General features: G+C 67.5%; 448 protein-coding genes, 4 tRNA genes and 8 pseudogenes (2 of these 460 cut by a window edge). 175 read left to right on the forward strand and 285 right to left on the reverse strand.

The genetic code is table 11. From position 1 onward, the window contains the following. The 7 genes from F5544_RS27865 to F5544_RS27895 all read right to left on the reverse strand — a co-directional run. Window positions 1-662, reverse strand: the start of a protein-coding gene (locus F5544_RS27865; protein ID WP_167475931.1) for an MFS transporter. 937 nt of this gene lie to the left of the window's left edge; only the first 662 of its 1599 coding nucleotides appear in the window; the start codon lies at window positions 660-662; its stop codon lies off the left edge, out of view. Window positions 663-690: 28 nt separating this feature from the next. Continuing rightward, complete coding sequence (locus F5544_RS27870) at window positions 691-1209, reverse strand: hypothetical protein (RefSeq protein WP_167475932.1); 519 nt, start codon at window positions 1207-1209, stop codon at window positions 691-693. A gap of 134 nt (window positions 1210-1343) precedes the next feature. After that, window positions 1344-2546, reverse strand: a complete 1203-nt coding sequence (locus F5544_RS27875; RefSeq protein ID WP_167475933.1) for a hypothetical protein — start codon at window positions 2544-2546, stop codon at window positions 1344-1346. Then, on the reverse strand, window positions 2543-3022 hold the full coding sequence (locus F5544_RS27880) for a hypothetical protein (protein ID WP_167475934.1): 480 nt from the start codon (window positions 3020-3022) through the stop codon (window positions 2543-2545). The genes F5544_RS27875 and F5544_RS27880 overlap by 4 nt, the downstream gene beginning before the upstream one ends. 27 nt (window positions 3023-3049) lie before the next feature. Next, window positions 3050-3628 (reverse strand): DUF3558 domain-containing protein, encoded by a 579-nt coding sequence (locus F5544_RS27885; RefSeq protein ID WP_167475935.1) that lies wholly within the window; start codon window positions 3626-3628, stop codon window positions 3050-3052. Between the two features lie 260 nt (window positions 3629-3888). Beyond that, a complete protein-coding gene (locus F5544_RS27890) occupies window positions 3889-4830 on the reverse strand; it encodes an alpha/beta hydrolase (protein WP_238846702.1) in 942 nt (313 codons plus the stop codon). 329 nt (window positions 4831-5159) lie between these two features. Further along, window positions 5160-6071, reverse strand: a complete 912-nt coding sequence (locus F5544_RS27895) for a DMT family transporter (RefSeq protein WP_167475937.1) — start codon at window positions 6069-6071, stop codon at window positions 5160-5162. A gap of 401 nt (window positions 6072-6472) precedes the next feature. Between F5544_RS27895 and F5544_RS27900 the strand changes: the two genes are divergently transcribed. After that, the gene (locus tag F5544_RS27900; RefSeq protein WP_167475938.1) at window positions 6473-7285 is read left to right on the forward strand and encodes an amidohydrolase family protein; all 813 of its coding nucleotides are present in this window, start codon (window positions 6473-6475) and stop codon (window positions 7283-7285) included. 5 nt (window positions 7286-7290) lie between these two features. Here the strand turns inward: F5544_RS27900 and F5544_RS27905 are convergent, their stop codons facing one another. Further along, on the reverse strand, window positions 7291-7923 hold the full coding sequence (locus F5544_RS27905) for a TetR/AcrR family transcriptional regulator (protein WP_167475939.1): 633 nt from the start codon (window positions 7921-7923) through the stop codon (window positions 7291-7293). A 143-nt stretch (window positions 7924-8066) separates the two neighbouring features. Between F5544_RS27905 and F5544_RS27910 the strand changes: the two genes are divergently transcribed. Together F5544_RS27910 and F5544_RS27915 are read left to right on the forward strand one after the other, a co-directional pair. Further along, window positions 8067-9482 (forward strand): lipase family protein, encoded by a 1416-nt coding sequence (locus F5544_RS27910; RefSeq protein WP_167475940.1) that lies wholly within the window; start codon window positions 8067-8069, stop codon window positions 9480-9482. A gap of 47 nt (window positions 9483-9529) precedes the next feature. Further along, on the forward strand, window positions 9530-10315 hold the full coding sequence (locus F5544_RS27915; protein WP_167475941.1) for an META domain-containing protein: 786 nt from the start codon (window positions 9530-9532) through the stop codon (window positions 10313-10315). Window positions 10316-10369: 54 nt separating this feature from the next. Here the strand turns inward: F5544_RS27915 and tpiA are convergent, their stop codons facing one another. The 10 genes from tpiA to F5544_RS27965 form a co-directional block, all read right to left on the reverse strand. Beyond that, window positions 10370-11155 carry a triose-phosphate isomerase gene (gene tpiA, locus F5544_RS46585; protein ID WP_167475942.1) on the reverse strand — a complete coding sequence of 262 codons (786 nt, stop codon included), beginning with the start codon at window positions 11153-11155 and terminating at the stop codon, window positions 10370-10372. A gap of 3 nt (window positions 11156-11158) precedes the next feature. Continuing rightward, window positions 11159-12370, reverse strand: coding sequence for a phosphoglycerate kinase (locus F5544_RS46590; protein ID WP_167475943.1), 1212 nt, complete (start codon window positions 12368-12370; stop codon window positions 11159-11161). 2 nt (window positions 12371-12372) lie between these two features. Then, window positions 12373-13392, reverse strand: coding sequence for a type I glyceraldehyde-3-phosphate dehydrogenase (gene gap / locus F5544_RS27930; RefSeq protein WP_167475944.1), 1020 nt, complete (start codon window positions 13390-13392; stop codon window positions 12373-12375). Window positions 13393-13711: 319 nt separating this feature from the next. Continuing rightward, on the reverse strand, window positions 13712-15343 hold the full coding sequence (locus F5544_RS27935; RefSeq protein ID WP_167475945.1) for a GMC oxidoreductase: 1632 nt from the start codon (window positions 15341-15343) through the stop codon (window positions 13712-13714). A gap of 1303 nt (window positions 15344-16646) precedes the next feature. Beyond that, the gene (gene whiA / locus F5544_RS27940) at window positions 16647-17624 is read right to left on the reverse strand and encodes a DNA-binding protein WhiA (RefSeq protein WP_174867631.1); all 978 of its coding nucleotides are present in this window, start codon (window positions 17622-17624) and stop codon (window positions 16647-16649) included. Further along, a complete protein-coding gene (locus F5544_RS27945; RefSeq protein ID WP_167475947.1) occupies window positions 17621-18667 on the reverse strand; it encodes a gluconeogenesis factor YvcK family protein in 1047 nt (348 codons plus the stop codon). The genes whiA and F5544_RS27945 overlap by 4 nt, the downstream gene beginning before the upstream one ends. Continuing rightward, window positions 18664-19617, reverse strand: a complete 954-nt coding sequence (rapZ, locus tag F5544_RS27950; protein ID WP_167475948.1) for an RNase adapter RapZ — start codon at window positions 19615-19617, stop codon at window positions 18664-18666. Before rapZ ends, F5544_RS27945 begins: the two co-directional genes overlap by 4 nt. 136 nt (window positions 19618-19753) lie before the next feature. Beyond that, window positions 19754-21778: an excinuclease ABC subunit UvrC gene (gene uvrC, locus F5544_RS27955; protein ID WP_167475949.1), complete on the reverse strand. Its 2025-nt coding sequence runs from the start codon at window positions 21776-21778 to the stop codon at window positions 19754-19756. Between the two features lie 39 nt (window positions 21779-21817). Then, window positions 21818-22516: an HAD family hydrolase gene (locus F5544_RS27960; RefSeq protein WP_167475950.1), complete on the reverse strand. Its 699-nt coding sequence runs from the start codon at window positions 22514-22516 to the stop codon at window positions 21818-21820. Between the two features lie 27 nt (window positions 22517-22543). Then, the gene (locus F5544_RS27965) at window positions 22544-23644 is read right to left on the reverse strand and encodes a DUF7373 family lipoprotein (protein ID WP_238846704.1); all 1101 of its coding nucleotides are present in this window, start codon (window positions 23642-23644) and stop codon (window positions 22544-22546) included. 258 nt (window positions 23645-23902) lie between these two features. Here F5544_RS27965 and ggt point away from each other — a divergent pair, with 258 nt between their 5' ends. Continuing rightward, window positions 23903-25843 carry a gamma-glutamyltransferase gene (gene ggt, locus F5544_RS27970; RefSeq protein WP_167475952.1) on the forward strand — a complete coding sequence of 647 codons (1941 nt, stop codon included), beginning with the start codon at window positions 23903-23905 and terminating at the stop codon, window positions 25841-25843. A 19-nt stretch (window positions 25844-25862) separates the two neighbouring features. Here ggt and F5544_RS27975 read toward each other — a convergent pair whose 3' ends face one another. The 4 genes from F5544_RS27975 to F5544_RS27990 form a co-directional block, all read right to left on the reverse strand. Then, window positions 25863-26369, reverse strand: coding sequence for a PH domain-containing protein (locus tag F5544_RS27975; RefSeq protein ID WP_167475953.1), 507 nt, complete (start codon window positions 26367-26369; stop codon window positions 25863-25865). A gap of 15 nt (window positions 26370-26384) precedes the next feature. Beyond that, window positions 26385-26864, reverse strand: coding sequence for a 6,7-dimethyl-8-ribityllumazine synthase (gene ribH, locus F5544_RS27980; RefSeq protein ID WP_167475954.1), 480 nt, complete (start codon window positions 26862-26864; stop codon window positions 26385-26387). Window positions 26865-26889: 25 nt separating this feature from the next. Then, window positions 26890-28134: a bifunctional 3,4-dihydroxy-2-butanone-4-phosphate synthase/GTP cyclohydrolase II gene (locus tag F5544_RS27985; protein ID WP_167475955.1), complete on the reverse strand. Its 1245-nt coding sequence runs from the start codon at window positions 28132-28134 to the stop codon at window positions 26890-26892. A 109-nt stretch (window positions 28135-28243) separates the two neighbouring features. After that, window positions 28244-28867, reverse strand: coding sequence for a riboflavin synthase (locus tag F5544_RS27990; protein WP_167475956.1), 624 nt, complete (start codon window positions 28865-28867; stop codon window positions 28244-28246). A gap of 556 nt (window positions 28868-29423) precedes the next feature. On the opposite strand from F5544_RS27990, the gene F5544_RS27995 reads away from it, so the two are divergent. Further along, on the forward strand, window positions 29424-29894 hold the full coding sequence (locus tag F5544_RS27995) for a hypothetical protein (protein ID WP_167475957.1): 471 nt from the start codon (window positions 29424-29426) through the stop codon (window positions 29892-29894). A gap of 101 nt (window positions 29895-29995) precedes the next feature. Here the strand turns inward: F5544_RS27995 and rpe are convergent, their stop codons facing one another. After that, window positions 29996-30652: a ribulose-phosphate 3-epimerase gene (gene rpe, locus F5544_RS28000; protein WP_167479523.1), complete on the reverse strand. Its 657-nt coding sequence runs from the start codon at window positions 30650-30652 to the stop codon at window positions 29996-29998. A 96-nt stretch (window positions 30653-30748) separates the two neighbouring features. Here rpe and F5544_RS28005 point away from each other — a divergent pair, with 96 nt between their 5' ends. Further along, entirely contained in the window at window positions 30749-31171 is a 423-nt protein-coding gene (locus F5544_RS28005) for an ATP-binding protein (protein ID WP_167475958.1), read from the forward strand. Next, complete coding sequence (locus F5544_RS28010; RefSeq protein WP_275106970.1) at window positions 31171-32040, forward strand: RNA polymerase sigma factor SigF; 870 nt, start codon at window positions 31171-31173, stop codon at window positions 32038-32040. The genes F5544_RS28005 and F5544_RS28010 overlap by 1 nt, the downstream gene beginning before the upstream one ends. 6 nt (window positions 32041-32046) lie before the next feature. Here F5544_RS28010 and F5544_RS28015 read toward each other — a convergent pair whose 3' ends face one another. From F5544_RS28015 to F5544_RS28040, 6 genes are all read right to left on the reverse strand, one after another. After that, on the reverse strand, window positions 32047-33384 hold the full coding sequence (locus tag F5544_RS28015; protein WP_238847491.1) for an RsmB/NOP family class I SAM-dependent RNA methyltransferase: 1338 nt from the start codon (window positions 33382-33384) through the stop codon (window positions 32047-32049). 1314 nt (window positions 33385-34698) lie between these two features. Continuing rightward, complete coding sequence (fmt, locus tag F5544_RS28020; RefSeq protein ID WP_167475960.1) at window positions 34699-35622, reverse strand: methionyl-tRNA formyltransferase; 924 nt, start codon at window positions 35620-35622, stop codon at window positions 34699-34701. Then, a complete protein-coding gene (gene def / locus F5544_RS28025) occupies window positions 35622-36182 on the reverse strand; it encodes a peptide deformylase (RefSeq protein ID WP_167475961.1) in 561 nt (186 codons plus the stop codon). The genes fmt and def overlap by 1 nt, the downstream gene beginning before the upstream one ends. A gap of 156 nt (window positions 36183-36338) precedes the next feature. Continuing rightward, window positions 36339-37355 (reverse strand): esterase/lipase family protein, encoded by a 1017-nt coding sequence (locus tag F5544_RS28030; RefSeq protein ID WP_428847073.1) that lies wholly within the window; start codon window positions 37353-37355, stop codon window positions 36339-36341. A 62-nt stretch (window positions 37356-37417) separates the two neighbouring features. Then, window positions 37418-38068, reverse strand: coding sequence for a PadR family transcriptional regulator (locus F5544_RS28035; RefSeq protein WP_167475962.1), 651 nt, complete (start codon window positions 38066-38068; stop codon window positions 37418-37420). Window positions 38069-38169: 101 nt separating this feature from the next. Continuing rightward, window positions 38170-39609, reverse strand: a complete 1440-nt coding sequence (locus tag F5544_RS28040) for a carotenoid oxygenase family protein (RefSeq protein WP_167479526.1) — start codon at window positions 39607-39609, stop codon at window positions 38170-38172. A gap of 64 nt (window positions 39610-39673) precedes the next feature. On the opposite strand from F5544_RS28040, the gene F5544_RS28045 reads away from it, so the two are divergent. Beyond that, entirely contained in the window at window positions 39674-40333 is a 660-nt protein-coding gene (locus F5544_RS28045; protein ID WP_167475963.1) for a TetR/AcrR family transcriptional regulator, read from the forward strand. A gap of 9 nt (window positions 40334-40342) precedes the next feature. On the opposite strand, the gene F5544_RS28050 is transcribed toward F5544_RS28045, so the two are convergent. Next, complete coding sequence (locus F5544_RS28050) at window positions 40343-40921, reverse strand: TetR/AcrR family transcriptional regulator (protein WP_167475964.1); 579 nt, start codon at window positions 40919-40921, stop codon at window positions 40343-40345. 77 nt (window positions 40922-40998) lie between these two features. Here F5544_RS28050 and F5544_RS28055 point away from each other — a divergent pair, with 77 nt between their 5' ends. Continuing rightward, on the forward strand, window positions 40999-41844 hold the full coding sequence (locus F5544_RS28055) for an SDR family oxidoreductase (RefSeq protein WP_167475965.1): 846 nt from the start codon (window positions 40999-41001) through the stop codon (window positions 41842-41844). Between the two features lie 336 nt (window positions 41845-42180). Here F5544_RS28055 and F5544_RS28060 read toward each other — a convergent pair whose 3' ends face one another. The 3 genes from F5544_RS28060 to F5544_RS28070 all read right to left on the reverse strand — a co-directional run bounded on the left by F5544_RS28060 (window position 42181) and on the right by F5544_RS28070 (window position 44404). Beyond that, a complete protein-coding gene (locus tag F5544_RS28060; RefSeq protein WP_167475966.1) occupies window positions 42181-42876 on the reverse strand; it encodes a YqeB family protein in 696 nt (231 codons plus the stop codon). Beyond that, the gene (locus F5544_RS28065; protein WP_167475967.1) at window positions 42873-43478 is read right to left on the reverse strand and encodes a TetR/AcrR family transcriptional regulator; all 606 of its coding nucleotides are present in this window, start codon (window positions 43476-43478) and stop codon (window positions 42873-42875) included. Before F5544_RS28065 ends, F5544_RS28060 begins: the two co-directional genes overlap by 4 nt. Before the next feature lie 164 nt (window positions 43479-43642). Continuing rightward, entirely contained in the window at window positions 43643-44404 is a 762-nt protein-coding gene (locus tag F5544_RS28070) for a GbsR/MarR family transcriptional regulator (RefSeq protein ID WP_167475968.1), read from the reverse strand. A gap of 232 nt (window positions 44405-44636) precedes the next feature. On the opposite strand from F5544_RS28070, the gene F5544_RS28075 reads away from it, so the two are divergent. Continuing rightward, the gene (locus F5544_RS28075; protein ID WP_167475969.1) at window positions 44637-45725 is read left to right on the forward strand and encodes a serine hydrolase domain-containing protein; all 1089 of its coding nucleotides are present in this window, start codon (window positions 44637-44639) and stop codon (window positions 45723-45725) included. A gap of 185 nt (window positions 45726-45910) precedes the next feature. On the opposite strand, the gene F5544_RS28080 is transcribed toward F5544_RS28075, so the two are convergent. The 16 genes and pseudogenes from F5544_RS28080 to F5544_RS28150 all read right to left on the reverse strand — a co-directional run bounded on the left by F5544_RS28080 (window position 45911) and on the right by F5544_RS28150 (window position 64143). Beyond that, a complete protein-coding gene (locus F5544_RS28080) occupies window positions 45911-47575 on the reverse strand; it encodes a primosomal protein N' (protein WP_428847074.1) in 1665 nt (554 codons plus the stop codon). 148 nt (window positions 47576-47723) lie between these two features. After that, window positions 47724-48101: a hypothetical protein gene (locus F5544_RS46595; RefSeq protein WP_167471238.1), complete on the reverse strand. Its 378-nt coding sequence runs from the start codon at window positions 48099-48101 to the stop codon at window positions 47724-47726. A gap of 951 nt (window positions 48102-49052) precedes the next feature. Next, window positions 49053-49407 (reverse strand): annotated as a pseudogene (locus F5544_RS46600) (primosome assembly protein PriA); the annotation flags it as partial. 192 nt (window positions 49408-49599) lie between these two features. Further along, the gene (gene metK, locus F5544_RS28095; protein WP_167475970.1) at window positions 49600-50811 is read right to left on the reverse strand and encodes a methionine adenosyltransferase; all 1212 of its coding nucleotides are present in this window, start codon (window positions 50809-50811) and stop codon (window positions 49600-49602) included. 290 nt (window positions 50812-51101) lie between these two features. Next, complete coding sequence (gene coaBC, locus F5544_RS28100) at window positions 51102-52349, reverse strand: bifunctional phosphopantothenoylcysteine decarboxylase/phosphopantothenate--cysteine ligase CoaBC (protein WP_167475971.1); 1248 nt, start codon at window positions 52347-52349, stop codon at window positions 51102-51104. 39 nt (window positions 52350-52388) lie between these two features. Continuing rightward, complete coding sequence (gene rpoZ, locus F5544_RS28105; RefSeq protein ID WP_167475972.1) at window positions 52389-52670, reverse strand: DNA-directed RNA polymerase subunit omega; 282 nt, start codon at window positions 52668-52670, stop codon at window positions 52389-52391. A gap of 26 nt (window positions 52671-52696) precedes the next feature. Beyond that, complete coding sequence (gene gmk, locus F5544_RS45795; RefSeq protein WP_174867425.1) at window positions 52697-53281, reverse strand: guanylate kinase; 585 nt, start codon at window positions 53279-53281, stop codon at window positions 52697-52699. 5 nt (window positions 53282-53286) lie between these two features. Further along, window positions 53287-53610, reverse strand: coding sequence for an integration host factor, actinobacterial type (gene mihF / locus F5544_RS45800; RefSeq protein ID WP_120045143.1), 324 nt, complete (start codon window positions 53608-53610; stop codon window positions 53287-53289). Between the two features lie 760 nt (window positions 53611-54370). After that, complete coding sequence (gene pyrF, locus F5544_RS28115; protein WP_167479527.1) at window positions 54371-55195, reverse strand: orotidine-5'-phosphate decarboxylase; 825 nt, start codon at window positions 55193-55195, stop codon at window positions 54371-54373. A 10-nt stretch (window positions 55196-55205) separates the two neighbouring features. Beyond that, window positions 55206-58550, reverse strand: a complete 3345-nt coding sequence (gene carB / locus F5544_RS28120; RefSeq protein WP_167475973.1) for a carbamoyl-phosphate synthase large subunit — start codon at window positions 58548-58550, stop codon at window positions 55206-55208. Further along, window positions 58550-59662: a glutamine-hydrolyzing carbamoyl-phosphate synthase small subunit gene (gene carA / locus F5544_RS28125; protein WP_167475974.1), complete on the reverse strand. Its 1113-nt coding sequence runs from the start codon at window positions 59660-59662 to the stop codon at window positions 58550-58552. Before carA ends, carB begins: the two co-directional genes overlap by 1 nt. Further along, entirely contained in the window at window positions 59659-60177 is a 519-nt protein-coding gene (locus F5544_RS28130; protein ID WP_167475975.1) for a transporter, read from the reverse strand. The genes carA and F5544_RS28130 overlap by 4 nt, the downstream gene beginning before the upstream one ends. After that, entirely contained in the window at window positions 60178-61494 is a 1317-nt protein-coding gene (locus F5544_RS28135; RefSeq protein ID WP_167475976.1) for a dihydroorotase, read from the reverse strand. 36 nt (window positions 61495-61530) lie between these two features. Continuing rightward, on the reverse strand, window positions 61531-62490 hold the full coding sequence (locus F5544_RS28140; protein WP_167475977.1) for an aspartate carbamoyltransferase catalytic subunit: 960 nt from the start codon (window positions 62488-62490) through the stop codon (window positions 61531-61533). Further along, on the reverse strand, window positions 62487-63122 hold the full coding sequence (gene pyrR, locus F5544_RS28145; protein WP_238846706.1) for a bifunctional pyr operon transcriptional regulator/uracil phosphoribosyltransferase PyrR: 636 nt from the start codon (window positions 63120-63122) through the stop codon (window positions 62487-62489). The genes F5544_RS28140 and pyrR overlap by 4 nt, the downstream gene beginning before the upstream one ends. A gap of 169 nt (window positions 63123-63291) precedes the next feature. Next, the gene (locus F5544_RS28150; protein WP_238846707.1) at window positions 63292-64143 is read right to left on the reverse strand and encodes an SAM-dependent methyltransferase; all 852 of its coding nucleotides are present in this window, start codon (window positions 64141-64143) and stop codon (window positions 63292-63294) included. Between the two features lie 106 nt (window positions 64144-64249). On the opposite strand from F5544_RS28150, the gene F5544_RS28155 reads away from it, so the two are divergent. Further along, window positions 64250-64804 carry a TetR/AcrR family transcriptional regulator gene (locus tag F5544_RS28155; protein WP_167475978.1) on the forward strand — a complete coding sequence of 185 codons (555 nt, stop codon included), beginning with the start codon at window positions 64250-64252 and terminating at the stop codon, window positions 64802-64804. A 4-nt stretch (window positions 64805-64808) separates the two neighbouring features. On the opposite strand, the gene F5544_RS28160 is transcribed toward F5544_RS28155, so the two are convergent. The 3 genes from F5544_RS28160 to F5544_RS28170 are packed head-to-tail and all read right to left on the reverse strand — an operon-like array spanning window position 64809 to window position 66073. After that, window positions 64809-65390: a GNAT family N-acetyltransferase gene (locus tag F5544_RS28160; RefSeq protein ID WP_167475979.1), complete on the reverse strand. Its 582-nt coding sequence runs from the start codon at window positions 65388-65390 to the stop codon at window positions 64809-64811. A gap of 57 nt (window positions 65391-65447) precedes the next feature. Further along, the gene (locus F5544_RS28165; protein WP_167475980.1) at window positions 65448-65861 is read right to left on the reverse strand and encodes a PIN domain-containing protein; all 414 of its coding nucleotides are present in this window, start codon (window positions 65859-65861) and stop codon (window positions 65448-65450) included. Continuing rightward, complete coding sequence (locus F5544_RS28170) at window positions 65858-66073, reverse strand: type II toxin-antitoxin system VapB family antitoxin (RefSeq protein ID WP_167475981.1); 216 nt, start codon at window positions 66071-66073, stop codon at window positions 65858-65860. Before F5544_RS28170 ends, F5544_RS28165 begins: the two co-directional genes overlap by 4 nt. Before the next feature lie 114 nt (window positions 66074-66187). On the opposite strand from F5544_RS28170, the gene F5544_RS28175 reads away from it, so the two are divergent. The 5 genes from F5544_RS28175 to F5544_RS28195 all read left to right on the forward strand — a co-directional run bounded on the left by F5544_RS28175 (window position 66188) and on the right by F5544_RS28195 (window position 69546). Next, entirely contained in the window at window positions 66188-66814 is a 627-nt protein-coding gene (locus tag F5544_RS28175) for an alpha-ketoglutarate-dependent dioxygenase AlkB (protein WP_167475982.1), read from the forward strand. Window positions 66815-66908: 94 nt separating this feature from the next. Then, on the forward strand, window positions 66909-68009 hold the full coding sequence (locus tag F5544_RS28180; protein ID WP_203217365.1) for a mechanosensitive ion channel family protein: 1101 nt from the start codon (window positions 66909-66911) through the stop codon (window positions 68007-68009). Between the two features lie 77 nt (window positions 68010-68086). Continuing rightward, entirely contained in the window at window positions 68087-68800 is a 714-nt protein-coding gene (locus tag F5544_RS28185; protein WP_167475984.1) for an HD domain-containing protein, read from the forward strand. Between the two features lie 17 nt (window positions 68801-68817). Next, window positions 68818-69165: a hydantoinase B/oxoprolinase family protein gene (locus F5544_RS28190; protein ID WP_167475985.1), complete on the forward strand. Its 348-nt coding sequence runs from the start codon at window positions 68818-68820 to the stop codon at window positions 69163-69165. A 51-nt stretch (window positions 69166-69216) separates the two neighbouring features. Next, on the forward strand, window positions 69217-69546 hold the full coding sequence (locus F5544_RS28195; protein WP_167475986.1) for a type VII secretion target: 330 nt from the start codon (window positions 69217-69219) through the stop codon (window positions 69544-69546). Between the two features lie 27 nt (window positions 69547-69573). Here F5544_RS28195 and F5544_RS28200 read toward each other — a convergent pair whose 3' ends face one another. Further along, the gene (locus F5544_RS28200; RefSeq protein ID WP_167475987.1) at window positions 69574-70140 is read right to left on the reverse strand and encodes a TetR/AcrR family transcriptional regulator; all 567 of its coding nucleotides are present in this window, start codon (window positions 70138-70140) and stop codon (window positions 69574-69576) included. Window positions 70141-70240: 100 nt separating this feature from the next. On the opposite strand from F5544_RS28200, the gene F5544_RS28205 reads away from it, so the two are divergent. The 3 genes from F5544_RS28205 (at window position 70241) to F5544_RS28215 (ending at window position 73673) form a co-directional block, all read left to right on the forward strand. Further along, entirely contained in the window at window positions 70241-71209 is a 969-nt protein-coding gene (locus F5544_RS28205; RefSeq protein WP_238846709.1) for a quinone oxidoreductase family protein, read from the forward strand. A 99-nt stretch (window positions 71210-71308) separates the two neighbouring features. Continuing rightward, window positions 71309-72385 (forward strand): mechanosensitive ion channel family protein, encoded by a 1077-nt coding sequence (locus tag F5544_RS28210; RefSeq protein WP_167475988.1) that lies wholly within the window; start codon window positions 71309-71311, stop codon window positions 72383-72385. A gap of 88 nt (window positions 72386-72473) precedes the next feature. Continuing rightward, window positions 72474-73673, forward strand: a complete 1200-nt coding sequence (locus F5544_RS28215) for a serpin family protein (RefSeq protein ID WP_167475989.1) — start codon at window positions 72474-72476, stop codon at window positions 73671-73673. On the opposite strand, the gene F5544_RS28220 is transcribed toward F5544_RS28215, so the two are convergent. The 5 genes from F5544_RS28220 to F5544_RS28240 all read right to left on the reverse strand — a co-directional run bounded on the left by F5544_RS28220 (window position 73632) and on the right by F5544_RS28240 (window position 78190). Continuing rightward, a complete protein-coding gene (locus F5544_RS28220) occupies window positions 73632-74864 on the reverse strand; it encodes an FAD-dependent oxidoreductase (RefSeq protein ID WP_167475990.1) in 1233 nt (410 codons plus the stop codon). The two genes, F5544_RS28215 and F5544_RS28220, sit on opposite strands and share 42 nt — an antisense overlap. Before the next feature lie 149 nt (window positions 74865-75013). Beyond that, complete coding sequence (locus F5544_RS28225) at window positions 75014-75565, reverse strand: DUF4334 domain-containing protein (RefSeq protein WP_167475991.1); 552 nt, start codon at window positions 75563-75565, stop codon at window positions 75014-75016. 354 nt (window positions 75566-75919) lie between these two features. Beyond that, window positions 75920-76429 carry a transcription antitermination factor NusB gene (gene nusB, locus F5544_RS28230; protein WP_167475992.1) on the reverse strand — a complete coding sequence of 170 codons (510 nt, stop codon included), beginning with the start codon at window positions 76427-76429 and terminating at the stop codon, window positions 75920-75922. Between the two features lie 33 nt (window positions 76430-76462). After that, window positions 76463-77026, reverse strand: a complete 564-nt coding sequence (efp, locus tag F5544_RS28235) for an elongation factor P (protein WP_167475993.1) — start codon at window positions 77024-77026, stop codon at window positions 76463-76465. 36 nt (window positions 77027-77062) lie between these two features. Then, a complete protein-coding gene (locus F5544_RS28240) occupies window positions 77063-78190 on the reverse strand; it encodes a M24 family metallopeptidase (protein ID WP_167475994.1) in 1128 nt (375 codons plus the stop codon). Between the two features lie 149 nt (window positions 78191-78339). Between F5544_RS28240 and F5544_RS28245 the strand changes: the two genes are divergently transcribed. The 4 genes and pseudogenes from F5544_RS28245 (at window position 78340) to aroB (ending at window position 82836) form a co-directional block, all read left to right on the forward strand. Then, complete coding sequence (locus F5544_RS28245; protein WP_167475995.1) at window positions 78340-78783, forward strand: prepilin peptidase; 444 nt, start codon at window positions 78340-78342, stop codon at window positions 78781-78783. Window positions 78784-78858: 75 nt separating this feature from the next. Next, window positions 78859-80058 (forward strand): chorismate synthase, encoded by a 1200-nt coding sequence (gene aroC, locus F5544_RS28250; RefSeq protein WP_167479531.1) that lies wholly within the window; start codon window positions 78859-78861, stop codon window positions 80056-80058. Window positions 80059-80060: 2 nt separating this feature from the next. Next, window positions 80061-80573: pseudogene (locus F5544_RS46605) on the forward strand (shikimate kinase); the annotation flags it as partial. 1144 nt (window positions 80574-81717) lie between these two features. Continuing rightward, the gene (aroB, locus tag F5544_RS28260; RefSeq protein WP_167475997.1) at window positions 81718-82836 is read left to right on the forward strand and encodes a 3-dehydroquinate synthase; all 1119 of its coding nucleotides are present in this window, start codon (window positions 81718-81720) and stop codon (window positions 82834-82836) included. Window positions 82837-82891: 55 nt separating this feature from the next. Here the strand turns inward: aroB and F5544_RS28265 are convergent, their stop codons facing one another. From F5544_RS28265 to alaS, 5 genes are all read right to left on the reverse strand, one after another. After that, window positions 82892-83380, reverse strand: a complete 489-nt coding sequence (locus F5544_RS28265) for a B-4DMT family transporter (protein ID WP_238846710.1) — start codon at window positions 83378-83380, stop codon at window positions 82892-82894. A gap of 131 nt (window positions 83381-83511) precedes the next feature. Next, window positions 83512-84372, reverse strand: coding sequence for a shikimate dehydrogenase (locus F5544_RS28270; RefSeq protein ID WP_174867429.1), 861 nt, complete (start codon window positions 84370-84372; stop codon window positions 83512-83514). Continuing rightward, window positions 84326-85897 carry an endolytic transglycosylase MltG gene (locus F5544_RS28275; protein ID WP_167476000.1) on the reverse strand — a complete coding sequence of 524 codons (1572 nt, stop codon included), beginning with the start codon at window positions 85895-85897 and terminating at the stop codon, window positions 84326-84328. Before F5544_RS28275 ends, F5544_RS28270 begins: the two co-directional genes overlap by 47 nt. After that, complete coding sequence (ruvX, locus tag F5544_RS28280; RefSeq protein ID WP_167476001.1) at window positions 85894-86481, reverse strand: Holliday junction resolvase RuvX; 588 nt, start codon at window positions 86479-86481, stop codon at window positions 85894-85896. The genes F5544_RS28275 and ruvX overlap by 4 nt, the downstream gene beginning before the upstream one ends. Next, on the reverse strand, window positions 86481-89144 hold the full coding sequence (gene alaS, locus F5544_RS28285) for an alanine--tRNA ligase (RefSeq protein ID WP_167479532.1): 2664 nt from the start codon (window positions 89142-89144) through the stop codon (window positions 86481-86483). The genes ruvX and alaS overlap by 1 nt, the downstream gene beginning before the upstream one ends. Window positions 89145-89246: 102 nt before the next feature. Here alaS and F5544_RS28290 point away from each other — a divergent pair, with 102 nt between their 5' ends. Beyond that, window positions 89247-89663, forward strand: a complete 417-nt coding sequence (locus F5544_RS28290; RefSeq protein ID WP_203217366.1) for a barstar family protein — start codon at window positions 89247-89249, stop codon at window positions 89661-89663. Between the two features lie 32 nt (window positions 89664-89695). Here the strand turns inward: F5544_RS28290 and F5544_RS28295 are convergent, their stop codons facing one another. The 3 genes from F5544_RS28295 to F5544_RS28305 form a co-directional block, all read right to left on the reverse strand. Beyond that, window positions 89696-91048: a replication-associated recombination protein A gene (locus F5544_RS28295; protein ID WP_167476003.1), complete on the reverse strand. Its 1353-nt coding sequence runs from the start codon at window positions 91046-91048 to the stop codon at window positions 89696-89698. 43 nt (window positions 91049-91091) lie between these two features. After that, window positions 91092-91646 (reverse strand): peptide deformylase, encoded by a 555-nt coding sequence (locus F5544_RS28300; protein WP_167476004.1) that lies wholly within the window; start codon window positions 91644-91646, stop codon window positions 91092-91094. A gap of 63 nt (window positions 91647-91709) precedes the next feature. After that, window positions 91710-92879 carry a phosphotransferase family protein gene (locus F5544_RS28305; RefSeq protein WP_167476005.1) on the reverse strand — a complete coding sequence of 390 codons (1170 nt, stop codon included), beginning with the start codon at window positions 92877-92879 and terminating at the stop codon, window positions 91710-91712. 193 nt (window positions 92880-93072) lie between these two features. On the opposite strand from F5544_RS28305, the gene F5544_RS28310 reads away from it, so the two are divergent. Beyond that, entirely contained in the window at window positions 93073-94134 is a 1062-nt protein-coding gene (locus F5544_RS28310; RefSeq protein ID WP_167476006.1) for a hypothetical protein, read from the forward strand. Between the two features lie 60 nt (window positions 94135-94194). Here F5544_RS28310 and aspS read toward each other — a convergent pair whose 3' ends face one another. Next, complete coding sequence (aspS, locus tag F5544_RS28315) at window positions 94195-95973, reverse strand: aspartate--tRNA ligase (RefSeq protein WP_167476007.1); 1779 nt, start codon at window positions 95971-95973, stop codon at window positions 94195-94197. Window positions 95974-96209: 236 nt separating this feature from the next. Here aspS and ypfJ point away from each other — a divergent pair, with 236 nt between their 5' ends. Both ypfJ and F5544_RS28325 read left to right on the forward strand, forming a co-directional pair. Then, a complete protein-coding gene (gene ypfJ, locus F5544_RS28320; RefSeq protein WP_167476008.1) occupies window positions 96210-97133 on the forward strand; it encodes a KPN_02809 family neutral zinc metallopeptidase in 924 nt (307 codons plus the stop codon). A gap of 217 nt (window positions 97134-97350) precedes the next feature. Then, complete coding sequence (locus F5544_RS28325; RefSeq protein WP_167476009.1) at window positions 97351-97866, forward strand: hypothetical protein; 516 nt, start codon at window positions 97351-97353, stop codon at window positions 97864-97866. Window positions 97867-98670: 804 nt separating this feature from the next. Here F5544_RS28325 and F5544_RS28330 read toward each other — a convergent pair. Together F5544_RS28330 and F5544_RS28335 are read right to left on the reverse strand one after the other, a co-directional pair. Beyond that, window positions 98671-100326: a hypothetical protein gene (locus F5544_RS28330; RefSeq protein WP_238847492.1), complete on the reverse strand. Its 1656-nt coding sequence runs from the start codon at window positions 100324-100326 to the stop codon at window positions 98671-98673. 2 nt (window positions 100327-100328) lie between these two features. Then, window positions 100329-100661: a type VII secretion target gene (locus F5544_RS28335; RefSeq protein ID WP_167476010.1), complete on the reverse strand. Its 333-nt coding sequence runs from the start codon at window positions 100659-100661 to the stop codon at window positions 100329-100331. A 246-nt stretch (window positions 100662-100907) separates the two neighbouring features. On the opposite strand from F5544_RS28335, the gene F5544_RS28340 reads away from it, so the two are divergent. After that, window positions 100908-101912, forward strand: coding sequence for an NAD-dependent epimerase/dehydratase family protein (locus F5544_RS28340; RefSeq protein ID WP_167476011.1), 1005 nt, complete (start codon window positions 100908-100910; stop codon window positions 101910-101912). Window positions 101913-102082: 170 nt separating this feature from the next. Here F5544_RS28340 and F5544_RS28345 read toward each other — a convergent pair whose 3' ends face one another. Next, window positions 102083-102937, reverse strand: a complete 855-nt coding sequence (locus F5544_RS28345) for an NAD(P)H-binding protein (RefSeq protein WP_167476012.1) — start codon at window positions 102935-102937, stop codon at window positions 102083-102085. Between the two features lie 93 nt (window positions 102938-103030). Between F5544_RS28345 and F5544_RS28350 the strand changes: the two genes are divergently transcribed. From F5544_RS28350 to F5544_RS28370, 5 genes are all read left to right on the forward strand, one after another. Continuing rightward, a complete protein-coding gene (locus tag F5544_RS28350) occupies window positions 103031-104047 on the forward strand; it encodes an Rv2578c family radical SAM protein (RefSeq protein WP_167476013.1) in 1017 nt (338 codons plus the stop codon). Window positions 104048-104159: 112 nt separating this feature from the next. Then, on the forward strand, window positions 104160-106091 hold the full coding sequence (locus F5544_RS28355) for a 2-oxoacid:acceptor oxidoreductase subunit alpha (RefSeq protein WP_167476014.1): 1932 nt from the start codon (window positions 104160-104162) through the stop codon (window positions 106089-106091). Then, window positions 106088-107167: a 2-oxoacid:ferredoxin oxidoreductase subunit beta gene (locus tag F5544_RS28360; protein WP_167476015.1), complete on the forward strand. Its 1080-nt coding sequence runs from the start codon at window positions 106088-106090 to the stop codon at window positions 107165-107167. The genes F5544_RS28355 and F5544_RS28360 overlap by 4 nt, the downstream gene beginning before the upstream one ends. Window positions 107168-107233: 66 nt before the next feature. Beyond that, complete coding sequence (locus tag F5544_RS47610; protein ID WP_167476016.1) at window positions 107234-107533, forward strand: ribbon-helix-helix protein, CopG family; 300 nt, start codon at window positions 107234-107236, stop codon at window positions 107531-107533. A 105-nt stretch (window positions 107534-107638) separates the two neighbouring features. Further along, a complete protein-coding gene (locus F5544_RS28370; protein ID WP_238846711.1) occupies window positions 107639-107953 on the forward strand; it encodes a type II toxin-antitoxin system VapC family toxin in 315 nt (104 codons plus the stop codon). A gap of 5 nt (window positions 107954-107958) precedes the next feature. Here F5544_RS28370 and F5544_RS28375 read toward each other — a convergent pair whose 3' ends face one another. Together F5544_RS28375 and F5544_RS28380 are read right to left on the reverse strand one after the other, a co-directional pair. Next, a complete protein-coding gene (locus tag F5544_RS28375) occupies window positions 107959-108969 on the reverse strand; it encodes a malate dehydrogenase (RefSeq protein WP_167476017.1) in 1011 nt (336 codons plus the stop codon). A 134-nt stretch (window positions 108970-109103) separates the two neighbouring features. Beyond that, on the reverse strand, window positions 109104-109751 hold the full coding sequence (locus F5544_RS28380) for a hypothetical protein (RefSeq protein WP_167476018.1): 648 nt from the start codon (window positions 109749-109751) through the stop codon (window positions 109104-109106). A gap of 574 nt (window positions 109752-110325) precedes the next feature. Between F5544_RS28380 and F5544_RS28385 the strand changes: the two genes are divergently transcribed. After that, a complete protein-coding gene (locus F5544_RS28385) occupies window positions 110326-110790 on the forward strand; it encodes a DUF6299 family protein (RefSeq protein WP_238846712.1) in 465 nt (154 codons plus the stop codon). A gap of 125 nt (window positions 110791-110915) precedes the next feature. Here the strand turns inward: F5544_RS28385 and hisS are convergent, their stop codons facing one another. After that, the gene (gene hisS / locus F5544_RS28390) at window positions 110916-112190 is read right to left on the reverse strand and encodes a histidine--tRNA ligase (protein ID WP_167476020.1); all 1275 of its coding nucleotides are present in this window, start codon (window positions 112188-112190) and stop codon (window positions 110916-110918) included. A 174-nt stretch (window positions 112191-112364) separates the two neighbouring features. On the opposite strand from hisS, the gene F5544_RS28395 reads away from it, so the two are divergent. Together F5544_RS28395 and F5544_RS28400 are read left to right on the forward strand one after the other, a co-directional pair. Continuing rightward, window positions 112365-113240, forward strand: a complete 876-nt coding sequence (locus F5544_RS28395) for a peptidylprolyl isomerase (protein ID WP_167476021.1) — start codon at window positions 112365-112367, stop codon at window positions 113238-113240. Window positions 113241-113631: 391 nt separating this feature from the next. Beyond that, entirely contained in the window at window positions 113632-114183 is a 552-nt protein-coding gene (locus tag F5544_RS28400) for a hypothetical protein (RefSeq protein ID WP_167476022.1), read from the forward strand. Window positions 114184-114241: 58 nt separating this feature from the next. Here F5544_RS28400 and F5544_RS28405 read toward each other — a convergent pair whose 3' ends face one another. From F5544_RS28405 to F5544_RS28490, 18 genes are all read right to left on the reverse strand, one after another. Continuing rightward, window positions 114242-114628, reverse strand: coding sequence for a DUF4913 domain-containing protein (locus F5544_RS28405; protein ID WP_225727369.1), 387 nt, complete (start codon window positions 114626-114628; stop codon window positions 114242-114244). Further along, window positions 114625-116475, reverse strand: coding sequence for a type IV secretory system conjugative DNA transfer family protein (locus F5544_RS28410; RefSeq protein WP_167476023.1), 1851 nt, complete (start codon window positions 116473-116475; stop codon window positions 114625-114627). The genes F5544_RS28405 and F5544_RS28410 overlap by 4 nt, the downstream gene beginning before the upstream one ends. Before the next feature lie 31 nt (window positions 116476-116506). After that, window positions 116507-117148 carry a hypothetical protein gene (locus F5544_RS28415; RefSeq protein WP_167476024.1) on the reverse strand — a complete coding sequence of 214 codons (642 nt, stop codon included), beginning with the start codon at window positions 117146-117148 and terminating at the stop codon, window positions 116507-116509. Continuing rightward, on the reverse strand, window positions 117145-118794 hold the full coding sequence (locus F5544_RS28420) for a peptidoglycan DD-metalloendopeptidase family protein (protein WP_167476025.1): 1650 nt from the start codon (window positions 118792-118794) through the stop codon (window positions 117145-117147). Before F5544_RS28420 ends, F5544_RS28415 begins: the two co-directional genes overlap by 4 nt. Window positions 118795-118801: 7 nt before the next feature. Then, window positions 118802-119110 carry a transposase gene (locus F5544_RS28425; protein ID WP_167476026.1) on the reverse strand — a complete coding sequence of 103 codons (309 nt, stop codon included), beginning with the start codon at window positions 119108-119110 and terminating at the stop codon, window positions 118802-118804. A 55-nt stretch (window positions 119111-119165) separates the two neighbouring features. Then, the gene (locus F5544_RS28430) at window positions 119166-121382 is read right to left on the reverse strand and encodes a hypothetical protein (protein ID WP_167476027.1); all 2217 of its coding nucleotides are present in this window, start codon (window positions 121380-121382) and stop codon (window positions 119166-119168) included. Between the two features lie 7 nt (window positions 121383-121389). Next, complete coding sequence (locus tag F5544_RS28435; protein ID WP_167476028.1) at window positions 121390-122880, reverse strand: SCO6880 family protein; 1491 nt, start codon at window positions 122878-122880, stop codon at window positions 121390-121392. Then, complete coding sequence (locus F5544_RS28440; RefSeq protein WP_167476029.1) at window positions 122877-124355, reverse strand: hypothetical protein; 1479 nt, start codon at window positions 124353-124355, stop codon at window positions 122877-122879. The genes F5544_RS28435 and F5544_RS28440 overlap by 4 nt, the downstream gene beginning before the upstream one ends. Beyond that, a complete protein-coding gene (locus F5544_RS28445) occupies window positions 124349-125173 on the reverse strand; it encodes a hypothetical protein (protein ID WP_167476030.1) in 825 nt (274 codons plus the stop codon). Before F5544_RS28445 ends, F5544_RS28440 begins: the two co-directional genes overlap by 7 nt. Next, window positions 125167-125982 (reverse strand): hypothetical protein, encoded by an 816-nt coding sequence (locus F5544_RS28450; protein ID WP_167476031.1) that lies wholly within the window; start codon window positions 125980-125982, stop codon window positions 125167-125169. The genes F5544_RS28445 and F5544_RS28450 overlap by 7 nt, the downstream gene beginning before the upstream one ends. 16 nt (window positions 125983-125998) lie before the next feature. Further along, a complete protein-coding gene (locus tag F5544_RS28455; protein ID WP_167476032.1) occupies window positions 125999-126256 on the reverse strand; it encodes a hypothetical protein in 258 nt (85 codons plus the stop codon). 23 nt (window positions 126257-126279) lie between these two features. After that, on the reverse strand, window positions 126280-126576 hold the full coding sequence (locus F5544_RS28460) for a hypothetical protein (RefSeq protein ID WP_167476033.1): 297 nt from the start codon (window positions 126574-126576) through the stop codon (window positions 126280-126282). A gap of 78 nt (window positions 126577-126654) precedes the next feature. Further along, window positions 126655-127299, reverse strand: a complete 645-nt coding sequence (locus F5544_RS28465; RefSeq protein ID WP_167476034.1) for a DUF6668 family protein — start codon at window positions 127297-127299, stop codon at window positions 126655-126657. Further along, window positions 127296-128168, reverse strand: a complete 873-nt coding sequence (locus F5544_RS28470) for a MinD/ParA family ATP-binding protein (protein WP_167476035.1) — start codon at window positions 128166-128168, stop codon at window positions 127296-127298. The genes F5544_RS28465 and F5544_RS28470 overlap by 4 nt, the downstream gene beginning before the upstream one ends. Window positions 128169-128183: 15 nt before the next feature. Beyond that, window positions 128184-129128, reverse strand: coding sequence for a hypothetical protein (locus F5544_RS28475; protein ID WP_167476036.1), 945 nt, complete (start codon window positions 129126-129128; stop codon window positions 128184-128186). A 57-nt stretch (window positions 129129-129185) separates the two neighbouring features. Beyond that, window positions 129186-129854 (reverse strand): hypothetical protein, encoded by a 669-nt coding sequence (locus tag F5544_RS28480; protein WP_167471239.1) that lies wholly within the window; start codon window positions 129852-129854, stop codon window positions 129186-129188. A 323-nt stretch (window positions 129855-130177) separates the two neighbouring features. After that, window positions 130178-132574: a RelA/SpoT family protein gene (locus F5544_RS28485; RefSeq protein ID WP_167476037.1), complete on the reverse strand. Its 2397-nt coding sequence runs from the start codon at window positions 132572-132574 to the stop codon at window positions 130178-130180. Window positions 132575-132785: 211 nt separating this feature from the next. Next, window positions 132786-133766, reverse strand: coding sequence for an alkaline phosphatase family protein (locus F5544_RS28490; RefSeq protein WP_167476038.1), 981 nt, complete (start codon window positions 133764-133766; stop codon window positions 132786-132788). Window positions 133767-133977: 211 nt separating this feature from the next. Here F5544_RS28490 and F5544_RS28495 point away from each other — a divergent pair, with 211 nt between their 5' ends. Further along, window positions 133978-134742: a metallophosphoesterase family protein gene (locus F5544_RS28495; RefSeq protein WP_167476039.1), complete on the forward strand. Its 765-nt coding sequence runs from the start codon at window positions 133978-133980 to the stop codon at window positions 134740-134742. After that, entirely contained in the window at window positions 134739-135071 is a 333-nt protein-coding gene (locus F5544_RS28500) for a YnfA family protein (RefSeq protein WP_167476040.1), read from the forward strand. Before F5544_RS28495 ends, F5544_RS28500 begins: the two co-directional genes overlap by 4 nt. A 16-nt stretch (window positions 135072-135087) precedes the next feature. Here F5544_RS28500 and F5544_RS28505 read toward each other — a convergent pair. From F5544_RS28505 to F5544_RS28520, 4 genes and pseudogenes are all read right to left on the reverse strand, one after another. Then, window positions 135088-135713, reverse strand: a pseudogene (locus F5544_RS28505) (NUDIX hydrolase). Between the two features lie 72 nt (window positions 135714-135785). Then, on the reverse strand, window positions 135786-137039 hold the full coding sequence (locus F5544_RS28510) for an adenylosuccinate synthetase (RefSeq protein WP_167476041.1): 1254 nt from the start codon (window positions 137037-137039) through the stop codon (window positions 135786-135788). A gap of 78 nt (window positions 137040-137117) precedes the next feature. Next, complete coding sequence (locus tag F5544_RS28515; protein ID WP_167476042.1) at window positions 137118-138053, reverse strand: hypothetical protein; 936 nt, start codon at window positions 138051-138053, stop codon at window positions 137118-137120. Between the two features lie 87 nt (window positions 138054-138140). Beyond that, window positions 138141-138749, reverse strand: a complete 609-nt coding sequence (locus F5544_RS28520) for a CGNR zinc finger domain-containing protein (RefSeq protein ID WP_167476043.1) — start codon at window positions 138747-138749, stop codon at window positions 138141-138143. A 78-nt stretch (window positions 138750-138827) separates the two neighbouring features. Between F5544_RS28520 and F5544_RS28525 the strand changes: the two genes are divergently transcribed. From F5544_RS28525 to F5544_RS28535, 3 genes are all read left to right on the forward strand, one after another. After that, window positions 138828-140090: an MFS transporter gene (locus F5544_RS28525; RefSeq protein ID WP_167476044.1), complete on the forward strand. Its 1263-nt coding sequence runs from the start codon at window positions 138828-138830 to the stop codon at window positions 140088-140090. Between the two features lie 102 nt (window positions 140091-140192). Next, on the forward strand, window positions 140193-141026 hold the full coding sequence (locus tag F5544_RS28530; RefSeq protein ID WP_167476045.1) for an isocitrate lyase/PEP mutase family protein: 834 nt from the start codon (window positions 140193-140195) through the stop codon (window positions 141024-141026). Window positions 141027-141046: 20 nt separating this feature from the next. Continuing rightward, window positions 141047-141400 carry an MmcQ/YjbR family DNA-binding protein gene (locus tag F5544_RS28535; RefSeq protein ID WP_167476046.1) on the forward strand — a complete coding sequence of 118 codons (354 nt, stop codon included), beginning with the start codon at window positions 141047-141049 and terminating at the stop codon, window positions 141398-141400. Window position 141401: 1 nt separating this feature from the next. Here F5544_RS28535 and F5544_RS47615 read toward each other — a convergent pair whose 3' ends face one another. The 11 genes from F5544_RS47615 to F5544_RS28585 form a co-directional block, all read right to left on the reverse strand. Continuing rightward, entirely contained in the window at window positions 141402-141473 is a 72-nt protein-coding gene (locus F5544_RS47615; RefSeq protein ID WP_428847186.1) for an excalibur calcium-binding domain-containing protein, read from the reverse strand. Then, window positions 141470-143059, reverse strand: a complete 1590-nt coding sequence (locus tag F5544_RS28540; protein WP_167476047.1) for an ATP-binding cassette domain-containing protein — start codon at window positions 143057-143059, stop codon at window positions 141470-141472. The genes F5544_RS47615 and F5544_RS28540 overlap by 4 nt, the downstream gene beginning before the upstream one ends. 154 nt (window positions 143060-143213) lie before the next feature. Then, window positions 143214-143825, reverse strand: a complete 612-nt coding sequence (locus tag F5544_RS28545) for a DUF4291 domain-containing protein (RefSeq protein WP_167476048.1) — start codon at window positions 143823-143825, stop codon at window positions 143214-143216. A gap of 59 nt (window positions 143826-143884) precedes the next feature. Beyond that, window positions 143885-144457 (reverse strand): adenine phosphoribosyltransferase, encoded by a 573-nt coding sequence (locus F5544_RS28550; RefSeq protein WP_167476049.1) that lies wholly within the window; start codon window positions 144455-144457, stop codon window positions 143885-143887. A 38-nt stretch (window positions 144458-144495) separates the two neighbouring features. After that, on the reverse strand, window positions 144496-146214 hold the full coding sequence (locus F5544_RS28555; protein WP_167476050.1) for an ABC transporter substrate-binding protein: 1719 nt from the start codon (window positions 146212-146214) through the stop codon (window positions 144496-144498). A gap of 103 nt (window positions 146215-146317) precedes the next feature. Beyond that, window positions 146318-147538 carry a protein translocase subunit SecF gene (gene secF, locus F5544_RS28560; RefSeq protein WP_167476051.1) on the reverse strand — a complete coding sequence of 407 codons (1221 nt, stop codon included), beginning with the start codon at window positions 147536-147538 and terminating at the stop codon, window positions 146318-146320. After that, on the reverse strand, window positions 147535-149307 hold the full coding sequence (gene secD, locus F5544_RS28565; RefSeq protein ID WP_167476052.1) for a protein translocase subunit SecD: 1773 nt from the start codon (window positions 149305-149307) through the stop codon (window positions 147535-147537). The genes secF and secD overlap by 4 nt, the downstream gene beginning before the upstream one ends. A gap of 99 nt (window positions 149308-149406) precedes the next feature. Next, the gene (yajC, locus tag F5544_RS28570) at window positions 149407-149763 is read right to left on the reverse strand and encodes a preprotein translocase subunit YajC (RefSeq protein ID WP_167476053.1); all 357 of its coding nucleotides are present in this window, start codon (window positions 149761-149763) and stop codon (window positions 149407-149409) included. 195 nt (window positions 149764-149958) lie between these two features. Then, window positions 149959-150291: a hypothetical protein gene (locus tag F5544_RS28575; protein ID WP_167476054.1), complete on the reverse strand. Its 333-nt coding sequence runs from the start codon at window positions 150289-150291 to the stop codon at window positions 149959-149961. A 26-nt stretch (window positions 150292-150317) separates the two neighbouring features. Continuing rightward, window positions 150318-150719, reverse strand: a complete 402-nt coding sequence (locus tag F5544_RS28580) for a hypothetical protein (RefSeq protein WP_167476055.1) — start codon at window positions 150717-150719, stop codon at window positions 150318-150320. Window positions 150720-151046: 327 nt separating this feature from the next. Next, the gene (locus F5544_RS28585) at window positions 151047-152540 is read right to left on the reverse strand and encodes a flavin-containing monooxygenase (RefSeq protein WP_167476056.1); all 1494 of its coding nucleotides are present in this window, start codon (window positions 152538-152540) and stop codon (window positions 151047-151049) included. Window positions 152541-152664: 124 nt separating this feature from the next. Here F5544_RS28585 and F5544_RS28590 point away from each other — a divergent pair, with 124 nt between their 5' ends. The 3 genes from F5544_RS28590 (at window position 152665) to F5544_RS28600 (ending at window position 156678) form a co-directional block, all read left to right on the forward strand. Further along, window positions 152665-153267: a TetR/AcrR family transcriptional regulator gene (locus F5544_RS28590; RefSeq protein WP_225727624.1), complete on the forward strand. Its 603-nt coding sequence runs from the start codon at window positions 152665-152667 to the stop codon at window positions 153265-153267. A 180-nt stretch (window positions 153268-153447) separates the two neighbouring features. Beyond that, complete coding sequence (locus F5544_RS47135) at window positions 153448-154050, forward strand: DivIVA domain-containing protein (protein WP_167476058.1); 603 nt, start codon at window positions 153448-153450, stop codon at window positions 154048-154050. 1512 nt (window positions 154051-155562) lie between these two features. Then, window positions 155563-156678: a hypothetical protein gene (locus F5544_RS28600; RefSeq protein WP_167476059.1), complete on the forward strand. Its 1116-nt coding sequence runs from the start codon at window positions 155563-155565 to the stop codon at window positions 156676-156678. Here the strand turns inward: F5544_RS28600 and ruvB are convergent, their stop codons facing one another. From ruvB to F5544_RS28625, 5 genes are all read right to left on the reverse strand, one after another. Beyond that, on the reverse strand, window positions 156679-157761 hold the full coding sequence (gene ruvB / locus F5544_RS28605) for a Holliday junction branch migration DNA helicase RuvB (protein ID WP_167479535.1): 1083 nt from the start codon (window positions 157759-157761) through the stop codon (window positions 156679-156681). Between the two features lie 6 nt (window positions 157762-157767). After that, window positions 157768-158373 (reverse strand): Holliday junction branch migration protein RuvA, encoded by a 606-nt coding sequence (gene ruvA / locus F5544_RS28610; protein ID WP_167476060.1) that lies wholly within the window; start codon window positions 158371-158373, stop codon window positions 157768-157770. Next, entirely contained in the window at window positions 158370-158939 is a 570-nt protein-coding gene (gene ruvC / locus F5544_RS28615) for a crossover junction endodeoxyribonuclease RuvC (RefSeq protein WP_167476061.1), read from the reverse strand. Before ruvC ends, ruvA begins: the two co-directional genes overlap by 4 nt. A 97-nt stretch (window positions 158940-159036) precedes the next feature. Then, window positions 159037-159456, reverse strand: coding sequence for an acyl-CoA thioesterase (locus F5544_RS28620; protein WP_167476062.1), 420 nt, complete (start codon window positions 159454-159456; stop codon window positions 159037-159039). A 36-nt stretch (window positions 159457-159492) separates the two neighbouring features. Then, window positions 159493-159975: an MmpS family transport accessory protein gene (locus F5544_RS28625; protein WP_167476063.1), complete on the reverse strand. Its 483-nt coding sequence runs from the start codon at window positions 159973-159975 to the stop codon at window positions 159493-159495. Window positions 159976-160115: 140 nt separating this feature from the next. On the opposite strand from F5544_RS28625, the gene F5544_RS28630 reads away from it, so the two are divergent. From F5544_RS28630 to F5544_RS28645, 4 genes are all read left to right on the forward strand, one after another. Then, window positions 160116-160664: a PadR family transcriptional regulator gene (locus F5544_RS28630; protein ID WP_167476064.1), complete on the forward strand. Its 549-nt coding sequence runs from the start codon at window positions 160116-160118 to the stop codon at window positions 160662-160664. Beyond that, window positions 160664-161098 (forward strand): PPOX class F420-dependent oxidoreductase, encoded by a 435-nt coding sequence (locus F5544_RS28635; RefSeq protein ID WP_203217367.1) that lies wholly within the window; start codon window positions 160664-160666, stop codon window positions 161096-161098. Before F5544_RS28630 ends, F5544_RS28635 begins: the two co-directional genes overlap by 1 nt. A gap of 77 nt (window positions 161099-161175) precedes the next feature. Beyond that, window positions 161176-162681, forward strand: coding sequence for an alpha/beta hydrolase (locus tag F5544_RS28640; RefSeq protein ID WP_194252438.1), 1506 nt, complete (start codon window positions 161176-161178; stop codon window positions 162679-162681). A gap of 47 nt (window positions 162682-162728) precedes the next feature. Next, entirely contained in the window at window positions 162729-162935 is a 207-nt protein-coding gene (locus tag F5544_RS28645) for a DUF5988 family protein (RefSeq protein ID WP_167476066.1), read from the forward strand. A gap of 24 nt (window positions 162936-162959) precedes the next feature. Here the strand turns inward: F5544_RS28645 and F5544_RS28650 are convergent, their stop codons facing one another. Further along, complete coding sequence (locus tag F5544_RS28650) at window positions 162960-163946, reverse strand: GlxA family transcriptional regulator (RefSeq protein ID WP_167476067.1); 987 nt, start codon at window positions 163944-163946, stop codon at window positions 162960-162962. A 28-nt stretch (window positions 163947-163974) separates the two neighbouring features. On the opposite strand from F5544_RS28650, the gene F5544_RS28655 reads away from it, so the two are divergent. Continuing rightward, on the forward strand, window positions 163975-164970 hold the full coding sequence (locus F5544_RS28655) for an NADP-dependent oxidoreductase (protein ID WP_342760384.1): 996 nt from the start codon (window positions 163975-163977) through the stop codon (window positions 164968-164970). 72 nt (window positions 164971-165042) lie between these two features. On the opposite strand, the gene F5544_RS28660 is transcribed toward F5544_RS28655, so the two are convergent. Together F5544_RS28660 and pdxT are read right to left on the reverse strand one after the other, a co-directional pair. After that, window positions 165043-165795: a YebC/PmpR family DNA-binding transcriptional regulator gene (locus F5544_RS28660; protein ID WP_167476068.1), complete on the reverse strand. Its 753-nt coding sequence runs from the start codon at window positions 165793-165795 to the stop codon at window positions 165043-165045. A gap of 105 nt (window positions 165796-165900) precedes the next feature. Next, the gene (gene pdxT, locus F5544_RS28665) at window positions 165901-166545 is read right to left on the reverse strand and encodes a pyridoxal 5'-phosphate synthase glutaminase subunit PdxT (RefSeq protein WP_167476069.1); all 645 of its coding nucleotides are present in this window, start codon (window positions 166543-166545) and stop codon (window positions 165901-165903) included. A 235-nt stretch (window positions 166546-166780) separates the two neighbouring features. On the opposite strand from pdxT, the gene F5544_RS28670 reads away from it, so the two are divergent. Beyond that, window positions 166781-168472 (forward strand): APC family permease, encoded by a 1692-nt coding sequence (locus tag F5544_RS28670; protein WP_167479538.1) that lies wholly within the window; start codon window positions 166781-166783, stop codon window positions 168470-168472. A 52-nt stretch (window positions 168473-168524) separates the two neighbouring features. Here the strand turns inward: F5544_RS28670 and F5544_RS28675 are convergent, their stop codons facing one another. After that, window positions 168525-169346, reverse strand: a complete 822-nt coding sequence (locus tag F5544_RS28675; RefSeq protein WP_167476070.1) for an acyl-CoA thioesterase — start codon at window positions 169344-169346, stop codon at window positions 168525-168527. A 111-nt stretch (window positions 169347-169457) separates the two neighbouring features. Here F5544_RS28675 and F5544_RS28680 point away from each other — a divergent pair, with 111 nt between their 5' ends. Continuing rightward, entirely contained in the window at window positions 169458-170066 is a 609-nt protein-coding gene (locus F5544_RS28680; RefSeq protein ID WP_428847075.1) for a hypothetical protein, read from the forward strand. An 87-nt stretch (window positions 170067-170153) separates the two neighbouring features. Here the strand turns inward: F5544_RS28680 and F5544_RS28685 are convergent, their stop codons facing one another. From F5544_RS28685 to F5544_RS28710, 6 genes are all read right to left on the reverse strand, one after another. After that, window positions 170154-170414 carry a hypothetical protein gene (locus F5544_RS28685; protein ID WP_167476072.1) on the reverse strand — a complete coding sequence of 87 codons (261 nt, stop codon included), beginning with the start codon at window positions 170412-170414 and terminating at the stop codon, window positions 170154-170156. After that, the gene (locus tag F5544_RS28690) at window positions 170407-171288 is read right to left on the reverse strand and encodes a nucleotidyl transferase AbiEii/AbiGii toxin family protein (protein ID WP_167476073.1); all 882 of its coding nucleotides are present in this window, start codon (window positions 171286-171288) and stop codon (window positions 170407-170409) included. Before F5544_RS28690 ends, F5544_RS28685 begins: the two co-directional genes overlap by 8 nt. Before the next feature lie 20 nt (window positions 171289-171308). After that, a complete protein-coding gene (locus F5544_RS46025) occupies window positions 171309-171530 on the reverse strand; it encodes a hypothetical protein (protein WP_203217368.1) in 222 nt (73 codons plus the stop codon). 337 nt (window positions 171531-171867) lie between these two features. Continuing rightward, a complete protein-coding gene (locus tag F5544_RS28700) occupies window positions 171868-172602 on the reverse strand; it encodes an SDR family oxidoreductase (protein WP_238846714.1) in 735 nt (244 codons plus the stop codon). 118 nt (window positions 172603-172720) lie between these two features. After that, a complete protein-coding gene (locus F5544_RS28705) occupies window positions 172721-173212 on the reverse strand; it encodes a hypothetical protein (protein ID WP_238846715.1) in 492 nt (163 codons plus the stop codon). 113 nt (window positions 173213-173325) lie between these two features. Beyond that, on the reverse strand, window positions 173326-174216 hold the full coding sequence (locus F5544_RS28710) for a LysR family transcriptional regulator (protein WP_167476075.1): 891 nt from the start codon (window positions 174214-174216) through the stop codon (window positions 173326-173328). A gap of 325 nt (window positions 174217-174541) precedes the next feature. Here F5544_RS28710 and F5544_RS28715 point away from each other — a divergent pair, with 325 nt between their 5' ends. Further along, window positions 174542-176557 (forward strand): transglycosylase domain-containing protein, encoded by a 2016-nt coding sequence (locus F5544_RS28715; RefSeq protein WP_428847076.1) that lies wholly within the window; start codon window positions 174542-174544, stop codon window positions 176555-176557. Between the two features lie 411 nt (window positions 176558-176968). On the opposite strand, the gene pdxS is transcribed toward F5544_RS28715, so the two are convergent. Then, window positions 176969-177889, reverse strand: coding sequence for a pyridoxal 5'-phosphate synthase lyase subunit PdxS (pdxS, locus tag F5544_RS28720; protein WP_167476077.1), 921 nt, complete (start codon window positions 177887-177889; stop codon window positions 176969-176971). 540 nt (window positions 177890-178429) lie between these two features. On the opposite strand from pdxS, the gene F5544_RS28725 reads away from it, so the two are divergent. After that, window positions 178430-178945, forward strand: coding sequence for a hypothetical protein (locus tag F5544_RS28725; protein WP_167476078.1), 516 nt, complete (start codon window positions 178430-178432; stop codon window positions 178943-178945). Between the two features lie 2 nt (window positions 178946-178947). Here F5544_RS28725 and F5544_RS28730 read toward each other — a convergent pair whose 3' ends face one another. The 10 genes from F5544_RS28730 to F5544_RS28775 form a co-directional block, all read right to left on the reverse strand. After that, window positions 178948-179967, reverse strand: a complete 1020-nt coding sequence (locus tag F5544_RS28730; RefSeq protein ID WP_167479540.1) for an NUDIX hydrolase — start codon at window positions 179965-179967, stop codon at window positions 178948-178950. Continuing rightward, window positions 179967-181091 (reverse strand): glycosyltransferase family 4 protein, encoded by a 1125-nt coding sequence (locus tag F5544_RS28735; RefSeq protein WP_167476079.1) that lies wholly within the window; start codon window positions 181089-181091, stop codon window positions 179967-179969. Before F5544_RS28735 ends, F5544_RS28730 begins: the two co-directional genes overlap by 1 nt. After that, the gene (locus F5544_RS28740; RefSeq protein WP_167476080.1) at window positions 181088-182041 is read right to left on the reverse strand and encodes a phosphatidylinositol mannoside acyltransferase; all 954 of its coding nucleotides are present in this window, start codon (window positions 182039-182041) and stop codon (window positions 181088-181090) included. Before F5544_RS28740 ends, F5544_RS28735 begins: the two co-directional genes overlap by 4 nt. Next, a complete protein-coding gene (gene pgsA / locus F5544_RS28745; protein ID WP_167476081.1) occupies window positions 182038-182703 on the reverse strand; it encodes a phosphatidylinositol phosphate synthase in 666 nt (221 codons plus the stop codon). The genes F5544_RS28740 and pgsA overlap by 4 nt, the downstream gene beginning before the upstream one ends. Window positions 182704-182735: 32 nt before the next feature. Next, the gene (locus F5544_RS28750) at window positions 182736-183311 is read right to left on the reverse strand and encodes an HIT family protein (RefSeq protein ID WP_167476082.1); all 576 of its coding nucleotides are present in this window, start codon (window positions 183309-183311) and stop codon (window positions 182736-182738) included. A gap of 67 nt (window positions 183312-183378) precedes the next feature. After that, window positions 183379-185430, reverse strand: a complete 2052-nt coding sequence (thrS, locus tag F5544_RS28755; protein WP_167476083.1) for a threonine--tRNA ligase — start codon at window positions 185428-185430, stop codon at window positions 183379-183381. Between the two features lie 220 nt (window positions 185431-185650). Next, the gene (locus F5544_RS28760; protein WP_238846716.1) at window positions 185651-186310 is read right to left on the reverse strand and encodes a (2Fe-2S)-binding protein; all 660 of its coding nucleotides are present in this window, start codon (window positions 186308-186310) and stop codon (window positions 185651-185653) included. A gap of 591 nt (window positions 186311-186901) precedes the next feature. Beyond that, window positions 186902-189154: a SulP family inorganic anion transporter gene (locus F5544_RS28765; RefSeq protein WP_167476084.1), complete on the reverse strand. Its 2253-nt coding sequence runs from the start codon at window positions 189152-189154 to the stop codon at window positions 186902-186904. 248 nt (window positions 189155-189402) lie between these two features. Continuing rightward, the gene (locus F5544_RS28770; RefSeq protein ID WP_167476085.1) at window positions 189403-191619 is read right to left on the reverse strand and encodes a SulP family inorganic anion transporter; all 2217 of its coding nucleotides are present in this window, start codon (window positions 191617-191619) and stop codon (window positions 189403-189405) included. 442 nt (window positions 191620-192061) lie between these two features. Further along, window positions 192062-192730, reverse strand: coding sequence for a MarR family winged helix-turn-helix transcriptional regulator (locus F5544_RS28775; protein ID WP_238846717.1), 669 nt, complete (start codon window positions 192728-192730; stop codon window positions 192062-192064). Between the two features lie 9 nt (window positions 192731-192739). Between F5544_RS28775 and F5544_RS28780 the strand changes: the two genes are divergently transcribed. Next, complete coding sequence (locus F5544_RS28780; RefSeq protein WP_167476086.1) at window positions 192740-193930, forward strand: FAD-dependent monooxygenase; 1191 nt, start codon at window positions 192740-192742, stop codon at window positions 193928-193930. A 211-nt stretch (window positions 193931-194141) separates the two neighbouring features. Here the strand turns inward: F5544_RS28780 and F5544_RS28785 are convergent, their stop codons facing one another. Continuing rightward, the gene (locus F5544_RS28785; RefSeq protein ID WP_167476087.1) at window positions 194142-194912 is read right to left on the reverse strand and encodes a class I SAM-dependent methyltransferase; all 771 of its coding nucleotides are present in this window, start codon (window positions 194910-194912) and stop codon (window positions 194142-194144) included. A gap of 145 nt (window positions 194913-195057) precedes the next feature. On the opposite strand from F5544_RS28785, the gene F5544_RS28790 reads away from it, so the two are divergent. After that, window positions 195058-195693: a hypothetical protein gene (locus F5544_RS28790; RefSeq protein WP_167476088.1), complete on the forward strand. Its 636-nt coding sequence runs from the start codon at window positions 195058-195060 to the stop codon at window positions 195691-195693. A gap of 143 nt (window positions 195694-195836) precedes the next feature. Here F5544_RS28790 and F5544_RS28795 read toward each other — a convergent pair whose 3' ends face one another. From F5544_RS28795 to F5544_RS46625, 6 genes are all read right to left on the reverse strand, one after another. Continuing rightward, the gene (locus F5544_RS28795) at window positions 195837-197219 is read right to left on the reverse strand and encodes a serine hydrolase domain-containing protein (RefSeq protein WP_174867431.1); all 1383 of its coding nucleotides are present in this window, start codon (window positions 197217-197219) and stop codon (window positions 195837-195839) included. A gap of 109 nt (window positions 197220-197328) precedes the next feature. Continuing rightward, entirely contained in the window at window positions 197329-197520 is a 192-nt protein-coding gene (locus tag F5544_RS46030) for a hypothetical protein (RefSeq protein ID WP_203217369.1), read from the reverse strand. Window positions 197521-197638: 118 nt separating this feature from the next. Then, window positions 197639-198376: an HD domain-containing protein gene (locus F5544_RS28805; RefSeq protein ID WP_167476089.1), complete on the reverse strand. Its 738-nt coding sequence runs from the start codon at window positions 198374-198376 to the stop codon at window positions 197639-197641. 39 nt (window positions 198377-198415) lie between these two features. Continuing rightward, window positions 198416-198865 (reverse strand): hypothetical protein, encoded by a 450-nt coding sequence (locus F5544_RS28810; protein WP_167476090.1) that lies wholly within the window; start codon window positions 198863-198865, stop codon window positions 198416-198418. 77 nt (window positions 198866-198942) lie between these two features. Beyond that, window positions 198943-199374: a MarR family winged helix-turn-helix transcriptional regulator gene (locus F5544_RS28815; RefSeq protein WP_238846718.1), complete on the reverse strand. Its 432-nt coding sequence runs from the start codon at window positions 199372-199374 to the stop codon at window positions 198943-198945. A gap of 35 nt (window positions 199375-199409) precedes the next feature. Beyond that, on the reverse strand, window positions 199410-199769 hold the full coding sequence (locus tag F5544_RS46625; protein ID WP_238846719.1) for a hypothetical protein: 360 nt from the start codon (window positions 199767-199769) through the stop codon (window positions 199410-199412). A gap of 66 nt (window positions 199770-199835) precedes the next feature. On the opposite strand from F5544_RS46625, the gene F5544_RS28820 reads away from it, so the two are divergent. After that, window positions 199836-200276, forward strand: a complete 441-nt coding sequence (locus F5544_RS28820) for a MarR family winged helix-turn-helix transcriptional regulator (RefSeq protein WP_167476092.1) — start codon at window positions 199836-199838, stop codon at window positions 200274-200276. A 195-nt stretch (window positions 200277-200471) separates the two neighbouring features. Here the strand turns inward: F5544_RS28820 and F5544_RS28825 are convergent, their stop codons facing one another. The 18 genes from F5544_RS28825 to F5544_RS28910 all read right to left on the reverse strand — a co-directional run bounded on the left by F5544_RS28825 (window position 200472) and on the right by F5544_RS28910 (window position 218684). Beyond that, window positions 200472-201818 carry an MFS transporter gene (locus F5544_RS28825; RefSeq protein ID WP_167479544.1) on the reverse strand — a complete coding sequence of 449 codons (1347 nt, stop codon included), beginning with the start codon at window positions 201816-201818 and terminating at the stop codon, window positions 200472-200474. A gap of 172 nt (window positions 201819-201990) precedes the next feature. After that, window positions 201991-202689 (reverse strand): dienelactone hydrolase family protein, encoded by a 699-nt coding sequence (locus tag F5544_RS28830; RefSeq protein ID WP_167476093.1) that lies wholly within the window; start codon window positions 202687-202689, stop codon window positions 201991-201993. Beyond that, on the reverse strand, window positions 202686-203183 hold the full coding sequence (locus F5544_RS28835) for a GNAT family N-acetyltransferase (protein ID WP_167476094.1): 498 nt from the start codon (window positions 203181-203183) through the stop codon (window positions 202686-202688). Before F5544_RS28835 ends, F5544_RS28830 begins: the two co-directional genes overlap by 4 nt. Continuing rightward, window positions 203176-204396 (reverse strand): MFS transporter, encoded by a 1221-nt coding sequence (locus F5544_RS28840; protein WP_167476095.1) that lies wholly within the window; start codon window positions 204394-204396, stop codon window positions 203176-203178. Before F5544_RS28840 ends, F5544_RS28835 begins: the two co-directional genes overlap by 8 nt. 28 nt (window positions 204397-204424) lie before the next feature. Continuing rightward, a complete protein-coding gene (locus F5544_RS28845) occupies window positions 204425-205030 on the reverse strand; it encodes a DsbA family protein (protein ID WP_167479545.1) in 606 nt (201 codons plus the stop codon). 127 nt (window positions 205031-205157) lie between these two features. Next, the gene (locus tag F5544_RS28850) at window positions 205158-205817 is read right to left on the reverse strand and encodes a hypothetical protein (RefSeq protein ID WP_194252439.1); all 660 of its coding nucleotides are present in this window, start codon (window positions 205815-205817) and stop codon (window positions 205158-205160) included. A gap of 5 nt (window positions 205818-205822) precedes the next feature. Next, a complete protein-coding gene (locus F5544_RS28855; RefSeq protein ID WP_167476096.1) occupies window positions 205823-206242 on the reverse strand; it encodes a hypothetical protein in 420 nt (139 codons plus the stop codon). 15 nt (window positions 206243-206257) lie between these two features. Then, on the reverse strand, window positions 206258-206710 hold the full coding sequence (locus tag F5544_RS28860; protein ID WP_167476097.1) for a hypothetical protein: 453 nt from the start codon (window positions 206708-206710) through the stop codon (window positions 206258-206260). Beyond that, window positions 206711-207817, reverse strand: a complete 1107-nt coding sequence (locus tag F5544_RS28865; RefSeq protein ID WP_167476098.1) for a hypothetical protein — start codon at window positions 207815-207817, stop codon at window positions 206711-206713. Window positions 207818-207860: 43 nt separating this feature from the next. Continuing rightward, window positions 207861-209153 carry a hypothetical protein gene (locus F5544_RS28870; RefSeq protein ID WP_167476099.1) on the reverse strand — a complete coding sequence of 431 codons (1293 nt, stop codon included), beginning with the start codon at window positions 209151-209153 and terminating at the stop codon, window positions 207861-207863. Between the two features lie 17 nt (window positions 209154-209170). Next, window positions 209171-210043: a phage distal tail protein gene (locus F5544_RS28875; protein WP_167476100.1), complete on the reverse strand. Its 873-nt coding sequence runs from the start codon at window positions 210041-210043 to the stop codon at window positions 209171-209173. Beyond that, window positions 210043-211953, reverse strand: a complete 1911-nt coding sequence (locus tag F5544_RS28880) for a hypothetical protein (RefSeq protein WP_167476101.1) — start codon at window positions 211951-211953, stop codon at window positions 210043-210045. The genes F5544_RS28875 and F5544_RS28880 overlap by 1 nt, the downstream gene beginning before the upstream one ends. 12 nt (window positions 211954-211965) lie before the next feature. After that, the gene (locus tag F5544_RS28885; protein ID WP_167476102.1) at window positions 211966-212178 is read right to left on the reverse strand and encodes a Gp15 family bacteriophage protein; all 213 of its coding nucleotides are present in this window, start codon (window positions 212176-212178) and stop codon (window positions 211966-211968) included. Continuing rightward, the gene (locus tag F5544_RS28890; protein WP_167476103.1) at window positions 212175-212606 is read right to left on the reverse strand and encodes a hypothetical protein; all 432 of its coding nucleotides are present in this window, start codon (window positions 212604-212606) and stop codon (window positions 212175-212177) included. The genes F5544_RS28885 and F5544_RS28890 overlap by 4 nt, the downstream gene beginning before the upstream one ends. After that, window positions 212603-213076: a phage tail tube protein gene (locus tag F5544_RS28895; RefSeq protein ID WP_167476104.1), complete on the reverse strand. Its 474-nt coding sequence runs from the start codon at window positions 213074-213076 to the stop codon at window positions 212603-212605. Before F5544_RS28895 ends, F5544_RS28890 begins: the two co-directional genes overlap by 4 nt. 25 nt (window positions 213077-213101) lie before the next feature. Next, complete coding sequence (locus tag F5544_RS28900) at window positions 213102-213527, reverse strand: minor capsid protein (protein ID WP_167476105.1); 426 nt, start codon at window positions 213525-213527, stop codon at window positions 213102-213104. A 108-nt stretch (window positions 213528-213635) separates the two neighbouring features. After that, entirely contained in the window at window positions 213636-214652 is a 1017-nt protein-coding gene (locus F5544_RS28905; RefSeq protein WP_167476106.1) for a helix-turn-helix domain-containing protein, read from the reverse strand. Between the two features lie 204 nt (window positions 214653-214856). After that, a complete protein-coding gene (locus F5544_RS28910; protein WP_167476107.1) occupies window positions 214857-218684 on the reverse strand; it encodes a hypothetical protein in 3828 nt (1275 codons plus the stop codon). A 395-nt stretch (window positions 218685-219079) separates the two neighbouring features. Between F5544_RS28910 and F5544_RS28915 the strand changes: the two genes are divergently transcribed. Then, entirely contained in the window at window positions 219080-219604 is a 525-nt protein-coding gene (locus F5544_RS28915; RefSeq protein WP_238846721.1) for a hypothetical protein, read from the forward strand. A 112-nt stretch (window positions 219605-219716) separates the two neighbouring features. Then, the gene (locus F5544_RS28920) at window positions 219717-220073 is read left to right on the forward strand and encodes a DUF2087 domain-containing protein (RefSeq protein ID WP_167476109.1); all 357 of its coding nucleotides are present in this window, start codon (window positions 219717-219719) and stop codon (window positions 220071-220073) included. Between the two features lie 104 nt (window positions 220074-220177). Here F5544_RS28920 and F5544_RS28925 read toward each other — a convergent pair whose 3' ends face one another. The 3 genes from F5544_RS28925 to F5544_RS28935 form a co-directional block, all read right to left on the reverse strand. Continuing rightward, window positions 220178-220990 (reverse strand): GNAT family N-acetyltransferase, encoded by an 813-nt coding sequence (locus F5544_RS28925; protein WP_167476110.1) that lies wholly within the window; start codon window positions 220988-220990, stop codon window positions 220178-220180. Window positions 220991-221181: 191 nt separating this feature from the next. Beyond that, window positions 221182-221556, reverse strand: a complete 375-nt coding sequence (locus F5544_RS28930) for a hypothetical protein (RefSeq protein ID WP_167476111.1) — start codon at window positions 221554-221556, stop codon at window positions 221182-221184. A gap of 150 nt (window positions 221557-221706) precedes the next feature. Continuing rightward, on the reverse strand, window positions 221707-222255 hold the full coding sequence (locus F5544_RS28935; RefSeq protein WP_167476112.1) for a hypothetical protein: 549 nt from the start codon (window positions 222253-222255) through the stop codon (window positions 221707-221709). A gap of 267 nt (window positions 222256-222522) precedes the next feature. Here F5544_RS28935 and F5544_RS28940 point away from each other — a divergent pair, with 267 nt between their 5' ends. Further along, window positions 222523-223278 carry an ankyrin repeat domain-containing protein gene (locus tag F5544_RS28940; protein ID WP_238846722.1) on the forward strand — a complete coding sequence of 252 codons (756 nt, stop codon included), beginning with the start codon at window positions 222523-222525 and terminating at the stop codon, window positions 223276-223278. A gap of 276 nt (window positions 223279-223554) precedes the next feature. Here the strand turns inward: F5544_RS28940 and F5544_RS28950 are convergent, their stop codons facing one another. After that, complete coding sequence (locus F5544_RS28950) at window positions 223555-225150, reverse strand: phytoene desaturase family protein (RefSeq protein ID WP_167476114.1); 1596 nt, start codon at window positions 225148-225150, stop codon at window positions 223555-223557. A gap of 439 nt (window positions 225151-225589) precedes the next feature. Between F5544_RS28950 and F5544_RS28955 the strand changes: the two genes are divergently transcribed. Genes F5544_RS28955 through uppS form a run of 3 tightly spaced genes read left to right on the forward strand, consistent with a single transcriptional unit; the run spans window position 225590 to window position 230334 of the window. Then, the gene (locus F5544_RS28955; RefSeq protein WP_167476115.1) at window positions 225590-226213 is read left to right on the forward strand and encodes a hypothetical protein; all 624 of its coding nucleotides are present in this window, start codon (window positions 225590-225592) and stop codon (window positions 226211-226213) included. A 9-nt stretch (window positions 226214-226222) separates the two neighbouring features. Further along, complete coding sequence (locus F5544_RS28960) at window positions 226223-228514, forward strand: MMPL family transporter (RefSeq protein WP_167476116.1); 2292 nt, start codon at window positions 226223-226225, stop codon at window positions 228512-228514. Continuing rightward, window positions 228511-230334, forward strand: coding sequence for a polyprenyl diphosphate synthase (gene uppS, locus F5544_RS28965; RefSeq protein ID WP_167476117.1), 1824 nt, complete (start codon window positions 228511-228513; stop codon window positions 230332-230334). The genes F5544_RS28960 and uppS overlap by 4 nt, the downstream gene beginning before the upstream one ends. Here the strand turns inward: uppS and F5544_RS28970 are convergent. The 3 genes from F5544_RS28970 to F5544_RS46630 all read right to left on the reverse strand — a co-directional run bounded on the left by F5544_RS28970 (window position 230316) and on the right by F5544_RS46630 (window position 232809). Beyond that, window positions 230316-230891: a hypothetical protein gene (locus F5544_RS28970; RefSeq protein WP_238846723.1), complete on the reverse strand. Its 576-nt coding sequence runs from the start codon at window positions 230889-230891 to the stop codon at window positions 230316-230318. The two genes, uppS and F5544_RS28970, sit on opposite strands and share 19 nt — an antisense overlap. A gap of 1122 nt (window positions 230892-232013) precedes the next feature. After that, complete coding sequence (locus F5544_RS28975) at window positions 232014-232271, reverse strand: hypothetical protein (protein ID WP_167476119.1); 258 nt, start codon at window positions 232269-232271, stop codon at window positions 232014-232016. Window positions 232272-232554: 283 nt separating this feature from the next. Continuing rightward, window positions 232555-232809: an Lrp/AsnC ligand binding domain-containing protein gene (locus tag F5544_RS46630; RefSeq protein ID WP_167476120.1), complete on the reverse strand. Its 255-nt coding sequence runs from the start codon at window positions 232807-232809 to the stop codon at window positions 232555-232557. Here F5544_RS46630 and F5544_RS46635 point away from each other — a divergent pair. Together F5544_RS46635 and F5544_RS28995 are read left to right on the forward strand one after the other, a co-directional pair. Then, a pseudogene (locus F5544_RS46635) lies at window positions 232770-232868 on the forward strand (hypothetical protein); the annotation flags it as partial. The gene F5544_RS46630 and the pseudogene F5544_RS46635 sit on opposite strands and share 40 nt — an antisense overlap. A gap of 289 nt (window positions 232869-233157) precedes the next feature. Continuing rightward, window positions 233158-233352, forward strand: a complete 195-nt coding sequence (locus F5544_RS28995) for a hypothetical protein (protein WP_167476121.1) — start codon at window positions 233158-233160, stop codon at window positions 233350-233352. Between the two features lie 131 nt (window positions 233353-233483). On the opposite strand, the gene F5544_RS29000 is transcribed toward F5544_RS28995, so the two are convergent. Then, a complete protein-coding gene (locus F5544_RS29000) occupies window positions 233484-234095 on the reverse strand; it encodes a maleylpyruvate isomerase N-terminal domain-containing protein (RefSeq protein WP_167476122.1) in 612 nt (203 codons plus the stop codon). 442 nt (window positions 234096-234537) lie between these two features. Between F5544_RS29000 and F5544_RS47620 the strand changes: the two genes are divergently transcribed. The 4 genes from F5544_RS47620 (at window position 234538) to F5544_RS29020 (ending at window position 236357) form a co-directional block, all read left to right on the forward strand. Beyond that, window positions 234538-234897, forward strand: coding sequence for an SRPBCC family protein (locus F5544_RS47620; RefSeq protein ID WP_203217696.1), 360 nt, complete (start codon window positions 234538-234540; stop codon window positions 234895-234897). 10 nt (window positions 234898-234907) lie between these two features. Then, window positions 234908-235576, forward strand: coding sequence for a hypothetical protein (locus tag F5544_RS29010; protein ID WP_167476123.1), 669 nt, complete (start codon window positions 234908-234910; stop codon window positions 235574-235576). 62 nt (window positions 235577-235638) lie between these two features. Next, complete coding sequence (locus F5544_RS29015) at window positions 235639-235932, forward strand: prevent-host-death protein (RefSeq protein WP_167476124.1); 294 nt, start codon at window positions 235639-235641, stop codon at window positions 235930-235932. Further along, complete coding sequence (locus F5544_RS29020) at window positions 235929-236357, forward strand: type II toxin-antitoxin system VapC family toxin (protein ID WP_167476125.1); 429 nt, start codon at window positions 235929-235931, stop codon at window positions 236355-236357. Before F5544_RS29015 ends, F5544_RS29020 begins: the two co-directional genes overlap by 4 nt. Window positions 236358-236456: 99 nt before the next feature. On the opposite strand, the gene F5544_RS29025 is transcribed toward F5544_RS29020, so the two are convergent. Beyond that, complete coding sequence (locus tag F5544_RS29025; protein ID WP_167476126.1) at window positions 236457-237980, reverse strand: FAD-dependent monooxygenase; 1524 nt, start codon at window positions 237978-237980, stop codon at window positions 236457-236459. A 45-nt stretch (window positions 237981-238025) separates the two neighbouring features. Here F5544_RS29025 and F5544_RS29030 point away from each other — a divergent pair, with 45 nt between their 5' ends. After that, window positions 238026-238484, forward strand: a complete 459-nt coding sequence (locus F5544_RS29030; protein WP_167476127.1) for a MarR family winged helix-turn-helix transcriptional regulator — start codon at window positions 238026-238028, stop codon at window positions 238482-238484. Window positions 238485-238546: 62 nt separating this feature from the next. On the opposite strand, the gene F5544_RS29035 is transcribed toward F5544_RS29030, so the two are convergent. From F5544_RS29035 to F5544_RS29055, 5 genes are all read right to left on the reverse strand, one after another. Then, window positions 238547-238786: a hypothetical protein gene (locus tag F5544_RS29035; protein ID WP_203217370.1), complete on the reverse strand. Its 240-nt coding sequence runs from the start codon at window positions 238784-238786 to the stop codon at window positions 238547-238549. Window positions 238787-238948: 162 nt separating this feature from the next. Beyond that, a complete protein-coding gene (locus tag F5544_RS29040) occupies window positions 238949-241600 on the reverse strand; it encodes a LuxR C-terminal-related transcriptional regulator (protein ID WP_167476128.1) in 2652 nt (883 codons plus the stop codon). A 123-nt stretch (window positions 241601-241723) separates the two neighbouring features. Beyond that, a complete protein-coding gene (locus F5544_RS29045) occupies window positions 241724-242605 on the reverse strand; it encodes an SDR family NAD(P)-dependent oxidoreductase (RefSeq protein ID WP_238846724.1) in 882 nt (293 codons plus the stop codon). A 57-nt stretch (window positions 242606-242662) separates the two neighbouring features. Next, window positions 242663-243292, reverse strand: coding sequence for a class I SAM-dependent methyltransferase (locus F5544_RS29050; RefSeq protein ID WP_167476129.1), 630 nt, complete (start codon window positions 243290-243292; stop codon window positions 242663-242665). A gap of 30 nt (window positions 243293-243322) precedes the next feature. Beyond that, on the reverse strand, window positions 243323-244420 hold the full coding sequence (locus F5544_RS29055) for an aldo/keto reductase (RefSeq protein WP_167476130.1): 1098 nt from the start codon (window positions 244418-244420) through the stop codon (window positions 243323-243325). Between the two features lie 136 nt (window positions 244421-244556). Between F5544_RS29055 and F5544_RS29060 the strand changes: the two genes are divergently transcribed. From F5544_RS29060 to F5544_RS29100, 9 genes are read left to right on the forward strand one after another with little or no spacing between them, the layout of a single operon-like run. After that, a complete protein-coding gene (locus F5544_RS29060; RefSeq protein WP_275107065.1) occupies window positions 244557-248342 on the forward strand; it encodes an amino acid adenylation domain-containing protein in 3786 nt (1261 codons plus the stop codon). Beyond that, window positions 248329-248826, forward strand: a complete 498-nt coding sequence (locus tag F5544_RS29065) for an OsmC family protein (RefSeq protein WP_167476132.1) — start codon at window positions 248329-248331, stop codon at window positions 248824-248826. The genes F5544_RS29060 and F5544_RS29065 overlap by 14 nt, the downstream gene beginning before the upstream one ends. A gap of 8 nt (window positions 248827-248834) precedes the next feature. After that, entirely contained in the window at window positions 248835-256145 is a 7311-nt protein-coding gene (locus F5544_RS29070; protein ID WP_167476133.1) for a type I polyketide synthase, read from the forward strand. Beyond that, window positions 256142-256897 (forward strand): class I SAM-dependent methyltransferase, encoded by a 756-nt coding sequence (locus F5544_RS29075; RefSeq protein WP_167476134.1) that lies wholly within the window; start codon window positions 256142-256144, stop codon window positions 256895-256897. Before F5544_RS29070 ends, F5544_RS29075 begins: the two co-directional genes overlap by 4 nt. After that, the gene (gene hsaA / locus F5544_RS29080) at window positions 256894-258165 is read left to right on the forward strand and encodes a 3-hydroxy-9,10-secoandrosta-1,3,5(10)-triene-9,17-dione monooxygenase oxygenase subunit (RefSeq protein ID WP_167476135.1); all 1272 of its coding nucleotides are present in this window, start codon (window positions 256894-256896) and stop codon (window positions 258163-258165) included. Before F5544_RS29075 ends, hsaA begins: the two co-directional genes overlap by 4 nt. Further along, window positions 258162-259493: a class I SAM-dependent methyltransferase gene (locus F5544_RS29085; RefSeq protein ID WP_167476136.1), complete on the forward strand. Its 1332-nt coding sequence runs from the start codon at window positions 258162-258164 to the stop codon at window positions 259491-259493. Before hsaA ends, F5544_RS29085 begins: the two co-directional genes overlap by 4 nt. Then, on the forward strand, window positions 259490-260893 hold the full coding sequence (locus F5544_RS29090; RefSeq protein WP_167476137.1) for an FAD-binding oxidoreductase: 1404 nt from the start codon (window positions 259490-259492) through the stop codon (window positions 260891-260893). The genes F5544_RS29085 and F5544_RS29090 overlap by 4 nt, the downstream gene beginning before the upstream one ends. Next, complete coding sequence (locus F5544_RS29095) at window positions 260890-262023, forward strand: class I SAM-dependent methyltransferase (RefSeq protein WP_167476138.1); 1134 nt, start codon at window positions 260890-260892, stop codon at window positions 262021-262023. The genes F5544_RS29090 and F5544_RS29095 overlap by 4 nt, the downstream gene beginning before the upstream one ends. Next, the gene (locus F5544_RS29100) at window positions 262020-262985 is read left to right on the forward strand and encodes an FAS1-like dehydratase domain-containing protein (protein ID WP_167476139.1); all 966 of its coding nucleotides are present in this window, start codon (window positions 262020-262022) and stop codon (window positions 262983-262985) included. Before F5544_RS29095 ends, F5544_RS29100 begins: the two co-directional genes overlap by 4 nt. Before the next feature lie 208 nt (window positions 262986-263193). Here F5544_RS29100 and F5544_RS29105 read toward each other — a convergent pair whose 3' ends face one another. The 7 genes from F5544_RS29105 to F5544_RS29135 all read right to left on the reverse strand — a co-directional run bounded on the left by F5544_RS29105 (window position 263194) and on the right by F5544_RS29135 (window position 268974). After that, window positions 263194-263622 (reverse strand): Fur family transcriptional regulator, encoded by a 429-nt coding sequence (locus F5544_RS29105; protein ID WP_167476140.1) that lies wholly within the window; start codon window positions 263620-263622, stop codon window positions 263194-263196. Beyond that, on the reverse strand, window positions 263594-264463 hold the full coding sequence (locus tag F5544_RS29110; protein WP_167476141.1) for a metal ABC transporter permease: 870 nt from the start codon (window positions 264461-264463) through the stop codon (window positions 263594-263596). The genes F5544_RS29105 and F5544_RS29110 overlap by 29 nt, the downstream gene beginning before the upstream one ends. Beyond that, complete coding sequence (locus F5544_RS29115) at window positions 264460-265356, reverse strand: metal ABC transporter permease (protein WP_167476142.1); 897 nt, start codon at window positions 265354-265356, stop codon at window positions 264460-264462. The genes F5544_RS29110 and F5544_RS29115 overlap by 4 nt, the downstream gene beginning before the upstream one ends. Continuing rightward, window positions 265353-266252, reverse strand: coding sequence for a metal ABC transporter ATP-binding protein (locus F5544_RS29120; protein WP_203217371.1), 900 nt, complete (start codon window positions 266250-266252; stop codon window positions 265353-265355). Before F5544_RS29120 ends, F5544_RS29115 begins: the two co-directional genes overlap by 4 nt. A gap of 9 nt (window positions 266253-266261) precedes the next feature. After that, on the reverse strand, window positions 266262-267194 hold the full coding sequence (locus tag F5544_RS29125) for a metal ABC transporter solute-binding protein, Zn/Mn family (RefSeq protein ID WP_238846725.1): 933 nt from the start codon (window positions 267192-267194) through the stop codon (window positions 266262-266264). 105 nt (window positions 267195-267299) lie between these two features. Then, window positions 267300-268121: a class I SAM-dependent methyltransferase gene (locus tag F5544_RS29130; protein ID WP_167476143.1), complete on the reverse strand. Its 822-nt coding sequence runs from the start codon at window positions 268119-268121 to the stop codon at window positions 267300-267302. A 250-nt stretch (window positions 268122-268371) separates the two neighbouring features. Beyond that, entirely contained in the window at window positions 268372-268974 is a 603-nt protein-coding gene (locus F5544_RS29135) for a TetR/AcrR family transcriptional regulator (protein ID WP_167476144.1), read from the reverse strand. Between the two features lie 26 nt (window positions 268975-269000). Between F5544_RS29135 and F5544_RS29140 the strand changes: the two genes are divergently transcribed. Next, window positions 269001-269741 carry an SDR family oxidoreductase gene (locus F5544_RS29140; RefSeq protein ID WP_167476145.1) on the forward strand — a complete coding sequence of 247 codons (741 nt, stop codon included), beginning with the start codon at window positions 269001-269003 and terminating at the stop codon, window positions 269739-269741. A gap of 332 nt (window positions 269742-270073) precedes the next feature. Here F5544_RS29140 and F5544_RS29145 read toward each other — a convergent pair. Further along, window positions 270074-270145, reverse strand: a tRNA-Val gene (locus F5544_RS29145). A gap of 341 nt (window positions 270146-270486) precedes the next feature. On the opposite strand from F5544_RS29145, the gene F5544_RS29150 reads away from it, so the two are divergent. The 4 genes from F5544_RS29150 to F5544_RS29165 all read left to right on the forward strand — a co-directional run bounded on the left by F5544_RS29150 (window position 270487) and on the right by F5544_RS29165 (window position 271346). Next, a tRNA-Gly gene (locus F5544_RS29150) sits at window positions 270487-270559 on the forward strand. Window positions 270560-270602: 43 nt separating this feature from the next. Beyond that, a tRNA-Cys gene (locus tag F5544_RS29155) sits at window positions 270603-270673 on the forward strand. Window position 270674: 1 nt separating this feature from the next. After that, window positions 270675-270749, forward strand: a tRNA-Val gene (locus F5544_RS29160). Window positions 270750-270995: 246 nt separating this feature from the next. After that, window positions 270996-271346: a hypothetical protein gene (locus F5544_RS29165; protein WP_167476146.1), complete on the forward strand. Its 351-nt coding sequence runs from the start codon at window positions 270996-270998 to the stop codon at window positions 271344-271346. A gap of 244 nt (window positions 271347-271590) precedes the next feature. Here the strand turns inward: F5544_RS29165 and F5544_RS29170 are convergent, their stop codons facing one another. From F5544_RS29170 to F5544_RS29180, 3 genes are all read right to left on the reverse strand, one after another. Then, window positions 271591-272490, reverse strand: coding sequence for a hypothetical protein (locus tag F5544_RS29170; RefSeq protein ID WP_167476147.1), 900 nt, complete (start codon window positions 272488-272490; stop codon window positions 271591-271593). A 461-nt stretch (window positions 272491-272951) separates the two neighbouring features. Beyond that, complete coding sequence (locus F5544_RS29175) at window positions 272952-273410, reverse strand: hypothetical protein (protein WP_167476148.1); 459 nt, start codon at window positions 273408-273410, stop codon at window positions 272952-272954. Between the two features lie 141 nt (window positions 273411-273551). Then, on the reverse strand, window positions 273552-274292 hold the full coding sequence (locus F5544_RS29180; protein ID WP_174867432.1) for a hypothetical protein: 741 nt from the start codon (window positions 274290-274292) through the stop codon (window positions 273552-273554). Between the two features lie 840 nt (window positions 274293-275132). Between F5544_RS29180 and F5544_RS29185 the strand changes: the two genes are divergently transcribed. Next, window positions 275133-276224, forward strand: a complete 1092-nt coding sequence (locus F5544_RS29185) for a three-Cys-motif partner protein TcmP (protein WP_167479552.1) — start codon at window positions 275133-275135, stop codon at window positions 276222-276224. On the opposite strand, the gene F5544_RS29190 is transcribed toward F5544_RS29185, so the two are convergent. The 19 genes from F5544_RS29190 to F5544_RS29280 form a co-directional block, all read right to left on the reverse strand. Beyond that, a complete protein-coding gene (locus F5544_RS29190; protein ID WP_167476149.1) occupies window positions 276221-276973 on the reverse strand; it encodes a DUF5131 family protein in 753 nt (250 codons plus the stop codon). The genes F5544_RS29185 and F5544_RS29190 overlap by 4 nt on opposite strands. Window positions 276974-277132: 159 nt before the next feature. Then, the gene (locus tag F5544_RS29195; protein ID WP_167476150.1) at window positions 277133-278026 is read right to left on the reverse strand and encodes a DUF2637 domain-containing protein; all 894 of its coding nucleotides are present in this window, start codon (window positions 278024-278026) and stop codon (window positions 277133-277135) included. Then, on the reverse strand, window positions 278023-278442 hold the full coding sequence (locus F5544_RS29200) for a hypothetical protein (RefSeq protein WP_167476151.1): 420 nt from the start codon (window positions 278440-278442) through the stop codon (window positions 278023-278025). The genes F5544_RS29195 and F5544_RS29200 overlap by 4 nt, the downstream gene beginning before the upstream one ends. A 25-nt stretch (window positions 278443-278467) precedes the next feature. After that, the gene (locus F5544_RS29205) at window positions 278468-279499 is read right to left on the reverse strand and encodes a toprim domain-containing protein (protein WP_167476152.1); all 1032 of its coding nucleotides are present in this window, start codon (window positions 279497-279499) and stop codon (window positions 278468-278470) included. Between the two features lie 3 nt (window positions 279500-279502). After that, window positions 279503-280321 (reverse strand): hypothetical protein, encoded by an 819-nt coding sequence (locus tag F5544_RS29210; protein ID WP_167476153.1) that lies wholly within the window; start codon window positions 280319-280321, stop codon window positions 279503-279505. Next, on the reverse strand, window positions 280321-280722 hold the full coding sequence (locus tag F5544_RS29215) for an SLOG family protein (RefSeq protein WP_167476154.1): 402 nt from the start codon (window positions 280720-280722) through the stop codon (window positions 280321-280323). Before F5544_RS29215 ends, F5544_RS29210 begins: the two co-directional genes overlap by 1 nt. Before the next feature lie 5 nt (window positions 280723-280727). Further along, window positions 280728-281078: a hypothetical protein gene (locus F5544_RS29220; RefSeq protein ID WP_167476155.1), complete on the reverse strand. Its 351-nt coding sequence runs from the start codon at window positions 281076-281078 to the stop codon at window positions 280728-280730. Window position 281079: 1 nt separating this feature from the next. Continuing rightward, window positions 281080-283275: a hypothetical protein gene (locus tag F5544_RS29225; protein ID WP_167476156.1), complete on the reverse strand. Its 2196-nt coding sequence runs from the start codon at window positions 283273-283275 to the stop codon at window positions 281080-281082. Window positions 283276-283318: 43 nt separating this feature from the next. Next, window positions 283319-283690: a hypothetical protein gene (locus tag F5544_RS29230; RefSeq protein ID WP_167476157.1), complete on the reverse strand. Its 372-nt coding sequence runs from the start codon at window positions 283688-283690 to the stop codon at window positions 283319-283321. A 38-nt stretch (window positions 283691-283728) separates the two neighbouring features. Continuing rightward, the gene (locus F5544_RS29235) at window positions 283729-284097 is read right to left on the reverse strand and encodes a hypothetical protein (RefSeq protein ID WP_167476158.1); all 369 of its coding nucleotides are present in this window, start codon (window positions 284095-284097) and stop codon (window positions 283729-283731) included. Window positions 284098-284134: 37 nt separating this feature from the next. Next, complete coding sequence (locus F5544_RS29240; RefSeq protein WP_167476159.1) at window positions 284135-284500, reverse strand: hypothetical protein; 366 nt, start codon at window positions 284498-284500, stop codon at window positions 284135-284137. A gap of 23 nt (window positions 284501-284523) precedes the next feature. Then, on the reverse strand, window positions 284524-285129 hold the full coding sequence (locus F5544_RS29245) for a hypothetical protein (RefSeq protein ID WP_167476160.1): 606 nt from the start codon (window positions 285127-285129) through the stop codon (window positions 284524-284526). Between the two features lie 39 nt (window positions 285130-285168). Continuing rightward, window positions 285169-287190, reverse strand: a complete 2022-nt coding sequence (locus F5544_RS29250; RefSeq protein ID WP_167476161.1) for a type IV secretion system DNA-binding domain-containing protein — start codon at window positions 287188-287190, stop codon at window positions 285169-285171. Beyond that, window positions 287187-288290, reverse strand: coding sequence for a hypothetical protein (locus tag F5544_RS29255; protein WP_167476162.1), 1104 nt, complete (start codon window positions 288288-288290; stop codon window positions 287187-287189). The genes F5544_RS29250 and F5544_RS29255 overlap by 4 nt, the downstream gene beginning before the upstream one ends. Further along, a complete protein-coding gene (locus tag F5544_RS29260) occupies window positions 288287-288682 on the reverse strand; it encodes a hypothetical protein (protein WP_167476163.1) in 396 nt (131 codons plus the stop codon). The genes F5544_RS29255 and F5544_RS29260 overlap by 4 nt, the downstream gene beginning before the upstream one ends. Then, on the reverse strand, window positions 288679-289032 hold the full coding sequence (locus F5544_RS29265; RefSeq protein ID WP_167476164.1) for a hypothetical protein: 354 nt from the start codon (window positions 289030-289032) through the stop codon (window positions 288679-288681). Before F5544_RS29265 ends, F5544_RS29260 begins: the two co-directional genes overlap by 4 nt. After that, on the reverse strand, window positions 289029-289364 hold the full coding sequence (locus F5544_RS29270; RefSeq protein ID WP_167476165.1) for a hypothetical protein: 336 nt from the start codon (window positions 289362-289364) through the stop codon (window positions 289029-289031). The genes F5544_RS29265 and F5544_RS29270 overlap by 4 nt, the downstream gene beginning before the upstream one ends. 175 nt (window positions 289365-289539) lie before the next feature. Continuing rightward, window positions 289540-289986 (reverse strand): hypothetical protein, encoded by a 447-nt coding sequence (locus F5544_RS29275; protein WP_167476166.1) that lies wholly within the window; start codon window positions 289984-289986, stop codon window positions 289540-289542. Window positions 289987-290012: 26 nt separating this feature from the next. After that, a complete protein-coding gene (locus tag F5544_RS29280; protein ID WP_342760385.1) occupies window positions 290013-290267 on the reverse strand; it encodes a helix-turn-helix domain-containing protein in 255 nt (84 codons plus the stop codon). 111 nt (window positions 290268-290378) lie between these two features. Here F5544_RS29280 and F5544_RS29285 point away from each other — a divergent pair, with 111 nt between their 5' ends. Genes F5544_RS29285 through F5544_RS29305 form a run of 5 tightly spaced genes read left to right on the forward strand, consistent with a single transcriptional unit; the run spans window position 290379 to window position 293914 of the window. After that, entirely contained in the window at window positions 290379-291224 is an 846-nt protein-coding gene (locus F5544_RS29285) for a GntR family transcriptional regulator (RefSeq protein ID WP_167476168.1), read from the forward strand. Between the two features lie 35 nt (window positions 291225-291259). Next, window positions 291260-292198 carry a glycosyltransferase gene (locus F5544_RS47625; RefSeq protein ID WP_428847187.1) on the forward strand — a complete coding sequence of 313 codons (939 nt, stop codon included), beginning with the start codon at window positions 291260-291262 and terminating at the stop codon, window positions 292196-292198. Further along, complete coding sequence (locus F5544_RS29295; RefSeq protein ID WP_167476170.1) at window positions 292179-293138, forward strand: aminoglycoside phosphotransferase family protein; 960 nt, start codon at window positions 292179-292181, stop codon at window positions 293136-293138. Before F5544_RS47625 ends, F5544_RS29295 begins: the two co-directional genes overlap by 20 nt. Window positions 293139-293174: 36 nt before the next feature. After that, complete coding sequence (locus F5544_RS29300; protein WP_167476171.1) at window positions 293175-293498, forward strand: hypothetical protein; 324 nt, start codon at window positions 293175-293177, stop codon at window positions 293496-293498. Between the two features lie 20 nt (window positions 293499-293518). Next, complete coding sequence (locus tag F5544_RS29305; protein ID WP_167476172.1) at window positions 293519-293914, forward strand: hypothetical protein; 396 nt, start codon at window positions 293519-293521, stop codon at window positions 293912-293914. A gap of 48 nt (window positions 293915-293962) precedes the next feature. Here F5544_RS29305 and F5544_RS29310 read toward each other — a convergent pair whose 3' ends face one another. Both F5544_RS29310 and F5544_RS29315 read right to left on the reverse strand, forming a co-directional pair. Then, entirely contained in the window at window positions 293963-295018 is a 1056-nt protein-coding gene (locus F5544_RS29310; RefSeq protein ID WP_238846726.1) for a tyrosine-type recombinase/integrase, read from the reverse strand. 519 nt (window positions 295019-295537) lie between these two features. After that, window positions 295538-296113: a helix-turn-helix domain-containing protein gene (locus F5544_RS29315; protein WP_167476174.1), complete on the reverse strand. Its 576-nt coding sequence runs from the start codon at window positions 296111-296113 to the stop codon at window positions 295538-295540. A gap of 91 nt (window positions 296114-296204) precedes the next feature. Between F5544_RS29315 and F5544_RS29320 the strand changes: the two genes are divergently transcribed. The 3 genes from F5544_RS29320 (at window position 296205) to F5544_RS29330 (ending at window position 298588) form a co-directional block, all read left to right on the forward strand. Then, on the forward strand, window positions 296205-296399 hold the full coding sequence (locus F5544_RS29320) for a DUF5808 domain-containing protein (RefSeq protein ID WP_167476175.1): 195 nt from the start codon (window positions 296205-296207) through the stop codon (window positions 296397-296399). Window position 296400: 1 nt separating this feature from the next. Continuing rightward, window positions 296401-297330 (forward strand): alpha/beta hydrolase, encoded by a 930-nt coding sequence (locus F5544_RS29325; protein ID WP_238846727.1) that lies wholly within the window; start codon window positions 296401-296403, stop codon window positions 297328-297330. A gap of 85 nt (window positions 297331-297415) precedes the next feature. Then, entirely contained in the window at window positions 297416-298588 is a 1173-nt protein-coding gene (locus tag F5544_RS29330; RefSeq protein ID WP_167476176.1) for a sigma factor-like helix-turn-helix DNA-binding protein, read from the forward strand. Here the strand turns inward: F5544_RS29330 and F5544_RS29335 are convergent. Then, on the reverse strand, window positions 298543-299139 hold the full coding sequence (locus F5544_RS29335; protein WP_167476177.1) for a TetR/AcrR family transcriptional regulator: 597 nt from the start codon (window positions 299137-299139) through the stop codon (window positions 298543-298545). The genes F5544_RS29330 and F5544_RS29335 overlap by 46 nt on opposite strands. Before the next feature lie 288 nt (window positions 299140-299427). Here F5544_RS29335 and F5544_RS29340 point away from each other — a divergent pair, with 288 nt between their 5' ends. After that, the gene (locus F5544_RS29340) at window positions 299428-299958 is read left to right on the forward strand and encodes a YybH family protein (protein WP_167476178.1); all 531 of its coding nucleotides are present in this window, start codon (window positions 299428-299430) and stop codon (window positions 299956-299958) included. A gap of 93 nt (window positions 299959-300051) precedes the next feature. Continuing rightward, window positions 300052-300327 carry a YggT family protein gene (locus F5544_RS29345; RefSeq protein ID WP_167476179.1) on the forward strand — a complete coding sequence of 92 codons (276 nt, stop codon included), beginning with the start codon at window positions 300052-300054 and terminating at the stop codon, window positions 300325-300327. Window positions 300328-300377: 50 nt separating this feature from the next. Here F5544_RS29345 and F5544_RS29350 read toward each other — a convergent pair whose 3' ends face one another. Then, a complete protein-coding gene (locus F5544_RS29350) occupies window positions 300378-301325 on the reverse strand; it encodes a hypothetical protein (RefSeq protein ID WP_238846728.1) in 948 nt (315 codons plus the stop codon). A 349-nt stretch (window positions 301326-301674) separates the two neighbouring features. Here F5544_RS29350 and F5544_RS29355 point away from each other — a divergent pair, with 349 nt between their 5' ends. Further along, window positions 301675-302046 (forward strand): effector-associated constant component EACC1, encoded by a 372-nt coding sequence (locus tag F5544_RS29355; protein WP_167476180.1) that lies wholly within the window; start codon window positions 301675-301677, stop codon window positions 302044-302046. Then, window positions 302033-306154 (forward strand): caspase, EACC1-associated type, encoded by a 4122-nt coding sequence (locus F5544_RS29360; RefSeq protein ID WP_167476181.1) that lies wholly within the window; start codon window positions 302033-302035, stop codon window positions 306152-306154. The genes F5544_RS29355 and F5544_RS29360 overlap by 14 nt, the downstream gene beginning before the upstream one ends. Before the next feature lies 1 nt (window position 306155). Here the strand turns inward: F5544_RS29360 and F5544_RS29365 are convergent, their stop codons facing one another. The 3 genes from F5544_RS29365 to F5544_RS29375 form a co-directional block, all read right to left on the reverse strand. Beyond that, window positions 306156-306365: a YdcH family protein gene (locus F5544_RS29365; RefSeq protein WP_167476182.1), complete on the reverse strand. Its 210-nt coding sequence runs from the start codon at window positions 306363-306365 to the stop codon at window positions 306156-306158. A gap of 96 nt (window positions 306366-306461) precedes the next feature. After that, window positions 306462-306947, reverse strand: a complete 486-nt coding sequence (locus F5544_RS29370; RefSeq protein ID WP_167476183.1) for a GNAT family N-acetyltransferase — start codon at window positions 306945-306947, stop codon at window positions 306462-306464. 42 nt (window positions 306948-306989) lie between these two features. Beyond that, a complete protein-coding gene (locus F5544_RS29375) occupies window positions 306990-307472 on the reverse strand; it encodes an NUDIX domain-containing protein (RefSeq protein WP_203217372.1) in 483 nt (160 codons plus the stop codon). A 211-nt stretch (window positions 307473-307683) separates the two neighbouring features. Between F5544_RS29375 and F5544_RS29380 the strand changes: the two genes are divergently transcribed. From F5544_RS29380 to F5544_RS29395, 4 genes are all read left to right on the forward strand, one after another. Continuing rightward, the gene (locus F5544_RS29380) at window positions 307684-308067 is read left to right on the forward strand and encodes a hypothetical protein (RefSeq protein WP_167476184.1); all 384 of its coding nucleotides are present in this window, start codon (window positions 307684-307686) and stop codon (window positions 308065-308067) included. After that, a complete protein-coding gene (locus tag F5544_RS29385) occupies window positions 308064-308750 on the forward strand; it encodes a PPE domain-containing protein (RefSeq protein WP_167476185.1) in 687 nt (228 codons plus the stop codon). Before F5544_RS29380 ends, F5544_RS29385 begins: the two co-directional genes overlap by 4 nt. Before the next feature lie 2 nt (window positions 308751-308752). Beyond that, window positions 308753-309520 carry an ESX secretion-associated protein EspG gene (locus F5544_RS29390; RefSeq protein ID WP_167476186.1) on the forward strand — a complete coding sequence of 256 codons (768 nt, stop codon included), beginning with the start codon at window positions 308753-308755 and terminating at the stop codon, window positions 309518-309520. 445 nt (window positions 309521-309965) lie between these two features. Further along, on the forward strand, window positions 309966-311378 hold the full coding sequence (locus F5544_RS29395) for a hypothetical protein (protein ID WP_167476187.1): 1413 nt from the start codon (window positions 309966-309968) through the stop codon (window positions 311376-311378). 1 nt (window position 311379) lies between these two features. Here F5544_RS29395 and F5544_RS29400 read toward each other — a convergent pair whose 3' ends face one another. Both F5544_RS29400 and F5544_RS29405 read right to left on the reverse strand, forming a co-directional pair. Continuing rightward, window positions 311380-312051, reverse strand: a complete 672-nt coding sequence (locus F5544_RS29400; RefSeq protein WP_167476188.1) for a TetR/AcrR family transcriptional regulator — start codon at window positions 312049-312051, stop codon at window positions 311380-311382. 5 nt (window positions 312052-312056) lie between these two features. Continuing rightward, on the reverse strand, window positions 312057-312452 hold the full coding sequence (locus F5544_RS29405; protein ID WP_167476189.1) for a hypothetical protein: 396 nt from the start codon (window positions 312450-312452) through the stop codon (window positions 312057-312059). 262 nt (window positions 312453-312714) lie between these two features. Here F5544_RS29405 and F5544_RS29410 point away from each other — a divergent pair, with 262 nt between their 5' ends. The 4 genes from F5544_RS29410 (at window position 312715) to F5544_RS29425 (ending at window position 316295) form a co-directional block, all read left to right on the forward strand. Then, window positions 312715-313143, forward strand: coding sequence for a helix-turn-helix domain-containing protein (locus F5544_RS29410; protein WP_167476190.1), 429 nt, complete (start codon window positions 312715-312717; stop codon window positions 313141-313143). After that, window positions 313140-313985 carry an alpha/beta fold hydrolase gene (locus F5544_RS29415; RefSeq protein ID WP_167476191.1) on the forward strand — a complete coding sequence of 282 codons (846 nt, stop codon included), beginning with the start codon at window positions 313140-313142 and terminating at the stop codon, window positions 313983-313985. Before F5544_RS29410 ends, F5544_RS29415 begins: the two co-directional genes overlap by 4 nt. 5 nt (window positions 313986-313990) lie before the next feature. Continuing rightward, a complete protein-coding gene (locus tag F5544_RS29420; RefSeq protein WP_167476192.1) occupies window positions 313991-314710 on the forward strand; it encodes a phosphotransferase in 720 nt (239 codons plus the stop codon). A 64-nt stretch (window positions 314711-314774) separates the two neighbouring features. Then, window positions 314775-316295, forward strand: coding sequence for an alpha/beta hydrolase (locus tag F5544_RS29425; RefSeq protein WP_167476193.1), 1521 nt, complete (start codon window positions 314775-314777; stop codon window positions 316293-316295). Window positions 316296-316521: 226 nt separating this feature from the next. Here F5544_RS29425 and F5544_RS29430 read toward each other — a convergent pair. Then, window positions 316522-317457 (reverse strand): annotated as a pseudogene (locus F5544_RS29430) (LysR family transcriptional regulator); the annotation flags it as partial. 298 nt (window positions 317458-317755) lie between these two features. Here F5544_RS29430 and F5544_RS29435 point away from each other — a divergent pair. Beyond that, window positions 317756-318748 carry a ParB N-terminal domain-containing protein gene (locus F5544_RS29435; protein ID WP_203217373.1) on the forward strand — a complete coding sequence of 331 codons (993 nt, stop codon included), beginning with the start codon at window positions 317756-317758 and terminating at the stop codon, window positions 318746-318748. Between the two features lie 93 nt (window positions 318749-318841). On the opposite strand, the gene F5544_RS29440 is transcribed toward F5544_RS29435, so the two are convergent. Further along, window positions 318842-319723: a C1 family peptidase gene (locus F5544_RS29440; RefSeq protein WP_167476194.1), complete on the reverse strand. Its 882-nt coding sequence runs from the start codon at window positions 319721-319723 to the stop codon at window positions 318842-318844. Between the two features lie 264 nt (window positions 319724-319987). Between F5544_RS29440 and F5544_RS29445 the strand changes: the two genes are divergently transcribed. Beyond that, window positions 319988-320650 (forward strand): papain-like cysteine protease family protein, encoded by a 663-nt coding sequence (locus F5544_RS29445; protein ID WP_167476195.1) that lies wholly within the window; start codon window positions 319988-319990, stop codon window positions 320648-320650. A gap of 2 nt (window positions 320651-320652) precedes the next feature. Then, window positions 320653-321264 (forward strand): hypothetical protein, encoded by a 612-nt coding sequence (locus F5544_RS29450; protein ID WP_167476196.1) that lies wholly within the window; start codon window positions 320653-320655, stop codon window positions 321262-321264. A 76-nt stretch (window positions 321265-321340) separates the two neighbouring features. Here the strand turns inward: F5544_RS29450 and F5544_RS29455 are convergent, their stop codons facing one another. The 3 genes from F5544_RS29455 to F5544_RS29465 all read right to left on the reverse strand — a co-directional run bounded on the left by F5544_RS29455 (window position 321341) and on the right by F5544_RS29465 (window position 325569). Next, complete coding sequence (locus F5544_RS29455) at window positions 321341-322903, reverse strand: flavin-containing monooxygenase (protein WP_167476197.1); 1563 nt, start codon at window positions 322901-322903, stop codon at window positions 321341-321343. Window positions 322904-322913: 10 nt separating this feature from the next. Further along, window positions 322914-324221, reverse strand: coding sequence for a cytochrome P450 (locus F5544_RS29460; RefSeq protein WP_167476198.1), 1308 nt, complete (start codon window positions 324219-324221; stop codon window positions 322914-322916). Between the two features lie 124 nt (window positions 324222-324345). After that, entirely contained in the window at window positions 324346-325569 is a 1224-nt protein-coding gene (locus tag F5544_RS29465) for a cytochrome P450 family protein (RefSeq protein WP_167476199.1), read from the reverse strand. Between the two features lie 169 nt (window positions 325570-325738). Here F5544_RS29465 and F5544_RS29470 point away from each other — a divergent pair, with 169 nt between their 5' ends. Both F5544_RS29470 and F5544_RS29475 read left to right on the forward strand, forming a co-directional pair. Continuing rightward, window positions 325739-326953: an MFS transporter gene (locus F5544_RS29470; RefSeq protein WP_167476200.1), complete on the forward strand. Its 1215-nt coding sequence runs from the start codon at window positions 325739-325741 to the stop codon at window positions 326951-326953. Window positions 326954-326967: 14 nt separating this feature from the next. After that, window positions 326968-327498: a GNAT family N-acetyltransferase gene (locus F5544_RS29475; RefSeq protein WP_167479557.1), complete on the forward strand. Its 531-nt coding sequence runs from the start codon at window positions 326968-326970 to the stop codon at window positions 327496-327498. Window positions 327499-327520: 22 nt separating this feature from the next. Here F5544_RS29475 and F5544_RS29480 read toward each other — a convergent pair whose 3' ends face one another. Further along, the gene (locus tag F5544_RS29480; protein WP_167476201.1) at window positions 327521-328270 is read right to left on the reverse strand and encodes an alpha/beta fold hydrolase; all 750 of its coding nucleotides are present in this window, start codon (window positions 328268-328270) and stop codon (window positions 327521-327523) included. 93 nt (window positions 328271-328363) lie between these two features. Between F5544_RS29480 and F5544_RS29485 the strand changes: the two genes are divergently transcribed. The 3 genes from F5544_RS29485 to F5544_RS29495 all read left to right on the forward strand — a co-directional run bounded on the left by F5544_RS29485 (window position 328364) and on the right by F5544_RS29495 (window position 330676). Continuing rightward, window positions 328364-329251, forward strand: coding sequence for an ABC transporter ATP-binding protein (locus F5544_RS29485; protein WP_167476202.1), 888 nt, complete (start codon window positions 328364-328366; stop codon window positions 329249-329251). Window positions 329252-329283: 32 nt separating this feature from the next. Further along, window positions 329284-330060 carry an ABC transporter permease subunit gene (locus tag F5544_RS29490; protein ID WP_167476203.1) on the forward strand — a complete coding sequence of 259 codons (777 nt, stop codon included), beginning with the start codon at window positions 329284-329286 and terminating at the stop codon, window positions 330058-330060. 127 nt (window positions 330061-330187) lie between these two features. Continuing rightward, entirely contained in the window at window positions 330188-330676 is a 489-nt protein-coding gene (locus F5544_RS29495) for a GbsR/MarR family transcriptional regulator (RefSeq protein WP_167476204.1), read from the forward strand. A gap of 68 nt (window positions 330677-330744) precedes the next feature. Here the strand turns inward: F5544_RS29495 and F5544_RS47140 are convergent, their stop codons facing one another. From F5544_RS47140 to zapE, 3 genes are all read right to left on the reverse strand, one after another. Further along, complete coding sequence (locus F5544_RS47140; RefSeq protein WP_275106971.1) at window positions 330745-331149, reverse strand: tyrosine-protein phosphatase; 405 nt, start codon at window positions 331147-331149, stop codon at window positions 330745-330747. Between the two features lie 23 nt (window positions 331150-331172). Beyond that, window positions 331173-331544, reverse strand: coding sequence for a tyrosine-protein phosphatase (locus tag F5544_RS47145; protein ID WP_275106972.1), 372 nt, complete (start codon window positions 331542-331544; stop codon window positions 331173-331175). A gap of 201 nt (window positions 331545-331745) precedes the next feature. After that, a complete protein-coding gene (gene zapE / locus F5544_RS29505) occupies window positions 331746-332765 on the reverse strand; it encodes a cell division protein ZapE (protein WP_167476205.1) in 1020 nt (339 codons plus the stop codon). A gap of 35 nt (window positions 332766-332800) precedes the next feature. On the opposite strand from zapE, the gene F5544_RS29510 reads away from it, so the two are divergent. The 4 genes from F5544_RS29510 (at window position 332801) to msrB (ending at window position 337004) form a co-directional block, all read left to right on the forward strand. After that, window positions 332801-333562: a pyrimidine reductase family protein gene (locus F5544_RS29510; protein WP_167476206.1), complete on the forward strand. Its 762-nt coding sequence runs from the start codon at window positions 332801-332803 to the stop codon at window positions 333560-333562. Between the two features lie 100 nt (window positions 333563-333662). Further along, a complete protein-coding gene (locus F5544_RS29515) occupies window positions 333663-335222 on the forward strand; it encodes an alpha/beta hydrolase (RefSeq protein ID WP_167476207.1) in 1560 nt (519 codons plus the stop codon). 58 nt (window positions 335223-335280) lie between these two features. After that, on the forward strand, window positions 335281-336579 hold the full coding sequence (locus F5544_RS29520; RefSeq protein WP_167476208.1) for a glycosyltransferase family 87 protein: 1299 nt from the start codon (window positions 335281-335283) through the stop codon (window positions 336577-336579). After that, window positions 336576-337004 (forward strand): peptide-methionine (R)-S-oxide reductase MsrB, encoded by a 429-nt coding sequence (gene msrB / locus F5544_RS29525; RefSeq protein ID WP_167476209.1) that lies wholly within the window; start codon window positions 336576-336578, stop codon window positions 337002-337004. Before F5544_RS29520 ends, msrB begins: the two co-directional genes overlap by 4 nt. A 20-nt stretch (window positions 337005-337024) precedes the next feature. Here the strand turns inward: msrB and hemQ are convergent. The 3 genes and pseudogenes from hemQ to F5544_RS46640 all read right to left on the reverse strand — a co-directional run. Continuing rightward, a pseudogene (hemQ, locus tag F5544_RS29530) lies at window positions 337025-337719 on the reverse strand (hydrogen peroxide-dependent heme synthase). A gap of 34 nt (window positions 337720-337753) precedes the next feature. Then, window positions 337754-339040, reverse strand: a complete 1287-nt coding sequence (locus F5544_RS29535) for a globin domain-containing protein (RefSeq protein WP_167479558.1) — start codon at window positions 339038-339040, stop codon at window positions 337754-337756. Window positions 339041-339076: 36 nt separating this feature from the next. Next, a pseudogene (locus F5544_RS46640) lies at window positions 339077-339334 on the reverse strand (RrF2 family transcriptional regulator); the annotation flags it as partial. A gap of 295 nt (window positions 339335-339629) precedes the next feature. Between F5544_RS46640 and F5544_RS29545 the strand changes: the two are divergent. Continuing rightward, window positions 339630-339995 carry an Imm8 family immunity protein gene (locus F5544_RS29545; RefSeq protein ID WP_167476210.1) on the forward strand — a complete coding sequence of 122 codons (366 nt, stop codon included), beginning with the start codon at window positions 339630-339632 and terminating at the stop codon, window positions 339993-339995. Between the two features lie 62 nt (window positions 339996-340057). Here the strand turns inward: F5544_RS29545 and F5544_RS29550 are convergent, their stop codons facing one another. Both F5544_RS29550 and hemE read right to left on the reverse strand, forming a co-directional pair. Beyond that, window positions 340058-341404, reverse strand: a complete 1347-nt coding sequence (locus F5544_RS29550) for a protoporphyrinogen oxidase (protein ID WP_167476211.1) — start codon at window positions 341402-341404, stop codon at window positions 340058-340060. A gap of 105 nt (window positions 341405-341509) precedes the next feature. Next, window positions 341510-342565, reverse strand: coding sequence for a uroporphyrinogen decarboxylase (gene hemE / locus F5544_RS29555; protein ID WP_167476212.1), 1056 nt, complete (start codon window positions 342563-342565; stop codon window positions 341510-341512). A 154-nt stretch (window positions 342566-342719) separates the two neighbouring features. Here hemE and F5544_RS29560 point away from each other — a divergent pair, with 154 nt between their 5' ends. Both F5544_RS29560 and F5544_RS29565 read left to right on the forward strand, forming a co-directional pair. Further along, the gene (locus F5544_RS29560; RefSeq protein ID WP_167476213.1) at window positions 342720-343358 is read left to right on the forward strand and encodes a DUF3000 domain-containing protein; all 639 of its coding nucleotides are present in this window, start codon (window positions 342720-342722) and stop codon (window positions 343356-343358) included. A gap of 22 nt (window positions 343359-343380) precedes the next feature. Beyond that, a complete protein-coding gene (locus tag F5544_RS29565) occupies window positions 343381-344640 on the forward strand; it encodes an HRDC domain-containing protein (protein WP_167476214.1) in 1260 nt (419 codons plus the stop codon). 32 nt (window positions 344641-344672) lie between these two features. Here F5544_RS29565 and F5544_RS29570 read toward each other — a convergent pair whose 3' ends face one another. Both F5544_RS29570 and dxs read right to left on the reverse strand, forming a co-directional pair. Beyond that, window positions 344673-346268, reverse strand: coding sequence for a PQQ-binding-like beta-propeller repeat protein (locus F5544_RS29570; protein WP_203217374.1), 1596 nt, complete (start codon window positions 346266-346268; stop codon window positions 344673-344675). A gap of 156 nt (window positions 346269-346424) precedes the next feature. Next, window positions 346425-348317, reverse strand: a complete 1893-nt coding sequence (dxs, locus tag F5544_RS29575; protein ID WP_167476215.1) for a 1-deoxy-D-xylulose-5-phosphate synthase — start codon at window positions 348315-348317, stop codon at window positions 346425-346427. A gap of 275 nt (window positions 348318-348592) precedes the next feature. On the opposite strand from dxs, the gene glsA reads away from it, so the two are divergent. Both glsA and F5544_RS29585 read left to right on the forward strand, forming a co-directional pair. Continuing rightward, window positions 348593-350461 carry a glutaminase A gene (gene glsA / locus F5544_RS29580; RefSeq protein ID WP_174867633.1) on the forward strand — a complete coding sequence of 623 codons (1869 nt, stop codon included), beginning with the start codon at window positions 348593-348595 and terminating at the stop codon, window positions 350459-350461. Window positions 350462-350504: 43 nt separating this feature from the next. Continuing rightward, window positions 350505-351185, forward strand: a complete 681-nt coding sequence (locus F5544_RS29585) for an SIMPL domain-containing protein (protein ID WP_167476216.1) — start codon at window positions 350505-350507, stop codon at window positions 351183-351185. Window positions 351186-351192: 7 nt separating this feature from the next. Here F5544_RS29585 and F5544_RS29590 read toward each other — a convergent pair whose 3' ends face one another. From F5544_RS29590 to F5544_RS29610, 5 genes are all read right to left on the reverse strand, one after another. Then, entirely contained in the window at window positions 351193-351483 is a 291-nt protein-coding gene (locus tag F5544_RS29590; protein WP_167476217.1) for a DUF1330 domain-containing protein, read from the reverse strand. A gap of 26 nt (window positions 351484-351509) precedes the next feature. Continuing rightward, on the reverse strand, window positions 351510-352127 hold the full coding sequence (locus F5544_RS29595; protein WP_238846729.1) for a LysE family translocator: 618 nt from the start codon (window positions 352125-352127) through the stop codon (window positions 351510-351512). A gap of 79 nt (window positions 352128-352206) precedes the next feature. Then, window positions 352207-352413 (reverse strand): hypothetical protein, encoded by a 207-nt coding sequence (locus tag F5544_RS29600; RefSeq protein WP_167476219.1) that lies wholly within the window; start codon window positions 352411-352413, stop codon window positions 352207-352209. Between the two features lie 94 nt (window positions 352414-352507). Then, window positions 352508-354175, reverse strand: a complete 1668-nt coding sequence (locus F5544_RS46645; protein ID WP_238846730.1) for a class I SAM-dependent RNA methyltransferase — start codon at window positions 354173-354175, stop codon at window positions 352508-352510. Further along, the gene (locus F5544_RS29610; protein WP_167476220.1) at window positions 354172-356160 is read right to left on the reverse strand and encodes an APC family permease; all 1989 of its coding nucleotides are present in this window, start codon (window positions 356158-356160) and stop codon (window positions 354172-354174) included. Before F5544_RS29610 ends, F5544_RS46645 begins: the two co-directional genes overlap by 4 nt. Before the next feature lie 153 nt (window positions 356161-356313). Here F5544_RS29610 and F5544_RS29615 point away from each other — a divergent pair, with 153 nt between their 5' ends. Further along, on the forward strand, window positions 356314-356979 hold the full coding sequence (locus tag F5544_RS29615) for a potassium channel family protein (protein ID WP_167476221.1): 666 nt from the start codon (window positions 356314-356316) through the stop codon (window positions 356977-356979). A gap of 2 nt (window positions 356980-356981) precedes the next feature. Then, window positions 356982-357653 carry a potassium channel family protein gene (locus tag F5544_RS29620; protein ID WP_167476222.1) on the forward strand — a complete coding sequence of 224 codons (672 nt, stop codon included), beginning with the start codon at window positions 356982-356984 and terminating at the stop codon, window positions 357651-357653. Between the two features lie 21 nt (window positions 357654-357674). Here the strand turns inward: F5544_RS29620 and F5544_RS29625 are convergent, their stop codons facing one another. The 3 genes from F5544_RS29625 to F5544_RS29635 form a co-directional block, all read right to left on the reverse strand. Next, entirely contained in the window at window positions 357675-358304 is a 630-nt protein-coding gene (locus F5544_RS29625; protein ID WP_167476223.1) for a sigma-70 family RNA polymerase sigma factor, read from the reverse strand. Window positions 358305-358473: 169 nt separating this feature from the next. After that, on the reverse strand, window positions 358474-359226 hold the full coding sequence (locus tag F5544_RS29630; protein ID WP_167476224.1) for a DUF3159 domain-containing protein: 753 nt from the start codon (window positions 359224-359226) through the stop codon (window positions 358474-358476). 3 nt (window positions 359227-359229) lie between these two features. After that, window positions 359230-359607, reverse strand: a complete 378-nt coding sequence (locus tag F5544_RS29635; RefSeq protein ID WP_167476225.1) for an OB-fold nucleic acid binding domain-containing protein — start codon at window positions 359605-359607, stop codon at window positions 359230-359232. A 127-nt stretch (window positions 359608-359734) separates the two neighbouring features. Between F5544_RS29635 and F5544_RS29640 the strand changes: the two genes are divergently transcribed. Continuing rightward, window positions 359735-360469 (forward strand): alpha/beta fold hydrolase, encoded by a 735-nt coding sequence (locus F5544_RS29640; RefSeq protein WP_167476226.1) that lies wholly within the window; start codon window positions 359735-359737, stop codon window positions 360467-360469. Between the two features lie 349 nt (window positions 360470-360818). On the opposite strand, the gene F5544_RS29645 is transcribed toward F5544_RS29640, so the two are convergent. Together F5544_RS29645 and dut are read right to left on the reverse strand one after the other, a co-directional pair. Then, window positions 360819-361661 (reverse strand): DUF3710 domain-containing protein, encoded by an 843-nt coding sequence (locus F5544_RS29645; RefSeq protein WP_167476227.1) that lies wholly within the window; start codon window positions 361659-361661, stop codon window positions 360819-360821. A 6-nt stretch (window positions 361662-361667) separates the two neighbouring features. Next, a complete protein-coding gene (dut, locus tag F5544_RS29650) occupies window positions 361668-362141 on the reverse strand; it encodes a dUTP diphosphatase (RefSeq protein WP_225726793.1) in 474 nt (157 codons plus the stop codon). 106 nt (window positions 362142-362247) lie between these two features. On the opposite strand from dut, the gene F5544_RS29655 reads away from it, so the two are divergent. Further along, on the forward strand, window positions 362248-362733 hold the full coding sequence (locus F5544_RS29655; protein ID WP_167479562.1) for a DUF3093 domain-containing protein: 486 nt from the start codon (window positions 362248-362250) through the stop codon (window positions 362731-362733). Between the two features lie 86 nt (window positions 362734-362819). Here F5544_RS29655 and F5544_RS29660 read toward each other — a convergent pair whose 3' ends face one another. Next, window positions 362820-363122, reverse strand: coding sequence for a DUF4193 domain-containing protein (locus F5544_RS29660; RefSeq protein ID WP_167476229.1), 303 nt, complete (start codon window positions 363120-363122; stop codon window positions 362820-362822). Between the two features lie 420 nt (window positions 363123-363542). On the opposite strand from F5544_RS29660, the gene cei reads away from it, so the two are divergent. Then, complete coding sequence (gene cei, locus F5544_RS29665; protein WP_167476230.1) at window positions 363543-364223, forward strand: envelope integrity protein Cei; 681 nt, start codon at window positions 363543-363545, stop codon at window positions 364221-364223. Between the two features lie 179 nt (window positions 364224-364402). Here cei and F5544_RS29670 read toward each other — a convergent pair whose 3' ends face one another. Beyond that, window positions 364403-365326, reverse strand: coding sequence for an inositol monophosphatase family protein (locus F5544_RS29670; protein WP_167476231.1), 924 nt, complete (start codon window positions 365324-365326; stop codon window positions 364403-364405). A gap of 153 nt (window positions 365327-365479) precedes the next feature. Between F5544_RS29670 and ppgK the strand changes: the two genes are divergently transcribed. The 3 genes from ppgK to F5544_RS29685 all read left to right on the forward strand — a co-directional run bounded on the left by ppgK (window position 365480) and on the right by F5544_RS29685 (window position 369080). After that, window positions 365480-366238, forward strand: a complete 759-nt coding sequence (gene ppgK / locus F5544_RS29675) for a polyphosphate--glucose phosphotransferase (RefSeq protein ID WP_167476232.1) — start codon at window positions 365480-365482, stop codon at window positions 366236-366238. A gap of 276 nt (window positions 366239-366514) precedes the next feature. After that, window positions 366515-367900 (forward strand): RNA polymerase sigma factor, encoded by a 1386-nt coding sequence (locus F5544_RS29680; RefSeq protein WP_167476233.1) that lies wholly within the window; start codon window positions 366515-366517, stop codon window positions 367898-367900. A 187-nt stretch (window positions 367901-368087) separates the two neighbouring features. Continuing rightward, window positions 368088-369080, forward strand: coding sequence for an MHYT domain-containing protein (locus F5544_RS29685; RefSeq protein ID WP_167476234.1), 993 nt, complete (start codon window positions 368088-368090; stop codon window positions 369078-369080). Window positions 369081-369649: 569 nt separating this feature from the next. On the opposite strand, the pseudogene F5544_RS47630 reads toward F5544_RS29685, so the two are convergent. Continuing rightward, window positions 369650-370077, reverse strand: a pseudogene (locus F5544_RS47630) (IS982 family transposase); the annotation flags it as partial. 73 nt (window positions 370078-370150) lie between these two features. Between F5544_RS47630 and F5544_RS29695 the strand changes: the two are divergent. Further along, complete coding sequence (locus tag F5544_RS29695; RefSeq protein WP_167476236.1) at window positions 370151-371740, forward strand: Na+/H+ antiporter; 1590 nt, start codon at window positions 370151-370153, stop codon at window positions 371738-371740. Between the two features lie 45 nt (window positions 371741-371785). On the opposite strand, the gene F5544_RS29700 is transcribed toward F5544_RS29695, so the two are convergent. From F5544_RS29700 to F5544_RS29715, 4 genes are all read right to left on the reverse strand, one after another. Next, window positions 371786-372520: a hypothetical protein gene (locus F5544_RS29700; protein ID WP_167476237.1), complete on the reverse strand. Its 735-nt coding sequence runs from the start codon at window positions 372518-372520 to the stop codon at window positions 371786-371788. 108 nt (window positions 372521-372628) lie between these two features. Continuing rightward, complete coding sequence (locus F5544_RS29705; protein ID WP_167476238.1) at window positions 372629-373456, reverse strand: hypothetical protein; 828 nt, start codon at window positions 373454-373456, stop codon at window positions 372629-372631. Window positions 373457-373542: 86 nt separating this feature from the next. Further along, the gene (gene eutC, locus F5544_RS29710) at window positions 373543-374367 is read right to left on the reverse strand and encodes an ethanolamine ammonia-lyase subunit EutC (protein ID WP_167476239.1); all 825 of its coding nucleotides are present in this window, start codon (window positions 374365-374367) and stop codon (window positions 373543-373545) included. 53 nt (window positions 374368-374420) lie between these two features. Further along, on the reverse strand, window positions 374421-375833 hold the full coding sequence (locus F5544_RS29715) for an ethanolamine ammonia-lyase subunit EutB (RefSeq protein WP_167476240.1): 1413 nt from the start codon (window positions 375831-375833) through the stop codon (window positions 374421-374423). A gap of 160 nt (window positions 375834-375993) precedes the next feature. On the opposite strand from F5544_RS29715, the gene F5544_RS29720 reads away from it, so the two are divergent. Further along, entirely contained in the window at window positions 375994-376854 is an 861-nt protein-coding gene (locus tag F5544_RS29720; RefSeq protein ID WP_174867436.1) for a rhomboid-like protein, read from the forward strand. Window positions 376855-376890: 36 nt separating this feature from the next. On the opposite strand, the gene F5544_RS29725 is transcribed toward F5544_RS29720, so the two are convergent. Together F5544_RS29725 and F5544_RS29730 are read right to left on the reverse strand one after the other, a co-directional pair. Continuing rightward, window positions 376891-378072 (reverse strand): cation:proton antiporter, encoded by a 1182-nt coding sequence (locus F5544_RS29725; protein WP_167476241.1) that lies wholly within the window; start codon window positions 378070-378072, stop codon window positions 376891-376893. A 5-nt stretch (window positions 378073-378077) separates the two neighbouring features. Next, window positions 378078-378560, reverse strand: a complete 483-nt coding sequence (locus F5544_RS29730; protein ID WP_167476242.1) for a cation:proton antiporter regulatory subunit — start codon at window positions 378558-378560, stop codon at window positions 378078-378080. 189 nt (window positions 378561-378749) lie between these two features. On the opposite strand from F5544_RS29730, the gene F5544_RS29735 reads away from it, so the two are divergent. Beyond that, window positions 378750-379961, forward strand: a complete 1212-nt coding sequence (locus tag F5544_RS29735; protein ID WP_167476243.1) for a sensor histidine kinase — start codon at window positions 378750-378752, stop codon at window positions 379959-379961. Further along, window positions 379958-380602 carry a response regulator gene (locus F5544_RS29740; protein ID WP_167476244.1) on the forward strand — a complete coding sequence of 215 codons (645 nt, stop codon included), beginning with the start codon at window positions 379958-379960 and terminating at the stop codon, window positions 380600-380602. Before F5544_RS29735 ends, F5544_RS29740 begins: the two co-directional genes overlap by 4 nt. A 50-nt stretch (window positions 380603-380652) precedes the next feature. On the opposite strand, the gene F5544_RS29745 is transcribed toward F5544_RS29740, so the two are convergent. Next, window positions 380653-381027 carry a DUF952 domain-containing protein gene (locus tag F5544_RS29745; RefSeq protein WP_167476245.1) on the reverse strand — a complete coding sequence of 125 codons (375 nt, stop codon included), beginning with the start codon at window positions 381025-381027 and terminating at the stop codon, window positions 380653-380655. Window positions 381028-381893: 866 nt separating this feature from the next. On the opposite strand from F5544_RS29745, the gene F5544_RS46650 reads away from it, so the two are divergent. After that, the gene (locus F5544_RS46650; protein WP_036538000.1) at window positions 381894-382088 is read left to right on the forward strand and encodes a DUF7455 domain-containing protein; all 195 of its coding nucleotides are present in this window, start codon (window positions 381894-381896) and stop codon (window positions 382086-382088) included. A gap of 104 nt (window positions 382089-382192) precedes the next feature. On the opposite strand, the gene F5544_RS29755 is transcribed toward F5544_RS46650, so the two are convergent. Then, complete coding sequence (locus tag F5544_RS29755) at window positions 382193-382960, reverse strand: TetR/AcrR family transcriptional regulator (protein ID WP_238846731.1); 768 nt, start codon at window positions 382958-382960, stop codon at window positions 382193-382195. A gap of 121 nt (window positions 382961-383081) precedes the next feature. On the opposite strand from F5544_RS29755, the gene F5544_RS29760 reads away from it, so the two are divergent. Further along, window positions 383082-384899 (forward strand): DEAD/DEAH box helicase, encoded by a 1818-nt coding sequence (locus F5544_RS29760; protein ID WP_167476247.1) that lies wholly within the window; start codon window positions 383082-383084, stop codon window positions 384897-384899. Next, entirely contained in the window at window positions 384899-385459 is a 561-nt protein-coding gene (locus F5544_RS29765) for an SWIM zinc finger family protein (protein WP_167476248.1), read from the forward strand. Before F5544_RS29760 ends, F5544_RS29765 begins: the two co-directional genes overlap by 1 nt. A 169-nt stretch (window positions 385460-385628) precedes the next feature. Here the strand turns inward: F5544_RS29765 and F5544_RS29770 are convergent, their stop codons facing one another. Then, a complete protein-coding gene (locus F5544_RS29770; protein WP_167476249.1) occupies window positions 385629-386195 on the reverse strand; it encodes a class I SAM-dependent methyltransferase in 567 nt (188 codons plus the stop codon). A 55-nt stretch (window positions 386196-386250) separates the two neighbouring features. Between F5544_RS29770 and F5544_RS29775 the strand changes: the two genes are divergently transcribed. Then, on the forward strand, window positions 386251-387018 hold the full coding sequence (locus tag F5544_RS29775) for an AraC family transcriptional regulator (protein ID WP_238846732.1): 768 nt from the start codon (window positions 386251-386253) through the stop codon (window positions 387016-387018). Window positions 387019-387071: 53 nt separating this feature from the next. Here F5544_RS29775 and F5544_RS29780 read toward each other — a convergent pair whose 3' ends face one another. The 3 genes from F5544_RS29780 to F5544_RS29790 form a co-directional block, all read right to left on the reverse strand. After that, window positions 387072-388157 carry an S-(hydroxymethyl)mycothiol dehydrogenase gene (locus F5544_RS29780; RefSeq protein WP_167476250.1) on the reverse strand — a complete coding sequence of 362 codons (1086 nt, stop codon included), beginning with the start codon at window positions 388155-388157 and terminating at the stop codon, window positions 387072-387074. Window positions 388158-388253: 96 nt separating this feature from the next. After that, a complete protein-coding gene (locus F5544_RS29785) occupies window positions 388254-388952 on the reverse strand; it encodes a response regulator (protein ID WP_167476251.1) in 699 nt (232 codons plus the stop codon). Further along, window positions 388945-390174: a sensor histidine kinase gene (locus F5544_RS29790; RefSeq protein WP_167476252.1), complete on the reverse strand. Its 1230-nt coding sequence runs from the start codon at window positions 390172-390174 to the stop codon at window positions 388945-388947. The genes F5544_RS29785 and F5544_RS29790 overlap by 8 nt, the downstream gene beginning before the upstream one ends. 164 nt (window positions 390175-390338) lie before the next feature. Between F5544_RS29790 and F5544_RS29795 the strand changes: the two genes are divergently transcribed. Then, a complete protein-coding gene (locus F5544_RS29795) occupies window positions 390339-390932 on the forward strand; it encodes a hypothetical protein (protein ID WP_203217375.1) in 594 nt (197 codons plus the stop codon). Between the two features lie 162 nt (window positions 390933-391094). Here the strand turns inward: F5544_RS29795 and F5544_RS29800 are convergent, their stop codons facing one another. Beyond that, complete coding sequence (locus F5544_RS29800) at window positions 391095-391835, reverse strand: SDR family NAD(P)-dependent oxidoreductase (RefSeq protein ID WP_167476253.1); 741 nt, start codon at window positions 391833-391835, stop codon at window positions 391095-391097. A 109-nt stretch (window positions 391836-391944) separates the two neighbouring features. Between F5544_RS29800 and F5544_RS29805 the strand changes: the two genes are divergently transcribed. After that, window positions 391945-392571, forward strand: coding sequence for a TetR/AcrR family transcriptional regulator (locus F5544_RS29805; RefSeq protein WP_167476254.1), 627 nt, complete (start codon window positions 391945-391947; stop codon window positions 392569-392571). Here F5544_RS29805 and F5544_RS29810 read toward each other — a convergent pair. Next, window positions 392537-394309, reverse strand: a complete 1773-nt coding sequence (locus F5544_RS29810) for a DEAD/DEAH box helicase (protein ID WP_167476255.1) — start codon at window positions 394307-394309, stop codon at window positions 392537-392539. The genes F5544_RS29805 and F5544_RS29810 overlap by 35 nt on opposite strands. Window positions 394310-394476: 167 nt before the next feature. Here F5544_RS29810 and F5544_RS29815 point away from each other — a divergent pair, with 167 nt between their 5' ends. After that, on the forward strand, window positions 394477-395670 hold the full coding sequence (locus tag F5544_RS29815) for a YihY/virulence factor BrkB family protein (protein WP_167476256.1): 1194 nt from the start codon (window positions 394477-394479) through the stop codon (window positions 395668-395670). 94 nt (window positions 395671-395764) lie between these two features. Here F5544_RS29815 and F5544_RS29820 read toward each other — a convergent pair whose 3' ends face one another. Next, window positions 395765-396001 carry a DUF3039 domain-containing protein gene (locus F5544_RS29820; protein WP_167476257.1) on the reverse strand — a complete coding sequence of 79 codons (237 nt, stop codon included), beginning with the start codon at window positions 395999-396001 and terminating at the stop codon, window positions 395765-395767. A 148-nt stretch (window positions 396002-396149) separates the two neighbouring features. Here F5544_RS29820 and F5544_RS29825 point away from each other — a divergent pair, with 148 nt between their 5' ends. Then, window positions 396150-396500 (forward strand): DUF3099 domain-containing protein, encoded by a 351-nt coding sequence (locus F5544_RS29825; RefSeq protein ID WP_225726790.1) that lies wholly within the window; start codon window positions 396150-396152, stop codon window positions 396498-396500. Between the two features lie 209 nt (window positions 396501-396709). Here F5544_RS29825 and F5544_RS29830 read toward each other — a convergent pair whose 3' ends face one another. Continuing rightward, the gene (locus F5544_RS29830) at window positions 396710-397954 is read right to left on the reverse strand and encodes an MFS transporter (RefSeq protein WP_174867438.1); all 1245 of its coding nucleotides are present in this window, start codon (window positions 397952-397954) and stop codon (window positions 396710-396712) included. A gap of 175 nt (window positions 397955-398129) precedes the next feature. Between F5544_RS29830 and F5544_RS29835 the strand changes: the two genes are divergently transcribed. The 5 genes from F5544_RS29835 to F5544_RS29855 all read left to right on the forward strand — a co-directional run bounded on the left by F5544_RS29835 (window position 398130) and on the right by F5544_RS29855 (window position 403434). Continuing rightward, on the forward strand, window positions 398130-398870 hold the full coding sequence (locus tag F5544_RS29835; protein ID WP_167476260.1) for a VOC family protein: 741 nt from the start codon (window positions 398130-398132) through the stop codon (window positions 398868-398870). Then, window positions 398870-399871, forward strand: a complete 1002-nt coding sequence (locus F5544_RS29840) for a GlxA family transcriptional regulator (RefSeq protein ID WP_167476261.1) — start codon at window positions 398870-398872, stop codon at window positions 399869-399871. Before F5544_RS29835 ends, F5544_RS29840 begins: the two co-directional genes overlap by 1 nt. A 217-nt stretch (window positions 399872-400088) precedes the next feature. Next, complete coding sequence (locus F5544_RS29845; RefSeq protein ID WP_167476262.1) at window positions 400089-401597, forward strand: DUF7059 domain-containing protein; 1509 nt, start codon at window positions 400089-400091, stop codon at window positions 401595-401597. Window positions 401598-401791: 194 nt separating this feature from the next. Further along, window positions 401792-402760, forward strand: a complete 969-nt coding sequence (locus F5544_RS29850) for a sigma-70 family RNA polymerase sigma factor (RefSeq protein WP_167476263.1) — start codon at window positions 401792-401794, stop codon at window positions 402758-402760. 275 nt (window positions 402761-403035) lie between these two features. After that, window positions 403036-403434, forward strand: a complete 399-nt coding sequence (locus tag F5544_RS29855) for a GNAT family N-acetyltransferase (RefSeq protein WP_167476264.1) — start codon at window positions 403036-403038, stop codon at window positions 403432-403434. Between the two features lie 99 nt (window positions 403435-403533). Here F5544_RS29855 and F5544_RS29860 read toward each other — a convergent pair whose 3' ends face one another. Then, window positions 403534-404595: an FAD-dependent monooxygenase gene (locus F5544_RS29860; protein ID WP_167476265.1), complete on the reverse strand. Its 1062-nt coding sequence runs from the start codon at window positions 404593-404595 to the stop codon at window positions 403534-403536. Window positions 404596-404680: 85 nt separating this feature from the next. Here F5544_RS29860 and F5544_RS29865 point away from each other — a divergent pair, with 85 nt between their 5' ends. After that, window positions 404681-405172, forward strand: coding sequence for a TetR/AcrR family transcriptional regulator (locus F5544_RS29865; protein ID WP_167476266.1), 492 nt, complete (start codon window positions 404681-404683; stop codon window positions 405170-405172). A 31-nt stretch (window positions 405173-405203) separates the two neighbouring features. Here the strand turns inward: F5544_RS29865 and F5544_RS29870 are convergent, their stop codons facing one another. After that, window positions 405204-406166 carry an NAD(P)-dependent oxidoreductase gene (locus F5544_RS29870; RefSeq protein ID WP_167476267.1) on the reverse strand — a complete coding sequence of 321 codons (963 nt, stop codon included), beginning with the start codon at window positions 406164-406166 and terminating at the stop codon, window positions 405204-405206. A gap of 292 nt (window positions 406167-406458) precedes the next feature. Between F5544_RS29870 and F5544_RS29875 the strand changes: the two genes are divergently transcribed. Beyond that, window positions 406459-406875, forward strand: coding sequence for a VOC family protein (locus F5544_RS29875; protein WP_167476268.1), 417 nt, complete (start codon window positions 406459-406461; stop codon window positions 406873-406875). A 110-nt stretch (window positions 406876-406985) separates the two neighbouring features. Here F5544_RS29875 and F5544_RS29880 read toward each other — a convergent pair whose 3' ends face one another. From F5544_RS29880 to F5544_RS29910, 7 genes are all read right to left on the reverse strand, one after another. Further along, the gene (locus F5544_RS29880) at window positions 406986-407441 is read right to left on the reverse strand and encodes an SRPBCC family protein (RefSeq protein ID WP_167476269.1); all 456 of its coding nucleotides are present in this window, start codon (window positions 407439-407441) and stop codon (window positions 406986-406988) included. Window positions 407442-407493: 52 nt separating this feature from the next. Next, window positions 407494-407874 (reverse strand): ArsR/SmtB family transcription factor, encoded by a 381-nt coding sequence (locus F5544_RS29885; protein WP_167476270.1) that lies wholly within the window; start codon window positions 407872-407874, stop codon window positions 407494-407496. Window positions 407875-407896: 22 nt separating this feature from the next. Next, entirely contained in the window at window positions 407897-408709 is an 813-nt protein-coding gene (locus F5544_RS29890; RefSeq protein ID WP_167476271.1) for an ABC transporter permease, read from the reverse strand. A 43-nt stretch (window positions 408710-408752) separates the two neighbouring features. Continuing rightward, a complete protein-coding gene (locus F5544_RS29895) occupies window positions 408753-409694 on the reverse strand; it encodes an ABC transporter ATP-binding protein (RefSeq protein WP_167476272.1) in 942 nt (313 codons plus the stop codon). Continuing rightward, window positions 409691-410059, reverse strand: coding sequence for a VOC family protein (locus F5544_RS29900; RefSeq protein WP_167476273.1), 369 nt, complete (start codon window positions 410057-410059; stop codon window positions 409691-409693). Before F5544_RS29900 ends, F5544_RS29895 begins: the two co-directional genes overlap by 4 nt. A 108-nt stretch (window positions 410060-410167) precedes the next feature. Then, a complete protein-coding gene (locus F5544_RS29905; protein ID WP_167476274.1) occupies window positions 410168-412852 on the reverse strand; it encodes a bifunctional GNAT family N-acetyltransferase/acetate--CoA ligase family protein in 2685 nt (894 codons plus the stop codon). Then, window positions 412845-414077 (reverse strand): acetoin utilization protein AcuC, encoded by a 1233-nt coding sequence (locus F5544_RS29910; protein ID WP_167476275.1) that lies wholly within the window; start codon window positions 414075-414077, stop codon window positions 412845-412847. The genes F5544_RS29905 and F5544_RS29910 overlap by 8 nt, the downstream gene beginning before the upstream one ends. Before the next feature lie 253 nt (window positions 414078-414330). Between F5544_RS29910 and F5544_RS29915 the strand changes: the two genes are divergently transcribed. Both F5544_RS29915 and galE read left to right on the forward strand, forming a co-directional pair. Then, window positions 414331-415017, forward strand: a complete 687-nt coding sequence (locus F5544_RS29915; protein ID WP_167476276.1) for a metal-dependent transcriptional regulator — start codon at window positions 414331-414333, stop codon at window positions 415015-415017. 3 nt (window positions 415018-415020) lie between these two features. Beyond that, a complete protein-coding gene (galE, locus tag F5544_RS29920; protein WP_167476277.1) occupies window positions 415021-416004 on the forward strand; it encodes a UDP-glucose 4-epimerase GalE in 984 nt (327 codons plus the stop codon). 23 nt (window positions 416005-416027) lie between these two features. Here the strand turns inward: galE and F5544_RS29925 are convergent, their stop codons facing one another. Then, on the reverse strand, window positions 416028-417557 hold the full coding sequence (locus F5544_RS29925) for a DUF4192 domain-containing protein (RefSeq protein ID WP_238846733.1): 1530 nt from the start codon (window positions 417555-417557) through the stop codon (window positions 416028-416030). Between the two features lie 156 nt (window positions 417558-417713). Then, window positions 417714-418430 (reverse strand): sensor domain-containing protein, encoded by a 717-nt coding sequence (locus F5544_RS29930; RefSeq protein WP_238846734.1) that lies wholly within the window; start codon window positions 418428-418430, stop codon window positions 417714-417716. Between the two features lie 271 nt (window positions 418431-418701). On the opposite strand from F5544_RS29930, the gene F5544_RS29935 reads away from it, so the two are divergent. The 4 genes from F5544_RS29935 (at window position 418702) to speD (ending at window position 424684) form a co-directional block, all read left to right on the forward strand. After that, window positions 418702-419646 carry a proteasome assembly chaperone family protein gene (locus F5544_RS29935; RefSeq protein ID WP_167476278.1) on the forward strand — a complete coding sequence of 315 codons (945 nt, stop codon included), beginning with the start codon at window positions 418702-418704 and terminating at the stop codon, window positions 419644-419646. A 65-nt stretch (window positions 419647-419711) separates the two neighbouring features. Beyond that, window positions 419712-422210 carry a DEAD/DEAH box helicase gene (locus F5544_RS29940; RefSeq protein ID WP_167476279.1) on the forward strand — a complete coding sequence of 833 codons (2499 nt, stop codon included), beginning with the start codon at window positions 419712-419714 and terminating at the stop codon, window positions 422208-422210. A 162-nt stretch (window positions 422211-422372) separates the two neighbouring features. Beyond that, window positions 422373-423473 carry a type III PLP-dependent enzyme gene (locus F5544_RS29945; RefSeq protein WP_167476280.1) on the forward strand — a complete coding sequence of 367 codons (1101 nt, stop codon included), beginning with the start codon at window positions 422373-422375 and terminating at the stop codon, window positions 423471-423473. An 8-nt stretch (window positions 423474-423481) separates the two neighbouring features. Further along, window positions 423482-424684 (forward strand): adenosylmethionine decarboxylase, encoded by a 1203-nt coding sequence (gene speD, locus F5544_RS29950; RefSeq protein WP_167476281.1) that lies wholly within the window; start codon window positions 423482-423484, stop codon window positions 424682-424684. Window positions 424685-424750: 66 nt separating this feature from the next. Here speD and F5544_RS29955 read toward each other — a convergent pair whose 3' ends face one another. Beyond that, window positions 424751-426115: a cation:proton antiporter gene (locus F5544_RS29955; RefSeq protein ID WP_167476282.1), complete on the reverse strand. Its 1365-nt coding sequence runs from the start codon at window positions 426113-426115 to the stop codon at window positions 424751-424753. A gap of 621 nt (window positions 426116-426736) precedes the next feature. Between F5544_RS29955 and F5544_RS29960 the strand changes: the two genes are divergently transcribed. Beyond that, a complete protein-coding gene (locus F5544_RS29960) occupies window positions 426737-427072 on the forward strand; it encodes a hypothetical protein (RefSeq protein WP_167476283.1) in 336 nt (111 codons plus the stop codon). Between the two features lie 95 nt (window positions 427073-427167). Here the strand turns inward: F5544_RS29960 and F5544_RS29965 are convergent, their stop codons facing one another. Together F5544_RS29965 and F5544_RS29970 are read right to left on the reverse strand one after the other, a co-directional pair. Next, window positions 427168-427905: an SDR family NAD(P)-dependent oxidoreductase gene (locus tag F5544_RS29965; protein WP_167476284.1), complete on the reverse strand. Its 738-nt coding sequence runs from the start codon at window positions 427903-427905 to the stop codon at window positions 427168-427170. 84 nt (window positions 427906-427989) lie between these two features. Further along, window positions 427990-428580 carry a TetR family transcriptional regulator C-terminal domain-containing protein gene (locus tag F5544_RS29970; protein WP_167476285.1) on the reverse strand — a complete coding sequence of 197 codons (591 nt, stop codon included), beginning with the start codon at window positions 428578-428580 and terminating at the stop codon, window positions 427990-427992. 104 nt (window positions 428581-428684) lie between these two features. On the opposite strand from F5544_RS29970, the gene F5544_RS29975 reads away from it, so the two are divergent. Beyond that, entirely contained in the window at window positions 428685-429944 is a 1260-nt protein-coding gene (locus F5544_RS29975; RefSeq protein WP_167476286.1) for an MFS transporter, read from the forward strand. Between the two features lie 16 nt (window positions 429945-429960). Here the strand turns inward: F5544_RS29975 and F5544_RS29980 are convergent, their stop codons facing one another. Then, window positions 429961-430839: an alpha/beta fold hydrolase gene (locus F5544_RS29980; RefSeq protein ID WP_167476287.1), complete on the reverse strand. Its 879-nt coding sequence runs from the start codon at window positions 430837-430839 to the stop codon at window positions 429961-429963. A 229-nt stretch (window positions 430840-431068) separates the two neighbouring features. On the opposite strand from F5544_RS29980, the gene F5544_RS29985 reads away from it, so the two are divergent. Beyond that, on the forward strand, window positions 431069-435136 hold the full coding sequence (locus F5544_RS29985) for an AfsR/SARP family transcriptional regulator (RefSeq protein ID WP_174867440.1): 4068 nt from the start codon (window positions 431069-431071) through the stop codon (window positions 435134-435136). A 317-nt stretch (window positions 435137-435453) separates the two neighbouring features. After that, on the forward strand, window positions 435454-436827 hold the full coding sequence (locus F5544_RS29990; protein ID WP_428847077.1) for a DoxX family protein: 1374 nt from the start codon (window positions 435454-435456) through the stop codon (window positions 436825-436827). A 14-nt stretch (window positions 436828-436841) separates the two neighbouring features. Here the strand turns inward: F5544_RS29990 and F5544_RS29995 are convergent, their stop codons facing one another. The 3 genes from F5544_RS29995 to F5544_RS30005 form a co-directional block, all read right to left on the reverse strand. Continuing rightward, window positions 436842-437132 carry a hypothetical protein gene (locus F5544_RS29995; protein WP_167476289.1) on the reverse strand — a complete coding sequence of 97 codons (291 nt, stop codon included), beginning with the start codon at window positions 437130-437132 and terminating at the stop codon, window positions 436842-436844. 261 nt (window positions 437133-437393) lie between these two features. Beyond that, window positions 437394-437813 (reverse strand): gamma-glutamylcyclotransferase family protein, encoded by a 420-nt coding sequence (locus F5544_RS30000; protein ID WP_167476290.1) that lies wholly within the window; start codon window positions 437811-437813, stop codon window positions 437394-437396. Continuing rightward, window positions 437810-438727 (reverse strand): hydrogen peroxide-inducible genes activator, encoded by a 918-nt coding sequence (locus F5544_RS30005; protein ID WP_167476291.1) that lies wholly within the window; start codon window positions 438725-438727, stop codon window positions 437810-437812. The genes F5544_RS30000 and F5544_RS30005 overlap by 4 nt, the downstream gene beginning before the upstream one ends. Window positions 438728-438839: 112 nt before the next feature. On the opposite strand from F5544_RS30005, the gene F5544_RS30010 reads away from it, so the two are divergent. From F5544_RS30010 to F5544_RS30020, 3 genes are all read left to right on the forward strand, one after another. Next, the gene (locus F5544_RS30010) at window positions 438840-439427 is read left to right on the forward strand and encodes a peroxiredoxin (RefSeq protein WP_167476292.1); all 588 of its coding nucleotides are present in this window, start codon (window positions 438840-438842) and stop codon (window positions 439425-439427) included. A gap of 48 nt (window positions 439428-439475) precedes the next feature. Then, complete coding sequence (locus tag F5544_RS30015; protein ID WP_167476293.1) at window positions 439476-440015, forward strand: carboxymuconolactone decarboxylase family protein; 540 nt, start codon at window positions 439476-439478, stop codon at window positions 440013-440015. 138 nt (window positions 440016-440153) lie between these two features. Beyond that, window positions 440154-441293: a hypothetical protein gene (locus tag F5544_RS30020; protein WP_167476294.1), complete on the forward strand. Its 1140-nt coding sequence runs from the start codon at window positions 440154-440156 to the stop codon at window positions 441291-441293. On the opposite strand, the gene F5544_RS30025 is transcribed toward F5544_RS30020, so the two are convergent. Further along, window positions 441284-441772, reverse strand: coding sequence for an FBP domain-containing protein (locus F5544_RS30025; RefSeq protein WP_167476295.1), 489 nt, complete (start codon window positions 441770-441772; stop codon window positions 441284-441286). The two genes, F5544_RS30020 and F5544_RS30025, sit on opposite strands and share 10 nt — an antisense overlap. Then, entirely contained in the window at window positions 441769-442374 is a 606-nt protein-coding gene (locus F5544_RS30030; RefSeq protein WP_167476296.1) for a TetR/AcrR family transcriptional regulator, read from the reverse strand. Before F5544_RS30030 ends, F5544_RS30025 begins: the two co-directional genes overlap by 4 nt. A gap of 142 nt (window positions 442375-442516) precedes the next feature. On the opposite strand from F5544_RS30030, the gene F5544_RS30035 reads away from it, so the two are divergent. The 4 genes from F5544_RS30035 to F5544_RS30050 are packed head-to-tail and all read left to right on the forward strand — an operon-like array spanning window position 442517 to window position 446115. Continuing rightward, window positions 442517-443167, forward strand: a complete 651-nt coding sequence (locus tag F5544_RS30035) for an ABC transporter permease (RefSeq protein ID WP_167479568.1) — start codon at window positions 442517-442519, stop codon at window positions 443165-443167. Next, entirely contained in the window at window positions 443160-444368 is a 1209-nt protein-coding gene (locus F5544_RS30040; protein WP_167476297.1) for an ABC transporter ATP-binding protein, read from the forward strand. Before F5544_RS30035 ends, F5544_RS30040 begins: the two co-directional genes overlap by 8 nt. Beyond that, a complete protein-coding gene (locus F5544_RS30045; RefSeq protein WP_167476298.1) occupies window positions 444365-445132 on the forward strand; it encodes an ABC transporter permease in 768 nt (255 codons plus the stop codon). Before F5544_RS30040 ends, F5544_RS30045 begins: the two co-directional genes overlap by 4 nt. Next, entirely contained in the window at window positions 445129-446115 is a 987-nt protein-coding gene (locus F5544_RS30050; RefSeq protein ID WP_167476299.1) for a glycine betaine ABC transporter substrate-binding protein, read from the forward strand. The genes F5544_RS30045 and F5544_RS30050 overlap by 4 nt, the downstream gene beginning before the upstream one ends. A gap of 3 nt (window positions 446116-446118) precedes the next feature. Here the strand turns inward: F5544_RS30050 and F5544_RS30055 are convergent, their stop codons facing one another. After that, window positions 446119-446397 carry a hypothetical protein gene (locus F5544_RS30055; RefSeq protein ID WP_167476300.1) on the reverse strand — a complete coding sequence of 93 codons (279 nt, stop codon included), beginning with the start codon at window positions 446395-446397 and terminating at the stop codon, window positions 446119-446121. Between the two features lie 203 nt (window positions 446398-446600). On the opposite strand from F5544_RS30055, the gene F5544_RS30060 reads away from it, so the two are divergent. The 4 genes from F5544_RS30060 to F5544_RS30075 are packed head-to-tail and all read left to right on the forward strand — an operon-like array spanning window position 446601 to window position 448619. Continuing rightward, entirely contained in the window at window positions 446601-446987 is a 387-nt protein-coding gene (locus F5544_RS30060) for a hypothetical protein (protein ID WP_167476301.1), read from the forward strand. After that, complete coding sequence (locus F5544_RS30065) at window positions 446984-447766, forward strand: hypothetical protein (RefSeq protein ID WP_238846735.1); 783 nt, start codon at window positions 446984-446986, stop codon at window positions 447764-447766. The genes F5544_RS30060 and F5544_RS30065 overlap by 4 nt, the downstream gene beginning before the upstream one ends. 26 nt (window positions 447767-447792) lie before the next feature. Beyond that, complete coding sequence (locus F5544_RS30070; RefSeq protein ID WP_203217376.1) at window positions 447793-448245, forward strand: roadblock/LC7 domain-containing protein; 453 nt, start codon at window positions 447793-447795, stop codon at window positions 448243-448245. 2 nt (window positions 448246-448247) lie between these two features. Then, a complete protein-coding gene (locus tag F5544_RS30075) occupies window positions 448248-448619 on the forward strand; it encodes a hypothetical protein (RefSeq protein WP_167476302.1) in 372 nt (123 codons plus the stop codon). Window positions 448620-448757: 138 nt separating this feature from the next. Here F5544_RS30075 and F5544_RS30080 read toward each other — a convergent pair whose 3' ends face one another. Continuing rightward, entirely contained in the window at window positions 448758-449345 is a 588-nt protein-coding gene (locus F5544_RS30080; protein ID WP_167476303.1) for a TetR/AcrR family transcriptional regulator, read from the reverse strand. A 70-nt stretch (window positions 449346-449415) separates the two neighbouring features. Here F5544_RS30080 and F5544_RS30085 point away from each other — a divergent pair, with 70 nt between their 5' ends. The 3 genes from F5544_RS30085 to F5544_RS30095 all read left to right on the forward strand — a co-directional run bounded on the left by F5544_RS30085 (window position 449416) and on the right by F5544_RS30095 (window position 452196). Next, entirely contained in the window at window positions 449416-450525 is a 1110-nt protein-coding gene (locus F5544_RS30085) for an FAD-dependent oxidoreductase (protein ID WP_238846736.1), read from the forward strand. A gap of 18 nt (window positions 450526-450543) precedes the next feature. Continuing rightward, window positions 450544-451437 (forward strand): NADP-dependent oxidoreductase, encoded by an 894-nt coding sequence (locus F5544_RS30090; RefSeq protein ID WP_167476304.1) that lies wholly within the window; start codon window positions 450544-450546, stop codon window positions 451435-451437. An 84-nt stretch (window positions 451438-451521) separates the two neighbouring features. Then, complete coding sequence (locus tag F5544_RS30095) at window positions 451522-452196, forward strand: PhzF family phenazine biosynthesis protein (protein WP_167476305.1); 675 nt, start codon at window positions 451522-451524, stop codon at window positions 452194-452196. Here F5544_RS30095 and F5544_RS30100 read toward each other — a convergent pair whose 3' ends face one another. Both F5544_RS30100 and F5544_RS30105 read right to left on the reverse strand, forming a co-directional pair. Continuing rightward, complete coding sequence (locus tag F5544_RS30100; RefSeq protein ID WP_167476306.1) at window positions 452197-452913, reverse strand: anti-sigma factor; 717 nt, start codon at window positions 452911-452913, stop codon at window positions 452197-452199. It lies immediately after the preceding gene. Continuing rightward, window positions 452906-453196: a sigma factor gene (locus F5544_RS30105; RefSeq protein ID WP_238846737.1), complete on the reverse strand. Its 291-nt coding sequence runs from the start codon at window positions 453194-453196 to the stop codon at window positions 452906-452908. Before F5544_RS30105 ends, F5544_RS30100 begins: the two co-directional genes overlap by 8 nt. A 407-nt stretch (window positions 453197-453603) precedes the next feature. Here F5544_RS30105 and F5544_RS30110 point away from each other — a divergent pair, with 407 nt between their 5' ends. Then, window positions 453604-454251 carry a hypothetical protein gene (locus F5544_RS30110; protein WP_203217377.1) on the forward strand — a complete coding sequence of 216 codons (648 nt, stop codon included), beginning with the start codon at window positions 453604-453606 and terminating at the stop codon, window positions 454249-454251. 1 nt (window position 454252) lies between these two features. Here the strand turns inward: F5544_RS30110 and F5544_RS30115 are convergent, their stop codons facing one another. Both F5544_RS30115 and F5544_RS30120 read right to left on the reverse strand, forming a co-directional pair. Then, a complete protein-coding gene (locus F5544_RS30115; RefSeq protein ID WP_167476308.1) occupies window positions 454253-454849 on the reverse strand; it encodes a DUF5134 domain-containing protein in 597 nt (198 codons plus the stop codon). Between the two features lie 80 nt (window positions 454850-454929). Further along, window positions 454930-455955: an AraC family transcriptional regulator gene (locus tag F5544_RS30120; protein ID WP_238846738.1), complete on the reverse strand. Its 1026-nt coding sequence runs from the start codon at window positions 455953-455955 to the stop codon at window positions 454930-454932. A 197-nt stretch (window positions 455956-456152) separates the two neighbouring features. Between F5544_RS30120 and F5544_RS30125 the strand changes: the two genes are divergently transcribed. Further along, a complete protein-coding gene (locus tag F5544_RS30125) occupies window positions 456153-456887 on the forward strand; it encodes an SDR family NAD(P)-dependent oxidoreductase (protein ID WP_167476309.1) in 735 nt (244 codons plus the stop codon). Window positions 456888-456993: 106 nt separating this feature from the next. On the opposite strand, the gene F5544_RS30130 is transcribed toward F5544_RS30125, so the two are convergent. Further along, window positions 456994-458625 (reverse strand): acyl-CoA synthetase, encoded by a 1632-nt coding sequence (locus F5544_RS30130; protein WP_167476310.1) that lies wholly within the window; start codon window positions 458623-458625, stop codon window positions 456994-456996. Window positions 458626-458801: 176 nt separating this feature from the next. Here F5544_RS30130 and F5544_RS30135 point away from each other — a divergent pair, with 176 nt between their 5' ends. Next, entirely contained in the window at window positions 458802-459284 is a 483-nt protein-coding gene (locus F5544_RS30135; protein WP_167476311.1) for a GNAT family N-acetyltransferase, read from the forward strand. A gap of 97 nt (window positions 459285-459381) precedes the next feature. Here F5544_RS30135 and F5544_RS30140 read toward each other — a convergent pair whose 3' ends face one another. The 3 genes in view from F5544_RS30140 to F5544_RS30150 are tightly spaced (at most 56 nt apart) and all read right to left on the reverse strand, a layout consistent with a single transcriptional unit that may run on beyond the window. After that, on the reverse strand, window positions 459382-460605 hold the full coding sequence (locus F5544_RS30140; protein WP_167476312.1) for an aspartate aminotransferase family protein: 1224 nt from the start codon (window positions 460603-460605) through the stop codon (window positions 459382-459384). Window positions 460606-460615: 10 nt separating this feature from the next. Next, a complete protein-coding gene (locus tag F5544_RS30145; RefSeq protein WP_238846739.1) occupies window positions 460616-461260 on the reverse strand; it encodes a Pr6Pr family membrane protein in 645 nt (214 codons plus the stop codon). A gap of 56 nt (window positions 461261-461316) precedes the next feature. Next, window positions 461317-461373 carry the end of an FAD-dependent oxidoreductase gene (locus F5544_RS30150; RefSeq protein ID WP_167476314.1) on the reverse strand. The gene runs 1143 nt beyond the window's last position, so the window shows 57 of its 1200 coding nt (coding positions 1144-1200); its start codon lies off the right edge, out of view — the gene reads right to left on this strand; its stop codon occupies window positions 461317-461319.

Below are 461373 nucleotides of genomic sequence, written 5' to 3' on the forward strand. Positions count from 1 at the left end.
GTGCCCGCCTGCACCGCGGCCAGCGGCCGCTCGCTGGGCAGTTTGCGTTTCTTCGGCGGGCGGCGCCAGACCGCCAGCACCGCGACGATGCCGCCGAACGAGATCGCGTTCAAGACGAACACCAGCGTCGGCCCGAACAGCGAGACCAGCACGCCGGCCAGCGCGGGCCCCACCGCGCGGCCGATGTTGAAATTCATGCTGCCGAGCGCGGACGCCGCCGGAATCTGTTCGCGTGCAACCAGTTCCGGCTGGATTGCCTGCCAGGCCGGTGCGGTGAGCGCCTGACCGCAGCCGAGCAGGAACAGCAGCGTCAGCAGTACGGCCGGGGTGGTGTGCCCGGTCGCGGTGAATACCGCGAGCACCGCGGCGAGCACCGCCATCGTCGACTGCGCGCTCAGCAGCAGCCTGCGCCGGTCGACCAGGTCGGCGATCACGCCGGACGGTATCGCCAGCATCATGACCGGGAGGGTGAGGGCGGTTTGCACGAAGGAAACCAGCGCGGCGGCGTTCGGCTCGTCCACCAGGATCCACTGCGCGCCCACCGTCTGCATCCAGGTGCCGAGGTTCGACACCAGCTGCGCGATCCACAGCGCCCGGTAGATTCGCGACCGCATCGGCGCCCAAGTCGAAATGGTTGGGGTCGATGCGGTCACGGTGCTCATTACCCTGAGCTTAGTGCCGCTGATCCGCTCATCCGACGTCTCTAGCGATCACGATCGGGTTCGCCGCGATCCGGGCCACGGTCTCCGCGTCGGGCGGGAATTCCCGTGCCCACAGCACCCAATCGGCCCGCAGCTCGGGGAGGGTGACCTGCGGCTGATCCACCGCGGAGAGCAGGCGGCCGGACCAGTCCATCTCGACCGTTTCCTCGGCGAAACCCATTGTGTAGCACAGGTAGTCGTTCCATCCGGCATACGATGTGGACAGCGTCAGCCGGTCCGGCGCGTCGAGTGCGAGCAGCCACCGCCCGTGCGCCCAATCCTGGTCGCTCAGCAACAGATTCGCCGTCAGCCGCAGCGGGCTCCGCCACGTCCAGCACCAAATCGGCGGCGCCCCAGCCGAATCGATCCCACGCCGAGCCATCTCGGCGACCACCGCCCGATACGCCGGACCGTAATCACCCGGCACGGTCGCCCAATCGGCCAGGTACTCCCCCTCGGCGTGGAGGGCGGCAACCACCTCGGGCGCCTGCAACGTCCACAATCGCACCCGCACATGATCGGCCGCCGCACACCGCCGAGGCAAGCGACCCGCGCTCCGGCGGACGCTCGGCCCGGCCGAACGATACGGCAGTCCGAATGCGTGCCGGACCCGCGGCGCGGACCGACGCCAACTCCGTGTGGTCAGGAATCCTTGAATTCCGGGTTGGTACCGATCACGCCGCCCGGGAGGGTTTTGGGTTGTTCGCCGAGGAGTTCGTCGGTGTTCTCCTGGTTGATCAGCCACTCCGGGATCTTGTGCTCGGAATCCTCGTCGCCCTTGCCTTTTCCGGCCGCGCCGGGCATGCCGCCGAACGCGCCCTGGGCGCCGGTCGCGCCGCGGGCGGCGGCGGCTGCCGCTTGGTTGGCGGCGGCCGCGGTGCCCGCCAGGCCGGGCAGGCTTTGGCGCGGGGCCGCGGTCTTCGGGGTGTTGCCAGGGTTGCTCGGGACTCCCGGAGTGCTGCGGGGTAGGCCGGGAGTGCTCGGGATGGGCGTACTCGGGTTGAGGCCCGTCGGGTTCGTCTTGGTCGGATCGAGTCCGGTCGGGGTGGTCGGTTGCGTCGGCTTCGGATTAGTCGAAGTCGGGTTGGTGGAGGTCGGGTTCGTTCCGGTCGGCTGCCCGGTCTTGGGGTCGGTGCCCGGCTGGCCCTTGTCCTTGCCGTCGTCCTTGTCCTTGCCTTTGTCTTTGCCGGGGTCGTCGCCGCCCGGTTTCACGCCGGGAACGCCGTTGCCCGGAACTCCATTGCCGGGGACACCGTTGCCCGGGACGCCGGACTGCCAGTCCCATCCGCCGGGCGGGGCCTGCGGGATATCGACCGGGTTCGTCGGGTTGTTCGGCGTGGGGAATACCGGGATCTTGGCGTCGATGACACCCATCGGCTTCACGAAGTCCTTCTCCATGGCCTCGCGAGCCTCTTGCAATTTCTCGGACTTCTCGCCGTTCTTGCCCCAACTGAAGGGGTTGTACCAGTGCGGATCACCCTCCACCAGGCCCGGAATCCCGGTCTTGGTCATGCCGACAGCGGCCGATGCTTCCTCGACCCGGGATTGCATCTCCGAAATCGGACCGCTCAATTCTTGAGCGTTCTTGACGTAATTGCGAATCGCATCCATCGCCAGCGGCGCGGCTTTTCCGCCGGACCAGGCATCCGAGATCGATTTCTGAATCGAGCGGTTGAAGGTCTCCAGACCCTGCTCCCACATTCGCCAGAGTTGACCATACTTTTGGCTCGCGGGACCCGCGTTCTCCGGCTTCTGCACCTCGAAGGTGTGCAGGATCTCCTTATGACTCCAGTTGTTCGGGTTCTCACCCCCGCTCGGGATACCTGGTGACTCGTATGCGTTCATTTCGGCCTCGATGAGAGATCGGGAGCTTTGACCTGCGGGCGTGTGTCCGGTACGTCCTTCTTACTGTTGAATGCGGCCGCGAATTCGGCGTCGGACTGGACGAGGCGGTCACGGACGATACGGTGGGCTTCCTGGATGTCTTCGATGATCTGGAGGTGCTGGTCCAGTATCTTGTAAATACTATTCGGGTCGTCTTGCGCCTTTTTCCGGAACCGATTGACGACGGTTTCCCCCGAGACCAACGTACGAAGGTCGACCTGGCAGTACATGGGGGATTCTCCGCAGCCCCAAGCCTGCTGGCTTGCAATATCTTGCGCGACTGTTTGCATGTCTTTAATTGTCCTTTTGAAGGACTCGCAGTCGCGATCGATATTGATGAAATCGTCAGCCGACAGCCTTATCGTCAGATTCCCATCCTTCACCTCTTTGAGTAGGTTGGCCATTGGTCGAGGTGATTGAGTTGCATCGTCGCTCATTTGTTTCCCTCCCGACGTGGGTGACGATCAGGCTCCGGCCGGTATCATCGGAGCAATCTTGTCTGCTAAAGATTTCGCAATGTCGCACGAGTCGAGCTTGCCGGTGTCTTTCCTGCTGGGTGGATTGTTTACATTGATGTCGAGGCTACCGCCCTTCATCTCCACATCCACTGTGCACGAATCCTTGATATTGGGGCCTAGGAACTGACGGGAAGAGATCGCTCGTCGCCCATCGACCGTTAACTCTTTGGTTTCGGGGAACTGCTTGGCCCGCACCATATCCACCGTGAGATTGGTCATCCTGATATATCCGCCGTAGCCATCATCGGTCCGCAGATACCGACAGCCGCGTAATTTGAGTCCACCGCCGAGGTCCGACTCGTCTGGGCCGCGATTCTCGAGCTTCTCGGAATCCAGGAAACTCTGTGGGAGATTACAACCGTCGAAGCCGCTCGGCACGTCCGCAGCGGGACCTGTCGACGAGGAGGTTTTGGCGCTACTCGACGGCCCGGCGGTACCGCCCGTGGACGACCCGCATCCCGCGAGGACAAACACGGCCCCGACAGCGAAGACGGTCAAACACAATGACTTCGGCCTGCTCGTCATCGATTCCCCATAAGCCGGTGCGCACGCTACGACCCGCCAGGACCGGACCGGCCTCTCCGCCCCCTGAAGCGTCTGGAAGTTCCTGCGACGTTACCGGTGGGTCCATTGACCTCGCAAGCAGCCGCCCACCCCGGCGGACAAGGGCCGATCGGGACCAACGTCAACGCCATCATCCACCCGCAGAGGCGTAGCCGATCCCGAGGGAGCCACCCCGCAGCGAGCCTGCTCCGGTCATCGGATACTTCGCGGCCGAATGCTCGTCAGACCCCGAGCCCGCCGGCCAGCACGGGCCACGAATCATGCAGCGGCGCTTGCCAATACGGCCACGAGTGGGTGCCGATCGGGTAGTACTTCACGGTGGCCGGAATGCCATCGCCGCGCAGCTCGGCGTCGAATCCGGTGGTGCAGTCGTGCGCACCCTGCTCGACGGCGACAGCAGCGGCCTCGGTGGTCGGCCAACTGAAGGTCGGATCGAAGGTCGCGTCCGCGGGTCCGGGTACGCCCGTGCCGGTCGACACGAACAACGCCTTGCCGCGCAATCCGTCGGTGTGCAGGCTCACGTCGTGCGCGGGCCACTGCGGGTCGCCTGCGGTCCCCCACATGTTGTCCGGGTTGCCACCGCGTTCGAAAACCGCTGTGCGAACATAGGTTTGGCCGACATTGCTGGTGAACAGGCAACCGCTGTACGCGGCCACCGACCGGTACAGCGCCGGGTTCCGGAAGGCCAGCGTCATCGCGGCCTGGCCGCCCATCGAAACACCCGCGACGCCGTTGCGGCCGCTGCCGTGGAAGTTGGTATCGATCAGGGGTGGAAGTTCCTGGCTGAGGAAGGTCTCCCACTGGTTGTGCCCCAGACCGGGATCATCGCGCAGCCAGTTCGTATAGAACGTGCCGCCACCGCCGACGGCCAGTACGACATTCACCGGCTTGTCGGCGAAGAAAGCGACGGCATCGGTGCGCAACGTCCACGTGCTCTGCCCCTCCGACGCGTCGGCGCCGTTACCGTCCAGCAGGTACAACGTCGGATGCGGTGTCGTCGAATCCGCCGGCGACAACAGGTCGACCTGAACGATCCGCCCCATCGCCGGTGACCGCACGAACACCTGCAACCACCGGTCCGTGCGCTTGACAATGTGATCGATCTGCGCCTGCGCCAGCACGACAGGTGCCCCGATGACCGTCCCGGCCAAGACGAGTCCCACAATCCCCACCACCGACAGCGATCTCACCAACGGCCCCCGACGATTCGTTCGCGGTGCGCGGGGACGAAACCTTCGGGTGAACCAGATCGACATATCACTTCCCTACGTCGAAAACCACAGCGGTGGACGCACCTTACCGATCTGAACACACCGAATCGGACCAGTCGGATAGGACACGCACCCCGCAACCTCTAGTCGGTTTCAGCCCGGAGGTGCCCCTAGTTGCCGACCGACCCGAGGGGCGCAGCCGGTGACCAACATCCCAGAGACAGAGACAGCGCCGAGCCGGAGGGCGGACCGCCGGAGTTGACAGGCGGTCCGCCGCATATTCAGCCCTCCATTTCTTCGATATCGCTCGCCGCACGCGCGGCGAGTAGTAAGGCCGCCACCAGCAGGGCCGCACCGACCAGTGCGAGGGGGCGCAGGCGGTCGCCGAGGATGACGGCGGCGAGGATGGTGCCGGTGAGCGGTTCCAGCAGGGCCATGGCCGCGGTGGTTCCCGGGCCTGCGGCGGGCAGGCCGTGGAAGTACAGCGAGTAGGCGGCGGCGGTCGGGAAGAGGCCGAGTGCCAGTAGCAGGGCGATGCTGGTCGGTGTCACGGTGAAACTGAGACCGGTGCTCGCGGCCAACGGGGCGAGGAGCACCGCGCCGCCGGTGAAACCGAGCGCGGTGGTGGTCATCGGCTCGAGACCGTCGACCGGATCGGCGCTGATCAGCGTCATGATGGCGAAGCCGGCGGCGGCAGCGGCGGCCAGCGCGGCGCCGAGCAGCAGCCCGGCGGCCGAGCCCGTGGCCGGGCCGCCGACCAGCAGCGTCAGACCGGACAGGGCGAGACCGATCGTCGCGACGCGGCGGCGGTCCAGTGCCCGCCTGCCGGTGAGCTGTTCCAGCACCGCGACGAATACCGGTGACATCCCGATCGTGATCAGGGTCGCGAGGCTCACCGACGACGCGGCCACCGCGCCGAAGTAGCACATCTGAAACCAGCCCGCGAGTGCGGCGATCGCACCGATTCTGCGCCACGCCAACCGATTTCGCGGCATCGGCCGCCTGGTGACGATCAACGTCAGGATCAGTAGTAGACCGCCGGTACCGAGTCGGCAGGCGGCGACCGCGATCGGGGCGAGGCCGGTGGCCCGGCCGAGCAGCGCACCGAGCAAACCGCCGGTGCCCCAGAGGATTCCGGCCGCGATAAGAGATATCAGCCCGGAACGCCGGGCCGTCGACACAACTGTGGACATGAAAAGTTCGCGCTCCTGCGATGGGACCGCGACGAGCCGCCGAGCCGGATGGCCGCATCGGGCCATCGCGAATCACCCGCGGACGTCGCGGATCGGATCAATGATCGAGATCGCGGAAGCGAGGTGCACCGAAGGCACGTGAAACAGGCACGAACGCCAACACACAGCCGAAGCCGAGGCAGGAAGTACGCCTGAAGAGCACGCTCACCGATCGCGGTGGCGCGCTACCCAATACACCTCGCTCAGGAGGCCGGGGGCGGAGTGATCGGAAAGAGTCGATGCACGAACCCGATACTACTGCCCGCCGCTTGTCGCCGCACCGCCGGATGGGCACTCCCTTTATGCTCGAATCCGGATCGGCCGGTACGCACCCGCCGCGTCGCTGAAAGGACTTCTGCCCCATGACCATCGACGTCTGGGCCCAGCATCCCACCACCCACTTCCTGGCGCAGGATATGTTCGCGTCGCTGCGGCGCTGGACCGGCGGTGTGATTCCGGAGGGTGAAATCCCCCTGTCGGTCACCATCGCCGCACTCGACGCGGGCGGTGTCGACAAGGCGTTGATCTCGGCATGGCATGGTCCGCAAGGGGTGCTGATCTCCAACGACGAGGTGGCCGCCTGGGTCGCCGAGGCGCCGGACCGGTTGGCCGGGATCGCATCGGTGGACCTGCGCGATCCGATGGCGGGCATCCGGGAACTGCGCCGCCGCGTGCTGGACGACGGTTTCAAGGGGCTGCGGGTGCTGCCCTGGCTGTGGGAGACGCCGCCGACGGACCGGCGGTTCTATCCGCTGTTCGCGGCCTGCGTCGAATTGGGGGTGCCGTTCTGCACCCAGGTCGGGCACACCGGCCCGCTGCGCCCGTCCGAAACCGGAAGGCCCATCCCGTATATCGATCAGATCGCGATCGATTTCCCGGAGCTGACCATCGTCTGCGGACATGTCGGCTACCCGTGGACCGAGGAGATGATCGCGGTGGCGCGCAAACATCCGAACGTCGTCATCGATACCTCCGCCTACACCACGAAACGCCTTCCGCCGGAACTGATCTCGTATCTGAAATCGGGTAGCGGACGGCACAAGGTGCTGTTCGGCACGAACTTTCCGATGATCGTGCCGCAGCACGCGCTGGCGGGTCTGGACGAGCTCGGCTTGGACGACGAGGTGCGCGAACTGTATCTGGACGACAACGCCCGCCGCGTCTTCAAGCTCTAAAAGAGTTACCGCTCAATACCTTTGGCGTTGACGTAGGTGCCGAGCAGATCCTCGATCAGCTCCAGCACCGCATCGTCCATCGCCGGATCGGGTATCACGCCGCGCACCACCGCCTGCCCCGAGAAGAGGTGCAGCACAAGGAAGAACAGCGGCCGCCGCACCCGTTCCGGGAAGCGTTCCAGCACCGCGGTCCGCTCCACCTCCGCGACGATCTCGGCATAGTAGCTCTCGATGGATGGCGCGATCCTGGCGCGCAATTCGGCATCCGAGCGTGCCGCCAGATAGATCTCGCGCAGTGCGTGCGTGATGTTGTCGGCCTGTGCCGCCCGCAGGAACCGCAGCGCGGCGTCGATCGAATTCCCTTGGTCGCCAAGCTGTTCCATCACCGTCCGGAATCCGGCGGTCTGCCGTGACAGCACCTCGCCGACGGTGCGCACGATGAGGTCCAGCCTGCTGTCGAACTGGCGGAACATCGCGCCGACGGAAAGTCCGGCGCGCCCGCAGATCTCCTGCACGGTCGCGTGCTGATAGCCGACCTCGCCGATGGCCGCGATGGTGGCGTCGACCAATTTGGCGACGGTCGCGGCCCGGCGTTCCTGCTGGGTGCGGCGCGGGCGATGGGCGGGTTCGGCGGTCATGGCTGACCATCCTGCCGGGTGGCCGGGCAGGCCGATCGAAGTGGTGGGCGTGATCGTTGACACATTGCCGCACAACACCTTACAGTCTGCGACGTCAGTTAGGAAATGCTTGCTCTCTTTTTAGCCCGATGAGGAGCTCCACCATGACCGTGCCGCGTCGGCGTAAACGCACCGGAATCGGCTACACCTGCCTGGCCGTCACCGCGGGACTGACCGTCGCGGTCGCCCCGGCCATCGGCACGGTAGCCGCGGCCGATCCGGTCCCCGTGCAACCGCCACTCCCCTTCCCACAGCCGCCCGCGCCGCCATATCTGGATCCCGCGTTCTACCAACCGGATCCGGCCCGGGTCGCCGCCGCGCAACCGGGCGAGATCCTGGCGGCCCGCCAGGTGAATCTGGCCAACCTGTGGCTGATTCCGCTGAACGTCCGCGCCTGGCAGCTCTCCTACCGCAGCACCAACACCCGCGGCGAGGCGATCCCGGCGGTCGCCACCCTGATCGTGCCGTACCGGCCGGCGCCGACCGATCAGCGCGCACTGGTCTCCTTCCAGATGGCCGAGGACTCGCTCTCGCAGAACTGCGCGCCCTCGTACACACTGCAGATGGGTTCGCTGCCGAATCCGCTGAATCCGGTGATGGAGGCGGAGTTCGTCGAGGTGCAGGCCATGCTGCAGCTCGGGCACGCCGTCGTCATCCCCGATCATCAGGGGCCGAATGCCGCGTACGCCGTCGGCCCGCTCGGCGGCCGAATCACCCTGGACGGCATCCGCGCCGCCGAAAACTTCGAGCCCGCAGGGCTTTCCGGCCCCGCGACCCGGGCGGCCATGTGGGGTTATTCCGGCGGCGCCATACCCACGGCCCACGCTGCCGAGCTACAACCCGAGTACGCGCCGGAGCTGAACCTGGTCGGCTCGGCGACCGGCGGGCTGCTCGCCGATATCCGCACCGCCATCGACTACAACAACGGCACCTCCACCTTCGGCGGCGCGGTGCTCGGCGGATTGTTCGGCGTCGCAAGGGAATACCCGCAGGTCGACCAGTTCATCCAGCGGTATATGAATCCGCTCGGCAAGGCCGTCCGGGTGGTGCACGAAGGACAGTGCGTTGCACTGCAATTCGCCGGATTCCCGTTCGTCAACATCAAGGGCCTCTTCGATTACCCCGGCGATCCGATGCAGGCGCCGGAAATGCAGCCGGTGCTCGACGAGCTGACCCTCGGCAACCGCGGCACCCCCACCGCCCCGCTCTACATCTACGAGGCCCCGCTCGACGAAGTGATGCCGATCAACGCCGTCGACAAGACCTACGACATCTACTGCAAGGACCCCGATGCCCGGGTCTTCTACACCCGCGACCTGCTGAGCGAACACGGCAGCGCCGCCTTCACCGGCACCGCGTCGGCCGCCATCTGGCTCAACGACCGCCTCAACGGCGTACCCGCCCCCGCGGGCTGCCACAATCGCGACGTGCCGACCGAACTGCTCGATCCCGGCGCGCTCGCCGCCTTCGCCAACACCATCGGGCAAACCCTCGCCTCGGCATTCGGCCTGCCCGTCTGAGACGTGTCTACCGGGCCGGAACGCGCGAGGTCAGTACCATTCGCGGCATGTCGGCTAACTTCTTGCGGTTCGGCCCGGTCGTCCTGTTGGCGCTATGCGCGCTCACCGCGTGTTCGCGCGGCGGCTCCGGATCGGCGAATCCCGAGCCGACACCGATGGGCCGCACCTTCGTCTCCACCGGCGTCGACGGCACGCCGATTCCGGGCGGCGGCCCGCTCACCGTCACCTTCAAGGACGGGCGGATCTCCGCGAACGCGGGCTGCAACACCCATTCCGGCGCGGTCGCGCTCGACGATCACAAGGTGCACGTCACCGGTTTGGCCAGCACGCTCATGGCCTGCCCCGGCGACCGCGACGGCGCGGACGAATGGTTGAGCGGACTGCTGAATTCGCACCCGTCCTGGCGGCTCGACAAGGCGACGCTGGTGCTGAAGGCCGACAATCGCACCATCACCTTGCTGGACAAGAAGGTCGCCGTGCCGGATAAACCGTTACAGGGCACCACGTGGATCGTCACCGCGCTGATCACCCCCGACGCGCTCATCCGCTCCCAGGCCATCGACGAGGTGAAGCCGACACTCACCATCGGACAGGACGGCGCGGTCTCCGGCACCGCGGGCTGCAACCGGCTCATCGGACATGCCGATATCTCCGGCTCCGACATCACATTTCGGGTGGGCACCACCAAGATGCTGTGTTCCCCGGAGGTGATGGAGGTCGAACAGGATGTGCTGAAGGCCTTGGACGGCAAGACATCCGCCACCGTCGACGCGGACGAACTCACCCTCCGCAACGCCAACGGCAGCGGGCTGACCTTGCAGGCCGAACAGTAAAGCCCGGCGGCATCCCGAAAGATGCTGCCGGGCTTCGCTTTCGGAGCCCGAGGCTCAGAGCATCGGACCGCCGGCGGCGATCGCCGAAAGGGTGGCGAATTCGTCGCCCTTGAGCGATGCCCCGCCGACCAGCGCGCCGTCGATATCGGTCTGCGCGACCAGCTCGCCGACGTTCTTCGCGTTCACCGAGCCGCCGTACAGCACCCGGACGTTCGCGGCGACCTCGGCGGAGGCCAGCTGCGCCAGCTCGCCGCGGATCGCACCGCACACCTCCTGCGCGTCGGCGGGCGTGGCGACCTTGCCGGTGCCGATCGCCCAGACCGGCTCGTAGGCGATGACGACCTTCGAAATCTCTTCCGCCGTCAGGCCTTTGAGCGAACCGCGCAGCTGTTCCAGGTTGTATTCGACGTGGGTGCGCGCCTCGCGGACGTTCAGCCCCTCGCCGATGCAGACGATCGGCGTGATGCCGTACTTCAGCGCCTGCTTGGCCTTGGCCAGCACGGTGGCGTCGTCCTCGTTGTGGTACTGCCGCCGCTCCGAGTGGCCGACCACCACATAGCTGCAACCCAGCTTGGCCAGCATCGAGCCGCTGATCTCGCCGGTGTACGCGCCCTCGTCGTGCGTCGAAACATCCTGCGCGCCATAGGTGATGAGCAGTTTGTCGCCCTCGACCAATGTCTGCACGCTGCGCAGGTCGGTGAACGGCGGGACGACCGTGACGTCGACCCGGTCGAAATACTTCTCCGGCAATGCGAAGGCGATCTTCTGCACCAGGGCCAGCGCCTCGAGGTGGTTCAGATTCATCTTCCAGTTGCCCGCGATGAGCGGTTTACGTGCCACGGATCAGTCCTCCAACACCGCGATGCCCGGCAGTTCCTTACCCTCGAGGTATTCGAGGGAGGCGCCGCCACCGGTGGAGATGTGGGTGAAACCGTCCTCGGGCAGGCCGAGCGCGCGCACGGCCGCGGCCGAATCGCCGCCGCCGACAACGGTGTACGCGCCCTTGCCGGTCGCCGTCACGATCGCCTCGGCGACCCCGCGGGTGCCCGCGGCGAACTTCTCGAACTCGAATACGCCCATCGGGCCGTTCCAGAAGATGGTCTTCGCCTCGGTGAGCAGCGCCGCGAACCGGTCCACCGATTCGGGACCGACGTCGAGGCCGAGCCAGCCGTCCGGAATCTCGTTGGCGGGCACCACCTTCGACTCGGCGTCGGCGGAGAACTTGTCCGCGACAACGATATCCCTCGGCAGGTGGATCACATCGCCGTAGCGCTCCAGCAGATCCTTGCAGGTGTCGATCATCTCCTGCTGCAGCAGCGAGGAGCCGACCGAAAGACCCTGTGCCGCAAGGAAGGTGAAGCACATGCCGCCGCCGATCACCAGCGTGTCGACCTTCGGCGCCAGCGATTCGATGACCGCGAGCTTGTCCGACACCTTCGATCCGCCGAGCACGACCGCGTACGGCCGCTCCGGATCGGTCGTCAGCGTGCGCAGCACCTCGACCTCGGCCGCGACCAGATTGCCCGCGTAGTGCGGGAGCAGCTTGGCCACGTCGTACACCGAGGCCTGCTTGCGGTGCACCACGCCGAAGCCGTCGGAGACGAAAGCACCGTCCTCGCCGACCAATTCGACGAGCGCGCGCGCCAGCTTGCCGCGCTCGGCCTCGTCCTTGCTGGTCTCGCGCGGATCGAAGCGAATGTTCTCCAGCAGCAGCACATCGCCGTCGGTCAGGCCTTCGGAGCGGGCCAGCGCGTCCTGGCCGACCACATCACCGGCGAGCTGGACGTTGCGGCCCAGTTCCTCGGCCAGCCGCGCGGCGACCGGCGCCAGCGAGTACTTCGGGTCCGGCGCGCCGTCGGGGCGGCCGAGATGTGCCGTGACGACCACCTTGGCGCCGGCCTCGACCAGCGTCTTGATGGTCGGCACCGAGGCGATGATCCGGCCCGGGTCGGTGATCGTGCCGTTGTCGAGGGGGACGTTCAGGTCGGAGCGCACGAGCACGCCCCGACCCTCGACACCCTCGGACAGCAGATCCTGAAGTGTCTTGACCGCCATGCTTACAGCGACTTGCCGACGAGGCCGATGAGGTCGGCGAGGCGGTTCGAGTAGCCCCACTCGTTGTCGTACCAGGAGTACACCTTCACCTGGTCGTCGATGACCTTGGTCAGCGGCGCGTCGAAGATCGAGGAGTGCGGATCGGTGACGATATCGCTGGAGACGATCGGATCCACGTTGTACTTCAGGATGCCCTTCAGCGGACCCTCGGCGGCGGCCTTGAACGCGGCGTTGATCTCCTCGACGGTCGCCTTCTTGGCCAGGTCGGCGGTCAGGTCGGTGATCGAGCCGGTGGGGACCGGCACGCGCAGCGAGTAGCCGTCGAGCTTGCCGTTCAGCTCGGGCAGCACCAGGCCGATGGCCTTGGCCGCACCGGTGCTGGTCGGCACGATGTTCAGCGCGGCGGCGCGGGCGCGGCGCAGATCCTTGTGCGGGCCGTCCTGCAGGTTCTGATCCTGGGTGTAGGCGTGGATCGTGGTCATCAGGCCCTTGACGATGCCGAATTCATCATTCAGCACCTTGGCCAGCGGGCCGAGGCAGTTGGTGGTGCAGGAGGCGTTGGAGATGATGTTCTGGCTGCCGTCGTACTTGTCGTCGTTGACGCCCATCACGATGGTGATGTCCTCGCCCTTGGCCGGCGCGGAGATGACGACCTTCTTGGCGCCCGCGGCGATGTGACCCTTGGCCTTGGTGGCGTCGGTGAAGATACCGGTGGATTCGACGACCACGTCGACGCCGAGGTCGCCCCACGGCAGGGCGGCCGGGCCCTCCTTGATGGCCAGCGCCTTGATCCGCTGCTCGCCGACGACGATGGTGTCGTCGCCGTCCAGCGACACGTCCTGCGGCAGGCGGCCGAGGATCGAGTCGTACTTGAGCAGGGTGGCCAGCGTCGCGTTGTCGGTGAGGTCGTTGACCGCGACGATCTCGATATCGGTGGTGCCGAGCGCCTTCTGCGCCTCCACCGCCCGGAAGAAGTTACGTCCGATACGACCGAAGCCGTTGATGCCTACCCGGACAGTCACGTTATCGCTCCTCAGCTTTCCAGCGGATCATTCCGATGCATCACTCACACTAGTGCCCGGGCGCGACCTCTCCGACACGCACCTCGCCTTAGTGAGGCCTCGATGCCTGGTCAGACGCCCAGTGCCGGTGCGGGCGTCGGCGGCCCACCATGCGGCGATTTGTCCGTTTCCGTCGGAAACCACGGCACGCCAAGGACTTTCGGATCAGCCGCCGGATTGCCCAGAAATAGCGAGAGCGGTCGGATTCACCGCCGTGACACGGGAAATGCAATGCCGCACATGGTCGCCCGGAATCGGGCACTACGGACATCTGTCGCAGTCAGCGTAGGTCCGTTGCGACGATGGTGGCCATATTGCGCTCGGCAAGCGCGGTGATGGTGACGAACGGATTCACCCCGACGCTGCCGGGAACGAGCGAGCCGTCGACGACATAGAGGCCGGGATATCCGTTCAGCCGACCGTAGTCGTCGGTGGCCGCACCGAGCAGGCATCCGCCGAGCGGGTGGTAGCAGAAGTCGTCGCCCCAGATCTTGTACGGCCCGAACAAATCTGTCCGATAGGTGGTCCACGCCTCGCTGTTGATCTTGTCGAAAACCCGCTTCGCGGCGTCGATCGACGGCTGCGCCTGCACCGCCGTCCAATCGAGGCCGACCTTGCCGGTACCGGTATCGAAGGTGAACTTCGCCCGATTCGGATTCTTGGTGATCGCCAGATACAGGCTGATCCACAGTTCGGTGCCCGCCGGAAACGGCGCGATCTCCGCGAAAACCGGACCCGCCGGGTCGTCCCGATTATCGATGCCCATCGCCGGAATGGCCGACTGGTCGGCGCCCGTCAACGCCGAATTCGCCCGCGCGACCATCACATTGCCGTTGTTACCCCATCCGGTGCCGACGGCGTCGCTCAGATTCGGCAATTTGCCCGTCGCCTTCATCGCGACCAATAGTTTGCTGGTGCCGACGCTGCCCGCCGCGAAGAACACCCGATCGGCGGTCACGGATTTCGTCGTCACCGTCGCACCCGAGGTGTCGATCTGCGTCATCGTGACGGTGTAACCGCTCCCCGGCCCCGGGACCACGCCGGTGACGGTGTGCAGCGGGGAGATGGTGAGCTTTCCGGTGCGGGCCGCCTCGGCCAAATAGGTCTTGTCCAGGCTTTTCTTGCCGTAGTTGTTGCCGTAGATCACCTCACTGGCCAACGCCGATTTGGTCGCGGTCCCCGCCGCTTCCCGTTTCATATAGTCGAAGTCGTAGACGTTCGGCACGAATGTGGTCGCGAATCCGGCCGCCTTGGCGTCATCGCGGCCGACCCGCGCGAACTGATACCAGTCGGTGCTGTCGAACCACGCGCTGTCCATGGTGTTCACCCCGAGCGCGGCCGTCGCGCGCGGAAAATAGGTGCCGTACATTTCATCGGAATTCACCGACGGCAAGATCTGCTCGAAGTACGAACGCTTCGGAATCACGGCCATACCGCCGTTGACCAGCGAGCCGCCACCGACCCCGCGCCCCTGATATATCCGCATCGCACCGAAATTCTCCGAATCCAGCACTCCCGCATAGGATTCGATGTCTTTGTTGACATCGCCGCCGAGAAACCAGCCGACGGGTTGGTCGGTGCGGGTGCGGAACCAGAACGAACGGCGGTCGGGCCGCAACATACAGCAGAACACCTTGCCGTCGGAGCCCGGCGTCGTCCAACTCTGCCCCATCTCGACGATATGGGTGTCGATCCCGGCCTGAGTCAGCCGCAGCGCCGCGACCGCACCGCCGTACCCGCTGCCGATGATCAGCGCCGGTACGTGCGCACCCGGCGAAATATCCGCATGCGCCGCCGCCAACCGCCGGGCCGACAGTGCGAGTGTTGCAAAAGTGATACCTGTTCCTGCTATGAACCGGCGGCGATTGAATGCGGTGTATCTGCTTGTCCTGTGGACGTTTTCGTTATTCATTTGAGGTTCCCACTAACTGCTAATGAGAACCTGTTATACAGGCCTTGGTAGGGGGTTCATGGCCCGGACGTCTGGGTAAATATCTCCCCAGACGCGGCCGCATCGCGCCACCGAACCGGACGATTGTCAGGGGCTGATCGGACTAATCGGTACGCCGAGCAAGTGGTCGCGTCGCTACGACGGCTGAATCGCCCGAGGTGGGTGCGCGGTACGTCGGCGAGCGGCGTTCCGGTTCCCCGCCTCGGATGGCGTTGTTCCCGCATAGGTTTCAGGTTCTCGCGTATGCAATAGCGTGTGCGGGAAGCCGATTGCTGCGCGCGAACCGGTTACCTACGTGTTCAAAGGTGAATCCGGGGTGATCTCCGCACCGGCGCTGCAGCATCCGGCCTGAGCGGACAAAACCACGCGTTGTCCGCCGGATTTCCGCCTATTCGCGCTGATTTTGTCCGCTCAGGCCGAGATCCAGCGAGTTACCTGCGAACTCAAAGATGAAATAGAGCTGCCGCACCCCGTCTTCGAACCGCACATTCGACGTACGGGGTGTGCCAAATAGAGACGGGGTGCGGCAACGGAAGCCGCGTCATCCCGGGCGCGAAACCCACTGCCGCATGCCAACGCACCACGCGCCCACCTCGGGCGATTCAGCCGTCGTAGTGACGCATCCAAGCACCCGGCACACCGATTACTCCGAATCCCACACCCGTCACCACCAGCGCGCGACCGCCACCGCCTTTGGTGCGCAAAGGATTTCAAACGCCACCGGGGCGCAAGCTGAACAACGAAATGTCCAGCCGCACCCCGGCGTTCACAACATCCCTACCAATCGGCCCGGCCTACCAATCGGCCCGGCCTACCAATCGGCCCGGCCCAGCAACCAGCCCGGCAGATCTACCAGCCCGGCCTACCAACCGGCCCGGCCCACCAACCAGCCCGGCCCACCAAACGGCCCGGCCTAGCAACCAGCCCGGCAGATCTACCGGCCCGCCTACCAACCAGCCCGGCCTACCAACCAGCCTGGCCGACCAACCGGCCCGGCCTATCCACCGGACCGGCCTAGCAACCAGCCCGGCCTATCCACCGGCCCGGTCTACCAAACGGCCCGGCCTACCAACCAGCCCAGCAGATCTACCGGCCCGCCTACCAACCAGCCCGGCCTACCAACCAGCCCGGCCCACCAAACGGCCCGGCCCACCAAACGGCCCGGCCCACCAAACGGCCCGGCCCACCAAACGGCCCGGCCTACCAACCAGCCCAACCAACCGTTCCCGGCCCAACCCGTTCCCGAACGAACCGCTCCCAACCCCTACGCCTCGTCCAACAACTCCGCGGTCACCGCCGACTCCGTATCCGGAACCCCCAGTTCCTTCGCGCGCCGGTCGGCCATCGACAGCAGTCGCCGAATCCTTCCCGCCACAGCGTCTTTCGTCATCGGCGGGTCGGCGAGTTGGCCGAGTTCCTCCAGTGACGCCTGACGGTGTTGTACGCGCAGCTTGCCCGCGGCGGCCAAATGGTCCGGCACGTCCTCGCCGAGGATTTCCAGCGCACGCTCCACCCTGGCGGCCGCGGCGACCGCGGCCCGTGCGGAACGGCGCAGGTTCGCGTCGTCGAAGTTGGCGAGCCGGTTGGCCGTCGCCCGCACCTCGCGGCGCATGCGGCGGTCCTCCCAGGTCAAGCGGGTGCCGTGGGCGCCCATCCTGGTGAGCAGGGCGCCGATGGCCTCGCCGTCGCGCACCACGACGCGGTCGGTGCCACGCACCTCACGCGCCTTGGCGGTGATGCCGAGCCGCCGGGCCGCGCCGACGAGCGCGAGCGCCGCCTCCGGGCCGGGGCAGCTGACCTCCAGCGCCGATGACCGTCCGGGTTCGGTGAGCGAACCGTGCGCCAAAAACGCACCGCGCCAAGCGGCTTCGGCGTCGGCGATGCTGCCGCCGACCACCTGGGCGGGCAACCCGCGCACCGGCCGCCCGCGCACGTCCAGCAGACCGGTCTGCCGGGCGAGCGCCTCCCCCTCCTTGGATACACGCACCACGTAGCGGGAGGTCTTGCGCAGACCGCCCGCGCCGAGCACGTGTACATCGGAGCCATAGCCGTATAGCTCGAAGATCTCCCGACGCAGCCGCCGTGCGATGGAACCCATGTCCACCTCGGCCTCGACGATCACTCGGCCGCCGACGATGTGCAGGCCGCCCGCGAACCGCAGCAGCGCGGACAGTTCCGCCTTGCGAGAACTCACCTGCGATACGGTGAGCCTGCTCAGCTCGTCTTTCACATCGGCTGTCATCGCCACGAGACGCGCTCCTTTCCACCCAACCCGGAACGCACATCCTGACCCATGTGCCGTCCCTCGACTCGAAGCCCTGCCATGTGTGGCCGAGGTTGCCGGATCAGTTGATCCAGTGCGGCGGCAAGCTTTCCGGGATGATGCCGGGCCGTACCCGCTTCGGCGACATCGGAGAAGGTTACTCGCGCCCGCAACTGTTCGGCAGCCCTGGCCACATGTTCTCTTTCGCGTCCCTCCGGCACCGACCCGGAATCGACCAGTACGTCGTCGACCACGAATTCCGGTGCGTGCTGGGACAATACATGCAGGTGTCGTTCGGCGGAGAACCCCGCCGTCTCGCCGGGTTCCGCGGCCAGATTCAGCACGAGCACCTTGCGTGCCCTGGTATACACCAGCGCGTCGCGCAGTTCCGGCACCAGGACGTGCGGGATCACGCTGGTGAACCACGAACCTGGGCCGAGCACGACGACATCCGCGTGCTCGATCGCCGAGGTGGCCTCGGGACTGGCCGGCGGATCGGACGGAATCAGCCGCACGCGCCGCACCTTGCCCGGCGTCGTCGCCACCGCAACCTGACCGCGAATGCAGCGGCTCACGCGCGGATCGGCCTCCAGCCCGGACACATCCGCCTCTATATCGAGGGCGATGGGCGACATCGGGAGCACGCGTCCAGTGATCCGCAACATCTTGGCGACCTCATCGAGCGCGGCGACCGGATCGCCGAGCACCTCGGTGAGCCCGGCCAAAATCAGATTGCCGACCGAATGGCCCGCCAGCGCGCCGGTGCCGCCGAAGCGATGCTGCACCGTCGTCGTCCAGACGCCTTCCGAATCCGCGGCGAGCGCGGCCAGCGCCATCCGTAGATCGCCGGGCGGTAGCACGCCGAGTTCGGCGCGCAATCTGCCGGATGAGCCGCCGTCGTCGGCAACCGTAACCACCGCAACGATTTTCCGCGTCAACCGGCGCACCGCGGTGAGCGTGGCGTACAGCCCGTGCCCACCACCGAGTGCGACGATGGCGGGATTCGATTCCCAGCCGGTCATTCGCGCCCCAGATCCCGGTGGACCACCCGCACCACGTCGACGACGCCCTCGCCGATATCCGCGCCGATCAATTCACCGAGCGCCTCGGCGATCGCCACGCTGCGATGTCTGCCTCCGGTGCAGCCGACTGCCACCGTCATGTATCGCTTCCCCTCTTGGCGGTACCCGCTCGTCGTCAGGTCGACCAGGTGATGCGCGGTACGCAGATAGTCGTCCGCGCCGGTGCGGGACAATACGTACTCGCTGACCACCGACTCCTGACCGGTATGTTCCCGAAGTTCCGGAATCCAATGCGGATTCGGTAGAAAACGCACATCCAACACCATGTCGGCGTCCAAGGGAACTCCGTGTTTGAAACCGAATGATTGGATGGTCAGCTGCAGCGCGGCAGGCGCGCCGCCGCCGTATGCCTCCTCCAATTTCCGGTGCAGCTGATGGATGGACAGTTCGGTGGTATCGATGACCAGATCGGCCGCCTTGCGCACGGCGGACAGCCGCACCCGTTCGGCGGCGATGCCGGCGACCAGCGTGCCGTCGGCGCTTTCGCTCTGCAGCGGATGCCTGCGCCGGGCGAAACCGTAGCGTTTCACCAGTACGTCGTCGGACGCCTCCAGGAACAGGACGCGCGTCGAGACGCCCTGTGCGCGCAACTGTTCGGTGACCACCGAGAAATCACCGGTGAAGAAGCGGCTGCGCACATCCATCACCAGCGCGAGCCGCCGGATCGGCGGTTCGGTGGCGGCGCCGAGTTCGATCAGCCTGCCGATCAGCTCCGGTGGCAGATTGTCGGTGACGTACCAGCCGAGATCCTCCAGCACCCTGGCCGCCGTGCCGCGACCCGCGCCGGAAAGCCCGGTCACGATGACCACTTCGACCTGCGAGTTCAGTCCACCTCCCGGGGTGGTCGGGCGCGGACTTCCCGCACTGTTGTTCGATTCGACGCGTGTCATGTCCTACCGGATCCGTGTCTGAGGTGCCTCTCGATCATCCCGCACCGGTTCCGGTATCGGGCGCAGACACACAACGTACGCGAAACCGAAACCTCAGGTGCGCCGATAGGCGAAGCCACTGCCGAATTGCTTCGCCTCATTCACCGCGTAGTGCGGCGAGCACGGCCTTCGCCGTTGCCACGCCGATGCCGGGCACCTCGGTGATCTGCTCCACCGTCGCCTCCTTCAGCTTCGCCACCGAACCGAAATGCGTGACGAGCGCGGTCCGGCGGGTCGCGCCGAGGCCGGGCACCGAATCCAGTGCGGACGCGGTCATCCGGCGCGATCGTTTGCTGCGGTGGAAGGTGATGGCGAAACGATGCGCCTCATCGCGCACCCGCTGCAACAGGAAAAGCGCCTCGCTGTTGCGCGGCATGATCACCGGATCGCTTTCGCCCGGCACCCACACCTCTTCGAGTCGCTTCGCCAGGCCGATCACGGCGACATCGGTGATGCCGAGTTCGTCGAGCACCTCCGCGGCGGCGGCGACCTGTGGGGCTCCGCCGTCCACCACGTACAGATTCGGCGGGTAGGCGAATTTGCGCGGCCGCCCGGTACGCGGATCGATACCGGGGCGCGAGGTGAGTTCCGCGGTGTCTTCACCGGATTCGATGGTGTCGCCCGCGGATTCGGCGAGTTCGGCGGCCTCCAGCGCATCGCGGTCGCGGCGCAGCCGCAGGAATCTGCGGCGGGTCACCTCCGCGATGCTCGCGACATCGTCGGAGCGGCCGTCGCCCGCGGCCTCCTTGATGGCGTAGTGCCGGTATTCGGACTTGCGCGGCAACCCGTCCTCGAACACCACCAGCGAGGCGACCACATCGGTGCCCTGCACGTGGCTGATATCGACGCATTCGATGCGCAGCGGCGCGCTGTCCAGCTCCAGCGCGTCCTGAATGTCTTGCAGCGCGGCCGATCTGGAGGTGAGGTCGCCCGCCCGCTTGAGTTTGTGCTGTGCCAGCGCCTCCAGCGCGTTGCGCTGCACGGTTTCGGCGAGCGCCTTCTTGTCCCCGCGCTGCGGCACCCGCAGCTGCACCGCCGAACCGCGCAGCGCCGAAAGCCACTGCTGGACCTGTTCGGCGTCGGCGGGCAGCTCCGGCACCAGCACCTCGCGCGGAACCACGGTTGCGGGCTGCTCGTCGGCGCTCTGTTCGGCCACCGCGACCTGTTCGCCGTAGAACTGGGTGAGGAACTGTTCGACCAGCGCGGGCAGTTCGCCACCCGCCTCCGGATCGTCGACGGCGTCACCGGATTTGTCCACCACCCAGCCGCGCTGCCCGCGCACCCGGCCGTCGCGGACGTGGAAGATCTGCACCGCCACCTCCAATTCGTCGGTGGCGAAGGCGATTACGTCGGCATCGGTGCCGGTGCCGAGCACCACGGCCTGCTTCTCCAGCGCCCGGCGCAGCGCCTGCACATCGTCGCGCAGCCGGGCCGCGGTCTCGAAATCGAGATCGTCGGCGGCCTCGTGCATGCGCCGCTCCAGCTCACGCACCATGCGATCGGTGCGCCCGGCCAGGAAGTCGCAGAAATCCTCGACGATGCGGCGGTGCTCCTCGGCGGATACCCGGCCGATGCACGGCGCCGAACACTTATCGATATAGCCGAGCAGGCACGGCCGCCCGATCTGGCTGTGCCGCTTGAAGACTCCGTTGGAACAGGTGCGCGCCGGGAAGACGCGCAGCAGCAGATCGAGGGTTTCCCTGATCGCCCAGGCGTGCGCGTACGGGCCGAAGTATCGCACGCCCTTCTTGCGCGCCCCGCGATAGACGAACAGCCGCGGATACTCCTCGTTCAGGGTGACCGCGAGCACCGGATACGACTTGTCGTCGCGATACCGGACGTTGAACCGGGGATCGAACTCCTTGATCCAGTTGTATTCCAGCTGCAGCGCCTCCACCTCGGTGGAGACGACGGTCCATTCGACGCTGGCCGCGGTGGTCACCATCTGCCTGGTGCGCGGATGCAACCCGGCCACATCGGCGAAATACGAGTTCAGCCTGCTGCGCAGGCTCTTCGCCTTACCGACGTAGATGACCTGCCGATGCGCGTCGCGGAACTTGTACACGCCGGGTTCGACCGGAATCGTGCCCGGCTTGGGCCGGTACGTCGCTGGATCTGCCACCCGTCCAGACTAGTGCGGCGGTCCGACAAGCCTTCCGGCTCAGCCGGTTCGGCCGGTGAGTCCGTGCGCGCGCAGCGCCCGCAGCAGGCCGTCGGGTCGCTCAGCCGTCGGCAGCGGGTCGACGAGCGCGAAAGCGCAGCCGAGCGCGGTCGCGCCGCCATCGGCCTCGGCGCTGTCGCCGACCATGAGGGCGGCCTCGGGATCGACGGCGAGCTTGTCGAGGGCGGCGCGGAAGATGCGCGGATCCGGTTTCACCGCACCGAGTTCGAACGAGAGCGCGAACATCCGCACCAGCGAATCCCAGCCGCGGGCCGCGAAGGCCGGGCGGATGTCGAATGCGATATTGCTCACGATACCCACCGGAATGTCCTGCGCCGCAAGCAGTTCCAAGGTCTCGCCGAGATCCGGATACGGCTTCCAGGAATTCGGGTCGATGGAGCGCCGATAGAGCCGCTCCGCCTGCTCCAGCGACGGCACGCCGGACTTACGCAGCACCTGTATATAGGCATGCCGGTGCAGCTCCTGATCGAGATCCCGGTTCTCCCAGGCATATTGGCCGCGCTCGTCGAATTCGACCAGTTGGCCGACCGGCGTGGTCATCCGGCGCATCAGCTCGGCCTTCTCGTGCAGATCGAAGGCGCGGCCGTCGGCCGCCGTCATATCCACGTCCCAGGATTCGTCCTCCTCCAATCGGAATACCGTGCCGGAGAAGTCGAATAGCACCGCCTCGATCGTCACGCGGCCAGCGTACCGAAAGTCATCGTTTCATAGGCTGTTTGCCAGCAGGGCGTACTCCGCGGGCACCTTGGTGCGCACCTCACCGTCGTCATCGCTGTTGATCAGCACCACATACCGCTTGTAGGCGACGTAGCAGCGCGTCTTCCAATCGTTGACGTTCGAGCTCAGCGTCAGGCATTTCGTGCCGGGCGCGTTCTGCGGAGTCGCGGACGGTTGGTAGCTGGTGAGCTGCGCGGCCAGCGCGGAAATCAGTTGCTGGCCTGCCTGTTCGTCGCGCACCCTGATGATGGTCCCGTTGTCGACGAGACCGATCGCGTCGACGCCGGTATCGCTCTCCAGCTTGCGCCGGGCCGCCTGATCGGGCGCGACGAAGGTGAGCCAGCTCGGCCCGTACACGGCGAAGCGGGTCAGGTCCGGGTCGCGGTCGCGGCGCTTGTCCACCACCAGCCGCGCGAGCAGATTGTCCGGATCCTGCCTCAGCTGTTTGATCTTCTCGATCGGCGTCGGCTGGAATTTGCTCAGCGTCGCGGTCTCCGCGTCCAGCGCCTTGCGCACCCAATCGGTGAGGTCGTTCTCCACCGCCGTCGGCCGCGCGATGAAGCCGACCACCACGAATTGCTTGTAGCCCATGAAGAATCCGACATTCGGCACACCCGGCCGATAGTGGATATAGGCGTCCGGGTATTGGGTGATGCTGAGCCTGCGGTTCTGGCCGGAGGCGACGTCGAAGTCGGCCTCGTTCACCTCGCGAGCGGCCACCTTGGCGACGGATTCGTCCGGGAAGCGCAGCACCCGGATGGTCAGCGCGGTGGCATCCGGGCCCGGCACATCCTTGCCGGGCGGATCGGGTTTGTCCGCACCGCTCACCGCGTAACCGACCACCATGCCGCGATTGCGCAGCACCGGCTCCGCCGAATTCGACAGCGCACCCGTGGCGACCGCGTCCTTCGGGTCGATCAGCACGCTGCTGCCGCGGCCGACCACCAGCGACGGATCGACGGCCACCGACGGCGCGACCGCCTCGGACATCCGCATGCCCTCCAGCAGCGCGCTCTTATCGCCACCATCCTGCTTGTAGTGGTAGCGATCGACCGCGAAACTGCCGACATCGATTTTCCGCACATCCATCTCGGCCGCCCTCGGCGTCCCCCTGACACCTCCGCATCCAGTCAGCAAACCAACCAGTAGCGCGGCAACCAGCGATGCTCGCGAAGCCCGTCGCATCAACCCCCGCCCCTCCTCTCGAGCAGCTACCCTCACGGTACAATCCCCGCGCCGGTCCGTCGAGAAGGACTACGCGCGAGGGCTTTTGACGGTTCGGCCACAGTATGCGGCAACATGAATAATCGCTCGGAGTGTCGCGAAGCCGGGCTAAAGTCGGCGTCCATGAGAAGGACACGAATACCCTGGATCGGCGCCGCGGCGGTGCTATTGCTCACGGCGGGAACGGTGACCGGCTGTTCATCCGATCAGGCCAAGGCGGATTCCTGCGCCGCGGTGTCCAACGGAACGCCGGTGGCCGCAGCCTCGGCCACCGCCGGTCCGACGAAGGATTTGAGCACCAATCCGGAGATCGCCACCGGCTACCGCTCCGGTATGACCGCGGTGCGCACCAAGACCTACGCGGTGTCCACCGCGAATCCGGTGTCCACCAAGGCCGCCTGCGAGGTGCTGAGCAACGGCGGTACCGCGGCGGACGCGCTGATCGCCGCGCAGATGGTGCTCGGGCTGGTGGAACCGCAGGCCTCCGGCATCGGCGGCGGTTCGTTCATGCTCTACTACGACGCCAACACCAAGAACATCGACGCGTACGACGGCCGCGAGGTCGCACCGGCCGCCGCCACCGAGAACTATCTGCGCTGGGTCAGCGACGCCGATCAAACCGTGCCGAAGCCGAACGCCAGGGCCAGCGGCCGATCCATCGGCATCCCCGGCGTGCTACGTATGCTGGAACTCGCGCATCACGACCACGGCAAGACGGCCTGGAAGGACCTGTTCGATCCGGCCATCAAGCTGGCCGACGGCGGATTCCCGATCAGCCCGCGGATGGCGAGCCAAATCGCCGACTCGGCAAAGGATCTCGCGGTCGACGACAATGCCAAGGCCTACTTCCTGAACCCGGACGGCACCGCCAAGAAGGCGGGCACGGTACTCACCAATCCGGCCATGGCGAAGACGCTCGGCGCCATCGCCACCGACGGCGCCGACGCCTTCTACACCGGGGCGATCGCGCAGGATATCGTCGCGGCGGCCACCGCCGCCTCCGGCGGGCGCACGCCGAGCGTAATGACCACCGACGATCTGGCGAAGTACCAGGTCAAGAAGCGCACCGCGGTGTGCAGCACCTACCGGACGCACCAGATCTGCGGTATGCCCGGCCCGTCCTCCGGCGGCATCACCGTCGCCGCGACCCTCGGCATACTGGAGAACTTCGACCTGTCCGCGCTGAAGCCGGACAATATCGACCGCAACGGCGGCAAGCCGAAAGCCGATGCGGTGCACCTGATCTCGGAGGCCGAGCGGCTCGCCTACGCCGACCGGGACAAGTACATCGCCGACCCGGATTTCATACCGCTACCCGGCGACGTGCAGCAGACCCTGCTCGACAAGGCCTATCTGAAGAAGCGCGCGGCGCTCATCGACCGCAACCACAGCATGGGCACCGCCCAGCCCGGCGACTTCGGCCCGGTCCCGCTCGGCACCGGCCCGCAGCCGCCGGAGCACGGCACCAGCCACATCTCCGTCGTCGACAAATACGGCAACGCGGCGAGCATGACCACCACCGTCGAATCGGCCTTCGGGTCCTTCCACATCGTCGACGGCTTCGTGCTCAACAACCAGCTCACCGACTTCAACGCCAGCCCGGTCGCCGCCGACGGCACCCCCATCGCGAACCGCGTGCAGCCCGGTAAACGCCCGCGCAGCTCGATGAGCCCTACCTTGGTCTTCGACAACGCCCTCGACGGCTCCCGCGGCCAACTGGTCGGTGTGCTCGGCTCGCCCGGCGGCGCGGTGATCATCCAGTTCGTCGTCAAAACCCTTGTCGGCATGCTCGATTGGGGCCTGGATCCGCAACAGTCGGTCTCCCAGGTCGCCTTCGGCGCGGCGAACACCCCGGTCACCGGTATCGGCGGTGAGCATCCGGCCATCAACGCCACCGACAAGGGCGATCACGACCCGCTGGTGCAGCGCCTTCGCGAACTGGGACACCAGGTTTCGGTCGATCAGCAGTCGAGCGGCCTAAGCGCCCTACAACGCGATGGCGACGGCTGGATCGGCGGCGCCGACCCCCGCCGCGAGGGCATCGTCCTCGGCGACGTGCGATAGGTCCGGTTCCGGCCGCCGACTACTCGGCGGCCGGATCCTCTTCCGCAGCAGCATATTTCGCACCCAACTCGCGCAACCGGTCCATCGCCCGCGCCGCATGCTCCTTGTCGTTGGAGCGGATCGCCAGCATCGGAACGTAATCGTCGTTCACCAGTTCCAGGCGCGCCCACGATTTGCCGTCCGGGAACGAGACGCCGCGGATATGCTCCCACGCGAATTCGTTGTCGCCGAGCACGTTCCGCACCGAGACACCGCGCGCGCCGACCCGCAGGCGCGGCCGCGTCAGCATCAGGATCGCCCCGCCGAGCAGCAACCCGATGCCGATGATCGCGATCTGGTCGGCCACCCGGAAGTTCACGCCGGTGGACGAGGTGCGCATCCAGATGCCGCCGACGATGAACGCGGCGGCCACCACGACGGCGCATACCCACGCGGTGCGCACGGCGCGGTGCGGCCGCACCTCCAGTTCCCATTCGGTTCGGGGCGCAGCGGTTTTCGTTTCGGCCCTCCCGCGAACATCCGGCATGGCGATACGCACCTCTCAGACGGACTGCCGCAGGGCGCGCAGGGTCAGCGCGGCGTCCAAGGCCGCCGCGCACGCCTGTTCGCCCTTGTCCTCGACCGAATCCGGGAATCCGGCCCGATCCAGGGCTTCCTGTTCATTGTTCGTGGTGAGCACGCCGTTGGTCACCGGGGTGGCCGCATCGAGCGAAACCCGGGTGAGCCCGGCCGTCACCGCATCGCACACGTACTCGAAATGCGGTGTGCCGCCGCGGATCACCACACCGAGCGCGACGACCGCGTCGTGGCCGCGCGCCAATTCCTGTGCGACGACGGGCAATTCCATCGCGCCGGCGCAGCGCACCACGGTGATGTTCGCGACGCCCGCGGCCTTGGCCACCCGCTCGGCGTTCGCCACCAGGTTGTCGCAGATCCGGGTGTGCCAGCGCGACGCGACGATGCCGAGCCGCAGATCCTTGGCGTCCGCGAGCGCGAAGGACGGTACGCCCGTACCACTCATCGATGGGTTCCTTTCGAGGATGGGTTCACTGCGCCGTCTCGCCGAGGTCGAGTTCGTCGAGCCCGACCAGGTCGTGGCCCATCCGATCCCGCTTGGTGCGCAGGTAACGTAGGTTTTCGGCGTTGGCGCGCAACGGCATCGGCACCCGCTCGGTGATCCGCAGGCCATACCCGTCGAGCCCGACCCGCTTGGCCGGGTTGTTGGTGAGCAACCGCATCGAGCGAATTCCCAGATCCACCAGGATCTGCGCGCCGGTGCCGTAGTCGCGGGCGTCGGCGGGTAGGCCGAGTTGCAGGTTCGCGTCGACGGTGTCGTGCCCGTTGTCCTGCAGCTGGTAGGCCTGCAACTTGTGCATCAGGCCGATGCCGCGGCCCTCGTGCCCGCGCATGTACAGCACGACACCGCGGCCCTCCTGGGCGACCATCTCGAGCGCGGCATCGAGCTGCGGACCGCAGTCGCAGCGCAGCGAACCGAATACGTCACCGGTCAGGCATTCCGAATGCACCCGCACCAACACGCCCTCACCGTCGCCGAGGTCGCCGCGCACCAGCGCAACATGTTCGACATCGTCGTAGATGCTCTGGTAGCCGACCGCGGTGAATTCGCCGTGCGCCGTTGGGATCCTGGCCTCGGCCACCCGCAGCACCTGCTGCTCGTGCTTGCGCCGCCAGGCGATCATGTCGGCGATGGAGATCAGCGCGAGATCGTGTTCGTCGGCGAAGACGCGCAACTCCTCGGTGCGGGCCATATGGCCCTCATCCTTCTGGCTGACGATCTCGCAGATCACACCGGCCGGACTCAACCCGGCCATCCTGGCCAGATCGACGGCGGCCTCGGTGTGCCCGGGGCGGCGCAGCACGCCACCCTCCTTGGCGCGCAACGGAACCACGTGCCCCGGCCGGGTGAAATCGTCGGCCTTCGCATCCGGATCGGCGAGCAGCCGCATAGTGACGGCGCGGTCGGCGCCCGAGATACCGGTGGTGACGCCCTCGCGCGCGTCGACCGTCACCGTGTAGGCGGTGCCGTGCTTGTCCTGGTTCACCCCGTACATCGGCGGCAGGCCGAGACGGTCGCAGGCATCGCCGGTGAGCGGCACACAGATGTAACCGGAGGTGTAGCGGATCATGAAGGCCACCAGTTCGGGGGTTGCCTTCTCGGCCGCGAAGATGAGGTCGCCCTCGTTCTCGCGGTCCTCGTCGTCGACGACGACGACCGCCTTACCGGCGGCGATATCGGCGACTGCGCGCTCGATGGTGTCGAACCTGGTCACGTCTGTTGTGCTCCATCTCGAAAAGGTGCCCCACTTACAGTAGTCGACCCCATCCGGGGCGACTTTCCGCCGCTACGCAACCGGTCCAACGAGCGACGATCACGACGGATCAAGCACCACGCTGCTGGAGCCGCTCCACATACTTGGCGATGACGTCCACCTCGAGGTTGACGGTGGTGCCGACGGCAGCGTGGCCGAGGGTGGTGAGCGCGAGGGTGGTCGGGATGAGCGAGACCTCGAACCAGTCGCGCGCACCCGGTTCGGCCGCTTCGCTCACGCCGAGGCCGGAGACGGTGAGCGAGACGCCGTCGACGGTGATCGATCCCTTCTCCACCACATAGCGGGCGATCGAGTCGGGCAGCGAGATGCGGACGACATCCCAGTTCTCCGACGGCTTGCGGGACAGCACGGTGCCGGTGCCGTCGACGTGACCCTGCACGAGGTGACCGCCGAGGCGGCTGTTCAGTGCGGCGGCGCGTTCCAGGTTCACCTTCGCGCCGGTGTCCAGTTTGCCGATGCCGGAGCGGTTCAGCGTTTCCGCCATCACGTCCACGGTGAAGCAATCGCCGTTCACCACCTCGACGACGGTGAGGCAGACGCCGTTGACGGCGATCGAATCACCGTGTCCCGCATCGGAAGTCACCAGCGGACCGCGGATGGTCAATCGAGCGGCATCGACCAACTGCTCGGTGCCGACGATCTCGCCGAGTTCCTCGACGATGCCTGTGAACATGCCATGACTCCCTGTCGCGTATTCGGTACCGGTAGCGGAACACGCCGCGCACCGTGCGCTATTCCCACCGGTCGGTGTCCCCCTCAGCGTAACGACGGCGGCGGACGGCGGCCGCCGGGTGGTCGGGTGGGCCGAATCGGACCGCCGGGCCGGAAAGTTTGCCCGCCGGCAAACATCCATGACCGTTGCGAGGGGAGTTATGCACAAGCGTGCTGAATTTTCACCGTTTACCAATCGGTGATAATCGTTCTATTGCGCTTTCGATACCACTGGAATGAATTTCGGTGGCGTTCATCTGCGGCGCGTAGTCTTTGTTCCCGGTGAGTACCCGAAAGAAACACGCTTATACCGTTTGCTTGCGCGACAGCCGGAATGGAAGCAAAATTGTTATGCAGCTGATTCCTGACGTTAAACTTCCCGCCGAGCAGTTCGAAGTGAACGGTTCGACCATGGGGCCGCCGTCCGGCCCGCGTAGTTCGACCAGGAAGTCCACCACTCGAGGAAGTAAGCACAGCACTGTGGGTCAATCAAAGTTCGACACAATTGGGGGTTCGGCGTGACCACACTTCTCGATTCGACGCTCGAAGTTCGCTGCGTGCAGTATCGCCGCGAATTTCATATGCCCGCATCGATCGACCCGACGTCGCGCCGGATTCTCCTCCGGATCGGCACCCATTACGGTGCCATCACGATGCCGGCGGATCTCGGCGAACGCGTCCAACGAAAACTGGAACTGGACGGTATCGCCGGCTCCGTTGTGCATCACCCGAGGGCCCGGCGCTGGACCTTCATCACCGGACCGGCCCGGCCGGAAACCCTGACCGCGGCCGTATCCGCAGAATTGTTCCGGCTGTACGCAACCGTCGCCTGCACGGGCAGCCAGGTCGTGCTCCCCTCCCCCGATGACGAGCGCACCGGCTATCGCACCTGGATTCAACCGCCGGAAACCGTGGTCACCCTACCCCCGCTGACCGCGGTGATAGAGGCCACCCGGGCCCTCGGCAGCACCACCGCGCGGGTGTCCTAGCGACCTCCGCCGGCTAAGGCAACCGAAGTGCCGCAACATAATTCGATGAACCGGTGCAATCGCATCGCACCGGCCTCGATCACCTATCGGCGCAAGACAATTCAGTGCGCGCGCGCCGCGGCCGCCTGCGCCCGCAGTGCCCGCACCGCCGCACCGGGATCGGCCGCGCTGTACACCGCCGACCCCGCGACGAAGCAGTCCACACCCGCCTCCGCCGCCTGCTCGATGGTGTCGGCGTTGATCCCGCCATCGATCTCCACCAGCAGTCGCAGCTCACCGGCGTCGACCAGCCTGCGCACCGTGCGCGCCTTGTCCAGCACGTGCGGAATGAACGACTGCCCACCGAAACCCGGTTCGACGCTCATCACCAGCAGCGTGTCGAATTCGCGCAGGATCTCCAGATACGGCTCGATCGGCGTATTCGGCTTCACCGACAGTCCCGCCTTCGCACCCGCCGCACGGATATCGCGGGCCACCGCGACCGGATCGTCGGCGGCCTCCGCGTGGAAGGTCACATTGTGCGCGCCCGCCTCGGCGTACGGCGGCGCCCAGCGGCCCGGGTCGTCGATCATCAGGTGGCAGTCCAGCGGAATGTCCGTGGCCTTCAACAGGCTTTGCACCACCGGGAGTCCGAGCGTCAGGTTCGGGACGAAGTGCGCGTCCATCACGTCGACGTGCAACCACTCGGAGCCGGCGACGGCCGCTGCCTCGTCCGCGAGGCGCGCGAAATCGGCGGAGAGAATGGACGGGGCGATCATCGGCGCGGCCGGGCGCGTGAAACTCGGGTTGGACACAACGCGGCAGTCTATCGGTAGCGTGGGTTGCCGAGGCCGAGAGTGGGTAGCCTGCATAGAGTGATCAACATATCGGCGGAACAGGGGCTTTACAGCACCCCGGTGGAGATCAGGGTCGCAGCGGCGGTACCTCAGCTGCCCATCGTGCGCGGACTTGCCGAAACCCTGGTCTTACTCAGCGATTTCACGCTGGACGAGGTCGCCGACATCAGGCTGGCGGTGGATGAGGTCTGCTCGACGCTCATCGCTGTCGCCCTACCGGGCAGTTTCCTACAGTGCCGGTTCACCATCGGCGAGAAGGAATTGCTGGTGCGGGTGGACGGAGTCGCGGCCACCGAGGGGCTACCCGACGAGCACAGCTTCGGCTGGCACGTGCTGCGCACGCTCACCGATCAGGTGGCGGCGGCGCAGGAACCGTTCGACGCCACGGCATCCGGATACCCGACGACCGTTGAATTCCGGCGGGTCCGGGGGAAAGCGTAGTGGCGGACACCCAGCAAAACGACGACAGCGTGTACGACTCGGAACAAGAAGAGGACGGCACCGAGGCCGACGAGACCGTCGAGGAGGCCGAAACCCTCGAAGCGGCAAGCGCGGTCCCCGGTTACGACGATGTCGGCGTGCTCTTCGGCCGGATGGCCGAGGCCGCATCCGGCTCGGCCGAGCGGGCCACCATCCGTGACCAACTGATCAGTCGGTGCATACCGCTGGCCGATCACATCGCGCGCAAGTTCAGCGGGCGCGGCGAACCGTTCGACGATCTCACCCAGGTGGCCCGGGTCGGTCTGGTGCACGCGGTGGATCGCTTCGATATCGAACGCGGCTCGAATTTCCTGTCTTTCGCGGTGCCCACCATCATGGGCGAGGTCCGCAGGTACTTCCGGGACAACACCTGGGCCATGCGGGTGCCGCGCCGGGTGAAGGAAACCCACCTGCGCATCGGCGCCGCCATCGACGCGCTGTCGCAGACCCTCGGCCGTTCGCCGACCGCGAAGGAGATCGCCGCCGAACTCGGTGTCGACCCGGACGAGGTGATGCAGGCGGTGATCGCCGGCAACGCCTACCAGCCGAGTTCGATCGACGCGGCATCGGCGGGTCGCGACACCGAGGCGTCCCTGCTGGACACCCTCGGCGAGGAGGAATCCCAATTCGATCGGGTGGAGGAGTATGTCGCGATCCGTCCGCTGCTGGCCGGACTGCCCGAACGGGAACGCCGCATCCTCACCATGCGCTTCTTCGAATCCATGACGCAGACCCAGATCGCACAGCAGATGGGCATCTCGCAGATGCACGTCTCCCGCATCCTGTCGAAAACCCTTGCCCGCCTGCGGGAACAGTCCCGCAGGGAGTGAGGGGCGCTACTCCGGTTTACGCAGCGCCGCCAGGAACATCGCGTCGGTGCCGTGCCGGTGCGGCCACAGTTGCGCGGCCGGTCCGTCGCCGAGATCCGGCACACCGGGCAGATATTCGCGGGTGTCGAGCTGTTCGGCACCGGTGCGGCGGACCGCATCGGCCACCACCGAAACGGTTTCCGGTAGGTGCGGCGAACAGGTCGAGTAGAGGACGACGCCGCCGGGGCGCAGCAGATCCCATGCGGCGGAAAGCAATTCGCGCTGCAAGCGGACCAGCTCGGCGACATCCGCCGGGGTGCGCCGCCAGCGGGCCTCCGGCCTGCGGCGCAGCGCACCCAAACCGGTGCACGGCGCGTCCACCAGGATGCGGTCGTAGCCGGGGGTGAGCCCGCTGTCGCGGCCGTCGGCCACATGCACCGTGACAGGAAGGTCGGCGGTGGCCCGGCGAACCAATTCGGCGCGATGCTCCGCGGGTTCGACCGCGTCGATGCGGAATCCGTCGATCGCGGCGAGCGCGCCGAGCAGCGCCGCCTTACCGCCGGGTCCGGCGCACAGATCCAGCCAGCGACCGTTGTCCGGCCCGAGCAGCGGGGCGCGGGTCAGCGCGAGCGCCACCAGCTGGCTGCCCTCGTCCTGCACGGCGGCCATACCCTCGCGGACCGGTTCCAGCTTGCCGGGATCGCCGCCGTCGAGGTACACCGCGTACGGCGACCAGCGGCCCTCCTCGCCGCCGGTCACCAGCGCGAGCTCCTCCGCGGTGATATCACCCGGCCGGGCCACCAAATGCACCGCCGGGCGGGCATCGTCGGCCGCGAGCACCTCACGCAGCTCACCGGCCCGCGCGCCGAGCGCGTCCGCGAAGGCCTGTGCGATCCACGCCGGATGCGCGAATTCGAAGGCCAGCCGCCCGACCGGATCGCTCGGCGCGAGCTCGTCCACCCATTCCTCGACCGATTTCTCCCCCGCCCTCCGCAGCACCGCGTTGACGAAACCCGCCTTACCCGAACCGAATTCGGTCCGCGCCAGCGCCACCGAGGTATCCACCGCGGCATGCGCGCCGATCCGGGTGCGCAGCAGCTGATACACGCCGAGCCGCAGCACATCCAGCAGCGGCCCATCGATCTCCGCGACCGGCCGCCCCGCCCCCGCCGCGATCACCGCGTCGAGCAGCCCGAGCGACCGGCACGCCCCATACGCCAATTCGGTGGCCAGCGCCGCATCCCGCCCGGCGATCCGCCGCTCCCGAAGCAGCGCGGGCAGCACCAGATTCGCGTACGCGTCCCGCTCCCGCACCGCCCGCAACACATCCCGCGCCGCGACCCGCACCGGATCCCCCGCCTCCACTCGCTTACCGCGCCCGGACCGATCCCCGCCATCGCGCCCCGAATTCCCCCGCACCCCACCATCTTTCGCCCAATCACCACGACCCGACGACCGGCCACCACCGGACCGGCCGGATCCACCCGCACCACGCCCCGAATCTGCCCGCGAGACACCATCTTTCGAGCGATCATCACGACCCGAATCCGACGGCCGACCACCACCGGACCGGCCGGATCCGCCCGCACCACGCACCGAACCCGCCCGCGAGACACCATCTTTCGAGCGATCATCACGACCCGAATCCGACGACCGACCACCGCCGGAACGACCGGATCCACCCGCATCACGCCCGAAACCAGCCTGTGGTGCCCCATCCTTCGACCGTCGACCAGCACCCGAATCAGACGAACTGCCAGCACCGGTGCGGCTGGTTCCGCCCGCGCCACGCGCCGAACCCGCCCGCGACTCCTTAGACCAATTACCACCGCTCGAACCAGGCGACCCGCCATTGCCGGTCCGGCCGGCTCCGCCCGCGCCACGCGCCGACGCACCGCCCTTCGACCGGTTATCGCCGCTCGCCCCCGACGACCGGCCGCCGCCGGAACGCTCGGGTCCTCGCTCGCCGCGTCCTGAATTCACCTGCGCCACCTCGTTGTCCGACTCGACATCCTGTCAAGGCCATGACGACAGTTCGCCGCCGGACCTCCACTCACCACGCGCGGAAACCGCCCGCGCCACATAATCACTCGCCCCGGTAGCCCGCCGAGTTCGCCTCGACCGATCACCACCGGAACCTCACTCATCGAACCGCTCACCACAGCTCCGCACGGAGCCACCCCGCCGCCGGATCGCTCGGCACTACCTCGCACCGAGCGATCCGCACCGGACTCGGCGGCGCGATCCAATCGACGGCCGGAACCTCGCTCACCGGACATCACATCCTCGCTGCCAACACGCTGGATTTCCCTGCGCCGCACCGGCATTCGATTCATCGACACGACAGCCCTGGCGCCCGATCGACCCGCGTTCACCGGACGGCACAACCGCCCGTTCGACTCATTTACCGACCGCCGCCGGTTCATCTGCGCCGTCCGATCACCGAATCTCGAGCCCCGTTCCCGGCCGGACCGGCGGCCTGTTGCCGAGACACGTTGATGCACAACATCTTTCGATGCTCTCGGCTATCGCTCAGGCGTGGGGCGCGCCCCGTCGCCCGCACCGCGCCGAATACTGCCGGCCCGCGACGCCACGACGGTCCGTCGGACGCCACCCCCGGCGGGACCGAAGCCGTCGGGCGGATCGTACCGCCGACGGCCGGGGTCCGGCGGCAATGCCTCATTCGACGACCGCGCCGGGCTGGAGGCGGGCGCCGCGCGCCCAGTCCAGGGCGGACATCATCCGTTTGCCTTGGGGCTGAACCTGATTCAGTCGGACGGCGGTTGTTGCCGTGCCGATATATACGCCGGATTTGCGCACCTCGATGACGCGCTCGGGCAGCGCCTCCGGCACCATTTCGACCGGGCCGAGCTTGAGGCGGGCGCCATTGATCTCGGTCCATGCGCCGGGCGCGGGGGTGACCGCGCGGATGCGGCGGCAGATGGCGAGGGCGGGCAGGTCCCAGCGGATGTGGCCGTCTTCCGGATTCACCTTGGGCGCGTAGGAAACTCCCTCGGTGGACTGCGGAATCGCTTGCAGTGAGCCATCTTCCACACCGTCGAGGGTGGTTTCCAGCAGCCGGGCGCCGGTTTCGGCGAGCCGGTCGAGCAGGGTGCCGGCGGTATCGGTGACCGCGATCTTCTCGGTCACCACGCCGAAGACCGGCCCGGTGTCCAGGCCCGCCTCGATCTGGAAGGTGGACGCGCCGGTGATCTCGTCGCCCGCGTCGATGGCCGCCTGCACCGGCGCCGCGCCGCGCCAGGCGGGCAGCAGCGAGAAGTGCAGGTTGATCCAGCCGTACCGGGGTATGTCGAGCACCCGCTGCGGCAGCAGCGCGCCGTATGCCACCACCGGGCAGCAGTCCGGCGCCAATTCGGTGAGCTGGGCCACGAATTCGGGTTCGGCGGGTTTCCGGGGCGTCAGCACCGGGACGCCGTATTCGTCGGCGAGGCGGCCGACCGGTGAGCGCATCACCTTGCGCCCGCGCCCGGCCACCGCATCGGGCCTGGTGACCACGGCGATCACCTGGTGACGCTCGGATTCGAGCAGTCTGCGCAGCGACGGCACCGCCGGCTCGGGCGTACCCGCGAAGACGACGCGCATCAGCGGCCCCGTCCGAACGGGCCCTGCGCGGCACCGATCGCGCGCGAACCGCGGACCGTGATACCCGCCCCGAACCAGTCGGATTCGCGGATGGTGCGCATCGCGGCCTTGCGGTCCGCGGGATCGAGCCGATCGATGAACAGCACACCGTCCAGGTGATCGGTTTCGTGCTGTACGCAGCGCGCGAGCAGCCCCTCGGCGTCGAATTCGACCGGCGCACCGTGCATATCGACACCGGCCACCCGGACCCGTAGCGCCCGTCTGGTGTCGTAGCGCACACCGGGTATCGACAGGCAGCCCTCGGGCCCGATCTGCTCCTCCGTGCCCACCACCTCGTAGCGCGGGTTCACCAGATGGCCCTGCGCATCACCGGTGTCGTAGACGAAGACGCGCAGGCCGATCCCGATCTGCGGCGCGGCCATCCCGACCCCGCCGTCGTCGTACATCGTGTCGAGTAGGTCCGTGACCAGCTGACGCAGCTCGCGATCGAACTCGGTGACCTCCGCGGCGCGGGCACGCAGGATGGGATCGCCGAACAGGCGTACGGGCTGAATGGTCACGGTTTGCTCCCGGAAGCGGTCGAACACGGTCGTCTCATTCTAGTGAGATGCCCGGTTACCTCGGATCACACCAATCGGCGGGCCGGAAGCTGGTAGAAATCCAATGCGGTCCGGGCGGGGTGCAGAACTTCCCCCGCCCGGCCGTCTGGTTCGCCGTCAGGAGTGTCCGGCGATGATCACCTGTGGGATCCCGGTGCCGAGCGCGACCGATTTACATACCGGCGCCGGTGCGTGCTCCGGGTCGAGCAGCTGCAGCAGCAGTTGCTGGACGAACGGGTCGTAGACCATGTTGAAGTGCCCGGTCTGATCCTCGGGGCACAGGTCCTGCAGCGCGATATTGCGCGCACCCGGCCCGCGCAGCGCAATGTTGCCGAACGGCTGGATCATCTCGTCGACCTTGCTGCCGACGGTGACGTATCGTACGCCGGGCACGGTGTCGCCGCCGCGGTTCAGCTCGACCATCACCGGCGAACCCTGCGCCTGCTCCACCGCGGCGACCGAGGTCAGTTTCTCGAATACATCGAGCCCGCCGGGGACCGCCTGCACCACCGGCACCAAGCCGTACATCACGCCGCCGTAGGTCGGCGAGGCGAGGCCGATCCACTGATCCACCTTGGGCGCGCCGCCCATCTTGTTGATGTACATCCGAGTTACGTTGGCGCCCTGGGAAAATCCGACCATGTCGACCTTTTCCGCATGGGTGGCCGCGAGCACCTGGTCCACGAAGGCGCCGAGCTGCTGCGCGCCCAACGACATGTGTTCCGTACCATAGGTTTTCGGATTCCCCTCGGCGCCGCCGTAATTGAGGGCGAAAACACAGAAGCCCGCCGCGGTGAGCTGCGGCGCGATACCGGACCAATCGGAGTAGACGGTCGAATCGGTACCGTGCGCGAGCACCACCGGACGGGGGTGCTCGCGGGTCGGCTTGCAGTCGAAGTTGTTGGTGCCTGCGGGCACGGCCTGCGGATGCGCCTTGATGTAAACGGCGGCGGCCAGGTGGTCGCCCTGCGGCGGCGCGGCCTCGGTGGGGATCATCGGCGGCCGGTACCCGGCCGGATCCGCATTACCGGTCGCCGCGCCGGAGCCGACGACGGCTCCGGCCAGCGCGCACGCCAACACCGCTCTTCGGAATTGTGAGACGCTCCAATTCCGGGCGCCACCCTTTTGTCGCATGTCACCAATGATCTACCGTGGCGGTGCGAAACGCGTACTCGGGTCGGCGTTTTCAAACGCCCTCAATTTTCGGGGGTGTCGTCCTCGGCGAGGATTCGGTAAAGCGAGCGCCGCGCCTCGGTGAGCACCTCGGCCGCCTTCTCCGCCTGCTCGGGGGTGCCCGCCGCCGCGACCTGCGCGACCGCGCCCATCAGCTGGCCGATCAATCCGCGCAGGTCGATGGCCTGCGCGCCGACGTCCTGGGTGACATCGGCCCACGGATCGCCCAATTCTTCCCGGTGCGCCTCGACGTATTCGGTTCCGGCCTCGGTCAATTGGGCGGTCTTGCGACCCGCCACCTTCTCGATGAGCACCAGCCCCTCGTCCTCGAGTTGCGCCAGGGCAGGGTAGATCGATCCGGGGCTCGGCCGCCAGATGTCCTCGCTGCGCTCACGAATCTGCTGGATGAGCTCGTAGCCGTGCATCGGGCGCTCGGCGAGCAGCAGCAGTACCGCCGCCCGCACGTCGCCGCGCCTGCCCCGCCCGCCGCGACCACGGCCGCGACCGAAGTGCGGACCGAAGCCGGGCCCGAATCCCGGACCGAAGCCCGGCCCGAATTCGGGGCCGAAGCCGCGGCGGCCGTGCCGATGCCGGGCGAACTGTTCCCACTCCTCATGTCCCGGGCCACGACGCCGTCCGCGGCGTCCGAAATCCGGGTATTCCTTGTTCTCCATAAAAGCCTCCTTGGGCCCTCGTGTTCGTATCATGCTATCGACGATATATCGACAATAGATCGAACACAAGGGCCTGATGGAGAATTTCGCTCCAGCGCAGGTCAGGACGCCGTCGGCACCCAGTTCCCGTGGAATCCGGCGGGGACGCGGTGCGGCAGATGAATGCTCGCGACCGTCTCCAGCGTCGCGGCATCGAGAATGGCCAGATCACTGCGATCGGTCGTCGCGTCGTATACGTAGCCCATGAGCACGCCGTCGTCCTCCGCGGCGTCGGGCGCGGAAGGCTGGAAGACGAACTCCCCCAGGTGTTTTCCTTCTCCGAACGATTTCACCGCGGTGCCGCCGCGCAGATCGTGCTTGAGCAGTACAGAATCGGGTGCGACCCCCTCGGTCACGCCGGTGGCGTACCCGTAGCGGTACCGCCTGCCCACCAGGCGCTCATCGATCCGCGGGAATTCCTGCGGCCGATCGTCCAGCCGAGTCTGGCGCACCTTGCCGTCGGCGAGATCGACGATCCAGCGATCCAGCGACGGCGCACCGTCGTTCGGGCCGAGCCGATCGACATCGAACATCTTCGGATAGCGCACCACATCGAGTACGACCGTCTCGCCGTCGTCGTAGGCGTTCATCGGATGGAAGACGAAACAGGGGTCGATATCGAACCAGCGCACATCGGCATTGCCGCCCGCGCGCGGCATAACACCCACGCGCGCAGGGTATTTCGGATTCCAGCGGAAGGGTACCCGGCGATCGCGCGGAACCGTGACCTCCGCCGACCCGGGTGGATTCGGCAACTTCACCCGCCCGATCAGCGCCGACAGCAGCAACCTGGCCGGTAGGCGAAGGGCGCGTGGCACATTCATCCGTTCGACGATGAGGCCCGTATCGAAGGTGACCGGCAGATCGTAGAAGACGACGTACTTCTCGGTCAGCGAGAAATCGTGCATCATCGGATTGCCGGTGACCTCGACGTCGACGGCCCGCCGAGCCCGCCCGTCGGCGCCGATCACCGTGTACTGCACCAGATTCCGGCGCCCGAACGAATAAGAAACCGCGTGCAGTTCGCCGGTGCCCGGATCGCGCTTCGGGTGCGCGGTATATCCGCCGGTCAGCGTGCCGTCGAAATCACAGATGCCGAGCGTGTCCAGTTCCTCGTCCAGCTCGTAGGGGGCGAATCCCGCCTCGACCAGCGCCAAAGTCTTTCCGGCATGGCCGATTACGTTGGTGTTCGCGCCCACGCCCGAGGTGGTGGTCGGATCGACGACGAAATCCTCGCCCAGCGCCTTAGACGTCACCGGGCCGCGCACGAAGCGATTGCGGTACCACTCCGCCTTGCCGTCCCGGATCCGGATGCCGTGGACCATGCCGTCGCCCGCGAACCAGTGGTACAGCGCGGGATCCAGGTCGCCGACGGGATTGGGCCCGTTGCGCAGATAGCGGCCGTCCAGGTAGCCCGGAATCGTTCCACTGACCTCCAGATCGGTCAGCGTGTATTCGTCGCGAATAGGCGCGAACGCGCCCTCCAGATACCGATTGCCCATCACATCCCCAAATTTCATAACGTTGTTATGCCGACTAGGATAACCCTGTTATGAAGGGTCGGCAATGGTGAAACATGCTTCGCGGCAAACGAATACGCGGGAACGGCTGCTGGCGGCCGGACTCCGGCTACTGGAGGACGCCGGCCCGGAAGCCCTGCAGGCCCGCCGGGTCGCGGCCGAGATCGGCGCGTCGACGATGGCCGTGTACACCCACTTCGGCGGGATGACCGGACTGCTGGAATCGGTTGCCGAGGAAGCGTTCTCGCGCTTCTCGGCGGCTATGGCCGCGGTCCCCCGCAGCGACGATCCGATGGCGGACCTCTTCCGCGTCGGCCGGGCGTATCGCGAATACGCCCTCGCCAACCCGCAGCGCTACCGGCTGATGTTCGGACCCACCGCACCGGGAACCCCCTACCGCCCCGGCGTCGACCTCACCACGGCACGGACACCGAATCCGTTGCGCGACCCCGCTTTCGGGCAACTCCTCGAGTTGATCGAGCGGATGATCGCGGCGGGCCGCATCCGCGCGGATCCGGCACTCGACGTCGCGGGACGGCTGTGGAGCCTCACCCACGGCGTCGTCACGCTGGAGATCACCGGGTATTTCGGTACAGGCGGAAACACATTCGGGCAGATCCTCGGACCCGCCTTCGTCGACCTGTTCGTCGGCATGGGCGACGAACGCGCCCGCGTCGAGAGCTCGCTGCGGTCCGCATTGGCGTGAGTCCGCGCCTCAGGCCGCCAGCGAATCGATCCAGCGCTCCAGCCGCGCACCCTCCGTGCGCATCAGCTCTGGATCGCGAAAAGTATTGGTGAGCAGTGAAATTCCCTGGTACGCGGCGACGAGTGCGACAGCGAGCTCCCGCGCGTCGGCGCGGCCCATCGCGGCGAACTGCTCCTCGGCCCAATCGACGAGCACCCGTATCACCTCGGCCAGTTCCCGATCCAGACCGTCGGCGCGCTTATCCAGTTCGGTGGCCAGAGTTCCTGATGGACAACCGAATTCGACGGCCAGCCCGCGCTGTTCCACCCAACAGCGCACCAGCGCCCGCAAGCGATCCCGCGGCGTCGCATGCTTTTCCAGCTCCGCGATGATCCCGCGGATGGTGCGCTCGTGCGTGCCGATCGCCGCCTGGACGAGCTGATCCTTGGTCTTGAAGTAGTAGTAGACGTTGCCGACCGGCACCTCGGCGGCGCGCGCGATATCCGCGATGGTGGTCTTCTCCACACCCTGCCGGTGAAACACCTCGGCGGCCGCGGCCGCCAACCGCTCCCGCTTGCCCACCTTCGACGACGCCGCTGAGTTAGCCATACGACTCACTCTAGACAGGCGCGGCGGCGTCCGGCTATGTTAATGAGTCAGCCAACTAACTAAATGGAGCGCACGCAATGATCGTGGTGACCGGAGCAACCGGCAATATCGGCTCGAACCTCGTCCGCATCCTCGCCGAATCCGGTGCGCGGGTGACGGCGATCTCCCGCGGCAGCAAGGATTTCCGGCTGCCCGACGGGGTGCGCCACCACACCGCCGATCTGGCCGAGCCGCAAACCCTTGCCCCCGCCCTGGACGGCGCCGAGGCGCTATTCGTGCTCATCAGCGGCGACCAGCTGATCGATGGCCCCGCGCCGGAGCGGCTGCTCGATCTCGCGCGAGCCGGTGGGGTGCGGCGGGTGGTGTTCGTATCCTCGCTCGGCGTGGTGACGCGACCGGACGCGGACGGTTACGCCCGGCTCGCGGCCTTCGAAAAAGCCCTGCGGGCAAGCGATTTCACCTGGACAATCCTGCGGCCGGGCGGCTTCTACACCAATACGTACGCCTGGGCCGAATCGGTGCGCACCGCGCGGACCGTGGCCGCGCCCTTCGGCGATATCGGGCTGCCATCCGTCGACCCCGCCGATATCGCGGCGGTGGCGGCCGCGGCACTGCGCACCGACGACCATGCGGGGCAGACATATACCTTGACCGGCCCCGCGGTCGTCACCCCGCGCGAGCAGTCCGCCGATCTCGGTGCGGCACTGGGTGATTCGGTGCGGTTCGTCGAGCTCACCCGCGACCAGGCCCAGGCGGGCATGCGGCAGTTCATGCCCGCCGCCGTCGTCGAGCACACCCTGTCCATCCTCGGCGAGCCGACGCCGGAGGAACTGGCGGTGAGCATCGATATCGAGCGCATCCTCGGCCGCCCCGCCACCGGCTACGCGGAGTGGGCGCGCCGGAATCGCGCGGCGTTCGCGTAATGCTCGATCGACCGGGCCGAATACGAGCGTTTCGGCCGGATTCGGTCGAAGCCGATCAGCGAGGTAGGCAGTACGTCGCCATCGTGGTCGCAGCCGTGTATGTCATCAGAAATCTGTGCGGCGTGGGCGGATACGGTGGTGAGGTCGAACAGGACCGTCGGTCCACGCCGTATTCGCCTGAAAATCAACCGGATTCGCAGGCCTGAGAGGCGGCGTCGGCTTGTGTCGATCACCTCATTGATCGGCGATAGCGGGTAATGCTTGCCGCCGGAGCAGAGGCCCGCGAACCACTACCGGACCGGGGCCTGGATGGGCGCAGCACCGGTTGGTTCCCGCTCAGGTCCGGTCGGCGATGAGGCGAATCTGCTGGACGCCCTTGCGGTCCCGGACGTCGACACCGTGCTCGGCGAGCTTCTCGTCCAGCGCCTCCACCTCGAGGGGTTTCTTGTCGGCGATGGCGCGGCGGCGGGCGCGCAGCAGGCAGTGGACCGCGTCGTCGATCTCCGGCCTGCCGTCCATCCAGCGGGTGAATTCCGTTGCGTACGGGTCGTTCTCACCCACCCACGGATAGCCGTGCAGGCGGAAGGCGGTTTCGACATCGCCGCGGCCGAGGTCGCCCGCACCGAAGCGGGCCAACCGCATTCGGTTTCGGTCGACCAGCACCAGATCGTCGTCCTCGCGGAATACGGCCGCCACCCGATCGCGCGGAACGAATCGCTCGCGCCCGTTCTGGGACAGCTCGACGTGGTCGGGGGAAACCGTCAGCACCAGGCTCTCCTCGTGGGCGATGCCCGCCAGGATCAACCCGCCGATCAACCCGACGGCCGCGCCGATCGGCATCAGCCAGACCGACGGCACGGTGAGCGCCAAACGCAGCCAGCCAGGGGCGATTTCGATCGTGTCGACCAGCCAGTGCCCGATCGGCGGGAGCGCCGCTCCGACGCCGGCGCCGAGCATCAGCCCGGCCAGTGTGAAAACCCAGGCCCAGACCCTGGGCAGGCGCAGGGTGGTCGGTGCGGTCGATGTCGTCATCGGTCCTCCGTTCCGATCGGACGCAACAGGCGGGATACGGTGGCCCGCACGAGCGGGCGGGGGTCGTGCGGGTGTGCGGGGTCGGCGTTCAGGAAGGCCGCGTCGACCACGGCGAGAATCCAGCGCGCCGTTTCCTCCGGCGGGAATCCGGGATCGAGCTGCCCCTGATCGCTCCCGCGGCGCAACAGCACGGTCAGCGCCTCGGCACTGCGCCGGGCGTCCTCCAGGACAACGGCCGTCAGGTCCGGGTCGTGATCGATGCGCCGCAGCAGCTCCACCATCAGTCCGGGCGCCGCCGGGTCGAGCGCCTCCGCGGCGAGTTCCTCGACGAGGTCGAGTATTGCGGCGACACAATCAATTCGGTCGATATGTCGCGAAATCAGTTGCGCGTGTTCGGGAATCGATGATTCGAAAATCGCCCGGAACACCGCGGCCTTGTCCTGGAAGTAATAGAACACGCTGCCCGAGCTGAGCCCGGCCGCCTTCGCGATCTGCGCGGCGGTCGTCCGGTCGTACCCGTGCGTCGCGAACAGATTCGCCGCCACCCGCACGATCGACGCGCGCCGCTCAGCCACCCGATTCGGATCAACACTTCTGGCCACACGGCCACTCTATCATTAACTGATCGGACAGTTAAAGAATAAGTCCGCGCTTGCCTGCGCCCCGCACTACTCCGTGAGACGTCCGCCGGATCGGCGAGTGCGACCATAGGTCGCCCGGAGCGCCGGCCACCGCTTTGTGGCGCAGTCCCCGCCTCCGCCTTCGGTTAGCTACCGGAGCTCGGTGTTTCGTCCCAGGTTGCCTCTTCGCGTAGGTCGACCGGGCTTCCGGAGGTATGGCGCCACTGTTCGGCGGTGCGGATGAGGTCCCGGCAAACCTGATTCAGGAAGTTCCCCATGTCGAGCAGCCGAGCCCCGGCCGGTGTCGCCGCCCCGAATACATCGACACCGTCGCGAGCGACGTCGGCCAGTACCTCGTTCATCCGGGCGCTGGCGAGTGTGGCTCGGAGCCAGACATCGTCATCGATGACGTAGCGGTCGCGGCGTCCGGCATCCCGTGTGCGGCGGATGAGTTCTTGATTCTCGAGGTAGCCGACGGCCTTGGAGATCGAGGCCGGACTGACCCGCAGTCGGTCCACCAGCTCAGCACTGGAGAGGCTGCCGGTATCGGTGGTGTACAAGCAGGACAGTACGGCCGCCGTCATCCGGGGCATACCGGTGCCTGTCAGCAGCTCGGTCAGTCGCGCGGTGAATTCCTCGACGGCCTCGGGGTCGCGTCCCGGTACATGGGCTACCGGGGTGCGCGGCGGGGCGGTCGTGGTGTTGCGGCGACGCCGAGTCCGTTGTTGGGCGGCGCGCTGCGCGCGGTCGGGCCGGTAGTCATTGGGACCGCCATTGCGCATCACTTCGCGGGTGACCGTGGAGGTCGGCCGGTCCAGCCGTTTGGCGATCTCGGTGTAGGACAGGTCAGCGGCCAGCCCCTCGGCGATCGCACGACGGTCTCGGTGGGTGAGCCTGCTGCCCGGCATAACGCTGCCTCCTGAGATGGTCCGCGCGGTCAGTCTGCCGCTCCCGGGCATTTAGTGCAACACAGCAGGGCCGATCACTTTGCATTAGTCAACAGTATCGTTGCAACAATTATATTGCAGCTAGCTGCGAATATGTCAGTTCGTTGCGCAATAGTTGATTGACGAATATTCGAATGCAACATAGCTTTTCCTCATCGCGAAAGCCGCGAACGGAAACCAGGAAGAGCTGAAGATGAACACCACCGGTCACACCGCCACCGTCCAGCACGTGTTGGAACAAGCCGTGACGCAACAGAACTACCCCGGCGCCTTCGCCCAGATCCGCGACGGCGAGTCCACGTCCTTCCTGTCAGCGGGCGTCGCCGACACCGGCAGCGGCCGACCCGCGGGACCGCGCGACCAGTTCCGGGTCGGCAGCATCACCAAGACCTTCACCGCGACCCTGATCCTGCAACTGGCCGCCGAGTACAAGCTCAGCCTCGACGACACCGTCGAGCAGTGGCTACCGGGGCTGGTGCAGGGCAACGGCCACGACGGGCGCAAGATCACTATCCGGCAGCTGCTCAACCACACCAGCGGGATCTTCGGTTACACCATGGACGAACGCTTGCTCGAATCACACTGGACACCTGAACTGCTCGAGCATCGCTTCGACAAGTTCACCCCCGAAGAGCTGGTACGAATTGCCGTATCCCATCCCGCCGACTTCGAACCCGGCACCCAATGGGGTTACTCCAACACGAACTTCGTCGTCGCCGCGATGATCGTCGAACGCGCCTCGGGTCTGTCCTATGCCGAGGCCATCGAATACCGGATCAGCCGTGCACTGAAGCTGACCGACACCTATGCGCCCGGTTCCGACACCGGTTTCCGCGGTCCGCACGTGCGCAATTACTCGACGCTCATGGTCACCGACCCGCAAGCCCCGATCCACGATGTCACCGAGATCAGCCCGTCCTACGCCTTCGGCGTCGGCGAAATCATTTCCACCGCAGACGATCTCACGACATTTCTCGGTGCCCTACTCGGCGGACGCATCCTGCCGCCCGCCCAGCTCGACGAGATGCTGACCATGACACCCGTCCCCGACGGCACCTGGCTGGACGGCTACAGCTACGGACTCGGCATCTCGTCGGTGATGTTGCCCAACGGCACCACTGTTTACGGACACGGCGGAATGATCTTCGGCACCTGGTCGTACTTGTACGGCACGAAGGACGGTCACCGCACCGTCGCCCAAAACGTCAACGGCGACTGGGGCATGCCACCCATGGGAATCTTCATCGACCTGCTCGACGCGGCATTCACGACCAACGAATGAGTGGACGACGCCGCTGGCTCAGCAGATCAGCCTCAGGTCCTGGCGTGCACCGCCGATGTGGACAACCGTTGTTGCTCACCGACCGGGGCCCGGCTTCCAACCGTGCACACGACGTACGGGTGCTCGGTGCGTATCCAAGGTGCGACTAAGCGCAAGGCGCGATCGGCTGCCGGAAAGTTGGTGGGTCAGCCGATGTCGATGGGGTCGATCTGGACGCGGAGGGGGGCGTCGGAGCGGTGGGTGCTGCGGATCGCGAGGGCGGTGCTGAGGGCGCGGGCCAGGGCGGAGCCCGCGGATCGGTCGACGCGCAGGATGGTGCGTTCCACCTCGGGCGGGGAGTCGCCGCTGCTGAAGGGTTTGCGGGCGCCGGGGGGCAGCGGGACCGGGCCGAGTATCGCGACCGAGCCGGGAAGATTTGCGGCGGTGAGTAATTCGGCGATGGCGTCGGCGGAGCCGTCGATCGCGGCCATCCGGACGGCGGGCGGGAAACCGACCTCGGCGCGGGCGGCGAGCTCGGCCGCGGCATGTCCGACGGGATCCCAGCGGACCAGTGCCTGCACCGTCGGGATCGCCGGATCCGCCATCACGATCACCTGGCCGTGCGCGCGGACCAGCGCGGCGGCACACAGCCAGCGGCGCAGCGCGTCCTCGGCGGCGCGCAGGTCGGCGCGGCCGAGCAGCGCCCAACCGTCGAGCAGCAGCGCGACACCGTAACCACCGGGAACCACCGGTTCCGCGCCGACGGTCGCGACGACCACCTGCGGCCCCGGCTCCACCGAATCGAGCACCGCACCGCCACCGGATCCGCGGATCGGCACGCCGGGAAAGGCGCGGCCGAGTTCCTCCGCGGTGCGGACCGCACCGATCACCACGGCACGCAATATGCGGGAGCCGCAGGACGCGCAGCGGAATGCGCTCTCGGTGATACCGCACCACCGGCAGCTAGGGCTGTGCGCGATCTCATTGCGCCCCTTGGTGTTTCCCTCCGGCAGCGCCAGCGGTCCGTTGCAGTGGCGGCAGCGTGCCGGTGTCCGGCATTTCGCGCACGCCAGCGCCGGGATGTAGCCGCGCCGCGGCACCTGCACCAATACCGGCGCGCCCTCCTTCAACGCGGCCCGTGCCGCCGCGAACGCCGCACCGGGTATCCGGATCGCCCGCGCGATCGGGTCGCGCTCCAGCGCCGCATCGGTGTCGCCGGGCGCGCTGATCCGCGGCATGGCCTTGCGCAATACCGCGCGATCGGCTAAAAGATCGTGCGCCCAACCGGACTCGACCACCGCCTGGATTTCCGCGGTCCGCGCGAAACCGGCCGCGACGAACGCCGCGCCGGTCTCGTGCGCGCGCAGCATCGCGACCTCCCGCGCATGCGGATAGGGCGCCCTCGGCTCCGCGAACGTATCGTCGCCGTCGTCCCAGATCGCGATCAACCCGAGATCCCGCGCCGGCGCGAATACGGCGCTGCGGGTGCCGACCACCACCCGGGCCGTCCCGCGCAATACCGCGAGCCACCGCCGGTACCGGGCGGCCGGACCCAACCCCGCCGCCAACCCGACCGCCGAATCCCCCACCAGCCGAACACATTCCGCCAACACCCGATCCAAATCCCGCTGATCGGGCACCATCAGGATCGCACTGCGCCCCCGCGCCACAACCACGGCCGCCAACTCCGCCAACCGCCGCGCCCAATCCTCCCCCGGCAACGCCTGCCACGCCGCTCGCGGCCCCCGCCCCGCCCACAACGCCCCCACAAACGCGGCCCCATGCACATACCGCCCCCACCCCGCCACATCAACCGGCACCCCCTCAGACGAAACAGCCTCCCCCACAATTGAACTCAGCTCGGCCTGCAACGGCCGCCCTACCTGACGACCGCCCCCGCCGAAACCTGCTCCCCCACAACAACGCCCGGACCATCCCCATGCCGCCCGGCACCGCCGCTCGATGCCCCGGCCTCGGATTGGACTGGTTCAGGCGAACCAGCCTGCGCCACACCTGGGTTCAGTGGCGAAACACGCAGCGGTCGCCCAGCCACACCACGCTCGCTTTGCGCCGGAACCGGCTGCCCCACACCAGCTCCCGAACCATCCAGACCAGCGTCATCGTCCGCCTGGACCTCAGACCGCGCCGCATCAGGCGGAACAGCCTGTACCGCCGCTTGATCCAGCCGCTCGGCCCGCACCGGCCGAGCGGCTCCGCCGCGATCATCTCGCGCCGGAACCGGCTCGCCCGCAGCGGCTCCTGGTGCATACCCGTGCCGCCCGGCACCGCCGACCGATGCCCCAACCTCGGATTGCGCCGCATCAGCCGGAGCAAGCCGCGCCGAACCTCGGTTCCGCCGATCGACTCGCGCTTGCCCAGTTGCTGCGCTGCGCTCATTCTGCGCCGAGGCCGGTCCTGCCCCAACAGTTGCCGAACCCGCACTGCGCCGCCTCACATCGGACGATGCATCCCCAGCATCACCCGGTACCGGCACTTCAGGCTGCGCCGCAGCAGACGAAATAAGGGGCGTCGCACCGTGGTCCAGCGACTCGGCCGACAGCGGCTGACCCATCTCATCATCATCGCCGAGCGCCGGAACCGGCTCGCTCGCAGTGGCTCCCGATTGGTCCCCGCGACGCCGGACGCCGCGGCTCGATGCTCCGGCCTCGGATTGCGCTGCAATAGACTGTGTCGGCTCTTGACCCTGTCGGGCAACTCGCGCTTGCCCGCTTACCGGGTCCCGGTCACTCTGTGTCGAGACCGGTTCTCCCCCAGCAGTTGCCGAGACGGCCTCGGGCAGCCGCGCATCGCCGCCCGGCTCCGGAGTGTCGGATTCACCGATCTGAGGCGAAACAGGCTGGGCTGCAAGCGGATACGATCCGGGCCGGGGAGGTCTGGTCACATCGTCGAGGTCGCCTTGTGGCAGAGGCGGATCGGAGTGTCTTGCTGCCTCGTCGTTGGTGTTGGACCCGGATGTGGTCGCGGGAGGGGTGCCCGCGGGACACTGCGGACTCATCTCGGGGGGACCGTGCGGCACAGCCGGGACAGGATCGGGTGAATCGCTGGGGATATGTTGCGCCGCAACCGGATCCGGGTATGGCGATGTTTGATCGTCTGGATTCGCCGCTGCAGGCGTCGCGGAATGACCACGGACACTTTGTGAGACCGGCGGCGCGGTCGTCGATGTCGAAGGATGGGGTGAACCGCCGGAATCCCCTTGCGCCGCGGACGAAACCTCGTCGGACGTGGCAGCGGATGGATCGCGCTCGAAATCCTGCGACGTATCGGTCGCATTCGATGAATCGTCCGAATCACCCTGCGCCTCAGCGGCTTTCTTCGAACCCCCGGATTCGGTGCGGGCGTGGCGGGGTGGGATGGCGAGGCGGAGGACGTCGGCTCGGGTGCCCGCGTAGCGGGCGGCGACCGCGACGACCAGCTTCATGATTTCGGGGGTGAGGACGCGTTCGGCGGAGACGACGCGCTCCAGTTTTACGAGTTTGCCGGTGTGATCGCTGCGGGTTCGGCGCTCGAGCAGGTAACCGTCGACGAGGCGGCCCGCAAACCGGATACGAACCCGGACACCGGGTTTGGCGATCTCGTCGAGTTCGGGCGGCACCAGATAGTCGAAGTCGCGATCCAGGTGCGCGGGCGACAGCAGCGGGAGCACCCGTGCGATGGGGTGTCCCGCTGCTGTTGTCGGTATTGCGTTGTCCCCCAGGGAGATAACCTCCCCGGGAGGAGCGGCCGGATCTGCCGCGGGTCGACTCATGCGAACCTTAGCGGCCGCAGACGCACGGCATCAGCTGCGACCACGTCACAGCTCGATGGCCGCGCGCAGCTTGTCGGCGCGCATCAGATGCGGCTTCCCACGGCAGATCGACACATCCACCCGTCCTCACAGCCCGATGGCCGCGCGCAGCTTGTCGGCACGGTCGGTGTGTTCCCAAGGCAGATCGACATCGGTGCGGCCGAAGTGGCCGTACGCCGCGGTCGGCGCGTAGATCGGACGCAGCAGGTCCAGGTCGCGGATGATCGCGCCGGGCCGCAGGTCGAACACCTCGGTGATGGCGGCCGAGATCTTGGCCGGATCCACCTTCTCGGTGCCGAAGGTCTCGACGAACAGGCCGACCGGCGCGGCCTTGCCGATCGCGTAGGCCACCTGAACCTCGACGCGCTCGGCCAATCCGGCCGCGACGACGTTCTTGGCGACCCAGCGCATGGCGTACGCGGCCGAGCGGTCCACCTTCGACGGATCCTTGCCGGAGAACGCGCCACCGCCGTGCCGCGCCATACCGCCGTAGGTGTCGACGATGATCTTGCGACCGGTCAGGCCCGCGTCACCCATCGGGCCGCCGAGCACGAACTTGCCGGTCGGGTTGACCAGCAGGCGGATGTTGGAGGTGTCCAAACTCGGCACGTCCAGATCGGCCAGCACCGCGTCGACGACCTTTTCCCGGATATCCGGGGTGAGCAGGTTGTCCAGGTCGATATCGGCGGCGTGCTGGGTGGAGACGACGACGGTGTCGAGCCGGACCGGCTTGTCGCCGTCGTATTCGATGGTGACCTGGGTTTTGCCGTCCGGGCGCAGGTACGGCAGCACGCCGGATTTGCGCACCTCGGTGAGCCGCCGCGACAGCCGATGCGCCAGCGCGATCGGCAGCGGCATCAGCTCGGGGGTGTCGGAATTGGCGTAGCCGAACATCAGGCCCTGGTCGCCCGCGCCCTGCTTCTCGACCTCGTCGTCCGAGCCGCCGACCCGCGCCTCGTGCGAAACGTCGACGCCCTGCGCGATATCCGGCGACTGCGCGCCGATCGCGATGTTCACGCCGCACGAATTGCCATCGAAACCCTTTGCGGAGGAGTCGTATCCGATCTCGAGGACCTTCTCGCGAACGATCTTCGGGATATCGGCGTACGCCGAGGTGGTCACCTCACCGGCCACGTGCACCTGGCCGGTGGTGACCAGCGTCTCGACCGCGACCCGGCTGTGCGGATCCGCCGCGAGCAGCGCGTCGAGGATGGAATCGCTGATGGCGTCACAGATTTTGTCCGGATGACCTTCGGTCACGGACTCACTGGTGAATAGGCGGCTGCCAGACGTGCGCACAGTATTTCCCTCTCCCTCAACGGGTTGCTCGTACCGAGCTGCGACAGTAATGCGACGCATTCACCGCGCAACCCTTCGAATCAGACTATTCCAAACCACCGACGACATAGGTGGTCGTAAGGCCGCCGTCTCAGACTATTCGGGCAATGCGGTGTGACGGGCGATGGGACCCCAAGCGGACCCCGGCACACCCCGGCGACCAGGTATAAATATCACGGATACCACCGATCGGCGACGACCGCCACCGGACATTCCGGATAATGCCGAGAAGGTGCGAACCGCAACATATTTCAGCTCAGTAGCGGTCCGAGCGCGTCGAGGACGCGACTCGCCAGCAATGCCTTGGACCCGTGATCGAGCGCCTGTTCGGTGCCGTCGGCCCCGAGTAGCCAGCCGTCGTTGTTGTCGACCTCGAACGCCTTGCCCTCGCCGACCGCGTTGACCACCAGTAGGTCACAGCCCTTCCTGGCCAGTTTCGCGCGCGCGTGGGTGAGCACGTCGCCGTGCTCGTCCCCGGTTTCGGCGGCGAAGCCGACGATGGCGGTGCCCGTCAGGTGACCGTCGCGTCTGGCCTGGACCAGGCCGGCCAGGATGTCGGTGGTTTTGGTGAGCGGAATGGTATCCGGTTCGCCCGCGCCCTTCTTGATCTTGGCGGCGGCCACGTTGGTGGGCCGGAAATCGGCCACCGCGGCCGCCATGATCACCGCGTCCGCGCCGACCGCATGCTTGTCCACCGCCGTCTTGAGCTGTTCGGCGGTGGTGATGTGCACCAGGTCGACCGCGGCGGGGGCCGCCATCTCGATGGTGTTGCCCGCGATGAGCGTGACGTGGGCGCCGCGCTGCGCGGCGACCCTGGCCAGCGCGTAGCCCTGTTTGCCGGAGCTTCGGTTACCGAGGAAACGCACCGGATCCAGCGGCTCCCTGGTGCCGCCCGCGGTGATGACGATCCGGCGGCCCTCCAGGTCGCGCGGGATCGCGTCGGCGCGTTCCAGCAGCAGCGTGGCCAGCCCGAAGATCTCCTCGGGTTCCGGCAGCCGGCCCGGACCGGTATCGGTGCCGGTGAGCCGCCCGGACGCCGGTTCCATGACGATGGCGCCGTGCGCGCGCAGCGTCGCCACATTGGCGCGCGTCGCCGGATGCTCCCACATCTCGGTGTGCATGGCGGGCGCGAACAGCACCGGACATCGCGCGGTGAGCAGCGTCGCCGTCAGCAGGTCGTCGGCGCGACCGCTCGCGGCGCGGGCCATCAGATCGGCGGTGGCCGGGGCGATGACCACCAGGTCCGCCTCCTGGCCCAGCCGCACGTGCGGCACCTCGGGCACGTCCGCGAAAACCTCGGTGTGCACCGGATTTCCGGACAGCGCCTCGAAGGTCGCCTTACCGACGAACTGCAGCGCCGACTCGGTGGGAATCACCCGGACCGAATGCCCGGTCTCGGTGAATCGGCGGACGATGGAACATGCCTTGTACGCGGCAATGCCCCCGCTGACGCCGACCACGATCCTTGTTGCCGCGCCTGCGGCGCCACTGGTTGTCACTACGCCTCCGGGCTAGATGGGGTTCACCGGGATCCCGGATTACTCGCCTTCGGAGTGCTCGAGCAGGTCGGCGTGGATCTCGCGCATCGCCACCGACAGCGGCTTCTCCTGCAGACCCGGCTCGACCAGCGGGCCGACGTACTCGAGGATGCCGTCGCCGAGCTGGTTGTAGTAGTCGTTGATCTGGCGGGCCCGCTTTGCGGCGTAAATGACCAGGGCGTACTTGGACGAGGTGCGCTCCAGCAGCTCGTCGATCGGCGGGTTGGTGAGGCCGACCGGAGTGTCGTATGCGGGCGCGGTCTTGATGTCCGTACTGCTCACTAGGGGGCTCCTGCGGGATTAGGGGGTCACGAACTCGAATTTGTGCTAACGAACAACGATACCAACTGCTTACAGGCGCTGGTCACCTCGTCGTTCACGATGACGATGTCGAACTCGTCACATGCGGCCAATTCGGTTCTCGCGGTCTCCAGCCGCCGCTCGATCACCTCGGGCGATTCGGTGCCGCGGGCGGTGAGCCGGGCGACCAGTTCGTCCCAGCTCGGTGGGGCCAGGAATACCAGCAGCGCCTCGGGGATGGCTTCGCGGATCGATCGGGCGCCGTTCAGGTCCACCTCGATCAATACCGGTTTGCCCTTCGCCAGGGCCTCCCGCACCGGACGTGCGGGGGTTCCGGAGCGTTGCAGTCCGCCGTGGATATCCGCCCACTCGAGCAGTTCACCCGCCTCGATCATGGCGTCGAACTTGTCTCGGGGGACGAAGTGGTAATCAACCCCGTCGACCTCCCCGGGCCTTGGGGCCCGGGTCGTTGCCGACACGCTGAAAACCAGTTGGGGCAGGCGTTCCCGCACGCACCGGACGACCGTCGATTTCCCGACGGCCGAGGGGCCGACCAGCACTACCAGCCGACCCTTCCGCGTGTGTTCGACCACTCCGGTTAGGAGGCGTCGAAGTCGAAGCGCTTGAGCAGCGCCTTGCGCTGCCGATCGCCGAGACCCCGCAGCCGCCGGGTGGGGGCGATCTCCAGCTCCGTCATGATTTCCGCCGCCTTGACCTTGCCAACCTTCGGCAGGGCCTCGAGCAGCGCCGACACCTTCATCTTGCCGAGGATTTCGTCGGTCTCGGCGTCGGTGAGGACCTGCTTCAGGTTGGTGCCGCCACGCTTCAAGCGCTCCTTGAGCTCCGCCCGAGCGCGGCGAGCGGCAGCCGCCTTCTCCAAAGCAGCGGCGCGCTGCTCGTCAGTCAGCTGGGGAAGGGCCACGGTTCCTCCGTCTCATCGTTCATTGCATCAACTCCTGCCGGTAACCCGGCAGTCTCAGCGACCGTACCCACGACGTCCGCCGATTGCGAACCCACCCCCCAGGTCAGCGCATGATTCCGCATGGCGTACCGGCGCGGTGGGCCGGATCCGCGCACGGACCCGATCGCTGCGGCGATAGTACCGCCGAAATCGCGAAATGCCGCCTCAGCAGGGATTTTTCAGTCACCTGGACAGTTAGCGGGAGGGTTGCCACACGACCGGGCGCGCCCGCAGCAACCCATGGCGAATCGGGCATGGAAGTTTCTCGGGATTTCCCGCGTGTCGTACGCCTCATGCGCGTGTCGTGGGCCACATTCGGCCGCCGGGCAGGTCCGCGATAGGGCGCACGGAGTGATTCGACACGGTTCGGCGATTCGATACCCGCGGTTTGCCAAATGGACACCGATCGGTCCGATTCGACGCGCCACCTGGCCGTCCCCAAAGCCTGGAATCGGCGCGTCACCCACCGAACTCGACAACCTCGACGTCAGCCGGGCGCACGATCCGGTCCGGAAATCGACGCCGACGAATGCCCCGGGATCGCCGCGCTGCGCCGACGCGGGCCACGGACCCGCGCCCGAACACGTGTGCGGCCGGAAATCGGCGCAGCGGGGCGCACAGCGGCCTTACACGGGCCTTCGCACACGCGTTCAGGGATGTCCGTGGAACGAGAACGGGCCCGCGCGGTGTGCGCGGGCCCGTTCTGCGGTCGGTGTGACGATCAGCTCTGCAGGAACGCGAACTGGTCGCGTAGCTCGTCGACCTTCGCGCGCAATGCCGGAACCGACGGTCCGGCGGCGAGCACCTCACGTGAGACGTTCGGCACGGCCGCGGGCAGCATCGACTCGGGCAGCAGCCTGCGGATGGTCTCCGGGCCGCCGCCCTGTGCGCCGACGCCCGGCATGAGGATCGGGCCGTTGAGCGCCGAAAGGTCGGGGGCATCGGTCAGCGTCGCGCCGACGACGACGCCCACCGAGCCGAACTCCTGGCCCGCGTTGTGCGCCGCCGCGGCGTCGACCATGGTCTGCGCGATGGTGTGTCCATCCGCGGCCAGCCCCCGCTGCACCTGTGCCCCTTCGGGATTCGAAGTGGCGGCGAGCACGAACAGCCCGCGCCCGTTGGCGTCCGCCAGATCGAGTGCCGGTGCGAGCGAACCGAATCCGAGGTACGGCGACACCGTCAACGCGTCGGAGCCGAGCGGCCCGTCACCGAGCCAGGCGCGGGCGTACGCATCCATGGTGGAGCCGATATCGCCGCGTTTGGCATCGGCGAGCACCAGGGTGCCCGAGCCGCGCAACACCCCGATCGTGCGCTCCAGCACCGCGATACCGCCGGACCCGTACGTCTCGAAGAAGGCCACCTGCGGTTTGATCAGCGCCACCCGCCCGTCGAAGGCCTCGACGCAGATCTCCGCGAACGCCTCCAGACCGTCGACGTCCGCGGTGAGATCCCAGGCGCGCAGCAGACCGGGATGCGGGTCGATGCCGACGCACAGCGGGCCGAAATGCCGCATGGCGCCGCGCAATCGAGTGCCGAACGTGTGCACCGCCACCCCGTCAGCCACGCAGCACCGAATGCAGTTCCTGCAGCGAGCGCACCCCGATGCCGCCGTTGATGGTCGCCTCGATGCCCTGCACCGCGGCGGCCGCGCCCTGCACCGTCGTGATGCACGGGATGTTGGTGGCGACAGCGGCGGTACGGATCTCGTAACCGTCGACGCGCGGGCCCGAGTTGCCGTATGGGGTGTTGAAGACCATATCGATCTCGCCGTCGCGGATCTGCTCGACGATGGTCGGCTCGTCGGCCGGACCGTCCTCGGAGTGCTTGCGCACCCGCTCGCACGGAATTCCGTTGCGGCGCAGCATTTCCGCGGTGCCCTCGGTGGCCAGGATGCGGAAACCGAGGTCGTGCAGCCGCTTCACCGGGAACACCATGGCCCGCTTGTCCCGGTTCGCGATCGAGACGAAGACGGTGCCCTCGGTGGGCAGCGATCCGTACGCGGCGGACTGGCTCTTGGCGAAAGCGGTGCCGAAATCGGCGTCGATGCCCATGACCTCACCGGTGGACTTCATCTCCGGGGAGAGCAGCGAATCCACCCCGGTGCCGTCCGCGCGGCGGAACCGGTGGAAGGGCAGCACGGCCTCCTTCACCGCGACCGGTGCGTCGAGGGCGACGTGCCCGCCGTCGCCCTCGCCCGGCAGCATGCCCTCCTTGCGGAGTTCGGCGATGGTGGCGCCCAGCATGATCCGGGCCGCGGCCTTGGCCAGCGGCACCGCGGTGGCCTTGGACACGAACGGAACCGTCCGGCTGGCACGCGGATTCGCCTCCAGCACGTAGAGGACGTCGTCCTTGAGCGCGTACTGCACGTTCAGCAGACCCTTGACGCCGATGCCCTTGGCCAGCGCGACGGTCGAGCGGCGGACGGCCTCGATATCGCTGCGGCCCAACGTGATCGGCGGCAGCGCGCAGGCGGAGTCGCCGGAGTGGATACCGGCCTCCTCGATGTGTTCCATCACACCGCCGAGATAGACCTCGACGCCGTCGCACAGCGCGTCGACATCGATTTCGATGGCGTCCTCCAGGAACCGGTCCACCAGCACCGGATGTTCCGGGCTCAGCTCGGTGGCGCGAGAGATGTAGCCCTCCAAGGACTTTTCGTCGTAGACGATCTCCATGCCGCGGCCGCCGAGCACGTACGACGGGCGCACCAGCACTGGGTAACCGATATTCCCGGCGATCTTCCTGGCCTGCTCGAAAGTGGTCGCGGTGCCGTATTTCGGCGCCGGCAGCCCGGCCGCGACCAGCACGTCACCGAATTCGCCCCGGTCCTCGGCCAGGTCGATGGCGGCGGCGCTGGTGCCGACCACCGGGACGCCGGCATCGGTGAGCCGCTGCGCGAGCCCGAGCGGGGTCTGGCCGCCGAGCTGCACGATAACGCCCGCGACGGTGCCGGATTCGCATTCCGCGTGGTAGACCTCGAGCACATCCTCGAAGGTGAGCGGCTCGAAGTAGAGGCGGTCGGCGGTGTCGTAGTCGGTGGAGACGGTCTCCGGGTTGCAGTTGACCATCACCGTCTCGTATCCGGCGCGCGAAAGCGTCTGCGCCGCATGGACACACGAGTAGTCGAACTCGATGCCCTGGCCGATCCGGTTGGGTCCGGAGCCGAGGATGATGACCTTGGCCCGCTCCTTCTGTTCCGCCACTTCGGATTCCGCGGCGGGGTCGAGTTCGTAGGCCGAATAGTGGTACGGGGTCTTGGCCTCGAATTCGGCGGCGCAGGTGTCGACGGTCTTGAAGACCGGCCGCACGCCGAGCCGGTGCCGCAGCGCCCGCACCCCGCTCTCGCCGGCGAGTTCCGGTCGCAGCGCGGCGATCTGGCGGTCGGACAGGCCGTGATGTTTGGCGCGGCGCAGCAGCGGCTCGTCCAGCACCGGCGCGTCGATCACCTCCCGGCGCAGCTCGACCAGACCGGCGACCTCGGCGACGAACCACGGGTCGATACCCGAGGCGGCGGCGACGTCGGGAATGCTCGCGCCGTATCGCAGCGCCCGCTCGACCTGATAGATACGGCCCTCGGTCGGCACCCGCAGATCCGCCAGAATCGCCTCGATGGCGGCCGAAACCGACTGCGGGTCATCGGGATTCGACGGCGCCCAGGCCCCGTCCGACAGCGTCCAGAAGCTCGCGGCCTTGGTCTCCAGCGAGCGCAGCACCTTGCCGAGCGCCTCGGCGAAGTTGCGGCCCAGCGACATCGCCTCGCCGACCGACTTCATGGTGGTGGTCAGGGTCGGGTCGGCGCCCGGGAATTTCTCGAACGCGAACCGCGGCGCCTTCACCACCACGTAGTCCAGCGTCGGCTCGAAACAGGCCGGGGTTTCCTTGGTGATGTCGTTGACGATCTCGTCCAGCGTGTAGCCGATGGCCAGCTTCGCGGCGATCTTGGCGATCGGGAAACCCGTTGCCTTGGAGGCCAATGCGGACGAACGCGAGACACGCGGGTTCATCTCGATGACGATCAGGCGGCCGTCCGCGGGATTCACCGCGAACTGGATGTTGCAGCCGCCGGTGTCGACGCCGACCTCGCGCAGGATGGCGATGCCGAGATCGCGCAGCCGCTGGTATTCCCGGTCGGTGAGGGTCATGGCGGGGGCGACGGTGACCGAATCACCGGTGTGCACGCCCATCGGGTCCACGTTCTCGATCGAGCAGACCACCACGACGTTGTCGCGGCCGTCACGCATCAGCTCGAGCTCGTATTCCTTCCAGCCCAGGATTGATTCCTCGATCAGGACGTTCGCGGTGGGCGATGCGGCGAGGCCGCCGCCCGCGATGCGGTCGAGGTCGTCGTGGTCGTATGCCATGCCGGAGCCGAGGCCGCCCATGGTGAACGACGGGCGCACCACTACCGGGAAGCCCAGTTCGGCGACCGTCTCGCGCACCTCGTCCATGGTGAAACACACACGGCTGCGGGCGCTTTCGCCGCCCACCTTGGCGACGATGTCCTTGAACTTCTGCCGGTCCTCACCGCGCTGGATGGCCTCGAAATCGGCGCCGATCAGCTCGACGTTGTACTTCTCCAGCACGCCGCGCTCGTGCAGCGCGACCGCGGTGTTCAGCGCGGTCTGCCCGCCGAGGGTGGCGAGAATCGCGTCGGGACGCTCCTTTTCGATGACCTTCTCGACGAATTCCGGCGTAATCGGTTCCACGTAGGTGGAATCCGCGAACTCCGGGTCGGTCATGATCGTCGCCGGATTCGAATTCACCAGGGAGACACGGAGTCCCTCGGCGCGCAGCACGCGGCACGCCTGGGTGCCGGAGTAGTCGAACTCGCAGGCCTGTCCGATGACGATCGGGCCCGAGCCGATGACGAGGATGTGCTTCAGGTCTTCGCGGCGTGGCATCAGGCTCCCTCCATGAGACCGGCGAAGCGGTCGAAAAGATATGCGGCGTCGTGTGGTCCGGCGGCGGCCTCCGGGTGGTACTGCACCGAGAAGGCGCGCCCGTCGACCAGGCGCACGCCCTCGACGGTGCCGTCGTTGGCACACACGTGGCTCACCTCGGCCTTGCCGAACGGGGTGTCGAACCGCTCCCCCATCTCGCCCTCCAGCGCGAACCCGTGGTTCTGCGCGGTGATCGAGATGCGGCCGGTCTCGTGTTCGACCACCGGGATGTTGATGCCGCGGTGGCCGAACTTCATCTTGTAGGTCTCGCGACCGAGGGCGCGGCCGAGGATCTGATTGCCGAAGCAGATGCCGAACAGCGGCAGACCCTTTTCCAGTACGCCCTTGGTGAGCGCGACCGCGCCGTCCTGGGTGGCCGGGTCGCCGGGGCCGTTGGAGAGAAAGACGCCGTCCGGCTTCAGCTCCATGATCTGGTCCAGCGTGGTGTTCGACGGCACCACATGCACCCGCATACCGCGCTCGGCGAACATGCGCGGGGTGTTGGTCTTGATGCCGAGGTCCACCGCGACGACGGTGAACCGTCGCTCGCCCTTCGGGTCGATGGTGTAGAGCGCGTCGGTGCTGACCTCCTCGGCCAGATCGGCGCCGAGCATCGACGGCTGACCGTTGACGCGGGCCAGCAACTCATCGGCATCGGCCAGCGCGGCGCCGGAGAAGATGCCGGCCTTCATCGAACCGCGGGTGCGCAGGTGCCGGACCAGCGCGCGGGTGTCGATACCCGCGATCCCGACGACGTGCTGGCGCTCCAGCTCGTCCTGCAGCGTGCCGGTGGCGCGCCAGTTCGACGCGCGCCGCGCGGGATCGCGCACCGCGTAACCCGCGACCCAGATCTTCTGCGACTCGTCGTCCTCGTCGTTCCAGCCGGTGTTGCCGATCTGCGGGGCCGCGGCCACCACGATCTGGCGGTGGTAGCTGGGATCGGTCAGCGTTTCCTGATATCCGGTCATCGCGGTGCAGAACACCGCCTCACCGAGTGTCTCGCCGACGGCGCCGAAGGCCGTGCCGCGGAACACCCGGCCGTCCTCCAGCACCAAGGCGGCTTCCTGTGTCATTCGTCGTCTCCCGTCGTCGTGCTGGCCGGACCCGTCGAGTGGTCCGCGACCCAGGCCGGATACACCGTTTTGTCGTCGCCCCGGAAACCGGTATCGATCTCAGTTCCGGTCGGCAGTTTCCAGCGAATTACCAGCACACCATTTTCCGTCATCACTTTGCCCGCGTGTCCGCGTTCGGTGCGCACGGCCGTGATGGATTCCTGTGGAATCCAGATCACCGTCGCCCCGTCGCGTTCGAGCAGAATTCCCCGTTCGAACCGCGTGAGTTCCGCTGTGGCCCGGAAGCCCAGATCACCGACGGCGATCCGGTCCTGCCAACTCGGCGCGATGGTGCTGCCGAGGTAGAGGCCGGTGGTCGGCTCCAGCAGTTGCGCGCCCAGATCGCCTGGCACCGTTGGCAATTCACCGATGCGATCGAGCTGTCGCCGCGCCCGGTTGCGCCACCCCAGGTACATCAGGAAGAGGCACAGCGCGAACAGCAGCAGCAGGCCGAGCACCCACAGCGTTCTTTCCACTTACGGACCTCCTGCGTCCCATCTGCGATCCCCGACCGCCTTGCCCTCGCGGGCGGTCACCCGGCCACGCAGCAACGTCGCTGTCACCCGTGCCGGGAAGGTCATCGCCTCGAACGGCGTGTTGTTCGCGATGCTGGCCAGTTCGTTCCCACGGACGGTCCAGGTGGCCTCCGGGTCGACCAGCGTCAGGTTGCCCGGTTCGCCCACCGCGATCGGGCGGCCGTGCTCGTCGAGTCCGACGATCTCGGCCGGGCGCTCGCTCATCACCCTGGCCACCCCGCGCCAGTCCAGCAGGCCGGGCTGGACCATGGTCTGCACGATGATCGACAGCGCCGTCTCCAGCCCGAGCATGCCGGGGCGGGCCGCGGCGAATTCGCAGCACTTGTCCTGTTCCGCATGCGGGGCGTGATCCGTTGCGACACAGTCGATCACACCGTCGGCCAGGGCCTGGCGCAGCGCGGCGGCATCGGTGGCCTCGCGCAGCGGCGGGTTCACCTTGTTCACCGCGTCGTAGGTCTCCAGGCGCGAATCGTCCAGCAGCAGATGGTGCGGGGTGACCTCGGCGGTGATCGAAATACCTTGCGCCTTGGCCCATTTCACCAGTTCGACGGTGCCCTCGGTGGAGGCGTGGCAGATGTGCACCCGCGCACCGGCGTCCCGCGCCAGCAGCGCGTCGCGGGCGACGATCGACTCCTCGGCGGCCCGCGGCCAACCCGCCAACCCGAGGCGGGCGGCATTCGGGCCCTCGTGCGCGACGGCGCCGATGGTCAGTCGCGGCTCCTCGGCATGCTGAGCGATCAGCACGCCCAGCGAATTCGCGTATTCCAGCGCGCGGCGCATGATCAGCGGGTCGTAGACGCAGTGGCCGTCGTCGGAGAACATCCGCACCCGGCCGATACCCGCGGCCATCGTGCCCATTTCGGCGAGTTGCTTACCGGCGAGGCCGACGGTGACCGCACCGACCGGGAACACGTCGACCAGGCCCACCTCCTGCCCGCGCCGCCAGACGTGATCGGTGACCACCACCGAATCGGCGACCGGATTGGTGTTGGCCATCGCGAAAACCGCCGTGTAGCCGCCCAATGCCGCCGCGGCGGAGCCGGTTTCGATGGTCTCGGTATCCTCGCGGCCGGGTTCGCGCAGATGCGTGTGCAGGTCGACGAATCCCGGGAGCAGGATCTGCCCGGAGGCCTCGATGACCTCCGCGTCCTCGGCGGCCTCGACCGCGCCGATCGCCGCGATCACACCATCCCGGATCAGAACGTCGACCGGCTCCTCACCATAGGGGCGGGCGCCCTTGATCAGCACTTCACCCATGCCGCACCACCTTTCCGGTCGAATACCTCACGTAGCTCATGCGATCGCCTCCTGCGTCCCGACCAGCAGCCGGAACAGCACCGCCATCCGCATATGCACACCGTTCGTAACCTGTTGCAGGATGGCCGCTTTCGAGGAATCGGCGACCGCGTGCGCGATCTCCATGCCGCGCAGCATCGGGCCGGGATGCAGCACCACCGCCTGCTCGTCGAGCAGCGCGAGCCTGCGCTCGGACAGCCCGTAGTTGACCGAATACTCACGGGCCGACGGGAAGAATCCGCCGTTCATCCGCTCCGCCTGCACCCGCAGCATCAGAACCGCGTCGGCGCCGGGCAATTCGGCGTCGAGCGCATGCGAGACGCGGGCGGGCCACGCGTCTACGCCGACCGGCAGCAGCGTGCGCGGGGCGACCAGAACCACTTCCGCGCCAAGCGTATTCAGCAGGAAGACGTTCGACCGGGCCACCCGGCTGTGCAGGATGTCGCCGACGATCACCACCCGCTTACCCGCGATATCGCCGAGCCGCTGCCGCAGCGTCAGCGCGTCGAGCAGCGCCTGCGTCGGATGCTCGTGCGTACCGTCGCCGGCGTTGATGATCGCGGGACCCGTTGCGCGGCCGGAGGATACCGCCCAGGCATCCATCCAGCGGGCGATCTGGTGTGCCGCGCCGGAGGCCGGATGCCGGACGATCAGCGCGTCCGCGCCCGCCGCGTGCAGGGTGAGCGCGGTATCGCGCAGCGATTCACCCTTCGACACCGACGAACTGCTCGCGCTGACATTGATCACATCCGCGCTCATCCACTTGCCCGCCACCTCGAACGAAACCCTGGTGCGGGTGGAGTTCTCGTAGAAGACCGTCATCACGGTGCGCCCGCGCAGCGTCGGCAGCTTCTTCACCTCGCGGCCGAGCAGCGCCTGTTCGAAGCGTTCGGCCTCGTCGAGCAGCTGCGTGGCGGTGTCGCGATCCAGATCCGTCACCGTCAGGAGATGCCTCACGCTTCATCCCCCTGGTGCAGGTAAACCCCGTCGCGGCCATCGGTTTCGGTGAGCAGCACCGAGATGTCCTCGGAGCGTGAGGTTGGAACGTTCTTGCCGACGTAGTCGGCGCGGATCGGCAGCTCGCGGTGGCCGCGGTCGATCAGCACGGCCAGCTGTACCGCGCGCGGGCGGCCGAGATCGCGCAGGCCGTCCAGCGCGGAGCGCACGGTGCGCCCGGAGAAGAGGACGTCGTCTACCAGCACCACCAGCGCGTCCTCGATACCGCCCTCGGGCACCGAGGTGCGTTCGAGTGGGCGATGTGGACGGCTGCGCAGATCGTCGCGGTAGAGGGTGATGTCGAGCGAGCCGAGGGCCGGGCGGACGCCGGCGAACTCCTCGATCTTGTCGGTCAACCGCGTCGCCAGCGTGGTGCCGCGGGTCGGAATGCCGATCAGCACCACCCGCGGGGTATCCGGTTCACCCGAATCGAGGGCGGTCTTCTCGATGATCTGATGCGCGATGCGCGCGATGGTCCGGCCGACATCGGAAGCCGACAACAGCTCCCGCCCCGCCGCCACCCATTCGGGTGTGTGTCGCTGCGATACCTCGGCAGCGCCGGACTTGGCGGCCCGTTCCTCGGGCACAGCCATGCCGACCTCCTTCCCCGCCTCACGGGACGGTCCGTTAAAGGATGTCTTACGGCTTGCAGCGTAACAGTGCCCGAAACAGGGCCTTCACCAGGGATATCCGGGTGTGAGGCAGGCCACCGGCGAACGGGGATCGCCCGGCCGCGGCGACCGGGCGGTCCTCCCCTTGCCGCTACTCGCGAATAGCGAGCACGGTGCCGACATCGGGGTCGTTCAGTGCCGCGGGGCGATCGAGTCCGGCGACCATCTCGTCCCAGCCGCGGAATTCGGTGCGCCAGCCGTGCTCACGCAACCAGTCCTCGGCGCCCGGGCCGAGGCCGTGCGGTGTCCACTCCGGGTCGCCGCCGACAAGTTCGGCAAGCTCGTGATAATGCGGTTGGTTCAGGTCCGCCTTCAATCGAGCGACGCCGAAACGGCTACCGGGCGCGGACAATTCGGTGATGGTGGCCACCACCCGGAGCGCATCCTCGTGCGGCAGATAGGGAATCGCGCCCTCGTCGACCCACTGCGTCGGTTCATCCGGCCGGAAACCCTGCTCCCGCAAGGATTTCGCCCAATCGCCGCGCAGGTCCTGCGCGATGACCGCGCGCACGCACCCCGGCACCGCACCGGCCGCCGCGAGCACCGGCTCCTTGAACGCGAACAGTTCCGGCAGATCGATCTCGAACCAGCGCGTCCCCGCGGGCAACGGCATCCGGAAGGCTCGGGTATCGAGTCCGGCGCCGATCAGAACCACTTGGCGGCAACCGCTTTCGATACCGGCGCGCACGGCGTCGTCCACCAGCCGCACCGCCACCGACCGCCCGGCGTAGAACGCGTCGGCGACCGCCTCGATGCGCGACCAACGGTCGACTCCCCCTTCGGTTTCGGCGAAACCGGCGCGCGCGGCCTCGACGAATGTCCGCGCCAGCGGGTCGTCGTACAGCCGGTCCGGCCGCTGCGACTCCCGCGCCCTGATCACCGCGACACCGACCGCTGTCATCGCGACACCGTCGATCGGTACAGATCCCCGCGCCTGCGTCATGCGAACACTCCCCACATCGTTCCTTACTTGCCGACCGGCTAGTAAACCGCCGTCGGTCGCGACGCTAAGCTCCGTCTAGCCGGTCGTCAAGTAAACGAAGGAATCGATGGACGCGCGCCGAAGCGATACCCGCGAACGCATCCGGGCCGTCGCCATGGAACTGTTCGCCGAACGCGGCTACGACAAGACCTCGCTGCGCGAGATCGCCGAACGCCTCGGGGTCACCAAAGCCGCGCTCTACTACCATTTCCGCACCAAAGAGGACATTGTCGCGAGCCTGGCCGACGAGTTGACCCGCGGCATCGATGAGATCGTCACCTGGGCCGAGGCCCAGCCGCCGAGCCGGGAGCGAGCGCAAGGGATCTTGACGCGCTACGGGGTCCTGATGCACGGGCTCGGCCGGGACATGATCCGCTTCTGGGCCGAAAACCAGCCCGCCTTCCGCGATCTCGGCTTCGGCACCAGCCTGCGCTACAAGTTCCGCGTGCTGGCCGACCTGATGACCGAACCCGATGACGCCGCACTCGCCGCCTTCCACGCGCGACAGGCGCTGCTGGCCGTCAGCTGGAGCCTGACCATGATGGGCGATCTGGAACTCGACCGGGACGAGCAGGCCGCCGCGGCGGCGGCAATCGCGAACGACATACTCGCCAGAATGTGAGGCGCTACCCGATTACCTTGTCGCGCAAGGCCAGCCAGCGTTCGCGGGTGATCGCGTACTCGACCTCGCCGTGTTCCGATCCGGGAATCGGCTTCTCCCAGTGCTGCTCGAAGGTTCGAACATATTCCAGGCCAACGGAATTCATGGTCGCGCGAGACGCGGCGTTCACCGCCATGGTCTCGGCGAAGATCCGGGTGAGCCCGAGATCGGCGAACCCGTGCCGGATCAGCTCGCGCGCCCCCTCGCTCGCCAAACCTTTTCGCCAATAACGGGGCAACAGCCGATATCCGAGTTCGCCCTGGCCCACCACCGGTCCCTGATCCGGCCGATCGGGCGGCGTGAGCAACCACCACCCCACGAAATCACCATCGACGAACCCGACCCAGAAACCGAGTCCTCCCACCCGTTCGGCCGCCGCCATGCGCCGCCCGTGCAACCGCTCGACCTCCGCGCGCGCCCGCGGTTCGCCGCTGCCGAGGTAGCGCATCACCTCCGGCTCGGCATCCAGTTCGATCTCGTACTCGAGATGTTCGTCGGACAATGGGACCAGCGCGATGCGCGGGGTATGTAATTCGGCTTGTGGCACCGGACGATGCTCGACGATCGCTGCACCGCCCGTCCACCCAATTTCGACTCCGTGCAGCTAGTCGATCGACCCCCGTGCCACCACCCATTCGTGGCCAAGAGCGGAAACCTCCGCCAGATGCTCATAGTCCGCGTCGTAGTGCACGATGGTGAGCCCATGCCGAATTGCCACGGCCGCGATCAGTATGTCGAAGGCCCCGGCCGATCTCGGCTTGTGCGCCCATAGGTCCGCCTGCAGACTCAACGCGATCTCGGACACCTCAGCGTCGGGATCCAGCCGAGGGAGCAGGTCCATCTCCTCACGCAGCGCTCGAAATGTAGCGGCATCCTTGCCGGAATAGCACCGTTCGAGGATCAACGGAGTCGTTGTGTACACGGCGAAGGTCCGCAGGAGTTGTTCCACCCGAGTAGCGACAGCGGCACTACGGTCGACCCGACTCCAGACGCTGTTGTCAATAAGGTAGCCCCTCACTTACGCGCGGCCTCTCGGACACTCGGATCCAACAGCTCGGGTGTCGGAGTGAGCCGCCCGCCAGCTATTCGATCCGCGAGCTGGCGCTGCTTCATTCGCTGCACGAACTCGCGCAGCGCCACATCCACGACCTCACGCTTGGTCCCTAATCCACTCAGCCGCTGCGCCATAGCAATTAGGTCGTCGTCGATGTTTATGCTGGTGACGGCCATTTGCATGCCCCTTTGATACAACAATGATATCTACCCCCTTTATACCATTAATGCCCCTACAGATATATAAAGGGAATCTAGCACACATGTTCGATCGAGATGTACTCTTCACACATGTCGACACCACTGCAGGGATCGCTGCTCGACGGGTTCGGCGAGGCGGAGCTCGGGTCGCTCGACGGGCTGCGGCGGACCGAGTTGAGCCAGGGCGCCTGGGTGGATTTGCTGCCCGGTTGGCTTTCGGGGGCCGATGCGCTGTTCGATCGGCTCGCGGCCGAGGTGCCGTGGCAGGCCGAGCGGCGGCCGATGTATGACCGGGTGGTGGATGTGCCGCGGCTGCTGTGCTTCTACGAGGAGGGCGAAACGCTTCCCGATCCCGTGTTGGATGCGGCGCGGGACGCCTTGAGCGCGCACTATCTGCGCGAGCTCGGCGAACCGTTCCGCACGGCGGGGCTGTGCTACTACCGGGACGGGCGCGACAGCGTCGCATGGCACGGTGACACGTCGGGGCGGGGCGCGACACACGACACCATGGTCGCCATCGTGTCGGTCGGCGCGGCGCGCAGCCTGCTGCTGCGGCCGCGCGGCGGCGGCCCCAGCCTGCGGTTCCCGGCCGGGCACGGCGATCTGCTGGTGATGGGCGGCTCGTGCCAGCGCACCTGGGAGCATGCGGTGCCGAAGACGCGCAGGCCGGCCGGGCCGCGGATCAGCATCCAGTTCCGGCCGCGCGGCGTCCGTTAAACGAGCGTGCCGCGCGGCGTACAATTCCGACCTGCTGGTTTGTTATCGGTGCACCACCTGCTGTTCCCTCGACCCCGTCAGAAGGATCACGCGCGTGAACAAGCCACTGCTGCTGGCCATCGCGGCCGCACTCGTCATCGCCGGGCCGCTGGCCGGAATCGCGCTCCGCCGCTTCGTCATCCGGCTCGAACACCGGACCACCGAGGGTCCGCGCTCGCTGCGCTCCCTCGGCCTGCGCCTGGCGCACGACCTCGCCATCCCGGTCGCGGCGCTGGTGGGGCTGATGTTCGCGCTGTCGCTGCCGGGCGCGCTGCCCATCGCGCCGACCGCCGCGCACAACGCGCTGCTCGTCGCGCTCATCATCGTCATCTCGTACGCGGTGTCGCGGATCGCCGCCGACATCATCGCCTCGGTGGTGCTCGCGGTCACCGGGGCCGAGGGTTCGGTGAGCCTGTTCGCCACCATGACCCGGGTGCTGGTGTTCGGCATCGGCATCCTGATCACGCTGGGCAGCTTGGGAATTCAGATCACACCGCTGCTGGGCGCGCTCGGCATCGGCGGTTTGGCCGTCGCGCTGGCCCTGCAGGCGACGCTGGCCAACCTCTTCGCGGGCATCCACATACTCGCCTCGAAGATGGTGCAGCACGGCGATTTCGTGCGGCTGGACTCCGGCGAATCCGGCTGGATTCACGATATCGGTTGGCGCAACACCACTTTGAAGGAGATTCCGGGCAATTACGTGATCGTGCCGAACGCCAAATTCGCCGACGCCATCCTCACCAACTATCACCAGCCCGAACAGAGTATGGCGGTGGTGGTGGAATGCGGGGTCAGCTATCGCAGCGACCTCGAACAGGTGGAGCGGGTCGCGCTGGAGGTGGGCCGGGAGGTGATGTGCGAACTCGACGTCGGCGTCGCGCATGCCGAACCCCGGGTACGCTTCCACACCTTCGGCGAATCCAGCATCGATTTCCGAGTCGTGTTGTGGACCAGGCATTTCGCCGATCAGTACCTGCTGGTGAGTGAGTTCATCAAGCGGCTGCACGAGCGATTCCAGCAGGAGAAGATCGTCATTCCCTACCCCATTCGCACGCTGGAACTCGGATTCACCAACGGGCACACCATGACTCCGTTCGACGCGCTCGCCGCGGAGCTGCCGATCGATCCGGAACCCCACCCGGCGGTGAGCCCGTGACGACGCGCCGTTGAACGGCACATGACGGACGCCACACCGGCGTACCTGTTCGTCTCGGGCACCGATACAGTGGCGATATGACCATTCCGGGGGCGGGTGTACTTGCGGTTATGCCGCTGCACGCGATCAGTGAGGTATACGGCGAATCCGGCCTGCGGGACCGACTGCTCCTGGAAATCGCCGAACTGCCGGAACCCGAAGGGCCGACCGCGGCGCTGGATCTCGCGACCGAACTGCATCGCGACGATCGCTACGGACGCGAGCCGTACCTGAATCATCTACTGCGCGTTGCCATCCGGATCGTCAGCCACTACGAGGTGCGCGACCCGGACGTGGTCGCGGCCGGCCTGCTGCACGATGCGGTCGAGGATCACGGCCCCGAGCTGGCGGGCGACCGCCCCGGCCCGGCCACCGCCGCCGCGCTCGGCGAACTGTCCACCCGCTTCGGCACCCGGGTCGCGGAAATCGTTGCCGCCGTGACCAATCCGGAGCCGGACCCGGCCGTCGACCGGCACGTGCAATACCGCGAGCACGTCGCGGCGAATCTCGCCCGCGCACCGTGGGCACGCGTCGTGAAGCTGTCCGACTTCACCGACAACGGCGTCGGCATCCTCTACGCCACCGGTTCGGCGATGCACCGCCTCGCCACCAAATATCGCCCACTCACCAACGTCTACCGCGACCTCGTCAACCGCCCCGACACCCCACTCGCCGACCACGTGAAACTACACATCCTCGACCAACTCGACCGCGCCGACGAACGCTTCGACGCCATCCTCGGCGCACGGTAGTCCATGCGGATAAACCGGTGAGCACGTATCAGAGACTGGATCCGATCGACCGTGGTGACGCGGAGGCAATACTGGCCTCGTCGGATCCGCACCTCATCGCCGAGGCGATCCTCCGGTCGGCGCTGCACGATCCGGACGGCGTATGGGTGACCGAACGGGCGCTCGAACTACTGGAGAGCCGGGATATCGATGTCCGCGCGATTGCCGCGACGGCATTGGGCCATATCGCTCGGATCCATCGCGTGATCGATAGAGAGCGGGTCATCCCGGCGCTGCGCCGACTGATGGACAATCCCGAAACCGTCGGGCAGGCCGAGGACACGCTGGACGACATCGAGATCTTCGCTGCCGGACAGCAGCGTTGACGGCACTGGCGTTGCGTATTCTGGCATCGCATTCAGATGAAGGGGTGGACCATGGGTGACGCATCCGGGGTTGCGGTCGATCCGGAGAAGATTCGCACGCATGCGACGAATGTGGAATCGGTTGGTCGGTCGCTGTCGCAGGCCGTCGAGGCCGCGCAGGCGGTTTCACTGCCGACCGATGCGTTCGGCAAGCTCTGCGCATTCCTGCCGCCGCTATTTCTCGATTCGATCGAGTCCGAGGGTGTCACGACGCTGCGAACCGCGCAGCAGGCCCTCACCGATGATGCGAGCAAACTTCGCTCCGTCGCGGCGGGTTTCGAGCAGGTCGATACGACCAACGCGGCGAACCTGAAATCCGTCGACGCGAATGGTGCGCGCTAACCGCCTGCGCCACAAGGCATTCGAGACTCATGGGGCGCGTAGCACGGATTCGACGATTTCGCGGACCGCGTGAAGTAGCGGCTCGGTCTTTCCGGCCCGGGCCATCGCGGGGACCATTTCGCCGCCGAGAATAGATAGCAGCAGTTGGCCGACGGTGTCGGCGTCGAGATCCGGGCGGGCTTCGCGGAGCAATTCGGCGATGTGATCGGCCCAGAAGGCGTGGAATTCGTCGCGGCGCGGATGCGGCGGGATGGCGTTATAGGCGACGACCAGTTCGACGTTGGCGATGACCAAGCGGGTGAAGGCGTCGAAGAAGGCCACCAGGCGATCGCCCGCGGCGGCGCCGGGACCGAGCGGCGGCGGACCGGACCGGACGGCCGCCATGAGCTCGACGGCCGGTTCGCCGATCAACTCGTGCAGCAGCCCGGCCCGGCTGCCGAAGCGGTGGAAGATGGTCCCCTTGCCGACCCCGGCCGCGGCGGCGACCCGGTCCATGGTGACCGCTTCGGCGCCGTGTTCGATGAGCATCGCCCTGGTGGCGTCGAGGATGGCTCGGCGGTTGCGAGCGGCGTCCGCCCGCTCTTTCGGGGGCATCTCACCTACTTTCGTTGCGCGGCAACCCCATTGACAAGTTGACCGACGGTCCATATTGTCGAGCAGGCAACTGGACCATCAGTCAACTTATGGAGTTTTGATGCGAGCAATCGTAATGACCGGAGTCGGCGGGCCCGAGGTCCTGGTCGCCCGGGACGTCCCAACGCCGCGACCAGAGCCCGGCGAACTGGTCATTCGGGCCGAAGCGATCCCGGTCCTCTACCCGGAGACAGTGGTGCGGGCCGGTATCTTCCCCATGGCCGCCGAACTGCCCGCGGTGTTCGGATTCCAGGCGGTCGGCGTCGTCACCGAGACCGGAGCCGGTGTCGACCCGGCACTGGTCGGCAAGCGCTATGCCGTCGCGACGACGAGTGCCGGATCGTATGCCGAATTCGTCTGCGCCCCTGCGGCTTCCGCCATCGAAATCCCGGAGGGCCTGGCATCGGCCGACGCCGCGGCCGTGCTGATGAGCGGATCGACGGCCATCGCGCTGCTCGAACGGGCACTGCTCACCGGCACGGAAACCGTGCTGATCGAGGCCGCCGCAACGGGTGTCGGCGCATTCCTCACCCAGCTCGCCAAGGAGTACGGCGCGGCACGCGTCATCGCCACCGCGGGCGGCCCCGAAAAGACCGCCCAGGCACGGAAACTCGGCGCGGACGCGACGATCGATCACACCGATCCGGACTGGCCCGCGCGATTGCCCGAAATCCTCGGCGACACAACCGTCGACGTGGTCTTCGATTCGATCGGCGGTACCAGCGCCAACGAGCTGGTGCCCGCCGTGACACCGCTGCACGGCCGGATCCTCAGCTACGGTTGGCTTTCCGGCGCACCGACGCACCTGTCGGTCGCCGACCTGCTCGGTTCCGGCCTCACCCTGCAGGTGTGTGCGGGCCCGGCCTGGCTGGCGACCGTCGCCGCCGCGCGCGGCGCCATCCTGGCCCGTGCGGCGAGCGGAACGCTCGACCCGCTCGTCGATTCGGTGCTGCCGCTGGCCGACGCCGCCGAGGCCCACCGCCGCGTCGAACGGCGTGCGCAATTCGGCCGCATCGTGCTGCGCCCCTAGTCCAGCCCTGGGCAAACCGCAAGGCGGACAACAGGACAACCACATCGCCGCAGCGCGAAAACTCGTACCGGACCCTCGCTTTGCTGCCACCATTTTCGCGTGAACCAGCCACTTACGTGGGGAGCCGCCGCGGCGGTCGTCATCATTGCCCCCGCGCTGGGGTTCGGACTGCGCAAGGTTTTCGACCGCCTCGGTGCCAAACCCGAGGAGCGCAGCCGAACCTTCCGGGCGCTCGTCCTGCGCCTCGGACGTGATCTGTCGGTCCCGCTGATCTCGTTGACCGGCCTGCTGATAGCCATTTCGATACCGAACAAACTCCCGGTGGCCACCGATGTGGCCCGCAATACGCTCGTCGCGGCGCTGATCATCGCGGTCACCTTCGCGGTGGCCCGGCTGGCCGCCGACATCATCACCTCGATCGTGATGGCGGTCAGCGGGATCGGCGGTTCGGCCAGCCTTTTCGCCACCATCACCAGAGTGGCCGTCTTCTCGATCGGCATCCTGATCAGCCTGAGCAGCTTGGGCATCTCGATCACCCCGCTGCTCGGCGCGCTCGGCATCGGCGGTCTCGCGATCGCACTCGCCCTGCAGGACACGCTCGCGAATATCTTTGCCGGCATGCACATTCTGGCCACGAAGATGGCCCAGCCGGGCGATTTCGTCCGGCTCGACAGCGGTGAGCAGGGCTGGCTGCACGATGTCGACTGGCATCACACCACCATCCGGGAAATGCCGGGCAATCTGGTGATCGTGCCGAATTCCCGGTTCGCCGAGGCGATCCTGACCAACTACAGCCGGCCTTCGCCGGATACCGAGGTCACCGTCGACATCGCCGTCGGGTGCGAGAACGACCTCGACCATGTCGAGCGGATCACCATGGAGGTGGCGCGGGAGATCGTCGGCCATTCGGAAACCGCCGCGCCCGAACATGATCCGCAGCTGCGCTTCCACACCTTCGGCGACAGCATCGGTTTCCAGGTGCAGTTGCGCAGCCGTCGCTATCCGGACCGCAACCTGCTCGCCAGCGATTTCATCAGGCAACTGCACCGCAGGTTCCGCCTGTCGAAGGTCACCCTGCACCGTTCCGGCGTGACCGAGGAACTGGTACCCAAGCACCATATGGATCTTCCGATCCGCACCAGGGATTCCGAGCCGGACTTCGACAACGCTTCATAGGCGGCCCATCAGGCGTACCTCCGCATTCGCTCCGGCCATGCGCAGGTCTGTGGACGACTTCGTCGACAGCGCCCATTAGGCTGTGTTGGTGGGCACTTCGCTGAAACAACAGGTCGGCGCGGCCAACGAGTTGACCGCGCGCTGGTGCGCGGCCGCGGGCGAGGCGGACTTCGTCCTCTCCGGCGCGGGCGTGTGGCCGCTGCTGGCGCTGCTCGCCGCGGCGGCGGACGGCCCGGCCCGCGCCGAATTGGCGGCCGCTGCCGGAATTCCGGCGGATACCGGACAGACCGCAGCGGTCCAACTGATCGAGATACTCGACGACGCCGTCGACATCGCGGGCGCGCTCGGCATCTGGGTGCGCAAAGACCTTCCACTGCACGACGATTGGGTCGCCGAGCAGCCGAAGGGCACGATCGACCTGCTCACCGACCAGGCGGCGCTGGACAGCTGGGCCGCACAGCACACCGGCGGGCTGATGGAGAAATTCCCGCTGCGGCTGGAGCCGGAAACGGTGTTGGTGCTGGCCACCGCACTGGTTGCGAAGACCAAGTGGCGCAAGCCTTTCGAGGAAATCCTGCTGGTGCCGGAACGCGGACCGTGGCAGGGAGTGCGGATAAGCGGTCTCTATCGCTGGACCGACGATATCGACGCCGCCGCGATACTCGACGGGCCGACCCCGGTCACCCGCGTAATCGTCACGGGCACCGCGGATTTGGACGTTCACCTGCTGGTCGGCGACGGTGACCCGGGAACCGTGCTGCGGACCGGTCTCGGCGCGCTCACCGGCGCGGTGCCGGTGAGCACCGAATTACCGCCCGGGACAACGGGTCCCGGGCTACAGGTGACCACCGTCGAATCGACCGACCGCCACGATCGACTCGGTATCCGGTTGCCGTCCTTCGATATTCGCTCCTTCCACAACCTGCTCGCACTGCCCGAAGTCTTCGGTCTGCGGGCGGCCACCGACACCACCCGCGGCCACTTCCCCCGGATCTCCCCCGCCCCGCTCGCGGTGAACCAGGCCGCACAGGATGTCTTGGCGCGCTTCACCAGGGAGGGCTTCGAATCGGCCGCGGTCACCGCGATGGGCATGGTCCTGGCGGGAATGGCCCGGCCGACGCACACGATCCGGGCGGCCTCGGTCGAATTCGACCGGCCGTTCGGCTTCCTCGCGGTGCATCGGCCGTCCGGGCTCGCCGTCACGGCGGGCTGGGTGGCCACCCCCACCCCGGCGCCGCCGCCCCGATCAGGCGGTGCGCCTGGCGAATTCGGGCGCGTGTTCCGGTAAGAAGCCGCGGGCCACCACGAACGGCGGCGCGGTGCGCAGCACCGGTATGCGGCGCAGTACGGCGATTGCGGGCGGCAGCGTCGTGCGACCGGTCAGGTTGATCCGGCCGTACAAGGCGGGTTCGATCACCCGGTCGTGCAATAGGCGCTGCATGGCCTGGGTCGCGACGGTCGGGTACATCCGGCGGCGCTGCACCCGGGCCAGGTCCTCGGTGCGCACCGAACCCGAACGCAGCGGTCCGGCCAGGATCCGCGCGGCGGCGACCGCGTCCTGCACCGCGAGGTTGATGCCGACGCCGCCGACCGGCGACATGGCGTGCGCCGCGTCACCGAGGCAGAGCAGGCCATCGGTGTACCAGCGCCGCAACCGGTCCAGCTTGACGTCGAGCAGCTTCACCTCGTCCCAGCCGCTCAGCGCGTCGACGCGATCGCCGAGCCAGGGCGCCACCCTCGCGATACCGCGCACGATATCGCCGACCGGATTCCGCCGCGCCGCCGCGTCGGTGCCCTTCGCGATGAGCAGCGCGACCTGCCAGTAATCCCCACGGTCCAGCATCACGCCCGCCCGATCGCCGGTGGCGAACGGTACCGCGCCCGCCGGATCGATCTCGGTGCGCGGCAGGCGGAACCACCAGACGTCCATCGGCGTCGTCCAGGTGACCGACGGCAGCCCCGCCGCGGCCCGCAGCACCGAACCGCGACCGTCACAGGCGACGGTCAAATCGGCTCGGATCTCACCGGTTTCGCCGCTCGATGTCCGGTAGGCGATGCCGACGACGCGGCCGTCGTCCCGGATCAGGTCCGTCGCCTCGGTATTCATCCGCAGGTGGAAACTCGGTTCCTGTTCGGCGTTGCGCGCCAACAGATCCAGCAGATCCCACTGCGGCACCATCGCGATATATTTGTGTTTTCCCGGCAGGTTCCGCAGTTCGAACGCGGTGCCGAGCGCTCCGTTGACCGGCAGCAGAATCGTCTCCACCCGCCGCTGCGGCAATTTCGCGAATTCGGCGCCGAGGCCGAGTTCGTCGAGCAGATCCAGGGTGGTGGGGTGCACGGTATCGCCGCGGAAATCCCGCAGGAAATCCTTGTGCTTCTCCAGCACGGTGACATCGACACCGCCCCTGGCCAGCAGCAGTCCGAGCACGATTCCGGCTGGTCCACCACCGGCGATCAGGCAGGTTGTCCGCTCCATTCGACTGTCCTCCCTCGACGCGCGCGCGGTGATCCGCGCCCGCTGTTCGGTATTCGTCGATGTGCACCCGCCATCGATGGTAATTGGGCCCCGGCCTCGTGACGAGTGAAATTATTTGTGCGACAACGGGAATCGGAAACCGGACAGCATCATATTTCCCGGCGCAGCACGAAGAAGTACGGCTCGCGCATGCCGCGCATATCCATGATGCCGAGCAGCGTATCCGGGTCGACCTTGCGGAAATGGTCGATCACCGGCAGATGGTCGTAGATCATCGCGACGCTCACCGTGCCACGATATTCGATATCGCGCAGCCGGGCCTTCGGCGTCCTGGTGCGCAGGGCGGGCGCGAGGTATCGCAGCGATCTGCGCGCCAGCCGCATCCCGGACCGGGGCAGCACGCCGGCCAACCGCATCGGCACCCGGCGCGGGTCGACCGCGAAGATCGCGCCGGTCTCATCGGCGAACAGCAGCGGATGCACGTCCTCGGGACCGTCGAATTGCTTGCCGTACCAGCCGGAGTCGGCCAGCGCCCCGGCGAACGGATGCCCGGTGTCGAACTCCTCGCCCTTCCACCGCCCGCTCGTCACCTCGGCGACGAGCGCCGCGGGCAGCCGATCGAACAGCGCCTGCGCCACTTCGGTCGCACAACCCTCGGCCTGCAAAGCCCTCAGCTCATCCGCCGCTGATTTTCCGTCCATGAGAGCCTCCTTGCCGCGTCGATGCGAGATAAACACTATCTACCTCTCGCGGCACCGTCGCCGACACACTGTCGGCTCAGTTTAGATTGGCCCGAGATCACTTATCGGACAACGGATTTCACTCGCAAAAAGCATCGAGTGACCCAGCTCACCCTAGCGGGCATTGACCTCAACCTGGGTTGAGATACCAGTATCGAAGACGAGGCCCGGACGGAAAAACAACCGGTAGCTGGGTCCGGGCCTCGTTTCCGGGAAAGCTCCCGCCGGGCAATCCAGTACACCCACCGGCGGGGGCAATCCGGAAAGCACAACGGCCGCACCCGATTTCGGATGCGGCCGTGCGATATACGGAAATCAGTCCTCGGACTCCCGCCGCGGTGCGCGGGTGGCCGCCGCGGCGGCCCGCACCTGCGGCGCGACCAGCACCACCTGGCCGAGCACGCCGTTGATGAACGACGGCGAATCGTCGGTGGACAGCTCCTTGGCCAGCTCCACCGCCTCGTCCACCGCGACCACCGGCGGAACATCGTTGGCGTGGAACAACTCCCACACCGCGACGCGCAGCACGGCCCGATCCACCGCGGGCAGCCGGGACAGCTCCCAATCCTTCAGGTACGACTCGATGGTGCCGTCCACCCGATCCAGATCGTCGGCGACGCCCTCCACCAGCGTGCGGGTATACGCGTGCACCGGCGCGACCGACTGATCGCTCGCGGCCAAGGCGACCCGCTCGTTCAACAGATCGGCCGCGTCGACATCGCGGGCCTCCGCCTCGAAGAGCAGATCCACCGCGCGACGGCGGGCCTTGTGCCTGGCACCGAGCTTCTTGTACGTGGACTTCTTGTCCACCGGCTGTTCCGCCACAGTCACATTATTTCCCGGCGCCGCCGACGCCGCTCAGCTGTTGACCCGGCCGAGGTAGCTGCCGTCGCGCGAGTCGATGCGCAGCTTGTCGCCGGTGTTGATGAACAGCGGGACCTGAACCTCGGCGCCGGTCTCCAGGGTGGCGGGTTTGGTGCCGCCGGTGGACCGGTCGCCCTGCAGGCCGATATCGGTGTGCTTGACCATCAGCTCGATCGACACCGGGAGCTCGACGAACAGCGGCTCACCCTCGTGCACGGCGACCTGCACCGGCATATTCTCCAGCAGGAAGCGGGCGCCCTCGCCGATGGTGCCCTCGCCGATGTGAATCTGGTCGTAGGTCTCGCCATCCATGAAGATGTAGTCCGACCCGTCGTGGTACAGGTAGGTCATATCGCGGCGGTCCACCGTCGCGGTCTCCACCTTGACGCCCGCGTTGAACGTCTTGTCGACGACCTTGCCGGACACCACGTTCTTCAGCTTGGTCCGCACGAACGCAGGGCCCTTGCCCGGCTTGACGTGCTGGAATTCGATGATCTGCTGGAGCTGACCTTCGATCTTCAGCACGAGGCCGTTCTTGAAGTCGCTGGTGTCCGCCACTGTCCTCGGATCTCCTGTTCTAGGGCACGACCGACGTCAATCGACGACGGTCAGGTCTTTGCTGGTGTGGGTGAGCAGCTCCGGGCCCCCTTCGCGCACCACGAGCGTGTCCTCGATCCGGACCCCGCCGCGGCCGGGAAAGTACACACCTGGTTCGACGGTCACCGCCACGCCAGACAGAAGTGTACCGGTTCCGGTTTTGGCGAGTCCGGGCGCTTCGTGGATGCGCAATCCGACACCGTGCCCTAGACCGTGCACGAACAGCGCGCCGTGACCCGCCTCCTCGATCACCGCGCGGGCCGCCGCGTCGACGCCGGCGACCGACGCGCCCGGTTTCAGCGCCGCGCAGCCCGCCCGCTGCGACGCCTGGACCAGCGCATACACCTCGCGCTGCCAGTCGCTGGCCGCGCCGAGCACGAAGGTGCGGGTCATATCCGAGTGGTAGCCGTTGACCAGGGCGCCGAAGTCGAGCTTCACGAAATCGCCGGTCTTCAGCACCGCATCGGTCGGGCGGTGATGCGGCACCGCCGAATTCGCGCCCGCCGCGACGATCGTCTCGAAGGCGAGCGCCTCGGCGCCGACCTCGAACATCGCCCACTCCAGATCCCTGGCCACCTGGCGTTCGGTGCGGCCTGGACGCAGGCCGCCGCGCTCCAGCAGCGCCGCGAGCCCGGCGTCACCCGCGGCGCACGCGGCGCGCAGCTGCTCGACCTCGTACGCGTCCTTCACCATTCGCAGCTGCTCGATCAGGCCCGGGGTCGGGACCAGCTCCAGGCCGGTGCTCTGATCCTCGAATCCGCGATGCTGGTCGACGGTCACCACATGGCTTTCGAAACCGACCCGGCCCAGCTGCCACTCCCCGGCCAGCTCGACGATGCGCCGCGCGCTGGCGCGGGCGATCTCGGCGCGCAGATCCGGCACCTGTTCGGCGACCTGGGTCCGGTAGCGGCCGTCGGTGCAGATCACCGTGCGCTCCTCGGCATTGCGCATATCCCAGCAGTGCACGAGCAGCACGGCATTGGAGCCGGTGAACCCGGTGAGGTAACGAATATTCACCAGATCCGTCACCAGCAGGGCGTCTACCTCGTTCTCCACCAGCAGACTGCGCAACGCGCCACGCCGCGCCGCGTAGTCGGGCCCGGGGCCCGCGTGATCAGCACACATGTGTCAAAACTACCGCTGACACGCCGTTGGCCGGGAGGTAACACGGGGACCAGCCGGTCCGGATCGCAAGATTTCCACATTCCGGGAATCCATCCACAATCGGCGCATCGGGGGTTGTTTCGAGCGAATGGATGACGAGGCTAAAAGGTATGTCCTCCGTCGCGTTCGCCGCGCTCGTGCTGTGGTGTGCGGTGCTGAGCGTCATCGATATCCGGGAACGCAGGCTGCCCAACGCGCTCACCGGCGCCGGCGCGCTCGGCGTCCTCGGATATGCGCTGTACACGGCGCAATTCACCGCCGCACTGGTCGGTGCGGCGCTGCTCGCCCTCCCCTACCTCGCCGTCCATCTGGTGACGCCGACGGGTTTCGGGGCGGGCGACGTCAAACTGGCCGTCGGGCTCGGTGGCGCCGCGATGCTCGGCGGGGCCAGGGCATTGGCACTCGCCGCGGTTGCCGCACCGGTGCTGACGGCCCTGATCGGCACGATCCTGCTGATCCGAAGACGCGTCACGGGCGGCGCGGCGCCCGGCCCGATCCCACACGGCCCCGCCATGTGCCTGGCGACGGTCTCCGCGATCCTGCTGGTCCGATGACCGGCGGGCGGCCAGCCGGAAAAGGCGCGGAGGGGCGGACGAGGGCGGGCGCGCCGACATGGGAAGATGGACGGCGTGTTGCGCTGGATAACTGCCGGAGAATCCCACGGTCCCGCCCTCGTCGCGATTCTCGACGGAATGGTCGCCGGGGTCGAGGTGACATCGGAGGAGATCTCCGCCCAGTTGGCCCGCCGCAGGCTGGGTTACGGGCGCGGCGCGCGGATGAAGTTCGAGGCCGACAAGGTCACCGTCGTCGGCGGCGTCCGGCACGGGCGCACCATGGGCGGTCCGGTCGCCATCGAGGTCGCCAACTCCGAATGGCCCAAGTGGACCACCGTCATGTCCGCCGATCCGGTCGATCCCGCCGAACTGGCCGAGCTGGCCCGCAACGCGCCGCTCACCCGGCCGCGCCCCGGCCACGCCGACTACTCCGGCATGCTCAAGTACGGCTTCGACGACGCGCGAAATGTGTTGGAGCGGGCCAGCGCCCGGGAGACCGCGGCCAGGGTCGCCGCGGGCACCGTCGCCCGCAACTTCCTGCGGCAGGCGTTCGGCGTAGAGGTCGTCTCGCACGTCGTCTCGATCGGCGCCGCGGCCAACGCCACCGGCGTCGTGCCGACCGCCGCCGATCTGGCCGTCATCGACGAGAGCCCGGTGCGCGCGTTCGACAAGGACGCCGAGGCCGCGATGATCGCCGAAATCGAGGCCGCGAAGAAGGACGGCGACACCCTCGGCGGCGTCGTCGAGGTGATCATCGAGGGACTTCCGGTCGGCCTCGGTTCGTTCACCAGCGGCGAGCAGCGGCTCGACGCGCGACTCGCGGCCGCGCTCATGGGAATTCAGGCCATCAAGGGTGTCGAGGTCGGCGACGGATTCGAAACCGCGCGCCGCCGCGGCAGCCAGGCGCACGACGAGATGCGGCCCGGCCTCGACGGCGTGCTGCGCTCCACCAACCGCGCGGGCGGCCTGGAGGGCGGCATGACCAACGGCGAGGCGCTGCGGGTGCGCGCCGCGATGAAGCCGATCTCCACCGTGCCGCGCGCGCTGGCCACCGTCGATATGGCCACCGGCGACGAGGCCGTCGCGATCCACCAGCGCTCCGACGTGTGCGCGGTGCCCGCCGCGGGCGTCGTCGCCGAATCGATGGTCGCGCTGGTCGTCGCGCAGGCCGCGCTGGAGAAGTTCGGCGGCGATTCGCTGGCCGAGACCGCGGAGAACATCACCAGCTACATCAAGCGGATCGGCAGCCGCCCCCACATCCCGGCACCGCAGTGATCGTGCAGACCGACCCGCGCACACCGCGCGTTGTGCTGGTCGGGCCGCCCGGCGCGGGAAAATCGACGATCGGCCGCAAACTGGCCAAGGAACTCGACGTCGAGTTGTACGACACCGACGCGGGTATCGAACGCGAGACCGGCCGCACCATTCCGGAGATCTTCGCCCAGGACGGTGAACCGGAATTTCGCCGGATCGAGGAGCGGGTCGTGCGCCGCGCCATCCTGGCCGAACGCGGTGTCGTCTCGCTCGGCGGCGGTGCCGTCCTGTCCAAGGAGACCAGGGCGCTGCTGCGCGGCCGCACCGTGGTCTATCTGGAAATCAGTGTCGGAGAAGGACTTCGGCGCACCGGGGCGAGCACCAACCGGCCGCTGCTCAACGGTGACGACCCGGGCGCCAAATATCGGGAGCTGATGCGCATCCGGCGGCCGCTCTACCGGGAGGTCGCCTCCGTCCGGGTGCGCACCGACGGGCGCAGCCCGGGCCGGGTCGTCCGGATGATCATGGCGAAACTGGGTCTCGAACCGGCCGAGCCGAATCCCGCCGCACCCCCCACCGAATCCAACGGAATCCCCCAGGGCAGCAGCCGGTCCCGCGCCCGACGTCGCGCCAGGGCCCGCGCCGCCGCCCGCCGCCGCGCCGAGGCGGCCGGGGCAATCCCGGCCGATCAGCCAGCCGCGCGCGGCGGCGCATCCACCGCCCCGGTGCCTGATACCTCGAAAACTGCTGGTAACCAGGACAATTCGATCGAAGCCCGCAACTCCACCGCCGACGCCGCCGCAAACCCGGCAACCGATCCCGCCGCCCCGCGCCGACGCCGGCGCCGGCGACGCACCACCCGCCGCGAACCCGGCGGCACCGCCACCGGCGAAACGACGACCGACAACCCGCATACGGACACCGGCAACGCCGCCGGACCCGAAACCGGCACCGGCACCGGCACCGGCACCGGCACAACCGATCCCAGCAGCGGCGGGAAAGCAAGCCGTCGGCAGCATCGCACGACCTCCCCCGCCCGCAGCCGTACCTCGGGTAACTCGCGGCCCGGCGCCGACAGCAGCGCCCCTGGGGAACCCGAGGCAACCAATCTCACCGCCAGTCGCAGCCGTCGCCGCACAACACCGCCCAGCACCTCACACGAACCCGGGGCAACGACGTCCGTCGCTGATGACGCCGCTCGTCGGAGCACCGGGACTCCCGGGCGTGACGGCACCGGCATTGCGGCCGATCACAACGCTGGCCCCGCCGAAAAGGCCTCCGGCACAGCTGAATCCAGCGGCAAGGTGGATCGAAGGCGGCGCAGGGTCGCGTCGCGGCCCGCCGGTGCGCCGGAACGGCCGCCCGCCGTATCCGGCTCCGATGTGCGGCCCGGTGCGGCGGCGGTCGAATCGAGCCGGTCGGATGTCGAGGCGGCGAATTCCCGAGGCGCTGCGACGCGCAGAGAAGTGGATCCGCGGCAATCGATGTCGGGCGTGAACCCGCCATCCAGTGGTCACGGCACCGCCGAACCCGTTCGGGCGGTCGGTGAAAACAGCTTTACCGCAACGGGTTTCGTCGCGCGAGAGCAGTCGGTCGGCTCGGCGCGGCCGGGTGCGCAGTGAGGCGGTCGCGGATGGCACACCAGTACAAGCAATCAGCAACAGGATCGGAGAGGCAGTTGTGAGTGAGCCGACTCGTATCGAAGTCCGGACGGCGCAACCGTATCCGGTGATCATCGGGCGCGGGCTGCTCGGCGAGCTGGTGGAGGCGGTTACCGGCTCCGATGGGGTGCGCACGGTCGCCATCTTCCATCAACCGCCGCTCGCGGAGACCGCGGAGGCGGTACGGAAGGCGTTGGCCGACAAGGGAATCGACGCGCACCGGGTGGAGATACCGGACGCCGAGGCCGGTAAGGATCTCGCGGTCGCCGGTTTCTGCTGGGAGGTGCTCGGCCGGATCGGCCTGACCCGCAACGATGTCGTGGTGAGCCTCGGTGGCGGCGCCGCGACCGATCTGGCCGGTTTCGTGGCCGCCACCTGGATGCGCGGGGTGCGCATCGTGCACGTGCCCACCACCCTGCTCGCCATGGTCGACGCGGCCGTCGGCGGTAAGACCGGCATCAATACCGAGGCGGGCAAGAATCTGGTCGGCAGTTTCCACGAACCGAGTGCGGTACTGGTCGATCTGGTGACGCTGGAGACCGTGCCGCGCAACGAGATCGTGGCCGGGATGGCCGAGATCATCAAGGCCGGTTTCATCGCCGACCCGGTGATCCTGGATCTGATCGAACGAGACCCGCAGGCCGCCCTCGACCCGAAGGGCGAGGTGCTGCCCGAGCTGATCCGGCGCGCCATCCAGGTCAAGGCCGACGTGGTCGCGGCGGATCCGAAAGAGGCCAGCCTGCGCGAAATCCTCAATTACGGGCACACTTTGGGTCACGCGCTCGAGCGCAGGGAGCGCTACCGCTGGCGGCACGGCGCGGCGGTCGCGGTCGGTCTGGTGTTCGCCGCTGAACTCGGCAGGCTCGCGGGCCGCCTCGATGACGAGACCGCGGACCGGCACCGCACGGTACTCGAAAGCGTCGGCCTGCCAACAACTTACGACGCCGACGCACTCCCCCAGCTACTCGACGCCATGCAAACCGATAAGAAAACCCGTTCCGGCGTATTGCGTTTCGTTGTCCTGGACGGCTTGGCCAAGCCGGGCCGCCTGGAGGGCCCGGACCCGGCACTCCTGGCCGCCGCCTATTCTGCGATCGCCCGCGAGGACGGCCCCCAAAGCAGCGCGATCCTGCTGTAACCCGTAGTAGAACAACCGGATCGGCGCGCCCGAAGAGGGTGCGCCGATCACGCGGTCAGGCGGTGACCGCGGGGAGTTGCTGGGTGGGCGGATCGGCCTCGTTGGCCTGCGCGCCGTTGTCGAGCTTTCGGCCCGCCACCCAACGACCGATGGCGACGCCGAGCAGGGCGGGCAGGAATACCACCAGGATGATGGCCGAAGCCGATGCGGTCAGCTCGAAGAGCAGCCCGTTGTCGCCGAGGTCGAAGCGGGGCAGGAAGTCCAGCAGCCAGGCGACCAGTCCGCTGCCGAGTCCGGCGCCGACCGCCGCCTTCAGCCACAGGATGGTCAGGTCGGAGCCGTGCTCGGGGTCGACGTGCACGGCCCGGTCGCGGCGGCCGTCCAGGATGCCCCAGTACACGACCGCGGCGAGCAGCAGGATCAGGCACAGCACCCGCATCCACGCACCGTGCGTCGGCCAGTACACCATCGCGAAACCGAGTACGGCCCGCAGGACGACGACCAGCGCCCCGAGCCCGACGGCCCGCAACACCCAAGCATTCATGCCGACCACCATAACCCGGAGCGCGGCGGATCCAAACGAGAACCTGTGTCAGCACCGGCCCACGCGGACAATCCCGGCGCGAAACGGCCCGATTTTCCGCATTGCCGCCGATTATTGTCCGCTCAGGCCGGTTACGCCGAAAGATCCAGCGCCGCGGCCATTTCCGCGCGTGGCGCCGGCCGACCGGTGAACTGCTCCACCTGACCGTATGCCTGGTTCAACAGCATCCGCAGCCCGCTCACCACGACATGTCCCGCACGCTCGACGGCCTGCGCCAGCGGCGTCGGCCACGGGTTGTAGATCGCGTCGAGCACCACCGGCGCGGTCGCGATCGCGGCGGCGAACGGAGCCGCCGCATCGGCCGGAACGGTGCTGACCACGGCTCCCGCGCTCGCGCACGCCTCGGTGATGGCGAACGGGTCGAAGCCGATGACCTCGGCGGTCAACTCCAGTCGCTCGGCCAAATCCAGTGCGCCCCTTGCCCTTCCGGCGTCACGGGCGACCACGGTAACCGATTTCACGCCGAGTTCGGCCAGCGCGAGCAGCGCCGGCCGCGCGGTGCCGCCCGCACCGAGCACCACCGCCTCCGACAGCTCGGCGACACCGGCCTCGCGCAGCGCGCCGACCACCCCGTCCACGTCGGTACAGTCGGCGCGCCAACTGCTTTCGGTCCGCACCAGGGTATTCGCCGAGCCGACGAGGACGGCCCGCTCGGAGCGCTCGGTCGCGTAGGCGAGCGCCGCCTCCTTGCCGGGCATGGTCACCGACAGCCCGGCCCATTCGGGTCCGAGCCCGCCGACCAGCGCGGGCAGCTCCTCGGCCGAACATTCGATACGTTCATACGTCCAGTTGAGCCCGAGCGCCCGATAGGCCGCCAGGTGCAGCTGCGGCGACCGCGAATGCGCGATCGGCTTACCGAGGACGGCCGCTTTGCGGGACACCGAATCACCTGCCACTGTCGAGGATTCCGCTCTGTTCGGCCTGGTGCACATTACGGATGTGCTCGGCATAGTTGTCGGCGAACAGCGTAGTGCCCTGTACGGGGTCGACGGTCACGAAGTACAGCCACTTCCCCGGCTCCGGATTCTCCATGGCCTTCAGTGCGTCGATCGACGGTGAGGAGATCGGCGTCGCTGGTAGGCCGGTCATCGCGTAGGTGTTCCAGGGGGTTTCCTTCGCCCGGTCGGTCCCGCTGGTGCTGACCTCGGTGCGGTCGAGCGCGTAGTTGACGGTCGAGTCGAACTCCAGCTTCTGGTCGGCGTTCAACCGGTTGACGATCACCCTTGCCGCCTTGCCCATGTACTGCGAGTGCACCTCCCGCTGGATCATCGAGGCGCCGGTGAGCATCTGGTATGGGTTCAGTTTGGCGTCGCCGCCGGACTGCAGCAGCCCGGTCGACTCGTATCTCGCGGCGCTCGCGGTGATCAGCTGCTTCAGGATGTCCTGCGGCGAACTGCTCGGATCGAAATCCAGCGAGCCCGCCATGATCAGCCCCTCGAGCTGCCTACTGCGATCGGGTACCGCGCGCACTGCGGCGACGGCCCAGTTCGGCACCCCGAGAGCGGCCAGATCGGTGCCCGCGCCCGCCGCGTCGAGCTGTTCGTAGGTGACGCACTTCTTGTCGGCACCTGCGCCGATGCAGCTGGCGTCGGCGATCTTCCGATAGATGCCCTCCGTGGGCGCACCGGTCTTCACATCATGCTGATCGTGCAGCTGCCTGCCCTCGGAGATGACGAGGTAGCCGACCCGCGATTCCTTGTTCACCAGCGCCGCAACCGCTTTGGCGCCCTGACTGTGGCTCGGGATGGCGTAGAAGCCGGGCTGCACCGAGTTCATATTCGTATTGCGCAGCGCCGCTTCGTAGAACGCGCCGGTGCTGGCGACAACGCCTTTGCTCAGCATGGTTTGGGCGATCTGCTCCGAAGTGTCGCCCGGATGCACCTGCACCACCACCAGCGGTCCGGGCGCCCCGGCGTAATCCTCCGGGGCGCTGAACCGCTTCATCAATTTCAGCGCGGCGAAACCCGCCGCCGCCACGAACAGCAATACGAACACCGCGCCGACGATCCACAGATTGCGGCGGCGGCGTTTGCGCTCGGCCGCCTTGCGCGAAGCCATCCTGGAACGCTTACGCGGTTGTCCCGCACGCGATTCCGTGCGCCCGCGCCGCGGCTGCTTGCGCGCGGGTGCGCGGCGCGCGGGCGGCTCCTCGTATTCGGGCTCGCCGTACTCGTCGTATTCGTGACTGTCGTACTCGTGACTGTCGTAATCGGGCTCGCGTCGACCGCTTCGACGATGGTGCCCGGCATAGCCCTCGTCCTCGTCGGTGTAGCGGGGAATGACGGTGGTGTCGTCCTCGTATTCGGCCCAGGCGTCCTGTTCGGGCCCGGCGACCCGGCCGCGCGACTCCCGGTTGTCGCGCGCCTCCCGGCCCCATGCTCGGTCGTCGCGCCGGTAACGCCGCTCAGCCTCGCGCTGTCGGAAACGTTCCTCGGCCCGCGCCCATCGATCCGTCATGCATCGTCCCCTGGCACTGGACGAGCCATTCCGATCGACCTCAACACCGCACTCCGTTCGTCCAACCATCCTTGCAGGATCGATACGGCCGCCGCCTGATCGATCACCTGCCGCTGGCCACGCGCGCGAACTCCACTGTCCCGCAATGCACGTGCAGCAGACACCGTAGTCAAACGTTCGTCGGAAAGTCGGACGGGCACCGGGGCGATCGCGACCCGCAAATCGTCGGCGAACGCCGCGGCAAGCCCGGCCGCGACACCTTTTTCGCCCCGCAATGTCCGGGGCAGGCCGACGATAACCTCAACCGCCTCGTACTCCCGCACAATTTCGGCAATTCGGTTGATATCCGGTGCGCCGCCACCGGGCGTGCCCGGTTGATCACCGCGGCGGCCGGATTGCTTGGCGCGCGGCACGGTTTCGACGGGTGTGGCGAGGATGCCGTCGGGATCGCTGGACGCGACGCCGATCCGGACACTGCCGACATCGACGCCGATCCGCCTGCCCCGGCCGGGATCGGTGGCCGGGTCGGGTCGGTCGGCGCCGCGTCCGGCGTCCGGCGAAGATGTACTCGCGGGGTCCCCCATTACTGCGCCAGCTCGGCCACCCGAGCGCGGACCGCGGCCAATCCGGCCGCGATACCGGACGGATCCGAACCGGCGCCCTGCGCCATCTCGGGCTTACCGCCGCCGCGGCCCGCGATGCTCGGGCCGAAGCTGCCGACCAGATCGCCCGCCTTGAAGCCCAGCTCCTGGGCGCCCTTGTTCACGGCGACCACGAACGGCACCTTGCCGTCGGCATTGCCGAGCAGCACGACCACCGCGGGCCGGCTGCCGAAGCGGCCGCGAATATCGGTGGCCAGCGTCCGAAGGTCGCCCGCCGCAACACCTTCCGGCGCGGCGGCGGCCACCAGCAGCACGCCGCCGAGCCGCTCGGCCGCATCGACGAAGGTGCCCGCCGAGGCCAGCACGGACTGAATCTTGGTGCGCTCCAACTCCTTTTCGGCCACCTTGAGGCGCTCCACCAGCTGTTCGACCCGGCCCGGCACCTCCTCCGACGGCACCTTCAGCGAGGCCGCGACACCGGCCAGCAGCGCGCGCTCCCTGGCCAGGTACTTGTAGGAGTCCAGGCCGACGAAGGCCTCGACACGCCGCTTACCGGAACCAATGGCCGACTCTCCGAGCAGCGTGATCGGGCCGATCTGCGACGAATGCTGCACGTGCGTACCACCGCAGAGCTCCATCGAGAACGGGCCGCCGATCTCGACCACCCGGACCTCGTCGCCGTAGTTCTCACCGAACAGCGCCATCGCACCCATCTGCTTGGCCTTGTCCAGATCGGTAACGAAGGTGTTCACCGGGAAGTCCGCGCCGACCGCGTCGTTCGACACGGCCTCGATATCGGCCTTCTGCTGCTCGGACAGCTGACCCTGCCAGTTGAAGTCGAAACGCAGATAGCCCGGCTTGTTCATCGAACCCGCCTGCACGGCATTGGGTCCGAGCACCTGACGCAGCGCGGCGTGCACCATATGCGTACCCGAGTGGCCCTGCGTCGCGCCGCGCCGCCACGCCGGATCCGCCTGCGCCAGCACTACATCGCCCTCGGTGATCTGGCCCTGCTCGACGGTGGACTTGTGCACCCACAGCGTCTTCGCGATCTTCTGCACATCGTTGACGCGCAACTTCAACCCGGAGGCCGTGATGCTGCCGCGGTCGGCGATCTGACCGCCCGACTCGGCGTACAGCGGGCTGCGGTCCAGGATCACCTCGACATCCTGACCGACCGTCGCGGTCGGCACCCGGACGCCGTCGGCGATGAGCGCGAGCACATTCGCCTCGGAGGTGAGCTCGTCGAAGCCGGTGAACTCGGTGGGGCCGCGGTCCACCCACTCCTTGTAGATCGACAGGTCGGCGTGGGCATGCTTGCGGGCCTGCGCATCCTCCTTGGCGCGCTGACGCTGCTCGGCCATCAGCGAGCGGAAGCCCGCCTCGTCCACCGTGAGCCCGGCCTCGGCGGCCATCTCCAGGGTCAGATCGATCGGGAAGCCGTAGGTGTCGTGCAGGGTGAAGGCGTCCGAACCGGCAATCGTGCTGCCGCCCTTGGACTTCAGCGCCGTCACCGTGTTGTCGAACAGGGTGGAGCCGGTGTTCAGCGTCTTCAGGAACGCCGTCTCCTCGCCGACCGCGACGGTTTCGATGCGCTGGAAATCGGTGGCCAGCTCGGGATACGACGGGGACATCAGCTCGCTGACGACCTTCATGAACTCGCCCATCACCGGCTTCTCCGCGCCGAGCAGGCGGGCCGAGCGCACGATGCGGCGCAGCAGGCGACGCAGCACGTAGCCGCGGCCGTCGTTACCCGGATTCACCCCGTCGGCGATCAGCATGGCGCCGGTGCGCGCATGGTCGGCGATGACGCGGAAACGCACGTCGTCGGCGTGTTCGACACCGTAGGACCGGCCGGTGAGCTGCTCGGCCTTATCGATGATCGGGCGCAGCAGATCGGTCTCGTAGACGTTCTCCACGCCCTGCAGCAGGAATGCGACGCGCTCGACACCCATACCGGTGTCGATGTTCTTCTTGGGCAGCGGGCCGAGGATCTCGAAATCGTCCTTGCCGCGCCCCTCGCCGCGCTCGTTCTGCATGAACACGAGGTTCCAGATCTCGAGGTAGCGGTCCTCGTCGGCCTCCGGACCGCCCTCGCGGCCGTATTCCGGACCGCGGTCGAAGTAGATCTCCGAGCACGGGCCGCACGGGCCGGGGATGCCCATCGACCAGTAGTTGTCGGCCATGCCGCGGCGCTGGATGCGCTCCGGCGGCACGCCGACGCTCAACCAGATCTGCTCGGCCTCGTCGTCGTCGAGATAGACGGTGGCCCAGAGCCGTTCGGGATCGAAGCCGAAGCCGCCGTCCTCGACGCTATTGGTGAGCAGCGACCAGGCCAGCTCGATCGCGCCGCGCTTGAAGTAGTCGCCGAAGGAGAAATTGCCCGCCATCTGGAAGAAGGTGTTGTGGCGGGTGGTGATGCCGACGTTCTCGATATCCAGGGTCCGCACGCACTTCTGCACGCTGGTCGCGGTCGCGAACGACGGGGTCTGCTGACCGAGGAAATACGGCACGAACTGCACCATGCCCGCGTTCACGAACAGCAGGTTCGGGTCGGCCAGGATCAGCGAGGCACTCGGCACCTCGGTGTGGCCGGCACGGACGAAATGGTCCAGGAAACGCCGTCGAATCTCGTGGGTCTGCACAACCATCCAGCCTACCGGGGCCGCTCCATCGAGTTTTCATCGGTAGCCGATGATCCGCCCCGGTCAGCGCACCAGGTTCTTCAGACGTGGTACACCTGCCCGGTGACGTCTGCTGAGGCAAAACCGGTGTTGGTCATCGACGGATCGGCGTTCGACGACTTCGAGGGGTTCGCGCGGGAATTCTCGAAGTTGCTCGACGACTACGTCTGGCGCGGCAATCTGGATGCGTTCAACGACATTCTGCGGGGTGGGTTCGGGACGCCGGAGGACGGGTTCGTGCTGCGGTGGCTGCATTCGGAGCGGTCGCGGGAGGCGTTGGGCTGGGCCGCGACCATCGCTCGGCTCGAGCAGGTCCAGACCACCTGTCATCCGGATAACCGGGAGCATTTCGCCGCGCGGATCGCCGCCGCGCGGCGGCGCGAGGGGCGGACGCTGTTCGACGAGGTGGTGGCGATCATTCGGGACCACGGGCCCGGCGGACAGCAGCAGGCCGACGGCGTCGATCTCGAACTGCGCTGATCCTCGAACCGAGTCGTCTCCGGATTCGCGCCTCATTCCCCTCGCACGATCCGACGCAACTTGGTGACGCGCGGCCCGACCTCACGCTCATACCCGTGATCCGTCGGATGATAATAATCCGACCCCACCAGCTCATCGGGCGGATACTGTTGCGCCAGAACACCATCCGGATGATCGTGCGGATACTTGTACCCCTGCGCGTTGCCGAGCCGAGCCGCACCCGCGTAGTGCCCGTCGCGCAGATGCGCGGGCACCGCACCGGCCTTACCCCCGCCGATATCGGTGAGCGCCTTACCGATGGCCGCGGCCACCGCGCCCGATTTCGGCGCGGTGGCGATATGAATCGTCGCGTGGGCCAGCGCCAGCTGCGCCTCCGGCATGCCGACCAACTGCACCACCTGCGCGGCCGCGACCGCGGTCTGCAGCGCGGTCGGATCGGCCATGCCGACATCCTCGCTGGCCTGAATCATCAACCGGCGGGCGATGAATCGCGGATCCTCGCCCGCGCTGATCATCCGGGCGAGGTAGTGCAGCGCGGCATCGACATCGGAGCCGCGAAGGGATTTGATGAACGCGCTGATCACGTCGTAGTGCTGATCACCGGCCCGGTCGTACCGGACGGCCGCCCGGTCCACGCTGGCCTCGACCAGATCCACATCGACGACGCCGTCCAGTGAGGATTCGGCCGATGCCTCCAGCGCGGTGAGCGCCCGTCTGGCATCACCGCCCGCGATGCGCACGATGTGGTCGAGCGCCGCATCGGTGACGGTGTATTCGCCGCCGAACCCGCGCGGATCCTCGACCGCACGCGTCAGCACCTGCCGCACATCCGCCTCGGTGAGCGAACGCAGTTGCAGCACAAGCGATCTCGACAACAACGGGGATACCACCGAAAAGGACGGGTTCTCGGTGGTCGCGCCGACCAGCAGCACCACCCGGTTCTCCACCGCGGCGAGCAGCGCGTCCTGCTGCGTCTTGGAGAACCGATGCACCTCATCGATGAACAGCACGGTCTGTTCGCCGGCGGCCAGCCTGCGCCGCGCCAGATCGATGACCGCGCGCACCTCCTTCACCCCGGCCGACAGCGCGGACAGCGCCTCGAACCGCCGCCCGGTGGCCTGCGAGATGAGCGAGGCCAGCGTGGTCTTCCCGGTGCCCGGCGGCCCGAAGAGCAGCACCGATGCGGCGCCCGACCCCTCGATCAACCGCCGCAGCGGCGATCCGAGGCCGAGCAGGTGGGCCTGGCCGACCACCTCGTCCAACGACGCGGGCCGCATCCGCACCGCCAGCGGCACGAAATCCCCGGCGCCCCGGAACTCGACGCTGCCGCGCGCATCCGGCTCCGCCGCGACCTGCCCCGGCATGTCGAACAGCCCATCGCTCATATCCCGACCGTATCGTCCGGGTGCGACATCTCCCCGGCCCGGATCATCGCGTCCCGTCGGGCAGCCACGAATTGCCGGGCACGGTCCAGTTCTGGTCCTTGATCATCCGCCGCGCCGCCCGCTGATTCCGCCCGATGAGGCGGGACAGGTAGAGCCGTCCGCGGAGGTGGTCGGTCTCGTGTTGCAGGCAGCGCGCGAGGTAGCCGGTGCCCTCCACGGTGATCGGCGCACCGGTCACGTCGACGCCGGTGACCCGCGCCCAATCCGCGCGACCGGTGGGAAACCATTCGCCGGGCACCGAGAGGCAGCCCTCCAGGTCGTCATCGGGATCGGGCATGGTCTCCGGCACCTCGGATGTCTCCAGCACCGGGTTGATCACGCAGCCGCGATGGCGCACCGAATCATCGATCAGGTCGTATACGAATACGGCGCGCGGATCGCCCACCTGGTTGGCGGCCAGGCCCGCGCCGTGCGCCGCGGTATTCGTCTCGAACAGGTCGTCCACGAACGCGGCCAGCTCGTCGTCGAACTCGGTGACGGGCAGCGCGGGCGCGGACAGCCGGGGATCACCGGCGATGAGAATCGGTCGAACAGCCATGCGATGAGGGTACTAGCCGATTTCGGTTGTCCCCGAACGGCTTCCGGTCCTCCGCTGCGAAACCTATTCCGCCCAGCGCTCTTCCAGCATGGCGGAGACGTCCTCGGCGAAATCGCCGACCGCGTCGTCACCGGTGCAGCGGGCGTCCTCGGCGAGCGCGGCCCACCGATTGATCAGCGCCTCCGACCGCGGCACCGACAGCCCGTGCTCGCGAGCCGCCGCGATCCGGGTGTGATCCGCGGGCAGGAACCAGTAGGTGGTCAACCAGACCCAGATGAGGCGTGCCTCCAGGATCCGCTCGGCCAGCACCGCGTCGTCCGCGAGCGCCGGCCAGACACCGACCACCTCGGAACGCCACGCCTCGACCATCTGCCTGGCGCGCTCCCTGGACAGTTCGAAATCGCACAGGCAGCCCGGGAAGGAGACGAGCGCGTACGCGATATCCAATGTGGCATCCCGGAATCCGCCCCACTCGTAGTCGAGGAAGCGGGCGCCCTCGTTGTTGAGGATCACATTGTCCGGGCACAGGTCCGACGGGCTGAACGCGCGCAGGCGCCCCGCCGAGAACAGCCGGTTGCCGCGAACGATGCGCTCGGCGATCTCGCCAGGCACTTCGATGCCGAGTTCGCGGCGCAGCAGATGCGGCACCTCGGCGATGGCCGATTCGGCCTGCTGGGCGATGCCGTCGACGCGGTGCACGACATCTACTCGGCGCAGCAGCGCGACGAAATCCGCCTCGCGCCCGACGGTCGCGGCGTGCATCCGGCCCATGGCCTGCGCAAACGCCATCAACGCATTGCGGGTGGCCGGTTCGGCGCCGGACTGCAGCACGGAGGTGAGGCGGGTGTTCTCGCCGAGATCGCTCAGCACCAGCAGCCGGTCGGGCAGGCTGTGCGCGATCAGGTAGGCGCCGGGCCGCTGCTCCCGGCTGAGCGCGGTGGTGAACTGATACGACACCGCCTCGCGCAGGAATGCGGAATCGATGCTGGCGACGCCCGGCGCGAGACCTCCGGTGCGGCGGTCCGCCGCCGAGCCACGGACCTGTTTGAGAATCAAGGTCCTCGGCAACGAGAAGGCGTTCTCGGCGACACGCACGCGTAGGACCGTCGTCCTACCACTGCCGCTGAGTTCGATCGGATCGCTCAGCTTTACCGGAGCACCCATTCGCTTTGTGAGCAACTGTTGCGCTGCGGACACGACTTCGGTGGCGCGTTCGGCCAATAGTGCGGTCATCGCCTCTCAAGTTACTCGCATCGGGTCACTTCTAGCGAGCGGTTGCACAACCTTTCCGCGTCGTTCGGCGTGTCTCGCTCGAGGTTGCGGAACGGGCACTGATTTGCTTGACAGTGCAAGTGCCCGTGCGGTTTTCTCATCGTGAACTGCAGTGCGCCACACCGCAAACCGGCTGCGTCGAAAGGTTTTGGCAATGACCGAACCGCCCGCCTCAACACCCGCCGAACCGGGTGGCGACGCACCCGGGCACGGGGGTGGGGAACATCGCACAGCGCAGCCGGGTCCGGCCCAGCACGCACCGGGTTCGGCCGCCGACCACGGCAGGCACGAGATGGCGGGCACGGCCGGATATCCGCAATTCGAGGGTCCGGGCGCGCCGCAGTACGGCAGTGAACCGGTCGAACCACCGCCGCCCATGCCCCCGCACCCGGGCGCGCCGCAGCCGACCTACGGTCCGCCCGGCACCATGCCACCGCCCACCGCCGCGATGCCACCGCCCACCGGAACCATGCCGCCCGGCGCCTATCAGCCACCCGGCGCGATGCCGCCGCCACCGGGCGCGGTCCCGCCGCCACCGCCCGCGGCGCCACCCCCGCCACCCGGAGTTCCGCAAACGTATGGCTACCCGTATACCGCACCGACCGGTCTCGATGTCGGAATCGCGCTGAGCTACGGCTGGGAAAAGTTCCGCGCCAACGCGCCCGCCTGGATCGGGGTCACCGCGCTCGGCGTGCTGATCTATCTCGCGTTCGTGGTCGTCGTGCAGATCACCGAGGTGAATTCGATCCTGCCGCTGTTCATGATCTTCCTGGCCGTCATGGTCGCGGTCTGGCTGCTGCAGGCCGCGCTGGTGCGCGGCGCGCTCTACGAAACCGACGGCAACAGACCGGCTTTCGGCTCGTTCTTCCGATTCATCAACGCGGGCAACGTATTGCTCACCGCACTGCTGGCCTTCCTCGCCACCGCCGTCGGGTTCGGATTCTTCATCCTGCCCGGCATCGTCATCGGCTTCCTGTGTATGTTCTCGATACATTTCGTCATCGATCAGGACCTCGGCCCGTTCGCGGCGCTGAAAGCCAGTGCGGTGCTGGTGCTCAACAATCTGCTGCAGACATTGCTGCTGGCCATCGCGGTGGTGGTGATCACCTTCGTGGCCACGCTGCTGTGCGGACTCGGCTTGCTGGCGGCCGGGCCGGTCTGCGTCATCGCGGTCACCTATGCCTATCGAGTGCTCAGCGGCGGCGTCGTCGCCTGAACGAAAAATCCGCGGCGCCACCGGTTTTCGGTGACGCCGCGGATTTCGTATCCGGACGGCCTACTCGGCCGCGTCCTTCTTCTCCGGCTTGAAGTCCAGCCCGGCCTCCTTGCGCTGCTGCGCCGTGATCGGCGCGGGCGCGTCGGTAAGCGGGTCTACGCCGCCACCGGTCTTCGGGAAGGCGATGACCTCACGGATCGAATCCAGGCCCGCGAGCAGGGCGGTAATGCGGTCCCAGCCGAAGGCGATACCGCCGTGCGGCGGCGCGCCGAAGGCGAAGGCGTCCAACAGGAAGCCGAACTTCTCCTGCGCCTCCTCGTGGCTGATGCCCATCACCTTGAACACCCGCTCCTGCACGTCGCGGCGGTGGATGCGGATGGAGCCGCCGCCGATCTCGTTGCCGTTGCAGACGATGTCGTAGGCGTAGGCCAGCGCGGAACCCGGATCGGTGTCGAAGGTGTCGAGCGATTCCGGCTTGGGCGAGGTGAACGCGTGATGCACCGCGGTCCACGCCGAATAGCCAAGCGCCACATCGCCGCTCGCGGTCGCCTCGGCGGCGGGCTCGAACAGCGGCGCGTCCACGATCCAGACGAAGGCCCAGGCGTTCTCATCGATCAGGCCGCACTTGCGGGCGATCTCACCACGCGCCGCGCCGAGCAGCGCCCGGCTCGACTTCACCGCACCCGCCGCGAAGAACACACAGTCGCCGGGCTCCGCGCCGACCTGCTTGGCCAGCCCGTCGCGCTCGGCCTCGGTCAGATTCTTGGCGACCGGGCCGCCGAGCGTGCCGTCCTCGTTCACCAGCACGTACGCCAAACCCTTCGCGCCGCGCTGCTTCGCCCACTCCTGCCAGGCGTCCAGCTGACGGCGCGGCTGGCTCGCACCGCCCGGCATCACGACGGCGCCGACATACGGTGCCTGGAAAACGCGGAACGGGGTGTCCCTGAAATAGTCGGTGAGCTCAGTGATTTCGACGCCGAACCGCAGATCCGGCTTATCCGAGCCGAAGCGCCGCATGGCCTCCGCGTAGGTCATATGCGGAATCGGCGTCGGGATCCGGTAACCGATGAGCTCCCACAGCGCGCTCAGGACGTCCTCGGCGAGCAGGATCACATCCTCCTGGCGCACGAAGCTCATCTCGATGTCGAGCTGGGTGAACTCCGGCTGACGGTCGGCGCGGAAATCCTCGTCGCGGTAGCAGCGCGCGATCTGGTAGTAGCGCTCGATGCCGCCGACCATGAGCAGCTGCTTGAACAGCTGCGGGCTCTGCGGCAGCGCGTAGAAGCTGCCCGGCTGCAGCCGCGCGGGCACCAGGAAGTCGCGCGCGCCCTCGGGCGTCGACCTGGTCAGCGTCGGGGTCTCCACCTCGACGAATTCATGTTTGGCCAGTACCTGCCGCGCCGCGGCGTTCACCTTCGAGCGCAGGCGGATCGCATGGGCCGGGCCCTCCCGGCGCAGATCCAGGTAGCGGTGCTTGAGTCGGGCCTCCTCACCGGGCTGCTCGTCGAGCTGGAACGGCAGCGGGGCGCTTTCGTTCAGCACCTCCAGCTCGGTGACGTTCACCTCGATCTGCCCGGTGGGCAGCTCCGGATTCTCGTTGCCGTCCGGACGCTGTTCCACCACACCGGTGACCTTGACGCAGAATTCGGCGCGCAACCGGTGCGCCTGCTCCGCCGGATCGCCCTCGCGGAACACCGCCTGCGCAACGCCCGACGCATCACGCAGATCGATGAAGATCACCCCACCGTGGTCACGACGACGGGCCACCCAGCCGGTGAGGGTGACGGTCTGACCGGCATGCTCGCTTCGCAGCGAACCGGCCAAGTGGGTGCGCAGCACGGGATTCCTTTCGACGATGTGACACCGGAATGCCCACCCGGTGCGCTAGCCATCGTAGTTAGACACATTCCCCGAGTGAAAACCGATCTCGGCCCGCACATGCCAAGCTATAGCTGCCCCGGGTTGCCACACGGTTTTCCGGGCCGCGGATCGGATACAGACTCTATGCGAGACTCCTCCCGGTCCGCGAACGAGCGCCAGGCGCTGCCGAACAACACAGAAAGCGATGACGACCCATGACCTTCAACGAGGGCATGCAAATCGACCCCGATGCGGTCAAGTCCGGTGGCGGGATGGGCGGCAAGATCGCGCTCGGCGGCGGTGCGGGCGGACTCATCCTGGTGGTGATCGCACTGCTGCTCGGAGGAAACCCCAGCTCGCTGCTCGGGCAGTTCACCGGCGCGAAGGGCCAGGACCAGAGCCAGTCGCAAGCCCTCCAGGGCACACCGGCGCATTGCAAGACCGGCGCCGACGCCAACAAGTACGTCGACTGCCGGGTCGCGTTGACCGCGCAGAGCCTGAACGCGGTGTGGGCCGCCGAACTGCCGAAACAGGTCAACAAGAACTACGCCAAGCCGACCGTCCGGTTGTTCTCCGCCGCCGTCGGCACCGGCTGTGGCCAGGCGTCGAGCGCGGTCGGCCCCTTCTACTGCCCCGCCGATCGCGTCGCCTACTTCGACACCAGCTTCTTCCAGGAACTGGTCGATCGCTTCGGCTCCAGCGGCGGGCCGCTTGCTCAGGAGTATGTGGTGGCGCATGAAATCGGCCATCACATCCAGAACCTGCTCGGCGATATCGGCCGGGCACAGAAGGATCCGCGCGGTCCCGAGTCCGGGTCGGTCCGCACCGAACTCCAGGCCGACTGCTACGCGGGCATCTGGGCCTATTACGCGGACAAGCTGCCCGCGCCCGGAAGCAACCAGCCGTTCCTGAAGCCGCTGGGAGAGAAGGACGTCAACGATGCGTTGTCGGCCGCGGCCGCGGTCGGCGACGACCGGATCCAGAAGTCGTCCACCGGCCGCGTCAACCCGGAGGCATGGACACACGGCTCCTCCCAGGAACGGCAGAAGTGGTTCATGTCCGGGTACAAGACCGGCAAGATCAGTGCCTGCGACACCTTCTCGGCCCAGGACCTGAACAACCCGCCCCCACCGCGCTGACTTTCGCCTTGTCTCGCAAGGCTTTTCGTCAGCCGCGGCGCGACGGGCGCGCGGTGGTCGACCGCATCCAGATGGACTTGGTCGAGTCGCGCCGAATTTCCACCGGACCGGATGCGGCCGAGCGATGACCTGGATCGACACACCCGCGCGACAAATGGCAAGGTGGGCCGAGATCTACGGCGGAATTTTGTTGCGGCACAACGATGATGGAGGCGGGATGGGTAAAACGAGGACGGTTCTGTTCGCGGCGATCGCGGCACTGGTCGTGACGCCGCTGGCGAGCGGATCAGGAGTTGCCGCCGCGGCACCCGCCGCCCCGGTGGCCTTGCTCACCCTGACCACCTGGCCCGGCGGTTGGCAGGGCCGGACCGACCTGCGGCCCATTCTGGAGGTTTCGGCCGACGGGCGTGCCGTGAAATCGCCCGATGCCGCGGACCCGAATCGCGGATCCGACAAAGCACCACAGCGGGTCGACGGGCACATTCCGGCGGATGTGCTCTCCGCCGCGGTGACCGAAACCAAGGCCGTCGCGGCGCTCGACCTCGGCATGCCGTCGAATTCCGATCAGGGCAGCCAGATCATCGACCTCATGACGCAGGCGCCCGATCAGGATGTGCATGTCGTCATGTACGCACCGGATTCGACCGAAAACCTCAGCGCCGAACAACAAGCGAATCGCAAACGGTTCAGCGAGCTGTACCGGAAGCTGGTGGACGCGTTCGTTCAAGGGTGATCGCCGGTACGACGCAATCCGCCCTGGCCAGGCGGCGGGTGCGTTGCATGCTGTGTTCCGGGTTCGCCTCGGCACGGAGGAATCGGTATGTCGCGCAGGTGGGTTACGTCGCTACGACGACTGGATCGCCTGAGGTAGGCGCGGGGTGCGTCGGCAAGCGGGGTCTCGTTCCCGCCGAGCGGGACCGGGTCGGCCGGTATCCGTGTGTCGGTAACGCCGCACCCCGGCTCTAAGGAGCACACCCCGTACATCGAATGTGCGGTTCAAAGCCGGGGTGCGGCAGCCTTATTTCATCTTTGAGCGCGTAGGTAACTCGCTAAGTGGGACCGTGGCTTCCAGTTCCGTGTGGCAACTGGCTTCTCGGAAGGTGATTTCGGCCTGAGCGGACAAAATCGGCGCGAATAGGCGGAAATCCGGCGGAAATCGCGTGGTTTTGTCCGCTCAGGCCGGATGCTGCGGCGCCAGTGCGGAAACCACCCCGGATTCACCTTTGAACACGTAGGTAAACCGGTTCGCGCGCAGCAATTGGCTTCCCGCACAAGCTATTGCTTGCGCGAGAACCTGAAACCTACGCGGGAACAACGTCATCCGTGGTGCGCAACCGGAACACTGCTCTCTGCACCTACTTCGGGCGATCCAGCCGTAGCGACGCAACCGCACACCCAGTGCACCGCTTCCCGGCCCCCAGCCACCGCCTCCGGGCTCCCAGCGCACCACCTCCCGGACCCCAACGCACCGCCTCCCGGACCCCGGCCACCTCCGGCCCCCACCCACCGGAGGCGGACCCCGCACCCGCAACTACTCCTAGAACTGGTCCTGTTCGTAATCCGAAACGATCTCGTCCGGATGTGTCGCACCGATCACGTCCGGGGTGGATTCGCCCAGGGGGCCGGTCAGGTCGTCGTTGCCGGTGCGGCTCTGGTAGGGCTGCACCGTGCGGGCGTGTTCCTCGTCGTTGCTGCGCTGTGTGCCTGCGGCGCCCGGGCCGCCCATGAACGAGTTCGCGCCGGTTCCGGTGCCGGTCGGGCTGGTGCGGGTGAGCACGGGTTCGTTCGGGGTGACGCCGGGACGCAGCGTCGGCGGGACGGTGGTGCCGGGTACGCCGGTGAGCTTCGGCGTCGACGGGGTGCCGGGGGTGCTCGGCGTGCCGCTGGTCGACCGGTACGGGACGCCGGACAGGCTGGGCGTGCCGGGCGCGTGGCTGGTGGGCGTGCCGGTCGGGCTGACCGAGGTCGGCGAGGTCGAGGTGGAGGGGCTCAACGTGCCGGTCGGATCCTGCAGACCGGCGCTCTGGGTCGAGGTGTCGGTGGCCGACTGCGCGACGTCCTTGGCCTGGTTCAGGATCGGCTCGCCGATGTTCTTGGCGACCGCGGCGGCCACCTCCTGCGGCGCGGGCAGTCCGCTCTGCCCGACCATCTGCTGCACGATGCCCGTCAATTCGGCTGTCTGCCCGGACAATTCGCCGCGGGTGAGGTTCACGATGCCGACGGCCTGGCCGAGATGTTCGGTGGCCGAGGCGAGCAGCGTCGCCTGTGCGGGCGGGGTGAGGATCACCGGCGCGAGCGCGGTGGCCTGAGTCGCGAAAGATGTTGCGACACCGACCAGTTGGGCATTGCCCTTCTGCACGACCGCGGCGGCCTTCTCGGTGAGGTCGGCCATTTGGGTGCCGCGCTGGCTGGTCTCCTGGCCGTGGTTGTTCGCCTGCTGGCCGGAGGTCTGGGCGCTGCGCGAGGCCTGGCCCTGCCACAGCTCCTCGACGGTGGACAGGCTGCCCTTGCCGACCTGCATGGCCGCATCGATGACCTTCGACGCCTCGCTGAGCAGGGTGGACGGATTGATCGCGCCGAGCACACCGGTGCCGAAGGTGCTGAGCAACTGCAGGATCGGCTGGATCAGCTGGTCGATACCCGGCAACGCGGGCAGCGAAACACCTTGCAGCAGCGAGGCGACCGGATCGGCAGGCATGGTCGCGCCGGGAACCGATGCGACCGTGGACGGCGCGGCGGCAGCGGCGGCAGTCGCGGTGGACGGCGCGCCCGCGATGCTGCTGACCGCATTCTGCACATGGCTCGCGACCTGCTGGGCGGCATCGGCCACCGGCTGCGCCGCATGCTGGATGGCGGTGCTCGCATTGTCGACCGCGGAGCTCACGTCGTGGTGGATACCGGTCAGAATGTCCTGCGCGTCGGGCTGCTGGCCGCCCGGGAATCCGGGCAGACCGGCCGGCACGGTGCCGGTGGCGTGGTCCTCGGAGACCTTGCGGGACAGCACGAAGGCGGGCGGCTCGATGGGCGGCAGATCCGCGGGCAGCTGCGGCAGCGGGGTATCGAGGATGGCCTGCGCGGCGGGCGCCGCCGCCTGCTGCGCGGTGACCACGGTCGGCGCCGCGTGATGCGCGGTGGCCGCGACCTGCTCCACGGGCGGTGCGATGACGCCGCTGGTGTCGAGGTGACGCACCATGGTCACAGACCTCCCGCGATCTCGGCGGTCTTGCTGGCCATCGCCCCCGAATTGATCATGTCGGTGATGTCGTAGGCATTGGCCGATTTGAACGCGGCATCGGACAGCTTGGCGTATTTGGCCGACAGATCGTTCATATCCTTCGCCTGCAGCACCTGAGCCGCGGCGAACAGGGCCAGATAATCGGCCCCGATCAAACCGAATACCGGCGTGAGCGCGGTGACGTTCTTGACGACATCAATATTCGCCACTCCGGCGATATCCCCCGCGATACCGGCATTCGACGCGGCGAACGCGCGGACCGCCTGAGTTTCCACCGATAGTTCATCGCTCATGCGTACTGCCCCCCAATCTTTGTGAACATAGTCGTCGGCTCGTGTGTGGTGAGCCGCGCTCCCGGTCGGTGCACCTCGCCTGATCAGGTCGCGGCCGCTACGGTTGGGGTCAATATAGCCCACGGTCGCGACAAGTTTCGAGCCATCGCGCAGCCCGAGTCGATCACACTCCCGGCGGACCCGTACCCGATCTCGAAGGAACTGAAACGTGTTGCAAATTAGAACAAGTTCTATATTCTCGGTGCCATGAAGGTCGCAGTGACCGGCGCCGCCGGCTACCTTGGCACGAATCTGTTGCAGCGCCTGGTCGGCCGCGGCGACGAGGTCATCGCGATAGATCGAGTCACTCCCACGCGGCCCACCGACCCGAAGGTCACCTGGGTGGACGGCAATGTGCTCGATCCGGAATCGATGCGCACGGTGCTCGAGGGCGCCGAGGTCGTCTACCACCTGGTCGCCGTCATCACGCTGGCCGACAAACACGATTTGGCCTGGCAGGTGAACACCGAAGGGGTGCGCGTCGTCGCCGAGGCGGCCCGGGCGGCCGGTGTGCGCCGGATGGTGCACGCGAGCTCGATCCACGCGTTCAACCAATATTGTTGCGGCGGCCGCATCGACGAGAGCTCACCCCGCTCCACCGATCCCGGCCTGCCCGTCTACGACCGCTCGAAGTGGACGGGCGAGGTCGAACTGCGCAAGGTGATCGAACAGGGCCTGGACGCGGTGATCTGCAACCCGACCGGCGTCTTCGGACCGCTCGACTTCTGCAAACCGCTCTCCCGCATCAACCGCACACTGCGCGACGCCGCGCACGGCCGCGTCCCCGCCATGATCGGCGGCGGCTTCGACCTGGTCGACGTGCGCGACGTGGCCGACGGCCTGATCCTGGCCGGCGAACACGGCCGCACCGGCGAGAACTACCTGCTCGGCGGATCGATGATCTCGATGCTGGACCTGTGCCGGATCGCCGCCGCGCAGAACGCGAAGAAGGGCCCGCGGTTCGCCGTCTCCCCCAGGCTCGTCTCCGGCCTGATCCCGGTGCTGGAGCCGATCGGCAAGCTGTTCGGCACCGATATCGTCTCCAAGGCCGCGCTCGGCGCGCTGGTCTCCGCCCCCGTTGTCGACCACGGCAAGGCCGAACGCGAACTCGGCTACCGGCCGCGCCCCACCGCGGATACGGTCCGCGACCTGGTCGCATTCTTCGCCGACCCGGACTGCCTGCCGACACCCGGCACCCGCCGGATAGCCTGATGTCTCACGCAGAGCCGACGGGAGCCTTTCGGGGGCGGTCGATTCGAGAGCCTCCCACCGGGCACCCGATCCGGGTCGGGAACGAGCCCTGACACCAATTCTCTAAGTAGCCGATGATGCGGTATCAGGTCGCCTCACATCGGTCGGCCCACGCCCGCGGACACGACGGATCACCCGGCCGACCACACACCGGTGGCCGCCGCCCGCCGGGCGTACTGGGCGAAATCCCGCGGCTCCCGCCCGGTGGCTCGCAGCACCCCATCGCTCAGAAAACCGGTATTTCCGCGATGCAGCCACTGGAACGGGCCCGCATGCATCTCCGCCGAGCCTCGGTCGTAGCCCCGGTCCACCAGATGCCGCACATATTCGGGCACCGACACCGGCACGTACCTGATCTGCCGACCGGTCGCCTCGGCGATCTGCGCGACCGCATCGGCGAAGGTCATCGCCCGCGGACCGGACACCTCGTATATCTGTTCGTGGTGGCCGTCCTCGGTGAGCGCGGCGACCGCTACCGCGGCGATATCGACGGCGTCGACGAAGGGCACCGTGCCATCGCCCGCGGGTGTCACCACCGCACCGTCGCGTACATCGGACAGGTTCGGATCCTCCTCGAAGGTCTGCGCGAACCAGCACGGCCGCACGATCGTCCACTCCGCGCCGCTCTCGCGAGCGGCCCGCTCACCGTCCGCCACGGCCTGAGCCCACGGCCCGTACGGGGTTTCCAGCAGGTAATCCTCGCCGTCGTCGCCCCGTCCGGACAGCGCGACGATCCGCCGGACCCCCGACCGCACGGCCAACTCGGTGAACTCCGCCGGGTCAACCACGCCCACCACGCCCCATACATTCAGATACACCGTGTCCACATCGGCCAGGGCAGGCCGCCAGGTGGACCGGTCCGCCCAGTCGAAGCGATCGGGGCTGGTCCGGGAGACCGCCCGCAGGGGACGCCCCAGCTCACGCAGCTGAACGACGACATGGCGACCGACCTTGCCGGTCGCACCCATCACCAGAATGTTCTTCATATCCGGCACCTTACTCGATATTTAGGTTACCCTAACCTAAATCGAATCGGGAGTTTGCTTGACACTCAATAGAACACATGTTCGACTTGGTGGGTGCGGTGGCAAAGCCAGACCCTGGACGCCGATGACGGCGCCCTGCCCGGCCTCGACCGGGCCGGGTTCGTGCGCACCGTGCAAACGCCGGAATTCGAGGGCATCACATTTCATGAGGTGCTGTGCAAAAGCGCGCTGAACAAGATGCCGGAAAGCTCCGGACTGCCGTTCCATTGGACGATCAATCCGATGCGCGGCTGTTCGCACGCCTGCCGGTACTGCTTCGCCCGGCCATCGCACGAATACCTGGAATTGGACGCGGGCCGCGATTTCGATTCGCAGATCGTGGTGAAGACGAATATCGCGGCGGTGCTGCGCAAGGAGTTGCGCCGGCGGTCCTGGCATCGCGAACCGGTGGCGCTGGGCACCAATACCGATCCGTATCAGCGGGCCGAGGGCCGATACCGGTTGATGCCGGGCATCATTCGCGCGCTGGCCGATTCCGGCACGCCGTTCTCGATTCTCACCAAGGGCACGCTGCTGCGCCGGGATCTGCCGCTGCTCACCCAGGCCGCGCGGCAGGTGCACGTGAGCGTCGCGGTATCGATCGCGATCCTGGACCCGGCGCTGCATCAGGGACTGGAATCCGGAACGCCATCGCCCAGAGCCCGTTTGGAGCTGGTGAGCGCGCTCGCCGATGCCGGATTCGCGGTGAATGTCATGGTGGCCCCGGTGATTCCGTATCTCACCGACGGCCGCGCGCACCTGGACGAGCTCTTCGGCGCGATCGCGGCGGCGGGCGCGAATTCGGCCGTCGCGTTCGCGATGCATCTGCGCGGCGCGACCCGCGGCTGGTTCCTCAGCTGGCTGGCCGAACACCATCCCGCGCTGCTGCGCCGCTACCGGCAGCTGTACGGGCGCGGTGCGTATGTAACTCCGGAATACGCGACCTGGCTGCGCGAGCGGGTGGACCCATTGCTAGAAAGACATGGCCTGAAGCGGAAGCCGCAGGTGGAGCCGGAGCCGCGGTCGCAGGGTCCGCTCACGACAGATCCGCAGCTCGCCCTGTTCACCTGATACCGCCCGGTTGGTTCTGGTATGAAGACCCCGCATCGGACGCTTTTCCCGTGTGCCGGGGAGTAGTTTGGCCAATGGCACCTCTCACCGACGAGGAAAGTGAAGTAGGTACATGGTTTCGCATGAAAGTGATGTCGGCACAGCGAAATTGGAAAAGGTCGTCATTCGGTTCGCCGGTGATTCCGGCGACGGAATGCAGCTGACCGGTGACCGCTTCACACATGAGGCGGCGGCCTTCGGCAACGACCTGGCCACCCAGCCCAACTTTCCCGCCGAGATCCGCGCGCCGCAGGGCACGTTGCCGGGCGTCTCGTCCTTCCAGATCCAGATCGCCGACTACGACATCCTCACCGCGGGCGACCAGCCCGACGTGCTGGTGGCCATGAACCCGGCGGCGCTGAAGGCGAACCTGGAGGATCTGCCGCGCGGCGCGACCCTGATCGTCAACACCGACGAGTTCAGCAAGCGCAATCTGGCCAAGGTCGGCTACGCCGCCGATCCGCTCGACGACAACACCCTCTCCGATTTCGTGGTGCACCGGGTGCCGATGACCACCCTGACGCTGACCGCCACCGAATCGACCGGGGTCGGCAAGAAGGACGCCCAGCGCGCGAAGAATATGTTCGCGCTCGGCCTGCTGTCCTGGATGTACGGTCGCCCGATCGGCGGCACCGAACAGTTCCTGCGGGAGAAGTTCGCCGCCAAACCCGAGATCGCGCAGGCGAATATCCTCGCGTTCCGGGCGGGCTGGAACTACGGCGAGACCACCGAGAGCTTCGCGACCACCTATGAGATAGCGCCCGCCGCGCTGCCGCCCGGCACCTACCGCCAGATCACCGGCAACACCGCGCTCGCCTACGGACTCGTCACCGCGGGCCAATTGGCCGGGCTGCCGGTATTTCTCGGCACCTATCCGATCACCCCGGCCTCGGACATCCTGCACGAGCTGAGCAAGCACAAGAACTTCGGGGTGACCACCTTCCAGGCCGAGGACGAAATCGCCGGTATCGGTGCGGCTTTGGGCGCTTCGCTGGGCGGGGCGCTCGGCGTCACCAGCACGTCGGGTCCCGGTATCGCGCTGAAGAGCGAGACGATCGGCCTGGCGGTGATGACCGAATTGCCGCTTGTGGTCATCGATGTGCAGCGCGGCGGCCCGTCCACCGGTCTACCGACCAAGACCGAGCAGGCCGATCTGCTGCAGGCGCTCTACGGCCGCAACGGCGAATCGCCGGTCGCCATTATCGCGCCGCGCTCGCCCGCCGACTGCTTCGCGACCGCGGTGGAGGCGGCTCGCATCGCGCTCACCTACCGCACGCCGGTGCTGCTGCTGTCCGACGGCGCGATCGCGAACGGCTCTGAGCCGTGGTCGATTCCGCGCGTCTCGGAGCTGGCGCCGATCGATCCCGGATTCGAACCGGACGCCGACGACGAGTCCGGATTCCAGCCCTACGCCCGCGACCCGGAGACCCTGGCGCGGCCGCTCGCGGTGCCGGGGACCAAGGGCCGCGCGCACCGCATCGGCGGCCTGGAGAAGGCCGACGGCACCGGCAACATCTCCTACGAGCCGGGCAATCACGAGCTGATGGTCCGGCTGCGGCAGGCCAAGATCGACGGTATCGCGGTGCCCGAACTCGAGGTCGACGATCCCGACGGCCGGGCCGAACTGCTGCTCATCGGCTGGGGCAGTTCGTTCGGACCGATCGGCGAGGCGTGCCGCCGGGCGCGCAGGCGCGGGGTGCCGGTGGCGCAGGCGCATCTGCGGCATCTGAATCCGTTGCCGCCCAACCTCGGTGACGTGTTGCGCCGCTACCGGACGGTGGTCGCGCCGGAGATGAACAACGGTCAGCTGGCCATGCTGCTGCGCGGTAAGTATCTCGTCGACGTGCAACCCTGGACGAAGATAGCGGGCACCGCGTTCTCGGCGCAGGAACTGGTCGGCGTCATCGATGCGGCGCTGGACGGCTCCATCGAGGATATGGAACACGACAAGGCCTTCGCCGCCCGCGCGCGGGCCACTTACCGCACAGCAGGGGGCAACCGATGACGATCACCGAAACCTCGCTCGTCCGAACCGATCTCGGCCTCACCGGGCTGTCCGGGGTGCCGACGGCCGACGGACCGCAGAAGGTCAAAGACTTCACCTCCGATCAGGAGGTGCGCTGGTGCCCCGGCTGCGGCGATTACGTCATCCTCGCCACCGTGCGCGGATTCCTCGCCGAACTCGGATTGCGCAGGGAGAACCTGATGTTCGTCTCCGGGATCGGCTGTTCCAGCCGGTTCCCGTACTACCTGGAGGCCTACGGCATCCACTCCATTCACGGCCGCGCGCCCGCCATCGCCACCGGACTGGCGGTGACCAGGCCGGATCTGTCGGTGTGGGTGGTGACCGGCGACGGTGACGCGCTGTCCATCGGCGGCAACCACCTCATCCACGCCCTGCGCCGCAACGTGAATCTGACCATCCTGCTGTTCAACAACCGGATCTACGGCCTGACCAAGGGCCAGTACTCGCCGACATCCGAAGAGGGCAAGGTCACCAAGTCGACGCCGATGGGTTCGGTGGACCACCCGTTCAACACGCTGTCGGTGGCGCTCGGCGCCGAGGCCACCTTCGCCGCGCGGGCGCTGGACTCCGACCGCGCCGGGCTCACCGAGGTGCTGCGCGCCGCCGCCGAACACCGCGGCACCGCCTTCGTGGAGATCCTGCAGGACTGCCCGATCTTCAACGACGGCTCCTTCGACGCGCTGCGCCGGGACAATGCGGCGAACCACCTGATCCCGCTGCGGCACGGCCTGCCGATCACCTTCGGCGCCGAGGGTGAATTCGCCGTCGTCCGAAGCGGTTTCGGGTTGGAGGTGGTGCGCACCGCCGAGGTCGCCGAATCCGACATCGTGGTGCACGACGCCTACTCCGACAATCCGGAATACGCCTTCGCGCTCTCCCGGCTCTCCGATCAGGATCTCGGCCACGTCGCCACCGGCATCTTCCGCAGCGTCACCCGCCCCACCTACGACGACGGCGTCCGCGCCCAAGCGAAACTGGCCAGAGAACGCAAACCCGTCGACCAGGATTCCCTGCAGAAACTGCTCAGCGGCACCGAAACCTGGACCGTCGGCTGACGCGAGGCGGTCAGCATCCGACTGATTCGCGAAACGGCACCTGGTATCACGCGGCATCATGACGTGATGGCCATGACTCTCAGTCTCTCCGACGAACAGACCGAAGCTCTGCGTCGCCGCGCCGAGGCGGAGCACCGGTCGATACAGCAGGTTGCGCTTGCCGCCATCGACGCATACCTGAACCAGCCGGATGCCCGAAATCGTCGAAAGTCGGTGCCGGTCAGCGAGCTGCACGAGATATTCGGCGGCTTGCCACCGATGGATGCTGCCGAATTTCGTGCCGACCAAGAGCGTTACGTCGATGGCGACGCCTATTTCGATGCCGATCTGCGGGCGAAGCAGAGCGGTAGCGAGAACAGCGAATGAGTCCTCGCTATCTGCGCGGCCTCGGCGACACCAATATCCCTCATCTACCTCGAACGGATCTCAACCCAGTATCTGCCAGCCGAACTGCTCACCAGCGCAGTCACATTGGCCGAATTGTCGGCGGGTATTCATCAGACCGATGACACAGCGGAGCGCGGCGGCCGAATGGCCCGTTTGCAGCGAGTGGAAGCGACGTTCGATCCACTGCCATTCGATGCCGAGGCCGCCCGCCAGTATGGGGCGATCGCCGCCGGAGTCGTCGCGGTTGGGCGCAAACCGAGAAGGCGAGAGGCCGATCTGATGATCGCGGCGGTCGCAGCCGCCAATCAACTCCCCCTGTTCACAACCAATCCGGATGATTTCCGGGGAACCGAGAACATCGTCACCGTTGTTCCGGTGCCACGACCTGCTGCCGGGTGAAGCTCTTACGCGCGCTTGGCGAAGCCGAGGTCGATTACGGCGTCGCGCTCCTGGACCAGTTCGGCGACGCTGAGATCGATTCGGGTGCGGGCGAATTCGTCGATGTCGAGATCGGGGACGATGGTGTACGAGCCGTCGGCGCAGGTGACGGGGAATGAGCTGATCAGGCCCTCGGGGACGCCGTAGGAGCCGTCCGAGGGCACCGCCATCGACACCCAGTCGCCCTCGTGGGTGCCGCGCACCCAGTCGTGGATGTGATCGATGGCGGCGCTCGCCGCGCTCGCCGCCGACGACGCGCCGCGGGCCTGGATGATCGCGGTGCCGCGCTGCTGCACCGTCGGGATGAAATCGTCGGTGAGCCAAGAGTTTTCGACCAGGTCGCGGGCGGGGCGGCCGGCCACCGTCGCATGCGCGATATCCGGGTACTGGGTGGCGGAGTGGTTGCCCCAGATCGCGACGCGCGCGATATCGGCGGCGGGCGTGCCGGTCTTCTTGGCCAATTGGGCGATGGCGCGGTTGTGGTCGAGCCGGGTCATCGCGGTGAAACGCTCGGCGGGCACGTCGGGTGCGTTGCTCATGGCGATGAACGCGTTGGTGTTGGCCGGATTGCCGACAACGAGCACCTTGATGTCATCGGCGGCGCTGGCGTTGAGCGCCGCGCCCTGTTCGGTGAAGATGGTGCCGTTGGCGGCCAACAGATCCGACCGTTCCATTCCGGCCGTGCGCGGGCGGGCGCCGACCAGCAGTGCGATATTCGCGCCCGCGAAACCGGCCCACGGATCGTCGCTGATATCCACCGAATCCAGCAGCGGGAACGCGCCGTCCTCCAACTCCATCGCCACACCCTCCAGCGAGGCGACCGCGGCCGGAATCTCCAACAACCGCAAGCGCACCGGGGTTCGCGGACCGAGCAGCGCGCCGGAGGCGATCCGGAACAGCATTCCGTAGGCGATCTGGCCCGCGCCACCGGTCACGGCGACGGTGACGGGCGCGGTCCGGGCGGCTGGCTCACTCACAGCGAACTCCTTGCGATTGGCCGATCTCTCGCCTTTCACCCTAGCCACGCGCATGTCCCGCGAACCCGAGTCGTGAGATACGCCTCAGCATTCCGGCGCATACCCCGCTCAGCGAATCACACGGCGGATGCGGTTCAGTACAGCTCGGCCACTTCACGATCGGTGAGAACGATGGGCGAGACGTAATCCTTCGCCCGGGCCAAACGCGTCGCCCGGTAGAGCGGTCGCTGCTCCAGGGTGGCATCGCGCGCCTCGGCCCGCAGCTGCTCCACCAGCAGCGCCGAAACCGCAACGGCCGCAGCGAGTTCGCAGGTCGCGAGGGCGTCGGCGAGGCGGCGCAGGCCGAGCAGGTGCAGTTCCCGCCCGCTGCCCGCGTCGGTGTACATGGCCAGCGGGACGAGCTGCATCTCCGCTCCCGAGGTCACCCGGAGCACGATCCGGCTCAGCCGTCCCGGGTACACCAGCACCTCGACGCCGGTCGCGGCGCCGAGTTCGACCAGCCGCTCGTGCAATACGGTGCGCGCGTGAATCGTGTTGCCCACCAGCCACATTCGCCGCCGACGCAGGGCGAGCGCGTAGGCCACCGTCGGTGCGCCGACGACGAATCCGACGACAACGGCGATCGGCCAGGACAGCACGGTGGCCGACAGCAGCCCGGCCCCGATGCCCACCCCGGTGGCGGCGAGCGCCAGCCGCCGCAGCATCGGCGCGTACATCTCGGGCGCGACGATATCCAGCCCCACCGGCGAAACTGCTTGGTCGTCACCGGAATTCGACTGCACAGCTCCGCCTCTCTCCCACCGCCCCCGCGGCACGCCCGCGCCGCTCGGAAGTCATCTGGGCGAAGCATACGTCGCAGACCGACCCGTCACGGCGCTTGTCGGCAATTCCGCTGTCCGCACACAGGCGACGATGCCCGGCAGTGTCCGCGCGACTTTCATTGGCGCGGGCCCGCATGACCACGCACCACAATCAGAAGACATCACCAGATCGGCGTGTCCCCGCAGCCGCTGTTCGTCGTCGGATGTGGCGTGGTGCTGACGATGCCGACATACGCGGCATTCACGGTGCCGACAAGCGCTCCAGTGAATCGGCGTCCGCGCCGGACTGCTGTCCGGCTCGAGCCCGAACCGATGTGCTGTCTGGGGATTCGATCAGAGACCGGCTGATTGTGGTTGGCGGACACTGCAATTCGATCAAGGTGAGGCACGTATTGGCTTGGCGCAGAACATAACTGGGGAACGATTCGTCCCAGTGACGCTGCTACGGTTGCGGAGCGCCGGGGAAGTAGGCCGGTGATGGGGGGCCCGACACCCGGCGTGAGGAGGGCGCCCCACCTCGTAGAGAGATCGTGTGATGGTCGAATATCTCCGGCCCGCCGAACGGCGGACCGTCATGTCCAGGAATCGGATCATCGAACTGGTTGTCGCCACGGCGGTGGGGTTCGCCGGTACGGCCGTGCTGGCGGGCCCGGCTCTGGCGGCCCCGTCCGCCAGTGTCACGGTCGATCAGATCCAGCACATCGAAGCCAACCAGGACCTCGTGGACATCACGGGCACCTACACCTGCAGCAATGATCTGACCGACAGCTACATGGGCACTACGTTGGAACAGGGTCTGGCCCGCAGCTCCACGTCTGTAGGTCTGCTATCGGTGACCTGTGACGGTGCCGCGCACCCTTTCACAAGCCTGATCTCACCGTCGCAGTTCGGCCCATTCCGGCCAGGCCCGGCCTTGGTCTCCATTAATTGGCGCTTCTACGGCCCCGACGGCGCCACCGACGTCATCGTCCACAACACCCCCGTCACCGTGCAGCGCTGACTGGCCGCAGTCCGGGTAGCACAACCGCCTCAGATAATCCCGCATCGCGCCGGACCGAGGCCGACCGCACGCGGGCACCCGCGCGAATGTGTGCGGGTGCCCGTGAGATCGGTTGCGGCGGAAGATTATTCGCTGACCAACGCCTCCTGGACGAGCCTGGCGGCCTCGTCCAGCGGGATCTGTCGCTGATCCCCAGTTGACATATCCTTCAGGCCGATGGTGTTCTCGGCCAGGTCACGGTCGCCGAGCACCAGGGTGAACCGCGCACCGGATTTGTCCGCCGCCTTCATCGCACCCTTGACGCCACGGCCGCCGTAGGCGAGGTCGACCCGCACGCCGGCGGCGCGCAGTTGCGACCCGAGGGCGACGAGCCGCTGCTTGGCCGCATCGCCGAGCGGCACCCCGAACACCTGGCAGCGCGCCGGATCGCCCGCCGATTTGCCTTCGGCCCGCAGCGCGAGCATGGTGCGCTCGACGCCGAGCCCGAATCCGATGCCGGACAACGGTTGTCCGCCGAGCTCGGCCATCAGGCCGTCGTAGCGGCCGCCGCCGCCGATCCCGGACTGCGCGCCGAGGCCGTCGTGCACGAATTCGAAGGTGGTCTTGGTGTAGTAGTCGAGCCCGCGCACCATGCGCGGATTCACCACATAGGCGACGCCCATCGCGTCCAGGTGCCCGAGCACCTGATCGAAGTGGGCCTTGGCCGATTCGGAGAGGTGATCGATCATCAGCGGCGCGTCGGCGGTCAGCTCGCGAACCTCGGGGCGCTTGTCGTCGAGCACCCGCAGCGGGTTGATCCTGGCGCGCCGCTGAGTCTCCTCGTCCAGCGGCAGCTTGAACAAGAAGTCCTGCAACAGTTCTCGGTACTGCGGGCGGCAGGTCTCGTCGCCGAGCGAGGTGACCTCGAGCCGGAACCCGGTGAGCCCGAGGGCGCGGTAACCCTGATCGGCCACCGAGATCACCTCGGCGTCCAGCGCCGGATCGTCGACGCCGATGGCCTCGATGCCGACCTGGTTGAACTGCCGGTACCGACCCGCCTGCGGACGTTCGTAGCGGAAGCAAGGACCCGAGTAGTAGATCTTCACCGGCAGCTGCCCGCGATCGAGGTTGTGCTCGATCACCGCGCGCATGGCGCCCGCGGTCAGCTCCGGGCGCAGCGAGAAGCTGTTTCCGCTGCGGTCCTCGAAGGTCCACATCTCCTTGGTGACCACGTCGGTCGATTCGCCGACGCCCCTGGCGAACAGGGCGGTGTCCTCGAATATCGGCAATTCCAGCAGTCCGTACCCGGCCAGATGGGCGGCGCGGACGAGGCCGTCGCGCACCGCGGCGAACTCGGCGGAGTCCGGCGGGATGTAGTCGGGAACCCCCTTCGGGGCGGAGAAGCTGCTGGTCTTGGTCACGATGGTCCAGTTTCCACCACCATGGCCCGGCAAGTCCAACCGGATTATCATGCCGCGTCGGAACATGTGCCGGGCTGTCTCAGGAATTGATGGCAGACTCTTAGGCCGAACGTAACGTCGGGCGGGCCGCCCAGGCCCCCGAGCGCCGTAAACCGAACACGGAGGAACGTGGTAGTGCCGAGCAACGAACAGCGACGGGCAGCGGCCAAGCGCAAGCTCGAACGGCAGCTGGCGAACCGTGCCCAGCGGGCGCGCAGACGCAAGCAACTGACCATCGCGGGATCTGTCCTGGGTGTCGTGCTGCTGGCGGCCGCAGGTACCGGCATCTACTTCCTCACCCGCGGTGACGACAAGGCCTCCGATGGCAAGGACGCGTCGCTGTCCAGTTCCCCCACGGTCGCGCCGCCGCCGAGCCCGAACGCCAAGCCGGCGATGGTGACCTGTACGTATAGGGACGCCCAGAAGCCGGCGTCGAAGCCGGTGAACAAGCCCGCCAAGACCGAGGTGCCGACCACCGGCGACAAGGCCCAGACGGTGAGCCTGAGCATCGACACCACCCAGGGCCCGATCGGCCTGACCCTCAACAATGCCGAATCCCCTTGCACCGTCAATAGTTTCGTGAGCCTGGCGCAGCAGGGCTTCTTCGACGGCACCAGCTGCCACCGGCTGACCGCCTCCGAGACGCTGAAGGTGCTGCAGTGCGGCGATCCGGAGGGCAACGGTCAGGGCGGCCCCGGCTACGAATTCGACAACGAGTACCCGACCGATCAGTACCAGCCGAACGATCCGGCGGCCAAGAAGAAGCCCATCGCCTACAAGCGCGGCGTCGTCGCCATGGCCAATGCGGGCCCCGGCACCAACGGCAGCCAGTTCTTCCTGGTGTACGGCGATTCCCAGCTGCCGCCGCAGTACACGATCTTCGGCACGGTGGACGAGCAGACCCTCGGCACCCTGGACAAGATCGCCAAGAACAAACAGGACAACTCGAATGGTCCCGGTGACGGCAAGCCGCTGCAGCCGGTGACGATCAATTCCATCCGGGTTGACTGATTTTCGGCGGGCCCGTCCACATCCGGTGGACGGGCCCGCATCGCGTTCAGCCAGGGTAGGCGTACCTAATGCTCCGGTTAGGCTGCGCTTACACCGGAACTCCTCCTGAACAATCGGCTCCTGGCCGGAATTGTGCGATATATGCTGATAAGCGGCACGTCCGTACGATTGTGCCGGACCGTTCTCGGGTAATCTCGTAAGAAGGAGTTCCCGTAGCGCAGTCGTACCCTCGTGAGGGCGAACCCCGAGCAAGGGAATACCGCGCGACGAGTCCTCTGGGTGTCCGCGTTTGCAGGCGGGGCATCGCCCTCCGGACTACAGTTCGCGTGGCGATGTCCGTGACGAAGCACCACAATATCCATAGTGATCACTGCAGCATCGGGGAGCAGCCATGTCCGAGGAACTGGACGACATCGGCCGGGAAGCCGCGGCCATGATGAGGACTATGTTGCAGCTTGCGACGCTGGTCGCACTGCGCACCCGGGAACGTGGTCAAAAAGAGGCGGAAGCCCGCATCAAAGTCACCGAGGCCCGCATGAAAGAGGCTCGCGAAATGCAGATTCGCGAGGCCCGCGACGTGAAGGCCAAGGATCCGCGCAACACCGAGCTGGCGCGACTGATCGATAAGCCGCTGCCGGACAAGGGTGTTTCGCTGGAGAAGGACCGCTTCTCCGCGCAAGCGGAGGCCTCCCGGATGGCGGCGACAGCGGCGGCACACGCCAAACCGGTGCTGCGCTACGACTCCCCCGAACGCCGTATGGCCATCGCCAACCATCTCGCGAAGATCGGTGTGGCGCCCGAATTGGCCGCGGTACGCATGCTGATCGAGGTCGGGCAGGCACAGCCGCCGGGCGCGGCGGTCCGCGAACGGGCCGACGAGGCACCGGCCGTCCAGCGGGCCCGAGAACAGGAAGCCCGCGGCCTGGAACGCACCCGGCAGTAATCGACGAAAACACCCGCTGAGATTCAGCGGGTGTTTCGTTATTCGCCAAGTGGCGCAGTCAGATTCGGAAATCGCCGATGGTCGGGTCGCCGAACATGCCGTGCTGCGGGGACTTCAACGGCAGCGGGCTGAGCATATCCTTGTGACCGTTGCGCACACTGCAGTACTTGAACGGACCCTTCGGGTCGAACAGTTTGGCCATATGCGCATCGGCGTGGTCGAGGAACCACACGCTCAAACCCGTTCGGCCGTCCAGTCGGTAGTGCTCCCAGGCCCGCCATAGCGCGTCCAACCGGGCCACCGCCTCGGCGTGCTGCCACCATTCCGGGCACCACACGGTATCGCTCAGGTCGGTGACCTGACGCCGGTACACCAGGCTGAGGTAGTTCTCCACGAACTCCACGACGCTGGCGTAGATCATGGGCTGCTGCTGTGGTTCGGTCACAGTGGCCGGACCTCCTCGACCTGTCCGTACTCCTGGGGTGGCTGCGCCTTGCTCAGATTCGGCGACCCGATGATGTCGGCGATCTCGGTCTTGCGCTGCGGATCGTGGTGGGTGATGGACCGCTTCACCTCGGCAGCGTACTCGCCCTCCCACCACGGGACGGTGCGCACGAGCACCGGTGGCGCGCCGGACGGGAAGACGATCACCCGCCCCCTCGGCAGCTGCGCCAGCGCCTGAACGCTGAACGTCTTGGACGAACTCAGCGAACGCGAATAACTCTTGCCGCCTTTGGATTCCGACATCGACTGGGAGATGACCTCGTGCTCGCCGATGGCATCCGAGCGCGCCTGCAGGAATTTGGTGTCGTCGACACCGCTGCCGAGCACCTTGATGTTGGCGGCGGCCCACAGCGCCTCCATACCCGCCTCGCCCCAGCAGCGCACACCCTGCGCCCAGGATTGCAGCACCGTCATCACCACGATGCCGCGCGAGCCGAAGTGGCTGTACTGCTTGGGCAGATCCTTCCAGCGGACCACGTTGGCGGCCTCGTCGAGCACCGCGAGCAGCGGGACCGGCAGGCGGCCGCCCGGCGACCGCGCGGCCTTACGCATGGCCACATCGATCACGGCCTCGGTGAGCGCGCTGACCAGCGGGCCGGCCGAGCCGCGGCCCTCGAGCGAAAGGCTGTAGAGGGTGCCGTTGCGTTCGATGAACTCCAGCTCGTCGAATTGCCTGCGGTCGCCGCCGGGGGTGATCCACGGGTGCACGTTGGACAGTTTCAGGCAGCGGATCATCTTCTTCGCGGTGCCGAAAATGCCGGAGAGCGTACGGACATCGGTGTTGTACTGCTGGGCGAGGCCGGAGGCGGTGTAGTGGTGCCGGGCGGCGCGCAGCAGCTCGATCGGTTCGGTGTCCTGTGGGTTGGTGACCCACTCCCACACCTGAACCATCGGCCGCTGACCCACCGCGGCCGCGAGGAACAGGCCCGCGAGCAGATCCTCGGCCTCCGGATCGAAGAAGGCGTCGGTTTTGGCATCCGAACCGTCGTCGCCGTCGGCGAAGTGACCCGCCAATCGGGCCGCACGCATCTCACAGCCGTCGTGGCGGGCGTCGACCCATGCCAACGGATCCCAATACCAGGTGGCATCCTCGTCGGCCACCCGCTGCGGGTCGAATACATAGGTACGACTTCCCTTGGACTCCCGCACATCTCGGGTCGCGTCGACCACATCGCGCTTGTTCGAGGTGGCCAGCACCGGGCCGATGGCGCTCAGGATCGCCGGGATCACCCGCGAGGTCGACTTGCCCTGACGCGGACCCCAGATGTCCAAGTGCAGATCCTCGAAGGATCCGTACAGCATGGTGCCGTCGGCGACACCGATACCGATCGGCACGCCGGGTACCGGATCCTGGTTCCAGCCGTGATCGAGGATGGCGGCCGAATCCATCCGCACGCCGAGCTGATCGGCCTTCTCCCGCACCCCGGCCTCGGTGAGCGCGGCGATGGCGCCGCCGTTGCCCATGACCTCGGCCTTGTCGTCCACGCCGAGGCGGCCTTTGCTCTTGCGCGCCTTCATGTTTCGCTTGACGAACACATACGCGAGAACCAACGCGACCACGACGAGCACCAGCACCGTCGACGCGTGCGGCCAGTGCAGTTTGCCCTTCACCAGGTCGACGACGATGGCGATCGGATTGACCGGGATGTTCTGCGGATGCACCGACAACCAGTTGCCGATATGCAGCGCCAGCCACAGCGTGCCGAGGATGGCGAAACCGGCGTAGACGGCGAGCAGCTGCAGGTCCGGCCCGATCTCGGCCGGATCCTTCACCTTCTTCTTCGCCATGTCTGCCTCCTTACAGGTGGACGTGAAATGCTCAGCGGTACGCGTCGAGGCGCCAGCCGCCGGGCGTGCGCACGACGGTGGCGATCACCGTCATCGGCGCCAGTTGTTCCTTGCGCCCGTCCGGGTAGACGACCGTCTGCTCGATTCCGATCTTGAACTGCTGGGTGTTCGGATCGGGATTGGTCGGCGGCCGCTCACCGGATGCGAAGGTGAACGCCTCGACCCGGGCCTTGGCCTTGGCCCAATCCGCCCACCGCACCGTCGCCTTCGGGGTCTCCACATTGCTCGGTGCGCTGTCGACGACCCGAGCCAGGCTGGGGCCCAACCACTTTCGCGCACGGGCCAGCGACGCGCCCTGGCTCTCCCGCTCCGGGTACCAGGTGTAGATCTCCTTCAGCGCGGCCACCGCGACGCCGTCCGGCGTCACCGGGTCCGGCGCCGGAGCCGCCTCCAGCAGCCGAGTCGTGGACGTAGCCTGATGCGGCGCACCGGAACCCGCATTCTCCCGGGAGCCGGAACCACAGCCCGCACCGAGCAGCGCAACGCTCACCACCAGCATCACCACCAGTTTCGCGCGTGCCTGTGCCTTGTCTTTCCAGGCTAGTCGTTCGGCCCGCCGGTTCGGTGGCCGAACGGATACCCGAGTTCCGGCGTGTTCGCGGTGGGCGGTCACATCACCCTCCGCACCCTGGCGTCACCGGGCACCGCGGCCTCGACCACACCGCCCGACGTCGGCGCCGAGACAATCATCGTCCCCGGGCCGGAATATATTCCGACCTGCGCCGGGCCGCGCACCCCGAACGAGCTGAACACCAGATCGCCGGGCTGCGCCTTGCTCAGCGGCACCTCGACACCCGCCTCCCACTGCTGTTCGGCGGTGCGCGGCAGCGTCACCGCACCCGATGACGCGGCGAATACCGCGGCCGAGGTCAGACCCGGCCCGTCCATACCGCCGCCGCTGGGCCCCTGCGGACCGCCGCCGCCCCACACATACGGCGTGCCGAGCCACTGACGCGCGGCCTCGACGATCTGCCCGCTGCCGCCGCCCGGCTGCGGTTCGAACCGGCCGAGCGAACCCTGCGCCCGATACTGCGGCTCCATCGCGAGGATATTGGCGACGTACGGGCGGGTCTCGGAGTAGTGCGCCGCAACCTGATTCGGCATACCGCCGGAGGCGAGCACCGCGCCCTCGCCGGCGTTGTAGGCGGCCAGGGTCAGCGCGACCACATCGCCCTGCACCTTGCCCTCGCCCATCCAGCGCTCGATCTGATGCGCGATGGCGCACATGTAGCGGCCCTGGCCGATGATGGAGTCGCCGTCGTCGGACAGGCTGGCATAGCCCTTGCCGCCGGTATCGATGACGTACGGTTTGCCGTCCTCGGGATCGATGGCGGCGGCGGTGCCGGGCAGGAACTGCGCGAGGCCGACGGCGCCCGCGGGCGAGGTGAGGCCGCGCTGGAAACCGGACTCCTGTCTGCCCTGGGCCGCGAGCAGCGACGGGGTGATCTCCGGACAGATGGATCCCGCACGGCGATACCAGATTTCGAGTTCCGGCGGCACCTTCCCCGGCGCCAGCGCGCCACCCGCGGTGCCGAAGCCGAGCACACAGTTCGGATCGATCGAAAACGCCTTCGCACCACCGACATCCGGGGTCGGCGCGCCGTCGAGCCAAGGGATCGGGTCGATTTGGCGGCCACCGGTGAAGCGGCCGCCCGGCACGATCTCGAAATGCAGGTGCGGGCCGGAGGATTCGCCCGCCGAACCCACCTGGGCGATCGGCTGTCCCGCGGTGACGGTGTCGCCGACCCGGACGTGAATTCCGCTGTCCCACATATGCCCGTAGACCGCGGAGAAGGTGCGGCCGTTGAAATCGATCGAGTCGATCACGATCCAGTTGCCGAAACCCGATGCCGGACCGGCGGCCACCACTTTGCCGTCGGCCACGGAGTAGATGGTGGTGCCGTCCGGCGCCGCCAGGTCGACCCCCAGGTGGGTGCCGCCGCGCGCGCCGAAAACGTCCGACACGGTGAACTTTCCGGCCTCGATGGGCAGGGTGCGCCGGACCGGGCCGGCGCCCGCGGCCAGCGACGGCGTTCCGGTGACCGCCGGAATCGATTGGGTGGCCGAAGGATTCGCGGCAGCGGCGGGCATCGGGGCGCCGATGACCGGACCGCCGAAGGTGGGCAGCACGGTGTTCGACCCGAGCACCGACGACCCCTCGCACGGGTTGTCCACCGAGGGCAGCACGACCACCAGCACGAGCGTCATCAGCCCGAGGACAGCGCCCAGCGCCACCCAGAGAATGCTCTTGGCACTCATATTTCGGTCACGTCTGGCGTCGGGATTCGTTGAGGGTATCGGCCAGGGTTCGGTTCATTTCCGCGGCGGCGGCCAGTTGTTGTTGCAGCAGCGCCACTTTCCGGCGCAGTGCGATCGCGTCGAGGCGTTCCAGGCTCGGGCCTTCGGCGGCCCGAACCCAGTTGCGCACCGAATTCGTGTGCACGCCGATCTGTTCCGCGACCACCCGGCACGCCTCGGATTCGCTGCGCAACTTCCCGGTGAGCGCGATGACCTGTTCCACGGCGGCCTGCCGCACCTCCGGCGAGACCCGGCGATATGAGCGATGCGGCATCATGCTGGCCTCCCGGATAGCCGAACCGGTCTCGATCTGCCCACCTGACCCGCTCCCCTCATGCCGCGCTCCCGCCCTCGGACGGCGGATCCTGTTCCCGCGTAGTCGATTCCACGAACTCGCTGAACCGCTGGTTGGTGTCGTGGATACCGCTCTCCTTCTCGGACAGCGTGAATTCCATATGGAACGGGATGCCCGGCCTGCGGTCCTCACCGATTTTCAACAGGAACTTGCCGGTGCCCGGCGGGGACGGCCGCTGCTGACCCGGTTTGAGCGCCTCACCCGTGAGCGCTTGCGGCGCAGACCATCCGGTCACCATCTCCTCCTCGGCGGATGTGAAAGGAACCGTGCTGTCCAGGCGTTTGACCTCCTCGCTCGGGAGGGCGCCGAAGATCTTCGCGCGCGCCCGCTCGAGGAAGCCGAGCGCCTTGGCGATGGCGGCCTCCGAACCGAGCGACTGCAGATCCTTGATGGTGTGGCTGATCATGATCAGCGCGGTGGCGATGCCGCGCTGCAATCGGGTCAGCTCGTCGACCCGGTCCACCATGAAGTCGCCGAGGCCGAGCACCTGCCACAGCTCGTCCATCACCACCTGGAAGTAGCGCTGCGGGCCGAGTCCGGCGTCGGCGAGCACATGCGCGGCCTCCACCGAGGCGAATCCGTCGGCCCAGCACGCCAGCATCACGGCGGCCTTGAGCTTCTTGTCGCCGGTCGGGATGTGCGAGACATCCATGCACACCGCGACGGCGCTGGTATCGATCGGCACCGAGGTCTGGCCGTTGAACACCGCGCCGAACGGGCCCTGGGTGAGCGCGCGCAGCGAACGCCGCAAACCCTTGATGGCGACCTGGTATTCGGCCGGGTCGTCGGCGCCCGCGTCGAGTTGCAGTTCGTCACCGCCCGCGACGATCACCTCGAGCAGGTTCTCCATGATCGGCGGGCTCTCCGGGGTGTAACCGCTGCCCGGCTGGTAGAGGATGCGCAGCGCGGTGGCGATGAGCGTCTCCTCGTAGTCGCGCACCCGCGCGCCGCGGACCAGTTCCACCAGGCCGGCGATCAGCGTCACCTGGCGGGCGCGCAGATCCTGCAGCACCTGAATCTGCAGTGCCGGAAAGGCTTCCAGCCGCGGCACCACCGCACCGAGCACACCGGCGGCGAGCGGATTCAGTTTGCCGTGCCCGTAGCCCAGATCGATCACCTGTCCGCCGACGAGTTCGACGAGCCTGCGGTAATCGGGTTTGACGTCGGCGAGCACCAGCGGGGTGATGCCCTGCGCGATACCGCCGAGCACGATCCGGCGCACCAGCGAGGATTTACCGAAACCGTTGAGCCCCAGGACGAAAAGGCTCGGCGCGGTGATGAAGCTGCCGCGCATGAACCAGTTCATCGGATCGAAGCAGACGGGTGCGCCGGTGTGCAGGTGCGAGCCGAGCGGGGTGCCGATCAGCGGCGCGCCCGCGCCGACCGACCACGGCCACAGGCCGGCGACCTGTGCGGTGGTGGCCCGGTATTCGACGGGGCGACCGACGACGTTCATCCGGCCGCCGCCCGCGCCCGCGTAGCCGCGATCGGTGAGTTGTGCTGTGCTGCGGTCGAATCCGTCCTCGACGATGGCCTCGGCGCGCGCCGCGTAGTTGCGGCGGCGGATATCGTCGGTGCGGATGCGGAACGAGGCCCAGGCCGCGCGCAGCCCGTTCTGCTCGCGCGCGATCTGCTCCAGCTTGGTCCGGGTCGCGTCGTCGAGCAGCGGCGGGCCTGCTTGCTTTCGCTTGTCCGCCTTGGCTTTCGCGCGCCGGGCGGCCGGATCGTGCTGCGGTGCGCCCATGGCGCGGTCGGCCGTGTAGTCGGCCCGTTCCGTGCGGGCGGGCCGTTTGGCGAGCCGGTCGGGGCGCGGCCTGCGGGCGCCGTCGGTGGACTTGCGGGCGCCGTCGGTGGACTGCCTCGGGGTCCGCGAACGCGCGCCCTCGCCCCGGCCGTTGCTCCGGCCGCGTTCGGAATCCCTTGCCCGCCGGTCCTTTTCATCGGCACCGGGACGTCTATCGCCCGTCACGCGCCCCGCGTCCCCGCCGCGGCGCGGCCGGTCGGGCAGGTCCTCCAGACCGGAACGTTCCCTGGCCGGGCGGCGCGGACGCTCGGCGGGTGGGCGCTCGCCCCACTCCTCGTACTCCGCCTCGGCCCGCCTGCCCCGGCGCTCACTCGCCCCGTCGGCCGCCGAACCGCGACGGGTCGCGGACTCGTCGCGCTCCCGTACGGGCGGCTCGAATTCACCTGCCATGATTCGCTCACCCCGCCAGTGCTTTCGGAATTGTCGCGTGTTCCGGCAGGATCACCCCGCAGCCCAGCGAGGCCGCGAAGGCCGCCGCCTGGTAGCGGTAACACCGCCGGATCTTCAACCGCGCCTGGGTGGACAGGTCGCGCGTGATGGCTTCGATGCGCGGCAGATCACCGCGCAGGGGTTCGGTGATGGTCACCAGCGCCCCGAAGCGGGTGACACCGTGGCCCCTGGCCTGCTCCTCGCGCGCCTGCTGGGTCGCGCCGACCCGCAGGGTGGCGGCCGCGGAGACGACACCGCGTTCGCTCTGCTGCGCCACCAGCGCGTTCTTGAAGTCGTCGTCGACGATTTCGGCGGCGTCGGCGGCCGAGTGCGGACGGTACACGATTGCGATTCGCTTCCGTGGTACCTCGGGATTGGGAGCAAGCAGTCGCTGCAGCACCCGTTCGTCCACCGCGCCCTCCGGTGCGGCGTCCATCTCCCAGGTCACCGAGCGGCCGCCGTCGTGCACCAGGTGATCCCATTTCTCGTCGTGCGACACCGGACCGGCGTCGGCCCAATCCAGGCCGTGCCCACCGGGTTCGGAGGCCGCGACCTCGAGATCGGCCTGCGAGGCCGGGTCGTAGCTGCGCCGGATGAACGAGATCACCTCATCGGCCGACATCGGCTGGGCGCGCACGCCCGCCTCGGCCAGCGCCGCGCAGATACCGGGCAGGCGACGGCCGATCTCGACCGCCTCCTCCGCCGGATTCTTGCGCCGCTCGGCGGTGGTCGCCTTGAAGGTGATGGCCACCCGGGGCAGCAACTGCACCCGCTCCTGCGGCAATTCCGTCGCCAGCTCGTACATCACCTGCTGGGCCAGCTCCGGCGCGTCCGGCCGAGTGATCGTGGAAACCTCGGTGAGCAAACGGTTTCCGGTCTCCGGCACGGTATCGATGACCGGAACGACGGCGACGATGTCACTGGTCTGGCCGACCGAGGCCAGGAAGGTGCCCCAGGCCGAGACCCAGCGGTCGATCACCGGCTGGTCCACCGCCTCGTGCCCCTGCGGCCATGCCCGCAAAACCACTGTGTATTGGGCGAATTGCGGCAGGTGGATCATGCCGAAGCTGTAGCCGCCCGCATCGATGCCCTCGTAGAGCTTGGACGGAGCGAGTAGGCCGGGTAGGCGGGTGACGCCGCCGGGGATCCGCGAGAAGCGGCCGCCCCGGTACACGTGCTCGCCGCGCTTGCGCGAGCGCATCCAGTTGAACATCATCAGTCCGTTCTCGTAGCCGGAGCGGCCCCCTGTCCGCCACACCAGTGGAACCATGATCACCAGGCCGAAACCGCCGACCGTTGCGCCCCATTGGAATCCGCCGACCAGGGCGGTGAGCAGCGCCGTGATCACGACGACGAAGCCGAGCACGGTCTCCTCCCAGCGCAGGCCGAAAAGGCCCGCGCTGCGCGGCTTTTGCCAGAGCCCGTAGGAGCGGCGCTCGTAGGTGTCGTTCGTCGTCATCGTGGAATGGTGCTCCTCCCGAGATCCGGTGCACGGTTGGCCCAGCGGTCGCCCGCCACATCACCCATGATTTGGTCTGCCCGGCTGAGCCCGCTGGTCGCGGCGCGCGCGGCGCTGACCCGGCCCGCCACCCTGCTGGCCGCACCGGACGGTACTCCGCTCGCGCCCGACGGCCCGGAGGCGCGCGGGGGCTGCCCGCCACCACCGCCGCCACCACCGCGCGGCGGGGGCGCCGGGCGTGGCCCACCGCGGCCACCGGCACCGCCCGGCGGGCGCGGCCCGGAACCCGAGCCGCTGACGTATCCGGCCGAACCCGGTTGTGCCGCAGCGCGAACGCCGACCGCCTTGGTACCCATCGCACCGAGCGCCGCGACACCGACCAGGGTGCCGCCCGCCGCGGTCAGACCGGAGCCGCCGGTACCGACGATCGCCACCGCGGGCACGATGAGGCGCATCAGCGCGGGCAGCACGAACGCGACGCTGCACAGCATGACCACCGCGACCAGCATCCGTTGCGCCTGTTCACCTTCCGGCAGTCCGCCGGTAGTGGTCAGGTTGTCGACGTGGCCCGCAGTGGTGAAGGCGATCATGTAGACGATCGCCGCGACCGGCTTCCACAGCATGAACGCGATGATCCAGCCGATCAGTTTCTGATAGGACTGTTTGCCGATATTCATCCCGGATGCGGCCGCCGCCAACGGAAGTGCGCCCGCGGCCACCACCAGCAGGCCCTGCCGCACGATGGCGAGCACGATCTGCGCGAGCGCGCCGAGCAGGCCGACGATCGCGATGATCAGCACCAGGCCGGGCGAAAACGCCTGCAGCTTACTGGTTTTGATCATCAGCTCGGCCAGGTCCTTGGCATTGCCGTTGGTCGAATCGTTGATCAGCCACTCGGCGAAGCGATCCGAGGCCTGGGTGCCGGCGACGATCACCGCGCCGAGCATCCACGAACTGAAAATCACTCTGGCGAACATGCGGAACGATTCGGCCGCCTCGTTCATCACCGCGCCGCGCCGGGCCTCGGCCAGTCTGGCGCCGGAGATGATCACCGAGGCGATCAGCAGCAGTATCTGCGCCTGATACGTGTAATCGTTTATCTTGGTGAACAATTCGCCCGAATTGCTGGTCACCTCGTTGGGGACCTTCATCCAGAACGTCAGCGCGAGCACGATCGCCTGGCCGAGGCCGTTCATCAGCGAATCGACCACCTTGCCGAAGGTGGAATCCCATGCCTTGTCCTTGATCGCGGTCGCGGCTTGACCGGGATGGGATGCGGCATTGCCCGCCTTGCACGCCGCCGACGCGGCATCGCCCAGGGAGACGCCCGGCAGGCCGACATTGTCGAGCGTGTCGTGGATTTGGTCGCATGTCTGGTCGAAGCCGTAGTGGTTGTCCTGACCGAACGCCACCGTCGGCGTCGCGATCATCACCGTGAAGATGACCGCGAGGATCGTGAGTAGCCGCCTCACCATTGTGTCCACCCCTCGATGCTTCGCAGGGACTCGATCTGGACCAGGTCGTCGCCCGTCACCGCCGTGAGCTTCCAATCCCCGTCGCGCCACACGACGGCAAGACGCATGCCCACCCAGGTTGGTTGACCATCAACTGTCTCTCGGGCCTTTCTCGCAAACCGCACCTTCGCCGAATCATCTGAATAGCCTTCGATCCGGAACGCGTCCGAAGCAAACAGCAGGGGTTTGAGCTTGTCCGGTAGCCGGTCCGACACCTTGCCCGCGGCGACGAGGCGGTCGTAGTCGGCCAGATACTTCGGGGTGACATCGACCAAGCGCAGCAACAGATCCCGGTCGCGCGGGTTGGCGTTGGTGCGCCAGAAGATCTGTTCGGCGGCCAGCGCGGCGCCCTGCGGCGTGTGCGCGAATCCGACCGCCGCGCGGCCATCGATCCTGGCCGGGCCGTCGGAGCTGGAGAAGCGCACCACCGGTCCGTCGAAGACGCGCTGCCAGACACCGGCGCCCGCGGCGGGCAGCGGCGCCAGGGTGAGCCACCCCGGCGAACCCGGCTGCTGCGGCGCCGAATCCTGTTGCAGCGCAATACCGGACGGATTGTTCGGGATATCGACCCGGCGACCGAACAGATCGGTTGCGGGAGCGCCGAATTCGGCGACCGGCGCGGCCGGTGTCACCGAATCGGAACCGGTCCTCGATATCGCTTCGGTGTGAGATCCGTTGCCGTGCACGGCGACCAGCGTCACCGCCACCGCGACGCCGACGGCGAGCGCCGCGCCGGCGCCGAGCAGTGTCAGCGGAGTTCGCCTGCGTGCCTTCACCATGGCGTCCACCCCTGCAGCGATTCGACCGATTCGGCCTGTGCGCCGGTCGAACTCGTCGGTTTGAGCCGCCAGTCACCGGCATCCCACACCATCACCAGCCGAACGGCGGACCAGGTCTGTTTGCCGTCCAGCACCTGCCCGCGCGAGGCCAGCCGCAGAATCGCCAAATCGTCGGCGTAGTCGTCGATTTTGAAGGCATCCGAGGCGACGAGGTAGCGGGTGATCTTCTCCGGCTGCTGCTTCGGCAGCTTGTCGGCGGCCAGCGCCTTGTCGTATGCGGCGATCTGCTGGGCGTTGGCCCGCACCTGCCGTGCGTACAGGTCGCGGTCGGCCGGGCGGGCATTGAGCCGGTAGGCGATCTGCGCCGCGGCCAGCGCCGCGCCCTGCGGGGTGTGCGCGTAGCCGACGGCGAGCCCGTCCTCGATGCGGGCCGGGCCGTCGGAGGTGGAGAACGGCACGGAGGCGCCGTACACCCGCTGCCAGCCGTGCGGTGCGGTGGTGCCCTCCGGGGCGGCGGTCAGCCAATCCGGGTCGGCGGGTTTGCGCTGACGCGACGGATCCTGCGGAAGTGGTTGTCCCGCAGGGTTGTTCGGAATATCGATGCGACGACCGAGGATATCGACCTCCGGAGCGGCGAAACCGGTGCCGGCGGTCTCGCCGGTCGCGACGGTGGAACTCGCCGCCGGTTTCGAATCATCACGGTTGACGTACATCACGATGCCGACGATCAGGATGAGCGCCAGCACCGCGCCCGAGGCGACAGCGCCGAACGAAACACGATCGCGCCCAGGCGAATCCTTCTCACTCATGCCACCGACCACCCGCTCATGACGGAAGGAACGCGAGCGCGATGGCGGATGCCGAACTGGCCACGATGGCGCCGATCAGGCTCATCAGCACACCGTGTGAGGCATCATTCATGGCCAGGTCGCTGCGGAACACCAGCCACAGCTTTCCGGCCGACAGGATCATCCACGCCAGGCACACCAGCAGCACGAACCACAGCAACCAATTCAGCAACTGCATGAGCGGCTCGATGACCTCGGCGGGCATCTGCTTGAACGCCAGCAGCCCGACCGACATTTGTACCCCTATCTCAGACATGATCAGGTGCCGATGACCGCGTTCATGATGGTGCCTGCACTGGTGGCCACCACGCCGCCGATCATGGCCCCGGCAACCATCTTCGGCGACTCGAGGCCGCCGCCGGTCCATTTCTCCCAAGCGAATTTGCCGCCCGCATAGGTGATTCCGCTGACGCCCGATAACAACACGAACCAGGTGAGGTAGCGCACCAACTGCAGGATCTTCTCCGATCCGGGCGGGGCCTCCGGCGTGGGGTTGCCGACTTGCGCGAGAACGGTGCCGTACGTGTCCTGCACGGCGAAGAGAAGCATGCTCATCGGGTGCCTTTCTGGATACGTGAACTATGTGGCGAACGTTGCGATCTGCTTGCGGCCGCTACCGGCACCGCGGTCTACTCATCCTTCTTCCTCCCCCGAAGCCGTTCCGGCACTGAGATTTTCGCGCACGGCCGCAACGATATCGGCGCCGAGTTCGCGAACCTCCAGCGGTACCTCGTCGAGCGGATCGAGCCTGCGCTTCTTGGGCGGCAACGGATCTCCCGGCGACCACACCGGTAGCTGCTCGGGCTCGACCAGCGTCCACTCCTCCACCCACGGCACCTGCCACAGCTGTCCGGCCAGCGAGCCGACCACATCCCGGTAGCGGCGGATCTCGGCGGGCAGCCTGCCCGGCCGGGCGGACACCGTGACCAGGCCGAGCACCTCGGCCGCGCCCGCGAAACCCGAATGATGTTGGCGCAGAAGGTCGTGCGCGCGAGTGAGGCCCGAGATGGTCTCCCTGGCCACCAGCACGACGAACGGGGATTCCCGGTCGAAGACGCCGGGCCAGCGACGGCTCGAATCCGCGGCGGGCGCGAGCACATGGGCCAGGGTGCTGGCGCCGGCGCCGCCGTGGACGCCGAGTAGCCAGAACAGCGGGGCACGGCCGACTCCGGGGACCGGGCGGTCCCAGATCGGCGCGCGGCGGGATTCGGGTGGTGCGACAACACCGGCCGGGGCCGGATCTTCGGAATGGCGGCGAAGTTTCATGGCGGCGGTCATGATGCCACCCCGGCGAGCAGCAGCCCATAGGCCCGGCGCGTCTCCGGCGCGAGCGCCGCGTGCCGGACCAGTTCGCCGCGGGCCAGATGCGGATCGTACGGAATTTCCCTGATATCGCGGACCCAGCCGGAAAGGTTCTGGCGCAAATGATCCGCAATCCGAGAGTCGCTGCCCGGATGCTGATGCGACACCACGATCGTCGTATCGCCGACGATGCCGTCGCCCGGACCCTCCGCGGTATCGCCGAACTGATCATCGAGCCATTCCAGGGTGACCCGCAGCCGGTTCGCGGCATCGGTGCGCGATGGAATGGCAAGGATCAGCGCAACATCCGCGTCGGCGAGCAGCGGGCGCAGCTGACGTCCGGCAATCGGATTCCCGCCGTCGTAGACGGCCGTGTACCCGGCGTCGTGCACCGCGCGCGCGACGGTCAGATATGTCGCGCGCCTGCGCAGCGGCGCGGCGTCGCGCCACAGCAGGCCGAAACCCGAAGTGGCACGGGACAAACACTCCTTCAGCGGCGCCGGCTCGTCATCGCCGCGCCCGTACAGCCAGGATTGCAGGCTCACCGGGTGCAGGTGCTCGTCGGCGCCGCGCAGCGCCAGATCGCTGCCCGCGGCCGTCGCGTCGACCGCCACCGTCGGGGCGGCCGCCGCGGCGAGTTCGCCCGCCAGCCCGAGCGCGGTCGTCGTCGTGCCCGCGCCGCCACAGCCGCCGACCACCAGGATCGGCCGCGGCCGCGGCGAACCGTCGCCCGCGCCCCGGCCGCGCCGGAACCGGACCACCGGAGCCTTGGTGCGCACGTCGCGACCCGACGGATCACCCTGCGGGGGCGCCTCGTCGAGCCAGCGGCTCCAGTCCTCTGCCATTGCCTCTGCTCTCCTCTATCCGGCCGCGATACCCGTGATGAGGGTGCGGCCGCCGATCACACCGGTGGTGACGATCTGCCTGTTGTATGTGGTCGGCTCGCCACCGGGCCGGTAGACGGTGACCTCGACCGAATATTTGTTGTCGGAGACGGTCATGATGCGCACGCAGTGCGTCGTGCCCGCCGGGTAGGTATCGATGCCGCGCTGGATCACCTCCGCGGGCGAGACCGATGCGCCGGGCGCGACCACCTCGCGCGCCTTCGCACCGGAACGCGTTACGTAGTAGGCGTATTGGAAGGCGAGGATGGCGTCCGGCCCGGAATCGGTGCCGCCCGCCTCGGCGCTGCGCACCACGCCGTCGGAGCGTTCGGTGGGGCAGCTGCCCGGCAGCGCGCCCGGCGCCAGATCGGCGGGGGCGCTGCCCGCGGCGAACTGCATCGTCGCGGGCGCAATACCGGTCGCCCTCGGCTTGCCGGAGGTCAGCAGGAACACCACCCCCGCGGCGGCCGCGGCGAACAGCACCAGCGTCACGATCAAGACCACGAGCACCCGCAGCCGCCGCGCTCCGGGCCGGGAGCGCGCCTCCTGTCGCAGCGCGCGCGTCGGACCCGATGGCAGCGGATCGGCCGCGACCGGGTCGTCGTCGTCATCGTCCGGCCATGGGAAGCGGACCACGCCGCCGCCGCGCGGCGCGGCGTAATCGTCGTCGGGACCCGGCGCGTGCCCGATCCAATCCGACCAACCGCCGGTGAATTCGGCGCGGCGCGCGGGTAGGTCAGTGGGCACCTCGGCGTGTGCCGCATCGTCTTCGCGGATGTAGTTGGGGAAGCGGGCCGGACCGCCGCGGTCCACCGGCGCCGCCGTCGTCGCCTCCGTCGGATGCGGGCCCATCGGTGCGGCGGGCTCCGGTTCCAGGGGCGTGTACCAGCGGTTGGACAACTCTTTGTACGACTTCAACATTCCCCCATTCCCGCGGAGCGAGGCACGTGGTGTCGCATCGTCGGACCCTCTCGGCGTTCAGTTCGTGGAGAACGGGTAGGTGTTGTCGGTGCCGGGTCGATCGGCAGGAACGGTGATCATGATGGCACCGGTCCCGAACGGAAATTGTCCCGTACCGGAGGAATTCGGCGTACTCGACGCGCCGGAACGCGGCGAGAATACCGATGTCGGCGGGTTTCCGTTACCCTGCTCGGCCACACCTCCCGTGAATTTTTCGGTCGCGGTCACGGCGGCCGTTTGCGGTGGCGGCAATTGGGTAACCGCGCCGACCAATTGGCTGCCGGACAGTTGCGGGCTCGTGATCGGATTCGCCGTCGCGAGTCCGGAAAAGGCGGGCGGAATGCGGTGATCCTCCGCGATGGATGCGAGAACGGCGAGATGGGCTGCGGCGCAGCGGCTTGCGGCGGATTCGCTGTGGGTGGTGACATTCCGGGCCGGACCGATTCCATGTCGGGGCGTCACGGGCCCGGTGGTACTGCCCCACGCCCGACCCGGAGCGGGCAGCGGCGCGGCGGCGCGCATGGACACAGTCGGCAGTATCGCAGCGCTCGTCGGCGATTCGCCGACGAGCCGTATTCCCAAGGCGTACAGTGCCGGACAGGCGATGATCGAATGGCCGGAGGAGGGTGTGCCGGATTCGCCATCGGCGACGGCTGTCGCCGCGCTGGCGGTGAACGCAACGCGCATTCCCGCCAGCTTTCCCGTGCACCTTGCCATAGCGATCCGCAATCAGTTCGTATTGCCGCAGTTAACACACGTCCGTCGAAACGCAATAGACCGTAACAGATTCCGGCTATTACCGTCGTAGCGGCGAAAATCTTTCACGCGGCAGCGATTGATCCATGACACATCAGCGCGTGCCGACCAGGGCATTCCGATAACTTTCCGAAGCAACCCTCGGATAGGCAACCGATGAGCGACTGGTCGGGCAACCAAATCATCTTGTGCAGCAGCTAATTTCAAGCTACAGGGCGTCCAGTCCGCGCCGGAACAATGAACTCGGCGGAAACTCAGGCCGCCGAAGTCACCCGATACACGTCGTACACGCCCTCGACATTCCGGACCACATTCAGCAGGTGGCCAAGGTGTTTCGGATCGCCCATCTCGAAGGTGAACTTACTGATAGCCACTCGATCGCCATGGGTCGCAACCGAGGCCGACAGAATATTCACCTTCTCGTCGGCCAGCACCTTCGTAACATCCGACAGCAAACGGGTGCGGTCCAATGCCTCGATCTGAATCGCCACCAGGAACACCGACGACGGCGACGGCGCCCAAGCCACCTCGATGATGCGCTCGGACTGTTCGCGCAGCGAACCGGCGTTGGTGCAATCGGTGCGGTGCACGCTCACCGCACCGCCGCGGGTCACGAATCCCATGATCTCGTCGCCGGGCACCGGGGTGCAGCACTTGGCCAGCTTGGCCACCGTCCCCGGCGCGCCCGGAATCAGCACGCCGGCATCCCCGGTGACGCGCTGACGGTTCGGCGTCGTCGACGGGGTCGACCGCTCGGCCAGCTCGTTTTCCACGTCACCGATGCCGCCGAGCTGGGCCATCAACCGCTGCACCACATGATGCGCGGACACCTGATGCTCACCGACCGCGGTGTAGAGGCTGGAGATATCGGTGTAGTGCAGTTCGTGCGCGACGGCGGTCATCGCGTCGACGCTCATCAACCGCTGCAGCGGCAGCCCGACCCGGCGGACCTCCTTGGAGATCTGATCCTTGCCGTTCTCCAGCGCCTCCTCGCGGCGCTCCTTGGCGAACCACTGCCGGATCTTGGCCTTGGCGCGCGGGGACACCACGAAGTTCTGCCAGTCCCGGCTCGGCCCTGCGTTCTGCGCCTTCGAGGTGAAAACCTCGACGACCTCACCGTTTTCGAGCTGCCGCTCCAGCGCGACCAGCCTGCCGTTCACCCGCGCGCCGATGCATTTGTGCCCGACCTCGGTGTGCACCGCGTAGGCGAAATCGACCGGTGTCGATTTCTGCGGCAGCGTGATCACATCGCCCTTCGGCGTGAATACGAAGATCTCGGGCGACTTCAGGTCGAAGCGCAGGGACTCCAGGAATTCCGCCGGGTCGGCGGCCTCCCGCTGCCAGTCGAGCAGCTGGCGCATCCACGCCATATCGTCGACCTCGGCGGTGTCATTGGAGTGCTTGCCCCTGGTCTCCTTGTAGCGCCAGTGCGCGGCAATGCCGAATTCGGCGGTGCGGTGCATGTCCTGGGTGCGGATCTGCACCTCGAGCGGCTTGCCGTCCGGCCCGACGACGGTGGTGTGCAGCGACTGGTAGACGCCGTAGCGCGGCTGGGCGATGTAGTCCTTGAACCGGCCCGCCATCGGCTGCCACAGCGAATGCACCACGCCGACCGCCGCGTAGCAGTCGCGCACCTCGTCGCAGAGGATGCGGATGCCGACCAGGTCGTGGATGTCGTCGAAGTCCTTACCCTTGACGATCATCTTCTGATAGATCGACCAGTAGTGCTTGGGACGACCCTCGACGGTCGCGTTGATCCGCGACGCCAGCAGGGTGTTCACGATTTCGGCGCGCACCTTCGCCAGGTAGGTGTCGCGGGACGGCGCGCGATCGGCGACCAGGCGGACGATCTCGTCGTACTTCTTCGGGTGCAGGATCGCGAAGGCCAGATCCTCCAGCTCCCACTTGACGGTCGCCATGCCGAGGCGGTGCGCCAGCGGCGCGATCACCTCCAGCGTCTCCTTGGCCTTCTTCGCCTGCTTCTCCGGCGGCAGGAAGCGCATGGTGCGCATGTTGTGCAGCCGGTCTGCCACCTTGATCACCAGCACGCGCGGGTCGCGGGCCATCGCGATGATCATCTTGCGGATGGTCTCGGCCTCCGCGGCCGCGCCGAGGTTGACCTTGTCCAGCTTGGTGACGCCGTCGACCAGGTGCGCCACCTCGGCGCCGAAATCAAGGGTGAGCTGTTCCAGCGAGTAGCCGGTGTCCTCGACGGTGTCGTGCAGCAGGGCCGCGACCAGCGTCGTCGTGTCCATACCCAGTTCGGCCAGGATATTGGCGACCGCGAGCGGGTGGGTGATGTACGGGTCGCCGGATTTGCGGAACTGGTGCTTGTGCCGTTCGTCGGCGACGTCGAACGCGCGCTGCAGCAGCGTGAGATTCGCCTTCGGATACAGCTCGCGGTGCACCGTCGCCAGCGGCTCCAGCACCGGTTTGACCGCCGCGATACCGCGCTGACCGGTCATCCTGCGGGCAAGCCTGGCCCGGACCCGCCGCGACGCGGAGGTCGGGACCGCGGCCGCGGCGCCGGACTGCCTGACCTGCGGGGTACTCGGCGCCGACGGATCCGCACCCGAGGTGGGCTGCGCACCGTTCGACTGCGGGGCTCCGGCCGATTGCTCGACATTCGCCTCGCCCAAGTGCTGAGTCATGCCACCACCTCTCACTGCGACGGTCGGATCACCCTATCCGACCGCTGCAACCGCCAATCCCAACTCTAGTCCCGGTCCGACGCGGACGTCTTTCGCCAGCTCGTCCGAGCATCAACCCGTCGCATCCGCGAAATCATCCCGGAATACGCCCGTCGAATCGCCGGGCCGTGCCGAGTCGACAACGAACGGCGACGGTGATCGGTTTCGCGGTTCAGCGCACGGCGGGCGGCGCCGCGGCCAACTGGGCGGCGACGGGCACGGTGGCCTGGGTGGACCGCATGGAGACGCCGTCGGCCGACGGTGCGGGCGGCGCGCCGAGCAGGTCGAGGATCGTCGGGGTGAGATCGACGAGGGTATGCCGGGCGCTGGTGCTGCCCGGGGTGAAGTCGGGACCGCGCGCGATGACGAAATTCGTTGTCTCGTCGTCGGTTTGGCCGCCGTGGCCGCCCTCGGGGCGGTGTCCGTGATCGGCCGTCACCAGAACCGTCCAGCGCTCGGCCGGATTGGCGGCGGCGCGTGCGTCGACGGCGGCGATCATCCGGCCGACGTGCTCGTCGACCCGGCAGACGGCCTCCAGATAGTCCTCGGACGCGCCGCCGCTGCGGTGGCCGGCCCGGTCGACCTGATCCAGGTGGGTGAAGAGGAAATCGGGGGCGAACCGGGTGATGGCGGTGACGACGCCGTCGGTGGTCTCCGTGTCGAGGCTGATCTCTTTGGGGTCGTGCGGGCATTCGGGCGTCGCCATCACGACGTCGGCGCGCCGGTCTCCGCTGGCGGCCATCAGGGCGAGCTTGTCCCAGCTGGTGATCGACCTGGTCCTGATATTCGGGTCGTGTTGTTCGAGCTGGGAGAACACCGTCGGATAGCGGGTGAAGGGTGTGGCGTCGAACTCGTTGTCCTTGATGCCGTGCTTGGTATCCCATACGCCGGTGAGCACGGTGGCCCAGGACGGACCGGAGATGGTGGTGTGCGGGGCGATCGAACCGCGGGAGAGCAGTCCGGCGGCGCAGAGCCGGAACAGATTCCTGGCGCGAACCTGTTCCGCCTTATGCCACATCAGGCCGTCGATGCCGATGAGCAGGACCTTCGTGGCGCCGGGTCGGGTGGCGTCCGCCGCGGCGCGGGCGGTACCCGGAAGGACCGTTGCGGCCGTGGCGGCAACGGCCGACGCGAGCAGTTGCCTGCGGTTCATGATTGAACCATGCGGGCATTCGCGCAGGTCCGAAAGGGTGGCGCGCGAGTGTTCATGGATGTTTCACCGGTCGCGCCATCGCTCGTTGCCTCGCTGAACGGCGGCTGAACTTTCCATAGCCAATAGCTATTCATACAGGTCACAGCCGTATAGCCGATCGGTTAAGGAATATCCGTTGACAGCACCGCCGTCGCCGTGCCGGACTGTGCGCATGTCATCGGACAATGCCGGGTCCGCGATCCGGATCGCCGCCGTCGCCGATCTGCATCTGCGCACCGCGGTGGCAGGCCGCTTCCGCCCGGCCTTCCTGCGTCTGGCCGAATATGCCGACATCCTTTTGCTGGCAGGCGATCTCACCGAGGGCGGGACGCTGCGGCAGGCGGATCTGCTGTGCGCCGAGATCGCGGACCTGCCGGTGCCGGTGGTCGGCGTACTCGGCAACCACGACCACGATCGGCGGCTCGGCTACCGGATCGCCACCATGCTCGGCGGAATCGGCGTGCACATGCTGGACGGCGCGGCCGTCACGCTGCCGGTGCGCGGCACCGTCGTCGGCATCGCGGGCGTGCAGGGTGGCGGCGGCGGATTTCCCGGCTACCCGGGAACACCCGACGATGGCAGCCTCGAGCATCGGGCCAGGATGCGGCGCGGACCGGTCGACGCCGGGCGGCTGCACCAGGCCCTGGAAACCCTCGACTGCGAAATACGCGTCGCGCTGACGCATTTCGCGCCGAGCCTGGACACCATCGTCGGTGAACCGCCGAAGATCTATCCCGGACTCGGCTGCCGGGAGTTGGGCGATGCCGTCGACGCGGGCGGCGCGGTGCTCGCGATCCACGGACACGCGCACGCCGGAACGGAATTCGGCGTCACCGCGGGCGGAGTTCCGGTGCGCAACGTGGCTTATCCGGTGCTGCGGCGGGAGTACGCGGTGTACGAGGTGCGCGCGGGCGGACAGGTTACCGTCACCCCATGATGGTTGCCCGTTCACTGCTGCTGTTCGCGCTGGCCGCACTCGCCGAGATCGGCGGTGCCTGGCTGGTGTGGCAGGGCTGGCGCGAGCATCGCGGCGTCGTGTGGATCGCGGCGGGCATCGTCGCGCTCGGCGCGTACGGATTCGTCGCGACCTTCCAGCAGGACCCCAACTTCGGCCGGATTCTGGCGGCTTACGGCGGTGTGTTCGTCGCGGGCTCGCTGGCCTGGGGCATGGTCGTCGACAAATTCCATCCGGACCGGTGGGACTACCTCGGCGCGGCCATCTGCCTCGTCGGCGTCGCCATCATCATGTACGCGCCGCGCGGTTGATCGTGAACCGCGGCTTTCAGTCGTCGGACTCGAAGGCCCAGACGACGGCGGGGCGGCCGGTCGCTTTGGTGCGGCGGCGTTCGGCGGTGCGGTGCAGGCCCGGGATGGCGGAGAGGGTGCGGTTGAGGTTGGCGGGGTCCGGCCGGACGCCGAGCAGGGAGGTAGTCAGGTCGACGGCGCGGGTGGCGGGGAATTCGGCGCCGGTGAGCGCGCGGGTGAAGGTCACGTCCTTCCAGAGCAGGCGGGCGAGCAGTCCGCGCGCCGCCTCGACGATACGGTTGTGATCGAAGGCGAGCTCCGGCAGCTTGTCGAACGAAACCCATTGTGCCGGAGCATCATTCGGGCCGACCACGGCCCACATGGCGATGGACAGCGTCGGGCCGCGCGGATCGCGATTCGGTTCGTCGAAGGTGATCAGCTGCCCGACCGCGCCGATCGCCGCCTCCGGCACACCGAGTTTCGCGTGCACCGCGCGCCGCGCCGCCACCGCCAACCGCTCCCCCGCCCGAGCAGCACACCGGGCAGCGCGAGCCGCCCCGCGAACGGATCCCATTCGCGCGGCGCGATTCCGATGGTCACCGCGGTATCGTCGGGCCAACACCGCAGCGCAACCACGTCCACCGAGACAACCGATTGCTCCACGACGCCATATCCTGCCCGAGCGGCCCAACCGGTTCGGATCTCGGGTGGCCGCGACCCTTCCCGCGCGATTCTTCACGCGGCCATTGGCATCCGATGGGGCGAACGGTTCGAGCGGTCCGGGCCGTCGGCGGTGAGGACCACCGGAACGCCGAGCTCGCGTTCGAACCATGGGATGGGATCGGCGGGCAGCTCCGTCAGAATCGGTTGGGCATCGCTGACCAGTGCGGTCAGCCGCCCCTGATACGAGAGGTCCCGCCACGTTCCGGGTGCCAGCCGATCCAGAACACCATCAGAAGTGAGGTAACCGACTGCCGCACACCGTGTTCCGGGCGCGTCCAGATGGTTGACCACCAGCCCGTCGATGCCGCCGCACACCTCGATTGCGTACCACAGCAACACCGGATCCAGGTGACCGAGCCGGAACGCACCCTGATACGGCCCGAACATGTTGTGCGACTCCGGAATTGCGAGCGCCGGATCCTCGGTGGGGAACGGGCCAGCGCCGTGACGGGTCATATACGTGCGGGTGACGCCGAGGACACGGCCACGCGCGCCGATCGACGCCAGCATCGCGTGGACATGGCGCGGTTCCACCGTGGACCAGGTGGTGTGCGGATGGAAGCCGCGCCACTCGTCGAGCAGCACGCCCTGTGCCCCTTCGAAAATCAGGCGGCCGCGGCGCGCGAGGTCCGCGAACAGCCGATCGTCCGCGAATTCGACCGCGGCGGCGAACTCCCGGTACATATCGACCAGGTCGTCGATCGGCTCGTAGCGGTGCGGGCCCGGCGCGATCAGCGGGCCGTAATGCGCGGCCAGCTCACGCAGCTTGGCGCGCAGGATATCCGGGCGCAGGCAGTCCGCCACCCGCGGCGCATCGTGTTCGAGTGCGTACCAGGCCGTTTCGCCGATGCCACGCCCGCATGAACCGTGCCGCGAAGCACCCCGCGCATCCTCGCGGGCCCGGTTGGCGGCGATGTGGATCGGCGTGGTGAGCAGCGCCCGCCCGTCGATGCGCAACAGTGACAACGGATCTCGCACGCCCAGCGCGGCCAGCGCGCGCACCTCGCCCGCCAGCGCGATCGGCTCGACCAGCATGTGCCGCGAAAGCAGCGTCGGCACACCGGAAAACGTGCCGGAGCCGAATTGCGCGAAGGTATGGTGCCGGCCGCGGGCGAGCACGTTGTGCGCTGCCTGCGCCCCGCCGTTGAAGCGCACCACCGCGCTGACCTCGAGCCCGGCCTCCGGGGCGCACAACCAGTCGACCGTCGCGCCCTTTCCGGCATCGCCGAAACCGAGATCGACGACGATGAGGTGATCGTCGAACATCTTGCGCCCCTTACCTTTCCGAGACTGGACCGAGTCGGCGGGCCCGATCGCGCGCCGACCCGATACCGGATCCGGTGATCAGTCGCCGGGCAGTGCCCGCGGACCGTGCGCCGCGAGCGCCTTGCCCACCGACGCCGCCTCCAGATCCGAGCCGACGTCGCACAGGTCGGCGAGACCGGTGTGCAGGTCCACCGCGGCCTCCTCCAAACCGATTGTCAGCGCGATCAATTCGCAGACCGCATCCGGATCGTCGAGCTTCATGAAGCGCTGTCCGAGCAGCGCGCGCCAGTGGTCGGCGATCTCCGGATCGTCGAAGTAGCTGGACTGGTTGGGCAGGATGAAGTACACGTGCCAGCGTTCGGCGAGTTCGCGGTAGATCGATTCGACCGAAATGTTGCGCGCCACATGGTCGCCGATCACATCGCGGATGTGCCGCGCCGCCAGCCCCGGCTTGTTCAGCTCGTCGCCGATCAGGAACAGGTAGCCGCGCTTGCGGCGCTTCTCCCATGCGTCGGTCACCACGTGGGTGGCCATGAAATACGCTGCCAGCTCATAGCTTTCGGACTTCTGGCCGCCGCCGTTGCCCTCCAGGAAGATATTGCGCAGCTGTTCGTCCATCCGGTTGTCGGATTCGAACTGCCCGATCTGCAGCGGCACCCGGTCGCTGTCGGCATCGCCGATGGCGCCGAAGAGGATCTGCGGATCCTCGGCATATCCCTTGCGCTGCAACAGTCCATGCAATTTGCCGAGCTTGTCCTGCATGATGCGGGGCACCCGCCCCATCGATCCGGTGACGTCGAACAGCACCGCGATCGGCAGCGAATTGCCGTGCTCGGCCGAATCCCGGCTCTCCCGGGCGGCGACCCCCAGCGGATCGAGCGTGGGATGCGCCCGCCAGTTCGTATGCGGTTCGGACCGCATACGCGCGGTGTATCCGAAATCGTCGAGCCCCCGACTGGCACGGTAGGTCTTGGCCGCGCGATACGCGCCGTCATCCCAGTGTCCGTAACCCATTGTGGATCACTTCCTCTCGTGAACTAGTTTTAGTGTAGATAACCAAAACTAATTCCGTCAAGGATCCGGCAACGGATCCAACCTGACTCAGCGGCCCTCGGTACGCTCGCGCAGCGCCGCCTTCTTCGCGCGGTTGCCGCAGGTGCCCATCGAACACCAGCGGCGGCTGCCCGGGCGGGAGGTGTCGAGGAACAGTGCGTGACAGTCCGCGCCCGCGCAGATACGGATGCGGTCGGCGTGCTCGGAAGTGGCCAGTTCCAATGCATCTCGCGCGATCAGCACCAGGGTGGCGGACACCGGATCTTCGGCGATCCAGCTCAATTGCCCGTTCGACAGCTGCGGTGCGGGCGGTGCGCCGAGCGCCGAGTTGTTGAGTATCCGGCGGGCCGAGCCCGGGCAGGCATCGGCTCCCGCACCCGAGCGCGCGGCCTCGATGAGCGCATAGGCCGCCTCGCGTACGGCGCGCGCCTCGGTGAGGGCGGCGGCCGTGGGCGGAGCGATCCGACCGGCCCGGATCGGGCCACACTGCCGCACCCAGGCCGCCAGCGCGGCGGGATCGGACAGTTCGTCGACCGCCGTCGCCGTTCCCCGATACCGCAGCGTGCGCACGAAGTCGAGGCTGATCCGGCCCGCGCCCTGCCGGAATCGCGGGGTGGACGAACTTGGCGCGCTTGATTTTTCGGCAGCAGTCGGCACGGCGCCCAGTCTATCGAAGAACCGGTTTTACTGGTACCTTCATGAACCAGTCAAACTGGTTCTCTTCGTGAGGTACGCATGTCCATACCCGCCTCGGCATCGCCCGGGCCGAAACGCGCCGTCATCCTGCTGCTCGCCCTCGCCTGCGGCGTCATGGTGGCCGATGTCTACTTCCCGCAGGCGCTCGCGCCGCTCATCGCGACCGATCTGCACATCGATCCGCGGACCGCGGCGCTGGTGGTCACGGCGACCCAAATCGGTTACGCCATCGGCATATTCCTGCTCGTCCCGCTGGGCGACCGGTTGCCGTACCGTTCGCTGCTCACCGCGCTGCCACTGCTCACCTGCGCCGGGCTGCTGGTCGCCGCGGCGGCGCCGACGGCCGCGGTCTTGCTGCCCGCGGCCGCGCTCGTCGGGGTCACCACCGTCGTCCCGCAGCTGATCATCCCGATGGCGGCGGGATTGGTGGACCCGCAGCGGCGCGGCGCGATCACCGGCACGCTGCTGAGCGGGCTGATCGCCGGAATCCTGCTGGCCCGCACCTTCTCCGGCGCCATCGGCGAATGGGCGGGCTGGCGCGTACCGTATGTCGTTGCGGCCGTGGTGATTCTGCTGCTCACCCTGATGCTGCGCCGGGTGGTGCCTGCGAACGACCCGGCGTCGCGGCTGAAATACCCGGTGCTGGTGCGGCAGTCGCTGCGGCTGCTCGGCACCGAACCCGAACTGCGCCGCTCCGCGTTCTACCAGTTCACCGTCTTCGGCGCGTTCAGCGCCGCGTGGACGAGCCTGGCGCTTTACCTGACGGGTCCGGAATATCGTTTGGGCACAAGCGTTGTCGGGCTGATCGCGCTGGTCGGCGCGGGCAGCGTCTTCGTGACCCCGCGCGCTGGCCGCCTCTCCGACCGGCGCGGCAGCGACCGGGTGAGCCTGCTGGCCTTCCTCGGCGTATTGCTCTCGGCCGCGATCCTGTGGACCGGTGGACTACACGGTGTGGCGGGCATCGCCGGACTCGCCGCGGGCATGCTGCTGCTCGATATCGCGACACAGGCTGGCCAGGTCGCGAATCAGGCGCGAATCTTCGCGCTGGCGCCCGAGATTCGCAGCCGCCTTAACACCGCCTATATGACGTGCGCCTTCCTCGGCGGCAGCCTGGGTTCCTGGCTCGGCGTCCAGGTGTACGACGCGTTCGGCTGGAGCGGCGTCTGCGCGCTGGTCGCCATGGCCGCCATCGCGGCGCTGATCCGCCATGCCGCGCACACGCTTTCGCGCATACCGGGCAACCCGGCGCCGCGGACCGTTCCGGCGTCCGGAAGCACGGCGGGCGAACCGATCGACGCCTGACCGGATCTTGTCATTTTTTGTCCCGAAAACTCTTGGTGAGCACGGATTTCCGGATTACGGTCGGCGTATTCGACGAATCATCCACGACACGGGGAAACCGAGATGGTGAACGACGCGCAACGCGCCGCCGCACAGAACTTCCGCAATCTGCATGCCGAGGGCGTTTTCGTCCTGCCCAACGCCTGGGACGCGCTGAGCGCGGCCGTCATCGCCGAGGCGGGAGCGCCCGCCATAGCCACCACCAGTGCGGGCGCCTCCTGGGCGCTCGGCCGCACCGACGGTGAACGATTGAGCCGTGAGGATATGGTCGCCCTGATCCGCCGCATCACGTCCGTGGTATCGGTACCGGTTACGGCGGATATCGAAAGTGGCTACGGCCCAACGCCATCCGATGTCGCGGCGACCATAGCGGCCGTTGTCGACGCCGGAGCCGTCGGGGTCAATCTGGAGGATTCGCTGGCGCCGGGCGGTCCGCTGCACGAACCGGCCGCGCAGGCGGAGCGGCTGCGCGCGGCACGCACCGCCGCCGCGGCGGCCGGACTGCCGGAATTGGTCGTCAACGCGCGCACCGACGTCTATCTGTTCGGCATCGGCGCGGAAGCCGGTCGCTTCGACGATGTGCTTGCCAGGTCCATCGCCTATGCGGAGGCGGGCGCGGACAGCCTGTTCGTCCCCGGTCTGCTCGACCTGCCGACGCTCACCGCGCTGGCCGAAAAGTCGCCGCTGCCGATCAACGTGATGACCGGGCCGGGCGGACCGAGTGTCGCCGAGCTCGCGGCGGCGGGTGTGCGCCGGGTCAGCGTCGGATCGGCGCTGACCCAGGCGGCCTACGCGCGGGCGGCCGAGGCGGCCCGCGAATTGCTCGAGAAGGGCACGTATTCGGCGCTGGCCGACGGACCCGACTTCGGCGCCGTGCAGGGGCTGCTGCGCAGTTGAGCCGGGCCTAAACTGCTGGTGTGGACCCGTTGACGCGGATCAGGGAGATCTGTCTGGCGCTGCCGGAGAGCAGTGAGCGGCTCAGCCACGGCGTGCCGACCTTCTTCGTCCGCACCAAAACCACCTTCACCATGTTCACCGGCGGGCATTACGACGAGCCGGGCCCCACTATCTGGTGTCCGGCGCCGCCCGGTGTCCAGGCCGATTTGATCGACGCCGAGCCGGAGCGTTTCTATCGGCCCCCGTATGTCGGGCACCGCGGTTGGCTCGGCATCCGCCTCGACGTCGATCCGGACTGGGTCGAGTTGGCCGCGATCGTCCGCGACGCTTACCGGGTGGTGGCGCCGAAGAAGCTCGCGGCTTTACTCGACTGAATTACTTCGTCTCGCAGGCGATTCCGTCGCCGTCGCGATCGAGACCGGCCCGGTAGCCCGGGTCGAATATCAGCGCGCCAAGGTCTCCTCGATCCCTTCCGAGGTCAGCTCCAGATAGCGGGTGACCCCGATATCGGCGAGGAACCGTGGATCGTGGCTCACCACGATCAGCGCGCCCTCGAATCCGGCCAGCGCCTGGGTGAGATGGTCCAGGCTCGGCAGGTCGAGATTGTTGGTCGGTTCGTCGAGCAAGAGCAGTTTCGGTGCGGGATCCGACAGCAGCAGCATGGCCAGCGCCGCACGCAGCCGCTCACCGCCGGACAGCGCCGACGCCTCGACATCGGCGTCGGAGCCGCGAAACAGAAAGCGCGCCAACCGCGCCCGGATCCGCTCCGGTTCTGCATGCGGCGCGGCCGCGGCCACATTCTCGAATACCGACCGCCGCTCGTCGAAGATGTCGAGCCGCTGCGGCAGCATCCGCCACGGCACCTGCGGCCCTGCCGCCGCGATCCAGCGCAGGAGTGTCGTCTTCCCGACACCGTTGCGGCCGGTGAGCGCGATCCGCTCCGGACCGGCGACCCGCAACGAAACCGTTGGGCCACAGGCCAGTTCGACATCGTCCAATTCGATCACCGCCTGCCCCGGATACAGCCGGGTATCCGGCAGGTCGACCCGGATCTCCCGGTCGTCACGCACCAGCTCCTGCGCCTGCTGCAAATGCTCCTTCGCCGTGTCGAGCTTCTCGATATGGTTGTTGCGCAGCTTGCCCGCCGACACCTGGGCCTGCCGTTTGCGTTCGGCCATAATGATTTTCGGTTCACGCTTGGTGTCCCACATCTTCTGCCCGTACCGCTGCCTGCGATCCAGTTTGATCCGCGCCTCCACCAATTCCCGTGCCTGCCTGCGCACATCGCCGCGGGCGTCGCGTACGGCCGCCCGCGCCGCCTCCTGCTCGGCCGCGACGATCCGCTCGTATGCGCTGAAATTGCCGCCGAACAATCGGATTTCGCCCTGCCGCAGCTCGGCGATGGTGTCCATCAGGTCCAGCAGCTCGCGGTCGTGGCTCACCGTGAGCACGGTGCCGGAGAATTGACCCACCACTTCGTAGAGCCGTTGTCGCGCAACCCGATCCAGGTTGTTGGTGGGCTCGTCGAGCAGCAGCGCATCGGGTTCGCGCAGCAGTTCGGCCACCAGGCCGAGCAGCGTCGTCTCGCCGCCGGAGAGGGTTTCCAGCCTGCGATCCAGCTGCTCGGCCGAATCGGCAACGTAGTGCAGGCCGAGCCGCCCGAGCAGTGCGAGCGCCCGTTCTTCGACATCCCAGCCGCTGCCGACGATCTCGAAATCGGCATCGTCGCCGATGCCTGATTCGATGCGGTGCAACGCCTTTCGAATCCCGTCGATGCCGAGCACCGCGTCGACGCGCTGACCGGGCGCCAGCCCGAGGTCCTGGCGCAGATAACCGAGCCGCCCCGGTGTCGTGATCGAGCCGCGCATGGGCGTCAGCTCGCCCGCGATCAACCGCAGCAGCGTCGATTTACCGGCGCCGTTGCTACCGACCAACCCGATCTGACCGGGCCCGAGAATCGTTGCGAGACCATCGAATACGGATGTGCCGTCCGGCCACGCGAAGGTGAGATCGGAAATAGAGATATTCGCCATGTGAACTCCACAGAGGTTGCGACGGAACGCGGCGCGCGAACAGCGGGCCGCCCGAATGGCTACCTCACAGGAACAATGGCGTAACTCCGATCAACGGCAATAAGACCGCAATAGGTTAACCACAACCCTGCCGTGAACGCCAGTGATTAATGGATCACAGTCCCGCCGACGCCCCTATCACCGCGCCGATCTCGGCGGGCAGCGGATACGGCCGTTCGGCGGGCAGCAATGCCGCCGCCGTCACGAGTTCACCGTCGGCGACACATCGCCCGATCCGGTGCGCGGTCGCGGTGATATCGCGAATGCCGGTGATCCACCGGTCCACATACTGTTCGACCGCGACCCCGCCCAGCCCGATCTGCACCGAGCGATGCGGCAACGGCCGATGGTGCAGATCCCGCTCCGGATCCCATTGGATGCGGACCGGGCTGCGCCCGAGCCGCGCCTGCCATTCGTCATGATCCGAATACACTTCGGGCGCAAAGTGACTCAGGCATGCGTGCCGCAACGCCCATTCGAATCCGGTGCGGGTGAGGGTCACCGCCAGCACCCGTTCCTGCCCGGGCTTATTCGCCCAGCCGCACCGGTACATCATCCAGCGGAAGGAGGGTTTGATCCACGTCATCCGCTCCCGCTTGAACGGTGCGACGAAGGTGCCCGCCGCCAGCGCGGCGTCCGCGATACCTGGCGCATACGCCTGGTAAACGGTGACCGTTTCGTCGTCGTACGCCGCTCGTATCTGCCGCAGTGGCGTCTCGGAGTCCATCGGACGATATTGCGGCACACCGCTATTCGACGGCAATCCCCCGATTCCGGGGATGGGGCCTACACCTTGACGATGGAGGTGAGCGGGTAGTCGCCCTGGTTGGCCCGGCCGCCGAGGAATTCGAGTTCGAGAACGACTGCGGCGGAGATGATTTCGGCGCCGGCCTGGCGGAAGAGTTCGGCGGCCGCGGCGAGGGTGCCGCCGGTGGCGAGGACGTCGTCGAGCAGCAGGATGCGACGGCCGCGCAGTTCGACACCGTCGCCGGGGATCTCCAGGGCGGCGGTGCCGTATTCGAGGCTGTATTCGCGCTTGAGCACGGGCGGGGGTAGCTTGCCCGCCTTGCGCACGGCCAGCACGCCGGTGCCCAGGGTGGCGGCCACGCCCGCGCCTAGCAGGAAGCCGCGGGCGTCGACACCGGCCACCAGGTCGGCGTCGGGCGCGCAGGCGGCCAGGCAATCGACAACGGCCCGGAAACCCTCGGAATCGGCGAATACCGGGGTGAGATCCGCGAAGCGGACGCCGGGCGACGGGAAATCGTCGCGCCAACGGGTGAGGCGCTCGACCTGTTCGGCGGCCTTCGCCACCCGCTCGGCGGCCAATTCGCTGGACTCGATCGCCGCGTGCTTACTCATCGACACCTCTCCATGGTCACATTCACCCACATCACCTGTCACCGCTTCAGCACCCAGCGATCCATATTCCACCCGGTGCCCGCCTGGGTGGCCCCGGCGATACCGTTCTGCATACCGCTGCCGAAGGCGATGGTGCGCGGCGTGGCGAACAGGGGAATGCTCGGCATGTCGGCCCACAGCAGGTTCTCGGCCTCGGTGAGCAGATTCAGCGTGTTGGTCGAGTTGTCATCGGCCGCAAGCTGATCGGTGATCGCATCGTAACGGCCGTTGCCGTACCGGCCGAAATCGAGCCCGCTACCGGTGCGCAACGCGCTCGTGGCCGCGACGCCGGACAGCGATCCGGCCGGGCCCGGCCGCGATGCGGTACCGGCCAGCACCGCGTCGACTTTGCCCTCGGTGAGCTGGGTGGGTGTGAAATCCGTTGCGCCCGCGTCCACCACGGTGATTCCGGCCGCCTTGCAGGCGTCGGCGATCATCGCGACGGTCTGGGTGCGCCGCTCGTCGGGCTTCGTATATCCGACGCGCACAGTGATATTCGGCGAACCCGCCGCCTTCAATGCCGCGGCCGCGGCGGGCGCGTCACCGCCGCGGTACTTGCCCGCCGCGCCGGTGGTCGCCCCGTAGAAGAGCGAATCCTGTTGGGTGATGCGAGAGTTCAGCGGGCCGGCGCCGAGCCCGGTCTTCGGGGCGTCCTTGGCCTTGCCCAGCTTGTCGAACAGGTCCTGCCGCGGCGTGCACAGCGCGAAGGCGCGGCGCGCGTCGGCCGGTCCGAATACCCCGCCGGTGGCCAGTATCAGCTGCTCGGCGCCGCGGCCCGGCACCGTCTGCGTCGAAAAGCCGTCCAGGTTCAGATCTTTCACCGATCCGCCGCCGATATCGACAACGCCGACGGCATTGTCGGACACCTTCTTCTTGATGTCGGCGGTCTTCGGGAACACCACGATGCGCCCGGTGAGCGGCTTGTTGCCCCACCAGCGCTCGTTGGCGACCAGCACCAAACCGTCCTTGTCGCTGAAGGATTCGATGCGGTAGGGACCCGAGGACGGGAACCGGCTCATATCGAGCGAACCGGATCCGATGGTCCAGCCGCTGTTCCAGAAGTCGGCCAGCCGCTGCAGCGCACCCGGATCGCCGGATTGCAGCGCCGCCGACACATTCGGCACATTCGCCACCCGCGCGGCGACGTGCGCGGGCATCATCTCCCCCGCGGTGAACAGGTTGCGCCACGGCAGGTAGTGGCGGTCCGGGCGGAACACCACCGTCGCGTCCTTGGACCCCGGCTGACAATCCACCCGCTCGATATCGGCGTATCCGGCCGTGCTCGCCGCGTCGAACAGCGGGATCGGGCCGCGGTCACCGGGTTTGGTGAACCGCCCGCTGCGCGCGGCCCAGGCCAGCACCAGATCGTCGCAGGTGGTCTTCACCCCGTCGGAGTACACCCCGTCCGGGTTGAGCCGGTACTGGATGGTCTGCGCCTCCCCCGGCACCTCCTTGGCGGTGCCGACATCGGTGTCGGCCACCTGCTGACCATCCGGCCCGGTGTAGAAGAACCCGGTGAGCACCCGCGCGAACACCGCGGACGCGCCGCTGCTCGCGCCGAGCGTGGTACCGCCGTTATAGCTGGCGATCACCGCGTCGACGGCGTACCCGATCGATGGCACCTGATTCTTGCTGCCACAGCCTGTCATGAGCCCGGCGGCAAGGGCGCTGGCGGCCAATGCCCCGATCAGTCGCACCGACGTACCCGGCCTACGCATGAATTCCTTTGCCTCCGAGTTGAATCGCGTCGTTCAGTGATAACCGGCCGCGGGGTTCACTCGGCCCCGCGACCCGCACCCGGCGGGTCGCCCGGCAGACGGGTCAGTGCCGCCGCTTCTGCCGCTTTCCGCTCGGGCGCGCACCTGGGCGTGGTCCGGCGCCCGCGGGGCGCGGCATCTGCATGGTCGGCTCGTCGAAGTTGCGTCCGGTCGCGGCCTGCACCCGGCGCTCGGCCGCGGCTCGCGCCGCCGCACCGGCCTGCCCGTTGCGCCGCGCGAGCACCTTCTTGGTGTGCTGCGCCACCGGACCCCAGCGCTCCTTGATCGAAACCAGCAGCGGCACCGCGAAGAAGATCGACGAGTACGCGCCGACGATCATGCCGACCAGCTGCACCAGCGCCAGATCCTTCAGCGTGCCGACGCCGAGCAGCCATACCGCGATCACCAGCATGCCGACGATCGGCAGGATGCCGATGACGGTGGTGTTGATCGACCGCATCAGCGTCTGGTTGGCCGCCAGATTCGCCTGCTCGCCGTAGGTGCGCTTGGTCAAATGCAGTACGCCCCTGGTGTTTTCCTCCACCTTGTCGAAGACGACGACATTGTCGTAGAGGACGTAACCGAGGATGGTGAGCAGACCGATGACGGCGGCGGGCGTCACCTCGAAACCGACCAGCGAGTAAATACCCGCCGTGACGATCATGTTGAAGAACAGCGAGGCGATGGCCGCGATGGACATATCGCGTTCGAACCGGATCGCGATGTAGACCATGGTCAGCAGGATGAACACGCCGAGCGCGATGAGCGCCTTGCGGGTGATCTGCCCACCCCAGGTCTCGCTGATCTGCGCGACGGAGATGGCGTTGCGGCTCTGGTTACCGCTGCCGTCCTTCGGGTGGAAGGCGTCGAACAGCGCGGTCTGCAGTTTATCGGTCTGCGTCTGATCCAGTGTGTCGGAACGGATTTGGATGGATGCGGCACCGCCGGAGCCGACCTGCTGCACCGAGACCGGCTTGTGGCCGATGGCGGTGGCGTACACATCCTCGACCTTCGAGGTGGTGACGCCCGCGGCGGCGGGCAGCGCAATGCGCGAACCGCCCGCGAAATCGATGCCGAGGGTGAAGCCCTTGATGCCGATGCTCAGCGCCGATATCAGGATGAACGCCGCGGTGAGCGCGTAGTAGAACTTGCGCTTGCCGACGATCTCGAATCCGCCGGTGCCGGTGTAAAGGCGTTCGAAGAAGCCATGTTTCGGCGCGGTGGCCTCGTAGTCCAGTTCGTCGGTCAAGGTGGCCGGGTCGATGGTTGGGCTGGAGTTGCTCATCGTCGTGCCGTCTCCTTAACCGTGATGCTGCCCGCCTTGCGTTCCCTGGCGAGTTGCTGGATAGCGCCGAGTCCGTTGACCGACGGCTTGGCCCAGAACTGCGACCGGGACGCCAGCATCATCAGGGGCGCGGTCACCAGGTAGAGCACGATCACGTCGAGCACGGTAGTGACGCCGAGGGTGAACGCGAAACCCTTCACCTGCCCGGCGGCCAGGATGTAGAGCACCACCGAGGCGATGAGGCTGACCGTCTTACCCGAGAGGTTGGTGCGCTGGGCGCGGGCCCAGCCGCGCGGCACCGCCGAACGGAAGCTGCGGCCCTCGCGCATCTCGTCCTTGATGCGTTCGAAGAAGACGACGAACGAGTCGGCGGTCAGACCGATACCGATGATCAGACCGGCGATACCGGCCAGGTCGAGGGTGAAGCCGATCCATCTGCCGAGCAGCACGATCAGGCCGTACACCGCGACGCCCGAGGCCACCAGCGAGAAGCCGGCGAGAAAGCCGAGCATGCGGTAGTAGAGCAGGCAGTAGACGAGAACCACGGCCAGGCCGATCGCGCCCGCGAGCAGGCCGGCGCGCAGCGAGGACAGGCCGAGGGTCGCCGAAACCGATTCCGCCTCCGAGGTCTGGAACGACAGCGGCAGCGAACCGTACTTCAGCGTATTGGCCAGGTCGCGGGCGCTCGCGGCGGTGAAGTTACCGGAGATGCGGCTGCGGCCGTCGGTCTGCACGCCCTGCACCGTCGCCGCGGTGATCACCTTGGTGTCCAGCACGACCGCGATCTGCTTGCCCAGGTACTCCTTGGTCAGCTCGGTCCACTGGTCGGCGCCGGTGGATTTGAAGGTCAGGTCGACCACGTTGCGGGCTTCCATCTTGTCGAAACCCGAAGTGGCGTTGGCGATTTCCTCACCGCTGATCCGGCTCTTGTCCAGCAGGTAGACGTTGCCGTCCGAACCGCAGGCCACCAGCGGCAGGTTCGGGTCGTCGGCGCCGGCCAGCGGATCGGGCTTGGAGCAGTCGAGGGTTGCCATCGCCTGCTGCTGCACGGCCGGGTCGGTGCTCTGGCGCAGCGCCTTCGCGGCGGCGATCTCCTTTTCCGCCTTCTGCTGCGGGGTCAGATCGCCGGTCGGGGTCTGCGTCGGAGTCGGCGTCGGGGTCGCGGGGGCCGAGGTGGGCGGCTGCTCCTGGCCGGTCGGTCCCTGTGCCGGGAACACTCGGTTCTGCGGGGCGGGCTGCTGCTCCGGGGCGGGCTGTTCAGGAGCCGCGGGCGCCGGAGGGGACGCGGGCGCCGGCGCGGTCGACGGGTTCTCGCCGGGAGCGAGTGCGGGCGGGGCCGACGGCGCCGGAGCACCGGTGCCCGTGTCCTGCTTGGAGCCCTTCGCGGGTGCGATACCGCCCGGCATCACCGGACGGATATAGAGCTTGGCGGTCACCGCCAGGCTCCTGGCCTGCTGACCGTTGTCGCCCGGGACGGTGACGACGAGGTTGTCGCCGTCGATGACCACCTCGGAGTTCGTCACACCGAGCCCGTTCACCCGGCTCTCGATGATCGACTGCGCCCGATGCAGGCTGTCTTGGCTCGGTTTGCTGCCGTCCGGGGTGCGGGCGGTCAGCGTGACCCGGGTCCCGCCTTGCAGATCGATACCGAGCTTCGGCGTTGGGGCCTTGTCACCGGTGAAGAACACCAGCGCGTAGATGACGGCCAGCAGCGCGGCGTAGACGCCGAGCAACCGGAACGGATGCCCCGTTCCCTTGGAAGGTGGCACAGTACGTATCTCCTAGGCGGGAGGTCGACGGTGGAACAGGCGAGCGCGCCCGGCCGCATATGGTCGGGCCTGCGCCGGGCGCCCTGATGGTGGCGAGTGTCAGTCCTTGGTCAGCCGGGTCTCGGTCTGCTCCGCGGACTCCTCGACCGGAGCGCTCTCGGGCGCGTCGGTCGCGGCATCGTCGGCGGTCTCCGCGGCCGTGTCCTCGGCGCGCACCTCGCTGATCGCGCGGCGCAGCCAGGTGGTCACGACATCCTCGGCGATTTCGAGGTCGACGGTGGTGTCGTCGATTTCGACCACCGTGCCGTAGAGCCCCGACGTGGTGATGACTTGGTCGCCGATTTTCAGGTTGTCCTGCATGGAGGCCACCTTCTCGGCCTCCCGCTTCTGGCGGCGGACGCCGAGGAACATCGGCACTAGCAGGGCTACCAGCAGCAGCGGTAACAGGAGTTCCATCGTCGAAGTCAGTCCCTAGTGTGTGGGTCGGATCGGGCAAGTACCCACACAGTCTGCCAGTTCATGTCGTTATCGACACACCGGCATGCCAGGTTCGACACGCCAGATCCGGCCATCCGGCCCAGAAGACGCCGATGCGCCGGGGACGCTTGGCGAATCAGCGTCCCCGGCACGGATGCGGCGGTTCCCGGTTGTCTACCGCGGCCAGGTGTTCTGCACGACGTAGAAGCCGTACGGATTACCTGCCGGATCGCCTGTCCTGTCCTTCTTGATCTCCTGGCACGGCTCGACGCTGCCGCCCAGGTGCTGATTACTGAACAGCGCCCTGGACTGCGCCGTTACGCGGGCCTCGCAGCTCTGCCGATCCGAGTAGCCCCAGACCTCCGACGTCGTCGAGCCGTGGGTGGTGACCTTGTGATAGATGAGGTTCGCCTCCGCGTTGGCCGTTCCCGCACCGAGCGCGATCACCGCGCCGACGCTCGCGGCCAGGCCGGTGACACCCGCCAGCCGACGCATCGTGTTACCCATGATTCCTCCCCTTCCCGGAAGTTTTCTCAGTGCGAGAACGTGACCTGGACACCGGTCACGTTCGGGGTCGTCGCCCGGATGCCGGGCACCGCGAGGACGTTCCCCCACGGGACGCAGCCGGTGGAGTTCGGAATCGAGTACCACTGCTCGTTTCCGTTGATGTCGTAACCGCGCGCCTGCACCACCGGTATGCCGTTGCCGATGATGTTGATCGTGTAGCAGACCTGGTGGCCGGGGCTCCCGGCCACGTTGCAGCTGGAATTGGCGACCGGCCCCCACTTGTTCAGCGGTGCGGCGAATGCCCGCCCGCCGCACGATCCGGCCTGTGCGGACGGCGCGGACAGCAGGTCGGAATTCGCCACCAGCGGAGCGGCGGCCGCGACACCGGCGATCGCCAGCACACTCGCGGCACGCGCGGCAGACTTCATAAATACTTTCATTTCACATTTCCCCAATACTTCGGTGACGCGGATTCGGCCGCCCGGCCGATCCCCCCGGCGAACACACCGCGGCATTCGGCCGCCACGCGGACGAATCCCAATAGTCCTGAGCTCCAAAGACTTTCGGTGCGTTCACAAGATTGGATGCGCCGGGTCGCCCCGGCGTTCCCCAATGTGACCGGCATCACAAATAGATCCGCCCCGACCTGAGGGTCGGGGCGGGCCAAATGCTGTGGCGCACCGTGCGTTACCTGGTAGGAGCGGCGAATTCACCTTTCTGGGAAGGAGATCCGCGCACCGCGCGTTTGCGCGGGATCAGGCGGCAGCCGGGCCGTAGCTGTAGTCGTCGAGCGGGAAGGTGACCGCCTCGCGGTGGGCGTTGACCGTGCTGGTCGGGCGGAGCAGGGCGGCCTCGCCGTGCTGGTTGAAGTAGTAGCTGCGCGCGGTGGAGCAATCGCCGCCGTAGAAGACCGAGGAGCCGAGCTTCTCGGTGACGCGGTCCAGGAATTCGGTGTTCGCGCGCTCGGTGACCTCGAAAGTCGTTTCCCCGCGCCGGAACAGCTCGCCGAACAGCCTGCCCATATGCTTCATCTGCGCCTCGATGGTGGTGAAATAGGACAGGCCGCTGTACGAGTACGGGCTGTTGAGGCTCAGGAAGTTCGGGAACTTGGGCACGGTTATGCCCTCGTAGGCCTGGAATCGGTTGTCGCGCCACCACTTTCCGAGGTTCACACCCTCGCGGCCGATGATCTCGATGGCCGGGAAGTTCACATCCCACAGGTTGAAGCCGGTGGCCAGGATGAGAGTGTCGATCTCGGTCTTGTGGCCGTCCGCGGTGACGATGCCATCGGCCTCGACGTGATCGATGGAGTTGGTCTCCAAGCGCACGTGCGGCTGGTTGAAGGTGCGGAAGTAGGTGTTGGAGAAGGTCGGGCGCTTACAGCCGAAGTCGTAGTGCGGGGTGAGCTGCTTGCGAATCTCCTTGTCCCGCACCTGCGCTCGCAGATGCGCCTTGGCGAGCACGCCCGCGCCCCGATTCAGTAGCTTGGCGTGCTTGAAGTGCAGTACGCCGATCACCATCAGCGCCTCTAGCAGGCTCGTATTCACCAGGCGCGCGGCCTTTTGCGTCACAGGCACTTTCGCGAACAACTGCTGGACGGCGGGCGGGATCGCGGCATCGATCTTGGGTACCACCCAGATCGGGGTGCGCTGAAAGACGGTGAGCGCCGCGGCCTTCTTGGCCACCTCGGGAATCAACTGGACGGCGGTGGCGCCGGTGCCGATGACGGCGGCGCGGCGGCCGGTCAGGTCGAAATCGTCCTCCCACGCGGTGGTGTGAATGATCTTGCCCGCGAAGGTATCTATGCCGGGGAAGGGCGGCGTGTACGGCTGGGACAGGAAGCCGGTGGCGGCGAGCAGGTAACGGCCGGTGAGGGTTTCACCGCCGGCGACGGAGACCACCCACTGCTGGTGTTCGGCGTCCCAGCGGGCGCCGTCCACGACGGTGTTGAAGCGCATACGGCGGCGCAAACCATATTTGTCGGCAACATGTTCGGCGTACTTCTTCAGTTCGGCGCCGGGTGCGAACAGCCGCGACCAGTGCGGGTTCGGCTCGAACGAGTACGAGTAGGTCACCGAGGCGATATCGACGGCGAGGCCGGGATAGTGATTGACGTGCCAGGTGCCGCCGAGGTCGTCCTCGCGCTCCAGGATCACGTAGTTGCTCAGGCCTAGTCGGTCGAGCTCGATGCCCGCCCCCATACCACCGAATCCCGCGCCGATCACGATCGCGTCGAACTGAGGCGCCACGCCGAACCTCCTGGTTTGCTGAACCGTCCATCACAGAATGACACATCATTCCGTTTATGACGACTGTATCATCGGGGTCGTGACGAAGCCATCCACGCGGACCTCCCGCACCACCGGGAACGCCATGCAGCGCCGCAAGGCCGAACTGCGCCAGGCGATCATCGACACCGCGTTCGCGTGCTTCGCCGAGAAGGGCTACCACGCCACCGGAATCGCCGATATCGCAGGACAATTGGGCATCGGGCACGGCACCTTCTACCGCTACTTCAGCAATAAGCGCGACATCATCGACCACGTCATCGACGATCTGTCCGCCCGAATCGTCGACGCGCTCGGCACCGAGAACGCACCCGACGCGGCAACCACCCTGGACGAATACCGGGCCCAGATCGACCGGATCGGCGGCGCGCTCACCGGCATCCTGATCGACGACCGCCGCGTCGCACAGCTACTCCTTTTCCACGCGCCCGGCATCGACGACGAACTCACCGCACGGCTGTACGGACTGCTCGACACCGCCGACGCGCTCACCGCGGGCTATCTCGACCACGGCGTCGAACTCGGTTATCTGCGTGCCGATCTCGATACGGCGAACACCGCCCGCGCGGTCACCGGAATGCTGCTGGCCGCCATCGTGCACGGCCTGCGCGAACCCGACGAGGCGGCCATCGCCGGGCTGAACCAGGCGATTCGCCGATTGCTCATCGACGGCGTCCGGCGCGACTGACCGGTTCGCTCTTCGCTCGCCCCGCGATAACCCGCGGGAATTCCACTCGGGTAGCGAACATTTCGCGAATCGCCCGGCGTAAGGTGATGCTCATGCGGGTCGGGGGCTCGAATACTGGTTGAAGACCGCCGGGTACGAGATTCGCATATTCGGCCGGAACACGACGGAGGGCCTGACAGAATGTCGCGGGTGACACCGGAAGATGTGAGTCGCACCCACTTCGGCATGCCTGCCATGGGGCATCGCGGCTATCACGCCGACGAGGTGGACGCCTTCCTCGAAGCGGTCTGCGCAACCCTCGACGGACGCGGCGCCCTCACCGCCGACGATATCCGCCACGTCAGCTTCGACGCCCCGCGCTTCGGCGGCCGCGGCTACGAGGCCGAACAGGTCGACGAATTCCTGGACCGGGTGCGGGTGGAGCTGGAGTTCCGCCAGCTCGGCAGCCGTCCGGTGCCCGCGGGCGTCAACGGCAACGGCCACACCCTGCTCACCGCCGACGACGTACATCGCATGCGGTTCAGCCCCGCACCCGTCGGCCACCGCGGCTACCACCGCGACGAGGTCGACGCCTTCCTCGACCTGGTCGCCGCCACCCTCACCCACGACGGGCCCGGCAGCCTGACCGTCGCCGACGTCAAATCGGTCCGCTTCACCGAGGCCCGTTTGGGCACCCGCGGATATCACCGCGAGGAGGTGGACGCGTTCCTCGACCTGGTTGTCACCGCCATCGAACACGCCGACCAGCAGCACCATCATCTTCGGTGGATCCACCGCGAATAGGTTTGCGGCAGGGGCGGTCTCGCGCCCGGGTCTTCGGGGCAGTTGCCGGGTGAGCACGTCACTGCGACCGGATCAGCCAGGTCATCGGCAAGTTGGGTGGTCGCGTCGCTGTGACAACGGGGCCACCCCGGCTGAGTGGCGATGCTCGCATTCGGCATTCCTCTTCGCCTCGGTTCGGAGGGATCGGTGAGTTGGGGGTCGCGGCGCTACGGCGACCGGATCGCCTTAGATGGCGGGATGTATTCGCATGCGGTGTTCCGGTCTCCCGCTCGATTTGGACGGATCGGTGGGTTGGGTTGGTGGTCGCGTCGCTACGACGACTGGATCGCCCGAGGTGGGCGCGTGGTGCGTTGGTATGCGGAGTTCCGGTCACCCGCTCGATTAGGAGGGATCGGCGCCTTGGGTTGGTGGTCACGTCGCTACGACGACTGAATCGCCCGAGGTGGGCGCGTGGTGCGTTGGTATGCGGAGTTCCGGTTCCCCCCACGGATTACGTTGTTCCCGCGTAGGTTTCGGCTTCTCGCACTTGCAATAGCTTGCGTGCGAAGCCAATTGCTGTGCGCGAACCGGGGGTACCGGTGTGTCGAGCGACGCGTGCCACCGGTGCGTCGCCGGGCAGGGGCAACTCGCGGGACGCCTGGGTTTGCACGCTGACGCCAGCCACCTACGTGTTCAAAGGTGAAACAGGGTGGCTGCACCCCGTCTTCGAACCGTGCATTGGTTGTACGGGGTGCGCGCCATAGAGACGGCGTGCGGCGGCATCGGGAGGGGCGTGATCAACACGACCAAGCATTGGCGGCCCTGGTGCGGACGAGACGCTGTTCGCCAACGTGCAGCGCGCCCACCTCGGGCGATTCAGTCGGCCTGGGTGGACAAAATCAGCTGGGATATGCGGAAATCTCGCGGAAGTCGTCTGGTTTTGGCCGTTCAGGCCGGATGCTACAGCGCCGGTAGGTATATCGGCCTCACTCCGAGTGCGAAACCGCACCTCCGCATGCCAACGCACCCCGCGCCCACCTCGGGCAATCCAGCCGTCGTAGCGACGCAACCATCCACCGACGCACCGATCCCCCACGACGGCACCAGCACAGCACAGCCCCGGACACAACAGCGCCGGTACAGATTCCGGCCTCACTCCCGATGCGAACCGCACCGCCGCATGCCAACGCACCCGCACCCACCTCGGGCAATCCAGCCGTCGTAGCGGCGCGACCATCCGCCGACGCACCGATCCCCCACGACGGCACCAGCGCAGCACAGCCCCGAATGCAACAGCGCCGGTACGTATATCGGCCTCACTCCCGATGCGAACCGCACCGCCGCATGCCAACCCACCCCGCGCCCACCTCGGGCAATCCAGCCGTCGTAGCGGCGCAACCGTCCGCCGACGCACCGATCCCTCGCGGACGGCACCGGCGCAGCACAGCCCCGACGCAGCCTTGCTGTATGTCGGACGGCAGACTGTTGCGAGGTGACGTGCTCCGGCGACCACAGGTATCGAGGGGGAACAGCGTGACAGATGATCAGCAGTGGCAGCGGCCCGATTCGGGGCAGGCGTATCCACGGGACTATCCGACTCGGATTCAGCCGCAGCAGGCGTACGAGTATCCGCCGTTGGACGGTGGGCAGCAGCCGTATGAATATCCGCCGCTCGACGGCCAGCAGTCGGCGCATGGCCAGCAGCCGAGCGATGCACAACTGCCATATCAGAGCCAGCAACCCCACCAAGGCCAGCAGCCATACCAAAGCCAGCCGACCTACCAAGGCCAATCGCCCTACCAGGCCCAGCAGCCGTACCAGGGCCAGCAGCCCTACCAGGGTCAGTACCCAGACCCCACTCAACAGCCCTACCAGGGTCAGTACCCAGCCCCGTATCAGACCCCGCCGCAACGCAATACCGGCCTGATCGTCGGCATCATCGTGGTGGTGATCGTCCTGATAGGGGCGGGAATCACCGCGGCGGTGGCATTCACCAACAAGTCGACGCCGGTGCAGGCCGCGGAGACCACCACCGCCGCGCCGACGACCGGTGCACCGACCAAATCGACGTCACCGTCCACCTCGGCGCCCAAGTCGCCGAGCACCACCGCACCGGTGATCGCCGGGTTCCAGGGTGTCGCGGTGCCGTCCCGCGGTATCGCCTATGACGTGCCCGCGGGCTGGAAGGTCGATTCCGAGAGCGTGATTCGCGGTTATGAGGATGCGAGCGGCAACCGGATCTCCGGCACCGGAACCGCGGCCGACGGCGAGAAGTACTGCCCGGGTTCGGGCACCCGGTCGATGTCGTTCGTCAGCAGGTCCGATCTGACCGATCCAGCGGCGGCCGCCGCCAATGTCGGAAAGAGCGCGGCCACCCTCGGCTATGACGATCCGAGTGGCGGCTCGGCTTCGGCGCCTGCCCCGATCGCGGCGGGCGGCGGTATCAGCGGGCAGATGGTCGAGACGTCCGGGAGTTGGCATCCGGCCAAACCCGGTTGCGCGACAACGCGATACTCGGTGTACACCTTCGCCTTTCCTGGGCCGCGGAATCCGATGCTGGTGTTGACGATCGGCGCGGATCGCGGGGTCGACGGTGAGGTGACGCCGGAGCTGGCGCGCCAGATCTTCGCCAGCGTCCGCAAACTCTGATCAGGTGTCGAACAGGTCGAGGGTCGGCTGCGGTTCGCGGCCGCGCACCTCGATCGAGCCGAATACCAGGTCGGGGGGCGGGACGAGGCCGAGGTGTTCCCAGGCCGCGGCGGTGGCGACGCGACCACGCGGGGTGCGGGCGACCAGCCCGGCGCGGACCAGGAAGGGTTCGCACACCTCCTCGACGGTGGCGGCCTCCTCCCCCACCGCGACGGCGAGCGTCGAAACACCAACGGGCCCACCGCCGAAGCTGCGGACCAGCGCGCCGAGCACCGCGCGGTCGAGCCGATCGAGACCGAGCACGTCGACGTCGTAGACCTCGAGCGCGGCCTGCGCGATGGGCCGGGTGATGAGACCGTCGGCGCGCACCTCGGCATAGTCGCGGACCCGGCGCAGCAGCCGGTTCGCGATCCGGGGCGTGCCGCGGGAGCGGCCCGCGATCTCACCGGCGGCATCCGGTTCTATGGCGACGCCGAGGATATGCGCGGAACGCTGCAGAATGTGCAGCAGTTCGTCCGGATCGTAGAAATCCATATGCCCGGTGAAGCCGAAGCGGTCGCGCAGCGGGCCGGTGAGCGCGCCGGACCGAGTTGTCGCACCCACCAGCGTGAACGGCGCGATCTCCAGCGGAATCGACGTCGCCCCAGGGCCTTTCCCGACGACGACGTCGACCCGGAAGTCCTCCATCGCAAGGTAGAGCATCTCCTCGGCGGGTCGCGCGATGCGATGGATCTCATCGATGAACAGCACATCGCCCTCGACGAGGTTGCTCAGCATGGCGGCCAGATCGCCGGCGCGCTCCAGCGCCGGGCCCGATGTGATGCGCAGCGCCGTACCGAGTTCCGTGGCGATGATCATCGCCATACTCGTCTTGCCGAGTCCGGGTGGTCCGGACAGCAGCACGTGATCCGGTGTGCCGCCGCGCTGTTTCGCGCCGCGCAGCACCAGCGCCAACTGTTCGCGCACCCGCGGCTGGCCGATGAAGTCGTCCAGCGATTTCGGGCGCAGGCTGGCCTCGATCTCCCCGTCGGACCGCAGATAGCTTGCGGTGACCTGGGATTCGGCCTCGTCCTGATGATCCATCACGTATTACCGATTCTTGCCGAGCAGGCCGAGCGCGGCCCGCAGCGCGGTCGAGGTGTCGGCGGCGGGCTGTTCGGCCAGTACCGAATCCACGGCCGGCTCGGCCTGTTTCAGTGCGAATCCGAGCCCGGTGAGCGCCTCCACCACCTGGTCGCGCACCGGGGTGAGCACGGGCGCCGACGTCGCGCCGGGTGGACCCGACTGCACCGGAACGAGATTCACCTTGTCCCGCAGTTCGACGACCATGCGCTCGGCGCCGCGTTTGCCGATGCCGGGCACCCGGGTGAGCGCGGCGACATTGCTTTCGGCCAGCGCCTTGCGCAGTGCCTCGGGTTCCAGTACCGCGAGCACCGCCATGGCCAGCCGCGGCCCGACGCCCGAAACCGTTTGCAGCAGACCGAAGAGGTCGCGGGCCTCGGTATCCGCGAAGCCGTACAGCGTCATCGAATCCTCGCGCACGATCATCGCCGTGTAGAGCCGGGTTTCCGCACCGCGGGTGAGGGTGGCCAGTGTGGCCGGGGTCGCGTTGAGCCGGTAGCCGACGCCCGCCGCCTCCAGCACCACATGGTCGAGCGCGATCTCCAGTACTTCGCCGCGTACCGACGCGATCACCCGCGCACCGCCTTTCGTTGTTCGGCAAGCTTTTCGGTGTACCGCCGCCGCACCTCGGCGGCCTGCGCCTCGGCCTTGGCCATCCGGTCCAGCAGCGGCGCCCGCCAACAATGACAGATGGCCAGTGCCAGCGCATCCGCCGCGTCGGCGGGTTTCGGCGCGACCTGCAGGCCGAGTATTCGGGTGACCATCGCCGTCACCTGCGCCTTGTCGGCCGAACCATTGCCGGTGACCGCGGCCTTCACCTCGCTGGGTGTGTGGAAGGCGACCGGAATTCCCCGGCGCGCCGCGGCCAGCGCGATGACGCCGCCCGCCTGCGCGGTGCCCATGGCGGTGCGCACATTGTGCTGGGCGAAGACTCGTTCGATGGCGACGGCCTCCGGTTTGTGCGTATCCATCCAGTGCTCGGCGGCGTCGGCGACGCGCAGCAGCCGGTGTGCGAGGTCGAGTTCGGTGGGGGTGCGCACCACGTCGACATCCAGTGCGGTGACCTTCCGGCCCAGCCCGCCCTCGACGACGCTGAGGCCGCACCGGGTGAGCCCGGGGTCGACGCCCATCACCCGCACGAAATCCCCTCTCCCAGACACGAACAACTGTTCGAGAGTCTAACGGAGGTCGGAGCCTCGTTATCCTAACGACACAGCCCGGCTTCAGCGACACGGATCAGGTCAGCCCGAGCAGCTCCGGCCGGTCCGCGCGCTCGCGCCAGGCGGCCGCCGGATCGGCGACCAGTTTGCGCCGCCGTAGATCCAGCACCCCGCTGACGTGACCGACCGTCGCGGCGATTTCACCGTCGGATCGGGTGAAGACGTGCTCGAGCCGGTAGGTCTTGCCCGCGCCCCAGATCCATGCGCAGCTGACCTCGACGGTCTCGCCGCCGCGCAGCTCGCGCTGGAATTTCAGCACGGTCTCCAGATTCACCGGACCGAAACCCGCGCCGATCATGTCGGGAATCGAGACACCTGCGGCCTGTAGGCAGGCCCAGCGCGCCTGATCCGCGAACTGGTGATAAGCGTGTCCGGCGACGTGCAATTGAGCATCGAGATCGGACACCCGGATGTCGATGCGGGTACTGAACACCACGGGCGTGACTATGCCAGCACCCACCGACAGATTCGGTCAGTCCACCGTGCCGAAGCAGCTGGCCGATGCCGAGTACTTACTCGAATAGGACTGCTGGGCAATGGTTTTGCCGTCGTGCACGATCGTGCAGCCGACGGTGCCGCCGGAGGAGCTGATCACCGATACGCTCGCCGACTTGGCAATGCCCTTGACCTTCACGTCTTTTCGCCACGGCAGCGAGACGCCCTTTTCCTCGTGGCTGACGAAATCGTCGGTGTAGTAGGTGACATCCACCGCGGAGGCGGTGCCGGTGACCTGGTAGGTCACCGAAATCTCCTGGTTCGCATCCTTGTTCAGCCGCCACGCGACCGTGCCGAATATCGCGAAACAGCCGCCCGCCAGCAGGAAGATCGCCAGTAGTACGCCGCCGAGCACCCACGGCCACACCGGCTTCGACTTGGGCGGCGGATACTGCGGCGGCGGGTAGTAGCCGTACTGCGGCGGCGGATACCCCGAGCCGGGTGGCGGCTGATAGGTCATCGATTCCCCTCCCGAAATCCCCGTGTGGACTGGGAAAACACTACCCGAATCGCGGCAAACCCGACAGTCGGCCACGCCGGTAAGTCGTATCGTCATAAGTCGATTCGACATATGTTCGAGACGACACTATGGTTACCGACATGACCAGCGCGCTGACCCTCGCGATCCTCGGCTTCCTCTACGAGGAACCGCTGCACGGATACGACCTGCGGGTGCGCATCGCGCGGCTGTCCGGGCACGCGAGCACCATCAGCCACGGCACGCTCTATCCGGCCATCAAACGAATGGAGACGGCGGGCCTGCTCACCAGGGCGGCGCAGCCCGGGACGGCCGCCGCGCCGCGGCACATGCTGGCCCTGACCGAGGCGGGCCGGGTCGACCTGCTGGAGCGGCTGCGCGCACCCGCCGATGCGTTCATCACCGACGCCAACCGGTGGTTCATACTGCTCGCCTTCCTGCGACACCTCCCGGATCCGGCCGAGCGCGCCGCCGTGCTGCGCAGGCGCCAGGCCTTTCTCGCCGAACCGAGCAGCTTCTTCTACGAGGGCGATCGCCCGCTGCCCGCCGAAGAGGTCGACGACCCGTACCGGCGCGGCATGCTGCGCATCGCCCGTGCCACCACCAAGACCGAAATGGACTGGCTCACCGCGACTCTGCGCGAGTTGACGGCGCTGGAAAGGACGGAATGATGCCGACGATGTCCGAACACGAGTGGCGGGCCTTCGTACTCACCGGGACGCGCACCGGGAAGCTGGCGACCCAGCGCAGGGACGGCCGCCCGCACGTGACCCCGGTGTGGTTCCTGCTCGACGAATCCGATTCGCCCCGTGTGGTTTTCACCACCTGGCACGATTCGCTGAAATACCGTGCGCTGCGCCGCGACCCGCATTTCGCGCTCTGCGTCGACGATCAGGAACCGCCCTACGGCTACGTCATGCTGGAGTGCACCGCCGAATTCACCGACGACCCAACGGAATTGCGCACCTGGGCGACCCGGATCGGCGCCAGGTACATGGGCGCGGACCGGGCGCAGGCATACGGGACCCGCAACTCGGTGCCCGGCGAATATCTGGTCAAGGCGAGAATCGACCGGGTGATCGCCGCCCGCGATATCGCGGCATAGCCACCTGTTCGCCGCCCACAGATTCGCTGGAGCGGGCTCACAGGGTGTCTCGAGGAATCGCCTCGACAATCCGGTAGGTGCCCGTTCTTCGAGCGCCCCTTGCCGCGCCGCCACCAGCCCCGCCGACGACACCGCTACCCACCCCGGCGGCGACTCCGGCCCCCGCGGCGCCGCAGTTGCCGCCCGCCGGGCTGAACTCCAACTTCCAGAACAACTTTCACCACGGCATCTCGCTGTTGCACGGCTGGCTGCCGATCACCGTCGAATTGCTGGCGGTGGCCGCGCTGGTGCTGGCGATCGGCTGGCGGACCCGCCGCTGGCGGTTGATCTGGCTCCCGGTGTGCGTGCTGGTCGGCGGCGCGGGCGCGCTCGCGGCCTGGGCGTACATGAACGATCAAGGGCTGGCCTCGGATCCGGCGCCGCCGCTGCTGTGGGTGTGCGTCGCCGCGACATTCGGCGCGATCGCGGTCGCCGCGCTCGGCTGGCGGAGCGCGCGCTGGTGGCGACGCGGGGTATCCGTGCTCGCGGTGCCGCTGGCGCTGCTGAGCACCGGTCTGGTGCTGAACCAGTGGGTCGGCTACTACCCCACCTGGCAGTCCGCCTGGAGTTCGCTCACCGCGGGCCCGCTGCCGAATCAGACCGATATATCCGCGCTGGCCGGGCTGCGCGGCACGAACGTGACATCCGGCAAGATCGTGCCGGTCCAGATTCCCGACTCCGGCAGCAACTTTCCGCATCGCACCGAATACGTCTATCTGCCACCCGCCTGGTTCGCCGGAGCGACACCGCCGCGACTGCCGGTGGTGATGATGATCGGGGGCGAATTCAATACGCCCGCCGACTGGGTCCGCAGCGGCCAGATCATGCCGGCGGTGGACAAATTCGCCGCGAGCAATGGTGGCCGCGCACCGATTCTCGCCTTCGTCGACTCCAGCGGCAGCTTCAACAACGACACCGAATGCGTGAACGGCCCGCGCGGCGACGCGGCCGACCATCTCACCAAGGATGTGCCGAGCTATCTCGAATCCCGGTTCGGCGCATCGGCCGATCCGGCGAATTGGGCGGTCGTCGGCTGGTCGATGGGCGGCACCTGTGCGGTCGACCTCACCGTGATGCATCCGGAGCTGTTCCACACCTTCGTCGATATCGCGGGCGACCTCGGCCCGACGTCGGGTGACAAGGAGCAGACCATCCGCAGGCTCTACGGCGGCGACGCGACACAGTGGGATCGGTTCGACCCGTTGACCGTAATGGCCAAGCATGGCCAATACACCGGTGTCGCAGGGCTTTTCGACGATCTGACCCCGCCGCAGCGCAATGGCGGGCCGGGTAAGCCCGGCAACTTCCATCCGCCGAAGGTGGACGAGGGCGCGATCGGCTTCGGCGGACACGACGGGGTGTACGACACCGGCGAGGTCGGCGCGGCGGAGAAGCTGTGCGACGCCGGGCACGCGGTGGGTATCGACTGCACGATCCACACCACCAAAGGCGGGCATACCTGGCAATTCGCCACCGCGGCGTTCACCTCGTCGTTCCCGTGGGTGGTCGCGCGCGTCGGACTGCCGGTGCCGAATCAGGCGTAGTCACCGAAACGGGTAGGTGTGTGCTGTGACACACCTACCATCGGGGGATGAGTAACGCTGCGCGAGCTGTCTTGGAGGGCGGGCCGGCGGATTTGCCGACCCGCGTGGTCACCGTCACCCCGCCCGGCACCGAGATCAAGGTCCAATACAAGGGCGGCTACGAACATTTCGAGGCGACACCGCGATTGCAGGACACCGCCGAGGGCCCACTACGCGTTTACGCGTGGACCTACCGCACCGCCATCGCGGAATGAGGCGGTGATCGGGCCGCGGGCGTGTCAGCACACGCCCGCGGTCGTGTCCGCGCGGAAGGTACGCCGATAGGTAAGGGGCGCAACGCCGATCGCCTCGTGCAGATGCTGGCGCAGTGAGGCGCCGGTGGCGAAGCCGACCTCGCCCGCGATCCGATCCACCGGGAGGTCGGTCGATTCGAGCAGGCGCCGGGCCGCGAACATCCGCTGCTGAATGAGCCAGCGGCCCGGACTCATTCCCACTTCGTCGCGGAAGCGGCGCGCGAAGGTTCGTTTACTCATCCTGGCCTTGGCCGCCAGATCGTCCACGGTGAGTGGCAGCCGCAGATTCTCCAGCGCCCACTGGCGGGCGGCCGCGGTCCCCTGCGATGCGGACGGCGGCATCGGCTGCTCGATGTACTGCGCCTGACCGCCGTCCCGGAACGGCGGGACGACACAGCGGCGGGCCACCGCATTGGCCACCTCGCTGCCGTGATCGCTGCGAATCAGATGCAGGCACAGGTCGATGCCCGCGGCCGCGCCCGCCGAGGTGAGCACCTCGCCGTCGTCCACGTACAGCACGTCGGGATCGAGGTCGATCCGCGGGAAGGCGCGCCGGAACTCGTCGGCCACCGCCCAGTGCGTGGTGGCGGGCCGCCCGTCCAGCAGGCCCGCCGCCGCTACCACGACCGCGCCGGTGCAGATGGACACGATCCTGACGCCCGGCCGGATCCGGGCGAGCGCATTCGAAATGGGTTGCGGCAGTTGGCCAGCCCGGCCCGCCGCGTCGAGTATGGGTGCGATATCGCATGGCGGGATGATCACCGTGTCGGCGGTGGCGAGCACGGATTCGTCGTGTTCGACCGCGATCGCGAAATCGGCGATGGAGCGCACCGGCCGACCGCCGATCGAGCAGGTGATCACCTCGTATCGGCCATCGGCCGAACCGAATACGCGCATCGGTATACCGAGCTCGAAGGGGTACACCCCGTCCAGCGCCAGCACGACGACCCGGTGCGCGGTGATATCAGCCATGGCACGATCCTATCGAATAATGGCAATCGTGCCATTTTCTGCGGCGGCGAGCGGCGGCAAGCTGGTTCCCATGAACGAAGTGCCGAATACGATGCGCGCCATCAGCCAGGATGTCCTCGGCGGTCCCGAGGTGCTGCACGAGGTCGAACTCCCGGTGCCCACCCCGGGGCCGAGCCAGATCCTGGTCCGGGTCCGCGCCGCCGGGGTCAACCCCACCGACTGGAAGCATCGCGCCAGGAAAGGGCTGTTCCTGCCCGAGCCGCCGTTCGTACTCGGCTGGGATGTGTCCGGCGAGGTCGCGGCCGTCGGCTTCGGCGTCACCCTGTTCCGGCCGGGTGACGAGGTGTTCGGCATGCTGCCGTACCCGTTCGGCGTCGGCTCCTTCGCCGAATACGCGGTGGGCCCGGCCCGGGCCTTCGCCCGTAAACCCGCCAACCTGAACCATACCGAGGCGGGCGCGATCCCGCTCGCCGCGCTCACCGCCTGGCAGGCACTGGTGGATACGGCGAATCTGCAAGCGGGACAGCGGATTTTGATCCATGCGGCGGCCGGTGGCGTCGGCCACTTCGCGGTCCAGATCGCGAAACACCTCGGCGCGTACGTGATCGGCACGGCGAGCGCGGGCAATCACGAATTCCTGCGCTCGATCGGCGCGGACGAGACGATCGATTACCGCACAACGGATTTCGCCGAAGCGGTACGCGACGTCGACGTGGTGCTCGATACGGTCTCGGGCGACACCACCGTTCGGTCGCTGGATACGCTGCGGCCCGGCGGAATTCTGGTTTCGATACTCGGCCTGTCCGACGATGCACTGACACAGGCACACTCGCGCGGCCTGCGCGCGGTCGCCATGCTGGTGGAGGCCGACCACGCCGGTATGGACGCACTGCGGCGACTCGCCGAATCCGGTGCGCTGCGGCCGACGATCGCGGGCGCCTTCCCGCTGGCCGACGCCGCGAAGGCGCACGAACTCGGCGACACCAACCGCACCGTCGGCAAATTGGTGATCACGATGCCCTGATCCCAAGGGACACCGGCGAATACGACTCGGGGCGGCCCACTTCCGGTGGGCCGCCCCGAAATATTCGAGCGCTCAGTCCTCGAGCTGCGCGAGCACCTCGTCGGAGACATCCACGTTGGTGTAGACGTTCTGCACGTCGTCGCTGTCCTCCAGCGCGTCGACCAGCTTGAACACCTTGCGGGCCGTATCCGCGTCGGCCTCGACCGACACCGACGGCTGGAAGCCGGATTCGGCGGAGTCGTAATCGATTCCGGCGGTCTGCAGCGCGGTGCGCACAGCGATCAGGTCACCGGGCTCGCTGATCACCTCGAACGAGTCGCCCAGGTCGTTGACCTCCTCGGCGCCCGCGTCGAGCACCGCGGTGAGCACATCGTCCTCGGACAGTCCGTTCTTCTCCAGGGTGACGATGCCCTTGCGGTGGAACAGGTAGGACACCGAACCCGGGTCGGCCATGCTGCCGCCGTTGCGGGTCATCGCGACGCGCACCTCACCGGCGGCGCGGTTGCGGTTGTCGGTGAGGCATTCGATCAGCACCGCCACGCCGTTCGGGCCGTAGCCCTCGTACATGATGGTCTGCCAGTCGGCGCCGCCCGCCTCCTCACCGGCGCCGCGCTTGCGCGCACGCTCGATGTTGTCGTTGGGCACCGACGCCTTCTTCGCCTTCTGGATGGCATCCCAGAGCGTCGGGTTTCCGCCAGGGTCGCCACCGCCGGTCCGAGCCGCAACCTCGATGTTCTTGATCAGCTTCGCGAACATCTTGCCGCGCTTCGCGTCGATCACGGCCTTCTTGTGCTTGGTGGTGGCCCATTTGGAGTGGCCGCTCATGCCCTACTTCCTTCGGTCGGAGATACCTGACGTGCCCCGCCGACGGTAATGCCCGCGGCCGGACAGGCAACCAAGCCAGCCTACTCGGCGTGTCATGGTGCGCCGTCAGCGCCCGCGCACCAGGTCCACGAACAGTTCGTGCACCCGCAGATCGCCGGTGACCTCGGGATGGAAGGAGGTGGCGAGCACATTGCCCTGCCGCACCGCGACGATCCGCCCCGCGAACGGACCGCTCGGGATGGTCGCCAGCACCTCGACGCCGGGCCCGACCCGCTCGACCAGCGGCGCCCTGATGAACACCGCCCGCACGGGCGCATCGTCCAGTCCGGCGAAGTCCAGGTCGGTTTCGAACGAATCGACCTGGCGGCCGAATGCGTTGCGGCGCACCGTCATATCGATGCCGTAGAGATGTTTGGCATCGGGGCGGGTGTCGAGCACCTCCGAGGCGAGCAGGATCATTCCGGCGCAGGATCCGAAGGCGGGCATGCCATCACGCAGCCGGGCGCGCAGGGGCTCCAACAGTTCGAAGACCTCGAGCAGTTTGCTGATGGCGGTCGATTCGCCGCCGGGCAGGATCAGCGCGTCCACCGCGTCGAGTTCGGCCGCGCGGCGCACGTTCACCGGCGTCGCGCCGCAGTGCTCTATCGCGGCGAAATGTTCACGCACATCGCCCTGCAACGCGAGCACGCCGATGCGTGGCGTCCCGGTTCGCGCCGCATCCCGGACCTGTGCCGCAGCCACCGAATCCATGCCCGTCCTTTCCCTTATCCGGCTACGACAATACGGACATCGGCAATGTGTGCGCGCTCACCTGTCAACATTCCATCAACGCCCCTGGCGGACCGAACGGTTCGCGCGCACACTCGCGCTGGTGACAGATGTGTTACCGCGAGTTCGGTCGGCCTTCGGCGGCCCGGAGAAGACGGCGCCCGACCATCGCGGACTTACGGTCCTGACCGGCTTGGCCGGACTTTCCCTCGACGCCATGGCCTCGGTCTCCTACGGTCCGGAAGCGATCGTGCTGGTACTCGCCGCGGCGGGCGGCGCCGGACTCGGGCTGACCCTGCCGGTGACCCTGGCCATCGCCCTGCTGCTCGCCGTGCTGACCGCGTCCTATCGACAGGTGATCGCCGCGTTCCCGAACGGCGGCGGCGCGTACGCGGTCGCCAAGAAGCATCTCGGGCACCGCACCAGCCTCGTCGCCGCGGCCTCGCTGATCGTCGACTACGTGCTGAACGTCGCGGTATCGATCGCCGCCGGTGTCGCCGCGCTCACCTCGGCCTTCCCCGCCCTGCTGCCCTACACGCTGTGGATCTGCCTGGCCGTGCTGGTCGGCATCACCGCGCTGAACCTGCTCGGCATCACCGAGAGCGCACGGGCGTTCATGGTGCCGACCGTCATCTTCGTCGCGGGCATCTTCACCGTGATCATCGCGGGTCTGGTGCGCTCCGAACCGGCCGGCATCGCATCCGGCACGGCGACCGCGCTCGATTACCACACCATCGGAATCCTGTTGGTACTCAAGGCGTTTTCCAGCGGGTGCGCCGCGCTGACCGGCGTCGAGGCGATCGCGAACGCGGTGCCCAGCTTCGCCGCGCCGAAAGTTGTTCGCGCGCAACGCGCCGAGGTCGCGCTCGGCGGCCTGCTCGGCGTGATGCTGATCGGGCTGGCGGTGCTGATCCAGAAGTTCGATGTGCACCCGGTCGACGGCACCACCGTGCTCTCCCAGCTCACCGAGGCCGCGCTCGGCCACGGAATCGGTTACTACGTGGTGCAATTCGCGACCGTGGTGCTGCTGGCGCTGGCGGCCAACACCTCGTACGGCGGCCTGCCGACGCTCACCAAGATCCTCGCCGACGACAACTGCCTGCCGCACCGGTTCGCGGTGGCCTCGCCGCGGCAGGTGTACCGGTACGGCGTGCTGACCCTCGCCATCGCCGCGGGCGCGCTGCTCATCGGCGCGAACGGCGAGATGAACGCGCTGGTACCGCTTTTCGCGATCGGAGTGTTCGTCGGCTTCACCATCGCCCAGGTCGGCATGGTGCGGCACTGGCGGCTGGCGCACGGCGCGGGCTGGCAGTGGCGGCTGGCGCTCAACGGATTCGGCGCGGTGCTAACCTTCGTCGCGGCGATCGTCACCACGGCGATGAAGTTCGGCCAAGGTGCCTGGCTGATCGTGCTGGTGCTGCCGCTGCTGGTCTACGGGATGGAGCGAATTCGCGGCGCCTACACCAAGATCGGCGCCGTCCGGCGCGCAGACGAGCTCCCGCCCGCCCCGCAGCCGCGCGATTCGGTGGTGATCGTCCCGGTGTCCGAGGTCTCCGAATTGAGTTGCGAGGCACTGTCGGCCGCCATGTCCATCGGCAAAGACGTTGTCGCCGTTCATGTCTGCCTCGCGGGCGAATCGACGCGAGCCTTCACCAAGACGTGGGAGGCCTGGCATCCGGATGTCCCGCTGGTGCTGCTGCCCGATCACGACGCCACCGTCGGCGGGCCCGTCGCCCGCTACATCAGCGAGAAGTATCCGGACCGCCGCAAGGTCGTTGTCGTCGCCGAGGTGGATCCACCGCTCGGCTGGAACCGTGTCATCCCCAGTCACCGCAGCGACGAGCTGGAACGCGAGCTGCGCCGACTATCCGACACCGTGGTCTGCCACCTGCGCGTACAGGTGGCGTGATGGTTCCGGATGGGTGCGACGGCCACTCGCACCCATCCGGAACGAATCGAATTCAGTCCTCCCGCAACGTGCGGATCAGACCTTCCTGGACGACCGCCGCCACCAGATGGCCTTCCCGGTTGAAGATCTTGCCGCCGGTGAGGGCGCGGCCGAAGCCGGCCGACGGGGAGGACTGGTCGTAGAGCAGCCAGTCGTCGGCGCGGAAGGGGCGCAGGAACCACATGGCGTGATCGAGCGACGCGTTCTGGGTTCGCTCGTCCGGATGGGTCACCTTGGACGAGCCGAGCAGCGTCATATCGCTCATGTAGGCCAGGGTGCAGACATGGAACAGCGGGTCGTCGGGCAGCGGATGCCGGTAGCGGAACCACACCTGCTGCTGGGAGACGACGCCGTCGCGGCGGGCGATATCGTCGTGCGGCACGGTGCGGATATCCCAGTGCTCCCATTCGCGCATGGCCCACAGGCGTTCCGGGGTCATGGTGGTCTCGGCGTCCGGCAGTTCCTCCGGCCAACGGACCGGCGGCATCACATCCTGATGCTGCGGACCCTGATCGCCGATGTGGAACGAGGCCGACATGGTGAAGATGGCCGCACCGTCCTGCACACCGGTCACCCGGCGGGTGCAGAACGACCTGCCGTCGCGGATGCGTTCGACCAGGTAGACCGTCCGCTCCTCCGGATTGCCCGGCCGCAGGAAATAGCCGTGCAGCGAATGCACCTGGAAGCGCGGTTCCACCGTGCGCACCGCAGAGACCAGTGCCTGGCCGGCAACCTGACCGCCGAATGTGCGCGGAAGCTGGGTCTTGGTGGACGCGCCACGGAAGATATCCCGCTCGAGCCGCTCTATCTCCAGCGCCTCTTCGATTGTCGCCATGCGCTCGACATTATCCCGGCCGTAGTGCGGGACACATCCCGGCTACCGCGAACATGGGTGTGACATTCGCCCGATTCGTCGGCCCGCGCGCGGTTGCGCAAGATGGACGGCATGCGTTTCGTGCCGATCACCCAGGAGGGCCTGATCGACCTGGTGGTGGACCGGGTCCGCGAGTTCGAGGGTCATCCGGTGCTCGGCATCGATGGGTCCGACGCGGCCGACCCCGCCGGATTCGCCGCCAGGATCGCCGCGGCGCTGCGCGATCTCGGCCGCCCGGCCGAGGTGGTGTCGCTGCACGACTACGTGCGGCCCGCCTCGCTGCGCATGGAATTCGGACGGACCGACGAAATGTCCTATCGCACAGCATGGTTCGACTACGCGGCGGTGCGGCGCGAGGTGCTCGACGCGCTGCGTGCCGAATCCCGTTGGCTGCCCGCGCTGTGGGACGAGCGCACCGACCGCTCGGCCCGCGCCGCAGTGCGAACCGCCTTGCCGGGCACCGTTGTTCTGGTCGCGGGCCCGATGCTGCTCGGCCGCGGACTCGCCTTCGATCTCACGGTGCGCCTCGAGATGTCCGAGGCCGCGCTGCTGCGCAACACCGCGGAGCAGGACCGCTGGACGGTGCCCGCATTGCTCCGGCAGATGGACGAAAATCGGGATGCCCCAACGCTTCTCGTGCGCTGGGATCATCCGGACCGGCCCGCGCTGCGGACCGGATGATGTCGGCCTATGCCGCGCGCCGCATGGTCAGGAGAGCGCGGTCCGGGGCATCAGCGATGTAGCCGCGAATTCCGGGCCGCCGGCGGGTCAGCGGTGCTGTGCCAGCCGTCCGGCGATGCGATGCTGGTCGCCGTAACCGCGATAGTCCCTCGGCGCGCGAGGCAGCGGGCCCTGGGCTTGCGCGACGAGATTCGCGATATCGTTCATCGAATGCGTTGACTCGTCGAGTATTTCGCGCAGCAATACGATCTGCTCGACGATCGCGCGGTCCGATCCGGCGAGCCGGTGCGCCGTCGCGGCCGCGCCCTCGGCCGCGAAAACGGCGTTCAGTTCCCGCAATTCACCCATGCTGTGCCGGATCAGGAGTTTGCGCGCCCACTTCGATCCGGGGCACTGTCGGCTCGAGCCCGAAGGCCAGGCGCCAGGCGAATTCCAGGTGCGCGCCCGATAGCAGCGGATCCTCGCCGGCGAATTCGCGCCAGTCGACATCGAGCGCCAACCTCAGCAGCTTGCGCGAGCTCAGCTCGCGCCGCGTAGTCCGGTCTATCGCACCCTGCGCCAGCACCTCGTCCAGCAGCGCAGGCGGGAGGTGACAGTGCTCCGCGAGCAGAACCGCGTCGTACAGGTCCTTCGCACGCGGACCGCTGTCGCGTTCGGCCAACAGCCACAGCACCTTCCACGCCAGCGACAGTCGTCGGCTCGTGGTCCGCAGTGTGACAGACCGTCCGCCTGCGCCCGATAACGGGAATTCGGTCGACACCGGCGGATCGGGCAACACCTCGTCGAATGCGAAATCGAGGCGCACGGTACCCACCTGTCCGAAGCCGTGCCAGGGCAACACCAGCCGGATCCCGCTGCCGTTGTAATACGACCAGAGCCATTCCGTTTCGACGGACCGCAGGCCGATCCGGACAGGACTGCCGGATCGGCGGGAGATATTCACGGCGTGCCACCTGATGTCGTCGATGATCTCCCGGGGGTCTTCGTGCAGCCTGTGCTGGTGGACGGTCAGCACAAAGTCCAGATCGCCCGGCTCTCTGGCCAATTCGCCGAACCACGCGCGTAACACCGCGCTGCCGCGCAGCACCAGGTATTCACTCCACGGCGATTCCGCCACCGCGGCGAGCACGTGCTCGATGGCCGACCGCCGCGCGAACCACGCGGCCTCGACGTCCGTGGGCTCGGCGAAACCCGGTGTCCGGCAGAATCTTTGGTAGCTCAATTCCCGACACGGTGTCGCAGTCATGCCGCATCCGCCTCGACTATCCAACCCGCGTCCAGCGATTCGTCTGTGTCCAGGACGACGAATTCCCTTTCCACCGAGCAAACCTCGTATGCCGAGAGGGCCACGACGAGCGCCTCCGCCCTGGCCGCCGCGGTGCGCTCGCCGACCAGGCGGCACCGCTGGGTGACAAACCGCTCCAGCCGTCCGTCGGCGCGCACGCAGCGCGCGTTCGCCGACACGGGGTCGCCTCCAGCTTCATTCTGGTCACCGCGAAGCCCGCCGCCCGCAGATCGGCCGCGGTGGCCAGGACCGAATGCCACGCGCCCGCAGCGGTTCCCGTGTATCGCCGCGTCACCATCGGCTGATCGCGCACTCGGCCGCGGGCGAGGACAATGTGGGTGAATTTCAGATCATGTTGCCCCGCATAGCGGTCCAGCGCGTCGGCGCTCGCCGGATTCGGCGCGGCGACGGTGAGGTGCGCCTCGAATTCACCCGCGAAATCCGGTGGTTCCATCTCGATCACCGGGCCATCGTGGCAGAACCCACCGACAGGCTCGCCGCCCGATTATCCGGCGGTCACACCAATCGGTGGCCGCCGTCGACGTGCAGGACCGTGCCGGTGATGAACGGGTTGTCCATGAGAGCCGTTATGGCCTGGGCGATTTCGGCCGGTTTGCCGATGCGGCCGACCGGGAGGCGGGTCGCCAGCTGTTGGTGGCGTTCGGATTTGGCCGAACCGGCGATGGTGTCCCAGATCGGGGTGTCGATCCAGCCGGGCGAGACCACGTTGACGCGGGTCGGCGCCAGTTCGACGGACAGGGCGTAGGCGAGGGATTCGAGGGCACCGTTCGCGGCGGCGACGATGCTGGAACCGGGACCGGGTCGGTAGGCCGCGATACCGGAGGTGAAGGTGAGCGAGCCCCCGGGCGCGAGGCGGGCGTGCTTGCCGAGCAGCGCCGGACCGATCAGTTTGGCGTCCAACGTCTTTCGCGCGGTTTCCGGATCCAGCTCGGTAATCGGCTGGTAGACGCCGGTGACGTCGACGGCAGTGGTCACCACGTGATCCACCACCCCCACCTCGGCGAAAACCCGCTCGATATCGGCCTCGCGGGTGATATCGGCGACGACCGTACGAACCTTGCCGGGACCACCGGCCAGCGTCCGCTCCGCGGCGGCGAGCCGGTCGGCGTTACGCGCCGCGACGGTCACCTCCGCACCGTCCGCGACCAGTGCGGAGGCCAGCGCCAACCCCATGCCCGAACTGCCGCCGAAGATGACCACCCTGCGCGCCGCATTCATATTTGCTGTCATGACTCCAGTCGACCAGCGGCCGGGCCGAGTGTCCATGTCGGAGCGTCGAATTGGCGTTAGTCAGCGGCTAACACAGCAGGTGGCAAGGCATTTCACGACAAGAGTGCCAAGCGGTAGCTCATGGGCACGCCGGGGACTGCACGTTGAAGTTCTTCAGCCCGGCGCACACCCAACTCTGGGCGACCTTCCACTTGCCGTTCTCGGCGACGAAGGTGATATCGCCGGTGTTCTCCTGGCCGTTCACGGTGAACTTGACCTGGGCGTCGAGGGTGTCGCCGAACGGCGTCACCTTCGTGACCTCCGCCTGCGCGTTGGTCTGCTTGTACGCCTCGGCGAATTTGTTCGGCAGATCCGGATCGGCCTGCGCGCCCTGCACCATGTCCAGCTTCTCCGAATTCGGCACCGCCGGGTCGAGCGCCCGCTTCAGTTCCGCGTTCAGATCGGCGGCGGTCGGCACCGGCGGCAGGTTCGGGTCCGGTTTCGCGCTCGTCGACGTCGGGGTTTTCTTCGGCGTTTCCTTCGGACTGTCGCTGCCGCACGCGGTCAGGCCGAGCGCCGCCGTCAGCGCGAGGCCCGCGACGGCGATACGTCCGGTGCTACGTAAGTTCAATTGCTTGTCCTTCATTCGATGGGCTGCGCCTGAATTCCCCCGCGCATTCGAATCGCGAAATTACCCACCGGAATTGTGCGAATGATAAGGCGACGGTTCGACGTTCGTGAGACTCAGCTCACCGACGCGTCGAGCAACCGTCCGTGCAGCGCCGAAACCACGGCCGCGACCGCCGGATTGCGGTTGGCGGACCGCCACACCGCCGCGTACCGCACCTCGAGCGGCCGGTCCAGCGGCCGCCATTGCAGCCCCGGCAGCCCGGCCACCCGGTCCGAGCTCAGCCCGACGATATCCGTCCGCATCGGCAGCACGTTCAGCATCTGGGCGTGCCCCATCGCGCTCTCGCTCAACCGGATATCCGCGCCGCGGGTGCGCAATTCGGCCAGCAGCGCGTCGTGCAATCCGACGGCCGAGTCCCTGGCGAACAGCACGAGTTCCTGCCCGTGCAGGTCGGCGGCGCCGATCTCGGCCAGCTCGGCCAGCCGGTGCCCGGTGGCCATCACGATGCCGAGTTCCTCACGGGCGACCGGGATTTGGGCGAATCGCTCGGGTAACGTCACGGGGGCGCGGACCATCGCGAGATCCACCTCGTCGTCATCGAGCAGGCGCAGCTGATCGGCGGTGGTTCCACCGGTCAGCACCATTCGAGCGCCCGGCAACCGCGCCGAAAGCAATTCACCGATCCGCGTCGGCAGCCACGGCGGTATACCGTTCAACAATCCGAAACGCAGCGTCGGAATTTCCGCGCCCGCCTCCCTGCGGGTTTCGCGGACGGCCGCGTCGGCGGCCCGCAGGATGTCGCGGCCGCTGCGCAGCAGCACCTCCCCCGCCGGGGTCAGTTCGATCCGCGGCTCCCGGGTGAGCAGCGGCCCACCCATTTCGCGCTCCAAACCTTTGATCTGCTGGCTCAACGTCGGCGTGGAAATGAACAGTCGCTGCGCGGCACGGCGAAAGTGCAATTCCTCCGCCAGCACGACGAAGTACCGCAACTGCCGCAATTCCACACCGCCGACGTTACCGGTTCTCCACCGGCGGCTCCGTCTGCGGATCGATAATCACCCCGACCTCACATGCCCCGGCCCGGATCCGTCTGACCTCACGGCCGCGACGCAACCGCTCGTCGGCTTCGATGCAGGCTCGCAGCCGAATCAGATTCTTCCCAGGCACGGTGTCACCGCCGTAGGCGCCCTCGAATTCGGGCGCAGTACGATCGGCCCGCTCGCTCGTGAGCGCGAAGTGATCGAAAAGTGATGCGCGCGAGGGGATATTGGTTCTCGGGCCGAGCCTTTCCGCCGCTGCCGGACCGTTCGATTTATGGAGATCCACGCTGTGACTTCGCCCGATAACGATGAACTGGTCGACGGCCAGCCCCCGAGCGACACGCCACCGGCCGGACCTCCGGCGGCCAGGAAGCGGTCGCGGTGGCGGATCGTCCGCCGTGTTCTCTATTTGCTGCTGGCGTTGATCGTCATCGTGCCGAGCGGAACGTTCCTGATCGTGTACGCCGCGGTCTCGGTGCCCCGACCCGGCGATCTGCGGCTCAACCAGGTCGCCGTGATCTATGCCGCCGACGGCGCATCGGTGCTGAGCAAAATCGTTCCGCCAGAAGGTAATCGGACCGATGTGACGATAGACCAGATCCCACCGCAGGTGCGCGACGCGGTGATCTCGGCCGAGGACCGGGATTTCCGCACCGATTCCGGCTTCTCGATCCCGGGTCTCGCCCGCGCGTTTCGCGACAACCTGTTCGACCGCGAAAACACCGGTGAGAGTTCGACTATCACCCAGCAGTACGTCCGCAACGCGCTCGTCGGCAACGAGCGCTCGCTCAGCCGCAAAGTGCGTGAGCTGGCGATCGCGGCGAAGATGACGGAGCAGTGGAGTAAGGACGACATCCTCACCGCTTACCTGAACACCATCTACTTCGGTCGCGGCGCATACGGTATCGCGGCCGCCGCCAAGGCCTACTTCGGCAAACCGGTGCAGGAGCTGTCCACCGAGCAGGGCGCGCTGCTTGCCGCGGTTATCCAACGGCCCTCCGGCCTGGATCCGGCGACGAATCCGGACGGCGCGACGAAACGCTGGGGCTATGTGCTCGACGAAATGGTCACCGACGGCAGCCTATCCGCGGCAGATCGGCCGAAAATGCGGTTCCCTCAGGTGATTCCGGCACCGCGGGCCAAGGCCGACGCCTCGGATCCGGAGGGGCTGATCGAAAGCCAAGTGCTGAAGGAGCTTTCGGCCGCGGGCATCGGTGAGGACCAACTGAACACCGGCGGTCTGCGGATCACCACGACCATCGATCCGAAGGCGCAGCAGGCGGCGGTCGACGCGGTCGCCAAGAGCATGCGGGGCCGATCGGAGAGATTGCGTACCGCGGTGGTCTCGGTGGATCCGCACACCGGCGCCGTACGCGCCTACTACGGCGGCGCCGACGGCCACGGCTACGACTTCGCCAACGCGCCACAACAGCCGGGATCGTCGTTCCGGATCTTCGGTCTCGCGGAGAACCTGGAGCTCGGCAAACCGCTTTCGATGATGTACGACAGCTCGCCGCTGACGGTGAACGGCATCAAGATCGACAATATTGAGGGTGAGCAGTGCGGTACCTGCACCATCGCCGAGGCGTTGAAACGGTCGCTGAACACCAGTTTCTACCGCATGGAACTCGACATGCAGGACGGTCCGCGGAAGATCGCGGATATGGCGCATAAACTCGGCATCCCGGAAACCGTTCCAGGCGTTGGCAAATCACTCACCGAGCCGGACGGCTCCGGCCCGAACAATGGCATCGTGCTCGGCCAGTACGCAGTGCGCCCGTTCGACATGGCCTCGGCCTACGCCACATTCGCGGCCTCGGGCAGGTACCACGCACCACACTTCGTGCAGAAGGTCGTCGACGCCGACGGCCAGGTGCTGCTGGACCGCGGTGCGGAGGAGGTCGGCGAGAGGCGCGTCGACGCGGCGGTCGCGGACAACGTGACCGACGCGATGAAGCCGATCGCCGCCTGGGCGGGCCGACACGACCTGGCCGATGGGCGCGTATCCGCGGCCATAACCGGCACCACCCATCTCGGCGACGCCGGTGAGACCAAGGACGCCTGGATGATCGGCTATACCCCGTCACTGTCCACCGCGGTCTGGGTCGGCAACGATCAGAACGCGGCGCTCCGAGATGCCAACGGCGACATGATCAATGGTTCGGGCCTGCCCGCCGACATCTGGAAGGCCACCATGGACGGCGCGCTACAGGGCACACCGAACGAGACCTTCCCGACTCCGCCCCCGATCGCCGGTCAGCCCGGCGTGCCGCCGTGGACGGCGCCGTACACCGCGCCACGTTAATCGGCCACCCGAGCTTTCTGACCGGCGAATTCCCGATCGTGCGGGAATCCCTCTGGCCGTTAGCGTTTCGACGGCCAACACCACGACGCCGAAGCGCTGCGACTCCGCACCGCCGACGCTACCGATTCACCACCGGAGGCCCGCCTTCGGATCGACGATCGAACGGCCGAAAGCCATGATCTCCCGGACGGCCGGATCGCCGGTCAGTGGCCCCCAAGCCTCCTATCGGTCACCCGGACAGCCGAAGCAAGCAGTGGTGCGGACAGTACGAATACCTGGATTCGTATGTACCAATCGGCCTACGCGGACAGTTTCAGTCCAATGTCGACGAAATATCGTCATCGGTGGACGAAATTGTCCGCTGAGGCCGAGCAGGGGCGACTATGCGCCCCTGCTCGTGAAATCAGTGGATTACCAACCGCGTTCGGCCAGGCGGTGCGGCTGGGCGATCTCCTCGACGTTGATGCCGACCATGGCCTCGCCGAGTCCGCGCGACACCTTGGCCAGCACGTCGGGATCGTCGTGGAAGGTGGTGGCCTTGACGATGGCGGCGGCGCGCTGCGCCGGGTTGCCCGATTTGAAGATGCCGGAGCCGACGAAGACGCCCTCGGCGCCGAGCTGCATCATCATCGCGGCGTCGGCGGGGGTGGCGATGCCGCCCGCGGTGAACAGCACCACCGGCAGCTTGCCGGTCTCGGCGACCTCGCGCACCAGTTCGTAGGGCGCCTGCAGCTCCTTGGCGGCGACGAACAGCTCGTCCTCGGGCAGCGACGACAGCTTGCGGATCTCCTGACGGATCTGGCGCATATGGGTGGTGGCGTTGGAGACGTCGCCGGTGCCCGCCTCACCCTTGGAGCGAATCATGGCCGCGCCCTCGGTGATTCGGCGCAGCGCCTCACCCAGGTTGGTGGCGCCGCAGACGAACGGCACGGTGAAGTTCCACTTGTCGATGTGGTTGGCGTAGTCGGCCGGGGTGAGCACCTCGGACTCGTCGATGTAGTCGACGCCGAGGCTCTGCAGGATCTGCGCCTCGACGAAGTGGCCGATGCGCGCCTTGGCCATCACCGGGATGGAGACGGCGCTGATGATGCCGTCGATCATGTCCGGATCGCTCATCCGGGATACGCCGCCCTGGGCGCGGATATCGGCGGGCACCCGCTCCAACGCCATGACCGCGACGGCGCCCGCGTCCTCGGCGATCTTCGCCTGCTCGGGGGTGACCACGTCCATGATCACCCCGCCCTTGAGCATCTCGGCCATACCGCGCTTGACGCGGGCGGTGCCGACGGTGTTGGTGGTCTCGGGCGTAGTCACGGCAAACTCCTGGGTCATGACGCCAATCGGGTGGCAAGATTTCGAATCGACCCAATTCTAGGCGGCGGCATCAGGCCACTTGATAGCCAGTCGGACACCACTGGCCTGGTACCCGGAGGGCCACCGCCCGCCACGGTGATCGCGATCGACCGCGGGCTGATTGTCGGCAACTCCCAGGGGCCGTGCCCTCAGATCGGGTCCACCACCAGCAGCTGCGCCCAGTACTGGGCGGCATCCGTGCCGAGGATCGGTGCCAGGAAATCGAACAGCAGATACGACATAACGTGCAACTCACTTCCGCGTAACAACCCGGTCGCGACCCTATCACGGTGGTGAAAAGCATCACATAAAAGCTGGTCGGGATGGGTGCGAACGGATGCGGTCGCGACGGTTCCGACCTGCGGCGATCCGGTAATCCATGGGCCACAACACCTTTCAAGCCACTGGTTTCTGTGTTTGGTTGCCCGATCGATTCACTCCCTAGACTCGCCAATGCCGTTCGGCGTAAGCCGAATCGAAAGCGATGAGGGGTCGGGTGACGCCGGAGGGGCTGCTGTGATGGGTAATCGGAACAAATCGACGCGGAATTGCTGCGCGGTCCGCCGCACCAGATTGGTGACACCCGATCACAGCCCGCTGCCGGAAGGCAGGCCGCACTACCGCATGGCCCAGATCGTGCAGTGGAGCACCACCCGGGGCCCGGCCCGCTGCCTGGTTCGCGGCTACCGCCCATCCAAGGGCAGCTTGCTGCTGATCGCCTCCGATCTGCGCGGCATCGCCCATGCGGCGACCGATTTCACCGACAGCTTCACCACGATGGCCGAGACCTTCCACCGCGTTTGGCGGGGCAGGCTGCTGGTGGCCCCCGAGCAGATCACCTGGCTCGCCCACTTCGGCGATCCCGCCGCGGCGCAACCGAATACCTTCACCCATGTCGAAATGCGCTGGGACGGCACCCGTTACCTGAGCGGCGCCGAACACCGGCTCACCGCGGACCAGGCGGGCGAACTGACAACGGATCTCGTGCTGGAACCGGTGCCGCAGGTGCTGGACAGCCTCCGCACCGCGGCCTGATTTCAGCGGATCGAGCGAACCTCAGGATCGGATCCGCTCGATGCCGCGGCGGCGGCCTCGGGGATCAACTGGTCCAGGTTGTACGGGTAGACGGGCTCGCCGGAGGCGTCCAATTCGACGATTTCGGCTGGCGTGCACCACTTGTGGGCGGTGATGGACCGGCTCTCCAAATAGGCGCGGTTACCGCCGTTAGGATCGCAATTCGGCACCCTGAGCGCGAAAAACAGTTCCTCCGAGCGGATCAGCTCGCCGTCGAACGGAAAGATGGCCACCCGCCGCCAGATCGGGCCGCGCAGACCGTCGGCATCGGCGCGCAAACCGGTCTCCTCACGCAGTTCGCGCACCGCCGCGTTGCGCAGGGATTCGCCGGGTTCGACGCTGCCGCCGACGGTGAACCAGAACGAGGACCCTGGCGTCTTCGGGTCGTTACCGCGCATGAGCAGCACCCGGTCGGATTCGTCGAGCAGCACCACGCGGGCCGAGGTGCGGGTGGTGTCCACCTCCAGACCGGTCGACGCGGCCGGGGTCGCCCGCTCGATGATCTCGAAATACGTTGGCAGCGGCGCGGTTCCGCCCAGGTGCAGCACGCGCACCGGCCGGCGGGTGCGCAGCGCGAGGGTGTCGCGGACGGCGTCGTTGTGGAAGCGCCGGGCGATCAGCACCCTGGCCTCGGCATCGGCGAGCTCGGCCACCAGTTGCGGCGCCAACTGTTCGATATCGACCGCGGAAAGCGCTGCGGCGAGCCGGTTTTCGGCGGTTTCCCGGTCGGCGCGGGCGGCGCGCTCGGCCCGGTCCGCCAGCCCCGAAAGCTGTTTGCCCTGCTCCCCGCCGAGTGCCATGGCCACCGAGCGGGCGACCACCGCCCGCCGGGCCAGCGCGGAATCCAATGCCTGCCAGGACAAATCGGAGCGCACATGCAGGCGGTCGAGCCGGTTCGCGGTGGAGTAGGCCCAGACACCGACGGTGATGAGCAGCGCGGCGAGCAGCGCGAGAACGAGTATCGCGGTGGCGGAGAAGGTGATCATCCGACAGCACGCACCCTGATATCGCCCACGGTGACGGTCTCGTACACCCGCAGGATCTGCTCGGCTACCACCGGCCAGTCGTACTCGCCCACCACCTGGGTGGCTGTGCGCACCAGCGCGTCCCGGCGTTCCCGGTCGGTGAGCACGGTGTGGATCGCGCGCGCCAGCGCGGCCGAATCACCCACCGGCACCAACATTCCGGCAGCGCCGTCGCGCAGCACTCGGCGGAAGGCATCCAATTCGCTTGCCACCACGGCGGTTCCGGCCGCCATGGCCTCGATCAGGATGATGCCGAAGCTTTCGCCGCCGAGATTGGGCGCAACATAGACGTCGGCGCTGCGCATGGCCGAGGCCTTCTCCGCGTCCGACACCTGCCCGAGGAACCGTAGATGCCCCGCGTACTCCCCCGCCTCCCGGCGCAACCGCTCCTCATCGCCGCGGCCGACGATCATGATCTCGATATCCGGATGCCTGCGCACCAGATCCGGCAGCGCGGCCAGCAGGATCTGCATACCCTTGCGCGGTTCGTCGTAGCGCCCGAGGAACAGCACGCCGCGGCCCGGCCGCGGATAGCCCGGCAGCATCGGCGCTCGCGCGAAGGCGGGCACGTCGACACCGTTGGGGATCTCCACCGCATCCGAGCCGAGCGCCTCGACCTGCCAGCGCCGCGCCAGCTCCGATACCGCGATCCGGCCGCTGATCTTCTCGTGATACGGCCGCAGCACCCCCTGAAATGTGCTGAGCACCAACGATTTCGTGGTGGAGGTGTGGAAGGTCGCGACGATCGGTCCCTCCGCGATCTTCAGCGCGAGCATCGACAGGCTCGGCGCATTGGGCTCGTGGATGTGCAGTACGTCGAAATCGTTGCCGTCGATCCAGCGGCGGATCCTGGTATATGCCGTCGGCCCGAACGAAAGCCGCGCCACCGAGCCGTTGTACGGGATGGCGACGGCCCGGCCCGCCGAGACCGCGAAATCGGGCAGCGGCGTGCCGTCCGAGGCGGGGGCGAGCACGCTCACCCGGTGCCCGCGTTCGATCAGCACCCGCGCCAGCTCGACCACATGTGCCTGCACCCCGCCGGGGACATCGAACGAATAGGGGCAGACCATGCCGATCTTCATGGCGCGATATCTCCCTCGCGGACACCGTCGTGCGCGACGGTGGCCTGCGCCGCGGCGATCCTGGCCAGCCGCTCGGCGGACAGATCGCTCTCCCAAAGTGGTTGCAGCATATGCCAATCCGCCGGATGCTCGGCGATATTGGCGGCGAAGCGGTCGGCCAGCGCCTGCGTCGCCGCCGCGACGCCGACCGAAACATCAATGGGCGATTCGGTTTTGAGGCCCCAGTTCTCCCGCCCGTCGTCCTCGACGATGTACCAGCCGTGCACCGGCACCAGCGCGGCGCCGGTTTCCGCGGCCAGTCTGGCCGCACCGGCGGGCATCCAGGTGCGCTCGCCGAAGAAGGTCACCGGGACCCCCTTACCCGTCAGATCGCGCTCCCCCATCAGACACACAATCTTGTTCTGCCGCAACCGATCCGCGAGCTGACCGAAGGGCGGCTGCTCACCGCCGGTGAGCGGGAACACCTCGAAGCCGAGGCTTTCCCGGTACGCCATGAACCGTTTGAACAGCGATTCCGGCCGCAGCCGCTCGGTGACCGTCGAGAAGGTGCCGTAGTGCTGTACCAGCCAGACCCCGGCCATATCCCAGTTGCCCGAATGCGGCAGGCACAGGATGACACCCCGGCCTTGCGCCAATGCGGCGTCCAGATGCTCCAGCCCGCCGACGTAGTAGTCGATCGCCGAATGATCCATCGACGGCAGCCGGAACGCCTCCCGCCAGTAGCGCGCGTACGAGCGCATGCTGGCCCGGATCAGCTCGTCGGGCACCTCGTCCGGCGTCACCCCCAGCACCCGAGATAGGTTGCGCCGCAATTGAATCGGACCACCATTGCGGACGGACCGGTCGGCGCCCCAGTCGAAGAGCCCGCGCGCCGTCCGCTCCGGCAGCGCGCGCACCATCCGCCAGCCCGCCGCATAGGCCAGATCGCTGGCCCGCTCCCCCAGGTTCACCGCGCCTCCTGCGGTTTCTGTGCCGGCGGGATCACATCTCGCGCACCGGGCGAATTACGAACCGCGAGCACCCGCTGGAATACGGTGACGATGCTCAGCACCGCCAGGATCCACATGGACACATGCACCGCGTAGGTGAGCCAATCGATTCCCCAGTAGCCGCCGATACCGGTGAATCCGGCGCCGACCAGCACGATGATCAACCGGTCCGGCCGCTCGATGATCCCGCCGTCCGCGGACAGCCCGCTGGCCTCGGCGCGCGCCTTCGCATACGAGATCACCTGCGAGGTCACCAGCACGACGAGCGTCGCGAAGGACAGCGGCCGATGGTGTTCGTGATACACCGCCCACCAAGCCAATCCGGCGAAGATCGCGCCATCGGCGACGCGATCGCAGGTGGCGTCGAGCACCGCACCGTATTTCGTGCCGCCGCCGCGCGCCCGCGCCATCGCGCCGTCGAGCATGTCGAACATGACGAACAGCCAGATCACCATGGTCCCCCAGAACAGATGTCCGGTCGGGAACAGGGTGACCGCGGCCACGATCGACGCGGTGGTGCCGATCAGCGTCATCGCATCGGGGGTGAGCCCGGTGCTCACCAGCGCTCTGCCGAGCGGCGCGGTCGCCTTGGCGAACGTCTCGCGGCCGAAGAAGCTCAGCACGGCTAGCCGACTTCCTGCTCGATCGGGCGCATCTACGTCTCCTTCCAGGCCGCCGCGAGCAGTGCGCGGGTCTCCCGCAGCAGCTGCGGCATCACCTTCGCGCCGCCGATGACCGTGATGAAGTTCGCGTCGCCGCCCCAGCGCGGCACGATGTGCTGGTGCAGATGGTCGGCGAGCGAACCGCCCGCGACGCCACCGAGATTCAGCCCGACATTGAAGCCGTGCGGGCGGGAGACCTTCTTGATCACCCGGATCGCCTGCTGGGTGAACGCCATCAGCTCGGCGGCCTCCGCGTCGGTCAGATCCTCGAGGTTCGCGACCTTGCGGTATGGCACCACCATCATGTGGCCCGGGTTGTAGGGGTACAGGTTCAGCACCGCGTACACCGATTCGCCACGCGCGATCACCAGGCCGTCCTCATCGGCCATCTTCGGGATGTCGGTGAACGGATGCCCGGTGGTGTCCTTGCGATCCGCACCGGCCGCCTCGACGATGTAGGACATCCGGTACGGCGTCCACAGTCGTTGCAGCCGATCGGGTTCGCCCGCGCCGGTGTCCACGATGGCCCCTTCCACATCGAGGTCGTCGCGAACGCTGTTGTCACTCATGCCTGCGCCTCGCCTGTCGCATCGAGCCCACCCGCCCCGTCGGCTCCGCCTCCTGCCATCCCCGAAGTCACTTTCCGCCCTTGATCTCGAATCCCTCGGCGGTCGGCGACTTGTTCTCGCGGCGTCCGACCCAGTCGACGATGGTGGCGACGGCGTCGGCGACCGGGACGCCGTTCACCTGGGTGCCGTCGCGGAACCGGAAGCTCACCGCGCCCGCGGTGACATCCCGCTCGCCCGCCAGCAGCATGAACGGCACCTTCTGCGCGGTGTTGTTGAAGATCTTCTTCTGCATCCGGTCGTCGCTGCGGTCCACCTGGGCGCGGATACCCGCCGCGGAGAGCTGCCCGATCACCGAATCCAGGTGCGGCACAAAGGTTTCCGCGACCGGAATGCCGACCACCTGCACCGGTGAGAGCCAGGCGGGGAAGGCGCCCGCGTAGTGCTCGGTGAGCACGCCGAAGAAACGTTCGATCGAACCGAACAGGGCGCGGTGGATCATCACCGGCCGCTTCTTGGTGCCGTCGGAGGCGGTGTATTCCAGCTCGAACAGTTCCGGCTCGAAGAAGTCGAGCTGGATGGTCGACATCTGCCAGTTGCGGCCGAGCGCGTCCCTGGTCTGCACGGAAATCTTCGGGCCGTAGAAGGCGGCGCCGCCCGGATCCGGAACCAGCTGCAGGCCGGAGGATTCCGCGACCTGGCGCAGCGTCTCGGTGGCCTCCTCCCACAGCTCGTCGGAGCCGACGTACTTCTTCGGGTCCTTGGTGGACAGCTCGAGGTAGTAGTCGTCGAGGCCGTAATCCTTCAGCAGATCCAGCACGAACCGCAGGATGCTGGTGAGCTCCTCGGCTACCTGCTCCTGGGTGCAGTAGATGTGCGAATCGTCCTGGGTCATGCCGCGCACCCGGGTCAGGCCGTGCACGACGCCGGACTTCTCGTAGCGGTAGACCGAGCCGAACTCGAACATCCGCAGCGGCAGCTCCCGATACGACCGGCCGCGCGAGCGGAAGATCAGGTTGTGCATCGGGCAGTTCATCGGCTTGACGTAGTAGTCCTGGCCGGGTTTGCGGACGGTGCCGTCCTCGTTGTACTCCGCGTCGAGGTGCATGGGCGGGAACATGCCGTCGGCGTACCAGTCCAGGTGCTTGGAGACCTCGAACAGGTGGCCCTTGGTGATGTGCGGAGTATTGACGAACTCGTACCCGGCCTCGATGTGCCGCTTGCGCGAGTAGTCCTCCATCTCCTTGCGGATGATTCCGCCCTTGGGATGGAACACCGGCAGGCCCGAGCCGAGCTCGTCGGGGAAGCTGAACAGGTCCAGTTCGAGACCGAGCTTGCGGTGATCACGGCGTTCGGCCTCGGCCAGCAGGTGCATGTACTGGTCCAGCGCCTCCTGCGATTCCCATGCGGTGCCGTAGACGCGCTGCAGATCCTCCCGGCTCTGATCGCCACGCCAGTACGCGGCCGAGCTGCGGGTGAGCTTGAACGCCGGAATGAATTTGGTGGTCGGGATGTGCGGCCCGCGGCACAGATCGGCCCAGATGCGTTCGCCGGTACGGGGATCCAGGTTGTCGTAGATGGTCAGCTCTTTGCCGCCGACCTCCATGACCTCCGGATCGTCGATACCGGATTTGTCGCCGATCAGCTCCAGCTTGAACGGCTCCTTCGCCAGTTCGACACGGGCGTCGTCGACCTCGACCACCCGGCGCGAAAAGCGTTGCGCGCCTTTGATGATCTTCTTCATCCTGGTTTCCAGCTTGGCCAGATCCTCCGGGGTGAACGGACGGTCCACCTGGAAGTCGTAGTAGAAGCCGTCCTTGATGAAGGGGCCGATGCCGAGCTTGGCGCCCGGAAACTCCTGCTGCACGGCCTGCGCGAGCACATGCGCGGTGGAATGCCGGATCACGTTGCGGCCGTCCGGGGTGTCCGCGGCGACCGCCTCCACCTCGACGTCGGTGTCCGGGGTCCAGGACAGGTCCTTGAGCTCACCGTCGTACCGGACCACCACGATGGTGTCCGGTCCTTTAGTAGGGAGGCCCGCCTCCCGCACCGCGGTGCCCGCCGTCGTCCCGGCTGCGACCCGGACGCGGGCGACAGGACTGTTGGCGTTCGAGGTGGTCACGGCGGCGCTCTCCTTGGCGTCTTCGTGCGGGCGGATTCCCGCGCTGTCGCGGGCGGGTGCCCGCGTGTCGTCCCCGGAGCGCGTTTTCACTCCGGCGCGACCATGCTATCGGCACGGTCTCGACCACGTGCCGATGGATCGTCGCGCACCGCGGCCCGTCGCACACGGTAACGGCTTTCCCGCACGAAGGCGCAGCGTGCGCGGCGTGTTCCCGGGCGGCTCAGCCCTGTGCGGCCAGTTCGGCGAGCAACGTTTCGCGTTCCGCCGCAGCGCGTTTCGGGCAACTGGTGCACATATCGCAGCCCGGCACCTCGAAGACCAGGCAGCAGGAGATGCGTTTGACGAAGGTGCGCCCGCCGATTTCGACGAAGCGCGGCACCGGGAGTTTCCCGCCGACGGCCGCGGCCAGCCGGGCGCCCGCCTCGGGCGAACCGGCGTCCAGCGCGCGATTGCCGATGGCGTCGGCCGCGATCGCCCACAGCGCGGGCACACCGGCGCCGGACACCGCGGCGACGGCCGGGATCACCGCGGCGAGGGTTTCCCGCAGCGCCGCGGCGGCCACGGCGTGAAACGATTCGGGCACAGCCGCTTCGGATGCGGCGGGTTCGCCCGGCACATGGACCCGATCGATTCCGCCGTCGGGCCGCACCTCGCAGTCCAGTCGACTCAGCTCGGGCACCGGCGCGACGCCGTCGGTCGCGTAGGCCGCCGCCAGCTGTTCGACCAGCGCCGATGCCACCATGCACCACCACAGCGTCCCCGCGATCCGCGGTGCGGCGGTACCCCACGACTCGCCCATTTCCGCGATCCGCGCGGTCAACCACTCCGGCTGGGTGAGCATCCGTCCGGGGACGGTGTGCATCTCGACTGGGGACTGCATAACCATTGCCATCCGACTCCGATCCAGCGCCGATCTCGGGATTTCCCTATTACCTATGGTGTCGCGTTACCCGCGTCGCCGCACGGACGCCGATCACCGCCCGCCATTTTCGGCGGACCCGATTCGGAACACGCTGCCGCACAAGGGGATTCGCGTTCCGACTGATAGCTTCACCCGACCGGCCGACTCAGCGACACGCCGTAATCCGGTTAGGCGAGGCTTAGCGTAGATCGCTCCACCTCCGCGCACCAGAGGGCACGCCCGAAATCAGCGCCGAAGGGAGGCGACGATCGTGTCGCCAACGAGTGATCGGCACGCTGGTTTGCGGTTGCGTCGCTACGACGACTGGATTGCCCCAGATAGGCGCGGGGCGCGTTGGCATACGGCGGTTGCGGTTTCGCACCAAGGCCCTGTCCCTGTCGCGTCTCCACGGCCGTTGACGGCGTGTCGCGACTTGGCCGAAGCTGCCGCACCCCGTGTTCGAACCGCACATTCGATACAAACTGGGTTCGGTTCGAACACGGGGTGCGGTAGCTCCCCAACCGGGGCGGAAACCCGCCCGGTCGGCGACCGGGCGGGTTTCGTTGTGGCTCAGACGAGTTCGGCGCTTCGGGGCTCGGTGTCCTCGATGCTAGCCAATCCGTCCTCGGTCACCTCGATGACCCTCGCGCCGGCGATATCGAAGAACAGGCCGGTCACGGTCACGCCGCGCTCGGCCATCGCCTTGCGGACGGCGGGGTGCCGGTGCAGGGTCTGCACCTGCACCGCGACGTTCACCATGCTGAGCTGATCCACCTCGCCGAAACCGGCGGCGGCCGCGGCGCGCGCGACGGGGTGGCCCGCGTGGAAGCGGATCAGGCTCGGGCGGGCGTGGGCCAGCCAGGTGTCGATACCCGCGCCGGCGGCCGCGCCGGAATGGACCGCCGCCATCGCGCCGCAGGACGAGTGCCCGCACACCACGATCGTTCGGACGCTCAACTTCTCCAGCGCGAAGAGCAGCGCGGATTCCACCGATGCGTCACCGTGTTCGGGCACCAGGTTGCCGATGTTGCGGACGGTGAACAGATCGCCGGGGCCGCTGTTGGTGATGACGTTCGGCACCACCCGGGAGTCCGAGCAGGTGAGGAAGAAGGAATCCGGATCCTGCCGGTCGCGCAGTTCGTCGAGGTGCGGGCGCACAACGTGGGCATGATTGCGGTTGAAGTGCGCGATGCCCGCGGCTATCGGATTGTCGTTCGGCACGTCGCGCCGCCACGGGCCGAGGACCTCGTCCCAGATCGCCCGCCCGAATCCGCGCTTGGGCGGCCCGGCCACCGCGTGCGCCATCCGCGCACTGCCCATCTCCACGAATTCGACTCGGCCGCCGCCGCTTTCCTGCTGGTGCTGCCACACCTCGATGGCCTCGAACGCGGCATGGTCGAGGAAGTCGACGGTCATTTCGACGGTGACATCCGCACCGGCCGGGACCTTCGCCAGTTCCGCGGACAGCTTCGGCAGCGCGAGGAAGGTGCACGAGCCGTCGATGCGGACCAGCCAGCGCCCGGTGCCCGGCACCTCATACGCCTCGATGAGTACCCGCACAACTCGCCACAGCAGCAGGCCGAAGGCCAGCGCCAGGCCGATGAGCACACCCTCGAGCAGGTTCAGGAAGACGACGCCGAGCACGGTGACCGTGTAGACCAGCAGGTCACCGGTGCGCCGCGCCAGCTTGATATGCGCGAGCTTCACCAACTGGGTGCCGATGACGATCAACAGGCCGGCCAGCGCCGCCTTCGGAATCTGCTGCACCACGCCGGCCAGCGCGACGGAGAACAGCAGGATCCAGCAGCCGTGCATGATCGCGGAGGCGCGGCTGCGCGCACCCGCCTGCACGTTGGTGGCGCTGCGCACGATCACGCCCGTCACCGGCAGGCCGCCGAGCAGGCCGGACAGCACGTTGGCCGAACCCTGGCCGATCAGCTCCCGGTCGAAATCGGTGCGGGCGCCGGTGTGCATCTTGTCGACGGCGACGGCCGATAGTAGAGACTCCACGGAGGCGATGAGCGCGATGGTGAGCACCGTCAGCGCGACGGCGGACCAGTTGCCGCTGGGCAGATTCGGCAGCTGGATGGCGTCGAACAGCGAGCCGTTCAACGCGATTCGCTCCGCTCCGGTCGAAAATACGAGGGAGAGAATGGTTCCGGCGAGTACCGCGACCAAAGGCCCTGGCACGATTCGCACCTTGGGCGGCAGGTAGCGCCAGCCGAGCATGACGGCGATGACGACCGCGCCGATGAAGGCGTCGCCGCCGTGCAGGTTCAGCAACTGCCCCGGCAGCTCGGTGAGGTTCTCGAGCGCGCTGCTGTGCGACGATCCGCCGAGCAGGACGTGAATCTGCTGCAGCGCGATGGTGATACCGATACCGGCCAGCATCGCGTGCACCACGACGGGCGCGACCGCCAGCGCGGCGCGGGCGATCCGGCTGAGCCCGAACAGGATCTGCAGCACACCGGCCGCGACGACGATGAAAGAGGTGACCCGCCAACCGAATTGGTTGATCGATTCGGCGACCACTACGGTGAGACCCGCCGCGGGCCCGCTGACCTGCAGCGGTGATCCGCCGAGCGAGCCTGCGACGATGCCGCCGATCACGGCGGCGATGAGTCCGGCGGCGACCGGCGCGCCGGAGGCGACGGCGATGCCGAGGGACAGCGGCAGCGCGACCAGGAATACCACGATCGATGCGGGAAGATCGTGGCGCAGAATGGAATTCAACACCGAATTGCCCGTGGACGGCGAGCGGTGCAGTCCCCCGGGTGAGCGAGCATCGGTGCCTGGTGGGGCGGCATCGTGCTGGATGGCCATGACTTCTCCTTCGCCGACTCGGCGGTGCGCCGAGGTCGGTTGACGATCAATGTCCTGCAGGGCAATGGACCGCGAACCGGCATCTCGCGGTGAAGCAGCTCTCGACACGGCGACGGGTCGAGATTTAAACCTCGGCCAGGCTAATGGTAAAGACTTAGCAAAGGCTGAGGGTTCAATGGTGCCCGCAGGAACGGGTCTCGCACCAGGTGAACCGCATCACAAATCGCGCGGTCACCGCATGTTGGACGTCAGACCGGTTCGGCGGCGACCCGGTCACCCATATCGTCGAAGTCGGCTATCCCATCGATCGTCACCTCGATCACCCTTGCGGTGGCGAGGTCGAAGAACAGGCCGGATACCGCGACCCCGCGGTCCTCGATTCCGCGCCGCACGGCCGGATGCCGGTGCAGCGTCTCCAGCTGCAGCGCGACGTTCACCATGGCCAGCTGGTCGACCTCCGGGAAGCCCGCGGCGGCCGCGGCGGCCGCCACCGGATGACCCGACCGGAACCGCGCCAGGCTCGGCCGCGCATGGGCCAGCCAATCCCCCAACCCCGGCCCGGCCTGCACCCCTCGATACAGCGCGTCCATGGCGCCGCAGCTGGAATGCCCGCAGACCACGACGGCGCGCACGTCCAACTTCTCCAGCGCGTAGATGAGCCCGGCCTCCACCGAGGAGTCGGTGCCGTCCACCGGCACCAGATTGCCGACGTTGCGGACGGTGAACAGATCGCCGGGGCCGCTGTTGGTGATGACGTTCGGGACGATCCTGGCATCGGCACAGGTCAGGAAGAAGGTATCGGCGTCGGGGCGGTGGCGCAGCCCGTCCAGATGCGGCCGCATGAGATGCGCGTGCCCGCGGTGGTACGCGGCGATGCCCGCGACGATCGGATCCACCCGGTTACCGTTGCGCCGCCACGGCCCGAGCAGCTCGTCCAGCACCTTGCGGGCGTGCGCGCGCTGCGGCGGCCCGGATAGCGCACCCGCCATCCGCGCCGCGCCGATCTCTACGAAATCGACTGTGGTGCCGTCTGATTGGCGGTCGTGCGCCCAGTCGGTGATCAGTTCGCAGGCGGCGTGGTCGAGGAAGTCGACGGTCATCTCTACAGTGACGTCCGCACCGGCGGGGACCTTGGCGAGTTCGGCGCTCAGCTTGGGCAGCGCGAGGAAGGTGCAGGTGCCATCGATGGTCACCACCCAGCGGCGGGCGCTGGCGACGGGTTCGGCGATGATCGTCACCCGCACCACCCGCCACAGCAGCAGCGCGAAGGCGAGTACGAGTCCGATCACCATGCCCGCCAACAGATTCAGGAATACGACGCCGAATACGGTCGTCAGGTAGACGTAGAGGTCGCCGGTGCGGCGGGCCAGCCGGATATGCGCCAGTTTGATCAGCTGCACCCCGATCAGGATGAGCAGTCCGGCCAGCGCGGCCTTCGGAATCCGTTGCACCGCACCGGCGAACGCGATCGCGAACAGTAGGATCCACACGCCGTGCATGACGGTGGCGGCCCTGGATCGCGCGCCCGCGTTGGCATTGGTGATGCTGCGCACGATCACCGCCGCCACCGGCAACCCACCCAGCAGCCCGGACGTCACGTTCGCCGCGCCCTGCCCGATCAGTTCGCGGTCCAGGTTGGTGCGGCGGCCCGGCGCGAGTTTGTCGACGGCGACCGCCGAGAGCAGCGACTCCACGCTGGCGATGAGCGCGATCGTCACCACGGTGAGCGCGACGGCGAGCCAGCTCCCGGACGGGAGCGCGGGCGGACCGACCGCATCCAACAGCGATCCGTCGAGTACCAGATGTTCGACGCGGGTCGGCAGCAGCGGCGCGAGCAGCGTCGCCACCACCACGGCCACCAGCGGACCCGGCACCGCCCGCAGCCTGCGGGGCACGAATTTCCATCCGATGAGGATGGCGATCACCACCAGCCCGATGCACAGATCGCCGCCGTGCACCGACATCAGCTGATGCGGCAGCTGGCTCAGGCTGGCCGCCGCGCTGCTCAGCGAGGTGCCGCCGAGCAGAACGTGCACCTGCTGCAGCGCGATGAGCACGCCGATCCCGGCCAGCATCGCGTGCACCACCACCGGCGCGATGGCCAGCGTCCCGCGCGCGATCCGGCTCAACCCGAAGCCGATCTGCACCAGGCCCGCCAGCACTGTAATGAAACACGTTGCCGCCCAGCCGAATTGCTGCACGCTCCCGGCGACCACCACCGTCAGGCTCGCGGTCGGGCCGCTGACCTGCACCGCGGATCCGCCGAGCAATCCGGCGACCACCCCGCCGATCGCGGCGGCGATCAGCCCGGCCGCGACGGGCGCGCCGGAGGCCAGCGCCACGCCGAGCGAAAGTGGAAGGGCGACAAGGAATACCACGATCGAGGCGGGCAGATCACCGCGGCCTATCGCGCGGATGCGGGCGAGCGGATGCGACGTCGGTGGTGCGGAATCGGTGTCGAACATATTTCTCCTTCGCCGGATCGTCGATCCGGTAACCGGTGGAACATGTACTGGCATCGAAAGCGAGCGGCGGAGGCGCCGGGGCTGATAGTAAAGACTTCGCAAAGCATACGGAAAGGTTTGCAGAATTTGACGCCATCACCGCTATTAAAATGTGACCTACCTCACAATTAATGGCGCGGTTGAGCGCTCCGCACAAACGCCGATCGAGACGATGCGCGGGCCGTCGAACGCGTCGAGGCACTGGAGCCGAGAGCCTTTCACGCTCGACTCCTACGGGCACTACAGACCGGGACACGACCCATCCATTCGCCGCTACATCGCCCCGCTGCATTTCGCGGGCTCCGAATCGGATCCCGACCTGCCGGGGGATCGAGGGCGCGGTGCACAGCGGTTATCGCGCCGCAGCGGAGATCGCGCGCGCTGTAGCCGGGCATCCGGGCGGCTACTGCTGCGAAATATCGTTCGACTGAAGGTCCTTGGACGCCTCGCGCAGTACCGCCGTCGCCTTGGCGAAGTAGTCGAACAGGACCGCGAGTTCCGCCGGGTCGTAGTCGGCGAAGACGCGCCCCATCTTCTGTTGCAGCGGCGCGAGAGCGGCGGCGAAATCCATTCCGTGTTCGTCGCTGGGCTCGATGACCACTTTTCGGCGATCGACGCCATCGCGGACGCGCTTGACGCATCCGGCTTGTTCGAGCCGATCGATCAGGCGGGTGGTGGCGCCGGTGCTCAGGCCGATCTCGATCGCCAATTCACCCGCGGTCATCGAACCGGCGAGCGAGATCAGGTTCAGCGCCGCGAAATCGGTGGCCCCCAGTCCAAGCGTGCGCGGCATGGTCACACCCATGACGCCCTGCGCCGTCAGGTATCGGCGATAGATCGACTCGCCCTGTCGGAGCAGTGCCAGTTGCTCTCGGGAGAGGCCCGGGGGCAAAGCGCGCGAGAGCGAGCGTTCGCCACCCGTTGACGCCGCCGGGCCGTCGTGGCAATCTTTAGTTGCATCCATGCAGATATTTCTCCAATGCAGATACTTACTCCATGCAAGGAAGCATACTCCGGGACGCGATCGATCACGCGGACCAATCGCGCGGTCAGCGGCCTCGAACAACGACAAGGAATGCCAATGAATGGGAACGTCGTGATCATCGGCGCGGGCATCGCCGGCCTCACCACCGCGATCGGACTGCGCCGCGCGGGTATCGATGCCGAGGTGCACGAGGCGCGCGATCGCCCTACGGCCGAAGACAATTCGCTCGCCATCGCCGCCAACGGCCTGCGGGCGCTCGGACATCTCGACTGCATCGAACCGGTGCTCGAACGCGGCTTCCTGGTCTCCAGGATGAGCGTCTGGAGCGGACGCGGAAAACGGCTCGGCACAATACCGTTCGCCGGTTCGGAATACGGCGATCTCGCCGGGTTGGCCATCAGCCGAACGCCGCTGATCGAGGCACTGACCGAACGGGCACGCGACCTCGGCGCAACTATCACCTACGGCCGACGGTTGGTCGACGCCGAACCAGGGGCCGACGGTGTGCTGACGCGATTCGACGATGGCAGCACGGCCACCGGGACCACACTGATCGGCGCAGACGGCGAATACTCCCGGATACGGCGCATCATCGACCCCGATGCACCCGCCCCGCGCTACGCGGGCTTGGTCGAATGCGGCGGATACACCGATGCGGCAATGGATCTCCCATCGAACGAGATCACCATGATCTTCGGGCGGCGCGCCTTCTTCGGCTGCGGTCGCGGCCCCGGAGGCAGAACATGGTGGTTCGCCAATGTGCCGACCACCCCTGAACCATCCAGAGAAGAACTGCGCTCGCTGTCATCGGACGCGTGGAAGCGGCGATTGCTGGAGCTGTTCGCCGACGACGCGGGCCCGGCCCGATCCATCATCGAAGCGACCGAGGGTCCGCTGCGGCCGCGGGTCAGCCGTCTCCTCCCACCGGCGCCAGTGTGGCACCGGGATCGCATGATGATCATCGGCGACGCCGCGCACTGCGCATCGCCCAACTCGGGACAGGGCGCTTCGATGGCGATCGAGGACGCGGTGGTCCTGTCCGGACATCTGCGCGCATCCGACTCCGTCGAGGCCGCCTTCCGCGGCTACGAAAACGCGCGGCGAGACAGGGTCGACCGCGTCGTCCGGTACGGCGCGCGCAGCGCACGATCCAAGGCGCTCGGCCCGATCGCCCGCGTGGCCGCGGATGCGCTGATGCCGTTCGTGTTCCGGCGCATCGCCACCCACCGAACGCTCGACTGGCTCTACGACTACGACGCGGCGTCCGGACTGCCGACGCCGGTGTGATCCGAGGCGCGGTCTACTGGGGTGAGCCGGATAGGCTCGAATTCGCCTGTGCGGCAAACGAATTGGCTACGACGATGCCCCGGCGGCGCAGTGCCGGTTTCGACCCGCCGGGTCAGCGGCACAGTCCCGGCTCCGGGCCACCGGGTCAGCGGCACAGTCCCGGCTCCGGGCCACCGGGTCAGCGGCACAGTCCCGGCTCCGGGCCACCGGGTCAGCGGCGCGGGGTGGCCGTCACGGTGACCCACGGGTGAACGAAACGGATTCGACCGTCCGGCAGGCGTGACGGTGCCAATCCTGTTGCGGGGCCGCCGTCGAGCTCCTGTTCGAGTCGCGAGCGGATTCGCGCCCGGACCTCCTCCGGCGTCCGCGAACGTTCGAGCCAGTCGTCGAGGTCGAGGTCGAAATCCGCAGCGGCCTGCGAAACCACCTCGGCCCCTGACTCATCGACAAGCGCGAGTATCTCCTCGCGAGTCAGCGTCCGGTTGTGGCTGGGGTCGCGCAACCGCTCCAGCCTGTTCGCTTCCGCCTGCTCCGCGGCCGAGACGTACATATCGGTGATGCCGATCCGGCCGTCCGGCCTGGTCACCCGGATCATTTCGCGGACCATCGCCGCGGGATCGGCGACCTGGTGCAGCGCCAGACGGCAGACCACCAGATCGAACTGCCGGTCCAGCCACGGCAATCGGGTGGCGTCACCCACCGCGAAGGTGATGTTCCGCAGACCGGCCCCTTCGGCCAGCCGCTGACCCTGGAGCAGCATCTCCGGAGTCAGATCGATGGCGCTGACATGCGAAACCAGCGGCGCCAGCGCACGACCCAGATGCGCAGCACCCGCGGCGACATCCAGCGCAATGTCATCGCGACGGGGTGCCAATTGCTCGATGATCCAATCCAGACCGCGGACAGCGAATCCGGCATTGTCGAAAGTCGTTGCCTGCAAACGGAACTGCTCACGAACCCGATCATCATGTGCGGTCGCCACCAGTCCAGTGTTACACCGAGCGCCGATGCGGAAACCCATAGCACAGAGCTGATCATGCGAAGCCGGTCACATTTGTGTTGTGCCCGGCACGTGGCTGCCGATAGCCGAGTGACAGCAGGTGGAGCTCTCGGAGAGGCGGCGGTACATGGCGGGTCGGCATCGCGCGGTGCGCAAGCACGGCAAGTTCTTACGTGGACTACCGGTTGCGGTGATATTGCCCGCCGCCGTCACCATATGCGATTCGGCTACGGTGCAGGCCGCGCCCACAGGGCTGGTCGAATCGATGACGGAGGCCGCGACACCCACCGACCTCGATAGTGCACCAGCGGCGGTCGGCTTCGTTCCCGGTTCGGCGGTTTCGAATCCCGCCGTCGATTACGTTGCGGCACAACCAACTGTGCCGACCGAGCCGGTCGAACATATTGCCGCACGGCATGATGCGATTACCCACTCCGTCCAACAGCCTGCGACCCAACCGATCCAGCCGGTGGCCCGCGCGACCCCGATCGCGAGCCCGGTCGAGAACGCCACCTTCATCGGTTCGGCGGCGGGCCAGCTGATCGGCGGTGTCACCGGAGCCGTGCTCGGCGGCGCCGCGGGCGGCGCGCTCGGCACCGCGCTCGCCGTGCCGACGGTCGGGGCGGCGGTGCCGATCGGTGTCGTCGGCGGCGGCGTGGTCGGTGGAGTGGTCGGAACCTATGCCGGGTACTACGCCGGATCATTCCTCGGTTCGGCGATCGGCGAGCAAGCCCCACAGATCATCCCGAATGTCCTCCCGTAGCCTGTAGCGCCGCCCGCCCAGCCGCAGGGTCCGCCGCCCGTCGAAGGCGGCCCGTGCACCTCGCCCGGCGTCCCGGGCGAGGGTACGTGGGTCCATCTCGAGGGCGGGAACGCTCAGCACTACGGCACCGAATGGATGTGCCGCTACTGACCGCGCCAACCGGCCGGGTCGACCCCGCCCGGGATCGGCCCGGCCGGTGAGTACGGCTCGCGGGTGAAGATGAAGCTGACCAGCTCGAGGTGGTCGACCGCGCCGTCCGTGCCACGCACCACCCGCAGCCGTTCACCCGCGTAGTAGCCGTCGAGACCGATCCAGGTGTCGTCACCTTCGGGACGGAACCGGGAGGTTCGCCCGCCGTGCGCGAGCGCCTTCAACTCCAACCGGCCGTCGGCCAGCAGATGCAGCGCGATGGACGCCGAACCCCAGTACCAGGTGCCGGTGAGCGCGAGCAGCGCCGGATCGACCGATTCGGCGGGCAGCCATTCCTCGGGTATCGACGGTTCGTGCTCGGCCAGGATGTCCAGCATGGCCAGATGCAGTTGGCCGCGAATACCGCCGTAGGTGGTGTTGGACAGGAACAGCACCCCGGTGCGGTCGGCCGGATCGGCCCAGACCATGGCGATGAAACCGGGCATGGCCCCACCGTGCCCAAGCAGCCTGCGGCCGTTGTGCCTGCGCAGTTGGACGCCGAGCCCGTGGCCGTCGACCCACTCGTCCCCGTCGAGGACGGCCGCGGGCTCACGCATCTCGGCCCAGGTGTCCGCGGACAACACCTGACCGGTGTCACCGGCGAAGAAGGCGGTCCAGCGGGCCATATCGTCGGCAGTGGACCAGAGTTGGCCCGCCGCACCCATCGCGCCGTGATCGTATGCGGGCTCGGGCAGCACCACATCCGCCCACGGATGCACCGCCCAACCGGTGGCGTGCGGGGCGACCGGCGCGAGGGTGGTGCGGCCCATGCCCAGCGGCTCGAGCACCTCGGCGCGCACGGCATCGAACCAGCTCATCCCGCGTAGTCGGGCGATCAGCTCACCGAGCGCCGCGTAGCCGACGTTGCTGTAGTGGTATCGACTGCCCGCGCGATGCAGCACGGCCTCGCCGTCCATACCGGCGGCCAGTTCGGCCCAGTCGCCGCCCTCGGTGCGCTCCCACCAGTCACCCGGCGATTCCGCGCGCACACCGGACGTATGCGAAAGCAGTTGGGCGATCGTCCGATCCCCCATCGGCGATCCGGGCACATGCCGGTCCAGCGGGTCGGACAGGTCCAGCCTGCCCTCGTCGCGCAGGCGCAGCACCACCGTGGCCACCAAGGATTTGGTGATCGACCCGATTCGGTACTGCGTATCGGTGGTCGGCCGCGCCTGCTCGGCCCAGCCCGCCGCCCGGCCGCGCGCATCCCACCAGGCCAGCTCGCCGTCCCGGACCACCGCGGCGATCAGCGAGGGCACCCGGTACTCCGCCTGCTCCATCGCGAGTCGGCGCGTCAGTGCCCGCTCGGTCGTCGGCAACAGCACCTTTCCTGGCATATGACACCTTCTTCATCGATCGACAGTGGGGTATGCCAGCACCATTCTGTGCGGTCGTCCGATTCGCTTCGCCGCCGCACCGGGCTATGTGCCGATACCGCCGCCGCTTTCAGAGGACCGCCACGGGGGCGACCGGCGAACCTGTCCCTCCGACAACGGATTCCGGCGTGGCGGACAAGCGAACCTGGACGTCGCCGAATTGCTCTGCGGCCGTTGGATCTTCGGGAACGACGGCGTGGTCGCCCGCAAGCCGGTCGGTGCCGCGCGCCGCGGCCACGTCCAACAGCACGCCCCTGGACACGATGCGCCGCACCTTCTCGATACCGCTGACGGTGGCTCCGAGATGAGCCGTGACGCTCTCGGCCGGGCGACCGTTGTAGACGCGACCGCCGTAGGAGACGTGAGTCAGTACCGGCGGATCAGTCGTGCCAGCCGTTGCTCTGGAGTATCGACTCCCACGATCCCCCGGCCAGCTCCGGATGACGTTCCCGCAGAATCACATTCGCCAGTGAGGCCGGGGTGGCCTTCTGCGGTTTGGCGACGGCCTGCAGTTCGACGGAGCGGGTCAGCGCGCGGCTGCCGCCCAGTCGCGGATATGCGGCGTGCACGAGGTCGGCGTACCCGGCGGGCAGATCGGCCGGACTGCCGCCGATATCGATTCCGATGCCCGCCACCGCGATCCAGCTCTCCGGCGGGCGCCGCCGCCGGTAGACCGGGGAATCGGTGAATCCCGAGGTGTGCGCCGCGATGCTGTCCCAAACGATGTCGACCCGCGAATCGGTTATTCCGTTGTCCTCCAGGAACTTCGCCGCGAAATCCGCCCCATCGATCTCGAATCGCTGATCGCCGTTCGCCTGTTCGGACAGGCCGACGTCGTGCAGCGCGCAGATGAGGAACATCAATTCCTCGTCGTAATCACGGCCGGGCAGCGGACCCTGCTGTCCCGCGGCCGCCCGGCCGAAGAGAAATCCGCGCACGCTGTGATTGCGCAGGTGCGGTTCGAGGGTGTTGTCGATGAGCCTGCGGCTGCTGTCGGCGAGCGGGGTGGACGGCAGCGACAGCCCGGGATCCGGCTGCGCGTGCGCCCGCGCTCCGGCGAGCGCGGCGGCGGTCACCGCGAGCCCGGCGCCGAGCGCCGCACGTCTGGGGAAGGTCATTGTGCTGTTCCTTTCTTGAATTTTATTGGGCCACAATGGTTATCGGGCACCGGGCCGTACGATCATGAGCACGACGACCACCGCCCACAGCAGGTTGTAGACGCCGGCGAGCATGCTCAATGTCCGCAGTCGCCGGGCATCGGCGAGCCGGTCGAGCACCTCCCGCTGGATCGGGTGGATGAGGATGACCAGCAACCCCGCGGCGATCCCGGTCAGCGCCATGGCCACGGTGATCCACACCTCGCCGAGACGATGCTGTACGGCGGCGAGCGCGATTCCGGCGATCGGCACGATCACACCCGGAGCGATATAGGCGCCGGTGATCCGGTGCAGTGCGACGGCTACCGCGCGGCTGCGTTCCGGAGAAGCGGACTCCGCCGAGTCGGCGGCGATCGGGGCGTAGCGGGTGAACAGGCTCGTCGCGATCGCCGAGCCGCCGATGAAAACGATGCCCGCGAGGACGTGCACGGACAGCAGGAGGTGCTGCATTGCGAAACTCCCTCAACCTTCAGATTGTCTGAAGCCTACGCCCAAGGTTTCAGCCAGTCTGAAGGTTGTGGTTCAGATCACGCGCCGGCGAAGGCGGCGAGAATCGCGGCGCCCAACTTTCGCTGGATCGGATCGGCGTCCGCGCCGAACAAGCGCTCGTCGACGGTCGACACCGCGTCTTGCGCGGCCCGCAACAGGCGCCGCCCCGCCGGCGTGAGCTCGATCGCCGACGCCGCACCCGCCCTGGCCGTGCGGTCGCGGACGAAACCGGCCCGGGCCAGGGCCTTCACCGCCGTGTGCACACTCTGCACGGTGATCCCCGACATGCGGGCGAGATCGCTGAACGACGCCCCCGGCACGCCGCTGATATGCCCCAACAGGCCGAGTCGCGCCACGGTCAGATCGAGCGGGGCCAGCGCCGCGCCGAGTTCGGCCTCGACCCGGCGCGCCAACGTCAACACGATGATCGACGGGCTGGTCACGGGCGGCACGGTGTTGTCGGTGGTCACCGAAAGAGTTTCCCCTAGAAACCCGCCGCGCCAGGTCAGCTCAGGGCCGTCGACAGATACACCATCGACCCGAGATGCGCCGCACCCGCGATCACGGAACCGGCAACCTGGCCGGGTATCCGCCGATACAGCCCGATCAGCGCGTCCCCGACCTGACATGCGCCCGCGACGGCGAGCAGCGCGATCCAGGTTTCATCCCTGGCCGAAACGAATGCCAGCGCCAGCACGGCGACCCCGACCGGAATCGCGCGGACGGCGTACATGGCGGCGTAATAACGCGTCGAGGCCACCACCTCCGACCGGGCCAGCGCGGCGGGCGCGACGACGCCGACAACCGCGAACCCCACGGTGACCACCGCGACGACCGCATTCAACGCGGCGAGCCAGACCGTCATCACGAACCCACCATTCACTCGAGAATCGTTCTGCACTGAATTGTTATGTGCGATACTATCTGAGTCGTGAATCGTGTCAACGGTGCGGATCTGCTCGGCTCACTCAGCTTCCGGCTCGGCGTGGTCGGCACGCGGATAACCCAGACGTTCGGCGCCCGAATCGAGGCGCTCGGCCTGACCCACAAACAGGTCGGCGTGCTGGCCGTCGTCGACGCCGGCCCGGCCCGATCACAGCGCGAGGTGGCCGATGCGCTCGGCGTTGCTCCGAGCCTCGTCGTCACCCTCGTCGATCGCCTCGTCGCGATGGACGCACTCGTCCGCATCCAGGACCCCACCGACCGCCGCGTATACACCCTCGAACTGACCCCCCGGGGCCACGACCTACTCGCCCGCTGCGTCGAGATCGTCCACGACCTCGACCGCGACCTGCGAACCGCCCTCGACCACGACCACACCGCCGCGATCGACACGGCCCTGACCCACTTCCTGACCAGGATCCAGCCCTGATGAGCGCTGTCGGCGAAGTCATCCTCAGGACCACGCATGGCCACAGCGAAGGCGGGGTCCGCCGAATGGGCGCAGTCGGCGACGCCGTCCAACTGACCCGCACAGCCGGAGCGAAGACGGAAGTACGCCGAATGGGCGCTGTCGGCGAAGCCGTCCGCAGACCCGCGCACGGCCGGAGCGAAGGCGGAGGTACGCCTAGGAAGCCACGCCGGAATCGCGGGCGGGGAGCATGGCCGAGGCGGCGACCATGACCAGCGTCATGATCGCGACGCCGACGAAGACCAGGTGTACCGCCGAGGTCAGGGCGGTGGGGGCCGGGTGGTCGGGGTCGGGGAGGTGGGCGTTGACCAGTGCGCCGAATACCGCGACGCCCACCGCGCTACCGAGGTTGCGGGCGAACATATTGGTGGAGGTCACCACGCCGCGCTCGGACCATTCGGCGCTGGACTGCGCGGCGATCAGCGTCGGCGTCGCCATGAGGCCCATGCCCATGCCGACGACGAAGCAGCCCGCCGCAACCTCGGGCAGCGTTGAACCCTTGCCCACCAACAGCAGTGCGGCCGCACCCAGGGCGGCGAGCGTGCTGCCGATCAGCGCGGTTCGGCGAAAACCTATGCGCAGGTAGACCTTTCCCGCCTGTGACGCGGACAGCGGCCAGCCGAGCGTGAGCGTGCCCGAGGTCAGACCGGCGATCAGCGCCCCGCTGCCCAGCACGCCCTGGGCGAAGGTCGGCACATAGGAGGTGAGCCCGAGCAGCACCGCGCCGACCAACAGCGACACCAGACTGCTCGCGACGACGATGCGGCGGGTGAAAATCCACAGCGGCAGAATCGGATTCGCGGCCTGCCGCTCCACCCAGCCGAATATCGCGAGCACGGCGGCGCCGCCGACGCACAGCGCGATACCGGTCGGCGAATTCCACGCCCACGCCTGCCCGCCCTCCAGCAGCGCCAGCATGAGCGCGCCCGCGCCTACCGTCAGCAGCGCGGCGCCGAGATAGTCGATCCGGTGCCGCTGCCGGGGCGCGCTTTCGGTGAACTGCCGCACGATCATCCACGCCGCCACCGCCGCCAGCGGCAGGTTCACCAGGAAAATCCAACGCCAGCCGACGTATTCGGACAGCACACCGCCGAGCAGCGGGCCGAGCACCGAGGAGGCGGCCCATACGCTCGCCAGGTACGCCTGCACCTTGGCCCGCTCCCGCACCGTGTAGATATCACCGGCGATGGTCATCGACATGGGGCTCACCGCGCCCGCGCCGATGCCCTGCACGGCACGAAAACCGATGAGCGCCACCATATTCGTGGCTAAACCGCACAGCATCGATCCGAGCGCGAATATCGCGATGCCGAACAGCATCACCGGCTTTCGCCCGAGCATATCCGCGAGCTTGCCGTAGATCGGCACGGTCACCGCCTGCGCCAGCAGGTAGATGCTGAAAAGCCAAGGGAATTGCGCGAAGCCGCCCAACTGGGTGGTGATCGTCGGCACCGCGGTGGCGATGATGGTCGAATCCAGCGCCACCAGCGAGTTCGCCAGCATGATGGCCGCCAGGATCGGTCCGCGTTCGGAGCGCAGGCCGACCGATATGTTGGTCTGTATTGCCGTCACCGGCAATCCCTTTCGTCGAGTTGAACCGCGCCGGATCGGACCGCCCCGCAACGTGATCGCACCCCGCTGGCGATCACGTCGGCCGGGCGGTCCGGCGAGCCGGTCAGCCGAGCGCGGTCCGGAGGAAGCCGATGCTGCGCCGCCAAGCCAGATCGGCATGGGCCGGGTCGTAGTTGCCCGAGCGGTTCTCCTCGTTGGCAAAGGCGTGACCGGCCGGATAGAAGTGCAGCTCCATCGTGTTGTCGGCCTGCTCGCGCAGCTGGGTGGCGAGTTGCCTTGCCGCATCCGGCGATACGGAGGTGTCGTATTCGCCGAAATGGCCCTGCACCGCGGCGCGCAGACCGGTGAAGTCGGGATTGTCACCGGCGTACACGCCGTAATAGGACACTGCGGCAGCGATTTTCGCACCGACGGCAGCGGCCAGCGCGACGACGAATCCGCCGCCCATGCAGTAGCCGACGGCGCCGAGCGCGTCACCGGTGACGGCATCCGAGGCGAGCAGGTAGTCCACCGCGCTCGACAGCCGCGCGACGCCGCGTTCGAGCGGCAGTTCCGCCATCCATTTCCGTGCGTCGGCCGCGTTGTGGGTTACCCTGCCGCCGTAGAGATCCGGCGCGAGCGCGACGAATCCCGCTGCGGCCAAACGGTCGACGACCCCCGCGATCTGATCGGTGAGCCCCCACCACTCCTGGATGACGATCACGCCCGGACCGTGCCCGCTCTCGGGTAAGGCCAGGTAGCCGTAACCGTGGCCGTCATCGGTCGGGAAGGTGACGTTCTGCCGGAATGTCGCGGTGCTCATCGAGTCGGATTCCTTTCGTCGTAGCCGGTCGGCCGCGGATCGAGTAGTCCGCTGCGGATTGCGATTTCGGTGTCGTGCCAGATGGCCATGGCCGTGGTCATCGGCAGGAAGCCCAGCCGCCGGTAGAAGTCCTCGGTGCCGGGGTTGGCGTAGAGGAGGATCTTCTTGTGTCCTCGGCAGCGCTGGATCAAGCGGGTGATGATGCCCGCGCCCAGCCCGTTTCCTTGATGGCCGGGATGGACCGCGACGTCGGCGATATACGCGCAGTCCAACCCGTCGGCCAGCACTCGCCCGGCCCCTACGAGGTCGTCGGCCGAGTAGACGAAGCAGGCGAACATGCTGTTGCCGAAGACTTTTCGCAGCCGATCCGGTGGCTTGTCGCCGAGCGGCGCGATGCAGTAGAGGTGTGAAAGCTCGGCCAGATCGACGCCCGCCACCTCATCGACCCACGAATAGCCTTGCGCACCAACATTTTCGGACGTCACGTCAGACATCGGCCGCGACTCGATCGTCCGCCTGACTCGTCTGCTCACTCGCATTCCGGCCGAAGGCGAGGGTGAGAGCCACCGCGGCCGCGGTGAGTGCGACGCCGAGCCAGATCGCGCTTCTGATGCCGAGATGGTCGGCGAACAGCCCGCCGACGAGCGCGCCCAAGGCGATCGACAGGTTGTAGCCGAGGGTGTTGATGGACATCGCGGCTTCGAAGGCGTCGGGTGCGGCGGCGAGGGTCAGGTTGACCTGGCAGAGGTTGGCCGCGCCCAAGGCGATACCCCAAACGGCCATGCAGACAACGGCTCCGGCGGGTGTGTGGCCGATCGTGAGCAGGAGCGTCAACGACAGCGCCAGCCCCGCGCAGGCGACCATGAATCCGGCTCGCGGATTCGTCTTCACGACGTGCCCGGCGAGGAAATTGCCTGCCGCACCGCCGATTCCGAAGACGATCAGCAGACCGGTGATGAATCCGGGCGAGGCGGAATCGGCCCGTTCCAGGAACGGGCGAACGTAGGTGTACGCGGCGAAATGCCCGAATACGTAAAGGATTACGGTGAACATCACATTCCGCAGCCGCACGTTCCCGATCGGCAGCGCGAACACTTCCCGCACCGATACCGCGTTATCGGACGGCAGCGACGGAATCGTGACGAGGACCAGCACCAGTACCACCACCGCGAGGGCACTCCAGATGAGAAACGTTGTGCGCCAACTCGTCAGGCCGCCGATGAAGGTGCCGAGCGGAATTCCGACAACGGTGCCGATCGAGATACCCGACAGTGCGATCGCGACCGCCCGGTTCGCGTGCCGCTCCGGAACCAGCCGCATGGCCATGCTCACGCCGATGGCCCAGAACATGCCGTGCGCGAAACCCATGATCAACCGGGTGACCAGGGCGAGCGGAAAGCTCGGCGACGCGGTGATGATCAGATTTCCGAGCGCCAGGATCGCCAGCAGCAGCGCAAGCAGCGCACGGCGATCGACCCGCCGGGTCCAGCCGACCAGGAACGGCACCCCCAAACCGGCCGAGATGCCGAAGAGCGTGACGATCAGCCCGGTGGTGCCGACGCTGACGCCGAGGCTCGAGCTCATCGGGGTGAGCAGGCCGACGGGCATCAACTCGGTGGTGACGAAGGTGAACAAGCTTGCGGTGATGACCGCGACGCCCAGCCATGACCGCAGCGGCGAGAGCGAATGCTCGGTGTTGGTTGACATCTTTCCTCTCCGACTCTTGGAATGCGCGTTACGCCGCGTGGAACTGGGGATCCCGGTTCCGGGCGCGCTTGAGTTCGAAGAAGCCGTCGGTGCCCGCGATGGCGAGTACGCCGTCCCACAGCCGGCCCGCGGCCGCACCGCGCGGCGCGGGCGAGATCACCGGGCCGAAGAAGGCGATCGGTTCGCCGCCGGGCGTCGGCACGTGAATGACGGGAGTGCCGACCGCGTCACCGACGAGGTCCATGCCCGCGTGGTGGCTCGCGCGCAGCGCCTCGTCGTAGTCGGTCACGTCCGCCGCCTCGGCGAGATCGCCGGGCAGGCCGACGTCGCTCAGCGCGGCGCGGATCATATCGCCGCCGAGTCCGGCCTGCCGCTGATGAATTCGGGTTCCCATGGCCAGGTAGAGCGGCCGCAATGCCGCCGCGCCGTACCGCTGTTCGGCGGCGATGCAGACCCGGACGCATCCCCAGCCCTCGATCTGCCCCCTGCGGTACTTCTCCGGCAGTTCCCTGCCGTCGTTCAGCACGGACAGGCTCATCACGTGGAAGCGGGTTTCGATGGGCCGCACCCGCTCGACCTCGAGCAGCCATTGCGTGGCGATCCACGCCCACGGGCAACGCGGGTCGAACCACATGTCGATCGTGGCGGCCTGATCAGATGAAGCGTCGATCACTTCGGAAATCCTTTGCGCTGCGAAACTTTTGGCTTTCGAAGTTTCGCCCGCATCGGATCAATGAGTCCAACACATGTTTGTCATCTCATCAATCATCTTCAGAGATTGATGAGCTCGCCTGCTCGTCCGCGCCGATGCCGCACAGCGCGGCGAAATCCTCCGGCGACAGCCCGTCGGCGGAGTTCATATCGCAATTGCCGAACGGCGGACAGCCCTCGGGCAGCCCGCCGCCGTAGCCGGAACCGTCGGTGTACTGGTGGGCGATCTGTCCGGGCAGCCGCGGATCGTGGCCGTAGCCCGCGCCGATGAGTCGCAGGCCCTCGGGCCGATCGCCCCACATGCCGAACAGATCGCCCCGGTTCGCGTAGCCGATCACCCGGCGCCGATCGCCGAGCCAATCCGCCAAATGCCAATAGGCCCTGTTGATTCCGTCCGACTGGTCGCCGCCGGGATTCCCGCCGGATTCGACATCGATCATGGTGATCATGCGCGGATGCGGACCCGCCGCCGCGAGCACCATGTCCTGATGGGTGCGCGCGGTGTCGAGCCAGTTGGGCCGCCAATATAGATAGACGATGAAGCAGGCCAGCCGTCCCGAATCCGCCGCCCCGGTGGCCCAGGCGTAGTTGGCGGCGAAATTCGGATCCTGGAAGGTGCCGTCGTTGGAACGGAAGCTCAGGATGCGGTACGGGTACGAATCATCCACCGGCGCTTGGAAATACGAGACATCGGCGAAGAGGGTGTCCACGGTGGTCAGTGCTTTCGCGCACCGGGAACCGGCAGGCAGGTGGTGACGTTCAAGGTCAGTTCGGCGGGATCGATATCGCCCGCCCTCGGCATCAGCGCCTTGGTGACATGCCAGAAGTCCCACTGCCCCTGGGGAATCGTCTTGCAGAAATCCTTGCCGTCCGCATCCCGGACATTGGCGTACCAGTCGTTCTCGGCCCCGTGGTACCACAGCGGGATGACGGTGACGCTGTCGGTGGGCGGGCAGGTCTTCCAATAGACGTAGAACCCGTCCTGGTGATCCGTCTCCATGGATAGACCGCAGGGCGGGTCGGGATCGGCGGGGCGTCCCGGAACGGTGGGTGACGGCGCGGCCTGACTCGTCGCGGGGATCACCGCCGCACCGACCGCGACGGCGAGCACCGCGGTGATCTTGCGAATACGCATGGTAGAGAATGCCTTTCAGATTTGATATTGCACCGCGCCCAGGACGGCGGCGTAGACGATTCCGGTGCCCCCGGTTCGCCGATAACGCAGCGACACCCGAGATCTGGCGCCGGTAAGCGGAAAAGGACCGCGCCGCACCACATTCGGACCCGGTTTGCACAACCAATCGGCGACCACGGTCGAAGAGCCCGAGCTCTCCAGCACGATCTGGCCCTCCCCCGTCGTACCCGGATCGCAGCCGTCCGAGGTGGTTATTTCCAAGCCGGTGTGGGTGACGACCAGGTCGGCCATCCACACCGTTTCGAAGGCGGCACTTGTGACGACGGGCGCGTCCTGTTGGCGCGTCCGCACGAACTGCACCGCCACCGCGACGGCACCGGCGTCCGACCGCTTGCGCAGTTCGGCCACCTCCCGGCGCAGCGCGGCGATCTCGTCGACCAGATTCGTCGGCTGGTTGATCGGCGCCATTCAGATCGCCTCCTCGATCAGCGAATTCATCGTGAACGTCACCTGGTCGTCACCGTGATCGCCGACCACGACCTCGATGCCGACGATGCGCATGACGGCGTCGATTCCGTTGGTGTGGAAGGCATCCCGGATGATCACCCGGGCCTGGTCACCCACCTGGACCTCCGAGAGACGCGGCGGCAGTCCGCTGTGCACCGCCAGCGTCGGCAGCGCGACCGGAAGCCGGCCTGCCTGTAGATCGGCGGCGGCATACGACCGGAGTTCGCCGAATCCGGAGACGGAGGTGTACCCGTGCTCGGTCTCCAACAGCGGCCAGCCGGACCGGTATCGGTCGGCGTCTTCGGCGACGGCGATGAGCAATTGCTGGCCGGTCCCGGCTCCGGTGGCGAAGGTGCGGGTCGCCATCCTGGTCGCGTCCGATGGCCAGGTGTAGCCGGTCATATTGCCGCCGTACTCCCAGACGTGTGCCGTGGTGGTCGCGCCGAGCCGGGGCGCACCGAGACGCAGCAGCCGCGTCGGCCGACCGCCGCCGTCGATGGGACCGGCATCGAACATCAGGTCCGGCCCATCCTTCAACTGCGACAGTCGACGCAGCGCGTCGCCGACGCTGACGTTCTGGTAGCCGTAATAGGTGACGCTGCGCGGGAACATGGACGCCCCGGATTCGGCTACGGCGATGCCGATATCGCCGCCGGGGTGTCCGGCCGCCAGCGTGAGCAGGTTTCGGACGATCAGGTTCTGGTCGACGCCGATCCATTGAACCGGCTGCAGTTGGGCGATGTAGTGCGGGCAGTCGTATTTCTCCGGCGACAGCTTCGGCAGCACCTTGCGGTGGTCGAAATACGACCAGAAATCCCCGCAGCCCAAGGTGATTCGATGTGCGGCCGAATCGTATCTGCGGGTCCAGATCAGCCCCGCCCAGACCGGGACGTCGTCGCGCAGCACGTAGAGCACCCGGCGGCCCGGCGTGGTCAGGTCGTGCGGGTCGATACCGTCCGACCGGGCCGCGCCCACGTTGAGCGACGCGGTCAATTGTCCTGTGGCGCAAAGCTTCTTGGAATAGCGGACCCCGGTCAACTGCGCTTCGGCCAGGATCTGATTGGTCATCAGATCGCAGATCAGATATGTATGAACCGAGGCCACCGACATGTCACGGCCTCAACCAGGTCAACGTGATGTTGTTGATATTCGGCCAGCTCGTGTCCTGGTCGCAGGGCACCGACGTCCACATGATCACGCTGAGCTGGGTTCCCGCCGGAAAGACGTTCTCGGCAACACAATTCAGCGCGGCGGGCACCTTCCGCCGTTGATCGTGATTGGCATTGGCGTAGCGGATGCCGTAATTCGATGCGTCGACGATCGCGATGTAGCTTTCGTAGAGATTCTTGTCGAAATCGTCACCGACACCGCCGTCTCCGCCCGGACCAGCGGCGAGTAGACGCTGACTGGTCGTGATCCGCCAGAGGCCGCCGCGCGTGAGCGTGAACGTGCCGAACGTCTCGTCGTGCACGACATCATTGGATTCGTACACCTTGTCGGGGAAACGGATCCTGGTCTCGCTGCCCGTGATGTGCTGACTCTGCCCGTGCGTCTCGTATCTCGCCTCATGCCGTTCCGTCGGCGAAGACCCTGTGCCGCAGTCGATTACGCCGAGCCAGGATCCGCCGGTCCACCGGTACAGCATGCCGTCGTCGGCGCTGAGCACCAGCTGACCGAGCGCCGGATCCTTGATCGTCGTGGTGAGATCGACGAAGGAGGCGCACACCGGAATGCTCGGCACCCGCCATTTCGTGCCGTCGCTGATCTCCAGCCAACCGCGATCCTGGCGGTACACGGTCTGCCCGCCATAGGTCTGCGCGGCAGGCGGGCGATCGTCCGCGGTGCGCACCGGCGCGATGCCGCCGAGCGCGACCACCCGCTTGAGCTGGGTATTGTTCTGGATCATGTCCGGGGTGAGTTCGGTGGCACCGGCCTTGATGTTGATGCGCGCGAGCACAACGAAATCCGTCGATCCCTTTACCGGCGGATCGCCCGGCGTACCGGAAGCGCCGGGGACGTGGCGCACCACGAAACCGTTGCCGGTGTCGCCGGGATACGCCGTATCCGACTGCTGCGCGATGATCAGATCGACCCGGGCCGCCGTCCCGACGGGCGGGTCCCTGAGCACATCGATCGGGGTCGGGTCGTCATAGGTCTGGATGTAGCTGCCCGCACCGCGGTTCGAACGCATGAACATCTGGAACGGTCGCACGGTGACGGAGCGGGTATCCCCGGCAGCCACCTGGACGATTCCCGGATCGCCTGCGGCGGCGCGTATTCCGGTCTCGCTGCTGGTGCTGGTCGGGCCGGGTTGCAGCAGCGCGGTGGTGGCGAGGCGGGCGTCCTCGGTGGTGATCAGTCCGTTCGGACTGCTCGATACGGCCCAGGAATAGTGCTGGGACATGAACTCTCCCTTTCGGTTCAGATGGTGGCGTGCCGCCAGCGGACGGTCAGCAGCGCGGCCGGGTCGTGGTCGCTCGCCGTGAAACCGATCCGCACCGAGCCGTGCGCCGGGATCGGAAACCATTGCCGGGTAAGCAATTTGTCGTTGCGGCTGACGCCGTTGAGCAGCACGGTTCGCGCATCGGTATCGATCACGAGGCGCTGCCCGGCGTCGATCGCGAAATCGCCGTCGAAGACCAGCCGCTGTCCGGTCTCGCGGTTCACGATCACCGGACCGCGCACCGGGCCGACGATCTCCAGCACCGGCCAGGCGGCGACGTCACCGTCGTTGCGCGCCAACAGCATTCCGCCGGGTTTGCCGGTGCCGAAGACCAGCGGGAAGCGCAGCGGGAACACCAGACCGTCGACCGCGGGTTGCGGCAGCCCCGTCTGCGCCGTCGACTCGGCAGGCGAATACAGCCGCGGATCCGTGGCCACCCACTGGATCGCGCCGGTCGTGTAACCCACCGAGTAGTACTTGGCCACATCGATGGTGCGGCGGGTGCAGCGCGCGTTGGCCAGCCAGGACTGCTTGTCGAGCCGGGCGACGAGCGGTTCCTCCACCGGATGCTCTGTGGGCGCGGTGATTTCGCGCAGTTTGGCGATCACCGCGCCGAATCCGGCCAGTGGAACACCCTTCACCAGGTAGGTCAGTGTGATCACCCGCTTGCCCATGAGCTGCGTGCCCTGGAACAGGCCGTGCCGATTGGGCCGCGGCAGATCCTGGCCGCGTACCTCGGCGAGATCCTGCCAGCCTTCCAGCCGCACCATCCGGTACGGACTCGCCGAACCCAGAAGCGTTCCCCGCCATTCGATTTGGCCGTCCGCCGTAATCAGATCCCCGGCCGACATCAGCCGCCTCCTCTGGCCATCCAGTCCAGTTCCGCGGCGATATCGGCCGGGCTCTGGGTGGGGGTGGTATAGAAATTCTCGATATGGAATCCGGACCCGCCGGAATTCAGGCCGCCGAAGATGGGCTGCGACGGGAGGACCTGGGGTGCGGTGAGTGCGGCCCCGAGGGCGAAGCTGTTGGCGCTGTTTATGCCCAAAGCCGACGCCAGGCCGCTCAACGCCTTGCCGAGCACATAGATCAGCTTGGTGATCGCGTCGATGATCCGGACGATGACATCGGCGAGGCCGGAGATCGCGTCGATGACCTCCTTCACCCCGTCGGCGATCTTCTTGATCGCGTCGGCGGCCCGCTCGATCGCCGGGCCGAACCTCTCCGCGGCCAGGCCGAGACCCAAGAGTCCCAACGCCAACGCGACAACCGCCAAAGCCGCGAGAGCGGCGTTCTTCGCGACGTCGCTCAGCACATCCGAGAGCGAGCGCAGTTTGCCCACGATCTGATCGACCTTGTCGTTCACCTTCCCGAGCAGATCGGTGAGTACGGCATCAATCCGCGAAGCCATGTCCTTGAAGATCTTTTCGACATCTCCCGGCAAGGGCGCGAGCTTGTCGTGAAACGCCGCGACCACACTGTCCAACCAGGATTGGATCGTCGCGAGGATGCCCGCCGTGGCGGCGGCCACGATCGCCGACAGTTGGCCGAACATGGCATTGGTGACGTCCAGGATCTGCTGCCACGCCCTCGCCACCGCGGAGTAGGCGGCGTCGGCTGCGGCTTGGATGGTCCCGGAAATCGCCGACCAGGCCGCATCGGCGACGGCCAGCACCGCGGCGAACACACCGGTGGTGAGATCGAGAATCTGTTGCCATGTCCCCGCCACCACGGCATAGATCGCATCGGTCGCCGCCTGCACGGTGGCCAGGACCGCCGTCCAGATCGTGTCGACGGCCGCCCACATATCGGTGAGCAGGGCGACCGTCGTGTCGAGCACCTGCTGCCAGGCCGCGGCCACGACGGCGTTGACCGCATCGGTCGCGGCCTGCACGGTGTCGACGACGGCCGTCCAGCTCTCGTCGGTCGCGGCGAGCACGGCGGTGAACAGGGCGACGGTGGTGTCGAGCACCTGCTGCCAGGCGGTCGCGGTGTTCTGTGTGACGGTGTCCAGGGTCGTCTGGATCGTGTCGGTGACCGCGCCCCAGAGCGCGGTGGTGGTGTCCAGCACGAGCTGCCATGCGGTGGCGACCCCTTGAGTGACCGTGTCCAATCCGGTTTGGACGGTCGTCACCACCGCGGACCAGATCGTGTCGATGGTCGTCCAGATCGCGGTGAAGGCGGCGGTGGTCGCGTCGACGGCGGACTGCCAGCTCGCCGCGATGGCGATGGCCAGCCCGGCGAAGGCCGCGGCGACCACCGGCACCGGACCGACGGCCAGCCCCCACGCGACGATCATGCTGTTCGCGGTGCCGAGCGCCCGGTCGGCCAGCCAGTCCAGGCTGAACACGATGATGCCGATATCCGCCGCGATCAGCCCGGCCGACAGCCGCGACGCACCGGCCAGCCGAACGAAACCGCCCGCGCCGTCGTGTGCCAGCGCGAGCAGCGCGGGCAGCAGGAAGGCCCGTAACAGCTTGTGCAGGAACAGGATCGGGCCCGTCATGCCGCGCAGCAATTGGGTGAGCTGGGTCAGCGCCCGCGACAGCCGGGTGGTGACGGCATTGGCGACGATGAGCACCGCGTCGCGGACCGCGGACGCCAGCAGCGTCCGAAGTTGTTGCAGCGCGGGACCGGTCCGGCCGCTGAGCGTTTTGCCGAAGGTCTGTTCCAGCTCCCGGCGGAGCGTGGCCAGACCCTGGCTGACGGCTCCGGTGTCCAGATGGATGGTGCCGGTGAGCTCACCGACGGTGAGCGCCATGGTTGAACCCCTTTACAGATTGCCGATGACCGCACGGGCGGTCTCGCTGGTCAGTTCGACCGGTTCGCGGGCCGCGACCTGACGCCACACGCTGTCCGCGGAAAGTCCGGCGATCAGCGCGGTGAACTCCCACCACGACAGGCCGTCGTCCAGGTCGGCCATCAGGTCGCGGCCATACTCGCGGCGCCAGTCCGCGTAGAGCAGACGCCAGTGGCGCAGGATCATGCGGATGGCGTGCTCCCCGTCGCCCCCGCTATCCGCAGAGCGGGGGCCTGCGCCTTTCCCCCCGGGCGCTCCTGACGGTCCCGGTAGACCCGCTGACAGGTGTCGAGCAGATCGGGCAGGTCATCGATTTCCAGCCCACGCTGCATGATGTCGATCAGGTTGGCCTCGCCGAGCAGTGCGGACAGCATGTCGAACGCCTCCTCCGCGTCGACCTCGTCGGCGGCCGCCCTGCCGTTCTTGCGCGCCGCGACGGCGAACAGGATCAGCTTGGCGGGCAACGAATTCGGGAGGGTGTACACCTTGCCGAGGATGCGCACGCGCGGTGCGACCCTGGCGGCCTTGCGTTCCCGCCACGCCTCGTCGAAGTCGTAGTCGACCTCGATTTCGTCGTCGGGGATGGCGGGCTCGTTGTTCGGCAGTCCGGTCATGACGCGCTACCGGTCACGTTGACCAGGGTGGACGGGCCGGATCGGGTGATGGTGGCCTTCCACGGCACCTTGTCGTTGGTACCGCCGCCCTGCTCGCCGACGGAGAAGGTGGCCGTCCAGACCTTCCACTGCTTGTCGGCGGTGTGCCGGAAGTGGACCTTCCAGAGACCGAGCGTGCCGACCTGGCCGGCGAGCGCCTCCACCTTGGCCTGGCCCTGATCCGGCACACCGGTGACGGGGTCGACGAGCCGGAACCCTTCGAGCGCGATCGACGCGCCGCGCTGCACGATCTCCTGCTCGTAATTTCCGGCGGAATCGAATGTTGTGGTTTCCACGACCTGCTCATGATCGCCCAGATTGGGGATCGCCGAGGTGAGCCCGTGGATCGTGGTCCAACCCGCGGGAGTGTCGCTGTTGTCGTTCGCGATCTCGATAATGAAATCGCGGGCGTTTATCTTACCTATTGCCATGATTGCCACTTTCTTTTGTATATATTCACGTCTGCGGACGATTGCCGCCCGGCCGATAAAGTTCCATGCGCATGTTCACGATCCATTGATCGCGGCCGTCGCCGTCGCGAGTTTGATAGACCGGGCCGCCGTCGGTACCGACGGCCAGCACCAGCCGGGTGCCGCCCGCGAGGGCGCGTTCGCCCAGTCCATGCAGGGCGTCATAGATCGCCTGTGCGCGCGCTTCGGAGTCGGGCGCACCGGTTTTCGGTCCGCGCACACCGATCTGCACCACGGGTTCGTCATACGGCAGGTGGGCGTCGGATTCCCGGCCGGCCGCCCTGGTCAATACCAGAGCGGCGTCCGGCGTCGGCGGCAGCGCGTACAGGAAAACGTCTCGATTACCCACCGGTTCGTAGACGCCGAGCCCCAATTCCTGGAGCAGCTTCGCGACCTCCTCCAGCAGCGTCATGAAAGGCCCCCGCTTTCGCGACGCCTCGGCGATTCACGAATTTCCATGACTCCAGCATTCCGCCCCGCGGCACCGCTGTCATCGACCGGACGCGCACTGTCGAGTTGATTATTCGTGCACCAGACAATGCCCCGATAATTCGGCCTGATTCCGCAAGACGGTATTCCTACGGTATTCGCCGGGCGGCGTGCCGAAGTGGGTGGCGAATATCCGGTTGAAATGGGCGGGCTGGGAAAAGCCCCAGCGCGAGCCGATACCGGCCACCGATTCGCCGTACAGGGCGGGATCGAGTAGGTCGCGGCGGCAGCGATCCAGCCGTCGCGCGCGGATCCAGCCGCTCACCGTCGCACCGTGCTCGGTGAACAGCTTCTGCAGGTACCGAACCGAAATATGGTGTGCGGCCGCGATTTCGGCGAGACCCAGCTCCGGATCCGCGAGATGCTGCTCGATGAACGCCTGGATCCGCAGCATCAGCGCGGTCTGCCGGGCCGGCTCGGCGACCGCATCGGCGACATCGGCGCGTTCGGCCAGGGCCGCGGCCATGACATCGACGACCGCAGTCGACAACCGCACATCGCCTGCCAACATCGGATCGTCCATCGAGCGCGCCAATTGCGCGACCAGACAGCCGACGATCGCCCCGGCACCCGAGGTGCCCGGGAGCGGAACGACGGTCGAACGCGCTACCGCGGCCGGCGTCAGCGGCAGCATCGAGCGCGGGATCCGCACCAGCGTGAACCGAGTCGGGTCCTTTCGCCGTAGGAAATACGGACGCGAGAGATCCATGAGCATGACATCGCCCGGTCGCAACCGGACCTCTCGATCGTCCTGCTGAGCCGTGCAGTCTCCGTCCTGATGGACATAGACCACCAGATGATCGGAGCCCGCCCGGCGAATCAGCCGCTCCGTTCGCGCCGATTCGCCCGGCGGATTGAGCATGTGCACCACCCGCACCGCTCCGAGATCGCCGACGACCATCCGACCGCGCACCTCCGCACCCCGCGGGCCGCGCAGATCCACCTCGACCAGATGATCGCGCATCACCCGCCGCCAGTAATCCAGGCGGATCGCCGGCTCGACATCCTCGGTCGACAACCGAGTGCCGCGCATGATCTCCCTCCCCATGAAACATCCACTCCCATGGTTCATGCCGGACCGGAGTTGATCGAGACCCCCGGCGTTTCCACCCGATTCGGCAGTGTTCTCGCTTCGAACATCGGAAAACCGCCGATGTCGTGGGGTCTTGTTTATCCGACCCGAGTTGTTCGGTGTCGGCGCCGCGATGCCGAACGACATGCTCCGAACAACTCGCGCCGTTTCCGCTGCACGTCAGCAGGGTGGGCGATAGGGCAGGCCGAGGAAGTGGCGGCCCCATTCCTCAGGGGTGACGGCCGGATAGGCGATCTGGCAGATGCGTTTCGCCGCGCGATCGATATCGGTCTCCCAGAGCCGGAAGGTTTTGTCGCGGCTCGTGCTCACCAGGGTATGGCCGTCCGGGGCGAAGAGCAGGTGATGGATCCGGTCGGTGTGACCGTCCAGGACGGCCCGAACGGTCGGGTCGCGTCGGTCGCGAACGTCCCACAGCCGCACCGTATGGTCACCGCCCGCGGTGGCGAGGGTGTTTCCGTCCGGGCTGAACGCCACGGTGTAGAGGCCGTCGCTGTGGCCGTTCAGCACCGCGAGATTCACCGGATGCGCCGGATCGATGACATCCCACAACCGGGCGGTGCGATCGATGCTCGCGGTGGCCAGGGTATGACCGTCGGGGCTGAATACCGCCGACCGGACGGCGTTGGTGTGATCGGTGATGCGCGCGCGGAGCACCGGATCGTGCGGATCGGTGACATCCCACAGGCGTGCGGTGTTGTCATCGCTGGTGGTGGCGAGCAGATGACCGTCGGGGCTGAACTCGGCCGACCAGACGACATCGGTGTGCCCGGTGAGCACGGCGACGGTCACCGGATTGCGCGGATCGGTGACATCCCACAGCCGCACCGTGCGATCGTCGCTGGTGGTGGCGAGAATTCGGCCGTCGGGCGAGAAGGCGACGCCATCGGGATTCCTGGTGTGGCCGGTGGCGACCCCGACGGTCACCGGGTGTGCGCGATCGGTGATGTCCCAGAGCCGGGCGGTGTTGTCCTCGCTGGTGGTGGCGAGCAGGCGGCCGTCGGGGCTGATCGCCGCGCCGTAGACGTTGTCGGTATGACCGGTCAGCACCGACAGCGGCATTGGGCGGCGCGGATCGGTGGTGTCCCAGAGCCGGGCGGTGTGATCCTGGCTGGTGGTGGTCATGGTGCGGCCGTCCCGGCTGTAGGCGACACCGAATACGAAGTCGCTGTGACCGGCCAGCACCGGTCCAGGCAGCTGCCAGAGCCGAACCGTGCGATCGGCGCTGGCGGTGACCAGGCGTTTCCCGTCGGGGCTGAAGGCCGCCGACGTGACGAAATCGGTGTGTCCGCCGAGTATCGACAGGGTGCTCGGTGCGCGTGGATCGGTGATATCCCACAGGCGTGCGGTGTGGTCGTGGCTCGCGGTGACGAGGCCGCGGCCGTCCGGGGCGAAGTCGACGGATCGGACCGAATCGGTGTGACCGGTGAGAGTCGCCAGCGGGGCCGCCGGATCGGCGACATTCCACAGCCGTGCCGTGCGATCCACGCTCGCGGTGGCGACCGTGCGACCGTCGGGCGCGAAGGCCACCGACATCACCGGGTCGGTATGCCCGACGAGTAGGGACCGCCGCCGGGGCGCCCGGGGATCGGTGATGTCCCACAACCCCGCGGTGTGATCCTCACTCGCGGTGGCGACGGTGCGGCCGTCCGGGGCGAAGGCCACCGCCCGGATACCGCCGGTGTGGCCCGTCAGCGCTGAAAGCTGGTGCGGAGCACGGGGATCGGTGACATCCCAGATCCGCACGGTTCGATCGGCGCCCGCCGAGGCCAGCAGATGTCCGTCGGGGCTGAACGCGACGCCGTGCACCAGGTCGGTGTATCCGGTCAGCCGAGCCAGCGGCGCCGGTGCGCGCCGGTCGGCCAGATCCCAGAGCTGAATCGAATCGTCCTCGCCGGGGGTGGCCAGGATCCGGTCCCCCGGTGCGAACGCGGCCCGGCCGACCGTGTCGCTGTGGGCGGTGATCGTCGCGAGGGCCGTGGGGTGGTCCGGATCGGCGATATCCCACAGGCGGGTGGTGCGGTCCTGGGAGGTGCTCGCCATGGTTTTGCCGTCGTGGCTGACGGACACGTAGTCGACGTGCGCGGTGTGGCCGGTCAGCCGGGTGGCGTAAGGGGCGGCGAAGGTCTCCAGCACCCCGCTCGCGGCCTCGATGGTCGGCGTGAGCCGGTAGGCCGCGAGCCCGAGCTGCGCGGCCAAGGCGGGATCGGTGCCGCGCAGGTCGTCGGCGTCGGCCGAAACCTTTTGCGAGAGCGCGATATTGCGTTGCCCGGTGACGGTCCGCTCGGCGCGCACGGCGAATACGGTCGCACCGGCCGAAACCAGGAACAACACCGTGAGCAGTGCGAGCAATTGGCGTAGGCGTCTGGTTCGGCGCGCGGCGGCCCGCCGTCGCGCCGCCTGCGCGGCCAGACTGCTGTCGAGGAATCGGCGTTCCCGCGGCGTCGGTTCGATAGCGGTATTGGCGGCCCAGTCGGCGGCGACGGCCAACCGGGTGCCGCGATAGAGGGCATGCGGTTCCTCGCCGAGTTCGGCCCAGGCCGCGGCGGATTCGGTCAGCTGCCGGTGGATGCGCAACCCCTCCCGCTCCTCGGCCAGCCAGCCGCGCAGCCGCGGCCAGGCGCGGATCAGGGATTCGTGCGCGATCTCGGCGGTATCGGCGTCCAGGGTCACCAGACGCGCCTTGGCCAGGCGATCCAGCACGATCTCGACATCGGGATCGGCGCCGTCGAGTTCGGCGCGGGTGATGCGGCGCTTGGTGTCCTCGGTGCCCGCACCCGGTGCGGTCATGCGCAGCAACAGGTTTCGAGTCACCGACTGCTGCCGTTCGGTGAGCCCGCCGTAGAATGCCTCCGCGGTCTTCGTCAGCGCGCCGTCTATTCCGCCGGTGGCCTGGAATCCGTTCAACGTCAAGGTATTTCCGCGGCGACGGCGCCACGTCTCCAGCAGCGCGTGCGACAGCAGCGGCAACGTTCCCGCCTGGCCGGTGGCCTGCCCGATCAGCGTGGCGAGCAGCGCACCCTCGACCGCGATGCCCGCCGCGGTCGCCGGTCCGACAATGGCTTGGCGCAGCTGATCGGTGGTCATCGGACCGACCACCACCTGCGCCCTGGCCAGCGCGGCCGCCAATTCCGGGATGGTGGTGCAGTGCGCGTAGAAGTCGGCGCGCACCCCGATCACTATCCGGCACCGGCTGCCGTCGGCGTCGGCGGCGGTGAGCAGCGCATTGATGAATCCGATCCGCTCGCCCGCGTCGTGGCAGAGGGTGAACACCTCCTCGAATTGATCGACCACCAGCACCAATTCGGCCGCGGGCGATCGGTCGACCAGCGCCTGCCGGACCAGTCGATGCAATCCGCGCGGCTCGGCGGCCAATTCGTCGCGCAGCGGGCCGGGAGTGGCACCGCATGGGCGGGCGAACTGAATCGCGCACTCCTCCAACGGATGTGCGCCGGGCGTCATCAGCACCAGCGTCGGCGGTTCGGCTTCGGCGCGCAGCCGGGGAATCAGGCCCGCCCGCAACAGTGAGGATTTACCGGCGCCCGAGGCGCCGAAGACGGCGACGAAGCGGTGGCGGGTCAGCTGTTCGGCGAGCTCGTCTATCAATTCACGGCGTCCGAAGAAACGGTCCGCGTCCTCGGGCTGGAATGCCGTCAACCCGACATACGGTGCGGCACCGCCGTTTTCCGCGGCAGCCGCCTCCGGCGAGGTATCGTGCTCCGCCGCGGCGATCGCCGCGGCCGCGGTGTGCCAGCGCCGCTCCCACTGCGCGACATCACCGCCGCAGGCCCGCACATAGGCCAGCGTCAACGCCAGGCTCGGCAGCTGCCGCCCACCCGCCGCATCGGACAGACTCCCCGCCGAATAGTGTGCGCGCCTGGCCAATTCACGGTAAGGCGGACTCCCCGCCGCCACCCGCAACCGCCGCAACTCCGCGGCGAACCGCACCTGCGGACCATCCCCTGCCAACGGCCGTTCCGGACGCGGCATCCCAACTCCCTACCACCGATCGAACCCGATCATGCTAATGATGATGCAGTCCAACCCGATTCCGGGGCTGTTCCCCGGACCCGACTATTCCGGGCTCGGTGATTCGGCTGACGCGCGACCCGCCGACCGCCGCCGAATCATTCGGTTCTGCGCCTGCCGTCCCGAACCGATGCGGCGGTGGAACTGCCGGGCGTGTCGGTGCGCGTGCGGCCCACTGTTCTGCCCACGGCTCGACCGCGATAAAATCAAGATCATCGGCCCTTTCCGGGCCCGCACCACGCTCGGCGTAAACCGGTGGAGCTCGATGCTCCGCATCGGCGCGCTCATCACCGCGCCGGTATTCCGATAATTCGACATTTGCCCGGTCATTCGAACAACCGATGCAAGGAGTCGACGTGGATACGAACTCGCACGACCCCGGCGCCGTCTTCCATCTGGAGTACCTATACGGCCCGCAATGGCAGAACGTCGTGGCCCTGATCGAACGCGCGGCCCAACTGACCGCCGACGAACGCGAACGGCTCAACGCGGCGGCCGCCAAGAAGATGGAGGCGGGCATGAGCGCGCTCACCGGCGCCGCCGGTCAAAGCGGACTCGGCGGGCTGGCCAACCTGCTGTCGAACCTCGGCCAATCCGCGGACAATCCGCAACCGATGCATATCGCCGCCGACACCGCCAAACAGTTCGGCCGCTCCCGCAACCTCCAACTCGCCGGACTGGTCGCCGGACAGGCCATCTCCCCCGGCTCCGGAACCGGCGATCTGGCGGCCGCCATGCAATCGCTCGGCTCGATCGGAACGCTCACCGCCGTCGGCCAGGCCGCCTCCGCCGCCGTCCTGTCCGACCTCGTCGGCCAGGGAAAATTCGACCAGAGCGTCTACGACGAGCTGATGCAGCCCTGGACCAGCGTGATCGGCTGATCCCTCGGGGGGCGAATCACCTTGTTCCGTAGCGTGATTCGCCCTCCGCCTCATCGCGTGGCCGATCCGAAATTCGTTTGCGCCGGGCGCGTCGGGGCGTGACATTGGAAGCATGAGTAAGGGAGCTGTCCCGGTTCGGCCCCGGCCCGATGGCGGTAGCGGCAGTAGCGATCCGGCCATCGACCGTCTTTATCGCGATGGCCGGTTGGTGTCGATGCCGACGATGCGGGCCCGCAATCGCATGTTGCGGGAGAAGCTGCTCAGCCACATCGCCCGCACGTCGTTCGAACCGAATGTCAGCTACTCCGAGGGACAGGTCAACCGGCGTCTGGCAGCCGTCTTCGACGATCACGTCGCGTTGCGGCGCTACCTGGTCGAGACGGGCCGCCTCGACCGCACCCGCGATGGCGCCCGCTACTGGCTGCCCGGCACCGAGCAGTCCGCCGACTCTTCGGCCGGACGCTCGTGAGATCGCTTGGCGCCCAACGGTTACGGCCCGGCCGATGTCGGGCCTTTCGGTGTCCGGCTCCCTAGGATGCGAAAGCGTGTACTGGAACTCGGGGGCGGACCGCCCTAATGGGTTGCGCCCAGCCGCATTCGGATTTGTTCTTCGACGACCTCGTAACCCAACCGCTGGTAGATACCGTTGCTCGTGGGATTCGACCGGTCGGTGAACAGCAGAACCTCATGGTTCCCGGCGTCCAACGCGGCCCGCGACACGTGGTGCGTCACCGCGGCCGCATAGCCGTGTCCACGATGTTCCGGCGGGGTGGCCACCAACCCGACCCGCACGATCCCGGCAACACTGCGCGAGAGCGAAGCGACCGACACCGGCTCCCCATCGACCTCCCACAACCAGATCCCGTTGTAGGACAGCCGCTCACCGATCTGATCGAACGCCGAGCCGTTGTCATCCGCGAATACTTTGGTGAAATCCTCCAGCACCGCCCGATCGGACTGCTGAGCGAGCCGAGCCCGCCCGGCCGTCGGGCGCGGCGCCACCAGCCCACCCAACCGGTAGAGCAACTGCTGATCGACGACCTCGGATCCGCGCCGTGCGGCCTCGGCGAAGGCCTGCACGACATCGACCGGCCCCACAACATGGTCGATATCCCGACCGGCAGCGTTCAGCACCGCGACCAACTCCGCGGTATCGGCGGCGGCAAGCCCGAACAGGCCGAGCGCGAACGGCGGGGTATGCACGATCGCTCCGCCGATCCGGTCACCGCGCGACAACCAGCCGAACAGCGGATGCTCCGGCCCGTTGCCCGCGGCAACGGTCGCGCTCACGGTCAACGCCACATTGTGTTCGGCAGGCCGGGACCGCAGAAATTCGCCGGCCGCGCCCAAGAACTCCGCGACATCTCCGGTGAAACTCCAACCCATGTCGCCCATACTCTCGAAACGGAATCGGAGGCGCATCCCAATTAATCGCGAGTTACCCACGGCAACAACCGCTTACCGGACCTACGGTTGTGCCGAACCCCGCCCGAGCACGGCAATTCCGTGATGTCGGCCGCAGAAACGCCCGCCACCAACGGAATCCGCGCGACTCGCGCTGCGGTGCCGCTCTGCGTTCAGTCGAGAGCGCGCGCGTAGCGTGTCGCAGCGAGAACCGCTTCGATATCGATGTCGAGACTCGGATCCGCGTCCTGCGCTTCGACGAACTCCAACATCACGTCGTCGAGCGTGACCTGACGAGACAACACGATGATCTCGTGTCGCACATAGTCGCTCACCGGAACACCGGACACGGCCGCCCGCAGGCACAGCCTGTTCCAGGCATCGACAGGCAGCTCGTAGACGCGGATCAAAGCCGTTACGTCCTCGTCGATCTCCGCCTGCGGGGTACGCGCGGAATTCTGCTCGATGAAGTCCACCACGTTGTCGACGGGGACGCGCCGCCTGGCCAGCGTGATCAATTCTTGTCGCACCTGCTCGACGACCGACACGCCGGTCAACCGGGCACGCCGCCGAAATAGGTTGTAGGCCGTAGCGGGAAGATCCTCGACCAAGATGGACGCCATAGAGCCACAGTAAGCACGGCAACGGTGAATCGACAAGCGAAATCACCTGCACGACAACGTGAGTCCGAATAACGGCTACCAGACCAGCGTGACGTCACCGACTCGAACGCTGCCGAAGAACCGCTTGCCCACGTCGGCGCCGTCGTAGTTGTATCCGTTCAGGATCTCCGCCAGCTCGTCGGCCAAGGCCTGCAACCTCGGGCTGACACTGTCGACACCAGAGTCGCGAGTCCATCCCCACGCCTGCGGCACGCCCTCGATGGTGATGACGATCCGCCCGTCGAACGGCGCTTCGACTGAAAAGGAAATCTCCTCGGGACAGTCACGAAGCGGGCTGATCAATGCGAGCTCGGTCGGCGCACCCGGGGCCGAGAAGGTTCGCGCGAATACGATGTCCGCACGGATCATCTCGACTATGCGCTCCAGATCCGCATGCCGACCGGCCCGATCGAATCGCGCACCGTAAATCCGTTGATCGGCCGCCCCACCCCGCATCCCGGCGCCGGATTTGGCCAAGATCCGATCGAGCATCCGCTGCGCCGCCGCACGTTCCGACACACCGGTATTGGGATGATCGATCAGCGCCCGCAACCGGGCAACACGTACCCCGAGGCCGTGTCCCATATGCCAGTCCCCCTCGCAAGATCGGTAATGCCTGACCGGAATTCCGCCAACTCCTCCGACGAGGCTGAATGCTACCGAACCCGCTCACCAACGTCTCATTACATCCGAGGGTAGATGACCGACAATTACCTTGCCGCGCAATGGAGTTGGACCCTTGTACGCAAACGCGGCACCGCCGTGCGCCACACCGGATCGCCGAGCCTACGTAGCGGGCTGACGTGTATCACTTTTGCGGGGGTGCGCGGTTGCTTGTAGGTTCTGCTTGTGATGTCGACGGCGGATGCGCCAGGCCCGATGTTGCCACACGGTGACTCGCTCGCCGTGGAGTTGACCACGGCGATCCACGGTGGCGACTTGGCCGCGCTGCGGCGACTCCTCACCGAGCAACCCGCACTCGCATCGGCTCGCTTGATCGACCGCAAAGGCGGCTCCCGCACCCTCCTGCATGTCGCGACCGATTGGCCCGGATACTTCCCGAACGGCCCCCGCATCGCCGAGTTGCTGATCGCGGCCGGTGCCGACATCGATCCGCGCGGCGCCGACGGTACCGGCGAGACGCCACTGCACTGGGCCGCGAGCAGCGACGACGCAGCCGTGGCCCGCGTCCTGATCGACCACGGCGCCGATATCGAAGCCGCCGACGGGTCGATCGGGACGCCGTTGGACAACGCGATCGGATACGGCTGCTGGAATGTGGCGCGCCTCCTGGTCGCCCGCGGCGCTCGTGTCGACAAGCTCTGGCACGCGGCAGCGCTCGGACTGCTCGACCGCCTCGAAGAACTCGCGAACACCGATCCCCCGCCGACCGCGGCGGCGCTGAATCAAGCACTGTGGCACGCCTGCGCCGGCGGCCAACGCAGGGCCGCCGAACTGGTCCTCGGGTTGGGCGCCGATCTCGCATTCACCCCCGACTACGGCCGCGGCTCAGTGCTCGATGCGGCATCCGGCCACGGCACCCAGCGCAACAACCTCATCGAGTGGCTCGAGGGGCTGGGCGTGCGCCACGCCGGCGGCGACGGCTAGAACCGGCCGGGAGCTGATCCGGCAGCCATTGCCGACTCGATCACCATGCGGGTCAACGGAATTCGAGGGCTGCACGTCGGGGACGCCTCGGCTATGCCCGCGCTCCCGCGGGCCAACGCCCCCACCATCATGATCGCTGAACGCACGGCGCACGTGATGCGCAAGGCGAGCTCCGCAGGGGTTCGCCGCCACCGGCAATCGGCAAACGGGTGGTGATGATCGAGCGCGGCGCCAGATACGGTGTGGCGCAGGGGCGCAATCTCCTGGGTTCCCGACCTAGGTGTGGACTACGGGAGTCGGACGCAGCGCCAGTTCGATCGTTTTGCGCAGGGGCGGCAGCGCGTGCCGGTCGGTCATCCATTGTCTCGGCAGGGCCCGATCGAGCGAGTGGATGATCGTCTCGGCGGCCTCCATCGCGCTGTCTGCGGCGAGTTCGGTACCGACGCCGCGTCCACCCGCCGCGTCGCCCGCGATGTACAGGCCGTCGACCGGGGTCGTGATCGACGGGCGCTTGGCGCCGACCTGCTCGGGGGTTTGGGCGGTCGAGATGAGCGGGCCGTATTCTTTGCCGCTCCAGTGTTCGAACCAGCTGCTGGTGGTGCGGTCGACGAACAGGATCTCCTCATCGAGGCCGGGAATGATCGTGCGCAGAGTCCGCAGGAGCGCGTCTTCCCATTCGGCCGGCGGGTTCTGCCAGGCGATGTCGGTCGTCGGTGTGTGGGTGCAGGCGGTGATCAGCTGGTGTCCGGGCGGGGCCAGCGAAGGATCGAAGTTGGTCGGGACGGGGGCGTAGTAGAACACGATTTCGGGAGTCCGGCCGTTGTCGAGCTCCCTGACGAGCTCCCGCTCGGTGTTGTCGTCGAATGTGTTCAGAGCTATGCCGGGGCCGATGGCGCCGATCAGGCAGCCCGAGTCGACAAGCCTGCGCTTCAGCGCGACGTTGACCTCCACGGCGCTCATCGATTGCTTGTTCTTCGCGGCGGCGTCGGTGTAGGCACTGGGCAGGACGCCGGGTTCGATCAGGTGCAGTGCGGTGGAGCGCAGGCTGGAGGTGGAGACCACGATGTCGGCGTCGACACGGGAGCCGTCGGCGAGCTGAACACCGTGAACCTTGTTGTCGGCGACCAGGATCCGCTGCACCTCGGCGCGTGTGCGAATCTCGGCACCGAGCTGCCGGGCGAGGCGGCAATAGGTGAGTGGGATCGCCTTGGCGCCGCCGGCGGGATAGCTGATCGAACTGTCGCGCAGTGCCCGCTGCGCGCAATAGATCGCCTCCCCTGCCGACATCTCCCATGAGGGGAGGACGAATGCCAGGGTGAAGATGTAGAAGAGCAGGGCTTTACTGCGCGGATTCCGGGTGAACTGCGAGATGTACTCGTCGAGCGGTCGGTGGTTCCAGGTGGCGGCCTTGGCCGGGCTCATCAGAGTGATGTCTGTGAACAACCGGCATGCCTGCACGGTGTCGGTGGGGGTGAGATTCAGTGCCCGCATGCACTTCCACCCCATCACCGGGAGCCGGTGTAGCTGGGAGGGGTAGGGGATCGACCGAACGGTGCCGTCGGAGGCCCGGTAGAAGAGTTCGAAAAGGTTGTGGGTGCTGCGGAAATCGATGGCGCCGTCGTGACCGGTGCGGCGCAGCACCTCACCGAGCGGGCCCTTGGGGCCGCGGGTGAACAGGTGGGTACTGAAATCGATCTGAAAACCCTGTTTCTCGTAGCCGGCGCAGAAACCGCCGAGGTAGTTGTTTTTCTCCAGCAGGGTCACGCGCAGCCCGGCGTGGGCGAGGAGCAGGGTGAGGGCGGTACCACCGATCCCGGCGCCGATGACAACGACATTCGGATGCGCGGATTCAGTGGGGTGGACGGTTTCCATAACGCTCGCTCCTTTTCCGGAGGTTCACGATCCGCTGGTCCGGGGTGGCGATTTCTTATACGATAGCGTGCGCGCCGAGAATTCGACGAAGATTAATAAATACGATCTCGATGGCGCTGTGGCACCAACGCTGCCGAAACCCTTGGAGCGCAGGCAAATTCAATGGTCGCAGGCTACGGCACCGCCTACCGGACGGTCGACGCAAATAGACCCGGTTGACATTGCGAATTCACATACCGACAGGATCGTTGAAAATAGAAAAATTAGATCAATAGACCAATAGGCATTGGCAACACGGGCAGCGTACGCTATTTTCTAGCTCCGAAATAGCCAGCGATCAGCAGCGCTGATCGACCGGAAATAGGCGCGATGCGAAAGGCGGCCGCGCAGAATTTATTCCGGCCGCCGACTTTTCGAATAACCCTGGAGGTGCGTTGAAATGTCTGATTCCCGAGATGCCGACACGTGCGCCGCCGAGCCGCGGCGCGCGCCGAGCCGGCGCACCATCGCCGTGTGGTCGGCCTGCGGGCTGCTGCTGTCCGGATTCGCCGGCGTGACGTATTGGGGCACTCTGCCCGCCACCTCGTCCGCCCAGGTCGCGACTCCGGTCACCGGCAACTGCAAAGGGACCGGCACGGTGTCGACGGGCGATGACCCTGGTACCGCACGTGTGGTAATCACCGGCCTGTCCTGCACCAGCAGCGACACCCGGTTCAACACCACCAACGGCACCGCCTCGGGCAATGTGAAGTTCGACCTCGTGACGAATTGCCAGAACACCGTGCTGGACACTCTCACCGGAACGTTCGACGGCACGTTCGACCTGCACAACGGGACCAGCGGTAAGGGCTCGGGAACCGGCAAGATCAGTCTGGTGACAGGCGGCGCCTCGGGCGCGGTCTCGCAAGGCTCGGCCACCGTCGACTCGGGCGGCTCGACGTTCACCGTCGGCGCAGTGGGCGGCAACGTCGCGGTGTCGGTGGCGAACCTGACCACCCTCTGCCCGGCGCCCAACGCCAGCGAGACCGGCACCGGCGACGGGACCGGGGCCGGAACCGAGTGACATCGGCGCATGACAACGACGGAAGCCGATCCGGCCGGCGAACCGGATCGGATCGGTCGCGGGCTGTTTTATCGCTGTGGCGTGACCGCGGCCCGCCACCACGGCAAGGTGCTGCTGCTGTGGTCGGTCGCCGTGTTGTGCGGCCTGATTCTGTTGCCGTTCCTGTTGGCCAGGATGGGGCCACCGCCGTTGCTCGTGTACGGATCGGAATCAGCGCGCACCAACGACGCCGTGGCCCGCAGTCTGCCGTTCCTCGGCAATGAGCAGTTTCTGCTGGTGTTTCGCTCGCAGTCGATGACCGCCGACGATCCGGTGTATCGGCAGACGGTGCGGACCGCCCTGGAGGCATTGGCGCGTCAGCCGGGAGTGACCGGGGCGCTGACCCTGCCCGACCCCACGAAATCGCCGGGCGCGCCGACATCCAACGCCGTCTACTCCGCGAACGGGTTCCCCTATCGGGACCCGCACAACATGTACGGCGTCGTCGGCGTCGTCGGTAACGAGTGGGAACTGGCGCGCCGTTTCCCGGCTCAACGTGCCGCCGCCGAACAGGCTGTCGCGCAGACCGCCGGCGATGTGGTGCATGTCTACCTGGTCGGTCGTTCACCGATCTACCATGACCTGCGCCGAGTGGAGCTGGACGAAGCCCGCCGAGTCGAGGCCGTTTCGACAGTGCTTGCGGTGGTGGTGCTGGCGGTGGGATTGGGCGTGCTGGGAACGGCCGTGGTGTCGCTGACCATGGCGGGTGCCACGATCGCGGTCACGCTGGGCGCATTCGCTCTGCTGGGGCGGGTGATGCACTGCGACATTCTGCTGTTGACGCTGGTAAGCGTTGTCGGGCTCGGGGTTTCGATCGATTACTCGCTGCTGGTGGTCAACCGCTACCGCGAGGAATTGAACAGGGGGGCCGATCGGATCCATGCCGCCGGAGTCGCGGTGGCGACCGCAGGTGCGACCGTGTACTTCGCCGGGCTGGTGGTGGTGGCTTCGGTGCTGGGTCTGGCGCTCATCCGGATTCCCGCCATCGACGAGTTCATCGTCGGCATGGCCAGTGTGATCGTGGTGGCGCTGGTGGCGGTCCTCACGCTGCTGCCCGTGTTGCTGGTGTTGTGCACCCCGCTGTTGGAGCGCGGGGTTGTGCCGGGACGCCGTGGCTCCTCCTTGGTGCTGTCCGATGAAGGGGTGTGGGCGCGGTGGGCACGGCGACTCATGCGCCGTCCGTGGCCGATCCTGATCGGGGTGGCGCTGTTCCTGATTGCCTGCGCCGCACCCACACTCGACATGCGGCTCGGCGTCGACATCCAGCGCGCCACACTTGCGCGCACCCTCTCAGGGCAGGGGATGACGGTGTTCGAACACGACTCCTTCGGCGGAGCGACGGGGGTGACCACCGTGCTCGTCCGAGGCCCCGCCGATGCCCAATCCGCTCGGGCCGATGCTCTGGTGCAGGCGCTTCGAGCCGACCCCGACGTCACCTCGGTGATCACCATCGGCGGCCGGGACGCCACCGCGATCCTGGCCATCCCGCACACCGCGGTGGATTCACCGCGCACCTTCGATCTGATCCATCGAATCCGCGGTGAGATCGTGCCGCACACCGCGATGCCCGGCACGAGTGCGCTCGTCGGCGGTACCGCGGCCATCCTCGTCGACGGTCTCGACGAGATCTCCGCGAAAACCTTGCCGGTTATCGCTGTGGTGCTGGGCATCTCGTTCGTCCTACTGATCGCCGCGTTCGGCAGCCTGGTGCTGCCGCTGAAGGCCATCGTGCTGAACCTGCTGACCCTCGCGGCCACCTACGGCCTGGTCGTGGCCGTCTTTCAATGGGGTGGCGGTGCGGCGATTCTCGGGTTCACCAGCAGCGGAATGATCCAGGCCTATCTGCCGCTGGTGATCTTCGTCATCGTGTTCGGGCTGTCGCTGGATTACGAAATGTTCCTCGTCGGGCGTATGAAGGAGATCTATCGCCGCACAGGGGACAACACCGGCGCCGTCGCGGTCGGCCTGCAACGCACCGCCCGGCCGATCGTGCTCGCCGCCGCCGTCATCGTCGTCGCCGCGAGCGGGCTGCTCACCTCGAACATTCCGGAGCTGAAACAATCCGGATTCGCGCTCATGGCAGCCATCCTGATCGATGTCACGCTCATCCGGCTCATCCTCGTCCCGGTCGCGATGCAAGTGCTGGGCCGGTGGAACTGGTGGCTTCCCCACCCGCGACCGCGACGAGCGGACAAGGGAGATGTCGCGGTGACAGCGACAACCGATACCAGCACGGCAAGACCGAAAGCCGGGGATTCATGAGGACCCGAGCTTACCGACGTCTGGGTGTCACCGATCCGCTTGTGCGGCACGGCTTCGAGATCTGCCGCAACGCCACCCGACGGACCGGGGAAATCGAGTACGCGGTCATCCAACTGCTCCCGCCCGCGGTGCGCATCGCCCTGTGGGCCATGTACGGTGCCGCGCGCACCATCGATGACCTCGCCGATGCCGACGGCCCCACCGATAACTCCCCCGGGCTGGAGGAATGGATCCAGGCGTTCGCCGCGGATTTCGAGCGTTGTACGAGTGACGATCCGGTCCGCGCCGCACTGCTGCATACCGTCCAGGCCTGGCATCTCCCCCTGGCTTGGCTGTCGAACATGTTCGAAGGACAGCGCGACGCTGCCACGGGACGGGAGTTGGCGACCTGGCAGCAGTGGTATGACTACGTCGAAATCGTCATCACACCGTTTGTGATGCAGGTCGCGTCGATGCTCGCGCAGAACGCGGGTCTTTCGGTAGCCCTCAGCTACGGAGACGGCACCATCGACATGTGGCTGAATCTGGCTCGTGCCTTCCATCTCACCGATACCCTGGCCGATCTCGGCGAAGACGGCGCTCGCGGCCGGATACGATTGCCCCTCGAGACGATGGACCAATTCGGCGTACGCCGTGACGATCTCCTGAACGGACACATCTCACCCGCACTGTGCTGTCTGGTCCGACACTTGACCGATACCGCACGGCAATGGCTGGATGCGTCCCCTGGCCTCCCTCGCATCCTGCATCCCGCTCTGGGCATCACGCTCGAATGCCATATCGGTCTGTATCGGCTACTGCTGGACACCATCGATATGCGGCTCAATGCTGCCCGTCTCCCGCCCAGGGTCACATTGCGGCCACGCGAGGTGTGGAAACTGCTGCTTCCCGCCCGCGCCCAGGCCACCGTAGCGTGGGCGCTGTTTCCCTTCCGGCTCGATCTGTTCCTGGCAGCGACCCCGGACGACCGTGATCGCCCACGCACCATCGGGGCCCCGACTCTTCATTCCGTCGATGCGCCGCGCTCGCCGCAGCACCGGCCCAACGGCCTGACATCCGCCCAAGCCCGGCAAGCCGAATTTCCCACACATGTCGCCATCATCTTGGACGGTAACGGCAGATGGGCGATACAACGTCGACTACCACGAAACGAGGGACACCGCGCCGGTATGGAGGCATTGAAGGAGGTGGTCGAGGGAGCTCTGGAAATGGGTCTTCGATATCTCACCGTCTACGTCTTCTCCACCGAGAACTGGAAGCGGCCAACCGAGGAAACCGGCACCCTCCTGCACGTGATACCGCGCGAACTACTGCATTACGTCCGGATCTGGCAGCAACAAAACGTGCGGATCCGCTGGGCAGGCCAACGCGCCGGACTTCCACTCGACACCATCAGCGCGTTGACCACGATGGTCACCCAAACCTCCCACAACACCGGGCTCACCCTCACCCTGTGCCTCAACTACGGTGGCCGCGCCGAGATCACCACCGCGGCCTCGCGACTCGCCGCCGACGCCCTGGCCGGGCGGATCGATCCGACGACCGTCACCGAACCCCAGTTCACCAACTACCTACATGTACCCGAACTGCCCGATGTCGACATCCTGCTCCGAACCGGAGCAGAGCAACGAACCTCGAATTTCCTACCCTGGCAAGCCACCTACGCCGAGCTGATCTTCATCGACACCTACTGGCCGGACTTCACCCGCCACGACCTCCAGCGAGCCATCGACTGCTACCGCCACCGGCGCCGGCGCTTCGGAGCCGCCGAAATGGCTGGTGACACCGTCGATCCCACAACTCATTCAGGTGGCGGGTGACCTCGCGCGCGGTCGCGCCCCGTGACATCGAGCGCTGAGGTCGCTATCCAGCCGGCAGCGGCCAAGACCTCCACGGCGACTTCGCGCGGCGGGCGCCGACCGTTGTCTACCAGGAAGTCCTCCACGGCCAACCGGTCCATTCGGAGGGACCACCACCGTGCTCCGGCCAGCTCGTCGTCCGGACTGAACTCCCGGCGGCGGATCCGCTCCTCGATGAGTGCCAGCGGCGCTCGCAAGCGGACCACCGTGACCCGAGCATCCGGTATCGCGGTGGCAATGGAACAGATTTCCGAGCGATGCTCTACAAGCATCTCCATCAGGAGCCGCTCGGCACCCTGGGCGGCGTAGCCGGACCACAGCGACGCCAGGTTGCGGTGCCGATGAACCGCTCGCCGATCGGGGTCGGTCAGCCCTGGCGACCAGCATCGGGCGATTTCCTCCAATACCACTGTCGCGTGGGGTATCCCGGCGTCGACCAGTACCGCGTCGGCCGCGTGCAGAACGGCACTCTTTCCTACACCGATCGGACCGGTCACCACGAGGACGGGTGTCACCACACCGAGTATCGCAGTCGCCCAGTCCAAGCGCCTGATCCGAGGCCCGCCACCGCCTGACTTTCATCCCTGAACACTTGTGCCGGACAGGTTCGCGATCCGTGCGGGCTCACCGGTCACGAGCAGGTGCGGCAGATCTCCCGAGTACTCGGTGACGTCCTGTCGTCCCGCCTCGCCGAACTGAACAGTGCCGCCGTCGATTTCGCCAAGGATGATCCTTCCCGCACTGGCCGGTCGGAGACTGCAACCGCGCGGAGTACTACACCACGACGGTGAGTTGGGACGGCACGGGATTGGTGCTCACGCTCCCCACTACCTCCCCCGCAGCCGGCATGTAGACGTCTCGGCCCACACCGGATCCGCCGCCGGCGGGCGGCGACCATGGTATTTGCAAGGTTTGGGTGAGTGATCGACCGGTTCGCAGATCCTGCATCGTGACTGTCGCCGTCACCGTGCATTGCGTGCCCGCCAACATTGAGATGGGGAAAGGCGGTGCGACGCTGTAATCCGGGGCGAACCCAACATTCATTCTGGCCTGCGGCGGTCCCCCGCCGGGAGGAAATTCCTCCCGGGAAAGCGTGGCCGCGACAGTACCTCTACACCAGGGTTGCGAGCCCTGAAACGGTGCGGGTTCGAACATTGCCTGCGTCGGTGAGGCATCGGCTACTCCCGCCGTCGACAACAGCGACACCAGCGATGCCACGGCGATCCCGCCGATTCTGACAGTGGACTTCATGATCGTCCCGTCTCCGAAAGACAGTAGTTGTTTTGGCAAATTTCCAGCTATCAGAATACGGCAAGCCGACCCGCGTTCTCAGGAGGTCGATCATGTTCGCGCGCACTACCACTTTGTCATGCGCGACCATCCGCGACAGAAGGAATCGCGGCCAATACGCACCTGGTCGCGGTATCCGGCGACCTGTTCACCGGCACCCCGACCGAACGCCTCACCTGCATGTTCGAGGTATTGCTCAACGGAATCCTCACCGCTCCGAGCCACCATCCCGCCGAGACACCCACGAACTCCGGATAGCGCTCTACGAGCCGGAGGTCGCCGAACCGATCGCGCGGACCGCCGCAACCAGAACGAAAACGGTTGTACGCCAACGGATGACAGCGTCTCGACTATCGGCCACCCTCGGCTGGCGAGATGAGATCCGGGCCACGCCGACCATCGGCGAGTTCCGGAAAGCTGCCGCGCAGTTGATCCAGACAGCGCCGCACCTCGCGAAGATCCCTTTCGAGCCGCCGCCTTTCGGTGACATGACGTGGCATGCCGCGCTTGGTCACGGTGGCCCGCAGCGCCGATTGCAATGCCGCCGCCTCCACGGTGAGCAGTTCGTGGAAGACGCGCGCCTGCGCGACATTGGATTCGTCGTGCACCCGAACACCTACTGCCGCAGCGGATCCGACGGCGTTCGCCTGCTGTACATATTTCCGTTGCCCATAATTCATCTTCCCGAACCCACCGGACAATGGTCAATCGAAAACGTTGCCGCCCCGCGCAATTGACCGCGGCAGAGCAGTCGGTCGACGTGAATCACTATCTAGTTCACCGCCGTCGATCCGCCTACCGGGCCGACAACCCAACCCGGCGAAGACTGGCGGGCGGATTCGCCTGGCGCGGTGAATCGTTCACGCCCGCGGCCGGATCGACGCGGCCCGTTCACGGTGTGCAGGATGGGGTGGTCTCGATACTCCCGATATACGCGAGCGCTCCGATCGCCCCGGTGAGAAAGTCGTACAGTGCGGCGAGATCGCTGGTGGCGACCGCCACCAGCAGATTGGACGGTTCGGTGGTCGCAGCGACGAACCGTAGCTGCGGTTGCTCGCAGAGAATACGAGCGATCCGCTCCAGCGCCCCCGGATTCACGCCGCGCTCGAAACCTGGATCCCAGAGTGCGGCGGCAGCGAATGGCACCCGCCGGGAGCTGTCGCATGAGTACCGATCCGGCGGCCGTTGTCGACTCGAGCACCATGCAGGTCAACGGAATTCGAGGACTGCACGTCGGGGACGCCTCGGTGATGCCCGCAGGCCAAAGCCGCCACCACCATGATCGCCGAACGCACGGCCCGCCTGATGCACAAGGCGAGCTGACCCGTGCGAGTGGTCAGCGACTGAACTTGGCGATCGCCGCCGCGGTGACGGGCGTGAAGAGGTTGATCAGGTTGCCATCGGGATCGCGGAGCGAATATCGCCGCCAACGCACGCGGCATTCCGGAGGGCGTGGATCGAGAGCAGGTGCGCCGGAACTGGGACCGGGTTGCGATGACACAGCCGCAGACCGCCGCGCGCGTAATTCTGCGTGGCGTGCAACGCAATCGCCCACGGGTGCTGATCGGCGCGGACGCCCGCGGGTGGGCGGCGCTGCCGTGGCTGCTCGGCCCGCGCTACCAGGATCTGGTGGTGCCGCTGTACCGGCTGGGTCGCCGCTCCGCGGCCCGGGCCGGAATCAGGATCTAACCCCGTGGATCAGACTGAACGTGCGACCCGCCACGGCTGATATCGCGTCAGTACAGCCACACATCGGACAGCAGGATCTTCTCGATGAGGCGTTCGAAACAGGTTTGAACACCCCGGGCGCGCTGGACGCCTCAGCGCATGACCGGTAGTACGGCGGCATTCGATCGCCCGGTCGCGGATTCGATGAACGCGACCGGATCGGGGACCGCCGAGAGGATTTCGGCGGTTCTGCTCAGCGCCGACGCCGGGACCGGGTCACCGCCGACGGCATCGAGCAGATCGAGCAGGTGCACGGTCGCTTCGACCAGGAAGTATTGGGTCAACGCCCCGAAACTGACGGTGCCTAGCTGTGAAATAGGATGGGCCACACCGGTATTCGGATCGAGGCCGCGAAGCTCCGCGATCAACTTCGGTGCGTTGTCGGTGAAGTGCGCGACGAGCCTTTCCGGACCGACCGCGGACGCCTGCCTCGCCGCTTCCGCGGTGATATCGGCATTCGCCCGTGCGTACCCGCCCGGCATGTTGTAGATGCGCAGGATCTGCGCCGCACTGGTCACGGCCGGTGACTCCACCCGGGAGCTCCGCAGAAGTTCGGCTCCGCGCTCATCCGGCACGATATGCGCCACCAGATCCCGCACCATCCAGCCGGGCAACCGCGTAGGCGCCGCCCACTCCTGCGTGGTCAGCAGGCCGAGCCGGTCACTCCACGCCTCGAAGATCTCTTGCAGCACAGCGCCATCCATGTCAACCCACTTCGCTCGAAGGTGAGCACGCTCCACAACCGCCGCGAGCTCATATCGAGACTCCCCCACCTCGGGGTGAGCGGACATCGCCTCATTGGTGTGATTCGATTTCACTTGGCGCAGTGCACAATTAGGCCTCCGGGATCGCACGTCTCCTCGAATACCCACCTGCGCAACCCGGTACGCCGAGCCGGGCGTCCATCGCCGCACCGACGCCTCGGCCGAGAGCATGTTCTAGAGGCCCGGCTCGCGGCGATCACCCTGATCGTGCGATGGACAACTCACACCGGCAGAACCGACTCTTGACCCGATGTCGGCCCCTTGGAATGAGTTTCAATGTCCACATACAGCTATACAGTGACCGCGCACTCGCGGGCGAACCCGCACGCCGTCTTCCTGGCGCTCATCACCGCGGCCACCTGGCCCCGGTGGTCACCGATCGATACGGTGGCGATCGGAGGGCGGCGGCGATCCCGAGGGTCGGCAGGAGGTCGGCCACACCAGGATCTTCCACACCGGCCGCGCCGTCTCCCGGGAAACCATCGACGAACTGGTCACCGACCGGCGGTTCGCCTACCGGAACAGGAGCGGTCCGTTCCGGTACTACCGAGGCATTGTCGAGCTCGCACCGAACGCACAGGGCGGCACCGATATCACCTGGTCCGGCAGGTTCGCACCGAAACTGCCGTTCTCCGGGCGGTTCTGGCGTTGGTATCTGACGCGATACATGCGGCGCATGGCCGATGGCCTCGCCCACTACGCAGCCGATTCCCAGCTGCGCAACGGGTCCGAGAAACACTGAGGAATAGACAATGCACAACGCGACATTCGGCCCCGCGCACTGGACCCCCGCCACCCGAAACGGCGAGCCGGTGCCCGATGTCTGGACGAAGGAATTGCTGCGCCGCGACCACGGCGACTCGTTCACATTGCTCCGCCTCGGTTTCGGCGCGAAGTTCGAGCTGTCCGGCTCCGCGAACGACCGGCTGCTGGTGCTGGACGGCGAATTCACCGCCGCCGACCGCGAGCAGACCTACCGCCGCGGTGCGTATTGCGCCGGAGGAGCCGACGTGCTGTCCGGCCACGCCGGATGCCTGGCCCTCGTGCTGACCGGCGACCGCCTCGGCGCGCCCGCGGCGGATGTGTTCAGCCCGGACGGTTGGCTGGAATCCGGTCCCGGCCAATGGTTCCGGCTGCTGCTCGATGTCACCTTCGACGAGCACTTCGACGAGCGCGTCATCGGCCTGTCCTACTTCGAGCCGTGTTCGACCGCACCCCGCCACCCGCACCGCACCGCACACCGAATCCTGTTCCTCGACGGCGAGGCCGACGACGAGCTGGTATTCCCGGACGGAACCCGCCGAACCGCCCACCGGATGCGCGGCGACTTCGTCGACTACCCGTACCCGATCCAACACCAGACTTTCAGCGGCACCGGTTGCACGATTCTCTTCGCGCACGAACCCATCTCGACCACGTGACATCGTCGGCCGTGCGCTCGGCTGGGTCCCGAGCCCGTACCACAGCGTGGTACAATGTACCTATGACTGCCTCTGGAATGTCACAGCCCACCGAGGTCAGCGTGCGCCAGTTCGTCAACGACTCCGGCGCCGTTACCCGCGGCCTGCGGGACGGCAAGCAATACATACTCACCATCAACGGTGAGCCGCTGGCCGAAGTGACACCCATCCGCAGACACCGCTTCGTGCCCACCAGCCAAGCCCAGGCAATGTTCGCCAACGCCCCGACACTCGACTACGCCGAACTACGACACGACTTGGACGCGGTCGTCACCGACGAACTCTCCGACGACCCGCTCGAAGGAACCGGCCTGTGAGCCGCCGCGCCAGGGGCGTGCTCGACACCGGCATCATCGCTGCCTTCTCGTTGTTCGAACCGGCCGAGCTGCCCATCGAATCCGCCATCACCGCAGTCACTTTGGGCGAACTGTCACGTGGACCGTACGCTACCGACGATCCGATCAAACGCGCTCGCCGGATCGCCGTGCTCCAACACGCCGAAGCGACATTCGGCGACGCACTCCCCTACGACAGCGAAGCAGCGCGGATCTTCGGACTCATTTGCGCCTCGGTGTATGCGATCGGCCGACAACCACGACGTCGGACGGCCGACCTCATGATCGCCGCCACTGCCACGCGAAATGGGCTGCCGCTGTACACAACCAACCCGAAGGACTTCGCGGGGCTCGATGCGCTCGTGACCATCGTTGCGGTCACTCGCCCTGATGGCGCAAGCGGCTGAACGGACAAGTCGACCCCACCGAGAACAGGCTCGGCGTACTCGCGCGGATGGCGGTTCGGGCGAAAGATACGTCGCCAGTGAATCTTTGGCCGGTTCCGCTCAGATGCGGTCGTATAGTTCGGCCGGGCCCAGCCATCGGGTCAGTGCGGCAGTCAGCGCGTGGTGATCGACGGGTTCGGTCGCGGGATGGACCCAGGCGACATGACCGTCGGGTCTGATGAAAGCGGCGTCTACGGCGGGGATTTCGCCGAATACGGGTACGCGCCAATGGCTGCCCGGTCTGGCGGGCGCGAGCCGCGCGGCAATGTAGTGCACCCGATTCGCCCACGGAATCGCCATATCCCGCAACCCATCGGCGCCGAGGTCGATCAGGAGCGGGCGGGCCGGGTGCAGCAGGCTGAACAGGTCCGTGTCACCCCGATCGGTGGTGAGGGTCAGATTGGGCATGCGCCGTCCGAGAAGAGGATGCGCATCGCCGAGTGGATAGCGCACATCCAGCCCGCTGAGCAGCCCGCTCAGCCGCAGGCAGATCGCCGGTTCGGCGAGCATATCCGCCACCACGGCCCGCAACGCGTCCATCTGTGCACCGGGTTTGATCAGTCCCGTCTGCGCCTTGGTCACCTGAAGCACGGTGGCGGCTATCGGATGACGTTCCTCGTGGTAGGTGTCGAGCAGTGCGTCGGGGGCGCTGCCGTCGAGTACCGCGCCCAGTTTCCACCCGAGGTTCACCGCATCCTGTATTCCGAGGTTCAATCCCTGTCCACCGATCGGCGAATGGATGTGGGCGGCATCGCCCGCGAGGAATACCCGGCCCCGCCGATAGTGCGCGGCCTGCCGGAACCCATCGGAAAAGCGAGACAGCCACCGCGCTTCGCGCAGGCCGTGATCGGTGCCGAGACCGTCGATCATGACCGCGCGCAATTCGTCGAGGGTGACCGGCGCGGTGCGATCGGCGGGCGGCGTCGTGCGCATCAGGCTCACGCGATACCACCCCGATTCGGCCCGGGAGATCTGGTAGGTGCCGATGCGTTCATTGCGGCCGAATACGCCCGCGCGGTCGGGCGGGGAGTCGAGGTGCACATCGCCCACCAGCCAGTGCCCGACCGGTTCATCGCCGGGAAACGGTATGACACAAAGCTTTCGGACCGCACTGTGCCCGCCGTCGCAACCGACCAGATAGTCGGCGCGCAGTGCCGCATGGCCGTCAAGGGATACCGTCACGCCCGTATCGTCCTGGTGCAGACCGGTCACGGCGGTGGACCACAGGAACCGGGCGCCGGCTTCGGCGGCGCGGGCCGCGAGGATCCGTTCGGTCTCGTGCTGCGGCAGGATCAGCGCGGCGGGCCAGTCCGGATCGAGTTGGTGCGGGGCCATCGGGATGCCGGAGAACAGCACCCCGGGCAGCGCCCGGCCGCGGCCGAGGAATTCGCCGGCCAATCCCCGCTGGGTGAAGATCTCCATACTTCGGGCATTGATACCCGGTGCGCGCGATTCGCCGACCGTGCCCGCCTGACGCTGCTCGACCACGACGACATCAATGCCGGCGAGCCGCAGTTCGGCGGCCAGCATGAGCCCGGTCGGCCCCGCGCCCGCGACGACGACTTGGGCTAGGTTATTGTTCATAGGATCCTATGTAACTATAGATAGGATCCTATGTAAAGGAGGAATATGGATACCGCACCCATACCGGGCGTGGTCCGGCTGATCAACCGCGCCGCACGCGCCCTGGCGCGCGACGGGGATGCCGCCCTCAAACCCTTCGGTATGCGCTATGCCCAGGTCCCCGTGCTCGCGCTGCTGCGCGCGGGCGCCGAGCCGACCCAGAAGGAGTTGGTCGAGGCCACCGGGATCGAACAATCCTCCATGGCCCAGCTTTTGACGCGGATGGAGCGGGACGGGCTGATTCGCCGGGTCCCGAATCCGCGCGATGCGCGCAGTCAGACGATCGCCCTGGCCGCCGAAACCGCCGAACGGGTCACCACGGCCCGTCGGCAACTCGACGACCTCAACGAACGAGCCGTCGCCGGATTCACTCCCGAGGAGATCCGACTTCTCGAACAACTGCTGATCCGGCTCAACGACAACCTCGACAAACAGAACGCGGGGTCGGGCAACTCCACTCGCTGATCCGGCCGTCGGTGCGGGCGCAGAATTCGGTGCGCCGCAACGTCCTTGGCGCACAGGCGATCTCACTCAGCAGGCGGCTCCCGCTCATCGAATCGGCGGACTTCGACGAGTTCGAGGCCGAGCGATTCGAATGTCGCGAGTACGCCGTACAGCGCGGCCTGGTCGGTCAGCTCACCCGTCAGCACGGTATCCCCGTCGACCGCGCACGCGGTGAGCGCGGGGAAGGCGGAGCGGATCGTCGGTCCCAGGTGGCCGCGTACGCGAATCCGGTAGTGCCGAGGTCCGCAGTGCATATTGGTCATCCATCCACCTAATGTCCGACGGGCGTGCCCAGCGTTGTCACGCGCGAGACCACGCCGTCCCGCGCTCGCTGCCGCAAGCGTCCGTCCCGTCGGGATGAGCTGTCCATCGCCCGATCCGGGTGAGGGTGCGAACGGTCCACCGCCGCTGCGGAATTCGAACGGTCAGCGGTGACGGGTAGCAGGTGCGAGCAATCCGAGCGTGCGTGCGCGGCCGACGGCATCGGTGCGGCGATGGACGCCGAGCTTGCCGTACAGGTTGCGCAGGTGGGTCTTGACGGTATTCGGCGAGACCGACAGTTCGCGGGCGATCTCCGGCGCGGACAATTGGGTCGGCAGATAACGCAGCACCCGAATCTCGCTGTCGCTCAACGCTTCCAACGGTGTCCGCGGTTCGGCGGGCACGGCTTCCGCTGTGCCGAGCAGATTTTGGATCTCGAGGATCAGCGAGGCGTGGCCGGTCCGGCCGCGCGCCCGCCGCTCCAGCAATTCGGGAACGGGGTGCAGCAGGAACCACAGCAGCACCCCGTCGGGTTCGGCCTGGTCGAGCGCGCGCTCGAGCGCGACCTGTGCCGCATCCGATTCCCCGAGCGCCGCGCGGGCGATCGCCTCCAGCAGGAACCCTTGGGTCAACCAACCCGGCCAGAGCAGCGGGAGCGAACCGTCGAGCACCGGAGCCAAGGCGGTGAGCGCGGCATGCGGCGCACCCTCGGCGATCCGCAGCGCCGCCAGCGACAGGCGCAGCTCCGCACGTTCCCGGTCGGCCGCGTCGAAGCCCTCGAGGATCGCCGCGGCATGTTCGGTTCCGCTGTGGCGCATGACAGCCAGTATTCGGAAGGCCCGCAGGGTGGTAACCATGACGTTCGGCTCGGAAAGCCGGGCGGCGAACCGCTCGGCATCCAGCAGAGCGGCCACCGCCTCGCCGTTGCGGCCACGCGCGAATTCGGCGATGCCCTGGACACTGCGGATCGCCATACCCGTCGCGGGCTGCGTCGCCGCGCGCAGTGTGCGGTCGGCGAGCCGCAGCCAGCTCTGCGCCTCCGTCAGCCGTCCCTGCCAAACCATCGTCGTCGCAAGCGCATTGGCGGCGATACCGGCCGCCGGTTCGTCGGTCCAGCCGTGCTGCGCGGCCAATTCCATTGCCCGCTCGCCGAATTCGATCGCCGCCGAAAACGAGCCGAACATCGCGGTCATCGCCTGGTAAGCCAGGCTGGTGAATTCGAGGAACGGCCGCCCGATCCGGTGCGCCAGCTCCGCACCCTGCCGCAGATGTTCGACGGCCGCTTCGAAGTGCCCGATCGACGATTCGGTGGTGCCCAGGCTGACCAGGGCCAATGCGCGCAGGTCCGTGCCGGAGCCGGGCATCGACTCCTCGGCCGCCGCCTTCAGCTGGCGCGCCTCCTCGGTCGCCGCGGCCAGGTTCCAGCGATGCCGGGCCAGCAGCAATCGGATGATCCCGAGCATCAGTTGGGCGTGGGCGCGGCGTTCGGTCGGCACCGATGCCGCGGCACGTTCGGCCAGGTGCAGGTACTGCTCCTCCGCTTCGACGGGCGCCTGTCGCAGGGCATCGGCGAGCGACATCATCGTCAGCTCGCCATCGCCCGCGACGACGGCAGCGGGGAAATCGGCGAGTAGTTCGGCGACAGTACCGATTCGGCCGTCCATCAGCAGGCTGGGCCAGTGATCGGCCAGCAGGCGCGACGCCGAGCCCCAGTCCTGCGCCGCGAGCTCATGCCGAATCGCGTCGATCGGAGAGCCGTGCTCGGCGAACCACGCCGCGGCGACCCGATGCAGCGCGGCGACCTCGTCGGGCGCGGTGCGGCGCAACTCCAACCGCAGCAGATCGGCGAACATCTGGTGGTAGCGAAAACACGAGCGGGCCGCATCGAGCGAGGTGACGAAGGCGTTGGCCTGCTCGAGGTCCTGTAGCACCCGTTCGCTGCCGCTGTCGCCGGTCAACAGGTCGGCCAGCTCGCCGCTGACCCGCTCCAGCAGCGAGGTGCGCAGCAGCAGCCGTCGCACGTGATCGCTCTGCCGCTCGAGCACCTCGGCCAGCAGGTATTCGGCGACAGTACGTTCACTGCCGGAGAATTCGGCCGCGAACCGGGCCGCATCCGCGCGCCCGGCCAGCGACAGCGCGGCCAGGCGCAGCCCTGCCGCCCAGCCCTCGGTCCGCCGGTGCAGCGCGGCCAGCGCCGCATCGGGCAACCGAATTCCGGCCAACTCCAGCAGTTCTCGCGTCTGCGCCGGGGTGAATCGCAGGTCGGCGGGACGGATCTCGGTGAGCTCACCCTCCACCCGCAGCCGGTGCAGACCGATCCGCAGGTCGTGCCTGGTGGCCAGCACGAATCGCAGCGTCGCCGGCGCCCGCAGCACCAGCAACTCCAACTGGTGCAGCACCACCGCGGAATTCAACTCGTGTACGTCATCGATCACCAGCCAGAGCTGCTCAGGCAGCTGTGCGAGGTCATCGAGCAGCCGCTCCACCAGGGCCCATTCGTCCAATTCCGGTGCGGCCGATACGGTTCGCACGACCTGCGCCCCCACCGCCGTGTGCCGCAGCGCCTCCACGACCGAGATCCAGAACCGCTGCGGATCGCGCTCGTCCCGCCGCACCGGCACCAGCGCGGCGCGGCCCGCCAGATCCTTCCCCGCGATCCACGACCGCAACAAAACCGTCTTCCCGGAGCCGGGCGGAGCCGACACCACGGTCACCCGCGCGGCACCGAGACGCTCGAAAAGCTCTGGGCGAGCGACGAGCCCGACGACATCGAGCCGAGAGCTTCCCTCGGAGGTCGAAGAGTCACCGGATCGCACGGTACGAATCATCGCACAGCGGCGCCCCACCACGAATCGAGAGCCACACTGCGCCAATGGAAATGACCCATCGGGTGGCGGCACGGCGATGCGGTGAAGCCCACGTCGCCGGTCGTCGATGAACTATCTCGACCGTAGTTTAGCGACGGCGTTGATAACCCGATCATGGTGTGGACCCGCGATGCGGGCGGCGAGTGTGGCCAGCCACGCGTCCGCACCGATCAGGACTTGGGCTCGACCGCGTTCGACGCCCGCCAGGATCGCGCGGGCCGCCGTATCGGCATCGGTGCGCGCGATCCGCCGCTCGAACCGCGCGATGACCTTGTGCGGGTCGACATCCGGAGCCACCAGCGCCGCCCGCGAGATCGGAGTCCGGATACCACCCGGAAAGACAACACTCACAGCCACATTCGACCCGGCCAGTTCGGCGCGCAGGCTCTCACCGAACGCGCGAATCGCGAATTTGCTTGCCGCGTACGGGGCATGCTCGGCGCTGCCGACGAACCCCAGCGCCGAGGACAGGTTCGCGATCCGCGCGGGCTCACCGGTCGCGAGCAGGTGCGGCAGAAACGCCTTGGTGACATGGACTGTGCCCAAGAAATTCACGCCCATCACGGTCTCGAAATCCGCGTCCGGCGTCGACGCGACAGTACCGACATGCAAGATGCCGGCACAGGTCACCAGGACATCACACCTGCCGAACCGCTCGATCGTGTCGGCGGCGAAAGCATTCGATGCGTCACGGTCGTGGACGTCGGTCTGGCTGATCTCGACCCGTCCCGATCCCGTGCACAGCTGTTTCGTCTCACCGACCTTCGCGGCGTCGATATCCGCCAGCGCCAGGTGCGCGCCCCGGCGGCTCAGTTCCAACGACAGTTCGCGGCCTATCCCCGAGCCGGCGCCGGTGATGGCGACGATTCTTCCGTTGTACCAATCAAATTGTCCCCCACCTATTTTCCGTCCGAGGAAGGCCATCGCCCGGGCACCCATACCGCGACTGCTCATACGTCGAAGCCTATGTCGATACGCCGGGTCGACCGCCTGAATCCCGTAGTTCCGTCCCTACTCCCCCGCAGGCAGCGGCCGGAGCGCGGTGGCGAGTTGAAACGTGTTGTCTACCCGCGTTATTCGCACATCGGTGAATCCGGCGTCGGTGAGCAGTGTGTGGAGTTCGTCATCGGTGCGCAAATGCATGCGGCGGGCGACAGGGGGCGGGGCGATTTTCGAGGGCGGGTTCGGGGCCACCGTGTGCAGGACGAGTCGTCCGCCGGGGGCGAGGATGCGGTGCAGTTCGGTCAGGGCGCGCGGGGCGTCCAGGTAGAAAAGGACATTCATCAGGGCGGCCGCGGTGTAGGTGGCGTCGGGGAGCGGGAGGGCCTCGGCGGTTGCGTTGACGACCTCGAGCCGGCCGGTTCGCACGGCGTCGGCGTTGTTCCGCTCGGTGAGCGCCACCATGTCGGCGCTGTGGTCCACCGCCGTTGCGCGGCAGCCGGATTCCAGTGCCCAGTGGATGAAGGTGCCTCCGCCGCAACCGATTTCGACGAGGTTGTCCTCGGGCGTGAGCGCCAGCGCCCGCAGGGTCGTGCGGAAGATGTCGTGGTGGGCCTTCATATCCCGCCACCAGAACCGGGCGATGGGGCCGCGCGGGCTCTTCAGGATGCGGTCGGTGAAGATGTCGGCGATGCCGGGCATCGGGAGTTACCTCATTTCGAGTCGGGTGGGCTACCGCGCGATGCGCAGGTCGCCGAATACGGTGCGACGGGCCAGCGGGCGGGCGAGGAAGTTGTGCGGGAAGCCGGGGTCGACGGCGGAGGCCGTATCCAGTCGGCGCAGCTGATGGTCGTCGAATTCGATGCCGAGCGCGGCCAGATTGTCGTCGAGCTGGGCGACGGTGCGGGCGCCGAGAATGGGCGCGGTCACCGCCGGATTGCGCAGCACCCAGGCCAGCGCCACCTGGGCGGGCGTGCGTCCCAGCTCCTCGGCGGTCGCACCGACCAGCGCGGCCAGCGCGAGTCCCCGTTCGGTTAGCGAATCATTCGCCGCGGCAAGGCTTTTCCGGGATCCGCCCGAGGTGTCCGGCGCGTCCAGGTCGGCGGCCCGGTACTTGCCGGTCAGCACGCCACCGGCCAGGGGCGACCAGGCCACCACGCCCAAGCCCAATTCCTGTGCCATCGGCACGAGTTCGCGCTCACCGGTCCGCTCTATCAAGTTGTATTCGATTTGCAGGGCCACCAGCGGTGACCAACCCCGCAACTCCGCGATCGTCTGCATGCGGGCCACCTGCCAGGCGGGGGTATTCGAAATGCCGACGTAGAGCACCTTGCCGGCCCGCACCAGGTCGTCGAGGCCGCGCATGATCTCCTCGACCGGCGTGAGCCCGTCCCACAGGTGCGGATACAGCAGGTCGATGTAGTCCGTGCGCAGGCGGCGCAGACTGGCCTCGACCGAGGCGATCATGCTCTTGCGATGGTTGCCGCCGGAGTTCGGATCGGTGAGTCGGCGCAGCGCACTGTATTTCGTTGCCAGCACCAGGCTTTCACGCATGGGAGCGGCGAATTCGCCGACCCATTCCTCGGCGGTGCCGCCGGTGTACCCACTGGCGGTGTCGATGAAGTTGCCACCGCGGCCGGTGTAGCCGTCGAAGATTCGGCGCGCTTCGTCTTTGGCTGCGCCCCAGCCCCATTCGGTGCCGAAGGTCATGGTCCCGAGCGCCAGCGGCGAGACCCGCAGCCCCGACCTGCCGAGCAACCGGTAGTGGTCGAGGTCCGCAGCCGTCGGCGCGGATCCCGCAGGATCCCGGGATCCAGGTTCCACCAACATATTTCATCCCCTCCGGCGCACGCGGAGCCATGGCGGCGATATTCGCGCCGCCGTTGCTAATGACATTCGTTTTCATTAATCTAGGCCCGATGGCTTCATTGAGCAAGGGCTGGAGATAGTGACGGCAGCAGACGAAGTGCGACGGTGCGTGGCAACGGTGCTCGATATCGATCCACAGGAAATCCCCACGGCACAACGGCTGCAGGAGTTGGGCATGGACTCGTTCCTCGCCGTGCGACTCCATCTGCGACTGGGCGAGCGGTTGGGCGTCAGGGTACCGCTGGAATCGTTCGTCGGTGCCACGCTCGACTCGCTGATCGCGCAGGTCGAGCGGCACACACCGGGAAGTGCCGACAACGTGCCCGTAATCGCCGGTCCGGCAGTGACATTCACCGGCGACGCAACCCCGGTCGAGGCGGAACTGACCCCGATTCAGGCGTCCTATTGGGTCGGCCGGGACCCGGATATGCCGCTGGGCGGCGTGACCACCCACTACTACTTCGAATTCGACCGAGCCCCAGAACATTTCGTCGCAGCGGACCCGGCGGCGGAGATCGCCGCCCTGGAGGACGCATGGAATCGGCTCGTGGACCGGCACGAGATGCTGCGGGCCACGATCACCGACGACGGCCGTCAGCGCGTGGAGCCGCCCGGGCGGCGTTACCGGATCGGCGTGACCGATCTGCGCGACCGGCCCGCCGACGCCGCACGAGTGCTCGACGAATTGCGCTGCGACAAGTCACATCAGGTGCGCGACACCGCGGTCTGGCCGCTGTTCGATATCCACGCGGCCGTGCTGCCCGGCGGCGGACTGCGGCTGTTCGTGGGATTCGACATCATCGTGCTGGATATGGCGAGCTGGATCCTGCTCATGCGCCAGTGGGGCGAGCTGGTCACCGATCCGGCCACGAATCTGCCTGCGACGGAATCGTTCCTGCGCATCCTGCACGAGCGCGGCACTGCCGAGGCGGCACGCCGCGAGCGCGATCGCGACTACTGGCAGACGCGTGCGCCGGGGCTTCCTGCCGGACCGCGCCTACCGTATATCGTTGCGCCCGAACAGGTTCGATGTCCGACCTTCCGTCGGCATCCGGCCGAATTGGCGGCCGACGAATGGTCGGCACTGACCGCCCGAGCGGCAACCCACGGACTCACCCCCACCGCCGTGCTGCTGGCCGCGTTCGGGCTCACCCTCACCCGCTGGGGCGCGAGCGAGCCGTTCTGCCTGAACACCACCCTGTTCGATCGCCTCGATCCCGCCGAGCACAGCGTCGTCGGCGATTTCAGCACCACCGCCCTGGTGGAACTACCCGCGCTCGATCCACGGTCCTGGCGGGGTTTCGCCGACTTCGCCACCCAGGTGAATGCCCGGTTCTGGGCCGATCTGGAACATCGCTCCTACAGCGGCGTCGAGGTGCAGCGCAGCCAAGCCGGTGATCTCGCGCCACGCTATCCGGTCGTATTCACCAGCGGTGTCGGGCTCGGTCAAGCCGAATATCCGGCCGCGCGCTGGCTCGGCACGGAGGTGTTCGGGGTGTCGCAGACGCCGCAGGTGGTGCTCGATCACATCGTTTGGGACGAGGCAGGTGGCCTGCGGATCGCCTGGGACGCGGTGGTGGAGGTGCTACCCGCCGAATTCGTCGCCGGGATGCTCGCCGCCTACGTGCGCCTGCTGCGTCGACTGTCGGCCGACGAGAAGGCTTGGACAACTGTCGATCTCGGCTGGGATCCGAGTTTCGAGCCGAAACCGCCGCCGCACGCGCAGACCGGTGGCGGGCCGCTGATCATGGACCCGCAGGTGCGCGCGGCGGATGACCGGCCGCACGCCCCCGCCGTGTTGGGAACGAACGGCACGATCACCCACGCCGACCTGCTGTCTCGCTCCCGCAACGTCGCAGCCCGCCTGGCGGCCGCCGGGGTTCGCCCCGGCGAGCGCGTGGCGGTGGTCGCACCGAAATCCGAGGAGCAGGTCGTCGCGGTCTACGGAATACTCTGGGCCGGAGGCACATTCGTGCCCATCGAGCCGGACTGGCCGGATACTCGGATCGAATCCGCCTGCCGCCGTGCGGGAATCGTGCACGCGTTGGTTACCGCGAAGTCCGTGACCCGGCTGCCGCAGGGCGTGACCGCACATCTCATCGACGACTCCCCCTGCGACACGGTCGAACCGGCACGCGCCGCACCGGACGAATTGGCGTACGTCATCTTCACCTCCGGTTCGACGGGCGAACCCAAGGGCGTCGCTATCGAGCATCGCGCCGCGCGCACCACGATCGACGACATCAACGACCGGTTCGATATCGGTCCCGGCGACCGGGTACTCGCCTTGTCGGCGTTGAGTTTCGACCTGTCCGTCTACGACCTGTTCGGTGTGCTCGGCGCGGGTGGCGCGCTGGTGCTACCCGACGCGGATCGGCAGCGTGATCCGGGGCATTGGTGCGATCTGATTGCGGCACACGGTATTACGGTGTGGAACACCGCTCCCGCGGTGGCCGAGATGCTCGTCGAATACGCCGAGGCGGATCCGGCCGCCGCGGCACTGTTGCGGTCGCTGCGGATCATGCTGCTTTCGGGCGACTGGATTCCGATCTCGCTGCCGGACCGGCTGCGCGCCCTGGTCCCCGAGCTCCGGGTGATCAGTCTGGGCGGTGCGACGGAGGCGTCGATCTGGTCGATCTGCTATCCGATCGAGCAGATCGCGCCGGAGTGGACGAGTATCCCGTACGGGCGGGCCCTGCGCGACCAGTTCTTCCTGATCTTGGACGAGGACGGCCGTCCGTGTGCCGTCGGCGAGCCGGGCGAGTTGCATATCGGCGGGGCCGGGCTGGCTCGAGGTTATGTCGGCGACGAGGAACAGACCGCGCGCCGATTCGTGCACGACCCCGTACTCGGCGAACGTCTTTACCGGACAGGGGATCTGGGTCGATGGCGGGTCGACGGTGCGATCGAATTCCTCGGACGCACCGATCGCCAGGTCAAGATCCGCGGCCACCGCATCGAGCTCGGCGAGATCGAGGCGGCGCTGACCCGGTTCCCCGGTATCCGCCGCTGTGTGGCGGCCGCCGTGCCCGGCCCCGACGATCGGCCGCGTCTGGTCGCCTATCTCGTCACAGAGTCACCGCGCCTCGATCAAGGGGAACTGGCCGCCTACGCGGCGACGCGGCTACCGCGATACATGGTGCCGAGCCACTGGATTCAGCTCGATGCCATCCCGCTCACCTCGAACGGCAAGGTCGATGTCGCGAATCTGCCGAATCCCTTCCGCCGCAACGGCGATACGGCATTCGCCGAACTGCCCGCGACCGCCGATGACACACTCCCGCACGTCGACGCGAGCTGGCTGACCGAGGCCGTGCGACAGGCCGGTGACTTCGGGCTGACCGTCGCGGTGCGATTCGAGCCCGGCGATGCCCAGGGAGCGACGGCGCTCGCGAAGGCGGGCGAGTTGGCACGCGCACTGCGCGCGGCCGTTCCGGAACTGGATCTCGAAACCATCGAAATGCCCGGCTCCGCAACGAGTCTCATCGAGCTGCGGCCCACAACAGCGCCGGAACGGCTCGAAGGTGCCGCGGATATCGAGCGCGCGGTCCTCGCCGTATTCACCGAACTGCTCGGCCCCGGAGTCGCCACGACCACCGCCTTCTACGACCTCGGTGCGACATCGCTGACCCTGGTGCGCGCGCACCGCCGACTGCGCGATCTCGCTCCGGCGCTGACGGTTCCGGATATCTTCCGGCTCGGATCGATCCACCGGCTAGCGATGTGGATCGCGGGCCGATCCCGCGACCGGAACCCGGCGCGGATCGAAAGCCGCGCCGAATCCTTACGCGCCGGAATAGATCTCACCGACGCCGATGCGCGCGGGCGCCGTCGGCGCAGCCATCGTTCGAAAGCGAGGCCGACATCGTATGTCGCTCACTGACACCGTGCACCGCATCCGCACGACCCTGTCCCGCCGTGACGATCGGCGCCAGCGCTTCGCCGCCCGCGCGGAACATCGCACCGGCACACCCACGCAGGTGGACGTCCGCATCGGCGGCCACACCGTGCGGGTCGACGAGCCGATGGCGGCCGGGGGCACCGACACCGGGCCGGATCCGATCGGACTCGCCCTCGCGGCGCTCGGCACCTGCCAGGTCGTCACGTATCGCTTTCACGCCGCCCGGCTGGGAGTCGAGATCGATTCCCTCGCAATCGAAGTCGAGGGCCTGCTGGATATGGGCCCGGTCTTCGGGTTCGACGCGGCCACCCGGCCCGGCCAGATACGCATGCGGGCCGAGGTGAGCGGGCCCGACGACCCCGGGCGCTACCGGGAGCTACAGCGACTCGTCGAACAGTCGTGTCCGGTGCTGGCGCTGGCACAGGGAAAGACCACCGTGATTTCGGAGTTGGAGATCGTCTCGTGACTGAGGAAATGACCGACAGTATCGCCATCATCGGCATGGCCTGCCGTTTCCCCGGCGCGGCGAATCTGGCCGCGTTCTGGGATCTGATCAGCTCCGGCCGTACCGGTTTGCAGCGGTTCAGCGACGAGGAACTGGCCGCGGCCGGTGTGCCCGAATCCCTGCGCGGGCATCGCAATTACGTGCCGGTCGGCGGTGTCATCGAGGATCAGGATCGCTTCGACCCCGACCACTTCGGGCTCACCCCCGCGGACGCGGCGCTGTTCGACCCACAGCTGCGCCTACTGCTCGAATGCGCGTGGAACGCCCTCGGCGATGCCGGGCACTCCGGCGGCGGCGGGCTCGGCGCGGTCGGCGTATTCACCGGGGCATCGCACAGCCAGTATCTGGAGTCCAACCTCGCCGCGTATCGCCGTGCGGCGGCGCATGATCCGATCGGATTGCTGCAGGCCCAAACCGGCGCGCTCACCGACTATTTCCCGCAGCAGCTGGCCTACCGGTTGAATCTCACCGGTCCCGCGGTGGCGGTGCAGGCCACCTGCGCCACCTCCCTGGTGGCTGTGCATATGGCGGCACAGTCGCTGCTGTCGGGGGAATGCGATGCCGCACTCGCCGGCGGTGTATCGCTGATCGTGCCGCAGGGGCGCGGCTATCTGCATGTACCGGATTCCATCTTCGCCGCCGACGGCCGCACCAGGACCTTCGGCGCGGACGCGTCGGGGATGGTGCACAGCCAGGGTGTCGGCGTGGTGGTGCTGCGCCGGTTGACCGAGGCGCTCGCCGACGGCGATCCGATCTACGCGGTGCTGCGCGGCAGTGCGGTGAACCATGACGGGGCGGGTAAGGCGGGCTTCACCGCACCGTCGGTCAACGGTCAGGCTCGGGTAATCGCCGAGGCACTCGCCGCCGCGGGTGTCGGGGCCGACGACGTCGGCCTCATCGAGGCGCACGGCACCGCGACCGCACTCGGCGATCAGATCGAATTATCGGCATTGGCAGCGGTTTTCGCCGATCGCTCAGAGCCCGAGCCGATTGCCATCGGCTCGGTGAAAAGCAATATCGGGCATGCCAATTCGGCCGCGGGCATCGCGGCATTGATCAAAACCGCGCTCGCGCTGGAACATCGCCGCATCCCTGCCACGCTGTACGCCGATCCTGTCCATCCGGACCTGGCCCGCTATCAGGGCCTTTTCGAGGTCGCCGGGCACACCCGCGACTGGCCCGACCGGCAGCGGCCCCGGATCGCGGGGGTGAGTTCCTTCGGGATCGGCGGCACCAATTGCCATGTCGTCCTGGAGGAACCGATCGGCTCCGAGCGGGGCGAGCCGGACGACCGCGCACAGCTGTTCGTGGTATCCGGCAAGTCCGAACAGAGCTGCCGGGCGCAGCTGGAGCAGCTGGCCCCGGACTCACCCGCCGACTACGCCTTCACGCTGGCAGGCGGCGCGCACACGGACAGCGGATGGCGCGCCGCGGCGGTGTGGACCGGGCGCTCGGGCGAACCCGACCGGGTGGCGCTGCGGCAGTTACCGTCGCCGCGACCCGGGATCGTCTTCGCCTTTCCCGGTGCGGGCGCACAGTATTCGGGCATGGGCGCGGGGCTGTACCGGGACGAGCCGGTCTTCGCCGCGATGATCGACGAATGCGCGAACGCCGTGAAACCGGTGCTGGACTACGACATTCGTGACCTCGTAACCGGCGTCGCGCCGCGGCACGAGGCCGACGATGTGCGCTACGGCCAGCCCGCGCTGTTCGCGGTATCGCTGGCCACGGCGGCGACCTTGCGCGGCTTCGGAATCGAGCCGGATGCGGTGCTCGGTCATAGCCTGGGCGAATACGCGGCCGCGGTGACGGCGGGGATGCTCGGCGCCGCCGACGCGGCACGGCTGGTGGCGGTCCGCTCCCGCGCGGTGGCGCGGACCGCACCCGGCGCGATGCTCGCCGTGGCGCTGGGTGAAACCGACCTGCGGGACGTGCTGGCCGACCATCCGAAGGTCGCGATCGCCGCGATCAACGCCGCCGATTCGTGCGTCGTGTCCGGTCCGGCCGCGGCAATCGACGATCTCACGCTCGTGTTGACGGGTGTCGGGATACACACCAATAGGCTGCGCATCGACGCCGCACTGCACTCCCCCGCCGTGGCGGCGGCCGTGGACGCGCTGCGCGACGCCGCAGCCCGGGCCGCCCTCTCGCCGGCTCGGCTTCCGCTGTACAGCACGCTCACCGGTGCGGCGATCCGGTTCGCCGATGCCGAGCACTGGGTGCGCCAGCTGTGCGAGCCTGTCCAATTCCGTACCGCGATCCGGGCGGCGGCGGGCGCCGAGCCCACCATCGTGGTTCAGATCGGTCCCGGTGCCACCCTCGCCTCGCTCGCCCGGCGGAATGCTCCGGCCGGACTGACGGCCGCATTCACCACCCTGCCCGGAGCCGATGAGAACAGCGCGGGCGATTCCGACCGTGCCGCGCTGCTCACCGCCGTGGGCCAACTGTGGTGCGCGGGAGCCGATTTCGATGCCGAGGCACTGCATCGGAAGCGTCGGCGAGTCCGGCTGCCCGACTACCCTTTCCAGCGCCGCCGACTATGGATCGATCCACCTGTCGATGATCCCGTCCAGACGACCACGCAAACCGCGCCAGGGCAGGCCGACCCGACCGAGCATCCCGATCGTCACTCCCCGGTATTCGCTGCCGAAACCTTCTCCACCACGGCAGATTCCGGCCCAGAACCCATCGGAATCGCGACGAACGCACTCGATGCGGACCGCAACGGGACACCGCTCGGCGCGACAGCCGGACCGCAGGCGCACTCGGCCGAAGCCGGTGCGCCGCAACGCGGATCTCTCGCCGTAACAGAGCAGCACACGGCCCCGAGTGGGACACTGACCATGGGCGAACAGCTGGTCGCGAATCTGTGGACGGAGCTGCTCGGGCTGCCGGTGTCGACGCCGGACGCGGATTTCTTCGCGCTGGGCGGGAATTCGATGCTCGCCACCCGCATGCTCGATCTGCTCAACGATCGCGAACAAGCCGACATCCGGCTGCGTGAGCTGCTCACGCATTCGACCGTCGCCGCCTTCGCGGAGCTGATCGCTCGCCGTGCTCCTACGGCTACCTCACCGAATCCTGTTGTGGTGCAGGAACAGTCGGTGCACAAAGTGGTCGGAAGCGAGGCGACCTTCCCGTTGACCCGCGTGCAGCACGCCTACTGGGTCGGCCGTTCCGGGGCCTTCGGGCTGAGCGATGTCTCATGTCACATCTACCTCGAATACGACTGCCACGACCTCGATCTCGCGCGCTACCAGCTGGCATGGAACCGGCTCATCGACCGCCACGACATGCTGCGCGCGGTGATCACCGACGACGGTCGCAATCGCGTGCTCGATCGGGTGCCCGAATATCGGGTCCGGCGGCACGATCTCACCGATCTGCCACCCGCGGAGCGGGAGAGCGCGCTGGCGGACCTGCGGCGGCAGCTGTCGCATCGGGTGCACCGGCCGGATCGATGGCCGCTCTTCGATATTCGCGCGGCGTGCATCGACGACACCACTACCCGCATTTTCTTCGGCATCGACGCGCTCATCTGCGATGCGGCCAGCTTCCTTGTGCTCGACCGCGACCTCCATGCCTACTATGACGACCCGGATGCGGCGCTGCCGCCGATCCGAACCGGCTTCCCGGACTACCTCACCCACCTGTCCACCCACACGGGCACAGCCGAACATCAACGGGCAGTGGACTATTGGCGGGAACGGATGGATACCATCCCCGGACCGCCCGCGCTGCCGACGCGTATCCGGACCCAATCCCGCCCCTGGTTCGCCCGCCGCGGCGGGCAGCTGTCCCCTGCTGAGTGGGACACCCTCCGCAGCCGCTGCGCCGAGCACGGTGTGACGCCGTCCGCGGTGCTGCTCACCGCCTACGCCGATGTGCTGGCCGCCTGGTCCGGCGACGAGCGGTTCGCGCTGATGCTGACCCTGGTCGACCGGCCGGTGACCTTGCCGGGAATCGAGTCCGCCATAGGCGATTTCACCACTCTGCTGGCGCACGAGGTCGAGCGCGGCGGCGAGTCCTTCGCCGAGCGGGCCGCTCGCACACAGCGGCGCCTGTTCGAAGACATCGATCACCGCGGCTGGTCGGCCCTGGACCTGTTGGCCGAGAAGTCGACGAAGACCGGTGAGCGGCAACTACTTCCGGTGGTATTCACCAGCGCCCTGGATGTCGGCGAACTGGTCGGCGGCACTTCCGATCTGGAATGGGCCGGGCGAATCGTGCACGGCGTCAGCCAGACTCCGCAGGTCTGGCTGGACCACCAGGCCTTCGTGCAGGCGGGAGCCCTGCAACTGCAGTGGGACGTGCTGGAAACCGTGCTGGACGCCGACGCCGCCGATACCGCGTTCGACGCGTACGTGACCTGGCTGCGCCGTCTCGTGGACGACGCGGGCAGCTGGGACACATCCGGCGACGGCCCGAACCTGGCCGGAAGCGGCGCGGACGTGACCGAGACCGTGACGGAGATCTGGACCCAGGTCCTCGGCATCGAATCCGCGAGTGTCACCGGCGATTCCACCTTCGTCGGTCTCGGCGGCGACTCGGTGCTCGCGGTGCGGATGGCCACCCTGGTGCGCGGGCGGCTCGGCGTCGCGGTCCCGGTGGTCGACCTGGTCGGCGATCAGACCCTGGCGCAGTTGGTGGCCTATGTCGGTGAACGGCGGTCCGGCGGCATGGTCGCGAGCATCGACCTTGTGCGGCAAGACGATCCGGACGCGCCGTTCGCGCTCACCCCGCTGCAGCAGGCGTATTGGGTCGGTCAGCAGCACGGTTGGGCGCTGAGCTACGACTCCGCGCACATGTACGTCGATTTCCGCTTGGCGGGCGCCGATTCGAGCGCCGTCGCGGATTCGGTGCGCTGGCAGGTGAATCGGCAACCCATGCTGCGGGCGATCTTCCTGCCCGACGGCACACAGCAGGTGCTGCGGGCGGACGATCCGCGCCTGGCCCGGCTGCCGCTCACCGAGATCGATATGCGGACGGCATCGATCGGCGAGATCGAGCGTATGCGCGCCGAAATCCGCGCCGAAATGCAGCGCACCGGCCCCGACATGGATCCATGGCCGTTCCGGATGGCGGCGCTGCTGCTGCCGGGCGGGGAACTCAGCCTGCATATCGTCACCGGTCTGCTGGTGGCCGACGGCTGGTCGGTACAGCTGATGTTCACCGAACTGTTCACCCACCTCGATGATCCCAACACCGTATTGCCACCGCTCACCGCGCATTTCGGCGACTATGTGGCGACCATCGACCGGCAGCGCTCCGACCCGGAGTGGCTGGCACAGCGCGACTGGTGGTGGGACCGGCTCGACGAGCTGCCCACCGCGCCGCGTCTGCCCTTCACCATGCCGGTCGAGCAGGCCCGCCCGGATGATCTGGAACGTCGCGAGCTGTGGGTCTCCGGCGAGCGGATGGCGGTGCTGCGGGAGCGGTGCACCGCCTACGGCGTCACCCCCACAACGGTTTTCGCCACCTGCTACGCCATCGCCCTCGCGCGGCTCGCCGGACATCGCCGGTTCCTGCTGAATGTGCTGTACCTCAACCGTTTACATCTGCCCCGTGATCTCGACCACGCCATCGGCCCGTACGCCGGGACGGTGTTGCTCGAGGTGGATCTGCCCGCCGACGCCGATTTCGTAACCCTGGCAAGGACCATGCAGGACGCGACGGCACGCATGCTCGACCACGGTCAGGTCACCGGCGTGGAGATCGCGCGCGAACTCGGCCGCCGTCGTCGCGATACCGCACCGCAGGCGCCGGTGGTCTTCCACAGCACGCTCGGACTGCATCCGCCGGGCGGCACGCCCGCCGCAATCCAGCTGCGGGACTTCTATCAGCGGGTGCGCACGCCGCAGGTAGCGCTGGATATGCAGGTGTTCCAATGGGATTGGGACGACGCGGTGGTGGTCAACCTGGACGCGGTCGCCGAATTGTTCGCACCGGGCGTACTCGACGACCTCTTCGCCGCCATCGGCGCCGAACTCACCGCGCTGATCGACAATCCCGAATCCTGGTCGGCGGCAGTGGAATTGCCGCCGCGCGAGCGAGCCGACGAGGAACGGCCCGCCGCCACCGAACCGCCGGTGAGCGGGCCCGCGGCCACCGACACCGAACGCGCGGTCGCCGCGGTGTGGGCGCGCATGCTGGAAATCGACGCGACAACTGTGACACGATCGACCGATTTCTTCACCGTGGGCGGTGATTCGGTGCTGGCGATCCGAATGTTGAACCGGCTCCGTACCGAACTCGGACTGCACGTCACACCGCGCGAATTCCTGGCCGACCCAACGCTCGCGGCGACGGCGGCGGCTCGGCATGAGCCGGGGCCCGCGGACTGCGCCGTCACCTTGCGTGATGGCACCGGGGATCCGCTGTTCCTGATCCACCCCACCGGCGGTGACGTGCTCTGCTACCTGGATCTGGCGCGCAAGCTGGACACCGTGCGGCCGGTGATCGGCATCCAGGATCCGGCCCTGTCCGGCGCGACCGGACCGGAGGGCATCGGTGAGCTGGCGCGGCTCTACGAAACCGTGCTTCGGTCGTATCAGCCCTCGGGGCCTTATGTTCTCGGCGGCTGGTCGATGGGCGGCATCGTCGCGCACGAGGTCGCCCGCCGACTCCGCGATGCCGGTGACGCGATCGCCGTGCTGATCCTGATCGACGCCAATATCGCCGACCGCATCGCGGACACCGACGATCTCGCCTTCTGGTCACGCTATCTCAGCTCACTGGAAGCATTCCTGCAGGTCGACCTCGAAACGGCCGCCGCCGCAGCGCGATTCGAGTCGCTGTCCGAGGCCCAGCGGCGCGCCGAGACCGACCGGATACTGACCGAGGCCGGGCTGGCCGGGCGGGGCGATACCGGAATACTGCGGCTGCGCGAGGACGCCTTCCGCAGGCACCTGCGGGCGCTCGGCGGCCACCGCACCGGCCGCCTCGACGGCGATGAGCTCGAAACACTGATCGTGCGTGCGGAATTGCCCGCGCCGCGCAACTCCGGAATCGGGATGGGCGTGGACGATTGCACTGACCTTCCGGATCTGGGCTGGGGTGCGCACACCGGCGGCCGCCTCGAAATCCGTTCGGTCCCGGCGCATCACTATGCCCTGCTCACGGAACCGGCCGTCGATGCCGTGGCGCGACTGGTTTCCCGGGCGCTGGCCGGTTCCGAGGTGGGGGCCGGGCGCATGAGTGAGCGCAGCGAACGAATCATGGGCGCAGCTGAGCGTCGCTCAGTCATGCCGGAGCCGAGCGCCAGCGAGGCGCAGGCATGAGTGAGCAGGTGACCGGCGTGGACGCCTATGCCGCGGCGGCGGAGTTCTACGACCTGATGGCGACTCCCTATGTGGCACAGGTCGAACCGGTGCTCGCCACGCTGCTGAGCGAAGTGGATACCGTCGCGGGGCCGGTGGTAGACATCGGCGCGGGCACCGGTCTGTCGACGACCATGATCGCCGACGCGCTGCCCGACGCCGAGGTCGTCGCGGTCGAGCCCGCACCCGCCATGCGGGCGGTGCTGCTGTCACGGCTGGCCGCCCGCAAGGATCTGCGCGAGCGGATCACCGTGCTGCCCATGGGTTTTCTCGATACCGAGCTGCCGCGACGCTGTGCGGCGGTTATCGCGCTGGGAGTCATCGGCCATTTCGATCCCGCCGCCCGCCCCCGGGTGTGGTCGACCATCGCCGCGGCGCTCGCGCCGGGCGGCGATGCCGTCGTCGAGATTCAGCGTCCGGGCGCGGTGCTGGCGGTGCCCGAGCGCCGCTATACCCGCGCCCGCGCGGGTGCGCTGCACTACGAGGGCTGGAGCCGGGCCGACCCGGTGGACGCGGAATCCCTGGTGTGGCGCATGACCTATCGCACCTATCACGAGGACCGGCTGCTACAGGAGGCCGTCACCGAGCACCGGGTCTGGCCCGCGAACGCGGAGCGCCTCGCCGCCGAGGCCGAATCCGTCGGTCTGCGTGCCGTTTCCGCTGATGCCGACACCGGCCTGCTGCGATTCACCACAGAAAGGCGTACACGATGACCGGATACGACCGTCCCGTCCAAAGCAACGAACGAAGCTCGAGCGACAACACCGCCGAGTCCGTGCTGTCCGCCGTCGACGATCTGCTGCCGGTGCTGCGCGACCGGGCTCAGGAGACCGAGGACGCGCGCCGCATCCCGGTCGCCTCGATCAAGGCATTGCGGGAGACCGGCTTCTTCAAACTGTTGCGGCCCAGGCGATTCGGTGGCCACGAGGCCGATCCGGTCACCTTCTACACCGCCGTCCGGCAGCTGGCGAGCGCGTGTGGCTCCACCGGTTGGGTGGCATCGGTGCTCGGCGTGCCGCAGTGGAACCTGGCGCTGTACGATCCCCGCGCACAGGCAGACGTGTGGGATGCGGACCCCGACGCCCACATCTGCTCGTCCTATGCCCTGACCGGCACCGCGATTCGAGTGCCCGGCGGGTACCGGCTCAGCGGCCGTTGGGGTTTCGCCTCCGGATGCGACCACGCGTCGTGGGCACTGCTGGGCGCCAAGGTGATCGACGACGGAGCCGCCGTGGAATCCGCCACCTTCCTTGTGCCGCTGCCCGATTTCACGATCGACGACGTGTGGCATACGGTCGGCCTCCGGGGCACCGGCAGCAACGACCTCCTCGTCGAGGATGTGTTCGTGCCGGAGCATCGGGTACTGAACTCGGACGCGGTCACCAAATGCGTCACACCCGGTCAGGCGGTCAATGACGCCGCGCTGTACCGGATTCCGTTCGGAGCGATCCACCCCAATTCGATCACCGCGGCCATCATCGGTATGGCGCAGGGCGGCTACGAGGCGCATCTGGCCCATCAGCGCGGCCGGGTGCGGGTCGCGCTGCCGGGCGACGCGCGCAGGGAAACCGGTTTCACCGGAACACCGTTCGCCGAGGATTCGGCGGCACTGGAGCGAATCGCGCAGGCCGCCAGCGAGATCGACGCGGCCTGGTTGCAGCTGACCCGGAATACGAACGCGCTGCTCGATATCGCGCGCCGACGCGAACCCATCCCGATGCTCGAACGAGCGCGGACCCGGCGCGATCAGGTGCGCGGCACCGAGCGGTCGATCTTCGCCATCGACCGGCTGTTCGAGAACTCCGGCGGGCGCGCGCTGCGGTCCGATACCGCGCTGCAGCGCTTCTGGCGCGACGCCCACGCCGGGCGGGCGCACGCCGCCAACGATCCCGAGCGGGCGTACCGGATGTTCGGCACCGCCGAATTGGCGGCTCCGACAACCAGTCCGACCGCTCCCGCCGGACAGGTGCACGACCGGTGAACGACGAGGTCATAGCGCTGTTGAAGGGGCACCCGTGGGTCGGCGACGCGCGGTGGAGCCCGGACCGCAAGACGGTCGCGGTGCAACCGGCCGCCTCGGCGATCGCGGTGCGGCCGATGCCGGGACCGCTGCTTGCCGAACATCTCGCGCATTGGCAGCACGTCTACGAGTTCGTGTACTCCGCCGACCGCGACCGCCACCGCGACGATCTCGACCTGTCCGGTTGGCGGGCCTCCGACACCGGCGCGCCCTTTCCGCAGGAGCATATGCTCGAATGGATCGAGCACGCCGTCGGCCTGGCGCTGCGTGGCAAACCACGTATCGTCCTCGAAATCGGCTGCGGCAGTGGGCTGCTCGCACACCGCATCCAACCGCACGTCCAGGCGTACATCGGGCTCGACGTGGCCGCGCCGGTGGTCGCGCGACTTCGGGCGCAGCTCGCTCCCGGCGCACAGGTACTGCGGGCAGCGGCACATGAGCTCGCGACACCGCCCGTGCGCGCCGCATTGCGCACGGCCGATCCCGACCACCCCGACCCGGATTGCATCGTGCTCAACAGCGTCACCCAGTGCTTCCCGAACCGGGAGTATTTGACCGCCGTGGTCGGCGACGCGCTCGACCTGGTCGCCGCGGGTGGAACCGTGGTCGTCGGCGATATCCGAAATCTCGCCAGCGCACCCGAATTCGCCCGCTGGCTGGAAACGACCCGCAACCCCGGACTACCCGAATCCGACCTGGCGGCGCGCATCACCCGCCGGCTCGCAACCGACGAGGAATTGCTGTGCGCACCACAGGTTTTCGCGCACATTGCCGACGCACACCGGCGCGCGGTGCGTACTACCGTTTACGCCAAGCCATTTCGAATGGTCACCGAGCTCACCCGCTACCGCTACGACATCGTCTACACCGTCGACGCTCCCCCACCGCCACCCGACCGGTCGCTCGCCTGGGCGGAATCGGCCGGAACGGTCGAGCAACGGCTCGGCACGCTGCCGGACCGGATCACTCGGGTGACCGGCATCCCCAACGCCCTCTTGGCGAGCGCGGAATCCGACGCGGTCACCCCCGCGCAACTGGCCACCGCGGCGCCGGTCGGCTGGACGGTGCAACTCGACTCGGCCGACGGCAGCCGTCTTGCCGTCTGCGCACCCGAGCACTCGGCCGAAGCGGCTTTGTCCAGCGATAACACGGCGGACGGCTGCAACGACCCCTTCACCCGTTTCGTGCGGCGGCGGCTACCCGAGGTATTGACCGATCACCTCGCCCGGGAGCTGCCCGCCACCCTCGCGCCCCGCATCGTGGTCACCGAGGAGCCCGATCGATCATGACGACGACCCTCTCCCTACAACAGGTCGACGACCTGCGCGCCTGCTGCCGCGGCGTGGTATCGCTGCCTGGTGATCCCGGCTACGACGCCGGGCGGCACACCTGGAGCGCCGCCGTCGACCACCGGCCCGTCGCGATCGTCCGCTGCGCGGACATCGAGGACATCAGGGCCGCAATGCTTTTCGCACGCGAGCGCGGTCTGGCCGTCTCGGTGCACGCGGGTGGGCACGATGTCGCAGAACACGCCGAGGTCGCGCGCTCGATCATGCTCGACATGTCCGAGCTGAAGAACATCACCATCGATCCCGTCACCCGGCGCGCCACCGTAGCCCCCGGCGTGACCTGGGTCGAATTCGACCGGGCCTGTGCCGCATACGGACTCGCGGTCACCGGAGCCGACGTCTCCACCGTCGGCGTGATCGGCACCGCGCTGTCGGGCGGAAGTGGCTGGCTGCAACGAGCTTTCGGCTTCACCTGTGACAATGTGCTTGCGGCGCAGGTCGTGACGGCCGACGGTCGCGTGGTGACCGCGGACGCGAACCAGCATGCCGATCTGTTCTGGGCATTGCGCGGCGGCGGCGGCAATTTCGGCATCGTCACCTCGCTCGACCTGCGACTGCATCCGATCGGCCGCGTCTACGCGGGCACGCTGCTGTACAGATACGCGGACGCTCGCGCGGTGCTGACCGGTTTCCGGGAATTCACCGTCGACGCTCCGGCCGAACTCTCCCTGCGCGCCACCCTGATCCATTGGCCGCCCACCTCACCGGAGGGTCCGCCCATGGCCGCCATCACGGCGTCCTATCTGGGACCGGCCGATCAGGCCCGATCGGTGCTGGATCGGCTGCGCCGCATCGGCGAGCCGGAATTGGATCTGCTGCGCCCGTTGAGTTATCCCGAGCTGCAACGCAATACCGAGCAGGCATTCCACACCGGGCATGCCACCGCGACCGGCACCGAATGGCTGCGCGCGCTCGACGATCGCACCATCGACGGACTGGTCGACCTCGGTGCGCGCATGCCGACCCGCCATTCCCTGATCTCGATCCATCAATTGGGCGGCGCGCTCCGCCGAATGCCCTCCGGCGCAACGTCATTCGCCTATCACGACGCCGCATACCATCTCGTCGTCTTCTCCGGCGGCCCGACGGGATGCGACCTGACGCCCGCGCGCCGCTGGATCGCGCGGATCACCGAAACCGTCCAGAACTGTTCCGCCGGTGGGCCATACATCGGCATCCTCGACGGCACCGCCGCCCCGGAACGGATCCGCAACGCCTACGGGCTCGACGGCTACCGACGGCTGACGCACATCAAGACCGAGTACGACCCGGACAATATCCTCCGCTGCAATCACAACATCCCCCCACTGCCGGGCGCGCGGTCCGAGGCAGCCCGATGAGCACCGACGTCACCGAAATCGCACGGCTGGCTTCCGATTCCGTCTCCGCCACCGGGCAGTACGCCGAGGCGCTCGACGATCTCGACCGGCACGGGCTGGCCGCCATCACCCGCGTGCTGCGAAGTGCGCTGCGCGACAACATATCTCGCACCGAAGACGAGATCGCGGGGCACCTGCGGGTCGCGCCGCGGCATCGCTGGCTGCTGCGCCGCTGGCTGCGCGAGCTGACCGCCCGAAACCTCCTCGAGGTCACGCCGGACGGCGGCTACGGGCTCCTGCGCGAACCGCCCGCGCCGGTCCGGCGCGATCTGCGCGACGTATGCTCCGAGCTGGGATTCGCCCCGCAGCTCGCCCGATTCTTCGCGCAGGCCGATGACCAGCTGCCGATGCTGCTGCGCGACCGGGTGCTCGCCCAGGAGCTACTCTTCCCCGACGGTGACTTCCTGACCGCGGAGGCCGCCTACCGCACCAACCCGGTCAACGGCTATCTCAATGTCGCCGCACGGGAATTCGTCGTGCGGGCCGTCACGGAACTGGCCACCGGGCGCACTCCGGTCCGGATTCTGGAGCTCGGGGCCGGGGTGGGCGGCACCACCGCCGACATCGTGACGGCACTGGCCGACGCTCCGGTCGACTACCACTTCACCGACCTGTCCACCTTCTTCCTCGCCGCGGCACGCGACCGGTTCACCGGCTACCCGTGGCTGCGCTACGGCATCGTCGACCTCAATCGCGACCTGCCCGAACAGCCGCCCTGCGATATCGTGCTGGCGGCCAACGTGCTGCACAACGCCCAGGACTGCGGGGAATTGCTTGCCGCGGTGCACCAGCTGCTGACCCCGGGCGGCTACCTGATCTTCGTCGAATCCTGCCGGGAGCACTGCCAACTGCTGGCGTCCATGCACTTCCTCATGTCGGCGCGATCGGGCGGGACACAGCCGGGACAGACCGATGTCCGGGCGGGCACCGACCGAATCTTCCTGCGCGAGAACGAATGGCTAGCCGAACTCGCCACCGCCGGACTCACACCACTGCCCACCCTCCCACCCGCTGACCATCCCCTGGCCGCACACGGTCAGCGGTTGTTCGTGGCCCGCAAAAGCCGTACCGACGCCTCCGGTGCGCCGTGACCTCGGCCCCGCACGATTGCGACTACTACGAGGTCGGGCGCGAGAACATTCGCCAATTCGCCCGCGCCGTACAGGATTTCCATCCGGCCCACTGGGACGAGCGGGCCGCCCGCGCGCTCGGCTACCCGACGCTGATCGCGCCGGTGACCTTCGCGTCCTCGACCGGCACCCTGGCCCAGCGGTCGATGCTGCGCGATGTCCTCGCCGGGCGCCCGCCGAGTCGATTGCTGTACGTGGAACAGGAAATACGTGTGCACCGTCCGACCTTGGCGGGTGACCGGCTGTACTGGGACGTCACATTGGATTCGGTCCACCCGACGGATGGCGGCGACCTGATGGTGGTGACCACCACCATCAGCGAACGTCATGCCGGACCGGTGCAGACGGTGCACACCACACTGCTCGAACGCCCCACCGCCGAGTCCGTCCACGCCGCCGAAGCAGTTGCGATGAAGGATATTTCAGCGCCGATAGCCGATGTCACCGCGGCGTCCGCGGCCGAGATCCCCGCACCGCGGTTTTCGGCGGCGCACGTGACCACGTTCGCGCCCCCGTCGCCGATCCTGCTCGCGGGCCGAAACTTCCCGTCGCGAACCGTCCGCCTGGCCCGCGGTGATCTGGTGAACTACGCGGGCATCTCCGGGGACAACAACCCCATCCATTGGAACGACACCGTCGCCCGCGCCGCGGGCCTGCCCGGTGTCGCCGCACACGGCATGCTCACGATGGGCATCGGAGCCGCCTATCTCACGTCCGCACTCGAAACCCCTTGCTGGGCAGGGACATACGCGGTTCAGTTCGCCAACCCCGTCCACCTCGGCGAGATACGGCCCGCTCAGTTGACCTACACGGCCCGAGTCCGGACCGTCGACAACTACACCGCGACAATCACCCTCACCGCACAGGCGGACGGGCGCCCCGTCTTCACCCGCGCAACCGCCACGATCGCACTACCCGAATAGATCGGGGTGTCGCGGCAGATCTCTCGAATCGCCCTGGGAGGTTGCGGTGCGGTGGTCGCCCCGCCCGAGGGGCGGTGCGGCCGTTCCGAACCGGCCGACAGCTTAATGCCGACGACGTGCCCGTTGAGGGTCGTCCGCATACCGGAGCGGCGCACTGCTAGCCAGGCGAAATCTGTTGCGCCACACCGTTCAGACCTTGCGCATCCGATCAATCATGGTGCACCGCAGCACAATCCGGACAGGTCCCGTAGAGGTCGAGCTGGTGGCTCAGGTCGGTGTAGCGGTATCGGTGCGCGACGTGTTCGGTGTGGTCCTCGAGCGCGTCGAGGGTGAATTGCTCTGCACGACCGCAGATTCGGCACAGTAGGTTGTGGTGGTGGCCGGTGGTGTCGTTCAGCCGGTAGAGCAATTCGCCGTCCTCGGCACGCTGGGTCTCGACCACCTGCTGCTCGGCGAACTGATGCAGGATGCGGTAGACGCTGGTCAGCCCGACCCGCACGGTGGCACGCAATTCGGCGTGCAATTGCTGGGCACTGCGGAAACGATCGGTGCGCCGCAACAGATCCAGCAATGCGCGCTGCCGCGGCGTCGAGCGCCGGTGCCTGGGTTCAGGGGATCGAGTGTCCTGGGACGGCATGGGCTCCAACTCGGTATCGTCGGAATCGGTCGAAGAGGAGTGCGGCGAGGTAGCAGGACGCGGCGACGGCGGTAATGGTGAAACCGGCCGGAGCCGCCGGAATCGCATAGGAGAGCGTGACGCCCGCCCACACGGCCGCGGTGGCCAGCAGCGCGGATAGCCAGAATGCCGGCCATGGGCGATCGGTCAGGCGAGCGGCGGCGGCCGGTGGCGCGGCGAGCAGGCCGAGAACCACTACCGCACCGACCAATTGGGTCGCCTCGGCGACGGTCGCGCCGACCAGGGCCAGAAACACCGCCCCCAGCAGCCGCACCGGAACACCCGCCGCCCGGGCCACCGCGGGATCGATGGTGGCGAACAGCAGCGGCCGCGCGATCCCCAGCAGCACCGCGACAGCCCCGAGCGCGATCAGCGCGGCCGACACCGCGGTCGAGGCGCTGATCCCGAAGATGCTGCCGAACAGCACATTTGCGTTCGCATTGCCGTTGCCGCCGCTGCGGTGGGTGGTGTAGTAGGTCAGGAACAGCACACCCAGACCCAGTGCCCAGGAGAAGAACGAGCCGATCGCCACATCGTCGACGCCGCCGCGCGCACCACCGAACCCGAGTATCAGTCCCGCGACCATCGTCGCGGCGAAAAGCCCTGCACGCGGATCGATTCCGGCCGCCAGCGCCACCATCGCGCCGGTGTAGGCGACATGGCCCAGTGCGTCTCCGGCGAAGACCTCGCCGCGCTGCACGACGAAGTAGCCCGCCAGCCCGCACAGGATAGCTACAGCGGTGCCCGCGATCAGCGCATGATCGATGAACGGGTGCGCCAGCATGGTGGTGACAGCGGTCATGCCGTCACCTCCGCGCCCCGCCCGATGGATGGGGCCGCCGCCCACCGATCGAGCATTCGCCGCGCACCCGCGCACAGCAGGTAGCAGCCGAAAGCGAAAGTGCTGACCCAGAATCCGATCGGATACGGGGAGTAGTACGCGAAGGCCATACCCGCCCACGTCACGGCGAGCGCGATCCCGATCGCGGCCGCGATGCCGATGCCCGGATGTCCGGTGAGCTGGTGCGCCGCGGCGGCCGGGGCCACCAGCAGTGCGAAGACCAGCAGGCTGCCGGTGACCTGACTGGTGCCCGCCGCCGCGACACCGAGCAGCAAGAGGAATACCGTCCCGACAAGCCGCACCGGAACCCCTTGCGCGGCAGCCGCTTCCGCATCGATCGAGGCCCACAGCAGCGGCCTGCCCAGCAGTACGAGCACCAGCACGCATGGCACGGCGGCGATGAGCAGCGTGGTGACCTGCGCGTCGGTGACACCGGCGATGGTTCCGAACAGCAGATTCGTCAGACCCGACAGGAAGCCCTTGTAGAGACTCACGAACAGCATCCCGGCCGCCAGCGCGAAGGCCTGTACGACGCCGATGACCGCCGACCGCTCACCGCCGCGGGACCGGGTCGTGCCCGGCAGCGCCGCGATGACGAGGGCCGCGCCGACGCACGCCGCGAAATACCCCGCGCCGGTGGATAATCCGAGCCAGGTGGCCGCCGCGGCCCCCGGAAACCCGACCACCGCCATGGTGTGGCCGGCGAAACTTTCCCGGCGCAGCACCATGACCCAGCCGACGGCTCCGGCCACGACCGCGACGATACTGCCCGCGCGCACCGCGTTCACCATGAACGGATAGGACAGCATGCCCTGCAGGTCCTGCGCCACATTCCAGGTGGCGACCGGGTTCATCGCTCCTGCCTCGCAACGGGATTCGACAGATCGTGACCTGCCGGGACATCGGGTTGACCGACCACGACCAGACGGCCTGTGCTGTCGCGCAATACCTCGATCGGGATGCCGTACAGCGCGCTGAGCCGCTCGCCGCTGATCACTTCCTCGGGCGGACCGCTCAAAACCGTTCCGCGCGCGACATATACGAGGCGGTCGAGGTAGGGCAGGATCGGGTTCACGTCATGGGCGACCATCAGCACCGTCACCCCTTCGCTGCGGCAGATGTCGCGAATCAGGGCGCTGATTCCGGCCTGGCTGGGTACGTCGAGGCTGTCCAGCGGTTCGTCGAGCAGCAGCAGGCGCGGGTGGCGGACCAGCGCCTGGGCGATCAGCAGTCGCTGCTGCTCGCCGCCGGAGCACGCACCGATCGGCCGGTGGGCGTACGCACTCGCGCCGACCACTTCGATCACCTCGCGCAGGCGGCGCTGCTGAGCCCTGAATCGTTGCGGCGCAAGCAGTTTCGATAGCCAAGGAATCGGCGTGCCCCAGCGGGACCCGTCCAGACCCAGCCGCACGATGTCGATGCCGCGGATGCGCACGCTCGCGTCGAAGGCCCGCCGTTGCGGCAGATATCCGATACCGGCGTTGCGGCGGCCCGGCTTGCCGCCCAGCACCTCGACCGTGCCCGCCACCGTGGGCGTCAATCCGAGAATCGCCTTCAGCAGCGTGGATTTCCCGGCGCCGTTGGGACCGAGTACGGCGACGAACTGCCCGGGTTCCACCTCCAGGGACACCTCGGACCAGATTCGCTTGCCACCGACCACCGCCGCGGCCCCCCGCATACGGACCACGGAGGGGGGAGACGGGGCGGGCGGGAGGGCCGCGATCTCGTTCATCGCGACCCTCGTCTCCATGTCGGTCATCTACTTGCCGGTCGCCCTGTGCAGCGCGTCCGCCAACGCCTGCAACTGGCCGGACTGCCAATCCTGGAAGGTCGCGTCGGCCGGGGCAAGGGTCTCGGTCACCGTGGAGACCTCGATACCCTGCTTCTTGGCCGCGTCCACCTGGGCTTGCACGTCCGGGGTGCTGTTCTGACTGTTGTAGACGTAGACCTTCAGCGCCTTGGTCGCGATCTGCTGATCGATGGCCGCCTTGTCGGCGGGCGAAGGATCCGTGCCCTCACTGATCGCCTTCAAGAACGATGCGGGAGTAATGAGGTTGAGCCCCAACGCATCCGACAGCGGCGAGAAGATCGACTCGCTCGCGCCGACCGGGGTGCCCGCGTACTTGGTCTTGATATCGGAGATCAGACCCTTGTACTTGGCGAGCGCGGTGCCGACGAATTTGCCGCGCTGATCGTCGAAGTACGCGGCGTCGGCCGGATCGGCCTTCTTGTAGTCGGCGGTGATCGCGTCGACGATCTTGGCGACCGCATCGGGCGAGTACCACTGGTGCGGATTCCCGTCATCGGGCACACCGAGCTGTTTGCCGACGGTGAGCTCGAGCCGATCCTTGCCCGGATTGGCCGCCAGCAACTTGTCCGCCCACGCGTCGTAGCCGATTCCATTGCCGATGAACACCTTCGCACCCGCCACCGTGCGCGCATCGGCCGGCGACGGCTCGTAATCGTGTGGATCGGTCGCCGGATTGGCGATGATGCTGGTCTCGTGCACCTTGTCACCGCCCAACTGGGCCGCGATGCTGCCCCAGGCGTTGATCGTCGCCACCACCTCGAGCTTGCCGCCCGAGGACTCCGGCGAGTTGGACGACGTGCTGCACGCCGTCACCCCCGCTACCAGTGCCGACGCGCACACCGCCGCCACCATCACGCGCTTACCGAAAACCGAACCAGCCATCCTGCAACCCTCATCGGATCTTGAAACTGAAAACCATTTCTATCAAGGTAACAGGCCGGCCGCTGGCATACCAGTCGAGAATCCACACCGGCGTCGACGAAGACCTCACGCCCGATAGTGATTGAGCCGGTAGTGCCCGAACCGCTGGCGGAATATCAGGCTGGCCGCCCGCAGGCCGATACGCTGCGGCAATGGCATCCGGTCGCGCATACGGGCCGGTAACCGGGACAGATCGCCCGATGCCAGCAGTCGCCAGCCGGGTGCCCAGCCTTCGACCTCCGCAGGATCGTCACAGGCCCAACGCATTCGAGCCGACACCTTTCCGAGGGCGTCGTGATTGTCCTGATGATCGATCATCCAGCGGCCGGTCGTATCCATCGCGAGGTCCGCGCCGCGGAAGTTCTCCGCGATGAGCGTGAGAGCGCGCCGGACCTGAGCCTCCTCCAGATAGACGAGCACCCCCTCCGAGATGAAGAAGTACGGCCCCGGAAGGGTTTTCACCGGTTCGATCCAGCTGTCGTCCAAGACCGACGCCGCGAGCATGCGCCGCCGATCGGATTCGGCGAAGAACTCCGAGCGCAGCGCCATGGCATCGGGCAGGTCGAGATCGACCCAGTGCAGGCGGCCGTTGTCGACCCGCTCGAACCGTGTGTTCAGCCCGGCCCCGATCTCGACAACCGTGCCATCGGGGTGCCGCTCCAGGAAATCGAGCACCCACGCGTCGATGATGCTGGTGCGCAACACGGTTCCGAACAGACTGCGCCCACCGTCGAATCGGCCGAAGTCGTAATCGATGGCCCGGACCATCTCCACGGCCTTGGGATCGCGCAGAATCGGACGCGACTTGCCGGTCTCGACAGCCCTGCCATAGAGCGGAATGAGCAACGTTTCCTGAACCTCGCCCAGCCGTGCGGCATCGATCGCCATACCCGAACTCCTTATTGGTATACATTTTCAATAAGGGTACTCGACGAAACACCCGCCGCGACAAGGCTTTTTATGGCGAAGGTCGCGCCGTCAGGATACGGAGGCGCCGCACACAACGCGCCGAACCCGGTAAGCACACGAGTGCCCTCGACGTATGTCCTTGCCGCACTTGTGGTTCTCGGCATCGCCTCGCACAGACCCTGGCGCACGCGGTCAGGTCATCCGATAGCCGCGCTCATGGCGGTCGACCTCAGGGGCGGTGTGTGCGGAGACCGTCGACGAGGATCGATAGCAATCGCGGTCCGCGCGCGTCGATTTCGCCGTCATCCAGCCGCGACAGCCAGCTGATGAGCACGATGACGTCGCGGGCTTCGACATCGGCGCGGACTTCGCCTGCCGAACGGCCTGCGGCCAGCAGCAATTCCACGGCCGCACCGATGGGACCGAGGCTGTGGGCGGCGAGGTCATGCCATGTCGCGGCCTCGACGGCGGCGAACACGTCGCGTTTAACCCGGGCGTAGGCGGCCACTCGATCGAACCACGCCGCCAACGCATCCACGGGCTGATGGGTTGCCGACAGGTGCCGAGCCGCGGCGACCAGCTCGTCCACTTCCCGGCGGTACACCTCGGCGAGAAGGTCCTCGCGGGTCGGGAAGTGCCGATACAGCGTGCCCTGTCCGATACCGCAGGCTTTCGCCACGGCGTTGAGCTTCAGTTCTCCCGGCTCGCGCACGAGTTCGCGCGCTACCTCCAGGATCCGTTCGCGGTTGCGTTGTGCGTCCACACGTCGTGTGCCGCCGCCCTTGACAGAAGCGGACACGTGTCCGCTAGTGTCGTCGAGGTAATCGGACATATGTCCACTTTAGACGGAGGATCCTCATGGCCATCCACGGCAAGGTCGTCGCCATCACCGGCGCCAGCAGCGGAATCGGTGAAGCGACAGCTCGTCATCTCGCATCACTGGGCGCCGCCGTCGTTCTCGGCGCCCGCCGCACCGACCGGCTGGACCGCCTGGTGGCCGACATCGAGACCGCCGGTGGTGCGGCGGTCGCCCTACGGGTGGACGTCACCGATCCCGCCGACCTCCAGTCGCTGGTCGCCCTCGCCGTCGAACGCTTCGGACGACTGGACGTCTTGGTGAGCAACGCCGGGATCAGCAAGATCGGCCCCGTCGCGGATCTGGACGTCGCGGGCTGGTCGGCGATGGTCGAGGTGAACCTCAAAGGGGTCCTGCACGGAATCGCCGCGGCCCTACCGGTATTCCACCATCAGGGCAGCGGCCACCTCGTCACCGTCATCTCCACCTCCGGCCTGAAAATTGTTCCCACACAAGCGGTCTACGCCGGCACGAAGAACGCGGTCCGCACCCTGTTGGAGGGCTTGCGCCAAGAAAGCACCGACGGAGTTCTGCGCACCACATCCATCTCCCCCGGCTACGTCCGAACCGAACTCATCGACAACGCGATCGACGATCCAGCCGCACGCGAACAAGCCAGACAGAACATGACCGACCTCGGCATCGACCCCACCGCGGTCGCCCGAGCAATCACCTTCGCCATCGACCAACCCGACGACGTCGAAATAGGCGACCTAACCATCCGACCAACTCGACAGGGCTGAGCAACTCGCACATCGACCACTCGGCCAAACCCTTTGGGCCGCAGCCACCGTCGGCATTCGAGAACATGACGGCAACACGCCACCAGGATTCGCGAACAATTGACACCACACTTCGCGGACAGAGCCACAGGACATGAGCGCTAGAGAGGCGGTCCCAACGCCCCACAACCCGAACCCCTCAACAGGTGACGTCACCGCACAAGATGACCACCGCGTCGGGGGTCCGGGGGCACGCCCCCGGCCGGGGGCGTGGGGGCTTGGCCCCACAAAACACGACGATGATCGAAAAACGGCGAAGGCGTGCCCGCCGAGCAGACACGCCTTCGATCGAGTGGTCCCAGCTGGGATCGAACCAGCGACCTTCCGCGTGTGAGGCGGACGCTCTCCCGCTGAGCTATGAGACCTGAAGTTCGCCCGGTTGAGCGGGCGATTCGTTGGGCTGCGGGGCCCTTCGAACGAGATGGAACATTAGCACGGGCTACCCCCGGTTCACCAAATCGCCACCCGGGTAGGGATGTATCCGGTGGTCGTCGAAGTTGGATCACATCGGTTGCGCAGGAAGCGCAGGGGTCGGCTGCGTCCCCGCATGGCCCACAAACACCCGCAGCCACACCCGCCACCGCCGTCACTTTCGCAACCCTGCGGATTTCCCCCGTTCTACCAGCGGATTTGTACCTTTCACCGGGCGTCGGCTAATGTTCTGTCTCGCACCACGGAGGGCAGCCAAGCCCCCGGGGAGCGAAATGCGGATGTAGCGCAGCTGGTAGCGCATCACCTTGCCAAGGTGAGGGTCGCGGGTTCGAATCCCGTCATCCGCTCGAGAGGTAGGGTTTGGCACTAATACGCCGTCCCCCTTTGCGCGGTGGAGTGGCCGAGTGGTGAGGCAACGGCCTGCAAAGCCGTGCACACGGGTTCGATTCCCGTCTCCACCTCGCGCGATTAGCTCAGCGGGAGAGCGCTTCCCTGACACGGAAGAGGTCACTGGTTCAATCCCAGTATCGCGCACCACCTTTGGTGCAGGTCAGGCCCGGTTTTCACCGGGCCTGATTTCGTTTGTGCCCAACGCGTGCCCAATAGTTGATCACTTTCGGCACTGCCGATGCTGCACACGGAAGTTGGCGAGTCTGCCGGATTGCAGTCCTGCACCCATCAAACGAGGCCTATTGCGCACCGATGAGATGTAATGTCCGACAACGTGTCTCACAGGCATGAGAGTCCGTCAGCGGGATGGGTCCGGTCTTCAGCAACTCCTGGTTGGCGGCCAGCAAACCGCGTGCGATGATCGAAAGCGTGTTCGAATACTGGTGTGAGGCGGAGTCGGCGTCGTTCCGCCGCGTCGTGGACCCGCCGCGCCCGGTCTGGGTCAACCTTGGGGTCGCGATCCCGACCCACGGCGCGTTCCGCGCCGACGCGGTGTCCATGCGTGTACGCAGCGACGCCCTGCACCTCGCCGGGTCGGTGCCCGGTCTGCTGTACGCGTGGGCTCGATGCACCGATGGTTCCTGGCTCGGGCTGGTGCAGTTCAGCGTCTCGACACGAAACAAGCGAGGACGCATCGAAACACGGCAATGGTGTTCGGGCAAGGCATTGACCGTGATGCCATAACAGGTGCCGCTTCAGCGCCGAGCATCCGGAGTCGGCGCGCGCTGGCCGGCCACACGGTACTCGCCGATCATGTTGGGCCGCGAGACGATGGCAGCGGCGGCATCGGAGTCGGGAGATTGAGGCGTAGACGTCAACGAATTCAGGACAGCCAGATGATCATGCCGAGCGCGATGCAGATGAGCAGCAGCACAACGACGGCGCCGCCAAGGAACAGCTCGATATCTGCCCGCCCCGCGGCATCCTCCTAGAGGTTCTTGATGGCCACGAGCGCGGTTCGATGTGCTTGTTTGTGCTGCTCGCATTCGAGTTCCAGCTTCACCGCCTCGGCTTCGGCTTTCTCGAGGTCTTGATCGTGTTGTTGCTCGCGGGCCGCGGCGGCTTCGAGTTGGCGGCGTTGTTCTCCGATGGTGTCGGCTTGTTGTTTGGTGTGTTGTTCCCAGTCGGTCACGGTGGCCCATCCTCCGGTGTTGCGGTCGCGGTATGCCCAGGCGACGGCGTTGTCGATCCATTGCGCGAAAAACCTGTCCAGGTCATAGGTTTGGACGCGGAGCCGGTTGCCGGCGTTCATGGCGAGGTAGCCGATGTGCGCGCGATAGCCGGAGTCGGGCGGATCGAAGTGCTTGACGCCGAGCGCGGGCAGTTTCTCCACCCAGTCGCAGTTGCGGGTCAGCCACAGCACCTCGCAGCCGGCGGCGCGCAGGCCCTGGGTACGTTCGCGGGCCGTGGAATAGTCCAGGTCGGAGTATTGGATCTCGACGGCGAAGGCGCGGCCGTCGCGGTGGCCGTAGACGTCGGGGATCTGGTCGCCGACGTGCTGCTCGACTTCAGCGTCGTGGACTCCGCGGGCGCGGAGCTGGTCACGGACCCAGTATTTGAGTCGTTTGTGCAGGTAGGTTTCCAAACCTGTTGCGGTCGGGTGGGATTCGCCGTCGTGGCCGGTCTTCTCGTGGCGGACGAACAAGTTGCCGCGGCGGGATCGGTAAGCTTCCACCCCGCGGCGGCAGACCAAGCATTGCAGTCCTTTGCGCCCTTTCCAGACCTCGGCCGCCCCCGGCCACCGTATGTCGATGAACCGGCCGTAATGATCTAGCGCAGCCGTCATTTCCGATGCCTCGCATATGCTGCCGCCGAAATCCCCGGCCATGAATTGCCCCTGTTATCCCCTGCACGCCGAACCGATTACCGTCCACGGTAGGCCAGGGCTCCGACAGAAATAGCGGTCCGGATCGTTGTTGATGCTTATGTACCAACGGATTTCGATCATGTATTGGGGTTCGGCGGCGGGTGCTGCGTGTTCCTGGCAAGCCCTCATCCGGCACGCCGTCGAGCGGTACCGCCCGGGCCGCCCCGTTGAGGCTTGAGTGAGCACCTTTACGCACCCTGATGCCGCACACCGGGTTTCGTAACACTCCGAGTCGGCACGCGCGCCGGGCGCAGTGCTCGCTGATCGTTGTTGGCCGAGAGTCAATGCCAGCGTCGGCATCGGAGTCATGAGATTGAGGCGTAGGCGTCAATGAGTTCAGGAGAGCCAGACGACTGCCAGCCGCAGGGCTTCGGGTACGGCTGTACAGACTTCTGGCTCCCGGACAATGCCCTAAAGTGCGGCTAACGGTCCTCGATACTTCGGCGTGTGCTCGCTAGCCTTGTAAGGGCATTGATGCGGGACTCATTGACAGTCTCCGGTGTGACTTCAGATCCGCTACCGTGCTTCAGCACCTGATCCGTAATTGCCGTTACGTATTGGCCCGTTGCCTCTGCGGCGTCCGTCAGGTCGAGAAGGTGAAGTTTGGCCGTGACGATGTGAACGCGCTCCACTGCATCTAACACCTTGTCGTTGGCCCGTTCCTTGACTCTGTCCGACTCTGCCGCCCGTAGCACCGTGATGGCGGCGGACAAGGTCTCGATCGCGGCCACAGTCTCATTGAGCTGCTCTATCGAACGAGCTCGTTGTTCGGCCTTGCGTTGCGCCCCAATGTTTTTTAGCAGACCGCAGTAGGCGATGGTTGCTGCGGCAACAGCTAAAAGTCCAGCGATCACAGTTGCCCAAGGCTGAGTCAGGCTCATATCGGGAGAGTAGCGAGCCAGGCCGACGACAACTACCGTCAGCGATCCGGCGAATGGTTCCACGTAGTGCCCGTGGGTGGGGGCATGTCCGCGATTCGGGTCGCGAGCGTCGTCTTCCCCCGTAGTACACCATCGGCGGTTTCATGAGGCGTGTTCCTCTTGCTCTGGTTGGCCGGGCTGCCCGGAGCGTGGTAGTCGCTTATGCGTCAACGAATTTCGATCCGTTTGGGGAGCAAAGGGCTGGTGGCAGACCCCGCACAGGATAGGTCCGGCGTCGATGGTTTTCTTGTGGGCACGTACTCGCCGCGCCGGCGAGCAGGTGCACACCAGTGCCCGGCCGTTGCGTGGTGCCTTCTCGCGGGCGTCGCCCCCATCGTCCTCGTCGTCTGCATCGTCGAGTGGGTCGTGATCGCCGCGGCGCTGCGCGACGATCGCCGCGGCGAGGGTGGTGATCTCCCGCTCGTACTGGATCGCGGTGGTGTCAGGCACATGGGTTTCCGACCAGCCGCAGTTGGCGCTGCGGTCGACGGTCAACCCGAATTCGCGGGCGATGTTACGGAATTTCCCGTTGTGGTAGGCGCCGGCGCGGCTGGTGTCGGCGACGCCGCGGGTGCGGGCCGCGCCGTGGGCGGCTTGGTGGAGCAGGATGCCCAGCACGTCGCGGGCACCGCCAGCGAATCCCTCGAATCCGATGAACAACTCCGACATCGGCTCCGAGCCCTGTACCCATCGGTCCGGGTCGAAATGCCCGAGCCGGATACCACGCCCGAGGTGTCCGGACGCCATCGCGACGACCATGTCCGGAACATCGGGGTGACGTTCGCGCAGCCGTGTCCATACCGACTCGATCGCCGACACCAACGACCTCGCAACCGTGCTCATAAAGGGGTCTCCCATCATTGATGGCTACGCATCAACTCCTCAACTCCGCCCGTACTTGAATGCCACGCACAGGAATTGATGCTCACGAATCAAGAAATTGATGAATAGGACTCACTCAACCCCGAGCACGGAATTGACGCCTATGCGCCAATCATACCCCGCGAAACACGCTGCCACTCAACGATTCCGCGCGACAGGGCTAGAAATCTTGATGCATACGAATCGACTGATCCCTACGCACCAACCGCGTTGACGCTTACGCATCGAACTACTGCCCGACCCTCGCTTCGTTGTGGTCATCCCCCTGCGCTGCACCCCGACGACATCCCCCTCGAAACGCAACCCTCGCACTTCAGTAGACGTAACGTACCCACCCGACGCAACCACGCACCCCTCCTTTTGTGGTCCTCTTTTGTGGTCCTCTGTTGTGGTCTCTCTTTCTTTTGGTTCTCTTCCCCTCTCCTGCTTGATCTTTCGTTCTTTGTGTTTGGTGTTGGCTCTTGTCCCGCCCCGGCCGACACTCTCTCTGATCAGCGAAGCCAGAGAGAGTGTCGGCCGGGGCGGGACAAGAGACGGCGCCAAACACCCAGCTCAGACGCAGTCTGAGCTGGGACCTGCCGGGACTGTGCCGGGACTTGGAGATCCCGTCATTGTCCCGGCAAAGTCCCGTCATTGTCCCGGCACAGTCCCGGCAGGACGGCGTCGCCCGGCTTCGTACCGCGACGTTTGTTGTGCCGATCCGAGGCGGGAATTGTGTTCTCGCCGATACGATTTGAAGGGCAGGGTTGTCGAGACCAAGCCCCGGGAGCACTCGGTGCCGGTGGCGGTGGGGAGGCTCGGATGAGTGCCAAGAATCCGGTTCCGTGGCCGATCGAACCGCATACCGTCGCCAAACATGCCTTGTACCGGCAGTACTTCAGTAAGTGGTTTCCGATCATGGCTAACGGCTGGAATGGGAACGTCACCTACGCCGAGGGATTCGCCGGTCCCGGCATTTACACCGGCGGCGAGCCGGGCTCGCCGGTCATCGCGCTGCGGACGATCTTCGACAACCCGGAGACCTGGAACAAGAACATGCGGCTGCTGTTCGTCGACCACGACAAACGTTGCACAGACCTGCTACCCAAGCAGCTCGAGAACGCCGCAGGGATGCGATTGGGCGAAATCGGCACGTACGGTATCGATTTGGAGATCCGTGAGGGCTCGTGTGTTCCGGTTCTCGAGCAGCTGCTCGACGAGCACCATGCGTGGGGCCGGCCGATGCTGGTTGTCCTGGATACCTGGGGCGGCGCGGTGCCGTTCGACCTGGTTCACCGTATCGCGGGCAACCGCGGCGGCGAGGTGCTGATCACGATGCAGCCGCAGTTCTTTTCACGATTCGCTGAGAATGAGGAAAACCCGCACGGTGATGCGGTATTCGGTGACACCGGTTGGCGGGCAGTGCACCAGCAGCCCTCAGGTCAGAAGGCGGGCTGGTTGTTACGACGCTACCGCGACACGATCAGGAAAGCTGGTTTCGGCTACGTGCTGGATTTCGAGCTGGTCGACAGACGTGGCCAGTCGTTGTTCCTGGTTTTCGGTACCGATCACCCGAAAGGCTTGAAGAAGATGAAGGAAGCCATGTGGGAGGTCGACGACGTATCGGGGATCGGGTATCGGGATCCGCGTGACCCGGGCCAGCAGACGCTGGCGATCGTTCTCGAACCGAATATAGAACCGCTCAAGCGGCTACTGCTGCTAGAGCTACGAAAGCAGGAGCCCGACTATGTTTCGGTACTCGATCTGCGCAGGTTCGCGCTCTATCGGACCGTGTTCAAGGAGAGCCAGGTCATTCCGGCTCTGGACTCGTTGATCGATAAACGCCTGGTCGAAACAAGCGAACCCGCACGGCGAAAGACAATCAGTGCCGTGCGGATTCGCCAACCTTCTTAGATCACAACGGGAGCGACAGCGGGCATCTCGTCCCACAGTTTCCCGTCCAACGTTCGTCCGAGGGCTTTAGGGGTTCGGCCGCCCCATTGCTTGAAAAAGAACGGCACGTCCGCGGCTAAACACGTATTCCGGATACCGCGAACCCAGCCGGGCTCGACTGGCCGGTACCCGATGCCGGATTCCCCACCGACGATGACCCAGCCGATCGAATCGAGCCGCAGTTCGTCGAGCGGCCCGAGTAGCGGTTCACACGACAGGAACCTAACCGCCGCGGGCACTTGCCGCAGATGATCGACACGCACCAGCTGGTCGGCGGTTTCGACCGAGACACCCATCCAGACGTTGGCCGGCCAGTCCAGCCGGTCGGCCAGCCGCTGCAACCTCAGCGACCGCTTCGTGAGCACCTGGTAGGTGTGCTGCGGCGTCGCACGCATCACCTCGAACACGTCCCGGATGAACCCGAGCGGCACCTTGGCGTGAAACAGGTCGGACATGGAATTGACGAACACGATCCGCGGCGCACGCCAACGGCCCGGGACCGCAAGCGAATTCGGATGCACCGTCACCCCGAACCCCGGTCCCGAGGTCCGTGGGTCACCGTCGTTCTGATACTTCACCACGCCCATGGCCTTGAGCCGCCGCGCCAACGCCATCGCATAGCAGTGATCACAGCCCGCCGACACCCGATCGCAGCCGGTGACCGGATTCCATGTCGCCTCGGTCCACTCGATCGCCGACTTGTCAGACATGACACCTCCTCCCGACGATGTGTTCCCGGCTACGACTATTCGTAGTGGATCGGTTCCCGGTTCGTGGCCGTTTCGCGGTCGGTGTGCACCCGACACACCGGCTGGGTGCGGTCTGTGTACCGAATGCCGCATCCGGAGGGCTGAGTTCGGGTGGGCGGATCATCGGTCTTCTCCTGTGGTGGTGAGCTTTTCGGCGGCGGTCAGGGTGCGGGTCACCGTCGACTTGCTCGTATCGATCTGTTCGGCGATCTGGGAGTGCGTGTATTTCTGTTCGTGGCGCAGGCGCAGGATCGTCGCCACGGTGGCGGGGTCGCGGCGCCCGGCAGGGTCGGCGCTGCATATTTGCTCGGCGAGTGCCGTCCACCGGTCGATCTCGCGCACCGGGTCGGTGCGTTGCTGGTGCGCAGAGGCTTCGATCGGGTCCGGTTGTGCACCTTCCAGTTCTGGTGTGCGTTGGTGGATAAGCATTTCGGCTGTGCTGGTGCGGGTCTCGTTGCGGACCTCGCGCACCGATACGGTGCGTACCGGTTCGGTGCGCACCGCCGGTTCGGCGGTGTCGGGTTCGGTGCGGGCGAGCACGAGCAGCGCGATGGTGGCTTGCCCGATGGCGCCGTCGACAATGAGCGGGAACAGGAATGCCAGGTGTTGGCTCATTCCGACCTGGATGGCCAGGTTCGTCAGGGCGTCGAAGGACAGCCGGAACGCGATACCGGCGATGGTGGCGGTCAAGGCGGCAACGGCCCAGTAGGCCAGCCGTGCTTTGTTGCGGGCACGGACAAGCAGGCCGACGCCGTGGGTTGCTGCCAGCAGGGCGACGGGTGGGAAGCTGGCGACGAACGCGGCGACCCACTGCTTTCCGGTCGGTGCGTTGATCCAGGCGTGCACGATATTTCCGGCGATCGACATCGCGGCGACCAAAAGTAGTTCGCCCCAGAAGAACCGGATCGCCGCGAGTTGTTCGCGGGTGCGTGCACCGGTCGGTGCGGCGGCTGGTGCGCTGCGGTGCGCAGCGTCGTTGCTGCGCACCGCGTGTGCACCGGTGTAGCCGGTCACCGGTTCCCCGAACCGCCGACACCGGTGGGTGCCGGGGTGTAGGTGGCGGTGAACAGGCGTGCCTTGGGGTAGCTGAGGTCGGGTCCGGTGTAGGTGACCGCCAGGGTGGCGCCGATCTCGAAGTCCTCGGCGCCGCTGTCCTCGAGCGCGATGCCGATGGCTTGTTCCATGCGCCAGGACACGTACAGGGTGCGTGGCCCGGCGGATGTGCCGAGGGTGATGACGGCTTGTGTCACCGGCTGGCCGTCGTCGTCGAGTTCGATTTCATCGGGGGCGCCGTCGAACTTCGGCTTCGGCTCTTCAGCGATCTTGGTGATCAGTCCTGTGACGGTCGTACCGATCTCGGTGTTTTTGCCGAATGCCGAAAGCGGCCGTGCGGCGCGGCGGAAACGTCGCCCGAGAGTATTGCTGGACATGAAACTGGTTCCTTCCGTTGCGGTTTCAGCGGGTCCGGGTGTAGCCCCGCGAGGGAGACGGGTCACGGCCCGCTGGCGGTGGGTGGTTCCTGGGTGGTTGGGGTCGGTCGAGGTAGGGGACGGGTTCGAGGTCGGACAGGTCGTATCCGGCGTCGAAGTGGTCGGAGAGGTCTTTGCCGCCGCGGGCTTGCAGCACCCGGACCTCGCCGACGCGGCCGACGAGGGTGTCGGCGACCTTGGCGGCGTGCCGATAGCCGGGCCGGTCGCGATCGGCGATCACGATCACCCGGGCGGCGCCGCGCAGCCAGCGGGCGTGCTCGGGTGTCCAGCTGCCGGCGCCCATCGCGTTGCAGGTCGCGATCAACCCGGCCTGGTTGGCGCGTTGCACGTCCTTCTCGCCCTCGCAGACGTAGATCTCGCGTCCGGTGTCGAGGGCTTCCCGGATGTCGGACAGCTGCCACGGGATCGGCGCGAAACCGCCTTTCTCCCAAGCGGTTCCGGTCCACCGGGCCTGCCAGAATGATTTCTTGTGCCCGTGCTCGTGCGGGGTGTGTACTCGCTTTACCGCGCCCTCGACCCGCCCGTTGGGCCACCGGTACACGTAGGTGTCGACCGTTTCCGGCGGCCCGACCTGCACCCCGAGGTCGGGTTTGGACAGGATCGGGAATCGGGCGGCCAGGATCGCCTTCTCCACTGGCGCGACAACCTTCGAGGAGTTCGACGGCTGCTGCTGGCCGCGGCCGGCGCGGCCGGTGTCCGGACGGCGGGTGTCGGTGCGGCGTTCGGGGAGCCTGTCGAACATGTCGCGCACTCGCAGATTCAGCCGGGCCAGCACATCCTGGTCGTCGCATCCGGCGAAGCAACGCACGATCGTCTTGGCCTGCCGTTCGTCGTAGCGCACACCCAAACTCGGGTTGTGGTAGCGGCCGTCTCCCTCATGGACCGGGCACAGGTAGCGCACCCAACCCGAGGAGTTACCGCGGCCGGGCCCCATCGCCTTGTCCAGGGCGGCGGTGATGACCTGCCACGAACGCCCTTGCGGCGGTTGATGTTCCATCGCTCACCGCCCTCGCACGATCGCGCGTCGCCGTACCGGGACTGCGAGCCGGTCCAGGTCGTAACTGGGTTCCGTCGCTGTGGTTGGGGCGGGTTTGCCGACACCCCACCTGGCTGGTGGCGTGGTTCGGTTGGCGTTGGGTCGCCGCCGGTGCCGGTGCGCGTTCGGGTCGTCGATGCTGTCTTCGTCCCACTGCAACGGCAACGCCCACTGTCGGCGGTGCGCGTAGTCCCGGGCCGCCTGGGACGGGCCGGGCGTCATCTGAAGACGCTCGAAGACCTCGGCGATCTGGCGGTGCCGCCGCACGGTGATCGACCGGTCACCGTGCATCAGAGGCCCCATGTTCCCGGGCTGCAAACCCAGTTCACGGGCCAGATGCGCCTGCGGATACCCGATCGCCACCAAAGCCCGAAGACGCCGCTGCGCGCCGATCACGGGGACCGTGTCGTTGGCGGCGGCGACCGCGGTGATCGCCTCCGGCACCGGTACCGCGAGGATCTTCGCCGCGGTGGCGTGCGAGATCCGTTGCGGCGCCGGGCGTCCGGTCCGTCCGTGCAGCACGGTGTTGAGCACCGACCGGTGCAGGCCGGCCAACGCGGCGAGGCGGCGGTGGCTGAGCCCGGCCTGTTCGAGGCGAACGATGTGCTCCCGGACCGGGTCGGCCGCGGTGCGGTCGGGATCCCAGGTGCCGTAGGCGGTGCGCCGGTGGCGGGTGCGCCCGTAGCAGGCACCGCACAGGCCACGCCGCAACGGTTTCCGTGTCCGGCCGCAGCTGCCGCACGCCACCGGGTTCGAACCTTGCTGTCCCGCAGTGGTAGTCATCACACGCGGCTCCGTTCGATCGCACGATGGCTGGTGCGTTCGTGCCGGTGGACAGGGATACCGGCGGCCGTCGCGACACCGGCGGCGTGGCTGGCACCGGCCGAGTGGTCGCGGATGAACGCCAAACAGACATCCGCGCCGAGGTCGACCATTTCCTGATTGCGGCTGAAACCGGCGGCGCGGCCGTGGCGTTCCCAGTCGGCGGGGTGTGGTTCGTCGCGTTCGCCCCAGGCCCGCCAGATCCCGGCGGCGATCCGATCGGCGCCGCGGGCGTCGCCGTGCACGAGGGTCGCGCCTTGGGAACGGTAGGGCCGCAACGCTTCCCGGATCTCACCGATATCGGTCCAACTCCGCGAACCGGTGACCAGAACCCGCAACCGCTTGCTTTCTTGTGGGTTCATCGAGCTCACCGCTCTCGCTGGATCCGCGGCCGGGAACGGTCGTTACCGGTAAGCTGACGAGCCTGCTGCTGGCTGCGGTATTCGACCTCGGTCACGCCGTATCCGTCGTTGTGGTCGATGTTGTCGAGCATGCGGCCCATGACCTTCGGTGCCCGCTGCCAGTCGTCGGCCGCGTCGGACAGGTACGCCCAGTGCTCGGCATGCGGCCCGGCTTCCCACCGGCGAGCGACCTCCCCGCGCTGCTGGTCGAGCCGGTCGATATCGGTGTCGGTGACTCCGTCCGCGTACATCGCACGGCCGAGCTGGTGGTACTGCTCGTAGTCGGCGCGCATGGCTTCCTCGTGCTCGCGTTCCATCTCAACGGCTCCTTTCGATTCCGTTGCGCTGCCGCCTGTTTGAGTTGTTGCGGCGGAAATCGGCATCGCTTTGACTGCTGGGACGTCCGGTGTTGCGGATCGGGTCGGACCGCTGCTCGTCGGGGGGTTGCGCGGCGTCTCGGCGTGCTTTGTCTTGCCGGTAGGCTTGGTCGCCGCCGTTGTCCCACCATCGGGCGAACTCGCCGGCCATCTGGTCGGGAGTCGTCAGCGTCGCGGCGCGGTCGGGGTCGATGGTGTTGAGGTGTTCGTGGAAGGCGCGTTGTTCCTTGTCGTTGAACGCCTCGGCCATCTCGCGTGACTTCTGCGGATCACGGTGAGAATCGGCGCGCCCGTTGCGTGCCGAGTGCTGGTGACCATTGCCATTGCCGGTATTGGTTGTGACGGGATGGTGTTCACGGCCTTCGGCCCGGGCGCGGGCGGCGCACCACTCGTTCATGGCTGCGAGCACACCGGTAGGAGAGCCGTCGGCTATGTACACGCGGTGGCCAGGCTCGGCGTGATTGTCGACGATGTTGACGCGCACATTGGTTTCGCCGAGGTCCATCGAATTGATCCGATGTTTGGCCCATTCGTATGCTTCGGCTGCGGTGTCGAAATCTCGCCGCGCCGGCCGCTGCGTCGGGGGCAACTGCTCGACGTCTTCGAGCCCGCGGGCCTGGGCCAGCGCCCGGTCATCGGCGCGGCGTATCAGCGCGGCGAACCGCTTGCGCTGTTTCTCGTCTGTGCCGTCGCCGTATCCGTTGCCGCCGCGGTCTGTCGGCTGGGTGGCGCCGAGCCCGGCCGAGCGGCGCCCGGAGATCACGTGGTCGCGGTTGCCGTAGCGGTTGTGGTCGGGGGTGTTCTGGACGAGTTTGCGGACGGCTTCGTCGCGTTCGCACTTGTAGCGGTCGCGTTCGGACTCGACCCGGCTCAGCTGCTCGATCTCGTTGGCCAAGCGCAGGTTTCGGGTCTTCAGCTCCTCGATGTGGGCCTCGGCGGCGTCGAGTTTGCGGCGGAAATCGTCGCGGTCGGCGGAGACGGCGTCCAGGCCGCGCTGGAGCACACCGACACGGTTCTCCAGCCGGTCGCGGTCGGTGGAGATGTCGGCGAGGCGGCGCTCGATCGCGGTGATCCGCTGCTGTTCGGTGATGCTCGTTGACTCCGAAGTGGTTGCCTGCCCGTGGTTTTGGTGCGGTGCGGTTGGCTGGCTGGTGTCGCGGCGTCGGTGTTCGGCTCGTCGGTCGGTGATCTCGTCGCTGACCATGCCCAGCGGACCGGTGGCGACCTCACCGGACCGCTGGTCCCCGGCCCGGCGGATCGCCGCGGTGAAGTCGGTGGTGTCGCGGTCGCCGGTGGCGGCGTAGTTGTCGAGCTGGCGCAGCGTCCAGTCATAGGCTTGCTCGCGGGTGGCGAACCGCCCCCGGCGCGGCCGGTCGGCGTGCGGGACGGATGCGAGGTCCTGCTCGTCGAGCCCGAACAACCCCGCCGGACCGACATGCGCGGTGAACGGTGCCTCGATCGCGGCGTCGGTGGGTGCCGGTGGTGTGCCGTGCTGCGCCAATTCCGCGATCCGCCTGCGTAATTCGGCGTTCTCAGCGGCCAGCTGCTGCGGGTCGGTGGCTTGCTCGGTGCGGGCGCGGTCCTCGGCGATCAACTCGGCATTGCGGCGGCGCTGATTCGCCAGCCAGTTCTCCGAACGCACCGCTGCGGCGCGGGCACTCATCGCGGCCTCCGGGGTGTCCAGCCGGGGAAAGACCTCCTCGACGCGAGCGCGGGGGTTCGACGAGATGGCGTTCAGCGCTTGCACAACCTGGCCCCGTTGTTCCAGTGAAAGCGCGGTGTTGTGCACGGTGGACTCGATGCCGTGGCAGATCCCGGTCAACCGGTCCCGCTCGGCAACCCAGTCTTCGGAGTCGTCGGCCACCCCATACGCCGCACGGGACCTACGGGCCGCTACCGCGGCGGCTTCGGTCTGAAAGTCGGTGACGCGCTTGGTGAACCACGCCTGCGCGATACGCTGCTCACCGACCTGGATCCGCAGCGCTTCAGCGAGGTCCCGTTTCTCCTTGCGGGTCAATCGCCTGACCCCGGCATAACGGTGGGTGGCTCGATGATTCTGGATCCAGGCGTGGGCGACGTTAAGGATCTGGCGCAGGGCGCCGGAGGTGTCTCGGCTGATCTCGTCCATCTCGGACATGACGATCGAATTCCTTTCAGGGATAACAGATTTCGGAGAGGAGTTATCGGGACCGTTGGATCGGCGCCCGCTCGGCGCGGCGACGGTCGGAAAGCTCGACGGCTGCGGCTGTGGTGAGCTGGATTCGGTCGAAGTTCGAGCCGCGGGCGAACACCAGCCACTCGGCGGCGTACTTCAATCGGTTGTCCGCAGTTTTCAGATCATCCAGGGTCCGGCCGGTGACTTCGGCCGGAGCGATTGTGCTGTGAGGGTCGGCCATCTCGATGGCATCGGGGTGGGCGCCCAGCACTTCGTAGTCGTGTCGCAGTGCGGTGAGCTCGTGCCGGAATGTGGACAGGTCGTCGTACATGCGATACAGACGTTCCTGCAACTCGGCGGGCGAGTATCGGATCGGCTCGTCGGCGGTCTCGGGCATGGTGGTGAATTCCTTTTCGGGATAACAGGTTTCGTGGGTTACCGGGATCGTTGGATCGGCGACGGCGCGGTGCGGCGCTGTTCGAGGTCTTCGGTGGCTTGGTCGGTGAGCTTGAGCCGGGTCGCGTACTGGCCGCGAGTGGCGGTGATCCACCGCTCGGCGCCGCGCAGCTGGCAGTCGGCGCGCGACAGGCCGCTGAGGACGGCGTCGGTGGCGACGACCGGCTCGATCGGCTTGCCAGGGCCGTCTACCGCCAACTCGTTCGGATGCCGACGCAGATCGCGGTACTCGCGTTGGATATCGGCGAGTTCGCCCTGTACTTCGTGCAGTCGTTCACGGACCTGGTGCAGCCGTTCGTGCAGGTCGGCTGGCGCGGTGCGAACCGGTTCCTCGGCGTTGTCGGTCATGATGGTGAATTCCTTTCTGAATTAATGGATTTGAGTGCTATCGGGTGCGCTCGGTCCGACGCTGCCGGGCCAGTCGGCCTTCGCGCTGCTGGTCGGCCTGGTCGGTCAGCTTCAACCGGCCGCTGAAGCGGCGCGCCTCATCGACGGCGCGCTCGACCTGACCGAGCTGGTCCTCGGCCTTGTCGAGCGCGTCGAGGGCGGCGCTGTTGGCATCGATCGGCCGGATCGGTTCACCGAGGTCGTCGACCGCGAGCGACTGCGGGGAATCGGCGAGGTCGAAGTGGCCGCTGCGGATGCGGTTGAGCTCGTCGCGGAACTCGATGATCCGGTCGTACAGGCGGCCCGTCTGCCGGTATAGGTCGGCTGGGATCGGCAGGATGGGTTCGTGTCGGTTGTCGGGCATGATGCTCGGGTCTCCTTTGTGGGTTATGTGGTTGCGGTGCGGTGGTTTTCGTGCCGGTCGCGGGCGTCTTCGATGCGGCTGACGACCGCGCGCAGCAGGGCGACGAGGGTGGTGGCGATCGCGGCGATGGCGTGGCCGGTGCCGGTGGCGGCGGTGGCGAGAACCTGGGGGATGGTGGGGCGAAGGGCTGCGTGCCACCACAGGTAGGCCAGCCAGCCCAGGCCGTACGCGGTGAGCGGGCCGACTACAACGAACGGTTCGCCCCAGCCCGCCAGCGCGCCGAGGCCGACCACTACAGCGGATCCGCCCGCCGCGCCGCGGACGAGCCGCCGGCGCGCGGTGCGCCCGTAGTCGGGGTCGCTGGTCTTCGCCCACGGGTCGGCGTCGTCGGTCTCGTCGAGGGTGTCGGTGCCGGTGGTGACCAGCCGCAGCCTTGGCCGGTCGATAGTGGTCGGCTCGTCGAGCGGGTCGGGCGGGGGCGGGTTATCGGCGACCTCGGCGGCCAGGGCCAGGTAGTCGGCGAACTCGTCGGCGAGGATTTCGCCATCGGTTCTCGGGTCGATCGGTTCGCGCCCGTCGTTGTCGTGGTCGTCGTCGTTGTGGTCGTGGTTGTCGCGGAAGACGCGCATAGTTGTTGCCTCGCAATCGGATTCGCGGAGAGGATGGGTTTAAGCGGCGGCGGTGATGCCGGTGGCGGCAGGGCCCGGTCCGGGTTCGGTGCCGGGCAGCCGGGGCAGATCGGCGGTGGTGACGGGGATGACGCGGCCCCATTGCGCGCGGCGGGCGCGGGCGTAGACGAATTCGCCGGTGTCCAGGTCGCGCAGGATGTCCGGGTCGACCAGCCACGCCTCGCCGACCTGAACTTGGCCTTCGTCGCCGTGGCGTTGGCCTTTGATCAGGTGGCGGCTGGGCAGCATGGCGCGCCGGGAGCCGAGGTGTTTGCACAGATCGCCGGCGTTTTCGCTGTAGCCGATCAGCACCCCGCCCGCGCAGGACTTCAGCAGCCGGTTCAGCGACCACGCATCCGGTGCCAGCCCTTCCTGGGATTGCGCGGCGATCAGCATCGCGACCCCTTGGGAGCGTCCCCGCTCGCATACATCGATCAGCCCGATCGCGCCCTTGCTGGTCGTGAGTGCCGAGAGTTCGTCGATGATCAGGGTGACGGTGCGGCGCTTGTCTTTCGCGGTCCGTCCGGCGCGCAGCATCACCATCCGCAGGATCGCCGCGACCTGCGCGCGGGCCGCGTCCTTGTCCAGGCCGGGCACGGTGACGAACAACGCGTCCAGCTCGTCGAGGTCCTTGCCGCCGTCGAACACGAACCGCCCGTTGTGGTCGGTGAGCAGGTCGAACAGGTTGTGTGCCTTGATCAACACGTCATCGATCTGCGGGACCTTCTCCTCCTGCATCGCGGTGACCATGCGCTTCACATCCGGCGCGCCACCCCACAGATCGATCAGCACATCCGCGTCCAGCCGATCCAGGAACTCCTCGTGAGAGCGCGGCGGCCCCGCCGGCGCGTCGACGACCAGGGACACGATGCGGCGGCGCATCTCGTCGAAATGCTGCCCTTCGCTGGTGGTGGCCTCCCCCGCGTTGAGCAGATCCGCCAGCACGGCGCGCTGCTCTCGCGCGTTCAACGTCTCGAACAACCTCAACTGGTCGGCGCCGGGCATCACCATCGCGATCCGCTGTGGCGCGATGCCTTGGCGAATCAGGTTGGCGCGCCACTCGATTCCCAGGTCGCGGTCGTCGCGTCCGCCCTTGCACGAGATCAACACGATCAACGGCCGCCGGTGCTTGCCGCGCATCGCGGGCACCTCGCACCAGCGCTGCCAGGCCCGCCACTCGTAGTCGAGCATGCCCGCCGCGTACCGTTTGATCGCCTCGGTCTTGCCCGACCCGGTCGCGCCGATCACCGCCACATGCCGTTTGGCCTGCTTGTGCGGGATGACCATCCACTGCTGATGCCGTGCGGTCAGCTCGGCCCACAGCCCGGCCGGTTTCGCCGAGGTGCGATCGGCCAAGGGCCCCAACACGATTCCATCACCGATGCTGTAAGGCGCGCCCAGCTTCGCCGCGGCGGCGGCGCGGGCGAACTTGCGCGACAGCATCGCCTCCTTCACCCGTTCGGTGCGGGTCAGCGACTTCAACCCCACCGTGTGGGTCTTGTGCACGAACCGCGCCCACACGTAGGTCGCAGTCAACGCCGCGAACGGCACACCGAGTGCGAGCATCATCCGCACCCCGGCCCAATCCCCGCCGGTCACCCGGCTGGCGCCGGACCACAACAGCGAAGCCGGCGTCGACCAGGAGCCGCCGGCCAGCGCCGAACACCCCGGCAGCAGCAGCGAGGCGATCGCGAAGTTCCGCAGCCGGTGCGGCGCCAGCGGCCACCGCGCCGCCACCGCCACGATCAACACCAGCATCGCCACCACGACCAACCCGCACACCGTCGCCGTCTCCAGCACATGACCGGCTGCGGCAAAGCCGGTGTGCTCGTCGACCGGCAGGTTGACCGAATCGAGCTGGTGGATCGGAGGTTTGACCGGGTGTGTGTCGATCGACGGCGGCACCGTCTCAGCAGCCGGCGCCGGCGCCGGCGTCGGCGGCGGTGGGGGCTGCCGTCCGGTGGTGTGCAGCGGGTCGCAGTCGTCGGGAGTGATGATCCACGTGCATTTCTGGTCGGTCATGATGCTTCCTGCTGGGAAAGACGGGTGAGGTTGCGCCGATGACGACGGCGGTTGGCGCTCTGCTCTTTGCGGGCCTCGCGCAGCTGCGCGTAGCGGGTGAGGAATTTCTTCCACTCGCGGTCGAAGTCGCGGATCACCAAAACCAGTGCCAACTCACCGAATTCGGCTTCCGGCAACCGCTGGTAGGCGGCGTTGACGTTGTCGAGCACCGCAGCGGACCGGCACAGGTACAGCACCCCGACCATCGGCTCATCGGTGCTGTCGCGGGCGGCGCGGACCGCGCCCCGCAGCGCGATGTCCATGTACTCCGGGTCCTTGCGCGACAGCTCCACCTCCACGGCCCACCAGCCGTGACGGCCTTTCACCACCCCGAGGAACCGGCCATCATGGACGTGATCGCGGCCCAACCGCGGCGCCCGGCCGGTGGATACCTCCACCGCCTTCGCCGAGCGGCGATTGCCGGTACCGACGGCACCGAGCCGGTGTCGCAGCTCCCGCTCCGACACCCACAACTCCGGGGCCGCCCCCACGTACATGACCCGCGCCTGCGCGACAGCCCGATAGTGTTCGGCCAGCGCGATCGGCGGCCGCCAATCCGCGGGCCGCCACCCCAAATAGCGGGCAGCGGTGACCCGGGTCGGAACCACCCACTTCTCGCCGGCCTGCACCGCATCCGGCTCGTAGATCAAACCCTCGCCATGCAGCTGCTTGACCAGGCTGTGGACGTGGTTGCGTTCCATTCCCAGAAACCAGCCCAGCACGTCGAGCTGCATGCCATGCATCTGCGACAGCCCCAACAGGGCCTGCGTCTTGCGGGGCGTCCAACGACCTGACTTCTTGTCCCGCAACAGATCCTGCACCGTCGTGCGCGGCAACCCGACCCGGCGACCGATCTCCGACTGGCTGACTCCACGGCCGCGCAGCGCGGCGACCTCGCCGAGTACCGTCTCGACCTGCCGCGAGGTCAACCCCAACGTGCGAGCGATGTCCCGGTAGGTTTTACCGCTGCCGCGCAGCCCGGCCACGATCTGATCGCGGTAGGCGAATTCCAGATCGGCGTAGAACGCCGACACCGCCGACGTCATCGGTTTGCGGTTCATCGGTTCCGCTCCCGCCCCGGACGGCCCATGCCGCGCCGCGCCGCGATATCCGCCCGTGCCCGAAGGACGCACTCCCGCAGCTCGGTGGCCTCGACGCCGCGGCGCTCGCACGCCCGCACCGACCGCTCCCACCGCGCCAGCCGCAACGCCTCCAACTGCGCAGGCGACGGAACCCGTTTCCGCACAGCAGAATCCGCGTCGAACAGGTACGCCTTCAACGGCCCCCGCGACCCACCACGCGCCCGCAGAACCTGACCCTCGTACTCCCCACCCGGCCGCTGACCATCCCGAGCCAACTGCCGACGCGTCCGCAAATGGCCCGGAGCCGAACCCCACGGCCACGTCGGAATACCGAACCGTTTGCCCTCCGGATCATGAAAACGGCCACTCATCGCGACCGCCTCACATCACGAGCCCCCTGGCGCTCCCGTCGAATCTGTTCGAGCCGCTGCTCGACGTTCGCCTTGGCCTGCGCCTGTATCTCGGCTGCGCGGGTTTCCCCGTACCGGGCAACAAGCACCCGATCCCATGCCGCAATTCGCTCTTGCCCCGCCTGCTCGGCGACGCGACTCCCGTAGGCCCACCGCTCCTCCTCGAAGCTGGCATCCCGAAAGCCCTTGACACTCGCGACATGAAAAGCGGCATCCGAAATATCACCCAGCACACCGGAGACCTGAACCAGCCGCCGATACTCGGCATCCAGCGCCGTGAACTCGACACGGCCGCCGTCCTGCGCGGTCATCGGGCCACCACCTGAGTTGCGGTGACGCACGAACCCGGCTTCTCCGGCGGCACACCGGAATCCGCGGCTCGGCAGATGTTCGGCGACGGCGTGTAGTGCTGGTAGTCGACCAGCGCCGCGGTGCAGCCGGCCATTCCGGCCAGCAAGATCACACCAACCACCGCCACAGCGACCGCCGGCCGCATCAACAACAGCAACTGCCCGGTACTGAAAATCAATGAGCCAGTCCCCGAGAACTCCGGACCAGCCATCGCATCCAGAGCGGCATGACTGTAACCACGGTCAGCATGAATATCGTTGCGTCCCTGCGGAACACCCAGAAATCCGTTCATCGCCGCCACACCCCCGGACGACGACCCAGACCCCCAATAGCCGATCGGATGAGCCACCGAGCACCGACGACCAGAACAATCGCGCCAATGGCCACACCGACCGTGAACGAGGGTGCGATGAAGAGGCCAACGACGAAAGCGACTACGACAATGAGAAAAAGGTCGCGAAGCATGGCTACTCCCCTCCATCGCTGTCGATGTAGAGGTGGCCAAGTGCCGCAGCGGCCGTGCTCAGAGCCTTAGCGTGCAGCGTCATCTCGATGCGAGATTCTTCGAGAGCGCCCGCCGCCAAATCAGCGGCAGTCATCGCAAGTTCGCTGTCGCTTCGATCGCTGTCGTGGGTTAGACCCGGCATGGTCACGAGTTCTTCGGCCCACCTATGCAGCTGGCGGAGTACCTGGACCGCGCTGTTGGCTGCGGCGGACAAGGTTCCGGCTACGAGATAGACATCAGCCGGATCAGTGAGGACTTCGCTATCGGTGCGCAATGTCGCGTGAGCGAGGTACCGCCACAACTCCGCGATCCCATTCGCCGCGGTAGTGATGCTGTCGGCGGTGTGCGGCCCATCCGTCGACCACAGCATTGAAATGGCGTCAGATCGGTCGATCTTCTTGGGAGACATAGCATTTCCCGACAAATGATCGTGCATCACGCAACACCGCCAGACGGCTCACGAAGCGGTCGCACAAGCGCCAGGACTTCGTCCAGATCGACTCGAATGGAGCGTTCGCCTACTCGATAAGCAGGCACTTTGTCGTCATCAATCCAACGACGCAGCGTTCTGGTGCTGACACCGATCGTCTCAGCAGCGTGGGTGACACTGACCAAGCGCCGAGACAAGCGCCCGCGCAAGTGACTCTTTGACATCGAGATTCCTTTCCCCAGCTCCCCCCAGGGCCGCATATGCGGCCTTGGTTACCTATGCATGTTCATAGTGATGCAACTTGCATAGGCAAGTCAATGGGTTGTCTAGGTTGCTTATCAAAGAGGGGGATTAGGGCTTACGCTGGACCAATGACCACGCTCGATCGAGACGACCCGCGACCGCCATACCGTCAGATGGCCGACATCCTGCGTGCAGCGATCCTCACCGGAAAGATCCGGCCAGGCGAGAAGCTTCCATCCGGGCCTGAACTCGCCGAGCAATATGACGTATCCAAGGTCACCGCTCAGCAAGCCGTCCGCGAGTTGCGGAACGAGGGCCTAGTGGTATCGCGACAAGGAAGCGGCGTCTACGTACGGGAACGCACAGAACGGCCGGTTGGCCTTCGACCGCACCTCGAACGAGCGTTCGCCGAGCCGAATGTGACCATCGATTTCGCGGGGTTCAGTGGCGAGACGCTGCATGGCGCCATCTCTGAGCCGCTCGATAGGATCCGCGATGGACGGTTCCGGCCGGATTCGCTCACCGTACGGATCCTCGTCCCAGACCCAGCCACCCCGTGGACCCTCCCGGCACGTGCCGCGGATATGACAGACAGCCCCGCATTCCGCAAACGGGCGGCCCGCAAGATGGAACGTTATACCTTCGGCGTACTCGAAGAGGTTCGCGAGTTACAAGACCTCGGCCTCATCCAGTCCGCGACAGCCGAGGCACGAATCTATCCAGCAGTTCCGCTCTTCAAGTTGTACATTATCAATGGCGTCGACATGTTCTTCGGCTACTACCCGATTGAAGAGCATGAGATTGTCCTCGATGGTGAGCCAACTGTTATGTGGGATCTGATGGGCAAGAATTCCACGTTATTCCATACCGGCGTAAACAGCTCCGATACCGATGATTCAACCACAAAGCTCGTGCGGCAGTCACAATTCTGGTTCGACAGCGTATGGAAAATCGCCCGCGAAATCCAGCCGTAGAAAAAGGATCCAAAATCGTGCCAGTACCCACGGCCATGCTGGGAGTCGTCATTGTTACACACAATAATGAGCATGACCTGAAACGCTGTCTGGACTCTTTGCAGACAATAGGGAACGCGAGCGACGCCTACGTTATAGTTCGAGACTGCAATTCAACAGATCAGACTGTTGAATTAGCCAAAGAACACCCGATCGTATCCAAGGTCGTAGTCGGTGAGAACGTTGGATACGGGTCTGGCTGCAACAGTGCAGTTCAAGCCATTGAGCGGCCGATCGAGATGGTTCTAATCCTCAACCCAGACACAGTTCTCGATTTTGACGTGGCCGACCTACTCAGTTACGTCGACCGCTACCCTGGATTCGGGTGTGCCAGCGTCCGACAAGAATCATTCGATGGCCATCTAGTATGGTCATGGGACGAGTTTCCTTCGTCGCAGTTGGAATGGCGGAAAGCGAAGCATACGAAACTGTTGCAACGGTCGACCGACGGATACGGCTGCGACCGTCGCGTCGATTGGACAATGGGCGCATTCCTATTGATTCCGTATTCGGAGTACAAAAAAGTCAAAGGGTTCGACGAGCAATTCTTTATGTTTTGCGAAGAAACCGACCTATGTAAACGCTTAAACACTAAGGGCGCACCGACCTACTATATCGATAGTTTCCGATTCCTTCACGATCGGAGCGACAAGGGTTCGCTTTGGCGGGAAGTTTTACGAATAAATTCGCGGCGCATGTACGACAAGAAATGGTTATCCCGCTCAGAAACCCTGGCTTGCCAGTTCGCACATACTTACAGGTGGCTGCACGATGCAGTACACCCAGCCCGACCACGAGATAGGTACCTCGCGTTTCCGCGACTACTGGCAACCTGGGATCTAATCCATGCGGTCACACCACCCGATTCCGTCCAAACGAACCTGGACTCGTGGCGATCAGTGCGACCCTTCTGGAGTGCAGTTAACCGATCATGAAGCACACGAGCTGATGGAGCGTGTCCGCGCGCTCGAACCCGACTTCCGCGGGCACTACATGGAGAACTACCGTGTGCAAACCAGCGTCGGTGACGCCTTGCTTCGCCGCGCCCGAACCGATGTGTTCAGCGGGTACGACCCTCGGATGATGCCTGAATCAGACGCCCTGATTGCGGCCCGGCATCGAGGTGTCAACGTTCCGGAGGTTCTATATGCGGCCGACTCGTATCTCATCGAGCGATATCTCTGCGGGTCATTGCCGTCTATGGCCGGCTCCGACCCGCTCTCCTGGCTGACGGATCTGCTCAGCCAGGTACAGGCCATGCAGTCGCACCCTGCGCCAGCGTCGCCCCTGAGCAGCGTCTATGAGTGGCAAAACTGGATGGCTCACTTCCTGAGCAGCCTCTACGCTGAGCTGCCGCAGCGCCACACCGACCGAATCGCGTATCTTGGCGTGCCACCCCTGGATGCATTCTGGCGGCCGGACAGTGCGCAGTCGGCGCGCAGGCTCGTTCTAGTCCACGCCGATCTACATCCGGACAATTTGCTCGTAGCTGACGATGGCGTGTGGATCTTGGACTGGGAGCTTGCGCAAGTTGCCGATCCCGTCTGGGAGGCTGCGGTTTCGCTGCATCGCACTCCATGGCCTGATCTGGCAATGGAGTCGCAAGCTTCTGCGATGTGGCTCCACGTGCTCGACTCCACCGAGGATGTAGCAGTCGATGAATTGCTGGTCCAGTACCGCGGGCTTGAAACCTGGAAATCGCTATTGGTGGATTCATGGCGATATCCGGAGGCAATCGCATCCGACCCGAGCTGTCTCGACTCATGCGTTAGGTCGTTTCATGTCAAGCTCGCCGAAGGTGCCCGCAGGTTCGGTTGCACCAGTCTGTCGACATCCGAAGTGCGTCAACTGCTTCAGAACTGGGCAGCGACCTGACACATCCTGACTCGCCATACCCACTATGATTTTGGTATGGCGAAGAAGACTCGGAAGGTGACCGTCACCATTCCAGAGGATGTGGCCGCGACCCTAGAGCAGTGGCGTGAGGACGGGCGCATCAAGTCGGTGAGCGAGTACGTCACCAACCAGCTGCAGGCGGGGATGAATCGTGCGGCGTCGCTGCGGGCCGTCGAGACCGTTCACGGCGGGACCAACGGGCCGAAGCGTCCTCCGCTGGAGTTCATCAATCGCGGGCGCGCTCTGCAGGGTCTGCCACCGCTGACCGAAGCACAGGCCGACGCCATCAGCGCCCAGGCGTGGGCCACCGAGCCCGGATCGCGGTCGGGCGCGGCGTGAATGAAACTTCACCAGCGGCCGTGTCCGGAATCGTCTTCGACACTGCCGCTGTACTCGGCTGGATCCACAATCACCCGTATCCGCAAGGAATCTACTGGTCATTCGTCGAGCATGGCGGAATCGTCGTAATCCCGGCGGCGGTACTGGCGGCGGCTGAAGCCACCGAACGCAATCGCGATGCTCTGGCCGTGCTGCTCGATGCCCCGCACACTTTGGTCTCGGTCCTGGACCGCGCTGCCGCCGCAGACCTCGGTGCGCTCCTACGACGGCGCGTGCACTCCGATCAGGCAGATATGCTGATCACCGCCGCACACGCAATCACCGAAGCCACATCCCGAGGTTGGTACGTACTCACGGACCGCGCTGAGTTGCTGACCCAGATCGATCCCAAGGTGCTGTTCGATACCTTGCCCTAAAGCTCAGCTTTGGCTGCTGACCGAGTGCCGGAAAGCCCCCTACCCCAGCTAGTCCGTTGTGCGCACATCTACCAACTCCGACAGCTTCTTCGCAAGGTCGGCATCGCGATCCTGCGCGACCCGCTGGTAACGCATTGCCGCCGCCACCGTGCTGTGGCCGAGACGTGCCTGAAGTTCCTTCAGGGTTGCGCCGGCCACGGCCGCCATGGTTGCACCGGTGACACGGAGATCATGGAAGTGTAGATCGGGTCGGCCAGCTGCTGATCGCCCCTTGTAGTAGTGCCGATACAACGTCGACGGCGCCAGGTAGCCACCATGCTTCGCAGGGAAGAGCAGATCGCTTTTCTTCTTCCCTGTGTGCGTCTGGAGATGTTCTTTGACGGCGTCGCGCAGATGCGGCGGCACCGTCACCGGCCGGACACCCGCTCGCGATTTCGTGGTCTCAGCCTTCCTGCCGTCCTTCGTTCTGACCGCCCCGAGACGGATGTTCAGCGTGATCCGATCCTTGGCGACGACGACGTTTTCCCTGCGAAGCTCGGTCAGCTCCCCGAATCGGAGTGCACACCACGCCGCGAGTTCGACCATAAGCTGTAGTCGGGCAGGCATTTTCGAGACGATGACGGCAAGTTCCTCCAGTGTTGCCGGAGGCGCCTCATGCGCAGGTTCGACGGATCCGGCGCCTCGAATCCTTACCGGATTCATCGGGATTCGTTCCTCATCCTCGGCCGTCCCGAGGATGGTTCGTAGCAGCGAGTAGGCGTGCGACCGATACGTTGGATGATCGACCAGCGTCTTCTTGTACCACGCTTCGATATCGTCTCGGGTGATCGACCGAATCGGCAGTGGCCCAAGCTCAGGGTAAATATGGTCCTCCAGCAAGTCCTCGTAGTGCTCCCGAGTTCGTTGCTTCAGCGGCCGACCACGCACCAGCCGGTGCTTCAGCCAGTCGTCGGAATACTCCTTCAATGTCAGGCCAGCCTTGGGCGTCTTACCCACCGTCGGCGCCGTCCACAACCCGTCCTTGATCGCGCGGTGCACACCCCGGAGCCATGTTTTTGCCTCGTCCTCAGTGGCAAATGTCTTGGGTGCCTTGTATCGACGCATGTCCGGACCGGTGTACCGAGCTTGCACCCGTCCAGAGGCCAACGTCCGGAGCGTCCCGAACGAGCGCTTGGATTCACCGTCATGTCGCGCCATCTCGCACCCCTCGAACTCGTGCCCAATCCGTGCCCAATATCACTAAAAATGCCCAATCTCTGCCCGTTGGATGTCCCCTTCTGACATCAGATGTCTGCGAGTGTCATCTCAACGAATACACAGGTCAGAGCAGCTAAATCGAGTATAGGCGCAGGGTCGCCCATGCAGAAGTCAGGAGCGTAAGTCACTGGTTCAATCCCAGTATCGCGCACCACCGAAAGGCCCGGTTCAGCCGGGCCTTTCGTGCGTTTGGGCCCAGGTGCGGTCGTGGACTGGTCTCACCCGGCCGCGAATGGTGCCGCTAATTTGAGCTGAGCCGATTCTCTTGTGGCGGTTGGCACATCGCATACGGACGGCGCATCTCAAGCGGAATCTGTTGCGGCGTTGGGGTTCTGGACCAGGGCTGTGGCGTTCGGTGTAAGGGGATCAGTCCGGTTGGTCGGCGGTGCTGTCGCCCGTGGCTGGTGGCTTCGCGTGACTTTCGCCGGGGAGCTGAATTGTTCGGAGGGTGTGGAGTTTCCGGCCTGGGGTGGGTTCGTTGGCTAGGCGGGGGGCCAGGATTCGGCCCAGGTCGGCTTGTAGTTCGGCGAATTCGGTGTCGTCGAGCCACATTCCGGCCATCCGGTAGCCGACGCCGTCGCGGACGAAATCGATATCGTCGCGGGTCAGGTAGCGGTCGAAGTCGACGACGAGACCGGCCAGATAGGCCATGAAGGCGTGGCGGTGCTCGTCGACGGTCATGGCGGCGAGCCGGGCGGGCGTGATCCGGGTGGCCTCGACTCGCAGCCGGTAGGTGCGTTCGACGGTGCCGCGGACGCGGCGCTCGGACACCACCTCGAGGACGTCGCCGTCGACCAACCGAGCGACATGCCGATAAAGGCTCGCGGGCGGAATGTCGTCGAGTTCCGTATTCAACGCGGCCGTGGTCAGCGACGATTTCCCCAAGAAGGCCTGCACGATACGCAGGCGAACCGGGTGCAACAACAGCTCGACGGCATCCACATCGACAACCGTAACACGATTGCTATCATCAATGATAATAATCGCGGTATTGTTAGCAATGGAGGGACCGAACCGAAAGGATGTGAGCCCGATGACCAGCGATCGCGTTCCCGAACCCGAGGGCAAGGTGCTCGGAATCCCCTACGACTGGCGGCGTCCCACCGGTGCGCGGATCAAGGCGCGCTGGTGGAATCCGGACGACCCGCGCCTGTTCACGCCGAAATCCTTCGGCTGGGGCTACGGCCTGAACCTCTACCGGCTGTTCCACTGGGGTAGGCGCGACTGATATGGCGGATATCGCATTCGACAGCGAGGGCTACCGGCTCGCCGGAACCTTCGTCGACGTGCCGAATCCCATTGCGGCGGCGGTACTCATCGTCGGCTCCGGGCCGATCGACCGGGATTCCAATCACCGCAGGCTGCGGTTGAACGTCACCGCCGCGATCGCCGAAGCCCTTGCCGGGGTCGGCGTTTCGTCGCTGCGCTACGACAAGCGCGGGGTCGGCGCCAGCGCGGGCGACTATCTGCCGACCGGGCTGGCGCAGCAGCTCACCGACGCGCGGGCCGCCGCGCGCTGGCTCGCCGACCACGCGCCGGGCGTACCGTTGCTGGCGATCGGACATAGCGAAGGTTCGCTGCACGCCATCGAATTGGCGGCCGAGCACAGTGTTTCCGGCGCCGGGCTGATCAGTTGCGGCGCCAGGAGCGGCGAAGAAGTGCTTATCTGGCAGGGCGAGAAGATATTCGGCACCTTGCCGAAGTGGCTCAATGCCGCGCTGCGCGTCCTGCGCGTGAATCCGCTTGCGACACAGCGCAAGCGGATTGAACGAATCAAGAACTCCACCGCCGACGTGATCCGGGTCCAAGGGGTCCGCCTGAACGCCCGCTGGTTCCGCGAATTCCTCGCCTACGACCCGAGGCCCGCGCTGGCGCGCATCGACGTCCCGGTGCTCGCGCTCACCGGCGGCAACGATCTACAGGTGCCGCCGGACGACGTACGGGTTATCGAGGGTCTGGTCAAGGGTCCGTTCGAGGGGCACATCGCCGGCGATCTCAGCCATATCCTGCGCCCGGACCCGAAACCGGCGGGTCCGCGCGGATACCGCCGTGCCGTCAAGGAGCCGGTGAGCGCCGCGGCGCTCGGCATCATCGCCGCCTGGGCGGCCGGGCGGCGGGCCGAACAACCCGGCGAGATCGCGCGGACACCCGCGACCTGACCGCGCCCGCGCTTCGCCCGATTTGTCGGCCGACGGCGATACGCTCTTGCGGCACAGGCCGAATAGTCGAGGCAGGGGTCGTGAGGTGACGGTGTTGCGGGATGTCGGGGATGACGCGGGCGATCCCGAGCTCGACGATATCCGCGACGATGTGTCGCTGGAGCTGGAGGAGGTCAACGAGGTGTTGGCCGCGCTCATCGCCGAGCACGCGGAGCGGCGGGCACGCGACGCCGAAATCCTGACGCTGCGGCTCGGCATCCGCGGCGACCGGCCGGAAACCCTCGCGACCATCGGTGCGCGCTTCGACCTGGCCCGGGACCGCATCCGCCAGGTGCACACCAAGGCGGTCGGCCAGCTGGTGCGGCACGCCCAGCTCACCGGTCGGCGCGGCGGCGTCTTCGCCGAGCGATATCCGTTGGGCGCACGCGATTCCCAGCTGCTGCGAACACTTCTGATGGAGACCTACGCCACCGACACGGATATCGCCGCGCACGAATTGTCTTATCTGAAGCTGCGATTGGCCGGGCACGCGGCGGAGGATGCCAAGCGAGTCGCCGGATTCGTCATGCAGCGAATCCTGGCCTGGCGCAAGAAGACGAACGCTCGCCTCACCAAGCTACAGCCGCCACCACCCACCGGCGAGCTGGAACCGGCTCTCGCACAGGTCGATTGGCCGTCGGGCGCATCGGCTCCGCTGCCCGGTGAGTCGGCGCGGATCGTCGACGCGGACGACGACGGACGCGGCCGGTTCTACCTGGACAAGGTCGGCCGGGATGTCGCATTCGATTCCGGTTTGGAGGCAAGGCTTTTACGGCTGCTCACCGCGAGCGACGCGGTGCAGACCTTCCAGGAGACGCCGAGCGCCGTCACCTACCAGCTGGACGGCGCGGACCGGGTCGCCTACCCGACCGTCGCGGCCCGCCTGACCGATGGCCGCGTAGTGCTGATCGACGTACAACCGCTCGGCCACATCGGATTTCACACCAACCGCGCCAGATCCGCCGCAGCCCGCGCCTACGCCCACGACAAAGGCTGGGGCTGGGCGATCTGGACCGGCAGCAGGCTCGGCGTCCCGGATCTGTTGCACCGCAAGGTCGATGCGACCGTGGAGTCACGACTCGGCGAATTGATCACGACCGGTCCGGTGTACTGGCACGCGCTGCGCGAGATCCGCGACCTCACCGCCCTGGACCTGATCGCCCTCACCCTGCGTCACGAATGGCGCTGGGATCGAGGTCCATTTACGCTCAGCGCCTGATCCGGCCGCAACCCGGCGACGATTACGTCGGCCGCTACTCGCCACGGGCTGCCCGCGGTGATCGCGGCGGACAGACCGACGAGCAATCCGTAGTAGGTCGCCGCGGTCACACCGGTTCGCAGCACTCCGGCTATCTGGGCCCGGCCGACCAGTTCGCCGAGGCTGGCGCTGAATTTCGTATCTGCCTGGGATACTTGGCCTTTCACCGGCGCGTCGGTCAAGAATCTGCGCAGGCCAGGTTCCCGGCTCATCACCTCGCCGCAGCGCAGAACGTGATCGACGACCGCCGCCCACGGATCCACGATCGATAGCGAATGGGCAAGGGCCGCATCACGTTCGACAGCCCATTCGGCCATCATCGCGTCGACCAGATCTTGCTTGGCCGGGAAGTTGCGGAACAGTGTTCCGACGCCGACACCCGCATCCTCGGCGATGCGCCGCATCTCCAGCGCCGCACCATCGGCCGCGAAGGCCGCGCGCGCCGCGACGAGGATCCGCTCGCGGTTGCGGCGGGCGTCGGAGCGACCGGTCTTGGCATCGCTACCGCTCATGACTCCTGGCCCCCGCGCTCGTCGACCCCGTACGCGAAGCACATGGTGCCCACGGCTCCCTCAACACGCCACCGCCCCGACCACGCGCGGGATGCACCGTCTCGATGGTCCACTCGAAAGCTCCTTTACGACGCCTGACATTCGACGACACCGTGCCCATGACATGCACGCTCACCACATCAAAGTAATACGGAGTTGGAGATCCGGTTCCACTTGACCCATTCCATTCATGATCGCTAGCGTAGGGAACCGGAGTTCCAATTCCGTTTTACTTCTCAGGAGACGACCATGCGCGGTCACCATCGGATGCCCATCGCACTATTTCTCGCCGCCGCAGCGGCATTCGGACGTACGTCGCGAGACAGTGGTGCGGAACCGCGAAGCACCGCCGAACAGCAGGTCCGCGCCGCCATGCACCGCATGATGGCGGCCTTGGACAGTCGCGATTCGGCCGCATTCCTCGCCGAATTCCACCCCGACGCAGACTTCCACAATCCGATCGGCATGGTGCTGCACGGCATCCCGGAGATCCGCGCGCTGCATGAGAAGCTGTTCGCACCGCAGCCGCCGCCCGGATTTCCCAGCTTCGCCGATACGACCTCGACCGGTTCGATTCAAGCCCTGCGGTTCGCCGGACCCGATGTCGCGGTGGTGGATTGGCGGTGGACACAGCGGGGCGCACGCACCGGATCCACTGAGTGGAGCGACCGCGCGGGCACCAACACCACCGTGTGGACCCGAGAAAACGGACGGTGGGGTGTATTCGCGTGGCGGGACAAGGACTTTCCGACCGGATATCAGCGGCCGCCGGGCTACTGAGCTGATAGTCGGCTGAGAAGCGGGCGAACCGGGCACCTCGGCGCCCATCGCGGCGTTTATACAGGTAGATCGGCCATCACGAAGGAGTTGGTCATGAGCCTTATCGGGACTCTGCTCGGGTACGCACTGACGCTGTTCCTGTTGCTGCTGCTCGCCCGGGTAGTGCTGGACTGGGTCGCGGTGCTGGCCGACAGCCCCAGCTGGGCCAACAAGGCGCGGGCATTCACACATACCTGGACCGAGCCGGTAATCGCGCCGGTGCGGCGGGTGCTGCGGCCGATCCGGGCCGGCGGACTGTCCATCGACCTGGCGTTCACGGCGGTGTTCATCGCGGTGCTGATCCTGCGCGCCATCGCGTTCAGCCTCTGATCGCCGATCCCGGCCGCCGAACAAAAGGCGACCGGGATTGCCGACGTCGCTCAGCGCACGAACATCGCGCCCGCGACGAAGGTGACGATCAGCAGCATCGCGCAGACGGTGACGAGCTGCCAGTGCCCGATCGTGGTCTGCATGCTGCGGATGGTGCTGCGCAACGCGTTGTCGACGCGATGGTGGTCGGCGAGTTTGCGCCGCACCTCATCGAGCGATTCGGCCTGCTCCTCGACCGTCTGCTCCGCCCGCTCCAGCCGCGTAGTGAGCTTGATGAGCTGTTTCTGCTTGTCGCGCACCGATTTCCGGGACAGCGCCAGTGCGGTGCGCTGGTTCACCAACTCCTGCTGCTGGCGGGCGATCACCGCGGACTGTGTTCGCGTGTGGTGCTCCCAGTCGGTCACGGTGGCCCATCCTCCTGTCATCAGATCGCGGTAACCCCAGACCATTTCGCCGGACATCCACTGCTGGATGAACTCGCGGAGCTCGTACGGCTCCCGGCGCGGCGAGACCACCGAGGTGTACTCCACATCGACTATGCCCCGTTCCACCCGATAATCCACACCGGAGGGCGCGAAATCGGCGAGGCCGAGCGCGGGCAGATGATCCACCCAGTAGCCGGGCGGGCACAGCCACAGCACGCCGTCGAGTCCCTGGGCGCGCAGCCGGGCGGTGTGTTCCTGCGCCGCGCCGCGGTCGAGCGGAGCGGTGCGCACCTCGATGGCGTACTGCCGCTCGCCCATTCGCCAGTAGATATCCACCGGGAGCGGGCCGACGCGCTGGTCCACCTCGGCCGCCTCGGCGCCGTACGCGAGCAGCCTGCCGACCAACCAGTATTTGAGACGCCGCACATCCCATTGCGCCGCAACGCATTCGGCGCACCGGCAGCTGTAACCCGACTGGTCGCCCGGCGTTCGGCGCTGTCCGTCCGCAATACCCAACTCGGCGAGCATCGCCCGACGCCCGCAAGCCGGATCCGCCCGCTGCTTCGTTCTCACGACCACTCCCCTACCCATACCACCGCAGGCGCGGATACCCACGCCATAGATCAAGAGTGCATAAGACTTCCCGGCCTCGCCAGCCCCCTATACCCCGCGCTCGGGTGCGGCGGAGCCGCAAAACCTCCGGTGACCTGCCGAAGAATGGTACACACCAGGCGCTTTCACGCACGACGGGAGAGCTTCACCACAATAAGTTCCGAGACATTGACCTTTACCGCCAATTCTCCGACGCGCGGTAGTCGGTGCGTCATGTGCAACACAATCTCGTGTCGCCACGAAACAATATCGGTACGACGTGACGATTGTCATGTCACACTGGCGGCACACCCGTGGGGAAGGACGGATCGTGGAGCTGTTGGTCGCGGTGCACGGCGCCGACGACGATATCGCCGAATTGCATTCGCTGTTCGAGGCGCTGATCGAGGACGACGAGCTGCGGGCGGCGGGCAAACGTCTCGAACCGGGCGCGGCCCACCCGCAGACGCTCGGCGCCGAGGAGATCATCCGGATCGTGCTGGACTCGCCCGCCCTGTGGACGGCGCTGTCCACCTGTGTCGCGGCCTGGTTGCAGCTGCGCAGACCGCGCCTGCGCCTGAAATTCACCCGGCCGGACGGCTCGACGGCCGAGATCGAGGCCGACGACGGACAGGTCGTCGAGGAAGTCCAGGTGCAGAAGGCGATCGATATCGCTCGCGGAACACAGGATGAGGCTTCCTGATCCGGATCGCTCGTACGCCGTACTGATCGGAACGGCCCGCTACGGCGCGGATTCCGGCTTCCCCTCCTTTTCGTCGATCGCCCGCAGCGTGCGTGATCTCGGCGAATTCCTGCGTAACACAACGGGACTCACCAACGTGGTGGAGATCGTGGATCCGCCCGACCCGGTGTCCTTCGCGACGGCGTTGACCGCGGCCGCCGATGCCGCGACCGATCTGCTGCTGTTCTACTACGTCGGCCACGGCGTCGCGGTCGGCAACGAATTGCACTTGGCGCACAGCGGATCACACGCCGAGCACGTCGCCTTCACCACGGTCCCGTATCCGGCCGTCCGCGCGAAGATCAGGGCTTCGCGGGCTAAGGTGAAGATCGTCGTCCTGGATTGCTGCCACAGCGGAAGGGCATTCGGGCGCGACGTGCTCGCCGGGCCGGAGGTGCTGCGCGAGGCGGCCGACATCGACGGGACCTTTGTGCTCACCGCCACCGACGAGAAGTCGAAATTCGCAGTGGCCCAGGATGGTTCGGGAAGGACGGCGTTCACCGGCGTACTGCTCGACATCATGGCCTCCGGAATACCCGGCGCGGAGCGCTATCTCACCATGTCGGCACTGTTCCGCGAACTGCGCTCCCGGCTACCCGCGGCGAACCTGCCGAAACCCAAGGCGCTGGAACGCGGTACGGCGGCGGAGCTGGCGCTGGCGGTGAACGCGGGCTGGAGCGGTGCGGCACCTGCGATACCGGGCACCGAAACGACCGCCTATTTCGCTCAGATCCGCGATATCGCGCCCGCGGACGAATTACGCGACCGCGACCTGGAACTGGCGACCCTGGCGGCGTTCTGCGCGGGCGACGAGCCGTATCTCTGGTACCGGGCCGGGCCGTGGGCCGGAAAAACGGCGCTGCTGTCCTGGTTTGCACTGCATCCGCCCGAAAACGTGCGCGCGGTGGCCTTTTTCATCACCTCGCGGCTGGCCGCGCAGGCCGATCATCACGCCTTCGACGATGCGGTGCTGGAACAGCTTTCGGCGCTGTTACCGGCCGAGCGGACCACGGTGACCGGCGCGGTCGGCAACCGGGACGCGTTGCGCAGGCATCTGCTGGATCTGGCGGAGCGGCGCGCGATCGAAAGCGGCAAGCGGATCGTGCTGATCGTCGACGGTCTCGACGAGGACCAGGGCGCACCGAGTATCGCCTCGCTGCTGCCGCGCAATCCCGGCCCCGGACTGCGGGTGCTCGTCGCGAGCCGACCCAATCCGCCCATCCCCCTTGATGTTCCGGACGATCATCCGCTGCGCGCCTGCACCCGGCTCACGCTGAAGCGCTCGCCGTGGGCCGGTGGCATCATCCACGCCGCGCAGCTGGAATTGCGGCGCCTGCTCGCTACGTCCGACGACACCCGGCGGATACTCGGATTGGTCACGGCCGCAGGCGGTCTCACCAGTCCAGAGCTCGAAGACCTCACCCAGCTACCTCCGTTCCGGCTCGAGGAGATACTCGGCGGCGTCACCGGCCGCACCTTCCGTACCAGAATGAGCGCGTTCGTCCCGGACCACATCAACCTGCTGGCCCACGAGACATTGCAGCAGGAATCCGAAAACGCTCTGGGCAAAACCCTTTTGGACCGCTACCGGAGCGAGATCCACGCATGGGCGGACCGCTACCGCGCGGACGGCTGGCCGGAGCACACGCCGAGTTATCTACTGACGCGCTACTTTTCGATGCTCAAGGCACTCGGGGACGTACCGAGGATGACCGAGCTGGCGCTGGACGCCGACCGCCACGATCGGATGCTTCACCTCACCGGCGGCGATATCACCGCGCGCACCGAAATCGCCGCTGCGGCCGAAATCGTTGCGCGACAGCCAGATCCGGATGTACTCACCCTGTGCAGGCTGGCCATGCGGCGCGACCGGCTCCGGCTGCGCAGCGCGAATATCCCGATCATGCTGCCCGCCGCCTTCGCTCGGCTGGGCGAATACGATCGTGCCGCCAGCCTGGCGAACAGCATTCCGGACCAGCTGCACCGGACCCGCGCCCATATCGCGCTCGTGGCGGTACCGCGCACCGCCGCCGAGCACGAGCGCGACCGCGTACTCGCCGAATCGCTGATCCGGGAGGTGCAGGACGGGGTCACCCGGGAGGGCCTGTACACCGATCTCATCGGCGCGCTGTTATCGGTCGGCGACAGCGACAATGCCGAGAAATTGCTCGCGGAGGTCACGTATCCGCCGTATCTGCCGCGCGCGCTGACCGGATTCGTGCCGGTCTGGCTGGCCGCCGGGCGGGAGGAGGACGCACGGGACACCGCCGCGAAGATCGAATTTCTCGCCGAGCGGTTCCTCCCGGCCGAGAGCCGGGATCGGGCTCGGGTGCTCGCGGCCGAGGCGTTGGCATCGATCGGTGAGTACCACCGCGCCGAGGCGGTCGCCCGCGCGATCGGGGACAAGAGCATCCGGATCGAGGGTTTGGCGGGCGTCCTCCGGCGGGCGGCCGCTGCCGATCAGCTCGACCAAGCGGGTGAACTACGCACTGAACTGAGCGAATTTGTCACGGGTGCGGCCGAGCCGAGGTTTCGGCTGGATCGGCTGGACAGTCCTGCCCTACCCGCGCTCGTCTCCGCGCTGGTCGACTCGGGCGATGCCGACAAAGCACGACGCGCACTCGCCCGCCTCGTACCGGAACCCGGCGAGACGGACAGCCCGCACCCGCCTTTCCCAGAAGTGGTTGCTGCCCTTGTCGCAACCGGTTCGCTGGATACCGCCGAGGAGTGCGCCCGCACAATCGAGGTCTTCCCGATCCGCGCCGGTGTACTGACCGATCTGATCCCCGCGTTCCTGGCGGCGGATCGGCTTCAGGAGGCCAGGGCATTGGCCAACGAGGTGGAGGTATTCGCCAACCGTCTCGACCGCCCTTGGCCGCGGGCCGTTATGCTCAGTGCGCTCGCACGGGCGCTGATCAGCGCAGGCGCGTTCGACCTCGCGCGCATATCCGCCGCCCGCATACGACCGAGTTCATACCGCATTTGGACGTTCGCGGAACTGGCGAAGGCAATGCACGACACCGACGCCGCCAGCGAACTGTCACACCTCACCGAATATCTCGGCGAATACGACTTGGACCAGCGCTGGGTCGCCATTGAATGGGCCGACTTCGATACATCGGACGCACAACTGATCGAAATGGTTCGCGCACAGGCGTGGATTCCGCACAATGACGACGCATTATCGCCGGAAGCTGGCGTCGACGTCGCGGTCCACATCGCGCTGCTGCGGCACAGTGGCCCGATGCTGCGGCGTTTGGCCACGGTCCTCGTCGAGATCGGCCGGATCGACCGTGTGCTCGACCTGCTCGCCCGCATAGACGATGTCGGACAACGCATCTCGATCATTGCCGACTTCGCCGAACATCTGACCGCCGCGGGCGCCGGAGCTCAGGTGCGCGAACTCTTACTCGCGGCGGAACAGCCGGTGTCCGAACTGCCCGAGGATGTGCAGCCGACGACCAGAACCGAGCTGGGCATCGCGCTGGCCCGGATAGGCGATATCGAGCGGGCCGATCGCACCGCGCGCGGGTTCGACGACGTGCCGGGTCGAGCGCAGATCCAGACCGAGATCGTCGCGGCCCTGGTCCGGTCCGGCGATATCGACGCCGCATCCGCGCTCGCGGCGCGAATCAGCTACGTGCACGCCAATATTCACGCCGACCTCGTCCTCGTCCCAGCGATAGCCGAACGCGACGGTAGCGCCGCCGCATGGCAGCGTTTCGAAAAGGCCGAGCGTTCCGCACGGGATATTCACAACCGGGATCAGGTCGCGCTGCACCTGGTGGAAACCGCGCTGCGGCTCGGCGATACGACGCGCGCCACCGCGTGCGCGGCGCTCGCCGATTCGCCGGATGCCCGTGCCGAGGCGCTCGTTCAGGTGGCGCAGGTGCTGGTGACCGAATACCGGCAGGCCGCCGAGTCCGATCGACTTGTCCTGCGCCCCAAGATCGTTCGCCTGCTCGCCGAGATCTGGAACGGCGCCGAATGGTACCGGCCGCTGGATGTGCTGGCCCGGCTGGATCCCGGCCTGCTCACCACGATCGCCGACGAGGTGCTCGCGCCCTGATTCAGTGCGTGCCCAATTGGGATTGCAGCATGACGATCTGATCCTTCGCCAGCAGCTTTTCCTTTTTCAGGCGGTGCAGGACGAGATCGTCGATGTCGGGGCGGGACTGCAGCTGTTCGATCTGGCGGTCGAGCCGTCTGTGTCGTTCCTGCAGCTCGGCCAGCCTGTCGAATTGATCTTGTTGCGAGGTTCCGTCCGGGCCAGTTGCCATATCTGCCTCCTCCGCAAATCCATGGTATCGGACCAAATATGCTGCGTAGGAGGGTTTGTCGGGTTCGGTTTCGCTCGTCCGCGATGCGTCGACCGCTCAGAGCTCGCGGTACATGACGTGCAGGCCGACGCGTCCCTCGGCCGGATGCCGGAAAGCGCCCGGCACGGTGCCGATGATCTCGAAACCGAGCCGGCGGTAGAGCTCGACCGCCCGCCGGTTGCTGGCCGCCACCGCGTTGAATTGCATTCCGGCATAACCGGATTCCTTCGCCCAGGCGAGAACGTATTCGACGAGCGCGGCGCCGACACCGTTGCCGCGCGCGTCGGCGGCCACCATGAAGCTCGCACTGGCCACGTGCGAGCCCGGTCCCGGACGGTTGGCGTAGGAGTTCGCGGTCCCGAGCACACGATCACCCGCCACCGCCACCACCGTCGCGCCGGGCGGGCGGACAACCCAGATATCGTGCGCCTGCTGCTCGGTCATCGCCGGGTCGTACGCGAAGGTGTCTCCGGCCCGGACCACCTGGCGCACGATCAGCCAGACCTGCGGCCAGTCCGCCTCGGTGAAATCCCGGATCAGCATGGGGCACACGGTATCCCGGGCACGGTTCGGCCTGCCAATGGTTTATCCGACGGGGAATCCGTACTCCAGGTACGCGGTTGCGCCGAGCTTGCGGGCCCGGCGCGCGGCCAGGGCCCGGCGGGTCATGAAATCCGGTAGGCGCTGGGCGATTTCGGCGTCATCGCTCCACGCCCAGCTGCGCAGTTCCTCGGCTTGAAGTTCGATCGCAGCGGCCGTTCGCGCGGTCAGCACTCCCCCGTCGAAGAGCAGCATGACGCCCTCGCTGTGGTCGCCGCGCGGCGGGATCCAATCCAGCACCAGTAGGGGGCCGAGCGTCACCGCCATCCCCAACTCCTCCTGGATCTCGCGGACGGCGGTGGCATAGGGCGATTCATCCGCCTCGACCACGCCGCCGGGAAACTCCCAGTGGTCCTTGTAGGTCGGCTCGACCAGTAGGATCCGATCCGATTCGTCGACGAACAGCGCACCCGAACCCATGCGCTTGCGCGGCAACGCCGCCAGGAATTCCGCACTCTCGGTCCGCATACCACCACGGTATGCGGGAAAATGCGATACCGTCCGGAGCCACATCTCGACTCCGCCGAAACGGCGGGCGAAACCGGTTCTCCTTGCCGAGCCCGCGCACCAAAGGTACTGTTTGCGCAGTTCACGGGACTCGTCGCAGATATTTCGGAGCACCGAGACGTTAGGGGCGCGAATGACCGGCAGACCGATGCCCGGCGGAGGGCGCTGAACGATGGACCCGACCGCGCGGTGGCGGCAACTGTTGGATCTCGCGAATTCCGGTGAGCTGCAACTCGATCCGGAAATCGGCCGAGATCTGGACGCCGAATGCGCGGCCTACCTCGACGAGCTCGACAGCATTCGCGCCTCGGCCCGATCCGCCGAACATCTCACCGGCTTCGGAACGATGCCATCGGGACCGATCCTGGAAGCCAAGTTCGCGGGCAAGGTCGACGGGCCCGACAGCGCGCTGCGCAGATCGCTCGATACACATATCGATCAGGTCGAGCTGATGCGCCAGGTCTTCGCCAAGGCGATCGCGAATTACCGGGAGGCGGACCGGAGCACCGCCTTGCGGCTCGACGGCATCGATCTTCCGCGCGAAGGGGGCCGATGAGCCAGGCGGAGTACGCGCGCAGAATCGTTGCGGCACAAGACCAGTGGCTCCGTGACCGGGTCGCCGTCCCGGACGACCCTGCTGCGCGCGAGCTCGAAAACGGTTGTGACCCAAGGTCGATCGCCGATCCGAACCAGGATCTGTACGTGATCGAGACGGCGACGCTCGATGACCTCGTTCAGCGGGTCGAGGCGATGCGGCCGAGTTCGGCGCTGGAGGTATCCCAGCAGTGGCAGCACATCAGCGCGGCCTTCCGGGAGAAGTCGACGGCGTTCGGCGCCGCGATCAGGGCCACCATCGCGGACGGCTGGAAAGGTGCGGCGGCGAATCAGGCCACCGAGGCGATCACCAATTATGTGGATCAGTCACAGCAACTGACGCTGGCGGCCGAACGGATCTCGGCCGTATTGGCGGAATTCGGCGCCGGACTGCTGCGAACCCGGGCGCTGATGCCGCGCACCGGCGACGGTGTACCGGTCCTGAAGGACAAGGCTTTGCCGCCGGAGGGTGTCATGAAGGCGGACGACCACAGCAGATCCGAGGCCGTCGAGGAGGCGAGGCGGGTGCTGCGGACGGTGTATTGGCAGGCCGCGAATCGGGCCGACGCCGGAGTCCCTGTCGTGCCGGACAGTCCGAAAGTCGTGGACAGTCCGCATATTTCGCCGGTGATCGGGGATGACTGACGGTGCGCACCTGGAGGTTCACCGGACAGGAGTTCCAGATCCTCTGGAGCTCATACGACCGTGACCGCCTGCCGTATCCGCTGGCGTACCGACCCGGGTCCGCGGTCGACTGGAACGATCTCGTGCGGCAACGGGAATCGGCGACCAGATCACTGCTGGGCCGATACTCGCTGAATCTGGATCGGGCGCTTTCGGTGCTGCTGGAACCGGAAATACGGGTGGAGTCAAAGGGTTTCGGCGGTTCGGGGCTGGTCGCGGTGTTCCGGTTCCACGGGGTGCTGCGCGACGAGATCGGCGCGACGCTGGTGCAACTGCCCGGAGTCACGGAGGACACCGGCGGCGATGTGCTGATGACGCTGTGCCGCGCCGACGAGGTGGCCGCGGCCGCGGTGGCCGCACTGCCGAAGGCGCCCGCGGGTAAGCGGGCGCCGATCAGCTTCCGCCGCACCGAGATCGCCGCGGACCGGCGGCGCTACGTCCGGCGGGTCGACGAGTACAGCGTCACCGAACAGCTGCACCGGGTGTTCGGGCGGGACCGGTCGGCGGTCGGCGAGATCACCGTATTCCCCGGCGCCGCAGTCGATTCCAGGCCGATGCCGGATGGGCGCGGATTCCTCTGGTCGGATTACGTCGACGACGGGCGCTACTACATCAGATCCGGTGATCCGGTCGTCGCCAAGCCGATGGACGCGAAGATGATGGCGGGCGAGATCGCCCGGCTCGTCGACGCGGTCCGCCGCCGGGGTGCGCAGATCGAGACGCGTTCCTGAGCGGCCCGGCGAAAAAGTTCTGCCGCGTGGAATCACCTTGATCTGGGCGTGATTCGGCGGTGGCGGCCGACTTTTCGAACATTCCACGCATTCGCTGCGAGTTGTCGGACAACCGATTGTCGCGGTTTTCAACGGGTCGTCCGATGGGTATCCGGAATGGTGATCTAGGTCCGGATTGATGGTACGTGCAGCCCAGGTCAACCGACCAGCAGCCGACACCCCAGGCAGTCCGCGCTAATCGCTCGATATTTGCCCGTAAGACTGCACAGTCTGCAAGGATTGGCCACCCCGGTGCGGTCCGCGAAAAGTGGCGAGTAGCGTGCGGCGGCGAGGAACCGATACCTGGGGTGTTCAGCGGTCGTCGCGCGCACGACCTGTTTCCGGATACGCGGATAGAATCGGGCGGCCGAGCGCGAGCCCGGGCGATACGGGGAAGAGGAACTGGATGGAGCACGGTCAGCAGGGCACCGAGTCGGTCGGTGCGATGTTGTCGAGCATTGCGGCGGCGCTGCGCGAGTTCAGCGACAAGCTGGACGAGGTGGCGGGCCGAGTGGACGGCGACCGCGGTGTCGAGGCTCGGCTGGCCAAGCTTGAGGCGTGGGCATTCCGTGCCGGACAAGACATTTCGGGCATAGATTCTCGGCTGGACCGAGTCGAGTCCGACGGGCCGGGCGAGGCGGGCCCGCAACCCGCGGCCGACACCGGTCCGTTCACCAGGCGTGGCGAGACCGTGCCGACCCGCGGCGGCAATCTCTTCACGCCGCCGGTCAAGGCCGAGCAGGCCGATGCGCGCAAATCCGCCCCCGCGCCGCTCGAACCGCAGACCACCGCGCTGGAGAGCATTCCGGCTGTCCGCGAGCCGGGCGCCGCGACACGGACCAACGCGCGTCAGCCGTTCCCGAACGCGCGGGACCGGATACCCGCAGCGGCGCACGCGCCGCGAGACGCCTACCCGACCGGTTCGGCCCAGCGGGAATCCGGTGCGGCGACGGGCGAAACCGGTGCGGCGCACCGGGATTCCACCGACTCGCAACCGGAGCCGGGTCTGGCGCCGCGGGAATCCAGCGCACCGCAGCTCGGACCGGGTGCGACACGCCAGCCGTTCCCGAGCCTGCGCGAGAGTTCGGCGCGGGACACCACGGTGCCGCGCGAGCCGATCTCCACCGGGCCGGAGATATTCACCGTGTCCGAAAGCGGCGCGCATCGCACCGCCGAGAACAGCGGGGGCTTCCCGAGCGTCGAGATGCCGTCGGAGAACACCGGATTCGCCGCGCCCAAGTCGTATGCCGAAACCAACGGCGCGACCACGGGCTTCACCGGGCTGTCGGGCGCTGCGGCACAATCGAATTCGGGCGAATCCGGAACTCGTGAGTCCGCGCTGTCGAATCCCGCGCAGGGTTCCGGGCTTTCCGGCTCAGGTTTCTCGGCGGCCACCTACCAGAGCAAGTCCGAACCGGTCGGCTACGAAAACGGCTCGACGCCAAAGGGTCTCACCTACGAGAACACGCAGCCGGGACTCACCACCTCCTACGGCGCCGGGTCGACGAATCTGACCGGCAACTACGACAGCCAGAGCCAGGGCTCCTACGAAAACTTCGTCGCACCCGAACAGAACGGCGCCTCCCTCACCGGCTCGCACCGCGCCGCCGACGAGGACCGCAGCCACGTCGACAAACTCCAGGCCATGCTCGACGAACTGAAGAAGACGGCGGGCATGTCCATCGGCCGCTCCGATGTCTTCGGCCCACCCGCCGTCGACCCGACTCCGACTCCCCTGCCGACCCGCGACACCAGCGAACCTCGCCGCGACTATCGCCTGTCCGGTCCGCCGCCCCGTCTCGAACCCCCCAGCGCCTGATCTAGTTGCCGAGGTCCTGGATGAGGTCCAGGGCCGGGTAGAGAACGGCGCGCAGCGGACGCAGTCTCGACAGCGCCACGACGCGTTCGACGAGTGGGGCGGTTCGGCGGATCAGCAGTCGGGTGCGTTCCTGGCCGGGGCTGCGGTCGTGGACCCAGAACAGCACGATCCCCATGTGGGCCAACCACAGCAGATCCGGCAGTTCGGCCAGCAACCGCTTGTCGCCCTTGACGTCGGTGCCGATGACCAGGTCGGCGATGATGGCGGTGGATGCCTCTCGGGCGGGCCGACTTTCGTCGCTGAACGGGTTGAGCGGGCTGGTGGGTTCGGCGGCGATGGCGAAGAACTTGCCGCCGAATTCGTGGTAGGGGGCGGCGACGTCGACGAAGGCCAGCTCCATCGTCTGCCATCGGGTGGCGAGGGAATCGCCGCGGATGGTCTGCTCGACCCGCTGTTGATGCAGGGTCTGAATGTGTTGGTAGAAACCCTGAACCAGGTGTTCCTTGGACGTGAAGTAGTAGTAGGCGTTGCCGACGCTGACACCGGCTTCGCCCGCGATCGCGCGCATGGTGGTCTTCGTATAGCCGTTCTGCTCGAACAGTCGAAGGGCGGCATCGATGATCTGCCGGCGAGTTTCCTCACCGCGCGCGGTCGTGGGCTCAGGGCGGGTCATGCGGCTCAGGCTAACCAGGCCCCGTCGACCGGCATCGTGGCGGCGGTCTGCTTCTCCTGATGCCTGCCGCGGCGGATCTTGTTCAGGGCGATCAGGTTCGCGAAGTGCATACCGCCGAGCACGAGCAGGACCATACCGAGCTTCATCGCGAGTTCCTCGATCGCGACGCGCGCATCGCCGACCGGGCCGCTGATGCGCAGGGCCAGCGCCACGAAGCCCGCGTTGACCAGCCAGAACCCGATGACCAGCAGATGATTCACGGCTTGGGCGAGGTCGGTGTCGCCATTCATGACATCCACCAGAAACCGCGCCCCGGTCCGGTGCAGGGTGCGTGCCACCCAGAACGTGACCGCCAAGCTGACGATTACGTAGACCGCGTATGTGACGACGATGAAGTTCATTGTCCCAGCTCCTTGCAGATTTGAACGTGTTCAACTAGGAGCTTAGATCGGTACTTGAACGCGTTCAAGTGTGAGTGCCGCGACATCGGTGGGACCAGAGCAGGTTGCCGTCGCCTTCGACTGGGTCGGCGGAGAAGCCGGATCATCGACGATGCGGCGCGGCGGGCACGGCCAACTAGGCCACACTCCCGATGCATATCTTCTCTATTTATCCCTACCACTCCCTATTTTCCACATAAATAGGGAGTGATAGAGTATTTTCATGGCAGAACCCCTTTACTCCGTCGACCAGGTAGCCGAGCGGCTCGGGCTGCACGTACGCACCGTGCGGAACTATGTGCGCGATGGACGGCTCAGGGCGGTGCGGATCGGGAAGCAGTATCGGATCGCGCAGTCGGATCTGGAGGCGTTCACGGGGGGACCGGTTCCGGCCGCGGTGCGGGAAACGGTTGTGCGGCAACGGCACAGCGAGGTGTCGGCGATCGTGGAGGTGGACGCGATCGATCGGGAGCTGGCCAGTCGGCTGGCGCTGCTGGTGACGGGCGCGGCCAACGGCGGCAACACCGACCAGCCGCTACGCGTCCAAACCGGTTACGACGAGGAGCGTGGCCGGATGAAGGTCATCATCCTCGGCGGTCTCGCCGATACGGCGCGGCTGCTGGAATATATGGAGGGGGTACTCGACTCATGAGCACTATCTACAAGTCGGACGCGGGTGCGGCCGAGATACAACGGCGGTATGCGGAAGGGCTGCGCGAGTGGCCGGTCCCCGCCGAATACCTGCGGGTGCCGACGCGGCAGGGCGAAACCTTCGTTATCGCCTCCGGCCCGGCGGAGGCGCCGCCGGTGCTGCTGTTGCACGGATCCGGCGGGAACTCGGCGATGTGGCGCGGCGATATCGCCTCGTGGGCAACGCATTTCCGCGTCTACGCGATCGACATCATCGGCGAACCCGGCCGGAGCGCGCCGACGCGCCCGCCGCTGGACTCCGATGCGATGGCGGACTGGCTGGACGAGGTGCGCGAAGCGCTCGGCTGCACCGGCATGGCGATCGTCGGCATTTCGCTCGGCGGGCTGGTGGCGGCCCACTACGCGACCCGCAATCCCGAACGCGTGCATCGGCTGGCGCTGCTGTGCCCCAGCGGCATCGGGCGCCAGACCATGGGCTGGGTTGTCAAGGCGCTGCCGCTGCGACTGTTGGGGCGCAACGGTTTACGTCGGATCGCCCGGCTCGTCACCGGACTCGACGGACCGCGATACGAATCCGCGCTCGACACCTCGGTGCTGACGTTCACCCACTACCGGCCCCGCACCGAGCGGTTGCCGATCCTCCCGGATGCCGCGCTGCGGCGGCTGACCATGCCCGTCCTGATCATCGTGGGCGAGCGCGATGTGATGCTCGACTCAGCCGAAACCGCCCGCCAGGCACGGGAATTCATACCGAATGCCACGGTGCGGGTATTGCCCGGCGTCGGGCACGCCATCGTCGAGCAGACCGATGCGGTCCAGCGATTCCTGCTGGATCAGAGCTGACGCGAATGACGGCGTACGACCGAGGCATCGTAGTGGCGGGCGACCGGGTGTTCCGCCCGCCACCGCCACGCGCCGAATTCGTGCACGAACTGCTCGGGTACTTCGCCGAAGCCGAATGGCCCCACGCACCGAGGTATCTCGGCAGCGACCCGCAGGGCCGTGAAATCCTCTCCCACATACCCGGTTTCGCCGGATCGGAACTCACCGAAGAGGTGCGGTCGCCGGCGGCGCTCGCCGCGGTCGCGCGGCTGGTGCGCGAATTCCACGACTTGACCGCAGGGCACCCACTGGCCGGATCCGGTGAGGTGGTGTGCCACAACGATTTGTCGCCGAAGAATACGATCTACCGCGCGGCCGTACCCGTCGCGCTGATCGACTGGGATCTGGCGGCGCCGGGTCGCCGCATCCACGACGTCGCGCATTTGTGTTGGCAGTACGGCGATCCCGGCCCGGACGCCGGGGTACCCGTTGTGGCGCAACGCATGCGGGTGATCTGCGACGCGTACGGCGTCGCGGCAGCCAACCGGGCAGAGCTGATCGACCCACGAGAGCTGATCGACACAGTGCTCTGGTGGCAGGACCGGTGCCGGCGCGGCATCGAAGACGATCCGGCGCTGGCGCACCTGCGGGCGGCCGGAGTTCCGGAACGGATCCGCGCCGCACACCGCTGGGTAACCGATAATCGCGACCCGCTCGCCCACGAGCTCGCGCACGATAACCGATGACCCCGCACGGCCCTTCCCAAACCGGGGGGTTGGTAGTTACTTCCGACTGGTCTACGTTGTTCTGGTGGACGACCGCCCAGCTCGGCGAAATGCCTGGAAGACAGGGAGATTCGGCTGCACCGCGGTATGGTGCGGCGGCGCGGCGCTGATCTTGGTCGCTGCGCTGTGCGTCGCGGCCGACACCACCGGCTTGGCGCGCTACTACCAGCAGCGCCTGCACTGGCATGCGTGCAAGGACGACGGCCTGGCTAAAGAGGGCGCCAGCTGCGCCGAGGTCATGGTGCCGCTGGACTACGGCAATCCGAGCGGACCGACGCTCAGCGTCGCCATCTCCCGGATCGAGGCGCGGGACAAGGCGAATCGGCGCGGGATACTGCTGAGCAATCCCGGCGGGCCCGGCGGTTCCGGGATGGACGCGTTCGATCTGATCGGCGATGTGCTCGAACCCGATGTGCTGGCCCGCTACGACCTCATCGGATTCGATCCGCGCGGGGTCGAACGCTCGGGCAAACAGCAGCGGTGCGGCTGGCCGGTGGCCAACCCGATCCGGTCGGCGGGTGTCGACCGGGCCGGATTCGTCAGCGAGACCTTGCTGCAAGCCGATCTGGCGGCGAGTTGTCTACAGCGCGACCAGAACTGGATGCGGCACCTGTCCACCCGGAATACGGCGCGGGATATGGATGTGATCCGCGGCGCACTGGCCGAACCGCGGCTCAGCTACTACGGCCTCTCCTACGGAACGTATCTGGGCGAGGTGTACACCCAGCTGTTCCCGGGACGGTCCGACCGGATCGTGCTGGACAGCGTCATCGATCCGGACCGCTATTGGCTCGGGCTGCAACAGGATTGGGGTCCCGCGGTGGAGGCGGGCTTCGACGACTGGGCCGCGTGGACCGCCGACCGCGACGAGACGTATCACCTGGGCGCGTCGGCGGGCGAGGTGCGCGGCACCGTCGAGGCGCTGATCGCGCACGCGGCCGAGACGCCGATCGTGGTGGAGGGGTTCGCCTTCGACGACCACCTGATACCGAATCTGCTGTGGGAGATGCTGCGCGACGCCCGGCTGAACGAGCCCGTCGCGCAGATGATGCGCGCCCTCGCCGACGCGGCCGAGGGACGCGCTCCGGACGTGCCGAAACGATTGCACCAGCAGATCGTTTCCGCGAAGGAGGACGAGTATTCGGTCATGGCGCAGATCTGGTGCGCCGACGCGCCGATGCCGCGCGATCCGGCCTGGTATTGGGATGCCATCCAGCGAGCCAGGCCCACCCAGCCGATATTCGGCGCGCTGGCCAACAATATTCAGCCGTGCGCGTTCTGGCCCGCGCCGCTGGAACCGCCGACGGTGGTGCGCAATGCGGTGCCCGCGCTGATCCTGCAGGCCACCGGCGATAACCGCACACCGTACCGGAACGCCGTCGCGCTGCATCGGCAGATGACGCGATCGCGCCTGATCACCCTGCGGAACACCAGGATTCACATGGTGTTCCGCACGGGGCTGAGCACCTGCGTCCTGGAAACCACCAACGCCTACTTCCGCGACGGCACGATCCCAGCCGCCGACCTCGACTGCGACCCGAACTGATCAGCTCGCCGACCGCGCGGAACCCGTTGTCCGCGGGGTGATCCGGAGCGGCCGGGCGACCTCGGCCGGCCGATTCAGCGTGCCGCGCACCAACTCCCGGAACCACCGGTGCGCGCTGTCGGCGGAATTGCGCGGATGCCAGGCGATCCCGATCGGCACCTCGGGCAGGCAGCGGAATCTCGAAGGCGCACAGGCCCATCGCGGGCAGAGCGGCGGCGGTGAGCGCCGCGGGGGCCGGACAGACCAGATTGCCCGACCGGACCGCGAACAGGGCCGCGGACAGCGTGGGCACCGTCGCGACCACCCGGCGGGTGCGACCGTGCAGGGCGAGCCGCTCATCGATCGCACCCTGCGCGCGGCCGGTGCGGGAGATCGCGAGATGGGGCGCGGAGGCGTAGGCCGCCACCGAGACGCGTCCGGTGGCGAATCGGTGCTGCGCCGATACTATGCCGACCATTCGGTCACCGAGCACCCGCTGCACGGTGATCTCCGGATCGGAATGTTCCAGCACGCCGACCTCGATATCGATATGCCCGGCGCGCAGGGCGGCGGCGCCGTCGCGATCGTCCGGCAGAAAGCGCACCGTCACGCCGGGCGCCTCGGCATCGATGGCGGCGAGCAGCGGTGCGGCCAGATCGGTGAGCACCATATCGTCGGCTTGGACGGCGAAGGTGCGCTTCAGGGCGAGCGGATCGACGGGCGTGCGCGGAGCGAGCAGGGTGCGGCCGTGTTCCACCAGCGCCCTGACCTCATGCCGCAATTCGACGGCGCGCGGGGTGGGGGTGAGCCCGCGCCCGGCCCGCACCAGCAGCGGATCGCCGAGCGCCTGCCGCAGTTTCGCCAGTGTGCGGCTCATCGCGGGCGGTGAGGTCCCCAGCCGCTCGGCCGCGGCGGTCACGCTGTTCGTCTCCAGCAGCGCGTCCAGCGCCACCAACAGATTCATATCCAGCGGGTCCACCCCTGGATTATCGCCATCGGAATGATCACTCGGCAAAGTTCCGCCCCTGATAATCCGCGCAGGCCACCCGGTCTTGATGACACAGGTACCGACCGCCCGAGAGCGGCCGACGAGCCCGAATCCGGACGATCGGCGACGAGCCGTAAACGGCGTAACCATCAGCCGGTCGATGGTCGCAATTGTGAATTCGCCTTTACGGCACATTTACCGGATGTAACCGTTCGGGGATTGCCCATACGCCGTTACGCTGCAACATGTTCACGGCCGATTCCGGCGAAAACTGGCTGATTTGCCTATGTTTCGCGGGCGATGCCGCCGGTCATCTTCGCGATCGGTACAGGGCCGGTGGGATCGCGCCCGGCACCGCGAATTCCCCAGAGCAGACCATGGCGGGGCCGCAGCGGGCCGGTAACCTCCTTCTTTGCAAACGCTTTTCGACTCGACCGCACGGCGCCGGGCCGGCGTGGGCGGCCGGGACATCCCCCGCGGCAGGGAGGACTCCATGCGGACGACAAAGATGTCCGAGTGCCACCGCATGCCGGATGGCGACGAGACCGTCGAAATACGGTTGGACGCTTTGGTTCTGGCCGGTTCGCCCCGGTTGACCGGGGAGGACTACGCCCACATCCACGCGCTGGCGGAGACCGACGAGCCGCTGCCTCCCATCCTCGTACACCGGCCGAGCATGCGAGTGGTCGACGGGGCGCACCGGGTGGGCGCGGCGCGGCTGCGCGGCGACGCCACCATCGCGGCGCAATTCTTCGACGGCACCGACAGCGAGGCGTTCATCCTCGCCGTGCGACTGAACGTCAGCCACGGCCTGCCGCTGTCGCTGGCCGACCGCAAGGCGGCGGCCGCCCGGATACTCCGGGAACGCCCGGAGTGGTCCGATCGGGCGATCGGTGCGACAACGGGGTTGTCCCACAAAACCATCGGGGCGCTGCGCCGTTCGGCTGGCGCGGATTCCCAGCCGAACACCCGGATCGGCCGGGACGGCCGAGCGCACACCTCCAGCGCCACCGACGGCCGCAGGCTGGCCTGCGAACTGTTCCTCCGCTCACCCGACGCCCCGCTGCGCGAGGTGGCCAAGGTCGCGGGCGTCTCGCTGGGCACCGCGCACGATGTGCGGCAGCGGCTGCGGCGCGGTGACGATCCGATTCCCCCACGCCAGCACCGCAATTCGCTCACGCGAACATCCGACGACACGGCGCGGTGGCCGTCCGGGACCGCCCAGCCCGGCACAGCCCAGCGCGTTCAGATCAAGGACCCCCGGATCGTGATAGACCGGCTGCGCGCCGATCCCTCGCTGCGATTCAGTGAAGCGGGCCGCGCCCTATTGCGCAGACTGGATTTGTACGCGACCGCCAATGCCGGTTTGGAATCGATGGCGGATGCGTTGCCCGCCCATAACCTGGGCCTGATAGTGCAACTCGCCTATTTGTTCGCCGAGGATTGGCGGAGATTCGCGGCACAGTTGGAGCGCCGCGCGGATTGAGCGGAATGCATTGAAACGCAGCGGATTGAGCGGAATGCATTGAAACGCGATGGTTCCCGCCGATGCGAGCATCGGCGGGAACCATTCAGCCGATTACTCGGTGACCAACCGGCCCATCGAGTGGACCTCGTCCACATCGCCACCGGTGATGAAGGACCACGGCGCGGTGAAGTATCCGCCGTTGCCCCAACCGGCACCCCACGAATTCTCGATGGTGACACCGTTCTCGTCGTACGCGACGATCGTCACCTCGTGCCCGCCGACGACCGACTCGCCCGGTGACGGGTCATAGTAGTAATTGCTCTGGTTCAGGTTCATGAAGCTCTGCCGAACCTCGAACCCGATCGGAACCGGCAGGCCGGACGAAATCGCCTGCTTGATATTCGTCACGACATCTCCGCCCGTCAGATCCCGCGAGCCGGAGAGCTTGTAGTGCGCGGCATTCGCCCGCTCGTTGTCATCGGGCTGGGTGGTGTAATCGAAATCGCCCTGCCAGTAATCGGATTTCGTATCGATACCCTGTTCCTGTTCCATCGGCAGCGCGACCGAGGCGTAGGTGCCCTGATCGTTGCCCTTCGCGATCTGCGCGTAGATGAACATCGGCGCCATCGGGCCACCGCTGATGCCCTGCTCGTTCATCAGCACGCCGTACCCGGTGTAGCCGGTCGCCCAGGTCACGCACGATCCGACCTGACCCTGGTCACCCGGCGAAAGGGCATACTGCTGCAGTGAATACGACGACGGCGGGGTGAGCGAGCCGACCCGGACCGGCAGCGCGGTACCACTGCTGGTGTCGTGGGTCTGCGCGGCCTTCGCGGCGTTGGCGTCGAAGCCGAAGCCGTGCGTGGGCAGGACGGGCGGCGGCAAAGGCGCCGAGGGGCTCGGAGCCGCGACCGCGAATCCGGCGGAGACGAGTCCGACGCCGAGCACGAATGCCGCCGCGGCGGGCACGCATGAATAACGTGTGTAACGCATGGGTTCTCCTGAAATGAGTGCTGAATCCCGGGCCTGTGCCCGATCGCCGGAGTCATCCGGAACAAACCCGGCCGAAACCGGTGGAACCCCATCCGGACGCTCGTTCGCGATGAGACATATAATTGGCCCGGTAGCGCATTCGGGCAAGTGCGTTCAATATGTTCACGGATGTGCCCGCCGATCCGATCGGTTACCTTGGATTTGCGAAGTCCGGACTCGCGCGAATTCAGCTGCCGGATACGGCATTTCGAAAGGATCGGTAAAGTGCGACCGAGATGGATCCTCTTCATTCTGCTGTGTCTGACCATGGTGGCGACTTCCTCGTTCGGCCGCGGTATTTCGGCCGCCGATCCGCAGCCCGCCGGGAAAACGTTCACCGGCCGGTCCACCGGCCTGCGGGTCACTCCGGGATTGCCCGGGGTGCTGGAGCCGCGCGATGCCGTATTCGGTTGGCTGGTGCTGCCGTATTTGCAGCAGGAGCAGGAGTGGGATCAGTGGTGCTGGGCCGCCGACGGCGCGTCGATCGCGAATTACCTCGGCCACTGGATCGACCAGAACGACTATTGCAAGCTGGTGCACGGCGCCGACGCGAACGACGTGTGCCCCAATGACAATGCCTCGCTGGAGGATATCGCCAAGGCCTTCGGCAAGATCGGCTTCGACGCGAAGGTGGGCAGCCCGTTCTCGATGACCAGGATCGTCGAGGAGATCTCGGCCAACCGCCCGATCCTCACCGGCATCGCCTGGGCCGCCGGCGGCGGGCACGCCCAGGTGGTCTACGGCTACGACGCCGATGCCGGGACGATCACCTACGGCGACCCGTGGCCGACCTCGCAGCGGCAGGTCACCCAGACGCTGGCCTCGTATACCAAGAATCCGCAATGGATTTGGTTCGGCGAGGACTACCGGATCGCGCCGAAGGAATGAGAATGCCGACCCTGCACGCGCTGGCGATGCTACTCTTCGCCGCGCTCGCGATCCCTGGATGTGCCGCCGCACAACACGTTCCGGCGAACCAGGCGCACGCCGACACCCCGTGGGCTCCGGATCCCGACGCCGACGCGATAACTCGCGTGCTCGCCTCGCCCGCGGCCGAACAACTCGCGGGTTCTTTCCTGCGCGCCCAGTTTTCGCCCCAAAGTAGTTCGGGCACAGCGCCTTTACGACAGGTCGAGCGAGCGTTGACGGTTTATGCGACCACACCGGGCTTCGTCACCGATCCGCGCACGGCGCTGCGCGACGCGGGGGCGCCCGCCTATATCGCGGTCCCGGTGCGCATCGGGTCGCGGGCGGAAACCGATACGCTGCAACTCGATCCCGCTCCCCCGTACACTCCGCGCGCGGTCGCGGAGGGCAATGAGGAGGCGCAGACGGCGCGACTGCTGGCGGGCGATACGCGGCTGCTGCTGCACTACCCATCGCACACCTGGTTCGGCTGGACCGAAACCCGGGTGGTCGCAATCAGATCCGATACCGATCCGGGAGTGCAGGGCCGGATCTTCGACGCGGCGCAGTTCCGCGCGTGGTTGACGTCCCGCTGAGGCCGCCCGCCACAACCGCCGGTGAAATCGATTGTCTCGAAATATCTTTCACGCGGCGGCCGGGCCCGCCCGAGGTTCAGCCCTCGGTCGGGCCCGATTCACGTGTCGAGTAGACGGGTTGGTCGCCGGACGGCTGCGCGGGCGGCTTCGGCGCCTCCGGTAACGCGACCGGTGCGGGCTTGGCGATCAATCCGCGATAGCTCGCCGGGCGGATCGGCCGGAACCATTGCGCGATACGGGTTCTCAGCGGCAGCCTGGCATTCAGGTCGGCCAGCATCTCGTCGATATTGCGGATGGAGAAGGGTGTGACGACGGTGCCGTGTGCGTGGTTGCCCCCGGTGCGGTCCGCCATCCATTGCAGCCGGGCATCGATCTCGGCGCGCTGCGCCTCCTCCGGCGGCAGCGACAGCCGGCCGGTGAGCAGGGCCGCGATCCATTGCGCCCCGATCTCGACGCCGACGGCGGTGAGCAGCGAGGCGTTGTATCCGGCGAAGGTCAGATTCGGTACGTCGACCGGCAGGATGTGCCGGTACAGGCGGAAATTGCCCTGGTCGTCGGTGAGCTGACGCTGCACGAACGGGGTGAGGAACGGCACCCGCTGCTGATATCCGGTCGCGCACACCACCACATCGGCGGGGACCACCTCGCCGTCGGTCAGCCGAACCGCCAAACCCTCGGGCGCGGCGAGCATTTCCGCGATCTCGGTATCCCGGCACACGGTGATGCGGCCCATGCCGACCTGCTCGTAGAAGCCCTCGGTGGTGAGTCCGGCGGAACTGGCGGCGATCTCCTCGAACCGGCCCTCCGGCACCAGCCCCAGCTCCCGCAGATGCATGTTCTTGATGGCCATTTCCTGGATCACGTCCATATTGGCCTCGCGGAACGACCGGCCCGGCCCGTGCAGGAAGCGGGCGAAACCCTTCGGCTCGAGATCGCGGAAGTGCCCCTCCCCCATACGGGTCAGGATCAGCGTCTCGAAATCGACGCGCGCCAGCTTGCGCGGCATCTTCCAGAGCAACCGCCGGGCGACCACCGTGGTCGAGGCCGCGACGTGGCTCACCGCCTCGGCGATATCGCAGGCCGACTTCCCGTAGCCGACGACGACTACGTTGCGGCCGCGCACCGCGTCCAGGTCGTCGCCCAATTCCGTGGCGTGGCAGATTCGCCCGCCCTGCTGGCGATACAGCTCCGCGCCGCGGAAATCCGGCACGTACGGTTCGCTGTACACACCGTTGGCGATCACCAGGTGATCGCAGGAGGTGCGCCGGATGCCCATCTCGTCGCGGATCTCCAGCAGCCAGCCGCTGTCCACCGGATCGGCCGCGACCACACCGGTATTCAGCCGCAGCCGGTCGCCGAGCCCGAATTGGCGGACATACCCTTCCAGGTAGGCCTGCATCTGCGCGGCGTCGGGATAGCGCGGATAGTCCGCGGGCATCGGATAGCCGGGGAAGTGGTAGGTGGACTTGCTGTTCTGCGTACGCAACCCCGGATAGCGCCGCGTCGCGCTCCACACACCGCCGACATCGGGTGTCCTGTCGTACACCTCGACCGCAAAACCCGCTTCTCCCAACACCTTTGCGCAGGCCAAGCCCGCGAATCCCGCACCGACGATGGCGATACGGCTCCCGCTCGTCATGGGCAGGAGACTACGGCCCTCGCTTGGTGATCACAATCCTGGCCTTGCCGCGCGGCACCGTGGTGATGTTGCGCACATGCCCGCGTTCGGGTTTCGCGCCGCTCGGGCGGGCGAGCGCGAACCGCGAAAGCACGGTGCGCAGCACGGCCGTGCCCTCCATCAACGAGAAGCCCGCGCCGATGCAGCGGCGCACGCCGCCGCCGAACGGCAGCCACATATTCGGCCCGACCTCGCCGTCGAGGAAACGGGACGGCCGGAATGCCGCGACATCCGGGTAGTTCGCGTCGCTGCCGTGCGCGAGCATGATCGAACAGCTCACCGTGGTGCCCGCGGGTAACGCGTAGCCGCCGACGGTGGTGTCGTGGGTCAGGCGGCGCACCGCGCCCGGAATCACCGGATGCAGCCGCATCGCCTCCTTCAGCACCGCCTCGACGAATTTGTCGTCGCCGGAACGCACCGCATCGTAGGTCCGCCGCTGAATCAGCTGATCCGCCGCCAATTCGTAGAGGGCCCAGGACAGTGCCGCCGCGGTGGTCTCGTGCCCCGCCAACAGCAGCGTGACCAACTGGTCGCGCAGTTCGGCATCCGAGAGCGGACGCTCGTCATCGCCGCCCACCTGCAGCAGTCTGGACAGCACATCGGTGCGTTCGGCGAGATCGGGCACCGTGCGGCGGGCCCCGATCTCGCGGTAGAGCAGCGCATCGATGGCATCGAGGTTGTCGTGGAAGGTTTTCCACGGCCGCAGCCGCTGCAGGCGCGGGAATTGCAGTCCGGCGTATTGCACGGGGCCGATGGTGACCACGCGGTGCAGGCGCGGGGCCAGCGCGGCGCGGGTGCCGGGGTCGGTGACGCCGAAGACCACCCGCATGATCACCTCCAGCGTCAGCGCGTTCATCCGGTCGAGCGTGACGAGCGTCGAATCCGGTTGCCAGCGTTGCGTTTCCGCCTCGGCGATCTGCTCGACCAGTTTCTCGTAGCCGCGCAGCGCCGCACCGTTGAACGCGGGCATCAGCAGTTTGCGGGCGCGGGCGTGTTCGGATTCGTCGGTGAGCAGCACCGAATGCGAGCCCATGATCGGGCGCAGGATGTTGTTCGCCTCGCCCGCGTGCATATCGCGCGGGTCACCCGCGAAGATCTCCTTCACGTGTTCCGGGCGGTGGAAGACCACGACATTGTCGTTGAACGGCGGCACCCGCATCGCGAAGACGTCACCGTAGCGCTGCCGCAGTACGGGCAGCCATCGGGCGCGGCGGTTCAGGTACAGGAAGCTCTGCACGAATGGGGGCAGTGCCGGCCCGGGCGGGTACGTCGGGGTCATTGCTCTCCTCCACTCGACGCGCCGCTGCGACCCTGCACCGGCACCCTCACTCTTGCACGACTGTGCCGTTCCGAAAAGGGACCACGGGCGGATATTCCGCCGCACCGTGGTCCCGGGTCGCCGCTCAGCGCAGCGCGGGCGCTCCCGCCAATTCCACCCGCAGGTCGTGCAGGCCGCGGATCAGCGTGCTCTCGCGCCAGCGCGGATCCGCGTCGGCGGCCAGCCGCATATCCGGGAAACGTTGCACCAGTTGGGTTATCGCGATGCGCCCCTCCATCCGGGCCAGCCCGGCGCCGAGACAGAAGTGGATGCCGTAGCCGAAGGCGACGTGGTTCGCCGCGCCGCGGGCCGGATCGAATTCGGCGGCGTCGGCATAGCGGTGTTCATCGTGGTTGGCCGAGCCGAGGGCCGCGAGCACCAGTTCGCCTGCAGGAATCTCGGTGCCGCCCAAGGTGATCGGCTCGGTGGTGTAGCGCCAGGTGGCGATGTTCACCGGGCCGTTGTAGCGCAGCATCTCCTCGATCAGCTGCGGCACCGCGTCCGGATTGTCGTGCACGGCGCGGTAGCGCGCCGGATCGGACAGCAGCGTGAGCACGGTATTGCCGATCAGGTTGACCGTGGTCTCGTGCCCGGCGACCAGGATGAGGAAGATCGTCGAGATCAATTCCTCGTCGTTGAGCCGGTCGCCGTCGTCGGTGGCGGCGATCAACTGGGAGACCAGATCGTCGCCGAGGCCTTCGACGCGGCGGCGCGCGATCAACCGCTCGAAATACTCGATCATGGTGACGGTGACGCGCTCCACCTCGTCCTTGTGCACCGCGGGCGAATCGATGACGGCGGCCGACCATTCGCGGAAATCGTCACGGTCCTCGACGGGCAGCCCGAGCAGTTCACAGATCACCGTGACGGGCAATGGAAAAGCGAACTCCCCCAACAGATCCACGGTCCCGGTGGTACCCGCGATCCGGTCCAGCAGTTCGTCGGTGATGGCGCGGATCCGCGGGGCCAGCTCCTCCATCCTGGCCGGCGCGAAGGCCGGGGTGACCAGCTTGCGCAGCCGGGTATGCGTCGGCGGATCCGCATTGAGCATGTGGTTGTTCAGCTTGCGGACGACAGCGTCCGAGACGGTGAGCCCGGACGCCGCCTCCCGCGCGGCGATCCCCTCGGGCGAATACGGATCCTTGCGGACCGTCGGATTGCGCAATACCTCCCGCACGGCGTCGTATTCGACGACCAACCAGGCGGGCAGACCCGTCGGCAGGATGACGTGGTGTACCGGCCCCTCGGCGCGTAGCTCGTCGTAAATGGCGTGCGGTGTATGGAAGAAGTCCTGCGTCAAACGTTTCATGCCGGAAAGCCCCTCTGCGAGTTATGTTGCGCCACTTCGATAGTGGCACGCGCCACCGGGCCCGGCCACCACCCTCGGTAGGAGCGCCTCGCGCGATAGCGACGACTTATCGGGCGATTTCCAGCGATTCGGGGTATCACGCCGTGGTTGCTGCCGTTAGTCTCCGGGCATGAGTACGGTGGCACCGGTCCTGCGCGGCGCGCGCGGCGCGAACTCGGTCGCATTCGGCCTACAGGGCTTCTTCTTCGCGGTGATCCTGACGCAGCTGCCGCAGATGAAGGACCGCTACGACATGTCCGACGGCCTGATCGTCGGCGCGGTGGTGCTGGTCTCGGTGCTGGCCGGGGTGGGCAGCGTGCTGGCCGAACAGTTGGCCACCTGGCTGTCGAGCCGCGCGACGTTGCGCATCGGACTGCTGCTCATCACCGTCACCGGATGCGCGATCGCGTTCTCGCCCAACGTGATAGTGCTGATGTGCTGCCTCGGCTGCTACGGCATCGCGGTGGGCATCGTCGACGCGAGCACCAATATGCAGGCGGTGTTCATCCAGCACGGATACGGCACCTTCATCCTCTCCTCGTTCTACGCGGCGTGGAGCAGCGGATCGATCCTCGGCGCGCTGTATGTGTCCGCCTCCGAGAAGCTCGGCGTCACACCGCGCGAATCACTGGTGGGCGCGGCGGGCGCGGTACTGCTGTTCGGTCTGCTCGCCGGGTCGCGGCTGCTCGGCGCCGATACGGCGGAAGCCGCTCCGGCGGAACGGGATTCGGCGGCGGGCTCGCTCGCCTTCCGCGGCTACGCGGCATTCGGCGTCGCGATGGCACTGGTGTTCGCGATCGATCTGGCGGTGGGCAACTGGGCCGGGCTCTACCTGAAGGACGATCTGCTCGCCAGCTCCGCGGGCGCGGCGCTGGGATTGGCCGCCTACCAGGGCACCTCACTGCTGGCCCGGCTCACCGGCGACTGGTGGGTGCGCCGCTACGGGCCGCGCCGGGTAGTGCGCGTCGCCGCGTCCATCGGCGTGCTCGGACTCGCGGTGGTGGTCGCCGCACCGGGTCCGGTGGTGGCGATCGCCGGATTCCTCGTCGCCGGTCTCGGGATGCCGGTGATCGCGCCGCTGTGCTTCAGCGAGGCGGGGCGGCTCACCGGCGGACGGGAACTCGACGCGCTCATCGCGCGCCTCAACCTGTTCAATTACGCGGGTACGCTGTTCGGCGGAGGTGTGGTCGGCGCGATCGCCGCGGGCTTCGGACATCGGGTCGGCTTCGTGATCCCGTTGGTTTTCGCGGCGTCGCTGATTCTCATCGCGCGGGTATTCCATTCGCGTTCCGAAGCGGGCAGCCCGCTCGCCCCGGATACAGACCATGCTGTACTGGATGGGTGAATCAGTTGAGCGACATGCCGGTCACCGTCGACCGGGCCGGGCTGTGGGATGCCGAGGCCCTCAGTGACGTCGCGGCCGCGACGTTCCCGCTCGCGTGCCCGCCCGATGCCACCGCCGACGATATCGAGCTGTACATCGCCGAGGCGCTCTCGGACGAGCGGTTCGGCGAATACCTGAGCGATCCGGCGCGCACGGTATTGAAGGCGGTGTCCGGCGACGACATCGTCGGCTATGCCATGTTGCACGCGGCCGATCCGCACGACCCGGAGATCGCCAAGGCGGTCGATCTGCACCCGGCGATCGAGCTCAGCAAAATCTATGTGCTGCCCGGTCATCACGGCACCGGGGTGTCGACGGCGCTGATGCACGCGGTGCTGGAGCGCTGCGCCGCGGACGGATTTCCCGGGGTGTGGCTCGGGGTGAATCAGGAGAACGCCCGCGCCCAGCGCTTCTATGCCAGGCACGGGTTCGTCGTCGTCGGCACCAAGACGTTCATGGTCGGCAATCAGCCGCAGAACGATTTCATCATGCGAAAGCTGTTCTAGCGCAGGAATTCATCGCCGGTGATCACGCCGCGACGAAGTTCACCAGGGCGGCGGAGAAGGCCGGGGCGGTGACGGCCAGCAGGTGATCGCCGGGGACGAGTTCGAGTTTCGCGTTCGGCAGGGCGGCGGCCAAGCGCTCGGGTTCGGCGGCGAAGGGGTCCTTGTCGCCCGCCAGAACCAGTGTGGGAACGGTGATTTCGGATAGATCCCGGATCGGGCGATCGTCGAGGCCGGTGGCCACCGCCTCGATGGCGACCTTGTCGGCGTGCACCGCGTCGGCGAGGATGCGGAACATCACCGCCAGATCCGGCGCCTGCTCGCCGCGCATGGCGGCATGCAGTTCGGTCAATTCGATGACGCGGCGGTCGACGCCGCCGCAGTCGATGACGCCGGAGCCGACGCCGCCGATCGCCAGCCGGGTCACCCGCTCGTCGGCGGCCGCGACCAATAGCGAGATGATCGCGCCCATCGAATACCCAACCTGCACAACGCTGTCCAGCCCCAGCTCGTCGTACAGCGCGCTGACGTCCTTGGCCATGGCCGCCCACGAGTAGCTCGCCGCGTCGTGCGGTTTGTCGGAGCGGCCGTGTCCGCGCGCGTCCAGGGATACGACGGTGCGCCCCGCGGCCTGCAGCGCGCCGACCACGCCCGTGCTCATCCAGTTGGCGTTGGTGTCGGCGACCACGCCGTGCTGCAGGATGACCGGCGTACCCGAGCCCTCCCAGACGCGGTAGTTGAGCTCCAGGCCGTCCCAGGTTCTGAACTTCGTCATGCGGGCCGATGGTAGTTCATCGTCACGATTGACATGTTCTCTAAGTTCAGTATTTACTGAACTTACTGACCTTAACTGAACGCTGGAGATCCGATGACGACAGCCATCCGCACCACCGGCCTGACCAAGCGCTACGGCAGGCATCCCGCCATCACCGAGCTGAATCTCGAAGTCGCACAGGGCGAAATCTTCGGATTCCTCGGCCCCAACGGCGCGGGCAAATCCACCACCATCCGCATCCTGCTCGACCTCATCCGGCCCACCGCCGGACAGGTCGAGGTGCTCGGCGCCGACCCGAGGACGGGCGGGCCGAAGCTGCGCGGCCGCATCGGCTACCTGCCGGGCGAACTGGCCATGGAGGGCCGCAATACCGCCCGCGACCTGCTCGGCTTCCTCGCCGCCCAGCGCTCGGACGCGGTGCCGGAACAACGCATCACCGAACTCGCCGACCTACTCGACCTGGATCTCACCAAGAAGGTCGGCGCCATGTCGAAGGGCAACAAACAGAAGGTCGGCATCATCGCCGCCTTCATGCACCGGCCCGAGCTACTGATCCTCGACGAACCGACGTCGGGACTGGATCCCCTACTGCAACAACGATTTCTGGATCTGGTGACCGAGGCGAAGCAAAACGGGCAGACCGTCTTCATGTCCTCGCACATCCTCAGCGAGGTGCAGCAGGTGGCCGACCGCGCCGTCATCATGCGCGCGGGGCAACTGCTCGGCACCGAGAACGTGGAGGAGTTGCGCCGCCGCTCCCCGCGCAGCGTCGAATTGGCTTTTGCCGAGGACGTTTTCGTCGACGACTTCACTCGCCTGCCGAACGTCCGTGATGTGCGGCTGATCGGAAATACCTTGCACTGCACCACCGAAGGCGAGGTGGACGCGCTGTTCAAGACGGCCGCCAAATACCACCTGACCAGCGTGCTCTCCACCGAACCCGACCTGGAACAGATCTTCTTCAGCCTCTATGGCCGATGAACCGAAAACCTTTGACATACAGGAGTCTTCGCATGACACGGACAGTATTCACGCAAACGTTGCGGGAGCAGCGACGGGGGCTGATCGGTTGGTCGATCGCATTCGCCCTCGTGCCCATGCTGTACCTGCCGTCGTATCGGACGCTGCGGGACCAGGGCTCGCTGAACGTCAAACAGAACAAACTCTACGACGCCCTCGGACTCAGCGACTTCGCCAGCGGCGCAGGCTATCTCGGATCGACCATCTACGCCATGTTCGGCCTGGTGATGATGCTGATCTTCGCGGTGACCTTCGCCGCGAGATCGGCGACGCAGGAGGAGAACGGATCGCTGGATCTGCTACTGGCACAGCCGATCAGCCGCGTGAATCTACTGGCACAGCGATTCGGCGCACTGGCGGCACAGGTCGGCGTCGTCACCGCCGTGCTCACCCTCGGCGTGCTGATCGGCGCGAATTCCGGCGGGTTGGGCGTTGCGGCGGGGAATATCGTCGCCGCGAGCATCGGGCTCGGACTGTTCGCCCTGACCACCGGAACGATCACGCTGCTCGCCGGTGCGATGACCGGAAGCCGTTCCAGCACACTGGGAATCGGCGCGGTCGTCGGCCTCGGCAGCTATCTCGCCAATAATCTGGGCGGGACTATCGACGGCGCACGCTGGCTGCGCAGGCTCTCGCCGGTCTATTACGCGAACGGCAATACGCCGCTGGTCAACGGATGGAGCGCGCACGTGCTGGTGCTACTCGGTCTGACCGCGCTCGCCGTCAGCGTAGCGATCGCCGCCTTCGATCGCCGCGATATCGCCGTCTAGGTTCCGTGCGGCCTGCCCCGCTTTTTCATATCCGCAAGGCGGAAAGGGATACTCGACCGATGATCGACGACAGCGCGCCCACCGACGACGCGGCACCGGCCGGAACCGAGCTCGGCGAGGGGCGGGAATGACCGAGCGCGACAATCCGGCAACCGACCGGTCACCCGAGGCGCTGGCCTTCGTCGAGGAATTCGCGCTGGTGCTCGAGCGCATGGGCCTGGTCAGGATGGTCGGGCGCACCGTCGGATGGCTGCTGGTGGCGGACCCGCCGGAGCAGACCTTCGGTCAGATCGCCGAGGCGCTACAGGCGTCCAAGGGGTCCATCTCCAATGCGCTGAAGACTCTCGTCACCATGCGCTGGGTCGACAAGGTCTCCAAACCCGGCGACCGCCGCGACTACTACAGCATCCGGCCCGGCATCCTGCCGGAGCTGATGCGTCAGCAGAGCGCGATGTACACCGATATCACCGGCGTCACCGCACGCGGCCTGGCACTATTCGGCGACCCGAATGGCAAGGACGCCAGCCGGGTTCGCGATATGCACGAATTCCTGGCCTGGATCGGCAAGGAAATGCCCGCGCTGATCGACCGCTGGTACGCCGAACACGGCTCCTAAGCGTACCTCCGCATTCGCTCCGGCCATGCGCGGTCCGAGGACGGCTCCGCCGACAGCGCCCATTCGGGTCAGGCCAGCATCTTCGCCTTGAGTGCCGCGATATCGGCGTCGGTGAGCTTCAGACCGTCGCGCACATAGTTGTCGAAGCTGCCGTACGTCGCGTTGGCCTGATCGAAAGCCGCGTCCAGCCACTGGGATTGGACGCCGTTGAGCGGATCCTGCGGGCTGGCGTTGCGGTACTGGTTGGACAGCAGGTAGTCCTGGGTCACCGTGCCGCGGTCGACGCCGAGGATGGTCAGCAGGACGGCGGTGGCCCAGCCGGTGCGGTCCTTGCCCGCGGTGCAGTGGTAGAGCACCGCACCCTCTTTCGTGTTGATGATGTCGTGCAGCACGGCCGCGAACGCCTCGTTGGCGCCCGGCGCGGTGATGAACGCGCTGTAGAGCCCGACACCGCCGGTGAGGGTGGTGGCCATGACCTCCGGCGAGGCGTGACCGATCACGTCGTCCCAGTTGGCGGTGGCGCCGCCGGGGATGAGGTCGGGGCCATCGTCCGCTCGAAGACGGTGCGCAGGTCGTCGACGTAGCGGACGCTGCGGCTGGTGAGCTCGCCCAGATCGGCCGGGGTCGCGTTGTTCAGCTGGCCGGTGCGGTAGACCAGGCCGAGGCGGACGATCCGGTCGTCGACGGTTCGATAGCCGCCGACATCGCGGGCGTTCTGCACGCCCTGCAGCATCAGCGACCGGTCGAAGTTCGCGGTGCCCGCGGTGGCCGTCGGATCGGCGGACGCGACGGTGATCACCGGTCCGAACACCAGGGCCAAACCGGTGGCGGCGGCCACCGAGGCGCGTAACGCACGGTCGCGATTCACGGTGGGCACTCCCTTCGTCCGGTCCGCCGAGCTTCGACAGACATCCGGGCCGGTTCGAGCAAATCAGTTGTCGTGTGCGGCAAGCAAGTTCGGTGTGATACCGGTCACTCCGGACCCGCACCGCCGGATGCTAACGCTACCGCTTACCCCTGGCCGCCGTTCACGCGACTGTGGGGATTCACAATCCCCGGTCGGTCCGCGTCAGGCGGCCGAAACCTCGAACCGGGACAGCGCGAGCAGGCGCGAGATGGCGCGCAGGTACTTCTTGCGATACCCGCCCTCCAGCATTTCCGCGGAGAAGATCTCGTCGAGCTTCGCACCGGATACGGTCACCGGAATGCTCGCGTCGTAGAGCCGGTCGGCCAGCACCACGATCCGCAGCGCGACGGCCTGATCCACCACCGGATGCACGCCCGCGACGAATACTGCCGACACCCCGGAGATCAGCGCGCCGTACTTCGAGGGATGCAGGGTGCTCAGGTGTTTCAGCAGGGCGTCGAAATCGTCGAGGGTCGCGCCCGGTGTCGCGGCGGCCCGCTCGGCCAGCAGTTCGGGCGCGGTCGGCGGCGGGGCGGGCGGCAGATCGCGGTGCCGGTAGTCGGGTCCGTCGACCCGGACGGCCTCGAAGATCGCACCGAGCTTCTTGATCTCGCGCATGAAATCCTGTGCGGCGAAACGTCCCTCGCCCAACTGGCCCGGCAGCGTATTCGAGGTGGCCGCGACGGAGACGCCGCGCGTCGTCAGCTCGGTGAGCAGCCGGGAGACCAGCATGGTGTCGCCGGGATCGTCGAGCTCGAATTCGTCGATGCACAGCACGCTGTTGGCCGACAGCCGCTCCACCGCGTTGTTGAAGCCGAGCGCGCCGACGAGGTTGGTGAGCTCACCGAAGGTGCCGAACGATTTCGGGGCGGGCGAGCTGTGGAAGATCGAGGCGAGCAGATGGGTTTTGCCGACGCCGAAGCCGCCGTCGAGATACAGGCCCGCGCCGCTGACCGGCTTCTTCTTCCCGAACAGGCTTTTCTTACCCGCGGCCCGGTGGATCTTGGCCACCTGATCCGCGAAATCCTCCGCCTTGCGCACCGCCGCGGCCTGCGACGGCTCCTTCGGATCCGGGATGTAGGTTGCGAAGGCGACCTCGTCGAACATGGGCGGCGGCACCATCTGGGCGACGAGCTGGTCGGCCGGGACCTCCGGGTGGCGGTCGACGAGGCGTTCTGGCATGTACGAAGCGTAATGACGTGGTGAGATCGGGTGTCATGCAGCGTAGTCACAATGCGATCCAGCTCACAGCGCTGAACCGGGAGGAACTCGCCCGGTTGTACGCCTACCCGGTCGGGCTCCAAGCCCCTTGGGTGCGGGCGAATTTCGTATCGAGCGTCGACGGCGCCGCCACCGCGGGCGAACTCTCCGAGGGGCTCGGCACGCCCGCCGACAAGACGGTCTTCCTGCTGCTGCGTGATCTCGCCGACGTCATCCTGGTGGGCGCGGGCACGGTGCGCGCCGAGAACTACGGCGGCGCGCGCACCGATCCGGACCGCAGGCGCGCGCTGTACGCGAGCGGTTTCGGCGGTGACCGGCACGGCACGCCGCCGCGGATCGCGGTGGTGACCGCGAGCGCCCAACTCGAACCCGAAAGCCGCCTCTTCACCGATACCGTTGTGCCGCCGCTGATCATCACCACCGCGGGCGCGCCGGCCGAGCGCAAGCGGGCACTCGCCGACGCGGGCGGGGAGGTGGTCGAGGCGGGCGATATCGCGATCACCCCGAAGGCCCTGCTCGGTGCGCTCACCGAGCGCGAGATGCTGCGGGTGCTGTGCGAGGGCGGGCCGCATCTGTTCGGGGAATTGCTCGACGCCGACGCCGTCGACGAGCTCTGCCTCACCACGGCTCCGCTGCTGGTCGGCGGGTCGGCGCGGCGAATCGCGCTGTCCGCGCACGAGTTCCGGCGGCCGATGCGCCGGGCGCATATCCTGCTCGCCGACGACGGCACGGTGCTGACCAGGTGGCGCAGATACTAAGCATCGCGCAGCGATCCGATGGGGGGTGGTGGTCGGGTGACGGGCGGGCCTAAGCGGGCCGTCGATGAAACGAGGGGCCGAACCTGGCAGGCTGTAGCGCATGCGCTGGACTCGGGCCGTCGTGTCGGCCGCGACACTCTCGATTTTGCTCGCCGGATGCGGTGCCGGACCTTCCGACCGCCCCGGTGTTGCCGTCGAGCGGCCGGCGGCGGGCGGAGCGAAACCGACCACGACCGCCGCCGCCGCGCCGCCACCGCAGGCCGAAGTGCCGAAGACCGATCTCCCCTGGCGCGATTGCACCGCGCAGACGCTGAATACGTTCGGTCTCGGCGCGGCGCCCGCCGGGCTGGTGCTGGAATGCGCCGAATTCTCCACGCCCATCGATGCGGCGGGTCAGGTGCTCGGCACCTTCCGCACCGGCGCGCTGCGCGCCCGCGTCCCACAGACCCCGCCCGACGCCGCGCCGCTGGTGCTGACCTCTGGCGTCGACCGGTCATCCACCGCGACGCTGGCCGGACTCGCCGTCGGCCAGGGCAACGCGCTGCTGGCCGCCCGGCCCATCGTCGCGGTGGACCGGCGCGGTATCGGCACCTCGCAGCCGATCGACTGCATGCCGCCCGAGGTGCGCAAGGGACTCGCCGACAACGCCCAATTCAATACGGACACAAAAGATCCCGCGGTCGCGATGACCACGCTCAGCCAGAACGCCACCATCGCCTGCCGCGACTTCCTGCAGCCATACGAGGGCACCTTCGACGCACCGCACGCCGCCGACGACCTCGAACAGCTGCGCAAACAGTGGCAGGTCGACCACATCATGCTGCTCGGCTCCGGTAACGGCGCCAAGGTCGCGCTCAGCTACGCGCGCCGCTACGGCGACCACCTCGCCCGGCTCGTCCTCGACTCGCCCGTCGCCGTCAACACCGATACCGTCACCCGCGTCGAACAGCAGGTACAGGGCGCGGAGGCGGCGCTCACCGCATTCATCCAGCGCTGCACCGGAATCGGCTGTTCGCTCGGCGCGGATCCGAAGGGCGCGATCACCGATCTGGTCGGCAAGGCGAGCACCGGCGCGCTCGGCGATATCTCGGCCAGCGCGCTGCTCGACACCATCGCCGGCTACCTCGGCGAACCGCGGGCCGACCAGCCCGACCGCACCGCCGAACTCGCCGACGCGCTGTCCGCCGCCCGGCGCGGCGACCGCGGCCCGCTCACCGGGCTGATCCAACGGGAGAACGCGGCCACCGCGAGCGACGGTCAATTCGTCAACGGCTGCACCGACACCCAGCAGCAGCCGACGCCGAACCAGGCCAAGGACCTCGCCGAAACCTGGGCCAAGAAGTATCCGGTATTCGGCCGGGTCTCGGCGATCGGGATGATCGGCTGCGTCGCCTGGCCGATCGCGACGGTGCCGCCGCTGCCGGAGAAGCTGAATCTGCCTGTGCTGGTATTGGATTCGGTGGCCGACCCGGTGGTCGGCAACGGCGCGCAGAGCTCAGTCACCGGCGCGCTCGCCGGTGCGGGCGCGCGGACCGCGACCATCACCTGGCAGGGATTCGGGCATCCGGTGTTCAGCCATTCCGGCTGTGCGCAGACCACGATCCTGGCCTATATGCAGGACGCCAAGCTGCCGCAGGACGGAACCGCCTGCCCGGCCTGACTTTCCGGGTCGACGGCACGCCGAATGTGGTCCGGGCAACGCGCCGGGATCGCATTCGGTGTACCGTGCCCCAGTGTTCCTTCGACAGCTCGAGCCTCGCACCGCTCGTACCACCGCCGAGGCGCTGAATTTTATCCTCTGGCCCATCGCGATCATGACCGTGGTGCATCGGGTGATCATCAGGGCTGTCAATGGCTACATCACCAACGACTTCAAACCGGTGTACGACGCCTCACTGGCGTTTCTCAACCACCACCCCGTCTATACGGACAACTTCGACTCCGTAGACCCGCACTACCTCTACCCGCCGAGCGGGACGCTGATGATCGCGCCGCTGGCCATTCTCGACCCGGAGAAATCGCGCTGGTGTTTCATCCTGTTGAACGCCGTCGCGATCATCATCGCCTGGTATCTGCTGCTGCGGCTGTTCAAGTTCACGCTGCGTTCGGTGGTCGCGCCCGCACTGCTGCTGGCCATGTTCATGTCCGAAACCGTGGTCAACACACTGGTTTTCGGCAATGTCAACGGATGCGTGCTGCTGGCCGAGGTCATCTTCATCCACCTGCTGCTGCGGCGTAAGGACCTGTGGGCCGGTGTGGTCATGGGTTTGACCATCGCGGTGAAACCGACGCTCGCCTACCTGCTGGTGATCCCGCTGGTGCGCCGCCAGTGGCAGGTGTTCATCACCGCGATCGGCGTGCCGCTGGTGCTCAACGCCATCGCCTGGCCGCTGATCAAGGATCCGATGGACTTCGTGAAACGCACGGGGCCATACATTCTGGAGTCACGCGACTACTTCAACAGCGCGATCGTCGGCAATGCCGGATATTACGGGCTGCCGATCTGGTTGACCTGGGGCATGCGCATCGTGATGGCCGTGCTCGTGCTGATCTCGCTCTGGGTGCTCTACCGCTACTACCGGGAAGACGAGCTGTTCTTCATCTGCACCAGCTCCGGCATCATCCTCATCGCGTCGTGGCTGCTGCTCTCGCTCGGCCAGCAGTACTACTCGATGATGCTGTTCCCATTCCTGATGACGGTGGTGCTGCGCAATTCGGTGCTGCGCAACTGGCCCGCGTGGCTGGCGATCTTCGGATTCATGTTCGGCGAGCAGTGGCTGTCGTACCGCTGGCCCAGCACCGGGCGGGCGCTCGAATACCTGCGCGTCACCTTCGGGTGGGGGCTGCTGCTCATCGTGGTGTTCTGTGTGCTCGGCGACCGGTACCTGAACGCGCGCCGGGAAGGGCGGCTCGGCTCCGGCAGCATCGACCCGGCGTGGATGCGATCGGAATCGGTCGACGACGATCGGCGCAACGGGTCTGCGCCCGCCGCGAAACCCGTTAGCGTGGAATCATGACCGACGCCGACACATCCCTACCCGCGCCGCGAATTCAGCTGACTCCCCAGGAGTGGCGGGTCAAGTTGAATCCGGAGGAGTACGCGGTGCTGCGCGAGGCCGCCACCGAACGCCCCTTCACCGGCGAATACACCGACACCAAAACCGAGGGCGTCTACACCTGCCGGGCCTGCGGCGCCGAATTGTTCCGCAGCACCGAGAAATTCGACTCGCACTGCGGCTGGCCCTCCTTCTTCGACCCCGCGAAATCGGATGCGGTCATCCTGCGCGCCGACGACACCCTCGGCATGCACCGCGTCGAGGTGCTGTGCGCCAACTGCCACAGCCACCTCGGCCACGTCTTCGAAGGCGAGGGCTACCAAACCCCCACCGACAAGCGCTACTGCATCAATTCCATTGCCCTGCGGTTGAACCCGGCGGAGTAGGCCCCCTCTGGACCAGCGGATTACGGTAGAGCGGCGACGAGTTTTTCGATTTCGACGCGGGGGCCGGTGAAGAAGGGGACCTCCTCACGGACGTGCAGGCGGGCCTCGGTGGCGCGCAGGTCGCGCATGAGGTCGACGATGCGGTGCAGTTCGGGGGCCTCGAAGGCGAGGATCCACTCGTAGTCGCCGAGCGCGAACGCGGCGACGGTGTTGGCGCGGACATCCGGGTAGCCGCGGGCCTCCTTGCCGTGGTCGGCGAGCATCTTGCGGCGCTCGTCGTCGGGCAGCAGATACCACTCGTAGGAGCGGACGAACGGGTAGACACAGATGTACTTGCCCGGTTCCTCACCGGCCAGGAACGCCGGAATGTGGCTCTTGTTGAATTCGGCGGGCCGATGCAGCGCGGCCTGACTCCACACCGGCGCGCTCGCCCGCCCCAATTCGGTGGTGCGCCGGAAGTCGGCGTACGCCGCCTGCAGTTCCTCGATCTGCTCGGCATGCCACCAGATCATGAAGTCGGCGTCGGCGCGCATACCCGCGACGTCGTACAGTCCGCGCACCACGACACCGCGTTCGGCGAGCCCGTCGAAGAAGGCCCGCGCCTCCTTGATCGCCGCCTCCCGATCGTCCCGAGCACCCCCGGCTGCACCTCGAACACCGAGAACATCAGGTAGCGAATCGTCGAATTGAGCGCCTGGTAATCGAGTCTGGCCATACACCCCATCCTGCCACTCGGCCCCGGAACCGAATCAGCGCGGGCAGCCGTCCAGCCGCCAGTCGGTGGGTGTGAACTGTTCGGTATGGATGCGGGTGTCGGGAACGCCGAGCGCATGCAGTTGGGCGCGCATCTCGTGCAGGAATCCGACCGGGCCGCACACGTGGATGTCGGCGTCCGCGGGCAGCTCCAGTTCGGTCAGATCGACCAGGCCCGTGTGAGCGCCGGGTACCGCATCCTGGTACCAGAGCTCGAGTTCGCTCTCCGGAAGCCGAGACATCAACTGCCGTAGGCGATTTCGCAACGGATGGGTATCGGGCGAGCGGTCGCCGTGCACCACCAGCGTGCGCCGCACCGGGTGCCGCGCGACCAGTTGTTCGAGGATGCCGATCATCGGCGTCGCGCCGATACCGCCGGACACCAGCACCAGCGGCGCGTCATCGGCCAGGTCGACACCCGCGTCGCCGAACGGCACCGTGACATCGACGACATCGCCCGGCCGGACCCGCTCGTGCAACCAGGTGGACACCTCACCGGCCGGGCACCCGCCCGCCGCATCGATCCGCTTGACCGCGAAGGACAACCGCCCGGCGTCCGGCGCGTCGACCAGGCTGTACTGCCGCAGTTGCCGGGCACCGTCGGGCAGCCGGACGCCGACCGAAACATACTGTCCCGGAGCGAAATCCGGCAGCGGCGTGGCGGGATCGGCGGATTCGACGGTGAAGATCGCGACACCGCTCGGTTCGTCCTCGCGCGCGACGACGGTCGCCCGGCGGTACACATCGCCCGGTTCCACACCGGCCGCGACGTACAGGCCCTTTTCCTCGTCGATCAACGCGTCGGCCATCAGCCAGTACACCCGGTCCCATGCCGCGGCGACGGATGCGTCCACCACGTCGGCGCCGAGCACCTCGACGATCGCGGCGAAGAGATTGTCGTGCACCACCTGATATTGGTCGGCGATGACGCCGAGGGAGGCATGCTTGTTGGCGATCCGGCTCAACATGGTGTTCGGGCGAGCCTGCTGCGGATCCACCAGGTGCGTGGCGAAGGTCGCGATCGATGCGGCCAGCGCCCGGGATTGGGCGCCCTGCGCCTGATTGCCGCGGTTGAACAGGTCGCGGATCAACTCGGGATGGTTGCCGAACATGGTCCGGTAGAAGACCTGGGTGATCCGATCGATGTTGGCGGCCACCAAAGGCAGTGTGGCGCGGATGGTTTCGGCGTATTCCGGTTCCAGCGCCGGCTCGGTGGTCACGATCTCGGTGTGCACAGGTATTCCTCTTTCCTCGATGTCGCTCCCGGAAGGGCCCGCGAGCATATGCAGCAGTCCGATCGCGGGACCCGAGACGAGTTCGACGAACGTGTGCCGGTCCAGTTCGCGATAGAACGCGTCCCGGGCGTCGGCGAGCACCCGCCGCAACCGACAGGCGCCCACCAGCGGGCACGGCGGAATCCCGGTGCACGCCACCACTTCTCGATCGCCTTCCAGGTCGCGGACCAAGCGGCCCACGGTGATCGAGCGCCCGGCCTCGGTGATGAACAGACCGCCCGTGCGCCCGCGCTGCGATTCGACCAACCCGAGCTCGACCAATCGGGTAACCGATTTGGCCACATGATCAAAACTGCTGCACCAGAAGGCTATTCGAAGATGATCAAGCCAAGGAGGGACTTACCGCCAACTCCCCGGGAGCCGAAAGCAATTAACAGTCAGGGACTTCCGGCCCTATTTCTCCGGAGCCGAAATCGACTAGGCCAGCATATTTCGCAAATCGCTAGCGATTATCGGTCACGCCGCGCCGAAGTCCCCCAACGCCGTGCGGGTGCTGGCGACCGACCGCGAGACCGCATACTCCCACTGTCGGCCTCCATTGCCGCCACATCTCGCCTGCGACCCACCGGAGGACACCGTGCACGCCGCGATCCGCCACCTGCTGACGCCCGATATCGACCCCGCCACCTTCTCGCAAGACAACGGCGATTTCATGTTCCTGGTCGAAATGCTGGCCGGACCAGCCGACGGCTCGGGAGAGGAGTCGTTCCAGTTCGAGGTTTGCACACCCGGCTGGCTGCACGAGCGAGTACGGCGCGAAGGACCGGTTACCGGCCGCCACCAGGTGATCGTCGACAGCTTCGATTGGCCCGCTTTGCAGGGATTTTTCCAGCGACTGGTCACCAGGTGCTCGGGTGCGGACTGGCGGGAGGTCGCGACGAAACTCGGCCGATACGGCCATTGGGAGTTCGAGGACTACACACCGGGACCGGATAACATTTGACGCGCTCCCAGCCCATGGACCGAACCGTCCCGACGCTCGCGGCCCACGAAAACCATTGGGGTTCAACCAAGCATGGCGGCGATGCGGTGGGCGGCGGCAGTGCCGGAGGCGACGCAGGCGGGGACGCCGACGCCGTGGAGGTAGGCGCCTGCGACGGCGAGGCGGTCGGAGTCGTTGACGGCGGATTCGATGGTGGCGACGCGTTCGGTGTGGCCGGGGGCGTATTGGGCGAGACCGCCCGGCCAGCGTTGTACCGCGGCGGATAGCGGGGTGATGGGGATGCCGGTGACGGTGGCGAGGTCCTCGGCGGCGGCCGCGACGAGATCGGCGTCGGACCAGCCGAGCGGGCTGTCGTCACCGAATTTGCCGAACGAGGCGCGAACCAGGGCGGTTTCGCGGGCGGCCAGATGCGGCCATTTCCGGCTGGACAGGGTGAATGCCTTGGCGCGCAATGGTTCTCCGGTAGCGACCAGGATGCCGGAGTGCTCCGGTAGCGCGGTGTCCTTCGGCAGGGCGAGCGCGACGACCACCGACGAGGACAGCTGAATTTCCGCGGCGGCCGCGGCGGCGGTGGGTACGGCGCTGGTGAGCAGGTGCGCCGTCACCGGCGCGGGGGCGGCGAGCACCACCGCGTCCACCGCGCCGACCGGGTCGACGATCCAGCCGTGTTCGGTTCTGGCGAGCCGCGAAACCGCCGTCGCCGTCAGGAATTTCGCTCCCGACCGCGCCGAGAGCGCCTCCAGCAGCACGCGGTAACCGTCGCGGATGCCGCCGAAGACGGGTGCGGTGGACGGCGGCGGCATGGCGGCGGCCACCGCGTGGCTGAGGCTCGGCGCACCGCCGTCGAGCGCGACGGCGAGCCCGGGTAGCGCGGCCCGCACGCCGATCGTGCGGGAACTGCCCGCGTACACGCCGCCGAGCAGCGGATCAACGCTGCGCTCCACAACCTGCGCGCCGAACCGCTCCGCGACCAGACTGTGCACGTCGATATCGGATCCGGGCAGCCATTCCAGCGGGCGATGCGATTCGGCGGCGATCTTTTTCAGCGTCTCCTCGTCGACCAGTCCGCGCACGGATTCCGCGTTGGACGGAATCCCCATCAGCGTCCGCTCCGGCAGCGCATGCGCCTGCCCGCCGGACCAGATCAACGGCCGCACCCCCGACGGCACGACCAGCTGCGGTTCCAGACCCAGCTCCCGGAGCAGCCCCGGCACCTCCGGCCTGCGCCCGACGAACGCCTCGGCACCGAGATCCATTGGCTCCCCGGCCAATTCGCCGGTGTAGAGAATGCCGCCGAGCCGATCACCGCGCTCGATCACCAGGATCTCGGCCCCGGCTCCCAGCAGGGTGCGCAACCGATACGCCGCGACAAGCCCGCTGATGCCACCGCCGATCACCGCGATTCTCATGTCCCGACCGTAACCCCTCGCCCCGGCCGGGCCCACCACCGGTCCCGCAAGTGTCCGCCCGACCGGTCCGGCTGTCGTCGCACCGATTTCCGCGCGAACCGGACCTCACAGTTCGTGGATATATCCGACCAGCTCGGTCAACACACCGGGATCGGTGTCCGGCAGCACCCCGTGCCCGAGGTTGAAGATATGTCCCGTCGCGCCCATGGTGATCGCCTCGTCGGCCTCGCCGACGATCCGGCGCGTCTCGGCCCGGATCACCTCCGGCCCGGCGAACAGCACCGCGGGATCGAGGTTGCCCTGCAACGCTTTTCCCGGCCCGACCCGGCGCACCGCCTCGGTGAGCGGCACCCGCCAGTCGACACCGACCACGTCCGCGCCCGCCTCCCCCATCGCGCCCAGCAGTTCGCCGGTGCCGATACCGAAGTGGATCCGCGGCACGCCGGCGTCGGCGACCTCGGCGAACACCCGCTCGGAATGCGGCAGCACGAACCTGCGGTAGTCGGCCAGCGACAGCGCACCCGCCCACGAATCGAACAGCTGGATCGCGTCGACGCCGGCCGCCAGCTGCGCGCGCAGGAAGACGATGGTGATATCGGTGAGCGCGCCGAGCAGCGCATGCCAGGTCTGCGGGTCGGCGTGCATCATCGCCTTGGTGCGCTCGTGGTTCTTGCTCGGCCCGCCCTCGATCAGATACGAGGCGAGCGTGAACGGCGCACCGGCGAATCCGATCAGCGGGATGTCACCCAGCGCGGCGGTGAGCAGCCGCACACCCTCGGCGACCGCGCCGACCTCCTCGGGCCGCAGCCGCGGCAGCGCCCGCACATCGGCGACATCGCGCACCGGCGACGCGATCACCGGCCCGACGCCCGGGACGATATCGAGATCGATTCCGGCGGCCTTGAGCGGAACGACGATGTCGGAGAACAGGATCGCGGCGTCGACGCCGTGCCGCCGGACCGGCTGCATGGTGAACTCGCACACCAGCTCCGGATCGAAGCACGATTCCAGCATCCCGACGCGCTTGCGCAGTTCCCGGTATTCGGGCAGCGAGCGTCCGGCCATTCGCATGAACCACACCGGACGCCGCGACGGCGTGGCGCCGGTGGCGGCGGCCAGGAACGGGGCATCGGACAACCGGCGGCGCGTATATGTGCTCATCACCCGTCATCGTATGCGGCGCCCCGCGCGGCGTGCCTGCGGCCGTATCCCGGCGGCGTCCGCGATGTCGCCGCAATATCCGGCTGTATCACTATGCGGCACTGAGCGGCGCGCCTCCGACTGCGCCGGGGGCCCAGGGTCTACCGTCCCCTCTGTGACACCGCTCGACTTCCGCGACGGCGCCGCACCGACCGAGGGACCCAACGGGGAGCCGGCACGCTTTCGCGCCGCGGTCGATGCGATGGGCACCGCAACCGTGCACCCCCGGATCGAGCTCGCACCGATTCGGCCGCCGCAACGCCTCGCACCGTATTCGTATGCCGTCGGCGCCGAGGTCAAACATCCGGAAACCGCTGTGGTGCCCGCCGATTCCGAGGGCGACGCGTTCGGCAGGCTGATCCTGCTGCACGATCCGGACGGCGACGAGGCATGGCACGGCACCTTCCGGCTGGTGGCCTACATCCAGGCCGATATCGATGCGGCGCTGGCCACCGATCCGCTGCTGCCGGAGGTGGCGTGGAGCTGGCTGGTCGACGCGCTGGAATCGAGGTCGGAGCCGTTCACCGCGCTGGGCGGCACGGTCACCGCGACCAGTTCGGTGCGCTACGGCGATATCGCCGGGCCGCCGCGGGCACACCAGTTGGAGCTGCGCGCCTCGTGGACGGCGATGACGACGGAAATGCGCCCGCATGTCGAAGCGTTCTGTGAAGTACTCGCCTATGCCGCGGGGTTGCCGCCCGCCGGGATAACTGATCTGCGGCCGCACTCCCATACCAGCGGCGAGCCCAACTGACCGCAACGTAAAGTTCAGGCTTATGCCGGTAGCAGAAGAACCAGAGAACGCAGCCGAGCCGTTGCTCGTACCCGCCGAGGGTGTTCCTCCGGTTCTGGACACCGCCGCGGAGGTCGCCGCGGCCGCCGCGGCACTGGCGGCGGGTTCCGGTCCGCTGGCCGTCGACGCCGAACGCGCCTCGGGTTTCCGCTATTCGGCACGCGCCTATCTGATCCAGTTGCGCCGCAAGGGCGCGGGCACCTTCCTGATCGATCCGATCCCGGTCACCGATGCGCTCGAACCGCTGGCGGCGGCGATCAACGGCCTGGAATGGGTGCTGCATTCGGCCGATCAGGATCTGCCGGGCCTCGCCGAACTCGGTTTACGGCCCGCCCGCCTGTTCGACACCGAATTGGGCGGCAGGCTGGCCGGATTCGAACGGGTGGGGCTGGCTGCCATGGTGGAGCGGCTGCTCGGCCGGGCGCTACGCAAGGGGCACGGCGCGGCCGACTGGTCCACCAGGCCGCTGCCCGACGACTGGCTGAACTACGCCGCGCTCGATGTGGAACTGCTGCTCGAACTGCGCGACGCGGTGGCGGTCGAACTCGAGCTGCAAGGTAAGACCGATTGGGCCGCACAGGAATTCGAGCACATCAGGATCACCGAGCCGCCGGCGCCGAAGGCCGACCGGTGGCGGCGCACCTCCGGCATCCATACGCTGCGCCGCAGCAGACAGCTGGCCACCGTGCGCGAATTGTGGAACACCAGAGATGCGCTCGCGCGGGCCCGCGATGTGGCGCCCGCGCGAATCCTGCCGGACGCGGCGATCATCGCGGCGGCGACCGCGGAGCCGCGTTCGGTCGCGCAGTTGCGGGCGCTGCCGGTGTTCGGCGGGCCGCGGCAACGCCGGTATTCCCGCGACTGGCTCGGCGCCGTCGATCGGGCGCGCGCCCTGCAGGATGGTGAATTGCCGCCGCTGACCCAGCCATTCGACGGTCCGCCGCCGGTGAACCGCTGGGAGCGCCGCGATCCGGCCGCCGCCAAACGGCTCAACAAGGCGCGCGCGGCGATGGGTGAGTTGTCGACGGAGGTGTCCATTCCGGTGGAGAACCTGCTCTCACCGGATCTGGTGCGGCGACTGTGCTGGGACGGCCTGCCCGATTACGACCGGATACCGGACTCCCCCGACGATCTCGCGACCGCCATCGACGGATTCCTCAAATCCGGCGGCGCCCGCCCCTGGCAGCGTGAACTCGCCGTGCCGCGGCTCACCCAGGCGCTGATGCCACAGCCCAAGGCGTGAACCGAACCCCTCTGCGGCTGAGTGGGATTCGGTTACGGCAGCCCGAAGGCCAGCAGCATATTGCCCGGCATGCCGGTCGTGATCGGATGCCCGTAACCGGAATTGGTGTACAGCATGCCGTTCGCGACCACCGCGCCATTGCCGTTGAGGCCGCCGCCGACACCCGGAACACCGTTGACGGTGTCGAAATGCACTCCGGCCGTGTTGTATTCCCACAGGATCGCCCCGGTGTCGGCGGCGAACACCCGCATCTTGCCGTCCATACTGCCCTCGTAGACCAGACCCGGCGAGGACGAGACGGCATTGGGCATCGACAGCTGACAGAACGGATCCATCGGCACCGGAGGCAGATTGATCAGACAGCCGTTGGCCGGATTCGGCGTGCTCCAAATAAGCTGTCCCGTAACAGGATTCAGCGCGAACAGGGTGCCGGGATTCGCGCCGTAGGTCGCCACATAGAGTCGATTGCCGTCATAGCTCGCGCCCCACTGGATTCCGGCCAGCGACTCGGCGCCCGGCGTCGGCAGCGGTGAGGTGGGCACCGACAGCTGGGTCTGCCAGATGATCGCCCCGGTGGCCGCGTCGAGCAGGTGGTAGATACCGGTCTTCTGGCCCGCACCGACGACGGTGCGGCCGTTGATCGCGAAGATATTGGGCTGGGTGCCGAAGTCGAAATCGCGTCCGGGGGTGGGACAGTTCCCGCCGGATGGCGGCAGCACACAGCGGACGTTCCAGGTATCGCCCGGCGTCATTCGCTGTATCCAGCGGGCCTGCCCGGTGTCGATATCCACCGCGCCGATCGCCTCGGCGCCCTGCGGATTCTCGCCACTGTACGGATTGCCGGTGGTGTAGTAGAGGGTCCTGGTGTCCGGGTCGATGGTGGGCGAGGACCACACCGCCGCACCGCTCGGCACGAACTCCGGCCTGGCCAGCGGCCCGAGATCCTGCTGCGGCGGCAAAGTGAAGTACTTCCACTGCACCGCCCCGGTCGCGGCGTCCAACGACACGACGCTGCCGCGGAAGGTGCAGCACGGATAGAGATCGACGCCCGCCGGGCCCTCCTCCTGACTGGACACGCCGATATAGATGTGGCCGTCGAAGTACAGCGGTGAGCTGGTGATGATCGAGAAGGGGTGCGTCTCCACCTGCGTCATCCACCGCCGCGCACCCGTCGCGGCGTCGACGGCCCACACATTGGCCCCGTTGTCGCCGAAGTAGACCAGGCCGTTCGCCACGGCAGGTCCGTCGCGCAGGCCGTAGTCCGGAATGTGTTCCAGGGCGGTGCCGGTATCGAAAACCCATTTCGTCGCACCGGTTTTCGCATCCAGCGCGTACATCTTCCCGTCCCGCCCGCCGGAATAGACGGTGCCGTCGACGACCGCCGGTTGGCTGGACTGCGCGATCGCGCCGGGAAAGGCGAAAGCCCATTTCAGTTGCAGCGAACCGACATTCGCGGGCGTCAACGTCGACTCGTTCGCGTTGTAGCGCGACCCACGCAGATCGAACTGCCACATCGTCCAGTCGGAATTCGATCCGGCGGCGGCAGACGGAACACCGGACACCAGCAACGCCGCCGCGACCGCGAGAGCGGGCATCCGCAATGCCCGCAGAGCCTTGACCCAATACATCGTATGGACAGCGTCCCACTTGGCATTCGGTCCAGCTATTCATGCGGTTAATGCATTACCCGACTGTGACGCGTACGAGACCTGCGCATCACCGCACCGAAGACGGCTGCACCGATCCGTGGTTCGGGTCGCCAGTGACCCGAACCAGCAGAAGCCCTACCGAGCGTCGAGCCAGCCACCTATGCGGCGGGCGATACCTTCGGCGGTGAGCCCGAGCTCCGCGTGTACCTCGCCGCGCGAGGCGTGGTCCAGGAATTGTTGCGGCACACCGAGATCCCGGGTGGGCACGTCGAGGCCGGCGGCGCGCAGCCGTGCGGAGACGGTGGAGCCGATGCCGCCGTGCAGGCCGCCGTCCTCCAGGGTGACGACCATCCGGTAGTTCTCGGCGAGTTTGACGATGGTGTCCGATACCGGCAGCACCCAGCGCGGGTCGATGACGGTCACCGAAACGCCTTCGGCGCCGAGCAGTTCCGCCGCCGCGACGGCGGTGTGCGCGAACGGCCCGACCGCGACGATCAGCACGTCGCCGTGCACCGATTGCGCGGGGCCGCTTTCCGACAGCCGGAGCACATCCACTCCGTCGAGCCGTTCGACCGCCGAAAGGTCCTCGGCCACACTGCCTTTCGGGAATCGAATGGCCGTTGGGCCATCATTGACGGCCAATGCCTCGGCCAATTCCTCACGCAGCGTCGCGCCGTCGCGCGGCGCGGCGACCCGGATACCGGGCACGATGCCGAGCACCGACAGATCCCACATCCCGTTGTGTGACGCGCCGTCCGGACCGGTGATGCCCGCCCGGTCGAGCACCACCGTCACCGGCTGCTTCAACAGCGCGACATCCATCAGCAACTGGTCGAAGGCGCGGTTGAGGAAGGTCGAATAGATCGCGACCACCGGATGCAGCCCGCCGAGCGCGAGCCCGGCCGCCGAGGTCATCGCATGCTGTTCGGCGATGCCGACATCGAACATCCGGTCCGGGAAGCGCTCACCGAATGCCGCGAGCCCGGTCGGGCCCGGCATCGCGGCGGTGATCGCGACGATATCGTCGCGCCGCTCGGCGTGCGCGATCAGCTCCTCGGAGAAGACCCTGGTCCAACCCAGCGCCTTCGGCCCGCCGAGCGCCCGCCCGGTGAGCGGGTCGATCGGATCGCACGCGTGCATCTGATCGGCGACGTGATTCTCCGCGTGCGCGTATCCGTGGCCCTTCTGGGTGACGGCGTGCACGATCACCGGCCCGCCGAAATCCTTGGCGCGGCGCAGCGCGGCCTCCAGCGCGACCCCGTCGTGCCCGTCCACCGGGCCGACGTACTTGAGCCCGAGATCGCTGAACAGCTCCTGCGGGCTCACCGCGTCCTTTATCCCGGCCTTCACCGCGTGCACCATCGAATAGGCCGATTCGCCAACGCGCGGAATGCTTTTCAGCAACTTCTTGCCCGCGTCGAGCGCATGCTCGTAGCCGGGCTGGGTGCGCAGCGCGGTGAGCCGGTCGGCCAGGCCGCCGATGGTCGGCGCGTAGGAGCGGCCGTTATCGTTCACCACGATCACCACCGGGCGCTCGGCGGCGGCGATATTGTTCAGCGCCTCCCAGCACATGCCGCCGGTGAGCGCGCCGTCGCCGACCACCGCGACGACGTGCCGGTCGTGCTGACCGGTGAGCCCGAAGGCCTTGGCCAGTCCGTCGGCATACGACAGCGCCGCCGACGCGTGCGAGGACTCCACCCAGTCGTGTTCGCTCTCGGACCGGCTCGGGTAGCCGGACAGTCCGCCGCGGGTGCGCAGCCCGTCGAACTGGTCCTTACGTCCGGTGAGGATCTTGTGCACATAGGCCTGATGCCCGGTGTCGAAGACGATCGGGTCGGCCGGTGAGTCGAAGATCCGGTGCAGCGCGATGGTCAGCTCGACGACGCCGAGGTTCGGGCCGAGGTGCCCGCCGGTCGCGGCGACCTTCTCCACCAGGAACTCACGGATCTCCGCCGCCAACTCGCGCACTTGCGGCACGGTCAGCCGGCGCAGATCTTCGGGCGTATCGACCCGGGAAAGCACTCCCACCTGAACTCGCTCCCTCCGGATAGCGCATCTTGATCCGAACAGTCTACGGAGCGGTCGGATGGCCCCGGCCGCCCCGCGCGATCCCACCAGCCGACATCGCGCGGAAATGTAACTCTCGACACACGTTACGCGGCTGTGTCCGAACACATTACGCGGGCGAACCCCTACGCGCGGGCGGCTTCGCACTGCCACTGCACCGCCACTCGGGGCGCGATGCCGCTATGCGGCGCGCGACGCGCACGGCATAGAGTGAGCGGGTGGCCGAGCCCGAAGAGGTGGTTCCGCAGTCGCCCGACGCCGGGCGGCGCCCGCCGTCCGCCGGTGTCGTCGGCCGGATCATCGATGACGTGTACGCCGGTTGCCGCGCCGACCGATCCGGCGAGCTGGCCGATTACATTCCGGAACTCGCTGCGGTGCAAGCGGATTCGTTCGGCATCTGCCTCGCCACCGCGGACGGCCGGATATACGGCACCGGAGATGTCGCGACGGCGTTCACCATTCAGTCGATCTCCAAACCGTTCACCTACGCGCTGGCGCTGGCCGACCGCGGCCTGGCCGCCGTCGCCGACCGCATCGATGTCGAACCATCCGGCGAGGCATTCAACGAGATCAGCCTCGACCCGGTGACCGAACGCCCGCGCAACCCGATGATCAACGCGGGCGCCATCACCGCGGCATCGCTGATCAAGGGCCGCGACGCGGCGGAGCGTTTCGACCGCATCCTGAGCTGCTATTCCCGCTTCGCCGGACGCGGACTGACCATGAACGACGCGGTCTACCACTCCGAGGCGCGCACCGGATACCGCAACCGCGCGATCGGCTACATGCTGCGCTCGTTCGGCATCATCGATTCCGATCCGGACGAGGCGGTGGACCGCTACTTCCGCCAGTGCTCGGTGGATGTCACCTGCCGCGATCTCGCCGTGATGGCCGCGACCCTGGCCAACAACGGCGTCAACCCGATCACCCGGGAGCGCGCCCTCTCGGCCCCGCTCACCGAACGCGTACTCAGCGTGATGACCACCTGCGGCATGTACAACGCGGCGGGCGACTGGGTGAGCACCGTCGGGCTGCCCGCGAAAAGCGGTGTCGGCGGCGGCATCCTGGCGGTGCTGCCCGGCCAGATCGGCATCGCGGTGTATTCGCCTCGGCTGGATCCGCACGGCAACAGCGTGCGGGGGGTCACCGCGTGCCGGGAGCTGTCGAAGCGGCTCGAACTGCACTTCCTGCACGTCACCCGGGCGGCGCGGGCCGCGATCCGCTCCGAATACACGGTGGCCGATGTTCCGTCGCGGCTGCGGCGCGACCCGGACGAGCTGGCGGTGCTCGCCGAGCACGGGCATCGGGCGCGGATCTACGAACTGCACGGCGACCTGCTGTTCGCGGGCGCCGAGCGGGCCGTGCGGACCATCGAGGAACAGGCGGGCGAACTGGTCGCGCTGGTGGTGGACCTGCGCCGGGTCGGCGAGGTGAGCTCGATCGCGGTGCGCATGCTCGACGAACTGCAGAGCGAACTCGCCGCGACCGGCTGCCAGGTGGCCATCGTCGACCCGGACGGAAAGCTCGGACACCTGGTGTCCAGCCTCGACCCGGCCGACCCGCGTGGGCGGGTGTTCATCGACCGCGACACCGCCACCGAATGGTGCGAGGACATCGTGCTCGCGCGTTACCGCCCCGCCGACGATCCGGTGTGCACCTCGATCGCGCTGGAGGATCATCCGGCGCTGGCCGCGCTCGACCCCGGCGACCGGGCCAGGCTGGCCAAGGATTTCGAGGTCCGCACGATCGCGCGCGGCGAGATCATCGCCGAGCGAGGCAGCGCGCGGTCGGGGCTCTACCTCATCCTGGAGGGCCGGGTGCGGATCAGCTTCACCGGGGCCGACGGACGCGCTCACCGGCTGGTTTCACTGTCGGCGGGCATGTCGTTCGGTGAGATTCCGATGTTGGTCGGCAGCCCGTTCGTCAACGAGGCGCGGGCCGAATCCGGGGTGCGGGTCGCGGTATTGCGCCCGGCGCGGTTCGACCGACTCACCGAGCGGGCGCCGGAGCTGAAACTCGCGCTGCTGGAACGGCTCGCGGCCGGGGCGTACGCGCAGATGGACGCGGCGGTGCGCGCGATCGCGGTGCGCGGCGGGGACTATTGAACGGGTTCGCTCGTTGGCAGGGCAACGACAGTAGGAGGCCACCTTGGGCAAGAAGCACGAATCCGACCGCGCGACGGTCACCACGTTCGGGCACGGTTCGGTGCGTGCCACCCCTGATCTGATGCGGGTGACGATCTCCGTCGAATGCCGGGCAAGCAAGGTCGCGGCGGCCTACAGCCAGGCGGGTGAGCGGGTCGCGGCCGTCACCCGCTCCCTGCGCGAGAACGGCGTCGGTTCGGCCGATATCGCGACGAGCGGACTATCGGTGCACACCGAAACCGTCTGGACCGAGGGCCAGGGCAACCGGATCACCGGCTACCTCGCGTCAACGGATCTGACCGTCGTGCTGCGCGAAATCGGTGAGGACGCCGAACCAGGACCCGCCGCCGTCATCGCCGACTGTGTCGAGGCGGGCGGCGACGATGTCCGGCTCGGCGGGCTGACCTTGACCTTCGCCGATCAGGCCGGGCTGCTGGCCCAGGCGCGCGACGCGGCATGGGACGATGCGCTCGCCAAGGCCGCCCAATACGCCGAACGGGCGCGGCGGGCACTGGGATCGGTGCTGGAGATCACCGAAAATACCGCGTCCGCACCGGTTTTCGCGCCGAAGACACAGGTGCGGGCGATGTCGCTCGCCGAAGGGTACGGCGCGGCGCCGGTTCCGGTGGAACTGGGCGAGAGCGAGATCTCCGCGACGGTCCGCGCCACCTGGCTGCTCGACTGACGACGCGTCAGCCGAGACCCTGTACCAGGAAGGCCACCGAATCCGCGCCCGCGTAGCGGTCTTTCACGATCTCCTGGTATTCGGGTGACTCCGCCCATTGCCGGAAAGACGGTTCGTCCGGGAAAGACATGATCACCACCTTTTCCCGGTCGGACGTGCCCTCGACCACCTTCGGCGCCTCGTCGGCGGCCAGCAGAGTTCCGTCGAATTTCCCGAATACGTCCATGAATCGCTCGACGTAGCGGTCGTAGCGAGCGCGGTCGGTGAACTTCAATTGCACTACGGCATATACGGTCATAACTGATTCAAGCACCGTGTGGCGGGTCAGATCTCGCTCACCGCGAGCCGCAGGCCGAGCGCGATGAGGATCGTTCCGGTGACGCCCTCCAGCCACTGCCGCACCCGGGTCCGGTTGAAGAAGTTGCGCGCGCGGCCGACGAAGGTGGCGAGCAGGGTGAACCAGGTGGCGTCGATCACCATGTGCAGCAACCCGAGCAGCACCGTGGTGAGTAGGATATTGCTGCCCGCCGAGACGAACTGCGGATAGAACGCGAACGCCCACACCGCCAATTTCGGATTGGCCAGGTTCGTCAGCAGTCCGATCGATCCCGCCCGCCACTTGGTGGCCCGCACCGCCTGTTCGTCGACCTCCTCCGTCGCGACCGGCCGCCGGATCGCCCGCCACGCCTGCACGCCGAGCCCGATCAGCACCACCGCCCCGACCACCCGGATCACCAGGAACGCCACATCGCTCGCCGCCACCAGCACGGAAACCCCGAGCGCGGAGGCCAACGCCCAGAACAGGATCCCGATTTCCATCCCGCCGATGATCGGCAGTGCCGCCCGGGTGCCACCGAGTGCGCTGCGCCGGATCATCAGCGCGGTCGTCGGGCCCGGCACCATCGCACCGATGAATACCGTTACCGCGAACCCACCAATCATCGACCAAGTCACCGCAAGAGCATCGCATGCGGGCCACGGCGACCGCACGGCATCGATTGCGGGGTGGCCTCTACCGGGCTCAGCCCCGGACGGATCCGTCCATCGGCGCGGATACGGCGGGCAACTGCATCACCGGCGCGGCCGGGTCGGTCGGCCGCGGCGCCCGCAACTGCAGCAGCACCACGATGAGCGCCAGCGCCGCGGCGGCACCGGCCACCTGACGCAGCACCGAAAGCCACCATCGGGCGCGTCCCTGCCACGCCCACTGCCCAACCGATTCGACCATGCCACCCTCTACCCGCGCCTGATGCCGTTGCCGATAAAATCGGTTGACACCGGCGGGTTCGTTACACCTGATCTTGCCGGCGGTGCTCAGCGCGTCAGCGTTCGAGCAGCGCGATGCATTCGACATGGTGGGTGGCCGGGAAGGCGTCGAAGGCGCGCAGTTCGGTCAGGTGATATCCGGCCGTCAGATAGAGGTGCAGATCACGGGCGAACGATGCCGGATCGCAACCGATGTGAATGATGCGGCGCGGTGCGCCGTCGGTCACCGCGGCGATCACATCCTTGCCCGCACCGGCGCGCGGCGGGTCGAGCACGACGACATCCGGTGTCGCACCGGACTGTTCGCGCACCCAGCGCTCCACCCGCTGCGCCCGCAGATCCAGCCAGGGCAGGTCGCGCAGGGCGGCATGGCCGTCGGCGACCGCGGGCCGCGCCGATTCGACCGCACGCACCGCACCGGTGGGCCCGACGATCTCGGCCATCCGAGCCGCGAAAACCCCTGCGCCGCTGTACAAATCCCAGGCCACATCACCCGGCCGCAGCCCGGACCACTCCGCCACCACATCCGAATAGCATTGCGCCGCACCGCGATGCGCCTGCCAGAACCCGGTAGCCGACAACTCCCACCGACGCCCCGCCACATACTCCACGGCCCGCCCGGTGCCGATGACCACCCATTCGTCCCGCGCCGCATGCGTCGCCGCCCGCCGCGCCGCCGCACTGCGCCGCCGCTCGTCACCGGATCGGCCCACCGAATCCGCCGCACGCCAAGGCTTTCCACCAGCGGCCGGATTTGATGAATCGTCCGCACGGCGACCACGCCGTCGCGAACCGTCTCCGGACGAACGGTCGTCACCACGACCGCGCCGTTCGTCGCCGCCTCTCCCTCGCCGTCCGCTCGCGCCGGGCAGATCCCACGGGGATCCGTTGGCCCACCGGTCATTTCCGGTGTCGTCGTCATCCGGTCGCGAAGACTCGACCGAACCGGGTCCGGGCGCACCCGACAGCCCGTCATTCCCGCGCCCGCGATGTTCGGGCGGCTCGGCCGACGCCGGGCGGTCACGCTTTCGGCGCGGCTCCCGTTGATTTCCGGGGCGGTCGTTGCGGTTTCGTTGCGCCGCAAGAGTTTCCGATGAGTTCGCCGCCGCGGGCGCGAGCTCGACGACGTGCCGCACCCCGTCACCGTCGAGGGCGAGCACCAAATCCGCTCCGGGCGTCCAGGTTCGGTCGGCGATGCCGTCCAGCATCCCCGGAACCGGTTGTGGGCAGCGCAGATCCGGCAGGATATCGGTGCTGCGATAGCGGTGCACGCCCGCCCGGCCCGCATCGTCGACGACCAGACGCACCCTGGTGCGCCAGCCGCCGACGGCATCGCCTGCGCCGGTTATCGGCTCCACCACCACTTCTCGCTCGATGCCCGCGAGCCTGCGCAGCTGTTCGGCGACCACCGCCGCCTTCAGCCCGCGTTGCGCCGCGGGTGTCGCGTGGGCGAAATCGCAGCACCCCGCGCCGCCGGGCCCGGACACCGGGCAGGTGGCCGGCACCCGTTCGGCGGCGGCCTCCAGGATCTCGATCGCGTCGGCGCGGCAGAAGGATCCGCCGCGATCCTCGGTCACCAGCACCCGCACCAGTTCGCCGGGCAGCGCGTGCCGGACGAACACCACCCGGCCGTCGTGCCTGGCGACGCAGAAACCGCCGTGCCCCGGCGGGCCGACCCGCACCTCGAAGGCGGCGCCCAACCAGTCGGTCGGGCCTGACCTCATGTGCGGTCCTCGAATCCGCGCCGCACCGATCCCGGGGCGTTCACCGCGCGCGGCGTCCTGGCTCGGGCCGACGAACTCAACTGCCACGGCACGCTGGTCACCATCACACCGGGCTCGAACAGCAGCCGCCCCTTGAGCCGCAGCGCACTCTGGTTGTGCAGCACCTGTTCCCACCAGTGCCCGACCACGTATTCGGGGATGAATACGGTCACCACATCGCGCGGTGAATCCTTGCGCACCCGCTTCACGTATTCCAGTACCGGCTTGGTGATTTCGCGGTAAGGCGATTCGATCACCTTGAGCGGCACCGTGATATCGCTGCGCTCCCACTCCCGCACCAGCTTCCTGGTGTCGGCGTCGTCCACGTTGACCGTCACGGCCTCCAGCGCATCGGGCCGGGTGGCGCGGGCGTACGCGAGCGCACGGCGGGTGGGCAGGTGCAGTTTGGAGACCAGCACGATCGCATGTGAGCGGCTGGGCAGCACACCGTCCCATTCCTGCTCGTCCAGCTCGCGCGACACCGAATCGTAGTGCCGGTGAATCATTTTCATGATGACGAAGATCGTCACCATGGTGAAGATGGCGATGTAGGCGCCCGCGAAGAACTTGGTGACCAGCACGATGACGAGCACCGCGCCGGTGGCGGTGAGCCCGACCCCGTTGATCACCCGGGAGCGGATCATCCGCGCCCGCTGCGCGGGATCGGTTTCGGTGCGCAGCAATCGGGTCCAGTGCCGCAGCATGCCGGTCTGGCTCAGCACGAACGAGACGAACACACCGACGATGTAGAGCTGGATGAGCTTGGTCACCTCGGCCCCGAACAGCACGACGAATGCGATGGCCGCGCCGGACAGGAACAGGATCCCGTTGCTGAAGGCGAGCCGGTCGCCGCGGGTGTGCAGCTGCCGGGGCAGGTAGCGATCCTGCGCGAGAATCGAACCGAGCACCGGGAATCCGTTGAACGCGGTGTTGGCGGCGAGTACCAGGATGAGCGCGGTGACCGTGGTGATGAAGAAGAATCCGGCCGGGAATCCGTGGAACACCGTCTCGGCGAGCTGCGCGATCAGCGTCTTCTGCTCATAGCCCGCGGGCGCGCCGGTCAGGTCGGAGTTGTTGTGCGCGTAGACGACTCCGATCTTGCGCGCCAGCACGATGATGCCCATCAACAGGGTGACGGCGATGCTGCCGAGCAGCAGCAGGGTGGTCGCGGCGTTGCGCGACTTGGGTTTACGGAATGCGGGCACGCCGTTGCTGATCGCCTCGACACCGGTGAGCGCGGCGCAGCCGGAGGAGAACGCCCGCGCGATCAGGAAGACGAAGGCCAGCCCGTACACGTTCTCGTCCGCGGACTTCAATCCGAAACCCGCCGATTCGGCGCGTAATTCGTCGCCGAGCACGAAGATCCGGAACAGCCCCCAGCCGAGCATGATGAACATGCCGACGATGAACGCGTAGGTGGGAATCGCGAACGCGGTGCCGGATTCGCGGACGCCGCGCAGGTTCATCGCGGTCAGCACCAGGATCGCCACCACCGCGAACAGCACCTTGTGGGTGGCGACGAACGGGATCGCGGAACCGATATTCGATGCGGCCGAGGAGATCGACACCGCCACGGTGAGCACATAGTCGACCAGCAGCGCACTGCCGACGGTCAGCCCGGCGTTCGGCCCGAGGTTGGTGGTGGCCACCTCGTAATCGCCGCCGCCGGACGGGTAGGCGTGCACGTTCTGCCGGTAGCTGGCCACCACCACCGCCATGACGAACGCCACCGCCAGCCCGACCCACGGCGCGTAGACGTAGGCGGAGAGTCCGGCGGCGGAGAGCACCAGGAAGATCTCTTCCGGCGCGTACGCGACCGACGACATGGCGTCCGAGGCGAACACCGGCAGCGCGATCCGCTTCGGTAGCAGCGTGTGCCCCAGGGAGTCACTGCGGAAGGGCCGCCCGAGGAGCATGCGCTTGGCGGCGGTCGTCAACTTCGACACTGGAGGTAGCTTAGCGGCGTTCGGTCCGAGGGCGCGGCCAGCCTGTTTCGTCGCGCCTGGGAGGGGAACATGGGCGGTGGTGAGAGTTGACCGGTACCGTGCTGCCGGAAGACAACCAGACCGAACGCCATGTTCCAGGAGCGAGGTTCCACGGTGTACGTAGTGATCATGGGGTGCGGCCGCGTCGGCTCATCCCTCGCGCGCGCCCTGGTCCGGGTGGGTCACGAGGTCACCGTGATCGACAAGGACCCGGCCGCATTCCTGCGCCTCGGCCAGGATTTTCCGGGCGGGCAGGTGACCGGCGTCGGCTTCGACCGGGATGTGCTGACCCGGGCCGGCATCGAACGCGCCGACGCCTTCGCCGCGGTGTCGTCCGGCGACAATTCGAACATCATCTCCGCGCGGGTGGCGCGGGAGATGTTCGGCGTCGAGAAGGTGGTTGCCCGCATCTACGACGCCAAACGCGCCGCCGTGTACGAGCGCCTCGGCATTCCGACCATCGCGACCGTGCCGTGGACCACAGACCGGTTCCTGCGCACGCTCATCGGCGATACCAGCACCACCACCTGGCGCGACCCCACCGGCACGGTCGCGGTCACCCAGCTGCCCCTGCACGAGGACTGGTACGGGCGTACCGTCCGGGATCTCGAGCAGGCCATCGGCGCCCGGGTGGCCTTCGTGATCCGGTTCGGCCAGGGCCTGCTGCCGGACGGCAAGACCATCGTCCAGGCCGACGACACCGTCTACGTGGCCGCCACCTCCGGCAGCGTCGGCGAGGCCGTCGCGCTGGCGGGCAAGCCACCCGTGAGCGAGGACTGAATATGAAAGTGGCCATCGCCGGAGCCGGCGCAGTCGGCCGATCGATCGCGCGGGAACTGCTGCGCGGCGGACACGAGGTGATGCTGCTGGAACGGCAGCTCGACCACATCGAACCCGAAGCCATCCCCGACGCGGTGTGGGTGCACGCCGACGCCTGCGAACTCGCGCTGCTGGAGGAGGCGGGCCTGGAAACCTACGAGGTCGTCATCGCCGCCACCGGCGACGACAAGGCCAACGTCGTGCACAGCCTGCTGGCCAAAACCGAATTCGGCGTGCGCCGCGTGGTGGCCAGGGTGAACGATCCGCGCAACGAATGGCTCTTCGACGCCTCCTGGGGCGTCGACGTCGCCGTCTCCACCCCGCGTCTGCTCGCCTCCCTGGTCGAAGAGGCCGTCTCGGTGGGCGATCTGATCCATCTGATGACGCTGCGGCAGGGCCAGGCGAATCTGGTGGAGTTGACGCTGCCCGCCGATACGGCGTTGGCGGGCAAGCCCGTTCGCGCGCTCACCCTGCCGCGCGACACCGCACTCGTCACCATCCTGCGCGGCGGGCGGGTGATCGTGCCGCAGCCCGACGACCCGTTCGAGGGCGAGGACGAGCTGCTGTTCGTCACCGCCCAGGAGGCCGAGGAGGAGCTGCGCGCCGCGCTGGCCGGTCAAGGGCTCAAAACATAACACCCCGATACGTTTTGAGCGTTACGACGCGGCCCTGAGCTCCGCGCGCAGCTTGTTCAGCGCACGGTGCTGCATCACCCGGACGACGCCGGGGCTGGTGCCGATGGCCTCGGCGGTCTGCGCCGCGGTCCAGCCGAGCACGATCCGCATCACCAGCACCTCGCGGTGCGCCGGCGCCAGCACCTTCATCAATTCCCTTGTGGCGATGCGGCGTTCGTCGGCCAGCGCCCACTCCTCCGGACCCGGCGCGCTGGATGCCGCATCCGGCACGTCGGCGGTCGGGTACATCGGGTGCAGCTGGGCCCGGCGGAACGCGTCGGCCACCTTGTTGGCCGCGATCCCGTACACGAACGCCAGGAACGATTTGCCCTGATCGCGGTAGCGCGGGATGGCGTTCACCGTGGCGAGCAGGATCTCCTGCACCACATCGTCGGCGGTCACGTGCAGATGTGAGGTATTGCCGAGGCGGGCACCGCAATAGCGGCGCACCAGCGGATGCACGATCCGGATGATCTCGGTGATGGCGCGGCGGTCGCCCGCCGCGGCCGGGCCGATCAGCTTGTCCAGCTCGGCCGAGACCCGCTTGCTCTCCGAGTGCGCGGGATTGGGGTTCTTCTGCGACAGTGCCGCAGGGGAGTGCTCGGTTGCCACGTCCGAGTTCCTTTCCGATCGTTGCGTTTCTGGCCTCGCAAACGATCGTCATATGAACCCGGCTCACCAACCAGACACCCCAGGGTGGGTAGTCCCCCACCTCCCTGGGTGAGTCTTGCACCCTGGTGGATTCGTCCTTGCCGCAGCGGAGATTTCGCGGCCGAGAATTTCAGGCGGCGGCGGTGCTCGCGGGCAGATGGCCGGCCCGGCGGACCGCCCAGATGGTGACGGCGAGAGCGACCGCGGTCAACGGCCAGCCCATGCCGATGCGCGCGACGGCCAGCCAGCCCGTCTTATCGGTGTCGTAGAGCTGGGACTGCACGAGGTAGCGGGCGCCGAAGACGACCACCCAGGTGACCGTGGCCAGATCGTAGAGCCGAACCACCCGCCGGTCCGAACGCCACGCGTTGCCGTGGCCGTTCAACACACCCCAGATGACGCCGGCCAACGGCCAGCGCACCAGGATCGATATCAGGAAGACACCGCCGTACACCAGGCTGGTGTAGATGCCGAACAGGAAGAAGCCCTTGGCCTCCCCCATCCGGTAGGCGATGAACGCGCACACACCGACGCCGAGGAATCCGGAGATCGCGGGCTGAATCGGGCTGCGCCGCACCAACCGCCACACCAGCACCGCCGCGGCGACGCCGAGCGCCGACCAGATCGCCGCGGCCAAACCCCAGAACGAATTCACCGGAACGAATGCGAGTACCGGCAGCGTCGAGTAGATCAGGCCGCTGAACCCGCCGAGCTGCTCCAGCAGCGTCTGCTCGGCCTCGTCGTCGGGTTCGTCCTCGACAACCGCGTCCAGCGCTTCACTCAACGTGCCGTCCACCGCCGCAACGAGCTCCGGGTCGGCCGTCCGGAAGTCGGGATGCTGCGTCGCGCGCAGATCCGCGCCGTTGTCCTCGCTCGATGGCATATGTCAGCTGTTCCCGCGCAATTCGTAGTAGGGGTTGTAGATCACTTTGCGGCCGTCGCGTTCGCCGACCCGGCCACGGACCATGATGCGGCGGCCCGGCTCGATTCCGGGAATCCGGCGGCGTCCGATCCACACCAGGGTGATGGCATCGGTGCCGTCGAAGAATTCCGCCTGCAGGCTCGCACCCGCCGACTTGGGACACGCCTCGACACTGCGCAGCCTACCCAGCATCGTCACTTCGGCGCCGCGCTGACACTCCGACGCCCGGCACGCTCCCGACGCATCGACCGTCTCGGCCAGTTCCTCGGCGTCCAACCGATCGATATCCTCGGTCAGTCTGCGGCCCAGACGGCGGAAATAACCTAGGGCTGCGGATGGCATTTCACGCTCTCCTGCTAGAGCAGACGGCGTGGGTCACACGCCGTCGTGGTTCCGAAGTGACGACCAGTTCGCTGGTCGCACACCGCCACTGTAGATGGGCAGTGGCACCCCCGCTACGCTCGGTCCGATGTTCGTCTCCCCACATACTGACCCGGATACCCCCGGCCATACCCCGGTAATCCTCGCGTTGCCGGGCACCGGATCGGACGCCGACTTCGCCCGGCGCGCCTTCGAACCGGCCTGCACCGCACGGGGATTCGAACTCGTCGCGGTCGAACCGGATCCGCGCGCCGTGGTTGCCAGCTGCCGCGCCGCCATCGAGGCCGCCGCCCGCACCGGCCCCGTCCTGGTGACCGGAATCTCGCTGGGCGCCGCCATCGCCGTCGAATGGGCCGCCGAGCACCCTGAACAGACGATAGGGGTCGTCGCCGCGCTACCGGGCTGGACCGGCCCGGACACCGCGGCCTGCCCCGCCGCCCTGAGCGCCGCCGTCACGGCCGAACAGCTGCGCGCCGACGGTCTGGACGCGGTGACCGAGCGCATGCGGGCCAGCAGTCCCCGTTGGCTGGCGGACGCGCTCACCCAATCTTGGCGCGCGCAGTGGCCCGACCTGCCGCAGGCGCTGGAGGAGGCGGCCTCGTACAAGTGGCCGGAGCCCGAACTCCTGCGTGGACTGTCGACGCCGGTGTCGATCGTCACCGCGGTCGACGATCCGGTGCACCCCCTCGGGGTCGCCGAGGAATGGGCGGCGCTCGTGCCGCGGTCGGAGATCCACCGAATCACCCTGGACGAGTTGGGAACCGATCCGGCGGTTCTCGGGCACCGAGGTCTCGCTTCCTTCGCCGAAATCCTTTGGGGGTAAAGGGTTTCGGGGTGTTGCCGCCGGAGTGATCGGTACGTTCGGGTGTGTGGTTGCGCCGCTACGACGACGGAATCGCCCCAGGTGGGCGCGGGGTGCGTTGGCATCCGGGGGTGCCGGTTTTGCCACCATGATGACGCCGCACCCAGTCTTTAAGGTGCACACCCCGTACGTCGTGTGTTCGGTTCGAAGACGGGGTGCGGCACGAAATACCTATGGATACAAAGGCGAACGGGTGCGACGGCGGGGCGGGTGATGGTTCCCGTTCGAGTTCCGCCCGGAACCGCCTCCGCCCCCGGAACCGCCTCCGCCCCCGGAACCACCTCCGCCCCGGAACCGCCGCTGCGGCAGGCTAATTCAGCCCGAGCTGCTGCATGGCCGATCCGTCCGCACCGCGGCGCGGGCCCTCGGGCATGCGCGGGACCACCGGCTGGGCGCCGGTTTGGGCGGCGCGCTGCTGCGCCTCGAACTGTGCTTGGGCGGCGAGCACCTGCTGCTGATGTGCCGCGGCCAACTGTTCGGCGAGTTCCTGAGGTAGGACCACCGGCAGCGGGTCGCGGACGGGCAGCGGATCGGTGCCCCGGCGGACCACCGTCTCGCGCAGGATGGCCCGCGCCGCCTGGACCAGCGGGGTGCCGTCGTCGGCCGCGCCGGACGGACCGGCCGCGACCAGTCGCACCATCCAGCGGTATCCGTCGACGCCGATGAAACGCAGATCCGCGCCCTCGGTGATGGCCAGCAGCTCCCGGCCCCACGGACCGGTTTCCACCGCGACCCTGGCGCCGTCGTTGCGCAGCGATTCGGCGAGATCCGCCGCGACCGTGCGCCACTGGCCGGGCGATTTCGGCGCCGCGTAGGCGGCGACGGTGATCCGCCCGTATTCGGTGGCCAGGTGCACCGCCTGCGGTGTGCCGTCCGGGGACATCTCCACCTGCAGTTGCCCGCCCGGCGGCACCGGCAGGATCACCGAACCCAGATCGAGCCGCTGTTCGGCGACCGCGGCGAGCAGTTCGGCGACATCGTCGTAGTCGTAGGGGCCCACCTGCTCGTCGTCCCCGAAATCGCCGGTGACGATCGGGTTTTCGTCGGTGGGCGGGTCGTCGACGTAGTCCGTCGCGGCGTACTCGCCGGATTCGTATTCGTCGTAGTGCTCATCCGCGTCGCGGCGCGACGCCTTCTTTCGCTTACCGAACATTTCCCGTCATGCCTCCTTGCCGGCCACCCGGCCCGCCCCATCGCCCGCGGCGGCCAGGCTCGCATGCCCGCCGCTGGACCCGTAACCGCCTGCTCCCCTTGCGGTCTCGTCGAGCCGCTCGACCTCGACGAAGTCGACCAGCTCCACCCGCTGCACCAGCAGCTGCGCGATCCGGTCGCCCCGGCGCAGCTCGATCGGCGTCCGCGGATCGTGATTGATCAGGCATACCTTTATCTCGCCCCGGTATCCGGCGTCCACCGTGCCCGGGGTGTTCACCACCGAGAGTCCGGCCTTGGCCGCCAGACCCGATCTGGGGTGGATCAGCCCCACCGTGCCCACCGGCAGCGCGACGGCGATACCGGTGCCGACCAGCACCCGCTCCCCCGGCTCGAGGATGACGTCCTCGGTGGTGCACAGGTCGACGCCCGCGTCACCGTGGTGGGCGCGGGTCGGCATCGGGATGCCGGGATCGAGCCGCATAAGCGGAATCGGTGGAAGGTCGCTCACGTTTGTCGAGCCTACGCGTACGGCCTGGGTCGTCGTGACTTAGTGTTGATTCGTGTCGGACCAGCGCAGCGACGTGACGATGGATCAAGAACAGCAAGGCCAGCAGTCGTACCAGGAACGCCAGTGGGTGCCCATCTACTGGTGGCCCGCCGCGCTCGCGTTCATCGGATTGATCACGGCCACAATTCAAATGGGGATCCCCAAAGTCGGTATCTGGGTACCCGTCGTAGCGATGATTCCGTTCGGCGCGTGGGCGCTGATCTGGTTGAGCAGGCACCGGCTCGAGGTCGGCCCCGATGCCACGGGCACGCCGGAGCTGCGCGTCGGTCGCGCGCATCTACCAGTGAACTTCATCGCGCGCGCCGCCGTGGTGGCTCCCACCGCGAAGAGCGCGGCGCTGGGCCGCCAGCTCGACCCCGCCGCGTACGTCCAGCATCGGCCCTGGATCGGGCCGATGGTTCTGCTCGTGCTCGACGACCCGGACGATCCGACCCCGTACTGGCTGGTCAGTACGCGTCGGCCGGACCGGGTCCTCGCCGCGCTCGGATTGCCGAACGCGGGCTGATCTATTCGCACGGTGCGATCGATGCCCCCTCGGTATCGATCCGCCCCGGATCCGCGCGCCGCGGATCGGATTCGACGCCTATGTCCTCAGGCCGCGCAATCCATGCAGATCAGCTGGCCACCGGCATCGCTGGCCAACCTGCTGCGGTGGTGCACGAGGAAGCAGCTGGAACAGGTGAACTCGTCGGCCTGTTTCGGGATCACCCGAACGGTCAGGACTTCCTCGGACAGGTCCGCGCCGGGAAGTTCGAACGACTCCGCGGTATCGGATTCGTCGATATCCACGACGGCGGACTGCGCCTCGTTGCGACGAGCCTTCAGCTCCTCCAGCGAATCTTCCGACACATCGTCGGTTTCCGTGCGCCTAGGTGCGTCATAGTCGGTTGCCATGTCGTCTTCCCCTCGTCCTTACTCCGTATATCCCGGACCGGTCCGAGTAACCTCGACTCCTGCTCGGAATCGATGGACCCGCACCGCCCCGCCGGTGGTGCACATCACACGCACACCGCTCGCCTATCAGGGCGGATCGTGCCGACCCACACCCGATAGCGCTGGGTAAACGCTGGACATGCCCTTCTTGTTCCCGCGACCGAGCACCAATATTCATCTCGATGATTCGATCTGGGCCGCCAGACAATAGCGGACGGCGCGGCAAAAGTCGCAACCAAAACCCGCACGAGTCGAAACTGAGGGGTAATCGACACCATCGCTGGAGCTCGCCGAGACCTTCCGCAACATAATCCGCCCGCCGGCCCGTTTCGCATCGGCCCGCCGTCAACGGAACCGGCGACATTTTCGTAGAGTGTGCTCGTGGTTTCACTGATCACCGAGGGCAGCGCGACCGATCCGAGCGGGCGACCGTTCATCCGCAGACGTCCCGAGACCTGGCTAATCTTCGTCCTGGTGCTCGCGCTGATCTGCGCGATCGTCTGGTTCAAGGCGTTCCTCACGCAGGACACCAGCCACACCGCGATGGCGTGCAACTCGCCGTCCCCGGCCACCGACACGAAATCACCGCAGCCGGCGCCGCTGGGTCAGCGGGTGGGGCAGTCGCGCCTGAAGGATGTGGATCCCGCACCGCTGCTGCAGTCGAAGGTGCGGGTGCTCAACGCCAACAACAAGAGCGGCCAGGCGACGCATATCGCCTCGCTGCTCGGCGACCTGGGTTTCGCGAGCGCGCCCGGAGTGCAAATCGGTAACGATCCGGTCTACGTGAACGGCGACCTGAACTGCACCGGCCAGATCCGGTTCGGCGTGAACGGCCGCCCGGCCGCCGCCTCGGTCCAGCTGGTGGCGCCGTGTGCGGAGCTCATCGAGGACCAGCGCCAGGACGACACCGTCGATCTGGTGCTCGGCTCGGTGTTCGGCGAATCGCTGCGCCCGAACGCCGATGCCGAGGAGGTGCTGCGGTCGCTGAAGAATCCGGCGCCGGGCGGCTCCCCCGCCATCGATTCGAAGCTGCTCGCCGCGGCCAGGCAGGCCCGCTGCTGAGGCGAATCGCCGGGTAGCTCGACTCCATCGTTCTCGGCCCGCGTCGTGATTTCGATCACGACGCGGGCCGAATGTCATTCCAGGACAGCGTGGTTCATGCCGGATAGCGCAATCGAGCTGTCCGGCAAGGCATCCGCCCGATTATGAACCCGAATCGCTTGCGCCCCAACGAGACCGATCTACTCCGGAATCGCCTCGGTGGCGCCGATCCGATCCAGCAGCTTGCCGAGTTCCTCGGCGATGCCCGGCGCGGCGGCGACGACCAGATCCCCGTCCACACCGCCCGCCGTCGCGGGCGGAACCGACAGCCGCGCACCCGCCTCGGCGGCGATCAACGCGCCCGCGCCCCAATCCCACGCGTTGAGGCCGTGTTCGAAGTAGGCGTCCACCCTGCCGGACGCGACGTGGCAGAAATCCAGCGCCGCGGCGCCGAAGCGGCGGATATCGCGAATATGCGGCAGCACGTCGCCGATGAGTTCGGCCTGCCGGGTGCGCCGCTTGGTGGAGTAGGCGAAGCCGGTGGCCACCAACGACATCGACAGCGATGTCACCGGATTGCAGCGCAGCTCCTCGACCGAACCGTCCGTGTCCGTCCGGGTCGAGCCCTGACCGAGCGCCGCGCTGTAGGTGGCCGCGAGCGCGACGTCCACCACCGCGCCCGCGACCGGGCGGCCGCCGCGCATGGCGGCCACCGAGACCGCGTAGCCGGGGATGCCGTAGAGGAAGTTGACCGTGCCGTCGATCGGGTCCACCACCCAGTGCACGACCTCGGTATCGGTCACGTCGATGCTGCCGCCGCCCTCCTCGCCGAGGATCGCGTCGGCGGGGCGGCGCTCGGCGAGCAGCCGCCGGATGAGCTCCTCGGATTCCTTGTCGACGATGGTCACCGGGTCGGTGGGATGGCCCTTGGCCTGGACCGCGTCGTCGGCCCGTGCGCCCGCTGGCCCGAAGACCTCGGGGCGGCGGGCGCGCACGTGCGCGGCGGCGGTTTCGGCGAGTTCGACGGCGATGCGGCGCAGTTCGGCCTCGTCACCACGAAGGATGGCGGAGTCGGTACCGGAGGGTTCGAAAACTTGCGATGAAGGTTGCGGCACGGTCTCCATCGCATCACAGATCCGGTGACCTATGGGGTATGGGTTGCGCATTACTCTTGTCGTGCACGACACAGCGCCGCGTCGGGCACCACCCGCCGAGGGCGCGTGGCCTGGTGCGGTCGCGCACCACACCGGCCAAGCACAGAGAACGAGGGGTTAGTCATGTCCGCTCGGGGGCACGCATTCGGGATCGATATCGGTGGCAGCGGCGTCAAGGGCGCCGCGGTCGATTTGGCCACCGGCGAGTTGCTGCACGAGCGCATCAAGATCGCGACACCGCATCCCTCGACGCCGCAGGCGGTGGCCGATACGGTGGCCAAGGTAGTGGCACAGGCGGATTGGGACGGCCCGGTCGGCATCACCCTGCCGTCGGTGGTGCTCGACGGCATCGTGCAGACCGCGGCGAATATCGACAAGGGATGGGTCGGCACCGACGCGCGCACCCTGTTCGCGAAGGCGCTCGACGGGCGCGAGGTCACCGTGCTCAACGACGCCGACGCGGCCGGGCTGGCCGAGGACCGGTACGGCGCGGCAAAGGATTTCGACGGCCTGGTGCTGCTGCTCACCTTCGGCACCGGCATCGGCTCGGCGCTGCTCTACCACGGCACGCTGGTACCCAATTCCGAACTGGGCCATCTCGAGGTGGGCGGCATGGAGACCGAACATCGGGCCGCCGCCTCGGTGAAGGATCGCGACGGGCTCAGCTACGCGCAGTGGGCCGAGGCGGTGAGCACCGTGCTGATCGGGATCGAGAATCTGTTCTGGCCGAAGGTGTTCGTGGCGGGCGGCGGCATCAGCCGCGACGCCGACCAGTGGATTCCGTTGCTCACCAATCGAACTCCGGTGATCCCGGCCTTCCTGCGGAATACCGCGGGGATCGTCGGCGCCGCGATGGCCATCGACCAGGGCATCTCCCCCTAGGCCCGGCATCGTAAGAGGGCAGCGCGTTTCCACCACGAACTGCGACAACGGGGCATCGTGCCTAGGTAGGCTGGTTGGATCGTTACAATGGAACGTGCCCGGCCCGTTCGCGAGCGAAGCGAGTGAACCAAAAGGCACAGTGCCGCTCGGCTGAGGACGAAGTCGTCAGCCGGTGAAACCCCAGCCGGCTTTCGCCGGTGAAACCCGACAGAACCCGCTCCGCCGGAACTTTTACTCTGGCGTGACGCCGCACGAGACCGTCACGAAAGGGCGTACGTGGTAGCCACGAATACCCGTCAGACCGCCGACTCGGCCGAGGCCGACTCCGCAGATGTAACCGCACAACGGCCGGTCCGTAAGGCTGCCGCGAAGAAGGCCGCTCCGGCGAAGAAGGCCGCCGCCAAGAAGGCAGCCCCCGCCAAGAAGGCCGCCGCGAAGAAAGCCGCCCCTGCCAAGAAGGCCGCCGCCAAGAAGGCGACCTCCGCCGAGGGCGAGCCCGGGATCGACGAGAATCTCGAGGACGACAATCTCGATCTCGAGGATCTCGACGATCTCGAGGTCTCCGAGGACGATCTCGCCGAGGATCTGGTCGACGACGCCGCCGAGGAGGTCGCCGAGGAGGAGGCGGAGTCCGAGGAGGCCGACGAGCCGTCGGCCGCGGATAAGGCCTCCGGCGATTTCGTCTGGGACGAAGAGGAATCCGAGGCGCTGCGGCAGGCCCGCAAGGACGCCGAACTCACCGCCTCGGCCGACTCGGTGCGCGCCTACCTCAAGCAGATCGGTAAGGTCGCGCTGCTCAACGCCGAGGAGGAGGTCGAACTCGCCAAGCGGATCGAGGCCGGTCTCTACGCGGCGGAGAAGGTGCGCGAGCTCACCGAGGGCGGCGACAAGCTGCCCGTCGCGCAGCGCCGTGACTTCAACTGGATCATCCGCGACGGCAACCGCGCGAAGAACCATCTGCTGGAAGCGAACCTGCGCCTTGTGGTTTCGCTGGCCAAGCGGTACACGGGCCGCGGCATGGCGTTCCTCGATCTGATCCAGGAGGGCAACCTGGGTCTGATCCGCGCGGTGGAGAAGTTCGACTACACCAAGGGTTACAAGTTCTCCACGTACGCCACCTGGTGGATCCGGCAGGCCATCACCCGCGCCATGGCCGACCAGGCCCGCACCATTCGTATCCCGGTGCACATGGTCGAGGTCATCAACAAGCTCGGCCGCATCCAGCGCGAGCTGCTCCAGGATCTGGGCCGCGAGCCCACCCCGGAGGAGCTGGCCAAGGAAATGGATATCACGCCGGAGAAGGTGCTGGAGATCCAGCAGTACGCGCGTGAGCCCATCTCGCTGGATCAGACCATCGGCGACGAGGGCGACAGCCAGCTCGGCGATTTCATCGAGGACTCCGAGGCGGTCGTCGCGGTGGACGCGGTGAGCTTCACGCTGCTGCAGGATCAGCTGCAGTCGGTGTTGGAGACGCTGTCCGAGCGCGAGGCAGGCGTCGTCCGGCTGCGCTTCGGCCTGACCGACGGCCAGCCGCGCACCCTCGACGAGATCGGCCAGGTGTACGGGGTCACCCGCGAACGCATCCGGCAGATCGAGTCGAAGACGATGAGCAAACTGCGTCATCCGAGCCGGTCCCAGGTGCTGCGGGACTACCTGGATTAGCCGCAACTGGTTCAACATTTGAGCACCCGGCCGACGAAAGTTGGCCGGGTGCACTACATTTCGGGGCCTTCATCGCGAAACTCCAAGCGCGACACGCGGACTGGGGTGCGTACCCCGGCGTACTGACGTATGGTCTGAATCGTTTTTATTTCTCACGCCGCACCCCGGTTCGGCAATGGGGGCTTAGGTGCTCGACGTATATCACTTCACTTACGGCTGGCTCACGCCGGTGCTCGCTTACACGATGTCCGTCACCGGATCGCTGCTCGGCCTGCAGTGCGCGGCCCGCGCCCGCTCCGACGAGGGACGGGTCGGCTGGCTCGTCGGCGCCGCCATCGCCATCGGCGGAACCGGTATCTGGGTCATGCATTTCATCGCGATGCTCGGCTTCACCATCCGCGGCTCGGAGATCCGGTACAACGTGCCGCTCACCCTGTTGAGCGCGCTCACCGCGATCATCGTCGTCGGCATCGGGCTGTTCCTGGTGAACAAGCCCGAACCCACCTGGGTCAGCCTGCTGGCCGGTGGCGCCATCACCGGCCTCGGCGTCGCGGGCATGCACTACACCGGCATGTACGCCATGCAGACTGATGCGATGCTGCACTACGACAGCACGATCGTCGGCCTCTCGGTGCTGATCGCGGTCGTCGCGGCCACCGTCGCGCTCTGGTTCACGTTGCGGGTCAAGGGTTTTCTGTCGACCGTGGCCGCGGCGCTGATCATGGGCGTCGCGGTGACGGGGATGCACTACACGGGGATGGCCTCGATCAGCGCGCGGCGGGCCGACCATGTCCTGCCGCCGAGCGGCTCCGGCGCGATGGAGGTGCTCGCACCGATCATCGTGGCCTTCAGCATGATCACCATCCTGTTGCTGATCAGCGTCGGGCTGACCGAGATCGAGAGCAGTATGGATCTGCCGCCGCTGAAGTTCTCCCGCCGTTCCGAACCGGCCCGGCGCGCCGCCGAACCGGAACAGCCGTCCGCCGAACCCTCGTGGCGGGACGCGCCGGTGCCGGTCAACGCCGCCGTTCATCCGGACGACGACATCGAACAGCACCGGCCGTATGCCTCGCGACCGCGGCGGTACACCGCTCCCCCGGCGCGGCGGCCCGCCGACCGATCCTGGACCGAGTCGACCACCACGGGCAGTTGGCCGATCAATTCGGGAGCACGCCACTAGACGAGTAAGTCCGAACTAGGAGTGGGCGCGGCGGACGGTTTTGATAGCAACGATTTAGTTACGGCTGTAATGGAGTGCGGATAACTGCGATAGAGCAGCATAGTTATCAATACCGCACCGAAAGTAGGTGCAGCCATGCGGTATTTCAGCAAACTCACAGTCGCGGCGCTCGCCGCCACGCCCCTGACCCTCGCCGTGCCGGCCTCGGTGACGGCTCAGGTTCCACAGGTGGACATGCAATGCCAGGCTCAGTTCCAGGTCAACTTCGATCGCCCACTGTTCGGTGGGGAGCTGGGGGTCGGGACGACGGCCAGCGCCGGCCTCGTCAGCTGTACGTCACCCGATGGCAAATACACGGATATTCTGTCGGGAACCGTCAAAGACTCCGTCGGAACCGTCGATGTGGCCCCGGGGCCGAATCCGTGTGCTCTAGTGTTGACCGTCACCGCCAAGAACGCCTTGGTCACCTGGCTGACCAGCGGCGGGGGTACCACGACCGGCAGGTTCGACTACACGCTCAACACCAACCCGGCCAACCCTGCCCCGCTTGGAGTCACTGCCAAGTTCGTCAGCGGCGTCCCCGCCCCGGATACCTCGCACGTCGTGTCGCTGGTGACATCGCCCAACCCCGATTGCGCCAGCAACGGCCTGAAGTGGATCCAGTCGGACCTCACCGAGGACGTGTTCACGAACCCGTAATCCAGGAGGTGTTCGATCCCCTCGCGCTCGGCGGCCACGGCGTCATCGACCTCGAGCATGGCCGAAAGCACCTCGCGTTCACCGAGTTTCGGGACGTACCACACGGTACCGGGGTCGAGTCCACGATCCAGCAATCATCCAGCCAGAAGTCGCTGGAGCGGGCCAGCATCCGGATGACCCGCTTGACCAGACCGAGAGCCGCACGAAGTCGCTTGTTGTAGCCGGATTGCTGTGGTAGGTACGGAAACATCTCGGCCAGGTGCTTGCCGGCGTATCGCAGGACTTCGGACTTACTCGTCTAGGCCCTGTGTCCTGGCGACACGCGGACCGGCCGGTCGACATCCGGGCATACGCTGAGCAAACTGGCTGGAGTGCATCAGTTGGCGTTGCTCTTCGTCGTCCTGCTGGCCACCATCCTGGCGCAGCCACTCGGCAAACGCACCGGGCTCGCGCCCGCGGTGCTGATGACCGCGTTCGGCTGTGTGCTCGCGCTGATCCCGGCCGTACCGGATATCCGGATCGAGCCGAAACTGATACTGCCCTTGGTATTGCCGCCGCTGCTCTACGCCTCGGCGCGGCGCACCTCGTGGCGGCAGTTCGCGGAGAACTGGGGCGCGATCTCGCTGCGCGCCGTCGGACTGGTGCTGGCCACCGCGGCGGGAGTCGGGATCGCCTTCCACGCCGGGGTGCCGACGGTTCCGGTGGCCGCCGCCGTCGCGCTCGGCGCGCTCGTCGCCCCGCCCGATCCGGTGGCGGTCACCGCGCTCGCCGGCCGACTCGGCCTGCCGCGACGGCTGGTCTCGGTGCTGGAGGGCGAGGGCCTGTTCAACGACGTCACGGCGATCGTCATCTACACCATCGCGATCGAGGTGGTGGTCACCGGGAAATTCTCCGTGGCGGGCGCGGTCTGGGATTTCCTGGTGTCGGCGGTGGTCGCCGTCGTGGTCGGGCTGGTACTCGGCTGGACCGGAAGCAGGCTCATGGCGCGGCTGTCGGAGGCCACCTGGCAGGTGGCGCTCGGGCTGCTGCTGCCCTTCGCCGCGTACGGCATCGCCGAGGCGTTCGGCGGCTCCGCGGTGCTTTCGGTGCTCGTGTGCGCGCTGTATTTGACCGATGCCGCAACGGATTTCAGCGACAGCGATTACCGGCTGGTCGGCGACTCGTTCTGGGAGATCACCGAAATGCTGGTCACCGGTTTCGCATTCGGCCTCATCGGGCTGGAGCTGAGCACGGTGCTGCGCGACGCCGGACCGGATTGGCCGCGCTTCCTCGGCTCCGCCGGGCTCGTCATCGCGGTCGTGGTGCTGCTGCGGCTGGCCTGGCTGCTCGCCACCTGGGCCATCTTCCGAACCGCTTGGCGCAGAAGGGAAGCCGACGAACCCTACACCTGGCGGGAGACCGTCGTCACCTGGTGGGCCGGGATGCGCGGGGTGGCCACCGTCGCGCTCGCGCTGGCCGTCCCGTTCAGCACCGATGCCGGTGCGCCGTTTCCGCGCCGCAGCGAAATCCTCTTCTGCGCCTTCGCCGTCGTGCTGTTCACCCTGCTCGTCCAGGGCACGACGCTGCCCGCGGTGGTGCGGATCACCGGTGTGCACGCCGACACCGAGGCCGAGCGAGAACTGGAGCGGCGCTTGTGGAATCGCGTACTCGGCGCCGAACTGGACCGGCTCAAGGAGATCGCCGCCGCCGAGCGGCTGCCCGACGAGGTCTACGAACGCCTGCGCGACGGCTTCGAACGCAGGCTCGCCCAAGCCGATCCCGGCGCCGCCGACTCCAACGCCAAACTCAATACCGAGCGCACCCTGCGCTTCACCAAGCGGATGCGCGCCATCACGAACGATGTACTCGAGGCCGGACGCACCGAGGCGCTGACGGCCCGGCGGGAGCCCGGTGTCCCACCGGATGTGGTCGACCGGGTCATGCGCCGCCTCGACCTGCGTGCGGGCGGCGGCATGCCGTGACTCGCGAGACATGAATCCTGTTGGGCCGCAGTAGATCCGGTGGTATCAGGTGGCATCGCTGACGCAGTATCCCCACGGGCCGATCGCGAGCCGGAAGGTCAGCGCCTGGCGGTACCTGGAGCCGACCGGAACCGTGATGTTCCAACCACCGTGGTCCGCGTCCAGCACGGTCGACTTGCCTTCGTCGAATGCGTCGGCGCCGGTGACCTTTCCGGGATTGTCGGCCAATGGTGAACCGGAGCAGACGAGCGGGTATTTGTCCTCGGTGTCGTCCCGGTTCACCGGTGACGCGGTCCTACGACCGAGGTAGCGGTGCAGCGCGTAGCGGGCGTCGATCGAGTCCAGTTCGCGGAGGGGTCCCGCGCTCACCCACGGACACGCGTAACCAGAGGCGATTTCGTCGCGGTAGAGGTGAACGGTCCTGGTCGGGCCTTCCCAAGTGACCTTGAACTGCTTGTCGCGGCCGGGTTGCGCCAGTGCCGCGAGGATTCCATCCTTGTCGCCGTACATCTCCCGGGCGTGCGATGGTTCGATGGTCCAGCAGTTGCGGATCAGCCGGTCGAAATCACCGCCGACGAGATCGCGAGCCCACGGCTGGATCGCCTGCGCCGCAGCCGGATTGCCGGGCACCGCACCGACCGGCACGGTGGCCTGCGGCGCGCCCTGCGCGGCCGAATCCGGCTGCGGCAGAGACGATTCTGTGGTCCGGTTGTCGCCGCAGGCGGTCAGCAGCGCACAAGTCGCCAGCGCGAGGAATCCGGCTGCTCGAATGTTGTTCATGGACCGAAGTTAGCCGCGAAATGCCCTGCACCACAGGACGATACAATTCAGGACGACACAATTGGGGCCAAAGTAATCCTGAGATCGATCGGCTGATCGAATACCGGATCAGGCGGCGAGATCCTTGATGCAGTAACCGTCCTGGCTCACGGTCAGCGCGAAGGTGATCGTCTGCGCCGCGCCCGCCGCATCGGTCACCGGAACGGTCACCGCGACCTCGGCGTGCGGGCCGGACCGTGAGGTGATCCGGTCGGCCGCGAAAGCGGTTATGCCCGGCAGGATTCCGGGTTTTCCTAGCAGTGGTGAATCCAGGCAGACGAGCCGATACTTCGCCTCGACATCGTCGGGGTTCACCGGTGCACCGATCAGGCGGGACAGATACCGGCGGACCACATAACGCGCATCGGCCTCGCCGTAGATCGCATCGGATCCGGCTCGGATCACCCGCGGGCACGCGTAACCGGAGGCGATCTCGTTGCGCTGCAGGTGAACCGTCTCCACCGGACCCCGCCAGATCACCGCGAACTGCCCGTCGACGCCACGCCGGGCCAGCGCGGCGAGAATACCGTCCCTGTCCGCGTACATCGTCCGGGCGAGATCCGGTTCGATGGTCCAACAGTTGCGGATCAACCGGTCGATTTCGCCGCCCGCGAGATCACGCGCCCAGGGCTGTATCGCCTTGACGGCATCGGCATTGCCCGGTACCTCGCCGATCGTCACCGCGGCCGGGTTCGGGCTGGACGCCGCACCGGTGGGCGAATCCGGCTGCGCGGCAGTCGATGTCGGCGATCCAGCGGGTCGCCCGTCGTGCGCGCCGCAGGCGGTGAGTACGACGCACGCGGCAACAGCACCGATCTTGCCGACAATCCATCGCCGAGATGTACCGGCCCGATGCGGAAGGCGCGCGGTACCTGGCTCGCTGGCAAAATCGCTCACCAGGCGACGTTAGCCGGGCGATGGCACTCGGGCCAACGAACTCGCGCCGCCACATCGGCTTCCGGGTTACGGCCCCGCAAGCGAACTTATGCGACGGCGTCGTCGGCTTCCAGCGCATAGCCGGCCGACAGTTCCGCGTGATCCGAGGTGTCCTTCAGATCGACGCCGGACCGCCCGAGCCGTCGCGCGCCGGATACCAAGCCCGCCACCACTTTCGCGGCGTGCACGTAGCCGAGGCCCGCCGGTGGATGGATATTCGAGACACAGTTGCGCTCGGCGTCGGTGCGGCCGGGCCGCGGACGGTGGGTGAGGTAGATGCCGAGGCTGGCCGCCACCGACAGTCCCGGACGTTCCCCGATGAGGACGAGCACCGTATCGACGCCCATCGCCGCACCGATGTGATCGCCGAGCGCTACCCGCGCCTGGGTCGCGATAACCGGTGTCGCCAGGGTGTAGCGACGGCCCAGCTCGCCCATCAACGCCTCGAGTGTCGGCACACCGTGCTCGGCCAGCGCCTGCGGCGACAATCCGTCCGCGAGTACGAACCCGACCTCGGCCCGGCTGCGCCCGACCGCCGAAAGTCCGCGTCCCGGAAAGGTTCCCGGCTCCACCGGCAATCGGCCGAGATCGGGTCTGCGCAGGTATTCGGCGCGGTCCATGGCGCGGCTGCGCACATGCGCCGGATTGCCGAGCCCGAGCGCGGCGACGCGTTCGGCCAGCCCGGCCACGTCCAGCGGCGCGTGCACCGCGTCCCGCGCGGCCGCGTGCGCGGCCCGGAACTCGAGCAACCCGGCGGTGGGCACCGCGTCACCGGAGCGGCCGAGCCCGATCCTGGCCTGGGTGGTCCACCGAAGTTCTCGCCAGAAGTCTTGTGCCGCAACCTTTTCCGGAACCACCGTAGCTTCCGGCATCGCCTCTCCCGCGTGCGAGTCCGAAAAACGAGGCCGCAGCGACACTTTCGCGTTCATCGCGCACCCGCCAGTGCCCGTAGCGGCGAGACGTGCGGTTCGATCGGCACCACCCGCCCACCCGCGTCGAGCATGCCGAGACGGTCCAGCCACGCGGCGAATTCCGGTGCGGGACGCAGGTTCAGCACGCGGCGGGCGTAGAGGGCGTCGTGGAAACCGAGGCTCTGGTAGCCCAGCATGACGTCGTCGGCGCCGGGCACCGCGATGACGAAGGCGACACCGGCCGCGCCGAGCAGGGTGAGCAGGGTATCCATATCGTCCTGGTCGGCCTCGGCGTGGTTGGTGTAGCAGACGTCGACGCCCATCGGCAGGCCGAGCAGTTTGCCGCAGAAGTGATCCTCCAGCCCGGCCCGGATGATCTGCTTGCCGTCGTAGAGGTATTCCGGGCCGATGAAGCCGACGACGGTGTTCACCAGCAGCGGCCGCAGCTCCCGCGCGACGGCGTACGCCCGCGCCTCCAAGGTCTGCTGGTCGACCGGCTTGTCGTCGGTGCCCAGATGCGCGCCCGCCGACAGCGCGGAGCCCTGGCCGGTTTCCAGATACATCACGTTGTCGCCGACGGTGCCGCGGCGCAGCGACCGGCCCGCGGCGTCGGCCTCCCGCAACAGCGAAAGGTTCACGCCGAAACCGGCATTCGCGCCCTCGGTCCCGGCGACGGATTGGAACACCAGATCCACCGGCGCACCGGATTCGATCAACCCGACGGTCGTGGTGACATGCGAAAGCACACAGGACTGGGTCGGGATGTCGAAGCGCACCCGCACCTCGTCGAGCAGGCGCAGCAGATCGGCGGTGGCCCTCGGCGAATCCGTGGCCGGATTGATGCCGATCACCGCGTCACCGCAGCCGAGCAGCAGCCCGTCGAGGATGGCCGCGGCGACACCGCGCGGATCGTCGGTGGGATGGTTGGGCTGTAATCGCGTCGCGAGCGTGCCGGGCAGGCCGATGGTGGTCCGGAAACCGGACCGCACCTCGACCGCCCTGGCCACCGCGATCAGATCCTGGTTGCGCATGATCTTGCTTACCGCGGCCACCATCTCCGGTGTCAGTCCGGGCGCGACCGACGCCAGCGTCGCCGCCGCGTCGTCCCGCGCGGCGACGGTGAGCAGCCAATCCCGCAGCCCACCCACCGTCAGATGCGAAATCGGTTGGAAGGCAAGACGATCGTGACTGTCGATGATCAGCCGGGTGATCTCGTCGGTTTCGTAGGGCACCACCGGGTCGCGCAGAAATGTGGTGAGCGGCAGGTCGGCGAGCGCCCACTGCGCGGCCGCCCGCTCGGCATCCGATCCGGCCGCGCAACCCGCCAGCTGATCACCGCTGCGCAGCGGGGTCGCCTTGGCGAGCAGTTCGACCAGTCCGTTGAAAACATATGCGGTGCCGCCGAGTCGCTGCACATACCGGGTCATGGAACTCCTAGATCCGCGAGCAAGATCGGATCAATTCTTCGCGGCGTTTGTTGCCCGGACGTGACCCGACGTTACGGGCGAGGTCCCAGGTCGGTGACGAGGCACACAGCGGAGGCGCGTCGAGGGTGGCGCGACGCCGCGAACACGGCACACTGGCAGAGTGGTTGCCCCCGTTTCGACACGGCTTCGGACTCCCTGGACCCAGACCATCGATCTGGGTGCGGAGCTGCAGGCCGCGCAGGAATGGCTGCGCCGTCCGGCCCTGTGGCGCCGGGTGCTGCCGGCGATACGCACGCACCTTTCGGCCGCGCCGGCCAGCACCGCGTACGCGTTCACGCTGTTCGTCACCTGGTGGACGCTGCGCGGACTCGGCGACGCCATCGAACGCAGGCTGATCTTCTCCGCGTCCACCAACCTCTACAACATGCGGCACAACCCGATTCAGGTGCTGGTGGCCTCGGCCTTCTGGACCGACGGCGGGTTCCCGTGGACCACCATCATCAGCTTTCTCATCGTGATGGCCGCCGCCGAACGCTGGCTCGGCACCAGCCGCTGGATCCTGCTGTTCGCCACCGGGCACGTCGGCGCGACGCTGCTCACCGTCACCGGCATCGCACGGGCCATCGAGCTGAACCTGATCCCGCACAAAATCAGCTACGCCTCCGATGTCGGCACCAGCTACGGGTTCACCGCGGTGCTCGCCGCGCTCGCCTTCCGCTTCACCGGGCTGGTCCGGCTGGCCTGGGCGGGCACCCTGTTCGTCGTGCTCGTCGTCTCCGCCTGGCGCGCACCGAATTTCACCAACTACGGCCACCTGAGCGCCGCGGCGATCGGATTCCTCGCCGCGCTGCTGGCGGTGACGTTCTGGCACTGGATCGATCGGGCGGCGGCGCGGCGCCGGGAGGCCAGGCAGTCACGCGACGGCGCATCGGCCGCGACCGGCGAGATATCGGCGGACGACTTCGATCAGAACAGCGTCGGTGCGGTGCGGGGCGGCATCGGGAGGAACGGATCCGGCTGAGCCGGGCTATCCCGCTCGCCGAAGCCGCTCGACCCGTCAGGAATCGACCGTGGGCCGTATCCGCCGCTGCGCCAACTGCACGACCGGCTCGACCAGGCGCGCGGCGACCGGACCCAGTATCGCCATCAGCAGGACGTAGGCCGAGGCGAGCGCCGCCAGATCACCGCTGACGGTGCCGGAGGCCACCGCCAATCCGGCGATGACGATGGAGAATTCGCCGCGCGCGATCAACGCGGCGCCCGCGCGGGCCCGGCCCATCCGCCGGATGCCCTGCCTGCTGGCCGCCCACCATCCGGTCGCCGTCTTGGTCAGCACGGTCAGGATCGCCAGCGCGACCGCCCAGCCGAGCACCGGCGGTATGGCACGCGGATCGGTGCCGAAACCGAAGGCGACGAAGAAGATCGCCGCGAACAGATCCCGCAGCGGCTCCAGCAGTTTCGTCGCCTCGTGCGCCGTCGAACCGGAGATGGCGATGCCGAGCAGGAACGCGCCGACCGCCGCCGACACGTTCAACGAGGAGGCGACGCCGGCCACCAGCAGCGCCGCGCCGAGCAGCTTGAGCAGGAACACCTCGCGGTCGGCGCTGTCGACGATCGCGGATACGTAGCGGCCGTACCGCAACGCCACCACGAGCACCACGGTGACCGTGACCAGCGCGATGGCCACCGCCTTCAACCCGGTGAGGAAGCTGAGCCCGGCCAGGACGGTGGTGAGGATCGGCAGATAGGCCGCCATCGCCAGATCCTCGAATACCAGGATCGACAGGATCACCGGGGTTTCCCGGTTACCGAGCCGCCCGAGATCGTTGAGCACCTTGGCCACGATCCCGGATGACGAGATATAGGTGACCCCGGCCATCGTGATGGCGCCGTTGAGGCCCCAGCCGAGCATCAGCGCGACCACCGCTCCCGGTGTCGCGTTGGCGACGATGTCGACCAGACCCGCCGCCCAGGAGCGGCGCAGACCGGTCATCAACTCGGCGGCCGTGTATTCCAGGCCGAGCAGCAAAAGCAGTAGGACGACGCCGATTTCGCCCGCGAGATGGGCGAATTGGTCGGCGGCGTCGAGTTCGATGATGCCGCCCTTACCGAAGGCGAGGCCGCCGAGTAGGTAGAGCGGAATCGGGGACACGCCGAAGCGACCTGCTACTCGCCCCATCATTCCGAGGGCGAAGAGGACCGCTCCGAGCTCTATGAAGGCGAGCGCGGTTTCCTGCACGAGATTCAGCCGTGGGTCAGGATCTTCGCGGCCGCGTCGAGTCCGTCGGGTGTGCCGACCACCACGAGCAGATCATCGTCGGCGAAGGTGAAATCGGGGCCCGGCGACGGATGCAACTGCCCGGCGCGCATCACCGCGACGATGGATACCTTTGTCCTGGTTCGCATCTGGGTTTCGCCGAGGGTGCGTCCCGCATACGGCGAGCTCTCGGCGATGGGTAGCTGGCGGGTGGTGATCCCGGGTAGGTCGCGGTGGTCCTCGCGCAGCTGGGCCACCAGCTGCGGCGCACCGAGCAGGTTGGCGAGCACCGCGGCCTCGTCGGAGGTCAGCTGGATCTGTGCGGCGCAGGCATCCGGGTCGTCGGATTTGGAGACTATGAGATCGATGGCGCCGTCGCGGTGGTCCACCACGCCGATCCGGCGGCCGGACCGCACCTGGAAGTCCTTCCGCACACCAATTCCGGGCAAAGCGGTCACGTCGACGTTCACGTAACCAGCCTAATGGGCGCTGCCGGCGGAGCCGTCCGCAGCCCGCGCATGGCCGGAGCGAAGGCGGAGGTACGCCTAACGGTTGCTTTACTTTGTTCGGCATTCGGCGCGTAAACGCACGTCAGCGGTTCGGGGCGCTCATCATTTCGGCGGACCCGCCCGCCGCGCCGGGTGTGCTGAGATGGTGCGGTGAGGCATTGGTCGGAGTTGCCCGAGACGGCGCGGGACGCTGTTGGTGCGCTGGCGACGTTCCTCGGCGGCACCGCACTGTATCTCGCCCACCTGTCCACGATGACCAATCGCGGCGAGGGCATACCGCTCACCGTGCGGCTCGCCCTTCTGGCCGCGGTCTGCGTCGCCACCTTCTTCCGGCGGCGAAAAGCGTTGTGGGCCATGCTCGGCGGGCTCATCCCGTTGGCGCTGGACACCTACCTCGGCCCGACGGTGTCGGTATGGGTCATCTACGCCGATCTGATCTACGCGGCCGTGCTGTACGCCGGGCCACGCGCGTCCAGGATCGTCGCGGTGGCCTGGTTCATTTTCTCCGGCGCCATGGTGCTGCTCACACTGGTGCTGACGCAGGATATGCGTGCCGTCGCGGCGGCGGTGATCGCGGTGTTCAGCTTCGTCGGCACGCCGATCTGGTGGGCGAATTCGGTGCGCACGCACAAGGAGGTCGCCGATGCCGAAAGGGCCCGGCTACAGGCCATGACCACGATCGCCGAATTGGACCGGCGCGCCGCCATCGCCGACGAGCGCAAGACGATGGCCCGCGACCTGCACGACGTGATCGCCGGGCATCTGTCGGCGATAGCCATCCAGTCCGAGGCGGCGCTTGGCGTGCTGGCCCGCATCGACGTGGATCCGAAGATGGCGGGCATCCTCGGGGCGATCCGCGCCAACAGCGTCGGCGCGCTGCAGGAGATGCGCACCATGATCGGGCTGCTGCGCAGCGACGACGGCGGCGAGGACATCGCCGCGCCGCGCGGGCTGGACCAGCTGCCGATCCTGGTGGACGCGGCGCGGTCGGCGGGCGTCGCCGTGCGGATCCACCGCGATCCGGCCACCGTCGCACCGCCGCGCGCGGTGGATCAGGCCGCGTACCGGATCATTCAGGAGGCGTTGACCAACGCCATGAAACACGCGCCGGGCAGCCCGGTGGACATCGATATCCGGACGGAGGATTCGACTTTGACCCTGACGGTGCGCAATCCCCTTGGCGCGGTGCGCGATAGACCGGGCGACAGCCCTCGGCACGGCCTGGTGAATATGCGCGAGCGGGCCACCGCGTTGAGCGGAACCTTCACGGCCGGGGCGGATTCCGGAGTCTGGCGGGTGAGCGCGACACTGCCGCTTTCGGTTACCGCCGATTCCGATGAAAATGCCAGGGAGACGGCATGATCCGGGTATTGATCGCCGACGATCACGGCGCGATCCGAGCCGGGCTGCGGATGATCCTGGACACCGAGGACGATATCGAGGTGGTCGGCGAGGCCGCCGACGGCGATATCGCGGTGACGCAGGCCAGGGCGCTGCGCCCCGATGTGGTGCTGATGGACGTGCGAATGCCCGGCGTCGACGGCATCAGCGCCACCGAGCGGATCACCGAGGAGGGACCGGCCCGCGTACTCATCCTCACCACCTTCGACCTGGACGAATACGTTTTCCGGACGCTGCGGGCCGGTGCGTCGGGATTCATCCTGAAATCGGCGTCGGGCCGGGAGTTGGTCGACGCGGTGCGCCGGGTCGCGGCGGGCGACGGCGTGCTGGCCCCGGAGGTGACGCGGGCGGTGATCACCGCATTCGCGACGGCCCCCGCCGAGCAGGCCGAACCGGCTCCGGCCGGGCTCACCGAACTCACCGATCGCGAACGCGAGGTGCTGGACTGTCTGGGCGACGGTCTGTCCAATGCCCAGATCGCGCAGCGGCTGTTCATCGGTGAGACGACGGTGAAGACGCATGTGTCCCGGGTGTTGACGAAACTCGGTGTGCGATCACGGGTTCAGGCGGCGATCGTGGCACGCGAGATTCGGGACAAATAGTCCGGAAACGCGGGCATCGGAAACCGGAACGGCCGGTTCGGCTTTCGCGCTCAGTGCTCGAGCGGGGCGAAGCCGCCGTCCGGACCCGGCCGGTATTCGACCACCGCGGTCACCGCGTCGACCGGCAGCGGGCCGTAAAGGTGTGGGAAGAGCATCGATTCGGGATCCGTCGGCACGCCGGGCTCCCATTCGACCGGCGAGCCGAGCCGGGACGGGTCCAGGCGCAGCAGGACCAGATCGCCGCGTCCGGCGAAGAGCCGATTCGCGGGCAGATGCGCCTGTTCCGGCGCGGACAGGTGGATGAACCCGACCTCGTCCAGCGACGGTGGACGATATTCGCCTGTCTGTCGCGCGGACAGCCACTCCGCCATGGCACAGATGTGCACCAGCGTGTCCGGCATCGGGGTGGTTCGCTCGTCGTTCATCGAATCCCAAGGTAGCCGACCACGGCGCGGGTTGCTCGCCGGATCTCGCGCACACCAACCGCGTTCGAGCACATCCGATTCCGGCGACTCGATCGGGAATCCGGCTGAACCCCTATCGAATTCGGTAACACGTCGATCACGACCCGGGGCGCGCCCGTTCGGTGTCCACACACGGGCGCGCCCCGGGTCGTGGTCCGCACCGTGGAGGGTGGGATGCATCACATCTCGAATTGAGGGTATTCCGGACAAATCGGATACTGGACGGTTTGTGATCCGTTGGGCCCGGGTAGTCACACCAACACCCGCACGGCCGATACATATGTGACGGAAGGCACATCGGCCGATCGCCGATTCGCACGCCAACCCAGCTGACGTGCCGATATCGACGAAAAGCCCGGATCGGCCCGCGACCGTTCCCGCATCGGGATCGACACGGGCGCGAACCGACCACGTGTCGGCACTGTCCCGATGCGGAGCCCCGGATTCGGCTCACCCCGTAGGGGTTCCGCCGCGGCGCGTCTCAGTCCGGCTGGGGCCGTTATGGTATCGAGCTGAGAAGATGCTGAACCCGCGTGTGGGTGTCGGAGGGCACGGGTAATCTGCCCGTACGACAACTGGATCGGTAGTTCGAGGTGGTGATCCTACGGTGTCCGTTACCTGACCAGCGATGTTCGCCGGTAGCGAAATCCCTGGTCGTGTTAGCGAAAACACAAAGAATCGCCAGCGGGAACAAAGCCCCCGTCCCGAACGTCTGACAGAGTAGTCATACCACTGCTGGGAAGTAGCGGTAGCGAGCTCATGGTGAGTGACCATGGGCCCCACACCAGGCAAACGGCCCGAGTGCCGGGAGCCAGGACGGAGGAGTCATGCCAGGAACCCTGACAAGCACCCCACTGACCGCGGTCGACCGTTGCGACCGCTGCGGGGCGGCTGCCCGAGTGCGTGCAGTATTGCCCGCGGGTGGAGAGTTGCTCTTCTGCCAGCACCACGCGAACGAACACATGGATCGATTGCGTGAGCTCGATGCCGTGATCGACACGGAGTCGGCTCCCGCGCTCTGACCAACTCCTCGCGTCCTACTACAACAGCATCCGATAACAGAACAGCGCGCGACAGCGGGCGGCCTCACACGGGTCGCCCGCTGTCGGCGTTTCCGGCCAGGTTTTCACGGCTCGGTGTTCACGGCTCGGCTTCCGGTATCGGCGAGGATGCCGTCGAGCAGCCGGGCCAGACCGTATTCGAACGCACCCGCCGGATCCGCCGGCGCCTGATAGAACTCCCCGACCGCGGCGCCGACGCGGGACGAGAGCGGAAAGAGGTCGGCGGGCATCAGCTCGGTGAGTGTGGGACCGTGCTCGGCCCACCACTCGGCATCGGACACCTCGGCGGTCGCGCGGGACCCGGCGATCGCCATCCGGGCATTGCCGGTCGCGAACTCCGAGAGCACCGCGACCACCCGGTCCATCGCCAGATCGGATAGACCGGCGCCGTCGAGCGCCGCCAGCTGTCGCTCGTACCGGCGCATCCGGCCCGGGCCGAGCACCATCCGCCACGGCGAAACCTCCAGCAGCCAGGGATGCGCGAGCAGCTCCGCCCTGACCTGTCGCGCGATGGCCGCCATCCGGTCGCGCACCGGCAGCTCCGGCGGGATCGGCGCGTCCGCCTCGGCCACCGCATCGGCCATCAGGGCGGTGAGCGCCTCCTTGCTCGGCACATAGGTGTACAGGCTCATCGGCCGCAGGCCCAGTTCGGCGGCGACCGTGCGGATGGACACCTTCGCATAGCCGTCCCGATCGGCCAGCGCGATCGCGGCGGCGACCACCGCGTCGACGCTCACCGCCTGCTTCGGGCCGCGCCCGCGGCGCCGGGGCGGCAGGTATTCCCGCCACAGCAGCGTGAGCAACTGCCGCGCCGGATCCGCGGATTCGGACAAGCTGCCCCCTCGGGAACAAAGTCGGTACGGCGTACGTTGATAGGATACTCCGTACACCATACGTCGATATTAGGGGTCCGCTCTGCCAACGACACAAGCCACCTACCTGCCCGACCGGCACATGTTCGCGCTGTGGACATGGACCGGAACCGCCCTCGGCCCCGCCCCGGAACTCGGCGAATCGGCGACCATCTCGCTGGCCGTGCCGACCGGCGACGCGGGTGCGATCGAGATCGCCGAGGTCGACTGCGCACTGGTCGACCCGGATACCTTCGCGGCCTTGATAATCGACGACCACGGTCGCCTCAGGAGCGCGGATGCGCCAGCGGCGCAGGCCCTCCCGACCCCACGGGAAACGATCTCCGGTGACGTGGGGGCCGCGCGATCGGTTCAGGCCTGGCGGGCGTTGCTGACGGATTCGGCGGAATCCGAAGCGGCCCTGCCGATCGCGGCGCACGCGGTACCCGATGCCACCGGGACCGCGATCGTCTCGGCCGCGCGGGCGATGCGGATCTTGCGGGAAACCCGTTCGGCGGCATCGGAATTGGCTTCCGCGCTGCGGGCCGACCTGCGGCCGTACCAGGTGCGTGGCGTCGGCTGGTTGCGCGAGACCACCGCGGCATACGGCGGCGCCGTGCTCGCCGACGAGATGGGTCTCGGAAAGACGCTGCAGACCATCGGATTCCTGGTGGGCCGGGCGGCGGACGGGCCGCAGCTGGTGGTCTGCCCGACCTCGCTGGTCGGCAACTGGGGTCACGAGCTGGCTCGGTTCGCGCCGACGCTGCGGGTGATCGCCTGGCGCGGTGGCGAACTCGCCGCCGCTGCGGGCGATGTGGTGGTCACTGGCTATCCGATGCTGCGGCTGCACGGGGACGATCTCGGCGGCAGACATTGGGCCACAACCGTATTCGACGAGGCGCAGGCCCTGAAGAACCCGCGGACACAGGTGTCCAAGGCGGCGCGCGCCCTCCAGACGGACGCGCGGATCGCACTCACCGGAACACCGGTCGAGAACCACCTCGAAGAGCTGTGGGCGCTGCTGAACCTGGTGGCGCCCAGGCTGTTCGGGCACCGCGCACAGTTCCGTCGCCGCTTCGCCCGGCCGATCCACGAGGGCTCGGCGGCCGCGGCCGGGCGGCTGCTCGCCGCGATCGAGCCGGTGGTGATGGCACGCAAGAAGTTTCAGGTCGCGGCCACGCTGCCGCCGAAGATCGGTATCGATCTGCTCTGCGATCTGACCGCCGAACAGGAGAAGCTCTACGATCAACTGCTCGACCGCGCCGTCGACGACGGCTTCGGCTCCGGCATCGAGCGGCAGGGCCGGGTACTCGCCGCGCTCACCGCGCTCAAACAGGTCTGCAACCATCCGGGGCTGATCACCGGGGATACGACCGAACTCGCCGGGCGCTCCGGAAAGCTCGACCTGTGCACCGACATCGTATCCACCAATCTCGAAACCGATTCGCCCACACTGATATTCACCCAATATCGAGAGACCGGCGAGCTGCTGGTCCGGCACCTCGCCGAACAGTTCGGGGTGCGGGCGCCGTTCTTCCACGGCGGGCTGAACCAGGCCGAGCGGGGCGAGATCGTGCGGTGCTTCCAATCCCCGGACGGGCCACCGGTGCTTGTGCTCAGCCTGCGGGCGGCGGGCACCGGTTTGACGCTCACCCGCGCCGCCGACGTCATCCACTTCGACCGTTGGTGGAATCCGGCAGTCGAGGCGCAGGCATCGGATCGGGTACACCGCATCGGCCAGACCCGCACCGTCACCATCACCACGCTCACCTCGAGCACCACCGTCGAGGAACATATCGCGGGCATGCACGACCGCAAGTCCGCGCTGGCCGACCTCGGCGATACGGCGGGCATCGCGGCGCTGGCCCGACTCGACGACGCCCAACTCATCGAGATCCTCCGACGGAAGCGGGAAAACTAGTGGCGGACAACGATTTCGGCTACACCGCATGGGGCAAGGACTGGCTCCGGCTCGCCGAGCCACTGCGCCAGGACCGCCCCGATCCGCTGCTGCCCCGAGCCCGCAGCATCGCGCGCAACAACGGTGTGCCCGCGACAGTCGACGGGCGCATCGTGCGGGTCACCATCCATCGCGGCAGCCAGGCGTCGGTGACCCACCTGGAGATCGCGCCGCTGCCCCGCGCCACCGTCACCACCATCGCCACCCTGATCCCGGACACCACGGTGCTCACCGACGAGATGTATCGCATGCTGCGCGACGCGGATATCTCCCCGGCCCCCGCCATCGCGAGCACCGACTGCTCCTGCTCCGCCCGCAATCCGCGCTGTCTGCACCTGCTCGCCCTGCTCTACGAGATCACCCGCCGCGTCGACCAGAACCCCCGACTGGCCCTCGAACTCCAGGGCTATTTCGAAGCGGCACAGGATGATTCGGCCATCACGGTCGAGGTGCCGCAGTGGGTCCCGATCAACAGCCTCGACCCGGACCGGTACTTCGGCGAGGCGGTCCCGCTGGGCTGACCAATTCCGATCGGCTTCCCGCGCTGGATATCGCGAGCGCGGGAAGCCGAAACATGCTCGGAAACAGCGACATCCGCACAATCGCGCCGTACGCCGTATCCACCGACCTGATCGGAGCGGATCGCGGCGGCCGAGCCGAAGGCGGCGTCGGTGATCGACGGGTATCGCGTCATGGGCGACGGGCACGGAAGCGGAAACTTCCTTCGCCGGTTTCGATTTCGATGTCGGTGAAACCCACTCGGGCGAGGCGGGTGGGGGCGGTTTCCGGCGGGACGGGTACGCAGGTGTCGCCGAGGTGGATGAGGCGGAAGATGCGGCTGTCGAGCCCGTCGCTGCCGGCGAAAACGCCGCCGGGGCGCAGGACGCGGAAGGCCTCGGCAAAGAGGTCGTCCTGCGCGGTGGGCGTCGGGACGTGATGCAGCATGGTGAAGCAGACGACGGAGTCGAATCCGCTCGGCGGGAAGGGCATTCGGGTGCCGTCGCCGTCGACGACGGCGACGGCGCCCGGGTGCCGGGTGCGCAGCCGGGCGGCCAGCGCGGGATCGATCTCCAGACCGGTGAGCGAGCCGGTGCGCGCGCCGAGGGCGCGCACGTTCGCGCCGTAACCGGGACCGATCTCCAGAGTCTGGTCGCCGAGTTCGAGACCGGACAGCGCCCACGGGACGATCCGCGTCGCGCTGGCCCGCTCCCACATCGCGGAGCGGCAGAGGATGCGGTGAAAGTAGTTCATTGCCATGACCGCACGCTATGGCCGCGACACCGGTGGCCGCGACAAGCTACGGTGACAAATCGTGTCGCGAAACGGCCAGATCCCGGTGCATCGGGTGCCGCCCGGCGCCACCGCGATGGTGTTCGGCGCCGGGGTGCTGCCCGCCGGGCACTGGTTTTCCGCTCATGAACATCCGCAGCACCAAATCGCCTGGGCCGCACGAGGAGTCCTCGCGGTCGAGGTGGCGGAATCCCGGTGGGTGCTGCCGCCGACGCGGGCGCTGTGGATTCCCGGCGGCACCGCGCACCGCACCGGCACCGCCGAGGGCGCCGAAATGCGCGGCATCTACCTGGAACCCGGCCGCACCCCGGTCTCGTTCGCCGCGCCGACGATGATCCGGGTCACCCGGCTGCTGCGCGAACTGTTCGACCATCTGGGCGCGCCGGGCACCACATCCGACCGCCGCGCCCGCGCCGAGGCGGTGATCTTCGATCTGCTCGAGCCGGTGGACGTGATCCCGATCGGCGCGCATCCGCCCACCGACCCGCGCGCCGAACAGGTCGCCGCCGCCCTGATCGCCGATCCGGCGGATCCGCGCACCCTGTCGGAATTCGCCGCCGCGGTCGCCACCGGTCCGCGCACGCTGGCCCGCCTCTTCGTCGCCGAAACCGGAATCCCGTTCGGCCAGTGGCGAACTCAGATCCGCCTCGCCGCCTCACTCCCCCTGCTCGCCGCGGGCCTGCCGATCGCCCGCATCGCACCCCGCGTCGGCTACGCCTCCCCCAGCGCCTACGTCGCCGCCTTCCGCCGCACCGTCGGCACACCACCCGGCCGTTACTTCACCGCCTGATGGGCGGTGTCGACAGAGCGCTCATGGCCCGAGCTAAGGGCCAATCCATCGAACTATGGCCGGACGACCGAGCGCAGTACAACACGTCGGCGCAGCTTCGACAGCGCTTGTTCTACCTCGCTCAATGAAATCGTTTCGGTGACAAAGGCATCCAGGTCGAGCAAGCCCTGCCGGTAGGAACCGATCAGGGCTGGGAAGTCGCGCGCGGGCAAGGTGTCGCCGTACCAGGCGGACTTGATCGAACCGCCGCGGACGCGTAGCTCGTGTAGCGGAATGTCGAGCTGCTCGCCGGGTGCGGGCAAGCCGAGCATGACGAGCGTCCCGGCTGGGCCGCGCGCACGGAACGCCTGTTTCCAGGTCTCGACTCGTGCGGTCGTGTCGATGACGACGTCCGCGCCGAGACCGCCGGTCAGCGCGCGGATTCGCGAAAGCACGTCCGCGGAATCCGCATCGATGGTGTCTGTCGCACCGAAACTCTTCGCCCACTCCAGATTTCGCTGAACGCGGTCGACGGCGATGATGGGATCGGCGCCGGCCAGGCGGGCTCCGGCGATCGCCGCGACACCGATACCATCGCAGCCGAACACCGCGACGCTGTCGCCCCGTTCCACCGCCCCGGTGTGCAGGGCAGCGCCGACCCCGGTGGCGATCCCGCAGCCGAGCAGCGCGGCCCCCGCCGGGTCGACCCCCGGATCGATCTTCGTGCATTGTCCCGCGTGTACGAGGGTCTTCTCGGCAAGGCCCCCGACCCCGAGAACCGGCGTGAGCGGGGTGCCGTCCGGAAGCGTCATCGACTGGGCGGCGGTCAACGGGGACAGACAATTCCACGGTTTACCTTTGCGGCAGGCGCGACAGGTTCCGCACACCGCTCGCCAATTCAGGATGACGAACTCGCCCCGGCGCACCTCGTCGACGCCGTCACCGACCTGCTCCACCACACCGGCGGCTTCATGACCGAGCAGGTACGGGAAGTCGTCACCGACCTTGCCGTCCCGGTAGTTCAGGTCGGTCTCGCACACCCCACACGCCTGTATCCGCACCACAGCCTCGCGGGGACCCGGTTCCGGGATCTCGATCCGGGTCACCTCGACCGGCGCCTGCTTCGACCGCACGATCACGCCATAAACCAGTTGTGCCACGGACGCCCTACCTCTCACGCATCCGGGCCGCAGCACCGGATGCTCGCGGTGTGGTGTAGCCGCCGAACATGCCCGGCCAGCATAAACGCTTCTCGGCTAGCTGGATCCGTCCGTGCCACCGGGCAGCACCATGCCGGATTCGTAGGCGAAGACGACGAGTTGGGCGCGGTCGCGGGCCCCGAGTTTGGTGAGCAGGCGGCCGACGTGCGTCTTGACGGTGGCCACGCTGACGTGGAGTGCGGTGCCGACCTCGGCGTTGGAGCGCCCGGCGGCGATGTGCCGCAACACTTCTCGTTCGCGGTCGGTAAGGGCCGCGAGAGCGTTCGAGCGGGCGGCGGGTGCGGCGGGCTGGCGGGCGAACGCGCTGATCATCCGGCGGGTGATACTCGGTGCGAGCAGGGCGTCGCCGCCGGCCAACACGCGGATCGCATGCAGCAGTTGCTCGGGTGGCGAGTCCTTGAGAATGAAGCCGCCCGCCCCGCTGCGCAGCGCCCGGAAGACATGCTCGTCCTGATCGAAGGTGGTCACGATGAGCACGTGCGGCCCCTCCGCACTGTCGGCCGCGATGTGCCGCATGGCTTCCAGGCCGTCCATGACCGGCATCCGGATATCCATCAGGACGACATCGGGTCGCAGTTGCCGGGTCAGCCGGACCGCCTCACTGCCGGTACCGGCTTCGCCGACGACGACGAGATCCGGCGCGGAATCGACCAGAACCCGGAAACCCGCGCGCACCAGTGCTTCGTCGTCGGCGATCAGGACACGGATCGGGTCCGGGAGTGCGGCGTCAGACATGGCGGTCCCGATGGAGCGGGAAGCTCGCGGTCACGGCGAATCCGCCCGCCGCGCGCGGTCCCGCCTCGAAACGGCCGCCGAACAACGACACCCGTTCCCGCATACCCTCCAGGCCGAGACCCGAACCGCCGGCATCGATTCCGGCGGCCGCGGTGATCGGGCCGTCATTGATGATCAAGGCGGTCAATTCCGCTGGCGCATGACGGATTTCTACCTGTGCGCGATCGGTGCGCGCGTGCTTGATCACATTGGTGAGCGCCTCCTGCACGATGCGATACACCGTGGTCTGCAACAGCGCCGGATAGTCGGCCGGCGTCCCGAGCACTCGATACTCCACCATCAGCCCATCGTGCCGCAGCCCGTCCACCAGACCGGCCACCTCGGCCAGGCCCGGCTCGAGCGGTTCGTCGCGTTGCCCGGGTTCCCGCATCTGCGACAGTACGGCCCGCAGTTGGGTCAGCGCGGACCGGCTGGCGGTCTCGATGGCGCTCAGTGCCCGGCGTGCCTCGCCCGGATTCTCCTCGACAAGCAACCGGGCGACGCCGGATCGGACGGCCACCATGCTCAGCGTGTGTGAGATCAGATCGTGCACATCGCGCGATACCCGCAACCGTTCCTCGGCCCGGATCCGGCGTTCGGCCTCCGCGATGCGCTGTCGCTCCTGGTCGGCAAGGCTGTGCCGATACGCACGCCGGGTCCGGAGCATGTCGCCGATCAGCCACGCGGGCAGTGCGATCAATGGCTGCACGAAATCCTGATCCTGATCCGAATACAGGTTGAACGCGATCGCTCCGGCAACAGATACGGCAAGCACAGCAATAACGGTCGCGACCGCGGATTCCCGTCGCGGCCGCCGATCGGCGAGGGTCAGCACGGCGATACCGACGGCCGGGCCGGTATTGCTCACCCACGGCGTGAAGCGCACATCGGCCAGCGCCGCCGCACACAGCACGGCAGACAGCACCGCGAGCACGGCCATCGGCCAACGCCGTCGCACGATCAGCGGGGCGGTTGCCGCGAGACCGAATCCGGCGATCTCCCATGTGGATCCGATCCCGCTGGTCATGCCGACCAGCAGTGGTCCGGTGAACAGCACGAAACAGGTGAGGGCGATCGCAACGTCGATCGCGTCCGGGCCGACGGAATCCGCCAGGTGGCCGGTGACAAGCCGCCGATGCCACGGTGGCGATGACGGACGCGCCGGCGCTGAATCGATCGACATGGGCCGACCGTAGCGGTCCCGTCCACGGCCGCGCATCGGCCTGCGGGTCAGCTCCGAGGTCGTCCGGAGGTAGGACGCCGCCCCCGATGTCCTACCAGGACAGGCGCCCATCTCTCGACCGCGGGCCGACGACGAGGAAGGGCGGCGGACGGGAGGGTGATGGCATGAAAACTCCACGCGCCGAGCGCATCTCGTCCGGATTCGACCGTGTCCGACCGCCCCGTTCACGCCCGTCGGGCCCGTTGGTCGCGGTAGCCGTCGTTTCCTTCGCCGCAGGCATCGTGTCGGGCGGCATCTCCTACGCCAACCGATCCGCACATCGGGAAGCGCATGTCGCGGGCACCGCGGCCTGGTGGCCGCACCTCGCGCTGCTCGTGTTCGCGGTGGTCCTTGTCGTTGTCGTGACGCGCCGCGCCGCCCGCCCGGCCGGTCTGCTACTCGCACCACTCGGATCACCTGCCGCCCAGCGGCTCCGGCACACCCTGGCGGCAACCCGACGACACCCGACGGCCGCCCTGCGGCTACTGGTCGGCATCGTCCCCATGGCAATCCTGGTCTACAGCCCCTGGCGCATCGGCGAACAGATCCTCGGCGGCCTGGACCCGAATTTCACCGCCAACGCCTGGGGCGGCCCGAGCTACCTGGGCGCAATGGCCTGCCACTACCTCGACGCCGCGCTGCTGATGGCCGCATCGGCGGGCCTGCTGAACCTACTGCTCCTCCCGGCCGAGGGCGCAAAGATCAACCCACCGCGATAGTCGTGCCGACCACGCAGATCGGGCCGACCGAAAAGCGCGTCTCGTCGACCCGGCTGGCATGTCATCGGCCGGAATGATGCGAATTGTGGTGTGCGACAGCTGCTTACGAGCTCCGTGAACGGGTGTGCCGCCCGGCGTTTCGGACCGCCGGGCGGCGCGACTTCAGGCGTTGGTGCCGCTGTCGACGGTGATGGTGGCGCCGGTGATGCTGCGGCCGGTCGGGCCGGCGAGGAAGGTGACGGTGGCGGCGATGTCGTCGACGGAGCCGAAACGGCCGAGGGCGGTGAGGCCGACCTGGTGCGCGGCGTGTGCGCCGTCGGCCGGGTTCATATCGGTGTCGGTCGAGCCGGGCTGCACCAGGTTCACCGTGATTTGACGCGGACCCAGTTCGCGGGCAAGGGCTTTGGTGAATCCGTTGAGCGCGGATTTGCTGAGGTTGTATAGCGCGAGTCCGCCGAAGGCCGCGCGCTCGGACAGGTTGGTGCCGATGCTGATGATCCGGCCGCCGTCGGTCATATGCGCGACCGCCGCCTGCGCACCGACGAATGCGGCCTTGGCGTGGATGGCGAGCGCGTTGTCGATCTCGGCGACGGTGAACTCCTCGAACGGTTTGGCCGTCCAGATGCCCGCGTTGTTGACCAGCACGTCGAGCCTGCCGAATGCCGCCGCGGCCGCGTCGACGGCTTGCTTGACGGCCGCGGCGTCGGCGCTGTCGGCTTGTAGCGCGACGGCCCGCCGTCCGAGCGATTCCACCTCGGCGGCAACGGATTTCGCCTGCTCGGCGGCGTGCTGATAGGTGATCGCCACATCGGCGCCCGCCGCCGCCAGCCCGCGGGCGATGGCCGCCCCGATCCCCCGGCTGCCGCCGGTCACCAGCGCCGCTTTACCGGTCAGATCCGTCATCGTGAGCTCCTCTATTTTTTGTGTCGATCAATACATAAATACCTAAGCGCAGACCGGGCCGCGGCGTCAAGAGGTATATTTAACGATCGACACAGAAATGGAGCCGACCATGGCCGAACGCGGACGCCCGAGGGCCTTCGATCGCGACGACGCACTGCGCCGCGCGATGGAGGTGTTCTGGGAGCACGGCTACGAAGGTGCGTCGATGGGCGACCTCACCGGCGCGATGGGCATCAACTCCCCCAGCCTGTACGCGGCATTCGGCTGCAAGGAGGCGCTGTTCAAGGCGGCGATCGAGCTCTACCGGCGAACCGGGGGCAGTTATACCGAGCGCGCGCTGCGCGAGGAACCCACCGCCCGCGCCGCCATCGAGGCGATGCTGCGCGACAATGCCGCCGCGTACACCCGATCGGATACGCCGCGCGGCTGCATGGTCGTGCTGGCGGGTTCCACATACACCACCCGCAATACGAACATTCGCGATTTCCTCGCCGAGAAACGCAGGGCGACAACCGAAAGCGTGCGCGAACGCCTTGATCGCGGTGTGGCGGAAGGCGATCTGCGCGCGGGCACCGACACCGCGGCCCTGGCCGTCTTCTACACCACTGTGCTGTACGGACTTTCGATCCAGGCCCGCGACGGGGCGACCGCCGAAGAGCTCAACCGGTCCATCGATCAGGCCATGCTCGCCTGGCCGGAACCTACTTGCGTCGCAGCGCCGCGATCCGCTCGGTGAGCTGATCGGCGGTGGCCAATGCCGTTGGCGGACCGCCACATTCGCGCCGCAGCTCACCGTGGATGACACCGTGCGGCTTACCGGTGCGGTGATGATGCATGGCGACCAGGCTGTTCAATTCGCGGCGTAGCTCACCGAGCCGGTCGGCGGTGGCCACCCGCTCGGCGGCCGTGGCCACCTGCGGCGACGCCTCGGATTTCGGCTCACCGCGCTCGGCGATCTGGCGCGCCTGCCGGTCGCGCAGCAGCTGCCGCATCTGATCGGCATCGAGCAGCCCGGGGATGCCGAGGTAGTCGGCCTCCTCGTCGCTGCCCGCGAAAGTGGCGGTGCCGAAGGACGATCCCTCGTAGATCACCTGATCCAGTTCGGCGTCGGCGGCCAGTGCGACGAAGGATCGCTCCTCCTCGCCCGGCTCGTCCTTCTGCTTGTTCGCATCGATGAGAAGTTCGTCGTCGAGCTCGTTCTTCTCGCGGTGCGGCTTGCCGATGATGTGGTCGCGCTGCACCTCCAGCTGCGCGGCCAGATCCAGCAGCACGGGCACCGACGGTAGGAAGACGCTCGCCGTCTCACCGGGTTTGCGGGCACGCACGAAACGCCCGATCGCCTGGGCGAAGTACAGCGGGGTGGATGCGCTCGTCGCGTAGACGCCGACCGCGAGACGCGGCACGTCGACGCCCTCGGACACCATGCGCACCGCCACCATCCACGGCTGGGTGTTCTTGCTGAACTCGGCGATCCGCTCCGAGGACGCCGGATCGTCGGAGAGCACCAGGGCCGGTCGCTCACCCGAAATGTGTTCCAGCAGTTCGGCATAGTCGCGGGCGCGGTCCTGATCGGTGGCGATCACCAGGCCGCCCGCGTCGGGCATGCCGGAGGCGCGCTTCTGGCGCAGCCGGATATCGGCGGCCCGCAGCACCGCGGAGATCCAGTCGCCCGCCGGGTCGAGCGCGGTGCGCCAGGCGCGTGCGGTCTGTTCGGCGTTCAGCGGCTCGCCCAGGCGGGCCGAGTACTCCTCGCCCGCGCTGTCGCGCCAGTGCGCCTCACCGGAATACGCGAGGAAGACCACCGGCCGCACGACGCCGTCGGCCAGCGCCTCGGCATATCCGTAGGTGTGGTCTGCCTTCGACTGCGGCAGACCGTGCTCGCCGGGTTCGTAGGTGACGAACGGGATCTGGCTGTCGTCGGAGCGGAACGGGGTTCCGGTCAGCGCCAGGCGGCGGGTCGCGTCACCGAACGCGTCGGCGGTGGCCTCACCCCAGCTCTTCGCATCGCCCGCGTGGTGGATCTCGTCGAGTATGACCAGGGTCCTGCGTCTTTCGGTGCGGACCCGGTGCCGCGCCGGATGCGAGGCGACCTGCGCGTAGGTGACGACGACGCCGTGATAATCGCCGGAGGTGCCACCGGTGGCGTTGGAGAATTTGGAGTCCAGTTGGATACCGGAGCGGGCCGCGGACTCCGCCCACTGGTGCTTCAGGTGTTCGGTGGGCGCGACGACGGTGATCTGGTCCACCGTGCGGTCGGCGAGCAGTTCGGCCGCCACCCGCAGCGCGAAGGTCGTTTTACCGGCGCCCGGGGTGGCCACCGCGAGGAAATCGCGGGGCTTGGTCGCGAGATATTTGGTGAGTGCCCGGCGCTGCCAGGCGCGTAGCGACCCGCCGGTCGCCGCGCCGCCCCCGGTTGACCCGGCGCCGCTCGGCGTTGCCTCTCCCGCCGCAGCGGCGCCACCCGACCCAGTCACGCAGAAGACCCTAGCGGCCGGGACCGGCGTGTCGCCAAACCGACGCGGTGCACGCGACACTCGTCACACAGTTGTGCCGTCGTCCATCGCGCGACACCCCGTGTTCGCCGACACGATTCCAGGTCGGCGCGGTGTCGAACACCCAGGTGCGCGATGCTGTAGGCACCATGAACGCCGAACCTCCGCCCCCGGGCGCCGACCCGCCGCCATCGGATGGCGCGGATCCCGCACGCCGCCCGCACGACGCACCGGGCCGAGGCGCGGACCCCCGCATCAAGGCATGGGTGCTGCGCACCGGACGCCAACTGCGCACCCTGATCGTGCTGGTCGCCAAAAAGGCTTGGGACGATTCGATTTTCGCGAAGTCGGCGGCCGCGGCCTTCTGGCAGACGCTCTCGCTGGCGCCGCTGCTGCTGGGCCTGCTCGGCAGCCTCGGCTATGTGGGCGGCTGGTTCGGGCCGGACACCGTCGATATCGTGCAGTCCAAGATCGTCAACTTCAGCCGAGACCTGTTCAGTCAGCAGGTGGTCACCGACCTGATCGAACCGACCGTGCACGATGTGCTCGGCCGCGGGCGCGGCGCGGTGGTCTCGGTGGGTTTCGTGCTGTCACTGTGGGCCGGATCCTCGGCGATGGCCACCTTCGTCGATTCGATCGTCGAGGCACACGATCAACAGGACGCCCGGCATCCGGTGTGGCAGCGGATCTTCGCGCTGCTGCTGTATCTCGGTTTCCTGGTGGCGTCCGTATTCATCCTGCCGCTGGTCGCGCTGGGCCCGCAGCTGATCGGGCGGATACTGCCCGCACCTTGGCGCGCAACGGGTTTGGCGCTGCTCGACGCGTTCTACTATCCCGGCGTAGGGCTGCTGCTCATCGTCGCGCTCGCCACCCTGTACAAACTGGCGCTGCACACCTCGCTGCCATGGCACCGGCTGTTCCTCGGCGCGCTGGTGGCCGGCGTGTTCTTCATGGCGGCCAGCGACGGACTGCGCCGGTATCTGAGCTGGGTCACCGCGACCGGCGTCAGCTACGGGGCGCTGGCGGCGCCCATCGCCTTCCTGCTGTTCACGTTCTTCCTCGGCTTCGCCATCATCCTCGGCGCCGAATTCAATGCCGCCGTGCAGGAGCTGTGGCCCGCCCGCACCACCCGGATGACGCAGGTACGCGACTGGATCGTCGGGCAGGTACTCGGCGATGACCCGGAACCGGATGAGGCACAACCGGATTCGCCGGAAAAGGGCGCTGTGGATGCCGCCGCCGCGGCGGGTGACGCGGACCGAAACGACGCGAACCGCATCGAACCGGCGAACATCACCGCGGCGGCAAAGGTCGGCGGCGAAGGCCATCGCCTGCGCAAGTGAATCCCGCGCGCCGACGGCTCGGCGCAGCACGGCATGCCGGGCGCCGACGAGGCAGCGCCCGCCTCATATGGAAACGATCACCGGCGGGGCCGGATCACTCGCCCTTGCGCAGCCCTTCGTAGACCTTCTTGCACTCCGGGCAGACCGGGGAGCCGGGCTTCGGGGACCGTGTCACCGGGAACACCTCGCCGCAGAGGGCGACCACCATGGTGCCCATCACGGCACTTTCGGCGATCTTGTCCTTCTTGACGTAATGGAAGAACTTCGGGGTGTCGTCACCGGTCGACTCGTCGGTGGTCGTATCAGGACGAACGAGAGTGTCTGTGCTCACGGATCCATGATGCCCCATCACCCCCGCGGCGGGCTGACCACGGTATGTGCGCTGATCGGCCGGGAGTGGAAGACTCAGGGATATGCAGCAGCACGGCGAGTCCTCCGGCGCCGACGATCTCGGTGCGGGCGACCGCCCGGACGTCACGATGCCCGAGCGGCCCAGTTCCAAGGGTTACTTTCCGGGCAGCGACGACGACCGTCCGGTCCTGATCACCGACGCGCAGTCGTCATTGGAGGACCAGCACCGGTCGCGGGTGCGCCGCTACACCATCATCATGGCGTTCCGGATCCCGTGCCTGCTGTTGGCGGCGGTCGCGTACAGCGTGTGGGGCAGCGCGCTGATATCGCTGCTGATCATCGGCGTCTCCATCCCGCTGCCGTGGATCGCGGTGCTGATCGCCAACGACCGCCCGCCCCGCCGCAAGGACGAACCGTCGCGCTGGGATCGGCCGCGCCCCGCGCTGGAATCCCGCCCGCACAACGCGATCGACGGATAGTTCGCGCGAAATAGACCGGGCCGCACCCCGTTCCGCGGGTCGTGACCTGCACGCAGATCGCGAATCCAGGATCGGGGTGCGGCATCCTGTGACGGAATTCGTTCCGCCACAGCGGAATCGGCCCATCCCCTCCACAGGCGATTCCGTGCCGAGCCGCGGGTCGTCCCCGAACCCGCGGACCGAGCACGATCGGATGGGTTCAGCCGCGATCAGGCTGCGAGCGCGTGCGGCAAACGCCGGATGACGATCGACATCACCGCGGCCGTGCCGCACAGCGCACCGGCGAGATACCAGGCCAGGTCGTAACTGCCCTGCATATCGCGGATGACACCGGTGCCGGTCGCGGCGATCGCCGCACCGACCTGGTGGGAGGCGAAGACCCAGCCGAAGGCGACGGGACCGTCGTCACCGAACAGTTCGCGGCACAGCATCACCGTCGGCGGCACGGTGGCGATCCAGTCCAGACCGTAGAAGATGATGAAGACCCACATGCTCGGCTCCGTGTGCGGCGCCAGCAGCGAGGGCAGGATCAGCAGCGAAAGCCCGCGCAGTGTGTAATAGCCGACCAGTAGATAGCGAGGGTCGACGCGATCGGTGAGCCAACCGGAGAATACGGTGCCCGCGATGTCGAAGATGCCGACGGTCGCGAGCAATCCGGCGGCGGTGGTCGTCGGCATGCCGTGATCGTGTGCGGCACTGACGAAATGGGTGCCGACCAGACCGTTCGTCGAGGCGCCGCAGATCGCGAAACCACCTGCCAGCAGCCAGAATCCGGGTTTGCGCGCCACGGTGGCCAGCACGGTGATCGCCCGGGCCGCACCGCCCGCGGCGGCGACGCGGACGCCGACCGTACTGCCCGGCTCCGCCCCGTACGCGGAAACGCCTGCGTCACTGGGGAAGTCGCGAATGAACAGCAGTACGAGCGGCACGACGGCCAGCGCGATACTCGCCACGATGAGCGATGGCAACCGCCAACCGTGATCGTGCGCCACCGACGAGACCAGCGGCAGGAAGATCAGCTGCCCGGTGGTCCCCGCGGCCGTGAGCAGCCCGGTGACGAGCCCGCGATGCCGGACGAACCAGCGCCCGGTGATGGTGGCCACGAACGGCATCGACATCGAGCCGACGCCGACCCCCACCAGCAGGCCCCAGGTCAGCACCAGATGCCACGGCTGGGTCATGAACACCGTCAGCCCGCTGCCCGCCGCGACGAGCACCAGCGCACCCGCCACTACCTTGCGGATGCCGAACCGGTCCATCAGCGCCGCCGCGAACGGCGAAATAAGGCCGTACAGCACGAGATTCAGCGAGACGGCACTGCCGATGGTGCCGTGCGACCAGCCGAACTCCTCGTGCAGCGGGTCCATGAGCACGCTGGGCACCGAGCGGAAGCCCGCCGCGCCGAGCAGTGCGACGAAGCCGACCGCCGCCACCGTCCACGCCGGATGCGGCATACGAAAACTGTTGCGGGGTGGGCTTATTGGTGGTTCCACGGCATTACGCACCGACGCGCCCCTGCTCTGCAATTCAGTCACCTCAGCAGCGTGCAGGAAAAGGATCTTCCGATCGAGTGGCCTGAATGCCACAATGCGTAAAGATCTAGCCATATACAAACTTCGGGAGGGCAGCATGATTCGGTGGCTCTGGGCATTTCTCGATCGCCCGGCCGATCGGTTCGACGAGGCGCTCGACTTCTGGACCACCGTCACCCACACCCGGCTCTCGCCCCGGCGCGGTGCGCACGACCAATTCGTCACGCTGCTACCGGAATCCGGCGACGCCTACGTCAAGGCGCAGGCCGTCGGCGACCGCGGCGGGGTACACCTGGATTTCGGCGTCGCCGATGCCAGGGCCGCGGCCGACCACGCCGAGCGGCTCGGCGCGAAAGTCGTTGCCGAGGAACCCGGTCTGGTGGTGCTGACTTCACCGCAGGGTCTGGCGTTCTGTATGCACGGTGGCGGCGATGGGCACGAGATCCCGGCACCGGTCGCCGCGCCGGACGGCACCCGCGGCAAACTCGATCAGGTCTGTATCGATATCGGCCCCACCGGCTTCGACGACGAGGCGCGGTTCTGGGCGGACCTGACCGGCTGGCGGCTCGAACCCGCGACCGAGCCCGAATTCCTGCGCCTCACCCCGCGCAGCCCGCAGCCGCTGCGAATCCTGTTGCAGCGCATAGGTGAGGACCGGCGGTCCAGCGCCCACATCGATATCGCGTGCACGGATATCGCGGCACAGGCGGCCTGGCACGAAAGCCTTGGCGCACAACGGGTCCAGCAGGGCGCCCACTGGATGGTGATGGCCGATCCGACGGGCGCGCCCTACTGCCTGACCGGGCGCGACCCGCACGTCGTCCACGGTGCCGACTGATGGCGGGCACCGGCAAGCATCTGGTCGCCGTGCTCGCGCTGCCGTCGGTGGTCGGCTTCGATATGGCGATCCCGCCGACCGTGCTCGGCGCCGCGGTCGACGCCGACGGCGAATCGCTCTACGACGTGCGCGTCTGCGGTATGAACTCCGACCCGGTGCCGACGACCCAGGGCTACACCGTCATTCCCGAATGCGGACCGGAACTGCTCGCCCGCGCCGATATCGTGATCGTCGCGGGCAACAATCTGCCCGGCCCGTTCCATCACGGCGCCATCCCGCCGGAGCTCACCGCGGCGCTCGCGCTCATCCGGTCCGATGCCAGGATCATCTCGATCTGCACCGGCGCGTTCGTCCTCGCGGCCGCGGGACTGCTCGACGGCCGCCGCGCGACGACGCACTGGAAATACGCCGACCGCTTCCGCGCGCTGTATCCCCGGGTGCGGCTGGACGAGGACCTGCTCTTCGTCGAGGACGGAAACATCTGCACCTCAGCGGGTTTGGCGGCCGGTATCGACGTGTGCCTGCACATCGTGCGGGCCGAGCACGGCAGCGAGGTGGCCAATCGCGCGGCGCGCTACTGCGTCGTCCCGCCGTGGCGCGAGGGCGGCCAGTCGCAGTTCATCGAACGTCAAGTGCCGGAACCGGGTTCGGACGGCACCGCGCCGACCCGTGCGTGGGCCCTACATCACCTGGAACGCGACCTCGACCTGAATACCCTTGCCGCCCATGCCCGGATGAGCGTGCGCACCTTCACCCGCCGCTTCAAGGCCGAGACCGGCCTCGCCCCCGGCACCTGGCTGCTCCAACAGCGCCTTCGCCACGCCCGCCACCTACTGGAAACCACCGACCTCCCGGTCGAGGCCGTCGCGCAATCCGCGGGCATCGGCACCGCCGCCTCCCTGCGCCACCACATGCGCGCCGACCTCGGCATCGCCCCACTGGCCTACCGCAAGACCTTCCGCGCCCCGGACCGAATGCCCCACCTCAACCGGGCGGGCTGAAAATCGACCACACCACCTGATCGTGGCCACAATCGATCCAATGCATGAATGTCGTGCCGGCCGAACGTTTCGGGACGTCCGGATGTTCACGCTGGACGAGCGTCACTTCCGGACGGTGCAACCGCTCGACCACGGTCCGGCGTTTCAGTTGCTTCCGTTCGACATGTGACGGCGGGGCGGGGCGGATGCTGGGTGGTAGCGGTGGCAGAGTTGTCGGGTGCATACCGACCGGACGACCCTGCTCACCACGCTGTGCCCCGATCTGCGGGCCGCATTGCTCCGCACCGGCTACGACGCGGATACGCTGCTCGCCGTGCTCGGCGCGGATGTGCATGCGGCACTTGGCCGTTCGGAGCCGGTACCGGTGCGGCGCGCGGCCGCGCGGGCCGGTGAGCTCGGCACGCTGATCCGCCTGCTGCTGTTGGGCGACGCGCTGCCGGAGCGGGACGTGGCGGCCGCGCTCGCGCCCGTCGATATCGATCGCGCGGTCGCGGCCGGACTGCTGGACCGATCCGGCGCCGAACTGCGTGCGGCGCTGGACCTGCGGCCGCTGGACCTCGGCGCGGGCACCCGGTGGATCCTGTCGGATCTGGACGATTCGATGCGCAGGCGCACCCTCACCGAGGACCATGTGCTCGGCGTCGGGCACGCCTCGCTGTCCCTGCTGCGCGCCACCCCGACCGAGCTGGTGGGTTCCGTTCTCGATCTCGGCACCGGGTGCGGGGTGCAGGCGGTGCATGCGGCCTCCTATGCGAAATCCGTCACCGGGACCGATGTGAACCGGCGCGCGCTGTGGCTGGCGGAGGCGACCGCGGCGCTCAACGAGATCGATCTGGAACTGCTCGCGGGCTCCTGGTTCGAACCGGTCGCGGGCCGGCGCTTCGATCAGGTGGTGGCCAATCCCCCGTTCGTGGTCGGCCCGGCCCGCGTCGAACACACCTATCGCGATTCCGGACTGGCCCTGGACGGCGCGAGCGAACTGGTCATCTCCACCGCGCCGGACCTGCTCGCGCCGGGCGGCACCGCCGCAATGCTGGCGGCCTGGGTGCACGTGGACGGCGCGGACTGGCGGCACCGGGTCTCGTCATGGCTGCCCGCGTACGGCGTCGACGCCTGGGTGGTGCAGCGCGACGTCGCGGACCCGGCGCTGTACGTCGGAACCTGGCTGCGCGACGCGGGCCTCGATCCGCGCGACCCCGCCGCACAGGCCCGTGCCGAACAGTGGCTGGACGCCTTCACCGCCGCCGATGTCGAGGGGATCGGCTTCGGCTTCGTCTATCTGCGCGCCATCGACGGCCCCACCGAACTGCTCGCCGAGGATCTGACCCACGGATTCGACGACCCGCTGGGCGGTGAGGCGACCAAGTATTTCGAGCGCTCCGCGTGGCTGCGCGCCGTCGCCGATGACGAAACCCTGGCGTGGCGTTCGCGTTTCGTCGTCGACCGGGCGACGGCGCTGGAGCGGGTCTTCCTACCGGGCGCGGAGGGTTGGGCGCAGGAGGTGGCCCGCCTGCACCGCGGCGACGGCCCGCGCTGGCAGCACGAGGTGGACGAATCGACCATCTCGCTGCTGGCGGGAATGCGGCCGGACGGACTGCCGTTGTACGAACTGATCGAATTGCTGGCCCTGGCAAGCGGATCCGCCGAGGTGACGGCCGAATTCGCGGCCGATGCGCTCGGCGTCGTCACGGGGCTGGTACGACACGGTTTGATCCACCCCGCGTAACGGCTCGGCAACAAAACGCCATTCGGCGAACGCATCGGCGGTCCGGTGTTCCGGCATGTCTTACTTCTCAGGAACTTCTCAGACGGTAGTGACGAAAACCGCAGTTCAGAGCGGTTTACCGAAGCTGCCAACGGGAACTTTCTCCGTGTCGGGTCCGTTGTTCGGAGTGAGACACCACCGACAGGAGGCAAGTCATGACAAGCCCCGCCACCACTCGTGTGCGCACCAGCGAATCGGACCTCGACGCCCAGAGCCCTGCCGCCGACCTGGTACGGGTGTACCTGAACGGGATCGGCCGCACCGCACTGCTCACGGCCGCCGACGAGGTCGAGCTGGCCAAGCGCATCGAGGCGGGTCTCTACGCCCAGTACCTGCTGGAAACCGGCAAACGGCTGTCGGCGACCCGCAAACGGGATCTGGCGCTGCTGGTCCGCGAGGGCCAGGCCGCGCGATCGCACCTGCTGGAAGCCAACCTCCGCCTCGTGGTCTCGCTCGCCAAGCGCTACACCGGCCGCGGCATGCCGCTGCTGGACCTCATCCAGGAAGGCAACCTCGGCCTCATCCGGGCCATGGAGAAGTTCGACTACACCAAGGGTTTCAAGTTCTCCACGTACGCCACCTGGTGGATCCGTCAGGCCATCACCCGCGGTATGGCCGACCAGAGCCGCACCATCCGCCTGCCCGTCCACCTGGTGGAACAGGTGAACAAGCTCGCGCGGATCAAGCGTGAACTGCATCAGCAGCTCGGCCGCGAGGCCACCGACGAGGAACTGGCCAACGAGTCCGGCATCCCGGTCGACAAGATCTCCGATCTGCTCGACCACAGCCGCGACCCGGTGAGCCTGGATATGCCGGTCGGCAACGACGAAGAGGCCCCGCTCGGCGATTTCATCGAGGATTCCGAGGCCACCTCGGCCGAATCCGCCGTCATCGCCGGACTGCTGCACCACGACGTGCGTTCCGTGCTCGCCACCCTCGACGAGCGGGAACAACAGGTCATCCGGCTGCGCTTCGGCCTCGACGACGGCCAGCCGCGCACCCTCGACCAGATCGGCAAACTGTTCGGGCTCTCGCGCGAGCGGGTCCGGCAGATCGAGCGCGAGGTCATGTCCAAGCTGCGCAAGGGCGAGCGGGCCGACCGGCTTCGCGCATACGCCAGCTGATTCCCGACTCGTGCCGGTAATCCCGGCACGTGCGACGACGCCGGGCCGATCCGAGGCGGGCCCGGCGTCGAGCTTGGTGACCGTCCGACGGTCACCTTCCCAACGCCGACCGGTGCCCGCGCGTACCCGCCCCCTCCGGGTTTCGCGCGAACCGGTCGGCGGTGCTATCCCTGATTCCGCCCGCTGCCAACCGTTTTCGGCGCGAGCGATCAATTGCATTGCTCGTCATCGGGACTCAGCGCACCGTCGCACCCGATATTTCACGATTGGGGAGCATGACCATCACGTTGCGCACCCGCTGCGCTATCGACGACGAAGCGCTCTCACGGCTACATGCCGAAACCTTCGGCGGCGGCTATGAGCTCATCCCCTGGCGAGCGCGATTGGAACGGCACAGCAGATCATGGGTCGGCGCATTCGCCGACGACCGGCTCATCGCCTTCGTCCACGCGGTCTGGGACGGCGGCGTCCACGCCTTCCTCCTCGACACCATGGTGGCCACCGACCACCAACACCAAGGCATCGGAACCAGGATCGTCACGGCCCTCACAAACGATCTCCGCGAACTCGGAATCGACTGGCTCCACGTCGATTACGAACCACACCTGACCGACTTCTACCGAAAAGCCTGCGGTTTCAACGCCACCGCCGCCGGCCTACTACGACTGAACTGAATCAGCCCGGAAACAAACGTCCCCTTCCAGGCCATCGGCCCGCATGGCAGCACCGCCGCGGACCTCGACCGCATGGAATGGAACCCCTGTGCCTCAAGGTTATTCGGTCGTGCCGCCGAACATCGCCGCCGCCTGGTGGCCCTTTTTCTGATTCGCCGCGACGTAGGGGCGTAGCTCAGTTTCGTAGGCGGCGAAGGCGGTTTCGTGGTCGCCGCGGGTCGCGGCCAGCTGGCGGGCGAGGGTTCGTGCGCCTATCAATGCTTGAGAGGTGCCCATACCGCTGGTCGGTGCGGCGCAGTATCCGGCGTCGCCGACCAGCGCGACCCGGCCGTGGGACCAGCGGTCCAGATGGACCTGGCAGGACGAGGCGAAGTAGAAGTCCTCGGCGGCGGTCATCGCGTCCAGCAGGCGGGGCACTTCCCAGCTCTGTCCGGCGAACGCCGCCCGCGCCGCCTGTTCTTGTTCCGCGCGGGAGCGCCGGTCCAACTCAGGGGATGCGGTGGCGAAGGACAGGCTCACCGTGAGCCGATCCGGATCGCCCGCGCTGAAGAGGTAGATCGCCGTGCCCTGCCCCGGCCGCAACAGGCCCTGGTGATCGAGTCCGAGGTAGTTGGCGGTGCTGAATCCGGCACCGGACATTCCCAGATGTCGCAGCGCGTCGGTCCGTGGACCGAACGCCAGCCGCCGGACGTTCGAATGGACTCCGTCCGCGCCGAACACCAGGTCGAAATCGGCGGTCGAGCCGCGCTCGAATTCGACCGCGACACCGGATTCATGCTGCGTCAACGCGGTGATCGAGTCGCCGAACACGTAGTCCACGTCATCGGCGGTGACCTCGTGCAGGATCCGAGTCAGCTCGTACTTGGGCACCTCCAGTTCGCCGGCGAACACCTCGGCGGGTAGCTGCCCGGTCTCGGTGCCGCTGTCGTCCAGCAGAGCCGTGCCGCGCATCTTGGTCTCGTGCCCGCGGATCTCGTCGAGCACGCCCATCTCCGCCAGCACATCGAACGCCGCATCACGGAAGTCGACCGCATACCCGCTGTCACGGACCAGCGGCGCACGCTCGACCACGGTCACGTCGTATCCGTCGCGATGCAGGAAGTAGGCGAGGGCGGGTCCGGCCACGCTCGCACCCGAGATCAGAACCTTCGGCTTCGTCATGAGCAGAACTGTAGCCGAGATTTAGACGTTTGTGCAATCCATTTGGATAAACCAAGTGGATAAGCATGCGGCTATGCTTCTGAACATGGGAAACCGCGAAGCCTTGTTGACCGGAGCCAAGCAGTGCCTGATCGAACGCGGCTGGGCACGCACGACGGTCCGCGATATCGCCGCGGCCGCCGGGGTCAACCACGCGGCCATCGGCTACCACTTCGGCTCCCGGGACGCACTGCTCACCCAGGCGCTGGTGCTCGCAGTGGACGAACTCGGCGACGAACTCGCCCGCCGCGGCCCGGCCGACGGCCCGGCACAGAGCTGGCAGGCCCTGATCGACACCTTCACCACCCACCGGTCCCTGTGGGTCGCCCAACTCGAAGCCATCGTGCAGGCCGAAAGATCGCCCGAGATCCGCGAATACCTCGCTCAGGGACAACGCGAGGCACGCGCGGGACTCGGCGGTTCGGTACCCCTCGCCTTGCTAACCGGGCTGATGCTGCAATGGCTGGTGGACCCCGAGCACGCGCCCTCCGGCGAAGACGTGATCGCCGAATTGCGTTCTCTCACCACAACTTTCTGACGGTCCCAGACCATCGGCACCGGGTGATCGGTCAATCGTGCTGTGTGTCCGCGGGTTTCGGCGTACCGAGCCCGTCGTCGACCGCGACGTTCTCGGATTCGATGCGCAGGCCGGAGCTGCGCGCCTGCAAATCGAGCAGGATCGCGAAATCCTCGTCGACCCGTCCGCTGGAAACGGCCGCCTGCACGAGTTGGGCGGTCGCCGCGGCCACCGGCATCGGCACGTCGAGATCGTGTGCGGCGCCGAGGCCGAGATCGAAATCCTTGCGCAGCAGCACCGGCGTGAAAGTCGGTGTGTAATCCAGGTTCACGAACGCCGGCGTCTTGTAGCGGGTGAAGGCCGAACCCAGCACGCTGTCGTTCAGGAACGCCAGGAACGCCGCGCGCGATACGCCGCCCTTCTCCGCCAGCACGGTCACCTCGGCCAGCGACTGGGTGACCACGCCCAGAAACAGGTTGTGACAGATCTTCACCAGACGCGCCACATCCCCCTCGCCGACGTAGGTCGCGGACTTGCCGATCCGCCGCAGCAGCGGCGCGACCCGCTCGTAGACCTCGCGCGGTCCGGATACGGCGATCGTCAATTCGCCCGCCGCAACGACTTTCGGGTTACCGCTCACCGGGGCCGCCAGGTATGCGACACCGCGTTCGGCGCAGGCCGCGCGAATCGCGGCCGAGGATTGCACCGAGACCGTCGAACAGTCGACGACCACCCGCGGCACCGGCGGCGGCGCGGCCAGCAACCCGTCCGGCCCGAGCAGCACCTGCTCCAGATCGGCCGGGGTGGACACCATCGTGAAAACCAGGTCGAGCCCACGCAATTCGGCGATGCCGTGTGCGACGGTGCAGCCGCGCGCGGCCAGCGGCTCGGCCTTGGCCCGGGTGCGGTTCCACACCGTGACCGGCAGGCCGTCGCCGGCGAGCCGCATGACCATCGCGGCCCCCATCCGTCCGGTGCCGATCCAGCCGACGGTGGTCTCGTTGATCGCGTCCATGAAGCTCCTCGGCGTAGTCGGATGCGGTGCGGATTCCTCGATCGCGCACCAGCATCCGCACGCCGGGCTCGCGTATTCGCCTGCCCGAATCCAATAGTTCCCGAACCGGCCGATATTTTCGCGTCCGACACCCGAAATCTGGTCAGGCGGTTCAGCTTTCATCGACCGAGCCGCAGGCCGACGCCGCGGATGTCTTCTCGAAAACACGACAGGAGGTGTCGTGATTGTTTGAGAGCTTTGTTTCGACGACCACCGGGCAGCCCGGCGGTTCCGTAACAAGAGAGGGTTCCAAGTGGGATCTCAGGTCAATCCGTGCATCATGTTCAACGGCAACGCGCGGCAGGCGATGGAGTTCTACCGGCAGGTTTTCGGCGGCGAGCTGGAGTTGGGAACCATCGCGGACTTCGGCTCACCGGACGCACCCAATGCCGACAAGGTCATGCACTCCCGCCTCGACACCCCGGCCGGCTACACGCTTATGGCATGGGACTTTCCCGAGGACAGGCCAGACCAACCGCCATATCGGCCGGGAAACAACGTCGCAGTCTTCATAAGCGGTGACGACAGCGGACTTCGCGACCATTTCCAGAAGCTGTCCGAGGGCGGCACTGTCACCCTTCCGCTGGAAAGGCAGGTTTGGGGTGATGTGGCGGGCTCGCTCGTCGACCGGTTCGGGATCACCTGGATGATCAACATCAGCGCCCAGTGATCGACAACCGAATCGGCCCGCCATGATCCGCACCTCCGACCAGGCGGAGGCCGTCGATCCGCAGCGCGGATCACTTCGCACCCGGTACCGGAATGCTCAGGGGCGGTTCACTATTCGCCGACGGAACCCGCGTCCAACACCTCGCCGAGGCGGCGGACGATGCCGGGCCAGCCACTGCGTAGAATGGTGCGGGACAGCTGGGAGGTCGGGTCGTCGGGGTCGAAACCGCTGTGTGTCAACAGCATTCGAGTGCCGCGGCCCTCCGTGTGCAGATCCCAGGTGATGACCCAACCGGAGTCCGCCACCGCGGCGGCATCGCTCCACGTGACGCGCAGGCGCTCGGGCTCGACGACCTCCAGCACCTCACAGCGCACTTCGCCGGAGAAATTCACCGCGGGCATCGGGCGTGCCTTCATCCGGAAACGATTGCCGACCACCGGTTCGAAGCCGATCGGCTGCATCAGCCACTGCCCCATCAGCTCCGGCGTGGTGATCGCGCGCCACACCTTCGGCCGCGGATGCGGATAGAACTGGTCGAGCACGATCGTGGCTGGATCGTCGTTCACCGGCACACTCCCTTCGGTCTGGATACGCGGCGGTCGCCCGGCCGCACCGTGGTCACGCTCCGGCGCCGGGTGACCGCGGCGCGGCCGAGTCAGCGGGGTCGTCGGGCATGGTATCGAGCACCGTGCCCAACGCACGCATCCTGCTGCGCCAGAATCTTTCGAACGGCGCGAGCCAGGACTGCAGGTCGTGCAGCGGTTGCGGTTCCACCCGGTAGAAGCGGTGACGGCCGCGCTTCTCCTCACCGACCAGCCCGCAATCGCGCAGCACCTTCAAATGCTCGGACACACTGGGCCGCGCCATATCGAACCGTTCGGCGATGTCCTGGACCGACTGCTCACCGTCGAGCAGCAGGTCCAGGATCTCCCGGCGGGTCGGGTTGGCCAGCGCGCCGAACACCAGGTCGGTGCTGCTGGTTTTCAGGCGTTGCGGCATGCGGGCTCTCGTTCGGTCGAGGTCACCGTCGCCGGAACAGTGCCAGGGCGGCGATGATTGCGATCCCGAGAATACCGAGACACCACGCCAACGCGGCCACGACGTAGTAGCCGCCGGCGTGCCCGAATCCGTGCAGTCCGGCCGCGCCCTGGGTGAGATACCGGTTCGCCTCGATGATCACCGTCAGCGGTTGGTGTTCGGCGAACACCCGCAGCCAGCCGGGCATCGTGTCCACCGGAACGTAGGCGCTGGACACGAACGACAGCGGCAACACCAGGAACGCCAGGCCCTGCGCCGACTGCACATCGCCGGTGGCCAGCCCGATCGCGATGAACACCCAGGTGAACGCGACCGCGGTGAGCAGACACAGCCCGAGCATCGCCACGGTGCTCGTAACTCCTTGGTGCGTACGGAAACCCACCGCGAACGCGATCGCGGCCGTTACCAGGAGTACGAATGTGGTCAGCGCATGCGCGCCGAGCGCGCGCCCGAGCAGTACGGCGATCCGCGGCATCGGCAGCGAGCGGAATCTGTCGATGACGCCGCGCTGCAGATCCTCCGCCATCGCCGCCCCGACGCCCATCACCGAGAAGACCATTCCGACGGTGAGAATGCCCGGCACCATGAAGTCGACGTAGCGCAGCCCGCCCGCCGCGATGGCGCCGCCGAATACATAGCGGAAGATCAGCAGGAACACCACGCTCTGCAGCACCGCCATCACGATCACCGGCGGGTTGCGCACCGTCATCAGCAGCACTCGCCGCGCGATGGCCCCGGTGGCGGCAACGGGATTCGCGCGCCGCGCCACCGGATGGTCGAGTGACGCCGCGGTCATCGCCGCACCCCTGGCCGCGAAAATCGGTGTACCCAATAGGTTTTCATGCTGATACCTCGAATCGGCGGTCGGTCGGGGCGGTCAGGTTCAGAAAGGCCTCCTCCAGCGTCGGTTTGCGAACGGTGACCTCCTCGATGGTGACGCCCGGCACCGCGAAGCAGCGGGCGGCATCCTCGCCACCGGACGACGAGGTCCAGGTCATGGTGCGGGACTCGCGGTCGACGCTGGGGTCGGCGGCGGTCAGCGTGTCCCGGATCGTGTCGAGATCCGTTGCGCGCCTTGTGCGTATCGTCACGACATCGGCGGCATGGGCGTCCTTCAGCTCACCCGGGGTGCCGTCGGCCAGGATGCGGCCGCCGTCGAGCACCACGATCCGGTCGGCGAGCGCATCGGCCTCCTCCAGGTATTGCGTGGTGAGGACGACATCGGTACCGCCGGTGACCAATTCGGTGACCAGCGACCAAAGGCCGTGGCGCGCAGCGGGATCCAGGCCGGTGGTCGGTTCGTCGAGCAGCAGCAGGCGCGGCCGCCCGACCAGGCTCGCGCCCAGGTCGAGGCGGCGGCGCATACCGCCGGAGTAGGTGCCGACGCGCCGGTCGGCGGCCTCCCGCAGCCCGAGTCGCCGCAGCACCTCGGCCGCGGCGGTGCGGGCGTCGCGACGGGTCAGCCCGAACAGGACGCCGGTCATCTCCAGGTTCTCCGCACCGGTCAACAGCGGTTCGACCGTCGCGTGCTGACCCGCCAAGCCGATGACCCCGCGCACCCGGCGCGCGTCGCGCACGGTGTCGTTGCCGAGCACCCGGAGCGTTCCGGCATCGGGGTTGGTCAGCGTGGCGAGCATGCGCACCAGGGTGGTCTTGCCCGCACCGTTGCGGCCGAGCACCGCGAGCAGGCTGCCGGGTTCGGCCGTCAGGTCGAGATTGTCGAGCGCGGTGGTGTCACCGAACCGCTTGGTGACACCGTGCGCTTCGAAAAGGGTTGTCACCGTGCCCCATCGGCGACCAGGACGTACGAATTGCCGTCCGGGTCGGAGAAGGACGCCTGCCGCCCCCACTGCTCGTCGGTGGGTCCGTCGACATCGGCGCCCGCCGCGCGCAGCTTCTCGACGACGGCGTCGATATCGGGGCTGTTCACGATCACGCCCGCGAGGTTCCCCGCGCTCGCGCCCGGGAACGGCTTGTGCAGGATGATGCCGGTGCCGGTTTCACCTGCGCCGACCTCGAGCCACCGGTTATCGCCGAATGTGTTGTCGGCGCGCACGGTCATGCCGAGCACCCCGGTGTAGAACTCCTTCGCCCTGTCTTGATCGGAGACGAAGGCGGTGATCTTCCCTATCTGCGAAATCGTCATGGCGATGACAATAGGTAGGTATTAGCCTACCTGTCAACCGTAGGTTTTTTCCTACCCAATGTGCTCGAAACGCGCGGACCGGTGGGCTCGGCGAGTATCCGGGGCTGGCTATCCCAGGCGACGCGGGCCGGTGTCGAAGCGGCTGGGCTCCGGGCCGATTCGCCCTCGCGCATAGAGGATTTCGGCGGATGTCGGCGAGGCCAGCACCGGATCGAAGGACAGCTCCCGCATTTCGGGAATATCGTCGAACAGGGCCGAAATGCGTTGCGCCAGTTCGGCGAGCGCGGCCTTGTCGACCCGCGGGCTGGCCGGGGTTCCGGAGAGCAGCGGGGCCGCACGGGGCGCGTCGATGAGGGCCGCGGCCTCGTCGCCGGTGAGCGGCAGCGCGCGGTAGGCGCGGTCGCCGAGCAATTCGATGATCATGCCGGACAGGCCGAATTCGATGACCGAACCGAACGACGGATCGTCCTTGACGCGCAGCACACAGCCGACGCCCTTGGTCGCCATCTTCTGAACGTGCAGCACCGGATCACCGCAGATCTCCACCAGGTCGGTATATGCCTGACGGACCGCGGACGGGCGCCACAGATCCAGCCGCACACCGGTGAGATCCGGTCTGCGACGCCACATTTCGCCGGTCGCCTTCGCCGCCACCGGATAGCCGAGTTCCTCGGCCGCCGCCACCGCCTCGTCCGCGTCGCGCACCTCCCGGAACTCGACGACGCGAATCCCGTAGCAGGACAGCAACTCGACGGCCTCGAGATCCGAAAGCCAGCGTCCCCCGGACTCGTTCATCCATCCGCTGACCAAACGCCGGGCGCGGTCCGCGTCGATCCCGTCGGGCCGCGCGACGTGTGGGGACACCGGACGGCTCCGCCACTCCGCGTAGCGGCGCACCCTGGCCAGCGCTCGGGCGGCACGCTCCGGATCCGGGTAGGACGGAATGGATCCGCGCATCACGCCGGCGCCCGGCCCGCGCACCGCGAGCAGATTCGGCATCCCCTGCTCGGCGACGAAGGTGGTGAGAATCGGTTTCTCCGCATCGGGCACGGCCGCGGCCGCGCTGCGAATGGCGTCGGCGAAATCGGGCACCGAAACCGGCACCGGCGGCGCGAAAACCACTATCAGCGCATCGATTTCGGGTGCACGCAACGCCTCGGCCACCGCATCGAAATAGTCACCGGGCCGCGCCTGCGGGCCCAGGTTCACCGGCTCGCCCACCACCAGCCCCTCACCGTGGGCCGCGTCCACCGCCAGCCAGTCGAGCGCGGTGCTGTTGCCGATCACCGCGAGCCGGGAACCGGACGGCAGCGGCTGGTAAGCCAGCAGCGCGGCACAGTCGAACAGCTCCGAGATCGAATCGACCTGCACGATTCCGGCCTGCGCGAACAGATCTCGCACGATCGAGCGGTCCATATCGGACCGCGCGCCACCCGCCATCCGGCCGCTGCTCACCGCGACGATCGGTTTGGTGCGCGCCACCCGCCGCGCGATCCGGGAGAACTTGCGCGGATTACCGAAACTCTCCAGGTACAGCAGCACCACATCGGTATCGGGCGCGGTGTCCCAGTACTGCAGCAGGTCGTTGCCGGAGACGTCGGCGCGGTTACCCGCCGATACGAAGGTCGACAGTCCCAGGTTGCGGGCGGCGGCCTCACCCAGGATCGCCGCGCCGAGCGGGCCGGACTGGCAGAAGAAACCGATTCGGCCGCGGCCCGGCAGCACCGAGGCCAACGTCGCGTTCAACGAGACCGCCGGATCGGTGTTGGCGACGCCGAGCGCACTCGGCCCGACCACCCGCATCCCGTGTCCCCGTGCGGCGGCGACCAATTCGCGTTCGGCCGCGGCGCCGCCGACACCGGTTTCGCTGAATCCCGCGGTGAGCACGACAAGTCCCTTGACGCCCTTGGCCATACAGTCGTCGAGCACCGAGGCGATCGCCTCCGGCGGCACCGCGACCACCGCGAGGTCCACCTCGTCCGGAATGTCGCGGACCGTCGCGTATGCCCGCACCCCGCGCACCGATTTGCGGTTCGGGTTCACCGGATACACCGGCCCCTGGAACACCCCCGACAGCAGATTGGCCAGCACCGAGCCGCCGACCCGGCCCGCGCCGACCGTCGCACCGATCACCGCGACCGAACCCGGCCGCAGCAGGTTGCCGACGCTGCGCGCCTCGGAGGCCCGCTCGCGCGAATCCCGAACGGACAGCAGGGCTTCGGTCGGATCGATGGCGAACTCCAGATGCAGCACCGAACCGTCCCTGCTGCGCTCCACCTGATAGCCGGCGTCGCGGAATACGGTGACCATCACCGTATTCTCGGCGAGTACCTCCGCGACGAAGGTCTCGATCTTGTTCTCGGCCGCCGCGCCCGCGAGATGTTCCAGCAGCACCGATCCGAGACCGCGACCCTGATGCTCGTCGGCGACCACGAACGCCACCTCGGCAGACCGCGGGCCGGTGCGGTCGAGCAGTTCGTACCGGCCGACCGCGACGATCGATTCCCCGAGTTCCAGCACCAGCCCCACCCGGTCACGATGGTCGACGTGGGTGGAGCGGTACAGGTCCTTCGGCGAAATCCGCGGGTACGGACCGAAATAGCGCAGATACCTGGTGCGGTCGGACAGCGCGGCATGGAACTCCTGCAACCGTCCGGCGTCGTCCGGGGTGATCGGGCGCAGCCGAACGACGCCGCCGTCGGAGGCGAGCACATCGGCGAACCAGTGCTGCGGCGGTGGCGGCGGCACGGCCGGTGTGTCCGGCGAATCCGGTACGGGCGGTTGATCAGTCACGGGTGTCCTCCGGGTCCAGGCCCAGCAACCCGAAGGTGGCCCGGCGGGTGGCCAAGATGGCCGTATCGATGGCTCGCTGCGCGCGGTCGAGGCGCGCGTCCCCAGTCTCCCCCGTGCCGCCGGGACCATCCCAGGCACGGTAGGCGGTATCGCCACCGTCGCCCATGGTGCGCGGCGGCTCGGTGCGCGGCGCGGCCTGGCGCACCAGATCCAGCCAGTCGCCCGGGATTTCGGTGGCCGGATCGATGGCGCGGTCCAGCGCGGTGGCGAGCAGGTGCGTCCAGGCCCGGGGCACCACCCGGACCACGCCGTAGCCACCGCCGCCGACGGCGAGCCAGCGGCCATCGGCGTAGCGATCGGCCAGATCCCGCATCGCCAGGAAGGCCGCGCGCTGCCCGTCCACGGTGAGCTCCAGATCCGCCAGCGGATCCTCCCGATGGGTGTCCACGCCGCATTGGCTGATCAGGATCTGCGGCCGGAAGGCGGCCAGCGCGCCGGGCACCACCGCGTGAAATCCCCGCAGCCACTGGGCATCCCGGGTCCCCGGCGGCACCGGCAGGTTGATCGCGGTACCTGTGCCGGCATCGCATCCGGTCTCCTCGGGCCAACCGGTGCCGGGCCACAGCGTGGCCGGATGCTGATGGATGGAGACCGTCAGCACCCGCGGATCCGCGTAGAACGCGTGCTGCACGCCATCGCCATGGTGCACGTCGACATCCACGTAGGCGATCCGGTCGTAGCCGTGTTCCAGCAGCCACGAAATCGCCACCGCCACATCGTTGTAGACGCAGAATCCGGCCGCGTGACCGGGCATGGCGTGGTGCATGCCGCCGCCGATGCTTACCGCGCGCCGGGTGCGGCCCGCCGCGATCTCGCGCGCCGCCGCCAGCGTCCCGCCGACGATCACCGACGCGGCCTGGTGCATATGCGGGAAGACCGGATTGTCCGGCGACCCGAGCCCATAGGGCGGCGACTGCGGCGAACCAGCGGGCTGATAGGCGTGTTCGACGGCGGCGATGTAATCGGCGGTGTGGATGCGCAGCAGATCGGCGCGGCCGGCCGGATCCGGCGCCAACGGCTCGACACCGTCCAGCAATCCCAGACTTCGGGCCAGCGCCATGGTGAACTTCAGGCGCACCGGCTTCATCGGGTGGTCCGGGGTCCAGGTGTAGTCGAGAAAGTGGTCGGTCCACACCACCGTTCCCGCACTGCGCGACACAGCCATACCGCAACGCTAGCGGGAAGCTACCGGCCCCACGCGGCGTTGCCATGCAGTAGAAATAGAGCCCAGTACCAACACGGCGGCCTGCCGTGTGCCGACGGCTCGCGCGGCACGGCATCGGATTCGGATGCGGCGGTGTGAACCAGGGCGTGCGCAGCGCGGCGCATGAGAGTGCGCGCGACGCAATGCCTGCGGGTCCGGCACACGGTGGTGTCGGCGTGCGTAGGTAGAATTCGTCCCGACGAAGGGGTAAAAGGTGAAGGATCTGGTCGACACCACGGAGATGTACCTCCGTACCATCTACGACCTCGAGGAGGAGGGCGTGGTGCCCCTGCGCGCTCGCATCGCCGAGCGGCTCGAGCAGAGCGGTCCGACGGTGAGCCAGACCGTCGCGCGGATGGAGCGCGACGGTTTGCTGCTGGTCGCCGGTGATCGTCATCTCGAGCTCACCGAGAAGGGCCGCAGCATGGCGGTCGCGGTGATGCGCAAGCACCGGCTGGCCGAGCGGCTGCTGGTCGACATCATCGGATTGGATTGGCAGAACGTACATGCCGAGGCGTGCCGCTGGGAGCACGTGATGAGCGAGGATGTGGAGCGGCGCCTCGTCGAGGTGCTGAACCACCCCACCACCTCCCCGTACGGCAACCCCATCCCCGGCCTCGACGAACTGGGCGTCGTGCCGCAGACCACCGCCGAGGAGAGCCTGGTCCGGCTGTCGGATCTGCCGCACGGCCAGGTGCACGCCGTGGTGGTGCGCAGGCTCGCCGAGCACATCCAGACCGATCCGGACGTCATCGGTCAGTTGCGTGAGGCGGGCGTCGTGCCCGACGCGCGCGTGACCGTCGAGACCAAGCCCGGTGCGGTGCTCATCACCGTGCCCGGTCACTCGGGTTTCGAGCTGTCCGACGAGATGGCCCATGCCGTCCAGGTGAAGTTGGTCTGAGGCGTGCGACTTCTTGTCACGGGTGGCGCGGGTTACGTCGGCGGCGTCTGCGCCCAGGTGTTGCTGGAACAAGGGCATGAGGTCGTCGTGGTCGACGATCTGTCCACCGGAAATGCCGACGGGGTGCCCGAGGGCGCCCGCTTCGTCGATGGCGATATCGCCGAGGTCGCGCCGCGGCTGATCCACGCCGAATCCTTCGACGGCGTCCTGCATTTCGCCGCGCAGTCGCTGGTCGGTGAATCGGTGCAGCAGCCGGAGAAGTACTGGCACGGCAATGTGGTGAAGTCGCTGACGCTGCTGGAGGCGATGCGCGCCGCGGGCACGCCCCGCCTGGTGTTCTCCTCCACCGCGGCGGTGTACGGCGAACCCGAACAGGTGCCGATCACCGAGGACGCGCCGACGCGGCCGACGAATCCGTACGGCGCGTCGAAGCTCGCCATCGACCACGCCATCACCTCGTACGCGATCGCGCACGGGCTCGCCGCGACCAGCCTGCGCTACTTCAACGTGGCGGGCGCGTATGCCGGTCTCGGCGAAAACCGGGTCGTGGAAACCCATCTCATCCCGCTGGTGCTGCAGGTGGCCGCCAGGCACCGCAAGGCGATCTCGATCTTCGGCACCGACTGGCCGACCGCCGACGGCACCGCGGTGCGCGACTACATCCACATCCGCGACCTCGCCCAGGCGCATCTGCTGGCGCTGGACACCGCGACACCGGGCACGCACCGCATCTTCAATCTGGGCAGCGGCACGGGATTCTCGGTGCGCGAGGTGATTTCGGCGTGCGAGCGGGTCACCGGGCTGCCGATCCCCGCGGTCGAGGCCCCACGCAGGCCCGGCGATCCCGCCGTGCTGATCGCGTCGAGCGAGCGGGCCGTCACCGAACTCGGCTGGCGCCCCGAACACACCGAGCTCGACGAAATCGTCTCCGACGCATGGGATTTCCTGCGCGCGCTCGGTCCGCGCGCACATTCCGCCAAGTCCTGACCCGCGCCGGGCCGCGATGGCTGTCATCGCGGCTCCGGACCGAGGTCGACACCCAGATCGGTGGCGGTTTCGAAGCCGCAGTGGGCGAGTTTGCGCAGGTGCTCGGGCCGCAGGCCCATGTACAGCGAGGTCTCCAACAGACGGGCCATGGGGTGCATCGGATCGGCCTCCAGCGCGGCCTGCAGTGCGACACCGGCCAGCGGGCCGTCACCCCGGGTGTACGCGTGGTAGCCGAGCAGGGCCGCCGTCTCCGCGCGGTCCGGGCCGGTGGTCACCTGGACCAGCGCGATCCACAGCTGTTCCGCCGCATCGGCGTGGTCGCCGATCGCGAGTGCGAACATGGTGTCGCGCACCGCGTGATCCCGCAGCGCCGCAACGAGTTCCGCTAGCTCGGCGGCGTCGAGGCCCGCGCCGGATTCGAGATTCGCGATCTGCCACAGCACATGGTGCAGCGCCTGCCTGCTGTATCCGTTCGGGTCGCCGCGGTGCACCGCTCGCCGGTAGCGGTCCATCGCGTCGGCGACCGCGTCGTCCAGGTGCGCGGCGACCTCGGCGGTGCGGATCGGATCGGCCGCCACCAGCCCGGTGAGCTCCGCCCGGGAGCGCCGCAGCGGCCTGCCGTCGAGCACATGGGACATGGCCACCATCGATGCGGCCGGATCGGGTAGCGGCCCACCGCATTCCGGCCCGAGCAGACTCCACCAGCGTCGTCCCGGTTCGCATTCGGGCACCGCCCACGCCGCGTCGAGTCCGATATCGTCGGCCGCCAGTTCGCGGCGCAGCGCGGCCGCCATCGCCGCGAAATATCCTCCGCCGCAACGGTTCCGGCGTCGCCCACGCCGCCCGGACGATTCCCGGGCCCGATCGTCGACGAAGACGGCGATGACCTTGGCCGCGCCCATCCCGGCACAGATCCGCACCACATAGGGCGCGACCGTCTCGGCCCGCAGCCTGCCGTCCCGCTGATCCACATCGAATCGCGCCACCGCGTCGATCAATTCGGGCCCGCCCGGCACCGGCGTCGGGCACAACACCGCGACCACCAGCGAACGCTCCGGCGGAAAACCCACCAGCGCGGGCACCGCCGCGATCAAATCGCCCGGCTCATCGATCCGCACCGCGTTCGGATCGGCGCGGGGCCGGGACCGCGGCGGCCGCTCTCCGCATTCCGCGCCGCGCCACTCCCGCGCCGACCGGCCGGTCCTGAAATACGATGCGCCCTGCGCACATTCGACCGCACCGGCAGAGCTTGCGGCCGGGAACCGAACGACGGACGATGCGCCGGACTGTTCGACAGGCGCTGTTCCCGTGCGATTGCCGAGGTCCGCCTCGGTATCCGTCGCGCGGGCACCGTTCTCGGCGCGGTAGTCCGGCGCGCTCTCGGCGCACACCGGTGCGCGCGCCTGGTCGCGCGATGGACCGCTGACGTGGGCGCCGCTCGATAGGCCGCCGGGTGAGCCGAGCGAACCGCCGCGGCACCGCACGGGATGCGCGGGTAGCGGGCCGGTGTCCGGAATGTCGCCGGCGGGCATGGGGTTCGTGTGGGTCGTCATGGGTCGAGCGTGCGCCGACCCTCCTGGGCGGCAGATCGAGCTGACCTGGGGATTCAGGTTGCCCTGTGGATAATTCCGGGGTTGTGGACAACTTCCGGCCGGGACCGGGCCGAGCGGCGGGGTGTGTCGGGCCGGACTGCTACAGTCCGCGCGGGATCAACCTTTCCGCACCTTCATGACGGTCGCGGTGAATACCGAATCCAGCGTGCTGGTATCGACTTTGCCCGCACCGAATGTCATGTAGGTCACGATGATTCGCACATCACCGAGCTGTCCGGCCAGCGTCTGCATGGTCGAGGTCAGCCCGGCGCCGCCGACGTCGGGGGTGACCGTGCGGCGGAAGGCCATGGTGTCGTCGGCGTCCACCGGGGGCGGCGCGTCGAGGATGGTCGCGACGGTGGTCGCGGCGCCCGCCTTGGTGACCCGCACCGACCCGCACTGCCGCAACTGGTTTCGCCACGCGGACAGCGGTTCATCGGTCCTGGTCAGCTCGACGGTGATGGTCGCGCGGGCCTCGTTGTCGGTGCCGACCGTGACGGCCGTCCGGTCGGCGCCGACCGGCTGGTCCGGCGGCGCGCACTCCGCGGGTTGCACCGCCGCCGCGCGCCCCACACCGTTGAGGTCGGCCGCGGCCTGCGCCGCCTGCTCGGGCGGCAGCACCACCGTCGTATAGCGCGCCGGGAATTGCCCGGGATCGGGTAGCAGCGAACCCAATTGGGCGGTGATGTGCCGGTTCGCCGCGGGCGCCGCGGCGACCGCATCACCCGGCACGTCGGACGCGCACCCGCCGAGCAGCGCCGCACCCGCGGTGAGCAGCGCGACGCCCGCCACCGCGGCCCCCGGGTACCCCCTGCGCGAAAACGGCACAGTCACGCCCCCACTGTGCCAAACTCGCCAGGCCCGCCCGCGATGCCACGCCGTCGGGCGCCGTCTCGGAGTCCCGCCGGAGGCGATTTCGAGTCGGGTCCCAGGTGTGGAAAAACGTGCTGCGGGAATGTGTGTGGTGTCGTGGCTGTTGCCTCGACGGGTGGCCGATGTCCAGCGATGCGCGGGACGTCGCCGCCATGGGGGACAATGGACGGTGGTACCACCGCACCGCTCGCTCTGGTGCGGTTCGGTGTTACCGCGCAGGAAGGAGTACGCGATGGACTACGAGTCGCGAATGTACGAACTGGAGTTCCCCGCTCCACAGCTGTCGTCCGCCGATGGCTCGGGTCCGGTGCTGGTGCACGGGCTGGAGGGGTTCACCGATGCCGGGCACGCCGTGCGCCTGGCCACCACGCACCTGCGCGAAAGCCTGGAAAGCGAACTGGTCGCGTCGTTCGATGTCGACGAGCTGCTGGACTACCGCTCGCGGCGTCCGCTGATGACGTTCAAGACCGATCACTTCTCCGATTACGCGGAGCCCGAGCTGAACCTGTGGGCGCTGCGCGATACGGACGGCACGCCATTCCTGCTGCTGGCCGGTCTGGAACCGGATCTGCGGTGGGAGAAGTTCGTCACAGCGGTCCGCCTGCTCGCCGAGCAGTTGGGGGTGCGCCGTACGATCGGCCTGAGCGCCATCCCGATGGCCATTCCGCACACCCGCCCGCTCGGCGTCACCGCGCATTCCTCGGACCGCGATCTGATCTCGGATCATCAGCGCTGGCCGGGTGAGCTGCAGGTGCCGGGCAGCGCGTCGTCGCTGCTGGAGTTCCGGATGGCCCAGCACGGGCACGAATCGGTCGGGTTCTCGGTGCACGTCCCGCACTATCTGGCGCAGACGGCGTATCCGGAGGCCGCGCAGACCCTGCTGGAGAACGTCGCCGACAACGCGGGCCTGGAATTGCCGCTCGCCGCGCTCGGCGAGGCGGCCGCGCGGGTGCGTGAGCAGGTCAACGAGCACATCGCGGGCAATTCCGAGGTGGAGACGGTGGTGCACGCCCTGGAACGCCAATACGACAGTTTCGTCACCGCGCAGGAGAGCCAGTCGAGCCTGCTGGCCGGCGACGGCGAGCTGCCCAGCGGCGACGAATTGGGCGCGGAGTTCGAGCGGTTCCTGGCCGAACAGGGCGGCTACGGCGGCGGCGAATCCGACGAACGTCGTTAAGGTTCCCGCTACGGAAGGCCTACGCGCCGTAAATGCGCTGGCGTGGAGGCCGTAGGCTTATTCGAGTGGATTTGACCGACCTGCTCGAGATTCCGGGGACCGATGCCGACGCGCTGTACGAGGCGTTCGGCATGTGGGCCGCCGAGCAGGGCACCCCGCTCTATCCGGCCCAGGACGAGGCGCTGCTGGAGCTGGCGTCGGGGTCCAATGTCATCCTGGCGACGCCCACCGGGTCGGGTAAATCGCTGGTCGCGGTGGGCGCGCACCTGTTCGCGCTGACCCGCGGCCTGCGCACCTACTACACGGCCCCGATCAAGGCGCTGGTCAGCGAGAAGTTCTTCGCGCTCTGCGAGGTGTTCGGCGCGGAACGGGTCGGGATGGTCACCGGTGACGCGGCGGTCAACCCGGACGCCCCGATCATCTGCGCGACCGCCGAGATCCTGGCGAATCTGGCGTTACGCGAGGGCGCGGCCGCCGATGTCGGCCAGGTGGTGATGGACGAATTCCATTTCTACGCCGATCCGGATCGCGGCTGGGCCTGGCAGGTGCCGCTGCTGGAGTTGCCGAGGGCCCAGTTCCTGCTGATGTCGGCCACCCTCGGCGAGGTCGATTTCTTCAAACAGGATCTCGAGCGGCGCACCGCCCGCGCGACCGCGATCGTCGCGGGCACGGAACGTCCGGTGCCGCTGAGCTTCTCCTACGCGCGCACCCCGATCACCGAGACGCTGGAGGATCTGGTCACCACCAGCCTCGCGCCGGTGTACGTCGTGCATTTCACACAGGCGGCGGCGCTGGAGCGGGCGCAGGCGCTGACGAGCGTGAACTTCGCCTCCCGCGCGGAGAAGGACGCGATCGCGGTGGCGCTCGGCGATTTCCGGTTCGCCGCCGGATTCGGCAAGACGCTGTCGCGACTGATCCGGCATGGGATCGGCGTACATCACGCGGGCATGCTGCCCAAATATCGCCGTCTCGTGGAACGGCTCGCGCAGGACGGTCTGCTCAAGGTGGTGTGCGGCACCGACACCCTCGGCGTCGGCATCAACGTGCCGATCCGCACCGTGCTGCTGACCGGGCTGACCAAATTCGACGGCGTGCGCACCCGCAGGCTGAAGGCGCGCGAATTCCATCAGATCGCGGGCCGGGCCGGGCGCGCGGGCTTCGACACCCTGGGCACCGTTGTGGTGCAGGCCCCGGAGCACGAGGTGGAGAACGCCCGCCTGTTGGCCAAGGCCGGTGACGATCCGAAGAAACAGCGGAAGATCCAGCGCCGCAAGCCGCCCGAGGGTTTCGTCTCCTGGAGCGAGGAGACCTTCGACCGGCTGGTCGCCGCGCAGCCGGAGCCGATGGTGTCGCGGTTCAACGTGACGAATTCCATGCTGTTGAACGTGATCGCAAGGCCGGGAAACTGTTTCGACGCGATGCGGCATCTGCTGGAGGACAATCACGAGCCGCGCCCAGCGCAGCGCAGGCATATCCTGCGCGCCATCCGGCTCTACCGCGCGTTGCGCGATGCCGGTGTGGTGCAACAACTTCCGGAGCCGGATTCGAAGGGCCGCCGGGCCCGGCTCACCGTCGACCTGCAGCGCGATTTCGCGCTGGACCAACCGCTTTCCCCATTCGCACTGGCGGCGCTGGAACTACTGGACAAAGAGTCGCCGACCTATACCCTCGATGTGGTGTCGCTCATCGAATCCACGCTGGAGGATCCGCGTCAGCTGCTGATGGCTCAGCAGCACAAGGCGCGCGGTGCGGCGATCGCGGAGATGAAGGCCGACGGCATCGAATACGACGAGCGGATGGAACTGCTCGAAGAGGTGACCTGGCCGAAGCCGCTGGCCGAGCTGATCGAGCCGGCCTATGAGACCTATCGCGCCGGGCATCCGTGGGTGTCGGAGTTCATGCCGTCGCCGAAATCGGTGGTGCGCGACATGATCGAGCGGTCGATGACGTTCGCCGAGCTCATCTCGTTCTACGAGTTGGCCCGCTCGGAGGGTGTGGTGCTGCGCTATCTGGCCGACGCGTATCGCGCGCTGCGTCGCACGGTGCCCGACAGCGCGCGCACCGAGGAGCTCGACGACGTCACCGAGTGGCTGGGTGAGCTTGTGCGACAAGTGGATTCGAGCCTGCTCGACGAATGGGAGCAGCTCACGAACCCGGGCGCCGAATCCGACACCGAGCAGGTGGCGTTCGGCGCGGAGGCGGTGCGCCCGATCACCGCGAACGAGCGCGCCTTCCGCGTCATGGTCCGCAACGCGATGTTCCGCCGGGTGGATCTGGCGGCCCGGAAGCGCTGGGACGAGCTGTCCGAATCGAGTCCCGGGCCCGATTGGGCCACCGAACTCTCGCCTTATTTCGCCGAATACGACAAGATCGGGACCGGTCCCGACGCACGCGGACCCCAGCTGTTCCAACTCGAACGAAGACCCGGCTTCTGGCGGGTGCGGCAGGTGCTCGACGATCCGGCAGGCGACCATGGTTGGTCGATCGACGCCGTCGTTGACCTCGCCGAATCCGATGCCGCGGGCGAGATCGTCTTCGACGATTTCACCGTGTCCGCGGGCTGAGGTTTCCCGCCCGACGCGACCTGGGGTAATCCAGGTCACGGGTTGCCGACGGAGCGGTCGCGCAACCCGATGCCCCACCGGTGGATCCGAGGTTTGACGGATTCGTATCTGGGTAGGGGCCGCTGATACTCTCTCCCCCGCTGCCCACGCGAAAGATCAACTATGCCCGAATCGCCGTACCTTGTCATCGACCTGATGCGAGTGCGTGAGAATTACTCCGCACTCGCCGCCGCGCTACCCGCGGCACGAATCCGCTTCGCGGTCAAGGCAAGTCCGGTGTCGGAGATCATTCAACTGCTGGACGCGCACGGCGCGGAATTCGATGTCGCCAGCATCGGTGAGATCGAACAGTGCATCGGCCTCGGCGTCGCCCCCGAGCGGCTCTGCTACGGCAACCCCATCAAGAAGGTCAAGGACATCGCCCGCGCCTTCGCGCTCGGCGTGCGCCGCTACGCCTTCGACACCGAGGACGACCTGCTGCGCATCGCGGAGCACGCGCCGGGTTCGGAGGTCGAGTGCCGCTTCCTGTCCTCGGCCCCGCAGTCGACCACCCCGTTCGGCACCAAATTCGGCTGCGCGCCCGCCGAGGCGTTCCGACTATTGGTGCGCGCCAACGATCTCGGCCTGCGGGTCGCCGGTCCGTACTTCCATGTCGGCTCGCAGCAGACCGATCCGGCCGCCTGGCGAATCGGCATCGAGCAGGCCGCTCACATCGTGAAAGCATTGGCGGACAAGGAAATTCCGGTAACGTCTGTGAATATCGGTGGGGGCCTTCCCATTTCGTACGTCGAGCAGGCACCGTCGCTCGACGCCATCGCGTCGGTCGTCACCGACGCCGCCGCCGAATTCCTGCCCGAGACCGCCGGACTCGTCGTCGAGCCCGGCCGTGCGCTCGTGGGATCGGCGGGCACCATCCACGCCGAGGTGGTCGGCGTGCGCAGCGCGCCCGACGGGCGGCGCTGGATTTATCTCGATATCGGCCGCTACAACGGCATGGCCGAGACCGAGAACGAATACATCGCCTACCGGTTCGTCACCGATCGTGACGGAGATCCGGTAGACGAGGCAGTGGTGGCCGGTCCGACCTGCGACGGAGACGATGTACTGTATCAACGCACGCAAGTCCTTCTACCGACCACGCTGCGAGCTGGTGATCGAGTCGAGATCCTCGACACCGGCGCTTATACCGCGAGCTATTCGTCGGTGTCCTTCAATGGTTTTCCGCCCTTGACCGTTCATGTCTCGGGCGCTGAGCGAGAGTGAGTTTGCCTATGACGGCGGAATTCACCGGCTGGCACGTGCTGGCCGAGTTCGGTGGTGTCGACACAGCCCTGTGCGACGATCTCGAACGACTCGAATCGGCGTTGCGTGAGTCTCTGATCGGCGCAGGCGTCACCATCTGCGATGTCGTACACAAGAAGTTCGATCCGCAGGGGGTGACCGTCCTCGCGCTGTTGTCGGAGTCCCACGCCTCGATTCACACTTATCCGGAGTCCGGCGACATCTTCGTCGACGTCTTCACCTGCGGAAGCATCGGTGCCGGCGCGACGAAGGCCGTCGACCTACTGCGAGATGCCTTGTCCCCCAAGGATGTTCGCATGCAGGTGATCAAGCGCGGACATGGTTCCGCGCGGATCGAGGAACCGGTGGGCGCGGGGCTGACCCGCATCTGGGATCTGCACGAGGTGATCGTCGACACGAACACCCCGTTCCAGCACATGGTGATCGCGAAGACGGAGCAGGGCATCAGCCTCTTCTCCGACGACGATCGCCAGTCGACCGAGTTCTCCCAGCTGACCTACCACGAGGCCATGATGGTTCCGGCCTTCGTGCTGGCCGAGAAGCTGGACAAGGTGCTCATCATCGGCTCCGGTGAGGGCGTTGCCAGCCAGATGTCGGTGGCGGCGGGCGCGACGCTCGTCGATCACGTCGACATCGATCAGCTGGAGGTCGAACTGTGCGCCGAGCATCTGCCCTACGGCTACACCAGCGATGAGCTGGCGCTGGCCGTGAAGGGTGAGGGCCCGGTGCACGTGCACTACGCCGACGGCTGGGATTTCCTGGCCAAGGCGGCCGAGGCGGGCACGAAGTACGACGTCATCGTGATCGACCTGCCCGATGAGCGGGTCGAGGAGGCGCAGCACAACCGCCTCTACGAGTCGGAGTTCCTGTCCCGATGTCGAGCCCTGCTCGCGCCCGGCGGTGTGCTGAGCGCGCAGGCCGGTTGCGCGACCATGTGGCGCAACGAAACACTGAAGCGGTCCTGGAATCGGTTCCATGAGCAGTTCGGCACCGTCGTCCAGTACGGCAGCGATGAGCACGAGTGGACATTCCTGTTCGGGCTCAACGAGAAAATCGACGACCCGGTGACCAGCATGACCGATCGCCTGGCCACCCTGCCCTACCGTCCCGAGACTATCGACGACCGCGCCCTGGTGCGCGGCGCGATCGAGCCGCACGCGCTGCGGGTTTAGGGAATTCGACCGAAACGCACCGTTTCGCAACGGGAAACCGTTGGGAGGCGGTGCGTTTCGCTGTATTCATATCGCTTGTTCGACGTGGGCCACCGGGGGCTCCGCCGCCTTCGGCTCCTCCCCGTTCGGTCCGAACACCATGCCGTTCTTCCACGCGCTGCGCTCGAACATGCGCTGCAACGGCGTCGCGATGAAGGTGGTCACCGTGGTCATCAACGCCAGAATGGTGTAGGTCTCCGGCGTGATCAGCCCCGCGGTGAGCCCGACGTTGAGCAGCACCAACTCCATCATTCCGCGCGCGTTGGCCAGCGCGCCCATCGCGCCCGCCTCGCGCCAACCCATCCCCTGTTTGCGGGCGACCGCCGCGACCGCGCCGAATTTGCTGGCGAACGAGACGATCAGCACCACACCGGTCATCAGCAGCACGGCGGGCCGGAAGATCAGGCCGAGTTCGGTGTTGAGCCCGGTGTAGATGAAGAAGGCGGGCAGCAGCAGGTAGCTCACCAGCGGCTCGAACCGGCTCTTGATCTTGTCGAGCAGTTCGCCGCGCGGCATCGCCACGCCCGCGACGAAAGCGCCGAGCACGGAATGGATTCCGACGAAATCGGTGAAGCATGCGGCCGCGAGCACCACCAACAGCACGACAGTCACCTGGCCGACCGGCAGCCCGCCGGTCCGCTCGGAATCGCCGCGCCGCGGCTGCCAATTCGGCAGCTTCGCCAGCCAGCGCCGCCCGATCGTCAACATGAACAGCACATACGCCAGGCCACCGCCCGCGGCGAGGGCCACCCCGGCCGGGCTGGATTTGGTGCTGGCCACCACGACGGCGAGCAGCACCCAGGCGCAGGCGTCGTCGAAGGCGGCCGATGCCAGCGACATGGTGCCGAGGCGGGTGTTCAGCAGGCCCGAGTCGTAGATGATCCAGGCCAGGATCGGGAACGCGGTCACCGCCACCGCGGCCGCGATGAAAAGCGCCCCTTGCCAATTCGCGACCATACCGGTGAAGTACCGGCCCTGGCCGACCATCCACCAACCGACCACCGCACCGAGCAGCATCGGAACGAGCACACCGGTCGCCGACCGCGCCACCGCGAAACGCAGATGCCTGCCGAGGATGTCGAGTTTCAGCGAAGCGCCGACCAGGAACATGTACAGCACCAGCCCGACCTCGCCCACCACATAGATCACAGTGAGGTTCGGATGTACGACGCTGGTTCCGCCGACCTTCAGAGTCGTCGGGAACAGCCAGGTTTGCGCGCGCGGCCACAGCCAGCCGAGTACCGATGGACCGAGCAGGAATCCGGCGACCATCACCGCGACGACCTGCACCTGCCCCAGCCGCCGGAACACCGGCCACAGCAGCCGGAAGGTCACCAGGATGACCGCGATCTGCAAAAAGAAATGAGTGGATATTTCCAACGGCGTTGGCATTGGCCGAGCTCCCCTCCGTCGAGCTTGAACCGGGTACCGATATGGGAAGATCGCCGAACCGGCGTGGACCGCAACGCGTCTTCGTCACTCGGAAGGTAGGGCCGCCGCCTTACAACCATCTTGCGGCCCGCTTGCCGACTCCCGGTTGCCCGATGGCATTCGAGTTCCCCCGAAATATCCCCTGCTGGCCAGTATTTTTCACCATCGGTACCGAGCCCGGCGGCCGGAGAGCACGTGCGTGACCGAATCACACGTATCCGCAGCAATTTTCGAGAGTCGCCGCATTACGTCTCTTTTCCGCAACGATTTCCATATCCGGCAATTTCCGAGAGGTCGGTTTTCTCGGCGATTTCGATACGCCTGCACCATTTCGGCAAGCGATGGCGGATTTTCGCGACGTGAACCGGACTTGACCGGGCACGGACCGGCCCGGTCAAGGCATCACGGCATGTCGCGAACATATTGCTGGACAAGACCTTTCGGCCGCCCAGCAAATCTCGACTAATTATTCGGAATTAGTTGCTCTAAAACCGGTCTGCTGCGAAGATTGCCGTCGGGCAACTTCGAACTGCGCCTGCCTTCAACGACTTTCCCGAAATCGCCGCAGGAGCGGAGCGAATCATGACACCGGGCCATTTCATCGATTCCGGACAATTACCGCCGTTCGGATTCAGGGCGACAGGGGCGGTGGCACACGAACTCATCCGCGCCGCCGCGGGCCGGACCGGCGCGCTGGCGGTGACCGGCGACCCCGGCGGTGTCTTCCACCTCGTCGACGGCCGGGTCGCCACGGTTCGGTCCCGCGGCGCCCCCGGCATCTCCGAATTGCTGACGGGCCGCGGCGACCGCCCGCCGGGCGCGGCCGAACTACGTCTGCTATCCATGATGACCGCGCTGGACGGCACCTTCGCCTCGCGGCCGCGGCCCTCGAACTGTTCCAGGGCCGCAATGTCGTGATGATCGAGGATATTTTCAAGGAGCGCCGTGGCGTGCGAATGCTGTTCGCGCAGGCGCGCCGGGTGTTGAAGGAGGCGGGCCGGCTCTGAACGGCATCAGGCGGCGCGTCCCGAAACGTAGCCGCCGTCGACCGGGAGGATGTGGCCGGTGACGAAGGTGGCGTCGGCGAGATACAGGACGGCGGAGCTGGTTTCGGAAACCTCGCCGACCCGGTTCAGCAAAGCCAGTCCGCCCGCTGCCTTTTCGTCGCCGTCGCCGAACAGCGGAGTCCGGATGACGCCTGGCGCGACGGCATTCACCCGGATGCCGTCGGCGGCGAGCTCGGCGGCCAGGCTCACCGTGAGCGCGTGCACGCCGCCCTTGCTCACCAGCGCGGCGGAGGCGGGCAGCCCGGACTGGGCGTGATCGATCAGCACGGTGCCGATATTGACGATGCTGCCGCCGCCACCCTGCGCGCGCAACTGCCGCACCACGGCCTGGGTGGTGAAGTAGGTGCCCTTGAGGTTGCCGTTCAGGTAGCGGTCCAGCTCCTCCTCGGTGACGTCGAGAAACGGTGTGACGCCGAAGATTCCGGCGTTGTTCACCAGCACGTCCACCCGGCCGAACCGGTCGACGGCGGCCGCGACCAGCGCGGAACCCGTTGCCCGCGTGCCGATATCGCCCGCGACGGTGGAAACCCGTTCCGGCGCATCGAGTTCGGCGGCGACATCCGCGAGTTTCTCCGGATCGCGGCCGTTGAGCACGACATTGTCGCCGCGCTCGACGAAGGCTCGCGCGATATCGCGCCCGATACCGCTGGACGAGCCGGTGACGATGACCGTCTGCGCTGTCATGGGTTTTCCTCTCTGTTGACCCGGTCGATACGACCGGTCGTCTTGGAATGGGCAGAACTGCCCCAGATCACCGAGCTCGCCGGATCAGGGGCGGAAGTAGTCGTCCAGCAGGCGATTCAGGCATCGGTGCAGCGGGTCCAGGGTGCGGTCGACCTTCATCCTGATCACCGCGCCCTCCCACGAGTGCAGCAGCAGATCGGCCAACTCGGCCGCGTCGATATCGTCGCGAATCATGCCCCGCCCCTGCGCATCCCGCAGCGCGCCCGCGATACCGTCGCGCCAGCGGGCCCACGCGGCGGACAGCGATTCCCGCAGCACGTCACTGCCCTCCAGTTCGCCACCGAGGTTCGCGATCAAACAGCCGCCGGTGTAATCGGATTCGACGAACTCGTCCATCAACCTGCCGAAGAACGCACGCAGACCGGTCAGCGGATCGGACACATTTCCGAAGGCGGCGGCCAGGTTTCGCTGCACACAGTCCGAGTGGTACTCGATCACGGCCTGGCCGAAGGTCTCCTTGCTGTCGAAGTAGTTGTAGAACGACCCCTTCGGCACCCCGACCTTGTCGAGTACCTGCTTGATCCCGGTGCCGTGATAGCCGTTCGCCAGGAATCCGGCGGCGCCCTCCTCCACCAGGAGTTGCCGAGTGTCGTCGCTGCGCCGGGGCCGTGCCATGCCTTGAATATACGACCGGTCGTCTTGGAATCCAAATCTTAAGTCCAGATCAAATCCAGCGCGGGGGCTTGTTATCGGATCACCCGATCATCCAGCATGACCCGATGGCTACCTCAGTGGATCACGGCAGCAAAGGGCTGCGGCTCGACGAACTGCCGATACGCCCGATCCATCGCAAGCTCGTCGTGCTGGTCGGCTTCGGTCTGTTCTTCGATCTCTACGAGCTGTTCCTGGCCGGCACCATCACGGGTGTGCTGAAGCAGGAGCTGCATCTGTCGTCGTTCCAGCTGAGCGGCATCCTGGCCTCCGCCTTCGCCGGACAGTTCCTCGGCGCGCTCACCATCGGGCGCCTGTCCGACGTCTTCGGGCGGCGCCGGATGTTCATGGTCAATATCGCGCTGTATTCGGGTTTCACCCTGCTCGGCGCGTTCAGCCCGACCGTGCATGTGCTGATGGTCACCCGATTCCTCGCCGGACTCGGCATCGGCGCCGAGATGACCGTATCCGACACCTACCTCTCGGAGGTGATGCCGCCACAGGTGCGCGGCCGGATGATCGCCGTCGCCTACACCATCGGCTTCTGCGCCGTGCCCGCCGTCGGCTTCCTCGCCCGGTGGCTTGTCCCGTTGCACCCCTTGGGTTTCGACGGCTGGCGCTGGCTGTTCGTCATCGGCGGTCTCGGCGCGGCCGTCGTGGTGTTCGCGCGCAGGGGGATGCCGGAATCGCCGCACTGGCTGGCCCGGCGCGCCGAGCGCAGGGCCACCGCGCCGTTCGCCGCCATCGTGCGCCCGCCCTATCGCGGGCGCACCGCGCTGTTCTCGGCGGTGATGATCCTGCAGGTGTTCGGCTACTACGGTTTCGGGACGCTGGCCGTTCTGGTCTTGCAGGCCAAGGGTTTCGCGATCGTCACCTCGCTGAGCTATCTGGCCGTGACCTATCTCGGATATCCGCTCGGCTCCCTCATCGCGGTACCGCTGATGGAGCGGGTGGAACGCAAATATCTGGTGATGGCGACGGCCATGCTCATGGCGGTGTTCGGCCTGCTGTTCGGCTACGCGACCAGCGTCCCGCTCATCCTCGTCGCGGGCGGCGGCTTCACCCTGGCCAGCAATGTGTTCTCCGACGCCATCCACGCCTACCTGCCCGAGTCGTTCCCCACCGCGGTGCGCGGAACCGCCTCCGGCGCAACGTATTCGATGTCGAAGGTGAGTACGGCAGTACTGCCGTTCGTCCTGCTGCCGCTCCTGGACAACCACGGCTCCGGTCCGGTATTCGCGGTCATCACCGCGGCACTTACGGCGATGACCGCACTGATCGCGGTATGGGGCCCGCTGACCGGACGGCGGGCGCTCGAATCCGACTGAGCCACCTAGGTGTCCGCTACCTCGCGGTTAGGTGGCGCAGGGCTGCCGTCACCTCGGCCGGGGCCTCCTCGGCCATGAAATGACCGCAGCCGACGATGTGGTGATCGACCTCGGGAGACCATGTGCGCCAAATGGATTCGGCGTCGAAGCCGAGGGCCTGGCCCCAATCCTGTTGTAGGACCGTGACCGGCATCGGCAGCGTGCGGCCCGCCTCCCGATCGGCGCGGTCGTGGTCGATATCGATACCGGCGGAGGCACGGAAGTCGGCAACGATCGAGGTGACCGCCGCGCGGGAGGCGGACAGGTAGGCGGCGCGGATACCGGCGGGGATGGCCGTCGCGTCCCCGGCCCAGATGTCGAGGAAGTGGCCGAAGAAGGCGTCGGGGCTCGCGGCGATCAGCTGTTCGGGCAGGCCGGGCGGTTGCGCCATCAGGTAGAGGTGGAATCCGACCGCGGCGGTGACGCCGTGCATGACATCCCACATGTCGATGGTCGGGAAGGTGTCCAGCATGGCCAGATGGGTGATCGCGGTCGGATGATCAAGTGCGGCCCGGACCGCGACGAGGGCGCCGCGGTCGTGTCCGGCGAGCGCGAACCGGTCGTGCCCGAAAGCCTTTGCCAGCGCGACGATATCGGCCGCCATCACCCGCTTGGCGTAGGCGTCGCCCGCGTTGTCGGCCGGTTTGTCGCTGGCCCCGTAACCGCGCAGATCCGGGCAGATGACGGTGTGGTCGGCGGCGAGATCGGCCGCGACGTGCCGCCACATCAGATGGGTCTGCGGAAAACCGTGCAACAGCACAACCGGGCTGCCCGATCCACCGACCGCCACATTGAGCGCGACCCCCTCGGCGACGGTGACGCGCTGATAGTCGAAGCCGGTGATACGCGGTGACATGGAACTTCCTCTCGAGATCTCGCGGCCGGGTGGCCGCGGTATCGGCGAGCCTGCCGGGACGCACTCAGCAACGAGTCAGCGGCGACTGAGCGCCGGCCCACGCGATATGACCGGCCGGGCACAACCTCGATGAGCCGGGCGCGATCCAGGCAGTCGGGCAAGTGACGAGCCGATCGGATTGCGCGGCGGGCTCGGTAATATCGCTGATCATGAGCCAATTCGCGCGACCATGGGGCTGAGCTTCGGCGTCCTCGGTCCGGTGTGGGCGCAGGACGAGCGCGGGCGGCTTGCGCTCAAGGGGCCGCGGCATCGGGCGGTGCTGGCCCGGCTGCTGGTCGCGCGGGGGCGGGTTGTTCCGGTCGCCCGGTTGATCGACGATCTATGGGAGCGACCACCCGACGACGCGGTCGGCGCGCTGCAAACATTCGTCGCCGCACTGCGCAAGGTGCTGGAGCCGGATCGACGACCCAGACAACCCGCGACTGTATTGGTCACCATCGCACCGGGATACGCATTGCGCGTCGAGCCCGATCAGGTCGACGCGCTGCGTTTCGAGGCGCACATCGATCGGGCCGGTCGATTCCTCGCCGCCGGTGACGGTGCCGCAGCGCTGCGCGAGACGGATGCGGCGCTAACGCTGTGGCAGGGACCGCCCTATGCGGAGTTCACCGAAACCGGTTGGGCGCGCGGCGAAATCGCGCGCCTGACCGAGCTGCGCCTGCGCGCCGTCGAGCAGCGGGCCGAGGCCATGCTGCGCACCGGCCGGGCGGCCGACGCGGTGATCGCGCTGGAGGCGCATCTCCAGAAGCTGCCGCTGCGGGAGCACGCTTGGCAATTGTTCGCGTTGGCGCTCTACCGCGCCGGGCGCCAAGCCGACGCCCTCGCCGCGCTGCGCACGGTGCGCCATCGGCTGCGCACCGAACTCGGTGTCGATCCCGGGCCGGAACTCCGTGCGGTAGAAGCGGATATCCTCGCGCAGTCGGCGCGCCTGGACGCGCCCGCCACACCGGTGGTCGGCCCGACGGCTCCTCCGGTCGCGCCCGCCACACCGGCAAGTGGAACCACCCGACCTGCCGACGCGACCGCAGCCGCAAGCGACAGCGCACCGTCGGCTTCGGGTCCTTCACCGGGGAACAACGCCACGCCACCGGTCGACGCCGCGCGACCGGCGACCGGAGCAAGGCGTGCGCGCGAACCCTCCGCAGCGGCCAGTGCAACCGAACCAGCCCCGCACCCGGTACCGCCGAGCAGCATCGTGCCGCGGACGAGCACCGTGCCGGTCGGCGACGCTGCCTCAGCCGCCAGCACCCCTACCTCACCCGTCGGCAGCGCAACCTCGCCGGCCAGCGACGCGACCTCACCCGTCGGCGGCACTGCCCCGCCCGTCCGCGGCGCGACCACGCCGGCCAGCGACGCGACCTCACCCGTCGGCGGCACTGCCCCGCCCGTCCGCGGCGCGACCACGCCGGTCAGCAACGCGACCTCACCCGTCGGCGGCACTACCCCGCCCGTCAGCAGCACAACCCCGCCCGTCAGCAGCGCGACCACGCCGACCAGCAACGCGACCTCACCCATCAGCGACGCGACCTCACCCGTCGGCGGCGCTACCCCGCCGGTCAACAGCACTACCCCACCCGGCAGCAGCACCACTCCGCCGGGCGGCAGCACTACCCCGCCGGTCAACAGCACTACCCCGCCGGTCAGCAGCGCTACCCCGCCGGGCGGCAGCACCACTCCGCCAGTCAGCAGCACTACCCCGCCCGTCGGCGGCGCTACCCTGCCGGGCGGCAGCGCGACCTCGCCAACCGGCGGCGATGTGCTATCGAACGCCGACGCTCTACGAATATCCGAATCCGTTGTGTCCGAGCGGGTTTTCGTGGGACGGGCGAACGAAGTGGCGCGGATGCTCGCGGCGGCCGAGGTGTGTGCGGGCGGGTCTCGGAGCGGGCTGGTGCTGGTGGCGGGTGGTGAGGGTGTCGGGAAAACCGCTCTTGCCGAGGCGTTTTCGGTTGAGTTGGCGCGGCGTGGGTGGACGGTGGCGTGGGGGCCGAGTCCGGCGGGGGACGGTGTTCCGCCGGATTGGTCGTGGACTCGGATCGTCGCCGATCTCGCGGCGGCCGGGTATCGGATCGAGCCGGGCGCGCTCGGCGGGGATGTCGATGCCGCGGTGCGCCGGTTCCAGCTGCATCGGTCGGCGGCAGAGCAATTGTCATCGATCGCGCGGCGGACTCCTCTGCTGGTGGTGTTCGACGACCTGCACCAGGCCGGGCCGGACACCCTCGAATTGTTGACCGCGCTCGCCGCCGCCGCGGTGCACGCGCCGCTGCTGTTCGTCGCGACCTACCGGACAAGCGATATCGATACCGGACTCACGGCGGCCCTGTCCCGGCTCGCCCGGGTCGAGCCGACGCGCGTCTATCTCGGCGGGCTCGCCGAGGCGGATACCGCTGAGCTCATCGGCGCTGTACTCGGCGGCCGACCGCCGCTTCCGGTGGTGCGGCGAATTCAGGTGCGCAGCAATGGGAATCCGTTCTTCATCCGGGAGCTCGCCCGGTTGTTCCTGGACGAGGGAAACCTCGCGGCGGTGCCCGCCGGTGTGCGGGATGTGGTGCGGCACAGGTTGTCTCGCCTGGACGACCGGCACCGGACGGTGCTGCGTCGGGCGGCAGTACTCGGCGGCGATATCGATCGAGAACTGCTCGCCGCGCTCACCGGCGACGCCGCACTGGCGCTCGATGGGCTCGAAGCGGGGTTGCGCACCGGATTTCTGCACGAAACATCTTCGGCTCGAATATCTTTCGAGCACGATGTGGTGCGGGATGTACTGTACGAGGACATCTCGGGGCCGCGCCGCGCGGTCTGGCACGAGCGCGCCGCCGATCTACTCGAGCGGTCCGGCAACGCTGATCCGGCCGTGCTCGCACATCATCTGCTGTGCGCGGGCACCCGCGTCGCCGCCTGGCGGGCCGCGGGTTACGCGCGTACGGCGGCGCTCGATGCCGAGCAGATGTTCGCACCGCACGATGCCGTGCGGCTGTGGCGGATGACGTTGCGGGCATACGACAGCGCGCAGCCGGAATCCGCGCGAGGTGCGGGCGACGACACTCCCGAACGTCTGGACGCGATGATGGGGCTGGTGCGCGCGGTCGCGATCACCGGCGACCTGCGAGCGGCCAGAGAGCTACGCGCCCAAGCGCTTTCGGCGGTCGAGCCGCTCGACCACCCGAAGCTGACCGCGCGGGTGCTCACCGCATTCGATATCCCGGCGCTGTGGACGACCAACGACGACGAGGCGCTGGCCCGGCGCATCGTGCGGGTCGCGGACGAAACGCTGGCCGCCTTACCGGCGGGCGATACCGAACTGCGGGCCAGGCTGCTCACCACGGTGGCGCTCGAGGTGCGCGCGACCGACGGCGCTCGCGGCCGGGCCGCCGCCGACGAGGCGGAGCGAATCGCCGCACGGCTCGGCGACCCGCGCCTGCTGGCCTTCGCCCGCAACGGCCGGTTCATGCAGACCTTCCACCGCACCGGCCTGGCCACCGAACGCGCCGAGATCGCGACCGGCCTGATCGATCTCGCCCGCGCGAACGAGCTGGTGAGCTTCGAGGTGCTCGGACATCTCATCGCCGTGCAATCGCGATGCGCGCTCGCCGATTTCGCCGCCGCCGCACGGCACGCCGCTGCCGCCGCCACGCTCGGCGAACGCTACGATCTGCCGCTCGTCGCCGTCTTCACGGAGTGGTATTCCGCACTCCGGCAATCACTTTCGAAAGGTGCCGCCGCAGCGGAAGCCGCGTATCGCACCGCGGCGGCCCGCCTACCCGGCGCGGCGATGCCCGGACTCGAGGCGGGCCTGCTCCCGCTGGCCCTCACCTGTGTACGCCTGCGGCACGGACTTCCGATAGCGCTCGACCAAACCGACTTCGGCACGCACGCACCCTGGGTCGAGCCGCTGCTCCTACTCGAGAACGCAGACCCCGACAACGCCCGAAAAGCGCTGCGCGCCTTGCCCGAACCCCCAGGTGACCTACTCACCGAACTCCGCTACGCCCTCATAACCCGCGCGGCCCTGACCCTCGGCGAACACACCGTCCTCGAACGCGCCTACACCGCACTCCTACCCGCGTCCGCCGAGCTGGCCGGCGCGACAACCGGTCTCGTCACACTGGAACCCGTCGCACACTATCTGTCCGAAATCGCCACCGCCCGAGGCGATCACGATGCGGCCGCACACCACCGCACCCAGGCCCGACGGCTCACCGACTCGATCGCGAAGGACCCGGCCGACCTCGAATAGCGCCGCCCACCGGCACAGGAAGATCCGGAACCACACCGTGTCACCAGCCGCGATTGCCGCCGCAACGAGCGGACCGATGTTGATCGCCAGGAGCTGAGGCCGCCTGGCCAGGCAAGGCGCCCAACCAGGTGCCGCCACAAACGAGCAGACCGATGCTGATCGCCAAGAATCTCGGTCCGCCGACGGGCGAGGCGCCGGACCAGGACCCGCCATGAGGACGCGTGGTACGCGACCGGATTTCTTAAGCGAATCATTCGGTCCCCGTTAAGTTTCCGCGGCTATCGTCCGCGCACGGCGTGCTCGGAGTAGGAGATCCGGTGACGGATGTGGATGTGCTCGACCCGGTCGAGCCGGTATCGGTGGCGGGGGCGGCGGAATCCGCTGCGGGACAATGGCGCTTGCCGACTCGGATCGGATTCCGGTTCGGTGTCTGCTATTTCGGGCTGTTCGGACTCGCGGGTCTTCTCGGTCTGGCGCCGATTCTGTTGGCGGGCTTGGGAATCGATGCGGGCTGGAGCTCGGTGCTGAATGTCTTACACCTCGCTCGGCCGCCGATCGAGTGGACGGCCACCCATGTGCTGGGTCTGCGGGTGACCAGCACACAGGTGGGCAGTGACAGCGCATTCCAGTGGACCGCACTGTTTCTTCTGGTGGTGATCGCCGCGGTGGCGACGGTGGTGTGGTCGGTGCTGGATCGTCATCGGCCCGGGTTCACGCGGCTGTTCGCCTGGGCTCAGCTGTATCTGCGGTTCGTCCTCGCGATCGCGATGTGCTATTTCGGGATGGCGAAGGCGATTCCGACGCAAATGCCCTTCGTGCTGAATCGACTGGTGGAGCCCTACGGCAATTTCAGTCCGGAAGGCGTGTTGTGGGCGCAGGTCAGCGTGTCGCAGCCGTATGAGATCGCGCTGGGTGTTGCGGAGTTGCTGGCCGGTGTGCTGTTGATGGTGCCGCGCGCTGCCGCGGCCGGCGCCCTGCTGTGCGCGGTGGACATGACCCAGGTGCTGCTGCTGAACCTGACCTACGACATCCGCTTGAAGACCGTATCGTCGCAGTTCCTGCTGATGAGCCTGTTTCTGCTCGCACCCCATGCCCGCCGGTTGCTGGTGGTGCTGTTCTCCGATCGCGCCGCGCCCGCGCTCCGGCGGGTTCCGCTGTTCGGCTCCGTGCGAGCCGAACGGATCGCACTGGTGGCGCAGGTGGTGGTGGGTCTGCTCCTGCTCACGCTGACCGGCGTGCAGAACTGGCGGCAATGGGCGCACCCGACCCCGGAGCTGTACGGCATCTACCAGGTGGATGGCTTCTCATCGGAGGGTTATGCCCGCGACCCACTGCTCACCGACGAATTGCGCTGGCGCCGAGTCGTTTTCGATCGTCCCTTCCACGTCTCCGATCCGGTGGTGCTCACCATCCAGCACATGGACGACTCCTTCGAGATGTACGGCGGCACCATCGACCCGAAGCGCCACTTCATCGATTTGAATCATCGCATCACATTGGGCACCTTCGAAGAAACGCCGGTGCGCGTCCGCCTCAGTTACTGGTGGCCGGGGCCCGGCCGCATGATCATCGATGCCGCCGACTACGCCGGGCACCGCATCCACACCTCGTTCACCAAGCTCGACCCGAAGTCCTTCCCGCTGCTGGAGCGCGGCTTCAGCTGGGTGCAAGAGCAGCCATACAACCGGTGATGTCGAGCGGCTTATCAGCTCAGATGCGGGCCGCCGTATCGGTTCCGGTGCGTCGTGCTCCGGCGCACCGAGTTCGCACCACTCGATAATGTTGCGGCCCTTCCGGATCCGCGTAGCGCATCCCGATGCGCGCGCCCGTACGAGGCATTGTCGGGTATGAGTAGTGGGCAGCCGCGGCGACCGTCGAGATGTAGTGTCGGCCCCGCGGGTTCGATGGTGAAGGTCCAGCCGAGGCTCTTCGGCGCGCCGTCGTGGTCGAGCCGGTCGGCGAGCTGCCGCAGCCATTGTCCGACAACATGATTCATGATTCCACCGCTCCTCTCCGCTGATATCGCGGAACCGATTCTGCCCCGCCGGTTCCCGCGTGCACAGCCACCACGGCCGTTTTCACGCAGCGCGTGCACCGGCCTACTCGATGATGCCGTTGGCACGCGCTCGCCAGAGCATCCGCCGGGCCTCGCGAGTGCCGAGCAGGACCAGGCCCGCACCGCCTGATCGCGCAGTGCGCCGTCCGGATTGCCGAGTTGCGCGCCGAGCAACGACAGTGCCGACTCGGACACGGCAGGTCAGCGGTATTTGCTTCGGGCGCAGCGGGTTACGAACGCGGCGAGGTGGGCCGCGGCGAATTCTTCCGAATACCAGGTCTGCTCGGAGACCGGAGCGGTCCAGACGTAGGTCATCGCGGTACGCCCGCCCGGATGCACCTCGACCGTCCGCAGATCGTATTCGTCGTCTTCGAAGGCATCGAGTATCCGCCATTCGGCGGCGGTCAGGCCGGTCAGCAGGACACCGGGGGTCACCGAATCCGTTGCGGGGACCAGGCCCGGGTAGACGCGACCGGGCAATGCGGCCGCGCGCCAACCGGATACGGCAACGGGCTCCAGCGCCGGGCAGCGTTCGAGCAGGTGGATCAGGACCTGCGGGAATTGCAGGGTGCCGTAGGCGAACAGCGAATCCGCCACGCCGAGTTCACGTTCGAATCTCATGCCGGGCCCGCCGACCGCTGATCGCGAATGATCTCGGCCAATTTCTGATAGTCCTCCTTGCGCGCGGTGGAGGCACGGAAGGCGAGGCCGAGGGTGCGGCCGGGGGCGGGACCGGCGAAGTGGGCGGTATCCAGTGTGCCGCGGGCGGTTTCGGCGGCCACCGCCATCTCCGGGATTAGCGTGACGCCCAAACCGCCCGCGACGCACTGCACAACGGTGGCCAGCGATGCGGCGCGGGTGTCGCCGACCGCGGCCGGATGCGCGTCGGCGGAGCGGCACAGGTCCAAGGTCTGATCGCGCAGGCAGTGTCCCTCGTCGAGCAGCAGCAGCGGCTGCGCGTCGAGCACGCCCGGCACCAGGTCGGTGCGACCGGCCAATTCGTGCCCGCGCGGCGTCACCAGCACGAATTCCTCTGTGTACAGCGGGATTTCGACGATACCGGGCGTTTCGGTCGGTAGCGCGAGCAGCGCGACGTCCAGCACGCCGGTGCGCAGACCGTCGAGCAGCCGCGCGGTCTGGTCCTCGATCACCTGCGGCACGAGGGCGGGCACCTTGGCCCGCAATTCGGGCAGCAGGGTCGGCAGCACATACGGGGCTACCGTCGGGATGATGCCCATGCGCAGGGCGCCGCTGAGCCCGTCGCCGGTGGCCGTCGCGACGAATCGATCGGCCGCCTCCAGCGTCGCCATCGCCTGCGGCAGCAGTCGTTTACCCGCCGCAGTGACCAGAACGCGGCGCGTGCTGCGCTCGATCAGCTGCAGCCCCAACCCGTTCTCCAGGGCGGCGAGCGCCTGCGATAACGTGGGTTGGCTCACATTGAGGCGGGCGGCGGCCGTGCCGAAGTGGCGATATTCGGCGATCGCGACGAACGCACGCAGCTGTGAGAGTGTCGGCTGATAAGTCTGATCAGTCACGCCTATCAGTGTAGTGCGACTGATCACCTTTACCTTTCGTGACCCCTTCGGCGAAGATCGATGGGGAGCTTTACCGCACAGTGCTAGCAAACCAACCCACGAGGAGATGCGCATGGCCCTGCTGACCATCGGCGACCAATTCCCGGCTTACAACCTCACCGCGGTGATCGGCGGTGACCTGTCCAAGGTCGACGCTCAGCAGCCCGACGACTACTTCACCACCGTCACCAGCGACGATCACGCGGGCAAGTGGCGAATCGTCTTCTTCTGGCCGAAGGACTTCACCTTCGTCTGCCCGACCGAGATCGCCGCGTTCGGCAAGCTCAACGACGAATTCGAAGACCGCGACGCGCAGGTGCTCGGCGTCTCGGTGGACAACGAATTCGTGCACTTCCAGTGGCGCGCCCAGCACGAGAATCTGAAAACCCTCCCCTTCCCGATGGTTTCGGATCTGAAGCGCGAACTGGCCACCGCCACCGGTGTTTTGAACTCCGACGGCGTCGCCGACCGGGCCACCTTCATCGTCGACCCGAACAACGAGATCCAGTTCGTCTCGGTCACCGCCGGTTCGGTGGGCCGCAACGTCGACGAGGTGCTGCGGGTGCTCGACGCGCTGCAGTCCGACGAGCTGTGCGCCTGCAACTGGAAGAAGGGCGACCCCACCATCAACGCGGGCGAGCTGCTCGCCGCCAGCGTCTGATCGATCCACCAACCGAAATAGCAAGTCAGAGATGAGGAAACGCCGAGCATGAGCATTGAGAACCTGAAGAACTCCCTGCCCGAGTACGCCAAGGACCTCAAGCTCAACCTGTCCTCCATCGCACGCACCACCGTGCTGAACGAGCAGCAGCTGTGGGGCACGCTGCTCGCGTCGGCGGCCGCGACCCGGTCGGCGACCACGCTGCGCGAAATCGCCGAGGAGGCCGCGGACACCCTGTCCGCGGAGGCGTACAACGCCGCGCTCGGCGCCGCCTCGATCATGGGGATGAACAATGTGTTCTACCGGGGCAAGGCATTTCTCGGTGGACGCTACGACGACCTGCGCGCCGGGCTGCGGATGAATATCATCGGCAACCCGGGTACCGACAAGGCCGATTTCGAGCTGTGGTCGTTCGCGGTCTCCTCGATCAACGGCTGCCAGCACTGCCTCGAGGCGCACGAGCACACCCTGCGCGAGGCGGGCGTCTCGCGCGAGGTGATCTTCGAGGCGCTGCGGGTGGCCGCCATCGTCGCCGGTGTCGGCCAGGCGGTGCAGTCCACCGAGGCGCTGGCCGGGGCCGCCGTCTGATCCGGCACCTTCACGAAAACCACACTGCCCCCGTCCGTTTCGGACGGGGGCAGTGTGCTGTTCGGCCGGTCGCCGGATCCATGGACTATTGTCGCGGTCGAGCGGTTTGGGGTGCCGCCGACAACGGGAGGGGAATCCATGAGCATCGATGATCTGCAGGGCGAGCCGGAGGCGGAAACGGTTCCCGCTGGATGGTGGAAGTTGGCCACACCGATTCGCGGTCACGGCCCCGCGGTGGAGCGCCCCGTGCTCGCCGAACTGGTCGCGGAAATCACCGAATGGCTCGGGGATTTGCCCGAACGGCTCGACTGCTTGCGGCAACTGTTCCCTGACGACGACACGACACTCTACGAACTCGCCGACTCCTACCTGCGCGATCCCGACTCGGCACGGCCCGAGTCCGCCGCCGCGGCAGGGCTTTTCCTGGCACAGGTGACAACGTCCCCGAGTCTGGCCCACTACTTGGCCGCCAACCACGGCTTGCCATACGCCGCTCAAACCATGGCGCTGCTGTCGGAACTGACCTTGACAGACCATCGAAAAGCGAAGGTAGGCACGCTCGATCAGGAAGCACCGATTCCACTGCCGATATTCGGCACCACCGAACTCCTCGACCCACATATCCGCGAGCTGCGGGAACTTCTCGCCGCGGCCACCGACGACGAGTACGCCGAGGCGCGAACCCGCTTGGCGGCGATCCGGACCCGCAGCGCGCACGCCCGGCTGGCCGCCTCGTATCTCGTTCCGACGGAACAGGATTGGGTCGCCGCCGATATCGAGCTGACAGGCTGGGCGGTATCGGACGAGTTGGCGGCCGCACGACTGCTGACGACCGTCCGCGACATCGATCTGGCGCATGCGCTGGTCGACCGGATCGCGCCACGAATCATCGATGGCGACCCGCGGATCCGGTACAGCCTCGGGGTGAACCTCGGCCTGGACGTCCCGCCCATCCTGGGCACCCTCTACCGACGGACCCGAGATCCCGAGGCACGCAAGGGAATCGCGACGATGCTCCTCGAGCTCGACACCCACGAAGGCGATGCCGAACTGACCCACCTCGCGGGTGACGAGCACGTCGACGAGGCATTGGCGAAGGTCGTCGAACTCCGCCCGCGCCGGGCGTTCTGGCTACTCGGCAACGGCGCGCTGAGCGGACAGACCGACGCCCTGTTCCGTATCAGAATCCGCCACGACCCGGAATACGCTCGGGCGGTGGTGGATTGGCTACCACAGGCGATGGCCGCGATCGTGCGCGAGGAGCTGGCTCAGCTGTAGAGCCGGGTAAGGAACCCATCGAGGTTGGTGCGCACGCGTTCGGCCTTCTCATCGGGTGTGAGGTCTTCGCGGTACCGCGCGCCGAGCGCGGGGCGTTTCTTGTTGCGCGCGTACAGCGAACACGCCAGATCCGTGCACATGTAGGTGCCGACGGAGTTGCCGAGCCGCCCGGATTCGCCGACCTTGGCCGCGGTCATCAGCGAGACGCCGTGCGCGGTGTGCGTGGTCAGGCAGATGGCGCACATCTGGGTGCGGCCGGAGCCGCCGGTCTCGTAGCGCATCGCGACGCCGAGCAGCCGATCCGCCTGCGGGACGACGAGATAGGAGCGACCCGGCATGGATTGGTCGGTCCAGCCGAGGAAATCCAGGTCTTCCCAAGGCTTTTCGGCGAGGTCACGTGGGATGGGCAGCCGCTTGGCGTCGCCCTTGGAGCAGTTGACGAAGGACGCTCGAATATCTTGTTCGGTAACGGGTTTCATGAAGATTCTTTCGCGGCTGATGTCTGATCGGATGCCGACGGCCACCGCGACAGCGTCAGATGTAACGCGTCGAGCATGTGCCGCCAGCTGATGTCGGTAGGCCGGGAGTGGGCGAAGCCGCCCTGCGCCTCCAGGGTCGCGAAGCCGTGAAAGGCGCTGCGCAGCAGGCGCGCCGCGTCGAGGGCATCGTCCTCGGCGAGTTCGTAGCCGCGCAGCATCGACGCGGTGAGGTCGACGCTGCGCCGCAGCGCGGGTTCATCGGCGATCTCGGCGGGATCCATCCGGATCTGCGTCGCGGCGTACCGGCCCGGATGCTCGAGCGCATAGGCCCGGTAGGCGTCGGCGAAGGCGACCATCGCATCCTTGCCGGACCGCCCGGCGATGGCGACGCCGATCCGGTCGTTCAGTTCCGTGCCGGCGAGCAGCGCCACCCGCATCCGCAGATCGTGCAGATTCCGCACGTGCACATACAGGCTCGGATCCTTCACCCCGAATTTGCGCGCGACCGCCGACAGCGTGAGCTTCTCGAAGCCGATCTCGTCGGCGAGTTCGGCCGCGGTGCGCACGATGCGTTCCGGTGTCAGACCTGCCCTGGGTGACATCCACCCTCCTTCCTACGATCATTAGGTTATGACCTGATGAAGATAGGCACAAGTCATTTATCGGACCACCCGGTTTCGCACCGGAGGCGCCGTCGCTCGCGCTAGTCTCCGAAAGGCATTGAGCGACGGGGAGGTTACGACCCTGGACACGTTGTGGAAGTTCATCGTCAACCGGCGGCATCAGCTGCTCATCGACTCCTACCTGCACGTCTCCGCGGTCGTGCAATCGGTGCTGGTGGCCACCATCGTCGCGGTGCTGCTCGGCGTGCTGGTCTACCGCAGCCCGCTCGGGTCGGCGCTGGCGACGGCGGCGGCCAGCGCCATCCTCACCGTCCCGTCGTTCGCACTGCTCGGCCTGCTGATACCGGTGCTCGGCCTCGGCGTCGCGCCGACCGTCACCGCGCTGGTGATATACGCCCTGCTGCCGATTCTGCGCAATACGCTGGTCGGGCTCGCGGCGGTGGATCCGGCCGTCGTCGACGCGGCCCGCGGCGTCGGCATGAACCGGCTGCGGGTGCTCGCCCGGATCGAGCTGCCGCTGGCCTGGCCGTCGATTCTCACCGGCATGCGGATCAGCACTCAGATGATCATGGGGATTCTCGCGATCGCCGCATACGCCAAGGGGCCCGGCCTCGGCAATCTCATCTTCTCCGGACTGTCCCGGCTCGGCAGCCCGAACGCGGTACCGCAGGCGCTGGCGGGCACCGTACTGGTGGTGCTGCTGGCACTGCTCCTCGACGGGATCTACGTGCTCGTCGGGCATTTCACCACCGCGAGGGGGATCCGTGACTGACGCCGTCACGTCCGGGGTCGAGATCGTGCTCGACGCCGTCACCAAACACTATCCGGGACAACGCGATCCAGCGGTCGAATCGGTCTCGATGCGGATCCCGGCCGGCGAGATCGTAGTGCTGGTCGGCCCGTCCGGCTGCGGCAAGACCACCACCATGCGGATGATCAACCGGCTGATCGAGCCGACCTCGGGCGGCATCACGGTCGGCGGCCGCGACGTCATCTCGCTGAACCCGAACGAATTGCGCCGCGGCATCGGCTATTCCATTCAGCAGGCCGGGCTCTTCCCGCATATGACCGTCGCGAAGAACGTCGCGACGGTGCCCGAACTGCTGGGCTGGCCGCGGCAACGGATCCGCGACCGGGTCGATGAGATGCTGGAATTGGTCGGCCTGCAACCGGATACGTTCCGCGGCCGCTATCCGCGCCAGCTGTCGGGCGGGCAGCAGCAGCGGGTCGGGGTGGCCCGCGCGCTCGCCGCGGATCCGCCGGTGCTGCTGATGGATGAGCCGTTCGGCGCGGTGGATCCGATCACCCGCGGGCTGCTGCAGGACGAATTGCTGCGGCTGCAGGCGGAATTGGGCAAGACGATCGTCTTCGTCACACACGACTTCACCGAGGCGGTGAAACTCGGCGACCGGATCGCGGTGCTGGGCAACCGATCCCGCATTCTGCAGTACGACACACCCGCGGCGATCCTGGCCGCGCCCGCCGACGAGACGGTGGCCGGATTCGCCGGGGCGGACGCCTCGCTCAAACAGCTCACGCTGATCCGGGTGCGCGATGTCGAACTCGGCCGGTGTCCGGTTGCGACGCAGGACGATCCGGTCGAGCCGCTGCGCGCCGAACTCGCCGCGGCCGATTGGCCGTGGGGCCTCGTCCTCGACGGACAGCGGCGACCGCTGCGCTGGGTCTCCGCCCAACACCTCGACGGCGTGAGCTCGCTGCGCGATGTGGGATCGCCTATCGGCGAACCGCTTTCGCTGCGGTCGACGCTGCAGGACGCGCTCGCCGCGCTGCTGACCCAACAGTGCGCGACCGCCGTCGTCACCGGCGGCCACGGCGAGTACGCGGGCATCGTCACCATCGACACGCTGGTCGGTGAGCTGTCGGCGCTGCGGGGCGCCGGGGCCACCGTGACCGAGCACAGTGAGGGAATCGTGGGCACAGCACCATCGAGCGCTGGCGAGGACGTGCCATGATGGCTCAAATCGCCACCTCCGCAACCGATTCCCGGCGCGCGGAGCGGCTGCGGATGTTCGCCCAGCCCGCGGTGGTCGTCGTGCTCACCGCGGGCGTGCTCGGCTGGGCCTTCGACCGCGACCTCACCGCCACCCAGCGGGCCAGCGTCAACATCCGCAATATCGCGACGACGACCTGGCAGCACGTGGTGATCAGCGCGACCGTCGCGGCGATCGTGCTCGCGGTCGCGGTGCCGCTCGGCACGCTGCTGACCCGGGCCCGATTTCGCCGTCTCGCACCGTTTTTCGTGGCGATCGCCAATCTCGGCGCGGCCGCCCCGGCGATCGGTCTCATCGTGCTCACTTATCTGGCCACCCGCACGACCGGCTTCTGGGTCGGCGTCGCGCCGATCGCGTTCTACGCGCTGCTTCCGGTGCTGCGCAACACCATCCTCGGCTATCAGCAGGTGGACCGGGCGCTGATCGACGCGGGCCGGGGGCAGGGTATGTCGGCCGCGACGGTGTTGCGCCGCATCGAATTTCCGCTCGCGGTGCCCTACATCCTGGCCGGGTTGCGCACCTCGCTGGTGCTCGCGGTCGGCACGGCCACGCTTTCGTTCCTGGTGAGCGCGGGCGGTCTGGGCATACTCATCGATACCGGCTACAAGCTGCGCGACAATGTCACGCTGGTACTCGGCGCGGTGCTCGCCGTCGCGCTGGCCCTGCTCGTCGACTGGCTCGGCGCGCTGGCCGAGCGGTTCATCGGACCGAAGGGGCTGCGATGAGGCGCGCACCGGCCCGGCTGCTGCGCGCGATCGCCTGCGCCACAGCGGTTCTGCTGCTCGCGGGCTGCGGCCTGCAGTCCGGCGGCGCGATGCCGCTGCAGGTGGGTCCGGGCAGTATCCGGCCGGATCCGGATCTGGCGGGCGTGCCGATCACCGTCGGCTCGAAGGATTTCACCGAGCAGAACATCCTCGGCTATTTGATCGAATTCGCGCTGTCGGCCGCGGGCGCGAACATCCGCGACCTGACCAATATCGAGGGCTCGAACAGCCTGCGCGACGCGGAATTACACGGCCAGGTGGATATCGCCTACGACTACACCGGCACCGGATGGATGAACTATCTGGGCAACGAGTCGCCGATCCAGGACGAGACCCAGCAGTTCGAGGCCGTCCGCGACGCCGACCGCACGCGACACGGCATTGTCTGGGCGGATGTCGCGCCGATGAACAACACCTACGCGATCGCCACCAGCAAGCGGGTCGCGGCCGAGACCGGTGTCACGACGCTGTCGGACTACGCCAGGTTGATCGACACCGATCCCGCGGCGGCGACCACCTGCGTCGGCACGGAATTCAATGTGCGCCAAGACGGATTCCCCGGAATGGCGAAGAGGTACGGCATCGACCCCGGCAAGGTGCGCAAGCAGATCGTGCTGGACCCGATCGTCTACCAGGCGGTGGCCGATGCGAACCAGTGCCGGTTCGGCTCGGTGGCGACCACCGACGGCCGCATCGGCGCCCTCGATCTGCAACCGCTGCGCGACGATCGCGGCTTCTTCCCGAAATACAATGCGGCGCTGGTGATCCGGAAGGCGGTCGCGGACGCGCACCCACGCATCGCCGCCATCATGGCCCCGATCTCCGCGCTGCTCACCAACGAAACCGCCACCGAACTCAACCGGCAGGTCGACGTCGACGGTCGCGAACCCGCCGACGTCGCCCGAGACTGGCTGGTCGCGAAGGGTTTCGTCACCGCGAGGTGAACTTCACTGCGCCGCTTCGCCGTTCGGCACGGCGGGGCCGTAGATGTGGTAGGTCCAGGTGCCGTCCTCCGGGTCCGACCACAGCGGCCACTCCCCTGCCGCACGGAACCAGGTCCAGGTCAGGGTGCGGTGCGCGTCGGCCTCGGCGGCCGCCTCGGCCGCGGCGCGGGTGCGGAAAGGGCCGCCGAGCACGACCTCCTCGGTGCCGCAGAACTCGCAGCTGTGGAACTTCCTGACCTCGTACCGGTCCACCCGGCCACCTCCCGCATCCGGCGCGCACATCAGTGCGATTCTGCACCCGAATGCCGGAACCGGAAAGTATTGAATACCGAATGGTATTGAATACTGCGGGGTATTCTTATCTCGTTTGCACTGGAAATAGCGCATCGGCGGGAATTCGACTCGCATTTGCTGGACACCACTCGGCAATCGTGTGTAGCGTCTGGGTGCGTTAAAACTTTGCACTTATAACAATTGGTGACACGGTGATCGGTATCGATGGCTGCATGCAGCGCATCATGGACATTCCCGGTGCACGCAGCGTGACCCTGGTGGACGGCCTGAGCGGTCTCGCGATCGCCGCTTCGGGCCGGCACGGACTGGTTGATCAGCACGAAGACGCCGCTACCACAACGGATGTGGTGCGGGCCGTGCTCGGCTGCCCCGCGCTGGCGACCGGCAATCCGGACGACGATGTCGCGGAGATCATCGTCTGCGCGGCCCGCGGATATCACCTACTGAATCTGGTGCACGGCGACTTCGACGGCCGGCTTTTCGTACATGTCCTGTTCGACGACGAAACCGGAAATCTGGCGATGGCGCGTTTCCGGATACGCGGAATTCTCGCGGAATTTGCCGAGGATCGTCCTTGAGCAAACTCGCGGCGGAGCTGCAGCGGCTGGAAATGGAGCGGTGCACCGGAATTCTCCGGGCGGGCGACGGCGCATTTCATCTGGTATCCGGCATGGTGGCGGCGGCCGACTGCCGCCGCACCCCGGGACTGGAACGGCTCGCCGTCGCGGCGGGGGTGGCGTCCGCGGCCGATCTGCTCCGGGCCAGAACCGGCTCGCCCCATGAGTTGACCGGCGTGCCTCGGTTGGAAAGCCTTGCGCTGCTTTCGGTTTTCGACGCGGCGTATCTATTGCTCGCCACGCCGTCGGCGCCCGAATTCCAGCCGACGCCGCCGCACTGGCTCGCCGCGGCCTGCCATATTCCGCCGCGCGCGCTGGTACGCGAATGCGCGCGGCGCGGCGATCCGGCTGCGGGGCCGTGGCCGGTGGACCTGATCGATCGCGCACCCGTCGTACCGGTCCACCGGATCCGGCGCCGGCGCCTGGTATTGACCGGCGGCCAGGTCGAGGTGCTCGCCGCGGCGGACGCCCGGCGCACTATCGCCGCCCTGGCCCGCGAACTCGGCCGCACCACCTACGGATGCCTGCTCGCGGTGCGCGCGCTGACCGCCGCCGGACTGATCGAACCGCCGCTGCCCGCCGCGATCACCGAACCGGCGACACCCGCCCGCCCCGAGACCGAAACGCTGCCGCGCCGCCGCGCCCGCCATGCCGCGCCGGATCCCATGCCGGACCGGTGGGCGCCGGTCGACCACAACACACTGATCCGCCTGCGGGCGGCACTGGAGGGGCTCGCCTGATCGTGCGAAGGAAATTCGGCGAACTGATGGGAAGGTTGACGAAGGTGGCCATGTCCGGACCCGAACCGAACGCGGCGGTGCTCGCGGAGTTGCAGGCGCTACGCGAGCGCGTACCGCGGCTGACCGGCGCGCTCGTGGCCTCCAGCGACGGGCTGCTCGTCGCCCACGATCTGCCGCACGATATCGAACCCAACACCATGGCCGCGATATCCGCCTCGCAGCTTTCGCTCTCGCATCGACTGGCCAATGCCGCGCACGGCGGCGGCCTGCACGAGGTCGTCGTCCGCGGCACCGGGGGCAATGTGGTGATCTACGCGGCGGGTTGGACCGCGTTGACCGTGCTCGCGGAGCCCGATGTGAACGTCGGCCGGCTGCATCTGGAGGCGCGGCCCGCGGTGCGCGCCATCGCCGAACATCTGACGTCCGGCGGCAACGGACTCACCAAAGACCAAGCAGTGAAAAAAGATCGAGAGGAATGAATATGTCCAATATGGATTTGGCGCTGAAAGACATGATGGTGATAGACGGTGCCCTGGGCGCGGCGGTCGTCGACTACAACAGCGGTATGGCGCTCGGCATGCTCGGCAGCTCCAAAACCCTTGACCTGCAAGTGGCCGCCGCGGGCAATACCGAAGTGGTGCGCGCCAAGCTGCGCACCATCGATCAATTGGGCCTCAACGAGGAGATCGAGGACATCCTGATCTCCCTGACCGGCCAATACCACCTGATCCGTCCGATGACCGGCCGCAAATCCAAGGGCCTGTTCCTCTACCTCGCCCTCGACCGAGGCCGCGCCAACCTCGCCCTGGCCCGCCACCGCCTCAAGGGCATCGAGGAAGATCTCGAAGTGTGAAATATCCACGGCCACCGGATCACCCGGACCAATAGACGTCCGGGCGCCGGTTCAGGCTCCTACCCAACGATTTTCGCCGGATACGGCCGAATTCCCTTGCGCCGCAACACAGCCGAGGCGGCTCGTTGCAGCCGGAACTCAGGCGGGTCGACCGGGGTTGGCGACCTGCCAAGCCGCCTCGATCATTCGGAAGATCTCATCCACTGCCGCTGGAGGGGCGGTGCTCTGGCGGGCCAGCGAAAAGGCGTCGATCACGAATCGGGCGATGGTCCGGCAGGCCGTCGTGGCGTGCGGCAGGCCGAGGTCGGTGGCGATGGCCGCCGCCAGCGATTCGGCATGGCGCAGCCGCATGGATTCCTCGTATTCGCGCAGGGCGGGTGACGCGTCGATCATCCGCCGGATCGGGGCGGCGCCCTCACCCGCACAATGTCGCACTATGGCGTGCATCTCCCGGCACAGCGCGGGGATGAGCGGCTCGGAGGACGGCCGAGCGGTGACCGCCAGCGTCAGGCGTTGCTCGAAATCTTGGTCCTGCTCGAAAACCAGGGCCTCTTTCGAGACGAAATGGGAGAACAGCGTGGTGACGGCGACATCGGCCGTGGCCGCGACATCACGGATGCCCACTGCCTCGTAGCCGCGTTCCAGGAACAACCGCAGGGCGGTGTCGGCAATCTTCTGGCGGGTCGCGGCCTTCTTACGCTCCCGCCGACCGGTCGGCGCAGTCACCCTTTTACCCTACCAGGTTCAAAAGCGCACCAGTTACAAAACACTAACCGTTAGTGTTAACGTCGATGGCATGACGAGAGTGATACGCGCCGCCATAGCCGGAGGGGGCCTGGTCGGGCTTACCGCCGCGGCGTCGCTGCGCCGGAGCGGACATCAGGTCACGGTCCTCGAACAGGCCCCGGAGATCCGGGTCGCCGGGGCGGGTATCGGCCTGTGGCCCAACGCACTTCGCGAATTCGACCGGTTCGGGATCGGCGCCGAGGTCCGGGCTATGGGGCGCGAGGTCGATGCCTGGTTCTTCGATCCCACCGGCCGCGCGCTGCGATCCGCGGACTACGACGACCTCGCCTACCGATACCTGCTCGTCCCCCGCGCGGAACTCAACGCCGCGCTCGCCGATGCCGTCGGCCGGGACCGGATCACCCTCGGCGCGCGGTTGATCGGCTACACCGAGACCGACGACGAGATCGTCGTCCACCTCGGCAACGGGGACGACGTGCGCGCGGACCTGCTCGTCGGCGCCGACGGCGTCCACTCCCGGGTGCGCGCCCAGCTATTGCCCGGCACCGAGGCCCGACCGCATGCGGGCAATATCGCTTGGCGCGCCATCGTCCCGGCGGGCGACGAGCGACCCGAAGGCACCGTGCTCACCATCGGGCGAAAACGCACCCGCGGCGGGTACTCCCGCATCACCGCACACGAAACCATGTGGTTCGTCAACCAATTCGAGGCGGGGACGCGCACCGGCAGCAAGCGGGACCGTGCGCTCGAGCGCGCCCGCAACCTCGCCGAAAGCGGTTGGCACGAGGAGCTGCTGCGCATGATCGCCGCCACCCCCGAAGCGGACATCCTGGAGAACCAGATCATGGTCGTGCCCGCGCTACCCCGCTGGACGAGCCATCGCGTCGCGCTGATCGGCGATGCCGCACATGGCATTTCGCCGCATATCGCTGCGGGCGGCACCCTCGGCATCGAGGACGTCGGCGTGCTCCGCGACGCACTGGACACCGCGCCGACCCTGCGCGCGGCCCTCGGCGCCTACGAACAACTGCGCATACCGCGCTTCGAGCGGGTGCGCGAATGGGCCGACGAGGTCGAAAATGCCGACGGCCCAGCGGAATCCGCGCAACGCTACGCGGCGTTCAGCCACTGGATGCACACCACCGCCCCACGACCGTGAACCTGGAGAGGCCGAGATATGAAGAAAGTGAGCTTCGCCGAGTTCGGCGGGCCGGACGTATTGCGGCTCCTGGACGCCGAGGAACCACATGCGGGGCGCGGCCGAATACGGATCGCGGTGCGGGCGGCGGGTGTCAACCCCGTCGACTGGCGGATCCGCACAGGACAGCTCCAAGGGATCCGACCGGTCGAGCTGCCCGCCGGGGTCGGGCATGACGCCGCCGGAGTGGTGGACGAGATCGGCGCTGATGTCGAAGGGGTTCGACTCGGCGACCAGGTATTCGGCTACGGCGCGAACACCTACGCCGAATTCGCCGTGCTGTCGGCCTGGGCCCCGATACCCGATGGTCTGACGTTCGAAGAGGCCGCCGGTTACCCCTCCGTCGTGCAGACCGCGCTGCGCATCATCGGCCAGGTCGGTGTGCGGTCGGGGCAGACGCTGCTGGTCAGCGGCGCGTCCGGCGGGGTCGGATCGGCGGTGCTGCAAATCGCCCGCGACCGCGGCATAGCGGTGATCGGCACCGCGGGCGCCGCGAACCAGGATTATCTGCGCGGCCTCGGCGCCCTCGCCACGACCTACGGCGACGGCTGGGTCGAGCGGGTGCGGCGGCTCGGCCGGATCGACGCGGCGCTGGATCTGGCCGGTTCGGGCGTGATTCGCGAGCTCGTCGAGTTGACCGGGGACCCGAGGAAGGTGATCTCCATCGCCGATCTCGGTGCGCCGGATTTCGGGGTGCGATACTCCGGCAAGTCCGGGGACTGGCAGGAAGCCGTCACCGAAGCCGCACGCCTCATCGCGCGGGGGAAACTCCGCATCCCGGTCGAGAAGTCGTATCCGCTCGCCGAGGCCGCGGCAGCGCATATCGACAGCCAGGCCGGTCACACGCGCGGGCGCCGGGTCCTGGTCGTCTGAGCTTGGCGAAGCAGTCCACTACTTGGCTACCGGACTGCTTCGTGCGACCATTCGGGCCGGTCAGCGCGGGTAAGCTTCTCGATCATGGGCACACAGGTCGAAGTGGTACGCGTATTCACCGACGCGGCCGGGCAATTCGGAAATGCGCTCGGGGTGGCCCGGGCCGGGGATTTCGCCGAGGACACGCGGCAGGACCTGGCGAAACAGCTCGGGTACAGCGAGACGGTGTTCGTACAGGATCCGGTCGACGGCATCGCGCGGGTGCGTATCTACACACCGGCCGTCGAGCTGCCGTTCGCCGGACATCCGACCGTCGGCACGGCGTGGTGGCTGGCCGATCGCGGCCAGGTGGTGCATACGCTGGACGTACCCGCCGGGCCGGTCGCCGTCGAATTCGCCGACGGGCTCGTCTGGGTCAGGGCACGCGGCTCCTGGGCGCCGAAGTTCACCTTCGCGCAGCTGGCGGATCCAGCCGACGTGCTCGCGCTGTCACCGGACGATTACACCGAGGGCCATCACTACGCCTGGGCCTGGATCGACGAGGCGCGCGGCGAGCTGCGATCGCGAATGTTCGCCCCCGACATGGGAGTTGCCGAGGACGAGGCGACCGGCGCCGCCGCCGTCGCGCTCACCGCGCTGTTGCAGCGCGGGGTGCGGATCACCCAGGGCACGGGTTCGCAGCTGTTCACTGAATGGGATTCCGACGGCTGGGTCCGGCTGGGCGGCCGGGTGGTCGCCGACGCTCCCGTCGAGGTGTAGCTACGGTAGGGCAAATCCCGCGAGCGGTGACGTGGTAGGTAGTTGCGAACCGCCCGCGGGCTCCACCGTGACGGCAATGGTGTCACCCGCCTTGAATTTCGTCACGAATGGCCTTGCCGTCGAAGGCAATTCGGCGGGCATCCCGATCGAACGCGGCCGCCCGCCCGCGGAGACCAGCCACAGCTGGTGAATATGCCCGTCCGGCGGCGGCGCGACCCCGTCGAACATCACCGCGGCCAGCCCCGGCCGGATGACGTCGACCGTCATCGTGCCGCCGCCCAGCACCCGCAAGCTGTGCATATCGGTGATCTGCCGCGGCTGCTCGGCGCCGGGATCCGGCCCGGCGAACCGGTCGGCGACCATACCGCCGCCGAGCACCAGCAGCACCGCGGCCGCTATCGGGGCCACCGCGCCCAAGCGCCGCCGCCACTCCGGCGGCCCGGGCCGCCGGGTCCGCGAACCGCCCGCCGGATCGTCGAGCATCGCCAGGATGCGCGCCTCCAGCCGGGCGGGCGGGGTCAGCTCGTCGAGCACCGCCAGCCGCGCGAGCACCTCGTGCAACGTGCGCACTGTATCGCCGAACGCCTGCCGGATCTCGGGATCGGCCGCGTCGAGCCGGGATTCGATATGTCGCCGCTCGATATCGGCGACCGCGTCGAGCGCGTAGGGATACGCCAGCTCGAGCAGATCCGATTCGGATCGAACACCGTCAAGCATCCGCACACTCCCCGACCAGGCCGATCGGGCCACCACACCATTGCTTCTCATACCGCTCCGCCGCCGACCACACCCGCAGATACACCTCCTGCGTCACCTCTTCGGCCATCGCCCGATCGCGCAGTATCCGCACCGCCGGCTCGAACACCGGCGGGCTTGTCGGCCGATCGAGCTCGCCCGAGCCCGCCTCGGCCGGCAACATCCGCAACCGCCCGCCCGCACCGGCGTCACCCGGCGCGGGCACCGCGATCCGTTCCACCACGAGCCCTCGCTCGATTCTCATCGCCGATTCCATGCCCGCATACGGGGTGTTCGGCGGCCGACCCCGGCCGGATTGGTCCTACCACCCGATTCGTCCGGAATTCCCTAGCGGCACCGCCGCGCGCACGACCGAAGCCAACGGGGAGGTACGCCCATTGACGAGGACCCATCCCCTATCGACCGGCGTGTCACAACCCGGTGTTTCCCCCCCAACCCCGACCGACACGGCATCGGGCGATACCGCTTCGGCATCCCGGAACGCCGCATCGGGCGGTGCATCCGCACCTACCCTTTGGTCATCTGCCCACTTGTGCGCGAGCGGAGCATCGACGCAGCGGCTTCGCCCGCGACCGAGCCGAGCGGCGAGACGTAGTCGTGAACCGGATTCCCGGCAGCGGCACCGGTGCTCGGCAGCGAAAGGTCACTCTCGTGAAGAAGATGTTTCTTTTGGTATGCGCGTTTCTCGCCGCGCTCCTGTCGGCGCCGAACGCATCGGCCGATCCGGTGGAGCCGGGAAACTGGACACCGGACTCACCCGGCTTCGACGTTCAGCAATGCGCGGGCGGCAGCGTCGACGGACTGACGTTCACGCTGCCGTCGAGTCCGGGCGACAGCGGCGGCGGCGCATGTAAGAACGGCGCCGAACGAGCCGAGCGGCGCTATCACGACTACGCGGGCGACGGCAAGAACTATTCGACCGGCATCCGCCAGTTCGCGGGCACGTTCACCATCAAAAGCATGGACGGCGAACGGATTTCGCTGAAACAGACCTTCAACGGCGACGACGGCCCGTACTTCATGCTCGCCGTCGACCGCGACCGCAGGCTCTACAACGTGGAGGGCGGGGCGACCATCGCACCGGCGGGCACCGCGACCGACGGCACGCCGGTGCAGGTGAATACGGTGCACGACACCGCGAAACACGTTCTGCGCGTGTACATCAACGGCGCTCTCGGCTACGAGGACGACAACGCCCCCGGCGGCGAGTTCTACGACAAGTTCGGCGCGTACCAGACCAGCAGCGGTTCCGGCCCGATCACGGTCTCCTGGAGCGATATCGGCTTCTGGCGCCAGTGAGTCAGCCGACGGCCGCGGCGACCAGCATGTAGGCGGTCCCGGCGTCCATCACCAGATGCGGCACCTGCGACCAGCGGCCCGGCGATCCGGAAATGGGATGGCCGGGCCAGTGCCGACCGGTGCGCGCCGCGGCGAGGACGGCCACGGCATCGGCCACGAAAACCAGCGCCAATCCGAGCGCGGGCGCCGGTGCCGGGCCGCCCCGCCCGTGCCCGGACATCGCGTACAGCATGGCCGCCGCCGCGCCGACGTGATACCCGATGGCGAGAATGCGATCGACCGGATCCGCGCGACCCGCGCTGTGCCACTCGGCAATCCGGCTCACCAGCAGGATTCCGAAGACGACGGTCATCGCGATCAGCACGCCGTCGATGGCGTGCGCGCTCGCGGGGAAGATCAGCATGGTGAGCATCACCAGGCACATCAGCAGATGGGCCGCATCGGATTCCTGGTGCGCCGGAACGGAATTCACGGCCGCGGCCGCGCCCGCCGGGACCGCGGGCCGCACCAGCCGCGCGACCACTATCGCGGCCGCGGCCAGGAAGGCCGCGACCACCGACCAGCGCAGCACACCGTAGTGCTGAACGAAGTCCGCCACACCGCACCGCCTTTCGTCACCGCGCCGTCCCTACATGCTCGCATCCCGCACCGACAGTCCCGGCATCGTCGCGGCCGAATTCAGCGCACGGCGCGGGCAGCGGCAGCGCGGGCGAACCGCCCCGGTGACATCCCCCGCCACTGTTTGAAGGCGTTGGAGAAGCTCGGCGCGCCGGAATATCCCATGCGATAGGCGACATCCTCGACGGTGAGCCCGGTGGCGAGCAGTTCCTCGGCGAGGTTGCCGAAGGTCTCGACGCACAACTGCCGATAGGAGGTCCCCTCGTCGGCGAGCTTGCGTCGCATGGTGCGCAGGCTCATGTGCAGGGTTGCGGCGACATCCTCCTGGCTGATGCGGCCGTTCATGCGGTGCATCAGCACCTGGCGCACCGCTCCGGAGACGCCCTGCCGCATCCCGCGCCGGTCGAGCAGTTCGGCGCACTGCTCGTCGAACAGCGCGGCGTTCAGCGGGCTTGCGTTCGGCATCGGCTCGTCGATTTCGGTGGCGTCGAAAACCGCGAGGTGCGGGCCGGTGCCGTCGACGCTCTCGATTCCGAAATCCTCCAGGATCGGCAGCAGCCGGGCCCGCAGCCCGCCGGAGATCTCGCCGCGCTTGGCCGGCGGCGGACTGCCGAAGACCAGGAACCAATTCATCAGCAGCGCAGCGACATCCCGCTCGCAGAGGAATCCGCGAATATCCTCCGGAATATCGCTGTCGTCGACGAAGAGGTGCACCTCGTCGCCGACGAAGTCGTGCCAGGCGCGCGCGAACGAGGTCATCAGGCTGAAGTAGCGCATCGCCACCTCGAAGGCCGCGCGTTTGGTCGGGCTGCTCAGCACCGCGAGGGCGAAGATGCCGTGTGTGGTGATGCGGGTGCGCGAACCGGCCTCGATGCCGAGCCCGTATTCGTCGCCGAAGGCGTCGACGATATTGCGAACCAACGAAAGCTCTTGGGCCGCAACGATCTCCGCACCAGGCGTCTTCAACAGCACCGGATCTATCCCGGTATCGCGCAGGCTGTCGGCGCGGGACAGTCCGTGATCTTCGGCCACCTCGACCAAGATCGCGGCATTGGTCACCGAGCGACGCCATTCCCATGCGGCCACGTGTTCATGGTTTCCCGCCGGTGGCCGAAATCTGCAAGATTTTGGCCGGACATCGCAAGGACATCCGCACCGCCGCTTTCGATGCCCGGACGGTTGCCAGGGTGGCCGGTATGCGCAACAGCCTGGCCCGATATCGCATGGAAGCGGCCGAGGGCGACCGCCTAGCGTCTTAGTAGACAGGAGGCAGGCGAAAACATATGTCCAGAAAGACACTTGCCGGCAAACGCATCGCGATTACCGGTGGCGCGCACGGTGTCGGACGGGAAACCGCGCTGGCGTTCCTCGCCGAGGGCGCCGATATCGCGATCGGCGATGCCGACGCGGGCGCGGTGCGCGCCATCGCCGATCAGCTCACCCGGATCCACGGCGGCACCGCCGTCGGGTTGCTCCTCGATGTCACCGACAGCGTCCGGTTCGCGAGCTTCCTCGCCTGTGCCGAACGCAAACTCGGCGGGCTGGACGTGCTGGTGAACGCGGCCGACGTCATGCCGGCCGGGCCGTTCCTCGCCGAATCGGAGACCGAGACCGATCGGCAGATCGATGTCAACCTGCGCGCGGTGATCACCGGAACCCGGCTCGCCGCAGAGCGTTTCGTGCGACAGGGGTACGGCCAGATCGTGAATATCGGCACCGCGGGCGGTGTTCCCGCCGCTTTGGGCGTCGCGGTGTACAGCGCGACCAAGCACGGGGTCGTCGGATTGGGTGCGGCGCTGGATCAGGAATTCGCCGCGCACGGGGTCACGGTGAGTACGGTCGCCGCGGGGTCGATCGCCGATGCCGAGGCCGTCGCCGACACCGTTGTCGCCTGTGTGGCACGGGGATTGGGCGGATTGATCACCGTGCCGCGGGCGCGCCGGTTCCGCCCGGCCACCTTCCGCGAGGCGCTGCTGCGGCTACTGGGCCGCGATCCGGTACCATCCGGCGTGCGTTGAGCCGGAACGGGTTGTGCCACAACGGGTAGCACCGATCGGGCCGCACGGTCCGCGTCGGGCTCACGTCCCGCGCCACGTGAGCCCGGCGCCGACCGGGCAGGCCCGATCACCCGTCGCGCAGCACCCGCTTGAGCACCTTGCCGGTCGGGTTGCGCGGCAGTTCGTCGGCGAAGAGCACGTCACGGGGCACCTTGAAGCGGGCCAGCCGTGCCTTCACATAGTCGCGGACCTCGGCTTCGGTGAGTGAAAACCCTTCCCGGACAACGACGACGGTGCGCAGCCGCTGCCCGTACTGCGCGTCATCGACGCCGAAGGCGCACACCTCGGCGATCGCCGGATGCGCGGCGAGCAGTTCCTCCACCTCGCCGGGAAAGACGTTCTCACCGCCGGAGACGATCATGTCGTCGTCTCTGCCGTCGATGAAAAGCCGTCCCGCCCCGTCGAAATGGCCGACATCGCCGGTGGCCATCAGGCGGCCGATCCTCGGCTTGTCGCCGCCGCCGGTGTAACCCTCGAACTGATAGCCGTTTCCGACGAAGATGCGTCCGGTCCCGCCCGGCGGCACCTCGATATCGTTGTCGTCGAAGATCTTCACCGTCGCGCCCGGCGCGGGCGTGCCGACACAGCCTGGCGCGGCGGCCAATTCGTCCGGCGTCGCGATCGTCGCGTACGCGACCTCGGTCGAGCCGTACACGTTGTAGACCACCGGGCCGAACGCCTCGGTCACCCGCAGGCACAGCTCGGCACCCAGCTGCGAGCCGGCGACGAAGATGATGCGCAGGTGCGAAAGATCGTGTCCGGCACGGGCTTGCGGGCCCAGCTCCACCATCCGGCGTTGCATCACCGGCACCGCGATCAGCGCGGTGGCCCGGTGCCGGTCCAGGCTGTCCAGTACCGCCTGCGGGTCGAAGCGGCGGCGGATCACCAGCGTCGACCCGAAGCCGACGGCCATGATCGCGTGCGCGAATCCGAGCGTGTGATACAGCGGCGCAGGGCATTCGGTGATCTCGCGGGCCCGGAACGGCACCTTGCCGAGGATCGCGCCGAGCGGTGCGAGGGAATTCGGCTCGCCGCGCGGCGCACCCTTGGGAGTGCCGGTGGTGCCGCTGGTGAGCAGGACGATGCGGGCCTGGGTGGCCGGGCGGCGCGGCGGCGTGCGCGCGCCGCTCGCGATCAGGTTGTCCAGCGTGTCCGCGCCGGGCCGATCCGCCCAGGCCCGGTACCGTCCGCGCTTGGGCACCAGATCGCCTACGACGCGGCCGAATTCGTGATCGTAGACCAGCAGGTCCACGCCCTCGCGGTCGATCACCTCGGCCAGCTGCGGCCCGGCGAAATCGGTATTGAGCAGCACGATCCTGGCGCCGCACTTGGCCGCGGCGAAGACGGCGTAGTGGAATCCGCGATGGTTGCGCGTCAGGATCGCGACACCGTCGCCGTCGCGCAGGCCGCGCGCCCGCCACGCGTTCGCCAAAGCCGTGCTGCGCGTATCCAATTCGTGGAAGCTGACGCGGCCGCGCTCGTCGAGGATGGCGGCTCGGTCGCGGTAGCGCAGCGCGGCGACCGTCACCAGGCCGCCGAGCAGTCCGGAGCGCAGCACCGCGGCGGCCATCCGGGCGAGGCGGTCCGGGCGCTCCGGTCCGGCCAGCCCGGCGCGCACCGCCAATGTGGCGTAATAGGTTTCGTCCGCGGCCCGCCGCGCGACCCCCGTCGCCAGCGCGCCGACCTCGGTGAGTTTCATGGCTGCCCTGCCCGCGACGGTGACACGGAAGCGCGGTGCGCGGATCTGCCGAACTCAGACATCGTCGTCCACCTTGATCGGGGCCGGATACCAAGGCCGTTGTGCGCCGGGCGGCTGCTTTCAGATTAAGCCGTCCCAGACGCTTGCGTCGAGCCGGTGCGAGTCATGATGGCCCGATGTCGAACAATACCGACCAGTCCGCGCTGCGGATCGTCGTCGACGATCTGTCCGGTCCGGCGATCGCGGCGCTGCTGGCCCAGCACCTGGACGATATGTACGCCACCTCCCCCGCCGAGAGCGTGCACGCCCTGGACCTGGACGCGCTGCGCAAACCCGAGATCACCTTCTGGAGTGCTTGGGACAGCGGCGAACTGGTCGGCTGCGGCGCGCTGAAGGAACTCGACCCGACGCACGGCGAACTCAAGTCGATGCGCACCGCGACCGCTGCCCGTGGCCGCGGCGTCGCCTCGAACCTGTTGCGCCACTTGATCGCCCAGGCACGCGAACGCGGCTACACCCGGCTCAGCCTGGAAACCGGAACCCAGCCCTACTTCGCACCGGCCCGCCGCCTGTACACCCGCAACGGCTTCGCCGAATGCCCGCCGTTCGCCGACTACATCCTCGACCCGAACAGCGTTTTCATGACGCTGGCCCTGTAGGCCTCACGCAGGAGCTCGGCCCGGCGCAGGTCGAGGACGGGCTCCGCCGACAGCGCCTATTCGGCGAGTGCTGAAGTCGGGCTCGGCCCAACAGCTTTCAGCCGAGCGCGCGGGCGAAGGCGTCGGCCAGCTCGCCGACCTGCTCGTCGGTCATCACGAACGACGGCGAGATCTGCATGGCGCCCTGCCCGGCGGCGCGGCCCGAAACACCGTGCTGGCGAAGGGTTTTCACCAGGGGCAGACCCTCGGACGGATCGGCCAGCTGCACCGCGGCGACGGCGCCGATACCGCTGCGGATCTCGGCGACGCGCGGATGTTCGGCCAGCGGTGCCAGCCGGTCGTGCAGGGTCGACTCCAGCCGCTTCGCCTCCTCCAGCAGACCCTCGCGCTCGATGATGTCCAGGTTGGCCATGGCGGCCGCGGCGGCGCCCGCGTGGCCGCCGTAGGTGTAGCCGTGCCGCCACCAGACGCCACCGGCGAAGAACGGTTCGGCGATCCGGGGCGCGACGAACACCGCGCCCATCGGGACATAGCCGGAGGTGAGGCCCTTCGCGGTGGTCATCAGGTCGGGTTCGAGCCCGAAACGCGAAGAGGCGAACCAGGATCCGCCGATCCGGCCGAAGCCGGTGACCACCTCGTCGGCGACGAACAGGATGTCGTTGTCCCAGCAGATGCGCCGCACCTCGGTCAGGTAACCCTCCGGCGGCAGCAGGATGCCGCCCGCACCGATCACCGGCTCGCAGAAGAAGGCGGCGATGCGCTCGGCGCCGAGCTCCTCGATCAGCGCGAGCAGCGCCTTCGGATCGTCCCACTCCACCGTGCGGGCATCGGCCATCAACTCGCCGTAACCCTCCCGGTTCACCGGGATACCCGCCAAAGCCGTTCCGGCGACGTGCATTCCGTGATAGGCCAGGCGCCTGCCGACCACGATCGACTTGTCCGGGCGGCCCAGCTCGTGCCAGTACCTGCGGGCCAGCTTGGCCGCGGTGTCCACCGAATCCGAACCGCCGGAGGTGAAGAAGATCTTGCTGCCCGGCACCGGCGCGATGGCGCTCAGCCGCTCCGCGAGCGCCTGGGTGACCGGGGAGGTGAGGTCGCCGAAATTGGAGTAGTGCGCGACCTGGCGCAGCTGCGCGGCGACCGCGTCGGCGATCTCGCCGCGGCCGTGCCCGACGTTGGTGAACCACAGCCCGGCGGTGGCGTCCAGATACCGGGTGCCCGCCGCGTCGTAGACGTACGCGCCGTCGCCGCGCGCCACCACGAACGCGCCGTCGCGCTCGACGGCGCCCATATCGGCGAACCCATGCCAAAGCGAAGTCATGACACCACCCTTACCGCAGAACATGGTCGTAGGTCGAACCGCGCCAGCGCCCGCAGAGCTGTCCGAGCGCCACGATCGCGACCGCGAGCAGGGCGAATCCGATGACGAGCTCGACGAGACCGATGGCCATCGACACATAGCCCTGGTTGCGCGGATCAATGAACGGATATGGATACCAGTCCACAATCGGCCCGCGGCCCAGCGTATAGATGCCGTACAGCACGGGATAGACCAGCAATCCGGCGACGAGCCATCCGGTGACGGCGAGTCCGGCCGGGACCAACACCCAGTCGACCACCATGACCACCGGCTGCACCCGGTGCAGCACATCGTTGATCCACGGCGGTTCGTCGCCGATCCCGAGATGCGCGAGCAGCACCGCGTACACGATGCCGGTGATCACCAGATACATCGTCGCCGCGCAGCGCAGCACCTGCCAGCGCCTGCCGCCCGGGTCGACGAGCCCGCCGACCAGCAGCACCAGCGCCGCCAAAGCATTGGACTGGATGGTGAAATAGCTGAAATGGTTGGCCATCGAATAGCCGGGTGACCTCGATTCATAGATCGGACCCGCGATCAGGGCCGCGACACCGAGTGCGGCGAAACCGACCCGCAACACCCGAACCCACCACGGGGACACCTCGACGGCGTGCACCGGGCGATTGTTGCACAGGTCACCATCCGTGCCCGACAGCGGTTGCCTACGGATTGCTACAGCTGCGCTTCCCGGACGGGGTCGGCATCCCATTCGGCGGGGAATTCGTACAT

This window comes from Nocardia arthritidis, assembly GCF_011801145.1.
GTDB lineage: Bacteria > Actinomycetota > Actinomycetes > Mycobacteriales > Mycobacteriaceae > Nocardia > Nocardia arthritidis_A.

Excerpts from the sequence above, each read along its gene's own strand:
- F5544_RS29180 (WP_174867432.1), bottom strand. The coding sequence starts at position 274,292 with ATGAGCACGGTTGCGAGGTCGTTGGTGTCGGCGATCGAGTCGGTATGG.
- F5544_RS28310 (WP_167476006.1), top strand. The coding sequence starts at position 93,073 with ATGACCGAACCGCCCGCCTCAACACCCGCCGAACCGGGTGGCGACGCA.
- F5544_RS28835 (WP_167476094.1), bottom strand. The coding sequence starts at position 203,183 with ATGTCTGACGTGACGTCCGAAAATGTTGGTGCGCAAGGCTATTCGTGG.
- F5544_RS29795 (WP_203217375.1), top strand. The coding sequence starts at position 390,339 with ATGAAAACTCCACGCGCCGAGCGCATCTCGTCCGGATTCGACCGTGTC.
- F5544_RS28780 (WP_167476086.1), top strand. The coding sequence starts at position 192,740 with ATGAATGGGAACGTCGTGATCATCGGCGCGGGCATCGCCGGCCTCACC.
- F5544_RS29630 (WP_167476224.1), bottom strand. The coding sequence starts at position 359,226 with ATGCCATCGAGCGAGGACAACGGCGCGGATCTGCGCGCGACGCAGCAT.
- F5544_RS29065 (WP_167476132.1), top strand. The coding sequence starts at position 248,329 with ATGTCGCTCACTGACACCGTGCACCGCATCCGCACGACCCTGTCCCGC.
- F5544_RS29090 (WP_167476137.1), top strand. The coding sequence starts at position 259,490 with ATGACGACGACCCTCTCCCTACAACAGGTCGACGACCTGCGCGCCTGC.
- F5544_RS30010 (WP_167476292.1), top strand. The coding sequence starts at position 438,840 with ATGGCCCTGCTGACCATCGGCGACCAATTCCCGGCTTACAACCTCACC.
- F5544_RS29485 (WP_167476202.1), top strand. The coding sequence starts at position 328,364 with ATGACGACAGCCATCCGCACCACCGGCCTGACCAAGCGCTACGGCAGG.
- F5544_RS46645 (WP_238846730.1), bottom strand. The coding sequence starts at position 354,175 with ATGAGGTCAGGCCCGACCGACTGGTTGGGCGCCGCCTTCGAGGTGCGG.
- F5544_RS29590 (WP_167476217.1), bottom strand. The coding sequence starts at position 351,483 with ATGACCGTATATGCCGTAGTGCAATTGAAGTTCACCGACCGCGCTCGC.
- F5544_RS28935 (WP_167476112.1), bottom strand. The coding sequence starts at position 222,255 with ATGGGACACGGCCTCGGGGTACGTGTTGCCCGGTTGCGGGCGCTGATC.
- F5544_RS28885 (WP_167476102.1), bottom strand. The coding sequence starts at position 212,178 with ATGATCCTGCGCCACTGGCGTCTGCTCTACGCGGACTGGCGCCGCGAG.
- F5544_RS29635 (WP_167476225.1), bottom strand. The coding sequence starts at position 359,607 with ATGCCATCCGCAGCCCTAGGTTATTTCCGCCGTCTGGGCCGCAGACTG.
- F5544_RS29275 (WP_167476166.1), bottom strand. The coding sequence starts at position 289,986 with ATGTCTCCCAAGAAGATCGACCGATCTGACGCCATTTCAATGCTGTGG.
- F5544_RS29435 (WP_203217373.1), top strand. The coding sequence starts at position 317,756 with ATGCGGACGACAAAGATGTCCGAGTGCCACCGCATGCCGGATGGCGAC.
- F5544_RS28765 (WP_167476084.1), bottom strand. The coding sequence starts at position 189,154 with ATGGCCATCCAGCACGATGCCGCCCCACCAGGCACCGATGCTCGCTCA.
- F5544_RS28270 (WP_174867429.1), bottom strand. The coding sequence starts at position 84,372 with ATGTGCACCAGGCCGAACAGAGCGGAATCCTCGACAGTGGCAGGTGAT.
- F5544_RS27905 (WP_167475939.1), bottom strand. The coding sequence starts at position 7,923 with ATGACCGCCGAACCCGCCCATCGCCCGCGCCGCACCCAGCAGGAACGC.
- F5544_RS28275 (WP_167476000.1), bottom strand. The coding sequence starts at position 85,897 with ATGACGGATCGATGGGCGCGGGCCGAGGAACGTTTCCGACAGCGCGAG.
- F5544_RS29715 (WP_167476240.1), bottom strand. The coding sequence starts at position 375,833 with ATGACCCGGTATGTGCAGCGACTCGGCGGCACCGCATATGTTTTCAAC.
- F5544_RS29245 (WP_167476160.1), bottom strand. The coding sequence starts at position 285,129 with ATGCGCGTCTTCCGCGACAACCACGACCACAACGACGACGACCACGAC.
- F5544_RS29955 (WP_167476282.1), bottom strand. The coding sequence starts at position 426,115 with ATGCCAACGCCGTTGGAAATATCCACTCATTTCTTTTTGCAGATCGCG.
- F5544_RS47625 (WP_428847187.1), top strand. The coding sequence starts at position 291,260 with ATGCTGGGAGTCGTCATTGTTACACACAATAATGAGCATGACCTGAAA.
- F5544_RS28335 (WP_167476010.1), bottom strand. The coding sequence starts at position 100,661 with ATGAGCGATGAACTATCGGTGGAAACTCAGGCGGTCCGCGCGTTCGCC.
- F5544_RS29325 (WP_238846727.1), top strand. The coding sequence starts at position 296,401 with ATGGCGGATATCGCATTCGACAGCGAGGGCTACCGGCTCGCCGGAACC.
- F5544_RS29025 (WP_167476126.1), bottom strand. The coding sequence starts at position 237,980 with ATGAACAATAACCTAGCCCAAGTCGTCGTCGCGGGCGCGGGGCCGACC.
- F5544_RS28195 (WP_167475986.1), top strand. The coding sequence starts at position 69,217 with ATGGGTGACGCATCCGGGGTTGCGGTCGATCCGGAGAAGATTCGCACG.
- F5544_RS29375 (WP_203217372.1), bottom strand. The coding sequence starts at position 307,472 with ATGCGGACCGAGAGTGCGGAATTCCTGGCGGCGTTGCCGCGCAAGCGC.
- F5544_RS28735 (WP_167476079.1), bottom strand. The coding sequence starts at position 181,091 with ATGAAGATCGGCATGGTCTGCCCCTATTCGTTCGATGTCCCCGGCGGG.
- F5544_RS28135 (WP_167475976.1), bottom strand. The coding sequence starts at position 61,494 with ATGGGTGAAGTGCTGATCAAGGGCGCCCGCCCCTATGGTGAGGAGCCG.
- F5544_RS46590 (WP_167475943.1), bottom strand. The coding sequence starts at position 12,370 with ATGGCGGTCAAGACACTTCAGGATCTGCTGTCCGAGGGTGTCGAGGGT.
- F5544_RS29210 (WP_167476153.1), bottom strand. The coding sequence starts at position 280,321 with ATGACTACCACTGCGGGACAGCAAGGTTCGAACCCGGTGGCGTGCGGC.
- F5544_RS29910 (WP_167476275.1), bottom strand. The coding sequence starts at position 414,077 with ATGGCTGTGTCGCGCAGTGCGGGAACGGTGGTGTGGACCGACCACTTT.
- F5544_RS47610 (WP_167476016.1), top strand. The coding sequence starts at position 107,234 with ATGGCCATGACTCTCAGTCTCTCCGACGAACAGACCGAAGCTCTGCGT.
- F5544_RS29550 (WP_167476211.1), bottom strand. The coding sequence starts at position 341,404 with ATGAGAATCGCGGTGATCGGCGGTGGCATCAGCGGGCTTGTCGCGGCG.
- F5544_RS30075 (WP_167476302.1), top strand. The coding sequence starts at position 448,248 with ATGTCCAATATGGATTTGGCGCTGAAAGACATGATGGTGATAGACGGT.
- F5544_RS30125 (WP_167476309.1), top strand. The coding sequence starts at position 456,153 with ATGTCCAGAAAGACACTTGCCGGCAAACGCATCGCGATTACCGGTGGC.
- F5544_RS28030 (WP_428847073.1), bottom strand. The coding sequence starts at position 37,355 with ATGCGACAAAAGGGTGGCGCCCGGAATTGGAGCGTCTCACAATTCCGA.
- F5544_RS28500 (WP_167476040.1), top strand. The coding sequence starts at position 134,739 with ATGATGGTTGCCCGTTCACTGCTGCTGTTCGCGCTGGCCGCACTCGCC.
- F5544_RS28770 (WP_167476085.1), bottom strand. The coding sequence starts at position 191,619 with ATGTTCGACACCGATTCCGCACCACCGACGTCGCATCCGCTCGCCCGC.
- F5544_RS29185 (WP_167479552.1), top strand. The coding sequence starts at position 275,133 with ATGAGTGCCAAGAATCCGGTTCCGTGGCCGATCGAACCGCATACCGTC.
- F5544_RS29045 (WP_238846724.1), bottom strand. The coding sequence starts at position 242,605 with ATGAGCAGTCGCGGTATGGGTGCCCGGGCGATGGCCTTCCTCGGACGG.
- F5544_RS29010 (WP_167476123.1), top strand. The coding sequence starts at position 234,908 with ATGCACAACGCGACATTCGGCCCCGCGCACTGGACCCCCGCCACCCGA.
- F5544_RS28875 (WP_167476100.1), bottom strand. The coding sequence starts at position 210,043 with ATGTCGGCCGGGGATCTGATTACGGCGGACGGCCAAATCGAATGGCGG.
- F5544_RS28155 (WP_167475978.1), top strand. The coding sequence starts at position 64,250 with ATGGACGCGCGCCGAAGCGATACCCGCGAACGCATCCGGGCCGTCGCC.
- F5544_RS29135 (WP_167476144.1), bottom strand. The coding sequence starts at position 268,974 with ATGTCCGATTACCTCGACGACACTAGCGGACACGTGTCCGCTTCTGTC.
- F5544_RS28895 (WP_167476104.1), bottom strand. The coding sequence starts at position 213,076 with ATGGCAATAGGTAAGATAAACGCCCGCGATTTCATTATCGAGATCGCG.
- F5544_RS29335 (WP_167476177.1), bottom strand. The coding sequence starts at position 299,139 with ATGAGCGGTAGCGATGCCAAGACCGGTCGCTCCGACGCCCGCCGCAAC.
- F5544_RS29620 (WP_167476222.1), top strand. The coding sequence starts at position 356,982 with ATGAAAGTGGCCATCGCCGGAGCCGGCGCAGTCGGCCGATCGATCGCG.
- F5544_RS29490 (WP_167476203.1), top strand. The coding sequence starts at position 329,284 with ATGACACGGACAGTATTCACGCAAACGTTGCGGGAGCAGCGACGGGGG.
- ruvB (WP_167479535.1), bottom strand. The coding sequence starts at position 157,761 with ATGGATCATCAGGACGAGGCCGAATCCCAGGTCACCGCAAGCTATCTG.
- F5544_RS28510 (WP_167476041.1), bottom strand. The coding sequence starts at position 137,039 with ATGTTCGACGATCACCTCATCGTCGTCGATCTCGGTTTCGGCGATGCC.
- F5544_RS29460 (WP_167476198.1), bottom strand. The coding sequence starts at position 324,221 with ATGACCCCGACGTACCCGCCCGGGCCGGCACTGCCCCCATTCGTGCAG.
- F5544_RS29130 (WP_167476143.1), bottom strand. The coding sequence starts at position 268,121 with ATGGCGATCGATGCCGCACGGCTGGGCGAGGTTCAGGAAACGTTGCTC.
- F5544_RS29255 (WP_167476162.1), bottom strand. The coding sequence starts at position 288,290 with ATGAACCGCAAACCGATGACGTCGGCGGTGTCGGCGTTCTACGCCGAT.
- ribH (WP_167475954.1), bottom strand. The coding sequence starts at position 26,864 with ATGAGTGGTACGGGCGTACCGTCCTTCGCGCTCGCGGACGCCAAGGAT.
- F5544_RS28920 (WP_167476109.1), top strand. The coding sequence starts at position 219,717 with ATGAGTAAGGGAGCTGTCCCGGTTCGGCCCCGGCCCGATGGCGGTAGC.
- F5544_RS27885 (WP_167475935.1), bottom strand. The coding sequence starts at position 3,628 with ATGACGAGCAGGCCGAAGTCATTGTGTTTGACCGTCTTCGCTGTCGGG.
- F5544_RS29790 (WP_167476252.1), bottom strand. The coding sequence starts at position 390,174 with ATGTCGATCGATTCAGCGCCGGCGCGTCCGTCATCGCCACCGTGGCAT.
- F5544_RS28515 (WP_167476042.1), bottom strand. The coding sequence starts at position 138,053 with ATGGGTTACGGACACTGGGATGACGGCGCGTATCGCGCGGCCAAGACC.
- F5544_RS29300 (WP_167476171.1), top strand. The coding sequence starts at position 293,175 with ATGGCGAAGAAGACTCGGAAGGTGACCGTCACCATTCCAGAGGATGTG.
- F5544_RS29420 (WP_167476192.1), top strand. The coding sequence starts at position 313,991 with ATGACGGCGTACGACCGAGGCATCGTAGTGGCGGGCGACCGGGTGTTC.
- F5544_RS27945 (WP_167475947.1), bottom strand. The coding sequence starts at position 18,667 with ATGACCGGCTGGGAATCGAATCCCGCCATCGTCGCACTCGGTGGTGGG.
- F5544_RS29900 (WP_167476273.1), bottom strand. The coding sequence starts at position 410,059 with ATGACGATTTCGCAGATAGGGAAGATCACCGCCTTCGTCTCCGATCAA.
- F5544_RS29050 (WP_167476129.1), bottom strand. The coding sequence starts at position 243,292 with ATGCCCGGCATCGCCGACATCTTCACCGACCGCATCCTGAAGAGCCCG.
- speD (WP_167476281.1), top strand. The coding sequence starts at position 423,482 with ATGACGGCGGAATTCACCGGCTGGCACGTGCTGGCCGAGTTCGGTGGT.
- F5544_RS28300 (WP_167476004.1), bottom strand. The coding sequence starts at position 91,646 with ATGGCTGTTCGACCGATTCTCATCGCCGGTGATCCCCGGCTGTCCGCG.
- F5544_RS29410 (WP_167476190.1), top strand. The coding sequence starts at position 312,715 with ATGGCAGAACCCCTTTACTCCGTCGACCAGGTAGCCGAGCGGCTCGGG.
- F5544_RS28345 (WP_167476012.1), bottom strand. The coding sequence starts at position 102,937 with ATGAAGAACATTCTGGTGATGGGTGCGACCGGCAAGGTCGGTCGCCAT.
- F5544_RS29975 (WP_167476286.1), top strand. The coding sequence starts at position 428,685 with ATGGCTACCTCAGTGGATCACGGCAGCAAAGGGCTGCGGCTCGACGAA.
- F5544_RS29405 (WP_167476189.1), bottom strand. The coding sequence starts at position 312,452 with ATGAACTTCATCGTCGTCACATACGCGGTCTACGTAATCGTCAGCTTG.
- F5544_RS28265 (WP_238846710.1), bottom strand. The coding sequence starts at position 83,380 with ATGAATGCTTGGGTGTTGCGGGCCGTCGGGCTCGGGGCGCTGGTCGTC.
- F5544_RS29225 (WP_167476156.1), bottom strand. The coding sequence starts at position 283,275 with ATGTCCGAGATGGACGAGATCAGCCGAGACACCTCCGGCGCCCTGCGC.
- F5544_RS29220 (WP_167476155.1), bottom strand. The coding sequence starts at position 281,078 with ATGGAACGCGAGCACGAGGAAGCCATGCGCGCCGACTACGAGCAGTAC.
- F5544_RS30085 (WP_238846736.1), top strand. The coding sequence starts at position 449,416 with ATGACGAGAGTGATACGCGCCGCCATAGCCGGAGGGGGCCTGGTCGGG.
- ggt (WP_167475952.1), top strand. The coding sequence starts at position 23,903 with ATGAGAAGGACACGAATACCCTGGATCGGCGCCGCGGCGGTGCTATTG.
- F5544_RS27935 (WP_167475945.1), bottom strand. The coding sequence starts at position 15,343 with ATGAATAACGAAAACGTCCACAGGACAAGCAGATACACCGCATTCAAT.
- F5544_RS28525 (WP_167476044.1), top strand. The coding sequence starts at position 138,828 with ATGTCCATACCCGCCTCGGCATCGCCCGGGCCGAAACGCGCCGTCATC.
- F5544_RS29260 (WP_167476163.1), bottom strand. The coding sequence starts at position 288,682 with ATGAGTGGCCGTTTTCATGATCCGGAGGGCAAACGGTTCGGTATTCCG.
- F5544_RS28435 (WP_167476028.1), bottom strand. The coding sequence starts at position 122,880 with ATGACGACGAACGACACCTACGAGCGCCGCTCCTACGGGCTCTGGCAA.
- F5544_RS29415 (WP_167476191.1), top strand. The coding sequence starts at position 313,140 with ATGAGCACTATCTACAAGTCGGACGCGGGTGCGGCCGAGATACAACGG.
- F5544_RS29600 (WP_167476219.1), bottom strand. The coding sequence starts at position 352,413 with ATGGTCGAATCGGTTGGGCAGTGGGCGTGGCAGGGACGCGCCCGATGG.
- F5544_RS30070 (WP_203217376.1), top strand. The coding sequence starts at position 447,793 with ATGGGAAGGTTGACGAAGGTGGCCATGTCCGGACCCGAACCGAACGCG.
- F5544_RS28480 (WP_167471239.1), bottom strand. The coding sequence starts at position 129,854 with ATGCGCGTTGCGTTCACCGCCAGCGCGGCGACAGCCGTCGCCGATGGC.
- F5544_RS29815 (WP_167476256.1), top strand. The coding sequence starts at position 394,477 with ATGAACGCCGAACCTCCGCCCCCGGGCGCCGACCCGCCGCCATCGGAT.
- F5544_RS29570 (WP_203217374.1), bottom strand. The coding sequence starts at position 346,268 with ATGTATTGGGTCAAGGCTCTGCGGGCATTGCGGATGCCCGCTCTCGCG.
- F5544_RS30055 (WP_167476300.1), bottom strand. The coding sequence starts at position 446,397 with ATGTGCGCGCCGGATGCGGGAGGTGGCCGGGTGGACCGGTACGAGGTC.
- F5544_RS28675 (WP_167476070.1), bottom strand. The coding sequence starts at position 169,346 with ATGGCGACAATCGAAGAGGCGCTGGAGATAGAGCGGCTCGAGCGGGAT.
- F5544_RS29400 (WP_167476188.1), bottom strand. The coding sequence starts at position 312,051 with ATGACCCGCCCTGAGCCCACGACCGCGCGCGGTGAGGAAACTCGCCGG.
- F5544_RS28545 (WP_167476048.1), bottom strand. The coding sequence starts at position 143,825 with ATGGACTCCGAGACGCCACTGCGGCAGATACGAGCGGCGTACGACGAC.
- F5544_RS28355 (WP_167476014.1), top strand. The coding sequence starts at position 104,160 with ATGGTTTCGCATGAAAGTGATGTCGGCACAGCGAAATTGGAAAAGGTC.
- F5544_RS28925 (WP_167476110.1), bottom strand. The coding sequence starts at position 220,990 with ATGGGTTGGAGTTTCACCGGAGATGTCGCGGAGTTCTTGGGCGCGGCC.
- F5544_RS30050 (WP_167476299.1), top strand. The coding sequence starts at position 445,129 with ATGAGGCGCGCACCGGCCCGGCTGCTGCGCGCGATCGCCTGCGCCACA.
- F5544_RS29890 (WP_167476271.1), bottom strand. The coding sequence starts at position 408,709 with ATGACCGCGGCGTCACTCGACCATCCGGTGGCGCGGCGCGCGAATCCC.
- F5544_RS29105 (WP_167476140.1), bottom strand. The coding sequence starts at position 263,622 with ATGCCGTCCCAGGACACTCGATCCCCTGAACCCAGGCACCGGCGCTCG.
- F5544_RS29360 (WP_167476181.1), top strand. The coding sequence starts at position 302,033 with ATGAGGCTTCCTGATCCGGATCGCTCGTACGCCGTACTGATCGGAACG.
- F5544_RS29095 (WP_167476138.1), top strand. The coding sequence starts at position 260,890 with ATGAGCACCGACGTCACCGAAATCGCACGGCTGGCTTCCGATTCCGTC.
- F5544_RS28860 (WP_167476097.1), bottom strand. The coding sequence starts at position 206,710 with ATGGCGCCGATCAACCAGCCGACGAATCTGGTCGACGAGATCGCCGCG.
- F5544_RS28430 (WP_167476027.1), bottom strand. The coding sequence starts at position 121,382 with ATGGCAGGTGAATTCGAGCCGCCCGTACGGGAGCGCGACGAGTCCGCG.
- F5544_RS28650 (WP_167476067.1), bottom strand. The coding sequence starts at position 163,946 with ATGGCTGATATCACCGCGCACCGGGTCGTCGTGCTGGCGCTGGACGGG.
- F5544_RS29925 (WP_238846733.1), bottom strand. The coding sequence starts at position 417,557 with ATGACGACCCACACGAACCCCATGCCCGCCGGCGACATTCCGGACACC.
- F5544_RS29475 (WP_167479557.1), top strand. The coding sequence starts at position 326,968 with ATGCCGGTCACCGTCGACCGGGCCGGGCTGTGGGATGCCGAGGCCCTC.
- F5544_RS27910 (WP_167475940.1), top strand. The coding sequence starts at position 8,067 with ATGACCGTGCCGCGTCGGCGTAAACGCACCGGAATCGGCTACACCTGC.
- F5544_RS28630 (WP_167476064.1), top strand. The coding sequence starts at position 160,116 with ATGACCAGCGCGCTGACCCTCGCGATCCTCGGCTTCCTCTACGAGGAA.
- F5544_RS47140 (WP_275106971.1), bottom strand. The coding sequence starts at position 331,149 with ATGGCCACCACCCTCACCGGCGGTGTCGGGCTCTACAGCGCGTTCATC.
- F5544_RS29015 (WP_167476124.1), top strand. The coding sequence starts at position 235,639 with ATGACTGCCTCTGGAATGTCACAGCCCACCGAGGTCAGCGTGCGCCAG.
- F5544_RS29110 (WP_167476141.1), bottom strand. The coding sequence starts at position 264,463 with ATGACCGCTGTCACCACCATGCTGGCGCACCCGTTCATCGATCATGCG.
- F5544_RS29965 (WP_167476284.1), bottom strand. The coding sequence starts at position 427,905 with ATGACAGCGCAGACGGTCATCGTCACCGGCTCGTCCAGCGGTATCGGG.
- F5544_RS28075 (WP_167475969.1), top strand. The coding sequence starts at position 44,637 with ATGAACACCACCGGTCACACCGCCACCGTCCAGCACGTGTTGGAACAA.
- F5544_RS29370 (WP_167476183.1), bottom strand. The coding sequence starts at position 306,947 with ATGCTGATCCGGGATTTCACCGAGGCGGACTGGCCGCAGGTCTGGCTG.
- F5544_RS28680 (WP_428847075.1), top strand. The coding sequence starts at position 169,458 with ATGCGTTTCGTGCCGATCACCCAGGAGGGCCTGATCGACCTGGTGGTG.
- F5544_RS30025 (WP_167476295.1), bottom strand. The coding sequence starts at position 441,772 with ATGAAACCCGTTACCGAACAAGATATTCGAGCGTCCTTCGTCAACTGC.
- F5544_RS27990 (WP_167475956.1), bottom strand. The coding sequence starts at position 28,867 with ATGTTCACAGGCATCGTCGAGGAACTCGGCGAGATCGTCGGCACCGAG.
- F5544_RS30095 (WP_167476305.1), top strand. The coding sequence starts at position 451,522 with ATGGGCACACAGGTCGAAGTGGTACGCGTATTCACCGACGCGGCCGGG.
- F5544_RS29115 (WP_167476142.1), bottom strand. The coding sequence starts at position 265,356 with ATGAACCCGGTCGCCACCTGGAATGTGGCGCAGGACCTGCAGGGCATG.
- F5544_RS28450 (WP_167476031.1), bottom strand. The coding sequence starts at position 125,982 with ATGAGTGAGAAGGATTCGCCTGGGCGCGATCGTGTTTCGTTCGGCGCT.
- F5544_RS29125 (WP_238846725.1), bottom strand. The coding sequence starts at position 267,194 with ATGGCTGGTTCGGTTTTCGGTAAGCGCGTGATGGTGGCGGCGGTGTGC.
- F5544_RS28530 (WP_167476045.1), top strand. The coding sequence starts at position 140,193 with ATGGTGAACGACGCGCAACGCGCCGCCGCACAGAACTTCCGCAATCTG.
- F5544_RS28295 (WP_167476003.1), bottom strand. The coding sequence starts at position 91,048 with ATGAGCGATGGGCTGTTCGACATGCCGGGGCAGGTCGCGGCGGAGCCG.
- F5544_RS28470 (WP_167476035.1), bottom strand. The coding sequence starts at position 128,168 with ATGGCAGAGGACTGGAGCCGCTGGCTCGACGAGGCGCCCCCGCAGGGT.
- F5544_RS29200 (WP_167476151.1), bottom strand. The coding sequence starts at position 278,442 with ATGTCCAGCAATACTCTCGGGCGACGTTTCCGCCGCGCCGCACGGCCG.
- F5544_RS30020 (WP_167476294.1), top strand. The coding sequence starts at position 440,154 with ATGAGCATCGATGATCTGCAGGGCGAGCCGGAGGCGGAAACGGTTCCC.
- carB (WP_167475973.1), bottom strand. The coding sequence starts at position 58,550 with ATGCCACGCCGCGAAGACCTGAAGCACATCCTCGTCATCGGCTCGGGC.
- carA (WP_167475974.1), bottom strand. The coding sequence starts at position 59,662 with ATGACACAGGAAGCCGCCTTGGTGCTGGAGGACGGCCGGGTGTTCCGC.
- fmt (WP_167475960.1), bottom strand. The coding sequence starts at position 35,622 with ATGCGCGTCGTCTTCGCGGGTACGCCCGAGCCGGCGGTGCCGTCGCTG.
- F5544_RS29190 (WP_167476149.1), bottom strand. The coding sequence starts at position 276,973 with ATGTCTGACAAGTCGGCGATCGAGTGGACCGAGGCGACATGGAATCCG.
- F5544_RS30090 (WP_167476304.1), top strand. The coding sequence starts at position 450,544 with ATGAAGAAAGTGAGCTTCGCCGAGTTCGGCGGGCCGGACGTATTGCGG.
- F5544_RS29945 (WP_167476280.1), top strand. The coding sequence starts at position 422,373 with ATGCCCGAATCGCCGTACCTTGTCATCGACCTGATGCGAGTGCGTGAG.
- F5544_RS28550 (WP_167476049.1), bottom strand. The coding sequence starts at position 144,457 with ATGAGTAAGCACGCGGCGATCGAGTCCAGCGAATTGGCCGCCGAGCGG.
- F5544_RS29670 (WP_167476231.1), bottom strand. The coding sequence starts at position 365,326 with ATGGAGACCGTGCCGCAACCTTCATCGCAAGTTTTCGAACCCTCCGGT.
- F5544_RS30130 (WP_167476310.1), bottom strand. The coding sequence starts at position 458,625 with ATGAAACTCACCGAGGTCGGCGCGCTGGCGACGGGGGTCGCGCGGCGG.
- F5544_RS28400 (WP_167476022.1), top strand. The coding sequence starts at position 113,632 with ATGTCCGAGGAACTGGACGACATCGGCCGGGAAGCCGCGGCCATGATG.
- F5544_RS27915 (WP_167475941.1), top strand. The coding sequence starts at position 9,530 with ATGTCGGCTAACTTCTTGCGGTTCGGCCCGGTCGTCCTGTTGGCGCTA.
- F5544_RS29885 (WP_167476270.1), bottom strand. The coding sequence starts at position 407,874 with ATGCCGCAACGCCTGAAAACCAGCAGCACCGACCTGGTGTTCGGCGCG.
- uppS (WP_167476117.1), top strand. The coding sequence starts at position 228,511 with ATGAGGACCCGAGCTTACCGACGTCTGGGTGTCACCGATCCGCTTGTG.
- F5544_RS29785 (WP_167476251.1), bottom strand. The coding sequence starts at position 388,952 with ATGTCTGACGCCGCACTCCCGGACCCGATCCGTGTCCTGATCGCCGAC.
- F5544_RS29270 (WP_167476165.1), bottom strand. The coding sequence starts at position 289,364 with ATGAACGGATTTCTGGGTGTTCCGCAGGGACGCAACGATATTCATGCT.
- F5544_RS28200 (WP_167475987.1), bottom strand. The coding sequence starts at position 70,140 with ATGCCCCCGAAAGAGCGGGCGGACGCCGCTCGCAACCGCCGAGCCATC.
- F5544_RS28725 (WP_167476078.1), top strand. The coding sequence starts at position 178,430 with ATGGGTAATCGGAACAAATCGACGCGGAATTGCTGCGCGGTCCGCCGC.
- F5544_RS29700 (WP_167476237.1), bottom strand. The coding sequence starts at position 372,520 with ATGAACAACATTCGAGCAGCCGGATTCCTCGCGCTGGCGACTTGTGCG.
- F5544_RS30100 (WP_167476306.1), bottom strand. The coding sequence starts at position 452,913 with ATGCTTGACGGTGTTCGATCCGAATCGGATCTGCTCGAGCTGGCGTAT.
- F5544_RS29385 (WP_167476185.1), top strand. The coding sequence starts at position 308,064 with ATGAGCCAGGCGGAGTACGCGCGCAGAATCGTTGCGGCACAAGACCAG.
- F5544_RS29070 (WP_167476133.1), top strand. The coding sequence starts at position 248,835 with ATGACCGACAGTATCGCCATCATCGGCATGGCCTGCCGTTTCCCCGGC.
- zapE (WP_167476205.1), bottom strand. The coding sequence starts at position 332,765 with ATGCCAGAACGCCTCGTCGACCGCCACCCGGAGGTCCCGGCCGACCAG.
- F5544_RS29770 (WP_167476249.1), bottom strand. The coding sequence starts at position 386,195 with ATGGCAATGAACTACTTTCACCGCATCCTCTGCCGCTCCGCGATGTGG.
- F5544_RS30030 (WP_167476296.1), bottom strand. The coding sequence starts at position 442,374 with ATGTCACCCAGGGCAGGTCTGACACCGGAACGCATCGTGCGCACCGCG.
- F5544_RS28575 (WP_167476054.1), bottom strand. The coding sequence starts at position 150,291 with ATGGGTAACACGATGCGTCGGCTGGCGGGTGTCACCGGCCTGGCCGCG.
- F5544_RS29660 (WP_167476229.1), bottom strand. The coding sequence starts at position 363,122 with ATGGCAACCGACTATGACGCACCTAGGCGCACGGAAACCGACGATGTG.
- F5544_RS47135 (WP_167476058.1), top strand. The coding sequence starts at position 153,448 with ATGTCGCGGGTGACACCGGAAGATGTGAGTCGCACCCACTTCGGCATG.
- F5544_RS28645 (WP_167476066.1), top strand. The coding sequence starts at position 162,729 with ATGAGTAACGCTGCGCGAGCTGTCTTGGAGGGCGGGCCGGCGGATTTG.
- dut (WP_225726793.1), bottom strand. The coding sequence starts at position 362,141 with ATGCGGCTCGATCCCGGCATCCCGATGCCGACCCGCGCCCACCACGGT.
- F5544_RS29450 (WP_167476196.1), top strand. The coding sequence starts at position 320,653 with ATGCCGACCCTGCACGCGCTGGCGATGCTACTCTTCGCCGCGCTCGCG.
- F5544_RS29565 (WP_167476214.1), top strand. The coding sequence starts at position 343,381 with ATGCCGGTAGCAGAAGAACCAGAGAACGCAGCCGAGCCGTTGCTCGTA.
- F5544_RS28795 (WP_174867431.1), bottom strand. The coding sequence starts at position 197,219 with ATGCCAGGAAAGGTGCTGTTGCCGACGACCGAGCGGGCACTGACGCGC.
- secF (WP_167476051.1), bottom strand. The coding sequence starts at position 147,538 with ATGAGCAACTCCAGCCCAACCATCGACCCGGCCACCTTGACCGACGAA.
- F5544_RS28805 (WP_167476089.1), bottom strand. The coding sequence starts at position 198,376 with ATGACCTTCCCCAGACGTGCGGCGCTCGGCGCCGGGCTCGCGGTGACC.
- F5544_RS28790 (WP_167476088.1), top strand. The coding sequence starts at position 195,058 with ATGGCGGGTCGGCATCGCGCGGTGCGCAAGCACGGCAAGTTCTTACGT.
- F5544_RS46625 (WP_238846719.1), bottom strand. The coding sequence starts at position 199,769 with ATGACGGTCTGGCTCGCCGCGTTGAATGCGGTCGTCGCGGTGGTCACC.
- F5544_RS28685 (WP_167476072.1), bottom strand. The coding sequence starts at position 170,414 with ATGGGTGAATTGCGGGAACTGAACGCCGTTTTCGCGGCCGAGGGCGCG.
- yajC (WP_167476053.1), bottom strand. The coding sequence starts at position 149,763 with ATGGAACTCCTGTTACCGCTGCTGCTGGTAGCCCTGCTAGTGCCGATG.
- F5544_RS29345 (WP_167476179.1), top strand. The coding sequence starts at position 300,052 with ATGAGCCTTATCGGGACTCTGCTCGGGTACGCACTGACGCTGTTCCTG.
- F5544_RS29000 (WP_167476122.1), bottom strand. The coding sequence starts at position 234,095 with ATGGATGGCGCTGTGCTGCAAGAGATCTTCGAGGCGTGGAGTGACCGG.
- F5544_RS28035 (WP_167475962.1), bottom strand. The coding sequence starts at position 38,068 with ATGGAGAACAAGGAATACCCGGATTTCGGACGCCGCGGACGGCGTCGT.
- F5544_RS28385 (WP_238846712.1), top strand. The coding sequence starts at position 110,326 with ATGGTCGAATATCTCCGGCCCGCCGAACGGCGGACCGTCATGTCCAGG.
- F5544_RS29230 (WP_167476157.1), bottom strand. The coding sequence starts at position 283,690 with ATGCCCGAGACCGCCGACGAGCCGATCCGATACTCGCCCGCCGAGTTG.
- F5544_RS28465 (WP_167476034.1), bottom strand. The coding sequence starts at position 127,299 with ATGACCGCCGCCATGAAACTTCGCCGCCATTCCGAAGATCCGGCCCCG.
- F5544_RS28340 (WP_167476011.1), top strand. The coding sequence starts at position 100,908 with ATGAAGGTCGCAGTGACCGGCGCCGCCGGCTACCTTGGCACGAATCTG.
- F5544_RS28910 (WP_167476107.1), bottom strand. The coding sequence starts at position 218,684 with ATGCCGCGTCCGGAACGGCCGTTGGCAGGGGATGGTCCGCAGGTGCGG.
- ppgK (WP_167476232.1), top strand. The coding sequence starts at position 365,480 with ATGTCCGCTCGGGGGCACGCATTCGGGATCGATATCGGTGGCAGCGGC.
- F5544_RS28995 (WP_167476121.1), top strand. The coding sequence starts at position 233,158 with ATGACACAGCCGCAGACCGCCGCGCGCGTAATTCTGCGTGGCGTGCAA.
- F5544_RS28420 (WP_167476025.1), bottom strand. The coding sequence starts at position 118,794 with ATGAGTGCCAAGAGCATTCTCTGGGTGGCGCTGGGCGCTGTCCTCGGG.
- F5544_RS46650 (WP_036538000.1), top strand. The coding sequence starts at position 381,894 with ATGCCAGGAACCCTGACAAGCACCCCACTGACCGCGGTCGACCGTTGC.
- F5544_RS28825 (WP_167479544.1), bottom strand. The coding sequence starts at position 201,818 with ATGCTGGCGAACTCGCTGGTGGCGCTGGATTCGACCATCATCGCCACC.
- F5544_RS28455 (WP_167476032.1), bottom strand. The coding sequence starts at position 126,256 with ATGTCGGTCGGGCTGCTGGCGTTCAAGCAGATGCCCGCCGAGGTCATC.
- F5544_RS29495 (WP_167476204.1), top strand. The coding sequence starts at position 330,188 with ATGACCGAGCGCGACAATCCGGCAACCGACCGGTCACCCGAGGCGCTG.
- F5544_RS28670 (WP_167479538.1), top strand. The coding sequence starts at position 166,781 with ATGGCCTCGGTCTCCTACGGTCCGGAAGCGATCGTGCTGGTACTCGCC.
- F5544_RS29205 (WP_167476152.1), bottom strand. The coding sequence starts at position 279,499 with ATGGAACATCAACCGCCGCAAGGGCGTTCGTGGCAGGTCATCACCGCC.
- F5544_RS28750 (WP_167476082.1), bottom strand. The coding sequence starts at position 183,311 with ATGAGTGACAACAGCGTTCGCGACGACCTCGATGTGGAAGGGGCCATC.
- F5544_RS28580 (WP_167476055.1), bottom strand. The coding sequence starts at position 150,719 with ATGAAGTCTGCCGCGCGTGCCGCGAGTGTGCTGGCGATCGCCGGTGTC.
- F5544_RS28220 (WP_167475990.1), bottom strand. The coding sequence starts at position 74,864 with ATGGAGCGGACAACCTGCCTGATCGCCGGTGGTGGACCAGCCGGAATC.
- F5544_RS27880 (WP_167475934.1), bottom strand. The coding sequence starts at position 3,022 with ATGAGCGACGATGCAACTCAATCACCTCGACCAATGGCCAACCTACTC.
- F5544_RS30140 (WP_167476312.1), bottom strand. The coding sequence starts at position 460,605 with ATGACTTCGCTTTGGCATGGGTTCGCCGATATGGGCGCCGTCGAGCGC.
- F5544_RS28460 (WP_167476033.1), bottom strand. The coding sequence starts at position 126,576 with ATGAGCATGCTTCTCTTCGCCGTGCAGGACACGTACGGCACCGTTCTC.
- F5544_RS29175 (WP_167476148.1), bottom strand. The coding sequence starts at position 273,410 with ATGAGCCTGACTCAGCCTTGGGCAACTGTGATCGCTGGACTTTTAGCT.
- F5544_RS29855 (WP_167476264.1), top strand. The coding sequence starts at position 403,036 with ATGACCATCACGTTGCGCACCCGCTGCGCTATCGACGACGAAGCGCTC.
- F5544_RS28330 (WP_238847492.1), bottom strand. The coding sequence starts at position 100,326 with ATGGTGCGTCACCTCGACACCAGCGGCGTCATCGCACCGCCCGTGGAG.
- F5544_RS29465 (WP_167476199.1), bottom strand. The coding sequence starts at position 325,569 with ATGAAACGTTTGACGCAGGACTTCTTCCATACACCGCACGCCATTTAC.
- F5544_RS28625 (WP_167476063.1), bottom strand. The coding sequence starts at position 159,975 with ATGACCTATCAGCCGCCACCCGGCTCGGGGTATCCGCCGCCGCAGTAC.
- F5544_RS28880 (WP_167476101.1), bottom strand. The coding sequence starts at position 211,953 with ATGGCGCTCACCGTCGGTGAGCTCACCGGCACCATCCATCTGGACACC.
- F5544_RS29380 (WP_167476184.1), top strand. The coding sequence starts at position 307,684 with ATGGACCCGACCGCGCGGTGGCGGCAACTGTTGGATCTCGCGAATTCC.
- F5544_RS28830 (WP_167476093.1), bottom strand. The coding sequence starts at position 202,689 with ATGAGCACCGCGACATTCCGGCAGAACGTCACCTTCCCGACCGATGAC.
- F5544_RS27895 (WP_167475937.1), bottom strand. The coding sequence starts at position 6,071 with ATGTCCACAGTTGTGTCGACGGCCCGGCGTTCCGGGCTGATATCTCTT.
- F5544_RS29800 (WP_167476253.1), bottom strand. The coding sequence starts at position 391,835 with ATGACGGATCTGACCGGTAAAGCGGCGCTGGTGACCGGCGGCAGCCGG.
- F5544_RS29640 (WP_167476226.1), top strand. The coding sequence starts at position 359,735 with ATGTTCGTCTCCCCACATACTGACCCGGATACCCCCGGCCATACCCCG.
- F5544_RS28185 (WP_167475984.1), top strand. The coding sequence starts at position 68,087 with ATGACCATTCCGGGGGCGGGTGTACTTGCGGTTATGCCGCTGCACGCG.
- F5544_RS29970 (WP_167476285.1), bottom strand. The coding sequence starts at position 428,580 with ATGGCACGGCCCCGGCGCAGCGACGACACTCGGCAACTCCTGGTGGAG.
- F5544_RS29250 (WP_167476161.1), bottom strand. The coding sequence starts at position 287,190 with ATGACCGACCAGAAATGCACGTGGATCATCACTCCCGACGACTGCGAC.
- F5544_RS28760 (WP_238846716.1), bottom strand. The coding sequence starts at position 186,310 with ATGCAGTCCCCAGTCGAGATGCACACCGTCCCCGGACGGATGCTCACC.
- F5544_RS29745 (WP_167476245.1), bottom strand. The coding sequence starts at position 381,027 with ATGAACGACGAGCGAACCACCCCGATGCCGGACACGCTGGTGCACATC.
- F5544_RS29510 (WP_167476206.1), top strand. The coding sequence starts at position 332,801 with ATGCAGCGTAGTCACAATGCGATCCAGCTCACAGCGCTGAACCGGGAG.
- F5544_RS28950 (WP_167476114.1), bottom strand. The coding sequence starts at position 225,150 with ATGGAAACCGTCCACCCCACTGAATCCGCGCATCCGAATGTCGTTGTC.
- F5544_RS29935 (WP_167476278.1), top strand. The coding sequence starts at position 418,702 with ATGGACTACGAGTCGCGAATGTACGAACTGGAGTTCCCCGCTCCACAG.
- F5544_RS28635 (WP_203217367.1), top strand. The coding sequence starts at position 160,664 with ATGCCGACGATGTCCGAACACGAGTGGCGGGCCTTCGTACTCACCGGG.
- F5544_RS29515 (WP_167476207.1), top strand. The coding sequence starts at position 333,663 with ATGCGCTGGACTCGGGCCGTCGTGTCGGCCGCGACACTCTCGATTTTG.
- hsaA (WP_167476135.1), top strand. The coding sequence starts at position 256,894 with ATGACCGGATACGACCGTCCCGTCCAAAGCAACGAACGAAGCTCGAGC.
- F5544_RS28475 (WP_167476036.1), bottom strand. The coding sequence starts at position 129,128 with ATGTTGAAGTCGTACAAAGAGTTGTCCAACCGCTGGTACACGCCCCTG.
- F5544_RS29655 (WP_167479562.1), top strand. The coding sequence starts at position 362,248 with ATGGATCAAGAACAGCAAGGCCAGCAGTCGTACCAGGAACGCCAGTGG.
- ruvX (WP_167476001.1), bottom strand. The coding sequence starts at position 86,481 with ATGGGGGACCCCGCGAGTACATCTTCGCCGGACGCCGGACGCGGCGCC.
- F5544_RS28055 (WP_167475965.1), top strand. The coding sequence starts at position 40,999 with ATGATCGTGGTGACCGGAGCAACCGGCAATATCGGCTCGAACCTCGTC.
- F5544_RS29760 (WP_167476247.1), top strand. The coding sequence starts at position 383,082 with ATGTTCGCGCTGTGGACATGGACCGGAACCGCCCTCGGCCCCGCCCCG.
- F5544_RS28955 (WP_167476115.1), top strand. The coding sequence starts at position 225,590 with ATGTCTGATTCCCGAGATGCCGACACGTGCGCCGCCGAGCCGCGGCGC.
- F5544_RS28485 (WP_167476037.1), bottom strand. The coding sequence starts at position 132,574 with ATGACTCAGCACTTGGGCGAGGCGAATGTCGAGCAATCGGCCGGAGCC.
- F5544_RS27875 (WP_167475933.1), bottom strand. The coding sequence starts at position 2,546 with ATGAACGCATACGAGTCACCAGGTATCCCGAGCGGGGGTGAGAACCCG.
- F5544_RS28050 (WP_167475964.1), bottom strand. The coding sequence starts at position 40,921 with ATGGCTAACTCAGCGGCGTCGTCGAAGGTGGGCAAGCGGGAGCGGTTG.
- F5544_RS29365 (WP_167476182.1), bottom strand. The coding sequence starts at position 306,365 with ATGGCAACTGGCCCGGACGGAACCTCGCAACAAGATCAATTCGACAGG.
- F5544_RS28060 (WP_167475966.1), bottom strand. The coding sequence starts at position 42,876 with ATGACGACATCGACCGCACCGACCACCCTGCGCCTGCCCAGGGTCTGG.
- F5544_RS29985 (WP_174867440.1), top strand. The coding sequence starts at position 431,069 with ATGGGGCTGAGCTTCGGCGTCCTCGGTCCGGTGTGGGCGCAGGACGAG.
- F5544_RS27975 (WP_167475953.1), bottom strand. The coding sequence starts at position 26,369 with ATGCCGGATGTTCGCGGGAGGGCCGAAACGAAAACCGCTGCGCCCCGA.
- F5544_RS28305 (WP_167476005.1), bottom strand. The coding sequence starts at position 92,879 with ATGACCGCACTATTGGCCGAACGCGCCACCGAAGTCGTGTCCGCAGCG.
- whiA (WP_174867631.1), bottom strand. The coding sequence starts at position 17,624 with ATGACAGCCGATGTGAAAGACGAGCTGAGCAGGCTCACCGTATCGCAG.
- ypfJ (WP_167476008.1), top strand. The coding sequence starts at position 96,210 with ATGACCTTCAACGAGGGCATGCAAATCGACCCCGATGCGGTCAAGTCC.
- F5544_RS28890 (WP_167476103.1), bottom strand. The coding sequence starts at position 212,606 with ATGACCGGACTGCCGAACAACGAGCCCGCCATCCCCGACGACGAAATC.
- eutC (WP_167476239.1), bottom strand. The coding sequence starts at position 374,367 with ATGCCGGAAGCTACGGTGGTTCCGGAAAAGGTTGCGGCACAAGACTTC.
- F5544_RS27900 (WP_167475938.1), top strand. The coding sequence starts at position 6,473 with ATGACCATCGACGTCTGGGCCCAGCATCCCACCACCCACTTCCTGGCG.
- F5544_RS28555 (WP_167476050.1), bottom strand. The coding sequence starts at position 146,214 with ATGCGTAGGCCGGGTACGTCGGTGCGACTGATCGGGGCATTGGCCGCC.
- F5544_RS29170 (WP_167476147.1), bottom strand. The coding sequence starts at position 272,490 with ATGGCCGGGGATTTCGGCGGCAGCATATGCGAGGCATCGGAAATGACG.
- F5544_RS28070 (WP_167475968.1), bottom strand. The coding sequence starts at position 44,404 with ATGCCGGGCAGCAGGCTCACCCACCGAGACCGTCGTGCGATCGCCGAG.
- F5544_RS29645 (WP_167476227.1), bottom strand. The coding sequence starts at position 361,661 with ATGTTCGGTAAGCGAAAGAAGGCGTCGCGCCGCGACGCGGATGAGCAC.
- F5544_RS29235 (WP_167476158.1), bottom strand. The coding sequence starts at position 284,097 with ATGACCGACAACGCCGAGGAACCGGTTCGCACCGCGCCAGCCGACCTG.
- F5544_RS28590 (WP_225727624.1), top strand. The coding sequence starts at position 152,665 with ATGCAGCGCCGCAAGGCCGAACTGCGCCAGGCGATCATCGACACCGCG.
- F5544_RS29825 (WP_225726790.1), top strand. The coding sequence starts at position 396,150 with ATGCCCGAGCGGCCCAGTTCCAAGGGTTACTTTCCGGGCAGCGACGAC.
- F5544_RS29120 (WP_203217371.1), bottom strand. The coding sequence starts at position 266,252 with ATGGAGACGAGGGTCGCGATGAACGAGATCGCGGCCCTCCCGCCCGCC.
- F5544_RS29340 (WP_167476178.1), top strand. The coding sequence starts at position 299,428 with ATGCGCGGTCACCATCGGATGCCCATCGCACTATTTCTCGCCGCCGCA.
- F5544_RS29240 (WP_167476159.1), bottom strand. The coding sequence starts at position 284,500 with ATGCCCGACAACCGACACGAACCCATCCTGCCGATCCCAGCCGACCTA.
- F5544_RS28900 (WP_167476105.1), bottom strand. The coding sequence starts at position 213,527 with ATGACGCTGCTGGAGGAGGTCGCGAAGCTGCTCCAGGAATTGGGGCTC.
- F5544_RS28240 (WP_167475994.1), bottom strand. The coding sequence starts at position 78,190 with ATGTGTGCTGATCACGCGGGCCCCGGGCCCGACTACGCGGCGCGGCGT.
- F5544_RS28700 (WP_238846714.1), bottom strand. The coding sequence starts at position 172,602 with ATGACAGCAAATATGAATGCGGCGCGCAGGGTGGTCATCTTCGGCGGC.
- rpe (WP_167479523.1), bottom strand. The coding sequence starts at position 30,652 with ATGATCGCCCCGTCCATTCTCTCCGCCGATTTCGCGCGCCTCGCGGAC.
- F5544_RS28445 (WP_167476030.1), bottom strand. The coding sequence starts at position 125,173 with ATGGTGAAGGCACGCAGGCGAACTCCGCTGACACTGCTCGGCGCCGGC.
- F5544_RS29980 (WP_167476287.1), bottom strand. The coding sequence starts at position 430,839 with ATGTCACCGCGTATCACCGGCTTCGACTATCAGCGCGTCACCGTCGCC.
- F5544_RS30105 (WP_238846737.1), bottom strand. The coding sequence starts at position 453,196 with ATGAGAATCGAGCGAGGGCTCGTGGTGGAACGGATCGCGGTGCCCGCG.
- F5544_RS29055 (WP_167476130.1), bottom strand. The coding sequence starts at position 244,420 with ATGTTGGTGGAACCTGGATCCCGGGATCCTGCGGGATCCGCGCCGACG.
- pdxT (WP_167476069.1), bottom strand. The coding sequence starts at position 166,545 with ATGGATTCGGTGGCTGCGGCACAGGTCCGGGATGCGGCGCGAACCGGG.
- F5544_RS28040 (WP_167479526.1), bottom strand. The coding sequence starts at position 39,609 with ATGGGCAATCGGTATCTGGAGGGCGCGTTCGCGCCTATTCGCGACGAA.
- F5544_RS29455 (WP_167476197.1), bottom strand. The coding sequence starts at position 322,903 with ATGACGAGCGGGAGCCGTATCGCCATCGTCGGTGCGGGATTCGCGGGC.
- F5544_RS28865 (WP_167476098.1), bottom strand. The coding sequence starts at position 207,817 with ATGACCAATCAGATCCTGGCCGAAGCGCAGTTGACCGGGGTCCGCTAT.
- F5544_RS29830 (WP_174867438.1), bottom strand. The coding sequence starts at position 397,954 with ATGCCGCATCCGGCGTGGACGGTGGCGGCGGTCGGCTTCGTCGCACTG.
- F5544_RS29480 (WP_167476201.1), bottom strand. The coding sequence starts at position 328,270 with ATGACGAAGTTCAGAACCTGGGACGGCCTGGAGCTCAACTACCGCGTC.
- F5544_RS27965 (WP_238846704.1), bottom strand. The coding sequence starts at position 23,644 with ATGGATGTGCGGAAAATCGATGTCGGCAGTTTCGCGGTCGATCGCTAC.
- F5544_RS28360 (WP_167476015.1), top strand. The coding sequence starts at position 106,088 with ATGACGATCACCGAAACCTCGCTCGTCCGAACCGATCTCGGCCTCACC.
- F5544_RS28960 (WP_167476116.1), top strand. The coding sequence starts at position 226,223 with ATGACAACGACGGAAGCCGATCCGGCCGGCGAACCGGATCGGATCGGT.
- F5544_RS29995 (WP_167476289.1), bottom strand. The coding sequence starts at position 437,132 with ATGAATCATGTTGTCGGACAATGGCTGCGGCAGCTCGCCGACCGGCTC.
- F5544_RS28170 (WP_167475981.1), bottom strand. The coding sequence starts at position 66,073 with ATGGCCGTCACCAGCATAAACATCGACGACGACCTAATTGCTATGGCG.
- F5544_RS28225 (WP_167475991.1), bottom strand. The coding sequence starts at position 75,565 with ATGGACGGAAAATCAGCGGCGGATGAGCTGAGGGCTTTGCAGGCCGAG.
- F5544_RS28845 (WP_167479545.1), bottom strand. The coding sequence starts at position 205,030 with ATGTGGTTCGACCCGCGTTGCCCGTGGGCGTGGATCGCCACGCAATGG.
- F5544_RS28150 (WP_238846707.1), bottom strand. The coding sequence starts at position 64,143 with ATGACGCAGGCGCGGGGATCTGTACCGATCGACGGTGTCGCGATGACA.
- F5544_RS29840 (WP_167476261.1), top strand. The coding sequence starts at position 398,870 with ATGGCGGGCACCGGCAAGCATCTGGTCGCCGTGCTCGCGCTGCCGTCG.
- F5544_RS28245 (WP_167475995.1), top strand. The coding sequence starts at position 78,340 with ATGTCCTCCGTCGCGTTCGCCGCGCTCGTGCTGTGGTGTGCGGTGCTG.
- F5544_RS28205 (WP_238846709.1), top strand. The coding sequence starts at position 70,241 with ATGCGAGCAATCGTAATGACCGGAGTCGGCGGGCCCGAGGTCCTGGTC.
- F5544_RS29595 (WP_238846729.1), bottom strand. The coding sequence starts at position 352,127 with ATGATTGGTGGGTTCGCGGTAACGGTATTCATCGGTGCGATGGTGCCG.
- pdxS (WP_167476077.1), bottom strand. The coding sequence starts at position 177,889 with ATGACCCAGGAGTTTGCCGTGACTACGCCCGAGACCACCAACACCGTC.
- F5544_RS29075 (WP_167476134.1), top strand. The coding sequence starts at position 256,142 with ATGAGTGAGCAGGTGACCGGCGTGGACGCCTATGCCGCGGCGGCGGAG.
- F5544_RS30045 (WP_167476298.1), top strand. The coding sequence starts at position 444,365 with ATGATGGCTCAAATCGCCACCTCCGCAACCGATTCCCGGCGCGCGGAG.
- F5544_RS29740 (WP_167476244.1), top strand. The coding sequence starts at position 379,958 with ATGATCCGGGTATTGATCGCCGACGATCACGGCGCGATCCGAGCCGGG.
- F5544_RS29395 (WP_167476187.1), top strand. The coding sequence starts at position 309,966 with ATGGAGCACGGTCAGCAGGGCACCGAGTCGGTCGGTGCGATGTTGTCG.
- rapZ (WP_167475948.1), bottom strand. The coding sequence starts at position 19,617 with ATGACACGCGTCGAATCGAACAACAGTGCGGGAAGTCCGCGCCCGACC.
- F5544_RS30000 (WP_167476290.1), bottom strand. The coding sequence starts at position 437,813 with ATGAGATTCGAACGTGAACTCGGCGTGGCGGATTCGCTGTTCGCCTAC.
- F5544_RS29140 (WP_167476145.1), top strand. The coding sequence starts at position 269,001 with ATGGCCATCCACGGCAAGGTCGTCGCCATCACCGGCGCCAGCAGCGGA.
- F5544_RS28870 (WP_167476099.1), bottom strand. The coding sequence starts at position 209,153 with ATGTCCCAGCACTATTCCTGGGCCGTATCGAGCAGTCCGAACGGACTG.
- F5544_RS29310 (WP_238846726.1), bottom strand. The coding sequence starts at position 295,018 with ATGCGTCGATACAAGGCACCCAAGACATTTGCCACTGAGGACGAGGCA.
- F5544_RS29870 (WP_167476267.1), bottom strand. The coding sequence starts at position 406,166 with ATGGACGCGATCAACGAGACCACCGTCGGCTGGATCGGCACCGGACGG.
- F5544_RS29320 (WP_167476175.1), top strand. The coding sequence starts at position 296,205 with ATGACCAGCGATCGCGTTCCCGAACCCGAGGGCAAGGTGCTCGGAATC.
- F5544_RS28905 (WP_167476106.1), bottom strand. The coding sequence starts at position 214,652 with ATGGGGAGGGAGATCATGCGCGGCACTCGGTTGTCGACCGAGGATGTC.
- F5544_RS28175 (WP_167475982.1), top strand. The coding sequence starts at position 66,188 with ATGTCGACACCACTGCAGGGATCGCTGCTCGACGGGTTCGGCGAGGCG.
- F5544_RS29265 (WP_167476164.1), bottom strand. The coding sequence starts at position 289,032 with ATGACCGCGCAGGACGGCGGCCGTGTCGAGTTCACGGCGCTGGATGCC.
- F5544_RS29960 (WP_167476283.1), top strand. The coding sequence starts at position 426,737 with ATGACACCGGGCCATTTCATCGATTCCGGACAATTACCGCCGTTCGGA.
- F5544_RS28440 (WP_167476029.1), bottom strand. The coding sequence starts at position 124,355 with ATGGTGAGGCGGCTACTCACGATCCTCGCGGTCATCTTCACGGTGATG.
- F5544_RS29440 (WP_167476194.1), bottom strand. The coding sequence starts at position 319,723 with ATGCGTTACACACGTTATTCATGCGTGCCCGCCGCGGCGGCATTCGTG.
- pyrR (WP_238846706.1), bottom strand. The coding sequence starts at position 63,122 with ATGGCTGTGCCCGAGGAACGGGCCGCCAAGTCCGGCGCTGCCGAGGTA.
- F5544_RS29030 (WP_167476127.1), top strand. The coding sequence starts at position 238,026 with ATGGATACCGCACCCATACCGGGCGTGGTCCGGCTGATCAACCGCGCC.
- F5544_RS28855 (WP_167476096.1), bottom strand. The coding sequence starts at position 206,242 with ATGCGTATTCGCAAGATCACCGCGGTGCTCGCCGTCGCGGTCGGTGCG.
- msrB (WP_167476209.1), top strand. The coding sequence starts at position 336,576 with ATGACCGACGCCGACACATCCCTACCCGCGCCGCGAATTCAGCTGACT.
- F5544_RS29215 (WP_167476154.1), bottom strand. The coding sequence starts at position 280,722 with ATGAACCCACAAGAAAGCAAGCGGTTGCGGGTTCTGGTCACCGGTTCG.
- F5544_RS28410 (WP_167476023.1), bottom strand. The coding sequence starts at position 116,475 with ATGGCGAAGAAGAAGGTGAAGGATCCGGCCGAGATCGGGCCGGACCTG.
- F5544_RS28425 (WP_167476026.1), bottom strand. The coding sequence starts at position 119,110 with ATGATGCCGCATCGCTCATATCGCCGGGTCTCGCCGGAGGTGCGGCAG.
- F5544_RS28540 (WP_167476047.1), bottom strand. The coding sequence starts at position 143,059 with ATGGCGAATATCTCTATTTCCGATCTCACCTTCGCGTGGCCGGACGGC.
- F5544_RS29035 (WP_203217370.1), bottom strand. The coding sequence starts at position 238,786 with ATGACCAATATGCACTGCGGACCTCGGCACTACCGGATTCGCGTACGC.
- F5544_RS30015 (WP_167476293.1), top strand. The coding sequence starts at position 439,476 with ATGAGCATTGAGAACCTGAAGAACTCCCTGCCCGAGTACGCCAAGGAC.
- F5544_RS28660 (WP_167476068.1), bottom strand. The coding sequence starts at position 165,795 with ATGAGCGGCCACTCCAAATGGGCCACCACCAAGCACAAGAAGGCCGTG.
- F5544_RS28940 (WP_238846722.1), top strand. The coding sequence starts at position 222,523 with ATGTCGACGGCGGATGCGCCAGGCCCGATGTTGCCACACGGTGACTCG.
- F5544_RS29805 (WP_167476254.1), top strand. The coding sequence starts at position 391,945 with ATGGCCGAACGCGGACGCCCGAGGGCCTTCGATCGCGACGACGCACTG.
- F5544_RS29850 (WP_167476263.1), top strand. The coding sequence starts at position 401,792 with ATGACAAGCCCCGCCACCACTCGTGTGCGCACCAGCGAATCGGACCTC.
- F5544_RS28840 (WP_167476095.1), bottom strand. The coding sequence starts at position 204,396 with ATGTCAACCAACACCGAGCATTCGCTCTCGCCGCTGCGGTCATGGCTG.
- F5544_RS28325 (WP_167476009.1), top strand. The coding sequence starts at position 97,351 with ATGGGTAAAACGAGGACGGTTCTGTTCGCGGCGATCGCGGCACTGGTC.
- F5544_RS29860 (WP_167476265.1), bottom strand. The coding sequence starts at position 404,595 with ATGACGAAGCCGAAGGTTCTGATCTCGGGTGCGAGCGTGGCCGGACCC.
- F5544_RS29865 (WP_167476266.1), top strand. The coding sequence starts at position 404,681 with ATGGGAAACCGCGAAGCCTTGTTGACCGGAGCCAAGCAGTGCCTGATC.
- F5544_RS29280 (WP_342760385.1), bottom strand. The coding sequence starts at position 290,267 with ATGCGGCCCTGGGGGGAGCTGGGGAAAGGAATCTCGATGTCAAAGAGT.
- hemE (WP_167476212.1), bottom strand. The coding sequence starts at position 342,565 with ATGAGCACATATACGCGCCGCCGGTTGTCCGATGCCCCGTTCCTGGCC.
- F5544_RS30135 (WP_167476311.1), top strand. The coding sequence starts at position 458,802 with ATGTCGAACAATACCGACCAGTCCGCGCTGCGGATCGTCGTCGACGAT.
- F5544_RS29285 (WP_167476168.1), top strand. The coding sequence starts at position 290,379 with ATGACCACGCTCGATCGAGACGACCCGCGACCGCCATACCGTCAGATG.
- F5544_RS29835 (WP_167476260.1), top strand. The coding sequence starts at position 398,130 with ATGATTCGGTGGCTCTGGGCATTTCTCGATCGCCCGGCCGATCGGTTC.
- F5544_RS28810 (WP_167476090.1), bottom strand. The coding sequence starts at position 198,865 with ATGCAGCACCTCCTGCTGTCCGTGCACGTCCTCGCGGGCATCGTTTTC.
- F5544_RS28045 (WP_167475963.1), top strand. The coding sequence starts at position 39,674 with ATGGTGAAACATGCTTCGCGGCAAACGAATACGCGGGAACGGCTGCTG.
- F5544_RS29470 (WP_167476200.1), top strand. The coding sequence starts at position 325,739 with ATGAGTACGGTGGCACCGGTCCTGCGCGGCGCGCGCGGCGCGAACTCG.
- F5544_RS46595 (WP_167471238.1), bottom strand. The coding sequence starts at position 48,101 with ATGAGCGCAGCGCAGCAACTGGGCAAGCGCGAGTCGATCGGCGGAACC.
- F5544_RS29535 (WP_167479558.1), bottom strand. The coding sequence starts at position 339,040 with ATGCTCGCGGGCCCTTCCGGGAGCGACATCGAGGAAAGAGGAATACCT.
- F5544_RS28495 (WP_167476039.1), top strand. The coding sequence starts at position 133,978 with ATGTCATCGGACAATGCCGGGTCCGCGATCCGGATCGCCGCCGTCGCC.
- F5544_RS28490 (WP_167476038.1), bottom strand. The coding sequence starts at position 133,766 with ATGAACCGCAGGCAACTGCTCGCGTCGGCCGTTGCCGCCACGGCCGCA.